Below are 461,373 nucleotides of genomic sequence, written 5' to 3'. Positions count from 1 at the left end.
CGATAGATGTCAGAGGGAGCAGAATCCATATCATCCATACACCATGTCCAAACAAGAAAAAGGATGATGCCTTCCGTGAGAAGGAGAAGATGATCGAATCCTATCATGTGCCGAAAGACGTCAAAGATGCGACATTCGAGACGGTCTTCCTGGATCCCGATTCGAACCGCCAGCAGATCATCATGAAAGCCATCGCGGCCAGCAAGAAGATCATCGATGGTACAGGAACGAAGGGCCTTTACATCCACGGCAGCTTCGGCATCGGCAAATCCTACCTGCTCGGCTGTATTGCCAATGAACTGAAGGAGCAGTCGGTATCTTCAATCATCGTCTATGTACCGGAAATCATCCGGGATCTGAAGGCGGGATTCAAGGACGGCACGACGGACAGCAAGTTCAATACGATCAAGAATGCCCAGGTGCTCATGCTCGATGATCTTGGTGCCGAAGACGTCACGCCGTGGGTGCGGGATGAAGTCATGACCGGCATACTGCACTACCGCATGGTCGAAGGCCTGCCGACATTCGTCAGCTCCAACTATTCGATGGCGGATCTCGAATACCGCTATGCCAGGACGAAGGAGAACGGCGTAGAGGAAACAAAGGCACGCCGGATGATGGAGCGCCTGAGGTCACTTTGTGACGAAGTCCAGCTTGAAGGCAGCAACTACCGCAACAACTGATGCTTGATTAATGAAGACGGCTTGAGTATAATCAATGTATAATTTCAATATTTCAAATTCCAAGGACAACGCTTCTATTGTGTTCATTCAAAGAGAGTGCATGAACTGCTGAAACATGTGCAATGGACCGTCTGAGCGACTCCCTTGATATATGCTGGCTAATCCCCAGCCGGGACGGACCGTTATTTCCGACTGAAGGTAGGACTCTGTCCTGCAAATCAGGGTGGTACCACGGTGAAGATCGTCCCTCTATCTAATAGAGGGGCGTTTTTTATTTTGAAAATACAATCGATACGATTGAAAGGGTGGAGAATATGAGTGAAGTGAAGATTACTTTTCCGGATGGAAATATCAAGAATTTCGATTCCGGAGTGACAGCAGAGGAGATTGCGCAGTCCATCAGTCCGGGACTCAGGAAGGCGGCGCTTGCCGCCAAGGTGGATGGAGACATGTACGACCTCAGAAGACCGATCGAAGCGGATGCAGAAATCGCCTTGATCACAAATAAGGACGAGGAGGGGCTCGAAGTACTGCGCCACTCCACTGCCCACCTTATGGCTCAGGCGCTGAAGCGTCTGTACGGCGACGTCAATTTCGGTGTCGGCCCGGTCATCGAGGAAGGGTTCTACTATGACTTCGATATGGATGAGAAGATTTCTTCCGATGATTTCGAGAAGATAGAGAAGGAAATGAAGCAGATCGTAGAAGAGAACGTGGAAGTGGAACGCAAAGTGCTCTCACGTGACGAAGCAAAGGCACTTTTCAGCAACGATCCATACAAGCTTGAGCTGATCGATGCGATTCCTGAAGACGAGTCGGTGACGGTCTATTCTCAGGGAGAATTCACCGACCTGTGCCGCGGCGTGCATGTGCCGTCCACTTCGAAGATCAAGACATTCAAACTGCTGTCGACAGCAGGTGCCTACTGGCGCGGTGACAGTGACAACAAGATGCTGCAGCGCATATACGGTACAGCCTTCTTCGACAAGAAGGAGCTGAAGTCGTACTTGAACCTCCTTGAGGAAAGAAAGGAACGCGACCACAGGAAGATCGGCAAGGATATGGAACTGTTCCAGAACAACCAGCTGATCGGTGCCGGCCTGCCGCTATGGCTACCGAATGGTGCGACGATCAGACGCGAAATCGAACGCTATATCGTCGACAAGGAGATTGCGCTCGGCTACGACCACGTCTATACACCTGTCATGGCGAACGTCGATCTGTACAAGACAAGCGGCCACTGGGAGCATTATCAAGATGACATGTTCCCGACAATGGACATGAATGGTGAGGAGCTTGTGCTCCGTCCGATGAACTGCCCGCACCATATGATGATCTACAAATCAAGCAAGCACTCCTACCGGGAGCTGCCGATCCGTATCGCCGAACTCGGCACGATGCACCGGTATGAGGCGAGTGGGGCGGTGAGCGGCCTGCAGCGTGTGCGCGGCATGACCCTGAATGATGCCCACGTCTTCGTCAGACCCGACCAGATCAAGGAGGAGTTCAAGCGTGTCGTCCAGCTGATCATCGATGTATACGCGGACTTCGGTTTCGAGAACTACTCCTTCCGTCTGAGCTACCGTGATCCAGCGGATACTGAAAAGTACTTCGATGATGACGAAATGTGGAACAAGGCGGAATCCATGCTGAAGGAAGCCGTCGATGAGATGGCGCTCGACTATACAGAAGCGGAAGGCGAAGCGGCATTCTATGGTCCGAAGCTGGATGTCCAGGTACAGACGGCACTCGGCAAGGAGGAGACGCTGTCGACAGTGCAGCTCGACTTCCTGCTGCCTGAAAGATTCGACCTGACGTATACAGGCAGTGACGGTGAACTGCACCGTCCGGTCGTCATCCACCGCGGTGTCGTCTCCACGATGGAGCGCTTTGTTGCATTCCTGACAGAGGAATACAAAGGTGCCTTCCCACTATGGCTCGCGCCGCAGCAGGTGGAGATCATACCGGTCAATCTCGATCTGCACTACGACTACGCAAGAGCACTCAAGGATGAGATGAAGAGCCACGGCATACGTGTGAACATCGACGACAGGAACGAGAAGATGGGGTACAAGATCCGTGAAGCACAGATGCGGAAAGTCCCTTACCAGGTCGTCATCGGCGATCGTGAGATCGAAGAATCCCAGGTCAATGTCAGAAAGTATGGCGAAAAGGATCAGAACACCTTCGACCGTGAGGAATTCATCTGGCAGCTCGTGGATGAGATCAGACTTAAGAAATAGTCTTGACATTCTGGCCGAAAGCGTGTAGTATATTAGGAGTTGATAAGAACGGACAAGAAGAAGCTCCCGCTTCTCACCCGCAAGCACCATAGTGGTAGCGACCGGGTTAGTACAGTAAGAATGACGTGAAATAGAGCCATGCTCTGTTTCACGCATCTTGATGCTGGTTGGCGGGCGCATATTGTGCCCGCCCTTTTTGTTCGTCTTCAAACTTTATGGAGGTGTCAAAGATAGCTAAGGACCAAACATTAATCAATGACAGAATCCGCGCCAAAGAAGTACGCCTGATCGGTCAGGACGGTTCCCAACTCGGCATCAAGCCTAAACGTGAAGCACAGGAAATGGCAGATCGTGTAGAACTGGATCTTGTACTTGTGGCTCCGAACGCGAAGCCGCCGGTTGCCCGCATCATGGACTATGGCAAGTACAAGTACGAGCAGCAGCGTAAAGAGAAAGAAGCGCGCAAGAAGCAGAAAGTGATCAACGTCAAGGAAATCAGACTTTCCCCGACAATCGAAGATCACGATTTCAACACCAAGTTGAAAAATGCAAAGAAATTCCTGGCGAAGGAAGACAAGGTGAAAGTTTCCATCCGATTCCGTGGCCGTGCAATCACGCACAAGGATATCGGCCGCAAAGTATTGGAACGTTTTGCCAGCGAGCTTTCTGAAGTCGCCACTGTTGAACAGAGACCGAAGATGGAAGGTCGCTCAATGTTCCTCGTGGTTGCACCAATCGTCGACAAAAACTAATAATCCGGAGGTTAGGATCCCATGCCAAAAATGAAAACTCACAAAGGTTATGCTAAACGCGTCAAGCGTACTGGAACAGGTAAATTCAAACGCAACAGTGCGTTCACTTCCCACCTGTTCGCAAACAAATCCACAAAACAGAAGCGTCACCTGAGAAAATCAAGACTGGTTTCCAAAGGCGACCACAAACGTATCCAAAAACTACTATCATATGTAAAATAATCGATTGATTAAGGAGGAGCAAAAATGGCACGTGTTAAGAATGGTTTGACGTCCCGTAAAAGACGTAAAAGAGTATTGAAGCAGGCAAAAGGATATTTTGGTGCAAAACGCACACTCTATAGAACAGCGAAACAGCAAGTCATCAAATCCGGTCAGTATGCATACCGCGACCGTCGTCAGACGAAACGCGAATTCCGCAAGCTCTGGATCGCGCGTATCAATGCAGGCGCTCGCCAGAACGGCATCAGCTACAGCCGTCTGATGAACGGACTGAAAACTGCTGGTATCGACATCAACAGAAAAATGCTTTCTGAAATCGCAATTTCAGACGAAAAAGCATTCGCTGAAATCGTTGCTCAGGCTAAAAATGCACTGAACAAATAATATCGCATGAAAAAACCACTTATTCCGATGGAATAAGTGGTTTTTATTTTTACTGGATGTGTGCGGATAGTTCATCAAGCAGTGCGTCCGAGTACTCGAAGTAGCATTCCTTCTGCTCCTTGTTTTCATCCGCTGCATCGTCCTCGGACACAATGTCGAGGCGGATCAGCTTCTCACCTTCATCGAAGAATGGCAGTGTCTGGTCGGCATATTCATCAGTCAGCCTGTTATATAATGCAACCGCTTTGTCGTCTTCTTCATAAGTATTGCTTTTTACAAGCACTTCCTGGCCGGATTCTTCCACTTTCGATATCTTTATGTTCATCAACGTAACGCCTCCTAGAGTATTTCTATATCCCCATCTACAATGATGATATCAACTTCTTTCCGATATGTGTATCAATATGGTCCATATTACGAAAACTGAAATAATTTATGATAGAATGGAAGTATCTTAATGGAAGCAAGGAGACTGATTATGGATAGACAGCTGGAAATGATGAAGAGCCTCACGGATGCACATGGCATTTCAGGCTTCGAATACGATGTGAAGAAAGTGATGAAGAGCTACCTTGAGCCGGTCAGCGATGAGCTGGTGCAGGATAACCTCGGTGGCATATTCGGCAGACGCAACGCGAAAAATGGATCACGTACGCTGCTCATCGGTGGCCACCTCGATGAGATCGGCTTCATGATTACAAGAATAGATGACAATGGATTCATCCGTTTTACACCGATCGGTGGATGGTGGAACCAGGTCATGCTGTCGCAGCGCATGAACGTCGTGACGGATTCAGGCATTCTGACGGGTGTCATCGGCTCAAAGCCGCCGCACGTACTGTCCCCTGAAGCACGCAAGAAGCCGGTAGACATGAAGGACATGTTCATCGATATTGGTGTGGCTTCAAAAGAAGAAGCAGAGAACGCAGGTGTCAAAGTCGGCGACATGATCACCCCGCATTGTGACTTCACCGAGATGGCCAACAAGGACTACCTGCTTGCCAAAGCCTGGGATAACAGATTCGGCTGTGCACTGGCGATTGAAGTGCTCGAGTCTGTCAAAGACGAGGATATTAATATCAATGTCGTCAGCGGTGCGACTGTACAGGAAGAGGTCGGCCTGCGCGGTGCCAAGGTTGCAGCGAACAAAGTAAAGCCGGATCTCGCAATCGCGGTCGATGTCGGCATCTCCTGGGATACACCGGGCATGAGCGAGAAGGATGGTACAGGCAAGATGGGCGACGGTCCACTTGTACTGCTGCTCGACGGTTCCAACATCGGTCACGTCGGTTTCAGAAGGCACGTCGAGAAGCTGGCGGCAGACAAGGATATTCCGGTACAGTGGTCTGCCATTACTGGCGGCGGTACGGATTCCGGTGCCTTCCATGTATCCAATGAAGGGGTCCCTTCAATCTCCATCGGGGTACCACTCAGATACATGCACTCGAACGTATCCATTCTGAACAGGGAAGACTACAACAATGCAGTCCGCCTTGTAACGGAGATCGTCAGATCACTCGATGACAGTAAGGTGGAAGAGATCATTTGGTAGAACCGAAATATATTACGTCGAAAGATAATCCGCGTATCAAGGAAATGAAGAAGCTGCAGTCGAAGAAGTACCGCAGGAAGTTGGACCAGTTTCTGATTGAAGGGGCACATCTTGTCGAGGAGGCGATGACGCATGGTCAGAAGATCCATGCACTCGTTTTCCTCGATGGCTATGATCATGCGAGGTATGATGACCAGGAGATTGAAACATTCATAGTGAACGACAATGTGATGAAGACGCTGTCGTCGCTTGAGACGCCTCCCGGCATCATGGCGGTGGTCTCCTATGCTGCACCCGAAACAGACGGTCGGCGGGTACTGCTGCTCGATGGCATCCAGGATCCGGGCAACCTCGGCACACTGCTCCGCACAGCGGATGCCTTCGGATTCGGCCGCGTCATCCTTTCCCTGGATACAGTCGATGCCTTCAGTGACAAGGTGCTCCGGAGTGCCCAGGGCAGCACGTTCCATATCGATATCACATCGATGGATGCAGCGGAAGCGGTACAGGATTTTGATGGTACTGTTCTTGCGACCGACCTTGAAGATGCCGTTCCCCTTGAAGAAGCACCGGCGGGAGATCCACTGATGGTCATTCTCGGCAATGAGGGCAGGGGCGTATCCGACACAGTGCTCGCCCAGGTGGATAGAAAGATAAAGATAGAAATGCCGGGGGCGAGTGAAAGTCTCAATGTGGCAATTGCAGGCGGCATCATCATGCATCATTTCAAAGCTTGATTTTTACGAACTTTGATTTATAATAATCCTATAGATGAATATCAAGCTTCAAGAGAAGCCGGACATAAATGGTCCAGGAATCCGTATACAGGGAGCGCAGCACATGGACTGGAATGCTGCGTACGGATGGGATCAGGGTTCACCTGGCAGATGGAGCAGTGGGATGATCCCTTATCTTTCTAGAAGTGTCTGTATTTGTTATGCAGAAAATCAGGTGGTACCGCGGAAACTCCGTCCTTGGATATATAAGGACGGAGTTTTTTTATTTAATTGGAGGAGTGAGACGATGGATACAGCAGGAATTATGGATGTTCGTAAGTCATTCGATGATGATATAGCGAACGTCGGCAGCCTGGATGCGCTGCAGCAGCTGAAAGTGGCCTATTTGGGCAAAAAGGGCAAGGTTACGGATCTGATGAAGGGCATGAAGGATCTTTCGAAAGAGGAAAGACCTGAATATGGTGCGAAAGTCAATGAAGTCCGTACGCATATTACGGAATCGATCGACAGCAGAAGCGCGGTTCTCGAAGAGGCGGCGCTTGAAGCCAGACTACGCGAGGATACGATCGATGTGACACTGCCGGGCAGAACTTTCGACCTCGGCAGCCCGCACCCATTGAGCCGCACGGTTGAGGATATCGAGGATTTCTTCCTCGGTCTTGGATATGAGATTGCGGAAGGCTATGAAGTCGAAACGGACTACTACAATTTCGAGGCGCTCAATCTGCCGAAATCCCACCCGGCACGTGACATGCAGGACACGTTCTATATTTCAGAGGAGACGCTGATGAGAACCCATACGTCTCCGGTGCAGGCACGTACGATGGAGCAGCGGGAAGGCGAGGCTCCTGTAAAAATAATCTGCCCGGGTAAAGTATACCGGCGGGACAGCGATGACGCGACACACAGCCACCAGTTCACACAGATCGAGGGGCTTGTCGTCGATCGGGATATCCATATGAGTGATCTGAAAGGCACACTCGAACTGTTCGCCAGGGAAATCTTTGGTGCAGAACGTGAAATCCGCCTGCGTCCAAGCTATTTCCCATTCACTGAGCCGAGTGTCGAAGTGGACATCTCCTGCTTCAAATGCAAAGGTGCAGGATGCAACGTATGCAAGGGCACCGGCTGGATAGAGATTCTCGGTGCCGGCATGGTGCATCCGAACGTGCTTGAGATGGCCGGCTTCGACCCTGAAGTCTACTCGGGATTCGCTTTCGGCATGGGGCCGGACAGGATCGCAATGCTGAAATACGGTATTGAGGACATCAGGCATTTCTACACGAATGACTTAAGATTCATCAATCAGTTCAAAGCAACAGAAGATGGTGGTGCGACTAATGAAAGTATCTAGAGAATGGCTCAATGAATGGATCCCGAACGAAGTACCGGTCAGTGAACTGGCCGAAAAGATTACGCGTGGCGGCATAGAAGTGGATGAAATCATCGACTACACCGCCGAAGTGAAAAACCTCGTTGTCGGATATGTAAAGACGGTGGAGCAGCATCCGGAAGCGGATCGCCTGAGAATCTGCCAGGTGGATACAGGTGAGGAAACACATCAGATCATCTGTGGGGCGCCGAATGTCAAAGCCGACTCTTATGTTGTCGTATGCAAAGTCGGCGGCAGGCTGCCGGGAGGCATAAAGATCAAGCGTGCCAAACTGCGCGGTGAAGTATCGGAGGGCATGATCTGCTCGCTTGAAGAGCTTGGTATCAAGGAGGACCAGGTCCCTGCCGAATACCAGAACGGCATCTTCATGTTCCAGGAGGAGAAGATGGCTGGGGAGGATGCACTGGCAGCACTGCTGCTTGATGACCAGGTGATGGAGTTCGACCTGACACCGAACCGCAAGGATGCCCTAAGCATGGCTGGCGCGGCATACGAGACACGTGCACTGTTCGGCGGGGAAGTCGCACTGCCGGCTCATGCAGTGGAGGATGGAACTGGGTCATCCGCGCTTGAAATCAGAAACGCGGATACCGAAGCGGTACCATTCTACGGTGCCCGTATCGTCACAGGCGTCGCAATCGCACCTTCACCGACGTGGATGCAGATGCGGCTGATCAAGGCGGGTATCCGTCCAATCAATAATGTCGTCGACATCTCCAACTATGTACTGCTCGAATTCGGCCAGCCGCTCCATATGTTCGACCGTGACCAGATCGGTTCGGATGAAATTGTGACACGCTACGCACATGAAAATGAAAAGATGACGACGCTTGATGGCAGGGAAAGAAAGCTTGAAAGTGGAGACATTGTCATTACCAATGGCAGCGAACCGATTGCACTTGCAGGTGTGATGGGTGGCGAATTCTCCGAAGTGACGGATCAGACGACCAGTGTCGTCATCGAATCCGCAGTCTTCAATCCGGTATCGATCCGCAGAACGAGCGGCCGATTGAACTTGAGAAGCGAAGCATCAGCAAGATTTGAAAAAGGCGTCTCCCACGAATTTGTACTGAAAGCGCTCGACCGTGCCGCACTGCTGCTCACGCAGTATGCCGGTGGCACAGTAGCATCATCCGTCCTATCATCCGGAGAGCTTGACGTCGAAGATACGACAATCAATATAACGAAGGCATTCATCAATTCGCATCTCGGCATGGAGCTTGAAACTGCAGAAATCCAGGAGACACTATCGAAGCTCGGTCTGAGTACGGCAGTCGATGGCGATGCATTGGAAGTCTCGGTGCCGTCACGTCGGGATGACCTTAAAATCAAGCAGGATATCACCGAGGAAGTGGCACGAATCTACGGTTATGATGCACTGCCTTCGTCCATGCCCGATACCAGCACCACATCAGGCAAACTGACGGATGAACAGAAGAAGACACGCACCATCCGCCATCAGCTCGAGTCGCTCGGCCTTTCCCAGGCCATCAACTATGCGCTGACAAGCCGCGAGAAAGCGGAGCAGTTCAATGAACTGGAAGGTACAGTCGAACTGCTGATGCCGATGAGTGAAGACCATGCGGTGCTCAGAAAAAGCATGATTCCGCATCTTGTCGATAATGTGGTCTACAATAGAAATCGCCAGCAGAAGGATGTCCAGTTCTATGAGATCGGCCGTATATTCCAGTCGAATGGGACTGGTGTCCTCCCTGAAGAACGGGAAATGCTTGCAGGTGTCATCACGGGTGAAATGAACCGCACCGACTGGCTCGGCACAAAAGTGCCGGCAGATTTCTTTGCAGCCAAAGGCATTGTTGAAAGTGTGTTCGCCAAGCTTGGTCTTGGGGACAGCATCCGATATGAGCAGTCATCAAGATTCGATACGATGCATCCTGGCAGAACAGCAGATGTGCTGCTTGATAATGAGCGCATCGGAACCATCGGGGAACTGCACCCGAAATATGCCCAGCAGAATGATCTCGATCGGACAGCGGTATTCGAGATTGATCTCGATCGCCTGCTGTCGGTGAAGCAGGGCAACATCTTCTATGACCAGCTTTCCAGATATCCATCCATCACACGGGATATTGCGCTTGTTGTGGATCGGACGGTTGCTGCCGACACACTCGTGCGTACTGTCGAAACAGCAGCTGGGAAGCATCTTGTGGACGTATTCGTCTTTGACGTCTATGAAGGGGATAACATGGAAGCGGGCAAGAAATCCGTGGCACTCAGACTCACTTATCTGAATAAGGAGCACACCTTGACGGATGAGGAGATCGAGAAGCAGCACACACCAGTACTGGAAGCACTAGTAGCAAACGGAGCACAGATCAGATAGAAAAAAGGCGATCACAATGTGATTGCCTGAGGTAGTAGAAATAGAAGTTGCGAAAATCGGAAATATCGTGGAATTGAATGGCATGAGATGTTTGAAAAAACAGTAGTCGACCACAAACTTTATAAAATCATCGACGGTTTATTTCTCTGATCGTCAATGGCGTTTCGAGGTCGGAGTTTAGGGTTTCGGACTATGCTGGACGCCGTTGAAAAAGCTATGAATGGAGACGAAGCCGCCCCTGGCAGACTGGATTTGTTCCAGTGTGTGTGGAGGGGCGGCTTTTTGTGCTGGTTTCATCAGGTTTGTTTGGGGGTGGGCGAGTAGGAATGAGGTTGGCGCTCTAACTCGCCATGGCAGCGCCCACGATGGTGAGTTGGCGCTCTAACTTGCCATGGCGCCGCCCACGATGGTGAATTGGGGCTCCAACTTGCCATGGCAGCACCCGCGATGGTGAGTTGGCGACATCACCACACCCCACCACACCCGATCCCACCCTAAAAAAAGACTGCAGACATGTCATTCTACAATGACTATGTCTACAGTCTGAGGCGATCAAATTGTGATCGCCTTTTCTTTTGGCTATTCGGCAAATACGATATCCCAGCTGTCCTTTCCGGATAGCATTTTCCGAGCAATCTCCTTGGCGCCTTCGAGACTATGGCTCGCCGCCCAGCCGCACTGCACTTCGTTGCAGGCAGGCACTTCCCGAGCTTCGAGCACATCGTTCAGCGTGCTTTCGACGACACTGCTGATATGGTCGTAGTCATCATCGTTCAGCACAGACAGATAGAATCCCGTCTGGCAGCCCATCGGGCTGAGGTCGACGACCTTATCGTGGTGGTTTCTGATATTTTCGGCCATCAGATGCTCGAGGGAGTGCAGACCCGGCATTTCCATATGCTCCTTGTTCGGCTGGCAGAAGCGGATGTCGTATTTATAGATGACATCCCCATGCTCGCCTTTACTCTTTCCGGCGAGGCGGATATAGGGCGCATCGACTTTCGTGTGGTCCAGGTTGAAGCTTTCAACATTCATCTTTGGCATTGCGTATTCTCCTTTTGCTTTGTGGTTAATGTAATACTAAAGGATAATTCCTACTATCTCAATAGTAATTCTATCTGTTGTTCTTTTTTTGATCAACCAGGTCCATGACTTTCTGTCTGGATTTGAAATGTTTTTTCGTCAGGTTATCAACGTAGTCCATGCCATGCCTGTCGGCAAGGCGTGCCGCAAACTGGTCCGTCTTTTTGCTGGCACCTCTCGGTACTTCGGTCTTCAGGTGCTGATTGAGATTGTCCATCTGCTCAAGGTACTTGCTCCGGGCCAGAATGCTGGCACAGGCGACAGCGATGGATTTCGACTCCGCCTTCGTTTCCTGGTGGATCAGATCCAGCCGAAAGGGTTCCGGTACATATTTCTGGTAGGCGTTCTCTGTTGTGAACTGGTCGATGACAATGGCTTCGACAGCTTTCTGGTCATCGGCCTCAAGCTTTTCATAGACATTTCTGATGCAGTGGTCATGCAGCACCGCCTTGAGCTTGACGATGTTCCAGCCTTCATCGATCTTCCTATTGTAGGAAGGATTGTCCAGTACGACGAGGGAGTAGGGCACAATATGGATGATGTCCCGAGCCAGACGATCGACGGTGCCGTTCGAGAGGTTCTTCGAATCCTTTACGCCGAGTTCACGCAGCAGGGCCACTTTGTCTTTCGGTACGTGGGCAGCGCATACTGTCATCGGGCCGAAATAGTCACCGACGCCAGCCTCGTCGCTGCCGATTGTATTCAACATATCATAATTCATAATTACTCGTTCCTTTGTGTTTTTTCGTATGCATATACTTGTGTAACCAGTAGTGGATAAGTATAATAAATTAATGATAACATATAAGAGCTGAAACTTTGGATAGGGAGGCAATGTCAGATGGCACAATATAAAAACCGCATTGCTGTCGTAATAAATGACCAGCAGTACACGCTGGTTGGAGAAGACAACCCTGAGCATATACGGTATGTTGCAGGACTTGTAGATAATAAGATCAGGGAAATAGGTATGAAGAATGCAGGGCTTGATACCACAAGGAAAGCAGTGCTTACAGCAGTGAACGTCATGGATGAATACGTAAAGCTGGCTGAGAAGCACGAAGCGCTGCTGGAAGAAATGGACCAGCAGGGAAACTGATATCATGACACTGCTGATATTGATCCTGCTCATCATAGGAATGGTCATCGGATACCGTCGGGGCATCATACTGCAGCTCCTTCATCTGATCGGTACGATTTCGGCCATCATCATCTCTGCCTTGAACTACGAAAGACTTGCCTCCCGTTTCGATATGATCATGCCTTACCCATCGACGGCGCAGACGGTTTCAAATCCGCTCCTGCCGGAAATAGACAACGCGGAACTCGGCTTCTACAAGATGGTGGCATTCTTCATGATCTTCGTCGTTGCCAAGATTGTCATCCAGCTGATTGTCAGTGCTTTCGACTATCTTCAGCAGGTCGATGCATTCGGACGTACAGGCGACATACTTGGAACAGCACTTGGTCTGATAGAGATGATCTATATACTGGTCGTCATTCTCTTCATGGCAACCGTACTGCCGCTCGAGAACGTGCAGACAACTCTCGAAAATTCAGGACTTGCACGCTTCCTGATGGACAATACTTTCATCATTTCCGATAAATTCATAGAATGGTTAAAAACGGGGTCATAGAGATATGGCTCTTTTTTTGGAGGTCAATATGACAAAAAAAGATATTATCAATCTGCTCGAGACAATCGCAACATATATGGAGCTTTCGCTTGAAAATCCATTCAAGGTATCTGCCTACCGCAAGGCCGCCGGCGCCATCGAACGCGACCCGAGATCGCTGTCTGAAATCGACGATTTCTCGGAAATCAAGGGAATCGGCAAGGGCGTCAATGATGTGATCAGCGAGTATGTGGAGAACGGCCGATCATCGGTGCTCGACGAACTGAAGGAATCTGTACCTGTATCGCTTATCCAGATGCTCAAGCTGCCGACACTCGGCCCGAAAAAGATTGCGAAGCTGCATAAGGAACTCGGTGTCGTCACGCTGGAGGGACTGAAGGCGGAATGTGAGGCGGGGAGGGTGAGCGAACTGAGCGGATTCGGCAAGAAGACCGAGGAAAATATCGCCAAGGCGATCGATGAGCTTCTCACCCGTCCAGAAAAGTACCCGATCGAGAAGATCCAAAGCTTCAGAAGCATCATCGAAGCGGCACTGGACGAGATCAGGAGCGTCGACAGATACAATATCGCCGGCAGCGCAAGGCGCTACAAGGAGATGAGCAAGGATCTCGACTTCATCGTCCAGACCGATAATGCAGCCGACGTGGCGGAAACCTTCATCAATCTGCCGTTTGTCCAGGATGTCGTGGCGAAGGGTGAGCGCAAGCTGTCCGTCGTCGTCGAACATGATTTGGATCAGATCGGTGTCGACATGCGCTTTGTCACACCTGAAGCGTATCACACGACACTGCATCACTTCACCGGTTCGAAGGAACATAACGTAAAGATGCGCCAGATTGCCAAATCAAGAGGTGAAAAGATCAGTGAGTATGGTGTGGAAAAAGGGGATGATCTTCTGACATTCGAGTCGGAAGCGGACTTCTTCTCCCACTTCGACCTGCCCTATATTGCACCTGCCATGCGGGAGACCGGGGAAGAGACGGATATCGATGTTTCCGATATCATCACACTGGATGACATAAGGGGCGATCTGCACATGCACACGGTATACAGTGATGGTGCGTATTCAGTGCGCGAAATGATCGAAGCCTGCGTTGCCAAAGGGTATGAATACATGGTCATTACAGACCACTCGAAAAGTCTGCGTGTAGCCAATGGTCTTGATGAGGACCGCCTCTGGCAGCAGATTGAAGAGATCAGGAAACTGAGACCGGAATATCCTGAAATAGACATATATTCAGGGACGGAAATGGATATTCTGAAGGATGGCACACTGGACTTTTCCGATGATATGCTGAAGGAACTGGACTACGTCATCGCTGCCATCCATTCGAGTTTCCAGCAGACGGAGGATGAGATCATGCACCGCCTCGAATCGGCATGCAACAACCCATATGTCCGCCACATCGCCCATCCGACAGGCAGATTGATTGGTGGTAGAGCGGGTTATGCGGTAGACTTCGAAAAGCTGATCCAGATGGCAAAAGACACGAATACAGTCATGGAAGTGAACGCCAATCCAAGGCGTCTCGACCTGTCTTCATCCGTCATCAGGAATTCAGGGCTGATGCTGACAGTCAATACGGACGCCCACCATACACGGCATCTTGAATTCATGGAGTATGGTACAGCAACATTGCAGAAGGGTCTGATCGAGAAGAATCAAGTGATCAATACATTCTCAAGGGAAGATTTCAGAGAGTGGGTCAATAAAGGGAAATAGAGGGTTGAAAATGAATCAGAGAACAATCAATACATTGGAGTTCGATAAGATACTCGCCCAGCTGTCAGCTTTTGCTGAAAGCGGAAAGACGAGAAAGATGATCGACCACGACATCGTGTCGACGGATCTGGATGAAATACTGCAGATGATCAACGAAGTGGATGATGCGTCCACCATGCTCAGATACAAGGCGGTCGAGCTCGGCGGAATCACCGATATCAAGCAGCATGTCAGACGTGCAGAAATCGGCAGCATGCTCGGAGTACAGGAACTGAATGAAATCAGATCCATGCTGAACCGCAAGCACATGCTCGGTGGTGTCTTCAATGACTTTGAGGACGATGAGGTCGCACTTGGCTACCTGCCGATCTACATCAACGGCCTGCCTGATATTCATTTTCTGTACAGAAGGATTACGGAGACGGTGGACGACAGCCAGGTGCTCGACCATGCATCGGAAGATCTGCTCAGAATCAGAAGAAGGATCCGTTCGGAAGAAGGGAAAATACGGGATCGGCTGAATGACATCATTCGCGGATCCAATCAGAAGAAGCTGTCCGACAGTATCATCACGATGCGCAACAACCGGTATGTCGTCCCTGTCAAAGTGGAGCATCAGGGTGAATTCAGCGGCATTGTCCATGATATATCATCGAGTGGACAGACCGTCTACATGGAACCGATGGCAGTCGTCCAGATGACCAACCAGATCCAGAGACTGCGCGATGAGGAGCAGACTGAAGTGGAGCGCATCCTCTACCAGCTTTCGGCTGAGGTGGCGGAAGTCGGCTCCGAGCTGTCGATGACGGATGATGCACTGCATCATATGGATATGGTCTTCTCGAAGGCGAAGTACGGTGCTAGAATCAGAGGCTCAAAACCAGAAGTGGCAAGGACGGGCGGCATCCACCTCCCGGCTGCTTTCCACCCGCTTATCCCAGAGGATGAAGTGGTGAAAAACGATATCATGATGGATGCGGAGACGAGAGCTGTCATCATCACCGGACCGAATACAGGCGGTAAGACGGTCACCATCAAGACGATCGGCCTCAGTGTACTGATGGCCCAGTCGGGCATTCCGGTTCCGGCACGTGACGGCAGCCGGCTCCGTCTTTTCGAGAAGGTCTACAGCGATATTGGGGACGAGCAGTCGATCGAACAGTCGCTGTCCACCTTCTCAAGCCATATGACAAACATTACAGGCATTCTCGACGAAGCGGATGAAAACAGCCTTGTGCTGCTTGATGAGCTCGGTGCCGGGACAGACCCGGAAGAGGGTGCTGCACTTGCCATCAGTATTCTTGAATACTTGCTTGCGAAGCGTTCAACAATCGTTGCGACGACGCACTACCCACAGTTGAAGTCATTCAGCTATACGAGAGAAGATACTTTGAATGCGAGTGTCGAATTCGATGTGGAGACCCTGTCTCCGACATACCGTCTGCTCATGGGCATACCCGGCAAGTCGAATGCGTTTGAGATCTCCAATAAGCTTGGACTGAATGGAGATGTCATCGAACGCGCACGCAACCTCTCCGGCAGAGATAATGAGGATGTCAATGAAATGATCACTGCACTCGAGCGGCATACAAGAAAAGCGCAGGACAATGAACAAGAAACACAAAGGCTTCTGAAGGATGCTGAGAAACTTCATTCGAGTCTCGATACTCAGGTGGCAGACTACGAAGCATACAAAGAAAAGCTCCGCAAGGAAGCGCGTGTAGATGCCAACCGCATCATCAAGGAAGCGGAAACGCGTGCCGATGAAGTCATCCGCACACTTGAGGATATGAAGAAACTCGGTGCCGACATCCAGGAACATGAGCTCATCAATCAGAAGAAGGCACTGACCGACAGCTACTACCAGGAAGACATCCGGAAGAAGGAGCGCGCCACCAAGAAAGAGAAGATCTCTGCGGGAGATGAAGTGGACGTCCTGTCATATGGACAGAAGGGTGAAGTGCTCGAAGTTAAGGATGATTCAGTCACCGTCCAGATGGGTATCATAAAAATGAAGGTCGGCATGGACGAAGTGAAGAAGCGCAAGAAGGAGCAGCCGAAACGTACCGTATCGAGAAGGATCAACAAGACATCCGTCAAAAGGGAGCTCGATCTCAGGGGAGAACGCTATGAAGAGGCGCTCCGCAAGCTCGACCAGTACCTCGACCAGGTGATGCTCTCGAACTACAACGAAGTGGAGATCATCCATGGCAAGGGGACGGGCGCGCTGCAGAAGGGTGTGCAGCAGTTCCTGAGGACACACCCTAAAGTGAAATCATTCAGAGGCGGCATGCCGAGCGAAGGCGGCTTCGGTGTCACTGTAGTCGAAATGAAGTAGGTGGTCTGATGGATAATTTTGATATGTACAAGCTTGCGAAAGTACTGATTGCGGTGGGTACCGCCATGTTTCTCGGCGGCATCATCTACCTGATGTTTTTTGCATAGGCAGTAAGATTGAGGATTTATACGCTTGCATGATATAATTGATGCATAATCAACACAATGGAGGTAATTTCAAATGGCAATAATAGAAGTGAATGATCAGAATTTCAAACAAGAAGTTGGAAGCGGACTTAAACTGGTGGACTTCTGGGCACCATGGTGCGGACCTTGTAAAATGATTGCTCCTGTACTTGAAGAAGTTGCACAGGATATGGACGGTAAAGCGGACATCGCCAAACTGAATGTTGATGATAACCAGGCAACTGCCAGCGAATACGAAGTAATGAGCATTCCAACACTCATCCTCTTCAAAGACGGCGAGCCTGTTGATAAAGTTGTCGGCTTCCAGCCGAAGGAACAGCTTGTTTCACTTATTGAAAAGCACGCATAATTAAAAGACAGCCGCCTTCGGGCGGCTTTTTTATAATATAAATGTAGAGGGATCGCTATGGAAGAACTTAAACTTAAACTGTCGGTACTGCCGACTGAACCCGGATGCTATCTGATGAAGGACCGGCATGGTATCGTCATCTATGTCGGCAAGGCCAAAAACCTGAGGAATCGGGTCAGATCCTATTTTACCGGTGCGCACGATGAGAAGACGATGCGGCTGGTCAAGGAAATTGTCGATTTCGACTTCATAGTGACCAATTCCGAAGTCGAGTCGCTGCTCCTCGAGCTGAATCTGATCAAGAAGCACTATCCGAGATACAACATCCTGCTCAAGGACGATAAGAGCTATCCTTTCATAAAGATCACAAAGGAAAGGCACCCGAAACTGATCGTCACAAGGACTGTCAAACCATCAACAGGTACATATTTCGGACCGTATCCGAATGCGTACAGTGCGCATGAGACGAAGAAGCTGCTCGACCGCATCTATCCGCTCCGCAAATGCAATACGATGCCGGATAAACTGTGTCTGTACTATCATATCGGCCAGTGTCTTGGCCCCTGTGTCTATGACGTCGAGGCCGAACAGTACAGGGAGATGATCGATGGCATCACCCGTTTCCTGAATGGCGAAACGAAGCAGATCGTCGATGAGCTCAAGGACAAGATGGCCGTGGCATCTGAAAACCTGGAGTTTGAAAAGGCCAAGGAATACAGGGATCTTCTCGGGCATATCGAGGCGACGATGAACAAGCAGAAGATGATGACGAAGGATGTCACCGCAAGGGACTGCTTCGGTTTCAGTGTGTCGAAAGGGTGGATGGCTGTATCCGTATTGCTGATCAGGAACGGCAACCTGATCGAAAAGAAGGCGGACATGTTTCCGATCAACGACGATGTGCAGGAGGAATTCTTCAGATATATCGCTCAGTTCTACGATCTGAAATCCAACCTGTTGCCAAAAGAAGTGCATATCGCCAATGGTCTCAATCAGGAAATCATCGACGAGTACCTGCCGGTCAATGTGCTCCAGCCGAAAAGGGGGCAGAAGCGGGAGATGGTCGATCTGGCAACTAAAAATGCCGAAATCGCCCTTGAGAACAAATTTGAAATGATCGAAAAGGATGAGGCGCGCACCGTCGGTGCCATCGAGCGCCTCGGTGAAGCACTCAACATCGAGACACCGGTCCGCATAGAGGCATTCGACAACTCGAACATCCAGGGGGTCGACCCGGTCAGCGTCATGGTATCTTTCGTCGACGGGAAGCCGAGCAAGAAGGACTACCGCAAGTACAAGATCCGGACGGTCACCCAGCCGGATGACTATGCTTCGATGGCGGAAGCGGTCAGACGCAGATATACACGTGTGCGGAAAGAGGGGCTGCCTCTGCCCGATATGATCATTGTGGATGGTGGAGTCGGCCATATGAATACGGTCAAGTCCGTCCTGCTGGACGAACTGTCACTGGATATACCCGTTGCAGGACTTGCGAAGAACGACAAGCACAAGACTGCTGAACTGCTGTACGGGGACCAGGCAGCGATCGTCCCTTTGAAGAAGAATTCCCAGGAATTCTATCTGCTCCAGCGGATACAGGATGAAGTCCACAGGTTTGCCATCAGCTTCCATAGGAACACCCGCCGCAAGACATCCGTCACATCGAGGTTGGATAATATCGAAGGAGTGGGGCCAAAGCGCAAACAGAAGCTGCTGACCCATTTCGGATCGATAAAAAGAATGAGCGAAAAGCAGGTTGAGGACTTTACGGAAATCGGCATCCCGGCTCCAATCGCGAAACGGATACTGGAAGCGCTTAACGCCTGATATCACGCGCTTGAATTTTCTCAATATTTTTTAGCATAACCTACCGGGTCGCCTTGATTTATGTATACCTTGGGAGTAAAATGGTTCTTGTGTAAACTTATTTCATTGGAGAGTTAGGGGGGAATTCGAGTGTCGAAAAAAGATTCAAGCTTTGCAATCAGACGTCTTCATTCTTTACTTGGAGTCATACCACTAGGGGTTTTTCTTATTCAGCACCTGCTGGTCAACCACACTGCAACCCGCAGTGAAGAGGCGTTCAACTTTGCCGCCGGAATCATGGGCAGCCTGCCTTTTGTACTATTTCTGGAGATATTTGTAATCTATATCCCGATTCTATTTCATGGTATATACGGCATCTATATTGCTTTCACTGCGAGATATAATGTGGGTACATACAGTACATTCAGAAACTGGATGTTTCTTTTGCAGAGAGTCAGCGGTGTAATTGCTTTCATATTCATCGCCATCCACGTCTACCAGACGCGGGTACAGGTGTTCTTTGGAACAGAAGTGGATTTTGACATGGTCCATCAGATTGTTTCAAACCCGGCATGGCTGGTATTCTACATCATCGGCATCATCGCGACGGTATACCACTTCGCGAATGGCCTATGGTCATTCATGGTGACATGGGGCTTTACTCAGTCCGACAGATCACAGCGCATAATGAGCTATGTATCCGGCGTCATCTTCGTCGTAGTGAGCTTCATCGGTATACAGGCAATTTTGGCATTTATCTAATAAGGAGTGGACAGAATGGCTAATGATAAAATCATCGTTGTCGGTGGCGGACTCGCCGGACTGATGGCAACGATAAAAGCAGCTGAGGCAGGTGCTGAGGTGGACCTGTTCTCGATTGTGCCGGTAAAACGGTCCCACTCCGTATGTGCGCAAGGTGGAATAAACGGAGCGGTCAACACTAAAGGTGAGGGCGATTCTCCAGCAATCCACTTTGATGACACGGTATACGGTGGGGACTTTCTGGCCAACCAGCCGCCGGTCAAGGCAATGACCGAAGCGGCACCACAGATCATCCACCTGCTCGACCGCATGGGTGTCATGTTCAACCGGACAGCTGAAGGTCTGCTCGACTTCAGACGATTCGGCGGCACACTGCACCATAGAACGGCATTCGCCGGTGCAACGACAGGACAGCAGCTTCTGTATGCATTGGATGAGCAGGTCAGAAGCTATGAAGTGGATGGTCTGGTAAGAAAGTTCGAAGGATGGGAATTCCTCGGTGCAGTACTCGATGACGAGGGCCGTGCACGCGGAATTACAGCGCAGGAGATTACAAGTGCCGACATCCAGACGTTCAAGTCGGATGCGGTCATCATGGCGACAGGCGGCCCTGGCATCATCTTCGGGAAATCCACCAATTCCATGATCAATACAGGATCTGCAGCATCTGTTGTATACCAGCAGGGCGCAATCTACGCAAATGGAGAGTTCATCCAGATCCACCCGACAGCGATACCGGGCGACGACAAGCTCAGACTGATGAGTGAATCGGCGCGTGGAGAAGGCGGACGTATCTGGACATATAAAGACGGCAAGCCATGGTACTTCCTCGAAGAGAAATATCCGGACTACGGAAACCTCGTACCGCGTGATATCGCCACACGCGAAATATTCGACGTGTGCGTCAACCAGAAGCTCGGTATCAATGGAGAGAACATGGTGTACCTCGACCTTTCCCATAAGGATCCGCATGAGCTTGACGTAAAACTCGGCGGCATCATCGAAATCTATGAGAAGTTCACTGGTGACGATCCACGCAAGGTGCCGATGAAGATTTTCCCGGCAGTCCACTATTCAATGGGCGGCCTGTATGTGGATTATGATCAGATGACGAATATTCCCGGGCTGTTTGCTGCAGGGGAGTGCGACTATTCCCAGCACGGCGGCAACAGGCTCGGAGCGAACTCCCTGCTGTCTGCAATCTACGGCGGCATGGTCGCTGGACCGAATGCAATCCAGTATGTCAAAGGTCTTGATTCCACTTATGAGGATCTGGACGATTCCGTCTACGACAGGCATGTAAAGGCCGAGCAGGAGAAGTTTGATGGTATAATGAACATGGACGGAGATGAGAACGCTTACGTCATCCACAAGGAGCTTGGCGAACTGATGACGGACAATGTTACAGTAGTCCGCCACAATGACAAGCTGCTCGAAACAGACAAGCGCATTGTCGAACTCATGGACCGCTACAAGCGGATAAACATCAATGATACTAAAAAGTGGAGCAACCAGGCTGCATTCTTTACACGCCAGCTATGGAATATGCTTGTGCTTGCACGTGTCATCACAATCGGTGCCTATAACAGGAACGAATCCCGTGGTGCACACTACAAACCTGATTTCCCTGAACGGAATGATGAAGAATGGCTCAAGACGACAAAAGCATATTTTGAAGGTCCACTCGAAGCACCGCGTTTCGAATACGAAGATGTCGATATAAGCCTTATCCCGCCTCGTAAAAGAGATTACTCGAAAAAGGCTGAAGGGAGTGCTAAGAAATAGATGAGTGAGAAAATGATAAAGTTCAACATAAAGCGTCAGGAACATACAGATGCAAAACCGTACTGGGAAGAATTCGAAGTCCCTTACCGTGAGAACATGAATGTCATCAGCGCACTGATGGAGATCCAGAGGAATCCAGTCAATACAAAAGGTGAGAGGACGACACCTGTAACCTGGGACATGAACTGTCTCGAGGAGGTCTGTGGTGCCTGTTCCATGGTCATCAACGGCAGTGCACGCCAGTCGTGTACTGCACTGATCGACCAGCTTGACCAGCCGGTGAAGCTCGAACCGATGTCCACTTTCCCGATTGTGAAAGACCTTCAGGTCGACCGTTCATTCATGTTCGACAGCCTGAAGCGTGTGAAGGCATGGGTGCCGATCGATGGTACGTATGACCTGGGTCCTGGACCGCGCATGCCTGAGAAGAAGCGCCAGACAGCATACGAACTGTCAAAATGCATGACGTGCGGTGTATGCCTTGAAGTGTGTCCGAACGTCAACGACAGTTCCAAGTTCATGGGTGCAGCACCAATCAGTCAGGTCAGACTGTTCAACCTGCATCCGACAGGCAGCATGAACAAGAATGAAAGACTGGATGCATTGATGGGCGAAGGTGGTGTCGCCGAATGCGGTATGGCTCAGAACTGTGTCAAAGCGTGCCCGAAAGGCATCCCTTTGACAACTTCCATTGCTGCAATGCAGAGGGAAACAAGTTTCCATATGTTCAAGTCCTTCTTCGGAAGCGACCACGAAGTGGAATAGACTGTAATGGGAAGAGCGCTGCTCTTCCTATTTTTTTGTTTTCAATTACGTTATAATAGAGGAAATAATCGAGAAGGACTGGGGTCAATGAGCGATAGAGAATCCATCATATCCATAGAAAAATCAATACGGTACATATCGGCACATGTAAAAAGTCATGGCCGGGAGATCCTTAAGAAATACGAACTGTCCCCTTTGCAGTTCGTGGCCCTGCAGTGGGTGGATGACAAGGTCGGCATTACAATCGGCGAGCTGTCGAACAGGCTCGATCTGGCGCACTCCACGACGACGGATATCGTCGATAAGCTGGAGAACGGCGGTTTTGTAGAAAGACAGAAGTACGAGAAGGACAAGCGTATCGTGCTTGTACTGATGAAGGACAAGGGGCTTCAGATCATCAAGGAAGTCATCGCAAAGCGTGTTTCATACATATCTGAAATAACGGACCATCTGTCCCCAAAAGAGCGTGACATGCTGCCCGGCATTCTGGAATCGATACTGCATGAAAGTGAAAAAAGAAGCGATGAATAGGCCGATCGGTGTCATGGATTCAGGCGTCGGTGGACTGACGGTTGCCAAGGAGATCATGCGGCAGTTGCCGGATGAATCGATCGTCTATTTCGGAGATCTCGACCGGTGTCCCTACGGCAGCCGCTCCATGGAGGAAGTCACACGCTTTACGCTGCAGGTTGCCGACCATCTTGTCAGCCGGGGCATCAAGATGCTGGTGGTCGCCTGCAATACGGCAACAGCAGCCGCACTGCATATTCTTGAGAAGAGATATGATATACCCGTCATCGGTGTCATCAATCCTGGCGCACGTAGTGCCATACAGAGCAGTTCGAACCAGGATGTCATCGTGCTGGCTACTGAAGGTACGGTCGCTTCCAATGCCTATCCGAAAGCGATCCATCAGATCAACCACCGGTTCAAAATACAGAGTACCGCATGTCCCAAGTTCGTTCCGCTTGTAGAAGAGCTGAGATACAAGGACAAGGTGGTGGTACGTGTTGTACTGCACCAGACGCTGAAGCATCTTGCAGATACGAAGGCCGATACAGTCATCCTCGGATGTACTCACTATCCGCTGCTGGCTGATGAGATCAGAGACTATTTCTATGGCAGGAAAAAAGTGATCGACTCCGGATATGAGACTGCACGTGAGGTCAGTGCGATGCTGACAATGCTCAGGCAGCATGCATCTCCCCAGTCGAAACCAGAGCATCTGATGATAGTGAATGGAAAAACCAACCGGTTCGAATATATACTGAAAGACTGGATGCCTTTCATCGAATACAGTCTGGAGCAAGTTGAGCTGAAGGAGGAACAGTATGGTGAAAATCGTAGTCGCCAGCGGCAATAAAGGAAAGATCAATGATTTCAAAGCAATCTTCCCGAATCATGATATTATCGGCATCAAGGAGATTCTGCCTGACTTTTCAGTCGAAGAGACGGAAGACACGTTCGCCGGCAATGCGAGGCTGAAAGCCGAAGCCGCTGCCGAAGCACTCGATATGCCGGTTGTGAGCGATGATTCCGGTCTATCCGTCGATGCACTGGATGGTGCGCCCGGCGTCTACTCTGCCCGATATGCAGGAACGGATGCGACAGATGAAGATAATAACAGAAAACTGCTCTCTGCACTTGAGGGAGTGAGTGACCGCCGGGCCCATTTTACAAGTGCTATCGCACTCGCCATCCCGGGTATGGAGACAAGGACATATATCGGTGAACTGCATGGCGAAGTACTCGAGTCACCCAAGGGCGAACATGGTTTTGGCTACGATCCTCTATTCAGAACAGAAGATGGCAGGCTGCTCGGCATGATTAGTACCGAAGAAAAAGGGGAAATAAGTCATAGAAGAAATGCACTCGATCGTCTGATGGAGGATAAGGAAGTCTTTAACGTACTCATACGATATAATGAGGGGTGACAGAAATGAAGATATTGATTGTGAGCGACAACCACGGCGAACATGGCATAGGCTATGAAGCATTCGGCAGGAATGCCGGGGATCTGAACATCCACCTCGGTGATAGTGAGCTCAGCTATGACGACACTGAAATGGCACACTTCGAACGTGTGACAGGCAACGTCGACAATGACAGCCGCTATCCGGTTGAAGGCTATAGTGAGGAAGCACAGGCTTTCTATACACATGGTCATTACTATGACATCAAGAACAACCGTGAAGTACTTGCCGACCGTGCCCGTGAGTACAATGCCAAGTATGCATTCTATGGCCATTCCCATGTGGCCAAGGCCGAGAAGGTCGGGGACATCTACTGCATCAACCCAGGCAGCATCTCCAACTCCAAAGGTGAACTGGTGGAGTCCTATGCAGTGCTCGACACTTCAAGCAATGTTGTCACTTTCCTCGGTCGGGATCATAAAGTACTGCGGGAAGTCGATTTGGATACACTGTAGACCAGGGTGCACCTGGTCTATTTTATTAGAAAAGTCAGCAGCATGACGGCTGTAAGGCACAGGATGGTCCACGCCATCATGCCGCGCCCATCCCGGGATCGCATGACAGCCGCAGTCGAGCCGATCAGCAGGATGGATGCAACGATGAATATGGCAGGCCGCATTTCGAATGTCGTGTACCGGATGCTCAGGTAGAGTATGGAGAGAATGGTGAAATAGGTCGCCAAGTAAACTTTGACAGGGCTTTTCATATGTATGCTGCTCCTTTCGTGCAGGCCATAATCCAGGAGGATCAATTATGAATATACTTTATTTCGATGACGATTGCATCATCTGCAACCGATTCGCAAAAATCATCACCCGGCTCGACCGTAAGGGCATACTGCGTTTCGCATCCATAAAATCACTCGACGGCATCATCCCTGCGCATATCGATTCTGTCGTCTACTACTCGGATGATATGTATCTGCATTCCGATGCCATCATCGAAGTTCTGGCAGATACCACAAGAGTCAGAGCCATTCGGGGGCTGAAGGTCATTCCGGTATGCTGGCGCAACGCACTGTACCGTTTCGTTGCCAGAAATCGATATCGCCTGAACGAAAAGATGTCGTGCACCATCGACAATGAAGTCAGAAAGAAAATCATCAGTTCCAACAGCCCATCATGAGTATTCGAGTTCAACAACAATCATATAGAAGGAAAGTGTTATGGTGATCATTAAAGTCGATGCAGAAATTGAACTGAAAGCAATACAGCAGAAAGATTATGAAATCGTCTATGATGCAGTGGATCAGAACCGCAGTCATCTCAGAAAATGGCTGCCATGGGTCGACTACATGAAAAGCGCTGAGGATTACATTGAAATCATCAAGGCTTGGCAGGAGATCATCGATAATGGGACAGGTCTGCAGCTCGGCATATTCCATAAAGGCGAATTCGTCGGCATGTGCGGTTACAATGAAATTGTTTCACTGAGCAGCCGGGGTCAGATCGGATACTGGCTCACCAAGAGTGCCCAGGGGAAGGGCATTGCTAGCCGTTCAATCAGCCATCTCGTGTCCTATGGTTTCGATACCCTGAAACTCAATCGCATTGAAATCATATGCGGCGTATACAACTATAGAAGCCGTGCACTGCCCGAGAAATTGGGGTTCGTGGAAGAAGGCATACTCGCCGATTACGAGTTCCTGTATGACCATTTCCACGACTGCATCATGTATCGTCAGCTCAAAAGGGAATATAAAGGATGAAGGTTTTAAAATCTTATACCTCCCAGGTGTAATAAAACATCATTAATTTTCAATAGACGTTTGACTTTTACCCTCAAAATTGATTATAATTGTATTTGTTCGATTGGTCCTGGTAGCTCAGCCGGATAGAGCAATAGCCTTCTAAGCTATCGGTCGGGGGTTCGAATCCCTCCCAGGACGTTTATAAAGAACCCCATATACGGGGTTCATTTTTTTATCATCATATCATGTCCCAGTAGCTCAGCAGGATAGAGCGACAGCCTCCTAAGCTGTAGGTCGGGGGTTCGACTCCCTCCTGGGACGTAAAAACTTAAGAAGTAGCTTTTTGAAACTCTGCAACCATAAGGTTGCGGGGTTTTTATTTTTCTTCAAAGATTGATGAAATGTTAATCATAGCGAGAGAATTAAATTTAGAATAGTTCCTTATATTTGGTAAAATTATCAGAAAACCATGTCAAATTTGCTTTAAATGGTGTAAAATGATGTAAATTGCATATATTGGAGGGGAAGCAGTGGGAACTATTGTAGGATTTTTAATATTTTTAGGTGTGGTTACAACCATCGCTCTATTCGTGCTTGGATTCATCCAGGAAAACAAAGGGGAGGCATATCATAGTACATGGAAAGCATCGCTTTATTCCTTCATAGCGACCTGTCTGCTTGTCATTCTCCTGGGGCTGGTGAGCAGTGGCGTTACTCTCGCAGGCGTGGCATTGGTGCTGTGGATCTTCGTATCCATCGTAATGTTTGTATTCCTTGCTTTAGGCTTGGAATCCAAGTTTAAAAAGCAAAATTCCCGCAGGCATTTCAGGAGAGCAGGCATTGCGTTTGCGACAGGTTTTGCATTGTTCTTCATGTTTGCTTTGGTTCCAAATGAGGTTGAAGAGCCTGCCAATCAGACTGCTTTGGCGGATGAGGAAAGTGAAGAGCTGACTGAAGAAGCGACAGAAGAGACAACAGAAGAAGAAAAGGATGCTGCAGAGAAAAAAGCAGCAGAAGAAAAAGCCGCTAAGGAAGCTGAAGAAAAAGAGGCATCCATCGAAGCAGCCAAGAAGAAAGAAGAGTCCATAGAGGCAGCCAAGAAGGAAAAAGAGAAAGAAGAGTCGATTGAAGCTGCCAAAGCCAAGGAAGAATCGATAGAAAAAGCGGAAGCTGCAAAAGAGAAGTCGATCGAAGAAGAGAAGGCAGCAGCGGCGAAGGCTGAAGAAGAAGCGAAGAAAGAAGCTGCGCCAAAAGAAGGACTTATCCCAGTCAGCCTATACAGGATTGTTGATGGGGATACAGTGAACGTACTTGATGATGAGGGTAATGAACTGAAACTCAGACTGCTTCTAATTGATACGCCTGAAACGGTACACCCGAACAAGCCAGTTCAACCCTATGGCCATGATGCTTCCGATCGGCTGACACAATTACTGAATGCTGCAGATCAGCTATACATCGAGTACGATGATGGAGCAAAGACAGACCATTATGACAGACAGCTTGTGTATCTGTATGCAGATGATGCAAGTGTCCATGAGGTACTTCTCGAAGAAGGTCTGGCACGCGTCGGATACATCTACGAGCAGCAAAGGTACCTGTCAGAATTCCGTGCAGCGGAACAGAAAGCAAAAGATCAGCAGATTGGTGTATGGTCCATACCGGGTTATGTAAACACTGATGGGGAAGGCTTCAATAGCGAAGAACCGGAACCGACAAGCGAACCGGCCACAAGTGAACCAGCGACATCAGAGCCGGCAACAAGCGAACCTGCTCAAACAACTGAATTTTTCCAGAATTGTACTGAGCTTAAGACGGTGTATCCAGATGGCGTCGCCCAGGGACATGCTGCATATCAAGGCAAGATGGATAGAGATAAAGATGGATATGCATGTGAATAGAATATAATAAACGTCCACCCTATTTATAAAGTAGGGTGGACATTTTATGAAAAATACTTTTGTTTGCTAATGTACTACTTTAATCCACACAAAACTATCCATAATGTACGAATTTCTACTATCAATTTCTTGCTTGACTTATGGGACCCTATAAACGATGTGTCTTAGAAGGTTCCATCTTTTATAATTCCAACCGATCCCCATACATAAAAAAATGACCACCAGAATTACTGGTGATCAGTTGATTTGATTATTGACACAGTTATAACACGGTAAAAAGTTCTTCATATAATAACATTGATCAAGCATAAAGAGCCATGGATCAACCTTCAGCTCACAATTCAGATTGCTCACCTGCTTATGGGTGCTTACATGCTTAATGAAATTATATTTTTATATATATATGTACAGACTTGAAAACATTGAATACCTTTGGAGTATCACGTTATTTCAGGTAGCATATTGAAATAATTCATGTACTGCAGGCGCTTTGATAATAAGAAAGGCACATGAAGCTTTCTTCGTATATACAAAGGAGTGTTTGGCCTTTTCAGATGGAGGGAATCTTCTAGTAAACTGTGGAAAGGGGACGTGGCTGATGAGTTATCAATTTGAGGAACTATTTGCGGACATCCAAAAAGATAATCGGAAGGTTCTTGATGACATTGAACCGTTCGAGCACCCACTGGTCGTGCTGCTTCGTAAGTGTCTTGAAGAACAGGAATACATGCTGGATAGGCTTATAGAGGAATTCGAGGAAGGGAAAACCGAGCTTAAGGATATCAAGACCAACTGTTCTGCCCTGTTCCATGCGAACCAGAAAGTGAACCCTTATTTTGCGGAGTGGAAACGTGCGACGGGATGGATCGGCTACAAAGATGACACGCCTTCAGAAGAGCTGATGAAATCATTGGAGGAAAGACTGGACGAAATGCAGGATGATCTGATCGAGATTGCGGCTAAGTTGGACGAAGAATATGGAGAGTCGACAACGAAATATTTCATACCGACATTCTACTTACCGGAAGAGAGGGTTAACTGATGACATTTAAAAATGAACGTATCGATCAGAATGTGTATAGCCAGGGTGAAGTGGACAAATGGGTATACAGTACCTGCGGGCTCTGCTCGGTCGGCTGTGGTCTCTATGTTGCTGTAAAGGATGACAAGGTTGTAGGTGTAAAAGGGAATGGTGATGACCCGATCAACCGGGGCAGACTGGGACCGAAGGGTGAAAACCAGTGGCATGCCAATAATGCCCCGGATCGTCTCAAGACGCCTATGATTCGAAATGCGTCCGGCGAACTTGAGCCTGCGAGCTGGGAGGATGCGATGCAGCTGGTCGTGGACAAGGCGAAGCAGTCACTTGAAGAGAAGGGCAGGAACAGTGTCAGCATCTATTCCACAGGGCAGGGGTTCTTTGAAGACTATTATACGATCGCCAAAGTGGGCAGGGCTGGACTGCAGACCCACCTGCTGGATGCGAATACGAGGCTATGTACTGCGACGGTCGAGTTTGCGCTGCTGCAGTCATTCGGGGCTGACGGTACACCGGCTTCCTTCGACGATATCGATGAAGCGGATACGTTAATGTTGTTCGGCCACAATGTCGCGGAGTCCGGGACGGTACTTTTTGAACGCATCATGGAACGTAAAGTAAGAACGGGAAAACCATACATCATTGCGGTGGATCCGCGAAAGACACTGACGGCAAGGGAAGCGGATTTGCACCTGCAGCTGAAACCAGGGTCAAACCTGCCACTGATGAACGGCCTGATCAATGAACTGATCGAGCAGGACAAGGTAGACAAGGACTTTGTCCAGGCACATACAGTCGGGTACGAGAAGATGAAGGAATCAGTCAAAGGCTGGACACTCGAGAAGACGTCCGAGAGCACCGGCATACCGGAAGACCAGCTCAAGGAATTCTATAGAGTGATGTGTGATACGCCTTCACTCGTTTCCACAACACTTCAGGGTGCTTTCCAGAGCGCAGAGGCGACAAAAGCCTGTGTTGCCATCAACAACTTCCATCTGATCCGGGGTCTGATCGGCAAGCCGGGCTGTGGTCCGCTCCATACAGCCGGGCAGCCAAGCTCATCCGCTAACCGTACTGCAGGTGGCGTCGGTACTTATCCGGCGCACCGGAATCCGACCAATCCTGTCCACATGAAGGAAATGGCACAACTGTGGAATGTGGATCAGGATTCACTCCCTGCCGGACCGGAAAAAGGGATTGAGGAAATCATCACCCATATTGAAAAGGAGGAAGTCGGCTTCTTCTGGAATATCGGGACGAACCCTCTCGTTTCGCTTCCGAATCGCAATCGTATCAAGAAAGCACTCGACAATGTATTTGTCGTCGTACAGGACCCATTCCTGACAGAAACGTCGGCAGTCGCTGATGTCATTCTTCCTGTCGCCATGTGGGGTGAAAAGGAAGGGACGATGGAAAATGCCGATCGCACTGTCACCATTTCCAGGAAGGCAGCAGAGCCACCAGAAGGTGTACGCTCTGATTTTGAAATACTGGTGGACTTTGCAAGGCGGATGGAATTCAAGGATAGGGACGGACAGCCGCTAGTCGACTATTCGACGCCTGAAGAATGCTTTGAAGAATTCAAAGGCATAACAAAGGGACGTCCATGTGATATGACGGGTATCACCTATGAACGTCTGGAAAAATTGAACGGCATGCGCTGGCCTGTACCGGATGAGAAATCTACAGGGACACCGAGACTCTATTCCGACTTCAAGTTCCATACAAAAGTGGATGATGTCCAAGTATTCGGCAAGGACCAGTTTACCGGTCGCGCACTGTCGAAAGAGGAATTCCAGGAAATCGGAGCGGAAGGCAGGGCGATACTTCACGAAACCTATCATCTGCCACCGTTCGAGCAGCCGAATGACCAGTATCCGATGTGGCTGACAACAGGCCGTTCCGTGTGGCACTGGCATACAAGAACCAAGACGGCACGCGCGCCGATGCTACATATGGCAGCGCCGAACAACTATGTCGAGATTCATACGGAAGACGCCAGGGAACTTGGAATCGTCCAGGGTGAAGTGATCCGCATCTCCTCTCCGCGCGGTGAAATAGAAGTGCCCGCCCGGATTGGCGAGACAGTTCAGAAAGGACTGCTGTTTGTACCTTTCCACTTCGGCAACCTGGAGAAGAAGGAATCTGCGAACAACCTGACCAACGACTTCGTCGACCCGATCTCGAAGCAGCCGACCTACAAGCAGTCAGCGTGCAAAATCGAGAAGATAAGGAATGCGCACGAGGTGAAAGCGGACGAATCCCTGGAAGAGATCGCCTCACACTATGGCATGACAGCAAAAGAACTAAGAGCAGCCAACAATCTGTCCGCACCTTATGAAATAGAGATGGGAACGACAATCGAAGTGCCGGCATCCGTAATCAACACACCAATCCAGCCGTATATACCGCAGCGATGAAACGGCTCCGTCAAAAATGTTATATAGTCAGATTATTGTTCTGGAACTCTGCAACTAATATAACTGCAGAGTTTCAGTTTTTTATATTGATAGGGAGTTAAGGAGCGATTAATATGAAGTATCATTTCTATGCTGTACTGGAAAAAGAATAGAATGCCTATAATGTAAAGTTTCCGGATTTGCCAGGTGCAATCACTTTCGGTGAGGGAATTGAAGATGCAATATTCATGGCACAGGATGCCCTGGAAGGTCATTTGCTTGTCATGGAAGATGATGGCGACGATATACCTCGTCCTTCCGAACATCATGATCTATCACCAAGCTTGAAACGAGATGAACAGCTGCAGCTGATTGAGGTGGATACCAATCTGATCAGATCGAGTCAGTAATTACCCTTTGCTGTCTCTTTTTCATTTTACAAACTCCGCTCCCTTCTATAAACTTGTAATGAATTTATAAAAAGGAGAATACGCATGAGTAAATTTGATGAACCTATTCTCGTAGTACCGAGGGATGTTCTTTTTAATAATGAGGCAGATGCCTTCCATGGTTTTGTCGGTATGAATGATAGAAGGTATGAAAGTATTCTTTCGACTTTTTCCGAGTTCGAAGTCAAACGCCGGGGTGACATGGAGGAGGATCCTTCGTATAAGCAGCTGGTCGGCTATGTCATCATTTCATCCGATAATGGCAAGACACTCGTATACAAACGTCTGGCGGGTGGCGGCGAGGCACGTCTGCATGGCATGCTGTCGATCGGTGTCGGTGGTCATATGAATGATGTGCCGGAAGCATCAAATATCGAAGAGAAGCTCTACATCAATGCGGCGAGGGAACTGTCCGAAGAGGTCGGCCTCTCCCAGGAGCAGCTCGAGGACATCGAAATCGTCGGTTTGATCAATGATGACGACAACGAAGTTGGAAAGGTCCATATCGGTGTGGTGTTCAAGGTGACGGTCGATGAGAATGATGTGGCGTCCCACGAAGAGGATACGCTCGAACTGATCTGGGAGAAAGATGGTCAGCTCTCTGAAAGGTCGCCTTATGAATCATGGAGTGAACTGATCATCAGGGATGCCTATGAAAGATAAGGTCGTCTCACACCGCAGGTTTCTGCAGAAGATGGAGCGGGATCTGGATCTTGACTACCGCAATGGCGATTATGCCAGTTTCATCAGTAAATTCAGGATGTACTCCGATCAGCAGGTACCGGAGATCTCCTTCATGGAAAAGTTCTACGAAGCGCTGTCCTATGAGGACAGGCACGATGAAGTGATGGAGTATGCACTGCTGCAGATGAATGAGGGTGCCGGTAATTACGACGTCCACATGCACCATCTTTTGAAGTCGCTGCTCAAGCAGGAGCGCTACTTTGAAGTGATCGAGTTCTCGGACCACCTCATGGAGGAGGATATTCCACAGCGTTTCCGGATTGATGTCGCTGCATTCAGGCATGAGGCGAAGCGTGCGATGGATGAAAAGATGGAGGGGCTGCATGCGCCGGAGGTTGAGAAGCCTGTTGTCTCTTCTGAAGCTTACAGGGCAATGCAATCCTTTGAGAAAATTGAACTTCTCAGAGGTCTCATTGAGAATGAGGATATCAGGCATAGGGATCTGGTACGTGGAGAAATGAACACTGAGATGGATTACACATGCCTCACTTTCATGCTGCTTTATCTGAGAACCATTGAGGACCGGCAACCGGTAGTTGCTGAAAAGATGGATGCGCAGCTTGAAGTGGTGCCGGCCGAACTGCCGACACTTGAAGAGAGTCCGCTGCTCAGCGGTGTAAGGCCGCTTGTTATGGACGAGGTGGAGAACCGGATGCCTGAATTCAGAGAAGCGGCAGAGGGCATGCTGATGTCGCACGCGGTCCACTGCTATCCGATCTTCCCGCCATTTGATGATGAAACGCTGTATCTTGGCTATATGAGCGAACTGTTCAGCATGCTCAATCTGGACCATGACTTTGAAGCGGATGCATCGGTAATCGAGTGGATCCGCAAGGTCGAAGGGTCGATGATGTAGCATTGTCGCGGAAATCAAATGTTGGATATAAAAAAGTGATATGTTATACTATATTGGTTAATTGAAATTACGTATTTACGGAGGAATTAGATTATGTCTCAAAAGTGGGAAAAACAAGAGGGTAACGAAGGAGTACTGACAGTAACAGTACCAGCCAAGGAAGTAGATGGCGCCCTGAACGAAGCATTCGCAAAAGTATCTAAAGAAGTCAGCATTCCTGGATTCAGAAAAGGTAAAGTACCGCGCCAGATGTTCGAAAAGCGTTTCGGTGTAGAATCACTTTATCAGGATGCACTTGATATCCTGCTTCCTAAAGCATACACAGAAGCAGTGACTGAAGCTGACATCAACCCGGTCGACCAGCCGGAAGTTGATATCGAGCAGATGGAAAAAGGCAAAGACCTCATCTTCACTGCGAAAGTGACTGTTGAGCCTGAAGTCAAACTCGGCGAATACAAAGGTCTTGAAGCAGAAGAACTGGACACTGAAGTAACTGAAGAAGACGTTCAGAAGGAAATCGACAGCCTGCTTGAATCACACGCCGACATGGTAGTGAAGGAAGAGGGCAGTGTTGAAGAGGGCGACCTTGTGAACCTCGACTTCGATGGCTATCTTGGTGATGAGCAGTTCGAAGGCGGACAGGCTGAAGGCTATGAGCTTGAAATCGGCTCCGGCAACTTCATCCCAGGTTTCGAAGAGCAGGTTGTCGGCATGAACATCGAAGAGGAAAAAGACATCAAGGTCACTTTCCCTGAAGAGTATCACGCCGAGGAGCTTGCGGGTAAAGAAGCGACTTTCAAAGTCAAAGTCAACAGCATCAAATCCAAAGAGGTTCCTGAACTTGACGAAGATCTCGTAAAAGAACTCGATCAGGACGTTGATTCCGTAGACGCACTGAAAGAAAAGCTTGAAAAAGACCTCAAGGAAGCAAAAGAGAACGAAGCGGATGTTACAATGAAGGAACAGCTCATCGAGCAGGCTTCCGACAATGCTGAAATCGATGTACCGGATGCAATGATCAAAACTGAAACAGACAGAATGCTTCAGGAATTTGAACAGCGTCTATCCCAGCAGGGCATCAACATGGAAATGTACCAGCAACTGTCCGGTCAGGATGAAAATGCACTGCGTGAGCAGATGAAGGACGACGCATCAAAACGAGTACGCACAAACCTCGTTCTCAAGCAGATCGCAATCGATGAGAATATCGAAGTGGCAGACGAAGATGTCGACAAGGAACTCGAAAAGATGAGTGGGCAGTTCGGCATCAGCGTGGAAGACATCAAATCCACACTCGGCGACCTCTCCATGCTCCAGGAAGACCTGAAAGTACAGAAGGCGATCGATGTACTTGTAGACAACAGAAAACGGAAGTAATCTGAACTCCAATATCGAGGGGCTCTGTGGTGATATGCTGCAGAGCTCCTCGTTTATAACGATTATAAACTGGAGATTTGATTTTGATGATGATATCTAGTATATTTTACAGGAATGAAAAAAGAGGTGTTGAATATGTTTAAATTTAATGAAGACGACACAAATCTAACTTGTTCCTTCTGTGGTAAGGATCAGGAACAGGTGAAGAAATTGATCGCTGGCAGCGGTGTCTATATCTGTAACGAATGTATCGAGCTCTGCCATGAAATCATCGAAGAAGAACTGAAATCCGAAAAGACACAGGTCTTTACGGAAATTCCGAAGCCACAGGAAATCCTGGATGCGCTGAATGACTATGTCATCGGGCAGGAAAATGCCAAGCGTGCGCTTAGTGTAGCAGTCTACAACCACTACAAGCGTATCAACCAGAACCAGGAAGATGGCGTGGAAATCTCCAAAAGCAACATTGCTCTGATCGGTCCGACAGGTAGTGGTAAAACACTTCTCGCGCAGACATTGGCAAGAACATTGAACGTGCCTTTCGCAATTGCGGATGCAACAAGCCTGACTGAAGCGGGCTACGTCGGTGACGATGTCGAAAACATCCTGCTTCGTCTGATCCAGGCAGCGGACTTCGACGTTGAACGTGCAGAGCAGGGTATCATATATGTCGATGAAATCGACAAGATTGCCAGAAAGAGCGAAAATACTTCCATCACAAGAGATGTCTCCGGTGAAGGTGTTCAGCAGGCACTCCTCAAGATCCTTGAAGGTACAACAGCAAGCGTACCGCCTCAAGGTGGCAGAAAGCATCCGAACCAGGAATCCATCCAGATCGATACGAAGAACATCCTCTTCGTTCTCGGTGGTGCATTCGATGGCATGGACGAAATCATCAAGAGACGTATCGGCGAGAAGGTCATCGGATTCGGTGGTGCATCCGGCAAGGCGAATGACAAGGATGAACTGATGTCGAAAGTCCGCCCGGATGATCTTCAGAGCTACGGACTCATCCCTGAGTTCATCGGCCGTGTGCCGATCATCAGCTATCTTGAAGAGCTTGATGTAACAGCGCTGAACTCCATTTTGACAGAGCCGAAGAACGCGCTCGTCAAACAGTACCAGAAAATGCTCGAAATCGATAACGTGGAACTGGAATTTGATCCGGATGCACTGAATGCCATCAGTGAACTTGCAATCGAAAGAAAGACCGGTGCGCGTGGCCTTCGCTCCATCATCGAGGAACGCATGGTGGACATCATGTTTAACGTGCCGTCGAACGATGAGATCCGTAAGGTGAAGATTACAAGAGCAACAATTGAAGAGGAAGCAGATCCATTGCTCTTCAATGAAAATGGTGAAGAGATCCACCTGAACCGTAAAAGTGCATAATATATGAAAGAGCTGTCTGATTTCTGGACAGCTCTTTTTACTGAAAGGAAGATAGCGATGAAAATCAATCCGAATAATATAGACATCATCATCTCGGCTGTCAGCAGTGAGCAGTATCCGAATACCGGACTTTCCGAAATCGCCTTGAGCGGCCGTTCCAATGTAGGGAAGTCCTCATTCATCAATGCTGTGGCAGGCCGTAGGAACATGGCCCGGACTTCATCGAAGCCCGGCAAGACACAGACGCTCAATTTCTACAATATGGACGACCAGTTCATATTCGTCGATGTACCGGGATACGGTTATGCCAAGCAGTCCAAGAAGTCACGCGAACAGTGGGGCAGAATGATCGAGAGCTATCTGGCCGAAAGGGAACCGCTCTCTGCTGTCATCCAGCTCATCGACCTGAGGCATAAGCCGACGGAAGACGACGTACTGATGTACAACTACCTGAAGCACTTTGAAATACCGGTGATCATCATATGTACAAAGATGGACAAGATATCGAAAAGCAAAGTCGAAAAGCACCTTAAGATCGTACGTGAAGCAATCGACTTCGACCCGGACGATATCATTATTCCCTTCTCATCCATGGATAAGAATAATATGCCGAAAGTGATGGATGCCATCTCAAAATTTGTGTAGTTTGTTCACAAAAAGTTCTTAATAATAATTAGTATAAATAAGAACACAACATGGATTATGAATGTATAATCTGTTAAAATAAGAGTATTGAAAGTGTCCAGAGACGAGGCATAATAGGATAGTGGGGGGCAATTCGGATGCATGTCATTGCATTAAGTCTGAATTACAGAAAGGCAAGTGTGGAAGAGAGAGAGAAAGTGGCGTTCCAGGATGAGGAGATCATTCCGGCGCTGCATAGATTGAGAGAACAGAAAAGCGTACTTGAAGCGGTACTTCTGTCCACATGCAACAGAACGGAAGTCTATGTAGTCAGTGATCAGGTGCATACAGGCAAATACTATTCGCAGATGTTCCTTGCGGACTGGTTCAGCCTGGATCTGGCATCCGTAAAAAGAATTACGGATATCAAAGTCGGTGACGAAGCGGTGGAGCATCTTTACCGTGTCGCATCCGGTCTGGAATCGATGGTTCTCGGAGAAACCCAGATCCTCGGTCAGATCAGAGACGCCTTCTTTACGGCGCAGACCGAGCATACGACAGGTACCATCTTCAATAAATTGTTCAAAGAAGCGATTACGGTAGCGAAGCGCGGACATAATGAGACGGATATTTCGAAGAATGCGATTTCCATCTCCTATGCTGCAGTGGAGCTTGCGAAGAAGATATTTTCACGTGTCGATAACCGCAAGGTGCTTGTCATCGGTGCTGGAGAAATGGCAGAGCAGTCGCTTTTGAACCTGACTTCCAACGGAATCAGGAATGTGACGGTTTTGAATCGTTCTGAAGAGAATGCAGCACGCCTTGCAGGCCAGTTCAATGGGAAAAGTGCGTCCATGGACCAGCTGGAAGCAGAAATTGCGGATACGGATATCGTCATATCCAGTACAGCGTCACGCAACTACCTCATTACAGAAGAAGTGATGGATGTGGCGATGGCAAAACGCAATGGCAAGCCGCTGATCATGATGGACATCGCACTGCCACGTGACATCGATCCGTCAATAGGCAGAATGGACAGCGTCTACATGTACAATGTCGATGATCTGCAGGGACTCGTCGATGCCAACCTGTCGACCAGACAGGAAGAGGCAGCCAAGATTGAAGGTATGATTGCAGAGAGCATGGACAAGTTTACAGAATGGGTCAATATGCTCGGTGTCGTACCGGTCATCCAGGCGCTGCGTTCGAAAGCACTGTCCATCCATGAAGAGACATTCCAGAGTGTTGAAAGAAAGATGCCGGAAATGACGGAGCGTGAGCGCACAATCGTCTCCAAGCATATGAAGAGCATCATCAACCAGATGCTGAAGGATCCGATCATCTATACTAAAGAAATTTCCGGAGACAGAAAAGCCGGTGAAAAACTCGACGAAATAATGCAGCTCTTCGGCATTGAAGAGGAAGTCGATGCAGTCAAGCAGCAGGAGAAAGCCAAACAGCAGGAGAAACTGTCGGCACGAAAGCAGGAGCTGGCAATCGAATAGGGTGGAAACCATATGGATATGATGTTCCGCAGTCATGAATTTATTCTACTATTATACTTTTTGAGCCTTTCTGTGCTAAGCTACGATCTGTTTTTCAGGAATCGGCTTGCCAGAAAGGTTTCCTTTTATCTTGTCATCATTGCAGCAGTGCTCCAGGTCGCCACTTTCATGTATATCGGTGTGGCGCTGGGCCGCATTCCAATACAGACGACTTTCGAGGGCATATATGTCTTCTCGACCCTCGTCATCATTACGGGGCTGATCCATTACCGGTGGAGCGATTCGGAGATTGCATTTGCACTCTATGTGTTCTGTGCATTTGTACTCTTCTCCGTCTATACATTTGCACCAGTCTCCTACGACAGGGTGACGGAAGTGTCGGCGATCATGAACGAGCTGCTGATCATCCATATTGTACTTGCGCTGATTGCCTATGTACTCTATTTCATCTCGGTGATGCATGCCGTGATATATATCATCCAGTATGATAACCTGAAAAAGAAGCGTTTCAACCGCGTGTTCTTTTCACTCTTCAGCATAGAGACGGCCAAAAAGACGATGATCCGTACACTGATACTTGGTGTGTTCTCCATGCTGATCAGCATTTTCCTCGGCATCCAGTGGGGCATGTATATATACGGCGTCGAAATATTCAAGGACTTCAAAGTGCTCGGCACACTGTTCGTCATTCTGCTGTATACAGCACTGTTCGTCCATCTGAAAATAAAACGCAGCATCTACCGTTTCGCCTGGTTCAACATCGTGATCTTCATCATCTGCATGCTGAACTACCTATTCATCACACAACTTTCCAGTTTTCATTTCTGGAGCTACTAAAGGAGAAGTAATATGAGAAAATTTACCGTAGGTTCAAGACGCAGCGATCTGGCGATGACCCAGTCCAAGCAGTTCATCAGCAGTCTGAAAGCACAATTCCCCGACGTTGAGATCGACATCAAGGAGATTGTCACAAAAGGGGACAGGATTGTCGATGTGCAGCTCTCCAAAGTCGGCGGCAAAGGGCTGTTTGTAAAAGAGATTGAACAGGCGCTTGCCAATAAGGAGATCGATATGGCCATCCATAGCCTGAAGGATGTCCCAAGTGCGCTGGATCCGGAATTCACCATCGCCTGCGTGCCTGAACGTGAAGACAAGCGGGATGCTTTCCTGTCGAATGGCAATGTGGCCTTCAAGGATCTGCCTGCCGGCAGTGTCATCGGTACGAGCAGCCTGAGGCGCAGTGCACAGCTTCTTGCGATGCGTGACGACGTGGAAGTGAAATGGGTGCGCGGCAACATTGACACCCGCATCAAGAAGATGGAATCCGGAGAATACGATGCAATTGTTCTTGCCGCAGCAGGACTGAAGCGCATGGGCTGGTCCGACGATATTGTTGCAGAATACTTTGATCCCGAGTCCTTCATCCCGGCAATTGCACAGGGCGCGCTCGGCATAGAATGCCGCTCTGACGACAAGGAACTGATCGACATGCTGAAAACGGTGCACTCGGATGATGATGCAACCTGCACGACAGCAGAGCGGACTTTCCTGAGACGCATGGACGGCAGCTGCCAGGTGCCGATCGGCGGATATGCCACTTATGAAGATGGGGAACTCTACCTTACCGGACTGATCATGCCTGAAGATGGCAGCGAGCAGTACATCGTAAAGAAATCCCATCAGGATCCGAAAGCACTCGGCAATCTGGTTGCAGATGAAATGGAGCGCATCGGCGCAAAGGACATCATCGATCGCATCAATGAAACACTATAGACCTATCGTCATCATGACCCAGAGCAGGGCATTCGAAAGGGATTCAAGTGTATTGTCACTTGTCCACACGCCGCTCATCACGACAGAGGCGCTCCCTTTTGATGAGACGGTGTTCCGGTGCCATTATGATTGGCTGGTTCTGACGAGCCGCAATGCAGTACAGCATTTCCTGCCTCATATGAAGAAAGCCCAATTCGATAGGGTGGCGACGATCGGCAGAAAGACGAGTGAGCGTCTTGAGCAGGAGGGGCTGAAAATTGATTTTGAGCCCGGGGACTACTCTCAGGAGGGGTTCCTTGCAGACTTTCCTGCCTGGCACGGTACGCGCATATTGTACCCGGCAAGTAGAGAGGCCCGCCCGCTGCTGCATGACCATCTTGTGGCGGCAGGGTGTGCTGTGGAGCGGCTCGATCTGTATCGGCCGGTGGCCAATGAGGCGTATCGTGAAGAAATCCAGGCACTGCTCGCACAATCTCCGTACGGCATTACATTTTCAAGTCCTTCCGGAGTCAAGGCATTCATGAAATGGTTCACTCCCCAAGATCTTGGGAATATTACCGTAGTTGCCATCGGACAGGTGACTGCAGATGCACTCGGATTGTATGGCGTAGCGTCCATACAGCCCGGGAAGGAAACATTGGAAGAAATGGTAGAACTGCTTGAAGATAGAATAGATGGAGGAGTTTAAGATGAATTTCGAGAGACATCGGCGTCTTAGAAGAACAGAATTCATGAGGGATATGGTCAGGGAGACGAAAGTCACAAAGGATGACCTCATCTATCCGATTTTTGTTGTGGAATCCGACGATATAAAAAAGGAAGTGCCATCCATGAAGGGCGTTTTTCAGATTTCCCTGAACCGTCTTCATGAGGAGCTGGAAGAAGTGAAGGCCAAAGGTATCAAATCGGTCATCTTTTTCGGCATACCGGATGAAAAAGACCCGGAAGGCTGCGGTGCCTACCACGACCACGGCGTCGTCCAGGAAGCGTGCAGAATCTCAAAGAAACTGTACCCGGAAATCCTGGTCATTCTCGATACATGCCTGTGCGAATATACGGACCACGGCCACTGCGGCCTCATCGATCCGGATACACAGGATGTCGACAATGACAGCTCGCTGCCACTGCTGGTCAGGACGGCAGTCTCCCAGGCGAAGGCAGGGGCGGACATCATCGCGCCGAGCAATATGATGGATGGCTTTGTTGCCGAAATCAGAAAAGGGCTCGACGATAATGGCTTCAGCCATATTCCGATCATGAGCTACGGCATCAAGTATGCATCGAAATTCTATGGTCCATTCCGGGACGCGGCGGATTCGACGCCATCATTCGGTGACCGCAGGACGTACCAGATGGATCCGGCGAACCGTCTCGAAGCACAGCGTGAGCTTGCAAGCGACCTTGAAGAGGGCTGTGATATGATGATCGTCAAACCGGCGCTGTCGTATCTCGATATCATCCGGGATGTCAGAAATGAAACGAATGTACCTGTCGTCGCCTACAATGTCAGCGGGGAATATGCGATGACACGCACGGCTGTCGACATGGGACTGCTGGATGAAGCTGTCATCATGGAGCAGATGGTTTCCATGAAACGTGCAGGTGCGAATATGATTATCACTTATTTTGCAAAAGATATATGCAGAATGCTTGATGAAGGGATGGAATGATCATGTACGAAAAATCAGAAGCACTCTATAAAAGAGCAAAAACACTCATGCCTGGGGGTGTCAACAGCCCAGTCAGAGCATTCAAATCCGTCGATATGACTCCGGTATTCATCGACCGTGCCAAAGGGTCGAGAACGTATGATGTCGATGGCAATTCATATATCGACTATGTTTTGAGCTTCGGCCCTCTGATCCTCGGCCATAGTGATGACAGGGTGGTCAATGCACTGACTGCAGTCGCACAGAAGGGGACAAGCTTCGGTGCCCCGACAGAGCTTGAAAATGAACTGGCGGAACTCGTCATCGAACGTGTGCCTTCTGTGGAAATGATCCGCATGGTCTCTTCCGGCACGGAAGCGACACTGGCCGCACTGCGTCTTGCGCGCGGATTCACCGGAAGGAACAAGATTCTGAAATTCGAAGGATGCTATCACGGCCACAGCGACTCCCTACTGATCAAAGCCGGCAGTGGTGTGGCGACACTTGGACTTCCGGATTCTCCAGGTGTACCTGAAGGTACAGCTGCAAATACCATCACAGTACCCTACAATGACGAAGAGAGCCTGACCGAGGCTTTCGACAAATTCGGTGACGATATTGCTGCAGTGATCATGGAGCCTGTTGCCGGCAATATGGGGGTCGTCCCGCCGCGTGAAGGCTATCTTCAATTCGTACGTGACATTACGGAGAAAAGCGGCACACTGCTCATCTTCGATGAAGTCATGACCGGATTCCGTGTCGGCTACAACTGTGCACAGGGCCATTACGGCATCACACCTGATCTTACCTGCCTCGGCAAGGTGATTGGTGGCGGCCTGCCTGTCGGTGCCTACGGCGGCAGACGTGACATCATGGAGTATATCGCACCTGTCGGCGACATCTACCAGGCGGGGACACTATCCGGTAATCCGCTGGCGATGACAGCCGGGCTTGAGACGCTCAGACAGTTGACACCTGAGAGCTATGACCACTTCAACAAGCTCGGTGATATGCTCGAAGTCGGCCTGAAGGACATCTTTGCAAAGAAAGGGCAGCCGATCACAGTGAACCGTGCCGGTTCGATGATCGGATTCTTCCTGACGGAAGGACCGGTCGTGGATTTCGACAGTGCAAATACAAGCGATCTTGAACTGTTCAAACACCTGTATCAGGAACTGCTCAAAGAAGGCGTCTATCTGCCACCTTCCCAGTTTGAAGGCATGTTCCTGTCGACGAGCCACACTGAAGCGGACATCCAGAAGACAGTCGATGCTTTTGAAAAAGCACTGGAGCGTGCTGTACAGCGGTAGCTTGCCAAATACGGTTTATTTTCACAGAATAAAGTGTATAATTGAAGATAACAGATAATTGGAGGTAGTTTGAATGGCGAATGACAAAGATAAGCGATTAACCCACAACGACAGCAACATCAAGGGCAAGAGAGAAGAAGATAAAGTCTACATCGAAGGTCAGAACAGAGAAATGATCGAGCAGAAGAAAATCAGCAAGAAGAATCCGCTTGTCTGGATCATTCCCATCATTCTCGTTCTGCTGATTGTACCGCTCATCATCCAGCAGGTAAGTGGCGGTCAGGGAGAAGAGGGCGGTTCCACGTCCACTTCATCCGGCGAGGAATCAGATGGTTCCGGAGGCGAGACTGAAGCATTGGACGAAGGACTGACCGAGGAGGATTCGACCGAAGAAGGTTCTACTGAAGAGGAAGGCAGTAGCGCCGATCAGGAAGAAGCGGATATCAACTCAGGCAGTGACGATGCCCAGCCGGACGGCGCAGATGGCGGAGAGGCAGAAGAAGGTGGCGCGTCCGAAGAATCCACTGAGGAATCGACTGAAAAAGGTGGAGGCTCAGAGGAATCCACTGAGGAAGAATCCACAGAAGAAGAAAGCTCCAACTAGTATGATGTACACTAACCCCGCTGCAGTCTACTCGGCGGGGTTGTTCTATGGCATTTTATTATTTAGGATTCCGAAATAATCATTATGAAAGGAGGACGTCCATGAGATATCTCAACCTGTTCCTGCTGTTTCTGTCGGCAATCATCCTGTCGGCTCTGCTTCAATGGGCAGGGATGGTCATGCCATGGCTGTTCGGCGCCATGATTGCGACGGTCGTCTTCTACAGGATGGTGACTACCCATTTTCATTATCCGAAGTGGTTCGGCAATCTGGGGCTGATCATTATTGGAGTTGAAATCGGCTCGACGTTCACGCTCGAAACGCTTGCAGATATGGCGGAAGACTATATTACGATCATCATGCTGTCCCTCCTGATCATCGGACTGAGCCTCCTTCTTGCCGGGTTTTTCATGAGAATGACCGGATGTACACTGGAAACCGCAGTACTTGCTTCGATTCCAGGCGCACTGTCCCAGATGATCGTCATGGCTGAGGAGGAGAAACGGGCGGATCTGCTGCTTGTGACACTGACCCAGATGTCGCGCATTGTACTTGTAGTCATATTCGTTCCTTTGATTGCGAGTTTCACTGCAGGCAGTAATCTGACGGGCACAAACGAAGTCGCCTCTTCGCTTACATCGGTCGCAACCGTTGACATGCTGTGGATGCTGCTCGGTATTCCCGCTGTCATCTACATCATGACGCTGATGAAGTTTCCGGTACCCTACATGATCGGACCAATGCTTGTCGTTCTCGCATGGAATGTGGTGACGGACTATACCTTTTCGGTCGATGTTTCATTCATGTATGCCGCCCAGCTGTTCTTCGGCATAAGGATCGGCCTTCAGATATCGACACTTGTCAACCAGCTCAACAAGCGGCTGATACTGTCGATGCTGATCCAGAACATGCTGCTCATCATCGGTACATTGGGACTGGTCATGGTATTTCTGCTCATTTCGGAACATGACTTTACGGATCTGTTCTTGAGTGCAGCGCCCGGTGGTATCGGTCAGATCATCATTGTGGCTGTTGAAATGGGTGCCAATATCGCCATGATTTCAAGCTACCACATTTTCCGCATCTTTTTCATCCTTCTCATTGTGGCACCACTGATCAATATGCTGCTCAGAAAAAACAGGAAGCGGCGCCAGCATGCACATGATGGGACTTGACACCATCGAGACGTTCGCATAATATTGAAATCAAGGCAAATAGATGAATGGCAGAAGAGTAGTGGTATACGGGTGACAGAGAGCATGTGGGGGCTGTGAACATGCCGAAGTATATCACGAACGTAGTCTGCAGAGATCGGTTCTGAACATTCGAGTAGGAGCTGACGTCTGATGAGCGTTAATCATCCCAAGTGCAGCATTCGTGCTGAATTTAGGTGGTACCGCGGAGCTTCCGTCCTATGTTTTATGGACTGGAAGCTTTTTATTTTGTCCAAAAAAGGAGAGATTTATATGGAAATGTCCAAAAAGTACGATCCGAGATCTGTAGAAGAAGGTAAATATGAGAAGTGGGTCGAGTCAGGCTATTTCAAATCCGATGCACAGTCTGACAAGCCGCCGTTCTCCATCGTCATCCCGCCACCGAATGTGACGGGCAAACTTCATCTCGGCCATGCATGGGATACAACATTGCAGGATATCATTACACGGATGAAGCGGATGCAGGGGTATGAAGTGCTCTATCTGCCGGGCATGGACCATGCCGGCATTGCGACCCAGGCCAAAGTTGAGGCGCGCATGCGTGAAGAAGGCCTCTCCCGCCACGATATCGGGCGTGAGAAGTTCCTCGAACAGGCATGGGACTGGAAAGAGGAGTATGCCGACTTCATCCGCAGCCAGTGGCAGAAGCTCGGCCTTGGCCTCGACTATGACAAGGAGCGCTTCACTCTGGATGAGGGCTTGTCGAAGGCCGTCAGAAAAGTGTTTGTCGACATGTACAATAAGGATCTGATCTATCGCGGCGAATATATCATCAACTGGGATCCGGAAACCCGGACGGCACTCAGTGATATCGAGGTCATCCATAAGGAGATTGAAGGCAACTTCTATCATGTCAGATACCCGCTGCCGGATGGCAACCATCTGGAAGTGGCAACAACACGCCCTGAAACAATGCTCGGGGATACGGCCATTGTCGTCCACCCCGATGACGACCGCTACAAGCAGTATATCGGCAAGACGGTCACACTGCCGATCATGGAGCGCGAGCTGCCGATCATCTCGGACCCTTATGTCGATATGGAATTCGGTACGGGTGTCATGAAGGTGACACCGGCACACGATCCGAACGACTTCGTCCTCGGCGAGCGTCATGACCTCGAGCGCATCAACGTAATGAATGAAGACGGCTCAATGAATGAGCTGGCCGGCAAATATGCAGGCATGGACCGTTTCGACTGCCGCAAGGCACTGGTCAAAGATCTGGAATCGGAAGGATACCTTATCAAAGTGGAACCGCACGTCCACTCCGTCGGCCATTCGGAGCGCAGTGGCGCCGTCGTCGAACCTTACCTGTCGACGCAGTGGTTCGTAAAAATGGATGAACTGGCGAAGAAGAGTCTGGACAACCAGGACTCCGATAACGCAGTCAATTTTGTCCCTGAACGCTTCGACTCCACTTTCCGCCGCTGGATGGGCGATATCCGCGACTGGGTCATCTCCCGCCAGCTCTGGTGGGGCCATCAGATTCCGGCCTGGTATCATAAGGACTCCGGCGAAATATATGTCGGCATGGAGCCGCCGACGGATGCCGACAACTGGGTTCAGGACGAAGATGTCCTCGATACGTGGTTCTCAAGTGCGCTATGGCCGTTCTCCACGATGGGGTGGCCGGAAGAGACGGAGGACTTGCAGAAGTTCTTCCCGACGAATGTCCTTGTTACAGGATATGACATCATCTTCTTCTGGGTGGCCAGGATGATCTTCTCCTCCCTCGAGCATACCGGCGAGAAGCCGTTTGACGATGTGCTGCTCCATGGTCTGGTCAGGGATGAACAGAACCGCAAGATGTCTAAATCCCTCGGCAATGGCGTCGACCCGATGGATGTCATCGAGAAGTACGGTGCAGATGCGCTGAGGTACTTCCTGGCAACAGGATCGACACCGGGACAGGATCTCAGATATTCCGACGAGAAGGTGGAATCGGTCTGGAACTTCATCAACAAGATCTGGAATGCATCCAGATTCAGCATGATGAATATCGGTGAGGACTTCGGCATGGACGATATCAGTCTCGAAGGGGAGAAGTCGCTCGCTGACGAGTGGATTCTGACCCGTCTGAATGAAACCATCGGCAACGTGACACAGCTGTCCGAGCACTATGAGTTCGGAGAAGTGGGGCGCCTGCTGTACAACTTCATCTGGGATGACTTCTGCGACTGGTACATCGAGATGGCCAAAGTGCCGATGACCGAAGGTACTGAAGCGGAGAAGGCGATGACGCGCTCTGTTCTGCTGCATACACTGGACAGCATCCTGAAGATGCTGCACCCGTTCATGCCGTTTGTGACTGAGGAGATATACCAGGCGATTGAAGCAGACCGTACGATTGTCACGAGCGAATGGGCGAAGGCGCATACGCACCTCAGCAATCCGACTTCAAAAGATGGCATGGCACTGCTTGTGGACATCATCAAGTCGGTACGACAGACGAGAAACGAAGTGAATGCACCACTGTCGAAACCGATCGACATATTCATTGAAGTGAAAGATGTTACGAGACGTGAAATCATAGAGACGAACCGCCACTATATCGAACGCTTCTGCAACCCGAGTGCACTAGAAATCGCTTCTGAAATTTCGACGGAAGAGGATGTCAAGGCGGATGTGGTCAATGGCGCAACCGTCATCCTGCCGCTTTCCGGCCTGATCGATATGCAGGAGGAGATTGCACGCCTTGAGAACGAACAGAAACGTCTCGATGGCGAACTGAAGCGTGTCGCAGGGAAACTTGGCAATGACCGGTTTGTCGCCAATGCACCAGCGGACGTAGTGGAAAAGGAAAGAGAGAAGCAGCTTGGCTATCAGGCCCAGTACAATGAGGTCACAGAACGGCTTGACAGCTTGAAAAGAAAGGGATAGGCCATGAACTACCAGGAAGGATTGGATTGGATCCACGAAAGAATCAAATTCGGCATCAAACCCGGTGTCAGACGGATGGAATGGATGCTCGAGCGGCTCGGCAATCCTGAGCGGAACATCAACGGCATCCATGTCGTCGGTACAAACGGCAAGGGCTCTACGGTGTCCTATATGAGAAATGCACTGAACCGGAATGACTATACTGTCGGCACATTCACCTCACCATACATCGAGACGTTCAATGAACGCATCTCGGTGGATGGCAGCCCGATATCGGATGGTGAACTCATCGAGCTTATCGAGATCGTCAAGCCGGCAAGCGAAGCAATGGAGCTTGAAACGGAGCTCGGAACCGCAACGGAATTTGAAATCATCACCATGATGATGTTTGTCCACTTCGGTGCGCTGAAGCCGGTCGACTATGTCATCGTGGAGGCGGGTCTTGGAGCAAAACACGACTCGACCAATGTCTTCATGCCCATCATGACGGTGCTGACAAGCATCGGACTCGATCATACGAGTATTCTTGGGGATACGCTGCTTGATATTACGAAGGATAAGAGCGGAGTCATCAAACCCGGCATTCCACTCGTCTTCAGCGTAAAGGATCAGGTATCGCGCGAATATATCCATAAGGTGCTTGAAGATAATGATGCGAAAGGCATAGAACTCGATCGGGATATCATCCTCATGCCGAATAACGGCGAATTCCAGTTCCAGTATGCGCACTATGATTTTCAGGATATAAAGCTCGGCATGGTGGGCAGACACCAGAAGGAGAATGCCTCCCTTGCCATTGCTGCGCTGCTCGAGCTTCATGAGCGAGGAAAAGCTGTGCTTGATTTCAATAAGATGATCCATGGCATCGAGGAGACATCCTGGCCCGGACGCATCGAGACTGTGAGCACCGATCCACTTGTCATCATCGATGGGGCACACAACAGGGAATCGATGAGAGCACTTGTGGAAACGATGGAAAGGCAGTACAGTGATAAAAAAATTACAGTGCTGTTCTCAGCCATCGAAGGTAAACCGCTGTCCGATATGGTGGATATGCTCGGAGAGATTGCAGCATCGTTCCATGTGACGGACTTCGATTTCCAAAAATCGCTGTCCAAGGAGCATATATTTGAAAAAGTGAACCATCCCGACAAGTCGATGGTGGCCGACTATATCTCATTCATCGAAGCATTTGAAGGGGATCTGCTGCTTGTGACGGGCAGTCTCTACTTCATCAGTGAAATCAAACAATACTACAACAATAAAGACACTGGATCCTGAAAGATCCAGTGTCTTTATTCATGCTAGAAGGGACCGTAATTGATCCACAGGCTGATCACCATGAAAGCACCGCCTGCAATCACCCACACAAGCATGATCGGCCAGACGAAGCGCAACCACTTCTCATAAGGGATGTTGGCAATGCTGAGCCCGGCCATCAGAATGGCTGATGTCGGGAAAAGGTAGTTCGCAAGTCCATCCCCCATCTGGAAGGCAAGCACCACGGACTGGCGGGAGACACCGACAATGTCTCCGATCGGTGCCAAGAGCGGTATGGTGGTTGCCGCCTGTCCGGATCCCGACGGAATGAAGAAGTTGATCATGAACTGGGTCAGGAACATGCCGACTGCGGCAACTGAGGCGGGCAGGCCTTCAAGAATCGTACTGATGGAGAAGATGATCGTATCGATGATGGTGCCATCCTCCAGTATGAGCAGGATGCATCGCGCAAGTCCGACGATCAGAGCACCGAATGTCACTTCCTTTGCACCTCTGATGAAATCTTCGGCGATGCCGTTCGGCGAATTGCCGCCGAGAAGTCCCGATATGATTCCCATGGCCAGGAATATGGCCGCCAGGTCGGTGCCGGTGGACCAGCCCTGCACAACACCGTATATGATCAGACCGAATCCCGAGAATGTAATCATAAGTACAAGAATATGCCTCATGGTCAGCTCTTTGAATTCATACGTTTCGTTCTGTGCAGTCCTTTCCAGTCCATAGACATAGCTGTTGTTCATGTCCTTCTGGACACGCCTGCCGTAACGATAGACGAAGAATGCCGCGATGAGCACGAACACCAGCTGCACGATGATCCTATAGAACATGCCGGAAAAAAGCGGCAGTTCAGCGATCTGCTGCGCCACGCCGACGGTGAAGATGTTCATGAATCCCCCCGAGAAGCCGGCAGCGGCACCAAGCGCCACCATGGCCATGCCGGTCATGGCGTCCATGCCGAGCGAGCGTGCAAGCATGATGCCCATCGGAATGAAGATCAGTGTCGATTCAGCCATTCCGAAAGTCGCACCGCCGAACGAAAAGATCAGCATCGTCAGCGGAATCAGAATGACTTCGCGATCTTTGAGCAGAGAGACGACCTTGTTGATGCCCGCCTCGATGGCGCCTGTTCCGTTGATCATGCCGAAGGCGCCGCCGATGATGAATATAAGGAAGATGATACCTGCGGCATCCGTCATGCCTTCAGGAACACTGCGGAAGATTTCGGTCCAGTGTACAGGTGTCTGTTCCGTATACTGGAATGAAGTTTCATCAACGACAAGCGTGCCGTTTTCATTCTCGTATCTTTCATATTCCCCAGCTGGAATGATATAGCTCATGACCATCGCCAGAATAATGATGGCATATATCAGCACGAATGCATGGGGTATTTTTATGTATTTCATTCTGAATCCCCTTTCAATAGATCTCTATTCAATTATACTTCACGATTCGATGATGGCAACCGCAATTACCCAAATAATTGGAAAAGTTCAAATAATACAGTCTTTTCATGTTTCGAAATATCTGTATAATGGAAATATCAATTCTTTAGGAGAGATAATATGAATAAAGGAGATACCAGGAAAGAACCTGCACCGGGGTTCAGGTTCCCGCATACGTATGCGATTCTTTTCGCGGTGGTCATCATCGCTGCGGCACTGAGCTATGTCATACCGGCCGGGGAATTCGAAAGAGTGGAAGTGGGGGACAGGACGGAAGTTGTACCGGGCAGCTATACGAATGTCGAGCAGAGCCCTGTATCCTTCTTCGAACTTTTCAAGGCCATTCCGACGGGCCTGATAGATGGTGCCAGTATTATTTTCTATATTTTTCTTGTAGGGGGCGCGTTCGGCATCATCAGAGCGACAGGTGCCATCGAGGCGGCCATCCAGAAGGTGATGGTTGCAGTGAAGGGCAGGGAGAAGCTGATGATTCCGGTAATCATGCTTGTATTTTCAATTCTCGGCTTTACGACAGGCATGTCCGAGGAAGCAATCATATTCGTTCCGGTCGGCATCGTACTGGCTACAGCACTCGGCTATGATGCGATAGTCGGGACGGCCATGGTGACGCTCGGTGCGGCTGCTGGATTCATCGGCGGCATGCTCAACCCATTTACCGTCGGCATTGCCCAGCAGATCGCTGAGCTGACGATCTTTTCAGGATGGGGATTCAGAACCATCGTCTATCTGGCGGTACTCGGAACAGGGATCCTCTATGTGATGCACTACGCCAAGAAGGTGCAGAAGAATCCGGAATCGAGTCTTGTATATGAAGAATCGAAAAAGGGCATGGTCAACTTTACGGACGATGTCATGGATTTCGAAGCACTCAGGAAGCGGCACATAATGATTCTTGCCACATTCGTTCTCGGCATCATCATCAATGTCTACGGCATCTTCCAGTATGGCTGGTTCCTGACGGAACTGTCCGCCAACTTCTTTTTGATCGGGCTGATTGCGGGACTGGTGGGCGGAATGAGGATCAATGACATTTTTGATGCATTCATTGATGGCATGAAGCTTGTCGTCTATGGCGCAATCATTGTCGGATTTGCACGTGCCATTGTCGTCGTACTCGAATCCGGTGTCATCATAGACTCGGTCATCCATGGCATGAGCAGCATTCTAGATTTCCTGCCACCATCCATTACAGCACTCGGCATGCTGGTCATACAGGTCATCATCAACTTCTTCATCCCTTCAGGTTCAGGCCAGGCCATGACGACAATGCCGATTATGACGCCGATTGCAGACCTGCAGAACATATCAAGACAGGTTGCGGTACTGGCATACCAGTATGGGGACGGCATCACCAACACGATCATACCGACATCCGCTTCGCTGATGGGAGTGCTCGCTGTATCCGGAATTCCATATATCAAATGGGTCAGGTTCGTCTGGAAAGTGACTGTGCTGTGGCTTGTCATTGCTGCAGCGGCTCTGGTCGTCGCCACCATCATCGGCATTTCATAAAAAAACGTTCCGGCCAAAATTTTGACGGAACGTGTCGGATTGTAGACAAAGTCGTTGTAGAATGACACGTCTGCAGTCTTTTTATTTGGGGGATGGGATTGGTGTGGCAATGGCGTCAACTAACCATCGCGGGCGTCACCATGGCAAGTTGGAGGGTTAATTCACCATCGCGGGCGTCACCATGGCAAGTTGGAGGGTTAATTCACCATCGCGGATGCCGCCATGGCAAGTGAGCGAGTAAACTTCATCCCCGCTCGTCCATCTCCCAATCAAATCCGATTAAAACAGCACAAAAAGCCGCCCCCTCCATACACACTGGAACTAATCCAGTCTGCAGAGGGGGCGGCTTTGTCTCCATCTGTAGCTGCTTGGACAACTTCCGGCATCAGTCTACACCCTAAAACGTTTCATCCATCAAAATTTTGGACTGAACGTTTTTTTATGCCCCAGTCTGATCTTTTTTCAAGGCGTCCCTGATCTCCCTCAGCAGAACAACCTGCTCGTCTTCTGCCACCTCGACTTCTTCTTCTTTCTTGACGAGTCTGTTTTGTGTCAGCACGTTGACTGCCTTGACGAATGCGAATACGGCGACACCGATGATGAGAAAGTCGATAATTGCCTGGATGAACACACCGTATGTAATGCCTCTGTATGCCCATTCCGACGTAAAGTCGGTATTGCCGAAAATGAGGGCGATGGACGGCATGATTATATTTTCAACGAGTGCAGTGACAATCTTGCTGAATGCAGCACCTATTACGACAGCGACAGCCAGGTCGATGACGTTGCCTCTCAATATGAAACTTTTGAATTCCTGCCACATGGTCGGGTTCCTCCTGTAGTCATATAGTGATTTTGAAGTGAGATATCATATTATCATAACATATGGACATAGGCACAATCATGAATGTAATATTCCTGTAAATTTATTAATTCATTCTGATTAAGCGGTTACAGTCGGGAATTCAATTTGCCAGACCATGTGTAATATGCTAACATGAGTAATTGTTTTGTAAGGTTCATTACAAATAGTAAATTGATAATCACATAAACTAAAAGGAGGAATATCATGAATGAGAACAGCAAAACAAAGCTGACTCCAGTTTTCTGGATTGCGCTTGTCATTGTTTCAGCACTTGTGCTGTACGGGGTTTTCTTCTCGGACAGCTTCGAAAGTGTGACAAGCAGCATGCAGGCATTCATTACGAACAACTTCAGCTGGTACTATGTATCGCTGACAACCATCTTCATCGCTTTCTGTCTGATTTTTGTATTTACACCGATGGGGCAGATTCGTCTCGGCAAGCCGACAGATAAACCGGAGTTCAAAACCCTGTCATGGTTTGCGATGCTTTTCAGTGCCGGCATGGGTATCGGTCTTGTATTCTGGGGAGCTGCCGAACCGATCAGCCACTATTTTACACCACCGACAGCAGCACCTGAAACAGACGAAGCAATGAAAGAGTCTCTCAGAAGATCATTCTTCCACTGGGGCTTCCATGCTTGGGCAGTGTACGCAGTTGTAGGACTGGCACTTGCCTTTGCACAGTTCAGACGTAACCAGCCGGGATTGATCTCAAGCACTCTGAGACCGATTCTTGGGAAGCACGTTGATGGTCCGATTGGTACAACAGTCGACGTCATTGCGGTATTCGCCACAATTGCTGGTGTTGCAACTTCCCTTGGACTTGGTGTCAGACAGATCAATGGCGGACTGAACTATCTGTTCAATATCCCTAATAATATTTATGTACAGATCATCATCATCACTATAATTACAGTGCTGTTCATGGCCAGTGCTTGGTCCGGCCTGTCAAAAGGAATCCAGTATTTGAGTAACGCCAATATGATACTGGCAGGACTGCTGATGATCTTCACACTCGTCCTTGGGCCGACTGTCCTGATTCTGAACATGTGGACGGATACTTTCGGTTCCATGGCGACCAACTTCATCGGCATGAGCTATGATGTGGCACCGTTGAATGAGGATAAGAGTGCCTGGCTCGGTTCCTGGACAATCTACTACTGGGGCTGGTGGATGGCGTGGAGCCCATTCGTCGGCATATTCATCGCCCGCGTATCGAAGGGTCGCACCATCCGTGAATTCGTTCTTGCTGTAATGCTTGGACCGGCTGCTGTCAGCTTCCTATGGTTCAGCATCTTCGGTGTGACTGCCATCGATTCCCAGATGACAAACGGCGGGTACGCAGATCTTGCGACCGAAGTCGTGCTGTTTGAAGTATTCAGCAATCTGCCTATGGGTCTGATTGTCTCGATTGTTGCAGTGCTTCTGATCGGTACATTCTTCATCACATCTGCAGACTCGGCAACATTTGTGCTCGGTATGCAGACGACAAATGGTTCACTGACACCACCAAACAAGGTCAAGATGATCTGGGGTGTTGCCCAGGTGCTGATCGCAGTCGTGCTGCTGATGGGCGGCGGATTGACCGCACTGCAGGCATCATCAATCATCTCGGCATTCCCGTTCTCGATCATTCTGATACTCATGATGGTTTCGACCTATAAGGACATAGCCAAAGAGCAGAGGTCATTGAATCTCCTTCACGAGCCTGACTATGAAGGCACAGAGTATGAGAAGCTGATGAAAGATCACGAAAAGGAACAGGCGCAGAAGAACCATTAAACGCACAGAATAATATATAGTTATCGAAATGACCTATAAAGATAAGTTATGCTTATCGCTATAGGTCATTTTTTTGTATCGTAATCATGTCCGAATCGTGTCGCGTTTCGTTTACATCCCTATTGTAAAGATATACAATTGATATGAACGGTCATATGACTGGAATATTGATAGGGGGCTATTAGAAATGAGTCAAAATGTTAGTGAAGCGGCCAGAAAGTCGTTCAGCGTCAATGGCAAGGACTACGACTACTACAGTCTGAAGACTTTGACTGAACGCGGCATGTCCGAAACGCACAAGCTGCCATACTCCGTCAGAGTGCTTCTTGAATCAGTACTTCGCCAGTATGATGGCAGTGTCATCAAGGACGAGCACATCGAATCCCTGGCAACGTGGGATCAGGGTGATAACGAAGGAAAAGAAGTACCATTCAAACCGTCACGTGTCATCCTTCAGGATTTCACCGGTGTACCGGCAGTTGTCGATCTCGCATCTCTGAGAAAAGCAATGGATGATGTCGGAGGCGACGTACAGAAGATCAACCCGGAAGTACCTGTGGATCTCGTCATCGACCACTCCGTACAGGTCGATGCCTATGGTACCGACGATGCACTCAGACAGAACATGGAGCTCGAGTTCGAAAGAAACCAGGAGCGCTACGAGTTTCTGCACTGGGCAACAAAAGCTTTCGACAACTATAAGGCCGTTCCACCGGCAACAGGCATTGTCCACCAGGTCAACCTCGAGTACCTGGCCAATGTGGTCCATGTGAAAGAAGATGGCGATGCACGCGTTACATTCCCCGATACACTTGTCGGAACAGACTCCCATACGACGATGATCAACGGTCTCGGTGTACTCGGATGGGGTGTCGGCGGTATCGAAGCTGAAGCCGGCATGCTCGGCCAGCCTTCCTATTTCCCGGTTCCTAAAGTTGTCGGCGTACGCATGACCAATGCGCTTCCTGAAGGCGCAACAGCAACCGATCTGGCGCTCCGTGTCACTGAGCTGCTCAGAAAACAGGGTGTTGTCGGCAAATTCGTCGAATTCTTCGGCCAGGGCGTAACAGAACTGCCACTTGCCGACCGTGCAACCATCGCGAACATGGCACCTGAATATGGTGCAACATGCGGTTTCTTCCCGGTTGACGATGAAACACTTGAATACATGAAACTGACGGGCCGCAGTGAAGAGCACTGTGATGTCGTCAAAGCATACCTCAAGGAAAATGATATGTACTTCGACCCGGCAAACGAACCTGTATACAGCGAAGTGGTCGATCTGGACCTTTCCACTGTCGAACCTTCCCTGGCTGGACCGAAGCGTCCGCAGGATCTGATTACACTGTCCGACATGAAGGCAGAGTACAGGAAATCCGTCACAGCGGAAAGCGGCAATCATGGCCATGGTCTTGATGAAGCCGAGTTCGATAAGACGGCGACAGTCAACTTCAAAGACGGCAAAGACGTTGAAATGAAGACCGGCGACCTTGTCATCGCAGCCATCACATCATGTACCAACACATCCAACCCATACGTCATGCTCGGTGCGGGTCTCGTCGCCAAGAAGGCTGTGGAAAAAGGTCTGGAAGTCCCTGCATATGTGAAGACTTCACTGGCTCCGGGTTCCAAAGTCGTTACCGGTTATCTGGATGATTCCGGACTGCAGGAATACCTCGACCAGCTCGGCTTCAACCTTGTCGGCTACGGCTGTACAACATGTATCGGAAACTCCGGTCCACTGCTCCCGGAAATTACGGATGCAATCACTGAAAATGATCTGCTCGTGAGCTCCGTACTTTCCGGAAACCGTAACTTCGAAGGCAGAATCCACCCGCTTGTCAAAGCGAACTACCTGGCATCTCCACCGCTTGTTGTGGCATATGCACTGGCAGGTACAGTGGATATCGACCTGAAGAATGAACCGCTCGGCAAGGACAAGGAGGGCAATGATGTCTTCATGAAGGATATCTGGCCTTCCACTCAGGAAGTCAAAGATGCTGTAATGGGCAACGTCAGCCCTGAGCTGTTCAGAAAAGAGTATGAGCAGGTATTCGATGCCAATGAAATCTGGAATAATATCGAAACGACAGATGCCCCACTTTATGATTTCGATCCGGATTCCACGTATATCCAGAATCCATCATTCTTCCAGAACCTTTCAGCGGAAGCGGGTACGGTCGAGTCACTCAATGGACTCCGTGTACTCGGCAAATTCGGAGACTCGGTCACAACCGACCACATCTCACCTGCAGGCGCAATCGGCAAGGATACACCAGCCGGCAAATGGCTGATTGAGCAAGGTGTATCACCGAGAAACTTCAACTCCTACGGTTCCCGTCGTGGCAACCATGAAGTCATGCTTCGTGGTACGTTCGCCAACATCCGCATCCGCAACAAGATAGCGGACGGCAAGGAAGGAGGATTCACAACGTACTGGCCGACCGGCGAAGTGATGAGCATCTATGATGCAGCGATGAAGTACCAGGAGGATGGAACAGGTCTTGTCGTCCTCGCCGGCGACGACTACGGCATGGGCTCAAGCCGTGACTGGGCTGCGAAAGGGACAAATCTCCTTGGCGTAAAAGCGGTCATTGCTGCAAGCTATGAGCGTATCCACCGCTCAAATCTCGTCATGATGGGCGTACTGCCACTGCAGTTTGTCGATGGTGAAGACGCAGACTCCCTCGGGTTCGATGGCAGTGAAACATTTGATATCAAAGTGGATGAAAATGTCATGCCTGGACATATCCTTGATGCTGTCGCAACGAACGAAGCAGGAGAAAAGACGGACTTCAAAGTCAAAGCACGCTTCGACTCCGAAGTCGAGGTCGACTACTACCGCAATGGTGGTATCCTGCAGCTTGTCCTCAGAAACAAACTCAAAGCATAGAAACTTAAAAAGGCGCATCTCCTGATCAGGAGATGCGCCTTTTGCTTATTTGCTGTTGAATATGATTTCATCTTCATCCGAATCAATGATCAGCTCTGTATCTTCAAAATACCAGAGGTCGGATTCCTTGATGAAAATCTGAAGTCCTTCAAATTCATATACTTTACTGTCAGAGGGGATGCGCTCTACCGTCAGTGCCGGGGAAAATCCTTGTTTCAGCTGTGTCTCTCCACCGTATCTTACATAGATATTGACGCCCTGTCCTGCGTTTGGTTCCAGTTCTTCCTTCATCCAATCAAGTGCACGATCTGTAACTTCTAGCATTTTCATCATCCCTTCTGCTACATGAATGTAATCTTGCTTTCTGTCCCGTCTATTATACGTCTAATGTTGGAGATATGTCTAACAACAATTACTACAGCGATGATAAAAGAAAAAGCGATGAGTAGAGGATCTCTGAAGATCAGCGAAAGTATGAAGAAGAGCACTGCACTGACCATGCTGGAAAGGGATACATATTTGCTGATTTTCAATGTGATCAGGAAAGCCGCCAGCAGCAGGATGAAAAGAATGGGGTTGTATGCAAGTACAGCACCCCCACTTGTTGCCACAGCCTTTCCCCCTTTGAACTTAAGAAAGATCGAATACACATGACCAAGGGCTGCGACAAGTCCAGGGATGAAAATATGCATATCCGGATCCAGTAGCATTGCAGCAAGCACCGGGATGGCACCTTTGAGCATATCGAGCAGAAGAACAACAATACCTGCTTTCTTTCCGAGAATCCTGAAAGTATTGGTTGTTCCGATGTTCCCGCTGCCATGCTGCCGAATATCAATTTTATAAAACCATTTGCCGATAAGCAGACTGAAAGGCACGGACCCTAGAAGATAGCTCAACACCAGGAGTATTATGATCATTTCCATTTTAAAACCCCTTTATTATCAGGTACTAACAGTTTACCATAAAATTTTGATGAGGCATAACAAAACATAGTTTACAATAATATTATTATGTAAACTAATTTCAGTATTTGAAACGATTATGGTTGCAATCATGGAGGTTTTGTATAAAAATAGAACATGAGATAAAAATAACGAACGTATGTTTGTAGGAGGATATCAGATTTGGCAGGACAGAATACTTATAATGATGATTCGATTCAAATACTGGAAGGTCTGGATGCCGTAAGGAAAAGACCGGGAATGTATATCGGCTCGACCGACCATAGGGGGCTTCACCATCTGGTGTATGAAATCACCGACAACTCGGTGGATGAGGTCATCAATGGCCATGGGGACGAGATCAGCATTACAATCAACCCGGATGAAAGCATCACTGTCCGGGATAATGGACGCGGCATGCCGACAGGCATGCATACTTCAGGGAAACCAACACCTGAAGTCATCTTCACTGTGCTTCATGCGGGCGGCAAGTTCGGCGCCGGCGGCTACAAGACATCGGGCGGGCTGCACGGTGTCGGTGCCTCGGTGGTGAATGCCCTGAGCGAATGGGTGAAAATCAGGATCTTCCGGGATGGGAAGATCCATGAAATGTCATTCAAGGACGGCGGCAAGCTGGACCGGCCTCTCGAAGTGACAGGCAAGACAAGGGAGACAGGGACGGAAGTGACTTTCAGACCGGATGGGGAAATCTTCAAGTCCGGCACAGTATTCAATTTTGAGACAATCATGGAGCGCATGCGCGAATCGGCCTTTCTTCAGAAGGGGCTGAAGATCTCCATCACCGACAGACGCCCGGAAGCGCCGCTTGAGGAAACTTTCAAGTACGATGATGGACTGAAGGCTTTCATCAATTTTCTGAATGAAGGCAAGGATGCCATCGGTGATGTCGTCATGTTTTCGGGTGAATACAATGATATTGTGGCTGAAGTGAGCTTCCAGTATAACGACCAGTACACGGAAACGCTGATTTCGTTCGTCAATAACGTACGGACGAAAGATGGCGGCACACATGAGATCGGCTTCAAGACCGGCTTTACGCGTGTCTTCAATGAGTATGCACGCAAGATCAATGAACTGAAGGACAAAGATAAGAATCTTGAAGGCAATGACATCCGCGAAGGGTTGACGGCGGTCATTTCAGTGAAGATTCCTGAGAACCTGCTCCAGTTCGAGGGGCAGACGAAGAGCAAACTCGGTACCAGTGAAGCCCGTAATGTCATGGAGTCGCTGATGAGTGAGCATCTGCCATACTTCCTCGAGGAGAATGGGCCACTCAGCACCCAGCTCGTCAAGAAGGCACTCAAGGCAAGGAATGTCAGGGAGACCGCAAGAAAAGCGCGTGAAGAGGCAAGGAACGGCAAGAAACGCCGCAAGGATACGCTGCTGTCCGGCAAACTGACACCTGCCCAGAGCCGCAACTCCAAAAAGAATGAACTGTATCTTGTCGAGGGTGACTCGGCAGGGGGCTCCGCCAAGCAGGGCCGGGACAGAAGATTCCAGGCCATCCTGCCGCTGCGCGGCAAGGTCATCAATACGGAGAAGGCAAGATTCGAAGATATATTCAAGAATGAAGAAATCAATACCATCATTCATACGATCGGTGCCGGTGTCGGTACCGAATTCAATGTGGAGGATTCGAACTACGACAAGATCGTCATCATGACCGATGCGGATACGGACGGCGCCCACATCCAGGTGCTTCTGCTGACGTTCTTCTTCAATTATATGCGTCCGCTCTTTGATGCAGGAAAGATCTATATTGCAATGCCGCCGCTCTTCCAGCTGAAGACGCGCGGCAAGAAGAAAGCCGACGTCAGATATGTGTGGACCGAAGACGAACTGGTCCAGGCACAGAAGGAAATGGGGAAAAATATCGACCTGCAGCGCTACAAGGGGTTAGGTGAAATGATGCCGGACCAGCTGTGGGAAACGACCATGGATCCCGAAACACGTACGCTCATCCAGGTACAGGTGGAAGATGAAGCACTGTCGCTGAAGCGTGTGACGACGCTGATGGGCGATAATGTCCAGATGCGCAGAAAGTGGATCGAATCCAATGTCAGTTTCACGCTCGAGGATGCAGACAGCATACTGGGCAAGGACGACGTCACGAAATTTGCAGAAAGTGGTGAAATGAATGACTGAACAAGTCCAGCGGATGCAGCTTGAAGATGTCATCGGCGACCGTTTCGGCCGCTACAGCAAGTATGTCATCCAGGATCGTGCCATCCCTGACGTCAGAGATGGTCTGAAACCGGTACAGCGGCGCATTCTGTACGCCATGTACAAGGAAGGCAACACGTATGAGAAAGGGTTCCGGAAAAGCGCCAAGACAGTCGGCAACGTCATCGGCAACTATCATCCGCACGGGGATTCCAGTGTTTATGAAGCGATGATCCGGCTGTCGCAGGAATGGAAGATGCGCGAAGGGCTGATCGATATCCACGGCAACAAGGGCAGTGTCGACGGCGACCCGCCTGCTGCCATGCGATATACAGAAGCAAGGCTGTCCGAAATATCGAATGAGATGCTCAGGGACATCAATAAGAATACGGTCCAGTTCATCAACAACTTCGATGATACGGAAATGGAGCCGACTGTACTTCCGTCCAAATTTCCGAATCTGCTGGTGAACGGTTCGACCGGAATATCCGCCGGTTATGCGACGGATATTCCGCCGCACAATCTTGGTGAGGTCATCGATGCCACACTGAAGATGATCGACAAGCCGAATACAAGCGTCGAGGAATTGATGGAAGTCGTCAAAGGTCCTGATTTTCCGACCGGTGGCACCATCCAGGGTGTGGACCAGATCAGGAAAGCCTATGAGACGGGACGCGGCAAGATCATCGTACGCAGCAAGGTGCGCACCGAGGATACAAGAGGCAGCAAGACGCTCATCATCATCGAGGAGCTGCCCTTTGAAGTGAACAAGGCCAACCTCGTCAAAAAGATGGATGAAATTCGTGCGGACCGCAATGTCGACGGCATACTCGAAGTCCGGGATGAGACGGACCGTGAAGGACTGCGCATCGTTGTTGAAGTGAAGAAGGAAGCGAATGTCGAAGGCATCATCAACTACTTCTACAAGAAGACCGATCTGCAGGTGTCATATTCCTTCAACATGGTGGCGATCAGCGACCGGGCGCCGAAGCAGCTCGGACTGAAAGAGATACTGACGAGCTACATCGCCCACCAGAAGTCGGTCATCCTCAACCGCTCACGGCATGAACTTTCGGAAGCCGAACGCCGGATGCATATCATCGAAGGTCTGATGAAGGCACTGTCCATCCTGGATGAGGTCATCCGGGTCATCAGGGAGTCGGACAACAAGCGCAATGCCAAGGAGAATCTGGTGGAGGCCTTCAGCTTCACAGAAGCCCAGGCCGAAGCCATCGTCATGCTCCAGCTGTACCGTCTGACGAATACGGACATCGTGGAACTTGAGACGGAGCACAATGAACTGGACTATACCATCAACCAGCTGCGTGACATCCTCTCTAATGAGAAGCAGCTGGCGAAGGTGATCAAAAAGGAACTCAGGGATATCAGGAAGAAGTATGCAACGCCACGTAAAAGCACCGTGGAGGACGAGATAGAGACCATCGAACTCGAAAAGGAAGTCCTCATCGCAAAAGAGGAAGTGGTCGTTTCGCTGACGCGTGAAGGCTATGTGAAGCGGACGAGCCAGAGAAGCTATAATGCGAGCACACCGGAGGAGATCGGAATGAAGGAAGACGATCAGGTGCTGCTTGTCCGTCAGGCCCATACGCTTGAGCATATGCTTGTGTTCACGAGCCACGGCAACTACATGATCATTCCGGTGCATGAACTGCCGGATATCCGCTGGAAGGATAACGGCCAGCATCTTTCGAACCGCTTCAGACTCGGAGCGAAGGAAGTGCCTGTTGCGGCCTTCGTCGTTGAAGGATACGGGGATGATGTCTCCGTTGTGACGACGACCAGACAGGGGCAGATCAAAAAGACCGGGCTGAAAGCCTATGAAGCAACCCGCATCAGACGTCCGATCTCGGGCATCAACCTCAAGAAGGACGATGTTGTCATCAGTGTCGAGCTTGCCGATGCGGCAGCGGATGTACTGCTGGTTACGGAAAAAGGGATTTCCCTCAGGTACCCGCTGTCCGATGTCAATGCGACGGGACTGAAGGCCCAGGGCGTGAGAGCAATACAGCTCAAGGCGGATGACAGCCTGGCATTTTCCGGTCTCATCACAAATGAGAAGTTTCTTGTGACCGTCACCCAGCGGGGGGCAGTGAAACGCACAGCCATCGATACGTTTGAAGCGGGCGGCCGGGCACAGGTCGGGAATACGCTGCTCAAGGAAATCAAATCGAAGCCGCACCGCATCATCGGCGCACGCCTCATCGAAAACAATATAGACATGACACTCTTCTCGGCTGGATCAAGCTTTGATATCGATGCCAGATCCATCCGTGTCAGCGGCAAATATGCCAATGGTTCCTTTGTTGTCGATGAGAATGAATTCGGTGAAGTGGAAAGTGTCGTTTTTGAAAATCCGGCACTCGGAAACCAGTAAAATCAATTTCTTTCTTCATAGCACTTTCGTCAATGATATAATGGAAATTATCTCAGGAGGTGCAATATGGATTTTGAAGGGATAATACCCGAATGGTTTAAAACTTTTGTCGAAGTCGGCAACTCGCTTCTATGGGGAGACTTCCTCATAGGACTGCTGATCGTCGCAGGTCTTTATTTTTCAATCAGTTCCAAGTTCGTCCAGTTCAGATGGTTCAAGGAAATGTTCCATGTGCTGACGGAAAAGGGAGAAGCACTGCCGGATGGCCGGAAGGGGATTTCCCCGTTCCAGGCATTTACTATCAGTGCAGCTTCCCGTGTCGGGACTGGAAATATCGCAGGGGTAGCCACTGCGATTGTACTCGGTGGCCCGGGTGCCATCTTCTGGATGTGGATTGTTGCATTCTTTGGTGCAGCCACTGCGTTTTTCGAATCCACACTCGCGCAGGTCTATAAGGTGAAGGATGCTGAAGGCGGGTTCCGCGGGGGGCCGGCCTACTACATGGAGAAGGGACTCAACCAGAAATGGCTGGGGTTGCTTTTCGCCGTTCTGATCACCATCACTTTTGGCTTTGTGTTCAATGGATTGCAGGCAAATACGATTGCGCATGCCTATGAACAGGCCTTCAATGTGGACCGGTGGATCATCGGCCTCATCGTTGCCGCCCTTGCCGGACTGGTCATCTTTGGTGGTGCGAAATGGATTGCGAACGTTACCGGATATATTGTGCCGGTGATGGCCATCATCTATCTGGGTGTGGTCTTCGTCATTCTGATCATCAATTACGACCAGATCATACCGATGCTTGGAAGAATCTTTACAAATGCTTTCGGCATTCGTGAAGTATTCGGTGGTGCTGTCGGTGCTGCGATACTCAACGGCTTCCAGCGGGGACTTTTCTCCAATGAAGCGGGTATGGGTTCTGCACCGAACGCAGCAGCATCCTCAGCAGTCAGCCACCCGGTCAAACAGGGTCTCATACAATCGCTTGGTGTCTTCTTCGATACGATGATCGTATGTACTGCGACAGCAATCCTTATCCTCATGTATACCGATTTGAGTTTTGGTGCAGATGCTGTGCAGGGAATCGAAGTCACACAGATGGCAATGACCGAGCAGATCGGTTCATTCGGTGCCACATTCATTGCGATTGTCATCCTGCTGTTTGCCTACAGTTCCATTCTTGGCAACTATTTCTATGGGCAGAGCAATCTATACTACATCAAGGAGAACCGTGTGCTACTGTTCGTATTCAAAATACTCGTGGTCGTCATGATCTTCGTCGGTTCCGTCATGGATCTCGATACGGCATGGGCGACAGCTGATCTGTTCATGGCGCTGATGGCCGTGACCAACCTGGTCGCCGTATTCGGTCTGAGCAACGTCGTCTGGCAAGTCGCAGCCGACTACAAGAAGCAGCTCAAACGTGGCGAAAATCCGGTATTCCAGACGAACAACATCAGAGCAGACCTCACTTCTGTCGATGAATGGGGCGAAAACAGATACGCCTACAGGGATAATGAAAGATGATTGCATAAATGAAAGGGCAGACCATGAGGTCTGCCCTTTTTCTAGTTGAATAGTGATCTGAAGAATGAGACGACGCGGTCGAAGAAGTTCGATACGGCTGTCCTGAATGATTCCCAGGCGCTCGATTCCTGGATTTCCTGTCCCAGCGATTCCGCCTGGTCGACTGCATTTTTGAATGAATCGCTCGAAGTGATCTGATCGATCAGATTCTGGGCGCTATCTTTCAGTGCCTGCGCTTCTTCGCTCTGGAAGAGTCCGGAATTCTGTATCTGTTCGATGAGAGCGACGATCCTGTCGATCTGCGCCTGTGTCAGAATGCCGTCCAGACCATTGGCCGCCATCTGTTCATCGACGATATTCCGTATCTCCGATTCCGCCAGGTTCCCGCCCTGATTGATGACCTCGATTTTGATGTCGGTGATCATCTTGTTGAGCTGTTCCTGGGAGAATCCTGCAACACTGCTGTTCTCTTCTGTAATCTCCGTGATGGTGCCGAGCTCCTCCTGGGCATTCTGTGTACGCTCGGTATCTATGGCTTCGCCCTGGGCCTCATAGGCCTTGTAGATGCCTGCAAGGGCACTCTCGCCGGTGACGTCCTGCGCAGCACCAATCACGACCTGTGCGTCCGTAATGCCTGAAGTGAGCAGTGCGTTCTTGTATGTCTCATCAGTGATCTGGGTGATCTGCCCCATGCTTTCATCCACGGTGATATCGAGTCCATATCCCTGGTCCTGCTGGATGATGCGTATGCTCGACTTCAGTACATCATCGCTGTAGTTCATGCCGATATATTCCTGCACGTCTTCGCTGTAGACATAGGCGACCTTATCACTTTCTGCAGCGCCCAGTATTTCACGTGTGGATTCCTGGAGCTGTGGATCATTTTCGAGCGCCGCACCATATACGGTGACCGCTTCATTCCACTCTGTAGCGGCTTCGGCCCGGCCCGGTGCAAGCAGCAGCAGTGCCATCGCGAGCGGTAGTAGTTTTCTGATCATATCAATCCCTCTTTTCTTATGGATATTCTACTATATGGAGCCTGTCCATAACAATTTTTTATATGCTTGTCCGGATGAAGACAATATAATTTCTTTATTATTCGGCGGAAAACAGTTAGAATGATTGGGTATATAGATGACAGGAGCATGATTATGGAAAATGAATACAGACGTTCCGGAAGACCGGAGCATAATAATATAAAAAAGAAGAAGCGTATGAGGAAGCGGACGCTCATTCCGCTCATACTGCTGGCGGTGCTCATCGCTCTGGTCCTCTACGTGTTCTTATCATACCAGTCGGGATTGAAGATTGCCGAGGAGAATGGTGTGGAGCAGGAGACGTTCGAATTCAACGGGGATGACAATAATGATGGCAAGAAGAATATTCTGCTGCTTGGTGCAGACCGTGAGGTGGATGGCACCCAGCGGACGGACGTCATCATGCTTGCCCAGTACGACTTCATGAACAAGGAGATGAAACTGGTATCTCTCATGCGCGATATTTATGTGGATATCCCCGGCTACCAGAGCTATAAGATCAATTCGGTCTATTCGCTTGGCGGGGTGGAGCTGCTCAGGCAGACCATTGAGCAGAACTTCGGCATTGAAGTGGAGGAGTATGCAGTGGTGGACTACCAGGCATTCGAATCGGTCGTTGATGTCATCAATAGAAATGGTATCACCATAGATGTCGAGAAGGACATGTCTGCAAAGATCGATACGGAGCTGAAGCAGGGAGAGCAGCAGCTTGGTGGTCAGGACCTTCTGGCCTATGCCCGCTTCCGTCATGACGCAGAAGGCGACTTCGGCCGTGTCAGACGCCAGCAGCAGGTGATCAATGCACTGAAGGATGAGGCTCTCAGTGTTGGCAACATTTTCAAACTGCCCAAAATTGCAGGAACGGCCATGGGACACGTCAATACCAGCATGAGCAATGGGGAGATGTACAGGATGATGGCGTCATTCCTCGTAAGAAGTGACAAGAACATCGAGACCCTCACGCTGCCGGTGGAGAATACCTACCAGTTCGTTGATATTCCGCACGCTGGAAATGTCATCGATCTTGACTTCGAGACCAACAGCCAGTATCTCCATGATTTCCTCGAAGGAAATGTAGAGGACGCAGAGGCGCTTGAACCGAGTGCAGAAGACCCGGCTGGCGAATAAAAAAAGGATGGCGTAATCGCCATCCTTTTTATTATGCATCCTGTCCTGGTTTCTGATCCATTTCATTCTGCGTTTCCGGCCATGTCCTTTTGCCGTCATTCAATTCGAATTCCATGTTCACATCCGTGACGTGCTTCTGTTCCATGATGATTTTTTCTATTTCGTTGCGGATGTCATTTACTTCCCTTGAAGTGAGGTCCGGATCGATTTCTGCGACCACTTCGACGTGGAGGTTGTCCCCTTCCTTCAGAACAAACAGTTTTCTGATATCCTCTATCGCGTCGTGGCGGAGCACAATCTGTGAAATGCGCTCCTCCATGTGCGGGTCGTGTTCACCGAGTACACCGGCTGCATTTTCCATGAATACCCTGTATACGATATAGAACATCATCAGACCGATGATGACGGATGCAATCCCTTCACTCGGTGCAAACCCTGTGAAACGGGCGATCAGTATGGCAATGATTGCGAGGAGGGCGCCGGCTGTTGCGACGGTGTCCTCCATGAATACGAGCTTTGTCGCCGGCTTGGCCCGGCTCAGGTGCACGAAGCTTGAAGTCAGCGGCTTCAGTCCTCCATATGGCTGTCCCGCCTGCTCGAGAACCTCCTTGCCTGCCTTGTACAGTACAAAACTTTCAAGAATTGCGGCAATTGCAAGGACACCGATATTGATCAGCAGCATCGTGGTATCCGTTTCGGTCGGAAGCGGCTCTACAATATGATGTATGCCTTCGCGTATGGTTTCATATGATAATATCGCAACGACAATGATGGCGAACAGACAGACAAGATTTACAAGTCGCCCGAAGCCGAATGGGAATCTTTCTGTCGGTGCTTTCTTCGACAGGCTTGAACCGATGTATACAAAAAGCTGGTTGATGGCATCCCCGAGGGAGTGCATCATTTCTGCAAACATTGCAACATTGGCAGTAAAGATGAATGCGACTCCTTTAAGGCCTGCAATGATGAAGTTGACAATGGATGCAATGAGCGATGATTTGCTGCCCTGCTTGAGCAGATTGAAAATATCTTTCAATATGGTTTCCTCCTTTTGAAATTGTATAATATACCATACCCCGTCTTTCCCTGATTATCTGCGATTAATCATCATTTATGTTTCGGGGTTGTATTTTTGTGATATGATGATTATACGGGATTACGAACATATGTTCCGTATGGAGGGATTCCATGTATAATTATCATATCTGTCCACACCGGCATGTCTTCTGTGTCGACCAGAAAAGCTTTTTTGCCAGTGTCTCCTGCATATTGAAGGGGCTCGATCCCATGACGACCAAGCTGGCAGTTGTCGCAGATACGAAAAACCTCGGCTCTGTAGTCCTTGCGGCGACGCCCGAACTTAAGAAGATCGGCATCAGAACGGGGTCCAGACTGTTTGAAATACCAAGTCGAAACGACATCTACATCATCAACCCGTCCATGAAGACATACCTCGACTATTCTGCGAGAATTACCGAGATTGCGCTGAAATATGTGGCGCCCGAGGATTTCCACCAGTATTCGGTGGATGAGTTCTTCATGGATGTGACCGAAAGTTATCATATCTATGAAGAGACGCCGTATGCACTTGCTGAAAGAATCCGGGCTGAAGTCTACCGGGAGACCCGGATCGACTGTGCCATCGGCATCGGTGAAAATATTCTGCTCAGCAAGCTGTCCCTCGACATCGAGGCGAAGAAGACGGTGGGTGGCATTGCGGAATGGCGGTATGAAGATGTCCCTGAGAAGCTGTGGAAAATCAAACCGCTGAGGAATTTCTGGGGCATAAACAGGAGAAGTGAGATCAAACTGAATGAACGGGGCATATTCTCGATCGGGGATCTGGCAAAGTATTCTCCGGTGCATCTGAAGCGGGACTTCGGCATCATCGGTGTCGACTGGCATCTTCATGCCAATGGCATCGACTTCAGCACCATCCGGGAGAAGCATGTGGTGCATTCCCCGTCGATTGTAAAGAGCCAGATACTGATGCGGGACTATCGATTCGACGAGACCTATGTCGTCCTGCTCGAGCATGTGGATGAAGTCACCCACCGGCTCAGAATATCAGGCAGAATGGCAAGGACTGTACAGTTTGCCGTAGGGACGGCGGAAGGGAAGATCTACCGCAAGCAGTTCACCATCCGTGAGGGTACGAACGACAGCAATGCCATCATGAAGCGGGTATGGGAATTGCTCAGTGGAATAGCGGATCCATATGCCATGTACCGGACGCTCAGCATTTCACTGACGAATTTCATCCCTGATCACGTCCGGCAGATTTCACTTTTTGAGGATGTGGAGGCTGCAGAACGCAGGGACCGGCTGATGAAGACTGTGGACCGCCTCAAAGTGAAGTATGGCCAGCTCTCTGTCATGCGTGCGCTCAGCTGTACGGAACCGTCGACACTCAAACTGCGGGAAGGGCTGATCGCCGGACATAAAAGATAGGACAGCCGAGGCTGTCCTATAGGGCAAGTGCATACATGAAGAGGAGTCCGTTCAGGATGCCGATGACGAGGGAGAGCATGGTACCGACAAGGACATACTCGCTCTCCTTATGACCTTCATCATCACTGGCGCTCGGGAACCTCAATATGGATTTCGCTGCAATGATCAGCCCCATTGCCGTATACTGTTCGAACAGCACGAATATGATGATCAGAAAGCGTTCGCTGTACCCGATGGTCAATCCGATGAAGTCGGTACGCGTATGCCGCATGCCTGAAAGAAAGCCGAGCAGTGCTCTCAGTATATAGCCGCTTGATGCGTAAAGCAGGATGGAGAGGATGATCAGCAGCATCTTCATGATGTCATCCGCCTTTCAAAAGAGTTTCTGAATGCTTCCCGGATCGGTCCATCATCCACGTGATAGTATTCGGACAGGAATGAGAGGATGGATGCGAGCTGTCGGCCGCGCGACTTGCTGTAGTGTGCCGAAATGGTGGATTCATATTTGCCGAGCTGTGCCGAAATATCCTTCTGCAGCATGCCGCCGAGTTTCAGACAGGCGACCTGGCGCTGGATGTCCGTCATATGGTTCAGTATATCCGTCGCATACATGAGGCCGATATCGACTTCCTGGCTCATCCCGGGAGAGGCGAAGTCCTGGATATATGACTTCTTCACCTGATCGAGAGCATTCCGTGTATCTTTGATTGCTTCATGGCTCCATTGCTCCGGATCGCCCTCTGGTATTTTCATGTCGGCAGAATGGAAGCTGCACTTGAGGGGGAAGTCGCCCGACTCCCACAGCAGCTTCGCATAGATGGCGATGAATTGGGTATAGTTTTCACGGGACGACAGGATGAAGAGCTCATCTCCCATGCGGTAGTCGACATGTGAAAAAGCGTCCCCGGCAAGCCATGTGCCGATCTCCTTTTCTAGCCATTTCAGATTTTCAAAAATATCTTCAGTTGCCTTGGAACTTCCGGATACATCCATAATCAGTATGGAAACGATGGCAGACCACCTCCTGAATGGTATAATACATAGGACTATGTCTATATTATATAACAATTCGTGTATATAGGCGAATTTTATAAAATTCGTTTATAAAAACGAATTTGCCGTATATCTTTTGAAAATCATGGAGATGGTTCGGTAAATCTGATAATATAATCAAAGTATGAAAATTAGTTGACAGGAGTGCCATTATGCAATTTACAGAGTTGACCATAGAGGAATTCGATCAGTTCACCAGAGACCACTTCAGTCATTTCACCCAGACGAAAGAGAACTACCTGCTGAAGGTGGCCCAAGGTGTCGAGACGTATCTCGTCGGTGTGAAGGATGACGGATCGGTCAGGGCGGCATGTCTCGTGACACTGACTCCGATGATGAAAGTGTTCAAGTATGCCTACGGCAATCGTGGGCCGGTGATGGATTATTCGGACAAGCAGGTGTTTGATGTATTTTTCCATGGCCTGCACCAGTTTCTGAAACCGAAGAAAGTCATGCATGTCAGAATCGATCCCTATGAAGTCATCAAGGAGAGAAATCATGATGGTGAAGTGATAAAGGACAGAGGCAACCGCTATATCTTCGACTACTTCAAAGATCAGGGCTTCCGGCACGATGGCTTTACTACAGGATTTGATCCGGTCATACAGATCCGCTGGCATTCGGTACTCGATCTGAAAGGCAAGGACCCGAAAACGATACTGGATGATATGGACAGCCTGAGGAAGCGGAATATAAAGAAAGCACAGAAGCACGGTCTTCACGTACGCTATCTGGAGCTTGATGAAATCGACATATTCAGGAAGTTCATGCGGGATACTTCGGAGAAGAAGGCGTTCGTCGACCGGGATGACGCCTATTACATCAGCAGGAAGCAGCACTTTGGCGATAATGTCATCATTCCGCTCGTATATGTCAATCTGGATGAATATACAGCGTCCATCGCGAAAGACCGTGATGCACTGCTCCAAAACATGGAGAAGGCAAACAAGGATCTGGAAAAGGACCCCGAGAACCAGAAGGCCGCCAAAAAAATCGCCAATCTCGGCGATCAGCTGAAGAATATTGAAGACAAGCTTGCCGAAGGAGAGGCACTGCGGGAGACGCATGGCGAGGAACTGCCGATTGCGAGCGCCTACTATTTCATCACACCGCACGAGGTCGTATACCTTGCCGGTGGCAGTGACAATGAATTCAGGCATTTTGCAGGCAGCTATCTGATCCAGTGGCATATGATCAACTATGCACTCGAACAGGGCATCGATCTGTACAACTTCTATGGCATCAGCGGAGATTTCACCGAAGAAGCGGAGGACTACGGTGTCATCCAGTTCAAACGTGGGTTCAATGCGAAAGTATTCGAATATGCCGGTGATTTCACCAGGCCGGTTAATGTTCCGGCATATAGAGCCTATCAGGCGCTGACGAAACTAAGGGATAGAATAGGGAGGTAGCAGACAGATGAAATTTGCTGAGCTGACCGAAAGAGAGTATAGGGACTATATCGAAAAGGGGGAGGAATCCGCCTTCTTCCAGATGATGGAAAATAAAAGAAACCGTGAGATGGATAAGGACAAGGTGCGCCTCCTTGGTGTCAAGGATGAGGATAATACGGTCATCGCCGCCTGTCTCTTCACACTGAAAAAGACCGTGATGGGCAAGTATTTCTACTATTCCAACCGTGGGCCGGTTCTTGATTACCACAATCATGAGCACGTCCGATTCTTTTTGCAGGGACTGACACAATACTTGAAAAAGAACAATGGCCTGTATGTCAAACTCGACCCGAACTGGATCTACAGAAAGTATGACAAGGACGTCAACGAGAAGGCGGACTACCCGGAGCAGCATGCACTGGTCACAATCATGGAAGAGGAAGGATACGTCCACCAGGGCTTTACACGCGGCTACTCCAGAACTTCGCAGGCCCGCTGGATGAGTGTACTGGATCTTTCGGGATATGATGAAAGCACCTTGTTGAAGTCCTTCGATTCCCAGAGGAAGCGGAATATCAAGAAAGCCCAGAAATATGGTGTCGAAATCCGGTTCCTTGAGCTCGATGAAATCAACATCTTCCTTGAACTGTATCTGGATACGAGCGAGCGGCAGGATTTCTTCACGCCGCCGGATCCAGAGAAATACTATTCCAACCTTAAAAAGGCCTATGGCGACAAGATACTCATTCCGCTTGCCTATATAGAACTGGACAAGTACATCAGCAACCTGTCGGATCAGATTGAAGATTCCGAGACGAAGAGAAACCAGATGATGGAGAAAGACAACAAGAACGAAAAGACACTCAACAAGATTGGTGAACTCGACAAGCAGATCAGCAAGATGAGTGAGGACCGGATGCAGGCGAGCGAACTGCGCAAAAACGAAGGCAATATACTGAACCTTGCTTCCGGCATCTATTTTGAAACACCTTATGAAATGGTCTACCATTCCGGTGCAAGCTCCACCCAGTTCTCCCAGTTTGTCGGCCCTTATATGATGCACTTTGAAATGATGAAGTACTGCATGGACAAAGGCATCAGCCGGTACAATTTCTACGGTGTAAGCGGAGATTTCTCGGAGAACGGCGAGGATTATGGTGTCTACCGCTTCAAGCGCGGCTTCAATGCCGAAATCGAGGAACTTGTCGGTGACTTCGTAAAAGTCATCAGCAAAATGCCGTACAATGTCTATAAGGTGAAACGGAAACTTGAACAGAGAAAAGCTGCAAGATCCAATTGACCAGTAGAGGAAAGGTTGTCCCAAATATGAGAACATCACCAATCCAGGCCGAGACTTTCAAAGCGTTCTTGGCCGATTACGACAGCTACTGCCATTATATGCACGACCCGCTGTACTATGACTATATATCAGGCATCCAGGAAACCCATCTGCTTGGACTGTATGAAGACGATGCACTGATCGGGGTCTCCATGCTCAGTGGCCGTTCTGTCCTGAAACGCTACAGAATATTCACTTCACATGCCGGTCCGCTCATCAGGCCGTTTACAAATGACAGACTGCAGTTCTTCCTTCGTGAAATAGATGCATATGCAAAAAAGCATGGGGGAATAAAGATGATCCATTCTCCGTACCACATCTATCAGATGCGCAATAGCGATGGGGAGGCGATCGACAGTGTCCTCAACAACCATGGAATCATGGAAGTCTACAGCAGGCTCGGCTATAGCCACAATGGGTTTACAAAGCAGCTTGTGACCAGTGAAATGCTCAGATACCAGGCAGTGCTCGATATCAGCCGGGATGAAGCAGAGCTTATGAAAAGCATGGATCAGAAAACCCGTTATAACACACGGGCGAGTGAGCAGATGGGTGTACGTGTCAGGTATCTGGAAGAGGATGAATATGACAAGTTCATCGAAATATACAAGGATACGGAAGAGCGCATCGGTTTTGATCCGGTGAGCAGCCAGAAGATCAAAAATCTGCTCAGGACACTGAAGGACCGGACATACCTGACTCTGAGCTATATCGATCTCGAGGAATACCTGGCGAAGCTCAGCGAGGAGCTTGAAGCGCTGGTTTCCGATCAGAAGGACATGCAGAGCAAGTTCGACAAGGGGGAAGGCACGAAGCGTATGAAGGGCCGGCTCAACGAACTTCACGACCTGGTCGGCAATAAGGAGAAGCGTCTGGAGAAAATCCGTGGTGTGCAGGCTGAATACGGCAGTGTAATCGAACTTTCTGCCGGCATGTACTACTACAACAATCATGAGATGGTCTACCTTTTCAGCGGAAGCTATCCGGAGCACTCCATGTTCATGGGGACCAACTTCACAACATGGCATATGATCAAAGAGGCGAAAAAACTCGGTCTCGGACGATTCAATTTCTTCGGTCTGACAGGGGACTTTACAGAAGCCTCAAAGGATTATGGTGTCTATAAATTCAAAAAGGGCTATGATCCCCTGATCGAGGAACTGCCAGGAACATTTGAAAAGGTATATAACAGGCCGGTACACAAGCTGGCCCAGAAACTGAATAAAGTCTAGAAATGAAAAAAGCTATAGCATATCGCTATAGCTTTTTTTCATTGTAGGTATTGTGCAGCAGTGTGCCGTACTTGTCATTCCATCTCTTAAATGAAATGAAGTAGAAGATGGCTGTGACAGCAGCAAGTATGCCGACTACCGGCCAGAACCATCCTGAAACGATGCCATCCGGATAGGCCAGTCCGACATTTGAAAACAGAATGAAGCAGAATACCATGGCGCCGATGAGCAGCACAGTCATGGGCAGCGCAAATTTCCAAGGTACCATGTCCACTTTGGGATTGTAGGTGAAGTCATGCGGCCTCGCCAGTGGTTTGACGATTCCCGCCATCACCATGATTGCTACAGCGAGCACAAACAGCATGCCCTGGATATGGATGAAGCTGATGTCGAAGGTGATGCCGAAGAATGTCGGCAGTCCCCATATCAGCATGTAATACAGGAAGACGTGGACGATGATGGCAATCTTCGGACCGATCGGTGGTACTCTTTTCGAGAATATACCGACAAGTATGATTGCAATGACTGGTATGTTGAAGAATCCGGTAAATTCCCTGATTATGTTCCATAGACCATCCGGTGCACGGAGCAGTAGTGGGGCGATGAAGAATGAAACCAGCGCCAGGAGTGTACCAAACCATTTGCTGATTGCAATCATTTCCCTATCCGATGCATTCTTTTTGAACTTCACTTTGTAGATGTCATAGGCAAACATGGTCGCTGCACTATTGAGCAGCGAGTTGAAACTTGAAAGTACCGCGCCCAGAAGCACTGCCAGGAAGAATCCACTCAATATAGGCGGCAGCAGCTGATTGATCAGTGCCGGATAGGCCAGATCTATATTCTGAAGATCCGGTCCGTAGAGATGAAAGGCGATGATACCAGGAACCATCATCATGAAGGGGACAAGTATTTTCAGGAATCCCGTGAACAGCGTGCCTTTCTGACCTTCAGCAAGGCTTTTGGCACCAAGTGTCCGCTGGATGACATACTGGTTGGTTCCCCAATAGAATAGATTGGCAAAAATCATACCAGTGAAGATGGTGCCGAATGGCACGGCGTCATCGCGTGAGCCGATCGAATTCAGCTTCTCAGGATTTTCGGTAGCAATCGTCTTCATGCCTTCTAGAATGTTGCCACTGCCGAGGGTGTAGAAACCGATGATCGGAACGATCAGCCCGATGATGAGCAGCCCGATCCCGTTCAGTGTATCCGATATGGCAACCGCTCTCAGTCCTCCGAAAATAGCATAGCAGGCACCGATGATGCCGACAATCCAGATGACGATCCACATGGACTGCTCCAGTGACAGACCCAGCAGTTCAGGTACATTGAACAGCTGCAGTACAGCGATGGCACCCGAGTAGAGTACAGAAGGGATGGTTACGAATGTATACCCCATCATGAACAGGAGGGTGACCATCATCCGGGTCCCTTCATCGAACCGGCTGTTTACGAACCCCGGCAGGGTGGTGAAGGCACCACCTATGTATCTCGGGAGCAGGATCAGCGCGAGAATGATGACGGATATGCCGGCAGTTACTTCCCAAGCCATATTGGACATGTTTGCGCTGTAGGCCTGGCCATTCAGTCCGACCAGCTGTTCTGCAGATAGATTCGTCAGAACGAGGGAACCGGCGATGAAGCCGCCTGTAAGACCACGTCCGGCGAGAAAGTAGCCATCGCTGTCGCCGATGGTGTTTCTCGTTTTACGATAGGAGTACCAGGCCACAAAAGCCATAAATAGGATGCAGGTAATAATAGTGAAAGTCATTTTATCAGCTCCAGAACAAATATGAGATTATCATCTATATAATATATGTACTAATTATCAGATATTAAACATAAATTGTAAAAGGTTATCATGAGAAAGAGCATGATTTTAACTGTCTATTTAACGAGGGTTTTATTTACATTAACAATAAAAGAACAAAAACATTAAAAATGTTAATAAATATTGTTTATTTACTTGTCTTTTATTCACTGTAAACTTATACTGTTAGTACACCGTTTAAAATACATTATAAGGGAAAGATGTAAAAATGAGTAAAATAGGCTATGCAAGAGTAAGCACCAAAGGTCAGAACCTCGAAAGTCAGATGGATATGCTTGAAGAAGCAGGATGCATTAAAATTTTCTCGGAAAAAGTAAGCGGCAGAAAGCCTGAACGCACAGAGCTTGAGAAATGTATGGACTACATGCGGGAAGGGGATACGATGGTGATCACCAAGCTGGATAGGCTGGGACGCACGACAAAACAGCTCATAGAGCTGTCGACAGCACTGGAAAAGCGCGGGATAGACCTTGAAATCATCAATATGAACGTCACGACGAAAGATCCGATGGGTAAAATGTTCTTTACGATGATGTCGGCATTCGCAGAACTTGAAGCAAGCTTGCTCAGTGAACGTACGAAAAAAGGACTTGAATCAGCGCGTGCACGTGGCAGAAATGGCGGCAGACCTGGAATAGCAGACGACAAGAAAGCAATGATACAGTCGTTGTACGATACACAGAAATACACAGGAAAACAGATTGCAGACATGGTTGGCGTATCCAGAGCAACAGTATATAAAGTTGTAAATGAATCAAAAGAAGAATGAAAACATGACGTAAACATACTATACAAAAACATATGAACAGAAAAGCCTGGTTGCGGAGCATGATCCAAGCCGGGTTTTTTAACGTCCAAATATATGGTAATTTTACAACGCCTTGTTTTCATCATTATAAAGTTTACATAATATATATTATAGGAAGTTATATGTATATAGAAATGGAGCACCCTTTTTTACCACTTGTCTATAAACTACTGTTTATTATTCTATTGGCCATAAGTTCCTGCAACCCTCAAGCTGCTTCTTCGCTCATCGCACCTTATGCTGCGATATCCAATATGTCCCATGATTTGAGCTGTCATGCGGCTGATTGCAATATTTCTGCTGTTCACCATCAACTTGTCTATATTTAATATACATATTCATATGTGTGATCCTGGTTCATATATATCCATTAAAAAACAGCTGCCCTCAGGCAGCTGCCGTCATGTGCTATCTTTTACTGTCATGTGCTGTGTCCGGATCATTGAGTTCCGACTTCGTCGCGTGTTCCGACGTGATCTCCTTCTTCCTTCTTCGTCCTCTGACATACAGCCATGTCAGTACGCTCACGATGAGCGACAGTATTCCAAGGAATACAGCATAGCCCATCAGTGGCTGCCAGTCTGCGCTTTCGATGAAGTTCGGTATGATGAATGCTGCCAGAGCCATGATTATGAAAACGATGATCGGTACAATGATATATTTCCTTAGAGCAAGGCCTGCAATTGCGCTTATGACAATGACGGCAAGTATGCTGAAAATGTAGAAACTCGGACTCTGTATCATCCTTTCACCTCCAAAATGGTTATATGTATCTTATTCTCGGTTTCGAGACCTTTGAAACTTCCTTCAATTTTCTTGCCGTAATGATTTTAATTTTTTGAATTTTCATGTATAATGGTGTCATTACTTCGGTTTCCGAAATTAAAGGAGTGTTAATGATAATGGAACAACTCAAGTCCAGAAATGAAGTTGAAGAAAAGTACACTTGGGATCTGACAGATCTTTTCGCTTCCGACGAAGCGTTTGAAACAGCTGTACAGGATGTGCGTCCTGAAATACAGGCGTTCAGCGATAAATTTTCAGGCAGCCTGTCAGATGCAAAGACTGCTGTGGAAGCACTTGAAAACTATAAGCGCCTTATGGAATCACTCGTCCCGATCGGTACATACGCCAATCTGAGAATGGCTTCCGACCAGGGAGATGCTTCTGCGCAGAAACTGAGCGGTCTTGCGAGCAACATCAGTACATATTTCGGCAGTGAAACGAGCTTTCTGACAAGTGAGCTGCTGCAGAAGGATGAATCCTTCCTTGAAGAAATCAAGAGTCAGGCGTCCGAGTTCGATAATTTTGTGGATGAGCTGCTGAAAAACAAGCCGTATCAGCTCGATGCCAATGTGGAAAAAGCGCTTGCCTCCTACTCCACTGTCTTCGAAGGACCATACAGCCTCTATCAGAGAACGAAACTGCTTGATATCGATTTTGGCACATTCAAGGTGGATGGACAGGAAATTCCCCTATCCTACCTCGCTTTCGAAGGCGAGCTCGAAAGTCATGAGAATACGGAAGTCAGACGCAGTGCATTCCGCGCCTTCAGCGATAAGCTTGCCCAATATCAGCATACGACAGCGGCAACATACGATCTCCAGCTCAAACAGGAGAAGACGACATCAGACCTCCGTGGATTTGATTCCGTATTCGGCTACCTCCTCCATCGCCAGGATGTGGACCGGACGCTCTACAATCGTCAGATTGATATGATCATGAGCGATCTTGCGCCGCATATGAGACGCTATGCCAAACTGCTGAAGCGTGTGCATGGCCTTGATGAAATGAAGTATGAAGATCTTAAGATTTCACTCGATCCATCATCGGAGCCCGAAATCAGCATCGAGGAATCCAGAAAGTACATCAATGACGCACTCGCCATCATGGGAGACGACTACGTCAACATGGTCAACCGTGCCTACGATGAGCGCTGGATCGACTTCGTCAAAAATAAAGGGAAATCCACTGGCGCATTCTGCTCGAGTCCATATGGATCCCATCCGTTCATTCTGATCTCATGGACGTCACTCATGACGGAAGTGTTCGTACTGGCACATGAGCTCGGACATGCCGGACACTTCTACAACGCCAACCGTTCCCAGAACGTATTCGACGCAAGGAGTTCCATGTACTTCGTCGAGGCACCAAGTACAATGAACGAGATGCTCATGGCAAACCACCTGCTCGAGAATTCGGACGATCCGAAGTTCAAGCGCTGGGTCATCAGCTCCATCATTTCCAGAACGTACTACCACAACTGTGTGACGCATCTGCTTGAGGCGGCATACCAGCGTGAAGTGTACAAGAAGGTGGATCAGAACGAGAGCGTCTCCGCCCCTGTACTGAACCAGCTGAAGCGTGAAGTGATCGAGCAGTTCTGGGGAGACGACGTGTCGATTACAGAAGGTGCCGAGCTGACATGGATGAGACAGCCGCACTACTACATGGGCCTCTACCCTTACACGTACTCAGCAGGACTCACCATCGCGACAGCGATGAGCAAAAGAGTGCTGAACGAAGGACAGACGGCAGTCGACGACTGGCTCAAAGTTCTGAATGCAGGCGGTACGGAAGATCCTGTTGAACTCGCGCGCATGGGTGGTGTCGACATCACGACGGAGCAGCCGCTGCGTGATACAATCGACTACATCGGTGAGCTGGTCGATCAACTAGAGAAACTGACAGAAGAAATAGAAGGATAGAAAAAACCAGTCATTGGCAGCGCCGATGACTGGTTTTTTGCATTACATGATAATTCTTTATAGTTTTTTGATGTCTGCAATCAGTGCATCGACATCTTCCATGGTAGTCGACCAGCTCGTACAGAGCCGGATGGCTTTCCGTGTTCCATCAATTTCTTCCCAGATATGGAATGCATACTTTGATTTCAGAGCGTCAATCTGTGCACTGGTCAGTATGGGAAAGATCTGATTCGTTGATGCGGGCGCGTACATTTCGATATGCTTCTTTTCGAAAGCTTCCGTCAGACGGTGGGCCATCTCTATGGCGTGCTTTGATATTTCAAAGTACAGTCCATCTTCAAAAAGTACTTCGAATTGAATCCCGAGCAGTCTGCCTTTGGCAAGCATACCGCCTTTCTGTTTCATGATATAGCGGAAATCCGGCTTGATATCATCATTGGTGATGACGATGGCTTCACCGAACAGTGCGCCGACTTTTGTGCCGCCGATATAGAATACATCACATAGGCCGGCCAGATCGCGGATGCTTGTATCATTATCCCGGGATGCAAGTGCATATCCCAGTCTGGCACCATCAACCATCAGATACAGATTGTTTTCAGTACACGCTGCCCTGAGCTGTTCGAGTTCCTGCCTCGAGTATAAAGTCCCGGATTCGGTCGGCTGTGAAATATAGACCATCTTCGGCTGCGGCATATGTTCATGCGTCGGGTCGTTCCAGTGGCCCTCTACAAAATGTCTGACCTGTTCGGCATTTATTTTGCCATGCTCGTTTGCAATTTCCAGAACCTTATGCCCCGTCGATTCGATGGCACCTGTTTCATGACCTGAAATATGGCCACTGTCAGGCGCAATGACCCCCTGATGAGGTCTGAGCATGGATGCAATGATGGTCATATTGGCCTGTGTGCCACCGACCATGAAGTGGACATCGACGTCACTGTCGCAAAGCTCGCGGATATACGCCTTGGCAGTGTCCGTGTGATGATCCGTACCATAGCCCGGCAGCTGTTCATTATTGGTTTCCGACAGACGCTTCAGAATCGATTTATGTGCGCCTTCTATGTAGTCACTGTCAAATCTGATCATCTAAACCCTCTTTTCCTGATTCTTTTCATATTCATTCCAAGGATACCCCAATTGATGATGCCTGCTCAATATAAATGACCCTCCAGCAATAATTGGAGGGTCATTAGCAATATCTATTGGTTTTTCGCTACTGTCTCCTTGCTCGTCTGTTCGACTTTGCCTTCTTTCATCAGGCGGCCGAGCGCACGTTTGAACGAAGCTTTCGACATATTGAATGCTTCTCTGATATCTTCAGGAGAGCTTTTATCGGTCAGCGGCATGCTGCCGCCATTTTTCGTAATGTAGTCCATCAGCTTTTCACTGTCGGCATCCATCTTTTTGTATGCCTGCTGGATGAAGGAACCATTGATTTCGCCTTTTTCATTGATGCCGATGACTCTGAATTTCTTCAGCTCACCAAGTCGCGGCTCTGCTTCGCGCTCACTCTCATGTACAAAAACCTTGTGTCCGTCACCGGTCAGCATGAATGTGCCTACTCTGAGCAGACGGTACGGACGGCCTTCGAGCCATTTATTCTTCATTTCTTTGAATTTCTCCTGATCGATCGGTGTGAAGCGTTCTGCCGCCTCATTTTCACTGATGAGCCTGCCGTAGAGCTGGTTATCATGCTCTGCCCTCAAAGTGAGATACAGCTCGTCGCCCTCTTTCGGCCAGACGTCTTTGACTTTCGGAAGATCGATCCAGGGTATGAGAATATCTCTCGGTGCGCCGACATTGACGTATGCGCCGTCCCTGTTCACTTCCGTGACAGTGGCATAGCCGTACTGGCCTACGGATGCTGTCGGTACGATGGGTGCTGCAAAGAGTTCCCCGGTTCTGTTCGGGTAGATGAATGCACTGACCTCATCGCCGATGTCAAATTCGTTTTCGGATGCAGAAGCGTTCATTCTGATATACTGTGCATCTTCTGTCTTCAGATGATATGTCGATCCTTCCTTCTTGATGACTTCCAAAAATTGTACTGTTCCTGATATGGGTTCCATATAATTTCTCCTTAGCTATTGTAGATGTGCGCAATGACGTCCGTCATATCCTGATTGATGGTGAGGTCTGCTGCACGATCGAATGGTGTTTCATCCTTATTGATGATGACGAAATGATTGCCGTTGAAATAGTTGATGAGGAATGCCGCCGGATTTACGACAAGTGATGTGCCCATAACGATAAGTGTGTCGGCACGTTCAAGCTTGTCCATGGCCGAGCGGATTACCGATTCGTCCAGCATTTCTTCATATAGTACGATGTCCGGTCTTACCACACCCCCGCAATCGCATTGCGTCATATCCTGTTCGATGATCGTCTGCTTGGCAAACTGCCTGTGGCAGACGGTGCAATGGAAGTGGTTGATCGTTCCGTGAAGCTCATCCACATTGCGGCTGCCTGCTTCTGTGTGCAGACCATCTATATTCTGGGTGATGACGCCGAGTGAGCGGCCATTCTTTTCTTCAGCTGCAATGAAGTCATGCACGATGTTCGGTGCTTTATCGAGATACATCAGCCGTTTCCGGTAGAACCGGACGAAGCTTTCGGGTTCATTTACAAGATGCGACCGGCTCAGCAGATATTCGGGCGAATGGCCCTGCCTGCTGATCTCGTCAAACAACCCTCCCATGCTTCTGAAGTCGGGAATCCCACTTGCGACAGACACTCCTGCACCAGTGAAAAATACACTGCGTCGGCTGCTCCTGATGATGTCCGAAAATCGGCTTGATTCATGTTCCATCGGTCACTGACCTCCTAGAATTATATTTCAATGGTACCATAAATGTGGTATCATCGCTTAAGAATATACTAAAGGAGAGTGCCTATGCTACAGGTTACAGATATCAGTCTGAGGTTTGGCGACCGCAAACTGTTTGAAGATGTAAATATAAAGTTCACACCCGGAAACTGCTATGGTCTGATCGGGGCGAATGGTGCCGGCAAATCGACGTTTCTTAAAATACTTTCAGGAGAACTGGAAGCACAGACAGGTCATGTGAGCATGGGGAAAGACGAGAGACTGGCCGTGCTGAAGCAGAACCAGTTCGGATATGAAGATCAGCGCGTACTCGATGTTGTCATGATGGGTCATGCGAAGCTATGGGATATCATGAATGAAAAGAATGAAATATATATGAAACCGGACTTCTCCGATGAGGACGGCATGCGTGCTGCCGAACTGGAAGGCGAATATGGTGAGATGGGTGGCTGGACTGCTGAAGCGGACGCTGAAAGCCTCCTCCATGGTCTCGGAATCGGTTCAGATCTGATTGACAGGAACATGTCCGAGCTTGAAAACAATCAGAAAGTGAAAGTCCTGCTGGCACAGAGCCTGTTCGGCAACCCGGACGTCCTGCTGCTCGATGAGCCGACCAACGGTCTCGATATCGAAGCGATACAGTGGCTCGAAGAGTTTCTCATGAACTTCGACAACACTGTCATCGTCGTCTCCCACGACCGGCACTTCCTGAACAACGTCTGTACGCATATCGCGGACCTCGACTTCGGCAAGATCCAGGTCTATGTCGGCAACTATGATTTCTGGTACCAGTCCAGCCAGCTCGCCTTGCAGATGGCACAGGAACAGAACAAGAAAAAGGAAGAGAAGATCAAGGAACTGAAGGATTTCGTGGCACGCTTCAGTGCGAATGCATCCAAATCCAAACAGGCGACAAGCCGTAAGAAGACCCTTGAGAAGATTGAACTTGATGATATCAAACCGTCTTCAAGAAAATATCCATTCGTCCACTTCACGCCTGAGCGCGAAATCGGCAACGATCTGCTTCAGGTCAAGAACCTTTCCCACACGGTCGACGGACAGAAGGTTCTGGATAATGTGAATTTCACACTGGATCCATATGACAAGACAGTACTGATCAGCTACTCGGAAATTGCCCGCACTACCCTGCTGCGCATTCTTGCTGGTGAGATCACACCGGATGAAGGAGAAGTCAAATGGGGCGTGACGACAAGCCACAGTTTCCTGCCAAAAGACAACTCGGAGTATTTCGAAGGTGTCAACCTCAATCTGGTCGACTGGCTGCGCCAGTATGCCCCACCTGAAGAACAGACCGAGACATTCCTGAGAGGGTTCCTCGGCCGCATGCTCTTCAGCGGTGAAGAAGCGAAGAAAAAGGCGAATGTGCTGTCCGGTGGAGAGAAAGTGCGTGCCATGCTGTCGAAAATGATGCTGTCGAAATCCAATGTACTCATTCTGGATGAGCCGACCAACCACCTGGATCTGGAAAGCATTACTTCCGTCAACGATGGATTGAAGAAATTCAAAGGATCCATCATCTTTGCATCCCATGACTTCGAATTCATCAATACCATTGCAAACAAGGTGCTCGAACTCGAGAAGACAGGTGCAATGGTCAAGGAATCGACGTATGAAGAGTACTTGAAAGATAAAGGACTCATCAAGTCGTAATTGTGTTGCAATTGTCTATTTTTAAAAAAGTGGTTTACATGCATCCGTTATGTATGTATAATGACATTTATAAAATTTAATAATCAGTTGGATGAGGCGCATCAATCATGAGTAGCCACTTATCAAAGCCTGCGAGCTTTAAGTGTGTAAAAGGGTGAGATGCCGAAATAGCTGGCCGTTGCAGCGGTCTGCTATTGGATCTTGAGGTTAAGAGCTACAGATCTGTCATTATTTTAAAAAATAATGGAGTGCATCGCTTGTGTATAAATATAACAAGTCCGGCATTCCGGGCTTGTTTTTTTTGTTTAAGTGAGTACTTCCCCTTTCAGGAGGTCGTATGGAAACAAGTGTATTGAAATTTGGTGGAACATCCGTCGGTGATTTCGACAAGATAAGAGATATTGCCGGGGAACTGCAGTTGCGGGTCTCCCGCGGTGAAAAACTGATTGTGGTTGTCAGTGCAATGGGTGGCACGACAGACGAACTGCTGCGAAATGCAAGCAGCCTCTCCCACGCTCCGAAAGAGGACCACGTCGCCCTGCTGCTGACGACTGGTGAACAGCAGACCATCTCCTATCTGTCGATTGTGCTTGAGGATCTCGGCGTCAGGACAAAGGCCATGACGGGTTACCAGGCCGGCATACGGACATTCGGCGGTCATATGAAAAGCAGAATTGCAGATATAGATCAGGATCGGCTGAAAGCGGTACTAAAGACACATGATATCATCGTCATTGCAGGGTTTCAGGGCATCAACGATGATCTGGAGGTCACAACACTCGGCCGGGGCGGCTCCGACACGACTGCAGTAGCCATTGCGGCACGCTGCAGTATGCCATGTGAAATCTATACGGATGTGGATGGCGTATATGCTACAGACCCGAGAGTCTACAGCGAGGCTCATAGAATATACGAGATCACATATGATGAAATGATGGAGATGAGTGCACTCGGTGCGGGAGTGCTTGAAACTAGATGCATAGAAATTGCGAAAAATCATGCCATCCCACTCTACCTGGGACGGACATTATCCGAAGAGAAAGGAACATGGATCATGCAGGATACACAAGTACTTGAAAAGAAAGCGGTCACCGGAGCTGCACTTGATGATGATATCATCCATGTCACACTCTATGAACCCCAGCGGGAGTCGACGTTGATATTCGATCTTTTCGAGAAATTCGAACAGCACGATGTCAACATCGATATGATTTCGCAGGTTGTCAACAGCGAAGGGTTCCAGCTGTCCTTTACAGTCAAGGGCACAGATTCACACCGGCTGGAGCAGATATTTGAAGCGGTCGGCCATATGCACCCGGAAATGGTGCTCGATGCAAGAACCGGCCGCTCGAAGGTGTCCATAATCGGTTCCGGCATGCGGGATATGACAGGCGTGGCATCGAAGGCATTCATGGCCCTGCAGACATCAGGCATTCCGTTCTACCAGACGACGACTTCGGAGATCAGTATCTCCTATGTCGTAGACAGTGAAAATGACAGGCAGGCAGTCGAAGTACTGGCAAGTGCATTCGGATTATAAAACTAGGAGGAAATTGATATGGTCAAAGTAGCAATAGTTGGAGCGACAGGTGTTGTCGGAAACAAGATGATCGAGATGTTCGAGCAGTATGAGATAGAGGCGGATGAGCTTGTACTCTTCTCTTCCCCACGTTCTGCAGGTAAGGAAATTGAAGTGCTTGGCCGGACACTTACAGTCAGGGAACTGAATGAGGAATCGGCGAAGGAGCCTTTCGACTACGTCGTCATGAGTGCCGGCGGCGGAACAAGCAAGGAGTTTGCACCGATTTTTGAAGAGAACGGCGCCATCGTCATAGACAACTCCAGCCAATGGCGGATGCATGAGGATATCGACCTGATCGTGCCGGAAATCAATACACCGAAACTTGAACGCGGCATCATCGCAAATCCCAACTGCTCGACCATACAGTCCGTCGTTGCCCTCCAGCCGCTGAAAGAAAAATACGGACTGAAAAGAGTGCACTACACGACCTACCAGGCGGTATCCGGTTCCGGTTCAGGCGGTCTGAGAGACCTTGAAGCGGGAGCAAAAGGAGAAGCACCGACGACCTATCCCCACCCGATCCATGATAATGTACTGCCCCACATCGATGTCTTCATGGCAGACGGCTATACGAAAGAAGAAATCAAGATGATGGATGAAACGAAGAAGATACTCGACCAGCCCGACCTGCGGGTGACAGCAACCTGTGTCAGAGTACCGGTATCGAACAGCCACAGTGTACACATCAACGTCACTCTGGATCAGGAAGCAACGGTTGAGGAAGTACGGGAAGCATTCAGGGATATCCCCTACATCAAACTGCTGGATGATCCGGCGAACAATGTCTATCCGACACCACTTGAAAGCACAGGGGAACAGGAAGTATCCGTCGGCCGCATACGCAGGGATGATTCGCTTGAGAATACATTCCATATATGGTGCACAGCAGACAACCTGCTGAAAGGTGCAGCACAGAATACGGTACAGATATTAAAAATGATGATGGAAACGGAGAGGGTTCAGAATGGATGACATTTTGATTTTTGAAGGTATCGGTGTAGCCATGACCACACCATTTACAGACGATGCAGTGGATTATGCAGCATTCAGGGCACACATTGAATATCTGATTGAAAACAACGCACAGGCGCTGATCATCAATGGTACTACAGGCGAATCCCCTACTCTGGATGGCGAAGAGATGCGCAGCCTGCTGAAAACAGCAGTGGAAACAGTCGCAGGCCGTGTACCTGTCATTGCAGGGACCGGCACCAATTCGACACGGACAACCATTGCACATTCGCAGTATGCTGCCGAGGTCGGCGCGGACGGTCTGATGCTGATCACCCCATACTATAATAAAAGCAGCCAGCGTGGCCTGTATGAGCATTTTGTACAGGCAGCAGAAAGTACAGATCTTCCGGTTATCCTGTATAACGTACCAGGACGTACAGGCATGACGATAGAACCTGGAACTGTCGAGAAGCTGAGCCGTCATGAAAACATCGTCGGATTGAAAGATGCTGTAGGCGATCTGGAATATACAAAGGAAGTACTTGAACTGACAAAAGGTCAGAATTTCACCCTATACAGCGGAAACGATGACAATATGCACGACTTCTGCCGATTGGGCGGCAAAGGATTGATTTCCGTAGTCGGCAACATCATCCCTGGTGAACTGCAGGGTGTCTATGACAGCATCAAAGCAGGAAATAGTGATGCTGCGGAACAGTTCAGCAGACTGATGCCGATGATCGAAGCGGTACAGGTGGATGTCAATCCGATCCCCGTAAAAGCGATGACGAGTGCACTCGGTTTCGGCAAATATGAACTGAGACTGCCCCTTGTGCCACTTGAAGCGGAAATGCATGATAAAGTGGTCGAGACACTGAGAAGATTCAGGGAGGGCTCGTTCGTATGAGAATACTGCTTATCGGCTACGGCACAATGAATAGAATTACAGCAAGACTGGCTGAAGAAGCGGGATATGAAATTGCCGGAGTCATCGCTGGGGACAATACAACTGCCCCCTATCCTGCATTCGATTCAATCGATGCAGCCGGGGCGGATGTCGCCATCGACTTTTCGCATCCGGATCTCATACTGCCTCTTCTGGAAGGTGGAGTGAAAACACCCCTTGTCATTGCAACGACAGGCAGAAAAGAAGAACTTGTCGCTGTTCTGAAAGAAAAGAGTGCATCGCTGCCTGTATTTTTCAGTGCCAATATGAGCTACGGTGTGCATGTCATGAACAGCCTGCTCAAAAAAGCGCTGACCATGCTGGAGGACTTCGACCTTGAGATGGTTGAACGCCATCACAACAGAAAAGTGGATGCGCCAAGTGGGACTCTGGTAAAATTACTGGATACTGCCCTCGATCATCGGGAAGGCAGCTATCCGGTGTACGACCGGTCCAGTATGCATGAGAAACGTAGAAAAGAAGAAATCGGTGTCAGCGCCATCAGAGGCGGCTCCATCGTCGGTACGCACGATTGCATTTTCGCCAAGGATGACGAGGTCATCGAAATCAGCCACCAGGCGCAATCTAAGGAGATCTTCGCCAATGGTGCACTGAAAGCAGCAGCAGTTCTGGTCAACCGGCCGGACGGATTCTACGACTATAATAATCTATTCGAGGAGAGATAAGTTCATGGAAAATTTTACAGCAGAAGAAATCATTCAATACATCAGCGACGCGCACAAGGTGACACCTGTCAAGGTGTACGTCAACGGCAACTTTGAAAATGTCCAGTTCCCTGAAACACTCAAAGTTTTCGGCAGTGAAACTTCAAAGACGATTTTTGCAGATCTTGCTGACTGGAAAGCATTCGAAGCAGAAAATGCCGAGATCATCACAAACATCGAGATCGAAATGGACAGGAGAAATTCCGCCATTCCATTGAAGGATCTGTCGGAAACCAACGCACGCATCGAGCCGGGCGCATTCATCCGTGAAAATGCGGTCATCGAAGACGGCGCCGTCGTCATGATGGGCGCAACAATCAACATCGGTGCAGTCGTCGGGGAAGGAACCATGATCGACATGAACGCATCTCTCGGTGGCCGTGCAGTGACAGGCAAGAACGTCCATGTCGGTGCGGGTTCAGTACTTGCCGGTGTCATAGAGCCACCGAGTGCATCCCCTGTCGTCATTGAAGATGACGTACTGATTGGTGCCAATGCTGTCATTCTGGAAGGGATAACTGTCGGCAAAGGTGCCATTGTTGCTGCAGGTGCCATTGTCACGGAAGATGTACCGGCAGGCGCTGTCGTCGCAGGCACACCAGCCAAAGTCATCAAACAGGCGCAGGACGTCGAAAACTCCAAGAAGGAGATTGTTGCTGCACTGAGGAGATTGAATGACTGATCTGGAATTCGCCACGCATCACAGACGGATACTTCATCAGCATCCTGAACTGAGCATGCAGGAATTCAGAACGACTGAACACATCATAGATTTTCTCAAACAGATGGATATTCCTTTTGAACGGCCTCTAAAAACAGGGGCCGTTGCCTTTCTAAAAGGCAATTCAGGAAGAACGGTCGCGTACAGGGCGGATATCGATGCCCTGCCGATCCATGAGGAGAATGATGTACCCTATCGCAGTACAGTCGACGGCGTCATGCATGCATGCGGGCATGATGGCCACACAACTGCGCTCATGCTTTTCGCAAAACGGTGCAAAGTGCTTGCTGATGAAGGAAAACTTGCGCACAACGTCATATTCCTGTTCCAGCCTTCCGAGGAAACAGCGGCTGGTGCCAGCCAGCTGATTGATGCCTGGCAGCCTGAAATGGATATTGAAGCTGTATTCGGTGTTCATATGATGCCGAATGAGGATGAAGGCAAAGTAGTGCTCCGCGATGATGAGATTACTGCAAGTGCCACAGAATTCCGTTTCCATATCAATGGCGCGTCCGCACATGTCGCAGCAAAGCATGAAGGTGTATCTTCAATAGAAACCCTGCTGCATATTGCAACACAGCTCACGCAGCTGCAGCATTTCCATTTGAATGGACTGAACCGCAACATCATCCATATCGGCAACCTGAATGCCGGTGAAGCTATCAATACAGTGGCGAGCCGCGGCTACCTTGAGGGGACGATACGGACATATGAAATGAGCGACTTGGATACCATCAAATCAAGAATGTCCACACTGGCCAGGACAGCCACCGAGCTGTTCGGATCGGAAGTCGAAGTCACCTTCAACGAAGGCTACCCGCCGGTCATGAATGTCCAGACACTGAGGCGTCCTGTCGAAACGGCACTCTCCTCATTGGAACTCGATGTAGTGGAGAATGACAAGCCCTACCTATTTGGTGAAGACTTCAGTTTCTACAGCCGGCTGGCCCCATCCTATTTCGTCTTCTTTGGAAGCCGGAATGAAGAAAAAGGGTTTACAAGCAGTCTCCATACACCAGCATTCGATCTTGACGAAAAAGTACTCATGGATGTAGCCGATTACTACGAAGCACTGATGAACGAAATATAAAAAGGAAGTGAATGGAATGGGCGGTACACTCATTATTGACAGAGCACAATTCATACAGACAGCAAAAGCATCCACCGGCGGCGAGGATGTCATCGCGGTTGTCAAAAACAATGCATACAATCATGGTCTGGAGTTTTCCGTCAGTGCATTTCTTGAGGCCGGCATCCATTCATTCGCGACCACATCGATGGATGAGGCACGCACCATCAGGGAAATGGCACCCGATGCAATGATTTTTCTGATGAACCCGACATATGATTTCGAGTCGGTCAGAAGCAACGATTTCCATATCACACTCCCCTCTCTCGAATACTACTATAAATACAGAGAAGAACTCACCGGTATCAGCGTTCATTTGGAATATGCCGGACTTTTCAACCGATCCGGCTTTGAAGATGCCTCTGAAATGGTGGAAGTGATCAATGACAACTGCGCCCTGCCGCCTTATAACAGAGCCGATATGGCCGGGGTATGGACACACTTCGGCTATGCCGATGAGCTGGATATGGAAGAGTACGAAGTGGAAAGAAAAATGTGGCTCGATCTCCTTTCGGAAGTCATGGCTACGGGTCGCCATTTCAAATATATCCATGCGCAGAACAGTGCCAGCTTCGCACGTGATGGCCTGCTCGGAGGACATACGCATCTCAGGCTCGGCATCGCACTATACGGTTCCCGCCCCTATGCCAGCCTGCCTGCTTCAGACTATGTACAGAGCATGACGCTGAAAGCGTCAATCGTCCAGCTGAGGAATCTTTCCGCCAGTCAAAAGTGCGGTTACGGCGGCAGCTACTGTCCGGAGCGCGACACAATGATTGCGGTGGTGGATATAGGATATGGGGACGGCATATTAAGAAAACGTGCTGCATTCGACTGCCTGATCAATGGCAGGCGCTATCCGATAAAGGCACTGATGATGAGCCATATGATTGTGGAAGTGGATGACGAAGTGACTATGGAAGATGAAGTCATCCTATATGGCAGTGATCTCAGAATCGACAAATTTACTGCTTTGGGTGTCGGGGCAAACTCCGAGCAGCTGGGTGCGTTGAACTATAATTCTCTAAAAAAGGTGATTTTAAATGACACTCGAATATATCAATAATGAACTTCATATGAATGGACATGCTCTGAATCAACTTGCAGAGCAGTACGGCACGCCACTGTTTGTGTATGACGAAGATGGGATCCGCAGCCAATGCCGCAAATATCACAGTGTATTCGAACAGGAATCACTCGACTACTCCATCTCCTATGCATCTAAAGCCTTCACCTCTGTACAGATGGTCAAACTGCTGCAGGAAGAAGATATGAAACTTGATGTCGTATCCCGAGGCGAGCTGTATACAGCAATCCAGGCAGGCTTTCCGGCTTCCCATATCCATTTCCACGGCAACAACAAGACAGCAGAGGAAATCAGTTACGCGCTTGATGTGGGCATCGGTCTTTTTGTCGTTGATGCCATGGACGAAGTGGCACTGCTCGACCAGCTGGCAGATCAGCCTGTGGATGTTCTGCTGCGCATCAATCCAGGAATTGACGTCAATACGCATTCATACATACAGACTGGCCAGGAGGACAGCAAATTCGGTCTGTCCATTCATAACGGTACGGCGCTTGAAGCAATTACAGCAATCAAGAACAGCCGAAATCTGAATTTCAAAGGTGTGCATTACCACCTTGGGTCACAGATTGATGAGGAAGGCCCGTTCCTGAAGGCGCTTGATGTGGTATTCGAATGGCTTTCCAAGTCCGGCATCGACATAGAGATTCTGAATATGGGCGGAGGCTACGGTGTCCGATATACGGAAGTGGACACACGCTATCCGATTGAAAAAGGCTTTGCCAACATCATCAGCAGGCTGAAGGCACTATCCGCCGAATACGACATCCCCCTCCCACACATCATGATAGAACCTGGTCGTTCCATCGTCGCAGAAGCAGGTATTACGCTGTATGAAGTCGGCGTTGTGAAGGATATCCCCGGCGTTTCACGCTATGTATCGGTCGATGGCGGCATGAGCGATCATATCCGCACCCCACTCTACGGCGCTGAATATGAAGTGGTGACTGTAAAAGAAAATAAAAATCAGTCCATGAATGCCAATGTTGTCGGCAAGCTGTGCGAATCCGGCGACATTGTACGAAAAAATGCCGCCCTGCCTGAAGATATCCGCCGAGGTGATCTCGTTGCTGTGAAAACAACAGGTGCCTACCATTATTCGATGGCATCAAACTACAACCAGATGATGAAACCGGCTGTCATCTTCACGAGCAGGGACAATGTCAGGGAAATCATCAGAAGGCAGAGCCTCGAACAGCTGATTCAGAATGATATTAAATAAAAAAGGAGCGCCATAAGGCGCTCCTTTTATAATTGCACTTAAAAAACCTGGGCCGAGACCCAGGTTTTTATGATACAAATCGATTTAACCCATAAATAGATTTATATTATAGTTTAACAACGTTTGCAGCTTGTGGGCCGCGGTCGCCTTCAACTACTTCGAATTCTACTGATTGACCTTCTTCAAGAGATTTGTAACCTTCTTGGTTGATCGCGGAGAAGTGTACGAATACGTCGTTTTCACCCTCGATTTCGATGAAGCCAAAACCTTTTTCTGCATTGAACCATTTTACTGTACCTTGTTTCATTAATTAAATCCTCCAAAGACGATAATTCAATATGCATAAACTACATGGATAAGAACTGTATGGTACATACAATTGCTTAAATAGAGAATACTTATTGATACGTCAATTATACTGCAAAATTACTGCATTTGCAAACGATTCTTTGTAAGTTTTGTAAATTTTTTATGAATATTCTAATAATATTATACAAATAATTCATCATTTTTAATCATCATCGGTGTATAGTATATCTGAAGATCTTCATCACAGTCATCACAATATTCAAGTTCGCAGCCATTGAAGTAGGCAGTAAGTCTGTATTTTCCATCTTTGGAAGAATGAAACTTCTCCCCCATCTGCTGCTTCACCTCGGCATACGCCTCGCGCATGTCTTTTTCCGAGTCGTAGCTGTACTGTCTGATGATATTATCTTGCCAACCCTCAAAAAGCCACCAGCCTTCATAATCCGCTTTGAGTATGACAATACTAAGCATTTTAAAAACTCCATTCGCTTTTGATAATATAAGTATTATATACGCGTATAATTCGCATTATCAAGTTAAAAATCCTATAATATGTATAAGAGGTGTTGCAGATGGAATCTAGAATGATTAGCGTTTCTGGTCATGTCCAGGGCGTCGGTTTCAGATATTCGACCAAAGCTTTGGCAGACAGACTGAACATTACCGGATACGCAGCAAACGTAAAGGACCATGTGGAAATACTGGCGACCGGGGAAACATCCGATCTCGATCAATTTGTACAGGAAATCATCCAAGGTGTCTCCCCTGCTTCAAGAGTTGACGACTATACCGTCGAAAATATCCCTCTTGAAGATGGCAATGGCAGATTTGTCACCAAATAGTACTGACTGAAGGTGTAATTCAAATATGAAGAATAATATATCACACTGGTTTGCATCATTAGTTTCCGTTCCGGTTGCCGTCGTGGCCGGCATGTTCTCAATGATTGCTTTCGATATTCATCTGGTGTTCGATACGATGATTGCAGCAGGTGGTTTTTTTGCGGCCTACTTCCCTACCCAGTCGATCACTCTCAATTCCCAGCTGCAGAAGATGGGAATCACCAAAAGTGAATATCGCTACGTCAAAGCCCAGCTGGCGGAAGCAAGAGAGAAAATAAAGCGGCTGAGGCAGAGTTACAAGAATGTAAGAACGTTGAAGGACGCGCGTCTGATATATGATATCAACCGCCTTGTCCGGACTGTGTATCAGACAGTTGAGAATGATCCTAAACTGTTTTTCAATATCCAGCAGTTTTTCCACTCGAATCTTGATTCTGCAGTAAATACGATTGAGCAGTATCTGTTCCTCTATAAGATGCCCGGCAAGACCAAGGAGGAGAAGGTCAAACTGCATGAAACGAGAATTTCACTGCTCGAATTGAAACGGACGATACAGAGCAACCTGTCATCCATGAACAAGAACAGCTATCAGGCACTGGAAGTTGAAAAGGACTTCATAAAGCTGAACAGGAAGCGCAGCACATCCACCATGAAACTCGACAACACGCTGGATGAACAGAAAGTGAAGCTCCGTAAAAAAGAGAAAGAACCCGTATACCAAAACAGAGGTGAAGATGATGAAAGAGGAAAATAAGTTGAAAGAACAGCTTCTGTCAGATCCATTTTCTTCCGTGGATGAAAAGAATGAACTGATTCCCGAGCCGGAAGTGGCCATGGCCGAGAGTCAGCAGCAGGATGCACTGACGACTTATCAGGAGCGGTTCAGCGAAGAGGATCTGAAAAGAATTACAGAAATCAAAGATAAGATAGAACCTCTGAATAACGATGCTCTGATACAATACGGGGCCAACGCCCAGCAGGCACTCTCGAAATTTTCCCATCAGATGCTGAATGAAGTACAGTCGAAGGATGTAGGTCCAATCGGGGATACATTGGAGAGCCTGATGAAGAAGTTGAAGGAAATCGATCCGGATGAACTTTCCAAGGAGAAGAAGAATATATTCAACCGTCTGTTCAGAAGGGTTAAAAAATCGGTGAATGAACTGATTTCGAAACACCAGAGTGTCGCTTCACAAGTGGATCGCATCAGCATCCAGCTCGAGCATGCCAAGGAAGTGCTTGTCAAGGATGTGCATCTGCTCGATAAGCTGTACGATCAGAACAAAGACTACTTCGATGCAATCAATATCTACATTGCTGCTGCTGAAATGAAAAAACAGGAGCTTGAAAATGAGACTTTGCCACAATTGAGAAGCAAGGCTGAACAATCCAGCAACCAGATGCATGTGCAGGAAGTCAACGATATGATGCAGTATATCAACCGTCTGGAAAAAAGAGTGCACGATCTTAAACTTTCCAGACAGATTACACTCCAGTCTGCACCACAGATCAGGATGATTCAGAATATCAACCAGACACTGGCCGAAAAGATCCAAAGCTCCATACTGACCAGCATACCGCTGTGGAAAAACCAGATGGCGATCGCCCTCACCCTGCTTCGTCAGGAATCGGCTTCCCAGGCACAGCAGGCTGTCACAAATACGACCAATGATCTGCTGACCAAAAACTCCGAGATGCTCAAGCAGAATTCCATCCGGACTGCCCAGGAGAATGAAAGAGGCATTGTTGATATCGAGACATTGAAGACAACCCAGGATAACCTGGTGACGACCATCGAGGAAACATTGAGAATACAGCAGGAAGGTTCACAGAAAAGGCAGGCTGCCGAGCGTGAACTTGTACACATGGAAGAAGAGCTCAAAACAAGGCTGCTCGAACTCAAGCAGGAGCATAGATACTAAAAAAGAAGCGCAGATGCGCTTCTTTTTTATGAGTATTTGACTCTTTCCTGTTTCATTCCGATCAGATAGCCGATGATATAGCCGATGATCATGACAGGAATCCATTCGAACGAGTTCGCAAACAGAGGCATGGATTCAATCCATCCAAGATCAAGCCATCCGTTTCTGTGAACGACTGCCAGAATACTCGTGATGATGATCAGGAAGATCGGAATCTGGAAACTCAATCTTGGCGATGGGATGAAGTAAGTCAAAAACAGCAGTGCAACGGACGCCATCGCAATCGGATAGATGATGGAAAGCACCGGCACACTCGTCTGAATGACCTGAGTCAGTCCCTGGTTGGCCAGTACAAGTGAAATCAGAGTGAATATGATGACAAAAGTTTCATATGATATTTTTGGAAGGATACTATTGAAGTACTCGCTGACAGCCACAACAAGACCAGTTGCTGTCGTCAGACAGGCCACTGCCACGATGACACCCAGCAGAATTGTTCCAAATTGTCCGAAGGAATCATCAGCGACAAATGTCAGCAGGAACGTCCCCAGGTTCTGGTCTTCCGGCTGGGCAACAGTCGGACTCACATGATTGCCGATCCATCCAAGTGAAATGTAGATGACACCCAGAAGAAATGCTGCAATGGAGGCGGATTTGATTGTCTCGATGAGCAGATCTTTTCTTTTCGTCACCCCAAGGTTGCGTATCGAGTTCAGAACGATGACTGAAAATGCAATGGCCGCAATTGCATCCATTGTCAGATAGCCTTCAGTAAAGCCGACGGAGAATGGAGATGCTGCATCGAAGCTTTCAGCCGCAGTACCTGAATCATTGCCCATGTACATCATGATGGCTTTGACGATCAGTGCAATGATGGTCACCAGCAGGACCGGCGTAAGAAAGCGACCGATGTTGTCGACCATTCTGCTCGGGTTATAGCTCAGTGCAAATACGATGCCGAAGAAGATGAGTGTGAAAATGAGCAGGCTCACCCATCCTGTACCGTTGATGAATGGCACCATCGACATCTCATATGCTGTCGTTGCTGTTCTTGGAATAGCGAAGAAGGGGCCGATTGCAAGATAGATGATCACCATGAAGATGATGGCAAAAGCCGGATGGACCACTTTCAGCGATTCCCGGTAGCCGCCTTTTGAAATTGAGCCGGCGATGACACCGATCAGCGGCAGCCCTACCCCGGTAATGACAAATCCGATGATTGCCACCCAGAAATGCTGCCCACTCTCGAAGCCGAGCCCTGGTGGGAAAATCAGGTTTCCTGCGCCAAAGAACATGGCAAACAGCATGAAACCGACAATGATGTTGTTTTTTAAGCTCATTATTTGACCTCCTGGTACGAAAAATTAATAAAATGACATTCCCTAGTGTACAACACAAATATGATCAAGTCCATAAGATTCTTAATTATCAGATATCACGAATCGACATTACATCAGCACTTTTGTCAGGACCCTCTTCAGCAGGTTCGGCAATGCAAAAGCAATTTCTTCTGCACTGTGGACGATGACCGTGTCTGTATCATATATATTTCTGATGGCTGTCAATGTATTTTCTTCATTATCCTGATCAATGAACATGTTGATGACCTGTATCCCTGATCTTCTGGCTTCCTGGACTGCTTCATGCGTATCGATGATGCCGCTCTGGTTATACTGCTCTGCACTTGGCAGTCCATCGGAGAACATGATGATGAACTTGTCTTTTTCGCTGCGCTGCACGAGGTTCTCCATTTCGTTTCTGATGATGAGCCCATCCCTATTATCACCAGAAGCTTCAAGGTCCATGAGTGAAACAGGGTAATAGTATCGGGATCTGTCAAAATCCATATGTTCATAAATATTATTGGGATAATGGTTCTTCATCACTTCAAAAGTATCTTCATGATATGAAATGATACGGTGTGGTATATGCAGTGATCGAAGTATATTGTTCAGGATGATGGCACCATTCCGGCACCCTGCAAGATGCTCCGTCATGGAGAATGACTGGTCGATGATGATGGTGAATACAGCATCGATCTCCTTCGATTCGGTATTCTTTTTGACGAACAGCTTGTGACTGTTCTCCATAAGCGGTCCGACTGGATTTTTCATCAGTTTTCCTGAAGTCCGGCGGGTCTGGTATGCATTCATCTTATAGTTGAGAATCTGTGTAATGTCGCCGATGACTTTCTGGGCGACGTAATTATAAGACTCATATATGTTCTGGTAGTCCTTGTACTGGGAAAGTTTTATCTTTGGACGCAGTACATTCAAGGTTGCATGCTGGTTGATGCGTCCCCTGTCCTCAAATTGATTATCTCCTGCATTTCTACCGAACCCTTCGTAGTAGTCGGATACATCATCATTATGATCATTCTGTCTGCCATGCGCACTTTTACGTGACGCATTGTCACCCGTTTCGCCAAGGACGTTCGCATCCTCTGCATCCCGATCCGTCTTCGTATCGACACTATGCGTCGCTTCTTCTTCGTTCTCTATGTGCTCTTCAAGCGACGCCGCATCTTTTCTGAATGGTGTCGTTTTATTGAATGCACTGATTTCGTTGAAAGGCATGTCATGGATCTGGAATGTGGTGTTGAGGGAAATTCGGGGTGAGAGCGTCGATATGATGTCACTGGTCATGCGGATGCTGTCTTTTGTACTGGTGCTGACCAGAGGGAAATCTGCATCAAATGCATGCATGGATTCACTGCGCTCTAGGATGGCAATATTGAATGATCTGATAAATGCCTCGGCATCAGAAGCAGCATTTCTGCTGTACTCCCTCACTCTTATGGCATCGCCCTTCTCGACAAAACTGCTGATCAGCGGCCGGGAATTGAAAGCGGCCCGACGGTTCCTGTAGTATTCGAGGGACAGGAAGATCTGCTGGGCCAGCACTCCCTTGCCCTTCATGCTGCCATATTGGCTGTAGTCATTGATGAAAGCCGAAGGATAACGGGTCAAAAGGTCGTACCTGAACCCTTCCCTCTCTGTAATATCGGTTCGATGCTTCCAGAAGAAGCTCAGGTTGAAAGTATTCTCTACGGGATCGTAGTAGCTGTACTTCCGTACGGAAACGGTCACTTCCCTTTTTTTCATGAGCAGACGCGCAAGGTCGGTCAATTCCATCATGATTTTGGAGTCGACGATTTCATCATTGAACTTTATGAATGAATAGCTCATGGTCATCCCATCCCAAATTGAAGTTCTGTCGCGTTCAGTATCGCCTTTTTCTCCTGTTCACTATCCAGCTTGTCGATGATTGCCCGATAGCAGGCACGGCTGATCGGCATCTTCGTGCTCAGATCTGCCAGATCGATCAGACTTCTGACACTTGAAGCTTCCTGGGAGATCTGGCCCTGTTCCGTCATCGTGACGAGATCGCTGTGGAACTGCGCAATTTCATCAATGATACTTTCATCTTTTTGTATGCTCTGTGTTTTCAGTATCTCTGCAAGTGCTTCTTTCGACACATATCCAAGTTCGATCACATTGAAGCGGTTGAGCAGTGCTTCATTCATCGGCATGGTTCCCACATAACCGACATTGATCGCTGCAATGACTCTGAAACCCTGTTCTGCCGTAATGACATCTCCGGTCAGCGGGTTGGTGATCGTTCTCCGGTAGTCGAGCGCCGCATTCAATATCGGCAGCACTTCAGGCCTGGCCATGTTGATCTCGTCAATGTATAGAATAGCACCTTCCTTCATTGCACGTATGACCGGACCATCTATGAAAGTGATTTCCTGCCGACCTTCCATATATTCGATCGTCTTGAAACCAAGCAGAGATTCGATATCCACATCCACAGAGCAGTTGATGCTGTGAATCGGCTGATCAAGCTCCCGGGACATATCTTCCGCAAGACGGGTCTTTCCTGCTCCCGTAGGTCCTTTGAGCAGAAGATTCTTGCCGAGGGAGAGGATGATCATCGCATCCCCTCTGATTGTTTCATCGTTGTGAAAAAATTGTATCGCCATATCTATTCAGCTTCTTCGAAGTATGTCTTATAGTAGCCGCCGACTTTACCCGAATTATCTTTGACAAAAATATATTCTTCAGTTTCATTGACGACCGTGTACTGCTTCCCGGCTGTCAGCATCTCCGATACTTTGTATTTCTTTGCATCTGTATGTTTTACCTTAACCGTTCTCAAGTTGTTATCGTTCCATGTTTCATGAAGCATGTTCATCTCTCCAGACATTTGATTTTATTATGATTCTAACATAAAAAAGACAGACGTCCCACGGACGTCTGTCATAAATATCACTGTTTTATCCTTCAAGCAGAAGATCTTCAGGATTTTCAACGAGATCTTTGATGGTTTTAAGGAATCCTACTGCCTCTTTGCCATCGATGACCCTGTGGTCATAGCTTAGGGCAATGTACATCATCGGACGGATCTCCATCGTTTCATCATCGACTGCCACGGGACGTTTCTGGATGGTATGCATGCCGAGGATGGCTGCCTGTGTACCATTGATGATCGGTGTGGACATCAGTGAGCCGAATACACCACCGTTTGTAATGGTGAATGAACCGCCAGTCATGTCATCAAGACCGAGCTTTTTATTCTGGGCCTTCTTGGCCATGTCGACAATATCATTTTCAATGTCTGCAAATGTCTTACGGTCACAATCCCTGACGACCGGTACAACGAGCCCTTCATCGGTCGACACTGCGACACCAATATCATAGAACTGCTTCAGAACAAGATCTTCCCCATCGATTTCAGCATTGACAGCAGGATACTTTCTGAGTGCCGCGACGGATGCTTTCGTAAAGAAGGACATGAACCCGAGACGTGTGCCATCATGACGTTCCTGGAACTGTTCCTTCTTGCGCTTTCTGAGTTCCATGAGGTTTGTCATATCGACTTCATTGAAAGTCGTCAGCATTGCGGTATTCTGTGAAACTTCAAGAAGACGCTTGGCAATGGTCTGTCTTCTGCGGGACATCTTTTCCCTGACTACAGGCTTATCCGGCTTGCCGGAATCCTGCTTCTGCGGCTGTTCCTGCTTCTTTGGTGCTGCGGATTTCTCAGGCTGCTTGCCATGATTCTCAACATCCTGGCTTCTTACAAGGCCTCTTGGGTCCGACGCATTGATATCATTGATGTCGATGCCTTTCTCGCGTGCCAAGCGTCTTGCGGAAGGTGTGGCGACAATACGCTCACCATTGGATGGTTCTTCCTTCGCTTCAGCTTTTTCGGGTTCTTTCTGTTCTGAACTGCTCTCGGATTCCTTGGAATCCTTCTCTTCTTTATCATCTTCCTCTTCCTTGCCGGAATCAGCATCGGACTTTTCGGACGCACCGCCTGATCCACCACTTTCTTCGACGATGGCGATGACCTGTCCAACTTCGACCGTGTCGCCTTCTTCAGCCTTGAGCTCGGTGATGACACCGGCCTCTTCGCTGATCACTTCGACGTTGACCTTATCGGTTTCGAGTTCAAGGATGTTTTCCCCTTTTTCGACCTGGTCACCTTTTTGTTTCAGCCAGCTTGCAATTGTTCCTTCTGTAATTGATTCAGCCAATTCCGGGACTTTAACTTCAGCCATTATTCTACCTCCTATGATTTTAGAGCAGTTTCAATAATATTCTGTTGGATCAGTTTATAGGATTCCCCATCGCCTTCTGCAGGGGATGCACGTCTGATTCTGCCTACATAGTTCACTTCCACTTTCTCAGGTACCATCTCAAGAAGGAACGGCAGGGCGTAATTGTACGTTCCCATGTTCTCAGGCTCCTCCTGGACAAATCTGACTTCATCCAGACTTTTGAGACCTTTCAGCACTTCCTGGATCTTATCCGAAGGGAATGGATAGATCTGCTCCAATCGGATGATCATCACTTCATCATCCGGGTTCTTCCTCTGCTCTGTCAGCAGATCCACAGCCATCTTGCCACTCGCTATCAATACCTTTTTGACTTTTGTCCGCTTGTACTCGGGCAGTATGATCTCCTTGAAGGTGCTGTCTGTAAAAGCACTTACAGGTTCACTGACAATCTGGTTGCGGAGCAGACTTTTCGGTGTCATGAGGACCAGTGGCCTCATTTTTTCAGTATCAAGATATTTCGCCTGCTTGCGGAGCAGATGGAAATAGTTCGACGCACTGGACAGATTGGCAACTGTCATATTATTTTCAGCAGCAAGCTGGAGGTAGCGTTCCAGGCGGGCTGAGGAGTGTTCGGCGCCCTGTCCTTCCTGTGCGTGAGGAAGGAACAGCGTCATGCCGGATGTTTCACCCCACTTGGCATTGCCTGCAGCCATGAAGTTGTCGAAGATGACCTGCGCCATGTTCGAGAAGTCGCCGTATTGTGCTTCCCATATTGCCATGACAGACTTTTGTTCCACATTATATCCATAGTCGAAGCCGACGACTGCGGCTTCCGACAGTGGTGAATTGTGGACATCGAACGTTGCATTTGAATCCCTGACTACATGGAGTGGTATGTGTTCCTCCCCGGTCTCCGGATCATGCAGCACCGCATGCCTCTGTGCGAATGTGCCCCTTTCGGAATCCTGTCCGGTCAGCCGGATCGGAGTGCCATCCTGGTTGATCGAAGCGAAAGCAAGCGCTTCCGCGTGTGCCCAGTCGATCAGCTCCTCATCGTCTTCAAACGGCTTTTTCCTTCTTTCGAGAACATTGGAAAGCTTTTTGAATACCGTGAAGGAATCAGGATATTGGAATAGATCTTCATTTATCTGTTCAAGGCGTTCGCGTGATATGCCATCTTCAGGGTTATCCTGCCCTTCCAGTATGACTTCCGGAGTTTCAAGCTGTCCATCCACATTCGTGTCACCCTTATCGATCTTGTCATGGGCGGCTCTCATTTCGTCCAGTACACTCTGGATGGTCTCCTTCTTCTCATCTTCTGAAATGACGTTCTCTTCAACGAGTTTGGCACCATAGATCTCATCGATCGTATCATGGGATTTCACTTCTTTGTACAGAAGTGGATTGGTCGTTGTCGGTTCGTCCATTTCATTATGGCCATACCTTCTGTAACCGAGCACATCAATGACGATGTCCTTGTTGAATTTCTGTCTGTATTTAAGCGCAATTTCTATTGTTCTGAGTACGTGCTCCGGACGATCCGCATTGACGTGGAGAATAGGCAGATCAAAGCCGAGCGCTGCATCGGAAGCATATACTGTCGATCGTGCATCCGTCTCTTCGGTAGTGAAGCCGATACGGTTGTTCGCAATGATATGGACGGAACCTCCAACACTATATCCATTCAGTTTGCCGAGGTTCAGAGTTTCATATACAATGCCCTGTCCCGGGAATGCGGCATCGCCATGTACAATGGCGGCAATCGCCTTATTGAAATCCTGGTCCGGATGTCCTGCGTGGTCGGTCGTCTCCTGCTGTGCGCGGGTCTTGCCGAGGACAATCGGACCGACGACTTCCAGGTGGCTTGGATTGTTTGCCAGACTGATGCGCTGTTTGAGTCCTTTGTCTTCCCGCGTCTTCGATCCACCCAGATGATACTTTACATCCTTCATCCAGCCTTGGGTGATCTCAAGTGAACCGTCCTCCGGAAGAAATTTCATAGGATCGGTATGCATGAATTCACTGATCATCATTTCATATGGCTTTTCGAGGACATGTGTCAGCACATTCAATCGGCCACGGTGTGCCATGCCGATCTGCAGGTTGGGAATGCCTTCATCCGCCATCAGTTCGAGCATATGGTCAAGCAGTGGCACTATGGCGTCGACCCCTTCGATGGAGAATCGTTTGGCCCCTACAAAGTTCTTGTGCAGATACTTTTCAAACCCTTCCACTTTCGCCAGTGTTTTGAACAGATGCTTCTTTTCTTCATCGGAAAGTGAAATCTCTTCCTGTGTTTCAATTGTCTCCTTCAGCCATTGGCGTTCTTCCGTGTCATTGATGTGCATGTACTCGTATGCGAGCGGTCCCGTATAGAGTGAATGGAGCTGGGTGACTGCTTCGAAAGCATTATCATAGTAGTCACCAAGGTGAACACTTACAAGTGAAGCAGGCAGTCTTTTCAGATCATCCTCAGTCAGATTGTAGTCTTCAAAGTCCAGGCTTGGTACATTCTTCACATCCGGTGTGTAGACGGGATAGATATCCGACTCCAGATGACCGAACAGTCTGATATTATCTATCAGACGCAATAGACTTTTTACTTTGCTGTGATCAATATCCGATTGAGCAGTACCTGCCTGTCCAGAACTGATATTTTCAAACAGGAAGCGCATTTCATCACTTACACTGTCTGGATTTTCTTGGTACATATCGTGAAGCTCGAGAATCATCCCCAGATTGGTACCGAAACGAACCGGGGCATTCTCAAGTTCTTTCTCTTGCATTTTGCCACCCTCTTTAGATTCTTTTTATCTTATACAGTTCCATTCTAGCACTATGGTATTTTGTTTTAAAGCCAATAATTGCTGTAATTATTACAATTGTCTATTTTTTTAGTGGGAATCTTATCGTCACTTTTGTAAACGCTCCCTCATCGCTTTCTATCCATACCCTGCCCTTATAGTTATCGATAAGTTTTTGTGCGATGGAGAGTCCGAGACCGTTGCCGCCGAGCTCCCTGCTCCTTGATTTATCGACTCTGTAGAACCGGTCGAAGATGGCTTCGATTTCGTTTTCAGGAATGCCGATGCCGTGGTCGGTGATTGAAATATCGAAATGGTCCTCGCGTTTTTTTGTTGTAACATTGATGCGTTTCTGTTCGTGGTCATATTTGATTGCATTATCCAGAAAAATGACCAGCATCTGCTCAAAGTGATATGGGTTGATGAGGAATCTGATATTCCTGTCATCGAGGTCGAGCGTGAAAGTGTAGTCCGGATGCAGCTGCTTGAATGCCTCCACCTTGCTCTCCACTTCCTTGCTGATATCGACTTCCTCCATGACTTCTTTTGTTCTGCCCTCATTCTTTGTCAGAAGAAGGAGTTCTTCTACAAGCTTATTGATCCGCTGGAGTTCGTCTATGGATATATTCAATGATTCATCCAGAACTTCAGGCTTATGCCGCCCCCATCTGTTGATCAGCTTCAGGTGCCCCTGGATGATCTGGAGCGGTGTTCTGAGTTCATGGGAGGCATCTTCAACAAACTGCTTCTGCTGGTTGTAGGATCGCTCCAACGAATCCATCATATGGTTGAACGACTCGACCATATAGTCGGTTTCTTCAGTATTGGTCTGTATCTGTAGACGTTCCGAGAATCCTTCATCTTCAATTCTCTTCAGCTGGTTGGCAATGTTCCGTATCGGCTTGACCATCTGTGTGGAAAAGAAGTAGCTGATGATCGAGGTGAAAAGAATGGAGACGAATCCGACAATGATGGCGATGAAGACCATCATCCGGATGACCGAATGGTAGTAGTCGAGTGGGTGGATGACTGAAAGATAGCCATTCCAGTACTCCGAATCCAGCCTGATGCTCCCTTTGAAGAAGCTGCCATCTTCTGTATCCATGGAAGTGATTTCTTTTCCGTATACAGGTTCGAATTCGTTATCATAAACGAGCGGAATGCCGGCAGTGGCACTGAAGACCTCCTCCCCACTCTGTGTATAGAGGACCATCTTCTGACCATCATAAAGACTCGAATAGATTTCATTTTCATTGATGGTGTTGATCGGGTTGCTCTCGTATATGCTCTCGAGCTCCTCAAGACTTCGATCTATCGAGCGGTACTCCTGATTTTCCAGGTAGAGACTGGTCAGATAGATGAGCAGGGAACTGAATATCAGATATGTGATGGAGATGATCAGTGTGGACAGACGCAGCCATCTGTATTTCAATGATTGTCTGTTCATGGCCGGATCACATACCCGACACCTCTGACGGTCTCTATCAGCTTATGCCTGTCGAATGGCTTGAGCTTATTGCGCAGATATCTGATGTAGACATCGACGACATTTGTCTCGACTTCGCTATCATACCCCCATACATGATCAAGTATGGTCTCCCTCTGAAGGACGACACCCGCATTTTTCATCAGCAGATGAAGCAGATCATATTCCGTCTTGGTCAGATCGATATTGACGTCATCTATTGCGACGTGATGCGCCTGGGCGTCCATGACGATGCCGTGCATGGAAAGCACTTCATGCTTCTGGTCCTTTGAAGTGGAGCGTCTCATGATGACGCGTATTCTTGCCAGCAGTTCTTCTATTTCAAATGGTTTGACAATATAGTCATCTGCACCATAGTCGAGTCCAATCACCTTGTCGTATGTCTCGCCTTTGGCGGTAATGATGATGATCGGTGTATCCTTCTCCTTGCGCAGCCGTCTGCATACTTCGAGCCCATTCAGCTCAGGCAGCATCAGATCGAGCAGTATGCAGTCATAGTCGAATGCATACGCTTTATCCAGGCCATCTCCGCCATCCGAGGATAAAGTGACCTGATACCCTTCATGAACGAGCTCCAGCTCGATGAAGCGGGCAAGGTTCATCTCATCTTCCACAACTAGAATATGTTTCATCATAATCTTCCTATCTTCTGTTTTTGTCATCATATCATGCCGGCGGCATTAAAAAAACGCATGATGAATATCATGCGTCAGCTCACTGTTTCCATGGGCAGATCCATCATATAGCTCTGCTGTTTGATCAGCAGGTTCTTTTTGACTTCCGGCCATTCGTCATCGATTATGGAATAGATGATGATGTTGCGGGCAACACCGCGAAGGTTCCTTTCCTTGCGGATGATGCCTTCTTTCGTAAAACCGATCCGTTCGATTGCACGGTTGCTTCTGATGTTTCTCTCATCCGCACGGATCTGGACACGCATCATATTCAGCACTTCGAAGCAGTACTCGAGCAGCAGAAACTTGCTGTCGGAATTGACGAAAGTACGCTGGGCACGCGTACCGAACCATGACGCGCCGATTTCGCAGCTCTGTCTTTCGTAGTCGATATGCTGGATCCTCGTACTGCCGAGCACTTCATCTGTCGTTTTCAATACGACGACAAATGGGATGTCCGTAAGCTGGTTTCTGAGTTCTATGGCGCTCTTTACCCACTCCTGCATGAGGTCTTCGTTTGTTGCCTGGAACAGCATATAGGACCAGATGGATTCGTGATTGATTTCGTGCAGCTCCCGGGCATGGCCCGGCTGCATGGGGATGAGCCTTATTCTTTCATTTTCCAGGGTTATGGACTCATACAGATTGACGACCATCTGATCTCACCTCACTAATATTGATTGACAAGATAATTATAAGTGCATACAAGAAAATTGGCAACGCCCAGAAGGGCGCTGCCATATGTTTATGGATATATTTCTTTGTCTTGAAAATGATCTGTTAAATAAGGGGGGCTTATTCATTATCATTGATAATCATTTTCAATTACATTCTAAACAGGCGTTGGAAGCTTGTCAAGCTTTTTGTGCATGATGAAGCTTGTTCCGATGACCACAGCGGTTCCGGCGACAATTCCGGCAATGACATCGGTCGGATAATGTACACCCAGATAGACTCTCGAAGAAGATATCATCAATATGAATGTGGCGCATACACCATAAAGTATCCCCTTGTTGTTCAGTTCACTGTTTTTGATAAGCGCCATCAATGATCCGAAGAAAATGGACGATCCCGTTGCATGGCCACTCGGGAAGCTGAACCCGGTAATATCGATTAGTCTGAGAAGAGAAGGTCGTTGCCTGTCGAAGGTATTTTTCAATACAGGTACGAGTACACTGCTCGTCAGCATCGATATGATCAGAAAAAGTGTTTCGAACTTGAGACGATACAGCATCAGTATCGTAATCATGATGAGTGACAGAATAATCATCGACAGCACTTCCCCGACCTGGGTGAAACCGAGCATGAGTGCCGTGGTGATGAAACTTTCCGATGCGTAGATGAATTCATACACTTCAGTATCGATCCAGCGTCCGAGGCGGGATTCATGGAAAAAGGCGATGACGCCGAAAATCAGTGTAAAAACGAGAAACAGGGATAATTTTTTCAGTCGACTCATTGATGTGCCTCCTTGCTGATCAGGAAATCGACGAGCTCCTGAGGTTTGAAGCCTCCTTCGAACTTGCACATGCAGTCCACGATGGCTTCCTTATTGGAATCGATCCGGGCAAGCGTCTCCTGGAAGATTTCCATATCAAGTGCTTCATCCTGTATGACTTCTGCATAGCCTTTCTCTTTGAAATACTCTGCATTCTCCACCTGGTCCCCTCTGCTCTGGGAGCGCGGCAGCGGTATGAGTATCATCGGCTTTTCGTTGAGGAGGAATTCGTAGATGGCGTTCGAGCCACTACGGCCGACGGCGATATCGGAAATAGTGATGAGGTGCGGGAGTTCCTTTTTCACAAACTCGAACTGTTTGTAGTTGTCCCTGTCGAGCCCCTCCTGGTAGTTGCCCCGGCCGCATAGATGGATGATTTGCCATTCTTGGGTCAGTTCATCCAGGTTGTTCCTGATGAACTGGTTGATGGAACGGGCACCGAGAGACCCACCCATTACAATCATGACAGGCTTGTCAGGTGTAAAACCGGTCAGTTCGTAGCCGATCTTGCTGTACCCGCGTTTCAGTTCATCACGTATGACCGGCCCGATATATTCAGCCTTGTCTGAAGGAATATATTCAAGTGTTCTTTTGAAGGTGACGAATATTTTTGTGGCAAATTTGCCTGCTATCCTGTTCGCCAGTCCTGGTGTAATATCGGATTCATGAATATAGACGGGGATGCCGAGCGATTTGGCAGCAAGTACAACAGGTACACTGACAAATCCGCCTTTTGAGAATACGAACTCGACATTCTCCTTTTTGAGCACCTTGCGGGCATCGCTGATGCCCTTCATGACCTTAAAGACATCTTTGAAGTTTTCCGAGGAAAGGTAGCGTCTCAGTTTCCCGCTCGAAATATTATAGTACTTTATGGAAGTCGCACCGATAATTTCTTTTTCGATCCCCTTCTTCGACCCCAGATAGACAGGTTCTATCCCTCTATTTATAAAACCCGGTATGAGCAGTTTATTGAGCATTACATGACCGACTGTGCCCCCACCCGTGAGGACAACTTTTCTTTTCTTTGGTTCCATACTTTCCTCCAAAACTCTTTTATGCTAATTACTTTAAACTATTTTTGCCATTGATACAATATAAAGCCGTATAAACATGATGTCCATACGGCCTGACTGCTATTCTTCTGTCGGTTCCTCTTCATTGCCTGCATCCTGCTCTGCGTGATTTTCACGTTCCTCGATCTCCAGATGCTGTGCACGTTCATCTGCGTATGCTTCTATTTCTTTTTCAGTATAGTCGCCATTGATATAGTCGATCAGATAGTTGAGCTGGGCATCATTGCTGTTGATGTAGTCCCTGAGGTCACTCATCAATGCAGTGGAAGTTTCACCAGTGACATCGCCACTCTGCTCAAGATCATGATCTGCCTGGAACGATTCTACTGCTTCGGTCAATGATGCATCGAATGTTTCGTTGAAATCATCAACTTCATAACCGAGCGTGTCCAGCGCCACTTTGATGGATGGTACTGTTTCGTTGCTGACATCTTCAGTATACACTTCTTCAGGGTTCAGCATTTCCACCCTGTAGTAGTCCGGGTTCACAAGCTGCACATCCGGCGTGATACCTTCGCCATGCACCCAGCTGCCATCCGGTGTCAGCCATTTCGTATTCGTATACTTCAGAAGGGAGTCATCACCAAGTTCGACTGTGCGCTGTACAACACCCTTACCGAAGGACTGTGTGCCTGCAATGGTGGCATCCGTCAGATCATCCAGCGCGCCTGCAAATACTTCAGAGGCGCTTGCAGAACCTTCATTGATCAGGATATGGACGTTGAAGTCGTCAGTGTTCGGATTCTTCTCATCACTTGTCTTTATTTCAGTGCGTTCTCCACCATTATCTTCCAGATAGAGTACCGTTTCATTCTGCCCGATGAACTGGTTGATCATGCTGACAGCTTCATCCAGAAGTCCGCCCGGATTGTACCTGAAATCGATGATGATATCCTCTACGCCATCTTCAGATGCCGTATTGAGCATGTTCTCGAACTCCTCAGTCGTTCCTTCCTGGAAGCGGTTGATGCTGATATGGCCGACACCTTCCACTTCTTCATAAGTCACACTGTCGAGGTGTATCGTATCTCTTGTAATCGTCACTTCCATCGGATCGCCTTCACCTCTGACAATGGTCAGGACAACGTCCGTACCTTTTTCTCCACGTATCAGCTGGACAGCTTCCTGGGTAGTCCATCCTTCAATGGATTCGCCATCCACTGCAATGATCTCATCTCCCGGTTCAAGCCCGGCTTCCTCAGCTGGAGAGCCGCGCATCGGGGATGTGATGATGACACGGTTGCCTTCCTGCATCACTTCGGCCCCAATGCCTTCGAAATCGCCGGTTACAGATTCCTGGAATTGTGCCAGCTCTTCGTTGTTCATGTATTCGCTGTATGGATCATCGAGCCCTTCGACCATGCCCTGTATTGAAGATTCGATCAGCGCCTCACGATCGACTTCTTCATAATAGTTGGCATTGATCGTGTCATACACGTTATAGAGTTTGGCAAACTCGCTCCGCGTATCCGTTCCGACATTGACAGCCTTCTCGGACCCGGCTTCGAGGCTGAGTGCTGTAATGACAGCTGTGGCAATGATTGATGTCAATATGATTACTATAAACCAGAAAAAATTGATATTGATACGTCGTCCCTCTCCAAACCTGGACTCATGACGCTCGTTTTCTTCGCTCAAAACATACACCTAATTTCTGCTTGGATAATTAAGTTTCAGTTTACCAGTTTAAGCTTGAAAATTAAAGAAAAAGAACAGTGCCCGGCACTGTTCCTGCTGTATACTATTCAGTTTCTTCTGCAAATGGGAGGCTTGCATCGAGCGCCACTTCAATCATTTCATTGAAAGTGGTCTGACGTTCTTCGCTTGAAGTGGCTTCTCCGGTAAGGACGTGGTCCGACACGGTAAGGATGGAGAGTGCTCTTGCATCAAACTTTTTGCTGATTGTAAAGAGTGCACTGGACTCCATTTCCAGAGCCAGGACACCGTACTCTGCAAGCTGCTCGATGTTGCCATTTTCATCGTAGAAGGAGTCCGCTGTGAATACGTTGCCGACTTTGACGTTCAATCCTTTTTTCTTCGCTTCATTATAGCTTGAAAGCAGCAGCTCGAAGTCTGAAGTTGGTGCGTATTCGATATTGTTGAATAGTTTTCTGTTCTGATATGAGTCGCTGGACGCGCTCTGTGCCAGAATGACGTCCCTGACTTCCACATCTTTCTGTATGGCACCGCATGTGCCGACGCGGATCAGGTTTTTGACACCATATTCAGCCATGAGTTCGTGAATGTAGATGGAGATGGATGGAACACCCATGCCGGTCCCCTGTACAGAGATGCGCTTGCCTTTGTAATAGCCTGTGAAACCAAGCATATTACGGACTTCATTGTAGCAGACAACGTCATCAAGAAAAGTTTCTGCAATATATTTGGCTCTTAGTGGATCTCCAGGCAGCAGAATCGTTTCTGCGATATCGCCCTTGTTTGCATTGATGTGGATACTCATGGATAATAATCTCCTTTAGTTGGTATGAATGTCGGGCTAGTGCGCCAGCCAGTTCTGATAGTCATCAAAAGCTGAATCATAATGGGAAAGCGGCATGTCTTCATAAGGGTTCTCCTCAAGGTATTCCGAAATTTCAAGGTAGTCGCCTGAATACTTGGGAAACATGGGATCCTCCATGATGAAGCCCGCCAACCGGCCGGTCGGCGAAGCTTCCCCTCTTCTTGTCTTGATATACTGGTAGAAAGAATAGTTCTTCATTATTTTACAGACGCAATTGCAACAACCGTATCTGCCCGATTCAGGCTGCTGACTTCCTCAATATTGAAAGATTCGAGCGTGTCACTGTTGGTTATGATGACAGGGGAAATTGTGCTGTTCGCTTCCGACTTGACCAGATCCATATCGAATGTGACAAGCTTGTCCCCCTGTTCAACTTTGTCTCCTTCAGAAACATGGCCTTCAAACCCTTTGCCTTCCATTGCAACAGTTTCGAGTCCGATGTGGATGAGCAGTTCAATATCATTGTCTGTCTTGATGCCGATTGCATGGTTCGTTGGGAAGACCTGCATGATGGTACCGGAGACAGGAGCGACCACTTCGCCATCCGTCGGCTCGACACCGAACCCTTCCCCCATCATCTTCTCAGCAAAAACAGGATCTGGAATGTCTTCCAGTTTAACATATTTTCCATTCAAAGGACTTGTGATTTTGAGCTCTTTATCTGCATCGTTCTTTTTGCCGAATAAATTTTTAAACATGTGTTCTCTCCCCTGTCCATATTAATTTTTATGATGCCTAGTTGAAGTACTTCAAGTATTCGCCGTACCCTTTTTCTTCAAGATCATCTTTCGGTACAAACTCGAGTGCTGCCGAGTTGATGCAGTAGCGCAGTCCGCCGAGTTCCTTCGGACCATCTTCAAACACGTGGCCAAGATGGCTGTCCGAAGTTTCGCTTCTGACCTCCGTACGGCGCATACCGAATGAATCATCGAAGTGCTCTGAAACATCTTCCGAAATCGACTTTGCAAAGCTTGGCCATCCGCAGTCGGATGCAAACTTGTCACGTGAAGTGAAAAGTGGCGTGCCTTTGATCTTATCAACATACAGTCCATCTTCGTAATGATTCCAGTATTCATTCTGGAACGGTGGTTCTGTACCGTTTTCCTTCATGACATTGTATTCGGCAGCTGTCAGTTCGGATTCACTTCTTTCGATTGCCATTATTCTTTCCCCCAATGCTCTTCTATGAATGATTTTCTGCCTGATCCCTTGAAGTAGGCATTATAGTGTGCACTGTTCGTCTTATAGAAGTCCTGGTGTTCTTCTTCCGCCCTGTAGAAGTTCTTGTACGGCAGTACCGGTGTACGGATCGGACCATTGAACACATTCTGTGCATCGAGCTTCTCGATGACTGCTTCCGCGGTACGCTTCTGCGCATCATCATGATAGAAGATCGCCGGGGCATACTGTGGTCCACGATCGCCGAATTGTCCGTTTGTATCTGTCGGATCGAATGTCTTGAAGAATATATCAAGCATGTATTCGTATGACATCACCGATTCATCAAAATCAATCTGTACCGCCTCGACATGTCCTGTTGTTCCTGTTGATACTTCCTGGTATGTCGGATTTTCAACATGACCATTGGAGTAGCCAGAAACGACCGAGTTCACTCCATCAAACTGGTCAAATGGTTTTACGAGACACCAAAAACATCCACCTGCTAATGTTGCTATTGCCAAAATACTCACCTCTTGATTTCTTTTATCTTGTTATAGAAAAATACCACTCATCATTCTCATAATCAATTGAATCGACTTTCACATCCCACTCGAGCTGCTCTGTCAGCACTGCGGAATCAACAATTAATGCCCTCTCAGCGTCACTGAACCTGATGCCTTCCGGCAGGTCAGCCTGTGTTCTGATCAGTGAATACAGCATGTCCTGCGTCAGTGGAAGATCTGAAATGTTGATGTTGCTGATTTCAAAGACCACTTCGTCTCCGGTGGATACGGGATCAAGCTCGATTGAAGTATCGATGGTGAAACCATATGCTTCCTGGACGGCATCGAGCATTATACCTGTTTCATCCACCGAAATCGACAGGCTGTCATCATTTATGGATTCGTTCAGTACGGATTCGACAGCGTCGTTGTTCATCGTTATTTCTATACCCGATTCCGAAGAAACATAATTATCATTTTCAGAAGAAGGTGCTTCGTAGCTTCCGTCCAGAATGGTGAACAGCCAGATGCCGATGCCTACATTCACAAGCAGCAGGATAATGAACAGCCATTTCCAGATATTCAAGAATATGCCCCTCCTTTATAGGTTTCTGCGTCTATAGTGCAGAAACTCGTGCGGGTACCTGTTCTTTTCGTCCACAGTCCCTTCCACCTTCGACAGCAGTTCCCACTCGGAACTGTCGTAGTCCGGGAAGAAGGTATCTCCGCCGAATGTTTCATGGATGCGTGTTACATGCATTTCATCAACGAGATGCATCGTCTGATTGTAGACACCACTCCCACCGAAGATGAATACTTTGCCATCCAGTGCTTCTATCTCATCGATGCTAGAGATGACATCGACGCCCTCATGCGAGAAGTCTTCATTCCGGGTCAGTACGACATTGCGGCGATTGGGCAATGGACGTCCGATTGATTCGAAAGTTTTCCTGCCCATGACGATGGTGTTGCCTTCTGTAAGCTTTTTGACATGTTTCAGATCATTCGGCAAGTGCCACGGCATGCTGTTTTTGAAACCGATGACGTTCTGTGCCGAGTGACATACGATCAGAGATATCATTTTTATCCTCCTATACCGCAATCGGGGCTTTTATATAAGAATGCGATTCATAGTCCACCACTTCAAGGTCTTCATATTCCAGCTCGAACATGGAACGATCACTGTTGATCTTTATCCGCGGTGGTGTGAAGCCGTCTCGTGCGAGCTGTGTCTCTACAGCGTCCAGATGATTGCTGTATATGTGCGCGTCACCCAGAGTATGGATGAATTCATGCGCTTCGAGGTTGCATTCCCGTGCGACAAGGTGCAGCAGCAGTGCATAGCTGGCAATATTGAAAGGTACACCGAGGAAGACATCGCCACTTCTCTGGTAGAGCTGGAGACTGAGCTTTCCGTCGTTGACGTAGAACTGGAAGAAGGCATGGCATGGGGGGAGTGCCATCGTATCGATTTCAGCCGGATTCCAGGCTGTGACGATGTGCCTTCTTGAATCCGGATTGCTTCTGATGCTTTCGACAACATCCTTCAGCTGATCTGTGAAGCTGCCATCCGGCCCTTCCCAGGCACGCCACTGCCTGCCGTACACGTTGCCGAGATCTCCATACTTGTCGGCAAAAGCATCATCCTCAAGGATTCGCTGCTTGAATGATTCCATCTCTTCCTTATATGTTTCCTTGAATGCATCATCCTGCTGTGCGCGGATGCCGAAGTTGGTCATATCCGGTCCGCTGTATTCCTCAGACTCCACCCAGTTCTTGAATGCCCACTCGTTCCAGATATTATTGTTGTACTGCAGCAGGAAACGAATGTTTGTATCTCCACGGATAAACCAGATCAGCTCTGTCGCCAGCATCCGGAACAGCACTTTCTTAGTGGTCAGAAGCGGAAAGCCATGCTGCATATCGAATCTCATCTGATGGCCGAATATGGAATACGTTCCGGTACCCGTGCGGTCCCCTTTGTATTTTCCATCATCCATGATTTTTTTCATCAGTTCGTGGTATTCCCTATCAAAAGGATTCATATTATCCTCCCCTTTTCTTTTTTGTATTATTTATATATAATAATACATGAATGTACGTATGTACGTATCGATTAAATCTAATTCTTTGAGGTGTAGCCAATGGAAGTACTTATGACAATCGGTCTGACGCTGCTCGCTTTATATATGACGTCCATGAGCATTTTCGAATAATACCGCAATCATCAATAAAAACAGGAAAGGCTTGGGCCTTTCCTGTTTTTTTTTATTATGCACAATGCGTATCAAAGGCTTCTTTTATGTCCATCATGATGTCATTGATGTCGCGGCCTTCAATATGTTCACGTGGAATGAAGTGGACAAGTGCATCGCCTTTGAACAATGCCATCGAAGGGCTGGAAGGCGCCTGGCCGACATATTCACGCATGCGCTCTGTGGCCTCCTTGTCCTGACCTGCGAACACGGTCGCTCTTCTGTCCGGACGGATCGGATTCTGCTCGGCGACGGTGACTGCAGCCGGTCTCGCCAGTCCCGCAGCACAGCCGCATACACTGTTGACCACGACAAATGCGGTTTCTTCTGCACCGAGGCCGGACATGAACTGATCCACGTCCCGAGCTGTTGTCAGATCTTCGAAAGACCTCTGTGTCAGTTCGTCACGCATCGGTTGTGCAATTTCTTTCATATATGCTTCGTATGGGTTCATTCTATCGCTTCCTTTCCTGAATCTGTTTCCAGACGCTGCCGAGTGCAGCCTCTCCCTGCTCGATTCTGGCGATGGCCATCTCCATCTGGAGCCGCACATCATACTGGGCATCGTCTTTATGGGCATTCAGATGCGGCAGACTGCTCTCGTCCCCCACTTCGTAGACGAACATGGCAGCACGCCAGCGTACAATCGGACTCTTGTCTCCAAGCAGTGGATAGATATCTTCCAGGCCCTCTTCATACCCTAGGTCACTATAGGCATCTCCTGCCGTCCGTCTTACAGGCACCGAGCGATCCTCCAGTGCGCGTTTCAGATATGCCAGAGTCTTCTTGTCCTCTATCATTGCCAGCAGGCTGACAGCTTCCCTTCTTACCTGCATCTTATCATCCGAGAGTGCAAGGGAAAGCAGTTCATAATCATCCTGGGTCGGTGTCTCCATGTGGTTCAGCATCCACAGCCGGTCTTTCCAGTCCTGCTTGGATTCAAAGTCTGCAACGCTCCATCTGTAGTAGCGTTTCGGTTCCGGCGTCGTCCTGTCCTTCGCTTCTTCGATGAGCCGCTCGAGACTCTTTGCATCATACAATGCATCGAGCTCCTCCATGACTTCCTGGAATACTTCATCCGGGGTCCCGTAGCGCGTGCCATGATCCTCCCATCTTCTGAGCAGGATGATATTGTCCTCTTTGAGGGTGGCTGCATCGACAGCCTCAATGAATCTTTCGGGCAGCTGTTTCCGGTGCTCTTCTCCGTCATTCAGTTTGATCTGATACGGAATGTTTTTGAATGTAAGCACCTGGGTGGAGACGGCGCCGAAATCATCCGCTAACTGAGGTTTTTTTTTACGTCCTGATCATCGGAAGAGAATGTGTTCTCTATTTCCGGTATCAGTGTGTCCCAGTCGGCTTTTGGTGACTTGTCGACCGAAATGAAGTTCAGCGCGTGGAACACACTGGTCACATCCTCAAGTTCGAGTACTCTGTTGATGAATGCAGGTGCATCATCGGATACTTCACGATATGTTGATGATTTCATTTCCTGCTTTTCTTCACTTACAGTGATTTTCATAGTATTCGGGCTTGGTGTCGGTTCAATTTTAACGATTTCCATGGTAATCCTCCTATTGCAGTTCATTTCCGTGTGATCGTATGGCTATGCCTACCGAACACTCGTGTATGCAAAAATTATGTGCAGCCGTTTTGCTGCCATCTGCGCGGTTAAGCTCCTTCAGAAGGCAACCCTGGCAGTATTTTTCTTCAAGGGCGTTGATCTTATCCAATACTTCGATATTCACTTTTCAACCTCCTTAAGCAATTATACCGAAATCTGGCGTATAAAAAAAGGCAGATCATCAAGATCTGCCTTTCTTATGTCTGTAGAGCAGTTCCTTTGCACGTTCATCAGCCCGACGGTTCTTCTCTCTCGGTGTCCAGCTGATGAGGAAAAGATCGAACTTGCCGAGATCGGCTGAAATGCTGTTGAAGTACTTTCTGAAAACAGGATGCTTCACATATTCCTTGTCAAAGCTGTCGGATATGATTTTGGAATCCGTATAGACAATAAGAGAAGTGATGGAATGCTCGATCGCTTTTTCAACAGCAAATTCGAGTGTCGCCCATTCTGCTTCATGGTTGTCCATCTCTCCAAAAAACTTCGTGAATTCGAGATTCATCCCCTCATCTTTGAAGACGACTGCACCGGCAGCGAGCTTCGGCTGCATTGAAGCAGCTGCGTCTATATACGCACGTGTCATGCGGCCGCCTCCTAGAGATCCAGTGTCCCGACGAACTTGCTGCTGATCTTGAGATCATGGTCATCAAGTATGGTCTGGATCTGTGTTTTTGAGATGTTCAGTACACTGCTGTGCTCGATATAATCGAAATCAACAGGTACATCAGTGATGATGCGGGCCAGCCTCTGTGAAATTTTCAGTGACTCCACATCACTTTCTATTTTGCTGCGGATGGCAGGTGTGAGCGTATCGAGACTCATAAGAATGTTTTCAACGCTCTCAAATTCGCGGATCAGCTTAAAAGCCGTCTTTTCTCCAATGCCTTTTACGCCCTTGTAGCCGTCGCTCGCATCCCCCATCAGCGCTTTGACATCGATGAACTGCGCGGGTGTGATGCCATGCTCCGCTTCAAAGCGGGCTCTCGTATACTGATCGTACACAGTATAGCCTTTCTTTGTCAGCCACAGCTCATTTCTGTCATCAAGCAGCTGCAGGAGATCCTTGTCTCCACTGACGATGATGATATCATCATACCGCTTCGACAGAGTACCGATGATGTCATCCGCTTCATATCCTTTCATGCCGATCTGGAACATGCCGAGCGCATCCAGCACTTCCTTGACATGATCGAACTGCGGAATCAGTTCATCAGGTGGTGCGACCCTGTCCTTCTTGTAATCCGCATACCAGTCGTTCCTGACAGTTTTCGACCCCATGTCCCATGTGATGATAAGTTGCTCCGGTTTCAGCGTCTCGACCAGCTTTAGTACATGTCGGACGACACCCTGGACACCATTGGTCGGTCTGTCGTAGACGTTGTACATGAACTGCTGCCGGAAGCTTGTTGCGTAGAAATGACGGAAAAGCAGTGCCATGCCATCCACTACAAGTATATTGTTATTCATTCAGTGACAGGATCCTTTCATTCAGCGGGGCATCCCCGGTTTCGATACTATTTTCATCATCCGTTATCCATTCCGAGAAGCTGCCGCCATAAAGGCGCACCGGCAGCCCCATTTCATGGAGTACGAGAAATGGTGGTGTTGCACTCATGCCCGAACCGCAATATACGATGATTTCCTTGAAACTGTCAAGAAGATGGCGCATGTGCTCATAGGATCCGAAGTTCATCCTGCCTGCTGTGAAGAAACTGCCATAGGGGATGTTCACAGCGCCCGGAATATGCCCCATCTTGCGGTCGATCGGTTCTTCGAGGCCGAGATACCGTTCCCTGCTGCGGACGTCAATCAGCAGGACATCCTCATCATGCACCGCTTCTTTTACATCCTCCATCAGCACGAGCAGTCCGGTTTCGACATCTGAGTAGTCGCCGGTACGTGCAATATTTTCGACAGGAAGTACAGGTGTACTGGCATTGAAGTATGAAGATAGCTCTGCGAGGCTCTCCATCGAGTCATTCCACAGCATGGCATCCAGACCATAAAGCCTGAACAGGTAGTATAGGCGTGTATGGAAGAACTGCTGCTCACCGTCGAATAGAAGCGGTATCTCCCCTGGGGCTTGTGCCAGTGATGAATAAAGTGTTTCCACAACACTCTGAACCGGTATCGGATGTCTTCCGTGATTCAGTCCATCACCATCAAATGTCCACGGGTGTTGTGGAATGTGCACGGCGCCCGCTACCGGGTATTCGGATATCTTATCCAGTGATGCTGTCATATCATCCATGACATTGCGGCAATCCACCGGAATGAGCGTATTGAAATTATGTTCGTCTACAGTCGTCCTATCCATAATGGTCATGCATTCACCACCTCAAGATTTTCTATTGTCGCAGCAAGCGCTGTATCCGCCCGGTAGACTTCCTCACTGATCTCAGGGAGCGGTTCGGACAGTGACTGCCGGATGGGCACAAGCTGCTTCTTCATTTTCTCATCCACATCGGCCAGATAGGTGTCGATCATATTTGTCATCTCACCCTGCATTGTTTCCTCATCGATGGAGTCGATAATGGCTTCTGCGAGTTCAAGCAGCAGGCTGCGGAATTCCCTTGCTTTATTTCTGGCACGTGCAAGCGGCCTTTCGTATCCGGTGAGACGGGACCCATCGATTGCAACAGTCGGCTGCGCATGCTCAGCATATACGCTGTCGATATGATGAGCAGTCTGTGTTTCCTTCAGATCATCATTCAGCTGGCTGATCATCTGTGCGATCTCCCGCTCCGCCTTATGGTAGACCGCATTGAAACTCGTTGCGGTTTCAAGGCCGAGGTGCTGGTCGATGACGTTCGTCAGATAGGCACGATTATCCGAAAGGAAATGGCCATTCTTCATATCCACCGGTGAAATCAAACTTTTCAGCTGATCATAGAGCTTCAGTGTCAGCTGCTTCTTCGTATGGGACAGTATGATGCCGAGCTCCTGATGGAGTGTGGGTGCAACGGAGATTACTGTGAAGCGGTCGATCATGTCGCTCACCCGGCTTCTGGCCGCTTCTATTTCCGCCTGCAGTGCATGACGGTCATGATACCGTTCACGGTTGCTGGCGATGGCACGCTTCAGCTGTTCTGCAGTTTCCTTCATGGACCGGTACTGGATGCTTGAGGCATTATGGCTGGCAAGCGCTGTAATTTCATCCTTGGCTGTTTCGAATCCCGCATCACCATCTTCAAGTGCCTGCCTGCTTGATACCGGGAATATCCGATGCTCGATTTCGAGCTGTTCGAGTGATGAATTGATATAGTCCATGACTTTTTTGAGATCGTCCTCCGACTGCATCAGATCGACAGCATTGACGATGAAGATGATCGGGAAATCCGGCCCTTTGATCGACTTGATGTACTGCAGGAACTGCTCATCGGAACGGCTGAATACATGATTGTAGTATGACACATAGATGATCATGTCACTGCCGGCAATAATACTGTGCGTCTCCTTCGTATGGCGATCATTGATCGAATTGATGCCCGGGGAGTCCGTGATCGTGAACCTGTCCGTAAATGGTGTATCCATCGACAAAAATGCCTTATGGATGAATATGGCCTCCTCATCCGTACTGATCATATCGATGAGTGCACCGGTCTCCATTTCAATATCCTGCCCGAGATGCACCTGATGCGTATCGAAGTGGGACAGGATGCCATCAATGAACGGAATATGGGCTTCCTTCACCTTACTGCGGCTGCGCCGGATCCAGGGAAGGAAGTCGGCGACTGTGCTGCCTTCATGGTTGGTGATCACCTGAAGGGACTGGACGAGATCCGCTTCTGTCTTATACCGTGCATGACTCCCGCCACTCCCGGTGATTTCAGTGATGGTTGCGGTCGTCGGGTTCGGGCTTGTCGTCAAGTGGGCACCCCCCATCAATGCATTGATGAAGGTCGTCTTGCCGGCACTGAATCCGCCGAACACACTTATGTTGACTGCGCCCTGGTCGATACGTTCAAGCTTATCCGTGATGATGCTGCGATAGTCGCTGTATCTCGGGTGATCTTTGAGTATATCGACGAGCTGCCGGTAGTAGGCGGTATCCATCTCTTCGATACGCCCATCGGCCATGCTATCCTTATAGTCATGTGTATCGGATGCTTCTTCTTCGAAGTCCCGGCTGATCGCCTCGGTCAGGTCAAGCTTATCCATTTCGTCATCGAGATGGATATAGAAGTGCCTGTAGTTCGCCGTCTCGATGGATTCGACCAGTTCGAGCGTCTTCTTCAGCGACTGGTATGATCGAAGCGTCTCTGCCAGTTCCGATGACGTGGCAGACTGTGGCTGCTCCCGTATTTCAAGATGCTGCATATGCTCCATTGCACTGCTGGTAATATCGGATCCGATGGCCCGCTTCAGCTTGTCCAGATAGTTCATGATATAGGCGGACGACAGTGTCGTAATCTCCTCCTCGATCAGCACATCTCTATTCCAGCGGTATCTGAATGGTGCACCTTCCAGTCCAAGCTTGTCGAAGAGGCCATTCACCGGTGCATTGATCTCGGTCTGTATGACAGGATCGATTTCACTGCCTATTTTATTTCTATGCTCTTCAATGAGTGCCTGCATCTTCTTCTTCTTGCCGAACAGACCACCAGGCTGTATTTCACCGGCACGCACCTTCAAGTATGCTTCTATTGCGGACTTCACCTGGTGCGGGTACAGGTAGCTGTTGGTGACGATGTCCTTCAATGAAGACTGGACGTGGGAACGGAGTGCTTCGGGGTCTCTGTGAAGGCAGGAAATCTCGCTATTGCCGAGTGCCTGCTCCAGATAGGTGATCTGTCCTTCCACAGCCTTCTTCGTGGGTGTTTCGGAGAGGTCCAGCCTGCTCTTCATATCTTCGGCAGCATCCTCCAGGTACTGGAGCTGCCTGTGTTCTATATTGTGGACAATGCGCTCATGATACTGCACTTCATAAACAGATCTGTTTTCTTCCATCCTTGAGATCTCCGCAGCAACCTGTACCACTTCATTGTAGGGGGATTCATATATGGATGTTGTAAAAATATGAGCAGGTTCAATATTCCAGTGGCCGAGCGTCTTTTTGATGCGCGACATGAAAGTGTCCATCGAAAGTTCTGCATCATCATGCTTATCGATCTGGTTGATGATCAGTGAAAATGGAATTTCAAGCTCTGATATCTCCTTGAGCAGTTTCATATTGTGTTCACTCTCGACGTGGTTGTATTCGACTGTGAAGAAGATATAGTCGCTGTTCAGCAGGAAGCGGTTGGCACTGTCCTCATGACTCTGTGTATTCGAGTCGACACCCGGCGTATCCTGGAAGACGGTACGTTCCTTGAACTGCTTGTGGGGGACGTTCATCGAGATGGATGTGATATCAAGGTCCCTCGTGTTCAAGCTTCTGAGTGCTTCATAGCTCTCGAGCGGAATATATCTGTACTGGTCGACGAAAGCCTGGATCTCACTTGCCTCCCCGATCTCCACCGCAACCGTATTGCTTGTCGTCGGCACCGGTGACGATGGCAGGATGTCCTGGTCGAGCAGATGATTGATCAGACTAGACTTGCCGGCCGAATAGTGGCCGATGAATGAAAAGACGAGCTGATCCTTGTATGTCTTCATGATGGCATGGTCGATCTGCGAAACAAGCACATCATTATCGGACTTCAGTATTTCCTTTTTCAGCTTATATAATGTGTCGAGTGTTCCTGTCGCTGCCAATTGGTCATTCCTCCCGTTTTCCCCAGTATTGGAAGTATGTCGTTTCAATATAGCCGTTGAAAAGCTTGCGGCGTTTCGTCGCCTTCCTGTTGACAATATGTTCGAACATCTTGTTCGATGTCATCAGGTAGACGCTCAGTGAAGGGTGTGCATCCATCAGTTCGCCGAGTTTGCGGTACATCTCCTCCACCGCTTTTGCTTCCCCGATGCGCTCGCCGTATGGCGGGTTGGTGACGATCTGCACATTTTCTTCATCGATCTCAAGGTCATGGACATCAAGCACCTTGAATTCGATGTTATCAAGCAGTCCGACTTCCTCGGCGTTGTCCTTTGCGATACGGATCATTTCCGGATCGTTGTCGGATGCGTATATTCTAACTTCCCGGTCATAGTGCGCCGCTTCTTCGAGTTCCATGCGCACCTTGACCCAGTCCGATTCCGGGATGATATCCCATTTCTCTGCATCGAACGTCCGATTGGAGCCGGGCGCAATATTCAATGCCATCATCGCTGCTTCGATCGCAATGGTGCCTGAGCCTGTAAAAGGATCGATAAGTGTACTTGAGCCATCATAATTTGCCAGGCCGAGCATCGTTGCAGCGAGTGTCTCCTTGATCGGCGCCTCACCCTGTGCGGTACGGTAGCCGCGCTTATGGAGTGCATCCCCGCTCGTGTCGATCGTCAGTACGGCACGGTCCTTCAGTATTGCAATATCCACCTTGTAGCGCGGACCTGTTTCAGGCAGTTTGGTCTTGATGCTGAACGCATCTTTAAGGTGTTCGACAATCGCCTTTTTGACGATGCGCTGCACGTCCGGCACACTGTAGAGCGTGGACTTGTGGGAGCGTCCCGTCACCGGAAACTCTGCAGATGGACCGAGTATGTCGGACCATGGCAGTGCTTTTGTCTTCTCGAACAGCTCGTCGAACGTCGACACGTCGAAGTCGCCGATGATGATGCGGATCCTGTCGGCCGTACGCATCATCAGATTCGTCCGTATGATGGCCATTTCGTCCCCTTCGAAATAGACCCGTCCATTCTCAAGCCGTGTTTCATAGCCGAGCGCCTCGATTTCATTGGCCACGACCCGCTCGATCCCCATCGGTGTATTTGCCAGCAGTTTGAATTGCATCAAAAAACCCTCTCTCTTTTATGGAAGTTTATATGTAGTTCAATATCATTATAAAATAAAAGCTCTCCATTCGTAATGGAGAGCGTATCTAGTCCGGTATCTCTATAAGCCATGTTCTGTACCGCTGTGCTGAGGCGTGTACTAGTTACACTCGCACATTGGTGATAATCATCTGTCTATACTACAATGTAGTATCCTTCCGCAGGTTGAATTCCCATTGGAAAGTGCTCCTACCAAATTTGGATTGCTCACTCGAGGGGTTTACCGCGTTCCACCTTCTGCATTTCTACAGAAGCTACGTCACTGTGGCACTTTTATAGCTACTGGATCCATATGCATAAGCACTTAGGACCGTTCACAGCCGTCAGCCGTCTTAAAACGTACTGCCTTGACTTATTTCTTCGTCAAGCACGAACACTACGATCATCTCAGAATCGTGTGAGCATGGACTTTCCTCTATGCACATGCGTGCATAGCGATTATCCGAGATACCGCTTCAAATCAATTCACCTTGGACTGGCCAAACACTTTCTTCTCCAGGTTGCTGAGTCGCTTCAGAATATCTATCTGGTGGTTCTGTGTCTGGTTGTCGGCTGACCTCGCCTTGGTGGCGACGCGGATTCTTAGTTCCTCTACTTCCTTCTTCAAGCGTGCATTCTCATCTTCAAGTCGTTTGAGGCTGTTGTTCATGTCCGCCATTTTTTGATAGTCGCTGATGACATCATCAAGGAAACTATCTACTTCTATCGGCTTGAACCCTCTTACGGACTTTTCAAATTCCTTCTCGAATATATCTTTTGCTGATAATTTCAACGTATATTCGCTCATTCTTTCACCTCTCATAAGCGGAATCTATGAAAGCATTGATTTCGTCAAATTGTATTCTTTCAATATTATACGGATTATCCACCTGGAATTCAAGCATTTGATCGTATATAAAACGGGTTTTTGACGGAACCTCCTCGTCATAGACGACAATCGCCTGGTCCGAGTGTTCGATGAGGAACCGGCTGATGATTCTGAACATTTTCGGGGACTCGTACTCCCGGTCATAGATGAACCGGTGGAAGTCGCTTTCTTCCAGAATATGGCGGAGCTTCGCCTGGTCGTCCTCCTTGTACCTGTCATCGAACTTGTGGAATGGTTTCAGTACACAGAACTTGAAGCCGTACTCTTCCCGCAGTGCAATCAGCGCTTCGGCTGCATACAGTTCAATGCCGGTATACCCCTGGATGATGAACCATTCGGTGCCGGTCTCGGCATAGGCTCGCACCTTCTCCTTCATGAAATCCCGCAAAACATCCGCTTCCGGCTGCGAATCCTTGAAGATGCCGAGCTCATGGGGCCGGTACCCGGTAATCAGTGTCTTCATCGGAATAGCCCTTCCCTTCCTGCATGGGCAAGCCACATGTTGACGAATTTGTACTTCTCCTTGTAGAGCTTCATGCCAAAACGCTTTTCGTGACAGGCCATCAGGAGCTCCATGAACTCCTCGACCACCTTCTCCCGTGTGACCGGATTGAACCTGAAGTCGGTGTGGATGCTGCCGATCTGATTAACGAGCCCTTTATTTTCCTCGAGGAACGGTTCGATCTCCGTCCTGAAGTCGAATTCATAGCCGTCCCTGGCCATGCTGTATCTGCGATCCACTTCGTCGAGCAGCCCGCGCAATGATTCAAAAGATGCATTTCTTGACAAAAATGCCACACTCCCTATAATTATCAATGGTTTAATTCCACCATTATATTGTATAATATTATATTATCATCATACAGAATAATGAAAGGCGATGCATATGAAATATCCGAAGGGCATCAAACCGAGGCCAAAGAAGCCTGCTTCGAAAAGCCGCTCATTCGATGGTAGAATCAAGTATGGTCAGAGAGGCATGACGCTTGAGAAGGATCTCGACCAGACAAACCAGTACTATCTGGAAACCGGTCGCGCGGTCATACATAAGAAGCCGACTCCGGTCCAGATTGTAAACGTCGACTATCCATCCAGAAACAAGGCCAAGATTGATGAAGCATATTTCAAAGTTCCCTCCACCAGCGACTATAATGGTGTGTACAGGGGAAGGTATATAGATTTTGAAGCAAAAGAGACCAGGAATGATCAGCGGTTCCCCTTCATCAATATCCACGCACACCAGGTCAATCATATGAAACAGTGCTATGATCAGGGGGGCATGGTCTTCATCATCATCCGGTTCTCATTGTACGATGAATCATACCTGATGCCGATAGAGCACTTTCTTCCCTTCTGGGATGCATTCCAGGACGGTGGCCGGAAATCCATCAGGTATCAGGACATAAAAGACGCAGGCCTGCTGTTGAAACAGGGTATGAACCCGAGGATCAGCTATCTTGACGCAGTCGACGAATTTTATTTCGAGAATGGAGAATAGTATATGGATCAGAACTTTAAGAGAAGCGGGAAGAAACCTCCCGCGAAGAACGGTACGCCTGCAAAAAAGAAAGGAGCCCGTCGTTCCAAAGCTTCACTGGTCAAGCGTATTGTGCTGTGGCTCGTGCTTGTCGGACTGGTCATGCTTGTGGCAGGCTCATTCCTGTTTGCCTATTACGCTTCAAGAGCTCCGGCATTCAGCGAGGAGAAATTGCAGGATCCGATACCGGCCAAAATATATGACAGGAACGATGAACTTGTCACCACCCTCTACCAGGGACAGGAAAGGCTGCTCCTCGATATAGAGGAGACGCCGGCCCATGTAACGGATGCTGTGCTGTCCGTCGAGGACAACCGTTTTTATGAACACGGGGCCATCGACTTTGTCAGACTCGGCGCAGCAGTGCTGAACAACGTGACCGACGGCTTCGGCAGCCAGGGTGCCAGTACGATTACCCAGCAGGTGGTCAAGCGTGTCTTCCTGACTGCAGAGAAATCACTGGAAAGAAAAGCACAGGAAGCATATCTCGCCTACCGGCTCGAGCAGGAATACTCAAAAGATGACATCCTTGAGATGTATCTGAATAAAATCTACTACTCGGATGGCATATACGGCATCCGGACGGCAGCAGACTACTACTTCGGCAAGGATCTCAGCGAGCTGAACCTGAAGGAGACGGCGTATCTCGCCGGACTGCCGCAGCTGCCGAACAGATATAATCTCTATGTCGATCAGGAACTCGGTACCGACCGTGCCAATACCGTGCTCAGTCTGATGCTGCACCACGGACGCATTACGGAAGCTGAATACAATGAGGCGATCAATACAGATCTTACAGCCAATCTGATTCCTCGTACCGAAGCAGAACGCGCATCAAGTGAACCGGAAAATCCGGAATATGCCTCCTACATCAATGTTGTGAAGCAGGAGCTCCAGACCAATGACAGATTCAGGAACATGGAGCTCGCAGAAGCACTTGCAAGCGGCATATCCATCTATACGAATATGGACAGCAACGTCCAGCGCCAACTGCAGACGATGGTCAACAATAAGGACTACTACTATAATCCGAAATTCCAGGATGATAACTTCAATATGGCATCCACCATACTGGATACCGAGACCGGTAATCTTGTCGCCATATCAGGTGGCCGGGACTACCGCGAAGTGGTCATGCACAACCAGGCACTGGTCGAGAAAAACGTCGGTTCAACGATGAAGCCTTTCCTCGCCTATGGCCCCGCCATCGAGCATATGCAGTGGCGGACGGATCATATGATAGAAGATGAAGAGGGCTACCAGCCGATTGGGCATGGAAATACCATCTACAATTATGATATGCAGGACCACGGAACTGTCACCATGCGTGACGCTCTGAGACAGAGTCTGAATATACCGGCTATCAAAACATTTGAAACGGTGCAGGAAGAAGCCGGGGAAGATGCGCCGGAGAATTTTGCTGAGAGCGCCGGTCTGGATTACAGTACTGAGGAGGAGGAAGATGTGGAATTGACTTTCAATGATGTACTTGGTGGCGGGGATAACTCCCGATTCACACCACTCCAGATGGCGGAAGCCTACGCAACACTCGGCAATGGCGGGACGTACAATACTGCACAGTCCATCCGTCATGTCGTGACGGACGAAGGCGAGACCGTCGAATTTGAAAATGAATCCGAAAAAGCAATGGAGGACTATACCGCCTACATGCTGACCGATATGCTTAAAGGGACATTCGAGCCTTATGGCAGTGCCGACTATATTCCGATGAATGGATTGAACATCGCTGCCAAGACAGGAACGACTTCCTACGGCAGCGAGCTCATGGAACAGTACAATCTGCCCGAAGGCTCTGCAAAAGACGCCTGGATTGTCGGCTATACGCCGGAGTATACGATGAGCCTCTGGACAGGATTCATGGAGAACAGAGAGAATGGCGAGTCGTCATTCGTCGGTGCTGATGAGCATATTACACCGCAATGGTTCTTCAGGGACGTCATGCAGTCGATCAGTACGTACAATGGCCAGGATTTCGATAGACCCGACAGCGTCGTACAGGTGGGTGGCAACGCACTGGCCGTCGAAGGCAGTGAGGAAGCCCGGTCCAATGATCCTGTCACTACCGGGGAATCCAGAAATACACAGCCTGAAGAGCAGGTTGAAGTGACGGAAGAACCGGAACAGGTCATCATTGAACCTGAAGAAACAGATGAGGAAACAACAGAACAGGCTACAGTCGAACCGACTGAAGAAGAGACGACGGAGCAGCCGACGGAGGAAGAGACAGAAGAAGCAACCGAGGAAGCAGCCGAGGAAGTGACCACACAGGAACCTGCCACGGAAGAAGCAACCGAGGAAGAGACGACCGAACAGGTCACAGAGGAAGCTACTGCTGAAGGTGGAATGGAAGAGACGGTTGAAGAATCGGAACCTGTCGAAGAGCCGACTGAAGAAGAGACAACTGAAGATGACGCAGCATAAATAGGAAAACAACCTATGAAATCCGAGATTTCATAGGTTGTTTTTTATGATCTATTTTTTCTGATCCGGTATGATGCAACCTTCTTGGTGAATTCCTCATGGATGCCCTTCAGCTGGATGATACTATGGTACTGGTAGGGTCTCGACTTTATATACGCCATGCGTTCATGATAGTTGAACGGCAGCACAAGGTCATGATCATCAGGCGGCATGTCCTGTAGCACACCGTCGATATGCATCAGGATGGCACGCTCATAATCATCGTAGAGTGTCCTATCCGGTTTTCTGGCGTTCTCCAGCAGCAGCTCATGCATTGCTTCAATCGTCATCATGCGTCTTTTCTCTTCATGCGCTTCTGCCCTTCCCGGCAGTCCTCGAGCAGTGGGCATGTTTCACATTTCGGACTTCTCGCCGTGCAGTGGTAGCGGCCGAAGAAGATGAGCTGGTGGTGGGTCTTGCTCCAGCGCTCTTCCGGCACTTTCAGCATCAGTGTCTTTTCGACTTCGAGCACGGAATCCTTATACCGCGTAATGCCAAGACGTTTCGTTACACGCTCGACGTGGGTATCGACAGCAATCCTCGGCACACCGAACGCCACTGCCAGGACGACATTGGCCGTTTTACGCCCGACTCCAGCCAGGCTGACCAGATCGTCATAGTTGCCGGGTATAGTGCCGTCAAACCGGTCGATGACATCCCCGCACAGCTTCTGGATGTTCTTTGCCTTGTTGCGGAAGAGTCCGATGGAGCGGATGTCATTTTCCAGTTCCGACTGTGAAACTGAGAGATAGTCTTCTGGTGTCCTGTACTTTTTGAACAGGTCTTTCGTCACCCGGTTTACAAGATTGTCGGTGCACTGTGCAGACAGCAGGACCGCAATGGTCAGCTCGAATGGATTGTCATGTACCAGTTCGCATTCCGCGTCCGGGAACATCGTATCGATCTTGTCGATCATTTCGATCGTCTTTTTTCTACTGATCATAGACATCTTCTCCTTCCAGCCATGAACGCACAGGCATCCGCTCCACTCTGGCCTCTGTCTTCTCCCTGCCTGTCTGGCCAAGTATCCGTTCCACATACTGGAGCGATTTGATCTGGTTCTGATATGCCAGGTCCACGGCGTTCCGGATGGCCTCGGGACTATATTTCGAGTCTTCGAGCCAGCTGTTGATCCGCTCGAATTCGTTCGGGCTGATGACACGGCCGTATAATCCTTCGACGTACTCGAACAGTGACCGTATCTCGGTCGGTTCAGGTTTCGCAGGTTCTCTTGTTTCGAAGATCTGGACGAGTCTCGAATAGAGCGGCTCAAGATTGAACCGTTCTATATATTTTCCGGACTCCCTGATCGTCTCCACTTCCATCAGGCCTTTTTGCATCAGCTCCTGGATTACTTTGGAAATATCACCTTCAGACATCGTCGTGCCTTTCGAAAGCGATGTGAATTCCGGCAGCTGAGACGAATGCTGATGGATATCAACGAGCCTGATGATGACAATCATGGCACGCTCATCGATATCGAGTGCGCCATAGTTGTCGAGCAGCACTTTGTTGACAGGTACATTCATATATCTTATATAATCATCAATCATAATACGACTCCTTATAAAAATATCGCCTGGCGGCGATATTCGACCTATGGGTAAAGACGGTTGAGCAGCCGTGGGAATGGAGCGGTCTCCCTCACGTGCTGGACGCCGCTCAGCCATGCAACGGTACGTTCAAGACCAAGACCGAATCCGGAATGCGGCACACTGCCGTATCTTCTGAGGTCGAGGTACCACTGGTAGGCATCAAGATCGAGACCGCTGTCGGTGATCTTCTGCTCAAGCGTGGCATAGTCATGGATTCTCTCACTGCCTCCGATGATTTCACCATAGCCTTCCGGTGCAATCATATCAGCACACAGTACGGTGCGTGGATCTTCAGGGTTCTCCTCCATATAGAAGGATTTGATTGCTTTCGGGTAGTTGGTAATGAAGACCGGTTTGTCGAAGTGGTTTGCGATTTCGGTTTCATGCGGTGCACCGAAATCCTCGCCCCACTCGATATCATCAAACCCTTTATCCTTCAGCAGTTCGACTGCATCGGTATAGGTGATGCGTGGGAATGGTGCCTTGATCTTCTCGAGGACGCTCGTATCGCGCTCCAGAATGCCAAGGTCAAGACTGCAGTGTGCGAGTACCTGCTGTACAAGGTATTCGACATACTGCTCCTGCACTTTTAGGCTGTCCTCATGGTTGTAGAATGCCATCTCCGGCTCTATCATCCAGAATTCGATCAGATGCCTTCTCGTCTTGGACTTTTCCGCCCTGAATGTCGGACCGAATGAAAATACTTTGCCGTGTGCCATTGCAGCTGCTTCAGCGTACAGCTGGCCACTCTGGGAGAGGTATGCATCCTCATCGAAGTATTTTGTATGGAACAGCTCTGTCGTCCCCTCAGGCGAACTGCTTGTCAGAATCGGTGGATCGATCTTCTTATAGCCGTTCTCGAAGAAGAAGTCGTGGGTGCTTTTGATGATCTGGTTGCGGATGTTCATGACGGCATGCTGTTTCTTTGAACGCAGCCATAGATGCCTGTTGTCCATCAGAAATTCAGGGCCGTGGGCTTTTGGTGTGATCGGATAGCCTTCCGAAGCATGGATGACTTCTATGCCGTCCACTTCCATTTCATAACCGAACTGTGAACGCTCGTCCGCTTTGATTGTGCCCGTGACGTACATGGATGTCTCCTGAGTGAGCCCTTTGGCTGTCTCGAACAGTGCTTCGTCGTTCGCTTTGACGACGACACCCTGCATGAAGCCTGTGCCGTCCCGGAGCTGCAGGAACTGGATCTTGCCGCTGCCCCGCTTCTGCAGCAGCCAGCATCCGATTGTCACCTGCTGCCCTTCGTATTTAGATGCCTGGTTGATTGATATCTTCATGTCGAACTATGCTCCTTTAGTGTGTTGTTCTACAAATTTTCTGATACGGTCAAGTGCTTCGGCCATATCTTCGATGCTCAGTGAATAGCTGAGCCTTATATTGTCGGGCGAACCGAATCCTGATCCCGGCACAACAGCGACATACTGTTCTTCAAGAAGCGCGGTGACGAACTGGTCGACATCCTGGAAACCGCATTTCTGTGCACATTCCTTGAAGTTCGGGAACAGGTAGAATGCGCCTTCCGGCTTGATGCAGTCGATGTATGGAATTTCCATCAGCTTCTCATACGCCCTGTCCCTTCTTTCGTTGAAGGTTCTGTTGTACTCCTCAAGATAGGACGGATCCATCTCATAGGCAGCGACAGCTGCCCACTGGGACGGTGTCGCAGGGTTGGATGTGGAATGGCTTGTCAGATCGGTCATCGCCTTCATGACGTCGCGGTCACCACATGCGTAGCCGATGCGCCATCCCGTCATGGCATGAGACTTGCTGACACCGTTTATGACGATCGTGTTCTGCTTCATCTTATCGCTGAATGCTGCAATCGAGATGTGCGGTCTGTCGTATACGAGTGTTTCATATATTTCATCGGCGACCACGACGATATCCGTCTTTTCCAGATATTCTGTCAGATTTTTCAGTTCTTCCTCCGTATAGACCATGCCGCTCGGATTGCTCGGTGAATTCAGCAGGAGCATGCGTGTCTTATCCGTTCTATGCGCCTCGATGATCTCAGGCGTCATCTTGAATGATGTTGATTCATCGGTATGCATGATGACAGGCTTGCCCTCGGCCAGTTTGACCTGTTCTGTATAGCTTACCCAGTATGGCGTCGGTATCAATACTTCGTCACCTGCATCGAGTGTTGCCTGGAACAGGTTGTACAGTACGTGCTTTGCCCCGCTGCCGACAAAAATTTCGGAAGCATCATAGTCGAGGCCGTTGTCGTCCTTCATTTTCCGGACGATGGCTTCCTTCAGTTCGTTGATGCCGGAAGCCGACGTATATTTTGTCTGTCCTTCATTCAGTGCCTTGTAGGTCTTTTCTATGATCTCCTCAGGTGTATTGAAATCGGGCTCTCCTGCGCTGAGGCTGATTACATCGACACCTTGAGCTTTCAATTCCCTTGATTTGGCTGTGATTGCCAATGTCTGACTTGGTGTTATATTCCTGATTCGTTGAGAGAGTTGCATATTTCGTCTCCTTTAGGGTTGATATAGTCATTATAAATCACGGAGCAGTGCTTTGAAAGACTCTCCGTCCCCCTCGATGATATTTTCAGGGGGGAAATACTTGAGGAATGCGTCACTGTACCTGCGGCTGAGAATGCGTCTGTCGAACAGCAGCAGCAGTCCCTTCTCCTCCGGACGGCGGTGGATCCTGCCGGCAATCTGCCTGAACTGGAATACTGCTTCCGGCAGGTCGGTCCGGTAGAAGCTTCTGAAATCCGCTTCCTTCGGCACAGGAAAGGGCAGCTTTGTCAGCATCAGGCATTTTGTGCCTGTACTCTGTATATTGATGCCTTCATTGAAGCTCGACGTACCGAGGAGTACGCATCTGTCCAGCTGGTTGAACTGGGCCAGCAGCTTTTCGCTTGTAGTCGCCCGCGACTGCCTCAGTATTACATAGTCCTCGAAAGTCTGTATATCCTCCGTATACTCGTAGACCTTGTCCAGCAGCTCGAAGTTCGAGAACAGGACCATCAGCTTCTGGTCCGTCTCGCTCAGATAGATGGCGATGTATTCGACAATCGTTGCGATGAAGTCGTCATCCTGTACATCATAGGCGGGAATATCCTCCGGCACAAATATCTTCGTCTGCCTGAAGAGCGCTTCGTTGCGTATGACAAGCGTCTTGAAATCCGCTTCCCCATACCAGTAGTCGAGATGATCGAAGCTTCCGTTCACTTCCAATGTGCCCGACAGCATGATGGTTGCAGCCAGATGGCTTGTTTTCTTGTGCAGTGAGGCCATATCCGCTTCATGAATGTGCACCTTGATCTTCTGCGGGTTCCTATCCGCATCGAGGGTATAGCTGCCTGTCCTTATTCCACGTTCAAGACTTCCGAGCATTCTTTGATAGTGGTGCATATGATTGTAGAGGACCTGGTAGTTCTGCGTACCGCGTATGGTGCCGAGGAATATGGAAGCATGATGGATGCTGACTTCGATATGGTGCCGCATATCTTCCATATTGCCGGCTGCCGCCGCACCGAATATCCTGTCGATGCTCTGATTGAGGTGTTTGAGTATATCCTCAAGCAGATATACCGACATTTCATTATGGTTGATATAGGTGGTCAGAAGCCGTTCCTGGCCTGCAGTGCCGATCTGTCCGATGAAGAACTTCATCGCCTGGTAGCTGAAGGTCGTCCGCATCCTTTCCTCGAGCGACCGTTTGAGCTGATGGGCCTCATCCACGATGACGCTTGCTACATCAGGCAGATGGTCAAGGCATTCCATCAGAAAATAATGGTTCGTCACTGTAAATGCCGACTGCTCTGCTTCAGACAGGGCACGTTCGAAGAACAGGTGGTTGCTTGATTCCCCAGCCTGGATGGATGCTGTTCTATAGTAGGCACGCTCCGGTCCTTTAAGATGGATTTCAGCCAGGTCGCCCGTGTCTGTTTCAAGGAGCCATACGAGCAGTTTCATTTTCAGCTGTACGATTTCGGTATTGTTTTCCTCAAGGGACAGGAGCAGTTCGAACGCATCAAGGTTCATATAGTTCTCTTTCCCTTTCAGACTGGCTGCACCGATTGACAGGCCTGAAGCCTGCTCGAGTACTTTGAGCTCATCTGCAAGAATCTGATTCTGCAGAATCTTCTTCGATGTACTGACAAGCACTTTCCGGCCGAAAAGGGAGTGGAAACTGACTGCGGCAATCAGGAAGGCAAGTGTCTTGCCGACGCCGGTATATGCCTCCACAACGAGATTGTCACCCTGTTCAAGTGCTTCGAATATCTCATTGGCAAGACGCAGCTGCTCCTCACGGTACTCATTGCCCGAATATGCCACATAGCCGTCATACAGTTCCCTGACCGTAACGGGCTCGAGGTGCCTATTCATATGCGGCGCCTGTTTCATGAAGAATGATCCATAGTGTTCAAGACCGAGAGGTGACCTTTCCCCGGATTGTGCAATAACGGAGAAGAGCACATCGGACAAGCTGTATTTCAGGGATTTCGACAGATGATACAGCTGCTTCTGGGTGTCAGTATTCAGCGCAGAGATCTTGCCGAGCAGATGGATGAGCAGCTCTGCAGTCGCCAGTGCATCTTCGTCTGCACGGTGTGCATTTGACAGACGCAAGCCGAGTGTCTGTGCAATCTCATTGAGCTGTAGACGTTCCAGTGTCGGCAGAAATATTTTCGCCAGCTCCACAGTATCGAGCAGATGGTTCGGGCTGTATCTGATGCCGCACTTCCTGAAGGCAGACTGGAGGAACCCGTAATCGAATTCGACATTGTGAGCTGTAAAGACGCAGCCGTCAAGAAGAGCCGCTATTTCGTGGGCGACATCTTTGAACCGGGGTGCATTTTCGAGCATGGATGTCTCAATGCTTGTCAGCTCTTTTATAAAGGGGGTCAATTCTGTTTCATCCGACAGGAAAGTCGTATATTTATCAACGACTTTGAAGTTCTGGACAATTACAATGCCCAATTGGATGATACTATCCTTATTTTTGTTATTTCCGGCGGTTTCCAGATCGACCACCGCAAATTTTTCATTCAGCATCTCATCACCAGTTCCTACTAGAGTTCAATATCCGCACTGACCACTCTTCTGATTTCACCTGTTTCATCCAGCACTTCCAAAAATCCATCGGAATCGATATCCAAAGCCTTGGCCATGTAGCTTTCCCCGGTTTCGGTGATTCTCAGATCTTTGTTGAAGACGATCGCCCGCGATTTCCATTCATCGCGGATGCTGCTGAATGGTTCATTGATGAAACGGTCATAGTACACTTCCATATTGTGGATCAGCTTTTTCATGAAATCATCCAGATCCACTTTTCTTCCGGGTTCCATCTCCGATTCAATGTCAGTTGCGGTACCGAGCGCACTGACACCTTCATCTTTGAATATGTTGATGCCGATACCACAGATTATAGCATTGATCACATTGCTTTCGCTGACGACTTCCGTCAGAAAACCAGATACTTTCCGATTGCTGATGTATATATCGTTCGGCCATTTGATGCCGCTCTTGACACCAAAGGCCTGATCCAGTGTCTTCGAGAGGGCCAGTGAAATAAAAAGGTTGAAGCGTATGATTTCTGTGATCGGTATATTCGGTCGCAGCACGATGGAGAGATAGAGTCCCCTGTTCTTTGGTGAGAACCACTCGCGGTTGAACCGTCCCCTGCCCTTCGTCTGCTCGAGTGCCACAACGATATAGGCACCATCCCGGCTCTCAAGCTTCTGGAATGCTTCGATCTGGGTGGATTCTGTCGTTTCAAAATATTCCATATGACTGAAAAGAGCGGAATCCTGAACCAGTACTTCCAGTGCTGTCGGGCTTATGTAACGGGGGTGTTCTCTTAGATGATAGCCTTTTCTCGTAACCGATTCGATGCTGTATCCTTCGGTTTTCAGAGCATTGATGTTCTTCCAGATGGCTGTTCTGGAAACATCCAGACGGTCGGCCATCTCCTGTCCGGAAATGAACTGGTCACTTTTCAGTAATTTTAATATCTCCTGCTTCAAATTCGACATGTGCCTTCACCCATTCAATTATTTTGTATCTGTCGTTTTCCAGCCTGCCGTAAAGTATCTCCTGTTCCACAGCTGTAAGAACGGTCCTGATCCATCGGCCACCGCGTGCATTGAACAGTGTCATGAGTGCATGTCCATCAAGATCGATCTCGGAAGCATCAGCGATGGGAAGTGCAGGTTTCATGTTGAGTGCCGACTGCAGATGTGCCCTCCTGTCTCCGGTTTCAAGCCAGCCATTCGCCTGGATCATACTTATGGCATTCGCCAGTATGCCTGTGTCAAATCCATAGGCGAGCTCCCTGATGGAGGCGGAATCGACCATATCCAGCAATCTGATGATATTGCCGATATACGATTTGACAGCATTGGACAGCTTCAATGCGGACAGTGACTGTGCGAGCTCAGGCGACAGATGGATCTGGAGCGCCAGCTCGTCTTCCAAAGATCGGACGTCTGTCCTGAGGAATGATGCATCATCCACCCTATCGAAAAATGGCAGATACTTATTCAGGCGTGTATCCACAACCAGCACTTTGCCTCTCTTTGGATCCATCCCCAAATAGAGCTTGGTGAGTTCCGTCACACTGCGCTCCACAGCGACATGGCGCAGATTCTCTGCATGCTCTGCCATGGCCCGTCTCGTCTCCTCTGAAACTTCGAACTGCAGTTGTGAGGAGAACCTGGCAGCTCTCAATATTCTGAGGGCGTCCTCGTTGAATCTTTCGGATGCCAGGCCGACAGTGGCGATCATGCGGTGACTGATGGCATCCATCCCGTCATAGGGATCGATGATGGTGAAATCATCGTTCATGGCCATGGCGTTCATGGTGAAGTCCCTGCGTTCGAGATCGCTGTATAGATCCCGGGTGAATATGACCTGATCCGGTCGACGGAAATCACTGTATTCCGATTCGGTCCGGAAGGTGGTCACTTCAAACGGAGTATCCTCCACCAGGACGATGATGGTACCATGCTCCTTGCCCACATCGATTGTATGCTCGAATATGCGCTCGATGTCTTCCGGCAGCGCATCGGTCGTGATGTCGACATCATTGATGGTCCGTCCCATATGATGGTCCCGTACACAGCCTCCGACGAAGTATCCCTTGTATCCATGGGACTCCAATGTCTTCAGTATGATATTGCCTGTTGTAAAAAGTTCATGCATGGTTCTGCTCCTCGATCAGCTGTCTGTACAGCGTTTCGTACTCACTCACAATGACATCGGAGTGGAAACGGGTTTTGACATCTTCAAGCATCCGGGTCTGGATGCTTCCATAGAGTGTGTCCTCCGCAAGTATACGGTTGATATGACTGGCAGCTGTTTCATGATCACCGACCTCTACAAGATAGCCGGTCTCTTCATGCCGGATGACTTCGCTTATGCCGCCGGCTGTCGAACCGACCGGCACAGCGCCGCAGTTCATCGCTTCAAGCAATGCCAGACCGAAGCTTTCCTTCTCGCTCATGAGCAGGAATATATCACTCATCTGATAGAATGATTTCACATCTGTCTGCTGCCCGGCAAATATGACGGCGTCTTCCAGCCCGAGAGTTTTGACCAGCCTGCGGATGCTGTTCATCTCCGGACCATCACCGACCAGTACAAGAATGCTGTCCACAGACTGGTGCACTTCATGGAAAGTGCGGATGATATCATCGATCCGTTTTATTTTTCTGAAGTTCGAAGTATGCATGAGCACCCTGGTGCTGTTGGATATTCCGAATCTTTCCTTCATGTGCTGTTTTGTTTCTTCTCTCTCAATCGTATTGAAATGCTTCTCATCAACAAAGTTGTAGACGGTCTGTATGTCCTTGTCCGGACCGATCAGTTCCAGCGTCTGTGCCTTCAGACTTTCCGAAACTGCCGTGACAGTATCGGAACCATTGATGCCGAAACGTATTGCAGTGACAAGCGACATGTCATGGCCGAGCACTGTGATGTCGGTGCCGTGGAGTGTGGTGACGATGCCCACATTCCGGCCTGCCATCTGCCGTGCCAGAATGCCGCATACAGCATGGGGGACAGCGTAGTGCATATGGATGATTTCCAAGTCGTATTCGACGATGACCTCGGAAATCTTGCTTGCCAGGGTGATGTCGTAGGGTGGATAGCGAAATACGCTGTAGTCGTTTATATCCGTCTGGTGTATATAGATGTTCGGATGGTTCGCATCCAGTCTGAAAGGGACATTTGAAGTGATGAAGTGCACCTCATGCCCTTTTTTTGCCATTTGTATACCAAGTTCAGTGGCGATGATGCCACTGCCGCCCACGCTCGGATAGCAGGTTATACCGATTTTCATCCAGTCTACCTCCTGTCTTTGTGGCTCAGATGGTAGAGGATGGCCTCCGCAGTGCCTTCATTCGTCGCGAGCGGTACATCATATACATCGGATAATCTCAGCAGCGCACTGACATCCGGCTCATGGGGCTGCGCAGTAAGCGGATCCCTGAAAAAGATGATGCAGTCTATTGCCCTGTTTGCGACCATTGCACCGATCTCCTGGTCGCCACCGAGCGGTCCGGATTTGCACCGGTGCAAATCGAGTCCAGTATGCTCGATGATTCTGCCGCCGGTCGTCCCGGTCGCATACAGCTCCTGGTTTCTGAAAAATACCAGGTGCTTGTCTATGAATCTCAGCAGATCATCCTTCTTTTCATCATGCGCGATTAATGCAATCTTCATATCATCATCCATTCTTTTGGTTGCTATTACTGATTATAGACAATCTTCGTCACTGTGTGAACCTGATTTGCACTAGTGGTTTACATCTTTGTGTATCAGAGGTGAAGGCAGATCATTGATATTGGCTATGATCTCCTTGAGGATTGCCGGTCTGATCTCCACCCTGTCGATTTTTGACAGCGGAATCCATTCGACATGTTCCTTCCTTCCGCCTCCTATATCATGCACACTATTGATGCTTTTCATGCCCTGGGGTTTCATCATGTAGTAGATGGCGACTTCATGGAACTCATACTCTGTACTATTGAACGTGTAATCGAAGAAGTTTTCAACAACAGTCAGCATCCTCTCTACTTCATATTCAAGGTGGGTTTCTTCCAGGACTTCCCTTCTGACGGCATCAATACTTGTTTCGCCATGCTTGACCGCCCCACTGATTGTATAGAAGTACTCCGCCATGCTGTTGGTCGCAAGCAGTATATGGCCATTCTCGATGATGATGCCGACTGCTCTGTAGCGAAAGATGCGCTGCTCCTCGGTATAGCTGCAATCCATGATATCTCTCCTTCCATGTTCATCATAATATTAACAGAATACAGGTAAAATAAAAAAAGGAACCCTTCATGGGTTCCTCGGATCCGATCTAGTTGCTTCTTGCAATCATGATGAATCTGACCAGTTCAGCCACAGCCACTGCAGTCGCTGCAACGTATGTCATTGCTGCTGCGTTAAGGACTTTCTTGGCATGACGGTATTCCTTCTGATTGACGATGTTCAATGATTCGATCTGATTCATCGCACGCTTGGATGCATCAAACTCGACCGGAAGCGTAACAATCTGGAACAGAACTGCAAATGCCATAAGAGCGATACCGCCCCAGAGGAGCATATCTCCCAGTCCACCTTGTGCATTGCTCTGCGCATAGGTGATGAATATGCCGGCAATAATCAGAATGTATGAGAAGTTGCTTCCAAGCTGGGCAAGCGGGAAGAGTGCAGAACGGAAGTTAAGAAATGCGTAGCCTGTCGCATGCTGGATGGCATGTCCGACTTCGTGGGCCGCAACTGCCGTACCTGCAACACTTGGCGTGTCGTAGTTGTGCGGGGACAGTACAACCTTCTTATTCTTCGGATCATAATAGTCACTCAGGAAGCCTTTGCCTCTTTCTACGGAAACATCGTAGATGCCGTTTTCCCTGAGTATTTCCTCTGCTACCTCACGGCCTGTAAGCCCACTCGTAGAACGCACTTTAGAGTATTTGTTGAATGTCGATTTCACGTTCATCTGTGCGAGCATTGGAACAACCATCAAAATCACAAAATACAGTATAATAATCACGTGGATTCCAACCTCCAAAAGTTTTTCATACTTTATTCTACTTCAAATTTTGCCGAACCGTCAATCAGAACGGCTCGGTACCAGCTGATGCAGCAGGACCAGTACAAGGACGCTCAGCCAGAAGGCGAAGTATCCGATATGGGCTTCGTACTGTGCCAGATTGCCGTAGACGGGATACTGTCCATATACATAGTCGATGATATCATTATGGAACAGCCAGATGGCAGTAATGTAGAGATGGATGGGCCTGATCTCGAGATGAGGCAGAAAAAGAATCGCCTGTACAGCCATTATGCCGTGGGATGCAATGAGCATCAGCCCGATCCATGAAATGAATCCTGTCTCCACGAAAGTCAGCAGATTCATGACTACCGCCCATACGCCATATTTGATCAGTGTTGTAAATGCCATGGCATCCATCAGCCCCCACTTCCTCCCCATCAGTATAAGAAGGATGACGATCGAGAGGAACAATGTGGCTGTCGGACTGTCCGGAACGAACGGGATGAAATACCAGTCCGTGTCGGCGAGCTGTCCTCTATACCACCAGTACCCATAAAGAGTACCGATGACGTTTGAAATCAGCAGCAGCATGAGAAACCATCTGTTGTACATCAGGTCGATTAGTTTATACATAAGTACATTCCCTTACTAAAAAAAGCCCTATTGCTAGGGCTTTTTGTTATTATTCGGATGTGTCGGAATCGTTGGTGGAATTTGTAGCGCCATCTCTTGATGTCAGTTCGAGGTTGGCAACAAACTCTGAAACCTGCTGGATCTGCTCGTCAGTCAGCTGGTCTTTGAATGCCGGCATTTCTCCAGTACCATTCTCTACGAATGCACGTACTGTTTCTGCATTCAGATCAGGTTCAATCAGGTTCGGCCCGGATCCACCTGTCAGCTCACCACCGTGGCAGCTTGTACAGTTTGATCTGATGATATCCTGGAAGACAGGATCTTCGGCATCAAGGTTCGAGAATACAATCTGACCCTGCTGGTTCTGGGTTTCCCAGTCGTGGTATGCGACCGACTCCCATGTTGTATAGAAGATGATGCCGAATGAAATGAGCATCATGGCAACAGCAACCGGACGCTTCGTCCACTTGCGCTCCTTGCTGTTATCCAGCCAAGGTGCCAGCATCAATGCACCAACAGCAATACCAGGTATGATGATTGCACCGATGACATTGAAAGGTCCGGATGCATATGTGTATTTGAGAATCTGATAGAGGAATAGGAAATACCAGTCAGGAAGTGGTATATATCCTGTATCAGTCGGATCTGCTACACGTTCGAGCGGTGCAGGGTGTGCGACGGTCAGACAGAGGAAACCGATGAGGAATACTGCACCAGTTACCCACTCTTTCAGAAGGAAATCCGGATAGAATTCCTCTGTGCGACCTGGAAATTCGGAATAGTCGCGATTGAGCTTTGGTTTGTCATATTTCTGTACTCGTGAATCGCCGACAAATGTCAGCCCTTTTCCACGTTTCATATCAATTTACCTCCCTTATCATTCCTATAGTGGTCCTGAGATGCCTTGTCTACGTATCATGATGAAGTGGACAGCCATCAGTACGAATAGAGCAGCAGGCAGGAAGAATACGTGGATGGCAAAGAAACGTGTCAATGTCTGAGCTCCGATGATCTCTTCATCACCGGCAAGCAATGTCTTGATCCATTCACCGACAAACGGTACACTCTCTGCAATATCCAATCCTACTTTTGTAGCGAACAATGCTTTCATATCCCAAGGCAGCAGGTAGCCTGTGAAGGCAAGACCAAGCATTACGAGGAAAAGAAGAACACCCACAACCCAGTTGAGTTCACGTGGCGCCTTGTATGAGCCTGTGAAGAATACCCTTAGAGTATGTAGGAACATCATAACAACTACCAGGCTGGCACCCCAGTGGTGCATACCCCGAACGATGAGTCCTGCTGCAACGTCATGCTGCAGATAATAGACGGAATTCCAGGCATTGACGATATCAGGTACGTAGTACATTGTCAGGAACATTCCTGAGAGTACCTGGATGACTGTAATGAAAAACGTTAACCCGCCGAAGCAATATACGAATGCTGAGAAGTGATAGGCAGGGTTAACATGCTCCGGCACTTCATGATCAGCGACATCTCTCCATATAGGAGTGATATCAATGCGATCGTCTATCCAATCATAGATTCTGTTAAGCAAAGTGTTCCCTCCTATACGATTTCGTTGGCGAATCTTTCACCTATAGTGATGTAACCATCGGATACACCGACTTCAAACTGGTCCAATGGTCCTCTTGGAGGTGTACCTGGTACATTCTGACCACTCTTCTCGTAAAGGCCATTATGGCACGGACAGAAGAATCGGTTCGGGTTGGCATCATCACCAGCCCATGTTACGGTACAGCCCAAGTGTTTGCATACAGGCGACAGAGCGATGATCTCTTCGCCATCTCTATATACCCAAGCAAAGTCTGTAACTTCACTTGTATACCATGCATCCTGCTGTTCAAAAGAAAAGTCCACTTTGACAGGTTCTTCGGTGATTTCTTCAGCTCTTACACTCGTAGTGATCATGGACCCTTCCGCTTCAGCCTGGAACAACGGATCGAGTGCAAATCTACCCATTGGCAGTATGATGCCAGCCGCCATGAATGATCCCACTCCCATCAGAGAGTAGTTCAGGAATTGGCGTCTTGTTACTTTTTGCGACATTCAAATTTCCCCCCTCAAACGCGCGTACTTTTACATTTATTAATATAACTAGGACAGTTCAATTTTAGCCTATTAGCTGAAACCGGTCAATAAGCTATCTCAAGTTTTGACAGACCGGTGAACCATAATCGTGTAATTATACTTAATTCCTATGATTCCATATGGTGATGACCTGTTTCATCACATTTTTCACTTCATCATTGATCAGGCTCATCTTCATCTCTGCATCCATATCCTCAAGCGGGATGCGGTTTACAACAATCGAATGGGCCGAATCAAAGGACTTGTCGAGATGTGTCAGAATGATGACTTTTTTGAAACCATATGCTTCGAGCTGTTCAATATAGGTTTCGAGAACTTCAGTCATGCCTTCGACGGTCATCATGGCCGGTGTGATGAAAAGACGCCCTTTGAACTGCTTTTCAAGCTGGATGGTCACCATCTGGATCATTTCCATATCGCTGGCATTATCTCGTGCACTGCCGTTCATGTCAGCACTTGCAAAAGGAATAAGTGCTGTATCCACAAATTCGATTTCATCTTTCAGAACCTTCAGGTCCTGGTGATTGTAAAGCATTCCATCACCTCTTCTACTTGTTTGTCCGATTAAGATAGTCCGTCAGCCGGATGAACCTGGCATGGTCTTTCGAATCCAGCGCTTCGTCGATCTGCGAGATGACGGATTCATGTCCGATCTTCTCGAGAGAACTGTCCATATCGGTTTCCAGAGACTTCAGCTTATCATATCTCCGATCTTCCTGATGAAGATTGAAAATGAGGAGCAGTGGCTGCTCCTGGTTCATGTTCAATTCATGGAAGATGACTTCACCGTCCACAGTGACGGTATTCCCTTTTTCAAACAGCAGTGTGGGGCTGCTGCTCCCATTGTCGGAAATACGCAGCTTGCGATCCACATTACCATCATCTATGAAAACAGTATTGCTGGAAATGACTGGATGGGATTTGATGAAATTCAAGATCCATACCGCCGTACGGTCGCCAAATTCATAATTGTACAGGACATAATCGATGAAATCTTTTCTATATTTCATCATGCTCTTCATCATAACGCTCCTTTTCATACTGCCAATCTATATTGTCAGGTTCCAGGATGATGAGTTTTTTCAGTATGTCCTTTCGATCAGGGTGACGGATCTCGTTGAGATACGCGTAGTAGTCGGTGTAGAACTCGATGGACTCGCCGATCAGTTTTGAAGCATCCTGATAGAGGCCGAGTGCTGCTTCGTCATTTTCATTCTCCTGTTCGATCTTGGCCAGAAGATAGAGGCTCTCCCCGGATAGCGCATGTGTATCAAGCTTTTCTGTAAACTGCGACACCTCTTCTGTCCTGTCCGACTTGAGCAGTGTTTCAAACAGCATGAGGTAGGCATCATCGTAATCCTGATCGATGGCGATCGCTCTGGCGAAATTATCAATCGCCTTATCCGTCGCCCCATTTCTGAAATGGAGCCTGCCAAGATGGAAGAAGAACAACGGCTCCGTATCATCCTGTCTGATATAGCTTTCGATCAGCTCTATTGCGGGCACGAGGTCATGCTCCGTTTCATGTACGTTCATAAGCAGGATATAGGCATTGACGTAGTACGGTTCATTCTCAATGACCTGATTGAGAAGATTCTTGGCCGCTTCATAGGACTGCATCTGGTACTCGAGCAGTGCTTTCCTGTAGTAGTCGTCATTGGTGAAGAACTTCTCATCGGCCATCTCGAAATATCTGCCGGCATTTTCAAGATCGAGCTGGTTCATGTGCAGTTCAGCCAAGCGCAGATTAAGTTCTATGCCGTTGACCTCTTCGTACCCCGCGGCAATAAGGGACTCGTAGTGGCGGATGGCATCGGGGAACTCCCCTTCCTGGTAGTAGATCTCTGCAAGCGCAAAGTCCAGGATGGGATCATCGCTCAGTGCTTTGGCGTCGAGCAGCGACCTGATTGCGACGTCGCTCATGTTGAGCTGCTGGAAGATCTCCGCCTTCAGCAGCAGTACAGCCGGTGTGTTCTCGGCTTCATTGACGTGGCTGAGCGCCTCGTCAAGGCGTCCGTCCGTAATCAGTATATCGACCAGATATGATAGGACTTCATCGTCATGGTCCGTCTGGCTGTTGAGGTGCACAAATATGTTTTCGGCTTCCTTATGAAGACCGGAAGCAACCAGTGTATCACCGAGGATGAAGAGGGCTTCAAGGTCCATTTCATCCACAAGCTGGCCGATATTCGAAACGACCTTATTCAATTTATTTTCAGGGTATTCCCCTTTTCTCAACTGATCAATAATTTCATAGATCTGATCCTGCATGGTTAGGCATCCTTCCTTAGTGCTTCAAGATCCTCCATAAATCCAGGGTAGGATATATCAATGGCTGATATATCATCTATTTCCAGTGGTGTATTGCTTATTATGGAGAAAACGATCAGCATCATGATGATTCGATGGTCATTATACCCTTTTACTGGTGTATTTTCCATCACATCGACCTGACCCGGGTGGACAGTGAAACCATCATCGTACTCAGTAAACCGGATGCCGAACCTGGACAGTTCATCGATGACCGCACGGATCCGGTCTGTTTCCTTGAACCGCAGTTCGTGAGCCCCTCTTACGGTACAGGCTTCATTGCTGTAGGCGGCGAGCAGCGCAAGAATCGGTATCTCATCAATCAGGCGCGGAATGATGTCGCCGGATATTTCGAATCCTTTCAGTTCAGGTGTATAGGCTGCATGGATTCTGCCGAGTGCCTCACCCTCCTGTGATGTCTGTTCGACTGTCACATCTGCGCCCATCATCTCCAGCACATCCAGGATGCCGGAGCGTGTTTCATTCAAGGAGACATTATCTATCGTGATGCTGGAGCCGGGTTTCAGAACAGCGAGTACGATCGGGAAGGCTGCTGAAGAAATGTCCCCCGGTACAGTGACATCAGAAGCGTTCAGTTCATTGCCGCCTGCGAGCGTGATTGTGCCGTTTTCAGATGCAATATCTGCCCCGAACTGCCTGAGCATGATTTCGGTATGGTTCCTTGATGGAGAAGGTTCGTGGATGACCGTATCGCCATCAGTGAAAAGTGAGGCAAGCAGTATGGCACTTTTCACCTGTGCACTGGCAATCGGCATCGTATAGGTGATCGGTGAAAGTGCTGCAGGCTTTATTGTGATGGGTGGATATTTTTCATCTTTCAGTGCGATGTCCGCACCCATTTCGGCAAGTGGCCGCTGTATGCGGTCCATCGGACGCTTCGCAATGGAGGCATCCCCCTCGATTTCGGCTCGTAGTCCGAGTCCGGCGATCAGTCCGGTGATCAGACGTGTTGTCGTGCCGGAATTTCCGGTATAGAGTGTTTCATCCGGCGCATGCAGGCTGCTGTGCCCTTTAGAGGTGACCACCCATTCCTCGGCGTTCTCCTCAATTTCTGCACCGAGCGCACGCATGCATTCCATGGTACGGCGTGTATCCTCACTGTGAAGTGGCAGATGGATGTGCGTTGTTCCTTTAGCGAGTGCACCGAACATGAGCGCACGGTGGGTGATCGATTTATCTCCCGGAACTTTCAAAGTCCCGCTGAAACTGCTGTCTAGTAGATGCTTCATAGGCTCTCCTTTAATTGGGAAATATATTTTTTCAGCTGACTGCTGTCAATTTCAGTGAAGTAGCACTGTCCAAAGTCATGCATCAGTACGAAGCCGGTGGCGTCTGTACTCTGATTTTTCTTATCCTTGCCCATAAGTGTCATCATTTCGGCCTCATCGATTGTCCCGAGCTGCTCGAGCGGGTAGCCGTGCAGTTCGAAATACTGCCTGAACAGGTCAAGGTCGAATATATTGCGGTCCGCCTCTTCATTCGATGCAAACATCATGAAATAAAGTCCAAGTACAACGGCCATTCCGTGCGGCATCTTATATTTGTACTCTATCGCATGCCCCAGTGTATGTCCGAGATTAAGATATTTCCGGATGCCGGACTCCTTCTCATCGCTGGTAACATAATGCATTTTTGTTTCTATGCCGCTGATGATGAATGGTTTCATCATGTCGAGGGAAACTCCATTGCTGGTGGCATCCATCAGTCTTTTCACAGTCTTTTCATCTTTTAGGAGTGCATGTTTGAACACTTCTCCGAAACCGCTGAGCAGTTCATGCTGCGGCAATGTCTCAAGGAATGTCAGGTCATAGATGACAGCCTTCGGACGATGGAACACACCAATCAGATTCTTGCCGTGCGTGCTGTTGATTGCAGTTTTACCACCGATCGAAGAATCATGGGCCAGGAGCGTTGTAGGCACCTGGATGTAATCCACGCCTCTCAATACTGTTGCAGCAGCAAAGCCGCCCGCATCCCCTGTAGCACCGCCGCCGATTACAACAACCAGATGATTACGCTGGATGCCCCGCTCAAGCAGGGTTTCTGTAATATGCTTGAAGGCATCGAAAGATTTCGATGCCTCCCCACCTTCCAGTATGATGGGATTCTGAACAAACGATAGCAGACCATCCTTGTACAGTGCATGCACATTCTGATCCACAAGGAAGTGTACAGAGTTGTAGCTGGCTGTATATCGGAAAATGCAATCCTTCAGTATACCGTAGTCGACATGGATGGTGTAGTTGTAATCAGCATAGCCGGTTCTGATTTCCATGCTAGTACTCGGCCAGTCTCTGCTTGTATTGGGCAACAGCTGATTCCAGTTCCACAAAATCATCATGAGGGAACTTGTCAAGAATGGCGGCAGCCATTTCAATAGCGACCATATGTTCACATACGACCGAAGCAGCAGGAACTGCACATGCATCGCTGCGCTCGATTGTAGCCTTGAATGGCTCCTTCGTATTGATGTCCACACTGAACAGCGGCTTGTACAACGTCGGTATCGGCTTCATGACAGCTTTGACGATGATCGGCATGCCTGTCGTCATGCCGCCCTCGAATCCACCAAGGTTGTTGGTACGGCGGTAGTAGCCGTATTCTTCACTGTAGAGTATCTCATCATGTACTTTTGAGCCTGGTGTCTCCCCGGCTCTGAAGCCGATGCCGAATTCGACACCTTTGAAGGCATTGATGCTGACGATGCTGCCGGCAATTTTGGCATCGAGCTTGCGGTCATAATGCACATGGCTGCCGAGGCCGGGAATCGGGTTCTCTACGATGACTTCAACGATGCCGCCGATCGAGTCCCCTTTTTTCTTGGTGGCATCAATCAGTTCCTCCGCCTGCTTTGTCTTCTCCTCCGATACCATCCGGACAGAAGACTGGTCGGGGCGATCCGCACGTTCTTCAATGCTGTATTCAGCGTCATCCTTTACTTCGCCGATCTGATTGACCCGGCTGAAAATGCGGATATCCAGTGCATGAAGGAGCTCCTTGCAAAGTGCACCGACAGCGACGCGTGAAGCCGTCTCCCGTGCAGAGGAGCGCTCCAGTACGTTGCGCAGGTCACGGACATTGTATTTCATTCCTCCGACAAGGTCGGCATGTCCTGGGCGCGGCTTTGTGATCACCCTTTTCAGGGACGCTTCCTCTTCTTCAGTCAGCGGTTCACTGCCCATGATCTTGCTCCAGTGCTTGAAATCATCATTTGTGATTTCGAGCATGATCGGACTGCCGAGCGTCTTGCCGTGTCTGACACCACTGCCGAACTGGAAAGTATCCTTTTCGATCTGCATGCGACGGCCGCGGCCATAGCCTCCCTGCCTCTTCAGAAGTTCAGCGGTCATTCTCTCCTTGTCTATCGGCAGGTTTGCGGGGAAACCTTCCACGATGGCCGAAAGTTTCGGTCCATGCGATTCGCCTGCTGTTAAAAATCTCATATCATATGTCCTCCTCATTATTTCATGATACTAAAAAAAGCTGAGTACTTTACCCAGCTTCTGCTATTTGAGTTCTAATAGATCCATGCACTATTGGAAAGTGAATAGTCGAGAATCTCATCTTCATTGAAGAACAGCGAGATTTCACGCTCGGCGCTTTCCTTCGAGTCGGATCCATGAATGATGTTCTTTCCGACCGTCAGTCCATAGTCTCCACGGATCGTTCCAGGAGCTGCCTGTTGCGGATTGGTTGCACCTACAGCAAGACGCGCTGTATCGATGACGTTATCCCCTTCCAGTACCATTGCGAAAACGGGGCCTGAAGTGATGAAATCCACAAGCTCACCAAAGAACGGCTTCTCCTCATGTTCCTGATAGTGTGTTTTAGCCAGTTCTTCAGATACCTGCATGAGCTTGGCACCGGCAATTCTGAAGCCTTTGTTCTCGAGACGTCCGACAATGGCACCTACGAGGTTTCTCTGTACACCATCCGGTTTGATCATTAGAAATGTTTTTTCCATTTTTGCATTCTCCTTAAGTTGAAATCCAATCCATATCATTTTAACATTATTAATTTTGATTTTTCAATTTAATTCAGACGGTTTGATAATTTTTCTGCAATTTCCATCAGATAGGTGCGAATCGGTTCATCTATATTCTCGATTGCCGTCCTCGCCTTGTCGATGTAAGTATTGCTAATTGCAATCGACCGTTCGATTGCATCGGATGCAAGAAGGTCCGCTATCATTTCGTCGAGTTTCTCTCTGCTGCCATCGAATGCATGCAGCTTGCTGCTGAAATCAGGGTCCTCATCCCTCAGCATGAGGACCGGCAGCGTATAATGCCCATTTTCCAGATCGGAGAACTTGGGTTTGCCGAGTGTCTTCTCGTTGCCGATGAAATCCAGACAGTCATCGATGATCTGGAAACTCATTCCGATATGATAGCCATACACGAGCAGTCCATCCAGAATGTGTTCTTCTACATTTGCTGCGTAGGCCCCCATCTTGATGCTCAACTCGATCAGCAGTGCTGTTTTTCTGTATATCTTAGTGTAGTAGTCATCAAGCGTCTGGGAGGAGTTGAACTGGTGGTCCAGCTGGAATATCTCTCCATCCACGATCTCCCTGATGGCCTGGGAGAATGCTTCATGGAGAGCCTTATGCTCTATCGTGCTGACGATGGAGAGCGAAGTGGATAGAAGATAGTTGCCGGTATTGATCGCCTGTAGATAGCCATGTTCATAGTAGACAGTCGATCTGCCTCTGCGCAGTCTGCTGTTATCAATGATGTCATCATGCACAAGTGTCGCCATATGAATCAGTTCCAGGCTTGCACTTGCTTTCAGTACATCCGGATATCTGCCGGTCTCACCCAGTCTGCCGACAAGCAGTGTGAAAGTTGGCCGGATTTTCTTCCCCCCTGATCTGAAGAGCTCATAGCTTTTGGCATTCACGAGAATGTCATTTGGATCAAGGTTCTCCTTGATGATATCACCGACTGCTTCAAAATCCGAAGCAAGATACTGCTTTACTGTTTTCAACTGGGATTCACCCGTTCAAGCGGTCTGTAACCGATGTGGGTGGCAGCGGTACCGAAAGTATGCGGGATGACTTTAAGATTTGTAAAACCACTCTCAGCCATCATGGATTTGAGTTCGTCTTTGGACAGGAACGAACTCGTCGATTCGTATAGCCATTCATACTCTTTCGAGCGGTCGGCGATAAGGCCGCCGAGCGTCGGCATGATGGTACCGAAATAGAAATCGAAGCCCTGGCTGACAAGTCCGTTTTCAGGAATCGACGTCTCAAGGACTACAAGCGTGCCTCCGGGCTTCAGAACACGGTGGAATTCATCAATCGCCCTTTTGTAATCAGGAAGATTCCTTAAACCGAACCCGATCGTTACATAGTCGAATGAACCATCATCAAATGGCAGCGACATCGCATTTCCCTGCAGCAGTTCTATGTTGGAATGGCTGCTTGTCTTCTTTTCCGCCACTTCCAGCATCTTCTCGCTGAAGTCGATGCCGATGACCCGGGCTCCTGGTGCTTCGTCCGAAAGCTGGATGGTCCAATCCCCGGTTCCGCAGCATACATCAAGTACAGACTGCCCGTCCTTGACGAACATTTCCTTCATCGTCCGCCTGCGCCACATATTGTGCTGATTCAGACTGATAACATCATTCATCAGGTCATAGTCTGATGAAATGGAATTAAATATGTTTTGAACTTTTGTCTCTTTGTCCATTCAACTCACCCTTGCTTTTGGTTTATGTATGGAAGTGAAGTGATATCCAGGTTGTTCATGCTTGCCTCTATGACCTCACCGAGACGACCATCAATATATCGGTTGGATATGAGGTAGAGCATCGGACCATAGAGCAGCCATTCCACCTCCTGTGGGTCAGGCGGCACCTTACCCGTCGCCAGTTCGGACTTTCTGGAATTAAGGGATTTGGACATCTCCATCATATCATGCAGCACTTCATACTCTTCATGCCTGGAGAGTATCATATAGAATTTGCTGAACAGGTAGTCGCCCGCAAGTACGTGGAGCTCCCTGTCTGCATCTTCAGGTACACGATCCAGGAAGTTGAGGGCGGTGTTGAACAGCAGCACTGCCTGGTTGACATGGGGGCTGCTTAGGATATGCGCCTCTTCCGAGAAAAAGTCGAAGAAGGGGTCATTATGTATATCGAGGATCCATGAGTTGGGACCGAGGTCGGATTCAAGTTCTTTCCTGAGCGCATTCATGACAAATATCACCTTATAAATTAATAGACCTAACCATTACGTTAGGCCTAAATAATTAAATTATTTTACTGCATCTTTAAGTGCTTTGCCTGCTTTGAATGCAGGGACTTTTGATGCTGAGATTTCAATTTCTTCTCCAGATTGTGGATTACGTCCTTTTCTTGCTGAACGCTCACGTACTTCGAAGTTACCGAAACCGATAAGCTGTACTTTCTCACCATTTTTCAGTGATTCTTGAATAGTGTCAAATACTGCATCAACAGCAGCACCTGCTTCTTTTTTAGTAAGGTCAGCCTGATCGCTGACAGCATTGATCAAATCTGTTTTGTTCATCAGATCCACCTCCTTATATGACTATAATGATAAACATGATTATCATTATGTTTTGACTTTAACACAGTGAATGTAGCACTGCAACGGATTTAGGCGCTTTATAGCCAAAAAACGCCGTTTTAATCGCTTTTGTGGCGGTTTGTCATGAAGATCGGCTCGTTTTCTTCATTCACTGTGATTTCAGGAGAATAGATAGGAACAATAGGTGTATATTCATACAGGACGTGTCTTACGTCCTCTCCAGTTTCGAATTCCAGACCATTCTCGCGAATGATTCTGCCGATGTCCTCCCTGTAGTCCACAATGAACTGCTGTCCTCCATTGTAGTATACATTGAGCGCCGAATCTGTATAGGGGCTTGTCACGGTGGGATTCTCTTCAAGCTTATAGAAATCAAGGTCAAGCGGATAGACATTGGGACCGATCGGTTCCCCGAGCTGTACGTTCTCTCCAAGTGCATTCAGACGGATGGTAAGGGATCTGATTTCATCAGTGATGCGAAGATCTGCGAGCTTGACTTTCGGATCCTCCTCAGCGTCTATGATGACATACTGGTAGCTGCCACCAGATTCATAGGCGTTTTCAGGACGCTCATCCAGATAATCGGGTACCAGTTTGGCGAAATCAATCTGGTATTCCAGGTACTCCCGCTGGTCCGTCTGCGTCTTGATCGGCAGAAGACCTCCAGAAGCTTCCCTATACTGGTCTACAGCGTTCTGGACCATTTCAATCTGAAGTTCGTCCGGAATAGCATTCTGAACCCTTTCGGATTCCGGGTACAGGCATCCTGCGAGAAGTATACTGCTGATCAAGGTGATGAATAGGAGTCTGAAACTACGCATGACTGCTGCCTCCAAGTACCGGTATCATCAGCAGAAAGGCGAATATCAGCAGTGCCCACGCAATCAGGGAGACCATGATACTTATGGGGCGTGAAGGAATCTTATACCGTGCAACATAAATGAGCACGGCTGCAAGGGCCATTGCGCCCAGTGAATAGAACGAAATCCACATTAAATTCATTCTTGATATATCAAACATCTTATCACTCTCTAGTCCATTCTTTATATTGTTGCTGCAGTGCCTCTTTCAGATCATCCGTTTCACCGGTCTTCTCACGCATCATCAATGCGTAGAAAGCCTCCTCCTCGCTGATATCCTCAAAAAGGTACTGATAGAGCACTTTGGTGATGGGCATCTCGACGTCATACTGTTTTGCAAGCTCATAGGCTGCACGCGTCGTATTGACGCCTTCAACCACCATGCCCATTTCCTGCTGGGCTTCCTCGACACTTCTGCCTTCTGCCAGCATGATGCCGCAGCGGTAGTTTCGTGAATGCATGCTTGTCGCTGTGACAATCAGATCACCCATGCCGGTCAGTCCGAGAAACGTCAATGGATTTGCACCCATGCGTGTGCCGAGCCGTGCAATTTCCTGCAGACCACGCGTAATGATGGCCGCCTTTGCATTGTCTCCGAAATTGAGACCGTGCAGTACACCGATGGCGAGCGCAATGATGTTCTTAAGCGCACCGCCAATCTCCACGCCCGTCATATCATCATTATGGTAGACACGAAAGTACCGGGTCATGAAGACATCCTGTATGATTTTTGCACCTTCAGGACCGATGGATGCTGCACTGACAGTGGTAGGCGCCCTTCTGGCAACCTCTTCGGCGTGGCTTGGACCGCTGAGTATACAGATATCCTCTACTGTTTCGTCATCCGTCTCTTCCGAAATGATTTCCGATACTCTCAGGTGGGTATCGAGTTCCAGTCCTTTGGCAACGTGGACAAGCAGCACCTTCTTGTGCATCGCCCGAAGGTGCCCATGGACTTCCCTGGCGACCTGCCGCATAGCTTTGACAGGAACGGCGAGTACGATGAGTTCTGCATGGGAGATGCTTTCCTCCATGATGGATAGTGCTTTCACGGATTCAGGAATTGAAACTTCCTTCAGATAGTTGACGTTTGTATGCTGTTCATTGATTTCATCTACAACGGCCCTATTCCTGCCATAAATACGCACATCATGACCATTATCAGCAAGCACCATGGCAAGACTGGTACCGAAACTGCCCGTGCCGATCACTGTAATTTTCATAAGGACTGCACCCTCCTAATTTCTTTTCCTACTGAGAATGTGTATTGGAGTACCGGTGAAGTCGAAGGCCTTCCTCAGCTGGTTCTGCAAATACCTCCGGTAGCTGAAATGCATCAGCTCCACATCGTTGACGAATAGTACAAACGTCGGAGGCGCGACACTGACCTGGGTACCGTAGTAGATGCTCAATCTGCGTCCATTGTCTGTAGGTGTCGGATTCATGCTGACACTGTCGACAAGCACTTCATTCAATGTACTGGACTGTACACGCTTCTTATGGGACTCGTTGACAAGGCTGATCAGCGGAAAAAGTGTTGTCATGCGCGTTTTTTTCAATGCTGATACGAAAGTGATCGGCGCGTAGTCGAGGAACTGGAATTCCTGTCTCACCTTGTCTTCGAACTTCTTCATCGTCTTATCGTCTTTCTCCACTGCATCCCATTTGTTGACGACGATGACGACAGCACGTCCGGCTTCATGAGCCAGACCGGCAATACGCTTATCCTGCTCGATGATGCCCTCTTCCCCGTTCAGCACGACCAGAACAACATCGGAGCGTTCAATTGCGCGTGTCGCCCGAAGAACGGAGTATTTCTCTGTCGCTTCGTATACTTTACCGCGTTTGCGCATCCCTGCTGTGTCCACAAGCGTATAGTGTTCATCATTATAGAAATACTCGGTATCGATTGCATCCCGGGTTGTTCCGGCGATATCGGATACGATTACCCGCTCTTCACCAAGGATTGCATTGACAAGGCTTGATTTGCCGACGTTCGGACGGCCGATCAGCGAAACTCTGACCGAGTCGTCCTCTTCCTCTTCCGTCTCAAGATTCTTGAAATGTTCGACTGCTTCATCGAGCACATCACCAAGTCCGAGCCCGTGGGAACCCGAAACAGGGAATGGATCTCCAAGTCCAAGCTGATAGAATTCATATATGTCATTACGCATTTCAAAGTTATCTATTTTATTTACTGCAAGCACAACGGGTTTTTTGGATTTCTGGAGAATACGTGCGACGAATAGATCGTCCTCGGTCACGCCTTCCCGGCCGTTGGTGATCATGATGATGACGTCAGCTTCCAGTATGGCTATTTCGGCCTGCATTTTAATCTGTTCCTGGAATGGTTCATCTTTGATTTCGATTCCACCAGTATCGATGACGTTGAACTCGTGGTTGAGCCAGTCGCCGGCAGCATAGAGACGGTCTCTCGTAACGCCTGGGGAATCTTCTACAATTGCTTTTCTTTCACCGATGATGCGGTTGAACAAAGTAGACTTTCCGACGTTCGGTCTCCCTACCACGGCTATTGTTGGTTTATACATGGACTACCTCCTATATTTAAAATCATTTTAACACAAAAATAAAATAAAGAGCGATACATATCGCTCTTTATCGGTTGATGACATATTGAATTTGAAGTCGTTCTAGATGTCCAGGTCTCTGAAGCGATCTCCGAATACATCTCCGAGAGTCGGACCATCATCCTCTGTATCATCGCGGTATACTTTAGCCTGTTCTTCTCTGGCTGGTCTGTCTGAAGTCTCTTTTATGGAAAGTGAAACTTTCTCGGAGTCTTCGTTCAGTGACAGGATCTTGACAGAGACTGTCTGACCTTCCTTCAGCACGTCGGATGGTGTTGCTACGTGTTCGTGGCTGATTTCAGAAACATGGACCAGACCTTCCACACCGGATGCCACTTCGACGAATGCACCGAAGTCCACCAGTCTTTTCACTGTACCTTCCAGAACATCCCCCTCGGAATGTGCATTGAGGAATGAATCGAAAGGACTTGCCTGAGCCTGTTTCAGGGAAAGGCTGATTCTTTCCTGTTCAGGATCCACATCAAGAATTTTGACCTGTACTTTATCACCGATACTGACTGCATCTTCAACTTTTTCAACTCGGCTGTAATCGAGCTCGGAAATGTGGGCCAGACCATCGACTTCGCCAAGATTGATGAATGCACCGAAAGTGGTGATCCGTACAACTTCGCCTTCCACAATGCTGCCTGCTTCAAGAGATTCGAGCTGCTTCTTGCGCTCTTCAGTCTTTTCCGCTTCAACAATCCGCTTGCGGTTCAGGATAACACGATTCTTTTCAGGTTCGATATCTTCAACCTTGACTTCGAGTTCCTGACCATCAAACTGGTCAAGATCTTCGATATAGGCATCCGAAAGCAGTGATGCAGGGATGAATCCTCTGACACCAACATCGACAACAAGTCCAGCTTTTACGACTTCCATTACTGTTCCTGTAATTGTTTCGTCATTTTCCTTGGCTGATTGCAGGCTGTCATAAGCGTTCGACTCATCAAGTTTTCTGATGGAGAAGATGACATTCTTGCGATCTTCTTCATTTTCAACTTTGATGACAATGCCTTCGATTGTGTCTTCTTCGGAAACAACCTCTTCAGGACGTTCGATTCTTTTGTTGGTGAGTTGGCTGATTGGTACGATACCTTCAAAATCGGAATCTTCGATGTGGGCTTTTACAAATTTGTCTTCTATCTTGTAAACCGTACCTCTTACAGTATCACCGATTTCAAATGTGCTAGAAGTATTTGTACCTGTTTCTTCCGAAGTGTTCACTTCTTCATTCAGTTCTTCATTGTTTTCTTCGTTCACAGTATTTTCAGTCGTCATATGCCTGCCTCCAATTACATTACTATAAAGTGTATACATCTAACTTCTTATAAATATATTGATTTGTCAAGTAATTAACCGGAAATAAGAAGATTGTTGATGCCATCTTTAATATTTTCCGTAATATCCTTGCGATTTTTCCCAGATTCAATCAGCGACTTTGTATCGATGGGCTTGCCGAACACGATGGTGATGCCCTTTTTCCTGTCATAGCTGCCTTTGATTGCTGCAGGTACAATCTGCGCCTCAGCTTTTACTGCCATGAAGCTTGCACCCTGCTGAAGATCCTTGAGTGTGCCGGACTTGTTTCTGCTGCCTTCCGGGAAGACGAGCAGCATGCTTCCGCCTTCAAGCACTTCGATGGATTTCTTCAATGCTGCACGATCGCCTTTTCCCCGTTCGACAGGTACGGCATTCAAGCGGCTGATAAGATTGCCGAGAACAGGAATCCTGAACAGTTCCGATTTTGCGAAGAATGACATCTCACGCTTCACACTGACAGCAATCAGTGGTGGGTCATAGAGTGAGGTGTGGTTGCTGCAGATGAGTACAGGACCGTCTGCCGGGATCCTATCCTCACCGATCACCCTGATTTTGAATCTGGCCTGATAGTACTTCTTTACAATTGCTTTTACTGTGCCGTATAGCATTTCTAGTCTCCCTTCAGCAGATCTGAAGCCATTTTTATGATTTTGTCTTCCACTTCCGTGATGCCCATATGACTCGTATCGAGAAGCACCGCATCATGAGCCTTCGAGAGCGGTGAAATCTCCCTGTTCATATCGAGATCATCCCGGCGGATGATCTGGGTGGTCAGCGTTTCAAGGTCGATTTCGACTCCGCGCGCCTCCTCTTCCTTGAGCCTGCGTCTGGCGCGTATTTCAGGAGATGCCTTCATGAAGATCTTGAGTTCGGCTTCAGGCAGCACTGTTGTCCCGATATCCCTGCCGTCCATGACGACACCCTTGTCCTCTGCAATCTTCTGCTGCATTGAGACAAGATAGCGCCTCACCTCGGGCACACTTGAAACTTCGCTTACATTACTTGTCACTTCGAGCGTACGGATGTCTTCAGAGACGTCCTCCCCGTTCAGATACAGTGTGGTGCCCCCTGTACCGAAACGGATGTCGAGATCATCCAAGTCATCCAGAACCTGCCTGCCATGACGGATGACGTGCAGTGTGACAGCCCGGTACATTGCACCGGTGTCGATGTATATGTAATCCATTCTTTCTGCAATCCGTCTGGATATTGTACTCTTGCCTGCTGCAGCAGGACCATCAATTGCGATATTGATTTTCTTTTTCATATAAACCCGCCTTGTTCATTGTTCCAGTTTATTCTATCATAGTTTTATAGATTCGTTTAGGAGGAAGTCATATGCACAAAAAAATACTGGCAATACATACCGGAGGGACCATCAGCATGTCCTCATCACAAGGACTGGTCAATCCAGCCGGAGAAAATCCGGTCAAGTTCGAGGAGACGGATCTCCTTGATATCGACCTTGAAGAATCCTATCCTGTAAGGAAACCTTCACCTCATATGACCCTGGACGATATGATTGCCATCCGGGATATCATTCTTTCGGGTGTGGATGACTATGACGGATTTGTCATCACACACGGCACGGATACGCTTGAGGAGACCGCCTATTTCCTTGATCTCACACTGAACATCGGCCAGCCGGTCGTCATTACCGGTGCCATGCGGTCTTTTAATGAAATCGGCTCCGATGGCATGTACAACTACATCTCCAGCCTGCGTGCAGCCATGGACGACCAGTCGTATTCAAGAGGTGTACTCGTCGTTTTCAATGATGAAATACATACGGCGAGGAACGTCACCAAAACACATACATCGAATATCGCCACTTTCCAGAGTCCGAACCATGGACCTATCGGCATATTGACAAAGGATGAGATCCACTTCCACCACCAGGTCAGTCTGCAGGACCAGTTCGATACTGCACACTCCGGCAGGAAAGTCGGACTGATCAAAGCACATGCCGATCTGGATGATACATTTTTCGATGCATTGGTGGCAGCAGACTATGATGGCCTGGTGATTGAAGGACTTGGCCAGGGTAATCTGCCACCCAGTGCGATTCAGGGGCTTGGGCGTGTGCTTGAGGCCGGCATCAGTACAGTGCTTGTCTCCCGTTCATTCAACGGCATCGTAGGCAGCTACTATGATTATGAAGGTGGCGGCTATGACCTGAAGCAGAGGGGTGTCATCTTCTCGAATGGCCTGAATGGACAGAAGGCGCGCATCAAGCTGCTGCTTGCCCTGTGCAATGATATAAAGGACGAAGAACTGGTTGAAGTATTCCAGCACTAGAATCAAACAGCGCCTGCTGTCAGAAATGACAGCAGGCGCTGTTTTATATACAGCTATTTCCTTTTTTGAATATCCTCTGCAATGGCACCACCATGGAATCTGCCATTTTCTATGAAGATGGTATTGGCATCATTGCCTGCAGCAATGACTCCGGCAATGTACAGTCCGTCCACATTGGTTTCCATCGTCTCCTTGCTGTGCAGCGGGGCAACACCATGGCTGTTTTCGTTCAGTTCGACACCGAATGACGTCAGCAGACGATAGTCGGGATGATACCCGATCATCGCAAACACATGATCGTTTTGAATTTCGAATGTTTCGCCCTCTTTTTCAAGTACCACACTGTCATCCTTGATGTCCACGACGTCCGTACTGAAATGCATTGCCACTCTTTCATTTTTAACCAGTGAATCGAATTGCGGCAGCACCCACGGCTTTACGCTTTTGGAATAGGCACCCTGGCGGTAGACGACAGTCACATTGCTGCCCGCCTTCTCCAGTTCAATGGCCGCATCCACGCTGGAGTTCTTTCCACCGATGATCAGTACATTTTGATTGAAGAATGGGTGGGCTTCCTTGAAATAGTGATGGACTTTGCTTTTATGTTCGCCCGGAACATTGAGCGCATTCGGCTGGCCATAATAGCCGGTCGCAATTACAAGCTGGCTGCAGCTGTACTTGCCCTTTGAAGTCTCGAGAATGAACTTGTCCTCTGCCCTGCGTCCGGACGTCACTTCTTCGTAGGTATTGATATTGAGGTTGAAATGCTTGACGACTTCCCGATAGTAGACGAGCGCCTGGTTTCTTTTCGGTTTGTGCTCTTCTGTAATGAATGGGAACTCTCCGATGGACAGCTTCTCGCTTGAGGAGAAGAAGGTCTGATGGGTCGGATAGTTGTATATTGCCTCGACAATATTACCCTTTTCAATAACCAGATAGTCCATATTCCTGTTCTGCAGTTCTATCGCTGTGGACAGGCCGCATGGTCCTGCCCCTATGATGATTGTCTCGATATGCTTCATGTCAAACACCTTTCTATTCTGGGATGACCAGTTCCTGTCCTACGGATAGCGAATTCGCATCGACACCATTGGCCTCCAGTATCTTACTGACGTTTTCTGCGCTGCCGCTGCCATAGTATCGCATTGCGATTCGATAGACGTTCTCGCCTTCCCGTATGACATGGGTGGTGCCACCTGATGTTTCAGGTGCTTCTTCAGTCGATTCTTCCGGCGTTTCTTCGGTGGCCACTTCTGCTTCTTCTGTTGATTCTTCAGGTGCTTCCACTACACTGGTACTTGAATCGGCCGCTTCTCCTGATTCCTTATCTTCTATGGCTGTAGATGCTGCAGCTTCCAGTTCGGACTGCTCTTCCTCACTGTATTCGAATTCAACCGATCCTGTAGCCAGATCATTGCCACCTGTCTCGTCTCTTGATTCGGCAAGCTCACGCTCCAGCTCCGCCTTCTGGTCCTGAAGGTCTTCATTCACTTCCTCTGAAGATTCTTCCACGGTTTCCTCCGATGCTTCTTCGTTTGACTCTTCAGCATTGTCCGCCACCATCGCACCTGGATCCTCCGTCGGCCAGAAATTACTGATGATGAGTACACCAAGAATGATGGTTACAGGCAGGATGAGGATACCTGCAATCAATGTCGGTGCAAATCCTTTTCTTCCGCCATCGTCATCCGTCTTTTCGGCTTGCTTGCGTGCTGGACGTACTTCCGACAGCTTTTCCTTCGAGACTTTGAGTTCATCTTTGACTCTTCTACTGTACGCGGAGAGTTTGCCTGCAAAAAGTGCCTTCCCTTTTTCAAGCTTCTCCTTATTGACATTCTCATCAATCTTCTGGCGCCATGCCTTGAGGCGTTCATTCTGCTGGCTCTTCGGTCTGCCTTTGTCCTTTTCTTTCGGTCTGTGGCGCTCAGCCCGGCTGAAGTTCCTGTCAGGTGTTTTCTGCTCTTCAGACTGCTGTCTGGTTTTTTTATCCTTCTCTTCTTTCGAAGCACGTTTATGTTCTATGTCTTTATAGAAGTCATCTTTCATGGACATTCTCCTCAAACTGTATATTTCATTTCAATTATAGTATGTTTCCCTCTTATTTTAAAGAGGCAGTGATTCCACTTTACGACTAAGGTCGTATTGTAGCCGCCGGAGCTGAATATAATTGAATTATAACTTGAATAGCCGTAGAATGAAGGGGAAGAAATGGTTGAGAGGTGAAAATAGTGAGCGGAAAGAAATATACCATTGTCGATATGGATACCTGCATCGCATGTGGTGCATGTGGTGCAGCGGCACCTGATATATATGATTATGATGATGACGGGATCGCCTACGTCATACTGGATGATAATCAGGGAACCATGGCGGTTCCGGATGAATTGCTCGAAGATATGGAAGATGCCTTCGATGGCTGTCCGACAGATTCGATCAAAGTCGAAGACCAGCCGTTTGACGGAGATGCACTGAAATACGAATGAATATGAAGCGTGCCATCAGGAACTCTGTATTCCCGATGGCACGCTTTGTTTATTTTACAAGTTTCGGTATCACCTTTACATAGACAATGTAGGCCGCAAGACATACGAGTGTACCTTTTATCAGATTGAACGGGATGATGCCTGCTGTCACTACAGCACGAATATTCGCAATCAGATCCGACTGGTCGACGATGATGCCGTACATCGGCAGCAGGACAAAATAGTTCAGTACCGCCATCATGGCTGTGAGTACAATGATGCCTGCTATGAACCCGGCAATCAGCGAACGTTTCGTACGGTACTTTGCGTAGATGAAATAGATCGGCAGAAGCAGGGAGAATGCTGCAAGCATGTTGGACAGCGGACCGATGGGTTCACTTGCCATCAGCAGTCCATACAGGACGATTTTCATGATGATGATGAGTGCGCCTGCCCCACCGCCGAAGACGATGAAGCCGATGAATGCGGGTATATCGGAGAAATCGACTGTCAGGAAGGGAGGCAGAAATGGAATTGGAAACTGGATAAGCATAAGGATGAACGACAATGCGGCCAGTATACTTATGATGATCAATCTTTCCAGTCTTTTTCTTTTCATACACATCATTCCTCTATATGTTTTTTTGGTAGTGTGATCCGGAAAGTGGTGCCTTTGCCGAATGTACTGTCGAGCTCTATCGAGCCATTATGCCGATGGATGATGCTTTTGACGATATAGAGTCCAAGGCCTGTGCCGTGCTGGCCGCGGGTTCTTGATTCATCCACCTTATAGAAACGCTCGAATATGCGTTTCTGGTGCTCTGTCCGGATACCTGTGCCGGTATCCGCCACATCGATGATGAAGTAGCGCTCCGTCCTGTCCACACTGATGGTGATGTGATCCCCTTCCGATGTATAGCGGATTGCGTTGTCCAGAAGATTCGTGAAAACCTGGCTCAGCTTGTCGTAATCGAAGTCGAAAACCATCTCTTCATCCTTGGCACTGATGGAGAACTGTATGCCGTTGTCGATCATTTCGTGTCTGAAACGGCTTGACAGCTTATCGAGCAGCTGGCCGAAGTCATTCTGTTCTATATGGAAGAAGTCCGATCGGCTGTCCATGCGTGCAATGGTGATCAGTTCATTGACCATTGTATTCATGCGGTCGGATTCATCTTTGATGATGCCGATCATCTCTTTGACTTCGGCGGGATCGGTGACGATATCATCGAGCAGTGCTTCGGAATAGCCGCTCAGCATGACCATCGGTGTTTTCAGTTCGTGGGACACGTTGGCGATGAATTCGGAGCGCATCTTCTCCGTTCCGACCTCTTCAGTAATATCCTTGACGAGAAGGATGACACCATAGACGACATCCCCTTCTTCAACCGGTGTGTAGGAGAACTGCAGATGCCGCTCCTCCATCTCCATCCTTTCGATGGCCGACTCGCGGTTTCTGGCAATCTCTCTGATGTTCTCGATGAAGCGCGTGCGCTCCGACTGGTGCTGGACAATCAGATCATGGAGTTCCCTCCCCTTCTGATTGCTGTATATCAGCTCCGCCTCGCTGTTATAGTACAGGACACCTTCATTCATATAGGTGAATATCTGTTCGCGTAAATTCCGTTCATGGGTGATTTCTGAAATATTATGCTTGATATCATTGTTCATCTTGTTGAATGCGAGCGTCAGCTCGCCGATCTCGTCCCTGCTTTTCACCTCGAGCGTATTATAATTTCCTTTCGCTGTGGAGAATGCGGCACTTCTGAGATTGATCAGCGGCCTTGTGATCCTATTGATCAGAAAGAATGCAAATGAAGTCGTAATCAGAAACAGCACGAATGCGCTGCCGATGATGATGATTGTGACAGCCCGCATCGACTGGTTGATATCTGCAAGGTCCCTGTACTTGATCAGGGCGACGTCAGTATCGAAGTAGCTGCTCAAGTTCGACACTTTGACCATATAGTCATGGTTGTATACATCTTCCAGAATGAATGTGGGACCCGTGCCTTGCCCGTCCAGTATCCGCTGATAGATGGCTTCATCGGTGGCAGACTGATGGGAGATCATCTGCCCCTCGGTATAGAGGATCAGATTGTCTTCGCGGAGCAGAACCGAATCCATATCTTCCATATCATGTTCTGCAAGCACGATCTCTTCCAGACGGGTGATTTCCTCATCGAGCAGTGTCTCTGTGGAATTGAGCACGTAATTGCGGAAGTACATGCTTAAAATGACCGATAATATAATTAAAACTGTCGTTACTATCAGAATGATAGTCAACCACAGTTTTGTGACGATGCTGTTGATTACGCGCATTATTCATTGACCTCGAACTTGTATCCGATGCCCCACACAGTATGGATCATTTCGCTTGCTTCCGGAGAAACTTTGTTGAGCTTCTCCCGCAGGCGCTTCACATGTGTATCCACAGTTCTCAGGTCTCCATAGAAATCATAGTGCCAGACTTCCCTGAGCAGTTCTTCACGATCGAATACCTTGTCGGGACTGCGCGCCAGAAACAGCAGCAGTTCGTATTCTTTTGGTGTCAGATTCACTTTGACATCTTCAGCGAGGACCCTGTGGGCATCGTTGTCGATGACAAGATGATCATAGACGATGATATCTTTCGTGGATGAATCTGCCTCGATGAATGCCGTCTCAGAGGAACGGCGGAGGATGGCTTTCACCCGCAGAACCACTTCCCTTGGAGAGAACGGTTTGACAATATAGTCATCCGCCCCCACTTCAAAGCCTTCCACCCGGTTGTTTTCCTCACCTTTTGCAGTCAGCATGATGATCGGGGTGGATTTCTGGGTTCTGAGACGCTTCGCCACTTCGATGCCATCCATCTTCGGCATCATCAGATCGAGCAGTATGCAGTGGAAATCCTGTTCCAGTGCCAGCTCCAGAGCATCTTCCCCGTTATCCGCTTCGGTGATTTCGTAGCCTTCCCGCACCAGATACATGTTGAGCAGTTTTCTGATGCGATCTTCATCATCCACTATGAGAATTTTCTCAGACATATAAACCCTCTTTTCATATTATGCGTAGGAGTGCAGGCCTGCAACGAGCAGGTTGATGGCGATCAGGTTGAAAAGGATGAGCAGGAAGCCGATGATGGCGAGCCATGCGGACTTTTCACCTTCATACCCTCTATTGAGGCGCAGGTGCAGGAATATCGTATAGAACATGAATGTGATGAATGCCCATGTTTCCTTCGGATCCCAGCCCCAGAATCTGCTCCAGGCAATCTGTGCCCAGATGGCAGCAAAGAATATGCCGCCGAGTGCGAATATCGGGAAGCCGATGATGACGGAACGATAGCCGATTTCATCCATCAGGTTGAGATCCGCTTTATTGGACCAAGGCTTCAGTACTGCAATGATGCGCCTTCTCAGTATGAGGCGGATGATGCCATAGACGATTGCACCGAGAATGACCGACCAGATGACGGTATTGAGCTTCTGGGAGTCGATGAGTGGCGGCAGGTTGATGCCGGTATGGAAGTGCTGTGCTTCCTCGTAGTTGTTGTCACCGGTATGCTCGACCGCAACTGCGCCTTCGAAGTTGATCAGACTCGGCAGATGGTATTCTGCCACCTGGTTCTGTCCCTGCTTGTCAGTATAAAGGAAATCATCCTGATAGCCTACAACATTCTCCATGATCATGGTTGTTCCAATGAAGACGATGACAGTGACGATACCTGCCATGATGGCTTCCAGGAAACGGGCCCGCCAAGATTTTTCAGTCGCTGGAACTGCCTTCAGCAGGTAGATCAGACCAGCAACTGCACTCATTGACAGTATACCATAAGCAAGCGTCACCGTAATGACATGGATGGCAAGCCAGCTGCTCTGCAGCGCAGGAATCAGCGGCTCCACTTCTCTTGAGAACATGCTGCCGTATGCCATGAGCAGCATGGAGATCGGCAGTGCAAACAATCCGAAAATGTTTGTTTTGAAATAGAAGTATGTGATCAGATAGCCGGCAACGATCATGATGGCGAACATGGTGATGAATTCATACATGTTCGATACTGGTGCGTGGCCCTGTGCTATCCATCTGAGAATGAAATAGGAAATCTGCATGATGAATCCGATGATGACCATTGTCACGCCTATTTTGGCAGGCTTGTTTGATTTTGATTTTATACTGGTCGCCAATGGAAGCATTGCGACAAGATACAGTATGAATGCGACGTACAGCAGCGTACTGCTGATTGATACGAGTTGAGATGCCATTTTATTACTCCTTGTCTATGTCTTTATCCTCATCATCCAGCTTATCCCCGACTTTGCCGAGTCCATTGGATTCAAGAACTTCGTTTATTTCCTTCTTCATACCGAAGTAGTTCTTATTGGTATGTGCTGCCAGCATGAAGCCGTCTTCAGATCTGATCCAGATTCTCCGGTGGTTGACGTAGGATCCGATAAAGAGTCCGATCAGGAAAATGACGAATCCTGTAGCGATGAAAGGAATTGTCAGATCCTTCTTCAGTGTCAGTACACTGGCCATATGCTCCTCGGCAGAAACGAAACGGATGCTGTAGTCGTTATCTTGTGTAATATCCGTACTGTTCATGATCTGGAGCAGGCTGAGTTCGCTTTCCCCGCCGTCGGCCACTTCAAATACGAAAGCGGGATTCCTTGGAACAGGGGTTGCTGATACCAATGTACCATTTTCGGCAATTTCCTGGAAATCCGGAGAGTATGCCCGCATGTTCACAGAAATATCATCATTGACTTCAAAGCTTTCCTCAGGGTTCTCCAGATTGACCGTGAAGTTCTCACCCACCGTATTGCCGTCGGCATCTTCAAGTCTGAAAGTCATGGATTTGAGTTGGGAATTATCATAGCTCGACTGGTATAGCTCGTAATCATCGAAGCGGTACGGATGGTTGACGCGTATGCTGTAGTCATCCACCTTTTCAAGCTCCGGTGACGCACCGACGATGTCCGCACTATTATTTTCATAGAAAGTGATATCCGTCTGGAAATTGCTGATGACCTGGTTGCTGCTGTCCAGTGCCTGGTCGAATACTTCATTGGCATTCTCATCGTAGGTATCGAGTGTAAATGCTTCGTTCTTCACGTAGTATTGTCCATCTGTCGTAGGCAGTTCTTCGGTCTCGCCCTCATTGATGTGGACGATTTCATCCACATACATGCCCGGGAAGAACCTCAGCATGCTGCCGAAGAGCAGTATGATCAGACCGGTATGGTTGATGTAGGGTCCGTAGCGGGACAGCCTGCCCTTCTCAAGAAGAAAGTTGCCGTCATCCTGTTTGACCTTGTATCTCTTTTTGCTGAATGCCCCGACAAGTGCATCGGTATCCGGCTGCCCATCTTCTGCAAGGTAGAGCCTCTGTCTTCTGAAGAAGCTGTCGTGCTTCTTGACACGCTGCTTATGAAGGGATTTGAAAAGCGGTACGCCCCGGTCTATGCTTGCTGCAATGATGGAGAGCGCAAGCAGGCCATTCAGTATGAGGAACCACCACGAAGAGTAGAGGTTATGGAAACCCAGGGAATAGTACAGATAGCCGAGGCTTCCGTAGTTCTCCTGGTAGTATTCTGCTGCGTCCACACCGATCGGGATGAAGTACTCCTGAGGGAAGATGGTTCCGATTGCTGCAGCCACTGCAATGGCCAGTATGATCGACACGCCGACTTTGACGGAAGTGAAAAATATCCAGATCTTGTCGAAGATGCTTTTTGATCTGACCTTTGATCTGACAGCACTGCCATCATACCGCATCAGGTCCTTTATTTTATCCTTGTCATAATCGCTGTTGATCATCTTGCCACAGGACTGGCACAGCTGGGTGCCCGGTGGATTGACATGACCACACGATTCACATTTTATTTCATTTGGTTGCATTGCTCATTCATCCTATTCTGTGGCTTCACTGATAAATAATGAAATATCCTCGGGAGTGAGCTGATATTCCTGCTTTTTGACGACGATGCCTTCCTTGCTGACAGCGATGGTGGTCGGCAGCGGTCCGATGTTGTAGGCTTCGGTTACGCTTCTCGACTGGTCCATTGCAATCGGGAATTCGAGGTCTGCATCAAGTCCGGAAATGAACTGCTCGATCTGCTGTGCATTTTCTGCAACGTTGACGGCGACAATTTCATAATCCTCGTGGCCTTCCAGGTATACTGCGTTCATATCGGGCATTTCTTCACGGCATGGCTTGCACCATGTGCCCCAGAAGTTCAGAATGACGCCCTTATCCTCAGTCAGTTCGGACAGCTGGACTTCTTCGCCGTCCAGAGTCGTCAGTCTGAAGTCCACCGCTTCATCCCCCACTTCGACAGCTTTGGTGCCTGAAGTCAGGTTGAACCACACTGTAATTCCTATGAGCAGCGCAATGGTGGTGATGATGCTCACTCTAAGAATATTACGAGTACGTCCCTTCATATTTTTCACCTACCTGTACATTTATTCATGTCTAACATTATAGCATCTAATAAAAATGCCCTGTATGACAGTATTATGACAATTGGATACGGCTATTCCGCCTTGGCATTCGCAATCAACTTCTTCACTTCATGCGGTTTCAGGAATCTGTACTCGCCTTCAGCCAGTCCATTGAGGTTCAGGAAGTCGTAGCTGATTCTCGTCAGTTTGACGACTCTGAGACCGAAGTATTCGAACATTCTTCTGACCTGGCGGTTGCGCCCTTCATGGATGGTCAATTCAAGAATCATCTGGCGATCATTCTTGTCGCGGATCACTTTCAGGCCGGCGGGAGCCGTCATGCCATCCTCGAGAGGAATGCCCTTGCGCATCTGCTTTTGTTCCTCACGCTTCAGTATGCCATCGATCTTGACACGGTATGTCTTGCTCATCTCGTATTTCGGGTGGGTCATGTACTGGGTGAATTCCCCATCATTCGTCATGAGTAGTATGCCTGAAGTATCATAGTCGAGACGGCCGACAGGATACAGGCGCACGTCCATCTGTTCGAACGCGTCCACTACCGTGCGACGGCTCCTATCATCTTCAGCAGCCGAAATCTCACCCGTAGGCTTGTAGTACAGGATATGCACCTTCTCCTCCTGGCTGAGCGGTATGCCATCCACTTCGACCCTGTCCGTCTCTTTGACTTTCGTACCCAGTTCCGTGACTGTCTTGCCATTGACCTTTACGCGGCCTTCGGTGATCATGACTTCCGCTTTTCTTCTTGATGCCACCCCACTATTTGCAATTGCTTTCTGTAGACGTATTTCTTCCATATTAATATTCCTCCTCCATGCTTTCAAAAAATAGATCCATTTCTTCCTGTTCCATCATTTCCTTCTGCGATGGCAGCTCGTCCAGACCGGCAAGTCCGAACAGCTGCAGAAAGTAGTCTGTCGTTGCAAAGTGTACAGCTCTTTCCTCATTCATATTCTTTTTGGTGATCAGCCCTTTGCCGAGCAGTGTGGACACCGGCCCATCAGAAGCCACGCCGCGCAATGCCTCGATATCCCCCCGGGATACAGGCTGGTTATAGGCGATGATCGACAGCACCTCGAGTGAGGCCTGGGAGAGCTTTTGGCTTGGCCTATCATCGAGGATCCTCTGGATGTACTTCTCCATGCCTTGTGTTGTTTTCAAAAAGTACTTCCCACCGTGCTTCTGGATGGTGAAGTTGGACTTTTCATATTTTTCCAAAGTACTTTCGAGCTGGGTTTTTGTAATCGGGACATGCATGATGAGCTGCTCTTCCGAGAGCCCTACATCTCCTGCTATATACAAAAGCCCTTCTATAATATCGATCTTATCCATTAATCATACAGCCTTTCAATCTCAAAATCATTTTCGGCATCTGTGCGTATTGCCAGCTGCCTGTCTTTGATGTACTCCAGAACTACGATGAAGACGGCAACGATCTTCTGTCTCGACTCCGTAAAAGTGAACAGTTCGTCGATCTTCAACACCTGCTTCTGTGCAAACCGGCTGCGCAGGAACGTTTCGGCTGCTTCCCGGGACACCGGCTCTCTCTTGATGGTTATATTTTTCGGGCGATCGACGGCGACCCGCGCACGCACCTTCTGATAGGCGGCGACAAGATCGGCAAGGGAAATGTCGAGTGGTGTATTGTCCGTATCCGCCTCCTCGAATTCATGCGGTGCTTTGATATACAGTTTTTCGTTTTCCATCTTCATCTCGGCCAGCTGTTCGGCATACTGCTTATAGTTCTGGTATTCGATCAGCTGCTCCATCAGCGACTCCCGCGGGTCTTCATATTCCTCCTCCATATGGGAAGGTTCCGGGAGCAGCATGCGGCTCTTGATTTTCAAAAGCTCACTTGCCATGACCAGATACTCGCTTGCCACATTGATTTCAAGCTCTTTCATTTCATCAATATATTCCATATACTGACGGGTAAGAGTCTTCATCGGGATATCATAAATATCAATCTCAAGTTCTTTTATCAGGTGCAGGAGCAGATCCAGTGGACCCTCGAACACATCAAGCTGTACTTTATAACCATTCATTCCAATTACCTCAATATCAGGAGACGATCGTATGCAACTGCTACATCTCATGGATTTCTATAACGAACTCATTATAAAGCAAGATTACTTCGAATGCCATGAAATCATGGAGGAAGCATGGAAATCAAAGCCCATGTTCACAAAAAAGGATGCTGAAGTCTTTCTCATCCTGCTCGCAACGGGAGAATACCATTACCGCCGGCAAAACATCACCGGCGCTGTGAAATCCTACGGACGTGCACTCAGACTATATCGTGAAAACGACTACGACCTGGCGTCACTCGGGGTGACGGATGACCTGATCGGCTTGATGCACAGGCGGCTGGCCCGGATGCCCGATGCTGCATTCACCCCCATGCCGTTCCCGCTGACCGACCGGATGTGGCGGGCATTGCATCAGGAGTATGCCGGTGGCATGACTTACGAGGCATTCAGAAAAGATTTGGAATACCGTTTTGTATCCGATGAGGCAATTGTCCACAAGCACCGTCTGAGAGACAGATCCGATGTCATCCGGGAGCGGGAGGCGGCCATCAAAAAAAGAAAACATCAGAGATGATGTTTTCTATAGAAAAATGATCCAGTATGCGAAGCCCCAGACGATGGCAAGAACAGCAATCAGAATGAAGGTGAAATATCTGTTCTTCATGTAATGTCCCTGAGCAGGCTTTCGCCATGTGTATCATATTCAATTTTGAAATTATCAGCAATGGTTGCCGCGATGTCGCTGAATGTATCCGAATCCCTGAGTGGTCCGTAATTTGAACTGCCGCCGCTTCTGATCAGAAGCGGTACAGATTCGCGCGTGTGGTCGGTACCTTCGAATGTCGGATCATTGCCGTGGTCTGCTGTAATGATCAGCAGATCATCTTCAGCGAGCTTCGATTCTATCTCGGGCAGACGGTCATCGAATGCTTTCAGTGCATCGCTGTAGCCTTCCGGGTTTCTTCTGTGGCCGTACAGCGCATCAAAATCGACCAGGTTCAGGAATGACAGTCCGGTAAATTCCCGGTCCATCACCTGAAGAAGCTTGTCTACTCCGTCGCTGTTATTTTTCGTCCGTACAGCATCCGTCACACCGGATCCTGTGAAGATATCATCAATCTTGCCGATGGCGATGACATCGTTGCCATTATCCTGAAGTGCATTCAGCACCGTCGTTCCGAATGGTTCAAGCGCATAGTCGTGCCTGTTTTCCGTCCGTTCGAAAGTCTCTTTCGACTCCCCGACATATGGTCTTGCGATGACACGACCGACGAGGAAGTCCGGATCCGTCGTCATTGCACGGACCTTTTCGCATATTGTATAGAGTTCATCCAGAGGGATGATGTCTTCGTGTGCTGCAATCTGGAGCACAGGGTCATTCGATGTATAGACGATCAGATCGCCCGTCTTCATCTGATGCTCACCATACTCCTTGATGATTTCCGTACCGCTTGCCGGCTTGTTGCCGACGATATTGCGGCCGGTCGCTTCACGGATCCTATCGAGCAGTGCTTCCGGGAAGCCGTCGGGATAGACCTTGAATGGCTTTTTGATGTTCAGTCCGGCAATTTCCCAGTGGCCGGTCATCGTATCCTTGCCCTGTGAAATTTCACTCATCTTGCTGTAGAAGGCTTCCGGCTGGTCAGGACATCCGACACCCGGCAGCGCGTCGATGCAGCCGAGTCCGAAGCGCTCAAGATTCGGCAGCGCTACAGGATGGTGCTCCAGTGTGTGCTTCAGTGTATGCGCACCAGTATCGCCGAAGTCGGCAGCGTCATGCTGTGCACCGATACCCACTGAATCGAGCACAATCAGATGTATTCTTTTGAACATATGAATCTCCTACTTTCTTGGATGGAATTTTTTATACATTTCTCTGATCTTGACAGCAGAAATCTGAGTATAGATCTGAGTCGTGCTGATATCCGAGTGGCCAAGCATCTCCTGGACCGCCCGGAGGTCGGCGCCATTCTCCACAAGGTGTGTGGCGAATGAGTGCCTGAATGTGTGCGGGGTGATGTTTTTGCCGATGCCGCTCTGCAGCTCGTATTTCTTGATTGTTTTCCACAGCCCCTGCCGTGTGAACCCCCTGCCCCGGTTTGTAAGGAAAAGGACATCCGTGCTGTCTTCCTTGAGCAGCGTCATCCGTGCTTCTGAAATATAGTCTCTGAGCAGTCTCCCAACATAGTCCGTGATGGGAACAATCCGCTCCTTATTCCCTTTGCCCATGATGCGGATGAAGCCCATTTCAGCATTCAGGTCCGTAATCCTGATGTCGATCAGTTCACTGACGCGCAGCCCTGAAGCATAGAGCAGTTCCATCATCGCCTTGTCCCTCACGCCGGCAGTCGAAGCATCCGGAGTGGACAGCAGCCGCTCCATCTCCTCCACCGTCAAGTATACAGGCAGCGTTTTGGCTTCTTTGATCGAATGGAGTCTGAGCGCAGGGTTATGATTCACGATGTTGTCATTGACCAGAAACTGATGAAAGTTCTTCAATGTGGACTGCATGCGTGAAATGGTCTTGGCACTTTTGCCCGACTCCCGCATATCCTTCAGGAAGTCAATCAGTATTTCCGTTTCGATAAGGGAGGCATCGGCAATTCCTTTTTCCAAAAGAAAAGCCGCATACTGCATGAGATCCTGACGGTAGGAACTGATGGATGACTGGCTCAGGCCTTTTTCAACACTCAGAAAAAGGAGATATTCCTCTGTATGATCTTCAATTTTCATGACCTAGTCCTTCTTGCTCTGGCAGTCGCCGCATATGCCATGAAAAGTAAGACGGTGATCCATTACCTTGAAGTTATATTCCTTTTCTACAATCTTCTCTACATCTTCCAGCAGGTCTTCTTCAATCTCCTCTACTGCTCCGCATTCCATGCATACAAGGTGATGGTGGAAATGTTTGGCGCCTTCTTTTCTGAGATCATAGCGGCTGACCCCATCGCCGAAGTTGATTTTATCGAGAATCTTCAGTTCACTCAGCAGCTCGAGTGTGCGGTAGACCGTAGCCAATCCGATTTCGGGATATTTGTCCTTCACTTTGAGAAAGACGTCTTCTGCACTCAGATGGTCACGTTCATTCTCGAGCAGGACCTTGACTGTCACCTCTCGCTGGGGTGTCAGCTTGTACTGGGCCTCCTGAAGTGCTTCTTTGATTCTCTGAATCCTGTTTTCCACGTGTTCACCTACTTTGTTTGATAATCACAAACATTATAACTAATTTGGCGCATGATTAAAAGGTATTTATAATCATTATAAATTATACTTTGCGATGACGTACTGTACACCAATCACTGTTTTGGCGTCCTGGAAGGCGCCATTATCAAGCTGTGCAGGAAGTTCCGACAGTCTGATCTTGACGATGTCCAGAAACTCGTCATCGTCGAGTGCCTGCTTGTCGATCGTCATATTATCCGCTTCATACAGATGGACGTACTCGTTCGAGAAGCCTGGCGAGACGTAGAAGCCATGAATCTTCCGCAATGATTCCGCGACGCCGCCGATCTCTTCCTTAAGCTCTTTTTCAGCTGTCTCATCGGGCGCCTCCCCCACTTCGATCTTGCCTGCCGGAATTTCAAGCAGGAAGTCATCCGTCGCCACCCTGTACTGGCGGACGAAATACATCTCATCACCTGCAACTGCAACGAGTGATACAGCACCCCTGTGGTATACGATTTCCCTGCTGGCGCTCCCGCCGTCAGGCAGTTGTACCGTACTATGGTCGACCTTGATCACCTTGCCGTCGAATACCCTCTCGGAAGAGATGATCTCCTCCTTGAGGTGTGAATAGTCATCATTCCCTGTATTCATATGCCCGCTCCTTTAACTGAACTTTTGTTCCTACTGTTAGTATATTAACATAGCAAAGCCCAATCATATAGTGATTATGAAGTGGTCCGACAAGCAAATTGATGCAAGAACGTGCCCGAGGTTGGTATAATTCTATATGACTAATCAATGGAGGCATGACATATATGAAAAATATTCAGTTGAAAGATGATATCAGCCTGTCCGAGTTTTCACTCGGATGCATGAATCTGCCACTTCATGACAGTGATGAAATGGAAAGGATCATCGGACGTGCACTCGAAGCGGGCATCACCCATTTCGACACAGCGGATCTGTACCAGTTCGGTGAAAATGAAAAAGCTGTCGGTGAGGCGCTCGGGAAATTCCGGGGCGACTACAGCTTTACCATCGGTACAAAAGCGGGAAATGAATTTGATGCAGCCCGCAAGGAGAAGATCGGCTGGAACCCTTCGGCATCCCATATAAAAGAATCCATCAAGCAGTCGCTCTCAAGGCTTGGTGTCGAAGCAATCGACCTCTACCAGCTGCATGGCGGGACCATCGAGGACAACAAGGACGAAACAATCGGGGCATTTGAAGATCTGAAGCAGGAAGGCCTCATCAGAAGCTACGGCATCTCCTCGATCCGTCCGAACGTCATCGACTACTATATGAAGCACAGCAGCATCGCGACACTGATGATGCAGTTCAATCCGATCGACAACAGACCCCTTGAAATACTGGATGGTCTGAACAGTGACGTGGGCATCCTGGCCCGTGGTCCTGTAATGAAGGGGCTCCTCAGCGACAATGCCGATAAGGTGCTGGAAAATAAATTTGCGGATGGCGTACTGGAATACTCGCATGACGAGCTGAAGCGGACGATCGGCGCCCTGCGCGAAGTCCATTCCGACCTGACCGCGCTGTCCTACGCGTTCCTGCGCCACCATGATGCAGCCATCGTCAATGGTGTCAGCAGCCTCTCCCAGCTCGAGTCGAACATCGACAGCTACAACCGCATGCCCGAGCTGTCACAGGAGGACCATGACCGTATCATGAGTGCAGTCAGACTGATGAAATACGAGGCGCATAGAGCATGAAATCATTTGCTGCATGGATAATTGCGCTGGTCGGCTCACTGATTGTACTGTTCATCTCACTCGGCTACTATGCATCAAGCCAGATACTGTTCTTCAAGCTGAGGGATGTGGAGGTCATCAAAAGGCGTGAGACCCGTGCCAAGCGGCTCAACATGGAAGTTTTCCAGAGCATGCCCCAGGATGATATCCTCATTCCTTCCAGGTTCGACTACAGCATCAATGCCATCTTCGTCCATCCGAATGAGACGGACAAATGGATGGTGCTGTGCCATGGCGTCACGGAAAACAAGATCAGCTCGATCAAATACTTGAACATGTTCACTGACATGGGGTACAACTGTGTCATCTACGATGCCAGACGCCACGGCAACACCGGGGGGGTCCACTCGACATACGGCTTCTATGAAAAGTATGATCTCGAGACTGTTGTGGACTACCTTTTCGACCACTATGGCCCGGATATCGAAGTCGGCATCCATGGTGAGTCCATGGGGGCTGCAACGATGCTGCTTTATGCCGGTGAACTATCCAACCGTGCGAAATTCTATATATCGGACGCTTCCTTCTCCACTTTCGGAGATGAGCTGACGAATATATTCAGCCAGTACACGAAGATCGGTTCTCCGCTCGTGCTGTTCTTTACAAATATATTCTTCCGTATCAGAAGCAGATTTTCACTATTCAAAGTTTCTCCGATCCGTGTAGTGGATCAGATCAGGCAGCCGGTGCTCTTCATCCATTCAAAGCCTGACAAGTTCATCCCCTACACACAGACCACCCAGCTGTACAAAAAGAAAAAGCCGCCAAAGGCGGCCTGGTATCCTGAACGTGGCGGACATGTTGAGAGCTATAACAGGAATCCCGAGAAGTACCGCAAGGTCGTAGCAAGTTTCATCGCGAATCACGTGGGATGGTAATTTCCAGGAAATCATGGGCAATCCTGATATTTTCCGCAAGCTGTCCTTCGACCTGCTGGACCATCTCCGCATCATAGCGGTTGCTGATATGACTGAACAGCAGCTGACAGTAGGATATCTGTGAAAGGTTCATAAGCACATCGTCTATTTCCGAATGGAAATAGAGGTGTGCTTTTTCCTGTTCACCGTGAAGGTATGTGGCCTCATGGACAATAAGGTCGGCGCCGTCCAGCAGGGCCAGGTACTCCTTGTCGCGGATCACCCGTGTATCTCCATGGACTGCAATCTTCCGGCCATCTGATGGAGCATTCAGAAAATCGGCAGTTTCATAGATGATGCCTTCATGCTCGAAAGTATCCGAACTTTTGATCTCCTTGTAGACAGGGCCGGGTCTGATGCCGATATCGCGCAGTTTTTCGCTTTTCAGTGCCCCTGGCTTATCCGGTTCCTCGAATACATACAGGAAACTGTCTATGGCATGATCAAGCAGCCGTACTGTTACTGTGAAGCCTTCCACATCAAATGCATCACCATGGCCGACTTCATTGAACTGGATCGGATAGTTGAGATGTGAACTGCTCGTACGGAATGTCGCTTCCACCCATTCCTCGAGTCCTTTCGGTCCATGGACAACGAGGGGGATGCCTTCTCCGCCCTGATGTGCACGGGAGGAGAGGAATCCGGGCAGGCCGAATATATGATCTCCATGAAGATGGGTAATGAAGATGTGCCTGATCTTTGATGGACGGATTGTCGTGTCGAGTATTCTATGCTGCAGTGCTTCCGAAGCATCAATCAGAAAATACTGGTTGATCTCCTCGACGACATCCAGCACGAAACTCTGTGTATTTCTTGTTCTGGAAGGTATGCCTGCACCAGAACCTAGGACTTTGAATTTCATTCTATCACCTGTTTTTAAATGTTGATTCAGTATATCATATCAATGAGTTGTATTTTTAGGAATACAGTGGAATAATGATAAAAGAAAAATTTTGACTAAAGGACTTGTTGGATATGACTACACACCCATTTAAAGTGTCAATCGCCCTGTTTGGTGCGACCGGTGACCTATCAAGAAGAAAACTCCTGCCTTCCATCTTTCACCTGTTCCAGGAAGGCTCTCTTAAAGATGATTTTGCACTGATTGCTGTCGGAAGACGCGATATCACCGATGATGATTTCAGGGAAATCGCCAGAAACGCCATCAGTGAAAATGGCAAGCTTGAAACTTTGGAAGGTCTGGATTTGTTTCTTACGCACGTCCATTACGTGAGACTGTCCATAACGGAAAGTGATACCTATTCATCACTGAAGAATAAGTTCGAGGATATTGAGCGTACGCTTGATACAGGCGGCAACAGACTTTTCTACCTGGCCATGCCACCACAGTACTTTACAGATATTACCGACAATCTGAGAATATCAGGCATCACCGAAACTAAAGGCTCCAAAAAGCTGATTATCGAGAAACCATTCGGCAAGGATTATGACAGTGCCTACAAGCTCAATGAAGAAATATCCAAATCATTCCAGGAACACGAGATCTATCGGATCGACCATTACCTTGGCAAGGAGATGGTCCAGAATATAGAAGTGATCCGTTTCAGCAACAGTCTGTTCGAGCCGCTTTGGAACAATCATTATATATCGAATGTCCAGATCACCTCCTCCGAATCACTCGGCGTGCTCGATCGTGCGGAATACTACGAAAGAAGCGGTGCAGTACGTGACATGTTCCAGAACCATATGCTGCAGGTCGTTTCCCTGCTCGGGATGGAGCCGCCCGTCAGCCTTAACAGCAACGACATCCGCGAAGAGAAGATCAAGGTGCTGAAAAGCCTGAGAAAAGTCGAAGCAGAGGATGTCAGAAAGTATTTTGTACGCGGACAGTATGATGAAGGCACAGCCGATGGTGAATATGTCAAAAGCTATAGGGAGGAAGAGAACGTCAGTGAGAGCTCGAACACACCGACCTTCATCGCAGCCAGGCTGTTCATCGATAATTTCAGATGGGCTGGCGTCCCTTTCTATGTCCGCACAGGAAAGCGCATGAAGAATAAAGAAACCAAAATTGTTGTCGAATTCAAGGAAGTGCCGATGAATCTGTACTACCAGAACGAGTCCGATGATCGTCTTGCCAAAAACCTGCTGGTCATCCGCATCCAGCCGAATGAAAGCATCACGCTGCACCTGAATGTGAAGGATTACGCCGGTGAGCAGGACACCAAGGAGATCAAACTCTCCTACTCGGTTGATCCGACAGATCTCGCCCGGACTGTCGATGCCTATGAAAACTTGATATTCGACTGTCTGGATGGTGATGCAACAAACTTCACCCACTATGAGGAACTGATGAATGCATGGTCGTTCGTCGACCCGGTAAACGCAGTGTGGGAAAATGATCCTGCATCGTTCCCGAACTACAGATCCGGCTCCAATGGTCCCGTCAAAAGCAGCCTGCTGCTGTCGAAAGACGGCTTCAAGTGGTGGGACGTATGATCAGAGAAGTGGGTATTTGATGGAAACTGTAAATTTTATTGAAAAATTCATCATCTATATTGAAGATCATATCCGTGACAATATCGACTACGATGGAGTACTCGATGATATGGGAGTTGAACCGAAATCATTCATTACGATTTTCACCTCCCTTGTAGGCATGACACCCTATGAGTATCAGGTGAAGCGGAGAATGACCGAAATAGCCTACGAACTGAAGGCCGGCCATAGAAGACTGATCGATATTGCCAAGTACTACGGCTATTACGATGTCGATGCCTTCAAGCGGGCCTATCAGAAAGCGTTCGGCATTTCGCCTTATGAAACCGAGCGGCAGATGGATGCACTGGATCTGACCGAGCGCATTTCGTTTGAAGTGGTCCCTGTCGACCGGCCCAAGTACCCCTCCAGATATGCACGTATTGAAAGCTTCAGAATTACAGGTGCTGTCCGGACCTTTTCGCTTCAGGACTATGACAGCAGAATGAAATATGAATTTCTTGCCTATCTTGAAAGAAATAATATTCTTGATGAACTGCTGAGATATAACAACGGCAGCACAAAGGGCATCATCATGCACGAACGGTATATAGATGGCGACATGGAACTGACGATTGGTGTGGCCTCATCTCTGGAATCCCCTTTTCAGGAGACGTACACGGAATCAAGCGAATTCGTCATCTTCGAATCACAAGGTATCCCGTCCGTAACAGCACAGGAAATATACCAGTATATATTTCGCAGATGGCACCTCAAAGAATCGAGGGACCTCAACTGCAACTTCTCCATCGAGGTGCTCAAAAGCCAGCGTGACTTCACTTCGGATGAATCAAGAGTCCAGGTATGGCAGGCACTTTATGCAGAAAACTGAAAAAACTGCTCATCAGAAATGATGAGCAGTTTTTTCTATTGCCAGTCAGTATGGAAGATGCCGGGCTGATCGATGCGTTCATATGTGTGCGCACCAAAGTAGTCTCTCTGAGCCTGGATCATATTGCTTGAAACCCTCTCCTGCTTCATGCTGTCGAAATAGGATAGTGCACTCAGGAATGCAGGCATCGGTATTTCATTTTCAATGGCAAGAATGCCGATCTTTCTCAGACTCGGGTGATTCGACTGCACAACGTTCCTGAAGTAGTCGTCGAGCAGCAGATTGCTCTGATCCGGTGCATTCTCGTATGCTCTGTTGATCTCTTCAAGGAACTGGGCTCGGATGATGCAGCCTTTCCTCCAGATCATGGAAATTTCTCCAAGTTTCAAATTCCAGTCATAGATTTCACTTGCTTCCCTGAGCAGTCTGAAACCTTGGGAATAGCACATCAGCTTGCTGATGTAGAGTGCATTTTTCAAGTCTTCAAGAATCGTTGCCTTGTCATCTGCTGAAATGGATTTCATCGGGCTGTTGTAGGCTTCGCTGACAAGTCTGCGCTCTTCAACGAGGCTTGAGAGACATCTTACGAAGACACTGTCCGTAATCAGGGATAGAGGGATGCCGAGTTTCAGACCTTCGATGCCTGTCCACTTGCCTGTCCCCTTCTGCCCGGCCTTATCAAGTATCAGATCAAGCACATAGTTGCCATCCTCATTTTTGAACTCGAGAATGCGCGCGGTGATTTCAATCAGATAGCTGTTCAGATCGCCTTTGTTCCATTCATCAAACACTTTGCTCATTTCATCGTTCGACATATCAAGACCGTGCTTCATGAAATAGTAGCTCTCTGCAATCAGCTCCATATCGGCGTATTCAATACCGTTATGGATCATTTTTACGTAGTGGCCGCTGCCATCACTGCCGATATAGGTGACGCATGGTTTGCCATCATCCGCTTTGGCGGCGATCTTCTCCAGGATATCGCTGACATTATCGTAGGCTTCCCGCTGACCGCCGGGCATGAGTGAAGGCCCATTCAAGGCACCCTCTTCACCGCCACTGACACCCATGCCGATGAAATTGACACCTTTCTCGGTCAGTGTCTTGTTGCGGCGGCGTGTATTCTCATACTGCTCGTTTCCACCGTCGATCAGTGTATCGCCTTCTTCAAGGTAGGGGGTGATCCGTTCGATTGTCATGTCCGTCACTTCACCAGCCTTGACGAGAAGAAGGATGTTTCTCGGTTTTTTGAGACTGTTGATGAAGGCTTCCAGCGAGGAGGCAATGTCGACATTCTCCTCCTTGAGTTCATTCATACGGTTTTCCCTGACGTCATCATAAAAATCGAATGTGATGACCTCAAAGCCATTGCGCGACATATTCTTGGCAATATTCGTGCCCATCACCCCGAGTCCGATAACTCCAATATCGTATATCATGCTTCAACCTCCTTGTCATTCTGCACTCTGATGATTTCAACAATGAGTTCTGTAATCTTTGCAAGTTCCTCAATCGGCATCTTCTCTTCTGTTGTATGGATATTTTCATAGCCGAGTCCAAGTATTGCCGTTTCAATGCCCGCGCCTGCGAAGATATTACCGTCACTGCCTCCGCCAAGGCTGATCAGGTCCGCATTCCGGCCGATGTTTTCAATCGCTCTGACGGCAGTACGGACGACTTCGGAATCATTGGATGCACTGAGGGCAGCATACATGACCTCGACATCGACATCTGCACGCCCACCCATCTCGCGGGCAACATTTTCAAATGTTTCCTTCATGTGATTGGACTGGGCTTCCATCTTGGCGTTATCCAGGCTTCTGGCTTCAGCGAGCAGATGGACGTGGTCTGTTACGACATTCGTTGCAGTGCCGCCTTCGAATCTTCCGATGTTGGCTGTCGTCTCTTCATCGATCCGTCCGAGCTTCATCTGGCTGATGGCACGTGCTGCGATATTGATGGCGCTGACACCTGTCTCCGGTGCCACACCCGCATGAGCCTTCTTGCCATGGATATTCACTTCAATCCTGCTCTGTGTCGGTGCTGCAGTGACCACTGTGCCGACCTTTCCGGTAGAATCGATGGCATAGCCGAATCTGCTTTTGAGCTGTCCGGCATCAAATGCCTTGGCTCCGACCAGTCCGGACTCCTCTCCTACAGTGATGACGATTTCCACATCACCGTGTGTGATGCCGGACTCCTTCAATGTATGGATAGCCTCTATCAGTGCAGCAATGCCGGCCTTGTCATCGGCGCCGAGAATGGTTGTTCCGTCGCTGACGATGTAGTCTCCTTCAACGGATGGCCTGACGCCCTTTCCAGGTGCTACGGTATCCATGTGGACGGTAAAATAGACAGGTGCCTTGGCAGCATCCCCTTCAAGTCTTACAAGTATATTCCCTGCGCCATAGCCGGTCTTTTCCTGTGTATCGTCCTCTTTTGCTTCAATGCCCATTTCTTTGAATGTTGCAAGGAGGTAGTCTGCCATGTCCCTTTCATAGCCGGTTTCGGAATCTATTTTAACCATTTCCATAAATTGATTGACAAGTCTGTCCTGATTCATTGGTCATTTCCTCCAGTTGTTGAGTTGATTGTCACTTTGACGTATATTATAATGTAAAGAGTAATAATTTAAGGATGATTTCATGAACAATAGAAAATTTCAAAAGGCAGTAATCTGGTTTATGATATTTCTGATTGTCATTTCAGGAGTATTGTTCGGCGTCAGCATGCTGACAACGATGTAATCAAATTAAAGAGGTCCCTCGGGACCTCTTTTTCTTTTCCTAGATTTCCTTGCCGTGCTCCTCGAACCATGCCTGCAGATTCGTAATGACACTCATTGTCTCGTGACCTTCAATTTCGTGCCTCTCGATCATATCGACAATTTTGCCATCTTTGAATAGAGCAAATGATGGTGATGATGGCAGGAAGTCCGTTGCTTTTTCACGTACGTGTTCAGTCGCTTCCTTGTCCTGGCCGGCAAAAACCGTCAGTAGCTGATCGGGCAGCTTGTCATAGTTCAGTGCATGCTTGGCAGCAGGACGGGCAATGCCGCCGGCACAACCACAGACCGAATTGATCATGACAAGGGAGGTTCCCTCTTTATTCAAATATTCATCCACAGCTTCAGGTGTCGTCAGTTCCGTGTAGCCGGCTTCCCTGATTTCACTTCTTGCCTGGCTGACAATATCATTCATGTACATATTGAAATCCATATTCATTATAAAAACTCCTTCTCGGCGGCAACTGTTCATCACATTGCCACTTGCTATTGTCCACCTAAGTTTATAGCGGGAAAAGATTTTTGTAAAGTCTAATAGATTGAAGTGTGCTCCAATGAATAGGCTTCAATTTTCTCTTTGACCGACTTCAGGAACTGTCCTGCAATGAGACCATCGAGTATGCGATGATCGATGGACAGGCATAGATTGACCATATGTCTGACGGCGATCATGTCATCGATGATGACCGGTTTTTTGACGATGGATTCCACCTGCAGTATGGCTGCCTGCGGCTGGTTGATGATCCCCATCGACTGCACGGAACCGAATGCCCCAGTGTTGTTGACAGTGAATGTGCCGCCTGCCATATGGGCACTGGTCAGCTTATGTCTGCGACCGAGGTCGGCGAGTTCACTGACTTGTCTGGCGATGCCTTTGATGGAAAGTTCATCGGCATTGCGGATTACCGGAACATACAGTTTATCGTCACCGGCCACCGCAATGGAGATGTTGATATCCTTATTGACGATGATCCTGTCCCCCTGCCAGGAGCTGTTCAGCATCGGGTATTCCTTCAATGTCTCAGCGACCGCTTTGACAAAGAAGCTGAAGAAGGTGAGGTTGTATCCTTCCTGTTTCTTGAAATCCGATTTGTGGCTGTTTCTGACGTTGACAAGGTTCGTCGCGTCCACTTCCATCATCAGCCAGGCATGTGGAATCTCCAGACTGGACTGCACCATGCGGTCGGCGATGGCTTTTCTGACGCCTTTGACAGGAATCTCTTCTCCAGCAACGACTGCTTCCTGAGTGTCCGGAGCTGGTGTCGATGTGGATTGTTCTGTCTTCGCTGGTTCTGCTGGCATCGAATGATTGGTCTGTTCTTCTTTCTGTGCCGATGGCCCGTTTTCAATCGTCTGCAGAATATCCTTCTTCGTTATTCTGCCTTCGAAACCGGATCCGGATACCGTCGACAGGTCGATGCCATTCTCTTCAGCAAGACGCATGACGACAGGTGAAATGCGGCCTGTACTTTTGCCGGCGTTCGATTTCTGTGGAGCTGGTTCTTTTTCAGCCGGCACCTCTTCCTGCTTTTCTGCTTCGTCTTCTGCTACAGGCTCATCTGTCTGGGCAGCTTCGCCCGTGTCTTCCGTTTCCATCATGCAGATTGGTGTGCCGACTTCAACAGTCTCCCCTTCGTCGACGAGCAGTTCCTTGATGGTGCCATTGAAGACTGAAGGTACTTCAGCCGTCACCTTATCGGTGATCACTTCGCATATGGGATCGTATTCCTCAACAACATCTCCTGGCTGGACCAGCCATTTTTCAATAGTACCTTCCGTTACACTCTCACCGAGCTTCGGCATCAGCACTTTTTCCATAACTCTTGTCCTCCTTAATGTTCAGCAAGCTCTTTCATTTTAGCTTCGATCTTGTCCGGATTGACCATGAAGAAGTCCTCCATAGGAGGTGCATACGGCATGGATGGTACATCCGGACCGGCGAGTCTCATGATCGGGGCATCGAGATCATACAGGCAGTTCTCCGCGACGATCGCAGCAACTTCACTGATGACGCTGCCTTCGAGGTTATCTTCCGTCACAAGCAGTACTTTGCCTGTTTTTGAAGCCGCTTTGATGATGCTCTCCTTATCCAGAGGATAGATGGTTCTGAGGTCGAGGACTTCCGCTTCGTAGCCGTCCTTCGCCAGACGTTCGGCTGCCTGAAGGGCATAGTTGACGCAGAGGCCATATGTAATGACCGTGATGTCATCGCCTTCCCGCTTGGTGTCGGCCTTGCCGATCGGAACGGTATATTCGCCTTCCGGCACTTCTTCCTTGAGCAGGCGGTAGGCCTTCTTGTGCTCGAAGAACAGTACAGGATCATTGTCACGAATTGCTGAAATGAGCAGTCCTTTGGCGTCGGCAGGTGTGGAAGGTACGACAACTTTCAATCCCGGTGTCGACGTAAAGAGGGTCTCGACCGACTGGGAATGGTAGAGTGCACCATGAATGCCGCCGCCGAATGGCGCACGGATGACGATCGGGCAGTTCCAGTCATTGTTGGAACGATATCTGATCTTCGCCGCTTCACTCAGTATCTGGTTGGTTGCGGGCAGAATGTAGTCCGCAAACTGGATTTCGGCCACTGGTCTTTTCCCCATCATTGCTGCACCGATGCTGGTGCCGACAATGTTCGATTCTGCCAGAGGGGTGTCCAGGCAGCGCATTTCTCCGTACTTTTCCTGGAGTCCGGCGGTCACTTTGAAGACGCCGCCCTTCTTGCCTACGTCCTCTCCGAGGACAAATACACTGTCATCCTGGCCCATCTCAAAGTCGAGTGCCTGATGGATTGCCTGCAGATAGGATATTTTAGCCATGCTGAACCTCCTCGTACACGTGCGTCAATGCTTCCCGTGCATCCGGATAGGGGGCTTTTTCCGCTGCCTTTGTCGCATCGGTGACGATCGCTTTGATTTCTTTTTCCAGTTCTTCGAACCATGCTTCCTCTGCTACGCCTTTATCCAGAATATAGGTTCTGAAATTGACCAGGCAGTCTGTCTCCTTCATGGATTCACGTTCTTCCTTCTCACGGTAGCTGTCATCATCGTCCGATGAATGGGCAGTCAGCCGGGTGGACATCGCTTCGATCAGTGTACCGCCCTCTCCGTTGATTGCACGTTCCCGCGCCTCTTTGACAGCCTTGTAGACTGCGATCGGATCATTGCCGTCGATATGCTCGCCGTGCATGCCGTATCCGAGTGCACGGTCGGACAGCTTGTCTGCACCATACTGGAGCTCGCGCGGTACGCTGATGGCATATTTGTTATTTTCGATGATGCAGATGAAAGGCAGGTCATGGACACCGACGAAATTCAGTCCCTCGTGGAAGTCTCCCTGGTTTGAAGAGCCTTCCCCGAGCGTTGTCAGCGCCACCCGTTTCTCACCGTCCATCTTGAATTTGAAACTCGCACCGACAGCATGCAGCAGCTGGGTTGTTACACTCGAGCCCTGTGTCATGATGTTGCATAATTTCTTACTGAAATGGGAAGGCATCTGCTTGCCGCCGCTTGAAATATCCCCTTTCTTGGCAAAAGCGGACAGCATCGTCTCCTCTGCTGTCATGCCGAAATGGGTGACAAGCGCTAGATCCCTGTAGTATGGACTGATGATGTCCACCTCACGGTCAAGTGCATATCCGGCACCCACCTGTGTCGCCTCCTGTCCCTGGCAGGAAATGACGAAAGGCAGTTTGCCTGCACGGTTGAGCAGCCACATTCTTTCATCAAGCTTTCTTGCAAGATACATCGTACGATACATATTCTTCAGGTCCTCTGACTCGAGGCCTGCTTCTTTATAGTCCAACAATGTCGTATCCTCCTTATACATGGATCCCTTTTCCTTCCGCATCAAGGCCGAGTTCCATCAGCACCTCTCCGATTGAAGGGTGTGCGTGGATGGCGCTGCCGAGTTCGAGTGCTGAAGCATCCAGGAATTTTGCCAGGGCTGCCTCATTGATCAGTTCGGTTGCGCCAGGGCCGATCAGCGAAACTCCGAGTATATCTTTTGTTTTCGGGTCTATAAGTATTTTACCAAACCCTTTGTCTCCATGGGAAATTACTGCCTTGCCGACAGCTGCGAAAGGCACCTTATGAGCAGAATGATCGATGCCCTGCTGCTTGAGTGCCTGTTCAGTCATGCCGATGGCAGCAACCTCAGGATAGGTATAGATGCATCTCGGTACACCATTGTAGTCCAGCGGATAGGGATTTTCATCTGCCATATGCTCGACTGCAGCAATAGCTTCCTTTGTCGCGACATGGGCGAGCTGAAGATTGCCGATGACATCGCCGACAGCATACATGTGTGCATCCTTTGTCTGATAATATTCATTGGTTTCTATATAGCCGTTATCGAGTCTGATCTTCGTATTTGCGAGCCCAAGATCATCGGTATTCGGTGCACGCCCGATTGCGACAAGCACTTTGTCGAATGATGCATCACCATCATCGAGCTTCAGCGTGATGGACGCTTCCTGTCGATCAATGCGTGATTCGTCAAGGGCACTGCCGATTTTGAAGATGACGCCGCGGGCTTCGAGAGATTTCTTCAGCTGCGTGGCGATATCCTTGTCTTCAAGCGGAATGATATGGTCACCCGCTTCGATGACAGTCACTTCAGACCCGAGATCGGTCAGCATGCTGGCAAACTCGAGGCCGATGACACCGCCCCCGATGATCGCCATTCTGGGTGGTATGTGGTCGAGTGACATCATGTCATCGCTTGACAGCACGACATCATGATCGAATGGCAGGAACGGAAGTGGACGCGGATGTGAACCTGTTGCTATCAGCACATGCTGGTTGACCAGTATTTCACTTTCCGCCTCTTCGTCTTCTGGATGCTCCACTGCCACTGTACCGGCCATCGGTGAGAAGATGGAAGGACCGAGTATCCGTCCGTGTCCTCGGAAAATATCCACCTTGTACTTTTTCATGAGGTGTCTGACTCCGCCATGCATCCGGTCCACCACTTCCTGCTTGCGGCCCTGTATTTTCGACATGTCGATTTCAGGTGCTACGGAACTGATGCCATACAGGTCTGCATTACGCATCGAGTAGGCCACTTCCGCCGATTTGAGCATGCTCTTGGTCGGGATGCAGCCCTTATGCAGGCAAGTGCCACCAAGGTTCTCCTTCTCCACGATTGCAGTTTTCAAACCGAGCTGGCTTGCCTTGATGGCTGCCACATAGCCGGCAGTACCACCACCAAGGATGACCAGATCATATTCGTATGCCATTATATCCACTCCTACACATAGGTTTTCATTTCTTCTTGTCCAGTCAGTACACGATAGGCGCCTTCTGCAAGTGCCTGCATTTCCGCTTCACCCGCATATACTGCAACGGGCGCAATGAAGGAGATGTAGGGGATGATAAGATCCATGAGATACTGGCTGTAGGCGAGCCCCCCTGTAAAGATGATCTGGTCGACGTCCCCTTTCAGTATTGCTGCACGTGAACCGATCTCCTTGGCAACCTGGGCTGCGAGCGCTCTGAATATTGCTTCGATTGCTCCATCCCCGGCCAGTGCCCGTTCTTCGAGTTCGATGGCATCCTGGGTGCCGGCGAGTGAAATGAAGCCGCCCTCTTTGGTGAGCACGTCATAGACACTGTCATAATCCATATCATTTTCAAGAATGTATCGTGCAAGACGATCGTTCGGCAGTGAACCCGTCCGTGTCGGACTCATCGGTCCTTCGCCGGACAGGCCATCGTTGACATCGATGACCTTGCCATGCCTATGGGCACCGACTGTGATGCCGCCCCCCATATGGCAGACGATGGCGTTGATATCGGAATAGCTCTTATTGATGGATTCAGCATATTTACGTGCGACCGCCTTCTGGTTGAGTGCATGGAAGACCGATCGTCTTTCTATACCTCTCAGACCTGTCGGACGGACTTCGTCGATCAGTTCATCCACCACGACCGGATCCGTAATGACCGCCTGGCAACCGTAACGCGCCCGGAACCGGTCTGCAATCACACCGCTCATGTTTGAAGCATGCTGGCCATGCCTGTTTTCCCTGAGATCTTCGACCATCTCCCGGCTGATGTCATAGGTGCCGCCCTGGATCGGCTTCAGCACGCCACCGCGTGCACTGACAATATCGATATCCTGAGGGTCCACATCGCACTGCTCAAGAAAACTCATGATCGCCTTGAACCTGAATTCGATCTGTTCATGGAATGGCTGCATGATGATTTCTGTCGGATGCCTCAATGTCTCAACGGCAATACTTTCATCATTTTCATAAAGCGCCACCTTGGTGGAAGTTCCACCAAGATTGACGACGAGAATGGTATATGTCATCGCTCGTCCTACCTCCTGCTGAGCGTTGTCATTTCATTCTGTGAGAAAGTGCTTCTGACGCGCATCATGCTGTCGATTCTCTCTTCAGCCAGTCGATCGGCAGCAACAGCAGGTGTGACACCGTCACGCTTCGCAATCGAGAAGATCTTATCCATCTGCTTGTAGATCTCCTCCACTTTGCTCTTCGCACGATCTGCGTTATATCCCTGCAGTTCATCTGCAACATTGATGACGCCGCCACAGTTGACGACATAATCCGGTGCATAGACGATCCCGTTCTCTTCAAGCATTGTCCCGTGCTTGTCACTGTCAAGCAGCTGGTTGTTTGCACTGCCGCAGACGGCTTTCACTTTGAGTGTCGGAATCGTCTCGTCATTCAGCACACCACCAAGTGCACAAGGGGCAAAAATATCCGCATCGACCGAATAGATCTCCTCGATGCCGACTGCTTCGGCACCAAAGTCGTTCACTGCACGGTCTATGGACGCCTGGTTGATGTCTGTAACGATCAGTTTGGCACCTTCTTCGTGAAGATGCCTGCACAGGCTGTAGGATACGTTCCCGACACCTTGTACGGCAATGGTCCTGCCTTTAAGCGAATCATCACCGAATGCTTCCTTCGCTGTACGCTTCATCGCCACGTAGACGCCGTAGGCAGTCATAGGGCTCGGATTGCCGCCTGAACCGTAGGACTCGCTGATGCCGCATACGTACGGCGTTTCCTGGTAGATGAGGTCCATGTCTTCGACCGTTGTGCCGACATCTTCCGCTGTTATGTACCTGCCACCAAGGCTATGGACATATCTGCCGAGTGCTCTGAAGAAAGCTTCCGACTTGTCTTTGGAAGCATCACCGATGATGACAGTCTTGCCGCCGCCAAGGTTGAGTCCGGCTGCAGCATTCTTATAGGTCATGCCTTTCGCCAGACGCAACACGTCTTCAATCGCCTCTTCCTCCGAATCATACTGCCACATTCTGCTGCCACCGAGTGCCGGTCCCAGTGTCGTATCATGGATGCAGATGATGGCTTTCAATCCGCTTGTTTCATCATGACAGAAAATCAATTGCTCGTATCCGTATTTCTCCATTTTTTCAAATATCATTTTCATCACTCCATCTTGTTATTTGGAAATCTTCATTGCCAGGTTTATGGAATTATATCTATCTTCGGCGCTGTCTGCTCTTGAGGTCAGTACGATCGGTACACTTGCCCCCATGATGATGGAAGCAACGCGCGCACCTGCCGAGTAGACCAGTGACTTGTAGAGTATATTCCCTGCTTCGATGCCAGGGGCGATGAGGATGTCCACATCCCCAGCCACAGTGGACTGGAGTCCTTTGTGGCGGGCCGCCGCCTCCGAGATGGCGAGGTCATACTGCAGTGGTCCTTCTATTGTACAACTATATTTAAAATTTTTAACATCCATACGTGCCAGTGCATCTGCATCAACGGTGGCAGGCATCTTTTCGGAAACCTTCTCCACTGCAGCGAGCAGCGCCACTTTCGGCTCGTCAGCCGAAAGCTGCCTGGCACATTCGAGTGTATTGTCTATGATTTTCTTTTTGTCTTCAATCGAAGGTGAAATGTTCATTCCGGCATCGCTGAGCATGATGGCCTTATGGTAATGCGGCACATCAAACAGTGCAACATGACTGAGCAGGCTGTTATGTATCAGTCCGTATTTTCTGTTCAGAACTTCCTTCAGCAGAACCGATGTTGAAATCAGCCCTTTCATCAGTACATTTGCCTGTCCCGAACTGATCAGCTCGAGGGAGACTGCAGCAGCCGAGTGGTCATCTTGTGCATGATGGATGGTGATCCGTCCATCAGAAAGATGATCGTCTCCATATGAAGCCAGCATGGTCTCGAGCGTTCCCCTGTCATCTACAAGATGACATCTTACGCCTTTTTCATCAATAATGCGAAGAATCGGTTCCAGCACTTCCGGATCAGCCGCCCGGCATACTGAAAGCGCTATCATTTTATTATTGTCCCCTTTGAAAATTTCATCAAATTTCATGTGTATACCTCCCCTATGCTTTTTATTATACATATTCGGAATTTAAATTACATGAATTTGGTCAAACTTGGAAAATTCTGAAGGTTTTCAAAAGACATATATTTTATTCCTCTTTTCACTTCGGTTATAATGAACATATCCAGATATTCAAGGTGATATGATGAAGAAGATTATTGCACTCGCCATACTGGTCATACCGGTTTTCCTGGCAGGGCTTGGCATAAAGTATATGAGGGACAGCGTTTTCGGCATCGTCAACGACCCATTCACCCTCACCGTCGTCCAGTTCATCGTCGGCCTGCTGCTGACAGCTGCAGGTGTATGGTTCATCGGCGGCTATATACTGCATCGCGAACAGCGCCAGAAAAAGATGCAGGCACAGTTTCTTGAGCAGGCGAATAAAACAGAAGATGAAAATAGAAAATAGAGATACGAACCTAGTTCGTATCTCTATTTTTGGCTTCAATCAGTGTTTTTGCATTTTCGAGCGCGGCTTCTGTAATATCGGAACCGCTGAGCATTCTGGCGATTTCATACACATGATCATCTGCGCCAAGATATGCTGCAACAGATGCAGTGCGCTGGTCTGCAGTCTTCTTTGATACATACAGGTGATGATCGGCAAGCGCAGCTGCCTGCGGCAGATGGGATATGGAGATGACCTGGCGTGATTTTGACAGCAGCTGCATTTTTTCAGCCATGCGTGTGGCGACAAGGCCGCTGACGCCTGTATCGATCTCATCGAGAATCAGCAGGCTCTGGGCATCGGATTCCGTAAAGATCGTCCGCAATGCCAGCATGACGCGGGCGATTTCACCACCTGAGGCAATACGGTTCATCGACTTCAGCGGTTCCCCTGCGTTGGTGGAGATGAGAAACTCGACGTCCGAGTAGCCGCGCGGAGCAAATGCACCTTCCCGCACACGGATCTCAAAATCGGCCCCTGGCATATCAAGGTCGTTGAGCTCCTTTTTGATCCTGTTCTCAAGAAAGTGCTTCTGCTCGAGCCTGAAGGTATGCAGGTCCTTTGCGTACTGCTCCATCCGCTTTTGAGCCTGTGCACGTCTGTTCTGCAGTGCTTCGAAAGACTGTGCAATGTTGCCGAGCTGTTCGATGTCCTCTGCCAGGGCATCTCTATATTCGATCAGCTCATCGAGCGTCTTGTTGTATTTTCGTTTCAGGGAGTTGATGTCCGACAGCCGGGACTGCTTCACATTCAGGCTTTCCTCATCATAGTCGAGTGCGGACAGGTCGCTCCCCACTCTGCTGCCGAGCTCATCGAGCAGATGGTACGCTTCAAGAACGGTATCCCCATACTGCTTGTAGTTCTCGTCGAAGTTCGACAGTGTGTCGATATGGCTATGGATGTCATAGAGCATGTTCTGCGGGGCATACTCGGAACTGAGCTGTGCCTGGATCGATGAGAGTGTATTGCTGATCTTTTCGAAGTTGTCGAGGTAGCTGATCTCCTCCTCGAGCCTCTCCTCCTCATCAGGAACGAGCGCCATGGCTTCGAGTTCCTCGAACTGGTGCTTGTACATCTGCAGCTGCTGAACCCGATTCTTATCCTTGTATTCAAGCTCCTTGATTTTTGCTTCCAGAGCTCTGAATTCTTCGAAGCTTTCCTGATATTTTCCGAATGACGCCCTGTCCGCTACGTCAATATAGCGGTCCAGGTACAGAATATGCTTGCCGTGCTCGAGGGCTTCCGACTGGGAGGACTGGGAGTGGATACTGACGACCTCATCCATGATGTCCTTCAGTGCACCGAGGGTGATCATGCGGGAGTTTATTTTGATGATGCTTTTGCGGTTCTGCATGACTTCCCTTCTCACAATGTAGAGCTCATCCTCTTCGATATCATTCTGAGCAAGCAGTTCCCGGATTGTATCCGATTGCGGGAAGTCGAAGACGCCTTCGATAAGTGCACCCTCGGTTTCATATCTGATATCTTCGATGGAAGCCCGTTTCCCGTAGAGGTATCTTATGGCCTCGATGATCATGGATTTACCGGCACCTGATTCACCGGAAATGACGGTCAGCCCACTGTCGAAATCCAGTTCGATATCCTTCAGTACAGCCAGATTCTTGATTTTCAGACGTATCAGCAAATTAAACACTCCAATTTAGATCAGATTGAATATCCGGTCCCTAATCTCATTCTGTGCATCTTCACTCCGGCATATCATCAGACACGTATCATCACCGCATATGGTGCCCACAACTTCCTCCCATTCCAGCTGGTCGATGATTGCGCCGATGGACTGGGCATTGCCGGGCAGTGTCTTCAATACCAGAAGGTTGTCCGTATAGTCCAGTTTAACAAAACTGTCCATCAGATACCTCCCAAGCTTCTCAAGTGGATGGAATTTCCGGTCTTTCGGCATGCTGTAGACGTATGAACCGCTTGGTGTAGGCACTTTGATGAGCTGCAGTTCCTTGATATCCCTTGATACCGTGGCCTGTGTCACATTGAAGTTGTATTCATTCAGCCTTTCGACCAGGTCCTCCTGTGTTTCCACCTTGCTGTTGGTGATGATTTCCCTGATTTTGATCTGTCGTATCGATTTATTCGACATGATGTTCCTCCTCGTCTCCGCATTTTGTATATTTATACATATGATATCATAGAATGAATGCCAGCAACACGAAAAAAAGGACATCAGCCATAGACGATCTGCTGAATGTCCTTTTCTTGTACTGCAGTAGCTGAAATATCGGAGGATGTGAGATGAAGCAGATACTCGATATTCCCTTTAGTACCCGTAATCGGAGACCTGTCGAGTCCCGTGCCATGCAGGCCGATGCTGCTGCATGCTTCAAGTACACGGCGGATGACGTTTTCATGCGTCGCTTTCGAAGTGATGATGCCACTTTCCTCCCGCTCTTCCAGATAGGACTCGAACTGGGGTTTGATCAGGGCAATCACTTCATACTCATGATCGAACAGTTCGGTAATATGCCTCAGTATCGGGACAATGGAGGTAAAAGAAACATCGATGGTAAGCACATCAGGCAGCATGGGAAAATCCGCCACTTTTGTATCCTTGAAATTCGTCTGCTCCATCACCGTCACGCGTGCATCTGTACGCAACCTGTAGTCGAGCTGGTTGGTACCGACATCCACTGCATAAACATGTATGGCACCTTTCTGAAGCGAACAGTCCGTAAATCCGCCTGTTGAACTGCCGATATCGGTGACAATACTGCTGTCAAGATCGATCCCGAATGCTTTTAAGGCATAGTCGAGCTTGACGCCGCCCCTTGAAACATAAGGCTTTATATTTTTGAAACGGATATCCGCCTTCGAGATATCTATCATCTCAGAAGGTTTGTATACCGGCTGGTTGCTGTTCAGTACTTTTCCGGCCATGATGATCCGCCTGACCGCTTCCAGCGTGCCGAGATTAAAGTTGTCGTGGAGATATTCATCAATTCTTGATTTCTTTTTCATTGTTCTGCTCCAGTAGTATTCGGGACTGCAGAATGATATTGTCGGTTGTGATGCCGATATCCTCAAGCAGCCTGTTGACGTCACCATGTTCGACATATTCATTGTCGATACCAATTCTTCTGAGAGGATTGGTGAAGCCATGGTCGGTCATGAAACTTGCAATCATACTGCCGAGCCCACCTGTGAGCATGGATTCCTCAACTGTAAGGATTGGATTCCCTTCAATCCCGAGAGACTGGAGCATTGCTTCGTCCATCGGCTTGATGAAACGCGCATTGATGACTCTGGCGCTGACACCATTCTCCTTGAGTGCGACAGCTGCATTGATCGCAAGATCGAGTGTCGGACCGAAAGAGATGATCGTCATATCTTCCCCTTCGACCAGTTCTTCCCACTGGCCATACTTGAGCGGCTTGGCGTTTCCACTCTGCTCCACTCCTTTGATGTTGCCGCGCGGATATCTGAGGGCGACCGGCCCTTCGTGGCTGAATGCAAGATCGATCATCTGCTCTGCTTCAAGCTCGTCTTTAGGCATCATCAAAGTCATGTTCGGCAGCGGGGAGATGAAGCTGATATCGAATACACCCTGGTGTGTTTCACCATCCGCTCCGACAAGTCCGCTCCTGTCGATGCCGAGGAAAACATTCAGGTTCTGGCGATCGACATCATGCAGCAGCTGGTCATAGCCCCTTTGCAGAAATGTCGAATAGATGGCCAGATACGGCCTCATGCCGCTTGCAGCAAGTCCACCTGCCATGGTGACCGCGTGCTGTTCGGCGATACCGACGTCAAAGAACCGTTCCGGCAGTGTATTCTGGAATTTTGTCAGCTTGCTGCCGACCGGCATGGCCGGTGTCAGAGCGACGATGCGTTCATCCTCGAGCGCACGATCGAGGACAGTATTCGACATGAATTCACTCCATGATGGCGTGGTCTTGCTGCCGAGCACTTCGCCGGTATCCATCTTGTACGGACCAAGACCATGCCATTTGCCGAGCTTGTCATCCTCTGCCGGATGGTAGCCCTTGCCCTTTTTCGTAATGACGTGGATGACGACCGGTCCCTTGTAGTCTTTTGAAATCTGTATGGCGTTCGACAATGCAGCAAAATCATGCCCATCGACGGGACCGATATACTTGATGCCGAGCTCTTCGAAAAAGACGCCGTCCACAACGAGGTATTTCATGCTGTCCTTTATTCTGTCCGCCATATCTCGCAGCCTCGACCCGACTTGCGGCAGACGGTTCAGAAAGTCTTCTATATCGTGCTTGACGCGATTATACTGCGTATTCGTCCGCATGCGGCCGAGCATGTGGTGCAAGGCGCCCACGTTTGGTGCTATGCTCATTTCATTATCGTTCAGGATGATGGTCATATCCGTCCTGTCGGAGCCGATATGATTCAGTGCTTCAAGCGCCATTCCGCCTGTCAGCGCGCCATCTCCGATGATCGGGATGACGTGGTGACCCTCGCCTTTGATATCCCGTGCCTTGGCAATCCCCATGGCTGCTGATAGACTGGTGGATGAATGTCCTGCCTCCCAGACATCATGTTCGGATTCACGCATCTTGGGAAATCCGCACAAGCCTTTATACTGTCTGAGTGTTTCAAACTCACTGATGCGTCCAGTGAGGATCTTATGAATGTATGCCTGATGTCCAACATCGAACAAAAGCCGATCTTCTGGTGAATCAAAATGCTTATGCAGGGCGATCGTCAGTTCCACTACGCCGAGGTTGGCACCGATGTGGCCGCCTGTTCTCGAGCATGACTGGATCAGAAACTCCCTTACATCCTGTGCCAGTTCCTTCAGTTCCTCATCATCTTTCTGCTTCAAAAATGACGGGTCTTCTATACTATATAGATTCATATAGCACCCACCTTCAAATTTTCTACTGCCAATTATACCACTTTTATCATTTAGGCTAAAATAAAAATGATAATCCACGTATTATGAATTATCATTGGTTTCTTACTGCAAACCTCTGCAGCACGCTATACAGTTGCTCTGTTTCGATATCTGCTGCCAGATCATCGAGTATCCGTTTTGCACTTTCGACGAGCTGCTCGAGTTCATCATGTGCACCACTCAAGCCATAGGTGCTCACATAGGTGGTCTTATTGTTCTTTTCATCACTGCCTGATGATTTTCCAGTTACAGCAATGTCACCCTCCACATCGAGTATGTCATCCCTGATCTGAAACAGGATGCCGAGCGCCTCGGCAAAGCGGATCAGCTGCGCTGTCACTTCATCTGTAGCATCTGCAATAATGCATGCACACTGGACCGGCAGTACAATCAGCTGTCCTGTCTTGTACTGGTGGATATTCTCAAGCTGGCTGAGACTGATATCCTGTCCTTCCGCCTCGATATCGAGCATCTGGCCGCCAATCATGCCGTTGAAGCCCGATTTCGCCGCAATATGCCCAATCAGCGCGACCCGCTTGTCAGCAGGCAGCGTGTCATCCTGGGCCACAATACTGAAACTCTCGGTCAATAGTGTATCCCCTGCCAGAATGGCTGCCGCCTCACCGTAGACTTTATGGTTCGTCGGTTTCCCCCGGCGATAATCATCATCATCCATTGCCGGCAGATCGTCATGGATCAAAGAATATGTATGGATCATCTCAATGGCTGCCGCCACCTGTACACCCTTCATCGGATCATGTCCAAGGGCGTCTAGCGTTGAAAATAGAAGATAGGGGCGGAATCTCTTTCCCCCCGCCTCTATCGAATAGCTGCTCGCTTTTCTGATTGTTGGTGAAACATGATTCTGTCCAAGGTGCGCAAGTATGGAAGATTCGGTCGCCTCGAGATAATGCTGCATATTATTGTTCATCATCTACTCCCTTACGGTTTAATGTTTCAACTTTCAGTTCTGCATCTTTCAGTATCTTTTCGCATTCTGCAGTCAACTCGACACCTTTCTGGTAGAGTTTGAGCGACGCTTCGAGAGAGACTTCATCCTCATCCAGCTGTTTGACGATCTGCTCGAGCTGTTTCATCTTCTCTTCGAATGTTTCATTTTCAGTTTCTGCCATCATGATTCACCTCTGTCACTTTTGATACGATGCTGCCATCGGCAAACGTCGACTGGACTTCATCGCCCAATTCGAGCTGATGCGCATCCTTGACGATTACACCCTGATGCGTAGTGAAGGAATAGCCGCGCAGCAGTACATTGGTCGGACTCAGCGAATTGAGACTCTCGATTACTCTTGCGAGACTTTTCCTCGAGTCGCCTGTTCTGACCCGCATGGCACGATCAAGCTGTCCTTTCCGCTCCATCAGTGTTCCGGCGCTCCTTTTTATTTCAGGTCCTGGAGTATTGTATCTGACGCTTTCCTTCAGGACGGATAGCCGGTAGTGGCTGTCTTTTATTGCATGGTGCATTCTATCATCCAGTATGTCCTTCAGATTGGCGAGCCTTTCTGCCTGCTGGTCATAGAGAAGATCCGGATTTCTAAGCTTGTAGTAGGAACCAAGTGCATCCAGCCGGCTTCTGCTCGAATCGAGCTTCTGTGCCACCCTGCGGGAAGCGTAGTTTTCGAACTGGCGCAATCTTTCAAATATATCCTGCTGGTCGGGCACTGCCATTTCGGCAGCCGCTGTGGGCGTCGCTGCGCGCACGTCAGCAATGAAGTCCACCAGTGTCGTATCGGTTTCATGACCGATGCCTGTAATGACCGGTGTCTTCATATCAAAAATCTTCAATGCGACATCCTTTTCATTGAAAGTCCACAGATCCTCTATCGAGCCGCCGCCGCGGGCAAGGATGATGATATCATTGCCCAGTCTATCGGCATACTCGAGGTTTTCAACCACGGCCTGCCGGCTCCTCGGCCCCTGCATCAGCGTATTGATGACTGTGACGGACACCAGCGGATAGCGTCTGCTCAATGTCGTAATCATATCCCGCACAGCAGCCCCGGTTTCAGAGCTGATGATGGTGATGGTCCTTGGGTAGCGGGGCAGCGTTTTCTTATGCTGCACATCAAAGTAGCCTTTTTCAGCAAGCTGCTTCTTGTCCTGTTCAAGCTTTTCGAAAAGCATGCCGATGCCATCCATCTCCATCTTTTCCACATAGACCTGATACTGTCCGCTGGATTCAAAAATGCTGACCCGGCCTTCGATCAGGACACTCTGCCCCTCTTCGGGATTGAACTTGAGACTGCCGGCATTCCTTGAGAACATGATGGCCCGTACGACCGACTGCTCGTCCTTGATGGCAAAGAAAATGTGCCCACTCGTATGACGCTTCACATTGGAAAGTTCACCTTTTAGAAAGACCCGTGTCAAATACGGGTCCTGGTCGAATTTATATTTAAGGTATCTGGTCAGTGCGCCGACGGAAAGATATCTACTGTTCTCCATCTTGCTGCTTATCCGTTTCCGTGATGAAGTTTTTCAGGACGCCGTTGACAAATCGGAAGCTGTCCTTCTCACCATAGAGCTTGGCAAGGAGGATCGCTTCATTGATGACCACCCGCTGTGGGGAATCGCCATGAAGCAGTTCAGAAATCGCTGTTCTCAGGATGTTGCGTTCCACTTTAGGAATCCTTTCAAGCGTATAGTTGGTGAGATGGTTTCTGATGTCCCCGTCCACCGACTCGCTGTTGCCGCCGTAGTAGTCTACAATCCGGCTGATGTAGTCATACTCCCTGTAGAGATCGTAAAACGCAGTCTCTTCCAATGCAACCAGACCATGATCCTGCTGAAAGATGATCTGGAATATTTTTTTTCGCTGCTCGTGTCTGTTCATTATTAACACCCATCTACTGTTCTATTATTTAATATTGACGATGTGCACATTGACTTCTTTGACATCATGATCCGTCATATTCCGGATGGCCTGGTTGACATTCTTCTGGATAAGTTCTGCGGTCTCATGGATATTACGGCGTGTGGAAAGAGAAACATAGATGGAAATCCTTACTTCGTTGTCTTTTGCATCCACTTTGACACCCCGGCCCCTGTACTTCTTGCCGATCTTCTCAAAGTTGCCGCTGGCAAAGTTGTTCTGCAGCGCATGCACACCTTCAGTTTCAGTCACCGCAATGCTCGCGATCACTTCAAGTACTTCCGGTGATAGCTCTATCTGTCCAAGATTTGCTTTGTCTTCCTGAATTATCATGTTCATCACCTCGTCAATTCATTATATCATGATTCGACAGGAAATTGGATGACGTTTCTGCCAGTCCCGGCATGAAATGAACCCCCCGATTCCGGAGATCTTTCCAAGGTCTGTGCATGACGGCCATCAATCACCATTCCGTTAGTTATCATATTATGGTGTGCAAATATCGTTGTCAACCATAGGGATGGCCCCCGGGGAAATCCTGGAGAGCCACATAGAAAGGGGACATCAGTGAAGATGTCCCCTTTCCATATTCATACCATCAGTTCATGATGTCGTTGTTCGCCAGGAAGTTGGTATTATAGTCGTTCGATCTGAATGCTTCATGCTGGAGCAGATTCGTATGGAACGGAATGGTCGTATCGACGCCGCCGATCTTGAATTCTCCAAGCGCACGGAGTGCAGTATGGATCGCTTCTTCCCTTGTGTCTGCATGGGTGATGAGCTTGGCGATCATCGAGTCGTAGTACGGTGGAATGACGTAGCCGGAGTAGCAGGCGGAATCCAGTCTGACACCATATCCACCAGGAGTGATGAATTCTTTGATCTTGCCGGCAGATGGCATGAAGTTCTTGTAGGGGTTCTCCGCATTGATGCGAAGTTCGACAGCATGCCCCTTGAATTCAATGTCCTCCTGCCTGAAAGGAATCGCTTCTCTTCTGGCCACTCTGATCTGCATCTTGACAAGGTCGATGCCTGTAATCATTTCCGTTACAGGGTGCTCGACCTGGATGCGGGTATTCATCTCCATGAAATAGAAGTGGTCTTCATTCAGGTCATAGATGAATTCGATTGTGCCGGCGCCGATGTAGTCGATGCTTTTGGCGGCAGTGACTGCCGTATCACCCATCTCCTTGCGTTTCTCCTCCGACAGGATGGGACTCGGTGCCTCTTCGACAAGCTTCTGCATGCGGCGCTGTATTGTACAATCACGCTCGCCCAGGTGGACGACATTGCCATGATAGTCTCCGAGAACCTGTATTTCGATGTGCCTGAAGTTCTCGATGTATTTCTCGATATAGAGGCTCTTGTTGCCGAAGGCACTTTCCGCCTCCTGCTCGGTCATCTTATAGTTCTGGACGAGGGATTCCTCATCACGGGCAACGCGGATGCCTTTTCCGCCGCCACCATAGCTTGCTTTGATGATGACCGGATAGCCGATCTCCTCAGAGATCTTCTTCGCGTCTTCAACGGATTCGACAACACCTTCGCTACCCGGCACAGTCGGTACGCCTGCTTTTTTCATCGTATCCTTCGCGACGTCCTTTACACCCATGAGTGCAATCGTCTCGTGCATCGGTCCAATGAATATGAGGTTCGATGCCTCACACATTTCGGCGAAGTCACTATTTTCTGCAAGGAACCCATATCCAGGATGAATGGCATCACAGCCGGTCTTCTTGGCGATTGTTATGATGCTGATCATGTCAAGATAGCTGTCTTTCGACAGTTTGGGGCCGACACAGTACGATTCTGTCGCAAGTCTGCGGTGCAGACTGTCAGCATCTGCTTCAGAATAGATGCTGACCGACTCTATATCTAGTTCAGTACAGGCTCTGATGATTCGAACGGCAATTTCCCCACGGTTGGCAACTAGTATTTTCTTAATCATCGGACTCTGAACAATGGCTGGTCGTATTCAACCATTTCTCCATCTTCGACAAGAATTTCTGTGATCTCACCGGAAGTTTCCGCCTGAATTTCGTTGAACAGTTTCATTGCTTCCAGAATGCATACGACACTTGAATTTTCCACCTTGTCGCCCACCTTGACATAAGGATCCACTTCCGGGGAAGAGGCTTTATAGAATGTGCCGACCATCGGTGCCTTGATGACCTTGCCTTCCTCCTGTGGTGCGGCTTCAGTACTCTGTACCGGCTGGGCGAACTCGGGTGCTGCCTGGACTGGTGCAGCTGTCTGCTGAGGCACATTCATGCTGTCGCGCTTCAGCACGATGTCCACTTCCCCGTCCTTATATGACAGTTCTGTCAAAGATGCCTTTTCCATTTTGCTAATCAGTTCATCAATATACTCCAGTTTCATGTCTACTGCTCCTTAACATTCAAAATTTCTCTCTTATATTCTACGCAAGTGGTCATACCAATTCAAGGAAAAAATAAAAGCAGATCGGAATCTGCTTTTTATTTCTATGCTCTGGATACGTAGCTGCCGTCGTCCGTACTGATCACCAGTACGTCATCCTGGTTGACGAAAAGCGGTACTTGAAGCACAAGGCCGGTTTCAAGTGTTGCCGACTTGGTCGCGCCACTCGCCGTATCTCCCTTGATGCCGGGCTCGGTCTCAACAACTCTCAGTTCCACTGATTTCGGCAGTTCAACACCGAGCGTCTCCCCTTCATACATGATCAGGGAGACGTTCATGTTCTCCTGAAGGTACTTCAGTTCGTCCTTCAGGGCTGAAGCATCGAGTTCCACCTGGTCGAATGTGTTGTTGTCCATGAATACATGTGTATCACCATCAGCATAGAGATACTGCATCTTTCTGTTGTCGATCTGTGCACGACCGACCTTCTCACCTGCGCGGAATGTCTTTTCCTGGATGGCGCCTGTCCTCAAGTTTCTGAGCTTGCTTCTGACAAATGCTGCGCCTTTGCCCGGCTTGACGTGCTGGAATTCAACAACTCTCCAGATTCCGCCATCCACTTCCACTGTAAGGCCTGTTTTAAAATCATTGACTGAAATCATACTATTCCTCCTATTGTTCCACTGATATATTCAGATGATGAAAAGTTCCTTGCTGCTGTTGGAAAGCTTCTCGAGTCCGCTTTCCGTAACAATGCAGTCATCCTCGATGCGGACGCCGCCGACACCATCGATATAGATGCCGGGTTCGACTGTGACACACATGTCCTTCTCGAGTACCATGTCGCTTGCTTTCGACAGTCCCGGCATCTCGTGGACTTCGAGTCCGAGTCCATGCCCGAGCGAGTGGCCGAAATTTTCACCATAGCCATGCTCTGTAATGATATCGCGGGCGATGGCATCCGCCTCCTTGCCGGTCATTCCGCTTCTGATCTGTTCCAATGCGGCCAATTGTGATGTTAACACAATCGCATGCACCTTTTCCATCTCTTCACTTACCGACCCGACCCCGAACGAGCGCGTAATGTCGGACGCATACCCATTATAGTAGGCGCCAAAGTCGAGTGTCACCATGTCACCGGACTCGATCTTCTTATCCGATGCGACACCGTGCGGCAGTGCACCACGGTACCCGCTGGCTACGATGATGTCGAAGCTTGAGCCTGCGGCACCAAGCTTGCGCATATGGTTTTCAAGTTCATTTCTGACTTCAAGTTCCGTCTGCCCGGGTCTGATATACCCGAGTATGTGGTCATATGCTTCGTCTGCAATGTCGCACGCTTTCCGGATGAGTGAAACTTCCTCTGACGTCTTGTACATGCGGATGGTTTCGATTTCATTGGTCAGCGGTACAAGGTCGAATTGCCTGTTCAGCTGTTCATAAGTATTATAGTTTATATGCTGTCCTTCAAAGCCCACAGTGCGGAGGCCTTTTTGTTCAAGGAATTCAGCTATGAAGTCGAGCAGTCCTCTATTCTGCAGGACGAACTCGAACTGGTCTGCCTGTTTTGCTGCCTGGGCCTTGTACCTGAAGTCGGATATCAGATATCTGCTGTCCTTCGTGATGACCACTGCACCGCTCGAACCTGTAAAGCCTGTCAGGTAGCGACGGTTGTAGTCACTCAGTACAAGCAGGGCATCGACGTTGTTCTTTTCAATCAAAGCGTTGACTTTATCAAATTTTATCATGTGCATCTACTCCACCTTTCAAATATATATTACATTAAATCCACTGCAATTTCAGTAATGCCTGCTTTGAATTTGGGATAATAGGAAAATAAGTACTGCGCAGCAGCTGATGTATTGCAAATGAATATCATCTTTTAATATAACATGATAAAATAACACAATGAGATACAGGAGAATGAGAATATGAAGCGTATGATATATATTCCGCTTGTTGCACTTGGTCTAAGTGCCTGCGGAGACCCATCAATTGAAGAAGAACTGGCAAGTGCGAATGACCGCAATGAGGAGCTTCAGAGCATCCTCCAGACCGAGGAAGTCGCACTCCAGAAGAACACCCAGCGTCTTGAGGCACTGGAGGAGGATATTTCCAAAATGCAGTCTGTCATCAGCAATCCTGACATAGATGCCTATGTCGATATTGTCACAGACTATTCCGACGCCATGAAGCAGGGCCTCTCGGATCTGGATACGCTGCTGTCCGATAATGCAGATGCACAGGACCTTTCGACCATGAATGAATCATTCGAGGAGATAGAGAAAAGCCTGGCAGAGGCGATTGAAGCGTACCGTGATGGTGCCACGAGTGTGGAACTCGACGAATATCTTGTCCGTCGGCACAGTGCGATACAGCTCGCCAACGAAGATATCCTTGCCGCTCTCGATTCGATCGGAAATGGCATTTCCGCGTCGGATCAGAATCTGCTTGACCAGGGGCTTGCACAGCTGAGAAATGCACATGAATACTATTGATAGAAGGAAGCGTCGAAAAAATGGATAAACCGAAGTTCGGTGGACAGGCAGTAATCGAGGGTGTCATGTTCCAGTCAAAAGACAAAATGGTGACAGCAATCCGCAGAAGCAATGACGATATCGAATATTTCGAGATGGACCGTCCGGAGAAGGCATGGGTACAGAAACTGAAGAAGATTCCGGTTCTCAGGGGCAATGTGGCCATCATCGAATCAAGTATATATGGCATGAAGCATATGGAGTTCGCTACAGACCGTTATGAAAGGGATCCGGCAGACGATGTGAAGATCGAGCAGGAAAAGCAGGATGCCAATACGGCAAGGATTGTCATGTCCACCATCATTGTCGGCATACTCTCCTTTCTGGTCGGTAAATTCCTGTTTACGCTGATTCCGGTATTTATTGCCGAAGTATTCTCAGGTGTGGTCACCTCCCATGTCGGGCAGGTATTTCTGGAATCCGTCTTCAAATTGATTCTGCTGCTCGTATACATCTATGCCATCTCCATGACCCCCATGATAAAAAGGCTGTTCCAGTACCATGGCGCCGAGCATAAGGTGATCAACACTTTTGAAAATGGAGATGAACTGACAGTCGGCAATGTCCAGAAGCATTCAAGACTGCACTACCGTTGCGGAAGCTCTTTCATTCTGTTTACCGTACTTGTCGGTTTTGTCGTATACATGTTCGTTCCGGTCGATCCATTCTACGTCAGGATACTCAACCGGATCGCATTGATTCCTGTGGTCATCGGCCTGTCGTTTGAGTTTCTGCAGTTCACCAACAAGGTGAGGAATGTACCGGTGCTCAAATGGCTCGGAATTCCGGGGCTTATGCTCCAGCTGCTGACTACAAAACAGCCGGATGGCCATCAGGTCGAGGTCGCCATCAAATCATTCAACAAATTATTAAGGAGCTTCTGATAATGAAAAAGTTTGTACTATACCTGGTGCTCGCCATCGCAGCACTCGGTCTGGTCACCAACATGGAATACTTTCTGAACATGATCGTCAACTCCCTCGTGTTTCTGGTAGTGATTGGTCTGATTCTATACGGCATCTACTATTTCTTCATTCTGACAGAGAGCCAGAGGAAGTATAAGAGGGCATTGCGAAAATCCAAAAGAAAATATAAAAATAGAAAGAAATAGAAAACAGGCCGCGTGAGCGGCCTGTTTTTTTCATCTTCTATAGTTCCATTCATCGGATGCATACTTTTTCCTGATTTCTTCAAGTCGCACTCTGTCGCTGTCCGTCAGTACATAGGGCTCGGTTGTAATATCTAGCCCTTTTTCAAAACCTTCCCTGAAAGCAGGATAGAGATCCTCCACTGTAAATTTTCTGTCGCTGATCTCATTGATTGCGACTGCTTTCTCCTTGAAGGCGGTCTTCATCTTTTCTTTGAATCTTTCGTTCGTATATGTAAACATGTCGAAAAGATGATCGATATCGACATCAAGAAGGATCGAACCATGCTGCATGATGACGCCACCCTGCCTGGTCTGCGCGCTGCCGGCGATCTTCCTGCCTTCAACGACCAGCTCATACCAGCTCGGCGTATCAAAGCACACGCTGCTTCTGATATTCGTCAATTCCTTCTTTTCCTCTTTTGTCCGCGGAATGCTGAAGTGCGCGTCGAGACCAAGGTTTCTGAAACCTTCAAGCAGTCCCTGTGATAGAATGCGGTAACTTTCAGTGACCGAGTCGGGCATGTCGGGATAGTTCTCAGGCAGTACGACACTGTATGTCAGCTCCCTATCATGCAGTACGCCCCTGCCGCCTGTCGCACGACGTACCAGTTCATAGCCGTATTCATCCACGCGGTCTATATCGATCTCCTTTTCCATCTTCTGAAAATAGCCGATCGACAAAGTCGGCGTCTCCCATTCATACAGTCTTATGGCAGCAGGTATCTCGCCCTGTCTGACCTTCTCCATCAGCAGTTCATCCAGCGCCATGTTATGGAAAGCATCATTCCTGCCGCTTTCCAGATAGAACCATCTGTTTTGTACCATATTGCTCACTCCTCTCTTTTTCTCTTTCAAATTATACCAAACATCTCTATAATAAACTTATGTGAAATTTTTAAGGAGAGATGCAGATTGGATACATGGTTGATCATTCTACTGGCTGCAGTCGTTGTCCTTCTTCTTCTGGTGCTCAACGGCTTCAGAAATATGAAAAGCGTCAAATCGTTGCCTGAGGAAGAGTTCAAAAAAGACTTGAGACGCGTACAGCTTGTAGATTTGAGAGAAAAGGAAAAGTATGAATATGGCCATATCATGGGAGCAAGAAACATTCCGATGATGAACTTTTCGATGAAGATGAATTCACTTCGAAAAGACCAGCCGATCTACCTCTATGACCAGACGGGACGTCTGTCAATCAGAGCCGGCAGAATGCTCAAAAAAGCAGGCTATAATGATATCTATATGCTGAAGAACGGTATCAGCAAATGGACGGGTAAAATAAAATCCAAAAACAAATAGCATGACAAAAGGAGATCCGGGTCTTGACCCGGATCTCCTTTTGTCTACTTCTCTTCCAGAATATCTTCACGCTGGAATCTCAGGATCGGCTTTCTCGCGGCCAGTGTCTCATCCAGACGTCCGATGACTGTCGTATGCGGTGCTTCCAGGACGATATCCGGATTCTCCTCCGCCTCTTTCGAGATGCTGATCAAAGTATCGACGAAGCCGTCCAGTGTTTCCTTGGATTCGGTTTCCGTCGGCTCGATCATCATGCATTCCTCGACATTCAGCGGGAAGTAGATGGTCGGCGGGTGGTAGCCGAAGTCGAGCAGACGTTTCGCCATATCCAGAGTCCGTACACCCATCTTCTTCTGTATCGATCCGCTGATGACGAATTCATGCTTGCAGTGCTGCTTGTACGGCAGTTCGAATGTGCCCTCGAGGCGTCTCATCATATAGTTTGCATTCAGCACGGCGATTTCGGAGACTTCCTTTAAACCATCCGGCCCCATCGTACGAATATACGTATAGGCACGGAGGAAGATGCCGAAGTTGCCGAAGAAAGGCTTCACCCGGCCGATGCTTTTCGGTACATCATGTTCCACTCTGTAAGTGCCATCATCAGCTTTGACGACAAGTGGTTTCGGCAGGAATCTGGCGAGATCGGATTTGACTCCGATTGGTCCGGATCCCGGGCCGCCTCCACCGTGTGGGCCGGTGAACGTCTTATGAAGGTTGAGGTGGACGGCATCAAAGCCCATGTCACCCGGTCTGACTTTTGCCATGATCGCATTCAGGTTCGCTCCATCGTAGTACAGTTTGCCCCCTGCCTCGTGGACGATGTCACGAATTTCGATGATATCCTCTTCAAAGAGACCAAGCGTATTCGGATTGGTCAGCATGATTGCCGCCGTATCATCCCCTACTACACTTTTCAGATGGTCGATATCGACAAGTCCTCTGTCGTTCGACTTTACCGTCACTGCTTCGAAACCGGCAACGACTGCACTTGCAGGGTTTGTGCCATGCGCGGAATCCGGAACGATGACTTTCGTACGGTTGTAGTCGCCGTTATCTTCGTGGAATGCTTTGATCATCATCAGTGCGGTCCACTCGCCTTGTGCACCTGCAGCAGGCTGTAGGGAGATTTCGTCCATGCCGGTAATCTCCTTCAGGTGTTCCTGCATATCATGGACAATTTCAAGCGACCCTTGGATTGTACGGTCGCTCTGCAACGGGTGGCTGAGAGCAAAACCGGACATTCTTGCGACTTTCTCATTGATCTTCGGATTGTACTTCATCGTGCATGAGCCCAGTGGATAGAACCCGGAGTCTACACCATGGTTCTTGTTGGACAGTTCCGTGTAATGGCGCATCAGATCGAGTTCGCTGATCTCCGGCAGTTCAGCTTTCGTCCTGCGGATGAACCTGCTGTCCAGAATATCTTCAAGATCGTGCTGTTCCACTTCAAGTTCCGGAAGCGAATAGGCAAAACGGTCTTCTGTGCTTCTTTCAAATATCAGAGGACTGGATCCCTTATGCATTGTAGTCACCCAACCTTTCGACAAATCCGTCAATTTCTTCTTTCGTACGCAGTTCTGTAACAGCAATCAGCATATGGTTTGCAAAGCCTGGATCCACTTTGCCGAGATTGTATCCACCGATATAGCCATGATCCAGCAGTTCGTCGTTTATTACATCGATATCCTTCGACAGTTCTACAGCAAATTCATTGAAGGACTGTCCATCGAGTACAGTGAAGCCTGCATGCTTCAGCTGATTCTTCATATAGAAAGTCTTCTGGATGTTCTGTTCCGCCATCTCTACAGCACCGTTCTTGCCGAGTGCGCTCATTGCGACTGAAGATGCAAGTGCATTGAGTGCCTGGTTTGAACAGATGTTGCTCGTCGCCTTGTCCCGTCTGATGTGCTGTTCACGAGCCTGGAGTGTCAGTACAAATCCGCGATTTCCTTCGTCATCCTGCGTTTGGCCGACCAGTCTGCCCGGCATTTTTCTCATGAGCTTCTTGGACGCTGCAAAGTAGCCGCAGTGCGGGCCACCGAACTGTGCAGGGATGCCGAATACTTGCGTGTCTCCTGTAACGATGTCTGCCCCGAATTCGCCTGGTGGTGTCAGCAGGCTGAGCGCGAGCGGATTACTGTTTACGACAAACAGCGCCTTATGCTTATGCGCAATCTTTTCGATCGCTTCAAGATCTTCAACTGAACCGAGGAAGTTCGGATACTGGACCATCACAGCTGCAGTTTCTTCATCGGAAGCTGCATCGAGCTTGTCGAGGTCGGTATAGGTGCCGTCAAGGTCCACTTCGACGACTTCGATGTTCTGTGCCATGCAGTAGGAACGAAGCACCTCGATTGCCTGGAAATGGACACCTTTTGACACAACAACCTTTTTTTTGCGTGTCTGACCGGATGCCATGGTCGCCGCTTCAGCGAAGGCAGTGGGACCGTCATACATCGAGGAGTTGGCAACATCCATTGCAGTGAGCTCCGAGATCAGCGTCTGGAACTCGAATATCGCCTGCAGCTCTCCTTGTGAAATTTCCGGCTGGTAAGGGGTGTAGGCGGTATAGAATTCCGAACGGGAGATGACATGGTCCACCACTGTCGGAATATAGTGATCGTAAACACCTGCGCCAAGGAAGGAGGCATGTGTTTCGGAAGTGATGTTCTTATTTGCAATATTTGCAAGTTCACGCAGCAGTGATGTTTCGCTCTTACGTTTTTTGAGATCGAGTTCTCCTTTGAACCGGACACTCTCTGGAATATCATCGAACAGTTCGGAAATACTCTCGACGCCGATGGTGTCGAGCATTTCCCTCTTATCTTTTTCAGTTAATGGCAAATAGCGGTGACTCAATTCATACACTCCCTTATACTGTTAATTTTTGTGGAACGGGGTTTTGACGAACTTTGCTTCTACATCCTTGTTTCTGATACGGACATTGAATGCCTTATCAAGTTCATGGAAGTCACTGTCGATGAGCGCAAGACCGATGGACCGTTTCGTCAGCGGTGACTGCGTACCGCTTGTAACGTGGCCGACCGTATTGCCTTCACTGTCAGTCACTTCGTAATTTGTGCGTGCAATACCACGGCCGAGAAGCTCGAATCCAGCCAGTTTTCTTGGCGCGCCATTCTCCTTCTGATCCCTGAGTACCGTCTTGCCGATGAAGTCCTCCTTGTCGACCTTGACAGCAAAGCCCATATTGCCTTCAACTGGTGTGATATCTTCTGTCAGATCCTGTCCGTGCAGCGGCAGCGCTGCTTCAAGTCTCAAAGTATCGCGTGCGCCCAGTCCGCACTGTACCACTCCGGAATCCGTGAAAAGCTTCCACAGTTTTTCCGTATCCTCAGCATCGCAGTAGATTTCAAAACCATCTTCTCCTGTATAGCCGCTCTGGGATAGGATGACATTGCATCCTGCAATGATCATATTCTGTTTGAACCGGAACATCTTCATTTCGCTGATATCCTCGTCTACATGACTCTGAACGATTTCACGTGCTTTAGGACCCTGGACGGCAATCTGTCCGTATTCTGCAGATATGTTGGTAATTGTCGCATCAAAACCTGAAATGCTCTTCAGCCACTCGAAGTCCTTATCGGTATTGCCGGCATTGACAACAAGCAGGTATTTGTTCTCCCCGAGCCTGTATATGACGAGGTCATCGATGACACCGCCCTGTTCATTGCACAGCATAGTATACTGGGCTCTTGTTTCAGTGAGCTTCGACACATTATTCGTCAGCGCGTAGTTCAGAAATGCCTCTGCCTCGCTGCCTTCGACGAGCAGCTCTCCCATATGGCTGACATCAAAGATTCCTGCAGCTTCCCTGACTGCAGTATGCTCTTCCTTTATACTGCTGAACTGTACTGGCAGCGCCCAGCCTGAGAAGTCGATGACCTTTGCTCCGGCTTCCTGGTAGTAGTCATACAGTGGTGTCTTTTTAAGTTCTGACATGATTTACCTCCTTATAATAAAAAAACAGGACAGCTGTAATAGCTGCCCTGTTGAGTTGCCTTCAGGAATGCGTCCCAATGCCGTTCTTTTGCCTGAGAGATTCACCCGGCGGGGGTTTGCTCCTTCGGCGACGATTACTCGTTCTCTCGAGCATTGTTCATTCGCAAAATTTTCAATTATCAATTCGAGTTCATTATACCCTGCGAATTTGAGAAATAGCAAGAAGTTTTGAAACAACCGCTTCAACGGATGCACTGCAGTCGATTTCATGGTCGGCTGCACTACGGTATATATGGAGCCTCTGTTCGTACAGGGCGTTTACCTGCTCGCGGCTCCTGACAAGCGGCCGGTTGCTGTCATCTTTGATCCTGGTATAGAGGGTATCGAAATCTGCATGGAGGTAGACGACCGGTACATCCATATTCTGCAGCAGCCTGCGTGAGGGTGCATATGTGACGACCCCGCCACCGGTAGCGACGATGCATTCAGAATCACCAACCTGATCCAATGCTTCGAATTCCCTTCTCCTGAACCCAGCTTCGCCCTCTGTTTCAAAAATCTCACGAATCTCCATGCCGGCCATCCTGACGACTTCCTTATCCAGGTCGATTACCGGCAGATTCATTTTATCACTCAGGGTATGGGCCACTGTGGATTTTCCGCTCCCCATGAAACCGATCAGAATCATTCCATCACTCCTAGTCCACCAGCCCCTGGATGCGGAGCTGATAAATTTCTATAAAATTCGATTGTATTTCCAGTATCATGAAGACCTTATTATAGTAATGGTAATATAAGGCCACCAGATATAGCAATATGAAGTATACAGAAAAGCTGAAAAATCCATCATTTTGCGAAAGCGGCAGTTTCATCGTTCCCCTCCCCTTCTCCTGATACCGAAATATGCACATGGGTGGCCGTCTCCTCAAGTTCAAATACATCGGCATCGAACATGACGGTCACGTAGCCGGTCTGCTCGATGCTTTTAATAATACGGGTGCCATGCTTCCGGTACTCGACATCTCCTTTGCCGGTGGTGAATACAATCGACTGCGTACGGTCATCATGCCGGACTTCCGTACTCTCCTCATATGTTTCTGCAATATCGATCATGAAGAAATCAATTTCAAAATCCACTGGCGGTGAATGGGCATCCTCAAACTGCATCAGAATGGAAGGCATGAGCGACATCACGAACGCTGCGATGGACAGGGAAATGAGTGCTTCAATATAGGTGAACCCTGCATCATTCAATATGGACACACAGCTTTGCATCATTCTTATCGCATATACGGTGTGCTTCGATGCGATAGTTGTGACTGCCAAGCATGAAGGATTCATAGTCTTCATATGCCAGCATGTCGATGTAGAGTCTGCGGGTAAATTCAAGTGTTCCGGCCGAATCCGACACCGTCTGGTTCAGCATGATCATGGCAGGGACCAGCACACTGAGTATGATGGAGAAGATCAGCATCGTCAGTACACTATCAAGCATCATGAAACCATCATCTTTCAATCCGGAACCTTCCTCTCTGTATTTGAAAAATAAAGCTTACAGATGACCCCATGCAGTCGAAGCTGATGGTACCGAACTTATCTGTATCACCATCAGGCTTGAATATGATCCGCTGCAGTCCACCCTGCTTCAATGCACATGTATCCAGCGGATACGTTCTGATGATCTTCCCTTCGTGGGTGCGCATCTGTATCTGCTGGCTGATCGGGTCCATACTGACAATCCGCTGTGTGGCAGTGCTCATGGCATCCGTCTGCGCACTCTGAAAGAAATATCCGATTGCATCGATCTCCTGATTGATGCGCCTATCATCATCGACCGGAATGCTGGCTGCGCTGATCAGCAGAAGAATGCTGATGATGCTCAGTGTCAGCATCATCTCCAGCATGGTGAAGCCATCATTCAGTGCGGATCGCCTGGCCATCAGTGATGACGATTGTGTCGCCATTCGCGCATGATATCTGATCAGAAGTGAGGTAGTCCGGAACGAGCACGTCGATTGTCGCAGGCGGTGACCCTTCATTCAGCGTATAGGCTTCGACCTGGCTCTGCACCATGCGTACCTGGGCTTCGCACCCGGTGTCCTGAACGTTGGCACTCTGTGCGGCGATATTCGGTATGATGAGGATGATCAGCACCGAAATGACAAGCAGAACGAGCAGCATTTCTATCAGCGTAAAACCATCATCATTATTCTTCAACTTCTTCTCGAATATTTTTTTCATTTGGAATCCTCCTGAGTTTTTAGATTTCAGACATCATTTGAAAAATAGGTAGAACTATTATCAAGTACAGGCAGACGATCAGTATGCCGAGTATCAGGAATATGACAGGCTGAATTCTTCTGGTCATATTCTCGAGCCGCATGATGAGACGTTCCAGCGTATACTCGCTGAACATGATCAGTTCTTTGCCGACGCTGCTGTTCTGTTCTCCATGACTGACGAAGACACTGAGCTTTTCATCAATCATATCCATTTGTGCCAATGCACCGGATAGCGAGTCGCCGTTCATCAGGGATGCTTCGATTTTCTGCGAAACGAGCCTGAGGTAGGGATTGATCTCCTGATGAATGAACAGATCGAGTATTTCTTTGACTTCAAGTCCATTATTCAGGAAGTAGCCGAATTCCCTCGAGAAGCGGTATGTCTGATAGCCCCTGAAAAAGAAACCGAAAATCGGGATGCGGGACAGCACGCTGCATTTTTGTTCAATGTGCTTCATGTTGAAGATGCAGAACATGCCAACTGCTGAGATGACAACAAGCATCAGAGATGCTCCAAGCACGTATGGCAGCCATTCAAGCATGGCAATGAGCACGCTTACGATGCCTTTGGATTCTGTCCCCATTACTGTATAAAGGCTTTTGAACTGGGGAATCACTGTAAAGTTCAAAGTGATCAGTATGGTGATGAAAATTGCTACAAGCAGAATTGGATACTGCAGTGATTTGATGAGTTTCGAAGTAGTCTGACGGACATTGTCCAGATACGACGCCGATTCTCTCAGATTTGTCAGCACTTCGCCGTGGATTTCTGCAAACGAGACCTGGATGACAATGGCATTCCTGAATCCCATCACCTTCAGTATGCTGCTGAGACTCGCACCTTCCTGGACCATGCTGAGGTATACCAGACGGTCTTTCTCTGTCAGAACATCATACTGTTCCAGCAGAAATACAAGCGACTGCTGCAGTGTGAACCCGACTTCCAGCAGGTCTGCAATCTTTACCAGGAAGTGTGCATCATATTTTCCGAGTCTATTTGAATTTCTCCACATGGATGGCATATTCATCCGCATCAATTCCTCCTGTCCGAAAAAGTTCCGACAGTTTGTCTTCAAGTGTCCCGTGTTCGGCATGACCGGTTTTCAGATAGGAGACAATCTGAGCGTTGTCCAGTGTTTCGTAGATGATGAAACTGCCGTTTCTCGTGTACAGAATCCGCTGGTTGATGATGAGTGAAATGCTCTGGATGATCTCCTCGTCATAAAGTCCGTAATCTTTCAGCCGGCTTACTGTGCTGACAGCGGATTTACTGTGGAATGTACTGAGCACCAGATGACCTGAAAGGCTTGCTTTCAGTAGTTGGGAAGCAATGTTTGCATCCCTGATCTCACCGAACATGATGATATCCGGGTCACACCTGAGAACCCCTTTAAGAAGGGGTTCGTAGTCGATATTCGCCTTTTCATTGATCTCCACCTGGACGAGACCATCCAGTTCATATTCCACCGGATCCTCAATGCTTATGATCTGCTGCCTCCCGGACGCTATCCTTTCCTGTATCAGCCGATACATGAGCGTCGATTTGCCCGAGCCGGTCGGCCCGGTAAAAAGGATCAATCCCTGTTTCCGTGCCATGAAAGGCAGAAGAAAATCGTAGTCCCGAGGCTGATGGAAAAGTGATGATGAAGGCCGGTCTTCCATGCCGTTGAGCATGCGGATCACAATGATTTCATTCATCAGGGAAATGGGTAGCGTGCTGATTCTGACATTGAATTTCTGATCTTCGATGCTGAGCATCGTTCGGCCACTCTGCGGCAGCTTATGTTCATTGATGTCAAGTTCGGCAATGAACTTCAGGAAATTGACGGTTTTCCTATAGTCATCCATACCGATCTCTTTAAGCGTGAGCATTTCCCCTCTGCTTCTTACTCTGACAAGTCCCTTTGTACTCTCAAGCGTCAGGTGTATATCTGTTGCATCATGACGCATGGCATCTTTGATGATTTCTTCTACTTGCTGTTTCATCATTCACCTCCTACACTATATATGGTGAAAAAAAGGTGTTTTGATCTTTTCTGAAATAAATTATCGTTTTTTATATTTCGGCGTTTATTTTCATGTATAATAGGAATTAATGGTAAGAGATGCCAAGACATTTATCTTTATAAGTATTTACTTTGATATGATTATTATTTATAATTGATAACGATACGGTAAGTAAGGACGAAAGGACTGTTCCTATGGATAAAGTTTTCAAAACACTTGGATTCTGGACTGCAATGTTTGCAATCCTTTTCTATGTCGGTGACATGATGATGATGGCGCTATTCTTCATCGCCCAAACGGGATTCTTCATTCTGTTGGGTTATATGAAACTTACTGAAAGAATGTATATGTATGTATTTGCTGCGTATCTGGTCCTTTTCTTTGTAGGATTTACATACTTCACAACATTTCTTCTCGAACCGAGTTTCGGCGGTCACCACTAGAAACTAAAGACCAGGCAGATACAATCTGCCTGGTCTTTTTATATTCATCCTCTGATGAACGGATTCGTCTGTTTTTCACTGCCTATCGTCGTTTCTGGTCCGTGACCCGAATAGACCGTCAAGTCATTTCTTTGCGTGTAGAGCTTTTTCCTGATGCTGCGGATCAGTGTTTCGTGGTCTCCCTGGTATAGATCCGTTCTGCCGATGCCGCCGTTGAACAGCACATCACCTGAAATGATGAAATCCTGAAATAGAAAGCTCATGCTGCCTGGGGAGTGGCCCGGGGTATGCAGTGCTTCGAAATGGAACTTCCCGATCTCGCGTTCGCCTGGCTTGATGATTTCAGGTGTTATCGATGATTCGATTGCTTCGATTCCCATATTGCTGTACTTGGCCGACCCATTTTTTGATGGATCACCGAGCCAGTCCTCCTCCTCGATGCCAATCCATGTATCGACTCCGAAATGACTGGCGACTTTATCCAGTGCACCGATATGATCAAAATGTGCATGTGTCAGCAATATGGCTTTCACCCTGCTGTCTTTTGGTACTGTATCAATGATCCTATCCGCTTCCCCTGAAGGATCAACGATCAGTACTTCGTCTTCCTGCTTCAGTATGTAGCAGTTGGTTTCCAATGGTCCCAGTGGGAGTACTTTTATTTCCATTATGTGCCCTCCTTAAAATTCCCTCGACAAAGCTACTTTTTAATTATACAATATATATGAGAATAAAGAGAACTATCGGGAGGTTGAGCAAGATGCCATTCATCGATACTGGTGAGTTATTTCAAATTGGCGGCATTTCCATCCATATCGGGGTCAATGCATTGTCCCTGCTCATGCTGATGATAACTATAGTCGGCATATGGGGCCTTGTGGCTGCTATTAAAAACAGAAATCTGCTTGCTGTACTTTTCAGTGTGGCAACAGTTGCTACATTTGGATTCTTCGCAATCGCAACAATCTTTACATACGGTTATCCGGAGCTAGGCCACTAGATCCTGCCGTCTGAAAGAAAAAGGCAAACCCGAGTAGGGTTTGCCTTTTTTTATTTCTTCATCGTTTCTCTTGCTATCTGCAGCTGATGTCTGACAGCCTCAGTTCCCGTACCACCGAGACTCTTTCTCCTGTCGACGACGACCTGCGGAGACAGTACTGTGTAGATGTCCTCTTCTATTGAATCATGATGTTCTTTATACTCCGTAAGGGAAAGATCCTTCAAGTACTTGCCTTCATTGATGCACTTCAATACAAGCTCACCCACCACCTCATGCGCCTTCCTGAATGGTACGCCCTTCTGTACCAGATAGTCGGCCAGTTCAGTGGCGTTCGAGAAATCATTCTGAACCGTCTTTTCAAGTACAGCTTCATTGATGGTCATTGTCTCAAGCATGCCCGTCATGATTCGGAGAGAGCCCTTGACTGTGGTCACCGCATCGAATATGCCTTCCTTATCTTCTTGAAGATCCTTGTTATAGGTGAGTGGCAGTCCTTTGACCAGCATCAGCATGCTTGTCAGCGCACCGGTTGTACGTGCACTCTTGCCACGGATCAGTTCCGCCATATCCGGGTTCTTCTTCTGCGGCATCATCGAACTGCCTGTCGTGAACTGGTCGGACAGCTGGACGAAATTCGCCTCCTCGCTCATCCAGAAGATGATTTCTTCAGAGAGCCTGGAAAGATGCACCATCACAAGGCTGATGTTGGAGAGTGTCTCTATGATGTAGTCACGGTCGCTCACAGCATCCATGCTGTTCTGATAGATGTCTGTGAAGCTGAGCAGCTCCTTGGTCATTTCACGGTCGATATCGAAAGTCGTGCCACTGATGGCTCCTGCCCCAAGCGGTGACATATCGATGCGCGGCAGTGTGTCATTGAAGCGGTCCTTGTCGCGCTTCAGCATCCAGAAGTACGCCATGATATGGTGTGAGAAAAGGACGGGCTGCGCACGCTGCAGATGTGTATAGCCCGGCATGATGCAATGGATGTTCTCCTCGGCCAGTTCAAGAATGGCTTCCTGCAGTGTTTCGATACTTTCGATGATTTCATATGCCTTTTCTTTTACATAGAGATGCATATCGGTCGCAATCTGATCATTTCTGCTGCGGGCGGTATGCAGTTTTCCGCCGACATCTCCGATCTTCTCGATGAGTGCGTGCTCGACGTTCATATGGATATCCTCATGCTGTACCGATAATTCGAGTCTGCCTTCGTGGTAGTCGTCGAGTACTGCACTCAAGCCGTCTATCATCTGCTGCTTTTCATCCTCTGTAATGATATCTTTTGCTGCAAGCATTGTCGCATGGGCAATACTGCCGGCAATATCCTTTTCAATCAGCACCTGGTCAAAATGGATGGATGCGTTGAACGCATCCACCCATTCTATTGCTTCTCCCTGAAATCTGCCCCCCCATGCTTTTTTAGTCATAGAGTTTCACACCGCTTTCAAGCATGGATTTGACTTTCGTCGGCAGACCGAAGATTTCGATGAAACCGACTGAAGCGTCCTGATTGAAGGCATCCTCGCTCGTGTATGTCGCGAGTTTTTCATCATAGAGGCTGTTGTCTGAACGTCTGCCTGTCACAGTAACATTGCCTTTGTAGAGCTGCAGGCGGACTTCGCCATTGACCGGCTGCTGCATATCCTTGAGCATCTTTCTCAAGGAATCAGATAGTGGTGAGAACCACAGGCCATTGTAGACCTGTTCTGTGAACTGCTGCTCGATGAATGGCTTGAAGTGCGCAATATCCTTTGTCAGTGTAATGGTTTCAAGGTCGTGCTTCGCTGTAAGGATGACTTTCGCTCCTGGTGTTTCGTATACTTCACGGGATTTGATGCCGACCAGTCTATTTTCAACATGGTCGATTCTGCCGATACCATGTGCACCTGCGATATCATTCAGCTTTATGATCAGGTCATCAAGGTCGTAGGAGACGCCATTGATTGCGGTAGGCAGTCCGGCCTCAAATGAAAGAACAAGTTCTTCCGGCTCATCCGGCGCATCCACTATGTTGGCTGTCAGATCATATGCACCTTCAGGTGGTGTATTCCATGGATCTTCCAGTACACCACATTCATTACTTCTGCCCCAGAGGTTCTGGTCGATTGAATAAGGGGAATCCAGATTGATCGGAATCGGAATGTTCTTCTCTTTTGCGTAGTCGATCTCCTCTTCCCTGCTCCACGTCCATTCACGTACCGGAGCGAGGACTTTCAAACTTGGATCGAGCCCCTGGATTGCAACTTCGAAACGCACCTGGTCGTTTCCTTTCCCAGTGCATCCATGCGCAACATAGTCTGCATTGGAATGCTGTGCAATCTCGACGAGCTTTTTGGAAATGAGTGGGCGGCTGAGTGCAGAAACGAGTGGGTACTTTCCTTCATACATGGAATTTCCATAAATTGCATAGGCAACAAAATCATCTGCAAACTCTTTTGTCGTATCGATGACGTGGGATTCGATCGCACCCATGTCGAGCGCCTTCTGATAGACGATATCCAGATCTTTTCCTTCACCAACGTCAAGGCACACTGCAACGACGTCATACCCTTTATCTATGAACCATTGGATTGTTACGCTTGTATCGAGACCACCTGAGTAGGCAAGTACCACTTTTTCTTTCTTTTCCATTCCATTCACCTCTGTAATGTTATAATTATAATGATTAGAATGATAGCACTATAAAGTGTCCATTACAAGTATATTTATTCATTTTTATGCATGTTTTTTTATTTTACAAAAATTAAAGGTTTAATTATAATTGTACATGGACTAAACATGAGGAGAGATGAGCATGAGATATGTATTCATTACAGGCACAAGCCGGGGGCTTGGAAACGCCTTGCTTGATATTTTCAAGGAAGACCGCATCATCAGTATTTCAAGATCCGAAGTCGAAACGGATGTTGAACTGTACAAGACATTCCATGTCGATTTTCTGGATGAGCAGGCTCTGGAAGATGCTGTTCCTGAAATATTCAGCTCCATACAGCCGGAAAAAGGAGATGAAATCTTCCTGATCAATAATGCCGGTGCAGTCAATCCGGTCAAGTCGATTGCCAATATGGATGCGAAAGGATTTCTCGACAACTATAAAATCAACGTACTTGCCCCTGCCCTCCTGATGAAGGGTTTTGTTGCTGCCTTTGGTGAACTGCAGGCTGCCAAACGCATTTTAACCGTATCGAGCGGTGCGGCACTCAACCCGATGGAAGGATGGGCAGCCTACTGCAGTTCGAAGGCCGCTGTCAACATGGTCAGTGACGTACTGCGCCAGGAGATGGACAGGCTGGACTATCCGATACTCTCTGCGACCTACCGTCCGGGTGTCATTGATACCGACATGCAGGGAGAGATACGCTCAGCTGATCCGGAAGACTTCCCGGATATCGACAAGTTCAAAGACTACAAATCTTCAGACCGGCTCTATCCGGCTGAGACTGTTGCCTATATCGCCAAACGCATTCTCATATCGGACAATTTCGGTTTCTCGGAAAGCTACAGTGTCAGCGATTTCCTATAGAAAAAGGCGTACCTCAAGGTACGCCTTTTTTCATGCCAAAAACTGTTTGACCAGCCGTGCAGCACCGTAGATGCCTGCATCGTTACCAAGTTCGGCCATGACAATTTCAGTATTCTCATAGGCTGGTGGGAATGTAATCGGACGGTAGTATGCCTCTATCCTGTCTGTCAGCATGCGACCTGCACGGCTGACACCGCCACCAAGAATAAAGTACTTTGGATTGGTCACCGCTGATAGGCTGCTGAGTGCCACTGCAATATAGTGGGCGACTTCATCGATGACCTTGAGTGCCAGCGCATCATCCTTCTCCCCAGCTTCGACAATCGATTTTGCCGACAGGGTGCCGGCTTCAATCCCATTTTTAAGCAGTGTATCCGTCATGCCGCTTTCGTAATAGTGCACCGCAAGATTCTTCATGCCGGTAGCGGAAGCAACTGTTTCAAGGCAGCCCTTCTTGCCGCAATTGCACTGGAACCGACGATTGTAATCCACATAGAGGTGTCCGATCTCACCCGCAGCGCCCCCATGTCCATGGATGAGCATGCTGTTTGAGACAACACCTCCGCCGACGCCTGTACCAAGTGTCACCATGACGACATCCTTATGGCCACTGCCTGCCCCTTTGAACTGCTCGCCGAGTGCTGCGACATTTGCGTCATTGTCGACAATGGTCCGGATGCCGCTGATCGATTCGAATTCGGAGACGATCGGCTTCTGCTCCATCCAGTTCAGATTGATCGCCCCATTCAATATGCCATTGTTGAAGTCTACAGGACCTGGAACACCAAGTCCGATCCCGATGACTCCTGCCAGGTTCAATTCATGGTCATCCCCTTTCGATTTGAATGACTGGTGGATATCTTCAAGTATACGGCTGCCCTCGTCCGTAGTATCTGTAGGTATTTCCCATTTGTCCAATAGTTCAAGGTCCGGTGTGAAGACACCCAGTTTACAGGTGGTCCCGCCGATATCTGCTGCAAGAATTCTTTTCATAACTATCCCTCTCTCTTCTGTCTCAGGATCAGAATGGACGTTTTGTATTCTTCGCTCGTAATGAGTCCAAACTGATACAGTTCCTTGATTTCCATTTCCATTAGCTTAAGCATGTTCTGTCTATCCTTATCATATACGTATATGCCAAAACGCAGCAGCAGCCTGTTGATATAGGTCAGATCCCTATTCATCTGCATCGTGCGCCTCGACGATCGCCTTCAGTTGTGGATCTTCTATTTCTTTTGCATCGACTCCGGAAAGGATCTGATCCATTTCCTCATACTTTCTTTCTTTTCTCAGCTGCATCAGCCTATGGCGCATCACCCATTCATCATCCGGGTTCATCGCAATACTTCTTTCATGGAACTGGCGGGCCTGCTTTGTATCTCCTGCATATTCTGCAACAAGTCCCAATGCATGATAGGTTTTGGCTGTATCATTATTCGTGCGGATTGATTCATTGAGTATACCAAGCGCTTCTTCGTACTCGCCTGCCTCGATGTGCTCCATGGCCATGACACTGAGCGGCTGTGCTGAATGGTGCCTCTGGGCCATGAACCAGGAAAGAACGATAAGCAGAATAAAAGCCGTCAGCGCAGCAGTGTGCCATCTGAGCTTGAATTTCCTTGGATGATACATCACACCGAGCAGAGCACCGAAAACCAGTCCGCCGATATGTGCATAGTGGTTTACATTCGAGATGAACTGTGTAAGTACGGAGACTACGATGAAGACGACGGCAATCTGGAAGAGCAGTTTGGCACTGATTCGCCCGTGGACGAGCAGATGGACAACCAGAATTGCCAAGAGACCGTATATGGCACCACTGGCGCCTAGTGATATTCCCTCAGTGATGAACATGATGGAAAACAGGCTCGAAGTGATACCGGTCGCAACATACGCAATCAGAAGCCGCCAGCTGCCGAAAATACTCTCTGTAAATTTCCCGAGAATATACAGGGCAAATATGTTGAACAGGAAGTGGTCGACAGTAGCATGCAGAAAACTGCTGCTCAGTAGACGGTAGAGATCGCCTTCGATGACATTATAGTGGTTCAATGCCAGCATCTGTGTATAGCGGTATGAATCGGCGAAATGGATTGCTGCCAGATTGAACAGAAAGACGATCAGGTTGATGCATATGAGCAGATATGTCATCGGACTGAACTGATGCATGAACTTCTCGAATGGATGACGGCTCGCAAGACGCTTCTGATAATATGCAGGAGCCTTTGGCTTTTTATGATTCAGATCGATTCTGTAGAACGGATTCCGAACCAGCTCCTCTGCCCCTCTGATGCCCTTGAGCACAATCTTCGCACCGTCGACCTTATGTTTGCTGGTATAAGGAGACTCTGTAAAATGATAGCTTTCAACGAGAGCAACCTTCATGTTTTGAGACAGTCTATAATACATGTTCGACAAGTACCGCATTTCATCATCTTGTACTTCCTCTGGCAGCCCGCGTGCATTCAGACACATCATTGCATTCCTTTTTGAATTGCGCATCCATATAGCATCCCGGCCCTGGTCATAATGATGGAACGCATAATCCGTGTAGCGCGACACTTCATAGGCAATGTGCCATAAGTTAAACATTTCTCTTCCTCTCTGCTTCGGCGTCGATTGTTCTTTCCGGAGTAATCAGAAGATCAACCGGAATATCATGGTTTTCTGGAATGACCTCGCCAAGCTGCTCTTCGAAAAGCAGGGAAACCTTCAGGCCGTCATAGTGGCTGAGAAACCGGTCATAATAGCCGCCGCCATAACCGATACGGTATCCATCCTGGGAATAGATCAGACCGGGAACCACAATCATTTCAGGATGGTTATTGACATCTTCCGTATATTCAGGAATACGCAGATTCTTCTCATCTTTCGTCACTTTATCGAAGGATGTGAATCTGCGGAACTCCATCTGTTTATTTTCATAATTGCATACTGGAGTATAGATCACCTTGCCCTGCAGTGTAAGATGGTCGATAATACCGTCCGTATCCATCTCATGCGGCATGGACAGTACAATACCGAGAGATTGTATTCCTTGTGATTCGATCAGATCCAGCAGTCTGCTTTTCAGTATTTCCTCGCGCTCCTGTTTATCCGCTGGTTTCATGGAAGACAAGGTCGCCATCATTTCCTTGCGCAATGCTTTCTTATTCATTGCAATGCCTCATTTCGTTTGTAATTGCTAATATGATACTACTATTATAATCATCCTGACGACAAAGAAAAAGCATAGATGATGAATATGGGTAATTCAGCAAATAAAAAATAGACCTTGGATGACCAAGATCTATTCTGAAATATTTCTGCTTTCGTGCTTGTCACCAGTCAGAACATAATAGACATGTTCTGCAATGTTCTTGATGTGATCACCGATGCGTTCCAGATACTTCGCGCACAGCTGGCTTTGACCGGTGATGAAAGCATCCGTCTCATCAAAAATATCCGACGTTGTAATCTGAACGAACAGACCGTCGATATCCTCATCCCGCATGATGATTTCTTTGCATAGTTCAAGATCCTTATTGTCATAAGCCGTCTTGACATCTTCAAGCATCAGCATTGCAAGATGCTCCATTGTGGACAGACGCAACAGCAGCTTTTCATTGGTGATGCGTACACGCTTTCTCACTTCGCCAAGATTGCTGATATTATCACTGATCCTCTCAAGATCGTCTGCCACTTTGATGCTTGAAATGATCAGACGAAGATCCGTTGCCACAGGCTGCTGGGTGGTGATCAGGTTGATTGCCTGGTTATTTATTTCTTCTTCCAGTCTGTTGATCCTCTTATCATCGCTGACAAGCAGTCTTGCATCTGCGGTATCATCACTTGAGAGTATGGCTGTACATCCCGTAAGACGTTCATAGCACTCCTCACCGAGTGTCAGTACGCTTTCATATAAGCGTGCCATTTCGTCTGAAAATTTCTCGCGGTAGACCATCTATCCGAATCTTCCGGACACGTAGTCTTCAGTACGCTGATCCTTCGGCTTGTCGAATATGACGTTTGTTTTATCGTATTCAACAACATACCCCTGATAGAAGAAAGCAGTTCTATCGGAGATGCGGGCAGCCTGCTGCATGTTGTGGGTTACAATGACGATGCTGTAGTCTTTTTTCAATTCATGCATAAGATCTTCGATTTTTGTTGTGGAAATCGGGTCAAGGGCACTTGTCGGCTCATCCATCAGGATGACATCAGGTTCAATCGCAAGCGCACGCGCAATACAGATTCTCTGCTGCTGTCCGCCTGAGAGTCCATAGGCATTGTCATTCAGTCGATCTTTGACTTCATCCCATATTGCAGCGCCCTTCAGACTTTTTTCGACGACCTGGTCAAGAACCTTCTTATTGCGGACACCGTGGACGCGCGCACCATATGCGACATTGTCATAGATGGATTTAGGGAATGGATTCGGCTTCTGGAATACCATGCCGACTTTTGTACGAAGATCTTCCACTGTATAGGATTTGTCGAAAATACTCTGGTCACGGTAGACGATATCGCCTTCCGTACGGACAATCGGTACAAGCTCGACCATTCTGTTCAGGGATTTGATGAATGTGGATTTACCACAGCCGGATGGACCGATGATTGCGGAGATCTCATTCTCGTTGAAATCCAGGTTGATGTTCTGGAGTGCATGATTGTTGCCATACCAGAGATTGAAGTCTTTTGCCTGGAAAACAGCCTGTGTCTGTTCAATGGTTCTATTTTCTTCTGTACGGTCCTGGACCGCTGTATCATAGACTGTATTCATATTTTTTTCCTCTTTTACTTTTGACGAAGTCATATTTAAGCCTCCAAATTAAAAACGTTTCGAATATTTGTTTCTTATATATATAGCCACTGAGTTCATCAGGAAGAGGATGAACAGCAGTACAATGATGCCGGCTGCGGTAACGGATTGGAATTCGGGATTAGGCAGTTTTACCCAAGAGTAGATCTGCATAGGCAGTGCTGAGAATGTGTCGAGCACGCCTGTTGGAGTAAACAGAAGGATTGTTGGTATCCCTATGATGATCAGCGGCGCTGTTTCTCCGATTGCACGTGAAAGTGCGAGAATGATACCTGTAATGATACCTGGAACTGCAGCAGGCAGAATGACACGGGTAATTGTCTGCCATTTTGTTGCTCCCATTCCAATGGATGCTTCGCGGATGGTAGAAGGTACAGAGCGAATGGATTCCTGTGACGCGACTACGATGACCGGCAGAATCATCAGTGACATGGTAAGTGCTGCTGCAAGTACAGAGCTGTCAAGTTCCATCAGACGTACAAAGAGTGTCAGACCAAGAAGTCCGAAGACGACTGAAGGGACACCTGCCAGATTGGAGATATTCACTTTGATGAAATTGACCAGTCTGTTTTTTGGTGCATACTCCTCAAGATAGAGCGCTGTGCCTACAGAGAGTATGATCGCTATAGGTGCAGTGACAGCCATCAGCCAGAGTGTCCCGATCAGGGCGCCATATATTCCTGCACTTTCCGGCCTGCTTGAGCTGTAGCTTGTAAAGAAGTCTGGTGTAAGATATCTCCAACCATCAAGAACAGTGTCTATGAGCAGTGTCGCAAGTACAACAAGACCGACAAGGGTAAACAGCAGGAAGATATACTTCAGAACTTTATTCAGCAGCAGACGCCCGCTTAATTTTTTTGATACTTCTTGTTTATTGATCAGTTCCATTTAATATTCCTCCCTGAATTTCCGTGAAAGCCACTGTGCAACAACGTTCATGATCAGCGTGAATACGAAAAGTGTCATACCTACAGCATAGAGGCTGAAATACGTATCCGTACCATAAGTTGCATCACCTGAAGCAACCTGGACGATGAATCCTGTCATAGTCTGTAGTGATTCCAGTATGTTTATACTGGCATTCGGCGTACTACCGGCGGCAATGGAAACTATCATAGTTTCACCGATTGCACGGGAAACGGCAAGTACAATTGAAGATAGGATGCCTGATATTGCTGCAGGAAGAATGACCTTGAATACCATCTCAAGACGTGTTGAACCAAGCCCGAGTGCGCCTTCGCGCATTGTATTCGGCACGGCACTCATCGCATCCTCACTTAGACTTGCTATCATCGGTATGATCATGACACCTACAACCAGACCTGGACTGAGAGCATTGAAGAGGTTGACTTCAGACCATATTCCTCTAAGCAGTGGCGTAACAAACGTCAGTGCAAAGAAACCGTAGACGACAGTCGGAATTCCGGCAAGGATTTCAAGAATCGGTTTGATGATGCGTCTGACGCGGTCGCTTGCATATTCACTGAGGTAGATTGCAGCACCCAGTCCGACCGGGACAGCGAAAATGACTGCTATGACAGTGATTTTCAAAGTACCCATGATTAAAGCAAAAATTCCCCATTGTGGATCAGAACTGAATGCTGACCACTCCGTGGAAGTTAGAAATTCTATAGGTGAAACCCTTGTGAAGAACACGATTGTTTCAGAAAGTAAAGTGACCAGGATGCCTATTGTCGTAAGGACGGAAACTAAAGTAATTAGTAATAGAATGATAGGAACCATCTTTTCGATGAATGCGCTACTTCTTCTGCCCTTCTTCTCACTGATCATTTTTTGAATATTATACTCGCTCATATTAGCCCTCGTTTCAAAATACTTTAAAATGGACGGGTCTCGACCCGTCCATATGTTTTCTTATTGGAATTCTGCAAGCTTATCCATTTGTTCTTGCATTTCTTCTTCTGTCAGTGCAACATATCCAGCCTCTTCAGCTGCAGTTGATGCATTGTTCAATGTGAATTCCATGAATGTCAGGAATGCTTCATTGTTCTGAAGTGCTTCATTTTTAGCGTATACGAACAGTGGACGTGCAAGTGGATACTCATAGCTCATAACAGTTTCATCACTTACTTCCACCGGCTCTTCAGTTTCAGGACCTTGGATCGGAACACCTTTCAGGTTGTCCTGGTTGACCATATAGAAGTTGTAGCCGAAGAACCCGATGGAGTTGGCATCACTGGCAACTGATTGGGAGATGACGTTTGTATCCTGGTTAAGCTGAGCTTGGATATCAGCATCTTCCATTACAACTTCTTTGAAGAAGTCGTGGGTACCGTGTGACTGGTCGGGAGCGTAAGCAGTAATCTCCTCATCCGGGAAGTCAGCACGAACGTCGCTCCAAGATGTTGCTTCGCCACTGTAGATCATTCGTAGTTCTTCGAATGTAAGATAGTCTACAAAGTCATTTTCAGTGTTGACTGCAACAGTCAGACCGTCGTTTGCAACTTTGAACTCTGTATATTCGATGCCAGCATCTTCAAGTGCAGTGATTTCTTCTTCCTGGATTTCACGGGAAGCGTTCTGGAAGTCTGTTTCACCAGCGATGAACTTCTCAAAACCACCACCAGTACCAGATACACCGACAGCAACTTCTACGTCAGGGTATTCAGCATTGAAATCTTCATTTATCAGTTCAAGGATTGGCGCAACTGTTGATGAACCATCACCAGTAACAGTTCCAGAGAGGGAACCTTCTGTTGTCTCTTCGCTGCTCGCTTCAGAGCTTTCTGTAGTTTCCTCTGTGCTTTCTTCTGTTGATGCTTCTTCTGTACTTTCATCTGATGATCCGCCAGAACCGCCGCCGCAAGCAGCAAGAATGAACATCAGACTCATGAGCAGTGCAGCCATGAACATACTCTTTTTCATTACCCGAATTCCTCCAATAATTAAGTGTTGTATTTGTTACATGCTCCACTTTATCGAATGAATGTAAATTTGGAATGAATGGTTTGTAAAGATTAAGTAAATGTGGTTTAAAAACAAACTAATCGAAAAAAATCCCGGAGTTGAAGATATACTTCAACTCCGGGTCTGTATTCAATAGCTGCCATATGACAGTCTTGCATAGAAAGCATCCGTATCGTACTGGTATGGTTCGACAGGCGCCTGCTCACGATAGATTTCATAGTATTTGTTTACAACATCCCTGCCGAGATACTGTGCGGGGAAGAATGGAACGGTATAAGGCATATGCGGGAAGATGATTGAAAATGCCATTTCCGGATTGTCGTATGGAGCATAGCCGGTATAGGTCTGGTTCAGTACATTGTCCCCATTATATACTGCTTCTGCAGTACCTGTTTTACCGGCCGCTTTCGGCTCAAGTTCATGGTAGGCATCCCAGCCCGTACCGTATCGGTCTGTAGAAGTGTCGTGGGTATTGAAGACGTCGTAGAATCCTGCATGGATCTGGGACAGTTCGGCGGGTGAGAATCTGACTGTATTGAGCACCTGTCCATTGAAGGACTGGAGCACAGCACCCGCTTCATTCGCATCCCCTTCACGTACTTCCTTGGCCATATGAAGCCCCACCCTATTACCGCCATTTGCAATTGTAGATACATATTGCGACAGCTGCAGTGCTGAATACGTATCATACTGTCCGATCGACAAGTTCAGATAGCTTCCCGGACTGTTGGAGAGGTCAGGACTGAGACCCACTGCTTCATTCGGCAGATCGATCCCCGTCGACACACCGAGGCCGAACTGGTTGAGACCGTTCCTGAGTGTGTTCGCTGCATCTCCTATGCCGGTCGGTAATGACATGCCACTCTGGTATTCCAGACCTGCAAGCCGTAGAGCAATTTTCATCATATAGACGTTTGATGATACCATCAGTGCTTCCTGATCATCAATCGCCACCTGCCCGGTTCTATTGAAGAAGGAACTGATCGTCTGGGTTCCGCCTGCGAAGTCCAGTGGTTCATCAATCAGCGTCTCTCCTGGTTCGATGACCTCATTCTGATAGCCTGTGGCGACCGTGGCTCCTTTCACTGAAGATCCCACGGCATAGGTCGATGTCAGCGCACCGTAGTGATAATCGATGATATTGCCTTCATCATCCAGCTGCTTCCCGACCATGGCAAGTATATCCCCGTTATTTGGATCCTGTACGACAAGTACAACCGTATCCAGATATTCAGGGATGATGGTATAGTCGATTTCCCCGGTTCTGCTGTTTCTCTCCTGTATCTCCTCTGCCATATCCCGCAAAGAAGTGAGATGGTGCTCGGCCAGTGCCTCCAGTTCGAGCTGAAGATCGATATCGATAGTCAAATAAAGATTGTCACCCGGCTCTCCTCGAATCGCAACCTCACGATTGATGATTTCTCCTGATTTGTCTGTTGTGAATTTGACCTGCTCCTTTTTGCCGCGCAGTATATTTTCGTACTGGTATTCGAGATAGGTCTTGCCTACCCTGTCATTACGGGAGTAGCCACGTGCCATATAATAGTCCAGCAGTTCTCTCGGCAGCCCCTCCTCGGAGGATGATACTTCCCCGAGAACGGTACGGAGTGTATCACCATAAGGGTAGTCCCGTTCCCAGTCCATGCCAGTCGATATCCCTTCCAGCGAATCAAGCGACTCATTGATTTCTGCGAACTCCTCTTCCGTCACCCCATCACTTTTTACAACGACTGGATTCAGTTCACGTGCATTGACCATTTCGACATAGATGGCGATTGTGTTCAGATCTTCTTCAGTAAGGATGCCTGAAATCTGTTCTTCAGTAATACGCTGGTAGAGCTCCTGGTTGAACTGTTCCTGTGAGATGTTGCCATTATCAAGCAGTGTCTGCTCATTTGACATCAGTGCCTCGACTTCGTCAGGGTACATGCTGATCAGGTAGTCCTGCTTGTCCCTTAAAGACAGGTTTTCTGTCTCCATATCAAGATATGTACTGAGTTCAGCTGCGACATCCATAATTTCACCGGATGCCATATTTCTATGACGTGTAAAATAGATCGCCTTCTTTGAGGCATTTCCGACCAGCAGGTTGCCATTTCTATCATATATTTCGCCTCTGGGTACACTCTGGTTGATTTCCACGTACTGCTCATTGGCAATTTCCTCCTGATACTCATCACCTTTTACAATCTGGAGGTAGCCGAGGCGGAATATGAGAAGTAGACAGAGCAGAAATACAATCAGCATGATGATGTTGATCCTTGATTTCATGACTTGCCTATTTATCGCCTCAAGGCTTTTTGTTTTTGCACGTTTCAATTCCACTCATTCCTTCTTCCACTTAAAATATGTATCGCTATTCTACCACATAATCATGAGGGAAATTGAAAACAAACAAAAAAAGAGCGGGAATCCCCGCTCTGATAATAAAAATTATTTTGCATTGCTGTAGAGTTCGTTTACCTTGTCCCAGTTGACGACATTCCAGAATGCCTTCAGATATTCAGGACGCTTGTTCTGATATTTCAGGTAGTATGCGTGCTCCCATACGTCTACGCCAAGAATTGGTGTCTTGCCATCTGAAACAGGATTGTCCTGGTTAGGTGTGGAGACAATTTCAAGCTCTCCGTTGTTTACAACGAGCCAAGCCCAGCCTGAACCGAAACGTGCTGCGCCTGCAGCCTCAAATTCTTCTTTGAACTTGTCGAAAGAACCGAATTTGGATTCGATTGCATCTTTGATTTCACCGGAAACTTCTTTGGATTCCGGAGTAAGCAGCTGCCAGAACATGGAGTGGTTCAGGTGACCACCACCATTGTTTCTCACTGCAGTCTTCTTGTCTTCAGGAACAGAGTCAAGGTTGCTGATGATTTCTTCAATGGACTTGTTTTCAAGGTCCGTACCTTTTACTGCATCATTCAGTTTTGTTACATAAGTGTTGTGGTGCTTTGTGTGGTGAATTTCCATAGTTTCTTTGTCAATGTTAGGTTCCAATGCATCGTATGCATAAGGTAGTTCTGGTAGTTCAAAAGCCATAGTTAATTCCCCTCCATAGTTAATTGTTTACATACCAAATATATCAATTCGATGTTAAAATAACAAATGTATTGCCTGTTTCCATCGTACTTTTCAGACCATGGTATGAATTTGAAAGCCACAGGAAACATCCAAGTATCAGAAAGAAGCGTGACGTAATGAAATTTTTTACTTTCTATAAAAGATTTTTGACTCTCAACAAGTACCCCCTTTTCCGAACTGCCAATTTCAAGCATATGCTCATTAATATACTGCTCATCTCGTTGATGATCGCCCTGCCGAATATCATTTCATTATTCCAGAGTGTCAGCGCCACAACGAGTCTCACCAGCATCGAGTCCGAGATACCCGAGTTTTCCATTGTGGATGGCGAATATGTCGGGGAATCAAAGACCATCCAGATCCACGGCAGCAGTATCCTATTCAGCGGAAGTAGATCTACCGGGGATATGACCGGTGCGGACCGGGAGGTTCTCATCGGATTTCTGAAAGACGGCATATACATACGGGATGTACAGGGAGGTGGCTTCGACTATTCATATATCAGCCAGGTCGAAAACAATGAGGATCTTGAAACATTCATCGAGCAGCAGACTTCAAGCCTCTATTTCTATGTCGCTGTCTATGTCGTCTTCTATACAGCAGTCATCATGTTCTTTGCCGTCATACTTCTGTCCATCGGAGTTTATGCCATGCATCTCATCTCCTCCGTACTCAGGAAAAAGTCACGGTTCATGAACTGGTTCAAATTTTCCACCTTTGCCACTGTCCTGGCACTGATACCGATAATCGGCATTCAGCTGGCTGCAGGATTGACTCCATGGTGGATCTACCTGGCCACACTACCCTTCTACTTCCATTATTATAGGAAGCTTCCTGCAATGAAATAGATGCCTTTGGAAGGCGCAACGTTTACATTTTTATTTCATATCTAGTATAATAGCTATTGATTTAGAGAATCATATAATATGAGGAGTTTGGTTATGTCTCAAATTACACACCGTACTAATACAAGACCGGTCAAAGTCGGCGATGTCACCATTGGCGGTGCCGATCAAATCATCATCCAGAGCATGACGACGACGAAAACTCACGATGTCGAAGCAACAGTCGCGGAAATTCTTCGTCTAGAAGAAGCAGGATGTCAGATTGTACGTGTCGCATGTCCTAAAGAAGAAGATGCACTGGCTATCCCGGAAATAAAAAAACAGATTAACATTCCACTTGTTGTAGATATTCACTTTGATTATAAACTCGCACTGCTTGCTGTTGAAGGCGGTGCGGACAAGATCCGTATCAACCCGGGTAACATCGGTAAGCGTGAGAAAGTCGAAGCAGTCGTTGAAGCCTGCAAGGCCAAAGGCATTCCGATCCGTATCGGCGTCAATGCCGGAAGTCTTGAACGCCACATCATCAAGAAATATGGCTATCCGACAGCCGACGGCATGGTCGAGAGTGCTCTGCACCACATCAAGATACTCGAAGACCTCGACTTCCATGACATCATCGTGTCTATGAAGGCATCGGACGTCAACCTGGCAATCGAAGCGTACGAGAAAGCGGCGAAAGCATTCGACTATCCGCTCCACCTCGGTATTACGGAAAGTGGTACACTGTTTGCCGGTACCGTAAAAAGTGCTGCCGGACTCGGTGCCATCATCTCCAAAGGCATCGGCAACACGATGCGCATCTCACTTTCTGCCGATCCGGTCGAAGAGATCAAAGTAGCGAAGGAACTGCTGAAAAGCTATGGCCTCGCAAGCAACGCAGCGACACTCATCGCCTGCCCGACCTGCGGCCGTATCGAAATCGACCTGATTTCCATTGCGAACGAAGTCGAGGAGTACATCTCCACCATCAAGGCACCGCTCAAAGTGGCGGTACTCGGCTGTGCGGTCAACGGACCAGGTGAAGCACGCGAAGCAGACATCGGCATCGCCGGTGCGCGTGGCGAGGGACTCCTCTTCATGCATGGCAAAACGGTAAGAAAAGTGCCGGAGGAGATTATGGTCGAGGAACTGAAGAAGGAAATCGATATCCTTGCAGAAGAACACTACGAAAAAGAACGCAAGACAAAAGAAGAAGCAGAAGCTGCTAAATAGATAGAGAAATGAGAAGTCCTCCAAACTTTGGTTTGGAGGACTTCTTTTATATCATGTCATATTTGGTAATGTTACGCCTGTTGATGAAGTATGTCGCAACAAACATGATGATGCCGATAGCGAGCGTATAGATTGGGACGTGATATAGAAATATATCGAAACCGGGTAATGTGCGATCCATTTCATTGACGTTTATTAAAGGTAGGAAATGAAAGAAATAAGTGATGATTACTGGCACTCCATAGAGGAAGTATCCTGTAAAGACGTAGCGCATCCAGTATTTCACAAAGCCGAAGTAGTACAGATTCATCACAATCAGGCTGACACCTATAATCATTATAAATCCATAGATATAGTACATCTCTTTAGTTGTGGTGAGGTAGCTCCCTGCAATCAGTGAAGTCAGAATCAGCATCATGATGTAATAGACATACTCCCCTTTCAGCATTTCCTTCTTGTTATTCGGCAGTGTATAGAAAAAATGATGGTTGTTATTTTTTCTCATAAAATCATGGATGCTCAAATACGACGAGGTTGTAAATATGATTGAAACAAAGTTCAATATGCTTGTAAACTGCAGAATGATCGGCTGGACATCCGATGGCAGCAGAGCTGTAATGACATTTATGATGATAGTCGCAATACCGACATACCAGATCCATCTGGAATGGAAAAGATTCAGCACAAGCTGCTTATACATGATCAAAACCCCTTTTCTCCTTTTTGATGTAGTACATGATTTCATCTATTGTAATAGGCTCCACTACAACTTTATTTCCATACAATTCCCGGAACGCTTCGTATTCTTTCGACATTCCTTCAAAGCCAAGTGAATTCCTTGTCGTACCGATGAGCAGCGATTCGGTCTCATCGTCAAGCATGTCCATGCTGCCCTTCACTTTCCTGTAAGTCTCAAACAGCGCTTCCTTCTCCATTTCGAACAGTTTCTTTCCGTCATCGATCATGATGATGTAATCGGCAATCCTATCAAGGTCGGATGTGATATGCGTACTGAAAAGAATTGTCATCTCCTCATCAATCATCAGTTCCTGCAGTATTTCAAGCAGTTCCATGCGGAATGTCGGATCGAGATTGGACGTCGGCTCATCCAGAATCAGGAGCTCTGCATTATGGCTCAGTGCAATGGCAATGGAAAGTTTGACTTTCTCGCCAGTGGACAGATATTTTATTTTCCTGTCTGTTTTGACATTAAATGTCTGCAAGTACGTTTGGAATGTTTCATTGTTCCATTCGTCATAGAAAGTGTGGAGCAGTCTGCTCAATCTGCCTGGTGTCACATTCTGTGGCAGCCGGTCTTCGGCAAATACCAGGCCAATCTGATTCAGCAGCTCTGTTCTTTCTTCTTCCTGATCCTGATCAAGCACATTGATATCTCCACTATCCTGCTTTTTCAATGACAATATATGATTGATTACTGTGGACTTGCCCGCACCGTTCTCACCGATCAGTCCTGTAATGTAGCCCTTCCTAATATTCATATCAACGTCTTCCAGCTTGAAACCGCCCATACTTTTATTCAGTCCTGTGACAGTGATTGCATTCATTTGTCCTCATCCTCCATGACTTTGATCATTTCTGCAAGTTCTTCTACGGAAAGGTCGATCTGTCTGGCTGTCTTCAGCAGGTCCTGGATCTTCTTCTCAATTTCTACAAGTACCTGCTCTCTTCTGTTTTCAGCATTCTGTTCACTGACGAATGTGCCCTTGCCGACGACAGAATATACGTAGCCGGATGCTTCGAGATCCTGATAGGCCCGTTTGGTGGTAATGATGCTGATACTCAGTTCCTTGGCGAGTGAGCGCATCGACAGCAGGGGGTCTCCTGGTCTCAGCTCACCATTCATGATCAGCCGGATGATCTCCCCTTTCAGCTGTTCATAGATGGGGATATCGCTTTGATTTGATATTCGGATGTTCATCGCATCACCTCCGTTTATATTGTATATACTTAATATATACAATATGTACAGTGGTGTCAACATAAAAAAGACCAGAACTTTTAAGTCCTGGTCTTCTTGCATTCGCCGCATAGGCCATACAGTTCCACTTTATGGTTTCTGATTTCAACATCATCCAGCTCATTCTCCCATTGCTGCACCGGACAGTAGTGGATGACTCGTGTCACGCCGCATTCGTCACAGATGAAATGATGATGGTGGTGTGTTGTGCATGAAATTTTATAGTGCATCTCGCCTGATAGTGTTGTCTGCTCCAGCACATTGATATCTTTCAGGGTGTACAGGTTGCGGTAGATTGTATCATAGCTGATGTCCGGATACTCGTCCTTCAGCAGCTCCTGGACATCTTTGGCACTCAGATATCTGTTTTCGTCGAGGAACAGCTCGATCATGCGCATTCTTTTCTGCGTGATCTTGAGACTGTTCTCCTTCAGTTTATCTTTATACTGATTCAGTTGGTTGGCCACGTCGCTTCACTCCTATCCGGTCAAGAATAATGGTTACGGCAAGCAGTGCGAGGGAAACAAGTACGATTGTGCCACCTGGAGAGACATCCAGGTGGAAACTCATGAACAGGCCGGCAATCACAGCCAGTTCACCGAATACGACACTCATGACCATCAGCTGCTTGAAGCTTGAAGTCACACGCATTGCTGCTGCCACAGGCAATGTCATCAGGGCACTGACAAGCAGTATGCCGACAATCCGCATTGACGCACTGATGACGAGTGCGACAACGATGATGAACAGGAAGTGGATCCACTTGCTGATGTTCATGACATCTGCATACTCTTCGTCAAATGAAACAAGAAACATTTCCTTATATAGCAGATAGATGAAGATGAGGACAACGATGCCGATCACTGCAATCAGGATGAGATCGAAGAACTGTACTGCACTGATGCTGCCGAAGAGGTACCCGAACAGATCCTGGTTGAAGCCGTCAGCCAGGGACAGGAACAGCACACTGAGTGCCACGCCGAAGCTCATGATGATCGGTATGGCAAGTTCCTGGTAGTGCTTATATACACTGCGCAGACGTTCAATGCCGAGTGCACCGAATACCGAAAATACAATGCCTGTAATCAGCGGATTGATCGTCATGCCGACGAGTGACGAAAGATAGACGCCAAACGTAATGCCGCCGAGTGTCACGTGGCTCAGGGCATCAGCAATCAAAGATAGTCTTCTGATGACGATGAACGTGCCGATCAATGGTGCAATAAGCCCTGCAATCAGACCACTGATGAAAGAGTAGCGGATGAAATCATAGTCAATAAGCGCCTGTATCACTGGTAGTACTCCTTTCATGGTCATGACTGACAAGTTGCAGCGGGAAACCGTAGATTTTGGAAAGTTCGGCCTCACCAAGGTTTTTGAACTCATTATTGGTACCATGGAAATGAAGGTGCTCATTCAGACATGCCACTTCATCCGCATGATCGACGACAACTCCGATATCATGGGTGACGAGCAGAATCGTCACCGACTGGGATTTAAGCTTGAATAGTACATCATAGAATTCCTTTACGTGCTTGGCATCGATGCCGACAGTCGGCTCATCCAGTACAAGAATCGACGGGTTATTGATCAGGGCTCTTGCAATGAAGACACGCTGCGTCTGTCCACCGGACAAGAGGGATATGTTCTTGTTCTCGAGATGGCTGATATTCAACAGCTCGAGGACTTCCTTCAGCTTCTGGCGGTCGTTTCTGTTGAAACGCTTGAACAGCCCTTTTTCTTTTGTCAGACCGCTGAGCACGACTTCCCCCACTGTCGCAGGAAATCCTTTGCTGAAACTGTTGGACTTCTGTGATACGTAGCCGACCTCCTGCCAGGACTGATAGGCGCGTATGCTCTTGCCATTGATGTTGATTTCGCCCGTCTGCAGCCGAAGTACACCGAGTATCAGCTTCAGCAGTGTCGTCTTGCCTGAACCGTTCGGTCCGACAAGTGCAACAAAGTCGCCTTCATGGACTTTCAGGTTGATATTTCTAAGAGCAGGTGTGGTTTCGAGTTTATCTTTATAAGTGTAGGAGATATTTTTCAGTTCAAATATCGGATGTTCCATCACGTTGTCTCCTTTATTTTTAATCATTACAGTATTATAAAGGAATCGTTACGTTTTGTAAATAGGAATGATTACGAAGTAAAACCAGGATACCCACCCGAGTATCCTGGTCCTCCATTAATGCTGTTCCTGCTCGATCATCATCGGATTGATCTCTTCTTTAAGGGAAGGGTTGAACTGGCCGCTTCTGATCATTTCAATCTCATGCTTGTATGGTGCCATTCTGCTTTTCTTGTTCGGTCCGACAAACGGTGTTTCAAGAATCTTGGGTACAGCTTCGAACTCTGGATGGTTGATGATATAGGAGAGTGCATCAAAACCGATATGGCCGAAACCGATATTTTCGTGACGGTCCTTATGTGCGCCGACTTCATTTTTCGAGTCGTTGATGTGCAGTACTTTGATCCGGTCTTTGCCGACGATGCGGTCGAATGATTCGAGTACGCCATCAAAATCATTGACGATATCATATCCCGCGTCGTGGACGTGGCACGTATCGAAACATACACTCAGGCGCTCGTTGTTTGTCACCCCATTGATGATTTCGGCAAGCTCTTCGAAAGTGCGCCCGACTTCCGAACCTTTGCCTGCCATCGTCTCAAGGGCAATCTGGACATCATGGTCGTTCGTCAGTACTTCATTCAGTCCTTCGATGATGGACTGGATGCCACGCTCGGCGCCTGTGCCGACATGGCTGCCCGGGTGCAGCACAATCTGCTTGGCACCGAGGTGTTCGGTACGTACAATCTCTTCCTGCAGAAATTCGACGCCGTGGTCGAATACACCTTCACGTTCAGAGTTCGCAATGTTGATGATGTATGGTGCATGGACGACAATATTAGAAATGCCATTGTCGGCCATATGCCGCTTCCCGGCTTCGATGTTCAGATCTTCCACTTTTTTTCTTCTTGTATTCTGGGGCGCACCCGTGTAGATCATGAATGTGTTCGCCCCGTAGCTCTTTGCGGATATGCTTGCCGCCTCGAGCATTTTCTTTCCACTCATGGAAACATGTGATCCTATCAGCATCTCATTCACCTTTCTATGTTGCTATCTTTTTTTCTTTCTGCTCTTCGCATGTTTCATCCGTTCCTGCTTTTTCAGTGTATCAAGTTCGTATTTCATCTTCCGTCGGTAGCCCGGCTTGACCTTCTTCGGTTTTTTCACTCTGTGTGAAAGCTGGCTCTCGAGATTGCCTTCCTGGCGCTTCCTTCTGGCACGCTGGGTTCTGGATTTTATTTCAACAAGTTCGCCTTTGCGGATATCTTCATGAACAAACTTGTAGCCTTTGCTCTCCAGTGCATTGACCAGATACTCCTCATCCGGGGTATAGAGCGTAATTGCATTGCCGGTGTACTCGCCTCTGCCGACACGACCGACGCGGTGTGTAAAGAATTCAATATCCTTGGGAATATCAAAATTGATGACATGCGATGCACCATCAATATCGAGGCCTCTCGCTGCGAGATCACTCGCGACGACCCAGACGTATTCAAGCTCACGGATCTTCTTGATCTCCTTCGTCCGTTCCCTCGGTTTCAGACCTCCATGGAAGAGGCCGACATTGACGCCATTGCTGTTGAGATATTCGAACAGTTCGTCTGCACGATCTTTCGAATTGGCGAATATCAGGCCGATGTACGGCGTGATATTCCTTGTCAGAGCGAGTACTTTCCCAGCTTTGTCGTCCCCTTTTACAGGCACAAGGCTGTAATGGATCGACGCCTTGTTCTTCGGCTGGTCGATGATGATGATTTCGGTCTCACCAATGTACTTTCTGAGAAAGATCCTCAAAGCTTCCGGAATGGTGGCCGAGAAGACGAGGAACTGGCAGGATTCACTGACAGTCGACGCGATGCTGTCGATCTGTTCGAGGAAGCCGAGATCGATCATCAGGTCTGCTTCGTCTATGACCAGACTCTCGACCGCATGGAGATTCAATCCCCCTTTATCCCTCAGGTCCTTGATGCGCGTCGGTGTCCCGATTACGATGTGCGGGGACTTCGATGCCTTCTGTACATCCCGCTCGATGTCCGTCCCTCCGATGAAGGCGGCTGCACTGATTTCCGGGAAGGATTCCAGCAGTTCATTCGTCATCTGATAGAGCTGTTTGGCCAGTTCTCTTGTCGGTGCAAGTATGACTGCCTGTGTATGGGATTTCTCCGTATCGATTTCATGGACGATCGGCAGCAGGAATGAGTGGGACTTGCCACTCCCTGTCTCTGATTGTGCCACGACGTTTTCTTTTTTGAATACTTTTGGTATCACACGCTCCTGTACCAGGGTGGGGTGTGTAAAATTTATGCGTTCGATTGCATTCAGCATCTGATCGCTGAATTGGAACCTTTTAAAAGCACTACTCATGGTTTCACCTGATTTCTTTAATAAACTCAGCTTATATTATAACTGAAAAGAAGGTGTTAAGCCACACATCATTCATACTGCGTGATGATTTAAAAATTGTGGGATTTTGGTTATAATGGAATCAAGGGAGGAATAGACTTCATGGATATTATTAAAATTAGCCCGCGCGGGTACTGTTATGGTGTTGTGGATGCAATGGTGATTGCCAGGAATGCGTCCATGGACAAGACGCTGCCCCGACCAATATATATACTCGGCATGATCGTGCACAACAAGCATGTTACAGATGCATTCGAAGAGGATGGCATCCGCACACTGGACGGTGCCAACAGGCTTGAGATTCTGGAAGGCATCGATGAAGGCACTGTTATCTTTACTGCTCATGGCGTCTCTCCGCAGGTCAAGGCGAGAGCCAAGGAGAAAGGACTGACGTGCATCGATGCGACGTGTCCGGACGTTGAAGTGACCCACCAGCTCATCCGGGAGAAGACGGCCAATGGATATGACGTCATCTATGTCGGCAAGAAAGGTCACCCGGAACCAGAAGGCGCCATCGGCGTTGCTCCGGATAATGTCCACCTCGTTGAAACCATCGACGATGTAAAGTCACTGCCGGACGATCTGATCGATAAGAAGCTGATTGTAACCAACCAGACGACGATGAGCCAATGGGATGTCAGCCATCTGATGGATCAGCTGAAAATACAGTTTCCTCATATCGAAGTGCATAAGGAGATCTGTCTGGCGACACAAGTACGCCAGGAAGCAGTGGCGGAACAGGCCAAGGAAGCAGATCTGCTGATTGTCGTCGGAGATCCGAAAAGCAACAACTCCAACAGGCTCGCGCAAGTGTCGAAGGAGATTGCACATACGAACGCCCATCGCATCAGTTCATTAAGTGAACTTAAGAATGAATGGCTCGAGGGAATCGGCAGTGTTGCCATTACAGCTGGTGCCTCCACGCCGACACCAATCGTCAAGGAAGTCATCGACTATATCAAGGACTATGATGAAAAGACACCGAATGAACCTGTATCGACGGTGCCGAAAGATAAAATACTGCCGAAAATCAAGAAAGCAAAACCTGTAAAGATCATGGAATAGAAAATGGCCTTCGGAGCCAAAGCTCCGAGGGCCATTCTTCTGCTATTCGAATGGGCTGGTATTGATTTCAGTGGCGTGGACGCTGATGTCCGTCCGCTTCTCTATCAGCTTTTTCATTCCTTCTGCCATAAGGGCCTCGATATAGTGGCCCGCATCAATAATTGATCTTCCAGCCAGTTTGGCATCATATGCTTCATGATATTTAACATCTCCGGTGATCAGTACATCGATCCCTTCCGAAAATGCTTCGCTGATATAGCTCATTCCGGATCCCCCGATGATGCCGACTTTCTTGATGCCGTCGTTGCCGGCGTCAACGACATTGACGACCGGATGGCCTGTTCTATCCCTGATCAGAGCAACCAGATCCGTAAGCGTACCACTATAGTCGAATTTGACACCCAGTCCCTTGTCACTCGGCTTTTTCAATGTCAGTACATCATAGGCGGGCTCTTCATACGGATGGGAAGCAACAAGCGCTTCAATCACCTGTTTCTCATGGGCTGCTTCGAAGATGGCTTCCACAATGTACTCATCAACGTGTTCCAGTTCGCCTTGCGTGCCGATGTGAGGATCGGCGGCATACCCTGGCCTGAACTGGCCCTTTACGGGATACTGGAAAAAGCATTCCGAGTAGTCGCCCTGATGGCCGACACCAGCGTGCACCAGGTCCTGCTTCAGCTGTTCGGCATTCTCCTTTGGTATATTGACACGGAGCTTCTTATAGAAGTACTCATGCTTGATCAGTACTTCCGTCTCAGCCACGCCGAGCACAGCAGCAATCATATGGCTGACACCTTCAGGCTGGTGGTCAAGATTGGTGTGCATGGCGATCAGAGAGATGTCGTTTCTGATCAGATGCCGGATGACGGCCCCGACGCCCGACTCGACAACCTGGTTGACGTTGGGAAAAATCAGCGGATGATGGGCGATGATGACGTTCGCCCCGACTTCGATGGCTTCATCCACTGTTTCGTGCGCGCAGTCGAGCGTTGTCAATATGCCTGTCACTTCATCTTCACCGTTTCCGACAAGCAGTCCTGTGTTGTCCCATTTTTCGCTATCCTTAAATGGTGCAATTTCATCGAGTATGGTCATCAGTTCTCCAACTTTCACTGTTCAAGCACTCCTTTCAGCGTATGAATCGTTGCTGCAACCTCATCAAGCCTCGTCGTATTGGAAGAATTATTTTTAAGGCTTTCGTAGATGTTCTGCTGATGTTCAAGTTCCCTTTGCAGCTTTTCAATAAACGCTGCTTCACGCTTGTCGAGTAGGATCGGACCAAAAGTAAGTGCCGTCTCGCTGTAATCCGCCCTTCCTTCTTCTGCCACGATGATCTCATAGAAGTGGTGGCCATCCTGAATGACCGTCTCCTCGATGATTTCATATCCAAGGGCAACAAGCACCTTTCTGACCGGATATGTATGGGTGTTTGCCTGAAGTACAAGTCTCGGGAATCCACCAAGATGATCAAAGCCACTCTGAAGAATATCTGCAATGAGCGGTCCGCCCATTCCACAGATGGTAACTGTGTCGACAGCGTCCTCAGGCTTTGCAACTTCAAGACCGGAGCCGAATCTGGCTTCGATTCTGTCCGTCATGTTCTCCCTCTCGATGTTCCTGACTGTAGATTCATATGGCCCCTTTACCACTTCCCCGCAGATTGCATACTGGACGATGCCTCTCGATACCGCTTCAATGGGAAGATAGGCGTGATCCGAACCGATATCCAGCATTTTTCTGCCTGTTATAAACTCTGAAACTCTCTGTAATCTTTCATCCAGCATTAGGTTGCCTCCATCTGATAAAAATAAAAACTTCCACACAAGGCGTGTGGAAGTCTGCATTTGATTATTGGCTTGATAAGAATTCATGAAGTGCAGTCAACTGTTCGTCAGCGATCTGATCCTGACTGAATGATGGCATAGCACCACGACCTTCTCTTACTACAGTACTGAACTCCTCAACAGAAAGACTTGTTCCTGCAAGTGCAGGTCCCATTCCGCCTGAGAAGTCCTGACCGTGACAAGAAGCACAGTTATCACGTGCAAATCCTTCAGCATCAAAGTCTCCAGCAGCAGCACCGCCACCTTCGCCTCCTGCGCTTTCTCCGCCTTCACCACTACCTTCTTCGCTGGCAACGTCTTCGCCTCCGCCTTCTTCGTCAGTAGTTGCTCCTTGAGAAGAGAGCAAGAACACAAGGCCGATGCCAAGGAAGATGATAAGTATAAAAGGCACGATCGGATTACGATTCATAAAAAAACCTCCCTAATCTCTATCCATATACATATTCACATCTATAATTGTATATTAAATATGAGCAAAGTCAAAAGATTTTTTCGAAAATATTACACCATATAAACTTAAAATCAATCCATGAAATCTTTCAATCTCTTGCTTCTGCTCGGATGTCTCAGTTTTCTCAGGGCTTTTGCTTCAATCTGTCTGATCCGTTCGCGTGTCACGCCAAATACTTTACCCACTTCTTCGAGTGTGCGGGTTCTGCCATCATCCAGACCGAATCTCAGCCTCAATACATTCTCTTCACGGTCTGTAAGTGTATCGAGTACATCTTCAAGCTGTTCCTTAAGCAGTTCGTATGCTGCATGGTCGGATGGGCTCTGTGCTTCCTGGTCTTCGATGAAATCACCCAGGTGGCTGTCATCCTCTTCGCCAATCGGCGTTTCAAGGGAGACTGGCTCCTGTGCAATCTTGAGGATTTCCCTGACTTTGTCTGCAGGAAGATCCATTTCTTCACCAATCTCTTCCGGTGTCGGTTCACGGCCAAGATCCTGAAGGAGCTGGCGCTGGACACGAATCAGCTTGTTGATTGTCTCGACCATATGCACCGGTATACGGATGGTACGCGCCTGGTCGGCAATCGCACGCGTGATGGCCTGTCTAATCCACCATGTTGCATAGGTGGAGAATTTGAAGCCTTTGGAGAAGTCGAACTTCTCAACGGCCTTGATCAGACCCATATTTCCTTCCTGGATCAGGTCGAGGAACAGCATGCCGCGACCGACGTAGCGCTTTGCGATGCTGACGACAAGGCGGAGGTTGGCTTCGGCCAGCCGGCTTTTTGCCACTTCGTCACCCTGCTCGATGCGCTTCGCCAGTTCGATTTCCTCCTGGGCACTGAGCAGATCCACACGTCCGATTTCCTTGAGGTACATTCTGACCGGGTCATTGATCTTTACACCCGGTGGTGCACTCATATCATGCAGGTTAAGCTTTTCATCTGCATCTGTTGCATCCTTTTCATTGATCAGCTGGATGTCATTTTCATTGATTTCATCGAAAAACTCGTCCATTGCATCTGCATCCAGTTCGAAGCTGGACAATTTATCTGCAATCTCTTCGTGGGATAGATGACCTTGTGTCTTCCCTTTCTCTACGAGATGATTTTTGACTTGTTCCACTGAAGTGAACAGTTCGACATCTTTCGTTTCGGTTGTCTGTATATTTTTGTCTGCCATTTAAAGCCCTCCTATTCAGACTTCACACTCACCTTTTATAGCGACTGTTGATTTCGTTCAACTGCTGTACCAATCTTGCCTGGAGTTCATCATCATTGCTGTTCTCTGCGTCCTGCAGCTTGAGAAGCAGGAGCTGCTTCTCTTTCTCACTATTCCTAATACCACTTAAGTCTTCTATATAATCATTGACTTCCTCTGTCGTGATATCGTCATGGATGATCAGAGCGTCGACTTCCATCGCACTGCTGAAATGCTCTCCTTCAATATATTGGCTGAATGATGATATATCAAATTCATCATACTTGTCAAAATATCTGCACAACCCTTTAAATATAACATAATAAACAGGTGTGGTTAATACTTCTTCATCTATATTATTCTCGAAATTCACCAAAAGACTCTTATCCTTCATCAGTGCACGCAGCAGATAGCGCTCCTTGCGCTCCCGGAGCGGCGGCTGTTTCTGCCGTGGCTGCGCCACCGTTCTTGGAGCATGATCATAGGAAGGCGTCGGGACATTCTGCTCGATCGACTGGCGATCCACCTTGTAGAGCTGGCTGATATGCTGGATCAGACGGTCTTTGATCACCTGATCTCCGACGTATTTAAGGTGTTCGGTCAAAGTGCGGATATTGTTCGAAAATGCCATGTCATTGTTCATGCTCTCTTCAAGCAGGTACTCCGCCTTGAAGTGGATGTAATGACGTTTTTCATTTTTGACAAGGTTTTCAAAAGCCACTTTTCCATTCTTTTCGATATATTCGTCCGGGTCCATCCCTTTCGGCATGGAGATGACGAAGACATTGAGGCCGGCTTCAAGCAGATCGGCACCAAGCGACAGCTGTGCATTCTGGCCGGCATCATCGCCATCGAACATCAGGGTGACATTCGATGCCAGGCGGTTCAGCGACTGGATATGCTGCTCACTGAGCGCAGTACCCATCAGGCCGATGACGTTGCCGACACTGGTCATCTTCACTTTGACGATGTCGAGGTGCCCTTCCATCAGAATGACTTCATCCTGTTTTCTGATATCCTTGCGGGCATCGCTCAAATTATAGAGCAGACGCCTTTTCTGAAAAATGGAAGTCTCCGGTGTATTAAGGTACTTCGGCTCCCGGCCATCCACACTTCTTGCGGTGTAGCCGACGATATAGCCCTGGTGGTTACGGATCGGTATCATTATTCTGCCGTTGAAGCGATCATAGTAGGAGAAATTCTCTTCATTCCTGGAAATGATGCCGGCCTGGAAGGCAAGCTCCAGACTGAACCCCTTATCGGAAAGCGCATTTTTAGTGAAGTCCCGCATGTCGGGTGCGATACCGATCTTCTCCTTGCGGATGATCTCAGGGGTGAATCCCCTATCTTCCAGATATTTGAGTGCTTCCTCGCCCTCTTTGGTGTGCATGAGTATATGATGGTAGAGATCCGTCATATATTCATGTATCTTGATGAGCTGTATTTCGCTGTCACTGGCACTCTCTTCGGCAGCCGCAATTTCCACACCAAGCGGCTTGCCGAGCTTGCGCACTGCTTCGGCAAAAGATACATTTTCAACTTCCATATAGAACTGGAGCACGTTGCCGCCCTTCTTGCAGCCGAAGCAATGGCATATCTGCTTGTCCGGGCTGACTGTAAAGGACGGTGTCTTTTCGTTATGGAACGGGCAGAGACCGACATAGTTTCGCCCGCGCTTTTCCAGTTTGATATAACTGGAAACCAGTTCGGTGATGTCGGTCCCCTGTTTAACTGCTTCTACTGTTTCATCTGGTATTCTCAATCACATCATCCCTTAATATTCAAACGTCCTTCTACATGGTTCAGGATCTGGTTGGCTGTCTCCTCAATTGCCTTTTCGGATACATCAATGACAGGACAGCCGATCTTGCCGATTACCTCATTGAAGTATTCGAGTTCCTCCTGGATCCGTTTATCATTGGCATAACTTGCCGTATCCTTCAGGCCGAGCTGGGCCAGCCTCTCTTTTCTGATCTTGTTCAGTGATACCGGGTTTATCTTCAAACCGACACACTTCTTCGGATCCACCTGGAAAAGCTCCTTCGGCGGGGTCACTTCAGGCATGAGCGGAACGTTCATGACTTTGTACTTCTTATGCGCAAGGTACTGTGACAGTGGTGTCTTCGATGTTCTGGATACACCGATCAGTACGATATCCGCCTTGTCCAGCCCACTGGCATCCTTGCCATCATCATACTTGACTGCAAATTCAATCGCTTCGATCTTCTTGAAATAGTCTTCATCCAACCGGTGCACACGCCCCGGTTCGTAGTACGGCGCTTCTTCCGACTGTCCTTCAAGAATGTTCATGAGCGGTCCCATGATATCCACTGAAGGGACGTTTTCGGTTACCAGCTCCTGCTTGATGTATTTTCTGAGTTCTGGCGTAATGATGGTAAACACGACAATGGCCTTCTTGCTTTTGGCGAGGTCGATGACATCGTCCACGTTGTCCTCACTCTCTATATATGGATATCGGATCAGCACATCATCGGACTCTTCGATATTGAACTGTGACAGGCATGCCTTGGCCACTAGTTCGCCGGTTTCACCTACCGAGTCCGAAGCGATGATCACTTTTATATTCGACATTAAAACACTTCCTTATTCCATGAGATTGACAAATACTCTTGTAATGGTGGTTTTGGTCACCCTGCCGATCACCTGATCGACACCATCCTGTGTTTCGACGACCGGCAGTGAGTCGATCTGCTTCTCTATCAGCTGGTTGGCTGCGTAGATCAGCAGGTCGTTCGGGTAGCAGATTGTGATATTCGGTTTGCGTGTCATGATGACGCTGACAGGCGTTTTTTCTATATCATTCGCCCCCATCGTACCCCGGAGAAGATCTTTGCGCGAAATAACCCCCGCCAGTCCTCTTTTTTCGTCGATGGCATAAAGTGTGCCGACATCTTCCAGAAACATCTTGACGATGGCTTCATAGATGGAAGTATCCTCTTTGATCAGAATCGGCAGACTCTGCACTTCACTCACCAGAATATTCCGGATCTTGGAAGTCATCACTTCCTCCGTTTCCTTTCCGGTATAGAAATAGCCGACGCGCGGCCGTGCATCCAGGTAACCGGACATAGTCAGTATTGCGAGGTCCGGCCTCAGTGTGGCGCGTGTCAGAGACAGCTGCTCGGCAATGTTGCTGCCGGTAATCGGTCCATGCTGCTTTACGATTTTGAGTATTTTTTCTTGTCTCTCATTCAGTTCCATGCCCTCACTCCCAACATACCCAATTATAATACATTCAGACGAATAAAGAAATATAGACAAAAGTTTGCACAATAGTTGTACAGTGGCTATAATGTTAGATGAAGCGAGTTAAGGATGGTGCGAGCTTAACATTGAACTGGCATATGACTTTACAGATAAATATAAAAGCGGAGTGTATACACTAATTGGGGTGGAACCGCGGGCTATGCTCGTCCCCGGATAACAGTACTGTTATCCGGGGACGTTTGTTATTTATCGACCATACTTGACCCAATTTCAAATGTAAGGAGTCGAACAGAATGGAAATGGAAACAATTGTGAATCTGGCGAAGACGAGAGGATTTGTCTTTCCAGGCAGTGAAATCTATGGTGGACTTGCAAATACGTGGGACTACGGCCCACTTGGTGTTGAACTGAAGAACAACGTCAGGCAGGCATGGTGGAAGAAGTTCATCCAGGAATCCCCATACAACGTCGGACTGGATGCTGCAATACTGATGAATCCGAAGACGTGGGAAGCTTCCGGTCACCTCGGGAACTTCAACGACCCGATGATCGACTGCAAGGAGTGCAAATCAAGGCACCGTGCAGACAAGCTGATCGAAGATGTCATCCAGAAGGAAGACGATTCCTTCGTTGCCGACGGCCTCAGCTTTGATGAAATGAAGCGCATCATTGAGGAGCGCAACATCACATGCCCGATCTGTGGGGCACACAACTACACTGACATCAGACAGTTCAATCTGATGTTCAAGACGTTCCAGGGCGTAACCGAATCTTCCACGAACGAAATCTTCCTGAGACCGGAAACGGCACAGGGCATATTCGTCAACTACAAGAATGCACAGCGCACAATGCGCAAGAAGCTGCCGTTCGGTATCGGCCAGGTCGGAAAATCGTTCCGTAATGAGATTACACCGGGCAACTTCACTTTCAGGACGCGCGAATTTGATCAGATGGAGCTCGAGTTCTTCTGCAAACCGGGCACAGAGATCGAGTGGCAGAACTACTGGAAGGACTTCGCCGTAAAATGGCTGCAGGATCTGAACATGTCGGATGACAATACGAGACTGCGCGACCATGATGAAGATGAACTCAGCCACTACTCCAATGCAACGACGGATATCGAATATAGATTCCCGTTCGGCTGGGGCGAACTCTGGGGCATCGCAAGCCGCACCGACTTCGACCTGCGCCAGCATATGGAGCACTCCAATGAAGACTTCACGTACCATGACCAGGAAACGGGCGAGAAGTATATTCCATACTGTATCGAACCTTCCCTCGGACTCGACCGTGTGGCCCTCGCCTTCCTATGCGATGCATACGATGAAGAGGAGATGGACAATGGTGAAACACGTACCGTACTGAGATTCCACCCACAGCTTGCACCGTTCAAGGCTGCTGTACTGCCGCTGTCCAAGAAACTGAGCGGAGATGCAATCAAGGTGTTTGAACAGATCGCCGGCGAATTCAATGTCGAATTCGATGAATCACAGTCCATCGGCAAACGCTACAGACGCCAGGATGAAATCGGCACACCATACTGCATCACTTTCGACTTCGATTCCCTCGAAGACAACAAAGTGACAGTAAGAGACCGTGACACGATGGAGCAGACGCGTGTAGCGATTGACGAACTGAATGACTTCCTGAAACAGAAAATCAAATACTAGCAGTAAAAAAGAATGCGAGGAGAGAATCTCGCATTCTTTTTTATTTTGCCTTTTATAGTATTATTGGCCGGCATCCTCCATCGATTTGATCAGCCGCCTCGATTTGAAGTATACGCCGGTGTATTCATCATAGATCATTTCAATGAATGACAGGAGCAGCCTACCATTCTCCTTTGAAATATTGACGGATTCCACATTATCGATCGGCACATGCTTCATGTAGCCGGCCAGATAGAGGACACGGTTGCTGACGGGGACAGCCCGCCTGACAGTTTCCTCATCTGCACATCGTGAGCAGATGACGCTGTGGTGACTGAATGAGTAGTGTGTAAACAGCGACCTGTCGCGTGTCTTGCAGACTGCACATTCGTCGACGTTGATCTGCCCGCCATAGTACGGCAGCATCTTGATGGCAGTGAACGCCGTGACGCCTGCCGGCTCGCTCTCTGCTTCCAGAAGCCCGAACGACCGGATCAGCAGGCGGTAGAAGCTGTCCTGCTTCATATCCTCTTCCAGCGCCCGTGTAATGAGCTCCATGATATAGGAACCGTATGTGTACACCGTAAAGTCCCCATTCACTTTTTTGAACGGCTGGATGACATCCACTTCATTGAGTGTCCCGATGCCTTTGAAACGGTTGTAGGTGAAAAGTGCTTCCTTTATCCCCTGCCTGAGGACTATGAATGGACTTTTCGGCTTATTGAAGCCTCTCGACATCAGCGGCACCTGGCTGCCGTCCTCTGTCAATACGGTAATGATCCGGCTGGACTCGCTGTAGCTGGCCTGCCGGATCATTACACCTTTCTGCTGATAGATCATCCCGTTCTCTAGTACTCCTCGTCACGATAGCCGAGTGAACGGATGAATTGTGATTTATTGCGCCAGTCCTTCTGGACTTTGACCCATAGTTCCAGGTAGACCTTGCTGCCGAGCAGGTTTTCAATATCCATGCGGGCGAGCTGGCCGATTTCCTTGAGCATCTTGCCCTGCTTGCCGATGACCATGCCTTTTTGCGAGTCACGTTCCACATAGATGGTTGCCTGGACATGGATCAGTCCCTGATCATTCTCTTTCATCCGCTCGACTTCAACACCGATGGCATGCGGAATCTCCTGACTTGTCAGGTGCAGTGCCTTCTCTCGGATCAGTTCGCTGACGATGAAGTGCTCCGGGTGATCGGTGATCCTGTCTTCAGGGTAGTACATCGGCCCTTCCGGCAAGTAGGATTCCAGAACTTCGAGCAGCCTGTCGATGTTGTTGCCCTGCAGTGCAGAAATCGGCACGATATCGGAGAAAGGCAGCTTATCCTTGTATACTTCGATCTGTTCGATCAATTTGTCCGGGTGGACCAGATCTATCTTGTTGAGGACGAGGATGATCGGTGTGCGTGTATTCCTAAGCATTTCGATGATATACTCGTCGCCGCGGCCGATCTCTTCCGAAACGTTGACGAGAAACAGGATGGCTTCCGTTTCGCGCAAAGTATTCCTTGCCACTTTCATCATATGTTCACCGAGCTGGTGCTTCGGCTTGTGGATCCCTGGCGTATCGATGAAAATCATCTGACTCGTTTCAGTCGTATGCACACCCTGGATCTTGTTTCTTGTCGTCTGGGGCTTATCCGACATGATGGCCACCTTCTGCCCCAGTACTTTATTCATGAATGTTGATTTGCCTACGTTCGGGCGTCCGATGATGCTGACGAAACCCGATTTGAATTCATTTTCTGTCATTATTCCATATCCTTTCCTGAAAAGCCGAGCGGCAGCAGGTCATCCACAGTACGTCTGATCACCTTGCCGGCATGGCTGACAAGGTATACCGGCATGTCACCTTCACATAGTTCCTTCATGACCTGTCTGCATGTCCCGCAAGGACTGGAAGGCTCTTCCGAGTCCGTGATGACCACTATGGCCTTGAATTTCTTTATATCATTCGAATAGGCACTCACCAGCGCACTGCGTTCTGCGCAGATTGTTGCCGGGTAGGCCGCATTTTCTATATTGGCACCGTATATATACTGATCGTCTTCTATGACCAGCAGTGCACCTACATTGAATTTCGAGTATGGAGTGTACGCCCTGCTCTGGGCCACCTTTACCTCGTCAAACCATTCTTCTTTAAAAATTCCATCGTTCACGTAAACATCTCCTCATTAAAGCAAATAGGGTATAAAAATAAACAATGCGACAATGACCGCATAGAGTGATGACAGCAGCACTGCCGCCGCCCCTGCATCCTTGGCCGCTTTCGCCAGCGGATGATACTCGCCGGTCGTCAGATCGACCGATGCCTCAATGGACGTATTCAAAGCTTCAGCAATCAGCACGAAAAATATGGCACTGACGATGAAAAGCCACTCGATGCGTTCGATCATCAGTATGGCACCGGCAGCTATTGTCGCACCGGCAAGCAGGAAGTGGATGATGAAATGGTTGTCTTTACCGACCAGCCAGCGTAGGCCCATGACAGCATATTTGAAACGATTGAGCAGTTTCATCTAATCTTCCCGGGTGACACCGAAAGCTTTGAGTATCTCGTCCTGAAGACCATTCATTTCCTTTTCCTCTTCCGCTTCCATATGATCGTATCCGAGCAGGTGGAGAAAACCGTGAAGGCTCAGAAACATCAGTTCACGCTTGTAGCTGTGGCCATAGTCCTTGGCCTGCTCCTCGGCACGTTCCGTACAGATGATGATATCACCGAGTGTCCGCAATGCATCTTCGTGAATCAGGTTATCCTCCTCATCCTCCATGGCGAAACTGATGACATCAGTGACCGCATCCTTGTTTCGATAGTCGCGGTTGATGCTTCGGATCTCCTCCTGATCGACGAATGAGATGCTGACCTCAGCATCATCGTGCTGTTCAAGATGGTCATAGGCAAACTGGATCAGGGATTCTATTTCATGCTTCTCTTGTTCATCAGCAAAGCCGTCATCGTCCAGAAAATCGACATTGATCAAGATGCTCACTCCTTTTCATATGCTTTTATGATTTTGGATACAAGCGGGTGACGGACAACATCCGATTCATCCATCTTGTTAATGGAGATGCCATTGACATTATTCAGAAGGCGTACCGACTCGACGAGCCCACTTTTCGTTGAACCCGGCAGGTCAATCTGTGTTTCATCACCTGTAACAACCATCTTCGAACCGAAGCCGAGACGTGTCAGGAACATCTTCATCTGCATTTCCGTCGTGTTCTGCGCTTCATCGAGAATGACGAAAGCTTCATTCAATGTCCGGCCACGCATGTACGCGAGCGGCGCTACTTCAATGACGCCACGCTCGATCAGCCGATCCGTCTGCTCTGCTCCGAGGACGGTATGCAGTCCGTCATACAGAGGTCTCAAGTAGGGATCCACCTTCTCCTTCAGGTCACCAGGCAGAAAGCCGAGGTTTTCACCCGCTTCAACAGCAGGCCGTGTCAGCACGATACGTTTGACACTATTTTCACGGAGCATCTGGCATGCCAGTACAACAGCCAGGAACGTCTTGCCGGTACCCGCCGGACCGATGCCGAACGTCAGATCCGTCCGCTTGATATTTTCAATATAGAGACGCTGTCCGGTCGTCTTGGCTCGGATTCCCTTGCCTTTTATATCCCGGGCGATTTCTTCATTATAAAGATCTGCAAGGTACTCGATTGTACCCTTTCTTGCCATCATTGCAGCAGACTGGACATCCCTCAGATTGATGGACATCCCTCGCTGGATGATCTTCAGCAGATTGATCAGCACATCTTCCGTCAATTCGACATTTTCATCACTCTCACCATCCACGGTGAGCTCATTGCCGAGTGTATGGATGGTGACATCAAATTCCTCTTCCAGAAATGTTATATGCTGATCGTTTGCACCGATAAGTGCCTGAGCCTCTTCCAGGCTATCGATATTTATAATATTAGGCATGCATAATCCCCTTTTATCAAAGTCTCTTTCCCATTAAATTTACCACTAAGATACTGCTACTGCAATGAATTAGTGCGCTTTCATGATACACTTGGCAGAGTAAAGCACATCTACCAAAAGTGTAAATTTATCATACATTTGATATAATAGCGGAAAAGAGTCTGGAGGGATCTGAAATGAAGAATCAGCACATTGTTCCCCATCTATGGTTTGATGCCGAAGGAGAAGAGGCAGTGGATTTCTACACGTCCATCTTTCCGCAATCAAAGGTGAACGTTAAAACGTACATGGAAGACACACCGTCAGGAGACACACCTTCACTATCATTCGAGCTGATGGACTACAAGTTCATGGCCATCAGTGCAGGCCCCTACTTTACGCTGAATCCGGCCATTTCGTTCATGCTGCTGTTCAATCCTGCATCAGATGAGGCGGCTGAAGGGAATCTGGAATCACTGTGGAATAAGCTTATGGAAGGCGGCACGGCTCTGATGCCGCTCGACGCCTATCCTTTCAGCAGCAAGTATGGCTGGGTCCAGGACAAGTACGGAGTGACGTGGCAGCTGATACTGTCTGATGGATCCGGACCGGAACGTTCGAACATCGTTCCTGCAATGATGTTCGTCGGAGAGAATCATGGCAGGGCAAAAGAGGCCATCGAATACTATGTCTCCATTTTTCCGGATTCGGAAGTTGGCGAAATTGCGCAATATCCGGGTGATATGCCGCCTCATACAGAAGGGACAGTAATGTATGGAGACTTCAGGTTGGGGCAGCAATGGTTCTCTGCCATGGACAGTGCAGAAGATCATGACTTCAACTTCAATGAAGCCGTGTCCCTCATGGTCCAATGCAAGGACCAGCAGGAGATCGACTATTATTGGGAAAAGCTGTCGGCAGTACCTGAAGCCGAGCAATGCGGCTGGCTAAAAGATAAATTCGGTGTGTCCTGGCAGATCTATCCGACTGCCATGGAAGAAATGATGGCTGAGGGAACCCGTGAACAGATCAACAGGGTGACGGAAGCTTTTCTGAAAATGAAGAAGTTCGATATCGCAACTCTGGAGAAGGCATACAGAGGCGAAAACAGCTAGGTAGCTCAAAGACCGGCGGATATCGGTTATCCGTCGGTCCTTTCAATTCCAATCATAATTTTTTATAGAATGAAACGGTACGCTCGACTTCCGTGAATCCAAGATGCTGATGCATTTCAATACTGTTGTGATTATCAAGCAGACAATCACTGGCAAAGTCTGAACACCCTTTGTCTGTGGCCCACTGTTCGCATGCATCTACCAGAGTACGTGCGTAGCCTTTACGCCTATGCTCGTTCTCAACGAAGATGCCTTCGAGATATCCTGCCGGCGATGATTCTGCACCTGGTACATAGTCCACCCGCAGGCTGCAATGTGCAAAGCCGACTGCGCCTTCTTCAGCTCTGGCAATGAATACAGCGTCATTGCTGCTTGAAATGTAGACGTCGAAGTCGCGTTCCAGTTCCTCCCTGGTGCTATCCGGCCAGAGTTTGAGAGCAAGGTCTGCAAAATCCTGGATATTCGAGCGATCTACGCGGGCAATCATCGGCTTTCCATGGCGTCATCATAAGCCTGCAGTGCTTTACCGCCATATACACTGCCTGGTCCGCCACCCATGACGATGGCAACGCCTGCAATTTCAGCGATCTCTTCACGTGATGCACCAAGCTTGATCAGTTTATTTACATGATTGCCGATGCAGCCTTCGCACTTGTCTGCAATCGCGTAGGCCAATGCCGCAAATTCCTTGGTCTTCTTGTCCAGTGCACCTGGTGCGTAAGCTGCATCCTGGAGGTCCTTGAAGCTTTTCATCGTATCCGGAATGCTCTTTTGCAGTCTTTTCGTGTTGCCTTGTGCTGTTGTATTGATTTCATTGAAGTGTGCCATCATCTTTCACCTTGTCCTTTCGAAATATCGTTTTCAGGATCATTTCTTTGCCGCTTCATCCGACTGCAGATACTTGAAGTCCCACCGTTCAGGCAGCAGCGCTTCAAGCTGGGCAGTCCCGCCCGGCAGGCCGATTTCACAAAAATAGTTGTTATCCCCGACCTGGTTCATCAGTTCACGGCATCTGCCGCATGGTGCCATGATGGTGCCGTCCTCATAGACTGCGATGATCCTCTCTATATCCTGTTCACCGGCAGTCACCATGGCTGCAATGGCGGAATGCTCTGCACAGAACCCAATGGAGGATGGCAGGTCCATTGCCACGCCTGTATAGACGTTGCCCGCTGCTGTCTCAAGCGCAGCAGCCACATGCCCCACCTTGCCATTGCGGCTCGTCCGCCTCGTATTCAGTTTCTGTTTCGCAATTTCATAGAGTGTTTCCATTTCCATGATGGTTTCCCCTTTATCGTAGCGTAGTCCTTATATTATATCAAAAATTAGACGAATCCTTGCCATTCATGCTTTTACAGCTGTACTGCTTCCATACATAAAAAAGGAACTGCCCTGGCAGTCCCTTTAGTATATTGAATCTATTCCATCAAGCCTTTGTGTTCTGTTTCCTGATCTCCTGATAGTTCGATGGTGAACAGATGGATGACTGCAATTGCGATGAACGCCGCCAGAATCAGAAGTGACATGGCTACAATTGAAATATCGAAGAAGGCTGGAATCAGCATCAGTAATGGAATCAACAGCATCATCATCAGGCTGCGTTCCCTGTATCTTTCTGATAGATACTGCATCTGGCCGCATGAGGGGCATGCCATGCCAGGAGCAATTGCAGTATATCGCTTGAGTGCTGAACTGACGCTCCAGTTTTCATGACAACTGCTGCAACGTGTCAAAGTACCTCTCCTTTGCTTTAGGTGGCAACATGAACATGTCCGTACTCCACCTTGTGGAGGCATTATGCCACAGGATGATTGAAAATACAATACCACCTGACAATCCTTACATAGGTACATGACACTTAACAGGTGTTCTTTGCAAACCTTCTATAGAAGAAGTAGCTGAGTCCGAATGCGACCACGGTTGAAATGACGATCGGCAGTATCGAAGAGCTTGCATAGACAATAACCTGGCTGGATTGCTGACCGGCTGTTTCCCATGGATTCCCAGCTCTCACCGGCATGAAGAGCGTCGATACCATATTTGTGACGACCATCATAATGAAGAAAACGACTCCGAAACTGATTACTGCGATAGTGTATTTTATCCTTTTATCAGATCTCCCTTATTTATCCAGATTCAATGCTTTGAGCTGTTCGGCGAGTGCATTATTGATCGGTTCATCCGCTTCCTGTTCTTTCATATATTTCTTGACGGTCCGCTTGTCGACTTTGCCGCGGCCTTCCTTCTTCCTTCTGGCTTCAAAAGCAGAGAGTTTCTCCCTGTGGCCGCATGTGCAGGTGAAGATCTGGCCTTCACCTTCTCCACTCAGTGTCATTTTCTTTTTGCATTTTGGACAGCGGGCGTTGGTGATTCTCGCAACATTCTTACGGTGGCCACACTCCCTGTCCTGGCATACGAGCATCTTGCCCTTCTTGCCATTCACTTCAAGCAGCGGCTTGCCGCAGTCGGGGCAGGATTTGCCGGAAATGTTGTCGTGCTTGAACTTCTTATCGCTGGCTTTGATCTCGAGAATGATTTCTTTCGTGTGGGACTTCATTTCCTGGATGAAGACTTCCTTCTTCAGTCGACCTTTTGCGATGGCTTCAAGCTTCTGTTCCCAGACGGCAGTCGTGGCAGGTGACCTGAGTGCATCTGGCACAAGGTCGAGCAGCTGCCTGCCTTTTGAAGTGATCTTGATTGCCTGACCGTTCTTTTCGATCATGAAGGCATTGAACAGCTTGTCGATGATGTCTGCGCGCGTGGCAACAGTTCCGAGCCCGCCTGTGGAATCGAGGATATCTTTCAATTTCCTATCCTGCACTTCCATATATCTGGCCGGGTTCTCCATTGCGGAGAGCAGCGTCGCCTCGGTGAATCTTGCCGGCGCCTTCGTCTGGCCGCTTGTTCCGCTGATGCGCTGGACCGAAAGTGTGTCACCTTTTCCGAGCTTCGGCAGCTGCTGATCTTTGACATCTTCCTCGACCTCGTCTTCATACTGGTTCGAGTAGGCTGCTTTCCAGCCTTCCTTCTGAACAGTTCTCCCCCTGGCTGTAAATGTCTCCCCGGCCGCTTTAGCTTTTATTGTCACCTGTTCGAATTCATGCGGCGGCAGCAGGACGGCGAGAAATCTTTTGATGATGATGTCATACAGTCTGCGCTCCTTCTCGTTGAAGTCGCTCATATGGACATGATTTTCAGTCGGGATGATGGCATGGTGATCACTGACCTTGCTGTCGTCGACGAATGACTTGTTTGCCTGGATCTTCCCTCTCAGTATACGGGTCGCTGTAGCACGGTAGTCACCAATGCCGCATGCCTTCAGTCTTTCAGGCAGCGTCGGAACAATATCCTGTGAGAGATATCTGGAGTCGGTTCTCGGATAGGTGACCACCTTATGCCGTTCATATAGTCCCTGCAGCACACTCAGCGTCTCTTTCGCAGAGAAGCCGAACTGTTTGTTGGCATCCCGCTGAAGTTCAGTCAGGTCATACAGACCCGGTGCAAACGTCTTTTTCGCTTTGCTTTCGACAGAGTCGACCACCATTGTGCTGCCGTCGGTTTTATTGGCAATGGCATCGATCCTGTCCTTGTCAAAGCTTCTGCTGTTTCCTTTGTCATCCTGCCAGGTCAGTTTGAGACCGTCCGTAATGACTTCAACACCATAGTACGTCTTCGGCTTGAAATCCCTGATCTCCGCTTCCCTGCTTTCAATCATGCCGAGTGTCGGTGTCTGGACACGTCCACAGTTGAGCTGGGCATTGAATTTTGTCGTCAGTGCACGGGAAGCATTCAGGCCGATATACCAGTCGGCCTCAGAACGTGCGACTGCCGCTTCATAAAGATTTTCGTAATTTTTGCCGGGCTTTAGATTCTGGAACCCTTCCTTTATCGCCTTGTCGGTGACGGACGAAATCCACAGACGTTCGATCGGCTTGTTCACTTTCGCCTTCTTGATAATCCAGCGCGCCACAAGCTCACCTTCACGGCCCGCATCTGTTGCGATGATGATGCGATCGACATCTTTTCTGAGCAGCTGCGACTTCACTGCATTGAACTGTCCGCCTGCCTTCTTGATGACTGTCAGTCTGAGTGGATCCGGCAGCATCGGCAGATCTTCAAGCTTCCATGTCTTATATCTACTATCATAGCTTTCCGGGTCGGCCAGAGTGACGAGGTGACCCAGTGCCCATGTCACGATGTGGCGGTCCCCTTCCATGAAGCCGTTGCCTTTTTTATGGCAATTCAATACTTTCGCAATATCTCTTGCCACAGAAGGTTTCTCGGCAAGTACTAGACTTTTGGCCAAATTCATTCATCCTTTCAAAATCAAAACACTATTATAGGCCATTATACAGAAAAAGCCAGGGAATAATCATCCCCTGGCCCATAATTCCTATTTGATCAGCTGCTTCATACTGTCGTCCTTCTCCATGACGTCCCTTGCGAACGGACATTGCGGTACAATTCTTTTATCTTCCTGTCGTGCAAATTCAACCATTGTTTCGACCAGATCGGTACCAACGCCCTGACCGCCCAGTTCGTCGTTCACCTGCGTCTCCTGTATGACATAGTCCTGGTCCTCGTCTGTAGTGAAAACAATCTTCGCTTCCGGGTTCAGTTCATCCTCCCCGACAAAGAACATGTTTTCACCTTTTTTAATATCCATACGTTATCCTCCATTCAAAATGATCGATATAGTCTTAAATAGACATTCTGACTGATTTCAAACATCCGCTACACCACCCATCCGGCTTTCTTATGCTAAAATAATAGCAACATGAACTTGGAGGTAAGAAATGAATACATCACTGCTCATCGCCTACATAATCGTCTTTCTGCTGTCCGCCATACCACTGTTCGAAGCATTCGTTGTTGTGCCTGTCGGTATCATCGGTGGTATGAACTTCATCATGACACTCATCATTGGCATCCTTGGGAACCTGGTGACACTATTTCTGCTCATTATACTGGTCGACCGCATAAAACAATGGTATCTGGAGCGCCAGAAAAGAAAAGGCAATGAGAACAGCAGGAAGTCGCAACGCGCTGAACAGATCTGGAAAAAGTACGGACTCCCCGGACTCGCCTTCATCGGTCCCTTCTTTGTCGGCAGCCACTTCACCGCACTGATGGCCCTCATTCTCGGCGGCAGTCAGAAAGCAACATTCTTCTGGGTGACACTCAGCGTCATCGCCTGGACAGTCGGCCTTTCCATTCTTGTACTGTTCGGTGTCGACTTCATGAATCTTGAAGACCGGCAGTTCCTATCACGATTTATAGAAGAATAGTAAAAATGAAATCCTTTGAAGCCATTGGCTCCAAAGGATTTTTATTTGGAAAATTTTGATTCTTACATGCTTATGACAGCCTGTCTAAACGGCTCTATTCTATGGAGCATGAATTCTAAGGTAAAATAGACGCCCGCGAAGATCAAAGCGAACTGGTTGAAAGTGATATTCGTGACTATTTCGTTTGTAAGCAAGCCAATCATAATCATACTAATTAGAGTTCCATTCAGAAATGTACTGATTTTCTGGTTTTTGGCAGACTGCATATCAATATCCGAATTGATGATGATACCTAGTATCACAACGGAAAAAGGTACAAAGAAAGAAACATCGTCTGTCATATTCAATATGACCACAAACCAGACAACCGGATACAGTATCATCAGAATCGGCAGACCATATCTGATCCATTTCATGAAATCCTCCTAAAAATATGTAAAGTAACTACTGGCATATTCAAAATTATGCCAGTAGTTACAGTGTATCACTTCAGAAAATTACTTCAAATATCCATGAGGATCGATGACGAATTTCTTTGCTGCCCCTTTGTCGAAATCCCTGTAGCCATCCGGTGCTTCGTCCAGGCTGATGACGGTTGCATTGACGGCTTTGGCGATATTGGCACGGCCGGAAAGGATGGATTTCATCAGATCACGGTTGTATTTCATTGCCGGTGTCTGACCAGTGACGAATGTATGCGCCTTGGCCCAGCCGAGTCCGAGACGGACCTTCAGCGTCCCCAACTGCGCTTCTTTTTCTGCTGCGCCCGGATCTTCTGTAACGTAGAGTCCAGGTATGCCGAGCTTGCCGCCTGCCGTCGTGATATCCATGATGCTGTTGAGTACAGCGGCCGGCTGCTCTCCGGCATCGGCACCGTGTCCGGACGCTTCAAAGCCGACGGCATCAACTGCACAATCGACTTCGTCAATTCCGAGTATCTGCTCGATCTGATCTCCCAGACGGTCATGCTTGGACACATTCACTGTCTCGCAGCCGAAACTTTCCGCCTGCTTCAGGCGCTCATCCTGGAGATCACCGACAATGACCCTCGATGCACCGAGGAGCTGTGCCGAGTGGGCAGCGGCAAGGCCTACTGGCCCGGCGCCTGCGATGTATACAGTGGAACCGGTCTTTACACCTGCTGAATAGGCGCCATGGTAGCCTGTTGGGAAAATGTCCGACAGCATTGTCAGATCAAGCACCTTCTCCATTGCCATGTCGCGATCCGGGAAGACGAGCAGTTGGAAATCCGCATATGGCACCATGACATATTCAGACTGGCCACCGACCCAGCCGCCCATGTCAACATAGCCATACGCTGCACCGGCACGTTCCGGATTGGTATTGAGACAGATATGCGTCTTCTGTTCCCGGCACATGACACAGCGGCCGCATGCGATGTTGAACGGCACAGATGCAATATCCCCTTTTTTGACAAACTCCACATCCCTGCCGACTTCGATGACTTCCCCGAGAATTTCATGCCCGAGCACCAGACCTTCAGGTGCCGTTGTACGCCCTCTGACCATATGCTGGTCACTGCCACATATATTCGTTGTAATTACTTTCAAGATGACACCATGCTCACATTTGCGTCCAACGTTTGATTCCGGTACACCGGGTCCCGCTTTCAGAACCAGATCCGGATATTCAATATCCTTTACTTCGACGCTGCCTGCCCCAGTATAGACTACACCACGATTTCCCTGCATTTTACCCCTCCTGTTTTATGTTCAATTTCTCCCACTGCTGCTGCCCGGACATATGCTGGACAGCCGTCATTTCTCTGCTGCTCCTTTCCTGGTGTTATATCAAAGCCTTAAAGGCTCAGATTCCCCTTATATGAATGAGCTGGATTGAAGCATTTGCTTTAATTGTAAGCGCATTCTTAATTATCATGATATATGTAACTGAATTTTCAGTCAATAATTTAGAAAAATTGCTACATAAAATTTATGACATCATAAGTATTTTACAGGAATGAGTATGAAACCATCATCAACAGTTCCAAATGACTGGCCATATGATGTGTTCCTATGAATGGTATACATGCCATATGCACAAAGGAAAGCGTCGACCTTATCTTCAATATGTTTATGACGCTTGCGTGTATACGGTAAATCCCCTTTGTCAAGCTTCAACATGAGGCCGCTGATTTCTCCTGTTTTTTCAATAAGACGGAACCGATCCATCAATCTGTCCATATCTGAACATGATTGCGCAAAAGATAGTCTTCTCTTCTTCTTGTATCTGATTGGAAACATATCCGGAAACAGACCACAGCATATGCCGGTAGGAAATGTTTCTACGATATTCGAATCCGTCCAGCTGAATCCGACTTCTATTTCGGGCATTGCCTTTTTGATCGCTTCTATCAAGGTTTCTCCCCGGATCTCACCGAAAGTCCTTGTAAGATAACCTCTGCTCGAGTTGAAAGCAAAAAGTCTATGACCATTTATTCTTGAACGCATCAGTTCACTTTCAGCCCTGCGTCCGCCTGATTCATTGTTGACGATTAGCGGTGCGTCGATTGCTATTGTCAGTGCTTCATCGCCCTGCGCTTTTATGATTTCCACAATATCTTCATTGCTGAAGATGGCAGATTCCAATTGTTCCACTTCGCCATGCTCATCAATTATGCAGATGCCTGTTTCATTCTTATATGTCCAGGCGAGATCGATTCCAAAAAACTTCATAGTTTATCCCCTCGGCTTTTATATGTTTGTAATCTTTACAAATTTGCGAAAATACTATAGCATACTTATATATTATATTGTTTACATATGCATTTATTAGATTAATGATTATTTTCTAATAATTAAACTCCATCATATCACCAACTATTTTCCAATCAGAAAGATGTGTCCATTATGAGAAGATTAATTTATTTCGTTCTAGCACTAGTCATGATGCTGGGCGCCTGCGGTCGTCCCAATGAGGACGAGGCATCCGGAAAAACGGTCATACGCATGGCCTATCTTGTTTCCCCAAGCCACTCCTCCCATATCGTTGCAGAGAAATTTGTAGAGCAGGTTGAACGCGAGTCCGATGGCAGACTGGAAGTCGAACTCTATCCAAGTGGTTCGCTATTCCCTTCCGACCGTGAGGCTGTCGAAGCTGTACAGCTCGGCAACGTTGAAATGACCATACCCGCGCTGGCGGTTGTTTCCTCTTTCAATCAGAATTTCATGGTGCTCGATCTGCCCTTCCTTTTTGATAACCACGAAGAAGCCTACAAGGTACTGGATGGTGAATTCGGCCAGAACCTGCTTGATGACCTGAAAGAAGATAACCTGAAGGGTCTTGTCTTCGCCGAGAACGGCTTCCGTCATATTACGAATAACAAAGGTCCGATATATGAACCGTCGGATCTTGAAGGTCTGAAGTTCAGAACGCTGGAAAGTCCGGTACAGACCGATATCTTCAAAGCGTTCGGTGCCAATGCCTCGCCATTTGCCTTCGGGGAGATGTACACTGCGCTGCAGCAGGGCACCTACGATGCCATGGAAGGACCAATTTCACTCTACTACACGAGTAACCTCTATGAAGTACAGGACTATATGAGCCTGGTCGGCCAATACTATATGCCGACTGCCCTCCTGATGAACGATGATTTCTATCAGGGGCTGCCTGAAGACCTGCAAACAGTCATCATGGACGCTTCCGTCATGTTCCGTGAAGAACAGAGGGAGCTGGCGCGCCAGCAGGATGAGGAGTATCTGCAGGTGCTGAAGGATGAAGGGGTCGAGGTGAACGAAATAACAGAAGCTCAGCGACAGAAATTCATCGAGGCAACTGAACCTGTATTTGAAAAATACGATAGGATACTTGGTAACGATCTTATAGAGGAACTGTTTGAAGCCACAGAAGAATAGATTTCAATAATTGAATCTATAGAAGGAGCTTAATAATGATTAAAAAATTGAATCGAATTGAAGAATGGTTCCTTATCACCACCCTTGTCCTGATGGTTGCACTCATTTTCGGCCAGGTCATTGGAAGATATATATTCCAGAGTGCACCAAGCTGGACAGAGGAAGCAGCCAGGCACATACATATTTTCCAGGTGTGGATTGGTGCGGGCTATGCAGTAAAGCTCCGAGAACACATTAAAGTGACTGCCTTCATCGACCTGTTCAAAGGGACAGTACGCAAAATTCTGGATATGGTCGCACTTGTCATATGGTTCCTGCTTGTCCTGCTTGTTGCCATGTTTGGCACCCAGCTTGTACTGACGACATTACAGTATGGTCAGGTCGCCCCTGCCACCCAGATTCCATTCTGGATATCCTATCTTGCTGTGCCACTCGGTGCGCTGAGCATGATGATAAGACTGGTTCAGCAGATGGTGGAAATCTACGGGAAAGACTATGATCGCAAGGGGGATACCGTGCTATGACAGTGCTGATATTATTTGGTGTTTTCATCATCTGCTTTCTGATCGGGGTGCCGATTGCCATCTCCCTGGGTGTCTCCGCCCTTGCAGCCATCTGGTTCGGCACGGATCTGCCGATCAGCCTGATTGCACAGAAGGCCTTTACATCTCTTGATTCCTTCCCGCTTCTCGCCATTCCATTCTTCATACTGGCAGGCGTACTGATGGGTAAAGGCGGCATTTCGAAAAGACTGCTGGATCTCGCTTCCACGCTTGTCGGCTTTATGACCGGCGGGCTGTCACTCGTTACAATTGTTGCGTGCATGTTCTTTGCAGCCATTGCAGGCTCAGGACCTGCGACAGTCGCAGCAATCGGTGGGTTTATGATCCCTGCCATGATTGCAAAGAACTACGATCAGGGATTTGCCTCAGCAGTTCCTGCAACAGCCGGTTCCATCGGTGTCATCATCCCGCCGAGCATACCACTCGTCCTGTATGGTGCAGTCGGAAATGTTTCCGTCGGTGCCCTGTTCATGGCAGGTATTCTGCCAGGACTGCTTGTCGGTGTTGCCATCATGCTGACCGCCTACTTCATTTCAAAATCCAAAGGATATAAACCATCAGAGGAGAACCAGTCATTCAGCTTTAAGGACGTGCTGAAGGCCCTGTATGAAGCCAAATGGGCCCTATTAATTCCAGTCATCATACTTGGTGGTATATATGGCGGGATTTTCACGCCGACAGAAGCAGCCGTTACAGCGGTAGTCTATGCATTGATCGTCGGTATATTCATTCATAAGGAGCTCGATTTCAAAGCCATTTATGACGGTTTCATGGAAACAATCATCATCAATGCCACGACAATGATCATCATCAGCTTCTCCGTATCATTCGCATTCTTCATGACACTCGAGCAGATACCAAACAGTATCGCTACATACTTGACAAACCTGTCATCCAATCCGGTTGCCATACTGCTCATCGTCATTCTGTTCCTGCTCGTTGTCGGCATGTTCATCGATACGATTTCAGCACTCGTTGTACTTACGCCGATTCTGCTGCCCGTCGTTACCGCAGTCGGTGTCGATCCGATCCACTTCGGCATCATCCTCGTCGTGGCTCTCGCAATCGGATTCGTCACTCCGCCACTCGGCGTCAACCTGTTTGTCGCATCAAGTGTCGGCAAGGTTCAGATAGAAAAGACGACGGTCGCTGTAATTCCATTCATCATTGTAATGATACTGTGTCTATTGATCATTGCATTCATACCACAGATCTCCATGTGGCTCGCAGGCCTTACTCAATAGCAGCAAGCTGAAATGAATCTAAAAAGAGGCTAAAATAACTCCCTTCACTACATTAGTCGGTGAAGGGAGTTCGCTTTTTTCAATCTGTCTGAAACTCTATTCAGGATTATAGAAACCCAAATATTCATTTAAAGAAAAATTACTTCCTATTCTATGGTATGCATCATTCTTTATATCCAGTTTAGAAATAGTGCCAGTATACAAACTTGCATTCTCTTCATGCTGGTTAAAGTCCTCAAACTCCATTGCTAAAGCCTCTTCATTATTCTCATCCTTCAAATCTACACTTAATACACTACCGTCGAGAGTATAAACTCCTTTAAATATTTCCCCTACTAATTTCACTTCCACTTTATCTGATGATTTGAAATCAAACTCTAGATTGGAAGATGGATTCAGATTCTCTGATATGTCTTCACTGCTGATTGTAGGGTCCCATGTAAAAACGTTAAGCACCTCCCCCTCCAGGTCATTGTCGGGACTGGAACAAGCACCGAGTATTACTGCAAGGAACACCAATAAAGATACGGACTTCTTTTTCATATGTATATCCTCCTTTAATTCAAGGATATAGGAAAAGAACCATTAAGAGTAGAAAAAAACTTAATTGTCAAAATTTTTGCATATATGAATAATTATAATTTAAAATCCTTATATATCACACTAATGAACGGAACTCGAATCCACCATGCACTCTAGACTGACAATTTACACTTTCGTCTCACTATTCCATAATGAACATACCCCCTGATACTCTCAGAGCCGCATACTATCTTAAAACTTATTGAAAGGAGGCTGGCCAATTTGAATAGAACGTTGAAACTGATCATATTCTTTATATTAGGACTTCTGGTGGGAATGATGCTTTATTCACTGGTGATGTAACTTGGGAAGCATGTGATGTTCCAGTAAGGAGCATCACTTTTTGTGTCCAGAATAAATAATCAGGACACATCCGATGCCTCCCCTTTATATCATATAATCGTTTCATTCTCTCATAATATTCCAACAACTCATTTGAAATAATTGAATGAAATGGTAGGATTGTGTAAAGAGCACCTGCTGGGAATGCTCGAGGATATATAAGAAGGAACAATGGAGGGTATCTAATGCTAAGTAATGAAGGATTCAACTTATGGGCGAATGACTATGATGAAACAGTTCAGATCAGTGAAGACAATGATACATATCCATTTGCCGGCTATAAGAAAATATTGAATATAATATATGGCGAGATCATGAAGAAAGAGCGGGCTGAAGTTTTGGATATAGGTATCGGCACTGGTGTGCTGGCAAGTCGATTATATGATCATGGCCACCGGATAGATGGGATTGATTTTTCCGAGGAGATGCTCTCCATCGCCCAGCCTAAAATGAAAAACGCCAATCTGATCGAGTGGAATATTGCTGAAGGGCTGCCAGCTGAAATCAGCGGAAGACAGTATGATTTTATAGTCAGTACCTACACACTGCACCACTTCACTGATGAAGAGAAATTATCTTTTATTGAAACACTCCTGCCCTTATTGAAAAAGGACGGAAAAATACTGGTCGGTGATATCTCCTTTGAACACAAGCAGGATCATGACATGTGCCGCTTGGACAATGCCGACTCATGGGATGATGCCGAGTTCTACTTTATTAACGACGACCTGGAACCAGAGCTTTTGTCCATCAGCAACTATGGCTATCACCAGGTCTCCCATTGCGGTGGTCTCTATATTATCGAAAATCTGTAGGAAGGGGTCTGGATATGGCTGTAAAAATTTTGAGAAGAACCGGCTGGATGGGTTCACTGCTTTCTTTAAACATAAAGATTGATGATGAAAAGATAACTGCGTTAAGGTTCGATGAAAAGAAGGAAATTGATATACCAAACGATGATATGGAAATACGGGTTGCGCAGTTTGGCAGCTCCAGTAATAGGATCACTGTTGATGATGGGGACACTGTCATGATCAGGACTCCGATTGTGAGCCACGTACTGATGTACTCGTTTTTTCTGTTCCTGATTTTAAGTTTCATATTTTCGATTACCTTGTTCAGCAATCCATGGATTTTCATTACTGTCGCTGTGATTCTATTGATGCTCGAATTCATTACGGATCAGTATAGGCTGGAAGTGATAGATAAGGCGGAGTGGAAGCAGAATTCTGCTTCCTGACTACTTCCTTCTCCCAATCTGAATGCCTTTCAGGAATCCCGGTATGAATAGCAGAGATAAGCCCAGAATGATGAAAGCCAACGGTACCAGCTGCTGGCGCATATCCAATCCATCATCCATATTCAATACGACAAGTACTGCTCCGACAGCTAAAAATACCCAGCCGACCGCAAAGTTTATTTTTTCGAATATGCTGAGGTTCTTCAGATGCGACTCCCCTTTTTCCTCAAGTAATTAATACTAGATTCCCTTATGACATAATTTTGAAACGCTCGATATGTAAAGCACACTTGACGTAAAGTATGCTTTACTTTATTCTGTAGACAAAGAGGTGGGTGCATTTGAAAAACAATGTTTCAGAGTTCAGGAAAAGATACGGGTATTCACAGGATCGTCTCGCTGAAAACCTGGGTGTTTCGAGACAGACAGTGATCTCCATTGAGAAAGGCAGATACAACCCCTCCCTTCCTCTGGCGATGATACTGGCAGAGCTGTTAGACACCAATGTCGAAACACTTTTCTCATTGGAGGATAGTGATTACAAGTAAACATATTATACGGAGGGATACGGATGAAATCTTCAAAAACGGCTTTTATGCTTCTTGGTGTCTTCTTTCTTATTGTGACATGTCTGCTTGGCTGGATTGCGTTTACTACTGGTTCGAAACCGACGCTCATGTTCTACACATTTATTTCGATGTCAATAATGAGTTTCTGCATGGCCCACCTCTACCCGCAGTTCATTCAGAAGGATGAGCGGATGCGGCTGATCAGGCAAAAAGCGATCCTGGCTTCGTTCTTTGCGATGCTCCTCTACTTGATGGTCTTCACGACCATTACACAATTTGGTCTTGTCAGCCTGCCTTCAGTGGATCTATTTCAGATATTCACTGCCTCGATGATCTCCACTGCTTTCATTTCAATGGTCGTCTACTCGAAGGTCTACTGAACAAAAAAAGGATGACAGCTGATCAGCTGTCATCCTTTTAGTTCTATACGATTATGCCACGTCGCGTTTGATGAATATTGTCCATGCCGTAATAATGAATACCACCATATACACAGCGATGACGGCTACGGAGAATCCGATTGTCATCTCTTCACGGATCGGCCCATATGATGAAAAGTAGACGGAAAGGTCCGTGTTGGCGAAAAGAATGTATTTGGCCCACTCGTACCGTGCCATGGCCTGAGCGACAGTCGTTCCAATGAACATGAGGAACATGGAAAGGCCGATTGCCAGTGCACTGCTTCTGAAAATGCTTGAGATCATGAAGCCGAAGGTTGCCAGTACGACGATGTTGAGCACTCTGAAGCCGTACTGCATGAATATTTCTGGCAGCAGTGCGTTACTTGCCATGCCGTCAGGACGATTGACGATGATCTCCGGATTGACGACTGGCGCCCCATAGACGATTGCACCTACGATGGCGCTTGTTGCTAATAGGAAAACGACTGTGAACAGCGTGAATAATAGCAGTGCAATGTATTTCGACAGCAGTATCGTTCCTCTTGAGATTGGACGGATCAGCAGCTGTTTGATGGTTCCCCACCGGAATTCATTCGCAACAATACCACCTGCGATGATGATGACGAACAGGCTGACAAGTGATGTCGTGAAAAGATTGTCCAGAACAAAGTTGCCCGCGTGATATCCGTACGGTCTGATATCATTTTCCAACATGTAGGTATTCTGCTGGATGATTCCCATATTCGTTGATTCGACGAAAGGATCATCTTCTCCGGCTGTTTCAATTTCTTCAGTAAGTGTCTGGTTCTCCTCCTGCAGCTCCGTCCTCCAGTCATCTGTATAGGTCGTTTCAGAATCTACAGAATCAGTGACTGTATTCATGATGAAGCTGAAGAGGACGAGTGCAACGAGAAAGACATACATGGCCCAGGTTGATTTCATGACATAGATTTTGCCGAGTTCGTTTCTGACAAGGCTGAATATATTACCCAATGACATTCTCTCCAATCATCTCAAGGAATTGATCTTCCAATGTTGACTGTATAACGGTGACACCATAGACCTGGATATCCTTCTGGACCAGCGTCGTCACGAGGCCGGGCACATCGTTCCTGTTGATCTGGATCTTGAGCTGATCATCAGATTCCAGCACTTTTATATGCTGCGCTGTGTTCAGGATTTCAATCGCCTCATCCCTTGGATGTACATCCAGGCTGACGATACTCTGTTCACTGTCCGTCTTTTCATGCAGATCCCTTACCGCAATGAGTTCACCGTTTTTTATGACACCGATGCGATCGCACATCAGCTCGATCTCACTGAGAAGGTGGCTCGAGACGATGACAGATACATTATCCTCCACAGCAAGCTTGCGGATATAGCGCCGGATTTCACGGATGCCGGCCGGATCCAGTCCATTTGTCGGTTCATCCAGGATGAGGACGGACGGGCTATGCAGCAGAGCCTGCGCAATGCCAAGACGCTGCCTCATACCAAGTGAGTACTTCCCGACTTTGGTCTGGATGGCATTTTCAAGCCCGACCAGTCTGATCACTTCGTCGATACGGGCATCAGTGATGCCACGCGTCATGCGTGCGAAATGCTTCAAGTTCTGCTTGCCTGTCATGAAAGGATACATTTCAGGATTTTCCACTATCGCCCCGACTTCACTGATTGCTTTCTTGTAGTTCTTCTTGATACTGTTTCCCTTGATGACAACGTCCCCCGACGTAATGCCGATCAGACCGACCATCATCCGGATGGTCGTCGTCTTGCCTGCACCATTCGGGCCGATGAAGCCATACACTTCACCCGGACGGATATCAAAGTTCAGATCTTTGATGATTTTCTTGCGGCCGATTGTCTTATGTAAACCTCTGATTGCCATTGCTGAATCAGACACCAGCATCCACTCCCTATATAGATTATGATAACTGTACTTCCTATAGTGATACAGTTATTACAGTAACATAAACATTCGACTTTTACATTCCATAACCTGGAATATTACAATTTTGTTATAATGGTTAGAAATAAATTACTAGTTGAAGAAGGAGACGGAAATGTCGATTACAATCAAAAGAAGCACGAATTCGATTGGAATGGGGATGGCTTTGAAAGTAAAGGCAGATGGGCGTGAGATTGAAAGGATATACCATGAAGAGGAGAAGGAGATCAACCTGGCTCGTCCAGTAGCAGAAATCAGCGTGTCCAGATGGTTGTCGAGAAGCAACACAATTACGGTGGCGGATCAATCATATGTCATTATTCATTCCACATTATGGCGCTCAATATCCATTATCGTCTACATAGTCCTGCTGGCCATCACGATGCTTGCTCTGGAGGATATACTCTACAAGACTCTCGGCTTTCTGGCTGCTTCCCTGATTGCTTTGATACTGGAATACACCTTTGAGCAGTTCCGTCTGGAAGAAGTTGAATTCGAGGAAGAAAGACGGTTCTAGAAGTTTAATATGTATACAAAAAGAAACGATGAGGTCATCGTTTCTTTTTCTTTCTTATAAAAAGGACAATCAGGATGATCACCACTACAATGAGAATGCCGTACATGACTCTCGAATAGACGTCCATGTACCCGACAATCGTCTCCCAGGAGCCACCGACTTTAGCACCGAGATAGACCAGAACGATATTCCATATGACTGTACCGAGTGTTGTCAGTGCAAGAAACAGATAGATGTTCATGTGTGCCATTCCCGCCGGAATCGAAATCAGACTGCGCATTACCGGAACGAAGCGGCATATGAATACAGCCACTGCTTCATACTTTTTAAACCATTCATTTGACTTATGCATGTCTTCCTTATCCACACGGAGGATGTGCCCCCACTTGTCAGCAATCTTCTCCATCCGCTTCATACCATATACCATGCCGAAATAGTACAGCGCGACAGCACCAACAACCGAGCCGACGGTCGATGCAATGACCACACCCGTAACGTTCAAGTTGGACTGGGTTGTCATGAAACCGCCGAAAGTCAGCACCACTTCTGAAGGTATGGGCGGAAAAATATTCTCTAAAGCCATCAGAAAGGCAATACCAATATAGCCGAAGTTGTTCATGATATATGTCAGCCAGTTTTCCATTTCATTCTCCTTCATAATTCCAGCTTGCCGGATAAAATATTATATCTCTCTTTAATCTTTATACCCGAAATACTATTTTTTATGTAGTTTACATGAGCCGGTCATATTGAATGCAGGGTGTCCTTACATCATGAGGGTTTAACAATACCGATAATAAGGTAAGGATAATTAAACAGTCGGATAAAGGAGTGTTGAATCATGACAGAAGAAAAGAAAGACCAGCAGGAGAAGATGCGTGAAGAAGCAGAGCAGAAAGCACAGGAAGGCAAGAGCCAGGCTGAACAGATGAAGGAAAAAGCCCAAGCCAAACAAAGTGATTATAGGGATGAAAAATCAAAAGACCGGGCTAAGCAGGTCGAAACGCAAGGAAAAGTACCTGATGAAGAAGATCAGGTCTATCAGGAAAAAGGCGACAACCAGTTCAACCAGTACAGATAGAATTTCAGAATATAGACGTTCCATCTAACGTCAATGAGGCCCGCGAGGGCCTCATTTTTTATGCTATCAACTATCATCTATGTAATTTGAAGCACTTGCATATATTTTCAATATTCTTTCATATTTGTTAAAGTTATACTAAATAATATACTGGAGGATGACAATATATGTGGGAACACTTATGGAGACCCTGGCTGCTATTTGCTGTGACGTGGCTTGTTGTATGTGACTTTCTTTATCACCTGTCTTTCATGACCTGGTATATACAGCTTGGTCCGATCATACTGACCTTCATTCTGGCCATAGCAACTGTCCTATTAGATGAGAAGTCAAAAAACACTAAAATAGGTGTTCGCAATAAGAATGAGGATGCAGAAAGTGACGAGAAGCCAGATTTGAAATTCACTTTGTTCATTTCAATATACCTTATCGCATTGGTAGTCAGTATGACAACCATCTACGGCCCTCCGGAAAATAATACCTTCAATTATACTAGAATAGACTTTTGGATTTTTCTATCAATGGTAACTTTTTCCAATCTCATTAAATACTGGACAGATAATAAAGAAGAAAAAAAAGGCGGCATGAAAACCTGATCAGATTATTATCTGCACTAGTTCTTTCAGTGAATCTATCACATAGTCCGCTTTTTCGAGCTCTTCATCTTTCGCAAAATAGAAGTTGCAACCGATAACCTGCAAGTTATTTTCTCTTCCTGCCTTGATGTCTGAAAGCCTATCCCCCACCATATACTTCGCATCTACATTTTCACTTTCGATAATATATTCTACCAGGTCAGACTTGTCCAGACTCTGCACGCCATTGATACTATGTACGGATGTAATAAATCTTGCTAGATTATGATGGTTAAAGATTGCATCCAAGTACGACTGGTCTCCGTTGCTGGCGACAAAAATCCTATAGCCTTTTGATTTGATGGATGCCAGAGTCTCAGTTGCACCATCATATAATTTACTACTTCCAGTATTGATACACGAGATAAGTTGACCTTGAAATATATCGTTTGCCAATCTTATAGTATCCTCTTTTGGACTGATCAATAGGTTCCGCCACACTTCTTCAAGCGTTACACCCATGATTTCCTTATACTTTTCTACAGGGTTTTCCACATAAAGGATACTTCTTGTGTCAAGTTCCTTTAGAGTTTTAGTGAGTGAACTCTCAAGTATCAATTCTGTTCTGAGCAATGTACCATCCATATCAAAAACTACAGCTTTATTCATGTTGAGTTCTCCATTCATGGTGTCAGTGTGATTTTGTTTAAAAAGTATTCCTTATAGAAAGAAGTATATCAAGTCCTAAAGAAATAAGAACTATTGAACTTTATAGAATTAAATATAACCATCATCGAAAACAAAATATGCCAAAAAGAAGTAGACTACGAAGGAGAACGGCAAAGTAAAGATGAAGGCGAGTCTTACAATAAAGGAAGGTATGCCCAGATTCTCCGCAATTCCGCCTGCTACTCCGTAGATTGCCCGGTCTGTCGAAGAGGTTTTCACTTTTCTCATAAATTTGACCCTCCTTGCTATAAGAAAACTAATAAATTCTAAATCATCTTAAGTGAATTTTTACCCTATCCTTTGAATATCTAACGCATATCTAATAATAAGCTGTACTATGTACCATTTTTTTATTTATTGTTGATCACACTATCGTTTCAAAGAGCAACCAGATTACAGCAGAAAAAACAAAAGATGCAATTAGAACGTTCCTCAGAATGATGACAAGAGGGTTCCCCTCTCTATAAATAAATATATTGAAAACAAGATTAACAAAAAGGCTGATTAAATATGTAATTACAAAGATTATGATGAAGTTCATATATTTCCCCCTCCTAAGATCGATATCTTATATATTTAATCTACTGTCGCTTCATCTTTGATATAAAATCTCTACTGCAAACTTCCAGTATCAATATGACCAGCCCAATGATAAATATCAACGTAATCATATATATAGGCAGAAACGATACTTCTTCCAGTGCAGTACCAAAGATACCTGCGTTTCTATCCCATGATGTTTTTGCCACTGTCCCACTATATACGGCAGCTGCGATCAGATTCGAACTGTATAGTAATGAACTGATCAGCATTAACGACAAGCCGATTATTATATTTCTCATTCCATCAAACTCCTTACATCATTCAGTTTAGCTTGTAGTGCATTACGTACTCATTATTCTCTTCGTCGAATGAGTGATGAGTGAATCCCATGGATCTGAGCAGCTCACCCATCACTTCATTCCCTTTTACATAGTCTGCGATGAAGGTATCATATTTATTTTCACTTTTCGCCATCTCCATAGCTTTCATAATTGCTGCTCGGCCATAGCCGTAGTTCTGATACTTCCTATCGATCATCATGCGCCAGATCATGAACTCGCGTGCCTCTTCGTCCAGATCGATGAGAATGAATCCGACTACTTTTCCTGCATCCTGTATAGCGTACGGAAATACATCATTATTCTTCCTGTACAGATAGCATTCTGCGATTGATCTGACATTTGGTGCGACAAATCTGCTCTGTGCTTCCTTGACCTCGAGATCGATAACGTCATAGAAATTGTTTTCGTCTATCTCTGCAAAATTGACCATCACATACTCCTTTATTCTTCCATATTTATACTAATCTTACATTAAAGAATGTTAAAATCAAACTTACAAAGAGGAGGCTGAATATGAATACACCCATCAGCTTGATTTCATTCCTGCTACTCGTAATTACAGTCATACTGGTATTCGCACTCATTCTTGACCTCATCGCTTTTTTCTTAAAAAGCAAGCAATTCCCTAAAAGTCTCATGCTTTCCACCATTGTATCCATTATTATATTCTCAGCAGTACTTCTGTATTATCTGAATTCATCTTCTGGATGATACTGTTCGACTGCTTCTATAATCATCGGAGCCGATAGAAAATAAAACAGGAGTTTTTCGTCTATTAGAGTAATTGAACATTGCCCATAGATTCACATATAGATTAAGTTAGTTTTTATAGCTAAATGGAATTGCTATTGAAAAAATATTCTACTACAAAAATCAGTAAAGCAGAGGGATGAACATGTTATTAAAGAATGCAACTTTTCTAAACAGTCATATGAGGTTTGATAAAGGAGATATCTACATAGATGGGGATAGGATCAACTTTCAAGTAAGCGATATTGAAATTGAAGAGATCGTGGACTGCACCGATTACTTAATATTGCCAGGTTTGTTTAACTCTCATTTTCACAGTTATTCCCCTATCGCAAAGGGATTGATGAAGGAAATGGAACTACAAGACTGGGGAAACTCCTCAAACCAAGGAAAACTACAACAATTACTGTTTGATTATGTAGATAACAAACTCACTGAAAATGAGTTTTCTTGTATTGCCCAAAAAAGCTATGTAGATATGGTTAAAAATGGTGTTACATTTGTAAGTGATTCAGATCCACAATCCCCTGGATGTTTAAAAAAAGTAATGGAAGAACTAGGGATAAAAGGAATCATTGATGCTTATGAAGAAATTGGAGACTATCAAGGAACCCCCGGTAAAATTGACTTTGGGTCTCACCTATTGGAAGAAGAGGACATTACAGAAGAAGAACTACAGAAAGTAAAAGAATTAAAGAGTAATTATAACCCTATCATGATGACACATTGCCTCGAAAGTCAGTGGAGATCGGACATCGTTCAATCTAAGTATGGACAATCCAGTGTGTCGTTATATAGAAAACATGGACTATTGGATAAACACACTGTTCTATTTCATGGAGTATATATGAACCCAACAGATATGGATATACTTGCAAAAAGTAATAGTTCGGTTATCCACTGTCCATCTTCCAATCTGGACACAGGCGCAGGTATTGCAGATGTCTCAACAATGATTGATAAAGGACTCAATGTTGGTTTGGGTACGGATTATTCCCATACAAACATGTGGGAACTAATGCGATTAACATACTACTTGATGAAAGTGAATAACCCTTTAGAGAAGCACACTGTAGAGGATGTCTTTAAAATGGCAACTAGAAACGGAGCTGAAGCCTATAGTTTGAAGGCGATAACAGGAGAAATAAAACAAGATTATAAAGCAGATTTAATTTTCCTTCGAAAAGAAGTAGAAATGGAACCCATGATAGACAGTGACGGCTTTACTAATTCCCTCTACAACTTGCTATTCTATAGTAGAGATGATTCAGTCCAGCATGTAATGATTGATGGAGAATGGGTTATGAAAGAGAGAAAAATCATGTTGGTAGATGAAGAAGCGCTTGATGCTGAATATAATAGAATTTCCGATGGCTTTCGGAAATATCTGGATAGCCAAGATCAAATCAACTAAGGCAATCTCAAAACAAACGGTCACTAATAGCAAAATAAGATGCAAAATAGATCCGGGTAAACTGAAGTAACCCGGATCTATTATATTACATACCAGCTAGCCTACCTCCTTTTTACTATAAGACCACCTATACCCGAAAGTCCAATATATGCGAAGAAGAAAATCCAAAGGTAAAGGATGGGGAGTGCCTCATAATCCAGCAGTGTAAACACAGCCAAGGCAATGAACAAAATGGCCAGAAATATATGTGAAGTATATAAGAAATATCGCGCGATATTTCGAGCCACTCGTTCATCCGCTTCCGGCACGTTGTCTTTCTTGCTTTTCATCCTGATAATCTGGATGACGGTCAGAATAGTGCTTGCGAATAGTCCGCCCGCAAGTACGTCATATGGAAATTCTCCTTGAAAAAAATATGCAAGTAAGGAACCGAGTATGGTACCAATAAGGCCCCCTATTATTATGGAAAACGGCGCCCAGCTACTTCTGCCCTTCGTCATTCTTCATCCTCCTCCAATATAAAAATGTCTTCAATCGGCACTTCGAAGTACTTCACCAGTTTCAATGCCAGTTCAAGGCTTGGGTTATATTTGTTTTTTTCAATCGCATTTACGGTCTGTCGTGTGACCTGAAGATCTTCAGCCATTCTCGTCTGTGTTATCCCTTTACTCTGTCGGATTGTTCTAATATTGTTGACCACGCCCATATACCAGCCTCCTCACAAGTAGTAAAGATATCTTTACATAAACAGTAACAGACTCCTTCGCATGTGTAAAGATATCTTTACTACTAACTTCAGGTGTGTGGAACCTCAAAGTTTAATCATAAAAAAGTAGGGAATTTATTTACATCTATTACTGGGAGGGATTGTCATGTCGGTTTCACATATCATCATACTGCTGTTTATCGGATACATCATCTTCACCATTGATAAGAAGCAGGAAAACTTCCCTGTTCCGGTCATACTTGTCGGTATAGGTATCGGACTTTCTTTCATACCCTACTTTTCCGACGTACAGGTGACGGAACGCACCATCTACCATGTCTTTCTTCCTGCGCTCCTGTTTACATCGGCCTATCAATTTTCAGCGGGTGAGTTCAAGAAGAATGCTGGAATCATCATATTCCTGGCAACCATCGGCATCATGCTTACTGTCGGATTGCTCGGGTCCGTCATATTTCTTGTCAGCGGTCCTTTCGTCTCCATTACTTTTCTCGGCGCGCTGGTCATCGCATCGATTCTGACACCGACCGATCCTGTGTCGGTTGTTTCAATCATCCAGAAAGCAGCCGGAGATGACACCATAGCAGATGTGGTTGAAGGGGAATCGCTACTTAACGATGGAACAAGCATCGTCATTTTCAGTACATTGGCCGGCATGCTTGCCCAGAGCCAGTCAGCTGGCGTCTTCTCATTCTTCGGCCAGTTTCTGCTCGTTTCACTGGGCGGCGTGGCGCTTGGTGTCATATTTGGATGGCTGATCAGTAAAGCTGTCTATATTACTCATCATCAGCAGTACCACGTCATGCTGAGCATCATTTTGGCATACGGCGTATTCAACATTGCGGAAGCCATTCATGTGTCCGGTGTACTTGCAACTGTATCTGCCGGCATCATGCTGTCATTCGAGTTTGCCAGCTCTGAAAAAGAAGAGAAATTCAAGGAGAACCTGGACGGGTTCTGGACCATTGTAGAACCTTCCGTACTTACCCTGCTCTTCCTATTGATTGGTATAGAAGCGAAAGAATTTCTGGCATTTGGTGCATGGGGATTTGCGCTCATCATCTTTCTACTGTCAATCATCGTCCGGTTTGCCATCGTCATGGGCGCCACTCAGGCATTCTCGAAATGGCGGGATAAGATCAGCTGGCGTGAATCGACTGTAATTACATGGGGTGGACTGAAAGGCTCGATGTCCGTCTACCTCATCCTGAGCCTCTACTCGATGAACTCTGGGCAGCATGACACGATTGTTTCTCTATCATTCGCAGCTGTATTGGTTTCACTTGTCGTCCAGAGCATGGGGGTTTCACCACTGGCGAAAAAACTGATCAAATAGAACAGCAGTCTCCCTCCATATCTCACTTATATAGTGAAGATCATGGAGGGAGTTTTATTTAGAGCCGGATGGATCAGTATGGTACTATTGCATTAAAAAGACAAGGAGTTTTACTTTGGCAGACACTTATCGTGTTGCTTACGGTGTCCATGATTCACAATATGGAATACTGCGCATACCAGACGCTCAAGGCCCGCATCCGGTGGTTGTATCGATTCACGGTGGATTCTGGAGACAGAAGTATGATCTTGACGAGAACACCCCGCTTTCAGAGGATCTGAGAGACCGTGGCTATGCAACATGGAATATAGAATACAGGCGCACAGGAGAAGACAGCAGCGGGTGGATGGGAACATGCCAGGATGTCGTGGATGCGATCAATCATCTGGCACAGATTAAGGCAGATTATGATATCAATCTTTCACAGGTTATTCTTCTTGGTCATTCCGCCGGTGGGCATCTGGCACTATGGGCCGCTTCACGCCTCAGTGAGAATGTAGATGATCACAGTGGATCCACGCTGCTTATACCTATCCAGGGCGTCATCAGCCTGGCAGGTGTAGCGGATCTCAGGAAAATGTGGCATATTCATCAGGAAAGAGAAGTCGACAGCCCCGTCTCCGCCTTCATCGGCGGTCCGCCTGAAGAAATGTTGGAGAGCTATCATGCAGCTTCAACCATCGAACTGCTGCCGATTGGTGCCAGACAGATTCTCATTCATGGCGAACTGGATGAAAATGTACCTGTGGATGTAAGCGTTGGCTATCATGAAAAAGCTGTAGAGCAAGGGGATGATACCGAGTTGATCATTCTGCCGGAAGCGGAACATTTTAAAATTGTAGACCCGTCATCACAGGAGTGGGAAACAGTAGTAGGTGCAGTGGAATCATTAGTATAGCCAGTAAAAATAATACACTCTGTAGACTTCCAATTAATCAGCGAAGAAACAATAAAGCGCATTCCGACTTTGGTCGAAATGCGCTTCTTCTATTGCTCTTTCACATGGATGACATTGAAACGTTCGCATACGAGCAGCATGTCTTCTGAGAATTCCCGCCCGATACTTTGAAGTTCATTTGTGAAGAAGTCTACATGTGCGTTCCACCAGTACTGGTATGTCCTATCCCCTTCACCTTCTGAAATCGCAAATTCTTCACTGACTTCATTCATGGGTGTGATGGTGACCTCCGTAGTTTTGATGATGGAAGTCGGCTTATCATCGCCATCAAGAATTATGCTGTAGTCTTCTGTTGTAGGCAGTGGTTCATTTTCCACATCATAGAAGATGCGCCCTGAACATGTTGCAGTCTTCACTCCATCTGATACCAGCTGGGCGAGGTAGTCCGGATCTGCGCCAAACTGCCATGCAGTAACCGACTCCGGTTTCTCCTGCCCTTCCCAGTATTCCTCCCAATAGGCTTGTGCTTCCTTATTCATATTCATGATCCTCCATATTTCCTGTTGTTATTATACTGGTCAAATCACTAACTTCATTATACTTTGTTCACCTTCAGGGCCACCGATTGTCTTGCCGGTATCCTGAAATCCTGTCTTTTCATACAGTCTCCTTGCATGCACGTTCTTGTGATTTACTGATAGTACAATCCCGTTGCAGTCAGGATACTCATTCCGTATGAACTCCCCCAGCCTGTTCAAAGCCTGCTTTGCAAACCCTTTCCCTTGCGACTGATAATCAATCAGTAGCGAAGTCAGCAGCATTGCACTGTCATTGCTGGTGTAGGACGCTACTTTTTCAGATGAATCCAGAATGAAGAATCCGACTGGTTCGCCCCTGTTAAGTATGACGATGCGATACTGACCGCAATCGACATTTTCATACTCCAATGGCATTGATGTGAATCTTTCCTGATCTTCTGGAAGCTGGAATTTCTTTAACGTATTCATGTGATCTGCATTGTAATGCTGCAGAACGACACTCTCTTTACTATCCAATGTTCATCTCTCCTCTTGCCATCCTAACTGAATCTCTGCAGAACAGTTCCGTGACCATTCTTCACTATTACTTTGGCATATGCACCGTTTATAAAAGTGATCTGGGGTGGCATATGGCCACAATCAATGTCATATGCAATCGGGACATCGAGCTCTTCTGAAAGTGCTTTATAGACATCTTCAGCCATATAGTTTTCGACCGGCATATTTGCAGGGCTTCTGCCGAACATGATGGCAGATACATTCTTGAACCAGCCGGCCAATTTCATCTGCACCAGAGACCGTCTCAGATCTGTAGTGGACATCTCACAGTTTTCAAGATACCAGATCACCGGTTCGTCCGGTATGTATTTTTCTCTGAATTTCTGGACGTTTCCATAAGGTGTGCCGATAAGGTGACGGATTGTGTCGATGCAGCCGCCCAGCAACCGGCCTTCCGCCCTGACGCTCTGACCGGAAACTGTCTGCCAGTGTGTCTCTTCCGAAAGATTGAAGATATGTGGCGTCGGATTTTCAAAGTCCCATTCTTTCTGATAGCACTTCGACGAATGCTGCGTGACTGCTTCGCCTTTCTCTGTAGAGAGAACGATCTCCCACATGGCAGTTGTCGCATCGCTCTCTTCACCTCTCAGATCAATCAGATTCGTGCCATGTGCGGTGGCTATACCAGTATTCAATGTGATGGCCAGCAGCAGCGTACTGGTGTCAGAGTACCCCATCATCCATTTGGCTGGCATGTTGTTGAAATTCATATGCTCAAGCATCTCAATGAGCAGTTCCCCACCCCACGGCGGAATGATCATGTCAACAGTTTCATCAGCAAGCATTTCTTTGAGCTCTACAGCACGTTTCTCAGCAGATGCAGATCTGGCTTTATCATCCGTCCATGCAGTCTCACCAATCTTGAAGCTGTAGCCTTTCTGCTCCATTCTGCCGATTGCGGACTTCAGAATGTCATGCAGATCTTCAGGCACACCTGATGAGGGCGCCGTGATGCCGATGGTCGCATTCTTTTTCATAACAGGAAACTGAATCAACATCATCACTCCTCTTCACATGTATTAATAATAACATAGACTCAAATTAACTCTGAATGCAATATAAATTGAACTATATAATATATATTACGACAGAAAATGAACGTTCACTCTTTTTATCCATTTCAGCCAATGCAAAGAATCAGACGCTCTTTCATGATCTATCAAATCACTTCTTCTTTGCCTCTTTCCTATTATTCAGCACATCACCCATCCAGCCCTTATTGCGAAGAAACTGATAGATTGCACCGGTGTTAACAATAATGAGCAGCCAGGCAAACAAGTATCCATACTTGTAGTCCAGTTCCGGCATATGAATAAAGTTCATCCCCCAGAGCGCCCCCCAGGCCATGATTGGTGTAAACAGGACCGTGACTATGGTCAATGTCTTCATGATTTCGTTGCCCCGCACATCAGCCTTGACGCTCTCGAGCTCTGCCATGCTGCCGATTTCTTTGCCATATTCGGTCACCAGAGTGAATGCACGACGGATCCGGTGCCGCATCTTATTATATATCGGCCCCTCTTTAATTGATTCACCAAACGCTTCCGGTACCCCAATCTCTATTTCCTTAAGAGGAAGAATCAGGCTTTTCAATATAAGGAGCTCGTGCCGGCATTTCATGATCTGAGAAAGCACCTTTTCATTATTCTTCCGTTCCAGCTGCCATAGCAGATCATTAATCCTGCCTTCAAACAAGTCAATCTTCTTCAGATAGCTGTTGAGAATGATATTGATGAACACCATGAACCCCTCGATCGGCGTGTGGGTAAGATCAAGTTTTGTCATGATATTACTTGTGTCGATCTTTTCAAACACATCGAAATCCAAATGATCGGTCAGAAGAAACTCCCGGGTCAGACAGAAATGGAAAACACGTTCCGACTCTGGATCCTCAAGGTCGTGGTCATATACAAGAGACCCCCATACAACCTCTCTCCCCTCATAGGTCGTATCCATCTGAAGGTTGTTCGTCTCCCCTTCACTCGCCTGATCCAGCCACCTATCGTCCACATGATAGCCCGAAATCTTCTTCTCGAGGGCCGCCTTATCGCTGAAATCCATCTCAATCCATTGCCACTTTCCATCATTGAAAGCATGCCCGTTCATATTATAACCCCCAGCTCGGTAGAATCATGATGATATTTTGTTGTTGCTATGTATAGTACTATCCTATCTACCCGCTTCCATTTTCTGATAAACTTTGAGGGTTTTCAGAGCATTTCCAAACTTAACATAAATTAAAAAGAGTGGGGCTGGGACATAAATATCTTTATCACAAATAATCCGTACGCTAGCTTTCCTGGGGCATCGCGTAAGCCTGTAGTCTTACGCTGATGCTATTCCCCAAGGAGTCAAACGTACGGATTATATTTATATTTCATGACATGCATCATCTGTTCCAAACTTTTGTCCCAGCCCCACTCTGATTCGATAAAACAAAATGCCCTACTCTTTCACATTCAGCAGACGCAATGCATTCAGAATGACGATGATTGCGGCGCCTGTGTCACTCAGTACCGCCATCCAGAGTGTCAGCCATCCTGGGAATATAAAGACGAGTGCAATGGCTTTGACGATCAGTGAGAACCATATGTTCTGCTTGATGATTGACAGCGCCTTCCTGCTCAGCTTCATAGTATGTGGCAGTTTTTCGAGATTATCCGCCATCAGGACGATGTCTGCAGTCTCCATGGCAGTATCCGTTCCTGCACCACCCATGGCAATACCGATGTCGGATAGCGCCAGTGCAGGGGCATCATTGATGCCATCCCCTACCATCGCAACTTTATGGCCTTCTGCCTGCAGCTGTCTGATTGCATTCACTTTGTCTTCAGGCATCAGCTCTGCAAAATAACGATTCACATTCGCTTCAGCCGCAATCCGCTTCGCCGTGCCTCTGTTATCACCAGTCAGCATGACCAACTGATCCACACCTGCGTGCCTCAGATCCTTCAAAGCCTGTGCTGTTGTCTTGCGGATGGTATCGGAGACGGCAATGACGCCAATCACTCCTTTTTTTGTACCGATGATGACAACTGTCTTGCCTTGAGACTGGATGTCTTCAAGCGCTTCTTCATGACCACTCAGTGAAATACCCGCTTCAGCGAACAATTTTTGATTGCCGGCATAGTAGACCTGACCTTCGATTGTCGCCTGGACACCTTTGCCGACAATATTACTGAAACGTTCGCCTGGCTTCACCTGGATATTCTGTTCTTTGGCGTAGTCCACAATGGTTCTGCCGATTGGATGAGTGGAATAGTCTTCGAGCGTATAGGCAATGGAAAGCAGTTCTTCCTCAGTAGTCCCATAAGCCTTCACTTCTGTAACCTGCGGTCTACCTTCTGTCAGTGTGCCTGTCTTATCAAAGGCAATGACTTTGATCTGTGCGGCCTTCTCAAGAAATGTGCCGCCTTTGATCAGTACGCCGTTCTTCGCCGCATTGCCGATGGCCGATACAATGGCGACCGGTGTCGAAATGACAAGTGCACAAGGGCAGGCAACAACGAGCAGTGCCAATCCTTTATAGACCCACTCTCCCCAGCTGCCTGCACCAAATAATGGCGGCAGGACAATCACAGCAAGTGCTGCAGCAAATACAATCGGAGTGTAGATGCTTGCAAACTTGTCAATGAAAGCCTGGGTCGGTGCCCGCTGCTCCTGGGCTTCCTCAACCATATGGATGATCTTCGAGATGGTCGTATCCTGAACCAGCTTCGTCACTCTGACTTCGATGGATCCATGTTCATTGATTGTACCGGCGTAGACAGTGTCACCTTCGACCTTGTCGACCGGCATGGATTCCCCTGTGATCGGTGCCTGGTTGATGCTTGTCTCACCTTTCACGACTTCACCATCAAGTGGCACTCTGTCCCCTGGTTTGATGATCGTAATCTCACCGACAGTGATGTCACTGACCGGTTTCTGCACCAGTTCAGACCCGGCTTTTACCCATGCTTCAGAAGGTGTGAGATCCATAAGGTTTCGGATCGACTTTCTTGTCCGTTCGATCGACTGGTTCTGTAGAGCGATGCCAAGGGCAAACAGCCATACGACAGTAGCACCCTCGAACCATTCACCAATCAGAGCTGCACCAATCACCGCAGCCGACATGAGCACGTTCATATCCAATGAGCCGCTTCGTATGGCATAATAGGCACTTTTGACCGGCTTGTATCCGCTGATGACAATGGCAATAGCATAGAGTATCGTACTCATCATCTGCGGCAATCCTGCATAGGAGCCGATAAAACCGACCGCAATCAGTGCACCTGTAATGATGATGTTCTGATATTCACTTTTCGGCTTTTTGCCAGTATTGGTTCCAACTCCGTCAGCAACAGAGGCATGATAGCCGATTTTGGATACTTCCGAAATGATGTCCTCCACACTGTTGTCATGCTCCACTTTCATCTTTCCTGTAGAGAAACTGACATCCGCATGCTTGACCTTGGACAGCTTGCTGAGATGATTTTCAATACTCTGGGCACAGCTGCCGCAATCCATGCCTTCCACAATATAAGTTCTCAAATTGCGCTTCTGTTCCGGCATCTCAATCTCAAAACCAAGCTTCCTGACAGTCTGCTCTGCACCATCAAACGCACTCTGATCCATGCCGACCACCTGCAGCTTGGCTGTACCGTAGCTGACCTTCGCTTCGATGATACTGCCTAGAGCATTTACACCTTTCTCAATGGTCATTGCACAGGACGGGCAGTCCATGCCCTGGATGCGGTATACTTTCTTTTCACCCTGAACCGCTGTCACTTCACTGGCAGAACTGCTGCTGCAACAGCCTTCAGGCTCGTCCTCAGATTTTTCAGAACTACAGCAGGCGCTCGCTTCTTCAACTTCGGTACTGCAGCACGTACTGCCTTCGCTTGCTGTCTGCGCTTTTGAAGCGCTGCAACAGCCTTCAGGATCGTCTTCTGGATCACCGGGACCATCATCACCACAGCATGTATTTGTTTCACTCGTCTGGCTTGCCATCTCACGAACTTCCGTAGTGCAGCAGGTGCTGCTGTGGCTCGCTACTTTTTCCTTTGATTGACTGCAGCATGTTTGGGACATTATACATCACAACCTTCTATATGATTTTCACAGGACGCTACATTCTCTCCAACATCTTCAAGCACTGTATCGAACATGGAAAGCAGGTCACGCATGTTCTGATTGCGCAGTGCGTAATATATGTACTTTCCCTGCTGTCTCCCGATGATGATGCCGCAATCCTTCAGGCATGCAAGGTGCTGGGAGATGCTCGACTGGCTCGCGCCGATATCAGTTACAATCTGAGACACTGTCTTCTCATCCTCCTTGATGGACTCAAGTATCTGAAGACGCGTCTTATTCGAAAACCCATGGATCAGCTTCACTTTTGTATCCAGATCTGCCGTCAGCATATGATATCCTCCTTATATTAGGGATTATTAATATGTTATACACATATTAGCAAAACCTAATGTGAGTGTCAAAACAATATCAATCAGTCAATCCTCTCCTTCAGCTGCTCTCCTGCCGGTAGGCATCCTTTCTTTGGCCTCCCATTATAAAAATGTTGATAGCAAGTCCCAGAATCAGGAACAGGAACGAGCCGATGATGTAGACAATTCTAATGTCGTACACTTCAGACAGTACGCCTGCAGCAGTAGTGAATAGAATGATCAGCATTGCTTCCAGAATACCGAAGACACTTGAGAATCTGCCCATGATTCCAGTCGGTACACTGTTTTGGTAGAAAGTGTAGAACCCTGTATTTGCAAATGATAATGCAAATGTCAGTGTGAAAAAGCCGATGGACGCCCATATGAAGTTTCCTGAGTAGCCGAAGATCAGATACCCCACTGGTGTGAAAAAAGCGCCCATGCCAATCATCAGGTTGATTTTCAGCCGGTCGGCAAATAGAGCGTTTATCAAGGAGCCGATGATGATGCCGAGTCCTGCGATACTGACGAGAAAACCATACCCACTTTCAGACAATAGAAGTACACCGGTTGCAAACGCAGCTTCCAAAGAATCGAGTGCAGTCATGAAAACGATGATGCCAGTGAAAAGGCAGTATATCCATGCTATATGGAGGTTTGATCTGCTGAAACTTAAAACGGTTTTCCAGTCTGTGACTATCATTCTAAAGGTCACTTTTTCAGCAGAAACTGCTTGCTCGACTTTTATACTCGGAAGCATCAAAATAACAAAAGCTGATATCAATAAGGCCAGTCCATTCGCAAGGATGGCCATGGCCGGAGATCCGATAAATAGCAGGATACCTGCAATCGAAGGTCCTAGTATGAAACCGCTCGAGTTGATAAAGTTCCTCATTGCATTGAACCTCTGCCTGTCCTCCTTCGGTATCAGTTCAGTCATGTATACCATGGCAGCCGGTTCAAATATGGCACTTCCTATATTGATGATGAAAACCAGCATATAGATTATAATGATTGAATCCGTGAAAGGAAGCATGAATATGATTACAGCTCTGAGCAGATCGAGGTAGATCATCAAGTTTCTTCTATTTAACCTGTCTATAAAACTACCCGACCAGAAATTTGTAAATACTGTGGCAATAGGTATCATGATGTAGAGCAATGATACTGCAAGTACTGATTCTGTCATATCGAGGACAATCAGATTCAGTGCAATCAGATAGATCCAGGCGCCAAGATTGGATACACCGATTCCAATAAGCAGCAATAGCGGATATCTCCACTTGATACTTTCCGACATTCAACACCCTCCTGAATTCAATTTGGAACCAAAAAAGCCCACCCTCAAGCATCCAAGCTTGAGGACGGAACTTCCAGAATTCAGAAGGACGCGGTGCCACCTCATTTTGTCCATATGTCACCATATGAACCTCTCAAGTACGTCTGAAAAAACAGAGTATACTCCATCTCTATATCGGGAGAACCCGGTACACCATCAGTCATTCAAACAACATCCGGTATACAGCTCCAGGACTTGTTTCCAAACGCCTCTGCATCCTCCCTCTCAGCTCACGGAGTTTTCTGTTATGCATCAGCACATGTACTTTTCCCTTCGTCACTTTCAGTATTAGAATCATATTACTATAGTTCACCAGAATGAGGAAGACTATTTTTATCTATTGGGTAACTATAAAAAAACGAACATTGAACCGATAATGAACAATGGAATGAGATTGATGCCAATTGCAACAAAGCTGAGCAACCTACGATCTGCTCCATTCTCATCAAAAGCCAGTGAAATAATGGACAGTACCAGTAGCAGGAAAGTCGTTCCCCATGCTATGAAAAACATATTTCCTGTGTTATCTATCGTACCTGCAGTAAAGTAGTAGATCACGTTTAAAATAGAAATGGCAATCAGCGCCTTTTTCATTCAATCTCTCCTAACATATGTATTCGCGTTCACGCTTCTACTCTCCATAGAGATATGTGTGGAATGCTCCCAGAAAAAGCAGCTCATGTCTACGGCAGCTTTCGTCCAGAATTTCGAAGCTGGCGTCTATTGGAGGTATAAATGATATACGCCATCTTGCTATTTGTTTTCTGGACTTTTCTTCAGTGATCACTGCCCACCTTCCAAACTCTGCTTTCAAATCGAAATAAGTACCGTCGAATAGGAAACGAGTCTGATCGGGAACTTTGAACAAGTCTTTCTGTTTCATCTCAAACCGAAAAGAGTCACTTTCGTGGTAATATTCAGCATGGTACGTTCTCCACTTGAAAGGACTGCCTCTTTTAGACTGAAATATTATTTTTTCATCAGAATCCAATACTTCATACCTATTGATAAAGTTGACACTTCCAATAAAATCAAAAATTCTTTTCAGAAAATTATTGTACGTTTTTCTGATATAGCCTTTAGACTCGCCGTCTTCATCTATAATCTCTGATCATTCTGTTGAAAACTTGTTATAGACTCTGTATGTATACATTGATGACACCTCTGCCGACATTCTACTATCTCGCTCTGAATTACGCTAAAGTCTACTGGATTGATATTACTACTTTTATCATAATGAATATATTACAACCGTCTAATTAATTTTGAAAATTATTACTTATTAGACTATAATATACATATGCATTGTATCAGGATATTTACTTTAAATCATCAAAACATGGCTAAGGGACTGATTAATTTCATCACAAAATAGCACTGTAACCACTCTTCTCGTCAGCAAATCGAAATAAGAAACCTGTTCATAAGAAAAGCAACATAAAATGATTGTCACGACAATCAGCAAATAATTACATAAGAAAGAAAGTGATCTACATGCATCTTGTCAAAAAAGGGTTAACAAGGGGCACAATGCTCCTGCTGTTTATGATGGTACTTTTATTGTTGAGCTATACTAACGGTGCTTCTGATGAAGCAATCGCCTATGTATTCTATGGCATCATCGCCTTCTTCCTTGGAGTTACCAGTGTCATCTATCTGGTCGGGGAATGGAGCTTCGGCAAACAGATCATCGTCCATTACATATCCATGCTGCTCATCGTCTTTCCGACGCTTCTGTTGAGCGGCTTCTACCATACCGAATCATTCTCAGATATTCTGCAAGTGTTCATACTTTTTAATAAAGCCGGCATTATTCTTTTCTTCGTGACATTTTTTGCATCAAAACTGATCAGAACTGACAGAACAAAGAGAGAAGTATAGAGACAGGACACTTGAGTGATTATATTTATTAAAACCTCTAATTAATCTGCCGTCTTTTCCCTATGCCTTGATATCCCTTTCCGTGAAAGTATATGATTTAAGGGAGCAATTACTATTAAAGGCGGTGTTTCTAAATGAAGATAGCATTTATTTCCGATATTCATGGAAATGCGACGGCACTGGAGGCTGTGCTTGCGGATATTGAGAAGAAGCAGGCGGACAAGATTGTTGTTCTGGGTGATATTGCCTACCGGGGGCCTGAACCGAAAAGATCAATTGAGCTGGTGAGGGGTCTGAATACGGATGTCATCAAGGGAAATGCGGATGAATGGATTCATCGAGGTATAGAGGCAGGCGAAGTACCGAATCAGGTGCTCGATACTATGAGAGAGGAGCGGGAATGGTCTGTTGATCAGTTGTCGGATGAGGATCTGGACTATCTAAAAGGCCTGCCGTCGGAAGTGACTGTTGAACTGACGGATGAAATCAATGTCCATTGCTTCCATGCCACTCCTGAGAGTCTATTTGAAGTTGTCAAACCGGCAGAGTCGGACGAAGCATTGGAAGAGAAGCTTATGATTAATAAAAAAGCGGACATATTTCTGTATGGCCACATCCATCTGCCCTATGTGCGTCATATCAATGGAAAATGTGTGGCAAACCTGGGCAGCGTCGGATTGCCTTTTGACGGTTTGAATCAAGCCTCCTATCTGATTGCAGAAGGAGATGGCAATCAATTTAATGTAGGCATCCAGCGTATCAGATATGATGTCGAAAAAGTAAAGCAGCAGCTGGCGGAAAAGGATTATCCCAACCTGGAATTTCTGACGGGTGTCATTGACCGGGGGGCACTGCCGCAGTAGCAATGGGATGGATAAATTGACTTAAAAGAAAGATCTCCATGCATGGGCGTATTACTTTCCATGCATGGAGATCTTTTATTTGAGCCAGATACTATCTGATTCACTTCAGAAACCCTCTGACTGCCTGGCCCACGTCCTCTGCTTCTGCAATAGCGGATATGAATGAGACGCCATCTGCACCATTTCGGAGACATGATCTGAAGTTTTCAGTGTTGATACCGCCGATAGCGACCATGGGCAGTTCTTTAATCCGGCTTCTCATTTCTGCGAGTCCTTCGACACCGATGGTGCTGCCTGCGTCATCTTTGGAGTGTGTCGGGAATACCGGGCCTGTGCCAATGTAGTCGACTGCCGACAGCTCACTCCGGTCAAGCTCATAACGGTCTCTGACAGACAGTCCGATAATCTTGTCATCAAAATAGGGAGACAACGAAGTGACTGTCTGGTCGTCCTGACCAAGGTGGATGCCGTCTGCTCCCACTCTTTCTGCAAGTTGTGCATCATCGTTCACGATAAAAGGCACATCGTATTTTCGACAGAGAGATCTGATGGTTTCTGCAAAATTGACCAGTGCTTTTCCTTCCAGCGCATCCTGTCCCTTTTCTCTCAACTGGAACATGGTCACGCCACTCTCCAAGGCTTCCTCGATTACTTTCAGGGTGTCTCCCTCTACATTACTGCTGCCGCAGATGAAATATAATCTTAAATCTTCACGCTTCAGCTCCATCATAATCCTTTGACGGTCCTGTCCTGGAGCAGTCTATCCTCGCTCAAATAGAGTTCATCGATCAGATGACTGATGAAAGTACCAGGTGCCGGACGGCTCATCTGTGCAGCAGCACATTCGGCACATAAGTTATAGTAGCTGACTGCATCCACAACAGCTTCTGCGGTAAATTCTTTTTCGAGTCCAATGAAACCTGCTGTCAATGCGCCAAGTAGACACCCTGATCCTGTAATCTTCCCTTGCAGACTGTGCCCATTGAACATTGTAACAATGCCATTCTCTGTAGCAAGCGCATCCACTTTGCCGGTAACCAGAGCCGGAATTTTAAACCTGCTGTATACGGCATCGGCAATTTCTGCTGTGTCCGTCTGTTCAGTCGAATCGACACCTTTGAGGCTGCTTTCTGCGCCGGACAATGCCAGCATTTCTCCACCGTTGCCCTTGATCAGTGATACTTGATGACGGCTGAGCAGATCTTCTGTGATATCGACACGGAAATCTGAAGCGCCATATCCAACCGGATCAAACACAATCGGTTTGCCTTTTTCATTGGCGGCTTCCATCATTCTATCCATCAGCTCCACCTTGGCACGGTCTGCAGTACCGATGTTGATCAATAGCGCAGAGGCAGCATGCATCAGATCGTGTGCTTCCGCCTTTTCTCCGCTCATGATCGGGGATGCACCGGCAGCGAGCATGCCGTTGGCAGTAAAGTTTTTGACGACGTCATTCGTTATGCAGACAACCAGTGGACTTTGTATTTTCAGTTTCTCTATACGTTTCATATTCTAGTCTCCTCTATAGCTGAAATGGTTCACCGGGCCGTTGCCCTTTCCAATTCCAGGATTATTTCTGATTGCTGAACTGATATACTTCTTCGCCAGCCTGAAACTTTCTTCAAGTGTTTTGCCCTTTGCAAGTTCTGCAGTGATGGCTGCTGAGAAAGTGCAGCCTGTTCCATGTGTATTTGACGTTTCAATACGTGGTTCGGAAAGTTCGATGGTGGTGTCTCTTGTGAACAGATAGTCCACGGCATCTCCTTCAAGGTGCCCCCCCTTTATGATGACACTTTGAACACCGATTTCCTTCACAAAAATATCTGCAGCTTTTCTGATATCCGTGGCATTTTCAATTTTGATGCCTGCTATCTTTTCCGCTTCGTGGATGTTCGGTGTCACACTGGTGGCAGCGGGCAGCAGGCTCTCTCTTAGAAAATCGATTGATGTCTCCTCTATCAGTGCATCTCCGCTCGTGGCGATCATGACTGGATCGATGATGTACGGTATATCATACTGGTCTGCTGTTCGAGCAATAATTTCCATCATATCGACTGTTGCGATCATACCGCTTTTCATTGCGTGAGGCGTTTCATCACTGAAGACGCTGTACAGCTGCTTTTCCAGAAAATCGACTGGCACATTGAAAACATCCTGGACACCCATGGTGTTCTGGGCAGTCAGCGATGTTACAGCAGCCATACCATATACACCACGTGAATGAAATGTCTTGCTGTCGGCCAGTATCCCTGCACCGCCTGTCGGATCATTACCGGCAACCGTCAGAGCAATTGGAAATCTAGACATTGATACCCACTCCATCCCATCGTTCTTTGGTGGCAGCCATATTGAAGAAACGTCTTTCATGCTCTGTGCTTTCGACATAGTTTTTCTTGAGCACGTCCACTTCTTTTTCAGCCATATGCATTACGGCATCATCGATGATGCTGAACATGACATCTACCGTATCGTTCATATCATTCGCATAGAACTCGAACCACTTCCTATATGGATGGTCCGCTGCAAAAGTATTCCGTTCCATTGCCATCTGTCCGAGTCTGCGGTAGACATAGGGGCATGGTGCCATTGCACTGATTGCATACGCAATGTCCTCTCTTGTGCAGGCGTTGAAGTACATATGCTTGATATAGTGGTCTGCTGATGGATACCATTCTCCATTTTCTATGATATCTTCATACGGTCTGTTCACTGCACGTGCCAGAACAGCGTGCGCCTCGCTTTCTCCATCCAGCAGGAAAGTCATCTGGCCCATCATGAACCTGACCGTCTCCTTTGAATCCGTCTTCGACATCAGCATTGCGTAGAGCTTCGCAAATTCCTCCAGATACAACGCATCTGCACGCAAGTAGTGCATGACGGCATCATCATCAATATCTCCATGGACCAGCCCCTGTATGAATGCATCCGTATAGATGGCTTCGATCATTGGTTCGGTTTCTTTCTTCAATATCTCGCTCAGCATAGCATTTCTCCTTTTTACATAGTAAAAACCCATTTCCAGCATAGGAAATGGGTTCAGTAAGAAGACAAGGAATATCCGACCAAACCACTTCTCTACGCTGGCATTATCCAGATCAGATCAAAGGGATCAGCCACATGGCTGTCTCAGCAGAATTGCACCCCTAGTGGTACTGCTATTCAATTATCTTGAATGTTAATGAAGACGAATGGAAAAGTCAACTGTTAACCACGCGAATATATGCATATTGACTGTACATTTTGAACGTATATACCTGATATGTTACAGTGGGAGTGTAGGCGTCTTTAAACAGCCATGTAAAAAATCTATAAGGAGGATATTATGTCTGCCAATAAGAGTGTCATGTACATTCTCATCGGCATCGCTGTAATTGCAGCAATTACAGGCGGAATCAGCCTGATGAATGACAGTACCCCAAGCACTGGGCAAATTCTAGCACTGGTAGGTTTTGGTGCGATACTTGTTGTTGCTGCACTTGGATTCATCGTCAGACTCTTTACTAGAGGAAAATAGTCTGATGCCAGCAACCATTAGTAATCCCCCCATGATACTTCATGGGGGGATTCATTTTATTGTTTATTTTATTGTCTAATTGGTTTTTTCAGCAGTCCGAGAATCAACGCTGAAACGGCTGTACCGATAAGGAGTGAGACAAGAAACATGAGTTTTCCTTCTCCGATCGTCAGGGCGACAAACAGTCCACCGTGTGGTGCATTGATGGATGTTGCGAATGCCATGGCGAGTGCGCCTGCTGTTGCAGAACCGACGACCATGGATGGAATGACTCTCAGTGGATCGGCTGCTGCGAACGGGATGGCACCTTCTGTGATGAATGATGCCCCCATGATGACGTTTGTCGGACCGGAAGATCTCTCAACTTCCGTGAATCTGTTTCTGAATACCATTGTGGCAACTGCGATGGCAAGTGGTGGTACCATACCTCCGATCATTGCTGCTGTGATCGGTTCAGGGTTATTGGCGGAAAGTGCTGCAATACCGAATGCATAGGCTGCCTTGTTGATCGGACCGCCCATGTCGATGGCCATCATGCCGCCGACAATGGCGCCGAGCAGTACAATGTTCGTTCCACTCATGCTGCTGAGTGTCGTATTCATCCATTCGTTCAGTGCTGTTGCTGGCGGATCGACAATATAGTACATGATGACGCCGGTCAGGAATACACCGACCAATGGATAGAGCAGGACAGGTTTCAAGCCTTCAAGTGCCTGTGGCAGGTTTTCCATCACTCTCTTTATACCGACCATCAGATAACCGGCAAGGAAACCGGCAATCAGACCGCCGAGGAATCCTGAGCCCATTGTCGAAGCCATGAGTCCACCGATCATACCTGGTGCGAGACCTGGACGGTCGGCGATGCTCATCGCGATGAAGCCGGCCAGTATTGGAATCATCAGCTGGAATGCGTTGTTGCCGATGAAGTTGATCATTTCGGCAATCGGGCTGTACTCAACGCTCTCAGGATCTGCTGAATTGATACCGAACATGAAGCTGATGGCGATCAGTATACCACCGGCAACAACGAACGGCAGCATGTTGGATACACCATTCATCAGGTGCTTGTAGATGGAGGACTTGCCTTTTGTAGACTGTTCGCCCTCTTCAAGCTCCTGCTTGGATTTGGTTGCCCTGTATGGAGAACGGCTTGTATCGATCGCCTGGTTGAGCAGTTCTTCCGGACGTTTGATACCGTCTGCAACCGGAGATTCTACAACGTTCTTGCCATCGAAGCGTGCCATCTGAACATTCGTATCCGCAGCAACAACAACACCGGCTGCGCGTGCAATATCTTCATTCGTCAGTGCATTTTTAACACCGGCAGAGCCGTTTGTTTCAACTTTGATGTCGTAGCCCAGTTCAGCCGCCTTCTTCTTCAGCGCATCGGCAGCCATATAAGTATGGGCGATGCCGGTCGGGCAGGCGGTGACTCCAACGATGTACGGGCGGTCCGAGGGGGCGGAGACTTCTTCTTCAGTCGCCTCGGATTCATCGAAGGCGTCGATCGTTTCTATGATTTCTTCTTTCGAAGATGCATTCATCAGCTGTTTTCTGGCGTCATCATTCATCAGGATCGTCGAAAGCTTGGCCAGTGCATCAAGATGCGTGGTCGCCTGCCCCTCAGGTGCTGCAATCATGAAGAACAGGTATGCTGGCTGTGCGTCCATTGAGTCATAGTCGATGCCTTCCTGGCTTCTGCCGAACATGATGGCCGGTTCGAGTACTTCCGTCGTCTGGGCGTGCGGAATGGCAATACCGTCTCCAACACCTGTCGTGCTCTGTGATTCCCTTCTATGGATAGCAGCTTCAAAACCATCTTTCTCTGAAATCTTACCTGCGCCAAAAAGCCCGTCGACAAGCTCTGTAATCACTGCATCCTTACTGGATGCACGGACATTCATATTGATTGTGTCTTTTGTCAAAAGCTCTGTTATTCTCATCATTTCACCTCTTCTATCGATTGAACTTCTATTTTATCGAGCAGTACTTCGATGTCTTCCCTGGTTGCTAGATCATCGCTGAATGCTGTAGCACTGCCGCATGCGATGGCGTACTTGAGCTGCTCTCTGATACTGCTGCCTTTTCTGCTGATGAACCCTGCAACTGTCGAATCCCCTGCGCCCACGGAATTCTTAAGCGTCCCTTTCGGTGACGGAACGAAATACTCGTAATCACGGCTGATGAACAATGCGCCATCCTTGCCAAGCGTCAGAAGGATGTTCTTTGCGCCCCTGTCAAGCAGGCTGCGTGCAGCCTCAACCATCTCGCTTGTCGTGGACAATGATCTGCCGGTGATGCCTTCCAGTTCAAACTGGTTCGGTTTGATCAGATATGGACCATACTGCAGTGTCGAAGTCAGTTTTGCGCCTTCTGCATCGATGGTAAATTCGATGTTTCTGTCATGCAGCAGTTTTGCCAGTGTCTCGTAGAGGTGATCATATCCTGAAGGCACACTGCCGGCGAAAACCACATGATCTTCCGGTGACAGATCGATCAGCTGGGCTTCCAGCCTGCTGATGTTTGCATCGGTGATCGCTGGACCTGCAGCATTGATTTCAGTCTCTTCACCCGTCTTCAGTTTAACGTTGATGCGTGTATCTCCATCGACTTCGATGAAGTCACTCTGTATACCTTGCGTATTAAGCGTATCCTTGATGAATTCACCCATGAATCCGCCCGCAAAACCGAGTGCGGTCGATGGTACATCAAGCGCGCTCAAAATTCTGGATACGTTGATCCCCTTGCCTCCTGCATACTTCGCAGTATCCGAAGTACGGTTCAGACTGCCCAGTTCAAGTGCTTCAATTTTCATTACATAGTCGACCGAGGGGTTGAATGTTACAGTGTAGATCATTTCTTTTCACCTCCATATATTTCAGTACGTGATTTTATTTTTTCAATGAAACTGTGTTTGACATCATCTGTAATGATGAATGCATCTTCGATGTCAGCGAACTGTATGAATGCAGATCGATTGAATTTCGTGCTGTCGACCAAAGCATAGGCATTTCTCGACTGCCGGATGGCCCGGCTTTTGATATATGCCTCCTCCTCTTCCGGAGTGGACAGACCGTGGGCGGTGTCAATGGCATTGACACCGATGAAGCATTTATCAAATGACAGCCTGCTGATCACATCGATCACTTCAGGTCCGACAACGGCTTTGGTGGATGGTTTGACTCTGCCGCCAAGGACATGCGTCCGATGGCCGTTTCTGACGAGCTGTTCAATCAGTGTAATGCTGTTCGTGACAATGGTCAGATCTTCCTGCGAAATGAAAGGCAGCATTTCATAAGTCGTTGTTCCTGCATCTATAAAGATGATGTCGCCGTCTTCGATGAGACTGGCAGCAGTTTGAGCGATTTTGATCTTTTTAGATAGATTCTTGACCGCTTTATCCCTGTAGTCCTCTTCATGCTCGATATGGCTGATCGCTGCACCACCATGCACCCGTTCAATCAGCCCTTTCTCCTCAAGGTGGGTCAGGTCTCTGCGTATTGTCGGGGCACTGCTTGAAGTAATATCAACAAGTTCGTTGACTGACGCCATTCCATTTTCATTAAGATGGTCCATTATTTTTTCATATCTCTGGTTGGTCAGCATTCCATCACCTTCTTCCTGTTAAATATAATACATAAATTAATCATAGTCAATCACTAACAATCAAAAACAATCAAAATTAAACAAAAAAGAACGCCAGCATATGCTGACGCTACTTTCTTGATTTTGGTTTTCCGATGATTTCTGAAAAGATGACACCATTGACGATATCTTTACGGCCGAAAGACAATGATTCTCTACGAACTTTAGGCTTCGGCTGCTCATGAACAGGTTGCCTTCTTTGTGATCCGCGTCCCCCGGTCTCGATTTCGGACTGGCGTGTACGGTCGTAACGGGAATTGGATCTTACCTCCTGTACCCTCTGTTCCGCCTGATCTGCTCTCTGTCTGACTTCCTGGGCTTTCTCTTCGTAAGTATTCATCGCCCGTCTGCCGACATTGGTATCTTTGGCCTTTTCTTCCAGAGTGCGGCCGAATGACCGTTCCGTCATCGGTCGCTGGCTGGACTGGCGCGCGGGCCTTTCATTCGCAGGTCTTGAGCTGCGCGTTTCTCCTGTCGTCTGCCGTGTCTGTTGCTCTTCTCCGGAAAGGCGGCGTTCCACTTCTCCGAAAAGATCATCGAAAAGTCCTTTCGGACGATCGGGGATATCTGACTGTCTTCTTCTTGGTGCAGATGGACCAGTCGGCCGGTCCATCTTGCTTGGATCAATATTCCGCTCTCCGTCCTTGTCTTTATTCTTCTGGCCAGCAATCGCAGTATAGATGATACCGCCGATGAAGATGAGCAGAGGAATTATTTCCATAGTATCACAGCCTATTCATTGTCTTCACGTGTCGGATCCGTCATCTTATTGATGGAATCTCTCATGTTTGTATCCGCTTCGACATTTTTAAGGTTGTAGTAGTCGCTTACACCGATATTGCCATTTTCCAATGCTTTGGCAAAGGCAAGTGGCACTTTGGATTCTGCTTCCACAACTTTCGCTCTCATTTCTTCGACACGTGCCTTCATTTCCTGTTCCTGGGCAACGGCCATTGCACGACGTTCTTCTGCTTTCGCCTGGGCGATGTTCTTATCTGCCACAGCCTGTTCAGTCTGAAGGTCGGCACCGATGTTCTTGCCGATATCCACATCTGCGATATCGATTGATAGGATTTCGAATGCTGTACCGGAATCGAGTCCTTTGGATAGAACCGTCTGGGAAATCATATCCGGATTTTCAAGTACTTTCGTGTGCTTTTCGGAAGAACCGATTGTGGATACGATACCTTCACCGACACGGGCAACGATCGTATCTTCCCCTGCACCACCGACAAGACGTTCGATGTTGGCGCGTACCGTAATACGGGATTTCGCCTTCACTTCGATACCATCCATTGCGACACCGTTGATGAAAGGTGTTTCGATGACTTTAGGGTTTACACTCATCTGTACCGCTTCAAGAACGTCACGTCCGGCCAGGTCGATGGCCGCACATCTTTCGAATGTGAGGTTGATGTCTGCACGCTGTGCAGCGATCAGGGCATCAACAACGCGATCGACGTTACCGCCAGCAAGGAAGTGCGACTCAAGTTGGTTTGTTGTCACTTTAATACCGGCCTTGTGTGCTTTGATCATCGGTTCGATAACGCGTTTAGGCTTGACCCGTCTCAGTCTCATCCCGACGAGGGAGAAGATGCCTACATTGACACCGGCGGAGATGGCGGAAATCCATAATCCGATCGGTACAAAGGAGAGTAGGAAAGCAATGACAATGATTGCGATGACAACAAGAAATATTATCATCAGACCTGATCCCGTGATAAACATTAGATTCATGTAAAACGCTCCTTTAGATTAATCTTCTTTAGGGCGGACAACCACGCGTGTTCCTTCAACATGAATTACCTTCACTTCAACATTTCCGGCGATATAGGAGCCTTCAGCCACTGCATCGATGCGCTGGTCGCCATATCTTATCGTGCCTGATGGTCGCAACGGTGTCATTGTCATGGCAGTTTCTCCAAGCAGGTAGGAACGGTCATCAAATGATGTGTATCCTGATTCCGCATCAGTCGAATCGTTAAGTATCAGACGGCTCAGTATTGGTATTTTTCTTTTTTTGTATTTCACAAATATCACCCACTCGATTAGTGCCAGTAAAATGATGCCAAGCAGAAACAGACTGTAGACTGCCATGCTATCACTTACCAGAAGAATGCTGAAAAGCAGAAGTATACTGCCGATAATACCTAAAATTGCCCCAATGACAAAGAATTCCATAATAATAAGCGCAATGCCGAACACAAACAGCACAAGCGCGATACCATTGTAGTCGCCGATAAGCAGATGACCGGAATAGAAGATGATGATCGAGGCAATGGACAGTACACCGACAACATTGATGTTTTCGGAAAACACCTGGTAGATCAGTCCCAGGAAAAAGATTGATAGTAAAATAAAGGCAACCAATGGCATGGTGACGACATCTCTGAATGTTATAAGAATGCTACCAGTCAAAAATGTTTCTGTTACCGCCATATGTATCCCCTCCATTGATTTCATTATACATCAAAAATTAATATTATTAAAATAATTGAAAAAAAAGACAGCACAATGTGCTGTCATATATCTGAATTATCAGAGGGAGTTCAACCTACTTGAATTTACGTTTGCGGGCAGCTTCAGATTTCTTCTTACGCTTTACGCTAGGCTTTTCGTAGAATTCTCTCTTACGAGCTTCCTGAATCGTACCGCTTTTAGAAACTGTGCGTTTGAAACGACGCAGCGCGTCTTCAATAGGTTCGTTCTTTTTAACTACTGTTTTAGACATCGTCTTCCCTCCCTCCGGATAACAAAAACCTTACATTTACATAGCTAATACTATGTACTCACACATTATAATATATTGTAAAAAGCCGGTCAACTGCTAATTCAATAAGAACTTTCGCTGGATCCACCGCTGACGATGGCTTTTCCGCTGGATGCGCCGATTCTTGTTGCACCACTTTCTATCATTACTTTGGCATCTTCGAATGAACGCACACCGCCGCTCGCCTTGACGCCCATGTCTTCCCCGACAGTCATGCGCATGAGTGCTACATCCTCGGCCTTGGCACCTTCACCATTGAAGCCGGTGGATGTCTTGACGAAATCCGCACCACATTTCTTGCTCAGTTCACAGGCTTTGACGATCTCATCGGAATCAAGAAGTGCTGTTTCGATGATGACTTTTACCAGAACTTCCTGGCCTGCAGCATCACATACAGCTTTGATGTCATTGAAGACAAGATCTTCATTGCCGGATCTGAGTGCGCCGATATTGATGACCATATCCACTTCATCGGCACCATTCTGGATCGCATTCATCGTTTCAAACGCTTTGACTTCACTTGTTGTCGCGCCGAGCGGGAAACCGATGACCGTGCATACTCTGACATCGCTGTCCTTAAGTAGCTCCTTGCACGTCGTCACCCATGCAGGGTTGACACAGACGCTGCAGAAATTGTATTCCATCGCTTCCTGGCACAGTTCAAAAATCTGATCCTGTGTCACTTCTGGCTTGAGCAGTGTATGATCAATATATTTCGAAAGTTCCATCGTATCACTCCATAATAGTTTATAGTCTGTTGCCTGGTGCTTCGTTAATGATATTGCTTATTGTATACTAGTGCATCGTGCGCTCAAGATATGCGTATGCTTTGACCATCGGCTTCTCCAGCACTTTGACGATCTCACCTTTGCTGACCGGGTAGCCCGGTTCAGTCACTTTGACTTTTACCAGTTCACCCGTAAGTGATACGTCTCCTTCAACTTCGACTTTCATGTAGTTGTCGGCATGTCCGATTAATTTGCCGTCTTTCTCTTCTTCAGGAATGATTTCAAGCACATCATCCTTGAACTGGTCCGCATAGGACTGTGCCAGGCTGTTCGACAGCTCGATCAGCTGGTGGACACGGTCACTTTTCGTCTGTTCATCAATCTGATCGGTCATTCTGGCTGCCGGTGTGCCGGTTCTGATGGAATACGGGAATACGTGGAGCTCTGAGAAATGGTGCTTCTTGATGAAGTCGTATGTTTCTTTGAACTCCTCCTCTGTCTCACCCGGGAATCCGACGATGACATCACTTGTGATTGCCACATTCGGCATGATCTCCTTCAGCTTGATGATGCGGGATTCGAAGAATTCCATCGTGTACTTTCTGCGCATGCGCTTCAGTACAGTGTCACTGCCCGACTGGATCGGAATATGCAGGTGACGGACGATCTTATTCGAATCGTTGATGACATCAATTACTTCATCAGTCAGCTGGCTCGCTTCGATGCTCGAGATGCGCAGACGGTTGAGACCATCCACTTCTTCAAGGTCACGCAGTAGCTGGGCAAGATTGTAGTCCTTCAGATCTTCACCGTATCCACCTGTGTGGATGCCGGTCAGTACGATTTCCTTGTATCCCTGGTCGACCAGCTGCTGGGCCTGTTCAACCACTTTCTCAGGGTCACGGGAACGCATGAGTCCACGTGCCCACGGGATGATGCAGAAAGTGCAGAAATTGTTGCAGCCTTCCTGTATTTTCAGCGTTGCACGCGTACGGTCCGTAAAATAAGGGACATCCATTTCTTCGTATGTACGCTTCTTCATGATATTTTTAACACCATTGATCGGCTGGCGCTCTTCATGGTACTGGTTGACATAGCCGATCAGCTTGTCACGGTCTTCAGTACCGATCACAATATCGACACCCGGAATGGCCATGATGTCCTTTGGTGCTGTCTGGGCGTAGCACCCTGTAACAGCGACGACTGCATCCGGGTTATTTCTGATGGCACGCCTTATGACCTGCCTGCTCTTCTTATCGCCTGTATTGGTAACAGTGCATGTATTGATGACAAACACATCTGCATTCTGGCTGAAATCGACACGATCATACCCTTCGTTCTTGAAGAGCTGCCACATCGCTTCTGTTTCATAATGATTTACTTTACAGCCCAATGTCTGAAATGCAATTGTTCTTTCGCTCATATAAATCAGATCTTTCTTCATAAATTTATGGTCCATACGCTCCATATAATAGCATAGCCTGCCCCTTTCTTCAATTGGAGGCAGGCGTTTCAAAACTATTACTGATGGCTGAGAGTGCATATAATGGGGCTGTTTCGGCACGAAGTATCCTGGGTCCGAGACGGATCGAGTGATGCTTTGACAACTGCTTGGTCTCCGCTTCACTGAATCCGCCTTCCGGACCGAATATGAATGCAATGCGACTGCCATGAGCAATATCCGAAATGGCGCTCTGGATATTTGTCGCAGGGTTGAGCGCGTTGCCTTCAAAGGCGAACAGCAGGCGATCGTATTCTTCGAAATCAAGCCTGTCCACTGCAGGCACGAAATCGATATTGGGAATGACCTGTCTTCTGCTCTGCTCACTGGCTTCCTTGACAATCTTGCCAAACCGCTCAAGCCGCTTCTTCCGCTTCTTGTCATCCAATCTGACGATACTGCGGTCCGCCTCATAGATCAGAAATTCATGGGCACCGAGCTCCGTCGCCTTCTGGATCATCCAGTCGAATTTTTCACCTTTTAAAAGTGGACAGTACAAGGTAACCTTCACCGGCAGTTCAGGCGACTCGTCGACAGCGCTGATCACACGGCAGTCGATATCGTGAGATACTTCTGCAATTTCGCATAGGTACGTACACTGCTTCTGATCGACAGCATGAAAAGTGTCCTCAGGACGAAAGCGCATCACATTCTTCATATGGTGTGCATCATCCGAGGTGATGCTGAAGTGCTGATCCACTTCCAATGCTTCGTCTATAAAATATCTCTGCATCGGTCTACGCTTTCCTGGCATGGATGCTGACCCAGCCATTATCTTCAAGTATTTCCTCAATGGAGAATCCAGTACGTGTCATGTGATCCACGATCGAATCACGCTTTTCCGTGATGATGCCGGAGGCGATGAAGCTGCCGCCTCGATTCAGATGCGTGTAGGCATCCTCGATCATCTCATCGATGATATGCGCCAGTATGTTGGCAATGATGATATCGTACTGCCCGGATTCCGACTTCAGCAGGTCTCCGGTTTCGAGAACAACATCATCCACACATGCATTCAGTTCGAAGTTTTCGCGGGCAACCTTGATGGACAGCTCGTCTATATCCGTCGCTTTCAGATCCCTCGCACCCATCAGATGGGCGCCGATGGTCAGAATGCCCGAGCCGGTACCGACATCGATGATCTTATGATGCGGCTCCACCGTACTCTCCACCATCCTGAGGCACATGCTCGTTGTCGGATGGTCGCCGGTGCCGAATGCCATGCCGGGATCGAGTTTTATCAGCTTGTCTTCTGCCTCAAACTTATAATCTTCAAGCTCCCACGAAGGGACGATGACAAATCTGTCCGATACACGGAAGCTGTGGAAATACTTCTTCCATTCGTTTTCCCAGTCCTCTTCATCGATCTCTTTTCTATTGATAAACAGGTTATCCTCATCATCAATTTCATTGCTGCTGATGAAACCTTCTATTTCCTGAAGCTTGCTGTCAATGTCTGCCGTCTCGTCAAAGTAGACGATGATGCGGATGTCACTTTCCGGATAGTCTTTCGGATCCAGACGATACTTGTCATCAAAATTGTCGATCTTCTGCTTCAGAATATCCAGCGAATGCTCGATCGACACGCCCTTTGATATTGTATTGAGAAAACCGGAGAGCAGCTCTTCATTGCTCTCCTTAGTGTGGATGGATACTTCATGCCATTTCATAATCAGTCACCCTTAAAAAATCTTTTCGTCTTATCGAAGAAATTTTCATTCTGTTCAGTGATGTCTTCCCCACCATGCTCTGCAAGCTGACGGAAGAGTTCCGTTTCACGCTCTGTAAGCTTCGTTGGTGTAACCACTTTCACGGTAACGAACTGGTCGCCATATCCATAACCGTGGACATTTTTGACGCCCTTCTCCTTAAGACGGAACCTTTTGCCCGATTGGGTACCTGCCGGAATGGTCAGTACGACTTCAGAGCTCATTGTCGGCACTTTCACTTCGTCACCAAGGGCTGCCTGTGCAAATGAAATCGGCAGTTCGTAGTGGATGTCATCCGCATCTCTTGTGAATCTCGTATCCGGTCTGACACGGAAGACGATATAGAGGTCGCCCGCCGGACCGCCATTGATGCCCGGCTCACCTTTGCCCTGTAATCTGATCTGCTGGCCGTTATCGACACCTTCAGGTACAGTCACTTCGATCTGCACATCTTTCGTCACAGTGCCGGCACCTTTACATTTATCACATGGGCTTTCTATCTCTTCACCTGTACCGCTGCATGTCGGACATGTACGCTCTGTCTGGATCCTGCCGAATGGTGTGTTCTGTTCAACTGCAACACGGCCGACACCTGAACACATCTTACATGTGGATTTGGACGTGCCCGGTTTTGCACCGCTGCCGTCACAGACGTCACACTGCACTTCCTTCTTGATGGTGATCGTCTTTGTGACACCGAATACCGCTTCATCAAAGTTGATGGTCATCGTGTACTGGAGATCATCGCCTTTTCTTGGCGCATTTGGATCCATTCTTCCGCCACCGCCGAAGAATGAGCTGAAGATGTCTTCAAATCCACCGAAACCGCCGCCACCGCTGAAACCGCCGCCACCGAACTGCTGGTTCATGCCTTCATGGCCGAACCGGTCGTACTGGGCGCGCTTGTTTTCATCACTCAGTGTTTCATAGGCTTCCGATACTTCCTTGAATAGCGCATCGGATCCTTCGTCCTTATTTATATCCGGATGGTACTTCTTTGACAGCTTCCGGTATGCTTTCTTGATTTCGTCCTTTGACGCATCCTTGCTGACGCCAAGCACCTCGTAGTAATCTCTTTTTGCCATTCTATCGCCTCCAACCTGTATACTATATCATTTAAAAAAGTCAAAGCCAATGCGGTTGGCTTTGACTTTTATCAATTAAAAGTTGATATCATTATTATTTCTTATCTTCGTCGTCCACTTCTTTGAAGTCAGCGTCAACCACATCATCGTCTGATGTCTGGGCATTTTCTGAACCTTCCTCGGCCTGCTGCTCCTGGGCCATCTGCTCATAAAGCTTCATGGACATGCCCTGGACAATCTGTTCAAGTGCTTCTTTTTTGGACTTGATGTCTTCGATGTCGGAACCTTCAAGCGCCTGTTTCAGTTCTTCCTTGGCACTTTCCGCTTTTTCCTTCTCTTCAGCATCGACCTTGTCGCCAAGATCTTCAATAGTCTTGTCGGTTGTGAATACAAGCTGATCCGCTTCGTTTCTCAGATCGACTTCCTCACGGCGCTGCTTGTCTGCCTCAGCGTTCTTTTCAGCTTCCTCGACCATTCTGTCGATATCCTCATCTGAAAGGTTGGAGCTGGATTCGATTGTGATCTTCTGCTCCTTGCCAGTACCCTGATCTTTGGCAGTAACGTTGACGATACCGTTCTTGTCGATATCGAATGTCACTTCGATCTGAGGTACACCTCTTGGTGCTGGTGGAATATCCGTCAGCTGGAATCTGCCGAGCGTCTTGTTGTCTGCCGCCATTGGACGCTCACCTTGCAGTACGTGGATATCCACTGCCGGCTGGTTGTCTGAAGCTGTTGAGAATACTTGGGACTTGCTTGTCGGAATCGTCGTGTTTCTCTCGATAAGAACTGTAGACACGCCGCCCATCGTTTCGATACCGAGGGATAGTGGTGTCACGTCGAGAAGTACAACGTCCTGGACATCACCGGAAAGTACGCCGCCCTGGATGGCTGCACCCATTGCAACAACTTCGTCCGGGTTGACGCTCTTGTTCGGTTCTTTGCCGGCTTCTTTCTTGATTGCTTCCTGTACAGCCGGAATACGCGTGGAACCACCCACAAGGATGACCTGGTCGATTTCATTTCTGTCGATGCCGGCATCTTTGATTGCCTGGCGTGTTGGTCCCATTGTGCGTTCTACGAGGCTTCTTGAAAGCTCATCGAATTTTGCACGTGTCAAGTTTGTTTCAAGGTGCAGTGGACCCGCTTCTCCTGCAGAGATGAATGGCAGTGAGATCTGAGTGGAAGATACACCGGAGAGGTCCTTCTTCGCTTTTTCAGCTGCATCTTTCAGACGCTGCATCGCCATCTTGTCCTTAGACAGGTCGATGCCGTTCTCTTTTTTGAATGTGTCGACGAGGTGATCAATGATGACGCTGTCGAAGTCATCGCCGCCAAGGCGGTTGTCACCGGCAGTGGAAAGCACTTCGAATACACCGTCGCCGAGTTCAAGGATGGATACGTCGAACGTACCGCCACCAAGGTCGAATACGAGTACTTTTTCGTCCTTCTCCTGCTTGTCGAGACCGTATGCCAATGCTGCTGCAGTCGGCTCGTTGATGATGCGCTCAACTTCAAGACCGGCGATTCTGCCTGCGTCTTTTGTCGCCTGACGCTCGGAGTCATTGAAGTATGCTGGTACTGTAACGACCGCTTTGGATACTTTTTCGCCAAGGTAGCTTTCAGCAGTCTCTTTCAGGTTCTGAAGGATCATTGCGGAAATTTCCTGTGGTGTGTATTCCTTGCCGTCCACTGTTTCCTTGTGGTCCGTACCCATATGTCTTTTGATGGACATGATCGTATTCGGGTTGGTGATCGCCTGGCGCTTCGCGACCTCACCGACCTGTTTTTCGCCGTCTTTGAATGAAACGACTGAAGGTGTTGTGCGGTTGCCTTCTGCATTTTGGATGACTTTCGGCTCTCCGCCTTCCAATACTGATACAACAGAGTTTGTTGTTCCCAAGTCTATACCAATAACTTTACTCATGATAAAATTCCTCCATTTAGTAAATATTCATTCAGTCTGTGAAGCTACTCGCTTACTTTGACCATGCTCGGACGGATGACCCTGTCCTTCAGCATATAACCCTTCTGGAATTCCTCGATGACAATGCCATCTTCTTCATCAGAAGCTTCCGTCATCACTGCCTGATGGAAGTTCGGGTCAAATGTATGCCCGGTGCTTTCTATTTCCTTCACATCGTGTTTCATCAGTGTATTGACAAGGTCATTGTACACCATTTCCACACCTTTAAGCAGTGAATTGAAGGAATCGGACTCTCCTTCGATCCTGAGTGCGCGTTCGAGGTTATCGATGATCGGAAGCAGGTCCTCAACAATCTTCTGGTGCTTGTACTTGTTGTTGAGCTCCATTTCCTGACGGTTGCGGCGCTTGAAGTTGTCAAACTCCGCATAGAGTTTCAAGTATTTGTTCTCTTCCGCCTCAACCTGCTGTTTCAGTGCCGCAATCTCCTCGTCTTTAGGATCGGACGGCTGTTCATCGGCAGCTTCCGCTGCTTCGATATCCGCTTCATTCTCCTCGATGTCCGCTTCCGCAGCTTCTACCGCAGCTTCATCCTTTTCGATGTCCGCTTCTCTCGGTTCGACTGTCTGGTCATTTTTCTGCTGTTCCAATTCTTCATTCGTTTTATTTTCCGTCACTGTGTTCACTCCTTTTCATTTCCTGGTTCCGTATGGCGTACATGAGCCGTATGACTTCCTTGTACCCCATCATTTCAGGACCGATTATCATAAGGTTTCCATTCATGCCATTGAAACTGAAATTCGTCGCAATGACAGAAATCGAATCATAATCCCTGTTCAGCTCGTCACTGAAGTATACGTCGACCCCATCTATTGTATTGAGATCGATGATATCATTCAACTGATCCGATTCCATATCATCATACAGCAGCTGAAGTGTTGCGATATCAGAGCTGATCTGGTGGATCAGATGGTTGAATCCTGAATGTCCGACCACCTTATGCGGCTCACTGATGCCGCCTGTGACCGACTGCCATATACTCGCTTTCAATACAGTGAGCGTCGGCGCAACCTGCATCTGATGGATGATCGACGGCAGGTGGCTTAGCGGCTGACCGTATGACAGGACATTCATTTCATTGCCGAGCTTTTCAAGTTCCGGAACAGTGACAAAGTCATCGCTATCAACCGGTATTTTTCTGATTGTTCCCGACTCAAGGACGATGATAAGAAGTAGTGTGTTTGTGGTGATGGGTGTCAGAAAAAGACCTTTGATGATTTCATCTTCTTCAGTCAATGAAACCTGTGTCAGATATTGCGTCGTACTGCTGATCACGTCGGCCAGTGAGCGTGTCATGCCGCCTCGGTCCATCTCCTCCACTTCGGGATGGAAATCGAAGTCGAGCTGGCTTTTGGAACCGCCAAGCTCCTTGCTCAGCATTCCGGTATAGAACCGGAGTGCCTTGCGGGACGGTATTCTGCCTGCCGATGTATGCGGCTTGGTCAAGTATCCGTCTGTTTCTAGCTTGGCCATTTCGTTTCTCACTGTTGCTGAAGAGATGTCCAGTCTGTACTTTTCAATAAGATGCTTGGAACTGATGGGCATCATGACCTTCAAAAAATCGTCAACTATTGAAAATAGTATGATTTCCTGTCTCTGGGTTAAAATTGACATCACCTCATTAGCACTCTTTATCCTCAAGTGCCAATATTAATTTATCAAATTGGTCAAAGTATGTCAATCCATATGGTCAATTAATATCGAAAACTATTCTTCAAGCAGAAACTCCATGAAAACAGTATTGCCGACCATGCGCCCTGCGTCCGTCAGCGCAACATATCCCTCGCTGCTCGTGATATGTCCCCTGTCCGTCTCCTGCCTTATGACAGTATCATAGACGTCATCCATGGAACGGCCGAATTTCGATTCGAACCGGTTGGCATCCACACCACGGTTCATGCGCAGGCCGAGGAACATCTCCTCCTCCATCTGCGCCTTTATGTCAAGCGGCAGTGTCTCTTTGACGACCGAGCCCGTTTCGTCCATGGACTGGATATAGTGGTTGACCGGCTTGATGTTGTAGTATCTCGTGCTGTCGATATACCCATGGCTGCCGGCACCAGCGCCGTAGTACGGCTCGTTCTTCCAGTAGGTCTTGTTGTGCTCCGATTCATAGGCCGGCTGCGAGAAGTTCGAAATCTCGTACTGCGGATAGCCGAGAGCCCGGAGACCATTGATGACATGCTGGTACTTCTGTCCTTCGATGTCATCGTCATCGACCTTCATCCGGCCTTTTCTGATCTGGTTGTAGAACACGGTATGCGGTTCAATGATCAGTGAATACCAGGAGATATGCTTCGGTGACAACGTCTGTATATGACTAAGACTGTCGTCCAGATCCTGCATCGTCTCGCCTGGCAGATTGTACATCAGGTCGAGCGAGTAGTTGTCGAGGCCGATCTTCTCCATATGATTGATGGCATTGAATATGTCATCATAGCCATGGGAGCGGCCGAGTACTTTGAGCAGGTCCTCATTGAAAGTCTGGACACCGAGGCTGATGCGGTTGACACCATGGTTCTTCAGTACATCAAGCTTGCCCGGTGTCAGTTCATCGGGATTCGCCTCGAACGTGAACTCTTCCGTTACGTGGAAGCGCTCGTTGACTGCTGCAAGCAGGCGGGCGAGCTGCGCTTCACTGAGCGCGGTCGGTGTGCCTCCACCGACGAAGATGGTTCTGAAATTCTGCGCTTTGATTGCGCGCAGCTCTCTGATCAGTGCATCCAGATAGGCATCGACCGGCTGGTTGTGAATCAGCACCTTGTTGAAGTCGCAGTACGTGCATATGCGGTTGCAAAAGGGGATATGAATATATAGGCTTTCTGCCATGACGACACTCCATTCAAAACGAAAAGCCACTATGCAGTGGCTTTTATTCTTCGTCCATTTTAAGTACAGCGAGAAATGCTTCCTGAGGAATCTCCACACTTCCAACTGCCTTCATTTTTTTCTTACCTTCTTTCTGCTTCTCGAGCAGTTTGCGCTTACGGCTGATATCCCCGCCATAGCACTTGGAAAGTACGTTCTTGCCCATCGACTTGATGTTCGTCCGGGCAATGACCTTCTGGCCGATTGCCGCCTGGACAGGCACTTCAAACTGCTGGCGCGGAATCAGGGTCTTCAGCTTCTCGACGATGATCTTGCCGCGGTCGTAGGCGAAATCACGGTGGACAATGATGCTCAGTGCATCGACCTGCTCGCCATTCAGGAGCACATCCATCTTGACAAGTCTGCTCTCCTTGTAGCCGATCATTTCATAGTCGAATGAAGCGTAGCCCTTCGTCTGGGATTTCAGCTGATCGAAGAAGTCGAAGACGACTTCAGACAGCGGAATTTCATAGATGATGTTGACACGGATATCATCGAGATAGTCCATCGTGATGAAGTTGCCGCGTTTCTTCTGGCACAGTTCCATGACAGAGCCGACATATTCATTCGGCACCATGACCGTCGATTTCACGTATGGTTCCTCGATGTGGTCGATCTTCTGCGGATCCGGCATTTCCGCCGGGTTGTCGACGACGACTTTGGAACCGTCCGTCATGAACACTTCATATATGACGGATGGTGCCGTCGCAATCAGCTCGATGCCGAACTCACGCTCGATACGCTCCTGGACGATCTCCATGTGAAGCAGTCCGAGGAAGCCGGTACGATAGCCGAAACCGAGTGCCTGGGAAGTCTCCGGCTCGTAGACGAGCGCGGAATCGTTGAGTTCAAGCTTTTCGAGTGCTTCGCGCAGATCATTGTACTTGCCGGAATCAATCGGATAGATGCCGCAGTAGACCATCGGGTTCATCTTCTTATAGCCCTGGAGCGGTGCTTCAGCCGGATTGTCGGCAAGCGTGATGGTATCACCGACACGGGAGTCGCTGACATTCTTGACCGAAGCCATCAGATAGCCGACGTCGCCGACCGTCAGTTCCTGTACCGGAAGCGGCTTCGGCGTATTGATGCCGACTTCAGCCACTTCAAACGTCTTGCCGGTCGCCATCATTTTGATCTTATCGCCCGGTTTGACTGTCCCTTCCACAATACGGATGGATGAGATGACCCCGCGGTACGGGTCGAAGATGGAGTCGAAGATCAGCGCCTTGAGCGGTGCTGACGGGTCTCCTGCCGGTGCAGGAACCGTCCTGACGACACTCTCAAGTATTTCTTCAATACCGATGTTCGCCTTGGCTGATGCCATGATGGCATCTTCCTTATCCAGTCCGATGACATCCTCCACTTCCTGTGCGATCCGTTCCGGATCCGCTGCAGGCAGATCGATCTTATTGATGACCGGAATCAGTTCCAGGTCATTGTCTAGTGCCAGATAGACGTTCGCCAGTGTCTGGGCTTCGATGCCCTGGGCTGCATCCACGACGAGAATCGCGCCTTCGCAGGCAGCGAGAGAACGGGAGACTTCGTATGTAAAATCGACGTGTCCCGGTGTATCTATAAGATGGAAAATATAGTCTTCGCCATCCTGAGCAGTATATTTAAGCTGCACTGCATTCAGTTTTATTGTAATGCCACGTTCACGCTCCAGATCCATCGAGTCGAGAAGCTGTGACTTCATCTCTCTTGATGTGACAGATTTGGTATTTTCAAGAATACGGTCTGCAAGCGTACTCTTGCCGTGATCAATATGGGCGATGATTGAAAAGTTTCTTATTTTTTCCTGACGTTTCAAACGCTCTTGATCATTCATATATCTTCCAACTTTCTCTTAATGACAATGGTTGTATTATAACAACAAACGCAATTTCGTTCAATTCATTTTCTATTTATATTGCATATCCACGGCTTATTTGATAAAATACATCTTGTTGCAATTAAAGTTGTACAACTATAAGATGGAGGTGAAATTAATGCCTAACATTAAATCAGCTATCAAAAGAGTGAAAACTACTGAAAAAGCGCATAGCCAAAATATTGCTCAAAAAAACGAAATGCGTACTGCTGTCAAGCGTGCGATGACTGCTAAAACAAACAATGCAGAAAACGTTGAGACACTTATTTCCAACGCTGTTAAACATGTAGATAAAGCTTCTAAAAAGAACCTGATCCACACTAACAAAGCGGCTCGTGTGAAATCTCAACTGATGTCCAAGTAAAACCTTCTTCCGGAAGGTTTTTTTATTTTCCTAAATGACGCATCCCCTCTCGAATGAGGTGAACTAAAAAAGTTCACTTCATTCGAGAGGGGATTTTTAAATTTCCAGAATAAACAGCTCGAACAGTGTCTCCCTGTCGAGATAGCTGGATTTGAATTTGTAGTCGATATCCCGGCATTTGACCATCTTGCGCTCAAGCTCCGCCTGCTGGTACTTGCGCACTTCCCGGACGGCGAGCTTGACGCGGTATGGATGGACTTTGAGCGCCTTGGCGATGGAGTCGCCCTGATAGCCTTCCTGCTGCATCAGTTTGACCTGGTAGAGCAGTCTCAGCTGGCTGATGATAAGGTGCAGCAGCTGCATCGGCTCCTCATTCTGCAGGATGAGGTCACGAAGGAGCTTGACCGCTTCCGCTTTCCTGCCCGACAGTATCAGGTCGGTCAGCTTGAATATGTTCTGTTCGAGGCTGACACTGACAATAGCCTCGATATCCGATTCCGTCACCGATTCCTCGACATAGAGCAGCACCTTCTGCAGCTCGTTTGATACGTGCTCGTACTTGATGCCGACAAGCTGGATGAACAGATCCATGGCCGATGCATCCATCTGCACGCCTGCCCCATCCACTTCATTTCTGATGAAGCCGCGGATTTCCTGCTCGGTCATTTCACTGATCTGTGTGATTTCACCTTTGCTCTTGATCAGCTTGGTGATCTTCTTGCGGTTATCAAGCTGTTCGCTGAACACCTTGAATATGACCAGCGTGTCGTCATTCTTATTATTGAAGTACTCGACGAGCAGATCGATATTGTGCTCGACTTCAGAGCGTACTTTGGCGCCGGTAAAGGAAATGGCATCGTCCACGATGACGGCTTTCCGGTCGGACAGGAAAGGCAGGGTCTGCGCTTCTTCGATGATGCCCTCGACCGGTGTCTCCTTGTAATTGAGCGTAACGATACTGAACGCGTCCGGCTCGTCGACAAAGTTCTGTGCGAGTGATTTCGCCTTTTCTGTAATTCTCATGGTATTGCTGCCATATATAAGCTGTAGTTTTTCCATCTATAAAGTCGCTCCTGTACTGATTATAAATCCATTATAGCTTTTTTTGTGAATTTATCCTATACTGTAAGGGATATGTTTAGGAGGTTATCTCATGAATAAATTCGAAAAGCACGTACAATCCAAGAACAACGACATCGTCGATTCCGGACTTGGGTTTCTGGTTGGTTTCCTCGGCCTGACAGCCATTTATGTTATTGCCCAGATCTTCCAGATTGTTGCAGGTTAAGAGCTGATCATTCAGCTCTTTTTTTTATGCAATGATCTATCGTTTCATCAAGTTTTGTTTCGATGCACATCCTGTCATTCCTGATGGTAAAGCGTACCATGCCATGCTTCGTGGTGTCCAGCAGCCTGAGGTCCCGGACCCGCCCGAGAACCTCCGCATGCGGATGGCCGTAGCGATTGTCCAGTCCTGCCGAGATGAGACCGTATGTAAAGGTCGAGTGGGCGAGAAAGTGGTCGCCAGTTGATGTATCCGAGCCATGGTGGGCGAGCTTCAGCACATCCGCTTCGATTGTTCCCTGCGTAGACATCATCTGCGTTTCCATCTCAACATCAGTGTCTCCGGTAAACAGGAAGCTGAAGCTGCCGGTATGGACTTTCAGTACGAGTGAGTTCTGATTCGTATCCACCTCCTGCAGCGTCGCATCTGGAAATAGTCTTTCAATCACAATGCCGCCGGCTCTGATCTCCTGTGATTCCAGCGCGTTGATAATCTTCCCCTCGAAATCCCGCGGCACTCCGGCGTACCAGGCTTCAAACCCCGGGTCATTCGTATTAAGGTAGACATGATCCACCGGCAGTTCGGTCATGATATGGTGGCTCTCCCCGACGTGATCCAGATCGAAATGAGAAAGGATCAGCATGTCGATCCGGTCGACTCCGGACTCCTTAAGATACGGCAGCACCGTCCTTTCAGAAAGCTTGCGTCCGGCATCCCGGAAATAGAACTGTCCCCCGGTGTCCAGCAGGATGACTGTGCCACTCCTGTGATCCTCGATGACAAAGGCATCCCCCTGCCCGACATCCACCATCGTTACCGTATAGTCCTGATAGGACAGCCGATCGATCATATATATGGACAAACCGAAGCATATAGTCAGCACCACAAGTCTTCTGAACTGCTTCAGACAGAGCGTGCGGATCATCCAGTACGTCAGTGTGACAAGCATGATCAGCCAGAAAAAGTTCAGATTGGCAACCGAAATGCGGTGACGCATGCCCTCTGCAATCACGGTGATCAGCTGGCGCAGCATGCCGAAGGTGAATGCATAGAACACGTCCATGAAGTCAGGCAGATGTGTAAACGCCATTACATTGAAAAGAATCACCATCGGAAATATCAGAAAGGTGAATAGTGGAATGAATATGAGATTCATCATGATGCCGCTGATGCTCAGTTCGTTGAACTGATGCAGCAGGATGACGAGGGTGGAGAATTCGGCAATCAGTGTAATGCCGAACAGCTGTGTGAAAAATCCATACTGGCTCCAGTAGTTCCGGCTCAGAATAATCAGGAATGTGGTGATATAGGACAGCTGGAATCCGGCATGGTAGACGATCCATGGATTTAGCAGTATCTGGATGATGGCAGACAGCGAAATGACAGCCAGATACGGCTTATGCCTTGTGAATGAGGTTGCCAGCAGTACGACGGTCATGAACACAGCACGGAAGACACTCGGACTGAAGAAGTTGAGGAAAAGGAACAGGATCAGACTGGCCATCATGACCAGTCTGATTGTCGTAATATCAAGACGCAGCCGGTTGAGCAGGAAGAACAGGATGCCACTGATGAATGCGATATGGGTGCCTGAAATGACATAGAGATGATAGATGCCGAGCTTCTGCAGTGAATCAAAGAATTCCGATGTAATATATGCCTTGTTGCCGACCGACAGCGTCAGTATATCAAACTTGTAGTCGTGGACAGTTGCACCAAGAACACGTTCCATATAGCCGTCCCTGATTTCGGCCAGCCGCATCCCTGCCGTTTTCTCGACAGGTTGGCATGCTGCAGCATCAATGGTGTCTTCATTTATGCGGCCAGCGAGATCATTGATATTCATTGTCATCCTGTCGTCCACCTTGATGAAGTTCCTGTTCTCAGCCGGCATATGCACTTCAAACGGCCCTGAACACGCATATCCGACCGGCAGCTTCACCGATTCCTCGAGATAGAGGTCATACCGTCTGTCATTGTATGTGGCAGTATGTGCAATGCTGTCCTGGTAGTACTTGTAGCCGGTGACGGTAAAGCCTGGAATGCTGTCAACTGGTGGAGGTGTTTTTTCAGGCAACATAAAAACAGCCATCGAGATGATGGCTGCCACTAGACAATGGAGGATGAGAAACAAGCCTCCCAGTTTTCTATAGCTGATTACACTGGTAGTGATGATGAAAAATAACCCGATGACCGGCTGGCCGGCCAGAATATATCCATTAAGAATCGCCAGCAGGATAAGAAAAGGAATCATGTCTGCTGATGCAGTGCATCGATCACATTATCCCTGTTGAAGGGGATACGCTCGTAATGAACGCCTGTCTTCCCCAGCAGTTCCAGTGCATACGGATGATTCTTATAATCTTCTGCATAGTATATGTAACGGATGCCCGCCTGGATCAGCGATTTTGTACAGTGCACACATGGAAAATGGGTGACGTAGATGCTTGCCCCTTCCGTCGATACCCCGAACTTGGAACATTGCAGCAGCGCATTTATTTCTGCATGGATGGTTCTGATGCAGTGCTTTCCTTCAATCAGGCAACCCACATCGATGCAATGGGCTTCGCCTGACACCGATCCATTGTACCCTCCGGCAATCACCCGGTTATCCTTTACAATTGTTGCGCCCACTTTGAGCCGCTCGCATGTAGAGCGCAGGCTCAGCAGATGGCTCTGGGCCAGGAAATACTGATGCCAGTCTATTCTCATATTCGCCCTCCTCTTTACTATTCATCTATTGTAATATAAGGTTCCAGACTTTCATATGTTTTATCTCCGATTCCGGAGATATTCTTGATATCTTCAAGCTTCATGAAAAGCCCGTTCTCTTCCCTGTAATCGATGAAGAGCTGAGCCTTCTTCTCACCAATGCCGTTCAGCGTCGTCAGCTCTTCGATGGTCGCCGTATTGATGTTCACCTTCCCTTCCTCCTGGGTGCTGTCGCCAGTAGGACCAGGTGCTTCAGTGGCAACAACCAACTCACCCAATTCTGGTACATAGATGACCATCTCGTCGACCAGTTTCATCGACTGGTTGACTGTGAGCAGATCGGCTTCCGGTTCAAGCTGCGCCATTTCAAGGACATTCTTGACCCTGGCATCAGGCGGCAGTTCGTATACGCCCGGGTTTTTAACCGCCCCTTTCACTTCGACAAAAATGTTCTCGACCAATATGGCCTCCTCCACCAAATTTTCTTCCGCAGAAGGTTCCTCGGCCACCGGTTCTGGCTCATAGGCCATCACCTCCACATCCTGATTACCCGAAAGCTGAAAGAAGATCAGTACCAGAGCAATGATAATACCCCCGCCACCGACAATCAGATAACGATATTTCTGCCAGACTGCACTAAAATCCACCATATCGATTCCTCCTGAAAAATCTCTTTATATATATATGGTGAAAAATAGCCGTTTTGATTTTTTTCGATGTCAAATAAATAAAAAAACTCGAGAAATAAAAATGACCTGACTCTCAAGTTCATACCAATTGATTTTATACAGACCTATATACTTAGAAGTCGTAAAATGAAAAAGCTACATATAAATAATATGCAACAACTACATAGGACAAATCGGATAACCATAAGAACCATGACTTTTCTGTATTAAAACAAAGTCGAAGAAACTGAAAAGATAATCTACAAAATTCGCTATTTTAATCACCTTCCACTTATATTACTAATTTTGTAAAGTCTAACATCCATACTCTATTACAGTCATCAGACATTCCGCAATTATCATTTTTATATATAAAAAAGCACTTGCAAATCTGAACAAAAGTTCAGCTCTGCAAGTGCCTATTATAGAGTCAGATCACTTCTACTTCTTCAATACATAGAATACTCTGTCGCATACTTCAGTCACTGCATTTTCCATATCGAAGTCACTGAAAGCGGCATCGATGGTGAAACCGGACCGGCTGATCAGCTGGAGCATCTCCATATGGGTGTATGTTCGCTGGCTATGCGTCTCCACCACCTTGCGGTAGAGTTCTGGATCATCCGCATCCTTGATGAAAAACGTCATATCATGGACGACGGACAGTGGTGCTTCACCCTGCAGAGCGTGCCATATATAGGTGATGTGATCCGTTTCATCGCTGTATGTGACGTCATTGAAGTCCTCATTCATTTTAAAGGAGCTATGAATATCAAAAATGAAGATACCGCCTGATGCCAAATGCTCGTATACTTGTTTCAGCACCTGGATCACCTCGTCCGGACTGCTGCAGTAGTTCAGTACATCGACAGTTGCGGTGACCATATCGAAAGTGCGTCCTAGATCGAAGTCACGCATGTCTCCCTGCACATATTCAATATTCGGTGCATCATGCCGGCGTGCAACGTCAAGCATCATGTCCGACTGGTCCATGCCGGTGATGGTTTGGAAACCGAGCTGGCGCGTCAGACGTCCGGTACCGCAGCCGATATCGAGCACTGTCTGCTTGTTTTTTCCATAATGGTGGATGATATCAAGCCAGAGCGCATATGGCATATCATATGTCAGCTCATCATAATAGTGGCTGAAAAGCTGATAGGTCGGACTAGACTTCAACGCGCTCACCGTACTTGAACAGCCGCTCAAGGTTATAGTAGTCGCGTTCAGGCTTATGGAAGACATGAACAACGACGTTGTTGACGTCGATCAGTACCCATTTTCCTTCCCTGTAGCCTTCGATCAGATAATCCATTTCACGTTCTTTGCAGAAGTCCATGACCTCGTCTGCAATCGCCTGGACCTGCCTGTCCGAGTTGCCGTGGCAGATCAGGTAGCAGTCTGTGACACTGCTTGTCTCTTTGACATCAAATTTCATAATTTCCTCTGCGCGCTTATTGTCACACGCTTCGATCAGAAGATCGACCAGTTGTTCTGTATTCATACAGTCACTCCTTAACCATATTGTAGTAGTTCAAGCACTCAAGTGTTCTGCGATATACCGGACGGTCCTTTGTCACAAGATGAAGTATATTCGCTTTCGTTATTTCGTAGACAGCCTTGTCCAGATTCTGCTGCTGGAACACGATATCCCTTATTCCCTCGACGCCCGGTTGTGTCCGCTCGGGCTCGATGTAGTCTGCAACATAGATGATCTTTTCATTGAGCGACATCTGGCTTCTGCCGCTTGTATGGTTCATGATGGCGTGGAAGATCTCTTCGTCGGCAACACCATGCTCCTCCCGCATCTTGACAGCAGCCACCGGACCGTGAAGCACCTCGCTTTTGAATTCGAGCAGTTCAGGATCAAGCTTATAGTTTGTCACGTACTGGTACATCTCACCAAGCTCATCATATTTGGAAAAATCATGAAGAATGCCGGCCAGAAAGCACTTGTTCTTATCTCCACCGTAGATGTTCGCCATTTCCACTGCGGTTTCCGCAACCCGCTTCGAATGCTTGTAGCGTTTCTCAGGCAGTTTGTCCTTGGCTAGATTGATGGCTGATTTATGCTTCATACAGGTGATTCTCCTTTATATACTGATATACCTCAGGATCAAGCTGATGCCGGACCTGTATTCCCTCTCTGATGCGTTCCCGGATTATGGTTGATGAAATTTCGAGCACCGGCTGGCTGATGATCATGAAACGATCATCGCTGACCGGAGCATCGGAAAAGCGGTCCATGACAACAAAATTCAGCATCTCGAGCAGTTCCTGATAGCGATGCCATTTCTCAAAACTTCTATACTGATCCGTTCCGATCAGGAAAAAGAGGGCATCATCCGGGTACTGCGTCTTCAGATGGACAGCCGTATCATAAGTGTAGCTTACACCTTCCTGCTCCATTTCCCATGTATCGATCTCGATGAAATCATAATGGCGCACTGCATGTTCGAGCATCTTCAACCGGTGATGATCACTTGTCGGCACTTCTGTCTTCAGTGGTGACTGTCTGGCCGGAATACAGATCACCTTATCCAGGTCGAGTGCAATATATGCTTCCACCACTGCATGGATGTGACCTGGGTGCACCGGATCGAATGTCCCGCCAAAAAGACCTATCTTCATGACAGGTCGATCTTTTTGTTTTCTTTGGATTCTCTATACAGGATGATCGTATTGCCGATGACAGTGACGATATGGCCTTTCGTGCCTTCGCTGATCTGCTGGGCAATCGTATCCTTGTCCTCGAGGCAGTTCTGCAGTATGGAAATCTTGATCAGTTCCCTTTTCTCCAGTACATCATCGATCTGTTCAATGAAGTTGTTATTGACACCATTCTTTCCCACCTGAAAGATAGGACTCAGATGGTGTGCTTCTGATTTGAGCTGCTTCACCTGCCGTGAAGTTAATTTGTTCATGATTTACCTCCGATATGTGCTTTATATTTTCTATTGACTGCTGCAATGTCACCCTGTTCACCGGTCCATATAGTGTAGGCATCCATAGCCTGATGGATGAGCATCGGCATGCCATTCATATAGTGGCCTTCTGCAAAGTATTCGAGAAACTTCGTTCTTTCCGGCTGATAGATGAGATCCACACCGAGTGTATCTTCAGTGATGATCGAGTGCGGTATTTCCATTTCTTCAAACAGATCCTCATGCTTCATGCCGACCGGTGTCGTATTGATGATTGCGTCATGCGGATCGAGATCCGGTATATCCGAAATCAGTACCGCTTTGAAATCAACAGTTCTGAACTGCTGGAAGCTCTCCATGCGGCGGGCGGCAATTGTCACCGTGTCACCATTATTGGCATGTGCCCTGTGGACAGCTTTTGCAGCACCACCTGCACCAATGATCAGTATGCGCCTGTGCTGCCTGCCGAATGTCTGGTTGAATGCATCCAGGTACCCGGTAATATCCGTGTTATGGCCGGTCAGTACATCTCCATCAACGGAGACGGTGTTGACCGCACCGATCTTCATGGCATCCGCATCCACGTGATCCAGATATTCCATGATCTTTTCCTTGTGCGGAATCGTCACATTGAAGCCGGCGAGACCCTGTGATCTGATGGTATCCCTGATGTGCATGAGCTGGTCAGGGGGCACTGCAATCGCCGAATACTGGTCCGCCGTCCCTTTGGCTTCGAAGTTGGCATTATGAATCAGCGGGGAAAGTGTATGCGAAATCGGGTACCCTATTACTGCATATCTACCCATTATTGACCACCTTTAAAGATTGTCGGACGCAGTGTGACATCGATGCCTTTCGGCACTCTGACCGCAACAGTGGCGCCTGCACCTGCGCGGATGAACGCCAGACCGCTTATGGAAATGTCGCTGTCCTCTTCCATATCGAACTCGAACACCTCATAATCTTCGCTCAAATACGGCTTTGATATTTCAGGCGGCGCGAGCAGCGTGTTGAAGTGCTTCTTGTAGAAATCGTCCGCATTGGCCGTCTTGGTGCGATGGATGTTGAGTGCATGATTGGCATAGACGACAAAGCTGTTTCTGTCACCGCTGACAAAATCCATTCTGGCAAGGTTCGCAATGAACAGTGTCTGTGACGCATCCAGCTGGAAGGTCTTGGACTTGATCTCCTTGGCTGGAGAGATGAACTTCAAGTTTTCGGATTGCACATAATGTGCCATCTGGGAATCCATTACAACGCCCGGCGTATCGTAGATGAACGCATTCTCATCGAGCGGTATGTCGATCAGATCGAGTGTCGTACCAGGGAATCTGCTGGTCGTGATGACCTCCTTGTCACCGGAAGTATTTTCTATCAGCCTGTTGATCAGCGTCGATTTGCCGACATTTGTCGTGCCTACGACATATATATCCTGTCCATTGGCGTGGCTTGACAGCTTATTGACAAGCGTATCCATCCCTTCATTCTTCATGGCACTGACGACAACGGTGTCGATCGCCCGGATTCCCGCTTCACTGAGCATCTGCTTCGCCCTGTGGACGAGACGGCTGCGATTGACGGACTTCGGCAGCAGATCGATCTTGTTGATTACTGCAATGACGTCCTTGTCACCGACAATTCTGTTGAACGCTGGTATCAGGCTGCCATGAAAATCAAAGACATCGATGACTTTGACGATCAGTCCGTCGGTTTCGTACAGTGCATTGAGCATGGTCAGAAATTCTCCGGAGTCGATGTCTATGTCCATCACTTCGTTATAGTGCTTCAGTCGATAGCACCGCTTGCATATCGGATTCTCCTTGTCCATGCCGCTTGCCGGGATGAATCCCGGCTTGTTCTTATCTTCAGATTGCAGTTCTGCACCGCAACCGATACATTTTATTGCTTCCAAATATTAGTCCCCCCACTGGATTAGACCCTTCTGGTCAAAGTACTTCATAAGAACCCGTTCGATTCTTCTATTGACGACTGTCGCCCAGCCATCCTTCTTCTTAACCGGCAAGACAAGTATGCTCTCTAGACCGACACGGTTTGCACCGAATACATCTGTCATCAGCTGGTCACCGATCATGACCGTCTCCCTCTTGTCTTCATCCATCATTTTCACAGCTTTCCTATAGGCGCTGCCGAGCGGTTTCCTTGCTCTGAAAATATATTCGATATCATGGGGATCACAGAACCTGCCGACCCTGTTCCTGCTCCCATTGGATACAATTGTCACTTTTATATCATTTTCATTCATTGATTTGAACCATTCCAGCACACTTTCGTTCGCCTCGGGTTCATCATAGCCTACGAGTGTGTTGTCAAGATCCGTAATTACAGCTTTGATGCCGCGGCTCTTCAGATACTGTGGCGTAATGCTATGGAATTCCCTGAAATAGTCACTTGGTAGAAAGTATTTTTCCAGCAGCTTCAATATATGCACTCCTAATGAGTTTTTTTATATTTTACCACAAAAAGAAAAGCCCCTTAAAGATTAAGGCGCTTTTGGGTTATTCATTGATTTCATTATCCTCTACATCAGTATCTCGATAGATGAGGTAACCGATAACGATTGTAATGACGACTGCAAAGCTCATAAGATAGATCATGGCGTTTCCCCTCCAGATTACAAATCCTTCACTAATGATTTTACAACTTCAGACGAATGAACACAAGCTTTGGACAGAAATTCTTCATATGTCATATCTGCTGTGTCATCCGCCTTGTCGGAAATCGAACGGATGATGACGAAAGGCGTCGAATACTGGTAGCAGGTCTGTGCAATCGCAGCAGATTCCATATCCACAGCCAGTGCTGACCTGAAATTGCGGGTGATCCGGCTCTTTTGTTCACTACTGCTGATAAATGAATCGCCGCTGACGATAAGGCCGCCATATCCTTTAATATCGGCATTTCCGGCGATGGCCTCAATGGACAGTTTAGCGAGGCCCTTATCCGCAATATAGAACTTCGGCATGCCGGGAACCTGTCCCAGCTCATAGCCGAATTCCACCGCATCCACATCATGATGGAGGACAGACGTACTGACTACCATATCGGTTGCATCAAGCTTATCAGACAGCGCACCGGCAACCCCTGTATTGATCAGAATGCGTATATAGTACCTCTCGAGCAGAAGCGCTGTAATCATGCTGGCGTTGACCTTGCCGATACCGCTTTGGACCAGGACGACATCCTGGCCCTCAAGTTTTCCCTGATACACTTTTGCATGTGCAATCGAGTCGGTCGATTCGACATCCATCCACTCCAAAAGGATATCGATTTCAGGTTTCATGGCACCGATGATACCGATGACACCCCTAGTCAATAGAAACGATTTCCACTTTCATGTCATTGCCATTCGGGAGCGGAACATTGACAGAATCATTGAGTCTTGCACCGAGAAGTGATTTTGCGATTGGAGATTCATTTGAGATCTTGCCTTCGAATGGATCCGCTTCAGCACTACCGACAATCTGGTAGGTTTCCTGGTCGCCATCCGGCAGCTCCTTGAAAGTGACCGTCTTGCCGATCTGGACGCTGTTGTTGTCATTGCTGTCTTCGATGATCTTGGCATGGCGCAGCATATCCTCGATCTTTGTAATTTCCTGCTCGACGAAGCCCTGTTCGTCCTTGGCGGCATCATATTCGGAGTTCTCGGAGAGGTCTCCGAAACTTCTTGCCACTTTTATCTTCTCCACAACTTCTGGACGCTTGACGGTTCTCAGCTGTTCAAGCTCTTCCTGAAGCTGTTCATAGCCACTCTGTGTCATTGGGAATTCTTTTTGCATATCCATCGTACTCCTTCGTCTTTTTATATAATATATTTGAAATTGCTATTCGCTCAGCAGCGTGCGGATCTTGGTTGTAATGAGGTCGATTGCCACATTGTTCTCCCCGCCTTCAGGAATGATGATATCACTGAAGCGTTTGGTCGGTTCAATGAACTGGAGATGCATGGGCCGGACGACGTTCAAGTACTGGCTGATGACCGAATCCATGGTACGCCCGCGCTTTTCGATATCCCGCTGCAGGCGTCTCAGGATGCGGATATCGGAATCGGTATCCACATACAATTTGACATCCATCAGATTTCTGAGTTTTTCATTCTCCAGAGCGAAGATGCCTTCCAGAATAATGACATCCTTCGGCTCCACCTCTATCGTTTCATCGCTTCTGGTGTGTATTTCGTAGTTGTATGTAGGAATTTCGACTGCCTGACGGTTGATCAGCTGCCTGATATGCGCAATCAGCAGGTCATTGTCGAATGCGAAAGGATGGTCATAGTTCGTGCGCAGCCTTTCTTCAAACGTCTTATCACTCTGGTCCTTGTAGTAGTAGTCCTGTTCGATCAGAACAACGCTGTGGCCATCCAGCGCCTCCATGATCTTGCGTGTCACCGAAGTCTTGCCGGAACCGGACCCCCCAGCTATACCTATGACTGTTGGTCTCTTCATCTGAGCTCTTCCTTTTCATCTTTGATAATCACAAGCAGACCATCCCCGACCGGCAGAAATGCAGAAGCGGTCCCGGAACCGGCAACGGCTCTATTGAAACCATCGACCTTCTCCTTCATTCTGCGGGTTCCACGTGCAGTAATGCCGTCTTGTACGACAAGTCCACGGATCAGGATGTTATCCACTATAATGAGACCTCCTGTTTTCACAAGAGGCAGGTACCGTTCATAGAAACGCTGGTTGTTTCCTTTGGATGCATCTATGAAAAGCAGATCGAAAGGCGCTTCGCCGAGCGCTTCGAACGGAACTTCCTTGGCATCGCCAAGTACGCTCAACACCCGGTGGGAGACCCCATGATCTGTAAAAAATGCATTTGCCGTCCGATGGGCATCTTCATCCTTTTCAATCGTCACTACCGACACACTGTCATCCACAGACAGCATATGCATGGCACTATAGCCGATTGCAGTTCCAATTTCAAGTACGTTTTTGACTCGGGCCAGCTTCATGTAGTGCTTCATCACGTTCAGTGCATCTTCATCCATGATCGGCACATCGTGCCGCTTGGCATACGCAAGCATTTCCGGGAATGCCTCTGGACGTGCATTCAGATTTCTAATGTATTCATAAATGTCCATATTACCCACCATATACAAAAAAGTACAACTGATAACAAGCGTTATCAGTTGCCTTATTTATCACAGTTTATAGTAGCACAAATCATTTTGAAAGAAAAGGTGCTTTTATACATTACTGGTTATTGATGTACTGTTCCCTATTCTCAACATGCTCTTCGAACGTTCTGGCGAAATGGTTGTTCCCTTCACTATCTGCCAGGAAGTAGTAGAAGTCCGTGTTTGAAGGGTTCATCGTACTTTGAACAGACTGCATGCCTGGTGACGCGATCGGTCCTGGAGGCAGGCCGGTGTTGGTGTAGGTGTTATACGGATCCTCCACTTCAAGGTCCTCGAAAAGTATCCGTTCCTGGTGCTCGCCGATGGCATACGCAATCGTCGGATCGGTCTGCAGCGGCATGCTCGGACTCTCAGACATCCTGTTCAGGAATACACTTGCAATCTTCGAACGGTCGGCCAGTGAAGTCGCCTCTTTTTCAATCAGTGAGGACAGCGTCAGGAATTCATGGAATGACAGCTCTTCGGTCTCCCCTTCGAATGTAATCGAATAGCCGTTACTCGACTGGTATACACTGAATGTATTGTTTCTTGTTGCATCGAGCATCCGTCTTACGAGATTCTCGATGTCCGGTTCCTCTTCAGTAATGTCGTATGTGGCTGGATACAGATAGCCTTCAAGTGCATACTTCACATCCTCGGCAAGTATCTCTTCAGAGAGCATATCCGGGTACTCCTCTATCATTGTATTGATGAATGCCTCATCCTCCATCAGTTCCAGGAACCGGTCCTCCTGTCCGCTGATCTGCTCCTGATCCGCCATCTGGGCAGCAATCTGCTCGATGGTGAATCCTTCAGGAATCGTCAGACGGCCGAGAACCTCTTCATAGATCCGCCCTGTTTCAAGCGTTTTTGCAATCTGCTCGAAGTTCATCGACGGGGACAGTTCATATGAACCCGCATGATAGTCTGATATGCTGTTCAGCTTGAGGTACAATTCGAACATCGTACCGTTTCTGATGATCTCTTCATTTTCCAACTGATCACCGATCATGCCTGAAGACGATCCCTGCTCGATGGTCACTTCCTTCACTTCAGTAGAGTTCGGGTCGAGCGGCTCGGAACCCGATTTGATGTACATGTAGATGAAGAAAGCACCCAATATGAAAAGCACAGCCAGCAAAGCGATAATGAATAGTGAAAGGTAGGATGAAACATTCTTTGAAAATCTGATATCGTCGTATTTACTCATATATTACTCCTATCTCAAAAATAGCTTCCAATATAGATTGGAAGCCATTCCTCATTCATTAAGAAGCTCTACTCTTCAGGTTCATCCATCTGAGTATTGACCACTTCTTCGATCATGTCCCATTCTTCGTCAGTTTCAACAGGCATGAATTTGCCGCCTTCACCGTCATCATCCGGCATATTGATCATCGGAATGAGCTCTATTTCTTCATCATCATTTGAAAAGTTGCCTTCTTCAGCAAGAATTACATACTCTTTGTCGAACCCGGGATGGTGAAACTCGAGCATCTTGCGGTAGAGGACTTCATTTCCCTCTTCATCATACAGTGTCAGAAGTTCTTCTTCATTGTTGAAATCCATTTCTTCGTGACTCATAATTCAGTCTCCTTTAACTGGATTATCGAGATAGCCCTGCAATATGAACACTGCGGCCATTTTATCGATTACAGCTTTCCTTTTTTTTCGGGAGAGGTCCGCTTCGAGGAGCGATCGCTCTGCGCCGATTGTGCTAAGACGCTCATCCCATAATATTATTCTAACATCTGGGAGTTTCTTTTCAAGCAATTTACTATAATGGATGGATCTGTCGCCACTCTCACCGACGGTATTGTTCATATTCTTCGGAAGACCGACCACAATTCTGCTGACGTTATTGTCCCTGACAATCTGGGAAATTTCTTCAATACCATATGATTCTTCATCATAATTGATCTTTAGTGTGGTCAGCCCCTGCGCTGTCCACCCGAGTGCATCGCTCAACGCGACACCAACGGTCTTTGTCCCTACATCGAGTCCAAGTATCCTATTCATGGATTTCCTTCTCGATGTACGTTCTGACGAGCACTTCCATGATTTCGTCCCGCTCGATGTGGCGGATCTTGTTTCTCGCCTCATTGTGACGCGGAATATAGGCTGGATCACCGCTCTGAAGATACCCTACGATCTGATTGATCGGGTTGTATCCGCGTTCCTCGAGCGTCCTGTAGACAGTCGTCATGATCTCCTTCACATTATGTGCCTTGGTATCCTCGACACTGAACTTCCTTGTTTCGTCAAATTGATTCAAATTCAGCACTCCCATCATTGCTTGCCTTTCCATACATTATAGCATTCATAGCCCTCTACTGAGAACTCTTAACATAGTCTTCAACAAACTGTAACGCATTTGTTATATTTTCCGGGCTTGTGCCGCCGCCCTGCGCCATATCAGGTCTGCCGCCGCCTTTGCCTTCCACTGTCGAAGCCATGCCTTTCATTATCTCTCCAGCTTTGAAGCGATCTGTCAATTCTTTAGGCACCGTGACGACGAGTGATACCTTGTTGTCGTTGACCGTACCAAGCGCGATGATTGCATCCTGTGCACGGGACTTCAGGTTGTCCATCATTTCACGCAGTTCCTTGGCACCGCCGGCCGGCACTTCTTTTGAAAGTACTTTGATGCCGCTGATATCCTTCACTTCATTCGTCATATCCGCAAGCGTATCCGCCTGACCGGACGCCTTGAGCTTTCTGATCTGCTGCTCAAGTTCCTTCTTCTCCTCGACAAGCGCATCGACGCGTCTGTCCACCTGGTTCTCCTTGACTTTAAGGCGTCCTGCGATGGACTGGAGTACAGCTTCCTTCTCTTTATACAGATTGACGGCATAACGGCTTGTGACTGCCTCGATCCGACGGACGCCGGCACCGATGCCGGTTTCGGAGACAATTTTGAACAGGCCGATCTCTCCGGTACTGCCGACATGGATACCCCCGCACAGCTCGACGGAATACTGGTCGATATCGACAACGCGGACGATGTCTCCATACTTTTCTCCGAACAGTGCCATTGCACCCTTCTCTTTGGCATCGGCAATCGGCATTTCTGCAATTTCGACTCGCATATTGCTGTAGATCTTCTCATTGACGATGGTCTCCACCCGGTCGATTTCTTCGTCAGTCAGTCCTTCAAGGTGCGAAAAGTCGAAACGCAGTCTTTCCTTCTCCACAAGTGACCCGGCCTGATTGACGTGATCACCGAGCACATCCTTCAACGCCTGGTGGAGCAGGTGGGTAGCCGTATGATTCTTGGTGATGAAATTGCGGCTTTCTTCCAATACTTCAAGGCTGTACACATCACCGGTGGTCACTGTGCCTGATTCGACAGTCGCCACATGGACATTCTGGCCGTTCGGTGCCTTGTAGACCGACTCCACAGCGAGTGATGCATTGCTGCTTCTGATCTGCCCCTTGTCTGCAACCTGTCCACCACTTGTTGCATAGAAAGGTGTCTGGTCGAATATAAGTTCAACACGCGCACCCCCTTCCGCCTGTGCAACCGAGGTGTCGTCCTTGATGATGTGGAGCAGTTTCGCCTCCTCATGCATGGACTGGTAGCCTGTAAATGTGCTCTGGTCAGTAATCCCGGCCAGTGTCTCCGACTGGATCTGCATCGAGTCGCCGGACTTGCGGGCATTTCTGGCACGCTCGCGCTGCGCTTGCATTTCTTGTCTGAATCCAGCTTCATCAACCCGGAGTCCGTCGTTTTCGGCATATTCCTTCGTCAGTTCGTATGGAAATCCATACGTATCGTACAATCTGAAGGCGTCTGCACCGCTGATGGTGCCATCACCGCTCTCAGCCTTCTGCTTGACCTGGTCATAGATCTGGATGCCTTCATCAAGCGTTGCCAGGAAGCGCTCTTCTTCCTTCCTGATGACTTCCTTGATGAATGCCTTGCGCTCGCTGACATTCGGATAGAAGCCGTGCATGACATCCGCCACTGGGTCAGCAAGTTCATACATGAATGCACGGGCGATATCGAGCTCCTTGCTGAAACGCACTGCTCGGCGGATGAGTCTTCTGAGTACGTAGCCGCGTCCTTCATTGGATGGCAGTGCACCGTCCGCAACAGCAAAGCTGACCGTACGGATATGGTCGCTGATGACCTTGAAAGCGACGTCTTTATTTCCATCTTCGCCATACTTGCAGCCGCTGATCTCTTCGATGCGTGCAAGAATCGGTGTGAACAGATCCGTGTCGAAGTTGGTCGGCACTTCCTGTGTGATGCTTGCCATGCGCTCAAGACCCATGCCGGTATCGATGTTCTTGTTCGGCAGCGGTGTATAGGTATTATCCTTGTTGTGGTTGAATTCACTGAACACCAGGTTCCAGATTTCCAAGTAGCGCTCATTCTCTCCCCCTGGATACATCTCCTCGGCCGGCGTGTCGAATTCGAATTCCGGTCCGCGATCGTAGAAAATTTCGCTGTTCGGACCCGAAGGACCTTCGCCGATGTCCCAGAAGTTGCCTTCGATGCGGATGATGCGCTCCGGTGACAGCCCGATTTCATTTCTCCACAGTGCGTAGGCATCCTCATCCTCCGGGTGCACCGTAACGTAGAGTAGATCCGCGTCAAAGCCGATCCAGTCATCATTTGTCAGGAAGTCCCACGCATACTTGATGGCATCCTTCTTGAAGTAGTCGCCTATGGAAAAGTTTCCGAGCATTTCGAAGAACGTATGGTGGCGCGCTGTAAAGCCGACATTTTCAATGTCGTTCGTACGGATGGCCTTCTGTGCATTCACGATCTTCGGATTTTCAGGAATGACCCTGCCGTCGAAGTATTTCTTCAGTGTCGCCACACCCGAGTTGATCCACAGCAGTGAATCATCGTCGATCGGTACGAGCGGTGCACTCGGCTCGACCATATGTCCGTGCTGGTTGAAGTATTTGATGAATAGATCCCTGATTTCGTTGCCTGTCAGTCGTTTCATTACTGTCACTCCTCATTTTATGAAAAATAAAAAGACCTCCCCAAAATAATGGGACGGTCTTTACCGCGGTACCACCCAAGTTATGACAGCGTCATCACTCAAAGAGTATTTACATGGAGTGGAAAATAGCACACGGGTGGATGCATCATTGTTTTCACCAACCACAATGTCTCTGGATATGCATGGTGCCCGTTCAAGATTCCCTCTTGATCAAACTTGCTTTGATTATAGAAATATTCAAGGAATATGTCAAATGAAATCGTAGGGCGTGACGCCGCCCATGTTGATCATCGCCGGTATGGTGAACATCGTCTCCTCACTCAGCACCTCCGGTATTTCACCGGGTTCTGCCGGTTTCTCCTCCGGTGTTCTGCCGAACAGAAGCCGGATCATTTCATACAGCGACGTCCGGCGCTCTATGCCCTCTTTCTCGAGTGATTCATAGAATGCATCGGGGTCCCCGCACAAGATCAGCGATTCCTTGGCACGCGTGATGCCTGTATAGACGATATTCTTCATCAGCATATGGCGATAGCTTCTCACCACCGGCATGATGACGATCGGATACTCGCTGCCCTGCGCCTTGTGGATGCTCGTGCAGTAGGCATGGGCGAGTTCTGTCAGTTCCTTTCTTTCATAGGCGATGTGGATGCCGTCGTAGTCGACCAGAATCGAATCCTTCTCGGCTTCATCCTGGTCTTTGAAAAGGATTGAATCGATGACACCCGAGTCGCCGTTGAAAATATTGTCCTCGGCACGATTGACGAGCTGGATGACCTTGTCGCCTTCCCTGAAGATGACATCACCGAAGGCGATTTCATTTTTGCCCTCATCCTCCGGGTTCAATATAGACTGGAGAATCTGATTCAGCTTCAAAATCCCCGCATTGCCCTTGTATATAGGTGCCAGTACCTGGATATCACGCATATCATAGCCTTTCGACACTGCCTTGTTGACGACATTGTCGACAAGCTCCGGAATCTGGTTCACTTTTGCCGGGATGAACAGCCGGTCCTTGAACTTCTGGGTGATATCCATCTTCCTCTGCTCCTTGATCTCGTGGGCCAGGCGGATGATGGAGGAGCCTTCACCCTGACGGTATATCGTATCCAGCTCCGTCACCGGAATGATCTCCGACTCGATCAGATCCTTGAACACGGTACCCGGACCGACCGACGGCAACTGATCCCGGTCCCCGACGAATACCAGACTGGTATAGGGCTTGACATTGCGCATCAGCTGGTAGAAGAGCCACGTATCGACCATCGACATCTCATCAATGATGATCAGATCGGCATCGATTTCAGCATCGATCATTTCATCCTTCTCGGTATCCATGCCCCAGCCGATCATCCTGTGGATGGTGGACGCCGGAATACCGGCGGTTTCGCTGAGACGTTTGGATGCACGACCTGTCGGGGCTACGAGCCGGATCGGATACTCGTCCTTGTCGTATTCATCATGATCCTTCAGATCATGCAGCTCGTGGTATGCACGGATGATGCCTTTGACGATCGTCGTCTTGCCTGTGCCGGGGCCGCCCGTAATGATGGAGATCTTCTCCGTCAGCGCGGCGATCATGGCGGACTTCTGCTTGGCATTGTAGTGGATGTCGAACTTTTCCCCGACTTCGCCGATGACTTCTCCGGCCTTCTCCTCACTGACGGCGACATCGGTACGATTGTTGATCATGCGGTATATCTGCTCGGAAGACTTGTATTCCGAATAGAACAGCGAAGGAATATAAATGCGGTCCTCATACTGCACCAGCTTGTCGTTATCCGACAAGGCATCGATTGTAGCGCCGATATCCTTCTGTGTGAAATATTCCTGACCATCATGGTTGAGCAGATCACCGGTCAGCTCCACAAGCGTGGCGTAATCCATATACGTATGCCCTTCCGACATGACAACGCCTTCCATGATGTACATGATGCCCGCCTGCAGCCGGGTTTCATCATTTCTTGCGATACCGGCGGAATAGGCGATGCGGTCGGCGGTCTGGAAACCGACACCTTCAATGTCCATGACCAGCCTGTAGGGGTCCTTCTCGATGACGTGCAGCGCCTGATCCTGATAGGTCTTCATGATCTTAGCACTCATGCGTGCACCGAAGCCGTACTCTGTCAGCTTGATGACAAGCCGCTCCGTCTGGCTGTTCTCAAGGATCCGGTTATGGATCATCTCCTGCTTTTTGGCGGACAGCCCTTCGATGCCTCTCAGCACAGTGCGGTCATCCGCAATCTTACCGAGTGCCTCAACACCCAGCGTCTCCACTATCTTCTTCGCGGTCTTCTCCCCGATGCCCGGGAACGTCTCGCCGGACAGGTACTGTATGACACCGCGTACCGTCGTCGGCTGCTCTTTCTTGAAAGTTTCCGCACTGAACTGCTCACCAAACCGTGCATGACTTGTTATCTTGCCGGTAAAACGGTATGTTTCGCCTTCAGCGATGGCATGAAAATATCCCGTAACGATCACTTCGTCGCTGAAGTGGGTATTCGTTTCACCGATCAGTACTTTAAGTACAGTAAAGCGCGTCTGTTCACTCAGGAAAATGACGCGCTCCACCTCTCCGACGATATAGGTTTCATCATATATTGTTGATTGTGCCAACTGGAATCACCGTCCCTGGTGCGCTTATTCTTCCGTTTCGAACTTGCTGATGGCGTGATGTGCCAGATGATGGTCGGCTTGAATCTCCACGGCCTTGCGGAAATGCTTGAGGGCCTGTTCCTTATCATCATGCTTCATCACTGTCAGAAGTCCCATATTGTATTCGGCATCCGCGTTTTCACTCTTGTCGATGACTTCACCGAGCAGCTTTTCAGCCGGGTCATACAGCCTTATCTGGCAGCATAGAAGCCCATACTGGAAGGTAATCTCCATGTCTTCCGGTTTCGCCTTGTGTGCCGCTTCAAAGAACTGCAGTGCCCGTTCAGCTTCTCCGAGGTGCACATGCGACATCGCAAGCATGAAGTTGAGGTCGGCGTCTCCCGGGTTGCGGCTGTATGCCAGTAGATAGAGCCTGACTGCTTCCTGGAACCGCTCATTATCATAATAGACGTTGGCGAGTGCATAGTACGCACTCGTACTGCCCGGGTTGAGCGTAATCGCCTTCTGCAGGAAGCGTTCCGCCTCCTCATCCCGGCCGGCCTGATGCAGCAGGTTGCCTGCATTGATGTGGTGGGCCTCCTGCTCCGGGTGTTCCTCGATCTCCCGGAATATTTCCTTCAGCGCTTCTTCAATTCTGCCTTCCTTGATCAGCTGTTCGTATCCGATCGCCATTATCCGAGATACTCCAGCTCTTTTGCTTCTTTGAAGACACGGTCGATCGTCGCACCGCCAAGACATACTTCTTCATCGTAGAAGACAACAGCCTGACCCGGTGTTATTGCCCGGGCAGCATCCTTGAATTCAACATGCAGTCTACCGTCGCCCAGTTTCGTTACAGTGACCGGCTCATCGTCCTGGCGGTATCTGAACTTTGCCGTGCACTCGAAGTGGTCCGGCACTTCAGTGATGAAGTTGATGTCGGATGCTTCAAGGCTTGATGAGTAGAGTGCTTCGTTATGGTAGCCGGATACGACATATAGCTCATTCGTTTCGAGGTTCTTGCCGGCAACAAAATAAGGACCGCCGTCTCCGCCGATGCCGAGCCCCTGGCGCTGGCCGATCGTGTAGTACATCAGACCGTCATGCTGTCCCTTATCCTCTCCAGTATCCATGTTGATCATGCGTCCCGGGTTCGCAGGCAGATAGCCGCTCAGGAATTCCTTGAAATCACGCTCGCCGATAAAGCAGATGCCGGTGGAATCCTTCTTGTCCTTCGTCGCAAGATCGTACTCATGCGCAAGCTTCCTGACTTCCGTCTTATCCATGTGTCCGAGCGGGAACATGACGCGCGACAGCTGCTCCTGTGACAGCTGGTTCAAAAAGTACGTCTGATCCTTATTGCGGTCGACGCCTCTGAGCATGCTTGTGCCATTTTCATCATGGATGACGCGCGCATAGTGGCCCGTTGCCACGTAGTCGGCTCCGAGTTTCATGGCGTGATCCAGAAATGCCTTGAATTTGATCTCCTTGTTGCACATGACGTCCGGGTTCGGTGTGCGGCCCTTCTTGTATTCATCGAGGAAGTACTGGAACACGCGGTCGTAGTACTCCTTCTCGAAGTTTACAGAGTAGTAAGGGATGCCGATCTCTTCGGCGACCAGCCTGACATCCTCATAGTCATTCGTTGCGGTACAGACACCGAACTCATCGGTATCATCCCAGTTCTTCATAAAAATTCCAATGGTGTTGTAGCCCTGGTCCTTGAGCAGCTTGGCTGTGACCGAGCTGTCCACCCCACCGCTCATGCCGACGACAACAGTGATATTTGATTTATCCATCAGATCATTCCTTTCCAATTACTTCATCAGTCTTTCATATATATCTTTCAGTGCTTCCACAATGTGTTCGATATCCTCATCCGTCATCAGATATGAAAAGCTGAAACGGATGGATTTTGTACTTCTTTCCGCCTTGCCATACATCGATTCCAGAACATGCGAGGGTTCGAGCGTCCCTGCATGGCAGGCGGAGCCTGCAGACAGGTAGATGTCCGCCATGTCGAGCGCTGTCAGCAGAAACTCCGCCTGCGACCAAGGAAAATAAAGATTGATGATATGGCTCGCCGACTGGTTGACGTCGCCGTTCACTTCAAATGGCACTTCCGCCACAGTCAGCGTGTTCAAAAAGCGTTCCTTCAGCTGCATTTCCTTGAGGCTTCTTCTCGTGGATTCGTCCGATGCACGCTTCATGGCTTCAGCCATCGCCTGGATCCACAGCCCATTCTCAGTCCCCCCTCTTGCGTCACGTTCCTGTGAGCCGCCGGTGATCATCGGGTCAAGCCTGACATCCTTCGACTTGTACAGCAGTCCGATCCCCTTCGGACCGTAGATCTTATGCGCACTGAGCGACAAAAGGTCTGCACCAAGGTCCTTGACATCGACAGCCATGTGGCCGAATGCCTGTACTGCATCGATATGGAGCAACGCATCATATCCCGCCAGGATTTCCCTGATTTCATAGATCGGCTGCATGACACCCGTTTCGTTGTTGACCAGCATAATCGACACGAGCGCCGTATCCTCCCTGAGTGCGCTTCTCAGCGCTGTGGTATCGACGACACCATTTTCGCCCGCTGGCAGATACGTCACATCGGCATCCGCCGTCAGTGATTTGAATGTATTGAGCACAGAGGCGTGTTCGATTTCGGTCGTAATGATGTGTGGCCGATGATGACGTTTAACAACACCCCGTATCGCCATGTTGTTCGCCTCGGTGGCACCGCTTGTAAAAATGATTTCAGCGGGGGATGCGTTGAGCAGTGACGCGACGTCCCGTCGTGACTTTTCAAGATTGGCCTTGGCGAGCTTGCCCGCCTTATGGATGCTCGAAGGGTTGCCGAACGCATCCGCCCCATCGATCACCATTTTTAGAATCTCCTTATCCACCGGCGTTGTTGCCGCATAATCTGCATATATTGCCACTTTTATCACCCTGCCTCCGAAATAGCTTTATTAATACAATATAGCATTTTAACATGCCGCATGAAATTTTTATACTTTCCGAACCGTTTATTAGACAAAATAATTCGTATGGCCGATAATTGTTGCATGATAGGAGGAATTATCAATGCCAAAGAAACTGACACCATCCATTCTGAACCTTGTGCCTGTACGGGAAGGAAAAGGGGCAAGGGAAGCATTTGAAGATATGGTCTCACTTGCACAGCACGTGGATCAGTCCGACTATGCAAGATACTGGGTGGCAGAGCACCACAACACCACTTCGATCGCCTCCTCTGCGACACGCCAGCTGATCCAGCACATACTCCACCATACCGAAAATATACGTGTCGGCAGTGGCGGCGTCATGCCATTTTCGGCGACAGGCTCGACATCGGGCTCGGCCGTGCGCCGGGAACTGATATGCTGACAGCAGGTGCCATAAGGCGCAACAACCATGACGGCGTATATACTTTCGGTTCTGAAGTCGAGGAGATCAGACAATATCTGTCCGATGAACCGACAAAGGTTACCGCATACCCTGGCAGCGGGACAAACATTCCATTATATATACTCGGCTCGTCGACTGATTCGGCCCACCTTGCCGCCCGTCTCGGCCTACCGTATGCATTCGCGGCACACTTTGCGCCGGGTCAGATGGATGAAGCCTTCAAGATATATGAACGGGAATTCGAGCCGTCCGATCAGCTCGATGCCCCGTATAGGATTGCATGTCTGAATGTCATCTGTGCAGACACGGATGAGGCAGCAAAATATCTGTCCACGACCATGTCCCAGTTCGTACTGAACGTCGTACGCGGCGGCAGGAATAAACTTCAGCCGCCGGTCGATGACATGTCCGGCCTGTGGAGTCCACAGGAAAAGCAGATTGTCGAGAGCCGATTCCCTGTAGCACTGATGGGATCGGAAGATACGGTGCTTGAAAAGCTCAGACTGTTCCAGAACCAGTACGGCGTGGATGAAATCATGGCGGTCAGCTATATATATGATACGGATGCGCAGAAGCGCTCCTATGATATCTTTGAAGCGGTCGTCAGGAAGTATAACGGCGAGTAGCACTGAAGCCCCCGGTCGAGATCATTCTCTCGACCGGGGGCTTCTTCTATTCCCTGCTGTAGATATCCACTTTTTCATGAACGCATCCTGGCGCCTTGCCGAGTGCGTTCAGAATCTTGCCTGCATCCGCCACGTCACACAGCGTCAGAAGACTCGGGCCTGCACCACTGATGACGGTGGCGTAGGCACCTTGGTCCAGAGCGATTTGTCGCACTTCATCGTATTCCCGAATAAGCGGTCTGCGGTATGGCTCATGAAAGAGGTCACGCATCATCAGTTCGCCCATGGATGGATAGTCCTTGTTTACAATCGACAGCAGCATGACGTTGTTGATGGCGTTCTGATCCACGGCGTCCGCTTTTCTGTAGGTGCCGGGCAGTGCGGCTCTTGCTTCGTTCGTATCGATTTCATACGGCGGCACACTGATGATGGCGGATAGACCGGAAAAGTCCAGTGTATGGTAATAGAGTTTTCCTGAACCATAGTAGCCGACGAACAGTCCGCCGGTAATGGCCGGCCCGACATTATCGGGATGCCCCTCCAGTTCACTGCCGCACAGCACCTTGTCGAAGTCACTCAATGCAAGATCGCAGAAACGGTCGGCCAGTTCAATGCCTGCAATGATGGCCGAAGCTGAACTGCCGAGACCGTGCGTCAGCGGAATTTCACTGCCCATCATGATTTTCAGTTCAGGCATCTTTTTGCCGTACTTCTCTGCAGTCCAGATGGCTGTCCTGATCACCAGGTTCTTCTCATCCCGTGGCAGGACTTCGAGGAATTCATTTTCGAAAACGACTTCCCATCGGCTGCTCTCTGCAGCTTCAATATGAAGGAACTTGCCGAGGGCCAGTCCCATCGAATCAAAGCCTGGACCCAGATTTGCGCTGGTTGCAGGTACTTTAAACTGATGGACTGGCATCATGTGAGATGGCTTCAATGTATTCGATGATCTGTTTTTCATCATTTGGCAACACCTTCGGTTTCTGGGTAATCTGGTTGATCGCAGTTTCAGGGTCCTTCAGTCCATTGCCTGTCAGTACAGTGACGACCGTGGATCCTTTTTCAATCCTGCCTGACTTCAAGGAACGGAGCATGCCGGCGACACTTGCGTTGGAACCGGGTTCTGCGAAAATGCCTTCCGTACCAGCAAGCAGTTCATAGGCTTCAAGGATTTCATCATCCGTCACCGCTTCGATGACACCTTTGGACTCATCACGGGCAGCAACTGCCAGTGCCCAGCTTGCCGGATTGCCGATCCTGATGGCTGTCGCAATCGTTTCCGGCTGTGGAATGATCTCGTCCCTGACGATGGCTGCGGACCCTTCAGCCTGAAAGCCGAAGATTTTGGGCAGACCGCATGAATGCAGTTCATCATATTCCTTGAACCCTTTCCAGTATGCGGAAATATTTCCTGCATTACCGACCGGAATCGTCAAGTAGTCCGGCGCCTTGCCGAGCGCATCGACCACTTCGAAGGCGGCGGTCTTCTGGCCTTCAAGCCTGTATGGATTGACTGAATTGACAAGCGTGATGTCCTCCCGCTTCTCGGCAATGCCACGTACAATTTTAAGTGCTTCATCAAAGTTGCCTTCGATGGAGACGATCTTCGCCCCATACATCATCGCCTGGGCAAGTTTGCCGAGCGCAATCTTGCCTTCCGGAATGACGACGATTGTATTGAGCCCGGCACGGGAGGCATAGGCGGCAGCGGATGCTGAAGTGTTGCCGGTAGAGGCGCAGATGACCGTGTGGGCACCTGCCTCCTTCGCTTTGGCGACTGCCATGACCATGCCCCGGTCCTTGAAGGAGCCGGTGGGATTGACGCCTTCGACTTTGGCATACAGTTCCGCTTCGAACTTCTCGCTCAGTGTATCCAGACGGATCAGCGGCGTATCGCCTTCATGCAGTGTCAGCCTCGGTGTATTTTCATTTACGGGAAGCAGTTCAGTATATTCATTAATTAAACCTTGCCAGTTTACCATGCTATCAATTCCCTTCCACCTGATATAGTGCGCGGATGCCATGCTGTGTATCACTTTCCAGCTTTTTCAGCTGCTCCTGCCCGATTGGACCTGTGATCACTGTCGTGTCATCTGCTGCGTCGACCAGCCTGTACTCGATATTCATGCCTGCGAGATGATTACTGATGGCAGCCTCATCCGAGCTGAAACGGATGTAATAGCTGTACGCCGTATCCGATGCTTTAACATGGGCAGCCGCCTCCGGTCTTGTACCTGTACGTGCGGCACCGCGGCTTCTGGCACAGTTGATCAGGTCGGAGACGACGGCTGATGCTGTTTCCGGTCCGCCTGCACCCGGGCCGTAGAACATCGTCTCGCCGACTGCATTGCCCATCACGTATACTGCATTCTTTTCATATTCGACTGAAGCCAACTGATGCTCATCCGGCAGCAGCACCGGTGCCACTTCCATCGATACGTTTTCACCATCGAATTCGCTCTTGCCGACCAGCTTCATTTTCAAACCTGCATCTCCTGCATTGCTGATATCCTTCAATTCAACATTTCTTATGCCTGTTACCGGCACTTCGTCAATGTCCACCTTGCGACCATAGGCGAGACGCGACAGCAGGACGATCTTGCGCTGTGCGTCAAATCCATCGACATCGTTGGTTGGATCCGCTTCTGCATATCCCTTCTCCTTGGCTTCATCAAGCGCACGCGCATAATCCCATCCATCCTTCGTCATCTTGGACAGGATATAGTTCGTCGTACCATTCAGAATACCCATGACCTTATGTATCTGGTTGGCATTCAGACCATGCTCAATTGCATTTACAATCGGTATGCCACCGGCAATGCTTGCTTCATACAGCAGATTGGCATCATTCTCCTCGGCCACAAGAGCCAGTTCATCGATGTATTTGGCCAGCATGTCCTTGTTGGCGCTGATGACATGAATGCCTTTTTCAAGAAACTGTATGAGCACATCCCGGGTCGTTTCCATGCCGCCCATCACTTCTATGACTGCATCTATGCCGTCAGAATCAAGCAGTGAATTGATGTCATCCGTCACGATGGCCCCGCCAAGATCAGCATCCCGCTTCTTGTCGACATTGCTGACAAACACATGACTGACTGTAATCTCTTCGCCGATGAGACCTGTAATCTTCTCCCGATTCATCGAGAGTACTTCCATGATGCCGCAACCTACAGTTCCCATCCCAAGTATTGCCAAATTCATAACGTGCACACCCTCCTGTAGAGATTTAATAGTATAAGCCTTTATATTAGAGAGAAAACTTCAAAAATTCAAGAAATAAATTAAAAAAAGGTACACAAGTTTCCACCTATGATGTATTATTGTTCTTAAATTTCAGAAATGAAGGTGTGAGAAGATGAAAGTAGTCAAGTTTGGCGGCAGCTCCCTATGCAGCTCAGAACAGATCAGAAAAGTAGCCGACATCATCAGAAGTGATGCAGAACGACGAATTGCTGTCGTCTCTGCACCTGGCAAAAGATCCAGTGGTGATACCAAGGTGACGGATATGCTGATAGCCCTGCATGCCAACCACACGGCCGGACTGGATACAGAGGATGCACTCAGCCGCATCATCGACCGTTTCGCATCCATCGTCAACGACCTGGAAATCGACCAGTCATTGCTCACGCAGTTCGAACGGACACTGGTACACTACCTTGAAACAATCACCAGCAAGGACCGGCTGCTCGATGCCTTGAAATCGTGCGGCGAGGACTTCAATGCCCAGCTGGTCAGCGCCTACCTCAACCAGATTGGTGTGCGTGCTGAATACATGTCCCCGAAGGAAGCCGGCATACTCGTGACCGACGAGCCATCAAACGCCCAGCTGATCGAATCCTCGTACGATACGCTGAACCGGTTGAAGGATACCGACCATGTTCTGGTCATCCCTGGATTCTACGGCTGTTCCGAAAATGATGATATCGTCACTTTTCCGAGGGGCGGCTCGGATATTACAGGTGCAATCGTTGCGCGCGGTGTTGAAGCCGAGCTCTATGAAAACTTCACCGATGTCAGCTTCATCTATTCGGCACATCCGGGGCTCATCGATCGTCCGCACGCCATCCGTGAAATCACCTACCGTGAGATGCGGGAGCTTTCATATGCAGGGTTCGGCGTCTTTCATGATGAAGCACTTGAGCCGGTCTTCAAAAAGCATATCCCTGTCATGATCAGAAATACGAATGACCCTGATGTCGAAGGGACGAAGATTGTCTCGGACAGGGCGTTCATACCTGAAATGCCTGTAATCGGCATCAGCTGTGATGAAGGATTCACTTCAATTACAATGAACAAGTATCTGATGAACCGTGAAATCGGATTTACGAGGCGACTGCTGCAGATATTGGAAGACCACCGCCTGTCCTATGAACATATCCCATCCGGCATCGATAACCTTTCCGTCATTCTGCGCACAAGGCAGTTCGAAGGCAATTCGAAACTTGAGGAAGTGATGGCCGACATCAATGACAAGCTCGAGCCCGATTCCATGTATGTCGAAGATGATCTGGCACTCCTCGTCATCGTAGGTGAAGGCATGAAAGAGCACGTCGGCATCGCCACCAAGACGACAACCGCTTTGAGTGACAATGGCGTCAATATCAGTATGATCAACCAGGGTGCGTCTGAGATCAGCATGATGTTCGCAATCGCCATCAAAGATGCGCATAAGGCACTGCGTGCCATCTACAGCAACTACTTCAAGGAAGTCAAAGTATAGTAATTAGGTGATTCGATCTGCCTCACAGGGTATACTGGTATATATGGATACTGTATAAAGAAATGGGAGGGGCAGCATGCTATTTGAAAAACGATTGCAGCACATGAAGCGGTACAGGGAAATCGCTCTGGCATCCTCGAAGAGCGGCTTCGGCTACATTGTCGAGGAACTGGGGCTGGACGAAGTACTCTCCCTGCCGAAAAGACTGCTTCTGAGACGGGACGCAGAACACATCGAAAAGACCAGAGGGGAACGCATCCGGCTGTTTCTTGAAGAGATGGGACCAACATTCGTCAAGATCGGCCAGGTGGCAAGTACACGTCCCGATCTTGTGCCTGAAGACATCATCAATGAGCTGTCGAAGCTTCAGAACCATGTTCCGCCCTTTTCATATGAAAAAGTCGAAGAGACCATAGAGCAGGCCCTTGGCGCAAGAATCGGAGATATATTCGAAACTTTCGAAGAGGTTCCGATCGGCTCTGCTTCCATCGGACAGGTGCACCGGGCAACACTCATCACCGGTGAGGCGGTTGCCGTCAAAGTCCAGCGCCCCAATATAGAGAAGATTGTCCGCAATGACCTCGAAATCCTGCATCAGCTTGCGCTGCTTGCCGAGTCCCGCATGCAGTGGGCACGGCAGTACCAGCTGATCGATATGATCGAAGAATTTTCAAGAGCCATAGCAGAGGAACTTGACTATACCATTGAGGGCAGAAATGTCGAAAAGATCGGCAGGCAGTTCGAGGGGGACGACACAGTCCATATTCCGAAAGTGTACTGGGATGTGACGACAAAGAACGTCCTCGTAATGGAATTCATAGAAGGCATTCTGATCAGCGATCTCGCCGCACTGGACGCCAAGGGGTATTCGAGGGAGCGGCTAGCTGAAAGACTGACCCATGCCATCTTCCATCAGATACTGATCGAAGGGTTCTTCCATGGCGACCCCCATCCCGGCAACATCACCATTCTGGAAGGGGAAACCATCGGTTTCCTCGATTTCGGCATGGTCGGCAAGATGACGAAGGAAATGAAAGCGAACTTCGGTTCCCTGCTGATTGCCATGATGCGCAAGGATGCGGACGGGGTCGTCCGCGCAATCACCCGTATGGGCGTCGTCCCGGATGAAGTCGATATGAAGACATTGAAGAAAGATGCGGAACTGCTGAGGGATAAATACTATGATATCCCCCTCAGCCGTATGAACCTCGGAGAAGCCGTCCAGGATATTTTCGGTATTGCCAATAAGCACCGCATCAAGCTGCCGACGGACTTCACCATGCTCGGCAAGACCATCCTGACCCTGGAAAGCATTGTCAGGCAGCTGGACCCGGACTTCAGCATCGTCGATGTTGCAGAACCATTCGGACAGCAGCTGCTGAAGGAACGGTTCAACCCGAGGAATATCGCAGACCAGGCATGGCATCAATGGCTCGATCTGAGTGATGATGTCAAGGATACTTCCAGCAATCTCCACGAATTCTCAAAAAGTCTCAAGGACAGGAAAGTACCTGTGGAAATCCAGCTGCGGCGCAGTGAGCAGTTCATGAAACGGATAGACCGGATCGGCAACCGGCTGTCATTCAGTATCGTCCTGCTGTCGTTCAGCATCATCATGGCCGGGCTGATCATGAGTTCCGCGCTGTCGGAACGGTCGACCATACTGTTCAATTTTCCTGCCATCGAAATCGGCGCGGTTGTCGCGCTCATCATGTTCGTCGGAATGCTGTATTCCATTTTCCGATCGGGCAGATTCTGAAAAAAGCCTTTGGAAGTCATCCGACCTCCAAAGGCTTTTTAAATGTAGAACATATAGTCGTCCACTTCATCCTCGTCATGGTCGAGCATATCGGAAAGTGTCGTATGGTCCAGCACATCGCGAAGCGCATCCCGGATGCGTCCCCACAGATAGCGTTCCGTATCCGTGTCCTTTTCATCCCCTTCGACCGCCACGATGTTCTCTTCGAGCGTTCTGAAGATCTGTCCGACCGTAATCGCATCCGGCGCATGATTGAGTTCATATCCACCGTATGCACCCCGTGTACTTTTGACGAGCTCGGCCTTTTTCAGACTTGCGACAATCTGCTCCAGATAGAGATCGCTGATCCCTCTTTCCTCCGCAACTGATTTGACGCTTCTTTTCTTCTCTCCATAGTTTCTGGCCAGGGCCAGCATGAAATAGAGTCCGTATCTACCCCGTGTAGTAATTTTCATAAAGCACCTCTTAGTTTAAGTTCATTTCTATTTATATTATAGTATTAATAAATATACCATAAGACTGAAACAGGTGAAAATATGACTACTCAACCATTAAGCTACAGGATGCGCCCGACATCCATAGATGAAATACTTGGGCAGGCACATCTTGTCGGCGACGGCAGCATCATCAGACGGATGGTCAAGGCGAAAAGGCTGTCTTCGATGATTCTGTACGGCCCTCCAGGCATCGGCAAGACGAGCATCGCGAGTGCCATTGCCGGATCTACCAATTTCAAGTTCAGAGTGCTGAACGCTGTCACCAATACGAAGAAGGATATGCAGATCGTCGCTGAGGAAGGAAAGATGAGCGGCAGCGTCATTCTGCTGCTTGATGAAATCCATCGTCTGGACAAGGCGAAGCAGGATTTTCTGCTCCCCCACCTTGAGAATGGCAACATCATACTGATCGGGGCCACCACCTCGAATCCGTATCACGCCATCAACCCAGCCATCAGAAGCAGATGCCAGATATTCGAGCTGGAGCTGCTCGATCCTGACGACGTCGAGGAAGCATTGGTGCGTGCCATCGGTGATGCCGAGCGTGGACTCGGAAAAATGAAGATCGAGATAACGGAAGAGGCGTTGAAATACTTGGCTCATACGAGCCAGGGAGACGTCAGAAGCGCCCTGAATGCACTCGAACTTGCTGCACTCAGCACTGAAGAAGATGAAGTGGGTACCATCCACATCGGGATGGAAGATGCCAAGGCATGCATGCAGAAGTCGGATCTCCTGTATGACAAGGATGGCGATCAGCACTACGATGTGATGAGCGCCTTCCAGAAATCCATCCGGGGCAGTGATGTCGATGCCGCCCTCCACTACCTGGCCAGGCTTGTCGAAGCTGGGGACCTCGTCACCATTGCAAGGCGCCTCCTCGTCATCAGCTATGAGGACATCGGACTGGCCAATCCGCAGCTTGCTTCGAGGACACTCGATGCCATCGTGTCTGCTGAGCGGCTGGGCTTCCCGGAAGCACGCATCCCGCTGTCGCAGGCCGTCATCGAGCTCTCGCTCTCGCCGAAGTCGAACAGTGCCATCAAAAGCATCGATGGCGCCCTCTCCGACATCAGGAAGAAGAAGACAGGCAGCATACCGAAGCACCTTCGGGATGGCCACTATAAGAGCGCTGAGAAGCTCGGCAATGCCATCGGCTACAAATATCCCCACAACTACCCGAACCACGTGGTCAGCCAGCAGTACTTGCCGGATCCGCTCAGAAATGCCGCCTACTACGAGAAATCGGATGTCTCCAAATATGAGAAGCAGCTCGGTGATATATACGATAAGCTTAAAAAACTATAAAAAAATAAGCACCGAATTATAATAATTCGGTACTTATTTCGAAATATCCGAGCGTAAGCCGTGTGTATTTGTTGATTATTTTGGCCTGCTATTTGCAGGTGGGTGCCCTGTTCCCTACTCCAAACGTCCTGTCTCAAGCAGGCATGTTTTTCGTAGGAAAACTAACGGGCTCCCGTTAAAAAAAGTGTTAGGTCAAAATATAATTCAACACATCACGCACTTCTCAGATATTCCTGTTACAAGTATAATAGCATACCCATTTGAAAAAAGAAACAAAAAACACTTTATTATTTTCAGTACAGAAAATGCCATGGAAGGCCTCACTTCCATGGCATTTTTCTCTATTTTTCGATATTCACGTCGATATGAAGCTCCTCAAGCTGCTGTCTGGATACTTCCGACGGTGCATTCATCATCAGGTCGCCGGCACTTGCCGTCTTCGGGAAGGCAATGACATCACGGATGTTGTCCGTGCCTGCAAGCAGCATGACGAAACGGTCGAGACCGTAGGCAATACCGCCGTGCGGCGGCGCACCATACTTGAAAGCTTCGATCAGGAAGCCGAACTGCGCATCCCTTTCCTCATCTGTGAAGCCAAGCGCCCTGAACATCTTCTCCTGGAGTGACGCGTCGTGGATACGGATGGATCCACCGCCGAGTTCATAACCATTCAGCACAATATCATATGCATTGGCGAGGACCTGCTCCGGTGCCTGATCGAGCTTGTCGATATCTTCCGTTTTTGGTGAAGTGAACGGATGGTGAGCTGCAAAATAGCGGCCGGCGTCCTCGTCGTATTCAAACAGCGGCCAGTCCGTCACCCACAGGAAGTTGAACTGGTCTTGTGGAATCAGATCGAGATCCCTGGCTAGCTTGTTTCTGAGATTACCGAGTGACGCATGGACAACCTTTTCGGAATCTGCAACAAACAGGACGAGGTCGCCATTTTCAAGAGACAGTTTCTCGAAAAGATCAGCCTGGTTCTGCTCATTGAAGAACTTGGCGATCGGACCGTTCAGTGCATCCTCTTTCACTTTCAGCCATGCCAGACCTTTGGCACCATAAGTTTTGACGTAGCCTTCGAGCTTATCGATGTCCTTGCGGGAGAACCGACTCTCTTCGCCTTTTACAACGATCGCCTTGACCATGCCACCATTCTCCACAGCCGATCGGAATACCTTGAAATCTATGGTTTCAGCAAATGCACTGAGATCGTTCAGTTTCAGTTCGAACCGTGTATCGGGCTTGTCGACACCGTACTCGGCCATGGCCTCATGATACGTCATGCGCGGGAAAGGCGTCGTCACCTCAATGCCTTTGACATCCCGCATCACCTGGCTGATCATCCGTTCGTTCAGTGCAAGCATCTGCTCTTCATCGGTAAATGACATCTCGATGTCGATCTGAGTGAATTCAGGCTGCCTGTCGGCCCTCAAGTCCTCATCACGGAAGCATTTGACGATCTGATAGTACTTTTCCATGCCAGACAGCATCAGCAGCTGCTTATAGATCTGCGGCGACTGCGGCAGCGCATAGAATTCGCCTTCATGCACCCGGGAAGGCACAAGGTAGTCGCGCGCCCCTTCCGGTGTCGATTTTGAGAGTACAGGTGTTTCGATATCAATGAAATCCTCATTATCAAGAAAGTTTCTGACACTGCGGTTGAGCTGGTGACGCAGTTTCAGTATATTCTGCAGCTTCGGTTTTCTGAGATCGAGGTAGCGGTACTTGAGGCCGACATCCTCACTGACTGTTTCATCCATGACCTGGAAAGGCGGTGTCTTGGCCTTCGACAGCACTTCCACTGAATCAGCCATGATTTCTATTTTTCCGGTCGGTATGTTGTCATTATACTGGGATGGGTCGCGTTCCAGAACTTTGCCCGTTACCGAAACGACAAACTCGGAGCGGATGCGCTCGGCTGTCTCAAGTGCTGACCCGGATACCTCCGGATTGAAAACCACCTGGATGATGCCCGCGCGGTCTCTCAGATCAATGAAGATCAGTCCACCAAGGTCACGCCTCTTCTGTACCCACCCTTTCAGATGGACAGTCTCTCCTGTCAGTGCTTCTGTGATTTCTCGTGTATATTTCCTCATGATCACTTCTCCTCAATTATCGTCCTGATTTCTGCTATGTTCTCTAGACTGATTTTTTCCGATTCGCCTGTTGCCATGTTCTTCAGTTCCGCTTCACCGGATGCTAGTTCTGTTTCGCCGATGACGATCGTGTGGGCAGCGCCCTTCCTGTCTGCATCCTTCATCTGGGCCTTAAGCTTCCTGTGCTTGTAGTCCATATCGCAGCTGACGCCCTCTGTACGCAGTTTGTGTACGAGACGGCCGGCTGCCGTACTCGCAGATTGGTCGAGCGTACAGATGTACAGGTCGATGCCTTCAGGTTCCGGCAGCTCGATGCCTTCCGCTTCAAGTGCCAGAAGCAGCCTTTCGATGCTGAGTGCGAATCCGATGCCGGTTTCAGATGGTCCATCGAGCAGTTCAAGCAGACCATTATAGCGGCCGCCGCCGCACAGGGTCGTGATGGCACCGAAGCCTTCAGCATCACTCATCAGCTCGAACGCGGTATGTGTATAGTAATCGAGTCCTCTGACGAGGTTGTAGTCGACTTCATATGGAATACCCAATGCATCGAGATTTTGTTTCACCTCTTCGAAATACGCCTTCGACTCATCATTCAGATAATCGTAGATGACCGGTGCATTCTGAACGAGTGGGTGGTCCCTGTCCTTCTTGCAGTCGAGAATTCTCATCGGATTCGTATCAATACGCACCTGGCAGTCCGAGCAGAATTCGTGGATGGACGGTCTGAAGTGGTCGACGAGCGCCTGGTTATAGGCCGCCCGGCTGTGCTGATCTCCGATCGAGTTGATGTGAAGCTTCAGATTCCTGAGTCCGAACGACTGATAGATATGCATCAGCATGCTCAGCACTTCCACATCGATCAGCGGATCCTCGACACCGATTGCTTCGATGCCGAACTGGACGAACTGGCGGTATCTGCCCTTCTGACGTCTTTCATAGCGGAACATCGGTGCCTGGTAGTATACTTTGACCGGCTGATTGACATCATGCTGCATCTTGTTTTCAATATAGCTTCTGACGACAGGTGCCGTCCCTTCCGGCTTCAATGTCATGCTCCGGTCGCCCTTGTCCTTGAACGTATACATCTCCTTGTTGACGATATCCGTCGAACCGCCGACACCTCTTACGAAAAGTTCAGTCGATTCGAATACGGGCGTCCGGATCTCCTTGTAGTTGTAGTTCTGCGCAATACTGTGCAGTCTATTTTCAATGTACTGCCATTTGTATGTGTCCTTCGGCAGTATGTCCTGTGTACCTCTTGGAATCTGTATCATCTGCTCCACTCCGTTTCTGAAATATAAAAAAGCCCCTTATATCCATATGGATATAAGGGGCGAGTAAATCGCGTTGCCACCCTGATTCAGCCTGATTAAGGCCCTCTCGCATCGTAACGGCTGCCGCCGCCTGCAAAACAGGATTCTACCGAAGTGTCGGTTCCGGATACGGATTTACAACCTGCTTGCAGCCGGGGCAGGTCTCTCTTTGGTCCATCCTATCCACCTCAACGGATCACTGAATTCATTCTTTCGATTATTTAATATGATATGGTCTATCGGCAATCAAGTCAAGCACTCAGTTCAAATAATCATCAATTCCTTCAAGGATGCCCGCTGCCATCATATTCTGATATCTTGTCTCGGTCAGCGACATATCATCCACTTCATTGCTCAGATAGCCGAGCTCCACCAGTACTGCCGGATAGTCGAGCTGCCACGTCACCTGGTAGTTCATCGTCTCCACACCGCGATTATAGAAATAGGAATACTGGTCGAGTGCAGCATTGATGGACTCGGCAAACGCCTTCTGCCCGGGGTGGGTATAGTATGTCGTAAATCCTGAAATTGATGGGTCGTCCATTGCATCACTATGCAGACTGATGAACAGGTCACCTTCGACCTTCCTTTCGTCCAGTGATGCAAATGTATCACGGTCACGTGTCAGGATTACTTCGGCACCGCTTGACGCAAGTCGTGCTTCGAGCGTCTTAGCGATGCCGAAGACGATCTGATCTTCCGTCACACCGGATATGCTTGTTGCGCCCGGATCTTTCCCGCCGTGTCCCGGATCGATGACGATCGTCTGCCCGCTGAAGTCATAGTCCGGCGCATCAAGATTCACCTGTATGGGCTCATGCGTTTCATTCAGGAAACGGTCAAAGAGCAGAACAGATGCCAAAATGATGCCTCCGGCAAGCAGCATGAAGCAGAGCGGCGCCATATACAGATGCTTTTTGTACTTGAAGAAATTCCTGATGTGCTGCACTATACCGATTGAGCGTCTGTCCGACTGTCCCATTACTGGATCTTGCCATCCATGGACTCATAAAGTATCGTAATTGGTCCATCATTATTGATCTGGACCTGCATCATTTCACCGAAGAAACCTTCTTTGACAGTCAGTCCGAAAGACTGGAGATGAGAATTGAAAAGCTGGTACAGCCTATTGGCATGATCCTTGCCGGCAGCCTGTGTGAAGCTCGGCCGGTTTCCCTTTCTGACATCTGCATAGAGGGTGAACTGGGATATGCTGAGTATTTCACCCTCGACATCCTTGATGGACAGGTTGATCTTGCCATCTTCATCCTCGAAGTTCCGGCTTGCTGCAATCTTCTCTGCGAGCTTCAGTGCATCTTCTTCTGTCGAAGCTTCCGACACACCGACCAGCAGGCAGTAGCCCGGACCGATTTCATTGAAGAATTCGTTGCTCATGACAGTGGCACTGGATACTCTTTGCAATACAATTTTCATTTCTACACCTCATTTAAAAACGCGTTCTACGCTGTATATGTCAGGAAGCTGTTTGATCTTGTCGACCACTCTGTAGAGATCCGATACGTTCTGCAGCATGACCGACAGACTGATTTTTGCATGCTTGTCGATGTCCGCCTGTCCATTGACGCGGGTGATCGGGAACTTGGTGCTTGCGACGACGTTCAGCACTTCATTGACGAGACCCTGCCGGTCGTATCCGGTGATCTCGAGATCTGCCTGGTACTTGCGATCCTTGTTCTTGTTCTTCACCCATTCCACGTCGATCAGGCGTTCCGTTTCATTCCTGATGTTCGGGCAGGTTGTGACATGGACCTTCACCCCATGCCCTTTTGTGATGAAACCGATGATATCATCACCTGGCAGCGGGTTGCAGCATTTGGACAGGTTGATCAGCATATTGTCCATGCCCTGGACGTAGACACCGGATTCTGTAGAGACTTCCTTGTAGTGATGCGTCCGGTCGATTTCTTCTACGACATTGCTCTTTTCTTCTGCAACCTTGAACTTTTCCATCAGACGGTTCGTCACCTGCTGGGCTGTGACACCGCCGAACCCCACCATGGCGTACAGATCATCCTCGTGGCTGATGTTGTAGCGTTCAAGGACCGGTTCCATGTACTGGGGCTTCAGGACGTCATCCGGCCTGTAGTCCCGGTTCTTGATTTCATGCTCCACTGCGAACCGGCCTTTTTCTATATTGCTTGCACGGTCCTGCTTTTTGAAGAAGGCACGGATCTTGTGTTTGGCACCTGAGGATTTGACCAGTTTCAACCAGTCGAGGCTCGGTCCGTACGACTGCTTGCTCGTACGGATCTCCACAATTTCACCGGTTGAAAGCTCATAGTCGATCGATACGATCTTGCCGTTCACTTTCGCACCGATCATCTTGTTGCCGACCTCGGTGTGCACCTGGTAGGCGAAGTCGATCGGCACGGCACCCTTCGGCAGTTCGACAACATCGCCATTCGGGGTGAATACATAGACCTTGTCGCTCAGAAGATCACTTTTCAGCGATTCCATGAACTCTTCTGCATCGGACGCGGAATTCTCCTGGTCGATCAGGTCCTGGAACCAGTGGATGCGCTTGTCGAGGAAAGGCTCCTTCCTGACCTCTTTGCCTTCCTTGTATGCCCAGTGGGCAGCGACACCATGTTCTGCTATTTCATGCATCTCGAATGTACGGATCTGTATTTCGAGCGGATCTCCATTCGGTCCGACGACGGTGGTGTGCAGCGACTGGTACATATTCGGCTTCGGCATGGCGATATAGTCCTTGAAGCGTCCCGGCATCGGTTTCCATATGGTATGGATGACACCGAGGACTGCGTAGCAGTCCCTGATGTTCGTCACCAGCACACGGACAGCGAGCAGATCGAAGATCTGATCGAACTGCTTATGCTGCTTCGTCATCTTCTTATAGATGCTGTATATGTGCTTCGGCCGCCCGGACAGCTGCCCGACGATGCCGGTGTGGTCCATTTCCGACTGGATGCGTTCGATGGCCTGGTTGATGACCACCTCGCGCTCGCTGCGTTTCTTCTTCATGGAACTTACAATCTTGAAATACTGCTGCGGCTCGATATACCGGAGCGCAGTATCCTCAAGCTCCCATTTGATGCTTGAAATACCGAGACGGTGTGCCAGTGGCGCATAGATTTCAAGCGTTTCCTGAGAAGTCCGTATCTGCTTGTCTTCAGGCATCGCCTTCAGCGTACGCATATTATGCAGACGGTCGGCGAGCTTGACCAGGATGACACGGATATCCTTGGCAATGGCAATGAAAAGCTTGCGGTGGTTCTCCGCCTGCTCTTCCTGCTTCGAACGGTACTTGACCTTCTCAAGCTTGGTCACTCCGTCCACAATTACCGCAACTTCCTCGTTGAACATGGTTCTCAAGTCATCGAATGTATACTCCGTATCCTCGACGACATCATGAAGGAATCCGGCAATGATGGTCGGACAGTCGAGCTTCAGTTCCGCCAGAATGCCGGCAACCTGGACCGGGTGCAGTATATACGGCTGGCCGCTTTTGCGGTACTGGCCTTCGTGCGCTGCGTGTGCCAGAGCATATGCCTTCTGAACCATCTCCATTTCCGATTCGCCCATATATGACGCACACATGCGAATGACATCGTCTTTGCTGTATGGATACTCCTTGTTCATGATCTCACCGCTTTCCCTCTACACTGATTAGAATCATCATACTATAAAACCTCTTTCAAATAAATAAATGACTAAAAAAAGCCTGTTTGCACAGACTTTTCAGCAGATTAATCTTCGTACGTAATCAATGAAAGTGTATCATATCCATCAAGACGTTTCATGCCATCGAGATATTCAAGCTCTATCAGGAAGGCGATGCCGGCTACGATGCCGCCGAGTGATTCGATGAGCTTGATCGTCGCTTCGATCGTACCGCCTGTCGCGAGCAGATCGTCCGTAATCAGTACACGCTGGCCGGGGGCGATCGCATCCTTGTGCATGGTCAGTGTGTTTGATCCGTACTCGAGGTCATATTCATATTTGATGACTTCCCTCGGCAGTTTCCCTTCTTTTCTTACCGGTGCAAAACCGATGCCCATGCTGTATGCAACCGGACAGCCGATGATGAATCCGCGTGCTTCAGGACCGACCACGATGTCAATCTCCTTCTCCCGCGCATATTCCACTATCTGATCTGTTGCATACTTGTATGCCGGTCCGTTGTCCATTATTGTCGTAATGTCCTTGAAGCTGACACCTTTTTTCGGCCAGTCCGGCACTTCTGATACATATTGTTTTAAATCCATTTAGATTCCACCAATCAATTCGAAATTAATGTTCTGAGGTAGTCTTTCAGCTCAGTTGAAGAAGACATTTTCAGGAGTCTCTCAGCTTCCAGCTGGTTCCTGAGGTTCTGATAGTATGCTGATTCTTCCAATCTCCAGGCGCTATCACCCTGATCCTTGTATATTATACCATCTTCCACTCGGATAATCTCTAGATCTGTCATAATATCTATCGACATTTTAAGGAACTTCATCTTGATGCCGAGCCTGCCGGCAAGTGCCGGCGCATGCTTCGCCAAGTCTATCGACCCGTCATCAGCGGATTCAATCAGCCGATGGAGTTCAGTAATGGTCTCTGTTTTCGGTATGCCTGTAAAGAACAGCTCCTCCTTCTGGTTGAAGATGGAGATGATCTTCGATGCATGTATGCCGCCCAGGGAATACGCCAGATTGTCGACGCTCTCCGGCAGATCGCGAAGCACGACCGTCTTCGATGTAAAGGGCAGCACTTCACCGAAATGGTAGTAGTTTTCCCCTTTTTTCTCCCTGCCTTCGGCAATGACGAAAATATCATCCGACGAAATGATGTCGAAACGCTGGTCGGTCCGGCTTCTCATATCGATGAGCTGGACGCTGTCGACACTCACGTCCTGTAGCATCATCTGGAGTGTACGGCTCTGGTTGAACACGTTGACATTGACCGTGCCGACCAGACTGATTGCATCGCCCTGCGATACTTCATTGACCAGATGGCCATAACCGAATCCGATGACGTCCATGCCGACCTGGGCCACCGATAGCTTGATATGGGATTTATCCTTGCCCACCTGTCTGATGGTACTGATATTTTCATTGCTGATCAGAAATACCGGTGACTGGAACGACTGGCCAAAAGGCTTCAGCCGGTCGAACCGTTCGAACGCCTTCATGGTCATATTTCCCTGCTTGATCTGATAGTCGATATACTTGACCGGCCTGAGATCGAGCTGCAGCTGATCGAAATAGCCTGTCAGCTCCTGTGTGAAGGATTCGATATCCGCCTGAAGTACTTCCACACCGAGTGCCTGTGCATGTCCGCCGAACCGGTGATGGTGATTCGAATGCTCGGACAGGACACCATGCAGATCCACGCCTTCGATCGACCGTGCTGATCCGCGGTAGATGCCATCATCAAGCGTCAGCACAATTGCCGGCTTGCCATACTGCTCGACAATCTTCGAGGCGACGATGCCGAGCACACCAGGGTGCCAGCCGTCCTGATAAACAATATTGATCTGCCTGTCGGGCTCGACCTGCGTCTTTGCCTCATCGAATATCGTCTCGACCAGCTGCTTGCGTTCAAGATTCATATTCTCGACCACCATGGCCTGCTCATAGGCGACACCTGAATCCGACTCGAGCAGGAGTTCGACTGCAATCTCCGCCTCGCCCAGCCGTCCAGTCGCATTCAGTCGTGGCGCCAGTGTGAAGGCGATCGTCTCCTCATCCATCTGGCCATCATGACCGGCGCTTCTGAGCAGTGTATGCACGCCGGTTGGCGGTGAATCATTCAAAACCTTCAAACCTTCGATGACAAGCTTTTTATTTTCATCGATCATGGGAACGAGATCGGCCACTGTACCGATGGCCACCCAGCCGATATCCTCCTTTGCTTCAAGCCCAAGTGCCTGGACCAGCTTGTAGGTGATGCCGACGCCCGCAAGCGAACGGAATGGATATGTGCCGTCGGGATGATCCGGATGGATGATGGTCGCGTCAGGCACATTATCACCGAATGCATGGTGGTCCACCACGATCGTTTCAATGCCTTCGGATTTCAGGAAGGCGATCTCCTTACCGCCCGAGACACCATTATCAACTGTAATCACAAGGTCATACTGGCCGACTACAAGCTCCTCGAATACAGCACGGTTCGGGCCATAGCCGTCCTCGATGCGGCTTGGGATGAAGTAGTCCACATTTTCGGTCCGTCTTCTGAGCGCATTCAGAAGCAGTACTGTGCTTGTAATGCCATCCGCGTCGAAATCCCCGTAGATCAGTATGCGTTCATCTGCGTCAAAAGCAGTCTCGATGCGTGCCACTGCATCTGCCATGCCGTAGACGAGGGAAGGATCATACGTCTTCGGGCGATAGATCCTCTCGAGATCAGATTCCGTCGTATACCCCCGGTTTTCGAGTATAGTCTGCTCCAGCGGATTGAGCTTGAACTTGTCAATAAGATCGTCCGGCATATCCGAACTTCTACGGCGTACTTTCCACTCATACTTTGACTGGTACATAGATTACATCCTTTGCAAAACGCCCGGGGGTGCCCGGGCGTTCTAGAATTATACAAGTATTTTTTCGTCATCTTTCTTCTTCTCTTCGTATACGGTCAAGCTGCCTTCTGCTTTTCTGAACTGACGCTTCTTCAATATGCCCCACAGCTGCAGTGCGATGAAGAGCGATGAGTAGATGCCGCTGATCAGGCCGACCAGCAGTGCAATCGAGAAGTTCAGTATGGCTGTGCTGCCCATGAATACGAGCAGAACAACCACGATGATGACAGTCAGCACCGTATTGACCGAGCGGGTCAGAGTCTGTTTGAGCGAGCGGTTGATGATCTCATCAATCTGCGATTCTTTCCGGATCACCCGCGCCTTCTTCAAGTTTTCACGCACCCTGTCGAATGTCACGATCGTATCGTTGATCGAATACCCGACGATTGTCAGCACGGCGGCGATGAAAGTAATATCCACTTCCAGCCTGAAAATGGAGAAGACCGCAACCATGATGAATGCATCGTGGATCAGTGCCAGCACACTCGGCAGCGCCATGCGCCACTCGAATCTGATGGAGGCATAGAGAACGATGCCGAGCGATGCGATGGCGAGTGCCATGGCCGCATTCTGCGCAAGTTCACGTCCGATCACAGGACTTACTGTGCTGATTGCAGGCTGGCTGCCATACAGTTCTTCAAAGGTGTCCTGCATCTCTGTCACTTCATCCTGGGACAGATCTTCAGCATAGCGGGCGACAACCATATTCTCCCCTGAAGTTGTAATGCTGTCGGGCGGGATATCCATGGCTGAGAGTTCCGCTTCGACCTGTTCGACCGTCGCTTCACCATTCGTCTCGATATCCGCTCTTGTCCCGGACGTAAAGTCGATGCCGAGGTTCAGTCTGAAGATGGACAGGACGATAAGGCCTGCGAGAATGAGCACACCGCTCAGTATAAAGAACTTTCGCGCATGACCGATGAAATCAAACTTGTCCCAAGGCGTCGACAGATGTTCGATGTCTTTGCCTTCATTGATATTGAATCTATCCGACTCCTTGACTCCGAACCAGCCGAGCCGGCCGTTGAAGAAATTTGATCGGATCAGGAGCGACAGTACGACCCGTGTCAGGAATACAGCTGTAATGAAGCTCATCAGTATCGACAGGATCAGCATGGTCGCAAAGCCTTTGACACTGCTTGTTCCGAATATGAACAGTACCACACCGGCGATCATCGTCGTGATGTTGGCATCTATGATCGTCCATAGGGAAGCGGCCGATGCCCGCTTGTAGGCCTGCTTCAGGTTTCTTCCGATCCTGAGTTCATCCTTGATGCGCTCATACATGATGATGTTGGCATCCACCGCCATGCCGACACCGAGAATCAGTGCCGCAATACCGGGCAGGGTGAGTACGCCGCTGATCAGGTTGAACCCGAGAAGCGTCAGGTAGATGTAGGCGGTCAGCGTCACTGCCGCAACAACACCCGGAAGTCTGTAGAACGCAATCATGAATATGAATACGAGTGCTACACCGATCAGACCGGCAGTCACAGTCTCATCCAGTGCCTGGGCACCGAACTGGGCACCGACGGAATTGGAATAGATCTCGGTCAGCTTGACCGGCAGCGCACCCGAATTGAGGAGTGCAGCAATATTCTGGGCACGCTCAAGTCCTTCCTCACCATTGAATCCGCCGGAGATCATGACGTCTGATGAATTGATCGGTGCGGATACGCTCGGTGCAGAAATGAATTTCGGATCCGCCTTCTGAACTTCCTCTGCAAAGCTGTCTTCGCCTTCTTCGAAGTCCATCCAGATGACCATCAGATTTTCACCGGCCGGTCTCTGGGAAATCTCTTCAGTGACCTCACGGAACTTGTCAGGATCCTTCAGCTGCAGCGATACCATGGGCTGGTTCATTTCGTCAAAGTTCTGACTCGCCCCACCCTGGACCAGATCTGCACCGGACAGAAGAACATTATCATCAACGTCCCGGATGGTCAGTTCAGCCTGGGTGCTGAGCAGCTCCCTAGCTTCAGCCTGATCTTCCACTCCGGCAAGCTGGACCCGGATCCTGTTGCCTTCCTCAATCTGGATATTCGGTTCTGAGACACCAAGTACATTGACGCGCGAATCCAGTGTCTGTGCCGTACTCTGTACCGCCGAGTCATCAATTTCATCTCCATCATCAAGTGGTTCGACCTGATACAGTACTTCAAATCCACCCTGCAGGTCCAGACCAAGATTGACGTCCTTGACAAGATCTTTCGCTGTCAGTCCAACGACCGTCAATATACCGATGACCAGCAGAATGGTGATGATGATTCTATTCTTCTTTACTTTCAACAAAACACACCTCGATTATTTTGGAAATCCTCAACGTTTCAATTATAACTGTTGAAACCATAAATTAAAATTAAAAAAAGCCGACTCATGGAGTCAGCTCATTGCACTACTGTTTTACAATTTCTTTGAGCGCGACACGCTCAAATTTAAGTACTGCACTGCCGGCTGCATCTGTACGGATGTACATGTGTTTCTGGTCGAAGGACTCGACAGTTCCGTGAAGTCCGCCGATCGTGATGATTTCGTCACCCTTCTGCATGTTCGCCTGCATGTTCTGTACATCTTTCTGCTTCTTCTGTGCCGGACGGATCATCAGGAAGTACATTACCAGAATGAGTACCAGAAACGGCAGGATGGCCATAAAGAATTCCATCTATGAATCTTCTCCTCTTTTAGAAATTTTTTGGATTTTCGACATTCAATCCGTATGATTCGAAAAATGCTTCTTTAAAATCCAGCAGTTCATCATTTAAAATCGCAGTTCGAATATCTTCCATCAATTTTAACAGAAAATATAGATTATGATAAGTGGTAAGCCTCAATCCAAGAATTTCATCAGTTTTGAAGAGATGACGCAGATAGGCTTTCGTGTAGTTGCGGCACGTATAGCAGTCACACGCCGGGTCGAGCGGCGTAAAATCGCGCTCGAACTTCTTGTTCTTGACGACAACCCGGCCCTGCGAAGTCATCGTTGTGCCGTTTCTTGCGATACGGGTCGGCAGCACGCAGTCGAACATGTCGACCCCACGTATGACACCTTCAATCAGCGCATCCGGCGAACCCACACCCATCAGATAGCGGGGCTTGTCTTCAGGCAGGTACGGAATGGTCTCTTCCAGCACACGGTACATGATCGGTTTCGGTTCACCGACGGACAGTCCGCCGATGGAATAGCCCGGGAAGTCCATCGACACGAGTTCTTTCGCACTCTGTGCTCTGAGATCCTTGTATTCCCCGCCCTGGACGATGCCGAACAGTGCCTGGTGCTTGTCGTTGCCGCTCTTCACATGATGGTTCAAGCAACGTTCCGCCCATCGTGTTGTTCTATCAATCGAATCCTGTACATATTGCTTCTCTGCCGGGAACGGCGGGCATTCATCGAATGCCATCATGATGTCGGAGCCAAGGTCATGCTGGATGTCCATCGCCTTCTCCGGACTCAGAAAAAGCTTCGAGCCGTCGAGATGGCTTCTGAAATGGACGCCTTCCTCTTCAATTTTGCGTCTGTCACTCAGGCTGAATACCTGGAAGCCGCCGGAGTCCGTCAGAATCGGCCTGTCCCAGTTCATGAACTTGTGGAGTCCCCCTGCTTCCCTGATGATATCACTGCCCGGTCTCAGCCATAGATGGTATGTGTTGCTCAAGATGATCTGGCTGCCGATATCGGCAAGCTCCTCGGGCGTCATCGTCTTGACGGTCGCCAGTGTGCCGACCGGCATGAAGATCGGTGTATCGATTGTGCCATGCGGCGTGTGCAGTTTGCCGATGCGGGCACCGGTCTGCTTGCATGTCTTTATATGTTCATATCTGATTGCCATCTACTCTTCATCCTCATATATAATCATTGCATCTCCAAAACTGAAGAAACGGTATTCCTCATCAATCGCATGACGGTAGGCGTTCATGATCGTCTCCCTATCACTGAACGCACTGACCAGCATCATCAGCGAGGACTTCGGCAGGTGGAAATTGGTGATCAGCGCGTCGACCGCTTTGTACTTGAAGCCCGGATAGATGAATATATCCGTAAACCCGCTCGCTTCGACAAACTGTCCATGATCCCGCATGATCGTCTCAAGCGTCCGTGTGCTCGTCGTTCCGACACTGACCACTTTACCGCCATTCTCCTTGACTGCATTCAGCGTGGAAGCAGTCTCATCAGTCATGATGTAGAACTCGGAGTGCATCTTATGCTCTTCGATGTCGTCTACGCTGACCGGGCGGAAAGTGCCGAGCCCAACATGCAGGGTGATGTAGCTGATATGTACACCCTTGTGCCTGATTTCATCAAGCAGTGCTTCTGTAAAATGAAGACCCGCTGTCGGTGCGGCAGCTGATCCTGCATGCTTCGCATACACCGTCTGATAGCGGTCCTTGTCATCAAGCGTCTCCTTGATATAAGGGGGCAGCGGCATTTCACCCAGTTCATCCAGTACATTTTCAAGCAGCCCATCATGATGGAGGGAGACGTGCCTGATGCCCTCGGCAAACGTATCTGTGCATACTGCTGTCAGGAGACCGTCGCCGAAGTCGATTTCCGTTCCCGGCTTGACGCGCTTCGCCGGACGGATCAGCACTTCATATCCGCCTTCGATCGGCTTCAGGAGCAGCATTTCTATTTTCGCACCTGTATCCTTCTTTACACCGAAAAGTCTGGCAGGCAGTACTTTCGTATCATTCAGCACAAGCGCATCCCCTGGGTTGAGATACGCTGTAATATTTTCAAATTTCGTATCCGACACGCTGCCCGTGCGTTTATCCAGAGCGAGCAGCCTGCTTTCCGCCCGTTTCAGAAGAGGTGTCTGTGCGATCAGTGATTCGGGCAGATCGAAATCAAATTCCTCGAGTTTCAAACCTATTCCTCATTTCTAAATATATCGATGTGGGGGTCGCCATTGAAGTAGTCGTAGCTCTTCGCTGTCGCTTTTCTGCCTCTCGGTGTCCGCTCCAGAAATCCCTGCTGGATCAGAAACGGTTCATAGACATCAAGCAGTGTGATGACTTCCTCGCCGATCGACACGGCGACCGTTTCGAGACCGACCGGCCCCCCATTATATGTGTTGATGATCGTGTTCATAATTTTATGGTCAATCGGATCGAGTCCGCTCGGATCGACTTCAAGCACCTTCAGCGCATGGTTCGTCGTCTCGAGTGTAATGGACGATTCCTTCTTTACGATGGAGAAGTCCCTGACACGTCTGAGCAGACGGTTGGCGATACGGGGCGTCCCGCGTGAACGGCGGGCAAGCTCCATTGCGCTGTCCGGATCGACTGTCACTTCAAGAATGTCTGCCGTACGGTTGACGATTGTGATGAGACTGTCAAGGTCATAGTACTCGAGTCTCAACTGGACGCCGAAACGGTCCCTGAGCGGGGCAGACAAGCTCCCGAAGCGTGTCGTTGCGCCAACCAGAGTGAACGGCGGCAGGTCGATACGGATGCTTCTCGCCTCCTCCCCCTTGCCGATGACGACATCGAGGAAGAAATCCTCCATTGCCGAATACAGTATTTCTTCAACTGCACGCGGCAGACGGTGGATTTCATCGATGAACAGCACATCCCCCGCTTCAAGGCTCGACAGGATGGCTGCCAGATCGCCTGCACGCTCGATGGCAGGGCCGGATGTTGTCCGGATATTCACGCCAAGCTCGTTGGCAATGATATTGGAGAGCGTCGTCTTGCCGAGACCCGGCGGCCCATGAAGGATGACATGGTCAAGCGCCTCTTCCCTGATCCGTGCGGCTTCTATGAAGATGGTCAGATTGTCCTTCAATGTCTGCTGGCCGATATACTGGTTCAGAAGCTCCGGACGCAGTGACATTTCCACATTTTCTTCAAACGGCTGTTTTCCTTCATCCAAAATGCGATCATCCATAATAGCACCTCATTACTGAACTAGATATTTCAATCCGCGTTTTACAGCAGCATCCACCGACTCGAACGACTCGTTGCCAAGCTGCTTCTCGATGCGCTTCAGTTCACGGCTGCTGTAGCCGAGCGCTTCCAGTGCAAGCATCGCTTCACTGATGAAGTGGCTGTTGTTGTCACGCGCTGGCTTATGCGCTGTAATATCCACGGCACCGAGCTTGCCTTTCAAATCGAGAATGATCTGACTAGCCGTCTTCTTGCCGACACCCGGAAACTTCTGCATGAACTTCTCATCTTCCGCTTCAATGGCGCCGATGATTTCTTCAGGGGACGCGGCAGCAAGAATCGCCAGGGCACTCTTCGGTCCGATGCCGGTCACCTGGAGCAGGGATTTGAACAGTGTCTTCTCGTCCCTATTTCTGAAGCCATACAGCGTATGGCTGTCCTCCCTCACAATGAGTTCGGTATATATTTGTATCTGCTGTTCCTTTTCCTGTTCAAAACGGAACGGATTCGGCATCATGAGCAGATAGCCGATTCCATTCGATTCCACGGTAATATACTGTGGTTCCACTTCTTTCAATACACCGATAATATACTGATACATCAAATCACCATCATTCTACGAATTCGAACTCTCCGCCAAGTATCCTTACAGTGTCGCCCGTCTGAATGCCACGCTCACGCAAAGCGTCATCGATACCCATGGAACGCATCTGTCTGGCGAACCTTCTGATGGCAGCTTCCCTGTTGAAGTCCGTCATCTTGAACATACGCTCAATGGCGTCGCCTGTAACAACAAAGGCACCGTCATCATCCCTTGAGATCTTGAAGGCATCCGGATCTTTTTCGTAGCGGTAGAGCACACGGTGATCCGTCTCTTCGACCACTTCTTCCGTTTCCGGCGTCTCCTCAAGCAGATCTGCTACACGGTAGAGTACCGTATCAAGGTTCTGGCGGGTGGCTGCTGAGATTTCATGAATTTCCTTGTCTTCTCCGATTGCCGACCTGAACTGTTCGAAGATTTCATCATCCTCTACCAGATCGACCTTGTTCAGCACAATGATCTCCGGACGCTTCAGCAGACTTTCATTATATAGGCCCATCTCTTCACGGATGATCCTGTAGTCATCGATCGGATCGCGCCCTTCGAGGCCGCTGATGTCGATGACATGAACGATGACCCTGGTGCGTTCCACATGTCGCAGGAACTGATGGCCGAGACCGGTCCCTTCAGACGCACCTTCAATCAGTCCCGGCAGATCCGCCATGACGAACGAGCGCCCGTCTCCGGTCTGGACCACGCCAAGATTCGGCTTGATCGTCGTAAACGGATAATCTCCCGTCTTCGCCTTCGCCTTCGAAACGGCACTCAGTATCGTTGATTTGCCCACACTCGGGAAGCCGACTAGACCAACATCCGCAAGCAGCTTCAGCTCCATCGTCACTTCGAATTCCTCGCCCGGTTCACCGTTTTCGGCAAAATCCGGTGCCGGATTGCGGGAGGATGCAAACCTGGAGTTGCCGCGTCCCCCACGGCCTCCTTTGGCGATGACCATCTGGGCACCATGGTGCACGAGGTCGGCCAGTGTTTCACCGGTATCTTTCCTTTTGACAATCGTACCCGGTGGCACTTTAAGTACGAGCGGCTCGCTGTTTCTGCCGTGTGCATTCGAACTCATGCCGTTCTGGCCGTGCTTGGCCTTGAAATGGCGCTGGTAGCGGAAATCCATCAGTGTTCTCAGTCCCTCATCGACTTCGAAAATGATATCCGCACCGTTGCCGCCATCGCCGCCTGCCGGACCACCCAGTGGTACATATTTCTCTCTTCTGTATGCAACAATGCCGTTACCGCCATTGCCGGCTTTCAAGTATATATCTACCTGATCTATAAACATCGTCTCACCTCTATCCTTCAATATTATAGCATAACCGATCTATCCCATTTAATGAAAAAGGACATCAGCTTTGCTGATGTCCACTCAATTCTTTATTTTGCTTCCTTGTATACGGAAACGCGCTTCTTGTCGCGACCGATGCGTTCGTATTTTACAACGCCGTCGATTTTGGCGAAAAGTGTGTCATCTCCTCCGCGTCCAACGTTCTCACCCGGGTGGATCTTAGTACCACGCTGGCGGAAAAGAATGGATCCGCCTGTAACGTGCTGACCATCCTGCCTCTTGGCGCCAAGACGTTTGGATTCGGAATCACGGCCGTTTTTAGTTGAGCCTACACCTTTTTTGGATGCGAAAAATTGAAGATTCAGTTTAAGCATTGCTTTCACCTCACTTGAAATTTAATGTGATATGTTCACCATATTCTTCTTCTATCGTCTTTAATGAAATGATCATGCCTTCAAGAAGTATCTGCATCTTGTCATTATCCGGATCGTCCGCTTTGAATCGGAGTGAGCCGGATTCCTCATCCATTTCAATCGCCGGATTGGCTCCGGTCATATTGAGAATGGCATTTACAGAACCGAAAACGACTGCTGAAGCGCCAGCACAGACAATGTCCTTGCCATATTCATCAAACATGGCGTGACCTTCCATCCCGAAGGATGTCACCTGTCCCTTATCGTCTATATTGAATTCCACATGGATCATTACGCGTCGATCTTTTCAACTGTCAGCTTTGTATAAGGCTGACGATGACCTTGTTTACGCTTGTAGTTCTTTCTGCGTTTGAATTTCACTACGTCGATCTTCTTGCCGCGGCCGTGTTTTTCAACTTTAGCGGATACAGTAGCACCTTCAACTGTAGGTACACCAATTTTAACAGACTCTCCACCTACGAAGAGCACTTTGTCGAAAGTGAAGGCATCTCCAGCTTCTGCGTTGAGTTTTTCAACGTAGATTGTCTGACCCTCTTCAACTCTGATCTGTTTACCACCTGTTTCGATAATTGCAAACATACTTACACCTCCTAATATAAAATAAGACACGCCATCTACAGGTGGATATGCATCACTTGAACCTGTAATTGAGCGGTTGATGTCTACATTATCACCAACTATTGCATTATATCAGCACCTCAGGCCGGTGTCAATGCTTTGGCAGTACCTCTTTTCTGACCCTTGACGTTTTCAGGGCGATGACATACACCACGGTAAAGAGCAGCGCATTCAGCAGCAGGCTCGGTGCCGCGCGCAGCGCCATATAGTCGAATACCGGCTTGTCCACCAGGTCGAGGATGATATGGAGCAGGTAGATGTATATGTCATACAGCATCGTCAGCAGCAGCACGACGAAAGCCATGGCGACAAAATCCTTATGGAACACCCGGAAGGCAGTGTGCATGAACAGGACGAAGGCCACCATGCCGAAAGCATGGATGCCATACACCGATCCTATGTAGAAGTCGAGCATTGCACCGAAGACGACTGCGAGCAGGATGCTCATTCTGGAACCTGTATAGATCGACAGCAGCAGAATGAACATCAGAAGTACGCGCGGAACGAAATAGACTTCGACATCACTGACGATGATCGGGCTGAAGCCGGCAAATGCAAAGTCCACATACATCAGCAGGAACGAGGTGAGAAATATCATGATGGCTCTCATGCTAGTCCTCCATCGATTCCGGGCTTCTCTCGATGACGAAGACCACATCGACATTATCTGCATTACTTTTCAATTGCACATAAGCGTTCTGGCTGAGACCATATTCATCATTCTCCACTTCGACCACCGTGCCGATCAGGAGACCTTCCGGATAGTTGCCGACAAGACCGCTTGTAAAGACTTCATCTCCCGGGGAGAGCCCGCTGCGGTTCTTTATATTCTCGACGACAAGCAGATTTCTTTCCTTGTCGTACTTCTGGACATTGCCGTAGATCGGAGTGCCGTCATGCATCACTTCGACCGAAAGATTATTCTGCGACACCGAAGTCGTCAGCATCTCGACATAGCTCGTCCCCCCGTTGACACGTGTCACTGTACCGATCAGCCCTTCTGGTGTCATGACCGCCATGCCTGTAGTGAGGCCATCCGTTTCACCCTTGTCGATTGTGAAACTGTTCAGCCACTGGTCATGCGATCTTGAAATCACCCGTGCATTGATGCTCTCGTAGGACTGCCTGGAACTGATATCGAGCGCTTCCCGAAGTTCTTCGTTCTCAGCCTCGAGCCGTTCGATGTCCGCCTGCATCTGGGGCAGCATTTCAAGCTGCGCCCGCAGTTTTTCATTTTCCTCAACCGCATTGAAGCTGCGGGTGATCGTGCCGAAAAGGCTTCCGACAAAATCGAATGGTGCATTGATGATCATCTGCGAACCAGCTGCTGCATCGGCAGTGAACTGTTCAGCACGGGTCGTGGAACTCCGATCCGTCATGGAAAAGCCGATGAGCAGAATTAAAATGATGATGCCAAACAGAATGATCAGCATGCGATTCCGGTTGAAAAGCCTGTTCACAATCCAACGCCTCCAATTAGTCCTTAATATCTGATTAAAAGAATACCACACTCGGGCGAGTGTGATAAGCATATGTAAAATAAAAAATAGAGAGGCGGCAGCCTCTCTATAACAGATAAGATAATAATATATATGATATCTAGAACATGTTGCACTGTTCTATCGGAGGCCACCTTCATGAGACATTCATTACTTTGTGACCTGTTATGTTATCTATAATGTTACATGCATTTGATATTAATATCAAGTACTTTCGAAAAATTTTTTCCATTACTGCCATAAATGTTTGATCTGCTGGAATCTTGACACCGTCTCTCGAAGCACGGCATCCTCCACAGCAAGGGAGATTCTGATGTAGTCCTTGCCTCTCGAACCGAAAGGAAAGCCGGGAGTAACGAGAATCGACAGCTCCTGGATGAGATAATCCCTGAACGATTCCCCATCGTATCCTGAAGGTACCTTGATCCAGCCGAATATGCCGCCTTTGATCGGATTGATCGGAACTCCCATGTCAGTAAAAGCATCCGTCACCATGGCACTCCGACGCCTGAACTTCTCCTTCTGGCCTGACAGAATCTCCCCTTCATTCCGAAGCCCCGCGGCTGATGCATCCTGTGTCACGCCCCACATGCCCGTCTGCGTGTGATCCTGATACGTATTGATGGCTTCGATCATCTCCCTGTTGCCGACCGCAAAGCCGGTGCGGAAACCGGACATGTTGAAGCCTTTCGACAGCGAGTAGATTTCGATGGCGCAATCAAGATTCGTGTCACTCTCGAGGATGCTCGGATGCGGATTGTCGAATGAAAATGTGGCGTAGGCGAAGTCATGGACGATCCTGGTACGTGTCTCTTTGAACCTCTCCACTGTCCGGTCGAAGAATGCCTTATCGGCAACCGCCCCGAGCGGATTGGATGGGTAGTTCAGGTAGATCAGCCGCGCATTCTGAAGTTCGTGGTCCGGCAGGCTGTCATAATCCGGAAGGTAGCCGTTCTCAGGGAGCAGCGGCAGGTCGTATGTTTCACCGCGTGCAAGCATGACACCGGGACCGTAGTCCGGATAGCCCGGGTTCGGGAGGAAAACACCCTCCCCCGGTTCAATAAAAATCATCGGAAACTGGACCAGTGCACTTTTCGTTCCATAGAGGAGCGCAATGTTATCATCTTCGAGGTCCACATCATAATGCTTTTTATAGAAGGTTTTGATTTCATGCTTGAAGGACGGCTTTCCCCTGAAGCTGACGTATCGCTGATTTTCTTCCTTATATACCGACTCTGTGACTGCTTCAAGTATCGGTTCCGGAGTGCGGCCGTCCGGAATGCCGACTGCCAGATTGATGAGCGGCAGCGGTCCCGGTTCAAGTTCACTCGACATTGCGGTTTTGAAATAGCTTTCCGGTATACTGTTCAATAGTCTGTTTGCCATTACTGTCCCTCCGGTTTATCGAATCCCTGGAACCTGCTGTCTATCGTATCTTGAAAATGATCGGACTTCACTGCCTGGATCAGGTCCTCTGCAAGCTTGCTGTCCTCATCGGTTGCATTGATGACAACCTGGTTTCTGAAGTTTTCATTCATATTCTCAAGCTGCAGTGCATCTGCCAGGTCCATGCCGCTTGCCAGAGCAAAGTTCCCGGGTACAAGCGACAGTCCGATCTGATCCACGCTTCTTGGCAGCTGGCCGGAATCCTGATAGACGAATTCCAGGTTCTTGTTATTCTGTATGATATCAGATTCCTCGACTGCGAGCATATTGGCATCCTCGGCAATTTCGATCAGTCCGGCATCAACGAGCGTATGGAAGCCTCTGGACGAGTTGACCGGATCGAGCGGCAGTGCGACTTCGCTGCCATTTTCGATCTCCTCCAATGATTCGTATTCACTGGAATAAAGCCCCATCGGCGCCGTCGGGACCTGGATGAGATTGGTGAAGTCCGTACCGTTTTCTTCATTGAAATCGGACATGAAGGACTTGTTCTGGTATAGATTGGCATCGAGATCCCCATTATGCAGCGCATTATTCGGCTGTATGTAGTCGGTGTACTCGACGATTTCAACCGTATAGCCCTGGTCCTCAAGTGCCGGCTTCAGGGCAAAATTCACCATGTCACTGTAAGGTCCAGTGGAAGCACCGATTGTGATGACTTCCCCTTCTCCTTCATACAGCAATGCACTGGAGCCGATGATGACTGCCAGAGTCGAAGCTAGAAATATCAATATTCCTCGCATATCAGTTCCCCTCCTGTCTTCTGGTCAAAAAATCTCCGATCAGCTGTACAAGCTGTACGATGATGATCAGGACGACGACAGTGGCAACCATTGTCACTGTGTCATAGCGGTAGTATCCATAGCGGATGGCCAGATCGCCGATGCCGCCACCCCCGACGACACCTGCAGTCGCACTGAAAGCGATGATGGAGATGATTGTCAGCGTGATGCCCTGGGTGAGACCACGGCGCGCTTCAGGTATGAGTACATCCGTAATGATTAGCGGCAGGGAAGCCCCGCCTGCGATGCTCGCTTCGATGACCCCTTTGCTGACGCCATTGAAACTCGTCTCAGCTAGTCTGGCAAAGAGCGGTATTGCTGCGATGGACAGTGCCACGCTGGCAAATACAGGACCGTGCGAGCTGTTTGTCAGCCATGTTGCCACCGGCATGATGGCCACGATGAGTATGATGAAAGGAAACGAACGGATGACGTTGGTGATGGCGCCTAGAACCTGGTTCAACGGCTTTATTCTGAACAGCAGCGGGTTTGCTGTAACATACAGCAGTATGCCGAGCGGCAGTCCGACAAGTACCGCAAAGAATATGGAGACCGATACCATTAGCGTGGTTTCAAGCAGTGCACGGTAGAGCAGCGGTGCAATTTCAGACAGTCTCTGCATGGATTTCAGCCCTTTCTATGCCATTGGATTCGTCGATGAATATTTTGAGCCTTGTGATTTCTTCAATGTCACCTTTGACATGCAGCATCAGGAAGCCGAGCGGCATATCATGGATGTATTCGATCCGGCCGTTCAGTATGCTGATGTCACAGTCGAAATGACGATAGAGCTGATTGACATAGTTCGCCTCTGCATTCTCATTCAGAAACTTGATGGTGATGACCTCGGATCGCTCATTGATTTCAATGTGTGCCGGAATAATGAAATCGTAGATGTCCTGGACGAACCCTTTCGTCACTGCGTGCTTTGGATGGCTGAAAATGCTGTAGACATCATCACTCTCCACAATCTCTCCCGCCGTCATGACCCCGACCCTGTCAGCAATCTCCTTGATGACTTCCATTTCATGTGTAATCAGAACGATGGTGATGCCAAGCTCCTTGTTGATCCTCTTGAGCAGCTTCAATATCGTCTTCGTCGTATCCGGATCCAGTGCACTGGTCGCTTCATCGCACAGAAGCACTTCAGGATGATTAGCAAGCGCCCGAGCGATTCCAACCCGCTGCTTCTGCCCGCCACTCAGATTGCCAGGGTAGCTGTCCGCCTTGTCACTCAAGCCCACAAGCGCAAGCAGCTCTTCTATACGCCCTTTGACCTTCTTCTTGTCGTACTTGCTTGCCTTAAGAACAAACTCGATGTTTTGATAGACAGTCTTCGACTCGATCAGGTTGAACTGTTGGAAGATCATGCCGATCTTCTGCCTTTTATTTCTTAGATCCTGCCCTGAGAGCGAATTGAGTTCCGTCCCATTGACACTGACCCTGCCGGAACTCGGATGCTCCAGAAGGTTGATCAGCCTGAGCAGCGTACTCTTCCCTGCACCACTGAAACCGATGATGCCGAATATCTCCCCGTCACTTATCGATAAGGACAGCTTTTTCAGAGCCTCTACTTTCCTGCCATTCACTTCGTACGTCTTTGATACATCTTCAAGTACAATTGCCATCCGATCACATCCTCTATGTAAAATAAAAAAACCATCTGCCGAAATGGCAAATGGTTTCTACGATTATCTGCCAAGCCTCCGCTTGTAGGATTTAGCACAGTACCCGGGTGAGCCTGCTGCTGAAGCTTCAAAGGGCCTATTCCCTCCACTTCTCTGGATAACAGTATTCAGTTGAATGATGATAACTCTACATGACACCAGGAGAAATGTCAACATTCAGATAGTTTGGATTTACGAAACTTGGTAATTACCTGTTCCTATCCTATCGGTATATAATAGATATGATTAGGAAACCTTCATCGAAACGGTACATCTTCAGAATAATCGACGCAGCAGCCAGCTTCACTTTTGATGCATGAAGGAGCGTGTTTAGGATGAACAAGGAAATATCCGAAAAGACATTGCCCGTCCCCAAACTTCTCCATGAACTTTTTGGCAGAAGGACAACAAAGGCGGAGTTGGCCATTGTGCTGGCGAGCTGCATTCTTCTTTCCTCAATACTGCTTTTTCACACATTTGATGAATGGTCAGAGCTCGCAGTGTGGAAGATGATACTACTGGTCATACTGACACTCGATATCACCGGGGGTGTGGTGGCCAATGTTACAAAAGGTACGAATGAATACTATCAGGGAAGTCCTGAAGCCAGGTTGGTATTTCTGACCATCCACGTCCAGCCGCTGATACTGGGCTGGATCTTCGGCAACTTGCTTTTATGTGCAATCATCTGGATTTTCACCATATCTGTCGCATGGATTATTACCAGAATTGAAAAAAGAGATCTACAGCGTACTGCCGGTATGGCATCTGCCCTACTGGGACTCGGCATACTGACGCTGCTCTCTGACACACATTTTATTCTGAATGGACTGCTCGCCTTATATATATTGAAGCTCGTTTTAAGCTTTGCGGTTGATCATGATAAAGCCAAGTAATATGAGCATTATCTAAAGGCGCTTGAATTAGAACGGAAATAGATAGCAAAAATATAGATAAAGGGATACAGAACCTATTATAAAAATGAGGTGAATTTATGCGAAAGCTGGAGTTGGTTTCTTACAGAAAAAGCTGGGAAGATGACTTTAACAGAGAAGCTAAGAAGATACAGGCAGTTTTTGCTGAAGAGCTATTGGACATACACCACATTGGAAGTACTGCAATCCCGGAAATGGTCGCCAAACCTATAATCGATATCCTGGTAGAAGTTCAAAATGTTCAACACGTAGATTCATATAATACTATGATGGCTGAGCTTGGGTATACTGTAAAAGGAGAGAACGGAATAGTTGGCAGAAGATTTTTTGTTAAGCATATAAATAACAGCAGAACACACCACGTACATATTTACCAATCAGGCAAAAGCGAAGTTAGTAGACATTTGGCTTTTAGAGATTATCTGGTTGAAAATCCACAAGAAGCAGCAAAGTACAAACGCCTTAAAAAGGAGCTCAGCGTGCACCAGGTTTTTAATGTTGAAGAGTACCAGAAAATGAAGTCTTCACTAGTAAACGAGCTGACAGAAAGTGCGATCAACTGGGCGAGTCAAAATAAGAAGGTTTCTGTCATAGGATTTATCATACGTGAAAAAGATGATGGAATTCATGAGTTGCTAACACTGTCTTTTGATTCTGACAAAGTCTCCACCTTACGTATTCCTGGAGGCGGCGTAGAAGAAAAAGAAGACGTGATAATGGCTCTTAACCGTGAAATACATGAAGAAACAGGTTTGTTGAATACGAAACTCGTACGGAAATTAGGGTGTGTAACCTACTACAAACCTTTCATCAAAAAGATGGTTGAACGTCATGATTTTCTGTTGTATGCCCCTTCGAATACTGAGGACTTCTGGGCGCATAAAGTTACTGGAGAAGACAAAGATGACGGTATGCATTTTAAATATAACTGGATACAGTCTGTTGACTTCGGAAAAGTGGATGGTGAACTTAGAACTTTCCTAGAGCCGGTTTCTATTCCTGAACTATTTAAGTCATGAATAATTTTCTATCTACCAATTGTTATAAAAACAAGAAACCATCTGCCTTGATCAGCAGATGGTTTCTTTAACATATCTATGCATTCATCGCTTTCGGCTGGCCGAGCTGCATGGTGTACATCTTGGCGTACTCCTTGCCTGAGGCAAGAAGTTCTTCATGATTGCCCTTTTCAACAATGCGGCCGCTATCAAGCAGCAGAATCTGACCTGCGTGCTGGATGGTCGACAGACGGTGGGCAATAATGAAGGTTGTGCGATTTGCACTGACAACCTTCATGGCATGCTGGATCATTTGCTCGGTTTCGGAGTCGATGTTGCTTGTGGCTTCATCAAGTACGAGCACTTTCGGGTTGAATACCATAGCGCGTGCAAATGAAATGAGCTGGCGTTCTCCAAGTGACAGTGTCGAACCGCGTTCGGTCAGTTCGGTGTGCATATCGTCGTTCATGCGTGACAGCATTTCCGCACCGCCGACACTGAGGAGTGCCTGCCTTGCTTCTTCTTCAGAAATCTCTTCGTTGTTCATCCGCAGATTGAACAATAGTGACCCACTGTAGATGAAGGGATCCTGAAGTACAATTGACATGTGCTGTCTCAAGGACTGTTTGCTGAATTCGCGTGTATCCTTGCCATCGAATAGAATTTTTCCTTTGACCGGGTCATAGAAACGCATCAGCAGGTTGATGATCGAGCTCTTGCCGGAACCGGTATGACCGACAAGCGCCACGGTTTCTCCCGGCGACACATCTATACTGATGTCTTTGAGCACTGTATGTTTGTCATCGTAGGAGAAGCTGACCTCCTTGAAGGCAATATGACCGGTGAAGCTGCCCAGGTTTTCTTCCTGCTCCGCTTCGATTTCTGCATCCAGCAGCTCAAATACTTTCACTGCAGCGACACGTGCCTGCTCATAGATGTCCAGTTCACCGATGATATTGAACAGTGGGTTGAAAAACCGTGTCACATAGTCCACGAGTATATACATCGTTCCCACCGACAATGCCGTTGATGCATCCAGGAAACTTGATGCGAATATATAGACCATCACTGCAAACAGCAGCGATCTCAATGTCCCCATCAGATTCTGGCCTGTGGCACTTTCAAGCTTGATCAGGCTGCCTGTACTCTTAAGATAGTCATTATTCAAAGCTTCAAACTCCCGTGTAATCTGTTCTTCCCTGTTGAAAACCTGGATGATCGGCATGCCGCTGATTGATTCGTTGATCATCGCATTGATGTCACTGTTGCGTTCCCTTCTCATATGGTTGTAGTCATTCGAATACTTCCGATATAGAATCATCCAGACGATGATGATTGGTACGAACAGCAGCATGACCAGACCGGTCCAGATGTTGATGAAAAGCGTAACGACTGTGATCGCCCCGATGGTCAGAGTGCTGACAAGAAACATCGGAAGAACAATTGAGAACATATGCAGAATGGATTCCGTGTCGTTTGTAATCCTTGCCACCACCTTGCCCGCTGGGAGATCGTCGAAATAGCGGATCGGCAACTTTTGTACATGCTGAAATACATCATTTCTGATTTTCTGAACCACCAGTGCTCCCGAATTCTGAAGGACAACCTCCTGGAAGTAGCTAAATATGGCGTACAGAAGATTGGTCCCTAGAAATACCGCCAGCAGCTGATAGATCGGCAGCATCTCGATCTGCCCTTCACCTCCCTGGATATGACGATCCAGAATGATCATGGCGATCACCGGTCCGAGCAGTTCAAAGCCGACCATCAGTATCATCAGAATGATACCGAGGGCGAACCATCCCTTGAAATATAGCGCATAATTGATCAGTCTCTTAAGTTCTTTCATATTGTTTCACCTCCAGTCCGGTAGTAGTCATTCTGCTGGCTGTACCAGCCACCGGTTGCTGACAGCGTTTCGTGCGTTCCCATTTCTACAACCTGCCCATCGTCCAGTACCGCAATCAGATCTGCGTGCTGTACGGCAGATAGTCTATGCGTAACGATGATGGTCGTCTTGCTGGTACGATTTCGTCTGATGCCATCGATGATCCGCTTCTCGGTCTTCGCATCAACCGCACTGAGTGCATCGTCCAGTATCAGAATATCGGGGTCACGGATCAGGCTTCTCGCAATGGAGATGCGCTGCTTCTGTCCGCCACTCAGGGCGATGCCCTTTTCACCGACCATCGTATCAAGGCCTTGTGGCATACGTTTCAGATCTGTATCAAGTGCACTGAGTGCAATGGCTGCCTCAAGCTCAGCTTCAGTCGCTTCCGGATTGCCGAAAAGGATATTTTCCCTGACAGTTCTTGAGAACAGTATGTTCTCCTGGGAGACATAGCCGATCTTCTCTCGCAGTGCCTTCTTATCGAGCTCGGCAATGCTCTTACCATCGATGACCAGTCCCCCCTCCCCTTCCGGATAGAATTTCAGAAGCTGTTTGACGAGCGTCGACTTCCCGCTGCCGGTCCTGCCGACAATGCCGAGTGTCTCACCGCTCTTGAGTTCGAACGTAATATCCTGCAAGTTCGTTCGTGTGCTGAGCGGATACTGGAATGACAGCTTGTCAAAGTCCATACCCGCATTCGTCATCATCATGTTACCCTGGTGCTTCACGTCGTCTTCCGTATCAAGCACTTCATCGATGCGGGTCAGTGATGCATTTCCACGCTGCATCACATTGAACAGCATGCCGACCGCGAACATCGGCCAGACCAGCATGTTCAGGTACACGTTGAAAGCGACGATATCGCCGACCGAAATGATGCCGCGATTGGCAAGCACTGCCCCATAGCCGAAAGCGACCATGAAGCTGAATGTCGTTACAATGACGGTCAGCGGTCTGAACAGCGCATCCAGACGTTCGACTTTCATGAACTTCTGCAGATAGTCGTCCGTCATACCCTTAAAGCGGTTGTTCTCCGCTTTTTCCTGAACATAGCTTCGGGTCAGCCTGACCCCTTCGACAATTTCCAGCACGGAGTCATTCATCACACTGAACGCCTCCTGGCTTTCCTTATGGGCCTCATTGATCTTCTTGCCGAGACGCTGCTCGACAATGGCCAGAATCGGCAGAGGCAGGAGCGCAAAAAGCGTCAGCTGCCATGAAATTGTGAAGCCCATGACCAGAATGATTGTCAGCATGAATGATGTCGCATCGACCAGTGTCAAGAGTCCTATGCCGGTCGCCATATTGACACTGCGCAGATCATTCGTCGCCTTCGCCATCAGATCGCCCGTCTTATTGCGTTCATAGAAGCTCGGAGACAGAAGCAGAAATTTGCGCATCAGTTTCATCCTGATGATGCCCTCGATCTTCTTCGCTCCGTCAAACAACAGATAGGACCATATATAGGTCGCTGTGTACGTCAATACAGTCACGGCAAGAAAGATGATGACAAGCTGCCACATGAGCCGCTCCGTCATCTCACCGTTGCCGATGAAGTCGATTGTCCGCCCGATCAGCTGTGCCGGAATCACTTCCAGTACATTCGCTATCAGGAGCACACCGATGATTGTTGTATACTTCCATTTGTTTTCTTTAAAATACCATCTCAGTTTCCATAGAAACTCAAACATGATAACACCACCCTGTTCTTACCAGGGCACTCAATCCACAATTACAGTCGAGAGCATCCTCTGGTAGTCTTTGTTGAAATATTCGTTGTTGTCATTGCATCAAGCTGTCTTTTGCATTTTGAATTCGGCATATCATCACCCCTAGAGTTCGGAATATTCTTATAAATTACAACAAAAAAAGTGCGCACTATTAATGTGCACACTGATATCAGGCATAAAAATAGGGAGGCTTGCGCCTCCCCTAACAGATAAGAAATAATATATATGATATCTAGATTAGAACCGGAGTGGGTTAGAATCTATCGAAGGAGGCAATAATATGAAGTTGTTTTTCGAAGAAGTAAGTTGCAGTAATCATAAAATTGACCTCCTTGTTATGTAATTTATAAGATATATAAATCATAACGTACATTATTTCGGTTTTCAACACATTTTACAAAACTAACAGGGTTGTAATAGAGTTGTAATATTTTGGTGTAATTTTCCTTACCAATCCGAGGTGTAGTAAAGGTCATACTTATCATAGTTGATGAATTTCGCATGATAGAAGTCGCAAGCGGCCTGATTGATGTAGTTATGATATATTCGATCGTATTCATATGAACCGAAAAAAGGTCCAGGAAAAACAGGCATCAAAAGATTTGCTTTTTCCGGAGAATGTCGCACCTCGTTCAATGTCAGATAGAGTTCATTTATTGTTTTATTTGTAAGTTTAATCTTCCCACAATTTTCGATTTCGTATCTTCTCACAAAATACCCTTGCAATGCATTGAACTTTCTATAGTAGCTGTATTCTATCACTTCCTTTGTTTCCTTTTCCTGCAGGTATAAATACATATCAAGACCCATAAGATTCCTCCCTATTTAATAAAGTTCATTTCTTTTAGACTGATGAATTTACCGGCTCCTATAATGATATGATCCAGAAAATCCACACCGATCATATCACCGCAGTCATGAAGCCGCTTGGTCACCTCAATGTCTTCCCGGGATGGTGATGGATCCCCGCTTGGATGGTTATGAACACAGATTATGGCTGCAGCACTCCTTTTAACTGCTTCCTTATAGACTTCCCTTGGATGTACTATGGATGAATTCAGCGATCCTTTAAACATGGTTTCCTGGTGGATGACCATATTTTTGGTAGATAAGTATAGAACAACGAAATGTTCCTGCTGATAATATCTCATTTTCTCCATCAGGAAATCACTTACATCTTCAGGGCTTTTGATGTAGACATCTTCTTCCAGAGAATGTGTATGCATTCTGATCGCTACTTCAATTACAGCGAGAATTGTAATTGCCTTGGCTTCTCCAATACCTTTTATGCTGATCAGTTCCTGATAGGTAAGATCTCTCAATTCACGTATCGACTTCATATCTTTTATAATCCTGTTGGCAACAGTAACACTTGATTCCTCCCTGTTTCCAGTATTGATGATGATGCCAAGCAGTTCCTGGTTGGTCAGCTTATCAGCGCCATAGTTCATCAGCCTTTCCCTGGGTCTATCGGCATTATGCATTTCTTTGATCAGCATTGTCATAGAAAACCTCCAAAGTATATTTGGTTCATTTCTTCATACAGCAGGAACGAAAGAATGAGTGCATTCGTTATGAATGGCACCAATGGTATTTTGCTCGGTATCTTGTTCTTGTATAAATGAAGGATGATAATAAACAGACCACCAATTATATAAGTCATCAAAATTGTATATATAAAGAAGTTGACTGGTGTTATGAGTGTGATTACAGTAAACAGTTTGATATCTCCATATCCGATAGATTCAGAGAAAAGATAGTAGAACAGATGCAAGATAAGGATGATCACAATATCTTCCCAGATGTTGAGGTAGGACAGTTCAGTCAAATATAGACCAGTAAACAGGAACAGAAGATTCATATGATCAGGTATTTTATATGTTTTTATATCATTTAAAGAAATAGGGATGAGAAGCGTAATTACCAGGTAGTACAACGTGAAGTCTTTTAGAGAGAGATCATAGAATACAGGAAGAATATAAAAGAAAACCAAGAGAAGTTCGCACAAAAAGGTACCCCGGTCAATTTTGGAATGGCAATGCAAACATTTTCCTTTTAAAGCCAGAAAACTGACAAGTGGTATAAGCTCTGGCCAATTCAGTGTATGACGACATGAATCGCACCGACTCCTTCTATAAAGAAAGTCACTATTTTCAGCACATGCCAAAGCATAGATGAATGAAGCAAGTATACCTCCAAAAATCATTATCCAGATCATTTCATCCCTCCTTTGATAGCACTATATTAACCGCACTTTCCCGTTCTGTAAAAAGGCAAAAACAAGGTAATTTGATGAACCTCAAATAAAAACAGCAGTACTGTATGAAAAAATAGACAGTACCCGGTTTTCTGTACTCTTGGAAGGAGATTTCATACATAAATAATGTGTAAACGTACTGGCCAGAGCAATTCAAGTTCTGAAAAAAAACGACAGCTGAAATTTAGCTGTCGTCTTCAAAGTATTTATTCAGATATTACTCCGGCCATTCCCTCATCAGCTTATACCCCGAATTCTTCAAAAAGTCTTCTACCATTTCGTTCGATAACCCTTGCATATTGATGCCATTCTGCAGTACAGTGATATGCATCCTGGAAGTGTACTCGAGTGTTTCGAGTGCCATCTTTTCTTCTTTTGGACATAGAAAAAGCTCCCTTCAAAGTTTCACTTTTTAAGTGTCTACTTTGAAGGGAGCATACCAGATTACAAGGAATATACCTTTTGAAATGATTCAGCTTTCAGTTTGCAGCACCATTGGAACTATTAAGATTACAGATCAGCAATACGTTGACGATCATCTGCTGTAAGCTCAAAATCGAAGATGTCCAGGCTTTGGGCCTGATGCTCTTTATTGTGGGATTTAGGAATGACAATGACGTCCCGTTCAATCTGATAGCGCAGGACAACTTGGGCGTATGTCTTGCCATAACGATCGCCTATTTCCTGCAGCACTTGCTTCGCATCCTCATCTATACCAGCGAGCGGCGACCAGGCGACAGTAGCGATATCATTTGATTTATTATAATCAATCAATGCATCATTCCATTTTCCAACGTGCGATTCAATCTGGTTGACATCCGGTTTGACTGTTCCATTTTGAAGTATTGGATCAAGATGCTTTTCTTCAAAGTTTGAAACACCTATGGATTTAAATACACCACGATTATAATACTCTTCTAAAACACGCCAGACTTCTACAATTTCATCACTGTTATCCCACGGAAAATGGATCAGGAACAGATCTATATAGTCAGTCTGCAGTTTCTCCAGACTTTTTTCAATTTCAGCGGTTATCCAATCATGGCCGGCAAATCCTTTATTTGTGTTCAACTTGGTAGTGATGAAGTAATCCTCACGTTTAAGGTCTGATTGGTTGAGTCCTTTACCGACGACTTCTTCGTTGGCGTAGACTTGGGCAGAGTCGAAATGACGGTACCCATTTTCAATTGCCCAGTCGATTTCCTGGGTGTCTCCTCTCAACTCGCCTTTGAAGGCGTTGTCTTCTTTGCCATACGTATTCGTACCACTACCGACTACCGGAATTTCCAATTCATTGTTCAATTTGACCAATTTCATCATAAATCCTCCAGTTTAATTTTTCTCTAGTGTCGACTTTGAACGGAAGTATATCAAGACAAAGTTGAAATGACTCTTGTTTGAACGTCTGCCTCAATATGTTTTTTTACCCGTTTCTTGTTCAACTGAATCAAACGGCATCTGGACAAGCATTTCATAGGACACTGGTAGATTGAACAATGTCCATTTTCAGCACCTGTCATAACGCCTGACATCATATCCCATATTTCACCTTCCAGGACATCTTTTTTAGCAGTGTAGATGTGATTCGAGAATGCATTGAAATTGGACGAAATTAAAAAGTTGAGTGTGAAATAATAGAACTTTCATCTGAGCTTGGTGGATACCATGCTTTCTTCATATCCCCCTATTCCTGATGAAATCAACCTTACAAGATAACCTTGAGCATTAAAAAAGAACTTCGGATGAAGTTCTTTTTCTTTGAAAATTTATAGGTAGCTGATTGCGGGCTATATCTTAGACTGGATATCCTGTGCGCTCCATACTCCAATAGCTCCTGGTTATTTTGCAGTCACACCTACATACGTAAACTTCCCACGGCATCTTCGGCAGATATACCGCTTCTCATACCCTTTCGTGTTCTTACTGAACTGGTATCTGCATTTCCGGCATTCATACAGATGGCTCTGCCCTTTATACATATGGGTCCGTGTCTTTGATATTCCCAACCGGTCCAATGTCCTGATGAACGTGGCATCCGAATCCCTATACGGCTGTCCAGTGGCAAATAGAGCATAATGGACGCATTCATGGTATAGGACATCAAGGATGGTTTCGTGTGGATTATTCTTTATGAATTCGTCGGACATGACGATTTCCATGCCCTGAGGATTCTTCTTGCCTCTGACATACTTGATGCGGAATGCACCCAGATTTGATTTCATCCGCTTTGAAACGCGGATGGGTATGCCGAGTGGCATATCAAATGCTCTTTTAAGAAAGTCATCAGCATATTTTTCGAGCTGTCTCTGCTCCACTTAATTCACCTCTTGTAGTTCTTTAACGATTATTCATTCTAATATCTCTCATTTTTCATCTATCTATTCAAAGTATGAAACTTGCAGGATCTGATATGATCATCCACCATGCCGATTGCCTGCAGGAAGGAATATGTGGTTACTGGTCCTACGAATTTGAAACTCCTCTTTTTAAGGTCTTTACTGATCTGGACGGATAAAGGAGACTGCGGAGGTATTTGCGCATCTGTTTCCCAGCTATTAATGACCGGTTCATATTCGACAAAGCGCCATAGGAAGTCGGAAAAACTATTGAACTCCTTTTGAATCTTCAATACCGCCTGAGCATTGGTGGGCACAGATTGAAGTTTCGCAAAGTGCTTGATGACATTACCGTTTTCTCTTATTGATTCCAGATCCTCATCACTGAGTCCAGCGCAATACTCGATATCAAAGTTGTTGAACGCTGCCTGATACGCTTCTCTTTTCGCCAGGACAATACTCCATGACAGACCGGCCTGTGCGCCTTCCAATATCAGCATTTCGAAAATATACCGGTCATCATAATTCGGTCTGCACCACTCTTCATCATGGTAGGTCTGCATGAGTGCATTGCCTTGTGGCCATGAACATTGCTCCATTGATGGACGCCTCCTTTGATCTTGTTGAACCTACTTTACCATTTTTAATAGGACAACTGTGTGTCATATCAATAATAGTAGTTGAAACTCTTTTGTAGAAATAGCAATAAAAAACCAGGATATATGATGATATCCTGGTTTCAATATTTCTATAGCAGCTCTTTCGCAAGCAGTCTGTACACATTGAGGCGTGTTTCCTGAGCATGCGGTATGCTGACGATCATGGCTTCATCGAAGCCGTATTTCTCCTGTTCCGCTCTGAGCGTGTCGGCAACTTCTTTTGCGGTCCCGACGATGTGCATCGGTCTTCTCTGCTGGATCTTGATCTTGTCCATTTCTGTCAGCGGATAATCTTTTGCTTCATCCGGTGTCAGCGACTGGCCGATCTTGCCTTGTGACAGCCAGAGGCCGGAGATGTCCTGCGGCAGTGCCTGGTATTCCGCTTCTTCCTTCGTCTCCGCGACTGTCACCATATAGCACACGTTGATTTCAGGCTTCTCCATCAGTGTTGATGGTACGAAGTTGTCCCTGTAAGCATCAAGGATGCCTTTGCTGAGCTGACCATTGAAGAACTGTGCGAATGAATATCCAGCACCCATCTTGGCTGTTTCAATGGCACTGTTGCCGCTCGATCCAAGCATCCATGCTTCAGGCAACGTGACGCCTTGTGGCACTGCCGGCGTTGTACCGTAAAGACGGCCTGCCGGTTTCTCATCACTGATCAGCTGCATGGCAATCTGGAATTTCTCGTACATATCATCCATGCCGGGTCTCATGCCTTCGGACAGTGCGTAGATGGCATTGCCATCTCCCCCTGGAGCGCGGCCGACGCCGAAATCGATTCTGCCCGGTGAGAATGCACTCAGTGTCTTGAACACTTCAGCCATCTTGAGCGGTGAGTAGTGCATCATCATCACGCCGCCTGTTCCGATTCGCAGATTTTCAGTTTTCGCTGCCAGTCTGGCTGCCGTGATTTCCGGTGCCGAGCTGACGACGGAATTGATGCCGTGGTGCTCCGCCATCCACATGCGATGGTAGCCGAGTTCATCCGCCAGTATTGCAAGTTCCTCTGCGTTATTCAGCGCATCGACGCCATTGTTGCCTTTCGTTACAGGTGCCTGATCCAGTACACTTAGTCTCATTTGAAACATCCTTTATCTTTATTTATTGAATAGATTGTTGATCTGCTGTTCTCTTTTCAGTTTTTCCGGTGTGACATCATTGCCTTCTGGATCTATTACTGTCAGGCCTGCAAAAGTGTCGAGCACCTGGCCACGGAATTGGCGCATATAGTCTTCACGCAGCTGCATCTGTTCAGCTCCCTCTTCTGCGGTCAGCCCCTGCCATTTCTGTTTGTTTGCCAGTTCATTGATTCGATCCAATCCTACTATCATTCCATTTCACTTCTTTCATTTATTCGGTTCATTGATTCGTAAAATGCAAAACTTCAGTGCTAGATGACCATTTTCTCATCCAGCCATTTTTCAAGTGTCCTCATCTGCTGCTTATAACGGTCCGACTGTATCTGCTCGGTCAAAGACGCAATGGTCTCCCGCTTCAGCACAGACTGCCACGCCGTCTCCGCCTCTTCCATCAGGTTGCCGAGGAAGCAGCAGCGGTCGTTCCCTTCCAGTTCAAGCATGTCACCCAGGATACCGCTCGGTGTATAGATGGACTGCTGTCCCTCGATGGCGACATATATATCGTAGACCCGAATGGACTCGGGCTTTTGTTTCAGTTTGAAACCGCCTTTGGTGCCAGGGACGGAAGTGACCAGATCTGCGCTGGCCATCTTTCTCAGGAGCTTCTGAAAATACGTCGGTGAAGCGCCAATCTGCCTGCTGATCTCATCGCTGTGCAAAACCGCACCCTCTGGGAGCAGATTCAGAAGCAGTGCAGCATAGACCGACTGTTCAACGCCTGTTTTCATTTTCATGTCCATCATCACATCCCTTCACTATAAACCGGATATTTGTTGTCCGATTTAAAACAATTATAGCAGAATAATCATATGCAATCAATTGGTGTGACTTATAGCAAATGAAAATGAAGTACCCCGGAAGTTGGTGTTAAATACCATCCTCCGGGGGTTGTTCAGTATGTTTACCAAAACCTAAAGCCGCACTCTTTGAATCCATCATCTACAGGCTGGTAACCGAAACACTCTCTGGTCTTTTGTATATCGAGTCCTTTGAAATTATTATCGGAAATTGCATTGAGTATTTCAAATGGATTTTCCATAGGCGTCGTAATGCACTGTTCCATCAGATGATTCATATCTTTCGGGCTCAGATAGATGCCCATATCACTTGAACTTAAATTTCCGTCTGTCAGATTCACCGCATCATACGCACCGATTCTAAGTGCAATGATGGGCAAGTTTTCCTGATAGGCGAAGTATGCGGCAAATGCTTCTCCGGAAACTTTGCTCACTCCATACAGGTTTTTCGGTCGCACCGGCATATCGGGACGTGGCTGTACATCTGCAGGATATCCTTTCACCGTGTGTACACTGCTCGCAAAAATCACCCGCTCTACACCCGCTTCCTGAGCGGCTCTGAACACATTGTAGGTACCTTCGATGTTGATGCGCATCACCGATTCAAAATCTGCCTCCGGTGATGGATCTCCTGCAAGATGGATAACGACATCCATTCCCCTGAATGCCTCACGGCAATCTTGAAGGTTTGTAATATCAAGAGAAATACGTTTCATTTCATCATCACCGGGGTCCTCCGAAGACTCATTTTGTATATCGGCTAGAGTCAGATGGTACTTCCCCTTAAGATGTTCAGCCACATTTGATCCAATTCTGCCTGAAGCACCAGTTATCAGTATGTTTTTCATAAGCAATCCCCCTCTAGATCCACACATCGTTTTCAGCTGTCAGATCATCCTCTGCATCACCCGTATTGACAACACCTTTTGGCTCTACAAGCATGATATGACATTCCTTTTCTGCAAATGGTTTATGCTCTACACCTTTTGGCACGACAAACATCTCACCTTTCGACAGCGTGACTGCACCATCACGGAACTCAATAGTCAGCGCACCTTCCAGAACAACGAACACTTCATCCGTGTTCTGGTGCTCATGCCACATAAAATTTCCTTCAACTTTAACCAGCTTGAATTGGTAATCATTCATCTCACTAATCACTTTAGGTGACCAGCGATCGGTAAACTTGGACAGCTTCTCTGAAAAATTAATTGGATGATACCCCATCATCATGCCTCCTTGAAATAATCAATCAACTATCCCCATTATAGGGTATATATACTTAAATTGTTCTAACAAAGGAGACAGAAACATGCTACTCGAGAACTTCCAATTGAAAACGATAGATACCGGTGAAGTGAAAATCAGATTACGCTATGGCGGCGAAGGTCCTCCGCTGCTTCTCTTGCACGGTCACCCTCAGACACATGTAATGTGGCATCGTATCGCACCGCTTCTGGCCAATGACTTTACAGTGGTCATGCCGGACTTGAGAGGATATGGTGACAGTTCGAAGCCTGAAACCACCAGTGACCACTCCCCCTACTCCAAGCGGGTCATGGCCAGGGATCAGATTGCTGTGATGAAGGAATTGGGATTCGACGAGTTTGCGGTGGCCGGACACGACAGAGGTGCGAGATGCGCCTATCGGCTGGCGTTGGATTTCCCTGAAGCTGTCACAAGGCTTGCGGTACTTGATATCATTCCAACCGGTGAGGCATTCAGGCGGACCAATAAAGATTTCGCAACAGAATTCTGGGGATGGTTCTTCATGGCTCAACCCTATGACCTGCCTGAGAGAATGATTGGGGAGAATCCGGATAATTTCTATTTTCGCGGTGATCGATCCATATTCCATCCTGAAGCACTTGCTGAATACATGCGTTGCATCTATCAGCCCGGCACCATCCATGCCATGTGTGAAGACTACCGTGCCGGTGCTTCCATCGATTATGAGCTGGATGAAGCGGATCGGGGTAATAGAAAGATAGACTGCCCTGTCCTCGCCTTATGGAGCGCGCAAGGCGAGCTACCAAAATGGTATGATGTGCTATCCATCTGGCACGATTGGGCGGATGATGTCAAAGGGGGCGGCATAGACTGCGGACATTTTCTGGCAGAAGAAGCGCCTGAGGAAACATATGAGGAATTGTATCGATTTTTCAAGAGTGGAAACGAAAAGACACGCACAATGTAATCAGGTCTAGTAGGATCTCTTTCTATCAACCCTGAACAAAAGCTGAATTTGAACCAAGAACAATATAGACTGTCAGGAGCAGTAGAAGAACAACCCCAGTATAGATGATGAGCTGCTTTCTGGAGTATGCCTTCCTCTCGACGAACAATACAGCAGCAAACCCGATCAAAAATGCAGCCAGATAGCTCATCTTGAAAATGATGACGGCAAGAATGATTCCGATAATAATATATACGATACGCCTTGCTCTCTGTTTTTCCTCTTCGGTTCTGGTTTTCCTGAGCATCAGGGGAACCAGTGGAAAAATCACCACTCCGAGCAGGCCGGTCCATGCGACAATAGCGATGGCGCAACTTCCTTTCATATGGACTGAGAGGACGAAATTCAAGGATGATACCTCACCCACTCTGTCGTTTCATGATTATAGATTATTAATATACCATCACATACGATAATATTAGAGTATCAAATGTATATAAATATTTGAAAGGAGCATTTCAAATGATTCATTCTGTCAATCATGTCTGCTACTCTGTTTCAAACTTGGATGATTCGGTCGAATTCTACAGGGATGTGCTGAAAGGGAAACTACTAGTTAAAGGTCGAACAACAGCGTATTTCGATATCGGCGGCTTATGGATTGCGTTGAACGAAGAGATGGATATACCAAGGAACGAAATACATCATTCCTATACGCATATGGCTTTCACTATCCGCGAAGCAGATTTTGAAGAATGGTATCAATGGCTCAAATCAAAAGACGTCAACGTACTTAAGGGAAGAGAGCGGGATAAAAAAGATGGAAAATCAATCTATTTCACTGATCCTGATGGCCATAAACTGGAGCTCCACACAGGAACACTCCAAGAACGACTGGCTTATTACAGGGAGTCAAAACAACATATGGATTTTTTAATTTAAATTGTAGCAAGGAGAAAGAGATTAATGATCTTTAATAGATACAATATCATGATTACACTACTGATGATTGCTGTTCTGACATTGTTCCTGTCCAATTACATTGGTACTCTCACCTGAACAGTCACATCCCCCTGCCACATTTCTTGCTCTACATACGAGTTAAGACCTCGCCCACTCCAGTAAATTCAAATAGCATCATATACACGGTCATGGAATTAATAAGAAAAAAATGAAACAAATACATTTACTTCTATCTTTTTCATGTAAAATGTATATAATTTAAGAGATCAAATTATCATTAAGGAGCACAAGACTTGAAAATAAAATTAGCGAAACGCATTATCGTTGCAGCTCCAGTGATTACTCTATTGATGTCTTTACTGCCTATGTATACAATACCTGTCGCATCTGCAAGCGAAAGCAACGTTTCCAGATCCCTGAACTGGCTGCAGAAGCAAACGGATCCGCCCTATTACCCTGCACAGTTGTCTCTTTCGCAAAATTACAGCGACGACTATACAGGGCATGTTGAAGGTAATGTGGACTTGTCTTCTTTGTCAGATTATACGCTGGAGACCGTCCCACACATCCAGAGCAATGGAAGCTATGCCAGTGGCTATACGGGTGAAGTGAGCGGAACCTGGAGAAATATCGATTCACCGGAAAACTATTCGGTCGTTATCTATGATAAGACCGATATGAACTATGAGATCGCAAGAGTTGGACTGAACAGTGATGGCACCTGGAATGCAGGTCAGTTGAGAATCCACGGCACGCCGACGATTGTGCTTGTCGATTCTGAAAATAAAGTCCGTGCATATGCAGATCCGGATTCTGCGGAGCAGGTCGTGAGTGAGTATGAAGTATGGATCTACTCTGTGACGGACATGCCATACCTTCAGGCAAAAGTGCCGATCAAGCAGAATGGAGACTTCTCAACCAGAAATCCGGTAGAGGTATGGGGACTTGATGAAGGGATTGCCAATGGTGTCAGTGCAGGCGGAAAAATTGCGAGAGTAGTTCGGGTTGCTGATGAAAAAGTATATGGAACAACAGAAGTGCCAAAGTATCAGTTGATTCGTTCGTATCATGTGCCTATTGATGACCCGGCGAGCATCTCAGGTGTCGACAGCAGAAGCTGGATCTACGACGATGCTCTGGCGGTCATGGCCTTTTCCATGGCTGGAGACTATGGCAGAGCCTCTGCGATCCTCTCTTCACTGACGCAGTTGCAGAATGCGGATGGCTCTTTTGCCTTTTCCTATGACATCTATACAGGGCCGCTGGATGTAACGAAGAGAAGCGGTTCAATCGCGTGGGTGGGAGATTCTGTTGTCAAATATGAAGAGACATTCGGAGATGCCACATATAGAGGACTGGCACTCCGTATTGCCGACTACTTGCTGACGCAGCAGGATCCAAGTACAGGAAGCATCAGGGGAGGACCGGACGTTAGGTGGTACTCCACCGAGCACAACATCGATGCCTACTTCTTCTTCCGGAACCTTGGAGAACTTACTGGGAACGAAAATTATACCCACACAGCAAAAGAAATTCAGAATGCGCTTTTGACTCACCATTGGAACCATGGGGAACAGCGGTTCAATCAGGGAATCGGTGATCCGGCGGCTGCACTCGACACCAATTCATGGGGCGCCATCTTCCTTGAAGCCATAGGAAGATATGATCTATCCGAAACGGCAACCGCCTATATTGACCAGTTTGAAGTGAACAATGCTTCCATGTCGTTAAGCAGTGACCCGCAATCATACAACATGTCCTATCAGACCTCTTCTGTCCTCTCTGGCTATAAACCGTATGGGGACGGGTATTCAGGTGCGCCGAACGTTATCTGGACGGAAGGGACCTGGGGGGTCATCAATCTGTTCATGAGACAAGGAAAAGACGTCAGTCATCTTGTCGAATCGATGTTTGCCATGCAGAATGCCGACCCGGAAGGCGGATTGGTCTATACCAATCAAGGCTACGCTCCACTTCCCTATAAATTGCACGTCTGGCCTTCGGCCGCTGGCACAGCGTGGCAGTATATTACAATGATGAATCCGAAAGGCATATGGGATGATGATAGAAATCATGAAACAGCAGAATCTTCTGCTGACTCTTCCGTCCATAATCCAGCAGACCTGGACTAGTATGGATTCAAGCACTTAAAAACGCCCTTCGGCCTGAGCACTTCTTTCAAGTGTTCAAGTTGAAGGGCGTTAATTTTCATCTGAAACTGTAATTTAGAGATTATCTGAATGCCAGTATCGACTGGTAGTACGCCGCCACCGGGTGATAGTCCGTTTTAGGCGGTTTTGTCTTCACATTGCTATAAGGTTTGTTCTGTCTGTTCAACAGCTTGTACCAGCCGCCGTGTTCGTGATCCATCAGGTATTCTGATGAATACTGGCACAGCTGATCGTAGACATCCCAGTAGAATGTTCTGTCTGTCTTTGCGGCCAGAAGTGAAGCGGCGGATATGGCTTCTGCCATCACCCAGTAGTTCTTGTCATCATCGATGACTTCCCTTTCCGGAGACAGTGCAAAAAGAATGCCGCCATGCTCGCTATCGTGGCCCAATTTCCAGCCCTTATGGAAAAGATCCTCGGAAGTTTCAAGCATCCATGGTTCCGAACGATGGCGATCGAGCCACATCAGAAGCTTGCTCCACTCGAGCTGGTGGCCGGGAACAAAACCATATGGCCGGAATTCATCTTTTGTATTGTTCTTATTGAACTCGAAGTCCGGCTGCCAATCCGGTGTGTAGTTCTCCCAGACCATGCCGCCTGAACGTTCTACAAGTTTTTTAGTAACCGACTCGGCCAGAGTATAGGCACGGTCGAGATATTTCTGTTCGCCGGTCGCTTCGTATGCCGTCAGCATGGCTTCACACAAGTGCATATTCGGATTCTGTCCGCGGTAGGAAGACAATGAGTGCCACCCGGCATCCCACTCATCCTTGTAGAGTGCGTGGTCCGGATCCCAGAAGTGTCTCTCCAGCACTTCGTAGACGTTATCCAGAATACTTTTAGCCTCCTCGATGCCCGCTTCATACGCGATAGCTGAAGCAAGCAGTGTAAAGGCATGCCCGTAGGCCATCTTCCGATCATCATTCACAGCAGTACCATCGAGTTCGAAGAAGTAGCCATTGTTATCATGATCCGTGTGATGTGCCTTCAGGAAGCGGATGCCGTGGCGCGCCGATTCAAGGCACCAGTCAGGACCACCGAGTATCGCCCCTATGCTGAAGATATAGATATAGCGGTTCGTCGCGACCAGATGCTTTGTCGTCGTATCATTTATTGTTCCGTCATTGAGGAAGCCGTTGATATACCCGCCCTTGTCATGATCGATGCAGGCGGGATAATAGAAATCAAGAATTTTGAATATCTGCTCTTTCAATTCGGCTTGGTCCCTGAAGTTTATAGCTTGGTTGTCTGCATGTTCCATAAGAATCTCCCTCCCGGAAAATAATAAAACCTGCAGAAAAGTGGTGTTTCACTCTTCTGCAGGCATGAATAACATTAAATTGTCCTGATATTGGTTATGAGGATGTGTACATGCCACCATTGATGTGGATGAACTGTCCAGTCATATAGGCGGAGCCTTCAGACGCAAGCAAAACATAAGGTTCAACATGGTCTGCAGGCTGACCAGGACGTCCAAGCGGTGAGGACACACCAAATGACTCCTGCATTTCCTTTGGCATCGTCGCTGGAATCAATGGCGTCCAGATCGGACCTGGTGCCACACCGTTTACACGGATGCCCTTGCTTGCGAGTTCCTGTGCCACAGAACGTACAAATGCAACAATGGCACCTTTAGTGGATGTATAGTCCACCAGTGATGGATTGCCGACATACGCATTGATGGAAGACGTATAGATCAGCGTATCGCCTGCCTGCATGTGTGGAATGGCCGCTTTTGTGAAGTGGACCATCGCAAAGAAGTTGACGTCGAATGTACGCTTCAGCTGCTCTGCACTGATGTCGACCACACTCTCCTTCACTTCCTGACGTGCAGCATTGTTGACCATGATGTTCAGTTTGCCGTGCTTCTGAACCACTTCCTCCACAACCTTGAAGCAGAATGACTCATCGGCGATATCACCGGCATGCAGAGTACAATTGACACCTTCCTGTTCAATGCGCGCCTTGGTCTTTTCAGCATCTTCATGTTCATCAAGATAGACGATCGCTACATGAGCGCCCTCTTTTGCGTAACCGATTGCCACCGCTCTGCCGATACCGCTATCACCACCGGTAATCAGTGCAACCTTATCCTTCAGCTTGCCGGAACCCACATGGCTCTCCAGTTCATATACCGGTTCAGGCGTCATTTCACTTTCCACTCCAGGCTGCCTATCCTGTGTCTGGGGTTCTACGCCATCGGACATGTATGTCTGTTTATCAAGCTCACTCATATGAATGCCTCCTAGTAGTTTTTATAGTCAGTCTTCTAGATACCACTCCGGGGAGATACTTAAACAGATATTTATATCTCAAAGTCTTTTACTTTATAATGATAGAGATGAAAGGAGATATGAAACATGCAGATCAGAGAAATTAATGAGATATATCATCACCAGGAGGAATTGTCTCATCTATTCCAGGAAGTGGTCGCTTCCGGCGCTTCCATGAACTATTTCCACCCGATGCACCACGAAACAGCAATGCGCTACTGGGCAGGTGTGCTGTCAGATCATCATCGGCTTTTTGTCGCAATACTGGATGGCAAGATTGCAGGTACTGTCCAGCTTCACCTGAGCGACAAGGAAAACGGACAGCATCGTGCAGAAGTCGCCAAACTGATGACCCATCCGGACTTCCAAAGGAAAGGTGTCGGAAAAGCACTGCTGCAGCATGCAGAAAAGATGGCCACAGAGGAAAACAGATGGCTGCTGATGCTGGACACTGAAAAAGGCAGTGCAGCAAATGCCCTCTACTTGTCTGAAGGTTATCAACTCATTGGCGAGGTTCCCGCCTATTCGCAAGATCCGTTCGGAAAGTACAAGGATGGGAATGTCTACTACAAGCTTTTGAAATGACTATTTTGAGCAGAAAATCATATGATAAGATGAAAGATTCTATTTCTACAGGAGGTTGGTTCAGATGAGCAGTTCCCGGAATAGGATGAAACTGATCATTCCAAAGGGGTGTGACAATGCTCCGAGAAAGCAGATAGTTATTGATTTTACATCCGCTCTATTGGAGCCAAATCATGAAATTGCTGAAGCTTACGCTCATGATTCTGTTGTATGGTATCAATTAAAAGTTGAACGAATAATAGAAGGTAGACGTTCATTGATTACTGCACTGCATGATGAAAATACAGTCACCATTGACTGTCTTGAGATCTATCAGGTCATCACTCACGGAAAATCCGCTTCAATCAATGGTCTGATTTCATATGCAGACGGTGCAAGAATCAATTTTTGTGATGTCTACGTGTTCAGCAATGGTGCAAAGTCCGGCAAAGTAAAGGAGATCAGGTCATATAGACTATAGATGTAAATGCAACTGCCGTTGCAAATTTCTGTTGAGTGAATATGGAAGGAGAAAATGAAATGAAGATCGAATCAAAGAGATTGAAGTTTCGCAGATACAAAAATGATGACTTTGACTTTCTGCTTTCATTATTAACCGATGCAGAAATGGTCAGGTACATTGGTGAGGGTCGGACAAGAAACAGAGAGGATGCCAAGAAATTTCTGGAGAGAATCCATTATATCTATGAACATGAACAGGGCTTGGGACTGATGATTCTGGAAGACAAGGAAACTGGTAGTCGGATTGGTCATGCGGGTCTGGTTCCCCAAACAGTCGGTGGCAGGAAGGAAGTCGAAATTGGATACTGGGTTTCCCGCGCCCATTGGGGAAAGGGGTATGCAACTGAAGCAGCAATAGCCCTGAGAGACCATGGATTTGATGTTCTTGACGAAAAAAGACTCATTGCGCTCATTCAGCCTGGAAACATTGCTTCTATAAAAGTAGCGGAAAAAGTCGGAATGGCTTTAGAGAAAAAGATAAGTTTTCATGGTCAAGACGTCCATCTGTATTCAATATCAGATCAGTACTTTTATTTTTAATACAGTGCACTGACTGGATATCTTTTCTAAAGAAAGTGAATGAGCCTCCCCCTCCTGCTCAAATATATGATTATTTCTTTATCCCCACTTCACAATGGGTAATACTAACTATGCCATTTGAGTTGCATAACAATCGCTTGTGAAGGAGTTTTATGATGACTGAAAATAAATTTGTAATGATTACCGGGTCCACTTCCGGCATCGGCTTTGAACTGGCAAAACTGTTTGCTAAGGATAAATACGATGTGGCGATGTCCGGCTCGAGTGAAAAAATCTACGAGTCTGCAAAGGAAATCGAAAAAATGGGTGTTGAAGCCTATCCGCTTCAGGCGGATGCTTCCACCTATGAGGGTGTAGAGGATTTCTGGAAGTTTGTCGAGGCCAAAAATCGTAAGCTCGATGCTGCTGTACTGAACGTCGGTGTCAGTCTGGGTGGTGCTTTTATGGATAACGATCTTGATGAAGAGCTTAAACTCATCGATATAAACATCTCCGGGACTGTCCATACGGCCAAACGGGTCGTCAATCATATGGTACCGAATGGTGCCGGAAACATTCTGATTGTCTCTTCACTCTCTGCTACACTGCCTACGCCATATGAAACGGTATATGGTCCTTCGAAAGCGTTCGGGTTCATGTTTGCCGAGGCGCTAAGAGAGGAACTTAAAGATACAGGCGTCAACGTGACCGCCATGCTGCCTGGGGCAACGAATACAGACTTTCACCACAATGCAGGCATGGATTCCACCTACTTCGGTGACGACAGCATCAAGAACGACAAGAAAGAAGTGGCCAGACAGGGATATGAAGCGCTTATGAACGGTCTGGACCATGTCATCTGTGGAGATGAAGAAACGAAGCAGCAGGCAGAGGAAAATAGGAAAACATCTGAGCCCGTCAAGGCAGCAAACCACGCCAAGAAAGCCAAACCTCAGGAATAAGGAGAGAAAAACCATGAATACAGTTGAATTTCACAATGGCAATACAATGCCCCAAGTCGGACTTGGAGTCTTCAGAGTAGAAGATGGAGAAGGATGCAGGGATGCCGTCGCACATGCCATCACAAACGGCTATCGCAGCATCGACACAGCAATGATATACGGCAACGAAGAAAGCGTTGGTGAAGGCATCAAGGAAGGGATGAAGCATGCAGATATCGAGCGTTCCGATCTGTTCATCACTTCCAAGCTGTGGATTGATGATTTCGGTCGTGACAATGTGGAGGAAGCGTACAACACCTCACTTGAGAAACTCGATCTCGACTATCTGGACCTTTACCTCATACACTGGCCCGGAACCGATGAAGAACTGATGATTGAAACATGGCATGAGATGGAGCACCTTTTCAATAATGACAAGGTCAAGAATATCGGTGTCAGCAACTTCAATATATCCCACCTTGAGAGACTGTTGCAGAAAACGGATGTTAAACCGGTCATCAATCAGGTCGAGTACCACCCCCACCTGGTTCAGAACGACCTGAAACTTTATCTGGAGTCCCGCAAGATCATCATGGAATCCTGGTCACCACTGATGAATGCAAAGATTCTTGACGATGAAACCATCAATGAGATTGCGAAAGAAGTCGGCAAGACACCCGCTCAGGTCGTCATCCGCTGGAATATCGAAAATGGTCTCGTCACCATTCCGAAATCCGTGACTCCTGAAAGAATCGAAGAGAATATCGATGTGTTCGACTTCAGCCTGACTGATGCACAAGTCAAGCGCATCAACGCTTTGAACAAGGACCAGCGCATCGGTTCAGACCCTGCCACTTTTAACGGAAGAAAATAGAATTATGCCTGCAAAGCGGATGTCCAGTCCGCCTTGCAGGCATTTTTCATATACAAAAAGCAGACGCTCAACGCCTGCTTATTATGTAGCCTTCGCCTATTCAGTTCCGTGCTTCCTTCACAGCCTGGACGGTATAGAATGTCACTTTCTGATCGATGATGTGATCCGGCTTCGCCTGTCCACGTTTCGCCTTATGTCCGGCAATATGGGCATCGCTCTTCTCCCACTGCTTCCACTTTTCCTCCGATTCCCAGCGGACCAGTGCAATCACCGTCTCCTCACCTTTTCTCGGCTTGCTGGTCATCGCAATGATATCAATAAACCCTTCCTGCTCCTCGATGATGCCCGGCTTGTTGAACTGCTCGACCATCTGATCGGCAAATCCTTCTTTGACTGTCATTTTTCTATGCATGATGAACATGATCATCGCTCCACTCCTGATTGATACCTCCATTCTAATTGATAATGTTTATCAATGCCAATCAGACCCCTTGATATGGTTTAGGTATAGTAAACTCTGCAAACAATATAGTAATAGGATAGAATAGTACATATACATAGCACCGTGAACTTATACTAGTATGAAAGGAGATGCATTCGTGGGAATCATTGAACAGAAAAGCCTGATGGGAATAATTATCGTTCAGCTTCTGCTGATCGGATTTCTGAACTTTATTACACTCAGAAAGATCAGCATTTTGAACAGCAAGTATACTGGCCTGAAGGAAGAGTACAATCAGCTATTTGAAGACAGAAATAATCTATAATAAATATCAACATAGCAATACCGCACACATGACTGTTCATGTGTGCGGTATTTTTGTCATAAGCTATAAAATAAAAAAGATGGTTCTGAGAACGATATAGAAGACAAGGAAACCTAGCAATGCTCGAGAGTACTCTTTCTTACCTTCTTTATGAAATTTCACTATACCGAAGATGAGGAATGCGGGCAGGACTATGTAACCGACCAGAACATGATTGAATATGAAATCGAGCACTTTTGAATCCCCTTTTCAATTATGTGTGAATTCTCTTTCACTCTCCTACTGGAACAGTACCACAATATTCTTAACGATGATACATGCAACGAACAGAATGATGATGCTCGATATTTTATTCAGCATGACGAGATATCTACCGCTCGTATCGATTCTGCCGACTGCTTTGCCTGCGATGGCCAGACCGATGAACCATATCCATGATATGCATATGGTCGTCAGTGTGAAGGCGACTTTGTCAACTCCGCTGTAGGCAGTGGCACTTGTTCCGATGACACCGACAATATCCATGATGGCGTGCGGATTCAGGATGGAAACGGAGAATGCAAAGCTGATCTGCTTGAATGGGCCCATGGTGGCATGTGCATCCATATTTCCCGGCTTCTCATGCCAGAGCGACCAGGCCATGTAGAGAAGAAACGCCAGCCCGATTATGAAAAGGACAAGCTGCAGCGTTGGAAATGACAGCAGAATGACGGATACGCCGAGTACCGCCAGTGTAATCAGAGTGGTATCGCAAAGGCCTGCGGTGATGACGACAGGCAGTGTCTTTCTGAAACTCTGGTGATTTGCACCCTGATTGAATATGAAAACGTTCTGTGCACCGAGAGGCAGGATCAGTCCCAGTGCCAGTATGAATCCGTGTATGATTGCTTCAAACATCTATATGCCTCCTGCAGGTCAAGCTTTAATGGATGAAACTATATTTGCTGACCATTTTTCTTCACTCTGATACCAATATTGAAAATGATCAGGGCAACCGTACTGCATAGGAAGATGACCAGTCCCATCGGCCAGGCAACCTGTTCACCTGCCAGTCCTACCAGCGGCGAAACAAGTGCACCACCGATGAAAGGCAGCAGTCCAAGCAGAGCCGACGCGCTGCCCGCAGATTTTTTCTGATTCTGCATCCCCATGGAAAATGCCGTGGTAGATACGAGACCCACGCTGGAAACGACGAGGAACAGCACAAGAATCATGACCATCAGTGGCAAGTCGAATACGATGACTGCGACCAGCCCAATGCTTCCGAAAAAGGAGACAAGTACACCAATAAGAAGAATTCTTGATTGCGGCATGGAGCCGGCCAGTCTTCCTGCCAGTTGGGCAGCGACGATGATACCCACTCCATTCAAAGCGAAGATGAGTGAGAACTGCTGAGGAGAAACGTCATATATATTCTGCAGCACGAATGGTGAACCGGCTATGTAGGCGAACATACTCGACATGATCAGTGCCTGAATGAATGCGATGGCCATGAAGGTCCGGTCCTTGAACAGCACATCGAAAGTCTTTACAACTGCAAAGACGTCCCCTTCAGACCGGTTTTCCGGATGCAGTGTCTCATCGAACAGCAATGCGACAGCAACAAGCAGCAGCAGTCCAATGGCTCCGATGATCAGGAAAACGACAGGCCAGGAACCGAAATTCAAAACGAATCCGCCGGAGATTGGTGCCAGTATGGGTGCCGCGCCGTTGACCAGTGCCAACAGCGCAAACGCTTTGGTCAGATCCTTGCCTGCATACATATCACGTGCCGCCGCCCTCGCGATGACGATGCCTGCAGCGCCCGTAAAGCCTTGAATGAACCTCAAGGAGATGAATACCCAGATATTATCGGTAAACGCACAGAATACCGACACCAGAGCATAGGCAGCCAATGTGTACAGCAATGGTCTTTTTCTGCCCTTTATATCACTGAGCGGACCGAATATGAGCTGGCCAACCGCCAGTCCGATAAGACAGGCCGTCAGGCTCAGCTGTGCCAAGGAGGCAGTCGTATCAAGGTCAGTCGTTACAATCGGCAATGCAGGAAGATACATGTCCATCGATAGCGGTCCGATCGCTGTAAGCGTACCAAGCAGGACGATGACCCAGAACTTGCGGGACTTTTCTTCGTGGTTCACATTCATGATTTCATCTCTTCTTCCGTTCAATAATAAAAACCAGTATATCACTGGTTTATGGGACTGACTATGATTGAACATCCGAAAATTGAATGTACTTGGAACGAGAAATGATATCTCACGCTTTAAACGCTATGTCATCATATGCATCACTCCAATGATAAGGCTGGAGCGCATTCAAGGCGTAGTATAAATTAAGGTTACGGTCCGATATATGTAATGGCATCGATAATCCGCTTGCAGTCTTCAAGCAGTTCTCTTTCGGCTTCATCTGTCAACCTCGCGCTCCTGGCCGCCGGATCAATCGTTTTAATTTTTTCACAAAGTACATAACCAGTCGTTTTGTTGTTCTTCGTTCTCCCGTTGACAGCAACATGAGTTGGATAATTTTTGTTCGTGTTCGTAATCGGCAGAACCCAGATCAGGTCTGTGTGTCTATGTACATTTTCTTCTGAGACCACAATTGCAGGCCGATAGCCTTGCTGCTCGTGTCCTTTCGCAGGTGACATATTGATTTTTATAATATCTCCGGCCTTGAAATACTTTGTCATATTCATCCCTCCAAAAATAAAGTCTGTACTCTTTTAATACAAGTTGAGTACAGACGCATCATTTTAAAAGATAGATTACCATTCTTCTTTTCCGATTGGTTCCGCTTCATCCCAAAGAGGTTCTGTTTCAGTTTTTTCACCGTCGTATCCGACAAATAGCTTCTGAAACGGTGTCAGTTTGTTCTTTGGAACCAGCGAAATGCGATTGGGCTCGACTTCCACTTCAAGCACCGTATCTTTTTCATCGAACCCTGCTTCTTTCAGAACTTCACGCGTGAGTCTGACGCCTTGGCTATTGCCCCAAGGGCGGATTCTAGCTTCGCGATGACCAATCTTTGCCTTATGCATACTGATCAACTCCCCGAGCATATTTATGATACTACAAGTATATCCCATGTATATACGTTTATCAATAGATGGCACTTGCCTGTTTATATCCTGGATCGACCGGACGTAGATTGACCGGTAGCTGAGAATTAGTCGTATTGCCCTAGTAATCCTTCACTTCTTTTCTTTCGGGCATGCCACTCTGTGCGCCGAGCTTCTGTATGGAGAGTGAGGCTGCTTTGTTTGCGAATGCTATCGCTTCATCCACCGTCCTGCCCTCAGCGAGGGCCACGGCGAGTGCACCATTGAATGTATCACCGGCACCTGTCGTGTCCGCCACTTCCACTTTGTGTGCTGGTACGGTGACCGGTTTGCCATTTTGATAGAAGATGGCGCCTTTTGCGCCATTTGTAATGATGAGCTTATCATGAAATTTCGGGAGACTACTGCCATCAAAGCCAAACAGTGCTTCTGCCTCGTGATCATTCGGAGTGATATAGGCCGCTTTCTCCCAATACTTGTCCCCAAGCTTCATGGCTGGTGCGGGATTGATAATGACCGGTACACTGTGACTGCTGCACAGTTCCAGTATGTATTCGATAGTGGATTGGGGAATCTCGAACTGGATGAGCACATAATCACTCGCTTGAATCTGTTTTGTGAACCTGTCGATATATTCAGTGTCCACTCTATTGTTCGCACCTGCAATGATGATGATCCGGTTGTCGTTATCACAAACGATGATATTGGCGAGGCCGGATGATATACCTGCTTCCACTATTACAGATTGCGTATCCACACCCTGCGACTCAAGGTTTTCCTGAAGTGTATATCCAAATGGATCATTCCCCACTTTGCCGATCATATGTACTTCTGCCCCGAGTCTGGCGGCAGCGACTGCCTGGTTGGCCCCTTTGCCACCAGGCAATGTTTTGAAGCTTTCTCCTCTGATGGTCTCCCCCTGTGCAGGCATTTCATCCGCAACAGTGACAAGATCCATATTGATACTGCCGATAACAGTGATCTTTGGATTTCCCATCCTACGCCACCTCACCATATGATTCGAGTACTGCTTCGAAAAGATCCCAGAATGCTTCCTGATCCACCTGATACGCAAAGTGTGTATTCGGGATTCTACCTGTTACACCAAGCAGGTCCACCGCTGTTGCACCGTAAGTGAACTCGCCTTTTGTCTCCACCGCCAGATGCACATGCTTGAAGTCGAAGAGTTCCGGCTTCAGCAGATACATGGTCGTACATGCGTCATGGATCGGGCCCCCTTCAAAGCCGAAGTGGTCTTCGTACATATCCCCAAAGAAGACGAGCAGTTCGGAAACGAACTTTCCAACCCGATTGTCCACTTTGGACAGCCGCTGCTGGATGTCTTTCGTCGCAATGACCTGGTGAGTCACATCCAGCCCGAACATGGTGACATGGATGCCGCTTTCGAATACGAACTTTGCCGCTTCAGCGTCGACATAAATGTTGAATTCGGCGGCCGGTGTCCAGTTGCCGAACGTGCCGCCGCCCATCAGTACAATCTCTTCTATCTTATGCTTTATTTCCGGCGCTTTATGCAGGGCCAGCGCAATGTTTGTCAGCGGTCCTGTCGGTACAAGCGTCACTTTTCCTTCCGACTGTAAGATCTGCTCCACGATGAAATCTACCGCATGTCCATCGTCCACCCTGCTCTTCGGGTTCGGCAGCACTGGACCGTCCATCCCCGAATCCCCATGGATTTCCGTTGCTATTTCACTTTTCCTGACAAGCGGCCTCTCGGCTCCCTGCACTACGGGTACATCGAGTCCAAGCAGGTCTTTGACCTTCAGGGCATTGGTTGTATTCTTCTGTACTTCCACGTTTCCCGCCACCGTCGTGATGCCGAGAATCTCAAGATTGCTCATTTTTGAAGCGGCAATGATGATCGAAATGGCATCATCATGCCCCGGGTCACAGTCCAGAATCACTTTTCTTGCTGTCATAATACACATCTCCTGTTATCAGTATGGATTGACGTGAACATTCACATCTTTGACTTCCTCGTGGTTGCTGAGCAGTGTCTGCTTGACTATACGCGCAATATGATGCCCTTCTTCAACAGTGATATCCGCATCTACACTGATTTTGATATCAATGATGACATAGGAACCGTGTGAACGTGCAATGAGACGATCGATCTGCCTCACCTTGTCGATATTGGTGACTGTCTCCCGCATCACGCGCGTCTCCTCATCATTCAGCACAACCTCCAGGCTGACGCTGACTGCTTCTTTGGCGAGCTGATAGCCCATATACATGATGATCAATGCAATGACGGCACTCGCAACCGGGTCCAGATAGCCGAGATATGGAATGCCGAAAGTGGCGCCGATGAGGGACAGCCCGATACCGACCAGAGCGACAACAGATGAAATGGCGTCCGAGCGGTGATGCCAGGCATCCGCAATCAGCGCAGGGCTTTTTATTTTAGTACCCAACCTGAATTTATACTGGAACAAAGCTTCCTTCACTACAATGGAGAAAATGATGATATAAAGTGCAATCATCGATGTATTGTTTTCCACATTTCCTTCAAGCACTGACAGTATGGCATTATAGATGATTTCAAAGCCAACAATGACAAGCAGAATCGCCACGATGAGTGTCGCCACATTCTCAGACTTCCCGTGACCGTATGGATGCTCCGTGTCCGGCGGTTTCTGCGCAGCACGGATGCCGACCAGTACCGCAACCGAACTCACGACGTCCGACGCAGAGTGCACCGCATCCGCAATCAGCGCCCGGCTGTTGCCGAGAATCCCACCGACTGTCTTCAATATTGCCAGCAGCAGATTGACACCGATGCCGATCATCGTCGCAATCTGTGCCTTCTTATATCTATTGCTATTGCTCATGTTTCAGCCCTCTTTTATATGAGTTTTCAATTCATTCTAACAGTGTTCCCGAAATTATTGAACAGAAAGCGTCTGTGGAAGTAAAAGGTGACCTTCAAATATCACATTGAACAAAGAAGAAGAGGAAGTCTGATCGACTTCCCCTTTCCTATTTCCTATTCAGTCAACTTGAAAAATGCGATCAGCCCGATGGATGAAGTAACGAACAGTATTGCTCCCATTGGAACTGCAGATGCTTCATTGATACCTGCGAGAGGGGAAAATACAGCACCCAGCAATAGCGGCAGCATGCCGAGAACCGCACTCGCACTGCCAGCCTGCCGGCCTTGCTGGGCCATGCCGAGTGTGAACGTACTTGTGAGTGTCATGCCCATCGTCGTCATATAGATGAAGATCAGTATGACAATCGCTGCCAGTGGCCCTTCAATAATGGTCATGATGAGCAGCAGGAAGGTTGCACAGACTGCAGTGATGACGGCAGTTTTGAGCAGCTGCTTCTCATGGATGATGCCACCCAGCCGGCCGATGATGAAACTGCCGATGATGATGGCCAGCCCATTTATGCCAAACAGTATGCTGAAAGTCTGAGGAGAGACGCCGTAGATTTCCTGATAGACAAATGGCGTGCCGGAAACATAGGCGAAGCTGCCGCCGTGAACGAATCCGACGATGACTGCATAGCCGATGAATGTACGGTCGGTAAACAGGCTACCCATTGTACGGATGGATGCTTTAGTTGAACGTGGAATGCGCTTCTCAGGTGGCAATGTCTCCTTGAGCCCCACGCCCACAATGATGACAATGATCACTCCAAGAATGGCCAGGAACAGAAATATGGTATGCCAGCTGGCAAAAGGCAGCAGCAGTATCGCTCCCCCTGCAATCGGCGCAGCCATCGGTGCAATCGCGTTGATGACCATGAGAAGTGAAAAGAATTTCGACAGCTCCCTGCCGCTGAATACATCACGCACCACAGCACGGGACAGCACCACTCCGGCTGAAGCTGTGAAACCTTGTAGAAATCTCGCTGCAATCAGTACATATATATTCGGTGACAGTGCACAAAATAATGATGACACCACAAATAATGATGTGTATACGATCAGCGGCTTCTTCCTGCCGTCCGAATCACTGATGGGCCCTATGATAACCTGGCCAAAAGCAAGCCCGAGCAGGCATGCCGTCAGGCTGACCTGTACTAGTGATGGACTCGTGCCGAGATCCTGTGCAATATCCGGAAAACTCGGGAGATACATATCAATATTGAGCGGCCCCATGATGGCAAGCAGTCCTAGAAGTAAAGCAAGTCCCAGCCGTTTTTTCCCGGTGGGATTATGTAGGATTGAATCCTGATTGATCTGATTGATATGACCACCTCCGAACTCATTCTATGCCAAGTGGGCTCGAGACACAATAAGGAAGATTTATTGCTTGAAATAAATGCGATAGTTTTCCGGCTCTGCCTCCCTATCTCGGACAACTGTAATTCCATTGAATTATTATCATCTCTAAATATCATAAGGTCATCAGGGTATACAATGTAGAAGGAAGGAGTGTTTGAATGACACATAAAGTCTGGTTTCGATCAGCTGTCGCTATTATTTTCTTATTATTAATCATCCGTTTGTTTATTGATGTTCAAGAGATATTCTCTCCAATCGTTGTGATTGCACAGACCATCTTTCTCCCGCTGCTGATTGGCGGGGTACTTTTCTATCTGACAAGGCCTGTACTGTATTTTCTGGAGAGAAAAGGATTTCCCAAATGGACGGCCATACTGCTTATTTTTGTAATGCTGGGCGCAATCATCTGGCTGGCCTACATCCTTATTGCACCCATTGTTTCCAGTCAGATCAATTCTTTAGTGAATAATGCGCCACAAATCATCAGAAATGCTGAAGAGTATGGACGATCTCTCCTGAGTCAGCGTGAACACTTGCCGAATTCCATACAGCAGCAGGCGAATAATCTGACCGGACAATTCTCCGACCGCGCTTCCAGCGTTGGCTCATGGATTGCAACGTTCCTGTCGGGACTGTTCTCTGGAATACTTACCCTTATTCTCGTCCCTTTCTTCCTGGTCTACATTCTGATCGACCACCACAAGTTCGCGCCGTTCGTCACCCATTTCTTCACTGGAGAAAGACGCACATGGCTGCGTAAAACTCTGCATGATGTGGATGAAACGCTGAAGTCCTATATCGTCGGACAACTGTTTGTCAGTCTATGTGTCGGTATCATGCTGCTGATCGGCTACCTGATCATCGGACTTGACTATGCAATCCTGCTGGCCCTTGTCGGTGTGGCAACCAATGTAATACCATTTCTTGGCCCCTATCTTGCGGTCGTCCCTGCAATTATAGTCGCCCTGGTGCAAGATCCGGTCATGGCTCTGTACGTGGCTCTGATCATGCTCATCGCACAGCAGATTGAAGGGAACCTGATTACACCCAACATCATGGGCAACGCATTGAACGTCCACCCTCTGACAGTCATCACAATAATACTCGCTGCCGGTAATATTGCAGGAATCTGGGGCATCATACTCGCAGTTCCATTCTATGCAGTATTGAAAACCATCGTGACCAACATCTACTCGAAACGGAAGGAAATCACACAGCGGGCAAGAGAAGATCTCTACTGATGGAAACAGATATATTAATGGCACAGTTCAGACTAACTGTGCCATTTTTATTTCGGTATCATCGGCGATATGTCAGAGGCTTCACTGATATCCAAATAAAAGTACCAGACCCTGCATTCAGGATCTGGTACTATTCCGTGCTATTTCGGTTCATTTTCAACGAGTGTCTCCACGTCGGAGACAATTTCATCGAGAGCGAACTCGGTATCACCGGTATCGACGCCGGAATAGTCCTTGATGATCTTGCCGTTCTGATCGATCAGATAGAAGCTGATGCCATGGGTCACCTGGTTGCTGCCTTCTGGTGGCGGTGCCACGATGGTCTTGAAGTTGCTTTCTGCAAAGTTTCTGATGAAATCATAGTCATATCCGGTCACCATCTGCCATTCTGTTGATTCCGGTACATCGTAGTATGAAAGATAATCCGTCAGCACTTCCGGTGAATCGGTTTTCGGATCGACTGAAAAGCTGATGACGCCGTAATCCTCAATTCCTTTTTCTTCAAGCGTGTTGACCACCTGTGTCATATTTGCCGTCATCGGCGGACATACGGTGGCGCAATTGGTGAATATGAAATCCAGCAGCCATACTTTGCCTTCCATGTCTGCCTTCGTAAATGTTTCTCCATTCTGATTGGTCACTTCAAAATCATCGATTGTATTCCCGTAACGGGACATGACTTCGACTCCGGAGGAGTTACATGCTGATAATGCCAATGCTAGAACAAAAACTATGGAAATTAACTTCCTCATTCAAAACCCTCCGATTAATCTTTGAATTTAACTATATCAAATAAATTATGGAGGACAATAAGAAAAAAGGCATATTTTGTGAAAAGAGTATGGCGTATTTATTTCTATCGTGTGATCGAAGGTTTTAATTCTGCTCTTTCATGAACAAAGTCAGTACCAGTCCCACGCCGGCCATCACTGCCGAAAAGACGAAGGACATGTTTACACCTGTAATCTCTTCTGATACAGATGGCGCACCTGAAGACAGGTTCAGTGCCACTCCGGTCATGATGGTGACCATGACGGCGGTGAAGATAGAACCACCGATCTGCCGCATCGTGTTGTTCATGGCGGTCCCGTCCGGAATGAGATCGTCATGCAGTGCATTCATCGCAAAAGTGGTCAGCGGCATCAGTGTCAATCCCGTTCCGAGCAGTCTGAAGGTGTAGACGACGGCCAGATAGGTGAAGGTCGTCTCCTGGTTCAGGAAGGACATCAGAATGGAAGTGACAAGGATGAGTGCCATGCCGAGGAATGTCAGAATCCGTATGCCGAACTTGTCGAACAGCACACCGGCGATCGGCATGGTTACACCCATGATCAGTGCCCCGGGCAGCAGCGCGAGTCCGGACTCGAATGGTGTGTAGTCGAGCATGTCCTGCATGAGTACAGGCAGAATGTTGTTGGCACTGACCATGGACGTGAAGACGATGACGCCGACCAGCGAGCTGATGAGGAAGTACCGGTTTTTGAATACACTCATCTCGAGAATCGGCTGGTCGAGCCCGAGCTGGCGTCTTGTAAAGATGAACACCAGGATCATGCCGGCAATGATGGACAGGAGGACAAGCGGGTCACCCCACCCTCTCGTGCCGGCCACGGAGAAGCCATAGAGCAGACCACCGAAACCGAGCGTGGATAGCACGATTGAAGAGATATCCACTTTCGGGTCTGTCTGATGCGTGACGTTGCGCATTGAAAAGTAGGCCAGAATGAAGTTCGCGAGTACGAGCGGCAGCACGATCAGAAACAGTGTGCGCCATGGCCAGAAGCCGACGATGTATCCGGCGAGCGGCGGACCGATTGCCGGTGCCACACCGATGACCAGACCATAGTACCCCATTGCCCGTCCCCGCTGCTCCAGTGGAAACTGGGTCAGCAGGATGACCTGCGTCAGCGGCATCATGATGCCGGCTGCAATCCCCTGCAGGATTCTGCCACCGAGCAGCACGGGATAGATGGGTGCCACAGCGGCAAGTACTGTACCCATAATGAAAATCGCCATACCCAGCAAGTACAGACGCCTGGATGTGAATTTATGGATTAGGAATGCCGATACCGGAATCATGATGCCATTGACGAGAAAGAATCCTGTCGTCAGCCACTGTGCTGTGCTGAATAGAATGCCGAAAGCTTCCATGATCGGCGGCACGACAGTGACAAGCAGCATCTGGTTGAGCAGGACAAGAAACGATCCCATCATCAATGTGGCGATCAGTACCGACTTCTGGCTCGGCCTATAGGCCATTCTAATTTGCATCGTCTCACTACTTCCCCATGGTTCCCCATTGTTTTATTTGAAACGCGCTGTACTGCGTTCGTTGACTGCACTGACTTCGAGGATGTTCTCCATCCGTTCCTTCAGTTCCTCGACATGCGAGATGATGCCGACCATCTTGCCGCTCGTCTGCAGCTCGATCAGCGTATTCACAGCCATATCGAGTGTCTCGGGATCGAGCGTCCCGAACCCTTCATCAATCAGCATCGTGTCGAGGCTGATGCCGCCGGATTCCTGCTGCAGCGCTTCATTCATCGCAAGCGCCAGCGTCAGTGCCGCCTGGAACGATTCCCCGCCGGACAGTGAAGTGATGTGGCGGGAGCGGTTGTTGTAGAAGTCGAACACTTCGATATCAAGGCCTGTCTTGCGGTTGCTTCTGTTCGTGCTGCGTCTCAGTTCATAGCGGTGGTTCGTCATTTCAAGCAGTCTGGTGTTGGCTATCTCGAGTATGCGGTCGAGATAGTATGTGAGCACATAGCGCTCGAGCGACACTTTCTGCTCGTTCCTGCCGGATACGGCGTCGACCAGTTCGATCAGCGACTGGATCTCACCCAGTGCCGCTTCATAATCAGCAATCAGCTTGCGGATGGCATCCTCTGTCCTGCTGTTATGCTCTAGCTGGGCTTCGAGCCGCGCTTTCTGATTCGTCAGCGTCTCACTGTGTGCGGTCAGCTGTTCAATTTCTTTCTGCTCTCCTGTGGTATCCTGCAGCGACTCTGTTTCCAGTGTTTCCTCCAATGCATGCTGTCTTGTCTCAAGCAGTGCCTTCTGGCTGTGATGCTCCTTGACCGTCTGCTCCATGGAATGAATGTCCGAACGTTCAAGCAGTGTGAGCATCTGTTCCCGGTCACTCTTCATCCTGTCTGCAAATGCATCGATCTCAGGTGACAGTGTCCTGAGCTGTCCAGTGACTTCATCCAGCTGTTTCTGAAGATAGGACTGCTTTTCCTCGAGCCGTGATTTCTGCTCCCGATATTCAAGATGCCCCTGTTCATTCTCTTTGACCTGGGCCTTATAGTCTTCCAGTGACCGCTGGCATTTATGATGCATTTCGGCGAATGTCCTGTAGTCATCATAGCTTGTCTGCGACTTGAATTCCGATAGAAGCGACTCGGCATGGCTGAGCGCGTGATCAATATTATTCTCTTCAAGCCTGTTGTCATTCAGTTTCCTGTTCAGTTCACTCTGCTGTCTTTCGAGTTGCTGCCGCGCTTCAAACCGCTGCTTCTCTGCCTCGATACGCCGCTTCAGATTCAGCTGCTGCCGTCTGAACGTCTCAAGCAGAGCGTTCAGTGCATCCATGTTTTGGCGTACTTTATCATCGAGCAGTGCATCGACGACATCGAGACGTCTGACTTTGCTGCCTCTATCAGCACTTAGTGCCTCGAGGTCCGCTTCAAACGCCTTGAACGCCGCCTCATCCGCTTCAGACAAATACGTATGTGCTTTCGGCAAAGTCTGTACTGTCTGCTGGCATACCGGGCATGGTGTACCAACTTCAAGATGTCCGATCAGATGCTCAATATGGGCACCATCCTCAGCAGAATAAAGACTTTTCAGTGCATCCCGCTTTGCCTGGCGTTCAGACTCGATGCGTGCATGCTGCCGGTCGATTTCCTCGATGTCAGCCGTCAGAGCGGCGTGTTCGGCGTCATACTGACCCAGTTCATGCTCTGTACTGATGGCCTGTTCGAGTGCGGATATTTCGTTGTCGATCACGTAGCGTTCCTGATTCATCCTTTCGGACTGTTCACGATTCCATCGATCCGAACCGAGATTTTCTCCAATGGTTTCAAGTTCTATGGAAATTCCATCATTCTCTTCATTGATTTCCGACTTGCGGGCTTTTAATGACACAATCGTCTCATTGATATTTTCCATCTCTTCATTATGCATGAACCGCTCTGTCCTATTCAGCCACGTCTCTGCCCGCCTGTAGAAGTCATCCTTCTCCTGCAGTGCTTCCCGCTTCTTATCGAGTTCTTCGAGTGCTGACTCAATGCCTGATGACTGTGTTTTCAGTTCTGCCAGTTCACTCTCAGTCCGTGATCTATGCATTTCTGCGTTCGACTCGGTGCGCAGTTTATATTCCATCTCCTTGACGGCACGATAGCTTTCTATTTCCGCTTCGAGCGACTGGATGCGGGAGGCGTCACTTTCAAGTGATGCCAGACTGGTTCTGACCTTCTCCACTTCTTCAATCCGAGTGTTGTTCTCTTCCTTCTGCTTGAGCAGACCTTTCAGCGTATCGAGCCGTTCCTTATTTGTGCCGAGTGCCTGGTCGACCTCCGTCTTCCTTTTTCCGATGATCGCCTGGATCTTGTCGATGGTCTCCATCCTTTTAGTGAAAGTCGGGAATTTGACCTCGAGCAGTTCAGCCACTTCCGGATGCTCCTCGCCAGTAATGGTATTGAAGCGTTCGGCAATCTTCGTCTCCACCATCTCACTGCCCTTGAGCTTCTCCTTCTTCAGTTCGTTCAGTTTGTGCTCGAACTTGACGAAGCGCTCGGTCCGGAACAGTGTCCTCAGTATCTCCTGCTTCTGTTCGCTTGAAGAGGTCAAAAGCCTTTTGAATTCGCCCTGCGGCAGAATCAGAATCTGTCTGAACTGGTCGGCATTCAGCTGGAGTATTTCAAGAATCATCGACTTCACACCATTGATGCTGCCTTCAAGCACTTCCCCATCTGCATCATAGAGCACCGCCTTCGGCGGCACAGGTGTCTTTCTGCCCGCCTTCTGATAGGACAGCGTCCGCTCGATGGTGTACCTTCTGCCCCTGATTTCAAAGGACAGGCGGATGCTGCTGATGTCATCGTCCGTCGCAAACTGGCTTCTGACCGATCCTTCGGCCCGGTCGCTCGTCGACAGTGTGCCATAAAGTGCATAGGTGATGGCATCGAATATCATCGTCTTGCCCGACCCCGTGCGACCGCTGATCAGAAACATGCTGTCGGATACATCATCAAAATCTATGGTCTGGTTCTCGAAAGGACCGAAGTACTGCATCCTAATCTGTATCGGCTTCATCTGCATCACCTTTGAAATAAGTATTGAATATTTCCCGCTGGTATTCCGTCAGCGGTTCCCCGTTCACGTTCTCGATGAACGATTCGAAGATCTCCCGGTCACTCGATTGGTGCGCATCGACTGCTGTCACTGCATGCTCGCGCTTTTCGACGAGCGGGCGCAGCTCCATGACATTCGGGTAGATCATCTTGAGCTTTGCCATCGGGTCATTGATATGGCTCATTCCGGACAGTTCGAATTTGAAGTAGGCCGACTTGTCTAGGAATGCCACCTTTTCATTGATGACATCTTCGAATGTACCATGGTAGTGGACGAGATCCCGCTGCTGCTGCAGCGGAATAAACCTGCATTTCGTCCCTGCGTCCGTGTCCACCATGCGGAAGCCTTTCGGCTGCTTCGCTTCGGAAAATGAATACTTCAGAAGCGACCCGCTGTAGAATATGCGCTCGTGTGTGATCGCAAACGGATGGTGCAGATGGCCAAGCATGACAAGGTCGAATGCTTCGAAAAGGTCCGCCCCGACCTCTTCCGACAGTCCGATGGACAGCGGACGCTCGGAGTCGGATGCCTTGCCGTCCGAGATGAACATATGGCCGACCAGTACATTATAGGCATCCTTGTCCATGACTTCGGCAATCTCTTTGGTAATCCGTCTGTACACATCATGATGGGACCGGATTGTGTCATCATCAAAGAACACCTTTGCCTCGAGCACATCCATATGGGGCACCATATAGAAATGATGATCATCGATCACTACAGGTGCCGTTATGTCTTCAAGTGATGTCCGCATATGATAGTTGCTTTTTTCAAACCAGTAGCTGCCGTAGTCGAGCCGTGAGCGGCTGTCATGATTGCCGCTGATGGCGAGCACCGGTATGCCTTTTTCTATATTGATCTTATAGAGATACTCGTTGACGAGCTTCAGCGCCGACTGGGAAGGGTTGCTCCGGTCGAATACATCCCCTGCCACGACGACCAGGTCGATAGATGCCTCATCCATATGTTCGAGCATCTGGTCCAGCATATGCCGCTGATCCTCCAGAAGATCGACGCCGTTGAGTCGTTTTCCGATATGCCAGTCACCAGTATGTATAATTTTCATTTAAACCACCTCATTGAATCGATTATACAAGAAAAACCACCCCCAAGTAAATTTGGGGATGGCTTTTTTCAGTTCAGCTGCCTGATGGATATGATGAGGTCATCCAGTTTCTGCTCCATGCGATGGAGCAGGAAGAACGTGATCACAGCCGGAAATCCAACATCGCTGACCAGTGGTACCCATTCCATGCTAGATGATCTCTGTGACGTTCTGTTCGACAATCTTCGCCGAATGTACGGATACCGGTTTACCCTGCATCGGCGCGAGAACACCCAGTGCGATGAGACGATCCGCTTCAGCCATAAGTGCCGCTTCCGTCAGGTCTTCCTTCGGGTTGCTGATGGTCAGTGTAAAACGGCGGCTCAGGTCCGTGTTGAATACAATTACAAGTTTCTTCGTCATTTCTCTTCCTCCTGTTCATTATTAGTTGATGACGTAGGTCTGTTCCTTCTCGACAATCGGATACACATCATTCGTCAGTGTCTGGTAGATGCTTGCCAGTGTATTGATGGCTTCATCTGTTGATGTCGTATCCAGGTTTCTGACGGATCTGAAACGGAGTTTTTCCTTACCACTCTCATCCGCTTCAAAGAAATAGAACTTTGCATTTGTGCTCTTAAGCATGGCTCTCACCTCCTTCACCCTATATATCGTCACAAATGATTCGATGGACAATCGAATCTTTATTTTCTATAATGACTGGGAGGTGAGGGAATGAACGATATAATCATGTGGCTCATTGCACTGTGGACTTTCGTCATGCTTGGACTGCTGATCATCGGCGGCTATTTCATGTTCCGGAAGTTTCTGAAGCGCATGCCGAAAGAGGACGGATACAGTGAGCTCGACTGGCAGGACCTCTATATCGAGCGGGCGCTGCCCCTATGGAACGAAGAAGCCAGAAAGCTGCTGAATGAACTGGTGACGCCGGTGCCTGAGATATTCAGGGATGTTGCCAAGGAACGGATTGCCGGCCGCATTTCGAAGATCGCCCTCGATGAAGGGGCAGATGATATTACACTCGACCACATCATGAAGGGCTACATCATCGCGACACCGAAAAGGGATCACAAGTTCATGAAGAAGAAGCTCGACGAACTTCAGATCGACTATGCACCATATGAAGATCTCTTCCAGTATGCGGATGATGAAAAGCAGAAGTTCTCCATATTTGAACAGACAGAAAAAATAAGCAGCAGATCAAAGTGACTTGATCTGCTGCTTATTGAATGTCTGGAGATGGATGAACATCGATATCCGCCAGACGACGATCATGACGAATGCCAGAAGGAAGAACATGCCGCCGATCTCACCAGGTGAGATGCTCAGGGACAGTATGGCCTTCAGAATGATTCTGAGTATCAGGAGACCGATCAGGATGATCGGAAACATCCTCGACTGCCTGACGTAGAGTCTGCCATCCTTCTCTTCATAGCGGGTCGTGACCACGAGGACGATCGAAAAGATCAGTCCCATGACAATCGCTTCCCCGATTTCAAATGGCGTCAGCCTGAAGTACGGAAATACATACATCAGTGCGCCGGTCGACATCATGACTGGCGGAATGATGATCTTCGGCAGTGTCAGCGGCCGCTTGGCCGCCTTCTGCCTGACGAAAACTGCAATGAGGCCCATGACCACCGCCATGATGGAGGCGGCTGTGAACAGTATGCTCTCGATACTCATGATCAGAACCCCTGGAAATCGCCGAAGAGCGGCTGCAGCCAGATGATGATCTGTGTCAGACCATCAAAATAGAGCAGGATACCCATCAGTATCATGACGATTCCGCCTGCTTTCATGATGCGATTCGAATACTTCAGCATCCACCGTGTCCGTGACACGAAGAAGCTCAATGTAAAGAATGGTACTGCGAATCCGAGGCAGTATACCACCATCAGCATCAGTGCATTGTTCGGCTCGGTTGCACTCATGGCGAATATGGCGCCGATGATCGGCCCGTTGCACGGTGTCCATCCTGCACCGAAGGCCATGCCGATCAGAATCGATCCGATGAAGCCGGACGGTCTGTTCTTGAACTGGACTTTACGGTCCTTCATCAGAAAATCAAAGTTCAGTACGCCTGTGACGATCAGACCGAATATGACGATCAGAATGGCACCGAGCTGGCGGATCAGATTGGAATGGTCGATCAGCAGGCCGCCGAAGAATGCCGTACCGAATCCGAGTGCGATATAGATGAGGCTGAAACCGATCAGAAAGAATAATGTATGAAGAATTGCACGGAAATTGAATTTCTGGCTTTCAACTTCATTGTAGCTCATTCCCGTGATATAGGAGATGAACGCTGGGAAAACAGGGAGCACACACGGTGACACGAAACTGAGGACACCGGCTCCGAATGCGAGGAGAAAAGTTACTTCGCTACCCATAGAAATACCTCCATTCAGATGTCATTTTAACAGACATGATGGAGGTAGACTTGAACTTTATTCCATTATTTTAGAACTTTCTATGACATTTACTGCTGTCCGTTCTGAAGCTGGTACATTTTATGATAGATGCCGCCGTAGCGGATCAATGAATCATGCGTGCCCTGCTCGACAATCTCGCCCTTATTCAGCACGAGGATCTGGTCGGCATCCTGGATGGTCGACAGGCGGTGGGCGATGGCAAGCGTCGTCCGGCCTTTTCGCATCCGCTCAAGAGAACGCTGGATCTGCTCCTCCGTCTCGGAGTCGATGTTGGCGGTCGCCTCATCCAGAATCAGCACTTTCGGATCGATGGCCATGGTGCGTGCGAATGCAAGCAGCTGCCGCTCTCCACTGGAGAAGGCACTGCCCTTCTCGATCACCCTGTGTTCATATTCACCGGGCAGTTTCGAGATGAACTTGTCTGCATAGACGAATTCCGCCGCCGCCTTGACCTGCTCGAACGTCATTTCCGGGTGGTAGAGCCGGATATTCGACTCGATGGTGCCATAGAAGATGAACGGATCCTGCAGCACGAGGCCGACCTTCTCCTTCAGTTCCTGCTTCGGAATCCGCTTGATGGAATGGCCATCCACCAGAATGTCCCCTTTTGAAAACTCATAGAACCGCATGAACAGGTTGATGATGGAACTCTTGCCGGACCCCGTATGGCCGACAAGTGCGACGGTTTCTCCGGGTCTTGCTGTGAAGGAGATGTCCTTTAGGACATCCGTCCTGCCATCATAGCTGAACGTGACATTTCTGAATTCGATATGGCCATCCGTCACCCGGCAGGCGGCATCTTCTGACTGTGCCGGTTCGAGACGGTCGTCATCCATCAGTGCGAATACACGGCTCGCCGAGACGAGCGCCTGCTGGAAGATGTTCAGGTTCTGGCTGACCTGGCTGAGCGGCTCGAAGAACCGTTCCATGTACTGGATGAAGGCGAAGATGACACCTGCTGTCACCGTCGATTCGAAGCTCAGCAGCCCGAAGTAGCCGAGAATGAGTGCAATGGCCAGCACCGAGATCATGCTGATGGCCGGTCTGAGCAGTAGCCCATCGAGCCTGACATTCTTCATATTGTATTTATAGTGCATTTCGTTGATCTCATTGAACTCCTGGCTCAGGCGGTCCTCCTGGTTGAACACCTGGATGATCTTCATCCCTTCGATCGATTCCGCAAGCTTGGCATTCAAATCACTGAGCAGCTGGCGGGCATGGGAGAAGAAATTCGCCGAATACTTGCGGTAGACAGCGAGGACCACGACGATGATCGGCATGAATACAAGAGCAAGCAACGCCAGCCTGACGTCGAGGACGAACATCATGATGAAGCTTGAGATGACCATGAAGATGGCCATCAGAACCGTCGCCAGCACACCGATGAACATTTCCACTATCGCTTCCGTATCATTGGTGATCCGTGAAACGACGCTGCCGCCTGGCACCTTGTCGAAATAGCGCATGCCGAGCCTGCCGATCTTGTCGAAGGCATCGATCCTAAGCTGCTGGATGACCTTGAAGGCCAGGTACTGGAACAGGTATATCTGCATATAGGTCGTGATGGCGCCGATCAGCTGGACTGCAATGAAGGCGATGACGAGCCACATGATCTCCGATTCAGGAAATACACCCGGTGTCAGATATTCGTCAATGAAGATTTTGACCAGATACGGTGTTGCGACACCAGCTATGGTCGAGATGATCAGCATGATGAACCCGACTGCCAGTATGCCCTTGAAAGGCAGTGTATACTTCATCAGCCTCAGCAGCACGGTCTTCTGATCATTGAAAGAGAGGTTGAACTGGTTGTTTTCCATTTATCTTTCCTCCTTCAGAACGAGATCATCAAGGGTGCTCTCGAGTGCATCACGCAGTGCCTGGGCGTTATATGTGTCATGATACCAGCCGCCTTTTGCCATCAGCGCGTGATGATCGCCGTGCTCGATGATGGTGCCATTGTCCATGACGATGATCAGATCGGCATGGCTGACAGCACTCATACGGTGTGCTGTAATGATATTCGTCTTGCCGGCACGGCTATCCTGCAGATTGGCAAGAATCTGCTCCTCTGTTTCTGCATCGACGGCAGACAGGGAATCATCCAGGATGAGCACTTCAGGATCCATGATCAGGGCGCGCGCAATGGAGATGCGCTGCTTCTGGCCACCGGAAACGGACACGCCGCGTTCACCGACGACAGTATCATAGCCATCCGTAAACCCTTTAATATCCTCATGGACATGGCTCAATTTCGCCGCATGGTATATCTCCGCTTCATCCATCCCCGGGTTGCTGAAGGCGATGTTGTTACGGATTGATGTCGAGAACAGGAAGTGGTCCTGTGGCACGTATCCGAACTGCCTTCTGAGATTGCTGATTTCATAGTCGCGCAGAGGATGTTTGCCGTATTTGATGTCCTCCGGATTGACCGTGTCGAATTCCCGCAGCAGGAGACGGATCAGCGCACTTTTACCCGAACCCGTCCTGCCGACGATGCCGACAGTCGTGCCCTTCTTGATGGCGAAGCGGACATCGCGAAGACCATCCGATTCATCATCCGGGAAGTTGAACGCACCAAGATCGAATATAATGTCCCCTTCAGGCTGTCCTTCTATTTTATAGTCCACACCGACCTGGTTTTCTGTATCCATGATTTCCTGGATCCGGTCATAGGACGCACTGCCCCGCTGCACCAGATTGAAGAACCAGCCAAGTGCGAGCAGCGGCCAGACCATCATGCCGAGGTACGTAGTGAAAGTGACCAGTTCACCGATCGAAATCGTGTCGGACAGTACCATCTGCGCACCGTAGAAGATGGCGATGAAGTAGCTCGCACCGATGACGGTCATGATGGTCGGGTCGAACAGGGCATCCACTTTGGACACCTTAAGGTTCTTCTCGACCACATCATCACTCATTCTGCGGAAATCCGCCTGGTCGCTTCGCTCATAGCCGAACGTCTTCGTCACCTTGATGCCGGAAATGCTCTCCTGTGTCTTGTCGTTGAGCATGCTGAAGGCTGCCTGGGCCTTCTTGAAGCCCCGGTTCAGAAGCTTTCCATAGTAGCTTGTCAGTATGACCATGAACGGCAGCGGAATCATCGCCAGCAGCGTCAGTTTCGGGCTGATGGTGACCGCCATTGTAACCAGTACCGCGCCCCCTGTGATGAGGGAATCCGCAATCGTCAGAATACCCGCACCCGCAGTCGCCTGGACCGCCTGGATATCATTGGTCGCATGCGCCATCAGGTCACCCGTCCGCCGCTTCTGGTAGAATGCCGGACTCATCTGGGAATACTTCCGATAGAGCCTTGAACGCAGTATTCTGCCCAGTCGGTAGCTGGCACCAAAGATCATGATGCGCCAGAAATATCTGAATATGTATGTCAGAACAGCCACAGCCACCAGCAGCAGAATATACTGCATGAGCAGATTGCCCGTCAGTGTTTCCTGCGTAATGCGGTCGATGACCCAGCCGATGACCTGGGGCGGTATCAGCTCCATGAGGGCGACAAGCACCAGCATGATGACACCAACTGAGTAGCTGCGCCATTCCCGCTTGAAAAACCATCCCATTTTCTTAAAAACCTTCATTGCGATCCTCCTTGTTGTCATATTCTTTTAAATTCTACCATATGTTTCGGAATATGAAATAATGAACAACAGAAGATTTTAAAATTTCATACGATTGACCGAACCCGTCCCAGTAATGTTTATTACATTGCCTGATGGGAAAAGTGCAATACATTACTGAACAGGAGGCTTTTTCATGTCCGATTCAAATTTGAATAATCTCGAACTGGGCAGTCACTACACGGCACAGGAACTCGAGGGCTTCATCAGTACGACAGATGCCACAATCCTCTCTTCAAATGAAGACGAACTGTTTACCGATTCCGAACGCGAATACAAAGTGACACACCAGTTCAAAGGATGCTTCGAACAAGCTGCAGAAGATGGCGGGAAACGGTACAAGGCCCAGCGCACCTACGTTGTTGAAAAAGTATAGCAGCAGAATAGAGCCCTGGGATGAGCAAAATCATCCCAGGGCTCTATTTTTTATTGATGTCTAGTTGAATGATACATTCTCAAGTCTGATATTGCCGACCGGGTCGAGATCAACGCCACTTACCTGGCTGGAATTGACGCCGATCGCAAAGTTCGTGTGGAACAGATAGGCTGCCGGTGCTTCTTCAATCAGAATCTCCTGGGCCTGGCTGTATGCTTCGAATCGTGCATCTTCATCCGGTTCTGTGCGTCCTTCATCCAGAAGGGTGTCGACTTCTTCATTTGTGTAGAATGAACGGTTGCCGGTTGCCCCATGGCTGTTGGAATGGAACAGTGCGTATAGACCGTAGTCCGCATCTGCTGTAACAGTCGTCCATCCAAGAATGAACATTTCATGATCTCCCTGTGCTGTGCGATCGAGGTAGGCACCCCACTCGAACTGCTCGACCTGTACATCAATGTTCAGTTCGGATAGTTTTTCCTGAATGTATACGGCTGTGTCGACAATCTGGGGATCTTCATCCACCCAGATGGTCGTCTCAAAACCATCTGCCACATCTGTTTCGGCCAATAGCTCCTTAGCGCGCTCCATATCATATTCGACACCTTCAAGGTTCTCATCATGACCCCATACATCCGGTGCCAGTGGCCCATCGGCCTTGATGCCCATATCATCATAAACGCCGGAGATGATTTCATCCCGGTCGATGGCATAGGAGATGGCCTGTCTGACCCTGACATCATCAAATGGTTCCTTTTCGGTATTGAAGCCGAGGTAGGACATTCTTACTGATTCCTGTTCAACAAGCTCAGTATCTTCGCCCTCTTCCACTCTTACAGCACTTGTGGAATCGACGTCACCGGCAACCTGGATGCCGCCGGTTTCCAGTTCAGCCATGCGTGCACCATTCTCCGGAATGACACGGAACGTCACTGTTTCAAAGTTGCGTTCCCCGCCCTGGAAGTCTTCAAACTTCTGCAGTACAGTATTGTCTCCCGGTGCACGGGACTCGAACATCAGATGGTTTGTCCCATCCGCTTCCGAACCGATGACATTTCCGGTATGTTCGGAAATGCGCTCTGCGATATCTTCATAATCGGATCCGCCTTCTTCACGCAGTGCATAGTACTCCTCCACCGTCATATCGACACCACCCTCGTCCAGTGCCGACTGGTAGTCCTGATCGATGAGTTCCTTGCTCATGATTCCTGCTGTATTGTGCGCCAGGTGACTTGGCAGTGGTGCAAATGGATATTCCGTATGCAGATTGACTTCATAATCGCCGACCACTTCCACGTCGGAGATCATTTCGAACAGAAACGCCACTTCCGACGCCACTGCAGTATCCCTGACACGATCAAGTGTCGCTTTCACATCTTCTGCAGTAAATTCGGAACCGTTATGGAAAGTCGTCCCTTCGCGCAAAGTGAAGTTCCATACATCATCCTCGGTTGCTTCCCATTCCTCGGCAAGACCTGGTGCAAGTGCCATATCCACTTCCTGATGCACAAGCGTCTCATATATGTTTCTTCTGACCTGGGCTGATGCAGAGTCGTTACTGCCATGTGGATCAAGCGTAACAGCATCATCCATCATTGCAACCGTCAGATCGCCACCAGAGCCTGTCCCTTCACCTTCTGCATTTTCGGAAGTTTCTTCTCCGCTGGAGTTCTCTTCCACCGCCTCATCAACATTCGAATCGTCTGTACAGGCAGCAAGTGCCAAAGTGAATACAAATACAAAAAATAACATGAAAAATCTTCTGTTCATTCAAGTGCCCCCTTTTTTCATCTGGTATAAGTATATATGAACGATTATTCCTATACAATAAATATTCTAAAAAATAGAAATTTTTAGTCTAGTTGATTTGATTTTTGATGCGGTGGGCTTGATTGAATTGATTGTCGGTATTGTGTTTTGCTTTCTCGCCGGCGCAACAAGACAAGCATCCATAAAAATATGTTTATACAAAAAATAAACCCTCCTGCATTTGCAGAAGGGTTATATTTTATCTTTTTGAAGCTTTCATGCGATCTTTAGCCGATTTCGTGTCCGTCGTTGATTTGTTCATCATGGACATCATCTGGTTTATCTTCTTCTGGGAAGGCTTCTGTCCCATTTGCATCATCATCATTCTGAGCATTTCTTCATTGATCGGCGGGTTCTTTTCAAGATAGTCCATCATGTACTTTCTTGCCAAAAAGAATCCAAGCGCAATGCCACCGATGAGCGCAACTGTAACAATTACTATCCAAATCCAAGTATCCAAACTGCTCACCTCTTTCTTCGTAGACCATAATAAAGTTTACAATAAAAGCAGGTGATTTTCAACAGATTATTTATCGAGGACTGTACCCAGTACACGCTCGACAGTAAATCCGTACTTCTCGATTACAACATCGCCCGGCGCACTGGCACCGTAGGTGTCGATCGCGTGAATTTTACCGTTCATGCCGACGAAGCGATGCCAGCCGAAGCTTGCAGCCATTTCGATGGCTGTTCTGTTTTCAATGTGGGTATTGAGAACACTTTCGATATATGCCGCATCCTGTCTGAGGAACTGCTGCATATTCGGAATGGAGGCAACCTTGACATTTACATTCTGAGCTTCAAGCTGTTCGGCTGCTTTGACTGCCAATGGCACTTCACTGCCGGAAGCGAAAAGTATGGCATCATCACCTTTGTCAAATGCGAGATAACCGCCTTTTCTGACTCCATCTTCCACAGTTTCATAAGGGACATCGAGTGCCTCGACATTCTGACGTGTCAGTACAAGTGCAGTCGGTGCATCTACCGCCTCCATGGCCACTTTCCATGCTGCACGTGTTTCATTGCCGTCTGCAGGACGGATTGTATTCAGGTTCGGAATCGCTCTGAGACCGGCAAGCTGCTCGACAGGCTCATGTGTCGGACCATCTTCACCAACCGCAATGGAGTCATGTGTCAGCACATAAGTGACTGGAAGCTTCATCAATGCACTGAGTCGGATGGCCGGCTTCATGTAGTCGCTGAATACGAAGAATGTGCCGCCGTAAGGATAGATGCCGCCATGTGCTGACATACCGTTAAGTGCTGCAGCCATGCCAAATTCCCTGACACCGAACCAGACGTTGCGTCCGCCGTAGTTGCTGCGGTCGAAGTCCTCTTCGTCCTTGACGTTCGTCTTGTTGCTGCTGGCAAGGTCGGCAGCCCCACCGAAGAGTGTCGGCACGCTGTTTGAAAGTGCCTGGATCATTTCACTTGAAGTGGCACGTGTCGCTTTGGAGTCGCCCGCTTCATAGAAAGGCATGTCCTTGTCATAGTCATCAGCCAGACGCTGGTTGATGGCATCATCAAGCGCCTTGTAGAGATCGCTGTGCTCTTCTTTGTAGGCTTCCATCATCTTGTTCCATGCTTCTTCCTTCTCATTGCTTCTCTGCTTCATCGTCTCGCTGAAACGATCGTAGACGGAAGCATCCACCTGGAATGTCTCTTCAGGGTCGAAACCGTAGTATTCAAATGCTGCCTTGCGCTCATCTGCACCAAGCGGCGCGCCGTGGGAAGCACTTTTGCCCTGCTTGTTCGGTGCACCATAGCCGATGATTGTCTTCACTTCGATCATCGTCGGCTTGTCTGATGACTTTGCTTCTGTGATCGCCTTGTCGATCTCATCCGTATCGTTGCCATCTTCGACTCTGATGTAGTGCCAGTTGTAGCCTTCAAAACGTTTTCTGATGTCCTCGGAGAAACTCTTGTCAAGATCGCCATCGAGGGAGATGTCATTGGAATCATAGAGTACAATCAGCTTATCCAGATTGAGGTGGCCTGCCAGGGAAGCTGCTTCGTGGGAAACGCCTTCCATCAGGTCGCCATCACTTGTCACAACATATGTGTAGTGGTCCACAACATCATAGTTGTCACGATTGAAACGTGCAGCCAGATGCTTTTCCGCCATGGCCATGCCGACACTCATTGCAAAGCCCTGTCCGAGTGGCCCAGTTGTGATCTCCACTCCTTCAGTATGCTTGAACTCGGGATGTCCCGGTGTCTTCGATTCATACTGTCTGAAGTTCTTGATCTCTTCCATCTCAAGCGCACCACTCAGGTGGAGCAGACTATAGATGAGCATGGAACCGTGTCCGGCACTCAGCACGAAACGGTCACGATCAAACCATGCCATGGAGTTCGGGTTGAAATTCAAATGACGGGTCCACAGTGTGTAGGCCATTGGTGCGGCACCCATAGGGAGTCCCGGGTGTCCGGAGTTTGCTTTCTCGATCGCATCGATTGAAAGTGTTCTGATTGTATTGATTGCAAGCTGATCCGTTTTATCAAATGTCATTTCAAATGCTCCTTTAGTCTCTGGTATTTTTCTCTTCTTGAATACGTTTGAGCTTTTCAGGTGTTACATCGTTGCCTTCAGGGTCGACCACTTTCGTGTTTTCGACCTGTTTCCTGAAAGATGACCGGAAGTTTTTCAAGTATTCTTCCCTCAGGCCTTTCAATTCTTCCAGTTCGTCCTTTTCGATGCTGCCTGCTTTCTTTTTGGCAGCCAGCGCATTGATACGCTGCAGTTTTTCTTTTTCAAGCATGCTGAAACCTCCTGTCCACTCCCTTATAATTTAACACAAAAAAAAGTATGAGACCATTCTCATACTTGGCAGTCATTCTATCAGTCCGATCATCTCCATCATATGATCGATATGTGTGCGTTCCGCGTATTGTTCCTCCGGAACATCCGTTTCCTCTTTGGCCATCATTGGTGTTTCTTCCGTAATCACTTCAAACTCGTCTATATAAACAATATTGGAATGTGTGTTCTCTATCTTATGGGAGTCGAACATGAAAATAAGACCGGCAACCAGCGCAAATGCAAATATCGCACCTAATAGCTTGAATTCCTTGAATGTCATAAAATCCCCTCCGGAACATATGTTTGTACTATCATGGTATCAGAACATCTGTTCCGGGTCAATAGAATTACGAACAAACGTTTGTAACATACTGATTATTATGATAGAATCATATATATAATGAGTCGGAGGTATATATATGAAGGCGCTAACAGATAGACAAAAGCAGATATATCAATTTATAAAGTCTACCGTTCACGAAAAAGGGTATCCGCCAAGTGTAAGGGAAATTGGAAATGCAGTCGGACTGCAGTCCAGTTCTACGGTTCACGGACATCTTGCGAAACTGCAGGAGAAGGGTTATATAAAGCGTGATCCGACCAAACCGAGAGCAATTGAAATTATCACTGAGGAAAATGACCAGTACAGTCCGGTCATCCACGTTCCGGTACTCGGTAAGGTTACAGCAGGTCTGCCGATCACTGCCGTTGAGAATATCGATGAGTACTTCCCGCTGCCCGAACATTTTACCGCGAATCACAATAGTGAAATCTTCCTGCTCAATGTTGTCGGGGACAGCATGATCGAAGCCGGCATCCATGATGGCGACCGTGTCATCGTGCGCAAGCAGAACATCGCCCACAATGGTGACATCATTGTTGCGATGACGGAAGAGGATGAAGCGACAGTCAAACGTTTCTACAAAGAAAGCGGGTACTACAGGCTCCAGCCTGAAAATGCATCAATGGAACCGATCATAGTGGATAGCGTCACTGTACTCGGCAAGGTTGTCGGACTGTTCCGCTCCTTCTAAAAAAATTGAACATACTAAAAGGGCGCCAGAGGCGCCCTTTTTATTATATCTTTCCTAGTTCCATCCTGTAATCTGTTTCATTGCTGATGATTATTTATCTACCAAGTATTATTTTTACCTGTTCCAGAATATCTGTAGAATCTTTTGTTTTATTTTCCTGCGCTTTAGTGTTCAACTGCATCCCCTCGTTCTATCGGTCTATCAGGATGGGTAGTAGGAAAGGTACTGATCATTCCCGGAAAACCCGTGATGTCTACTTATAGATTCCCCTTGCCAGAACTTTGAAACGCATATTATGGAGTACTATTACTCCAAGGCGCAGTAATCATCTGTATATATAGTTTTCAGTATAATATGGGATGTCATCTGCACTATAGGCTGTGCCTGTACCAAGATGGGTGAATTCGGGCTTCAGCGTATTGACGCGGTGGTCCATCGAGTTCATCAGACTGTGATGCGAAAAGATGGTCGATGTATGCCCCATGGCTATATTCTCTCCCGCCATGCGATATGATACGTCCGCTTCTTCTATGCGGTCTTTCAGTGTCTCCCCATCCGGCGAGTCATGATTGAAATAATCACGCTCCGCCATGTCCTCACTATGGCCGAGTGCTGCATCGGATGCCTGCTCGTCCACTTCAAGCGGATCGAAGCCATACTCGTATCTTGTGGCATTGACAAGCAGGTGGTTCATCCTTGAGTTGTCTTCTGCTGCCGGGTGGTTGTACAGTGAATCGGCTGCCCGGACCTCGTCCTTCAAAAGCATCAGCACACCGTTGACCTTCTCCCCATCATGCAGATCGTAGAAGAAGTAGACATACCTGTCCTTCAGGTCATACACCTCATACTCCTCGTTGGTTACCCTGAGCCGTTTCCAGCCCTTCTTGATCGATTCCACCGGTTCTCCGTAGATACTTCCGACACTTTCACGATCCATGCCTTCGATGTTGATCGTATCGATCGAGACATCGTCGCTGTTCGTGTAGGCACCACTCACCTGTCCTTCATTGACCAGCACCATCCTGAACATGCCGTAGTCATTCTCAACTACGAAATCCCCTGCATACTCGCTTCCGAGCACCTCCTGGTCCTCCACTGCATATTGGGTTTCCAGATTGATTTCGACCTCCTGGGTCTGTTCACTGTTCACTTCATGGATTTCGCTCATATCATAGGTCGGATAGACGTGTTCCTCAAGCCAGCCATTCAGATAGCTGCGGTTGAGCCCCTCCTCGAAGTCATAGGACTGCACCACAGGTGCAAGGAACGTAGAGACGGCATATATGAAGATGATAAAGAAAAGTTTTCCGAACATGCATCCACCTCCTTCTTGAAAAGTTCAAAAAAAGTAATTAAACAGATGTCTAATTACTTCCCTGATGTGTATATTCGGTTTGTCTTTTTTCAAAGTACTGAGGATCGACGATATTGTTGTGTGCATCGACAAGCACCACATTCGGTTCATGTACTGCGAGCTCCGCCTCATCCAGCTGCACGTAGCTGATGATGATGATGACATCACCGACCTGCACTCTTCTCGCAGCAGCACCATTCAGACAGATTTCCCCGGAGCCTCTTTCGCCTTCGATGATATATGTTTCAAGACGTTCACCATTATTATTATTGACGATCTGCACCTTTTCATTCGGCAGCATGTTCGCCGCTTCAAGAAGTACAGGATCAATCGTGATGCTGCCAACGTAGTTGAGGTTGGCCTCCGTCACGACAGCACGGTGTATTTTACCGTTCATCATTGTTCTGATCATTTTTCATCACCATCACATTATCTATTAATCGTGTTTTCTCAAACTTAACAGCAATGAATATTATAGCATTACCTTCTATGGTTTGAACAGGATTAAGATCGGGATGGGTAAAGATCTGCAGGTCATCGATTGTACCGGATGTATGATCCATGATGTGCGCTTCGATGCGTTCCTTGATTGATGCTGCATCCGTGACACCGTCAAGAATCAGATCACGCCCCATCATGAGCGCCTCATTGATCGCCGGTGCCTCCTCCCGCTCCACATCGGACAGGTTGACATTCCTGCTGCTTTTGGCCAGACCATCCGATTCGCGTTCCGTCGGTACTCCGATGATTTCTATATCATGGTTGAAATCCTCGGCCATCCTTTTGATGATCATCAGCTGCTGACGGTCCTTCTCCCCGAATACGGCATGGTCCGGACGGATGATATTGAACAGCTTGTTCACAACTGTCACCACCCCTTCGAAGTGTCCCGGTCTTCTGACACCGTCAAGAATGGATGCCATCGTTTCAAGTGTCAGCAGAAGCTCAGGCTTCTTCGGATACATCTCGGTCTCTGCCGGATGGAAGACGACATCCACCCCATGCGCCCGGCAGATTTCAAGATCGCGCTCGAGATCTCTCGGATAGCTGTCGAGATCCTCATCCGGACCGAACTGCAGTGGATTGACGAATATGCTCACCACGACGATATCGCCCTTCTGCCTTGCCGCCTCGACGAGCGCCATATGCCCTTCATGCAGATAGCCCATCGTCGGCACGAGTGCGATCGACCGGCCTTTCTTCTCTTTCAGTATGCTGCGGACTTCTTCTATTGTACTCGCTGTTTTCATCATTCTTCAAATACCTTCCTCTTGTATGTTGTCGACTCGTCCGGGAATTCCCCCGCCTTGACCGCTGCCACATATGACTTCAGGCCCTGCACGCCGGCTGTATTGAAATCTGCATAAGGTCTGACGAATTTCGGCAGACGTTCGGTGCCGTACTGCAGCACATCGTGATAGACCAGCACCTGGCCGTCCACATTGACGCCGGCGCCGATGCCGATTGTCGGTATCCCGAGGACAGCGGTCACTTTTTCAGCAAGGTCCGAAGGAATGGCTTCAAGCACAAGCATGGAAGCCCCCGCCGACTCCACCGCCTTGGCATCCTGGATGAGCTGCATCGCAGCCGCTTCATCCGATGCCTGCATCCTGAATCCGGTGACACCGACCGACTGGGGGGTCAGACCGAGATGGGCCACCACAGGCACACCGGCAGCCACTGCACGCCGGATGATATCGATGCATCCGGCACCTTCAAGCTTGATGGCATTGGCATCTGTCGCCTGATACAGATCAAGTGCATTCTGGACACTGTCGTCCACATTTCCATGGTACGTACCGAATGGCATGTCCACCACGACGTAAGTATCCGGCGCCCCCCGTCTGACCGCCCTGGCATGGTGGATCATATCATCCATCGTCACCTGGACCGTACTGGCGTAGCCGAGCACCGTCATGCCGAGCGAGTCTCCGACCAGTATCGTATCCATGCCTGCCGCTTCACTCTGCTTTGCGCTCGGATAGTCATACGCCGTGACCATGGTGATCTTCTCACCTTCCTTTTTCATCTGTTTCCAATCACTTGTCGCTTTCATGCTGCTGCCCCTTTCCATTCGGAAGTTATATATTATAATTAGTCTACCATATTATTTATCAACGCTACATCCACCCAAAGGAGACATATATATGAAAATTGCAGTCATCGGCATCGGTGCTGTCGGCAGCGTCATTGCGCGTGAACTTAAAAAGCTCAATCATGATACCACACTTTTCGGAAGAACGGCCAAAGAAGGTTTCACCATACTTGAAAATGGGGAAAAGCACCATTATCCATACCGGATCGAGAATGTCCATGCATATGAAGGAAAAACCTTCGACCTCATCTTTATCGCCACCAAAGCTACGGCACTCCAGACACTGTCTCGTACTACACCAGCAATGAGCCATGGGAATACGGAAATCGTCCTTTGCCAAAACGGCATGGGGTTCGATGATTTCTTCGACTCTGCCGTACCGGCAGTCGTCTACATCAGCGGTCAGAAGCATGAGGATATGGTCGAACATTTCCAGGATGCAAGGCTGCTCGTCGAAGACAGATCCTACATCCATCTGGATACTTTGATAAAAGATCTATCTCAAAATGATGAAATGGAACTTGAAATACAAAAATCAAAGAATTTTATCCGTACCCGGTACGAGAAGCTGCTGATCAACCTTGGTATCAATTCACTCACTGCCCTATCCGGCAATACCGCAAAAATTTTCGACCTTGAATCCGTCGTCGGCGTGACCCGCGCGCTGCTCGAAGAAGGCGTAGCCATCATCAACCAGGAGCAGACGATCATCGATCCTGCGTTTGTTAATACGGCACTATCCGTATATAAAAGTTATAACCGTGAAATGGGAACAAGCATGTACTACGACGTCACTTCAGGTGCGAGGGCCGAGTATGCCTTCATACAGAAATACCTCCATCAGCAGAAAGGAGATCTCAAAACCCCGGTCCTCGATATGGTCGTCACCCTGCTTGAGGCCTACCAGTATGAGAGGTAGCATCACAGAGTCCAACCTGTCTCGTCCAACTATCCAGCCAGAACAAAAGCAACGCCCTGCCATTGATGGCAAGGTGCTGCTTTTCAAATTTCATCACGATCTATGCATCCATGGCACAACGGAAGCCCGTATTCCCTGTGGAGCTGTCTGGTGTGTTTGAAGTTCTCGCTGCAATCCTGTACCGGTTGCAATAGGAGTCATGACAGAGATATGACCCGCCACGCATGGATCTTGGTTGCTCCGTCAGCTGAAATGCGGGAACATTTACTGATTCATGGAATGCGTTGCTGCACCATTCCCACACGTTCCCGGACATGTTGTATAGCCCATGGCCGTTCGCCTGATAGGCATCCACTGGGGCAGTGCCTGCATAGCCATCCGACTCCAGATTCGTTTCAGGGAAGCGGCCCTGCCAAATATTGCAGCGATGTTCACCTTCCGGTGTCAATTCATTTCCCCATGGGTACCTGTTCTGCTCGAGTCCGCCTCTTGCAGCATATTCCCATTCGGATTCGGTCAGAAGCCGCCTGCCGGACCATTCACAGTAGGCCATGGCATCATTCCATGAAACATGGACGACAGGATGGTCCGTGCGACTCTCGATGGTTGAGTCCGGACCTTCCGGATGCCTCCAGTCTGCACCTTCGACAACCCGCCACCAGGGAGAACCCATCGGTACTTGTGTGACATTCTGTGACACTACCTCCGATAGGAAGAGATGGAATACGAATGACCATCTGAACTTTTCTGCATCCGTTCGATAGCCTGTAGCGCTGACGAATTCTTCGAATTGCCGGTTGCTGACGGCATATCTGTCTATAAGGAAGGATGATACCGTCTGCTTTCTGACCGGTCCTTCACCATCTTCAATGTTCACATCTTCATCGTCGCTTCCCATCAGGAATTCACCCCCGGGAATCAGAACCATATCCTCCATATGGATTATGATTCCGTCATTTTCCAGCCTGACTGGCGTCTCCACACTGCTTTTTGCCTCGATGGAAGCTCTTGAAGCAGCGCAGCAGCTTTTTTGTGTATCCATGGTATTCACCATTCCTTCTGCATCATCTATCGGATCTGGCTGACCTCGTAGTCGTTTGGATCCTTTGAACTCGGATTGTATGTTTCCTTCCTATTGACTTTCCATTCCGGCCTGACATCGAAATGACCAGTCAGAATCGGGTCATCCGTCTTTTTCTGGTACGTATCCAGCCTGCGTCTCATATCCTCCAGAACTTCAAAGTAGTCCGGATCATCTGCAAGGTTATTTCTTTCCCCTTTATCATAAAGCAGATCATACAGGCCTTCCTTCGGTTTTTTAACACTTTCCAGATCATTCTGCTGGTAGAAGGTCTTGCTTGTCGAATTATCAATGTTTGTCCGGTTGACCTTCAAGTAGTCTTCATCGAAGAATCTGATGTATTTATACCTTTTCGTCCGTATGCTCCTCGCCGGTTCGTAGGAAGTATGGTAGTTGATCTCTGCAAATACTTCTTCCCGCGTCTCCAGATCCTTCGACTGGAACATGTCCGCAAAAGAGACACCCTGGAGATAGGATGGTCTATCTACGCCGATCAGTTCACAGAGGGTCGGGAATATGTCAATCTGGGAAACCATTCCTTCCACGGATTCACCGTTCATCCTGCTTCCTGGCACACGCATGATGAGGGAGACACCGATGCCCGAATCGAACAGCGTACATTTGCCGAATGGAAAGGCAAGACCATGATCGGTTGTAAAGATGATGATGGAGCCCTCATACATTCCTTCTGCTTTCAGAGTGTCGATGACAACTTCAAAAGAACGATCAAACCATGATGCGGAGCGCAGATAACCTACATAATCCTCTCTGACCGCCTCATCTTCGGGAAGCGGTGCTGGTGGCATTACATATTTCGAATCGAACTGTTGGCCCTGGAATCCCTCTTCCGGGAATTTGCGGTGTGTTGCGAAAAGCCCGTAGGACAGGAAGAATGGTTTGTCACCCTCCATATTCTTCAGCCATTCGCTTACTTTATGGGCATTTTCATAATCCCATTCGACCAGTTCCTGTTCTGTCATATCCGTATTATCGGCGGAGATGTTCTGATCGTAGCCGATGATCTGTGCGGCTTCTTCGTGATCGGTATATTTTCCCACTTCATGCTGGATACCGCAGAGCACTGTATAATAATCCTCTGCTTTCAGGAAATTTACGAGGTGCTGGCCATAGTCATGCAGACTGAATCCTCTTTGGGATAGTCCATACATTCCGTTGCTGTGGGGGTACATCCCTGTCAGAAGCCCGGCCCGGCTCGGAGAGCACGTCGGACCGACACAGTAGGCCTGTCTGAAGAGTGTCGACTCTTCAGCAAATGCCTGCAGTGATGGTGTCGGTACATTATAGCCATATGGGCTCAGTACTTTTCCGCTATCGTGTGTATGGATATAGATGATATTCTTCTTCAATTTCAATCTCCTTTCGACAATCCCATATTGCATTTTATTTTATCTGCTGATTTGAATTTTCCAGATATTCGTCAATGTCGCTTCTGACCATGTTGACTTTTGGTCCATAGATCACCTGGATGGACTTGCCACGGACGATTGTATTCATTGCGCCCGTGCTTTTCAGTGTATCCGAGTTGATTTCACCGGGCTTTTTGACACTGACCCTCAGTCTTGTTGCACAGTTATCAATATCTGTGATGTTATCCAGTCCGCCGAGTCCTGCAAGAATCGTCTCCGCCTTGCCGGAGTCATAGGCTGCTGTATGGCTCTGCTCCTTCTGGTCCACATCCTCCTCATCACGTCCTGGTGTCTTCGCATCCAATTTCAATATCAGTGTTCTGAAGACGAAGTAGTAGAGAAGTATTATAGGAATGGCCAGCACAAGTACCCAGATGAAATTGGTCTTGTCGTTCCCCTGGAAGACACCAAAGAGCAGGAATTCAGTAACACCGGCCGAGAATGTTGAACCGATGGTAATGTTGAACAGGCTTGCTACAACAAAACTTGTCGCAAAGAGCAGTGCTTCTGCAACGAACAGTATCGGTGACGCAAACAGCAGTGCAAAGGAAATTGGTTCTGTAACGCCTGTAATGAATGCTGTCAGTCCGATGGAGATCAGGAAGCCCGAGGTCGCCTTCCTTCTCGGACCTTTTGGTATCGTTGTATACATTGCAAGAACGATACCGATCATGCCAAACATGAAGTGCAGGTAGCGGCCGCTGTTGAAGAGCGCCAGATTACCATAGAATTTCGCTGTTTCAGGATCTGACAGCTGTGCCAGGAATATTGTCTGGAAGCCTTCCACCATCTGGCCATTGACTTCCATCGTTCCACCGGCGGCTGTCGTCCAGAACGGCAGATAGAACACATGGTGCAGGCCGAACAGGTAGAGTATCCGCAGCAGGAGACCGTAGAGGAATGCACCCAGTGTGCCAAGCCCTGTTGCGAATTCACCAAAACCTGCGATGCCGTTTCCTATGAACGGCCATACGATGAACATGACTGCACCTACAACAAGAAAGACGAAAGTATTCATTATCGGTACAAATCTTGACCCGCCGAAGAAAGCAAGAAACTCAGGTAGTTTGATGTTATAGAAACGGTTATGCACCATTCCGGTTACGATACCCGTCAGTATACCGCCGAATACACCCATCTGCAAAGTGAGCACCCCGAACTGCGATCCTTGACCGAGTGTCCTCGGATCCACTCCTTCAGGTGCAAGCTGTCCTGTCACTTCAAGCAGGGAATTGACGGTGATGATCAGTACGAAGTAGCCGACGACGGCAGCCAGTGCAGCCGGACCCTTCTCTCTTCTGGCCAGTCCGATCGTAATACCCACAGCAAATATAAGCGGTAAAGCATCAAATACTCCGGAGCCTGCTGCATTCATTATGGTCAGGATGGCCTGGAGTGTCGTGTTGCCGAGAACTGGATATGTTTCAATTACTGCAGCGCCGGACAGTGCTGCGGATATTCCGAGCAGCAGACCTGCCACCGGAAGTATCGCAACCGGCAGAAGTATTGCCTTGCCGAGCTGTTGTGCAAAACCCATGAACTTGTCTTTCATAATTGATCCCCTTTCATCCTCAAGCACCTTTTCATCGTTGACTGATGAAAAAATAATGTTAGCGTTTTCATATTTTTCATCATATCAGAACAAAATAATTTGTCAATACAAATTATAATTCGTATTATCAATTAAAAAGATGCTGATCCACATGGACCAGCATCCTTCTTCGTTTTCATTTTTGTCTGATGGACTGGTACTGGTACTTCTCGGTATTGATCACCAGTTCGGTATAGTCCAGAATATTGCCGTCCGCCAGATAGGTTGTATTGAAGACCTTGAGCAGTGGCGAGGCCGGGTCGCAATCAAAGTGTCCAATCATCTCTTCTGTCGGCATGATGGGGACGACAACGTGATGGGAATGGGCGATTGTCAGTTTCTTCTCTTCCTCGATATATCTGTATTTCGATCGGGAAAGGCGCTCGTAGGTCAGATCCGGGTAGTCCACTACACTCATGTAGCTGGTTTCGATCATCATCGGCTCGCCATCCGCCCTTCTCAGCCTGACTATATGGTAGACCGGACTACCAATCTCCAGTTGAAGTTTCCGGCTGATTTCTTCACTTGCAGGAACCACTCTGAAATCCAGCACTTCGGAGGATGCCTGCTTGCCCATCGCCTTCATCTCTTCTGTAAAGCTTTTGACCGTGGTCGCACGGCTGACAACCTTCTGCTCGGAGACGTATGTGCCGCTCCCCTGGCTGCGTGACAAGTAGCCTCTTGCAACAAGGTTGTTGGTGGCCTGGCGGACCGTGACCCTGCTGACCTCATACCTGCTTGAAAGTTCCTGTTCAGTTTCTATCGGCGCACCTTTTGGATAACGGCCGCTTTTTATGTTCTGCAGAATATCATTCTCGATCATCTTGTACTTCGGGATTTTCTTCTGTCCTTTTGGCAAAACCTTCTCCTCCTGTGATCTGGAATAAAATGATGGATGATGCGGGAGATGTATTTATATCAGAATAACACAATAGGCAGGAAATGGGCATGCCTGCATAGGCGGCATGACAGTGAATGTCTCGAGATATGGACCTGGGGCCGACGCCGCACCCCTCATTGTCATGGTATAATCGATAAGGAGTTCATACATACCGCAACTTTACAAGCATTGGAGGTACACCATTTGAAACGTTTCTTTTCCTACTACGCACCCTATAAGCTCCTATTTTTCACAGACTTCTTCTGCGCAGTTGTCGTCGGGCTGCTTGAGCTCGGCTTTCCACTCATCGTCAATCTGTTCATCGACAGGCTGCTGCCTTCCGGCAACTGGCAATGGATCATCATTGCAGCAGCTGGTCTGATTGTGGTCTATATGTTCAACACCTTCCTGCAGTTTATTGTCACCTACTGGGGACATATGCTTGGAACGAACATAGAGCGGGATATACGCAATGACCTATACGGACATATCCAGCGGCTGTCCTACCGCTTCTTCGACAACACCAAGACCGGCAAGCTGCTGACACGGCTGACCAATGATCTGATGAACGTCGGCGAGATGGCGCACCATGGTCCTGAAGATCTTTTCATCGCCATCATGACACTGCTCGGTGCTTTCGGCATCATGTTCGCCATCCATCCTGAACTGGCGATCATCTCGTTCATCATCGTCCCACTCATCCTGGTGATTGCCATCTACTTCAATAAGAAGATGACGGTGGCCTTCCGGGAACTGTTCGGCCGTGTCTCGGACTTCAACCATATGATCGAGGACAAGATCGGCGGCATACGACTGGTCCAGGCATTCGCCAATGAAAAGCGCGAATACGACAGCTTCAGAGTAATCAACGAGTCATTCAGAAAAACAAAGCTGAAAGCATACAAGATCATGGCGTTCAATACATCGACCACCTATATGCTGATGCGTCTCGTAACCGTCTTCATCCTGATTGCCGGTGCATACTATACGATGAATGGAGAATTGACATTCGGTGAATTCGCCGCATTCATCCTCATTTCAAACATACTTTTCAAGCCACTCGAGAAAATCAATGCAGTGATCGAGCTCTATCCGAATGGTATTGCCGGCTTCAATCATTTTACCGAGATCATGCGTGAAGTGCCGGATGTGCAGGATCGTGAAAATGCAGTGCCGCTTGAAGACGCCCGTGGTCATATCGTCTATGATGATGTCACCTTCGCCTATGAGGATAAGACTGTATTGAACAGCATTTCACTGTCCATCAACCCAGGTGAAACCGTTGCGTTCGTCGGACCGAGCGGCGCAGGCAAGACTACGCTCTGTTCCCTATTGCCGAGATTCTACGATGTTACAGAAGGGTCCATCCAGGTCGATGGTATGGATATCCGCGACTACACACTCGCTTCACTGAGGGAAAACATCGGAACAGTGCAGCAGGATGTCTTCCTGTTTTCAGGTACGCTCAGGGACAACGTGGCATACGGCAAACCTGAAGCCGATGATCAGGAGATATATGCAGCACTCGAAAAAGCGCAGTTGAAGGAACTTGTCGACAGCTACCGTGACGGCCTCGATACAATTGTCGGGGAACGCGGTGTGAAACTATCAGGCGGTCAGAAGCAGCGGATCGCCATTGCACGCATGTTCCTGAAGAACCCGCCGATCCTCATACTCGATGAAGCGACAAGCGCCCTCGACACGGCAACGGAAGTGCAGATCCAGACTGCCCTGAACCGACTGGCCGAAGGCCGGACGACACTCGTCATCGCCCATCGTCTTGCCACCATCAAGAATGCAGACCGCATCATGGTCGTGACAAAGGAAGGCATTTCTGAAAATGGCACCCATGAAGAGCTGGTATCCAAAGAAGGCGGCATCTATAGATCACTTCATGATGCGCAGTTCACGTACCAGACGACTTGAAACCCGAACTAAATCCTAAAAACATTGTACTTTTAAACTAAAATGTGAACTTGAGGCAAAAATAGTGTTGAAAAGTTCGTTTATTATGTTATGATTATGTACATCTTAAATACAAAGCACTCATATAATCGCAGGGATATGGCCTGCAAGTCTCTACCGGGATACCGTAAATGTTCCGACTATGGGTGAGTAACTTGCGTGGATACACTCGAAGTATACTCATCTCATTGATGTGTGCTTTGAGTTTTTTTATTTTAAAAATACTTTTTGGGGTGTTGTTCATGGAGTTGCTCAAGGAAAAAATACTGAACGAAGGTGTCGCACTATCGGACACTGTACTGAAAGTGGATCACTTTCTGAATCACCAGATCGATCCGGAACTCATGGTTGAAATCGGCCAGGCGTTCAAGGAAAGATTCGAAGGGAAAAATATTACGAGAATACTGACGCTTGAATCTTCAGGCATCGCACCTTCTGTCATGGCAGGGCTTGCGCTCGGTGTACCGGTCGTATTCGCCAGAAAAAGGAAATCTCTGACGCTCGATGAAAATCTTCTCACTGCAGAAGTCTATTCATATACAAAACAGGAAACCAATACGATTGCTGTAGCGGACAAGTTCATCTCAAGCGATGATTCCATTCTGATCATCGATGACTTCCTCGCCAATGGCGAAGCAGCAAATGCGCTTGCTGATATCGTTCATCTTGCTGGTGCACGCGTCGCAGGTATCGGCATCGTCATCGAGAAATCATTCCAGGACGGTGCAAAGAAGCTCAAGGATAGAGGCTATCATGTCGAGTCGCTCGCACGCATCGCTTCCCTGTCCAATGGGGAAATCAACTTTCTGTCAGAGGTGAACGCATAATGCAGATGTCAAAAACGAAACAGCTGTCACTCGGCTTCCAGCACGTACTCGCCATGTATGCAGGCGCAGTCGTCGTTCCACTTATTGTCGGCGCCGCCATCGGACTGACGTCCGCCCAATTGACATATCTGATTGCCATCGATATTTTCATGTGCGGCATCGCAACGATCCTTCAAGTATGGAAGAACCAGTTCTCAGGCATCGGGTTGCCCGTCGTCCTCGGCTGTACGTTCACCGCTGTCGGACCGATGATCGCCATCGGCACCACTTACGGCATCACGTCCATCTATGGCGCCATCCTGGTCACCGGACTGTTCGTACTGCTGATTGGAAAATACTTCAGCAAGATGATCCGCTTCTTCCCGCCGGTCGTAACGGGTACTGTTGTCACCATCATCGGAATTACACTCGTTCCCGTCGCGATGCATGACATCTCAGGCGGCCAGGGCAGCGCGGACTACGGTTCCGGCCTCAACCTGGCACTCGGGTTCAGCACACTCGCTGTCATCCTGATTCTATTCAGATTCGGCAAAGGTTTCCTGAAGTCCATCGCCATTCTGAGCGGTATCGTCATCGTCACCATCGTGAGTTCATTCTTCGGCATGGTCGACATGACTGAAGTACGCGACGCATCATGGTTCCACCTGCCACACTTCTTCTTCTTCGGCATGCCGGAATTCCACCTGGTGCCGATTGTCACGATGATGCTCGTTGCGGTCGTCGGACTCGTTGAAGCGACAGGCGTCTATTTTGCACTCGGAGACATCTGCGAAGAAGAAATCGAAGAGAAGGACCTGAAGCGCGGCTACCGTGCCGAAGGCATGGCCATCATTCTCGGCGGCCTGTTCAACTCCTTCCCGTACACGACCTACTCCCAGAACGTCGGACTCGTCCAGCTGTCCGGTGTGAGAAATAAACGCATCATCTACATCGCCGGCGTCATGCTGATCCTGCTCGGTCTCGTACCGAAAATCGGTGCGATTACGATGGTCATCCCGACACCAGTTCTCGGAGGTGCAATGCTCGCAATGTTCGGCATGGTCATCTCATACGGTATCAAGATGCTTTCAAGAGTCGACTTTGAAAACCAGAACAATCTGATGATCATGGCCATCTCAATCGGCATGGGACTTGGCGTCACAGCAGTTCCTGAGCTGTTCGCCATCGTCCCATCAACATTCGGTGTCATCGCTGAAAGCGGCATCGTCCTCGGCAGTCTGACTGCCATTGTTCTTAACCTCGTGTTCAACTTGAGAAGTGAAAACGTCGAGCAGACTTCGCTTGAGAGTGAACAGATGACACAATAGAATCTGCTTATGAATGAAGGCCCGTCAGCAATCAAGCTGACGGGCCCTTTTTCGATCAACCTTCCATGTAGACTGTAATACCCGGTCCAAATGGTATGCCGAGAATGAAGAATATGATGAGCAGTACAAGCCATATGCCGAAGAACGCCAGGCTGTATGGCAGCATCAGTGAAATCAGAGTACCGAGTCCTGCCTTCCTGTCGTAATCCTTCATTACAGCAAGCACAAGCATGATGTAGGGATTGAGCGGTGTAATGATGTTTGTGGATGAATCAGCAATCCGGAAGGCTGCCTGGATGAAGGCGGGATGATAGTCGAGCAGCATGAACATCGGAATAAAAACCGGAGCCATGAGTGCCCATTGGGCGGAACCACTGAAGATAATCAGGTTCAGAAGTGCTGCCAGGAATGAAAAGCCGATGATCAGCGGCAGACCTGTCATACTGATGCTCGTGAAGAATTCAGCACTGTTCACTGCCAGCCATGTACCAAGATTGCTCCAGCTGAAGTAGGCGATGAACTGGGCAGCGGCGAAAATCAGGACAATATAGCCTGACATGTCTTTCATGGATTCCGCCATGAACTTTGGAATATCATCAAGTTTTTCAATGGTTCCGGCAGTTTTGCCATACGCAACACCGACTGTCACGAAGAACAGCAGAACAATCGGTACAATATTACCGAGAAAGGTGGATGGCACGAGCCCGCCCGATTCATTTCTTAGCGTAGAACCGGGATAGAATACAAGCAGAGCCAGTATCGCAATAAAGAGGATGCCTGCTATGACTGCATTTCGTAGCCCTTTGTTCTCCCTGTCTGTCACTTCATTCAGCTGCCGGTCCTCTTTTGTTTCATCCTTATATGTACCGAGACGGGGCTCTATGATCTTGTCTGTAATCAACCCGCCAGCTATGGCGATGAACAGTACGGACGTCAGCATGAAATAGTAGTTGTCGACGGGTGTGACAGCGACGGTATCATTGATCATGGCAGCCGCTTCCGATGTGATTCCAGCAAGTGTCGCATCCGTCCCTGTAATGATCAGATTCGCGGTGAAACCGGCACCTGTGCCGGCGAAACCTGCGGACAATCCGGCCAGCGGGTGCCTGCCTATCGTATAGAAGACCATGGCAGCCAGTGGTGGAATGATGACAAATGCAGCGTCGGATGCCAGGTTGCCCGAGATGCCGACCAGGATGATGGCATAGGTGACGACGGACTTCGGCGCCTTAAGAATGGATTTCTTGATGGCAGTCGACAGCAGTCCCGTCTTTTCAGCCACACCGATACCGAGCATGATGCCGAGCACAAGTCCGAGCGGTGCAAACCCGGTGAAGTTGTCGAGCATGGAAGACAGCATGTAGGCCAGTCCTTCAAAGGAGATCAGGTTTCTGATTTCAAGCATTTCCCCTGTGCCCGGGTGTTCGACTGTCGCACCCACGAAACTGAATATCATGGAAATCACCATGACAATTGCAGCCAGTATGACAAAAATGAAGAAAGGATCCGGCAACTTGTTTCCGATGCGTTCAATAGCACCGAGAACCCCTTTCTGTTTCTCAGTCGTCTGATTCATGAAGGACCCCTCCCGCAATGTGATTGATGTTATTGATGTAGACCGATACTGCCGTCCTGATCGCTGCCTCATCAAAATCGAATGCCGGATGATGGTGACCTGCAGCCAGTGGGCTCGCGAAAATCATGAATGTCGCAAGCCCGCCACGCTTTTGGACATGGTCGATCATATAGGTGACATCCTCACTTGCGTCAAGTGGAAGGACATCCCTGATCATGACGACATCCGGGTTTGCATGGTTGGCTTCACGCACCAGGGTCTGCCACTTCGAATCGCATGCGGCACCGATGGCCGTCCCCATGAACTTCGTTTCATAGTCCGTGCCGTGCATGAGTGCCGACGCCTGAAGTATGCGTTCTACCTCACTCAGCATATATTCATTCAGAGCGTTCGTTTCACCTCTCGTCTCCATCTTGATCTCCGCATGATCTGCCACGACATTCCAGCCGCTTCCTGCATTCATCGTACCGACATTGACACGCGTCGCACCTTCCCGATGTCTCGGGATTGCATGGAGATGCAGAGACGCTGATGCCGCAGCCAAAAGTGCATTCCTGCCGGCATTCGGTTCCACGCCGGAGTGGGCTGATTTTCCGTTGAATGACACATCCAGTTTTGTACTGGCAAGAAAACGTTCTGTTGTCGCGCTGACTGTACCCGCCGTCGCCTCATGGATGCCGAGATGACCGCTCATGAAATAGTCCACGTCATCTAGCCACCCTTTCTCCACAACACTTCTCGCCCCTCTGCCACCCTCTTCAGCCGGCTGGAAAATAAGTGTGAAGCGTCCGGTCAGCTGGGAGGCATTCTGGTGTATGTATTTGGCAACCGCAAGACCGATGGCGATATGCCCGTCATGGCCGCACGCATGCATTTCATTTTCATGCACCGAACGGAACCCCTCAGCAGACGGCTTGTGCGATGCTCCCTCCGACTCCAGTATGGGCAAAGCATCTATATCCGATCGCATGGCAATATGCGGTCCCGGCCGTCCTGTGTCAAGTACTGCCACGAGGCCCGTGTTCCCACCTTCAAGCAGATCGAGGAAATCGTCAGGCACACCGTAGGAAACTGCCCGTTTACGTGAGGCTTCGATTATTTCTTCATCAGGCACACCGTAGCGATGATTGGGACTCAGAACCTCTGTGCCCAGATGGAGCTTGAAATCGGTATCCTTCAATATAGTGTATATCTCATAAGTTGTGATGAACTCTGTAAACCCTGTTTCCGGCGTCTGATGAAACTTTCTGCGCAATGCTACTGCGTCATCCTGCAGCACTTCAATACTCTTCAATCCAGTCACCATCCTGATAAATAGTAGTATTTACATAACTCACATCGACGAAAAAATAAAGACCCCTTCCAGCAAGGAAGAGGTCAAAATAACCTTCCCTCATCTTTCAGGCATGCACCTGTTGGAAATGGCACCTTTCAGCAGATATGCTGAGGTTGCCGCAGGATCCAAGGACCAATTTCCTCCCCCGACTCTTGATAAGGTATCTATTCAGTTCGTCAATACAATTCATACTATCAATATATGAATTTACTGTCAATGCATGTATCGACAGTAGGACCTGACGTATCATCCCATACTACTTGCAATCAGCAGCACTGCCACAACAGCAATTTCAAGACCCAGCATCCATTTCAAGAAGATATCCGCATCGGAGTACTTCATGCTTCTGCCGCTGCTGTTGAAAAGTTTCGATCGGCTCGTAAACAGCAGAATCGCTGTCAGAAAAATGATCGGCAGCATCAGTTCCAGATACATCATTGTCCTGTCTCCCTTTGTGTTTTAAATTAGATGGAGTCTATAATGCTATCATTTCCTTTTCTGCCATCTCGACGAGCGCGGTGGTCAGTGCATAGACGACGTGCTCGAAGACGAGTCCGCCCTGGATGAATACGGTGTACGGACTTCTGATCGGGCCGTCGGCGCTGAGCTCGAGCGAGGCACCCTGTATGAATGTGCCTGCAGCCATGATGACCGGGTTCTCATATCCCGGAATATCGCTTGGTACGGGCAGGAACTGGGAGTTGACGGGAGAGGCTTTCTGGATCATCTGGGTGAAGGTGATCATCTCTTGCTGCGTATTGAAGGATACACTCTGGATCAGATCGGTGCGTCGGGCGTCAGGGCTTGGATCTGTTCTGAGTCCTGCCCTGGACAGCAGATGACTTGTCAGTACAGCACCGTTCAGGCTCTCGATGACGGCATGCGGTGCCATGAAGAAGCCCTGGTACATATCCTGCAGTGCATTCAGGCTGGCCCCCATCTCCTTGCCAATGCCGGGAACGGTCAGACGGTAGCTGATGCGGGTGATGAGTTCGCTGTTGCCTGCAATATATCCACCCATGCGTGCAAGACCCCCGCCCGGATTTTTGATCAGGCTGCCGGCAATGACATCGGCGCCTGCCTCGATCGGTTCCCTCGTCTCTACGAATTCGCCATAGCAGTTGTCGACGAAGATGATAATATCGGGATGCTTCTCCTTTATTTTATGGATCATCGCTTCCATTTCGTCGATTGAGAGTGACTTGCGCATGCTGTAGCCGCGGGATCGCTGTATCGCAATCATTTTCGTCTGTGGTGTGATGGCTGCCATGATGGCTGGTTCATCAAATTGGTCATTTACAAGATCAATTGACTTGTAGCCGACGCCCTTTTCCTTCAGGCTGCCGATGTCCCTCGGAGAGTTGCCGATGACCTTCTCGAGTGTATCGTACGGCTCTCCGCTGATATAGATGAGTTCATCCCCCTTTTCAAGCAGGGCAAGCAGAACGAGGCTGATCGCATGGGTGCCGGAGATGATCTGGCTTCTGACGATCGCATCCTCGCTTCTGAATACAGCACGATAGATCTCCTCAAGCTTGTCGCGGCCGGTATCATCATAGCCGTAGCCTGTCGTCCCGGTGAAGTCACTCTCGGCCACACCATTCTCATGAAAAGCCTCCATGACCTTATTGAAGTTTTTCTGTGCAATTTTTTTATTCTTTTTCATGATCGGTTCAATCTCATCGATGGATGCCTCCACCAATGCTTCTATCTCTGTAGTCTCCAAACTGCTACTCCTCGTTTCTCTCTGAAATTCTTTGGCTCCATGCGCCTGGCGGTTCATAGCCGGTCATCCGGTATGTCTGTGCATCGTCATCCAGAGTCTGTTCTTCTACAATCGTATACCGCTTCAGATCATAGATCTTCTGAGGCTGTGACAGCGGCAGTTCTGCATCATATTTCTCCATATGTGTCTTCATGAAGTCCTCAAGTATCTGGAGCAGCTCCATGGGCGGCATGCCGGTATTCACATACGCATGGGGTTCGCCCGGCGTGTAGTGGACGGTATCATCGATATCCGTCTTGTTGAAGAATACGATGGATGGAATAGGCTCCATGTCGAGCTGCTTCATCAGATTTCTGACCGTATCATAATGCGTCTGCAGGTTATCCGAACTGTTGTCGATGACATGGATCAGGAAGTCACTGTCTGCCGCCTCTTCCAGTGTCGATTTGAAGCTCTCGACAAGGGTCGTCGGCAAGTTCTGGATGAAGCCGACGGTGTCGGACAGGATGCATTCGAATCCGGAAGGCAGTGTAATCTGACGGGTTTTCGGGTCCAGAGTGGCAAACAGTGCGTTCTGTTCATACGTATCACTTTTCGCCATGGCATTGAATAATGAGGACTTGCCTGCATTGGTATAGCCGATGAGCGACACTTTGACCACCTGGTTCCGGTTGCGCTTCTCACGGTACCGCTCGCGGTGGGATTCGACAACCTGGAGCTGCTTCCTGATCTCCTTGATCCGCTGGTTGATGTGCCTGCGGTCGGTTTCAAGCTTCGTTTCACCAGGTCCCCTCGTCCCGATACCGGCACCGAGACGGGAAAGGTTGATACCCTGGCCTTTCAACCGTGGCACAAGATACTGCAGCTGGGCCAGTTCCACCTGCAGCTGGCCGGCCTTCGACATGGCCCTCATGCTGAAAATATCCAGAATGACCTGGGTACGGTCGATGACCTTCGTATCCATAATCGCTTCTATCGACCGGTTCTGACTGGCAGTGATCTCGTCATTGACAATCGTGTAGTCGATCTCTTCGTCCTCTCCATATGATTCCCGCGTCTCCGACAGGAAACCAGTGCCTGCATACGATCTAGGATCCACTGATGACCGGTTCTGTATATGGACACCGATGATCTCGATATCCACAGACTCTGCCAGGCTCCGAAGCTCCTCCACCTCGGACTGGACGTCTTTTCTTTTCGGTGTATTCACTGAAATGATGATACCTTTATACGTTTTTGACATTTGCGTACCTCCTCAGCTGCTTTAGCCTTCCATACCCGTTTTGCTGATCGGTTATGGGATTCGTGTTTAATAGAGCCAGATTTTGTCTAAATGAAAGATATATTTGTGTTTGTCGTTTTAGAAAGGGGCCTCGAATCATGAAGACGCATATATATGATCTGAAAGTTCATGATGATACCGGCATACCAATGGATATGAGGGATTTTGAAGGCAAAGCCATTCTGATAATCAATACTGCAAGTGAGTGTACATTCTGCAACCAGCTGTCCGAACTTGAGTTCCTCTATCAGAAGTACAAGGATGAAGGGCTTCGGGTACTTGTTTTTCCTTCCGACGACTTCATGAACTCTGAACCGCTCGATGCTTCTGAAGCCCGGTTCCACTATAATAGGGAATATGGCGTTACATTCGATGTGATGGAAAAGGTGAATGTCAAAGGAGATAGCATTCATCCTCTATTCAAGCATCTGACTGAAAGCAAGAATGGTCTTTTGACCAATACTGTAAAGTGGAACTTCACCAAATTCCTGATTTCAAGAGAAGGCAGAATCGTGAAACGCTTTCCACCGCAAAAATCCCCACTTACATTTGAAGATGACATCCTAAGAGTACTCAGAGGCTAAAAAAGCATCCCACCAGATGGGATGCTTTGTGCTATTTGGTAAACGTGCTGATGGCATGCTTGTAGATCAGATGATCCTTGCCGCCTGACTGCAGCTGGATGACAAATCTATCAAAGTCTATGACAGTCCCCCGCATCTGAAACCCATTTACCAGAAACACGGTCACTTCGACTTCCGACTCCTTGAATTCACTGAGAAACTTCTCCTGCAGATCACCATTAGTCATTTTTCTTTCTCTCCTTCGTGTGTAGGAATTGATATATATCCTCAAATATAGTATCCGTATTCACTGAATCAAGATCGTACCAATTCACGGGAAGCTGATTCCTGAAGAAAGTCAGTTGTCGTTTGGCATATTGCCTGGTATGCTGTTTGATGGTTTCTTTCACCTCTTCGAGGGAAGCACTGCCCTCGAAGTATGGCAGGAATTCCTTGTAGCCGATGGCTGCACTTGCCGTTCTGGACAGGGAACTGTCGCTCATCAGTGCGCGCACTTCATCTTCAAGCCCCATCTCGAACATCTTGTCGACACGACTGTTGATGTTCTCATGCATTATTTTTCTATCACGTGTCAATCCTACTATAAATGTATCATATTTCATCTCGTCTGTGTAGCCGGGGCCTTCCCTGCTGCTGATCCGGTTGCTCAGTTCATGCTTGACCAGTGCACGGATGACCCGCTTGCGGTTGTTCTGATGGATCTCCTGTGCAAGCTTCGGATCAATCGCCCTGAGACGGCTGTGAAGAATGGTCGAACCGAGCTTTTCGAGCCGCGCTGTCAGAGCACGCTTTTCCGCATCATCCTCATCGTTGAATTCATAGCCATAGATGAGCGCACGGATGTAGTGTCCGGTGCCTCCCACGATGAAGGGCACATCCCCGGCTTCATGGAATTCATCTATGACCTCATCGACATGCTTCTGGAAATCGTGCACCGAGAAGGATGTATCCGGCGGCATGACATCGATCATATAATGCTGGACCCCATCCATCTCTTCCTCTGTAATCTTTCCTGTACCAATATCCATCCCCTGGTACACCTGCATCGAATCTCCGCTGATGATCTCAAGGTTGAACCGCTTCGCAATTTCGACGCCGAGTGACGACTTTCCGATTGCGGTCGGTCCCACCAGAATAAGCAGCTTCTTCTTTTCAGACATGTCTCATCACCCACTCCACCAGTCTGTTGTATACCTGTTCGCGATTTTTTTCAAAAAGCACTTCATGACGGCTCGTATCATAGAGCTGCACCGTAACGCTATCCAAGTAGTGCCGGTAGAGGCGTGCCAGGTTGCGTATATCTTTACCGCGGCTGGAGAACGGATCATCCTTGCCGCCGACCAGCAGGATCGGCACGTCGCGGTCGAGCCGCTTCAGATTTTTTTGCTTTGTGCTGAGCCGGATATGCCGCACAATTTCCGAAAGTGCCCGGTTGCTCATCTTGAATCCGCAATAGTCATCCCTGTTGTATTGCGCCACCTTGGCATCATCCTCCGACAGCCAGCGATTCTTCTGTGTACCCGGAAACGACGCATCATAGCCGGCGAACGCAAGGCGGTTGATTGTTTCGGACTTCATCCTCGGTGCTGCATTGGCAAGTCCGCTGAGCATCTTTGAGGAGAGCTGGTCAAAGAAGGCGTCCCTGCTGCCGGTGCCGACGATGATACCGCCATCGTAGACGCCCCGCTCAAGCAGTCGCCTGGCAACGATCGAGCCCATCGAATGGCCGAGGATGAACTTCGGCAGATCATGCGGAATGACGGATGAGACAGCCAGCGCATCCTCGATCAGCAGATTGAAGTCGTTAAAATGGCCGGGATCCTGCTCATCTTCGCCATGACCTCGGTGATCGTGCATGATGGCCATGCAGTCATTCATCGCAAGCCATGTCATCATTTCGCTGTAGCGGCCCATATGTTCCGCCATACCGTGCATGAGCTGGATGGCACAGACAGGGGATTCCGGAGAAAAGATTTTTATTTTTATGCGGCGTCCGTAGTTATCTATCGTCTCTTCGCTGATCTTCATCTTTTTCCTCCCTACTTCATAACGCGGTTGAACATGCGCTCGATTTCGTAAGTACTCATGTGGATGATGACCGGTCGGCCATGCGGGCACGTATAGGGCGATCTGCAGGATCCGAGTGATTCAAGGAGCGCTTCGATCTGCGGCCGATCCAGATAATGATTCGCCTTGATGGACTGCTTGCAGCTCATCATGATGGCCATCTCCTCCTTGTACTGGCTGACGGAGAAATCGGACTTTGATGAAACGAAATGGATCAGTTCCTCGATATCCGCTTCCGGGTTCCTGTCATCGATCCAATTCGGATAGGCTGTCACTGCATACTGCCTGATGCCTGTCTTCTCGATATCAAAGCCGAGTGACTGGAGGCGTTTTTGCCTATCATCTATTTCTATTATATCACTCATCGGAAATTCGAAAGTATACGGGATCAGAAGCGGTACCCTGTCCGTCTTCCCTCTGGTGATGTTCTCCGAATAGTATTCGTATTTGATCCGCTCCTGTGCGGCATGCTGGTCCATCATATACATGCCGGTGTCATTCTGTAGAATGATATAGGTGCCGTGGAGCTGGCCCACGATTTCAAGATACGGCAGCTTTTCTTTTTCCACCGCCTCCTCTGCAGCTTCTATAGGTGTGTCAGGAGCTGTCTGACTTTCCGCCGGCGGTGCTTCGCGTGCAGGTTTCTGTACATGCCGCTCTGCCGGTGGTCCTATTGCTTCTTGTGTTTCGTTCAGTACCGTCTTTTTCGGTACTATTCTATAGTCGGTCGAAGTCTTGCTGAAGTTTCGGGTCACGGGGTGATGCCGGCCGGTCTCCGTTCTTTTGTCAGGCTGTCGTTCCACATTGGAAAAATCAAGTGTGTCCTGCGTCGTCTGCTGTCTCGCTACGGGAGCTTTTCTTGTGACGTCAGGGATGAGCATCTCGTCCTTCATGCGTGAACGGACTGCCGATTCAAGCAGCTGGTTCAGCTCGCGTTCCTTCGAAAAGCGGACTTCTGTCTTGGCCGGATGGACGTTGACATCGACCAGCTTCGGATCCATTGTGATGTCGATGATCGCAATGGGGTATTTGTCTTTCGGCTGCAGCGTATGGTAGCCGTTGATGACCGCCTGCGACAGCCGGAAACTCCGGATGAACCGGCGGTTGACGGAGATGTTGAGATAGTTGCGGCTGCTGCGGGTTATCTCCGGACGGATCAGGAAGCCCCGGATGTGAAAGTCCGCATCCCGGGTTTCGAATGCCACCGCATGCCGTGCGATGTTCAGTCCATAGATGTCGCTGATGACTTCCTTGAGGTTGCCATTGCCTTTCGTCATGACCTTCTCGCTGTGATCCAGCACAAGACGGAAGCTGATATTCGGATAGGCCAGTGCCATGCGCTGGATGACATCGATGATCTTGCCGCTTTCCGTACGCATCGAACGCATATACTTGAGCCGTGCCGGTGTGTTGTAGAAGAGATCTGTTATGGTGATATCGGTCCCTTTCCGTTCCTTGCCGGGAATCTGCTCGGCCAGTCTGCCGCCCTCGAACCGGATGAATACGGGATTGCCGTCCACGTGCTTCGTTTCGACCGTCACTTTCGCCACGGCCCCGATGCTGGCTAGTGCCTCGCCGCGGAAGCCGAGTGAGCGGATCTGGAACAGATCATAGTCCATATCAATCTTGCTTGTTGCATGCCGCTGGAACAGCAGTGGTCCATCGGTATGGTGGATGCCGTCGCCATCATCAACGATGCGGATCTGCTTCATTCCCGATTCCTCTATAAATACTTCGATCTGCCTGGCGTTGGCGTCGATCGAGTTCTCAAGCAGCTCCTTGACTACGGAACTCGGCCGTTCGACCACTTCTCCGGCGGCTATCTTATTCTGTATTGCACTGTCCAGTACTTTTATTGAACCCATATCATCACTCGCCTTCAAGCTCGTTTTTAAGTTCCTGCAGCTTCATCATTGCATCGAGCGGTGTCATCGCATTGATATCAACAGCCTTGAGCTGGTCGATGACCGGATGGGTTTCATACGTCTCCGTATCATCGAGCGGCAGGGACAGCTGCCGGCTGCCGATGACATGTCCGTCCTGCTCGAATCCTTTGAGCAGTTCGTGAGCCCGCTTCGTCACTTCATCCGGCAGTTCGGCAAGGCGTGCCACATGGATGCCGTAGCTCCGCTCCACCGGACCAGGCTTCACCTTGTGGAGGAATATCAGCTTGCCGTCATACTCGGTCGCCTTGACATGGACATTCTTCAGATGGTCCAGTTCATTTCCAAGCCGTGTCATCTCATGATAATGCGTCGAGAAGAGTGTCTTCGCACCGATATGATGGTGGATGTACTCGAGCATCGACTGGGCAAGCGACAGGCCGTCGTAGGTGGATGTCCCCCGCCCGATCTCATCAAAGATCAGCAGGCTGTTTTCGGTCGCGTTCTGCAGTGCTTCATTGGCCTCCATCATTTCAATCATGAAAGTCGACTTGCCGCTTGCCAGGTCATCGCTCGCCCCGATGCGGGTGAAAATCTGGTCGAAGATGGGCAGTGTGGCTTTTTCTGCCGGCACATACATGCCCATCTGTGCCATGATGCTGATGATCGCCGTCTGCCGCATGTAAGTACTCTTACCGGACATGTTCGGTCCTGTAATCAGGTAGATGAATGTCTCCTGGTCCATGTCGAGGGAGTTTGGTACATACGTGTTCTCGCCGATCACCTTCTCGACCACCGGGTGGCGGCCCTCCTTTATGGACAGCGTGCTGTCGCTGAATTCGGGACGCACCAGGCGGTATTCATTCGCCACAGTTGCAAATGAGATGAGGCAGTCGAGGGTGCTGATGATGTCGGCGGTCGTCTGGAGCCGTGGAATGAACTGCTCCATCTGCTGGCGCAGCTCGACAAAGAGATTGTACTCCAGAATGATGCTTTCATCCTGCGCACCAAGCAGCTTCGATTCCATCTCCTTCAGTTCAGGGGTGATGAAGCGCTCCGCATTGGTCAGCGTCTGCTTGCGCTGGTATTCGAAATGGTCGGCATCGAAGTTTACGGCATTGCCTTTCGAGATTTCGATATAGTAGCCGAACACCTTGTTGAATCCGACTTTCATATTGCGGATGCCTGTGCGTTCCCGTTCCCGCTCGATATAGTCATCGAGCCATATCCTGCCATTGTTTGACAGGTAGCGGTATTCATCAAGCTTCTCGTTGTACCCTTCCTTGAAGATGCCGCCTTCCCGCACTGTCTTCGGCGGCGTATCATCGAGGCTTGAATCGAGCAGTTGATGGACATCATGGAGCGTATCGAAATCGCTGAACAGGGTAGTATCCATCAGACCGATCCGGCTGAGCATATTTTCGATTGCCGGCAGTCCTGCCAGCGAATCCCGCATCTGGACGAGGTCCTTTGCATCAATGTTGCCGAAGCTGAGCCGGCCGACGAGCCGCTCAATGTCGTAGACATTATTGAGCAGCCCCCGGATATCTTCCCTCTCCAGAAAGTTCTCGAGTAATACAGCCACCACGTTCTGACGCACATGAATGGCATCCTGGCTGAGCAGCGGCCGCTCGATCCATTTTCTCAGCTTGCGCTTGCCCATCGGTGTCTCCGTCCTGTTCATGTACCAGAAGAGAGAGCCTTTTGTCTTCTTGGTCTGCAGGCTCTCCAGCAGCTCGAGATTCGACAGGGCGGCATAGTTGAGCTGCATCGTCTCCTTGATGCGGTGCTTCGCCACTGTTCTGAAATGCTTCAGATCGCGCATGTTATGGGCGCGGATATAGCTGATCAGCAGATTAAGTGCCTGCTTTTCCCCTGCAGTGATTGCCGGGTCGTAGTCGAGCGGGTGATGCACATCGTTTGTGAACGGCGTATTGACCGGCGGATCGGCATACAGTTCCGACAGGACCCCCTGGATATTCTCCTCGATGACAATCTCCCTCGGACCGATCCGGTCGATCTCGCTTTTCAGCACCGTCATATCGTCCGTGCAGAATGCGGAGATCTCCCCTGTCGATATGTCCGAATAGGCAGCATTGAAAACGCCGCCCTGTTCGTCCAGTGCAAGAATGTAGTTGCTGCGGCCGTCATCCATACCGAAATCGTCAATCAGAGTACCCGGTGTGATGACACGCACCACGCCACGTTTCACCATGCCCTTCGTCTGCTTCGGATCCTCGAGCTGTTCACAGATCGCTACCTTATAACCCTGGTCGATCAGACGCTCGATATAGCTCTTCGCAGAATGGTAGGGCACGCCGCACATCGGAATCGGATCCTTCTTCTTGTCCCGTGATGTCAAGGTGATCTCGAGCAGCTTGCTCGCCGTGACGGCATCTTCATAGAACAGCTCGTAGAAGTCCCCCATCCGGTAGAGGAGCAGAACATCCGGATGTTCCGCCTTTATATTCAGATACTGCTGCATCATTGGTGTTACTGTAGTCATCTAAACACTTCCATTACTAAAATATAATTGCATTATATCATGCAGCTCATCATATGTTGAATTCCTTTAGAACTCCTTTTTTGTCAAGCTGGCCAAGAAGAAGCCATGAGATCAGCGATCCGATCATTGTACTTGCCAGAAATGCAGGAGCCAGCACAAAGAAAAAATCGAGGTCCAGGCCAAGCACTGCGATCAGAGGCAGCGTGGCGAGCGAACCAAGAATACCAGTGCCGAGCATCTCCCCGGCAGCAGTCGGCCCAAGCTTCTTGAACTTCCGGTATAACAGAAACGCAACCAGTGCCCCGATCATGCTGCCAGGGTACGCAAAAGGCGATCCGGTTCCCATCATGATCCGTATTGTCGATGAAAGAAACGCCTGCACTACGGCAAAGGGGCCGGTGAGTACTACGCTGACTACATTGATGAGGTGCTGCACTGGCGCAGCTCTGACTGGGCCGAGTGGTATGACGATAAAAGTGCTCAGTACAACGTTCAGTGCCACAAGTACACTTGTCATGGTCAATTTTCTGGTTAATTTCCTGTCCATTGATACATCTTCCTTCCGAAAAAAGGGCTGTACATCCTTTAGAGATGCACAGCCCTTTTATATTTTTGTCTAATCCTGTTTACGATTCGGCATGTTTCTCATTGCCGCTCCGGTTTCACCTTCAAGAATATCTCCACCTGTAGAAGTGATGACCTCGTTGGTCACCGTCTGACTGATGGCATGGGAGACCATCTGCAACAGCTCGTTGACCTGTCCCTGGGATTCCTTGAACTGGTTGACGATCGGCATCTCATCTAGTTCCGCCTCAACCTTCTTTATTTTCTCCTCGGTCATCTGGTAGGCACGTTCCTTGCCATAGTTCTGGAAGTTGACAGCCTGCTTCTGCAGACTCTTCAGGCTCGCCATCTTTTCGCGGACATCCTTGTTCTCATGGATTTTCGCTTCAGCTTTCTTGAAGAAGTCGACCTGCTCAGTTTCTGCAATCATGCTGCCAAGTGCCTTGGCTTCTTTTACAATTTCATCTTTCGTATACATAGCGCTTCCACCTTTTCCTATTTTGACACCGGTGGCCCGGCAATATTCTCTCATCATCCGCATGAATCATCGGTGAATCAAATCTTATATCAGTATATACGTTTTCACCGCATAATTCAAAACTATTTGGCTGTCATTTCATCTTGCATCGGTAGTGGCAAAAGGGCTGTACCACTGACCCAGCTGATATGAAAAAATGACTGTCAGGATGACGAGCATGATGAAAAGGAGATCGATGATGGAAAATGAAGTCCGGTGGTAGTATGTCCTCGGTCCATCATCGAATCCCTTCGATTCCATCGCGATGCCGAGCCGGTATGCCCGGCGGATGCTCTGGCTCAGAAGCGTGATGATGGTCGTGGAAAATCCCTTATAGCCGCTGATGTATTTCCTGTGGATCAAAGGCCGCCTCACTTTGCGCGCACGCCTGAGTGTCATATACTCATTGGCGATGATCGGCACCATGCGGATCGCGGCCATGAACGCGTAGGCGAACTTCGGCCTGAGACCCCCCTGCTGCATCATACTGTAGAAGACGTCCGTCAATTTCGTTGTGAACACGACCAGTGCCCCAAAGAACGACAGTACGACACCACGCATCATGATATGAACACCGCGCACAGTGCTCTCCTCAGTGATGTGGACGATACCGAAGCGGAGGAGCGTGGACGTTCCTTCCCCGTAGAAGATCATGTACAGGCTTGAGATCAGACCGAAAAACAGGATGGTCGCAGTGAGCAGGACGAGGTAGCGGATTTTGACGCCGCTCAATACGATCAGCAGAACCAGCATGAGCAGCGACAGATGGAACAGGTGGTTCGGATCATGGATGAGTACGACGGCGAGAAACAGGCCGACCGCCACCAGAATCTTGGTGATCGGGTTGACCCGGTCTGCAGGTGTACTGTAATGTCTGATTGCTTCAATCATCAGACCCGCCTCCTTCCATCAGCGTCCCGTCCTCTATCCGCAGTCTTCTTGAAGGATAGCGTATTTTGATTTCTTCATCGTGTGTGATCATGATGATGGTCGTGCCCGACTTGACCATATCATGCAGCATTTGAAGCAGCCGGAATGCGTGCCGCTGATCGAGGCCGAAAGTCGGTTCATCCAGAATGATGATTTCGGGAATGCCGCCGGCTGCCGTCGCCACACTCAGACGGCGCTTCTGCCCTGTCGAAATTTCGAGCGGATGCAGATGGCGGACTTTACCGAGACCAAGTCTTTCTATCAGTGCGTCCGCTTTCTGCTTTGCTCCCTCCCTGCCAAAGTGTAGCTCGAGATTGATGAACACTTCGTCAAAAACAGTGTTTGTAATGAACTGCAGTTCGGGATTCTGAAATACCGGATAGAGCGCTCCGTTATAATGCTTCTGCTTCTTCACTTTTTTATTTTTGAACTGTATATCCCCGTCTGACGGAATCAGCTTCATCAATGCCAGGAGCAGGCTTGTCTTTCCTGTGCCATTATCCCCTTCAAGAGTGATCCACTCCCCTTTCCATATATCAAGTGCATCGATGGTCAGAAGCTGCCTTTTCCCTCTTCTGACCACCAGGTCGCGGGCTTCTAGCAGTACATCCGACTGTGCTTTTATTTCAGGAAGACGTGGAGCATTGTGCCAGGATTCAGGATGCCATACGCCGAACGCATCAAGTGCATCCCGGTGGTTTTCGAGCATTTCATCCGGCGGCCCTATCCTGTCGATCCGGCCCTGGTCATCCATGAGTATGACACGGTCGACCTTATCCCATATATTCTCCACGCGGTGCTCGATGATTACTACCGTGCGGCCGTCCCACATCTGTTGGATGGTTTCCCACAAATGTTCGGCAGACCCCTCATCGAGCATACTCGTCGGTTCATCCAGGAACAGCGTGTCCGCCTGCTGCAGCAGTGCACTTGCGATGGCAAGCTTCTGCTTCATGCCGCCCGACAGTGTGTGGATGGCTGCAGCGGGATCGATATCAAGACCGACCGTACCGAGTATCTGCACGATTCTCTGGTCCATATCCTCTCTTTCGACCTGCCTGTTCTCCATGATGAATGCAAGCTCCTCTGCCACCGTGGGCATCGTAAACTGGGAATCCGGATCCTGGAAGACATAGGCACCGGAATTCGGAAGCTCCAGCTGATCGGCCTTCATCAGTACATCGATGACGTTCGGAATGAGTCCCCCGAGAACGTTGAGCAGAGTACTCTTGCCTGAGCCACTCGGTCCGACAATCAGCACCTTTTCCTTATCCTCTATTGTGAGTTCAAGGTCTGTAAACAGGCGCGCTTGTGCCTCCGGGAACTTCAATCTGAGGTTTTTGACTGCGATGGCCATTCCTACAGTCCTTCATCGGCTGTGGCCTTCTGTCCGACCAGTTTCAGTACGCCGGTTCCTTTCAGCCCCTGGTACAGCAGATGGGCAAGTCCGCCGGCAATGAGTGCACCACTCAGCACTCTGAAGCCGAACATGAGCAGCAGATTCCACGTTGCAAGCTGTCCAAGATAACCGTAATACCAGTCGAGCGGCAATGTTGAAAGGGCCGCTGCCACACCAGCCGCAACTGCCACCATCAGCGAAGTGCTCTTATACTTCACGACTGCAAAGACAATTTCACACGCCAGTCCCTGGATCAATCCATAGACGATCAGCATGACGTCGAACTGCAGCATGACGATCGTCTCCCCTGACGCGGCTGCGAATTCAGCAATCAGTGCCACACCCGGCTTTCTGATGATCAGGTAGGCGACGACTGCTGCGATGAACCACATGCCGTAAAGCAGCTGGTTCAGATGCAGACCAAGGGGTTCGAGTGCCGTATAGACACCACCCCATATCGAGTAGATGAATGCAAACACGAGTGCGATGACGACCGTGACCAGTACATCGGTCAATGTCAATCCGTTTTTTCTTACCATGGTAAAACCCTCCAGACATTATTTTCCAAATAAAAAACACACCACTAGCGGAGTGGTGTGCATATTTATAGGAAAATATGCCACTTCCCTACGCTAGTATGATCTAGATCAGGTAATGAGGGTGATTCTCAGTCCAAACGGACACCCCTAGTGGTCGTTTCTTATTCGGTTGTATCCATGGTAATACACTTCTGATGATTTGTGAAGCTATTTATTATCTGACACCATCTGGTAGTAGCGCCCCTCCTGTCGGAGAAGTTCCTGCTCAGAGCCGCTTTCGACCAGTTCACCGAGATCCATGACGAAGATCCGATCCACCGCCTTGATGGTATTGAGCCGATGGGCGATGATGATGCTTGTGCGGTCCTTCATGAGCCGTTCCAGTGCCTCCTGGATTTTCAGCTCCGTCACAGTGTCGATGCTGCTCGTCGCTTCATCCAGCAGCAGAATGGCGGGATCCGTGATCAGTGCGCGGGCAATCGAAATCAGCTGCTTCTGTCCTTGTGAAATGAAACCTTCATCCGCTTCAAGGATGGTGTCATAGCCGTTTTCAAGCTCGACGATGAAGTCATGGGCATTGGCGAGCCTGGCGGCCTCAACAACATCGTCATCCGTCGCATCGAGCTTCCCATAGCGGATGTTCTCCCGGATGGTCGACTCGAAGAGATATGGGTCCTGCAGGACGAATGCCGTCTGGGAGCGTACAGTGGCACGGGCATAGTCGAGAATATCCTCTCCATCGATCCGCACCTGGCCGGAATCCGTTTCATAGAACCGGGCCAGCAGCTGCATGACAGTCGTCTTTCCTGCGCCTGTGGCACCTATCAGTGCCACGGATTCACCGGCTGCTATCTTAAAGCTGAGATTTCTGATCGTCGGTGTCTTCTGCTCTGGATCATAGGAGAAGGAGACATCGTCAAACTCGATTTCGCCTTTGATGGTCTTATCTTCAATTTTTCCATGGTCGTTCTCGGTTTCGGAATCCATGATGCCGAATACACGCTCAGCACCGGCAATGGCCGACAGCACCTGATTGAACTGGTTGGACAGGTCGGCAAGCGGACGGGTGAACTGCCTCGCATACTCGGCGAATACCACAATGGTTCCGATGGTGACGAGGCCAGTGCCCGAGAGCGCCAGCAGCCCGCCGGCACCCGCAACAATCGTAAAGCTGATATTATTAAGCATATTCATCACTTTAGGAATGAACCCGGCATACAGGAATGCCCAGAATGTAATGTCCCGAAGACTGCCGGCCTTTTCGTTGAAGTTCTTGATCGCCGTCTCCTCCTGGGAGAACACTTTGACGATCTCCTGGCCGGAGACCATCTCCTCGATGTAGCCGTTCAGTTCACCTGTGGCACGCTGCCGCTTCTTATAGAGCGGACCGGTGCGCCGTGTGATGAAGCCGACAGCGAATATCAGTACAGGAATGATCAGCACCGTGAGCAGGGTCAGCAATGGACTCAGATAGATCATGACGCTGATGGTCCCAATGAGTGTGACGACACTTGTCGTGAACTGGATGAATGATGTATTGAGCGTCTGTGAAATGGTCTCGATATCATTTGTCATCCGGCTCATCAGTTCGCCGTGCTGGCGCTTGTCATAGAAGCGTACCGGCAGTTTCTGCATATGCGAAAACAGTCTCGAGCGCAGCTTGTACACCGTGCGCTGCGACAGCCCGACCATCATGAAGGCGGCAAGGTACTGTGTCGATGACAGCAGTACATAGACGACGAGCAGAAGCAGGAGTATTCTGGCGAGCCCATCCATCTGCTGCTGGACGAAATAGTTGTCGACGATGTAGCCGACGAGGAACGGCCCGGTGATGCTGAGCAGGCTGGTCAGTGTGACGAGGAAAATGATCGCATACAAAAGCACACGCTCTTCATTGATGAAGCGCCACATTCTCTTCAGCGTGCCCCATATATCGTTGGCCCGCTGGTCTTCCTTCTTTTTTCTGCGTCCGATTTCCTCTTTTTGAAGGACCGGTTCATTGCCGAATGGTCTTCTGATAAAATCAATCATCCAGCTGACCCCCTTCCGTCTGCGATTGAACTATGGAGCGGTATAGTGATGACTCTTGCATCAGTGTGTCATGGGGACCGAGTGCACTGATCTCCCCGCCATCCAGTATGAGGATACGGTCCGCCATTTTGGCGGTGACCACTTTCTGGGTGACGATGATCTGTGTTGTATTCTCTTCTTTGATCGCGTCCCACAATGCGGACTCGGTGCGGATATCAAGCGCCGAAGTGCTGTCGTCGAGAATCAGTATGCCCGGCCTGCGGACAAGCGCACGTGCAATCGACAGACGCTGCTTCTGACCACCGGACAGTGTCACACCCCTCTGGCCGACGCGTGTCTCGTAGCGATGATCGAAAGTATTGATCGAATTGTGGATCTGCGCCTTCTGGGTGGAAGTGAACACTTCCGACTCGCCAGCATCAAGATCACCCCACAGCAGGTTCTCGAAGATACTGCCCGAGAACAGTACCGCGGACTGCGGCACGTAGCCGATGGTCTCCCTGAGATCATCCTCGTTCCAGTCTTTGGCATTGATGCCGTTGATATAGACATCGCCCTCCTTCACATCATACATCTTCGGAATCAGGCTGAGCAGCGTACTCTTGCCGGAACCTGTGCCTCCCATGATGACGAGTGTTTCATTTTCTTTGACTTCGAAGTTGATATCACGGAGGACATAACGCGTCGAACCGGGATATTTGAAGGACACATTTTCGAACTTCACCGTGCCGGCCTGGTCCACCTTCCTGATCTCTTCATTGTTGTTTGATGTGATCGGTGCAACGAGCACCTCCTCCATCCGTTCACTGGATGCTTTCGCACGGCTGAATGCAATGATGATGAAGGCGAACATGGAGAAGCCGCCCTGCATGCGAAGGGCATAATTGATGACCGCAACCACTTCACCTACTTCGACATTGTTGTTCTGCAGCAGGTCGGACGCCATCCACAACACGACAAGCAGACTGCCGTTGATGATCAGAAGCAGCACAGGCATGATCGATTCCATCAGTCTCAATGCATAGATCGTATCATCCTTCAGGCGCCCTGCCACCTTGCTGAATTTGCTGATTTCAAAGTTTTCCCGGTCATTGGCCTTGATCAGCCTGACCGCTTCGAGATTCTGCTGGATGAAGCGGTTGATCCTATCCAGACGTTTCTGGACACGCAGGAAGATCTGTCCACCCTTGCGTGCAGTGATAATCAGGAAAATAAGTAGAACCGGCGTCAGAAATGACAGGTAGAAGCCGAGCGTCGGATTGACGACGAACGACATGATGAGTGATCCGATGACAAGCAGCGGTGCTCTTAAAATGATGCGCAATGACATATAGAGCAGCATTTCCGTCTGCAGCACATCCTGCGTCATCCTTGTGATGAGGCTTGATGTCGGGAATTTGGACAGCGTCGCAAGCGTAAAGTACTGCACTTTCCGAAACAGTGCTGTCCGTATATCATAGCTGAAGCTTGTGGCGACCTGGCTTGAGAAGTAGGAGTTGATGATGCCGCTGATGAAGGCGGCCATGCTGATGCCGAACATGATCAGCAGGTAGAACCATACAGCATCTATGTCTTCTGCCACGATGCCGTCATCGATGACTTTTGAAATCAGATAAGGCTGAAGCAGCTCTACAGCCAGTTCAATGAACATGAAGAAGAGAGCCACTATGATGAACCATTTATACTTGAGCGCGTATTTGTAGACTGTCAGCAATTGTTCCACCCATTTCTTTCGGTTACCGAAGTATTATGTCAATTATGACATAATTCAAACTATTTTAATAGATAAAATAAAAAAACCTGAAGCTCGAAGCTTCAGGCATATGACCTAGCGGAATTCCGCCATCAGTTCATCGAATGTTTCGTTTTCCAGCGTCATCTTCTTCTTGATGAGCGGCTGGTCTAGGTATCCATCGATGTTCTCCTGGTAGGATTTTGCTTCCTGGTCGTGGTAGATGATGCCCTTCAGAAGACCGTCGTACTCCATGACATTCTGCATCGCGTTCTTTGCATCCGTATGGTCGAAGTCCTCGATATCCTCGACAGCAATCAGGTTCTCCTTGAACCAGTCATAAGTGTTGACCTTGTTGTATGTCACACATGGACTGAACACGTTGATGAAGCTGAAACCCTTGTGGTCCATCGCCTGCTGGATGATTGCCGTCAGCTGTTTGATGTCGGAACTGACACTCTGGGCAACGAAGGTTGCACCGCTTGCCAATGCCGTTCTGATCGGCTGTATCGGGTTCTCCTTGGAGCCGTCCGGAGTTGTTTTTGTAACGAACCCTTTGCCGGAGGACGGAGAAGTCTGTCCTTTGGTCAGGCCGTACACCTGGTTGTCCATGACGATATAGGTGATATCGATGTTTCTTTTCAGTGCGTGGACTGTATGCCCCATGCCGATGGCGAAGCCATCACCATCACCACCGGAGGCGATGACTGTAAGATCATCATTCGCCATCTTGACACCTTGTGCCACCGGGAGGCTGCGCCCATGTGTGGAGTGGAAACCGTATGACTTGATATAGCCGCTCAAGCGTCCGCTGCAGCCGATCCCCGTGATGACAGCAAGTTCATCCGGTTCAAGTCCGTTGGCCGCGCACGCTTTCTGTATGGCCGCCTGGACACTGAAGTCACCGCAGCCTGGGCACCAGTTCGGTTTGATATTATTTCTAAAGTCTTTGAATGTCGCCATTACATAACTTCCTTTATTTTAAGAATCGAATTGATATGCGTTTCAATTTCTTCGGGTCTGAAAGGCGTACCATCATATTTGACGTAGGAACGGATTCTGTCATGCCCAGGATAATTCATCTTCAGGACGCTCTGAAGCTGTGCACTGTAGTTCTGCTCTATGACGAGTATCTCCTTGGCGCCATCGAGGTAGGGTCTCAACGCATCGATCGGGAACGGATGGATCTGCTTGAGGTTGACTGTCGTCACGTCCGCATCGATCCGCTCGGCTGCTTCTCTGGCGACACCGTTGACACTCAGGAAACTGAGTACCAGGAGATCGCTGTCCACGCTACCCTGGACTTTGAACGGCTCCTCCATCGTGAAGTCCTTCAGCTTGCGCATCCGCTTGTCCATCTGCACCTGGCGGTTCTCAGGACCCTCATTCGGTGTGCCGGTCGGGCTGTGCTCGACGCCCGTCACATGGTGGATGCCGCCTTTGATGCCCGGAATCGGACGATGCGAAATGCCATCCGCCTCGTCACCATAGCGTTCGAAGTACTCATCCGCCTGATCTTCAATATCTTCAGTGATCGTCTTGCCACGGTTGATTTCCACCCGGGAAACGTCGAACGGCGCAGATGACTGCTTGCCGAGTGACATCTGCAGATCGGATAGCAGGATGACCGGCACCTGATAGTACTCGGCCAGGTTGAATGCCTCTATTGTCGTATAGAATGCATCTTCAACATCGGAAGGTGCAAGTACGATTTTAGGAATATCTCCATGTGTACCGTAGATCATCTGCATGAGGTCCGACTGCTCCTGCTTTGTCGGCAGACCTGTCGATGGGCCGCCGCGCATCGTATCGACGATGACGAGTGGTGTTTCCGTCATGCCTGAAAGACCAATCGACTCCATCATGAGTGACAGACCCGGTCCGGCAGATGAGGTGAAGCTTCTTGCACCTGCATAGTTGGATCCGATCGCCATGGTCACTGCTGCGATCTCGTCCTCCGTCTGGATGACGGTACCGCCCACTTTCGGCAGGTTGGTGATCATGTATTCCATAATTTCACTTGCCGGCGTGATCGGATATGCCGCCATGAATCTGACGCCTGCATTCAGCGCACCGAAACTGATGGCATCGTTGCCGATCAGAAACAGGCGTGCTTCACTGTCCGATGGGAGCATTTCGAAGTCGCCCTTGATATGCCCCATCTCATCATCCATCAGCTGGTAGCCCTGGATCAGCGCTTCATGGTTGGCATCGACGATCTCCTGCCCTTTTCTGATGAACATCGTGTAGATCATATCTTTGAAAGGCTGCAGTTCAAGGTTCATCAGCCTTGCGCTGGCACCGATTGCAACCATGTTCTTCATCAGCTGGCTGCCGAGTGCTTTGGCAGTTTCAGTAAATGGAATGGATACAAGCTGTACATCCAGGCCTTCATCTTTTTTCGGACTGAATTTGCTGTCGGCAAGAATAATGCCGTTCTGAACAAGCTCATGGCTGTTCAGATCTATGGTCTGCTGGTCGAACGCAACAAGAATATTGATGTTGTCGCTGACCGCCCGTACTTCTTTTGTGGAAATTCTGACGTTATTATTCGTATGGCCACCTTTGATACGGCTTGAAAAGTGCCTGTAGCTGTATAGGTGGTAGCCCATTCTATTCAGTGTGGTTGAAAATATTTCTCCAGTCGATTCAATGCCCTCACCCTGCTGGCCACCGACTTTCCATGACAATTGTCCATTCATACACATTGCCTCCTTGTCCTTATGCTAATATACCAAAATCAGAGCCATTTTTCGATCATCCGGACGTGTCCAAAATGAAAATCAGCCTATCGGATGACCGCTATTCCTCGATGCGGATTTTGGCTATTTTACTGGTACCAGTATCGATGATGACGCCGGAAAGAATGCCTGCACCTTCCTCAGGTACGTTATGGCGGACCGGCAGCTGATGGATGAACCGTTCGATGACTTCCTCCTTGCGGATGCCGAGTATGCCATTTTTGAATCCTGTCATGCCGACGTCGGTAATATATTTAGTGCCTCCGGGCAGCACCTGTTCATCATTCGTCTGGACGTGCGTGTGCGTGCCGACGACCGCATCCACCCTGCCATCCAGATAATGGCCCATGGCAAGACTTTCACTCGTCGTCTCGCTATGGAAGTCGACGAAAATCTCATCCGCTTCGACGCTTTCAAGTATCGCGTCCGCCTTTCTGAACGGGCAATCGATGGCATCCATGAAGCTCCGTCCCTGCAGATTCATGATGAGCAGCTTCACACCATTGACATTGATGATGCCATGTCCTTTACCGGGTGCTCCTTTTGGAAAGTTGGCCGGACGGACCATGCGGATATCCTGCTCCATGAATTCATAGACATCCCGCTTGGCAAATGCATGATTTCCAAGTGTGATGAAGTCCGCTCCACTCGTCAGAATCTCCTTATAGATCTTTTCGGTGATGCCCTTGCCGTGGGCGGCATTCTCACCATTCACAATGGCCACCTGTGCACCGTGCTCCCGCTTCAGTCCGAGAAGATGCTCCGACAGCATTCTTCTGCCTACTTTTCCTACGATATCTCCAATAAATAGAATGCGCATTCGATTTCATCCTTTAAATTCATTTTGATGTTTATTATACATGTTTTAGGGAAGTTATATTTTATAAAATACTTAGGAGTGAATAATTTGACATTATCCATCGATCCGAAAGAATTTGCAAAACTGGCCCTCATGGCGAATCCTTCAAACAGCGAAAGCGTTGAGGATAAGGCGAAAGACAGCCTCGAGCTCTACTTGAGCGCCTACAAGCTTGCTGAGAAGTACGCAAGATTTTCCAACACCACCCAGGAAACAAGCGAAGCTTTCAACAGCATCAGGGATATCGACATCAACATGTAATATCAGCCAAAATAAGAAAACCAGCAGGATATCCTGCTGGTTTTCTATTTGGCATATTCTACTGCCCGCATTTCTCGGACGACTGTCACTTTGATATGTCCAGGATACTGCAGCTCTTCTTCGACCTGCTTCTTGATATCCCTTGCGAGACGGTGCGCTTTCAGATCATCCAATTCATCCGGCTTGACCATGACGCGTATTTCGCGTCCTGCCTGGATGGCGAATGTCTTCTCTACGCCACTGTATCCTTCAGCGATGGCTTCGAGTCTTTCAAGACGCTTCACATAATTCTCAAGCGTCTCTCTTCTTGCACCCGGTCTTGCTGCGCTCAGCGCATCGGCTGCAGCAACAAGAATCGAAATGATGCTTGTCGGCTCGACATCGCCATGGTGGGAATGGATGGCGTTGATGACCGTACCATGCTCCTTGTAGCGTTTGGCAAGTTCCACTCCGATCTCGACGTGGCTGCCATCCACTTCGTGGTCGATGGCCTTGCCGATGTCGTGAAGGAGTCCTGCTCTTCTTGCCAGCTGCACATCTTCACCAAGCTCACTGGCAAGCATGCCGGCAAGATACCCGACTTCGACAGAGTGCTTGAGCACGTTCTGGCCGTAGCTGAGTCGGTATTTCATCTTACCGAGGTGCTTGATGAGTTCAGGGTGCAGATTGTGGATATCAAGTTCAAAGGCAGCTGCCTCCCCTGCGTCGCGAATATTCGTCTCCATATTGCGCTTGGCCTTATCCACCATTTCTTCAATACGTCCTGGATGGATTCTGCCGTCCTGCACAAGGTCTTCAAGTGCATTTTTGGCAATTGCCCGACGAATGGGATCAAAACCGGAAAGGATGACCGCTTCAGGTGTATCATCGATGATGAGGTCGATCCCCGTCAATGTTTCCAATGTACGGATATTACGGCCTTCACGGCCGATGATGCGTCCCTTCATTTCGTCGTTCGGTAATGTAACGACTGAAACTGTCGATTCACTTGTATATTCTGCTGCATAACGCTGGGCAGTCACGGCGAGCAATTCCTTCGCTTTCTTATCCACTTCGAGCTTCATCTGGTTCTCTTTCTCTTTGACCATTACAGCCATATCATGTGACAGTTCCCGCTCCACTTCTGCGAAGATTTCATTACGCGCCTCTTCGCGCGTAAGTCCGGAGATGCGAGTGAGTTCTTCTTCTTGCCGACTGATAATTTCTTTAATCTTATGATCCTCGGCATCAACCATTTGCTGTTTTTCTTCAATTTTGGCTTCTTTGTGCTCCAGCGCCTCATCCTTCTTGTCCAGAACTTCACTCTTCCTGTCAAGAACTTGTTCACGGTTCAGCAATCTGGATTCCTGTGCCTTGAGTTCATCTCTCTTCTCACCGGATTCGCGTTCGAACGTCTCCCTGAGAGTCTGATTTTCCTCTTTTGCCTCGAGCAGCTTTTCTTTCTTGAGGCTGTCCGCCTGCTTCTGCGCTTCATTGATGATGTGCTCAGCAGAAGTCCGTGCCTCTTGCTGCCGTTTAGTCATAGTGTTTCTGACGATAAAATATCCGATTACAACACCTAGAAAAATGCCAAGCAAGATTAAGAAAATGTCTATCATGTCCACAATAAACACCTCCCCAACAGGCTCTAGCTATTGTTGTATATAATATCATGCATAACCAATATTATATATATACAATTCTAAAGATAAACACAGGAAAACGCAAGCACCAGAACGTCTTATTTGCATTCTGGTGCCATCTGGTCATACACTTATTCGTTTATAGTTCATCCTCGTCAAACAGCTTGTCTGAAGCTGTTTCCTCTTCAGGCACATCCACGTTCTTCTCCTTGCCGAATCCGAGTGCGTTACGCAGCTTCCCTTCTATCTCCTCAAGAAGTGCCGGGTTGTTGGTAAGCGTCTCCTTGGCATTCTCCTTGCCCTGGCCGAGGCGCTCGCCTTCATAGGAGTACCATGCACCGCTCTTTTCAACGATATCGTTCTCAACACCGAGGTCGATCATCTCACCCGTCTTCGAGATGCCTTTACCGTACATGATATCGACTTCTGCCACACGGAATGGCGGGGCAACCTTGTTCTTGACCACTTTGATCTTCGTGCGGTTACCGACGATGTCCGTACCGAGCTTGAGCTGTTCAGCACGTCTGACTTCGAGACGGACGGAGCTGTAGAACTTCAGGGCACGGCCACCGGATGTTGTTTCCGGGTTACCGAACATGACGCCGACCTTCTCACGGATCTGGTTGATGAAGATCGCTGTCGTATTACTCTTGGAAATTGCACCGGAAAGCTTTCTCAGCGCCTGGGACATGAGTCGTGCCTGGAGGCCGACGTGGGCATCTCCCATTTCACCTTCAATTTCCGCTTTCGGTGTCAATGCTGCGACGGAATCGACGACAACAATATCAACAGCGCCACTTCTGACGAATGCTTCTGTAATTTCCAATGCCTGTTCCCCTGTATCGGGCTGGGACAGGTAGAGGTTCTCTATATCCACACCGAGATTCTGCGCATAGTCGGGGTCAAGCGCGTGCTCTGCATCGATGAACGCTGCAATTCCGCCATTCTTCTGTGCTTCTGCTATTGCGTGAAGCGCTACGGTCGTCTTACCGGAAGACTCTGGACCATAAATTTCGATGATTCTGCCTTTAGGATACCCGCCGACACCGAGTGCCTTATCCAGCGTGATGGATCCGGTGGAAACTGTAGAAACTTTGCGTCCAGCATCATCTCCAAGTTTCATTACGGCGCCTTTGCCAAATGACTTTTCCATGTTCTTTATCACTGTATCTATCGCTTTTTGTCTCTCGTCCATAATTACCCTCCATTAATTCACTTCGTAATATATTATACCATACCGGACGATAAAAAGCGAATATATGTTCGCTTTTTATCCCCATTTCGCAAATTGCCCAAACGGTTATCAATCAACTGCAGATCAGGCTCGCAGTTATGGCACAACTGTCCGAAACACGCGCAGAAATCATTTCGAGCCATCACCCTGGAACACTGCCCGGCCTTTATGGAAATATTCGATGCCGGACAGTATCGTGAAGAATACAGCAATGTACATCGTTACGATTCCAGGAGAAAATGGCAGATACTGTGTAAACATATCACCGAACAGAAGGAGTACCAGTGCAATCATCTGGAACACGGTCTTTATTTTACCGAGCTGCCCTGCAGCACTCACATACCCTTGTTCGATCTGGAGTAATCTCAAACCGGTGACTGCGAACTCCCGGGCAATGATGACGACCGCAATCCATGAGGAGATGACCTGCAGCTCGACCAGAACGATCAGGCCGGTCGTCACCAGCAGCTTGTCGGCCAGAGGATCGAGAAACTTGCCCATGTTGGTGATGAGGTTCCACTTCCGGGCCAGGTATCCGTCCAGAAAGTCTGTCAGGGCAGCCACGATGAAGATGATGGCACCGATCATCTGGCTGACGATAATTTCATTTCCGCCGAGCACACTCAAGGAACCCCAGCCGAAATCCACAAGTGCAAATATTAGAAAGACCGGGATCAGAAGTACTCTGAACACAGTCAGCTGATTGGGTATATTCATGTCATTCCTCCTTTACCAGATTGAATTCATAATAGACGGTGACAGCGCTTCCGGCTTCAGGGTTTTCAAGAGGTTCGCCGTCAATGCGGACATTGAAGCCGGTCGAATCACCGAGTGTCAGATAGACGATCGAGGCCTCCGGAGAGATTTCAAACTCCCCTTCAGTCAGATTTTCATAGGCATACGTATTGCCTGCATCATCTGTCAGCGTCACCCAGGATGTGTCCTCGCCTGCAAGTGAAATGACCAGCGGTTCCACGACATGAAGATCATAATAGAACGTACTGCCTTCGGAACCACTATAGGAATAGTCGGTCGCAGGCGCTTCTGTCGGTTCCTCGGTCGGCGCCTCCACTGTCTGCTCTGCCGGTTCCGAAGATGCCGTTTCGCTTTCATCCGGCTGTACGATGAGGTCCTCCTCCACACTATAGATCGGCTCCTTCTCGAACAGGTCCGTCTGTGCACCGACCTGGAGCAGTACCATCCAGCCGACGAAAAGGACACCGACCAGGACGAGGAAACTGATCAGCACCTTTTTGAAATACTGATAGTCCTCATTCTGCGACTGATGCCGCTTTCTTTCATTTAAGTTGTCATCAGGAAGTCCATCCGCATACCTTTCCATGATGGCGTTGGAATCGAGCCCGACCGCTCTTGTATACTGCTGCAGCAGGAAAGGTGCATGAGCCGGTTCCGGCAATGCGTCGAGGTCATCGCTTTCAATCAGTCTGATGATTTCTTTCCTGATGCCGGACTTCTCCTGCATCTCCTTCAGGGTGATTCCTGACTGTTCTCTTTTATTTTTCAAATAAGCACCGAGTTTCATGGGTCCTCCCTACATTCCACCAAAGAAGTTCGTATCTTCA

Annotated in this window: 480 protein-coding genes, 2 tRNA genes, 2 other RNA genes, 2 pseudogenes, 7 riboswitches and 2 other annotated features (2 of these 495 cut by a window edge); of the genes and pseudogenes, 137 read left to right on the top strand and 349 right to left on the bottom strand. The window is 48.4% G+C overall.

Annotated features, from left to right (window positions below):
* The 5 genes from dnaI to rplT all read left to right on the top strand — a co-directional run.
* On the top strand, window positions 1-683 hold the 3' portion of the coding sequence (dnaI, locus tag FO441_RS05160; protein ID WP_145286725.1) for a primosomal protein DnaI. The gene continues 247 nt to the left of window position 1, outside the view; 683 of the gene's 930 nt are visible here — the last part of the coding sequence; its start codon lies beyond the left edge, outside the window; its stop codon occupies window positions 681-683.
* 314 nt (window positions 684-997) lie between these two features.
* On the top strand, window positions 998-2,926 hold the full coding sequence (thrS, locus tag FO441_RS05155) for a threonine--tRNA ligase (protein WP_145286723.1): 1,929 nt from the start codon (window positions 998-1,000) through the stop codon (window positions 2,924-2,926).
* Window positions 2,927-3,147: 221 nt separating this feature from the next.
* On the top strand, window positions 3,148-3,678 hold the full coding sequence (infC, locus tag FO441_RS05150; protein WP_186365466.1) for a translation initiation factor IF-3: 531 nt from the start codon (window positions 3,148-3,150) through the stop codon (window positions 3,676-3,678).
* A 21-nt stretch (window positions 3,679-3,699) separates the two neighbouring features.
* Window positions 3,700-3,900, top strand: a complete 201-nt coding sequence (gene rpmI, locus FO441_RS05145; protein ID WP_145286717.1) for a 50S ribosomal protein L35 — start codon at window positions 3,700-3,702, stop codon at window positions 3,898-3,900.
* Window positions 3,901-3,924: 24 nt separating this feature from the next.
* Window positions 3,925-4,284, top strand: coding sequence for a 50S ribosomal protein L20 (gene rplT, locus FO441_RS05140; RefSeq protein WP_145286714.1), 360 nt, complete (start codon window positions 3,925-3,927; stop codon window positions 4,282-4,284).
* A 49-nt stretch (window positions 4,285-4,333) separates the two neighbouring features.
* On the opposite strand, the gene FO441_RS05135 is transcribed toward rplT, so the two are convergent.
* Window positions 4,334-4,609, bottom strand: coding sequence for a hypothetical protein (locus FO441_RS05135; protein WP_246095009.1), 276 nt, complete (start codon window positions 4,607-4,609; stop codon window positions 4,334-4,336).
* Window positions 4,610-4,762: 153 nt separating this feature from the next.
* Here FO441_RS05135 and FO441_RS05130 point away from each other — a divergent pair, with 153 nt between their 5' ends.
* The 4 genes from FO441_RS05130 (at window position 4,763) to pheT (ending at window position 10,310) form a co-directional block, all read left to right on the top strand.
* On the top strand, window positions 4,763-5,836 hold the full coding sequence (locus tag FO441_RS05130) for a M42 family metallopeptidase (RefSeq protein WP_145286709.1): 1,074 nt from the start codon (window positions 4,763-4,765) through the stop codon (window positions 5,834-5,836).
* Window positions 5,830-6,573, top strand: a complete 744-nt coding sequence (locus tag FO441_RS05125) for a TrmH family RNA methyltransferase (RefSeq protein WP_145286706.1) — start codon at window positions 5,830-5,832, stop codon at window positions 6,571-6,573. Before FO441_RS05130 ends, FO441_RS05125 begins: the two co-directional genes overlap by 7 nt.
* A 304-nt stretch (window positions 6,574-6,877) precedes the next feature.
* Window positions 6,878-7,927 (top strand): phenylalanine--tRNA ligase subunit alpha, encoded by a 1,050-nt coding sequence (pheS, locus tag FO441_RS05120; protein ID WP_237605045.1) that lies wholly within the window; start codon window positions 6,878-6,880, stop codon window positions 7,925-7,927.
* Window positions 7,914-10,310 carry a phenylalanine--tRNA ligase subunit beta gene (gene pheT, locus FO441_RS05115; protein WP_145286700.1) on the top strand — a complete coding sequence of 799 codons (2,397 nt, stop codon included), beginning with the start codon at window positions 7,914-7,916 and terminating at the stop codon, window positions 10,308-10,310. Before pheS ends, pheT begins: the two co-directional genes overlap by 14 nt.
* Window positions 10,311-10,889: 579 nt before the next feature.
* On the opposite strand, the gene FO441_RS05110 is transcribed toward pheT, so the two are convergent.
* On the bottom strand, window positions 10,890-11,354 hold the full coding sequence (locus tag FO441_RS05110) for an S-ribosylhomocysteine lyase (protein ID WP_145286698.1): 465 nt from the start codon (window positions 11,352-11,354) through the stop codon (window positions 10,890-10,892).
* A gap of 70 nt (window positions 11,355-11,424) precedes the next feature.
* Window positions 11,425-12,315: a ribonuclease HIII gene (gene rnhC / locus FO441_RS05105; protein WP_145286695.1), complete on the bottom strand. Its 891-nt coding sequence runs from the start codon at window positions 12,313-12,315 to the stop codon at window positions 11,425-11,427.
* Here rnhC and zapA point away from each other — a divergent pair.
* From zapA to FO441_RS05040, 13 genes are all read left to right on the top strand, one after another.
* Window positions 12,235-12,492 (top strand): cell division protein ZapA, encoded by a 258-nt coding sequence (gene zapA, locus FO441_RS05100; RefSeq protein WP_145286692.1) that lies wholly within the window; start codon window positions 12,235-12,237, stop codon window positions 12,490-12,492. The genes rnhC and zapA overlap by 81 nt on opposite strands.
* A gap of 4 nt (window positions 12,493-12,496) precedes the next feature.
* Window positions 12,497-13,030 carry a CvpA family protein gene (locus FO441_RS05095; RefSeq protein ID WP_145286689.1) on the top strand — a complete coding sequence of 178 codons (534 nt, stop codon included), beginning with the start codon at window positions 12,497-12,499 and terminating at the stop codon, window positions 13,028-13,030.
* Between the two features lie 28 nt (window positions 13,031-13,058).
* Window positions 13,059-14,753: a DNA polymerase/3'-5' exonuclease PolX gene (gene polX / locus FO441_RS05090; protein ID WP_145286686.1), complete on the top strand. Its 1,695-nt coding sequence runs from the start codon at window positions 13,059-13,061 to the stop codon at window positions 14,751-14,753.
* Window positions 14,754-14,763: 10 nt separating this feature from the next.
* Window positions 14,764-17,091 carry an endonuclease MutS2 gene (locus FO441_RS05085; RefSeq protein WP_145286684.1) on the top strand — a complete coding sequence of 776 codons (2,328 nt, stop codon included), beginning with the start codon at window positions 14,764-14,766 and terminating at the stop codon, window positions 17,089-17,091.
* Between the two features lie 180 nt (window positions 17,092-17,271).
* Window positions 17,272-17,586 (top strand): thioredoxin, encoded by a 315-nt coding sequence (gene trxA, locus FO441_RS05080; protein ID WP_145286681.1) that lies wholly within the window; start codon window positions 17,272-17,274, stop codon window positions 17,584-17,586.
* A 57-nt stretch (window positions 17,587-17,643) separates the two neighbouring features.
* Window positions 17,644-19,413: an excinuclease ABC subunit UvrC gene (gene uvrC / locus FO441_RS05075; protein ID WP_145286679.1), complete on the top strand. Its 1,770-nt coding sequence runs from the start codon at window positions 17,644-17,646 to the stop codon at window positions 19,411-19,413.
* Window positions 19,414-19,542: 129 nt separating this feature from the next.
* A complete protein-coding gene (locus tag FO441_RS05070) occupies window positions 19,543-20,154 on the top strand; it encodes a succinate dehydrogenase cytochrome b558 subunit (RefSeq protein WP_145286676.1) in 612 nt (203 codons plus the stop codon).
* Window positions 20,155-20,169: 15 nt separating this feature from the next.
* Window positions 20,170-21,939, top strand: a complete 1,770-nt coding sequence (gene sdhA / locus FO441_RS05065; RefSeq protein WP_145286673.1) for a succinate dehydrogenase flavoprotein subunit — start codon at window positions 20,170-20,172, stop codon at window positions 21,937-21,939.
* Window positions 21,940-22,704, top strand: coding sequence for a succinate dehydrogenase iron-sulfur subunit (gene sdhB, locus FO441_RS05060; RefSeq protein WP_145286670.1), 765 nt, complete (start codon window positions 21,940-21,942; stop codon window positions 22,702-22,704). It abuts the gene before it with no gap.
* Between the two features lie 87 nt (window positions 22,705-22,791).
* Entirely contained in the window at window positions 22,792-23,235 is a 444-nt protein-coding gene (locus FO441_RS05055) for a MarR family winged helix-turn-helix transcriptional regulator (protein ID WP_145286667.1), read from the top strand.
* Window positions 23,228-24,067 (top strand): glutamate racemase, encoded by an 840-nt coding sequence (racE, locus tag FO441_RS05050; RefSeq protein WP_145287377.1) that lies wholly within the window; start codon window positions 23,228-23,230, stop codon window positions 24,065-24,067. Before FO441_RS05055 ends, racE begins: the two co-directional genes overlap by 8 nt.
* The gene (gene rdgB / locus FO441_RS05045; protein ID WP_145286664.1) at window positions 24,036-24,638 is read left to right on the top strand and encodes an RdgB/HAM1 family non-canonical purine NTP pyrophosphatase; all 603 of its coding nucleotides are present in this window, start codon (window positions 24,036-24,038) and stop codon (window positions 24,636-24,638) included. The genes racE and rdgB overlap by 32 nt, the downstream gene beginning before the upstream one ends.
* A gap of 5 nt (window positions 24,639-24,643) precedes the next feature.
* The gene (locus tag FO441_RS05040) at window positions 24,644-25,132 is read left to right on the top strand and encodes a YfcE family phosphodiesterase (protein ID WP_145286662.1); all 489 of its coding nucleotides are present in this window, start codon (window positions 24,644-24,646) and stop codon (window positions 25,130-25,132) included.
* Between the two features lie 17 nt (window positions 25,133-25,149).
* Here the strand turns inward: FO441_RS05040 and FO441_RS05035 are convergent, their stop codons facing one another.
* A complete protein-coding gene (locus FO441_RS05035) occupies window positions 25,150-25,383 on the bottom strand; it encodes a hypothetical protein (protein WP_145286659.1) in 234 nt (77 codons plus the stop codon).
* A 47-nt stretch (window positions 25,384-25,430) separates the two neighbouring features.
* On the opposite strand from FO441_RS05035, the gene FO441_RS05030 reads away from it, so the two are divergent.
* From FO441_RS05030 to FO441_RS04920, 23 genes and pseudogenes are all read left to right on the top strand, one after another.
* On the top strand, window positions 25,431-25,802 hold the full coding sequence (locus FO441_RS05030; RefSeq protein ID WP_145286656.1) for a thiol-disulfide oxidoreductase DCC family protein: 372 nt from the start codon (window positions 25,431-25,433) through the stop codon (window positions 25,800-25,802).
* Between the two features lie 40 nt (window positions 25,803-25,842).
* On the top strand, window positions 25,843-26,385 hold the full coding sequence (locus FO441_RS05025; protein WP_145286654.1) for a GNAT family N-acetyltransferase: 543 nt from the start codon (window positions 25,843-25,845) through the stop codon (window positions 26,383-26,385).
* A gap of 106 nt (window positions 26,386-26,491) precedes the next feature.
* Window positions 26,492-26,565, top strand: a tRNA-Arg gene (locus FO441_RS05020).
* A 49-nt stretch (window positions 26,566-26,614) separates the two neighbouring features.
* Window positions 26,615-26,688 (top strand) — tRNA-Arg (locus FO441_RS05015).
* Between the two features lie 209 nt (window positions 26,689-26,897).
* Window positions 26,898-28,268: a thermonuclease family protein gene (locus FO441_RS05010; RefSeq protein ID WP_145286651.1), complete on the top strand. Its 1,371-nt coding sequence runs from the start codon at window positions 26,898-26,900 to the stop codon at window positions 28,266-28,268.
* 598 nt (window positions 28,269-28,866) lie between these two features.
* Window positions 28,867-29,310 (top strand): hypothetical protein, encoded by a 444-nt coding sequence (locus tag FO441_RS05005; protein ID WP_145286649.1) that lies wholly within the window; start codon window positions 28,867-28,869, stop codon window positions 29,308-29,310.
* Entirely contained in the window at window positions 29,310-31,727 is a 2,418-nt protein-coding gene (locus FO441_RS05000; protein WP_145286646.1) for a molybdopterin-dependent oxidoreductase, read from the top strand. The genes FO441_RS05005 and FO441_RS05000 overlap by 1 nt, the downstream gene beginning before the upstream one ends.
* A gap of 167 nt (window positions 31,728-31,894) precedes the next feature.
* Window positions 31,895-32,116: pseudogene (locus FO441_RS04995) on the top strand (type II toxin-antitoxin system HicB family antitoxin); the annotation flags it as partial.
* 84 nt (window positions 32,117-32,200) lie between these two features.
* Window positions 32,201-32,818, top strand: a complete 618-nt coding sequence (locus tag FO441_RS04990; RefSeq protein ID WP_145286643.1) for an NUDIX domain-containing protein — start codon at window positions 32,201-32,203, stop codon at window positions 32,816-32,818.
* The gene (locus FO441_RS04985; RefSeq protein WP_186365464.1) at window positions 32,808-33,755 is read left to right on the top strand and encodes a hypothetical protein; all 948 of its coding nucleotides are present in this window, start codon (window positions 32,808-32,810) and stop codon (window positions 33,753-33,755) included. Before FO441_RS04990 ends, FO441_RS04985 begins: the two co-directional genes overlap by 11 nt.
* Before the next feature lie 93 nt (window positions 33,756-33,848).
* Window positions 33,849-35,132 carry a trigger factor gene (gene tig / locus FO441_RS04980; RefSeq protein ID WP_145286637.1) on the top strand — a complete coding sequence of 428 codons (1,284 nt, stop codon included), beginning with the start codon at window positions 33,849-33,851 and terminating at the stop codon, window positions 35,130-35,132.
* A gap of 135 nt (window positions 35,133-35,267) precedes the next feature.
* Complete coding sequence (gene clpX / locus FO441_RS04975; RefSeq protein WP_145286634.1) at window positions 35,268-36,524, top strand: ATP-dependent Clp protease ATP-binding subunit ClpX; 1,257 nt, start codon at window positions 35,268-35,270, stop codon at window positions 36,522-36,524.
* A gap of 57 nt (window positions 36,525-36,581) precedes the next feature.
* On the top strand, window positions 36,582-37,169 hold the full coding sequence (gene yihA / locus FO441_RS04970) for a ribosome biogenesis GTP-binding protein YihA/YsxC (protein WP_145286631.1): 588 nt from the start codon (window positions 36,582-36,584) through the stop codon (window positions 37,167-37,169).
* Between the two features lie 137 nt (window positions 37,170-37,306).
* On the top strand, window positions 37,307-38,653 hold the full coding sequence (hemA, locus tag FO441_RS04965) for a glutamyl-tRNA reductase (RefSeq protein WP_145286628.1): 1,347 nt from the start codon (window positions 37,307-37,309) through the stop codon (window positions 38,651-38,653).
* 12 nt (window positions 38,654-38,665) lie between these two features.
* Window positions 38,666-39,490 (top strand): cytochrome c biogenesis protein CcsA, encoded by an 825-nt coding sequence (gene ccsA, locus FO441_RS04960; RefSeq protein WP_145286625.1) that lies wholly within the window; start codon window positions 38,666-38,668, stop codon window positions 39,488-39,490.
* Window positions 39,491-39,502: 12 nt separating this feature from the next.
* Window positions 39,503-40,426 (top strand): hydroxymethylbilane synthase, encoded by a 924-nt coding sequence (hemC, locus tag FO441_RS04955; RefSeq protein WP_145286622.1) that lies wholly within the window; start codon window positions 39,503-39,505, stop codon window positions 40,424-40,426.
* Window positions 40,413-41,114 carry a uroporphyrinogen-III synthase gene (locus tag FO441_RS04950; protein WP_145286619.1) on the top strand — a complete coding sequence of 234 codons (702 nt, stop codon included), beginning with the start codon at window positions 40,413-40,415 and terminating at the stop codon, window positions 41,112-41,114. The genes hemC and FO441_RS04950 overlap by 14 nt, the downstream gene beginning before the upstream one ends.
* A gap of 1 nt (window position 41,115) precedes the next feature.
* A complete protein-coding gene (gene hemB / locus FO441_RS04945; RefSeq protein ID WP_145286616.1) occupies window positions 41,116-42,096 on the top strand; it encodes a porphobilinogen synthase in 981 nt (326 codons plus the stop codon).
* Window positions 42,096-43,385 carry a glutamate-1-semialdehyde 2,1-aminomutase gene (gene hemL / locus FO441_RS04940; RefSeq protein WP_145287374.1) on the top strand — a complete coding sequence of 430 codons (1,290 nt, stop codon included), beginning with the start codon at window positions 42,096-42,098 and terminating at the stop codon, window positions 43,383-43,385. Before hemB ends, hemL begins: the two co-directional genes overlap by 1 nt.
* 73 nt (window positions 43,386-43,458) lie before the next feature.
* On the top strand, window positions 43,459-43,989 hold the full coding sequence (locus FO441_RS04935; RefSeq protein WP_145286613.1) for a cytochrome c: 531 nt from the start codon (window positions 43,459-43,461) through the stop codon (window positions 43,987-43,989).
* 101 nt (window positions 43,990-44,090) lie between these two features.
* Entirely contained in the window at window positions 44,091-45,164 is a 1,074-nt protein-coding gene (locus tag FO441_RS04930; protein WP_145286609.1) for an AbrB family transcriptional regulator, read from the top strand.
* A 34-nt stretch (window positions 45,165-45,198) separates the two neighbouring features.
* Window positions 45,199-45,407, top strand: a binding site (T-box leader).
* Window positions 45,408-45,455: 48 nt separating this feature from the next.
* Window positions 45,456-48,083, top strand: coding sequence for a valine--tRNA ligase (locus FO441_RS04925; protein ID WP_145286607.1), 2,628 nt, complete (start codon window positions 45,456-45,458; stop codon window positions 48,081-48,083).
* Between the two features lie 3 nt (window positions 48,084-48,086).
* Entirely contained in the window at window positions 48,087-49,364 is a 1,278-nt protein-coding gene (locus FO441_RS04920) for a bifunctional folylpolyglutamate synthase/dihydrofolate synthase (protein WP_145286604.1), read from the top strand.
* A gap of 23 nt (window positions 49,365-49,387) precedes the next feature.
* Here the strand turns inward: FO441_RS04920 and FO441_RS04915 are convergent, their stop codons facing one another.
* The gene (locus tag FO441_RS04915) at window positions 49,388-50,767 is read right to left on the bottom strand and encodes a YfcC family protein (RefSeq protein WP_145286601.1); all 1,380 of its coding nucleotides are present in this window, start codon (window positions 50,765-50,767) and stop codon (window positions 49,388-49,390) included.
* A 159-nt stretch (window positions 50,768-50,926) separates the two neighbouring features.
* On the opposite strand from FO441_RS04915, the gene FO441_RS04910 reads away from it, so the two are divergent.
* Window positions 50,927-52,339, top strand: coding sequence for a YfcC family protein (locus tag FO441_RS04910; protein ID WP_145286599.1), 1,413 nt, complete (start codon window positions 50,927-50,929; stop codon window positions 52,337-52,339).
* Window positions 52,340-52,778: 439 nt separating this feature from the next.
* On the opposite strand, the gene mscL is transcribed toward FO441_RS04910, so the two are convergent.
* Entirely contained in the window at window positions 52,779-53,162 is a 384-nt protein-coding gene (gene mscL / locus FO441_RS04905; RefSeq protein ID WP_145286596.1) for a large conductance mechanosensitive channel protein MscL, read from the bottom strand.
* Between the two features lie 246 nt (window positions 53,163-53,408).
* Between mscL and FO441_RS04900 the strand changes: the two genes are divergently transcribed.
* Window positions 53,409-54,986 (top strand): glycine betaine uptake BCCT transporter, encoded by a 1,578-nt coding sequence (locus FO441_RS04900; protein WP_145286593.1) that lies wholly within the window; start codon window positions 53,409-53,411, stop codon window positions 54,984-54,986.
* Between the two features lie 187 nt (window positions 54,987-55,173).
* Window positions 55,174-57,879 (top strand): aconitate hydratase AcnA, encoded by a 2,706-nt coding sequence (acnA, locus tag FO441_RS04895; protein WP_145286590.1) that lies wholly within the window; start codon window positions 55,174-55,176, stop codon window positions 57,877-57,879.
* A gap of 45 nt (window positions 57,880-57,924) precedes the next feature.
* Here acnA and FO441_RS04890 read toward each other — a convergent pair whose 3' ends face one another.
* Together FO441_RS04890 and plsY are read right to left on the bottom strand one after the other, a co-directional pair.
* Window positions 57,925-58,203, bottom strand: coding sequence for a HesB/YadR/YfhF family protein (locus FO441_RS04890; protein WP_342782177.1), 279 nt, complete (start codon window positions 58,201-58,203; stop codon window positions 57,925-57,927).
* Window positions 58,204-58,220: 17 nt separating this feature from the next.
* A complete protein-coding gene (gene plsY, locus FO441_RS04885) occupies window positions 58,221-58,805 on the bottom strand; it encodes a glycerol-3-phosphate 1-O-acyltransferase PlsY (protein ID WP_145286585.1) in 585 nt (194 codons plus the stop codon).
* A gap of 201 nt (window positions 58,806-59,006) precedes the next feature.
* Here plsY and parE point away from each other — a divergent pair, with 201 nt between their 5' ends.
* The 3 genes from parE to FO441_RS04870 all read left to right on the top strand — a co-directional run bounded on the left by parE (window position 59,007) and on the right by FO441_RS04870 (window position 64,932).
* Window positions 59,007-60,989, top strand: a complete 1,983-nt coding sequence (parE, locus tag FO441_RS04880; RefSeq protein ID WP_145286582.1) for a DNA topoisomerase IV subunit B — start codon at window positions 59,007-59,009, stop codon at window positions 60,987-60,989.
* Complete coding sequence (gene parC, locus FO441_RS04875; protein ID WP_145286581.1) at window positions 60,982-63,402, top strand: DNA topoisomerase IV subunit A; 2,421 nt, start codon at window positions 60,982-60,984, stop codon at window positions 63,400-63,402. Before parE ends, parC begins: the two co-directional genes overlap by 8 nt.
* A 66-nt stretch (window positions 63,403-63,468) precedes the next feature.
* Window positions 63,469-64,932, top strand: a complete 1,464-nt coding sequence (locus FO441_RS04870) for an alanine/glycine:cation symporter family protein (protein ID WP_145286578.1) — start codon at window positions 63,469-63,471, stop codon at window positions 64,930-64,932.
* 41 nt (window positions 64,933-64,973) lie between these two features.
* Here the strand turns inward: FO441_RS04870 and FO441_RS04865 are convergent, their stop codons facing one another.
* Window positions 64,974-65,930, bottom strand: a complete 957-nt coding sequence (locus FO441_RS04865) for a DUF1002 domain-containing protein (RefSeq protein WP_145286576.1) — start codon at window positions 65,928-65,930, stop codon at window positions 64,974-64,976.
* A 153-nt stretch (window positions 65,931-66,083) separates the two neighbouring features.
* Here FO441_RS04865 and FO441_RS04860 point away from each other — a divergent pair, with 153 nt between their 5' ends.
* Window positions 66,084-67,097: an LCP family protein gene (locus FO441_RS04860; protein ID WP_145286573.1), complete on the top strand. Its 1,014-nt coding sequence runs from the start codon at window positions 66,084-66,086 to the stop codon at window positions 67,095-67,097.
* A 31-nt stretch (window positions 67,098-67,128) separates the two neighbouring features.
* Here FO441_RS04860 and FO441_RS04855 read toward each other — a convergent pair whose 3' ends face one another.
* Window positions 67,129-68,133: a cation diffusion facilitator family transporter gene (locus tag FO441_RS04855; RefSeq protein ID WP_145286571.1), complete on the bottom strand. Its 1,005-nt coding sequence runs from the start codon at window positions 68,131-68,133 to the stop codon at window positions 67,129-67,131.
* Window positions 68,134-68,285: 152 nt separating this feature from the next.
* Here FO441_RS04855 and FO441_RS04850 point away from each other — a divergent pair, with 152 nt between their 5' ends.
* A complete protein-coding gene (locus FO441_RS04850; protein ID WP_145286568.1) occupies window positions 68,286-69,548 on the top strand; it encodes a Y-family DNA polymerase in 1,263 nt (420 codons plus the stop codon).
* A gap of 16 nt (window positions 69,549-69,564) precedes the next feature.
* On the opposite strand, the gene FO441_RS04845 is transcribed toward FO441_RS04850, so the two are convergent.
* On the bottom strand, window positions 69,565-69,906 hold the full coding sequence (locus FO441_RS04845; protein ID WP_145286565.1) for a hypothetical protein: 342 nt from the start codon (window positions 69,904-69,906) through the stop codon (window positions 69,565-69,567).
* A complete protein-coding gene (locus FO441_RS04840) occupies window positions 69,903-70,541 on the bottom strand; it encodes a sigma-70 family RNA polymerase sigma factor (protein WP_237604815.1) in 639 nt (212 codons plus the stop codon). The genes FO441_RS04845 and FO441_RS04840 overlap by 4 nt, the downstream gene beginning before the upstream one ends.
* Window positions 70,542-70,753: 212 nt before the next feature.
* Between FO441_RS04840 and FO441_RS04835 the strand changes: the two genes are divergently transcribed.
* From FO441_RS04835 to FO441_RS04825, 3 genes are read left to right on the top strand one after another with little or no spacing between them, the layout of a single operon-like run.
* Window positions 70,754-72,013: an aminoacyltransferase gene (locus FO441_RS04835; RefSeq protein WP_145286562.1), complete on the top strand. Its 1,260-nt coding sequence runs from the start codon at window positions 70,754-70,756 to the stop codon at window positions 72,011-72,013.
* Between the two features lie 7 nt (window positions 72,014-72,020).
* On the top strand, window positions 72,021-73,295 hold the full coding sequence (locus FO441_RS04830; protein ID WP_145286559.1) for an aminoacyltransferase: 1,275 nt from the start codon (window positions 72,021-72,023) through the stop codon (window positions 73,293-73,295).
* Window positions 73,296-73,321: 26 nt separating this feature from the next.
* On the top strand, window positions 73,322-74,566 hold the full coding sequence (locus tag FO441_RS04825) for a peptidoglycan bridge formation glycyltransferase FemA/FemB family protein (RefSeq protein ID WP_145286556.1): 1,245 nt from the start codon (window positions 73,322-73,324) through the stop codon (window positions 74,564-74,566).
* Window positions 74,567-74,591: 25 nt separating this feature from the next.
* Here FO441_RS04825 and FO441_RS04820 read toward each other — a convergent pair whose 3' ends face one another.
* Window positions 74,592-76,340 carry a solute:sodium symporter family transporter gene (locus FO441_RS04820; RefSeq protein WP_145286553.1) on the bottom strand — a complete coding sequence of 583 codons (1,749 nt, stop codon included), beginning with the start codon at window positions 76,338-76,340 and terminating at the stop codon, window positions 74,592-74,594.
* 268 nt (window positions 76,341-76,608) lie between these two features.
* Here FO441_RS04820 and FO441_RS04815 point away from each other — a divergent pair, with 268 nt between their 5' ends.
* Window positions 76,609-77,169: a recombinase family protein gene (locus FO441_RS04815; protein WP_145286550.1), complete on the top strand. Its 561-nt coding sequence runs from the start codon at window positions 76,609-76,611 to the stop codon at window positions 77,167-77,169.
* A gap of 447 nt (window positions 77,170-77,616) precedes the next feature.
* Here FO441_RS04815 and FO441_RS04810 read toward each other — a convergent pair whose 3' ends face one another.
* On the bottom strand, window positions 77,617-77,952 hold the full coding sequence (locus tag FO441_RS04810; protein ID WP_186365463.1) for a hypothetical protein: 336 nt from the start codon (window positions 77,950-77,952) through the stop codon (window positions 77,617-77,619).
* Between the two features lie 158 nt (window positions 77,953-78,110).
* On the opposite strand from FO441_RS04810, the gene pepF reads away from it, so the two are divergent.
* Complete coding sequence (gene pepF, locus FO441_RS04805; RefSeq protein ID WP_145286547.1) at window positions 78,111-79,916, top strand: oligoendopeptidase F; 1,806 nt, start codon at window positions 78,111-78,113, stop codon at window positions 79,914-79,916.
* 57 nt (window positions 79,917-79,973) lie between these two features.
* Here the strand turns inward: pepF and FO441_RS04800 are convergent, their stop codons facing one another.
* The 3 genes from FO441_RS04800 to FO441_RS04790 form a co-directional block, all read right to left on the bottom strand.
* Entirely contained in the window at window positions 79,974-81,005 is a 1,032-nt protein-coding gene (locus tag FO441_RS04800; protein ID WP_145286545.1) for a threonine aldolase family protein, read from the bottom strand.
* 113 nt (window positions 81,006-81,118) lie between these two features.
* Window positions 81,119-81,988 (bottom strand): CvfB family protein, encoded by an 870-nt coding sequence (locus FO441_RS04795; RefSeq protein WP_145286542.1) that lies wholly within the window; start codon window positions 81,986-81,988, stop codon window positions 81,119-81,121.
* A gap of 11 nt (window positions 81,989-81,999) precedes the next feature.
* Window positions 82,000-82,728 carry an NAD-dependent protein deacylase gene (locus FO441_RS04790; protein WP_145286539.1) on the bottom strand — a complete coding sequence of 243 codons (729 nt, stop codon included), beginning with the start codon at window positions 82,726-82,728 and terminating at the stop codon, window positions 82,000-82,002.
* Window positions 82,729-82,812: 84 nt separating this feature from the next.
* On the opposite strand from FO441_RS04790, the gene FO441_RS04785 reads away from it, so the two are divergent.
* The 9 genes from FO441_RS04785 (at window position 82,813) to lysA (ending at window position 92,780) form a co-directional block, all read left to right on the top strand.
* The gene (locus tag FO441_RS04785; RefSeq protein WP_145286536.1) at window positions 82,813-84,417 is read left to right on the top strand and encodes an ABC-F family ATP-binding cassette domain-containing protein; all 1,605 of its coding nucleotides are present in this window, start codon (window positions 82,813-82,815) and stop codon (window positions 84,415-84,417) included.
* An 83-nt stretch (window positions 84,418-84,500) separates the two neighbouring features.
* Window positions 84,501-84,679: riboswitch (Lysine riboswitch) on the top strand.
* 75 nt (window positions 84,680-84,754) lie between these two features.
* Window positions 84,755-85,957, top strand: a complete 1,203-nt coding sequence (locus FO441_RS04780) for an aspartate kinase (protein ID WP_145286533.1) — start codon at window positions 84,755-84,757, stop codon at window positions 85,955-85,957.
* An 18-nt stretch (window positions 85,958-85,975) separates the two neighbouring features.
* Complete coding sequence (locus FO441_RS04775) at window positions 85,976-86,971, top strand: aspartate-semialdehyde dehydrogenase (RefSeq protein WP_145286530.1); 996 nt, start codon at window positions 85,976-85,978, stop codon at window positions 86,969-86,971.
* Complete coding sequence (gene dapA, locus FO441_RS04770; RefSeq protein WP_145286527.1) at window positions 86,964-87,860, top strand: 4-hydroxy-tetrahydrodipicolinate synthase; 897 nt, start codon at window positions 86,964-86,966, stop codon at window positions 87,858-87,860. The genes FO441_RS04775 and dapA overlap by 8 nt, the downstream gene beginning before the upstream one ends.
* Entirely contained in the window at window positions 87,857-88,585 is a 729-nt protein-coding gene (gene dapB / locus FO441_RS04765) for a 4-hydroxy-tetrahydrodipicolinate reductase (RefSeq protein ID WP_145286524.1), read from the top strand. The genes dapA and dapB overlap by 4 nt, the downstream gene beginning before the upstream one ends.
* A 4-nt stretch (window positions 88,586-88,589) precedes the next feature.
* Window positions 88,590-89,306: a 2,3,4,5-tetrahydropyridine-2,6-dicarboxylate N-acetyltransferase gene (gene dapD / locus FO441_RS04760; RefSeq protein WP_145286521.1), complete on the top strand. Its 717-nt coding sequence runs from the start codon at window positions 88,590-88,592 to the stop codon at window positions 89,304-89,306.
* Window positions 89,299-90,435 (top strand): M20 metallopeptidase family protein, encoded by a 1,137-nt coding sequence (locus FO441_RS04755; RefSeq protein WP_145286518.1) that lies wholly within the window; start codon window positions 89,299-89,301, stop codon window positions 90,433-90,435. Before dapD ends, FO441_RS04755 begins: the two co-directional genes overlap by 8 nt.
* A gap of 16 nt (window positions 90,436-90,451) precedes the next feature.
* Window positions 90,452-91,540, top strand: a complete 1,089-nt coding sequence (locus FO441_RS04750) for an alanine racemase (protein ID WP_145286515.1) — start codon at window positions 90,452-90,454, stop codon at window positions 91,538-91,540.
* Window positions 91,518-92,780 carry a diaminopimelate decarboxylase gene (lysA, locus tag FO441_RS04745; RefSeq protein ID WP_145286512.1) on the top strand — a complete coding sequence of 421 codons (1,263 nt, stop codon included), beginning with the start codon at window positions 91,518-91,520 and terminating at the stop codon, window positions 92,778-92,780. Before FO441_RS04750 ends, lysA begins: the two co-directional genes overlap by 23 nt.
* A 106-nt stretch (window positions 92,781-92,886) precedes the next feature.
* Here the strand turns inward: lysA and cspA are convergent, their stop codons facing one another.
* Window positions 92,887-93,087 carry a cold shock protein CspA gene (cspA, locus tag FO441_RS04740; RefSeq protein WP_017548994.1) on the bottom strand — a complete coding sequence of 67 codons (201 nt, stop codon included), beginning with the start codon at window positions 93,085-93,087 and terminating at the stop codon, window positions 92,887-92,889.
* 182 nt (window positions 93,088-93,269) lie between these two features.
* A complete protein-coding gene (locus FO441_RS04735; protein ID WP_145286510.1) occupies window positions 93,270-93,560 on the bottom strand; it encodes a DUF1033 family protein in 291 nt (96 codons plus the stop codon).
* 101 nt (window positions 93,561-93,661) lie between these two features.
* Here FO441_RS04735 and FO441_RS04730 point away from each other — a divergent pair, with 101 nt between their 5' ends.
* From FO441_RS04730 to FO441_RS04720, 3 genes are read left to right on the top strand one after another with little or no spacing between them, the layout of a single operon-like run.
* Complete coding sequence (locus FO441_RS04730) at window positions 93,662-93,931, top strand: acylphosphatase (RefSeq protein ID WP_145286507.1); 270 nt, start codon at window positions 93,662-93,664, stop codon at window positions 93,929-93,931.
* Window positions 93,932-93,956: 25 nt separating this feature from the next.
* The gene (locus FO441_RS04725) at window positions 93,957-94,685 is read left to right on the top strand and encodes a 5-bromo-4-chloroindolyl phosphate hydrolysis family protein (protein ID WP_145286504.1); all 729 of its coding nucleotides are present in this window, start codon (window positions 93,957-93,959) and stop codon (window positions 94,683-94,685) included.
* Window positions 94,669-95,853, top strand: coding sequence for a toxic anion resistance protein (locus FO441_RS04720; RefSeq protein WP_145286501.1), 1,185 nt, complete (start codon window positions 94,669-94,671; stop codon window positions 95,851-95,853). The genes FO441_RS04725 and FO441_RS04720 overlap by 17 nt, the downstream gene beginning before the upstream one ends.
* Window positions 95,854-95,879: 26 nt before the next feature.
* On the opposite strand, the gene brnQ is transcribed toward FO441_RS04720, so the two are convergent.
* The 33 genes from brnQ to FO441_RS04560 all read right to left on the bottom strand — a co-directional run bounded on the left by brnQ (window position 95,880) and on the right by FO441_RS04560 (window position 125,548).
* A complete protein-coding gene (gene brnQ / locus FO441_RS04715; RefSeq protein ID WP_145286498.1) occupies window positions 95,880-97,193 on the bottom strand; it encodes a branched-chain amino acid transport system II carrier protein in 1,314 nt (437 codons plus the stop codon).
* Between the two features lie 108 nt (window positions 97,194-97,301).
* Complete coding sequence (locus tag FO441_RS04710; protein WP_145286494.1) at window positions 97,302-99,041, bottom strand: vWA domain-containing protein; 1,740 nt, start codon at window positions 99,039-99,041, stop codon at window positions 97,302-97,304.
* A gap of 2 nt (window positions 99,042-99,043) precedes the next feature.
* On the bottom strand, window positions 99,044-99,838 hold the full coding sequence (locus tag FO441_RS04705) for an ATP-binding protein (protein ID WP_145286491.1): 795 nt from the start codon (window positions 99,836-99,838) through the stop codon (window positions 99,044-99,046).
* Between the two features lie 2 nt (window positions 99,839-99,840).
* Complete coding sequence (locus FO441_RS04700) at window positions 99,841-100,044, bottom strand: DUF6501 family protein (RefSeq protein ID WP_145286489.1); 204 nt, start codon at window positions 100,042-100,044, stop codon at window positions 99,841-99,843.
* Window positions 100,045-100,132: 88 nt separating this feature from the next.
* A complete protein-coding gene (odhB, locus tag FO441_RS04695; protein WP_145286486.1) occupies window positions 100,133-101,419 on the bottom strand; it encodes a 2-oxoglutarate dehydrogenase complex dihydrolipoyllysine-residue succinyltransferase in 1,287 nt (428 codons plus the stop codon).
* Window positions 101,420-101,430: 11 nt separating this feature from the next.
* Window positions 101,431-104,205, bottom strand: a complete 2,775-nt coding sequence (locus FO441_RS04690; protein WP_145286483.1) for a 2-oxoglutarate dehydrogenase E1 component — start codon at window positions 104,203-104,205, stop codon at window positions 101,431-101,433.
* 100 nt (window positions 104,206-104,305) lie between these two features.
* Window positions 104,306-105,670 carry a HAMP domain-containing sensor histidine kinase gene (locus FO441_RS04685; protein WP_145286480.1) on the bottom strand — a complete coding sequence of 455 codons (1,365 nt, stop codon included), beginning with the start codon at window positions 105,668-105,670 and terminating at the stop codon, window positions 104,306-104,308.
* Window positions 105,667-106,341: a response regulator transcription factor gene (locus FO441_RS04680; RefSeq protein ID WP_145286477.1), complete on the bottom strand. Its 675-nt coding sequence runs from the start codon at window positions 106,339-106,341 to the stop codon at window positions 105,667-105,669. The genes FO441_RS04685 and FO441_RS04680 overlap by 4 nt, the downstream gene beginning before the upstream one ends.
* Window positions 106,342-106,418: 77 nt before the next feature.
* Window positions 106,419-107,039, bottom strand: coding sequence for a GNAT family N-acetyltransferase (locus tag FO441_RS04675; protein ID WP_145286474.1), 621 nt, complete (start codon window positions 107,037-107,039; stop codon window positions 106,419-106,421).
* 176 nt (window positions 107,040-107,215) lie between these two features.
* The gene (locus tag FO441_RS04670) at window positions 107,216-107,842 is read right to left on the bottom strand and encodes a phosphatase PAP2 family protein (RefSeq protein WP_145286471.1); all 627 of its coding nucleotides are present in this window, start codon (window positions 107,840-107,842) and stop codon (window positions 107,216-107,218) included.
* Window positions 107,839-108,918 carry an undecaprenyldiphospho-muramoylpentapeptide beta-N-acetylglucosaminyltransferase gene (locus FO441_RS04665; RefSeq protein WP_145286468.1) on the bottom strand — a complete coding sequence of 360 codons (1,080 nt, stop codon included), beginning with the start codon at window positions 108,916-108,918 and terminating at the stop codon, window positions 107,839-107,841. The genes FO441_RS04670 and FO441_RS04665 overlap by 4 nt, the downstream gene beginning before the upstream one ends.
* A gap of 99 nt (window positions 108,919-109,017) precedes the next feature.
* On the bottom strand, window positions 109,018-110,595 hold the full coding sequence (locus FO441_RS04660; RefSeq protein WP_145286465.1) for a S41 family peptidase: 1,578 nt from the start codon (window positions 110,593-110,595) through the stop codon (window positions 109,018-109,020).
* A 103-nt stretch (window positions 110,596-110,698) separates the two neighbouring features.
* Window positions 110,699-111,418, bottom strand: a complete 720-nt coding sequence (gene deoD, locus FO441_RS04655) for a purine-nucleoside phosphorylase (RefSeq protein WP_145286462.1) — start codon at window positions 111,416-111,418, stop codon at window positions 110,699-110,701.
* Between the two features lie 36 nt (window positions 111,419-111,454).
* Window positions 111,455-111,676: a YozE family protein gene (locus FO441_RS04650; RefSeq protein ID WP_145286459.1), complete on the bottom strand. Its 222-nt coding sequence runs from the start codon at window positions 111,674-111,676 to the stop codon at window positions 111,455-111,457.
* On the bottom strand, window positions 111,676-112,176 hold the full coding sequence (locus tag FO441_RS04645) for a PTS sugar transporter subunit IIA (protein ID WP_145286456.1): 501 nt from the start codon (window positions 112,174-112,176) through the stop codon (window positions 111,676-111,678). The genes FO441_RS04650 and FO441_RS04645 overlap by 1 nt, the downstream gene beginning before the upstream one ends.
* Before the next feature lie 37 nt (window positions 112,177-112,213).
* A complete protein-coding gene (msrB, locus tag FO441_RS04640) occupies window positions 112,214-112,639 on the bottom strand; it encodes a peptide-methionine (R)-S-oxide reductase MsrB (protein ID WP_145286453.1) in 426 nt (141 codons plus the stop codon).
* Window positions 112,639-113,160 carry a peptide-methionine (S)-S-oxide reductase MsrA gene (gene msrA, locus FO441_RS04635; protein WP_145286450.1) on the bottom strand — a complete coding sequence of 174 codons (522 nt, stop codon included), beginning with the start codon at window positions 113,158-113,160 and terminating at the stop codon, window positions 112,639-112,641. Before msrA ends, msrB begins: the two co-directional genes overlap by 1 nt.
* Window positions 113,161-113,182: 22 nt before the next feature.
* Window positions 113,183-113,728 carry a DUF2140 family protein gene (locus tag FO441_RS04630; RefSeq protein ID WP_145286447.1) on the bottom strand — a complete coding sequence of 182 codons (546 nt, stop codon included), beginning with the start codon at window positions 113,726-113,728 and terminating at the stop codon, window positions 113,183-113,185.
* Between the two features lie 15 nt (window positions 113,729-113,743).
* Window positions 113,744-114,223, bottom strand: coding sequence for a dihydrofolate reductase (locus FO441_RS04625; RefSeq protein ID WP_145286445.1), 480 nt, complete (start codon window positions 114,221-114,223; stop codon window positions 113,744-113,746).
* A 10-nt stretch (window positions 114,224-114,233) separates the two neighbouring features.
* Entirely contained in the window at window positions 114,234-115,187 is a 954-nt protein-coding gene (locus FO441_RS04620) for a thymidylate synthase (protein WP_145286442.1), read from the bottom strand.
* Between the two features lie 226 nt (window positions 115,188-115,413).
* Window positions 115,414-115,851 carry a BrxA/BrxB family bacilliredoxin gene (locus FO441_RS04615; RefSeq protein ID WP_145286438.1) on the bottom strand — a complete coding sequence of 146 codons (438 nt, stop codon included), beginning with the start codon at window positions 115,849-115,851 and terminating at the stop codon, window positions 115,414-115,416.
* Window position 115,852: 1 nt separating this feature from the next.
* The gene (locus tag FO441_RS04610; RefSeq protein WP_246095005.1) at window positions 115,853-116,647 is read right to left on the bottom strand and encodes a virulence factor; all 795 of its coding nucleotides are present in this window, start codon (window positions 116,645-116,647) and stop codon (window positions 115,853-115,855) included.
* 29 nt (window positions 116,648-116,676) lie between these two features.
* Window positions 116,677-116,961, bottom strand: coding sequence for a NifU N-terminal domain-containing protein (locus tag FO441_RS12680; RefSeq protein WP_237604791.1), 285 nt, complete (start codon window positions 116,959-116,961; stop codon window positions 116,677-116,679).
* Window positions 116,962-116,971: 10 nt separating this feature from the next.
* Window positions 116,972-117,145, bottom strand: a complete 174-nt coding sequence (locus FO441_RS04605) for a zinc-finger domain-containing protein (RefSeq protein WP_145286435.1) — start codon at window positions 117,143-117,145, stop codon at window positions 116,972-116,974.
* A gap of 57 nt (window positions 117,146-117,202) precedes the next feature.
* On the bottom strand, window positions 117,203-117,604 hold the full coding sequence (locus FO441_RS04600) for a ribonuclease HI family protein (RefSeq protein ID WP_145286432.1): 402 nt from the start codon (window positions 117,602-117,604) through the stop codon (window positions 117,203-117,205).
* Between the two features lie 11 nt (window positions 117,605-117,615).
* Complete coding sequence (locus FO441_RS04595) at window positions 117,616-118,488, bottom strand: 5'-3' exonuclease (protein ID WP_145286429.1); 873 nt, start codon at window positions 118,486-118,488, stop codon at window positions 117,616-117,618.
* On the bottom strand, window positions 118,481-119,347 hold the full coding sequence (locus tag FO441_RS04590; protein WP_246095003.1) for a sulfurtransferase: 867 nt from the start codon (window positions 119,345-119,347) through the stop codon (window positions 118,481-118,483). Before FO441_RS04590 ends, FO441_RS04595 begins: the two co-directional genes overlap by 8 nt.
* A complete protein-coding gene (locus FO441_RS04585) occupies window positions 119,344-122,718 on the bottom strand; it encodes a dynamin family protein (protein ID WP_145286425.1) in 3,375 nt (1,124 codons plus the stop codon). The genes FO441_RS04590 and FO441_RS04585 overlap by 4 nt, the downstream gene beginning before the upstream one ends.
* 4 nt (window positions 122,719-122,722) lie before the next feature.
* Window positions 122,723-123,850, bottom strand: coding sequence for a THUMP domain-containing class I SAM-dependent RNA methyltransferase (locus FO441_RS04580; protein ID WP_145286422.1), 1,128 nt, complete (start codon window positions 123,848-123,850; stop codon window positions 122,723-122,725).
* Window positions 123,851-123,950: 100 nt separating this feature from the next.
* An RNA gene (rnpB, locus tag FO441_RS04575) (RNase P RNA component class B) lies at window positions 123,951-124,341 on the bottom strand.
* 10 nt (window positions 124,342-124,351) lie between these two features.
* The gene (gene gpsB, locus FO441_RS04570; protein ID WP_145286419.1) at window positions 124,352-124,678 is read right to left on the bottom strand and encodes a cell division regulator GpsB; all 327 of its coding nucleotides are present in this window, start codon (window positions 124,676-124,678) and stop codon (window positions 124,352-124,354) included.
* 4 nt (window positions 124,679-124,682) lie between these two features.
* Window positions 124,683-125,222: an SLOG family protein gene (locus tag FO441_RS04565; RefSeq protein WP_145286416.1), complete on the bottom strand. Its 540-nt coding sequence runs from the start codon at window positions 125,220-125,222 to the stop codon at window positions 124,683-124,685.
* On the bottom strand, window positions 125,219-125,548 hold the full coding sequence (locus FO441_RS04560; protein WP_145286413.1) for a DUF1798 family protein: 330 nt from the start codon (window positions 125,546-125,548) through the stop codon (window positions 125,219-125,221). The genes FO441_RS04565 and FO441_RS04560 overlap by 4 nt, the downstream gene beginning before the upstream one ends.
* Before the next feature lie 97 nt (window positions 125,549-125,645).
* Between FO441_RS04560 and recU the strand changes: the two genes are divergently transcribed.
* Entirely contained in the window at window positions 125,646-126,257 is a 612-nt protein-coding gene (gene recU / locus FO441_RS04555) for a Holliday junction resolvase RecU (RefSeq protein WP_145286410.1), read from the top strand.
* Window positions 126,258-126,260: 3 nt separating this feature from the next.
* Window positions 126,261-128,738 carry a transglycosylase domain-containing protein gene (locus FO441_RS04550; RefSeq protein WP_145286407.1) on the top strand — a complete coding sequence of 826 codons (2,478 nt, stop codon included), beginning with the start codon at window positions 126,261-126,263 and terminating at the stop codon, window positions 128,736-128,738.
* 44 nt (window positions 128,739-128,782) lie between these two features.
* Here the strand turns inward: FO441_RS04550 and FO441_RS04545 are convergent, their stop codons facing one another.
* The 34 genes from FO441_RS04545 to cmk all read right to left on the bottom strand — a co-directional run bounded on the left by FO441_RS04545 (window position 128,783) and on the right by cmk (window position 158,080).
* Entirely contained in the window at window positions 128,783-129,070 is a 288-nt protein-coding gene (locus FO441_RS04545; protein ID WP_145286404.1) for a YpoC family protein, read from the bottom strand.
* Window positions 129,067-129,720, bottom strand: coding sequence for an endonuclease III (nth, locus tag FO441_RS04540; protein ID WP_145286400.1), 654 nt, complete (start codon window positions 129,718-129,720; stop codon window positions 129,067-129,069). The genes FO441_RS04545 and nth overlap by 4 nt, the downstream gene beginning before the upstream one ends.
* Complete coding sequence (locus tag FO441_RS04535) at window positions 129,710-130,330, bottom strand: DnaD domain-containing protein (protein ID WP_145286397.1); 621 nt, start codon at window positions 130,328-130,330, stop codon at window positions 129,710-129,712. Before FO441_RS04535 ends, nth begins: the two co-directional genes overlap by 11 nt.
* Before the next feature lie 44 nt (window positions 130,331-130,374).
* On the bottom strand, window positions 130,375-131,664 hold the full coding sequence (gene asnS / locus FO441_RS04530) for an asparagine--tRNA ligase (RefSeq protein WP_145286394.1): 1,290 nt from the start codon (window positions 131,662-131,664) through the stop codon (window positions 130,375-130,377).
* A 6-nt stretch (window positions 131,665-131,670) separates the two neighbouring features.
* Entirely contained in the window at window positions 131,671-132,858 is a 1,188-nt protein-coding gene (locus FO441_RS04525; RefSeq protein WP_145286391.1) for a pyridoxal phosphate-dependent aminotransferase, read from the bottom strand.
* A gap of 30 nt (window positions 132,859-132,888) precedes the next feature.
* Window positions 132,889-135,402 carry an exonuclease domain-containing protein gene (locus tag FO441_RS04520; RefSeq protein WP_145286388.1) on the bottom strand — a complete coding sequence of 838 codons (2,514 nt, stop codon included), beginning with the start codon at window positions 135,400-135,402 and terminating at the stop codon, window positions 132,889-132,891.
* A 17-nt stretch (window positions 135,403-135,419) separates the two neighbouring features.
* A complete protein-coding gene (locus FO441_RS04515; RefSeq protein ID WP_145286386.1) occupies window positions 135,420-136,382 on the bottom strand; it encodes a biotin--[acetyl-CoA-carboxylase] ligase in 963 nt (320 codons plus the stop codon).
* Window positions 136,339-137,550 carry a CCA tRNA nucleotidyltransferase gene (locus FO441_RS04510; RefSeq protein WP_145286383.1) on the bottom strand — a complete coding sequence of 404 codons (1,212 nt, stop codon included), beginning with the start codon at window positions 137,548-137,550 and terminating at the stop codon, window positions 136,339-136,341. The genes FO441_RS04515 and FO441_RS04510 overlap by 44 nt, the downstream gene beginning before the upstream one ends.
* The gene (gene bshA, locus FO441_RS04505) at window positions 137,543-138,688 is read right to left on the bottom strand and encodes an N-acetyl-alpha-D-glucosaminyl L-malate synthase BshA (protein WP_145286381.1); all 1,146 of its coding nucleotides are present in this window, start codon (window positions 138,686-138,688) and stop codon (window positions 137,543-137,545) included. The genes FO441_RS04510 and bshA overlap by 8 nt, the downstream gene beginning before the upstream one ends.
* 5 nt (window positions 138,689-138,693) lie before the next feature.
* Entirely contained in the window at window positions 138,694-139,071 is a 378-nt protein-coding gene (locus FO441_RS04500; RefSeq protein ID WP_145286378.1) for a methylglyoxal synthase, read from the bottom strand.
* Between the two features lie 72 nt (window positions 139,072-139,143).
* Window positions 139,144-139,626 (bottom strand): NUDIX hydrolase, encoded by a 483-nt coding sequence (locus FO441_RS04495; protein ID WP_145286375.1) that lies wholly within the window; start codon window positions 139,624-139,626, stop codon window positions 139,144-139,146.
* Window positions 139,627-139,714: 88 nt separating this feature from the next.
* Window positions 139,715-140,410 carry a zinc metallopeptidase gene (locus tag FO441_RS04490; RefSeq protein ID WP_145286372.1) on the bottom strand — a complete coding sequence of 232 codons (696 nt, stop codon included), beginning with the start codon at window positions 140,408-140,410 and terminating at the stop codon, window positions 139,715-139,717.
* A 60-nt stretch (window positions 140,411-140,470) separates the two neighbouring features.
* A complete protein-coding gene (locus FO441_RS04485; protein ID WP_145286369.1) occupies window positions 140,471-141,046 on the bottom strand; it encodes a DUF1405 domain-containing protein in 576 nt (191 codons plus the stop codon).
* Window positions 141,047-141,095: 49 nt separating this feature from the next.
* Window positions 141,096-141,905: a cytochrome c gene (locus FO441_RS04480; protein ID WP_145286367.1), complete on the bottom strand. Its 810-nt coding sequence runs from the start codon at window positions 141,903-141,905 to the stop codon at window positions 141,096-141,098.
* Window positions 141,906-141,929: 24 nt separating this feature from the next.
* Window positions 141,930-142,604, bottom strand: coding sequence for a menaquinol-cytochrome c reductase cytochrome b subunit (gene qcrB / locus FO441_RS04475; RefSeq protein WP_145286363.1), 675 nt, complete (start codon window positions 142,602-142,604; stop codon window positions 141,930-141,932).
* A gap of 11 nt (window positions 142,605-142,615) precedes the next feature.
* Window positions 142,616-143,116 (bottom strand): Rieske (2Fe-2S) protein, encoded by a 501-nt coding sequence (locus tag FO441_RS04470; protein WP_145286361.1) that lies wholly within the window; start codon window positions 143,114-143,116, stop codon window positions 142,616-142,618.
* Between the two features lie 142 nt (window positions 143,117-143,258).
* Entirely contained in the window at window positions 143,259-143,693 is a 435-nt protein-coding gene (locus FO441_RS04465) for a DUF2487 family protein (protein WP_145286358.1), read from the bottom strand.
* Window positions 143,694-143,706: 13 nt separating this feature from the next.
* Complete coding sequence (locus FO441_RS04460) at window positions 143,707-144,180, bottom strand: YpiB family protein (protein ID WP_237604777.1); 474 nt, start codon at window positions 144,178-144,180, stop codon at window positions 143,707-143,709.
* On the bottom strand, window positions 144,158-145,429 hold the full coding sequence (locus tag FO441_RS04455) for a tetratricopeptide repeat protein (RefSeq protein WP_145286357.1): 1,272 nt from the start codon (window positions 145,427-145,429) through the stop codon (window positions 144,158-144,160). The genes FO441_RS04460 and FO441_RS04455 overlap by 23 nt, the downstream gene beginning before the upstream one ends.
* 2 nt (window positions 145,430-145,431) lie before the next feature.
* Entirely contained in the window at window positions 145,432-146,718 is a 1,287-nt protein-coding gene (gene aroA, locus FO441_RS04450; protein WP_145286354.1) for a 3-phosphoshikimate 1-carboxyvinyltransferase, read from the bottom strand.
* A complete protein-coding gene (gene aroB, locus FO441_RS04445) occupies window positions 146,715-147,764 on the bottom strand; it encodes a 3-dehydroquinate synthase (protein WP_145286352.1) in 1,050 nt (349 codons plus the stop codon). The genes aroA and aroB overlap by 4 nt, the downstream gene beginning before the upstream one ends.
* A gap of 1 nt (window position 147,765) precedes the next feature.
* Window positions 147,766-148,932 carry a chorismate synthase gene (gene aroC, locus FO441_RS04440; RefSeq protein ID WP_145286349.1) on the bottom strand — a complete coding sequence of 389 codons (1,167 nt, stop codon included), beginning with the start codon at window positions 148,930-148,932 and terminating at the stop codon, window positions 147,766-147,768.
* A gap of 74 nt (window positions 148,933-149,006) precedes the next feature.
* Window positions 149,007-149,453, bottom strand: a complete 447-nt coding sequence (gene ndk, locus FO441_RS04435) for a nucleoside-diphosphate kinase (RefSeq protein WP_145286347.1) — start codon at window positions 149,451-149,453, stop codon at window positions 149,007-149,009.
* A gap of 68 nt (window positions 149,454-149,521) precedes the next feature.
* The gene (locus FO441_RS04430) at window positions 149,522-150,475 is read right to left on the bottom strand and encodes a polyprenyl synthetase family protein (protein ID WP_145286344.1); all 954 of its coding nucleotides are present in this window, start codon (window positions 150,473-150,475) and stop codon (window positions 149,522-149,524) included.
* Window positions 150,472-151,182, bottom strand: a complete 711-nt coding sequence (locus FO441_RS04425; protein WP_145286341.1) for a demethylmenaquinone methyltransferase — start codon at window positions 151,180-151,182, stop codon at window positions 150,472-150,474. The genes FO441_RS04430 and FO441_RS04425 overlap by 4 nt, the downstream gene beginning before the upstream one ends.
* 5 nt (window positions 151,183-151,187) lie before the next feature.
* On the bottom strand, window positions 151,188-151,688 hold the full coding sequence (locus FO441_RS04420; protein WP_145286338.1) for a hypothetical protein: 501 nt from the start codon (window positions 151,686-151,688) through the stop codon (window positions 151,188-151,190).
* Between the two features lie 60 nt (window positions 151,689-151,748).
* Complete coding sequence (locus FO441_RS04415) at window positions 151,749-152,021, bottom strand: HU family DNA-binding protein (protein ID WP_145286336.1); 273 nt, start codon at window positions 152,019-152,021, stop codon at window positions 151,749-151,751.
* 119 nt (window positions 152,022-152,140) lie between these two features.
* Entirely contained in the window at window positions 152,141-152,863 is a 723-nt protein-coding gene (locus FO441_RS04410) for a hypothetical protein (protein ID WP_145286333.1), read from the bottom strand.
* Entirely contained in the window at window positions 152,856-153,062 is a 207-nt protein-coding gene (locus tag FO441_RS04405; RefSeq protein ID WP_145286330.1) for a DUF2768 domain-containing protein, read from the bottom strand. Before FO441_RS04405 ends, FO441_RS04410 begins: the two co-directional genes overlap by 8 nt.
* Before the next feature lie 4 nt (window positions 153,063-153,066).
* Complete coding sequence (locus tag FO441_RS04400) at window positions 153,067-154,125, bottom strand: NAD(P)H-dependent glycerol-3-phosphate dehydrogenase (RefSeq protein ID WP_145286327.1); 1,059 nt, start codon at window positions 154,123-154,125, stop codon at window positions 153,067-153,069.
* A 15-nt stretch (window positions 154,126-154,140) separates the two neighbouring features.
* On the bottom strand, window positions 154,141-155,451 hold the full coding sequence (gene der, locus FO441_RS04395; protein ID WP_145286324.1) for a ribosome biogenesis GTPase Der: 1,311 nt from the start codon (window positions 155,449-155,451) through the stop codon (window positions 154,141-154,143).
* 102 nt (window positions 155,452-155,553) lie between these two features.
* Window positions 155,554-156,771, bottom strand: a complete 1,218-nt coding sequence (gene rpsA, locus FO441_RS04390) for a 30S ribosomal protein S1 (protein ID WP_145286321.1) — start codon at window positions 156,769-156,771, stop codon at window positions 155,554-155,556.
* A gap of 74 nt (window positions 156,772-156,845) precedes the next feature.
* Entirely contained in the window at window positions 156,846-157,421 is a 576-nt protein-coding gene (locus tag FO441_RS04385) for a lysophospholipid acyltransferase family protein (protein ID WP_145286318.1), read from the bottom strand.
* Window positions 157,422-157,423: 2 nt separating this feature from the next.
* The gene (gene cmk, locus FO441_RS04380; RefSeq protein WP_145286292.1) at window positions 157,424-158,080 is read right to left on the bottom strand and encodes a (d)CMP kinase; all 657 of its coding nucleotides are present in this window, start codon (window positions 158,078-158,080) and stop codon (window positions 157,424-157,426) included.
* Window positions 158,081-158,151: 71 nt separating this feature from the next.
* Between cmk and FO441_RS04375 the strand changes: the two genes are divergently transcribed.
* The gene (locus FO441_RS04375) at window positions 158,152-159,111 is read left to right on the top strand and encodes an asparaginase (RefSeq protein ID WP_145286289.1); all 960 of its coding nucleotides are present in this window, start codon (window positions 158,152-158,154) and stop codon (window positions 159,109-159,111) included.
* A gap of 53 nt (window positions 159,112-159,164) precedes the next feature.
* On the opposite strand, the gene FO441_RS04370 is transcribed toward FO441_RS04375, so the two are convergent.
* Together FO441_RS04370 and FO441_RS04365 are read right to left on the bottom strand one after the other, a co-directional pair.
* Complete coding sequence (locus tag FO441_RS04370; RefSeq protein ID WP_145286286.1) at window positions 159,165-160,133, bottom strand: YpdA family putative bacillithiol disulfide reductase; 969 nt, start codon at window positions 160,131-160,133, stop codon at window positions 159,165-159,167.
* 13 nt (window positions 160,134-160,146) lie between these two features.
* Complete coding sequence (locus FO441_RS04365) at window positions 160,147-161,157, bottom strand: LysM peptidoglycan-binding domain-containing protein (RefSeq protein ID WP_186365462.1); 1,011 nt, start codon at window positions 161,155-161,157, stop codon at window positions 160,147-160,149.
* Between the two features lie 212 nt (window positions 161,158-161,369).
* On the opposite strand from FO441_RS04365, the gene FO441_RS04360 reads away from it, so the two are divergent.
* Window positions 161,370-161,594, top strand: a complete 225-nt coding sequence (locus FO441_RS04360; RefSeq protein WP_145287363.1) for a 4Fe-4S domain-containing protein — start codon at window positions 161,370-161,372, stop codon at window positions 161,592-161,594.
* Between the two features lie 49 nt (window positions 161,595-161,643).
* Here the strand turns inward: FO441_RS04360 and FO441_RS04355 are convergent, their stop codons facing one another.
* The 9 genes from FO441_RS04355 to FO441_RS04315 all read right to left on the bottom strand — a co-directional run bounded on the left by FO441_RS04355 (window position 161,644) and on the right by FO441_RS04315 (window position 170,065).
* Window positions 161,644-162,192, bottom strand: a complete 549-nt coding sequence (locus FO441_RS04355; RefSeq protein ID WP_145286281.1) for an ECF transporter S component — start codon at window positions 162,190-162,192, stop codon at window positions 161,644-161,646.
* A 5-nt stretch (window positions 162,193-162,197) separates the two neighbouring features.
* On the bottom strand, window positions 162,198-163,895 hold the full coding sequence (locus tag FO441_RS04350) for a sensor histidine kinase (RefSeq protein ID WP_145286278.1): 1,698 nt from the start codon (window positions 163,893-163,895) through the stop codon (window positions 162,198-162,200).
* Window positions 163,895-164,602 carry a response regulator transcription factor gene (locus tag FO441_RS04345; RefSeq protein ID WP_145286275.1) on the bottom strand — a complete coding sequence of 236 codons (708 nt, stop codon included), beginning with the start codon at window positions 164,600-164,602 and terminating at the stop codon, window positions 163,895-163,897. Before FO441_RS04345 ends, FO441_RS04350 begins: the two co-directional genes overlap by 1 nt.
* 18 nt (window positions 164,603-164,620) lie before the next feature.
* A complete protein-coding gene (ccsB, locus tag FO441_RS04340; RefSeq protein ID WP_145286273.1) occupies window positions 164,621-165,820 on the bottom strand; it encodes a c-type cytochrome biogenesis protein CcsB in 1,200 nt (399 codons plus the stop codon).
* A gap of 4 nt (window positions 165,821-165,824) precedes the next feature.
* On the bottom strand, window positions 165,825-167,456 hold the full coding sequence (locus FO441_RS04335; protein WP_145286269.1) for a cytochrome c biogenesis ResB family protein: 1,632 nt from the start codon (window positions 167,454-167,456) through the stop codon (window positions 165,825-165,827).
* 12 nt (window positions 167,457-167,468) lie between these two features.
* The gene (locus FO441_RS04330) at window positions 167,469-167,999 is read right to left on the bottom strand and encodes a redoxin domain-containing protein (protein ID WP_145286266.1); all 531 of its coding nucleotides are present in this window, start codon (window positions 167,997-167,999) and stop codon (window positions 167,469-167,471) included.
* A 92-nt stretch (window positions 168,000-168,091) separates the two neighbouring features.
* A complete protein-coding gene (locus FO441_RS04325; RefSeq protein ID WP_281287281.1) occupies window positions 168,092-168,823 on the bottom strand; it encodes a pseudouridine synthase in 732 nt (243 codons plus the stop codon).
* Window positions 168,819-169,352: an SMC-Scp complex subunit ScpB gene (scpB, locus tag FO441_RS04320; protein ID WP_145286260.1), complete on the bottom strand. Its 534-nt coding sequence runs from the start codon at window positions 169,350-169,352 to the stop codon at window positions 168,819-168,821. The genes FO441_RS04325 and scpB overlap by 5 nt, the downstream gene beginning before the upstream one ends.
* Window positions 169,352-170,065 carry a segregation and condensation protein A gene (locus FO441_RS04315; RefSeq protein ID WP_145286258.1) on the bottom strand — a complete coding sequence of 238 codons (714 nt, stop codon included), beginning with the start codon at window positions 170,063-170,065 and terminating at the stop codon, window positions 169,352-169,354. The genes scpB and FO441_RS04315 overlap by 1 nt, the downstream gene beginning before the upstream one ends.
* Window positions 170,066-170,096: 31 nt before the next feature.
* Here FO441_RS04315 and FO441_RS04310 point away from each other — a divergent pair, with 31 nt between their 5' ends.
* On the top strand, window positions 170,097-170,624 hold the full coding sequence (locus FO441_RS04310) for a DUF309 domain-containing protein (protein WP_145286255.1): 528 nt from the start codon (window positions 170,097-170,099) through the stop codon (window positions 170,622-170,624).
* A gap of 86 nt (window positions 170,625-170,710) precedes the next feature.
* Here the strand turns inward: FO441_RS04310 and deoB are convergent, their stop codons facing one another.
* From deoB to FO441_RS04290, 4 genes are all read right to left on the bottom strand, one after another.
* Window positions 170,711-171,883, bottom strand: a complete 1,173-nt coding sequence (gene deoB, locus FO441_RS04305; protein ID WP_145286253.1) for a phosphopentomutase — start codon at window positions 171,881-171,883, stop codon at window positions 170,711-170,713.
* Window positions 171,884-171,892: 9 nt separating this feature from the next.
* Window positions 171,893-172,777: a site-specific tyrosine recombinase XerD gene (xerD, locus tag FO441_RS04300; RefSeq protein ID WP_186365488.1), complete on the bottom strand. Its 885-nt coding sequence runs from the start codon at window positions 172,775-172,777 to the stop codon at window positions 171,893-171,895.
* A gap of 9 nt (window positions 172,778-172,786) precedes the next feature.
* Window positions 172,787-173,233 (bottom strand): ferric iron uptake transcriptional regulator, encoded by a 447-nt coding sequence (gene fur, locus FO441_RS04295; protein ID WP_145286247.1) that lies wholly within the window; start codon window positions 173,231-173,233, stop codon window positions 172,787-172,789.
* Window positions 173,234-173,308: 75 nt separating this feature from the next.
* Window positions 173,309-173,866 carry an NUDIX hydrolase gene (locus FO441_RS04290; RefSeq protein ID WP_145286245.1) on the bottom strand — a complete coding sequence of 186 codons (558 nt, stop codon included), beginning with the start codon at window positions 173,864-173,866 and terminating at the stop codon, window positions 173,309-173,311.
* A gap of 164 nt (window positions 173,867-174,030) precedes the next feature.
* Between FO441_RS04290 and FO441_RS04285 the strand changes: the two genes are divergently transcribed.
* Both FO441_RS04285 and FO441_RS04280 read left to right on the top strand, forming a co-directional pair.
* Window positions 174,031-174,945: an aldo/keto reductase gene (locus tag FO441_RS04285; protein WP_145286242.1), complete on the top strand. Its 915-nt coding sequence runs from the start codon at window positions 174,031-174,033 to the stop codon at window positions 174,943-174,945.
* Window positions 174,942-175,862 carry an alpha/beta hydrolase gene (locus tag FO441_RS04280; RefSeq protein WP_145286239.1) on the top strand — a complete coding sequence of 307 codons (921 nt, stop codon included), beginning with the start codon at window positions 174,942-174,944 and terminating at the stop codon, window positions 175,860-175,862. The genes FO441_RS04285 and FO441_RS04280 overlap by 4 nt, the downstream gene beginning before the upstream one ends.
* On the opposite strand, the gene FO441_RS04275 is transcribed toward FO441_RS04280, so the two are convergent.
* Window positions 175,837-176,763, bottom strand: coding sequence for an MBL fold metallo-hydrolase (locus tag FO441_RS04275; protein WP_145286237.1), 927 nt, complete (start codon window positions 176,761-176,763; stop codon window positions 175,837-175,839). The two genes, FO441_RS04280 and FO441_RS04275, sit on opposite strands and share 26 nt — an antisense overlap.
* Window positions 176,764-176,876: 113 nt before the next feature.
* Here FO441_RS04275 and zwf point away from each other — a divergent pair, with 113 nt between their 5' ends.
* Entirely contained in the window at window positions 176,877-178,361 is a 1,485-nt protein-coding gene (zwf, locus tag FO441_RS04270; RefSeq protein WP_145287360.1) for a glucose-6-phosphate dehydrogenase, read from the top strand.
* Between the two features lie 19 nt (window positions 178,362-178,380).
* A complete protein-coding gene (locus FO441_RS04265) occupies window positions 178,381-179,232 on the top strand; it encodes a helix-turn-helix domain-containing protein (RefSeq protein ID WP_145286234.1) in 852 nt (283 codons plus the stop codon).
* A 35-nt stretch (window positions 179,233-179,267) separates the two neighbouring features.
* On the opposite strand, the gene gndA is transcribed toward FO441_RS04265, so the two are convergent.
* Entirely contained in the window at window positions 179,268-180,671 is a 1,404-nt protein-coding gene (gndA, locus tag FO441_RS04260) for an NADP-dependent phosphogluconate dehydrogenase (protein ID WP_145286231.1), read from the bottom strand.
* Window positions 180,668-181,795: a M20/M25/M40 family metallo-hydrolase gene (locus FO441_RS04255; RefSeq protein WP_145286229.1), complete on the bottom strand. Its 1,128-nt coding sequence runs from the start codon at window positions 181,793-181,795 to the stop codon at window positions 180,668-180,670. Before FO441_RS04255 ends, gndA begins: the two co-directional genes overlap by 4 nt.
* A gap of 82 nt (window positions 181,796-181,877) precedes the next feature.
* On the opposite strand from FO441_RS04255, the gene prli42 reads away from it, so the two are divergent.
* On the top strand, window positions 181,878-181,979 hold the full coding sequence (prli42, locus tag FO441_RS12570; RefSeq protein ID WP_186365461.1) for a stressosome-associated protein Prli42: 102 nt from the start codon (window positions 181,878-181,880) through the stop codon (window positions 181,977-181,979).
* A 39-nt stretch (window positions 181,980-182,018) separates the two neighbouring features.
* Here the strand turns inward: prli42 and FO441_RS04250 are convergent, their stop codons facing one another.
* From FO441_RS04250 to FO441_RS04215, 8 genes are all read right to left on the bottom strand, one after another.
* Window positions 182,019-182,456: a BrxA/BrxB family bacilliredoxin gene (locus FO441_RS04250; protein WP_145286226.1), complete on the bottom strand. Its 438-nt coding sequence runs from the start codon at window positions 182,454-182,456 to the stop codon at window positions 182,019-182,021.
* Window positions 182,457-182,548: 92 nt separating this feature from the next.
* Window positions 182,549-183,835: a dihydrolipoamide acetyltransferase family protein gene (locus FO441_RS04245; protein ID WP_145286223.1), complete on the bottom strand. Its 1,287-nt coding sequence runs from the start codon at window positions 183,833-183,835 to the stop codon at window positions 182,549-182,551.
* A 14-nt stretch (window positions 183,836-183,849) separates the two neighbouring features.
* The gene (locus tag FO441_RS04240) at window positions 183,850-184,833 is read right to left on the bottom strand and encodes an alpha-ketoacid dehydrogenase subunit beta (RefSeq protein ID WP_145286221.1); all 984 of its coding nucleotides are present in this window, start codon (window positions 184,831-184,833) and stop codon (window positions 183,850-183,852) included.
* Window positions 184,826-185,821 (bottom strand): thiamine pyrophosphate-dependent dehydrogenase E1 component subunit alpha, encoded by a 996-nt coding sequence (locus FO441_RS04235; RefSeq protein WP_145286218.1) that lies wholly within the window; start codon window positions 185,819-185,821, stop codon window positions 184,826-184,828. Before FO441_RS04235 ends, FO441_RS04240 begins: the two co-directional genes overlap by 8 nt.
* Window positions 185,822-185,834: 13 nt before the next feature.
* Window positions 185,835-187,253, bottom strand: coding sequence for a dihydrolipoyl dehydrogenase (lpdA, locus tag FO441_RS04230; RefSeq protein WP_145286215.1), 1,419 nt, complete (start codon window positions 187,251-187,253; stop codon window positions 185,835-185,837).
* Window positions 187,254-187,264: 11 nt separating this feature from the next.
* Window positions 187,265-188,329 carry a butyrate kinase gene (buk, locus tag FO441_RS04225; RefSeq protein WP_145286212.1) on the bottom strand — a complete coding sequence of 355 codons (1,065 nt, stop codon included), beginning with the start codon at window positions 188,327-188,329 and terminating at the stop codon, window positions 187,265-187,267.
* An 8-nt stretch (window positions 188,330-188,337) separates the two neighbouring features.
* A complete protein-coding gene (locus FO441_RS04220; protein WP_145286209.1) occupies window positions 188,338-189,432 on the bottom strand; it encodes a Leu/Phe/Val dehydrogenase in 1,095 nt (364 codons plus the stop codon).
* Window positions 189,433-189,450: 18 nt separating this feature from the next.
* Window positions 189,451-190,350, bottom strand: coding sequence for a phosphate acyltransferase (locus FO441_RS04215; protein WP_145286206.1), 900 nt, complete (start codon window positions 190,348-190,350; stop codon window positions 189,451-189,453).
* A gap of 160 nt (window positions 190,351-190,510) precedes the next feature.
* Between FO441_RS04215 and FO441_RS04210 the strand changes: the two genes are divergently transcribed.
* Window positions 190,511-190,777 (top strand): DUF2627 domain-containing protein, encoded by a 267-nt coding sequence (locus tag FO441_RS04210; protein ID WP_145287357.1) that lies wholly within the window; start codon window positions 190,511-190,513, stop codon window positions 190,775-190,777.
* 10 nt (window positions 190,778-190,787) lie between these two features.
* On the opposite strand, the gene recN is transcribed toward FO441_RS04210, so the two are convergent.
* The 13 genes from recN to FO441_RS04145 all read right to left on the bottom strand — a co-directional run bounded on the left by recN (window position 190,788) and on the right by FO441_RS04145 (window position 202,733).
* A complete protein-coding gene (gene recN / locus FO441_RS04205; protein ID WP_145286204.1) occupies window positions 190,788-192,461 on the bottom strand; it encodes a DNA repair protein RecN in 1,674 nt (557 codons plus the stop codon).
* Window positions 192,462-192,476: 15 nt separating this feature from the next.
* On the bottom strand, window positions 192,477-192,929 hold the full coding sequence (gene ahrC, locus FO441_RS04200) for a transcriptional regulator AhrC/ArgR (protein ID WP_145286201.1): 453 nt from the start codon (window positions 192,927-192,929) through the stop codon (window positions 192,477-192,479).
* Window positions 192,930-193,012: 83 nt separating this feature from the next.
* Window positions 193,013-193,804, bottom strand: a complete 792-nt coding sequence (locus FO441_RS04195) for a TlyA family RNA methyltransferase (RefSeq protein ID WP_145286199.1) — start codon at window positions 193,802-193,804, stop codon at window positions 193,013-193,015.
* A complete protein-coding gene (dxs, locus tag FO441_RS04190) occupies window positions 193,782-195,674 on the bottom strand; it encodes a 1-deoxy-D-xylulose-5-phosphate synthase (protein WP_145286196.1) in 1,893 nt (630 codons plus the stop codon). Before dxs ends, FO441_RS04195 begins: the two co-directional genes overlap by 23 nt.
* A 91-nt stretch (window positions 195,675-195,765) precedes the next feature.
* Window positions 195,766-196,644, bottom strand: a complete 879-nt coding sequence (locus tag FO441_RS04185; protein WP_145286193.1) for a polyprenyl synthetase family protein — start codon at window positions 196,642-196,644, stop codon at window positions 195,766-195,768.
* Entirely contained in the window at window positions 196,634-196,846 is a 213-nt protein-coding gene (locus tag FO441_RS04180; RefSeq protein ID WP_145286190.1) for an exodeoxyribonuclease VII small subunit, read from the bottom strand. Before FO441_RS04180 ends, FO441_RS04185 begins: the two co-directional genes overlap by 11 nt.
* A complete protein-coding gene (gene xseA / locus FO441_RS04175; RefSeq protein WP_145286187.1) occupies window positions 196,833-198,179 on the bottom strand; it encodes an exodeoxyribonuclease VII large subunit in 1,347 nt (448 codons plus the stop codon). Before xseA ends, FO441_RS04180 begins: the two co-directional genes overlap by 14 nt.
* Complete coding sequence (gene nusB / locus FO441_RS04170) at window positions 198,166-198,567, bottom strand: transcription antitermination factor NusB (protein WP_145286185.1); 402 nt, start codon at window positions 198,565-198,567, stop codon at window positions 198,166-198,168. Before nusB ends, xseA begins: the two co-directional genes overlap by 14 nt.
* A gap of 24 nt (window positions 198,568-198,591) precedes the next feature.
* On the bottom strand, window positions 198,592-198,939 hold the full coding sequence (locus FO441_RS04165; protein WP_145286182.1) for an Asp23/Gls24 family envelope stress response protein: 348 nt from the start codon (window positions 198,937-198,939) through the stop codon (window positions 198,592-198,594).
* A gap of 265 nt (window positions 198,940-199,204) precedes the next feature.
* Window positions 199,205-200,551, bottom strand: a complete 1,347-nt coding sequence (gene accC, locus FO441_RS04160) for an acetyl-CoA carboxylase biotin carboxylase subunit (protein ID WP_145287354.1) — start codon at window positions 200,549-200,551, stop codon at window positions 199,205-199,207.
* Window positions 200,551-200,985: an acetyl-CoA carboxylase biotin carboxyl carrier protein gene (gene accB / locus FO441_RS04155; RefSeq protein ID WP_145286180.1), complete on the bottom strand. Its 435-nt coding sequence runs from the start codon at window positions 200,983-200,985 to the stop codon at window positions 200,551-200,553. The genes accC and accB overlap by 1 nt, the downstream gene beginning before the upstream one ends.
* Window positions 200,986-201,089: 104 nt before the next feature.
* The gene (gene efp, locus FO441_RS04150) at window positions 201,090-201,647 is read right to left on the bottom strand and encodes an elongation factor P (RefSeq protein WP_145286177.1); all 558 of its coding nucleotides are present in this window, start codon (window positions 201,645-201,647) and stop codon (window positions 201,090-201,092) included.
* Window positions 201,648-201,677: 30 nt separating this feature from the next.
* Window positions 201,678-202,733, bottom strand: coding sequence for a M24 family metallopeptidase (locus tag FO441_RS04145; RefSeq protein ID WP_145286174.1), 1,056 nt, complete (start codon window positions 202,731-202,733; stop codon window positions 201,678-201,680).
* Window positions 202,734-202,916: 183 nt separating this feature from the next.
* Between FO441_RS04145 and FO441_RS04140 the strand changes: the two genes are divergently transcribed.
* From FO441_RS04140 to FO441_RS04130, 3 genes are read left to right on the top strand one after another with little or no spacing between them, the layout of a single operon-like run.
* Window positions 202,917-203,483 carry a hypothetical protein gene (locus tag FO441_RS04140; protein WP_145286172.1) on the top strand — a complete coding sequence of 189 codons (567 nt, stop codon included), beginning with the start codon at window positions 202,917-202,919 and terminating at the stop codon, window positions 203,481-203,483.
* A 20-nt stretch (window positions 203,484-203,503) separates the two neighbouring features.
* Window positions 203,504-204,406, top strand: coding sequence for a DUF1385 domain-containing protein (locus FO441_RS04135; RefSeq protein WP_145286169.1), 903 nt, complete (start codon window positions 203,504-203,506; stop codon window positions 204,404-204,406).
* 2 nt (window positions 204,407-204,408) lie between these two features.
* Window positions 204,409-204,633 (top strand): SA1362 family protein, encoded by a 225-nt coding sequence (locus FO441_RS04130; protein ID WP_145286166.1) that lies wholly within the window; start codon window positions 204,409-204,411, stop codon window positions 204,631-204,633.
* A gap of 30 nt (window positions 204,634-204,663) precedes the next feature.
* Here FO441_RS04130 and FO441_RS04125 read toward each other — a convergent pair whose 3' ends face one another.
* Window positions 204,664-205,497 (bottom strand): lipoate--protein ligase family protein, encoded by an 834-nt coding sequence (locus tag FO441_RS04125; RefSeq protein ID WP_145286164.1) that lies wholly within the window; start codon window positions 205,495-205,497, stop codon window positions 204,664-204,666.
* Window positions 205,498-205,584: 87 nt separating this feature from the next.
* Between FO441_RS04125 and FO441_RS04120 the strand changes: the two genes are divergently transcribed.
* The gene (locus FO441_RS04120) at window positions 205,585-205,971 is read left to right on the top strand and encodes a rhodanese-like domain-containing protein (RefSeq protein WP_145286161.1); all 387 of its coding nucleotides are present in this window, start codon (window positions 205,585-205,587) and stop codon (window positions 205,969-205,971) included.
* 44 nt (window positions 205,972-206,015) lie between these two features.
* Here the strand turns inward: FO441_RS04120 and gcvPB are convergent, their stop codons facing one another.
* From gcvPB to FO441_RS04070, 10 genes are all read right to left on the bottom strand, one after another.
* Window positions 206,016-207,497, bottom strand: coding sequence for an aminomethyl-transferring glycine dehydrogenase subunit GcvPB (gene gcvPB / locus FO441_RS04115; RefSeq protein ID WP_145287351.1), 1,482 nt, complete (start codon window positions 207,495-207,497; stop codon window positions 206,016-206,018).
* Window positions 207,490-208,833: an aminomethyl-transferring glycine dehydrogenase subunit GcvPA gene (gene gcvPA / locus FO441_RS04110; protein WP_145286157.1), complete on the bottom strand. Its 1,344-nt coding sequence runs from the start codon at window positions 208,831-208,833 to the stop codon at window positions 207,490-207,492. Before gcvPA ends, gcvPB begins: the two co-directional genes overlap by 8 nt.
* 21 nt (window positions 208,834-208,854) lie before the next feature.
* Entirely contained in the window at window positions 208,855-209,940 is a 1,086-nt protein-coding gene (gcvT, locus tag FO441_RS04105; RefSeq protein ID WP_145286154.1) for a glycine cleavage system aminomethyltransferase GcvT, read from the bottom strand.
* A 67-nt stretch (window positions 209,941-210,007) separates the two neighbouring features.
* Window positions 210,008-210,098, bottom strand: a riboswitch (glycine riboswitch).
* 32 nt (window positions 210,099-210,130) lie between these two features.
* Window positions 210,131-210,625: a shikimate kinase gene (locus tag FO441_RS04100; protein WP_145286150.1), complete on the bottom strand. Its 495-nt coding sequence runs from the start codon at window positions 210,623-210,625 to the stop codon at window positions 210,131-210,133.
* Window positions 210,626-210,783: 158 nt separating this feature from the next.
* The gene (locus FO441_RS04095) at window positions 210,784-211,200 is read right to left on the bottom strand and encodes a hypothetical protein (protein ID WP_145286147.1); all 417 of its coding nucleotides are present in this window, start codon (window positions 211,198-211,200) and stop codon (window positions 210,784-210,786) included.
* Window positions 211,184-211,453 (bottom strand): hypothetical protein, encoded by a 270-nt coding sequence (locus tag FO441_RS04090; RefSeq protein WP_145286145.1) that lies wholly within the window; start codon window positions 211,451-211,453, stop codon window positions 211,184-211,186. The genes FO441_RS04095 and FO441_RS04090 overlap by 17 nt, the downstream gene beginning before the upstream one ends.
* Window positions 211,443-211,901: a prepilin-type N-terminal cleavage/methylation domain-containing protein gene (locus FO441_RS04085; RefSeq protein WP_145286142.1), complete on the bottom strand. Its 459-nt coding sequence runs from the start codon at window positions 211,899-211,901 to the stop codon at window positions 211,443-211,445. The genes FO441_RS04090 and FO441_RS04085 overlap by 11 nt, the downstream gene beginning before the upstream one ends.
* Window positions 211,852-212,178: a competence type IV pilus major pilin ComGC gene (gene comGC / locus FO441_RS04080; RefSeq protein WP_145286139.1), complete on the bottom strand. Its 327-nt coding sequence runs from the start codon at window positions 212,176-212,178 to the stop codon at window positions 211,852-211,854. The genes FO441_RS04085 and comGC overlap by 50 nt, the downstream gene beginning before the upstream one ends.
* A 19-nt stretch (window positions 212,179-212,197) precedes the next feature.
* Window positions 212,198-213,253 (bottom strand): competence type IV pilus assembly protein ComGB, encoded by a 1,056-nt coding sequence (gene comGB, locus FO441_RS04075; protein ID WP_246095001.1) that lies wholly within the window; start codon window positions 213,251-213,253, stop codon window positions 212,198-212,200.
* Window positions 213,213-214,205, bottom strand: a complete 993-nt coding sequence (locus FO441_RS04070; RefSeq protein WP_145286136.1) for an ATPase, T2SS/T4P/T4SS family — start codon at window positions 214,203-214,205, stop codon at window positions 213,213-213,215. The genes comGB and FO441_RS04070 overlap by 41 nt, the downstream gene beginning before the upstream one ends.
* Before the next feature lie 215 nt (window positions 214,206-214,420).
* Between FO441_RS04070 and FO441_RS04065 the strand changes: the two genes are divergently transcribed.
* A complete protein-coding gene (locus FO441_RS04065) occupies window positions 214,421-214,669 on the top strand; it encodes a DUF2626 family protein (protein WP_145286135.1) in 249 nt (82 codons plus the stop codon).
* A 44-nt stretch (window positions 214,670-214,713) separates the two neighbouring features.
* On the opposite strand, the gene FO441_RS04060 is transcribed toward FO441_RS04065, so the two are convergent.
* The gene (locus FO441_RS04060) at window positions 214,714-215,337 is read right to left on the bottom strand and encodes an MBL fold metallo-hydrolase (RefSeq protein ID WP_145286132.1); all 624 of its coding nucleotides are present in this window, start codon (window positions 215,335-215,337) and stop codon (window positions 214,714-214,716) included.
* A gap of 92 nt (window positions 215,338-215,429) precedes the next feature.
* Between FO441_RS04060 and FO441_RS04055 the strand changes: the two genes are divergently transcribed.
* On the top strand, window positions 215,430-215,669 hold the full coding sequence (locus FO441_RS04055; RefSeq protein ID WP_145286129.1) for a DUF2759 domain-containing protein: 240 nt from the start codon (window positions 215,430-215,432) through the stop codon (window positions 215,667-215,669).
* A 50-nt stretch (window positions 215,670-215,719) separates the two neighbouring features.
* Here FO441_RS04055 and argH read toward each other — a convergent pair whose 3' ends face one another.
* Both argH and FO441_RS04045 read right to left on the bottom strand, forming a co-directional pair.
* Entirely contained in the window at window positions 215,720-217,099 is a 1,380-nt protein-coding gene (argH, locus tag FO441_RS04050) for an argininosuccinate lyase (RefSeq protein ID WP_145286127.1), read from the bottom strand.
* Entirely contained in the window at window positions 217,092-218,303 is a 1,212-nt protein-coding gene (locus FO441_RS04045) for an argininosuccinate synthase (protein WP_145286124.1), read from the bottom strand. The genes argH and FO441_RS04045 overlap by 8 nt, the downstream gene beginning before the upstream one ends.
* A gap of 163 nt (window positions 218,304-218,466) precedes the next feature.
* Between FO441_RS04045 and FO441_RS04040 the strand changes: the two genes are divergently transcribed.
* Window positions 218,467-219,195 carry an SDR family NAD(P)-dependent oxidoreductase gene (locus tag FO441_RS04040; protein ID WP_145286122.1) on the top strand — a complete coding sequence of 243 codons (729 nt, stop codon included), beginning with the start codon at window positions 218,467-218,469 and terminating at the stop codon, window positions 219,193-219,195.
* Window positions 219,196-219,225: 30 nt separating this feature from the next.
* Here the strand turns inward: FO441_RS04040 and FO441_RS04035 are convergent, their stop codons facing one another.
* The 11 genes from FO441_RS04035 to FO441_RS03985 all read right to left on the bottom strand — a co-directional run bounded on the left by FO441_RS04035 (window position 219,226) and on the right by FO441_RS03985 (window position 229,960).
* Window positions 219,226-220,188: an ROK family glucokinase gene (locus FO441_RS04035; protein ID WP_145286119.1), complete on the bottom strand. Its 963-nt coding sequence runs from the start codon at window positions 220,186-220,188 to the stop codon at window positions 219,226-219,228.
* A 2-nt stretch (window positions 220,189-220,190) separates the two neighbouring features.
* Window positions 220,191-220,385, bottom strand: coding sequence for a YqgQ family protein (locus tag FO441_RS04030; protein WP_237604740.1), 195 nt, complete (start codon window positions 220,383-220,385; stop codon window positions 220,191-220,193).
* Window positions 220,372-221,787 carry a rhomboid family intramembrane serine protease gene (locus tag FO441_RS04025; protein ID WP_145286116.1) on the bottom strand — a complete coding sequence of 472 codons (1,416 nt, stop codon included), beginning with the start codon at window positions 221,785-221,787 and terminating at the stop codon, window positions 220,372-220,374. Before FO441_RS04025 ends, FO441_RS04030 begins: the two co-directional genes overlap by 14 nt.
* The gene (locus FO441_RS04020) at window positions 221,780-222,352 is read right to left on the bottom strand and encodes a 5-formyltetrahydrofolate cyclo-ligase (protein ID WP_145286114.1); all 573 of its coding nucleotides are present in this window, start codon (window positions 222,350-222,352) and stop codon (window positions 221,780-221,782) included. Before FO441_RS04020 ends, FO441_RS04025 begins: the two co-directional genes overlap by 8 nt.
* Window positions 222,353-222,484: 132 nt before the next feature.
* The gene (gene phoU / locus FO441_RS04015) at window positions 222,485-223,138 is read right to left on the bottom strand and encodes a phosphate signaling complex protein PhoU (protein ID WP_145286110.1); all 654 of its coding nucleotides are present in this window, start codon (window positions 223,136-223,138) and stop codon (window positions 222,485-222,487) included.
* Window positions 223,139-223,957, bottom strand: coding sequence for a phosphate ABC transporter ATP-binding protein PstB (pstB, locus tag FO441_RS04010; RefSeq protein WP_145286107.1), 819 nt, complete (start codon window positions 223,955-223,957; stop codon window positions 223,139-223,141).
* Window positions 223,958-224,005: 48 nt separating this feature from the next.
* Window positions 224,006-224,884 (bottom strand): phosphate ABC transporter permease PstA, encoded by an 879-nt coding sequence (gene pstA, locus FO441_RS04005; protein ID WP_145286104.1) that lies wholly within the window; start codon window positions 224,882-224,884, stop codon window positions 224,006-224,008.
* The gene (pstC, locus tag FO441_RS04000) at window positions 224,885-225,787 is read right to left on the bottom strand and encodes a phosphate ABC transporter permease subunit PstC (protein ID WP_370637542.1); all 903 of its coding nucleotides are present in this window, start codon (window positions 225,785-225,787) and stop codon (window positions 224,885-224,887) included. It abuts the gene before it with no gap.
* A gap of 84 nt (window positions 225,788-225,871) precedes the next feature.
* A complete protein-coding gene (locus FO441_RS03995) occupies window positions 225,872-226,882 on the bottom strand; it encodes a PstS family phosphate ABC transporter substrate-binding protein (protein WP_145286099.1) in 1,011 nt (336 codons plus the stop codon).
* Window positions 226,883-227,053: 171 nt separating this feature from the next.
* On the bottom strand, window positions 227,054-229,249 hold the full coding sequence (locus tag FO441_RS03990; protein ID WP_425473442.1) for a peptidoglycan D,D-transpeptidase FtsI family protein: 2,196 nt from the start codon (window positions 229,247-229,249) through the stop codon (window positions 227,054-227,056).
* Window positions 229,250-229,357: 108 nt separating this feature from the next.
* The gene (locus FO441_RS03985; RefSeq protein WP_145286096.1) at window positions 229,358-229,960 is read right to left on the bottom strand and encodes a superoxide dismutase; all 603 of its coding nucleotides are present in this window, start codon (window positions 229,958-229,960) and stop codon (window positions 229,358-229,360) included.
* A gap of 158 nt (window positions 229,961-230,118) precedes the next feature.
* On the opposite strand from FO441_RS03985, the gene FO441_RS03980 reads away from it, so the two are divergent.
* Window positions 230,119-230,850 carry a DUF1189 family protein gene (locus FO441_RS03980; protein WP_145286093.1) on the top strand — a complete coding sequence of 244 codons (732 nt, stop codon included), beginning with the start codon at window positions 230,119-230,121 and terminating at the stop codon, window positions 230,848-230,850.
* Between the two features lie 93 nt (window positions 230,851-230,943).
* On the top strand, window positions 230,944-232,062 hold the full coding sequence (ispG, locus tag FO441_RS03975) for a flavodoxin-dependent (E)-4-hydroxy-3-methylbut-2-enyl-diphosphate synthase (protein ID WP_145286090.1): 1,119 nt from the start codon (window positions 230,944-230,946) through the stop codon (window positions 232,060-232,062).
* Between the two features lie 46 nt (window positions 232,063-232,108).
* On the opposite strand, the gene FO441_RS03970 is transcribed toward ispG, so the two are convergent.
* From FO441_RS03970 to FO441_RS03935, 8 genes are all read right to left on the bottom strand, one after another.
* On the bottom strand, window positions 232,109-232,762 hold the full coding sequence (locus FO441_RS03970; RefSeq protein WP_145286087.1) for a hypothetical protein: 654 nt from the start codon (window positions 232,760-232,762) through the stop codon (window positions 232,109-232,111).
* The gene (locus FO441_RS03965) at window positions 232,755-233,627 is read right to left on the bottom strand and encodes an ABC transporter ATP-binding protein (RefSeq protein ID WP_145286084.1); all 873 of its coding nucleotides are present in this window, start codon (window positions 233,625-233,627) and stop codon (window positions 232,755-232,757) included. The genes FO441_RS03970 and FO441_RS03965 overlap by 8 nt, the downstream gene beginning before the upstream one ends.
* The gene (locus FO441_RS03960; RefSeq protein WP_145286080.1) at window positions 233,624-234,001 is read right to left on the bottom strand and encodes a GntR family transcriptional regulator; all 378 of its coding nucleotides are present in this window, start codon (window positions 233,999-234,001) and stop codon (window positions 233,624-233,626) included. Before FO441_RS03960 ends, FO441_RS03965 begins: the two co-directional genes overlap by 4 nt.
* Window positions 234,002-234,081: 80 nt before the next feature.
* The gene (locus tag FO441_RS03955) at window positions 234,082-234,507 is read right to left on the bottom strand and encodes a Fur family transcriptional regulator (RefSeq protein ID WP_145286077.1); all 426 of its coding nucleotides are present in this window, start codon (window positions 234,505-234,507) and stop codon (window positions 234,082-234,084) included.
* Window positions 234,482-235,333, bottom strand: coding sequence for a metal ABC transporter permease (locus tag FO441_RS03950; RefSeq protein ID WP_145286076.1), 852 nt, complete (start codon window positions 235,331-235,333; stop codon window positions 234,482-234,484). Before FO441_RS03950 ends, FO441_RS03955 begins: the two co-directional genes overlap by 26 nt.
* Window positions 235,314-236,111 carry a metal ABC transporter ATP-binding protein gene (locus tag FO441_RS03945; protein WP_145286073.1) on the bottom strand — a complete coding sequence of 266 codons (798 nt, stop codon included), beginning with the start codon at window positions 236,109-236,111 and terminating at the stop codon, window positions 235,314-235,316. Before FO441_RS03945 ends, FO441_RS03950 begins: the two co-directional genes overlap by 20 nt.
* A gap of 117 nt (window positions 236,112-236,228) precedes the next feature.
* The gene (locus FO441_RS03940; RefSeq protein ID WP_145286070.1) at window positions 236,229-237,140 is read right to left on the bottom strand and encodes a deoxyribonuclease IV; all 912 of its coding nucleotides are present in this window, start codon (window positions 237,138-237,140) and stop codon (window positions 236,229-236,231) included.
* Window positions 237,141-237,161: 21 nt separating this feature from the next.
* Entirely contained in the window at window positions 237,162-238,475 is a 1,314-nt protein-coding gene (locus FO441_RS03935) for a DEAD/DEAH box helicase (RefSeq protein ID WP_145286068.1), read from the bottom strand.
* Window positions 238,476-238,616: 141 nt separating this feature from the next.
* Between FO441_RS03935 and FO441_RS03930 the strand changes: the two genes are divergently transcribed.
* Entirely contained in the window at window positions 238,617-239,579 is a 963-nt protein-coding gene (locus FO441_RS03930; protein WP_145286065.1) for a 4-hydroxy-3-methylbut-2-enyl diphosphate reductase, read from the top strand.
* A 42-nt stretch (window positions 239,580-239,621) separates the two neighbouring features.
* On the opposite strand, the gene FO441_RS03925 is transcribed toward FO441_RS03930, so the two are convergent.
* The 7 genes from FO441_RS03925 to ccpN form a co-directional block, all read right to left on the bottom strand.
* Window positions 239,622-240,695, bottom strand: coding sequence for a Nif3-like dinuclear metal center hexameric protein (locus FO441_RS03925; protein ID WP_145286062.1), 1,074 nt, complete (start codon window positions 240,693-240,695; stop codon window positions 239,622-239,624).
* Window positions 240,692-241,366 carry a tRNA (adenine(22)-N(1))-methyltransferase gene (locus FO441_RS03920; RefSeq protein ID WP_145286059.1) on the bottom strand — a complete coding sequence of 225 codons (675 nt, stop codon included), beginning with the start codon at window positions 241,364-241,366 and terminating at the stop codon, window positions 240,692-240,694. The genes FO441_RS03925 and FO441_RS03920 overlap by 4 nt, the downstream gene beginning before the upstream one ends.
* A gap of 64 nt (window positions 241,367-241,430) precedes the next feature.
* Entirely contained in the window at window positions 241,431-241,835 is a 405-nt protein-coding gene (locus FO441_RS03915; protein ID WP_145286057.1) for a c-type cytochrome, read from the bottom strand.
* A gap of 113 nt (window positions 241,836-241,948) precedes the next feature.
* Window positions 241,949-243,058 (bottom strand): RNA polymerase sigma factor RpoD, encoded by a 1,110-nt coding sequence (rpoD, locus tag FO441_RS03910; RefSeq protein ID WP_145286055.1) that lies wholly within the window; start codon window positions 243,056-243,058, stop codon window positions 241,949-241,951.
* 28 nt (window positions 243,059-243,086) lie between these two features.
* Window positions 243,087-244,838 (bottom strand): DNA primase, encoded by a 1,752-nt coding sequence (gene dnaG, locus FO441_RS03905; protein WP_145286052.1) that lies wholly within the window; start codon window positions 244,836-244,838, stop codon window positions 243,087-243,089.
* Window positions 244,839-244,843: 5 nt separating this feature from the next.
* Window positions 244,844-245,668 carry a pyruvate, water dikinase regulatory protein gene (locus FO441_RS03900; protein ID WP_145286050.1) on the bottom strand — a complete coding sequence of 275 codons (825 nt, stop codon included), beginning with the start codon at window positions 245,666-245,668 and terminating at the stop codon, window positions 244,844-244,846.
* Window positions 245,669-245,680: 12 nt separating this feature from the next.
* Window positions 245,681-246,298, bottom strand: a complete 618-nt coding sequence (gene ccpN, locus FO441_RS03895; protein ID WP_145286047.1) for a transcriptional regulator CcpN — start codon at window positions 246,296-246,298, stop codon at window positions 245,681-245,683.
* Window positions 246,299-246,597: 299 nt separating this feature from the next.
* Between ccpN and FO441_RS03890 the strand changes: the two genes are divergently transcribed.
* Window positions 246,598-247,974, top strand: a complete 1,377-nt coding sequence (locus FO441_RS03890; protein ID WP_145286044.1) for a glycine--tRNA ligase — start codon at window positions 246,598-246,600, stop codon at window positions 247,972-247,974.
* A 60-nt stretch (window positions 247,975-248,034) separates the two neighbouring features.
* On the opposite strand, the gene recO is transcribed toward FO441_RS03890, so the two are convergent.
* The 6 genes from recO to FO441_RS03860 are packed head-to-tail and all read right to left on the bottom strand — an operon-like array spanning window position 248,035 to window position 251,889.
* Window positions 248,035-248,793, bottom strand: a complete 759-nt coding sequence (gene recO, locus FO441_RS03885; protein ID WP_145286042.1) for a DNA repair protein RecO — start codon at window positions 248,791-248,793, stop codon at window positions 248,035-248,037.
* An 8-nt stretch (window positions 248,794-248,801) separates the two neighbouring features.
* Window positions 248,802-249,707: a GTPase Era gene (gene era / locus FO441_RS03880; RefSeq protein WP_145286039.1), complete on the bottom strand. Its 906-nt coding sequence runs from the start codon at window positions 249,705-249,707 to the stop codon at window positions 248,802-248,804.
* Window positions 249,707-250,114 carry a cytidine deaminase gene (gene cdd / locus FO441_RS03875; RefSeq protein WP_145286036.1) on the bottom strand — a complete coding sequence of 136 codons (408 nt, stop codon included), beginning with the start codon at window positions 250,112-250,114 and terminating at the stop codon, window positions 249,707-249,709. Before cdd ends, era begins: the two co-directional genes overlap by 1 nt.
* A gap of 15 nt (window positions 250,115-250,129) precedes the next feature.
* A complete protein-coding gene (locus tag FO441_RS03870; protein ID WP_186365458.1) occupies window positions 250,130-250,474 on the bottom strand; it encodes a diacylglycerol kinase in 345 nt (114 codons plus the stop codon).
* Window positions 250,475-250,939 (bottom strand): rRNA maturation RNase YbeY, encoded by a 465-nt coding sequence (ybeY, locus tag FO441_RS03865; RefSeq protein WP_145286034.1) that lies wholly within the window; start codon window positions 250,937-250,939, stop codon window positions 250,475-250,477.
* 5 nt (window positions 250,940-250,944) lie between these two features.
* Entirely contained in the window at window positions 250,945-251,889 is a 945-nt protein-coding gene (locus FO441_RS03860) for a PhoH family protein (protein ID WP_145286031.1), read from the bottom strand.
* A gap of 176 nt (window positions 251,890-252,065) precedes the next feature.
* Here FO441_RS03860 and FO441_RS03855 point away from each other — a divergent pair, with 176 nt between their 5' ends.
* Window positions 252,066-252,983, top strand: a complete 918-nt coding sequence (locus FO441_RS03855; protein WP_145286028.1) for a VOC family protein — start codon at window positions 252,066-252,068, stop codon at window positions 252,981-252,983.
* 52 nt (window positions 252,984-253,035) lie between these two features.
* Here FO441_RS03855 and aac(6') read toward each other — a convergent pair whose 3' ends face one another.
* The 7 genes from aac(6') to FO441_RS03820 all read right to left on the bottom strand — a co-directional run bounded on the left by aac(6') (window position 253,036) and on the right by FO441_RS03820 (window position 257,649).
* A complete protein-coding gene (gene aac(6') / locus FO441_RS03850; RefSeq protein WP_145286025.1) occupies window positions 253,036-253,470 on the bottom strand; it encodes an aminoglycoside 6'-N-acetyltransferase in 435 nt (144 codons plus the stop codon).
* Window positions 253,467-253,811: a carboxymuconolactone decarboxylase family protein gene (locus FO441_RS03845; protein ID WP_145286022.1), complete on the bottom strand. Its 345-nt coding sequence runs from the start codon at window positions 253,809-253,811 to the stop codon at window positions 253,467-253,469. Before FO441_RS03845 ends, aac(6') begins: the two co-directional genes overlap by 4 nt.
* Window positions 253,812-253,850: 39 nt before the next feature.
* Window positions 253,851-254,261: a cytidine deaminase family protein gene (locus FO441_RS03840; protein WP_145286019.1), complete on the bottom strand. Its 411-nt coding sequence runs from the start codon at window positions 254,259-254,261 to the stop codon at window positions 253,851-253,853.
* 140 nt (window positions 254,262-254,401) lie between these two features.
* Complete coding sequence (locus FO441_RS03835; RefSeq protein WP_145286017.1) at window positions 254,402-254,716, bottom strand: TIGR04104 family putative zinc finger protein; 315 nt, start codon at window positions 254,714-254,716, stop codon at window positions 254,402-254,404.
* A gap of 125 nt (window positions 254,717-254,841) precedes the next feature.
* The gene (locus FO441_RS03830) at window positions 254,842-255,039 is read right to left on the bottom strand and encodes a hypothetical protein (protein ID WP_145286014.1); all 198 of its coding nucleotides are present in this window, start codon (window positions 255,037-255,039) and stop codon (window positions 254,842-254,844) included.
* 66 nt (window positions 255,040-255,105) lie between these two features.
* A complete protein-coding gene (locus FO441_RS03825) occupies window positions 255,106-257,289 on the bottom strand; it encodes a DNA topoisomerase III (protein ID WP_145286011.1) in 2,184 nt (727 codons plus the stop codon).
* 87 nt (window positions 257,290-257,376) lie between these two features.
* Entirely contained in the window at window positions 257,377-257,649 is a 273-nt protein-coding gene (locus tag FO441_RS03820) for a GNAT family N-acetyltransferase (RefSeq protein WP_145286008.1), read from the bottom strand.
* A 130-nt stretch (window positions 257,650-257,779) separates the two neighbouring features.
* Here FO441_RS03820 and FO441_RS03815 point away from each other — a divergent pair, with 130 nt between their 5' ends.
* Window positions 257,780-258,271, top strand: a complete 492-nt coding sequence (locus tag FO441_RS03815; protein WP_145286006.1) for a small multi-drug export protein — start codon at window positions 257,780-257,782, stop codon at window positions 258,269-258,271.
* A gap of 62 nt (window positions 258,272-258,333) precedes the next feature.
* Here the strand turns inward: FO441_RS03815 and FO441_RS03810 are convergent, their stop codons facing one another.
* The 3 genes from FO441_RS03810 to FO441_RS03800 form a co-directional block, all read right to left on the bottom strand.
* Window positions 258,334-258,687: a hypothetical protein gene (locus FO441_RS03810; RefSeq protein WP_145286003.1), complete on the bottom strand. Its 354-nt coding sequence runs from the start codon at window positions 258,685-258,687 to the stop codon at window positions 258,334-258,336.
* Between the two features lie 81 nt (window positions 258,688-258,768).
* Window positions 258,769-259,983, bottom strand: a complete 1,215-nt coding sequence (gene fdhA, locus FO441_RS03805; RefSeq protein ID WP_145286000.1) for a formaldehyde dehydrogenase, glutathione-independent — start codon at window positions 259,981-259,983, stop codon at window positions 258,769-258,771.
* Between the two features lie 249 nt (window positions 259,984-260,232).
* Window positions 260,233-260,967 (bottom strand): DUF429 domain-containing protein, encoded by a 735-nt coding sequence (locus tag FO441_RS03800; RefSeq protein WP_145285998.1) that lies wholly within the window; start codon window positions 260,965-260,967, stop codon window positions 260,233-260,235.
* Window positions 260,968-261,141: 174 nt separating this feature from the next.
* Here FO441_RS03800 and FO441_RS03795 point away from each other — a divergent pair, with 174 nt between their 5' ends.
* Genes FO441_RS03795 through FO441_RS03785 form a run of 3 tightly spaced genes read left to right on the top strand, consistent with a single transcriptional unit; the run spans window position 261,142 to window position 263,953 of the window.
* Window positions 261,142-262,146, top strand: a complete 1,005-nt coding sequence (locus FO441_RS03795) for a TRAP transporter substrate-binding protein (RefSeq protein ID WP_145285995.1) — start codon at window positions 261,142-261,144, stop codon at window positions 262,144-262,146.
* 35 nt (window positions 262,147-262,181) lie between these two features.
* Window positions 262,182-262,670 carry a TRAP transporter small permease gene (locus FO441_RS03790; protein ID WP_145285993.1) on the top strand — a complete coding sequence of 163 codons (489 nt, stop codon included), beginning with the start codon at window positions 262,182-262,184 and terminating at the stop codon, window positions 262,668-262,670.
* Window positions 262,667-263,953 (top strand): TRAP transporter large permease, encoded by a 1,287-nt coding sequence (locus FO441_RS03785; RefSeq protein WP_145285990.1) that lies wholly within the window; start codon window positions 262,667-262,669, stop codon window positions 263,951-263,953. The genes FO441_RS03790 and FO441_RS03785 overlap by 4 nt, the downstream gene beginning before the upstream one ends.
* A 96-nt stretch (window positions 263,954-264,049) precedes the next feature.
* Here FO441_RS03785 and FO441_RS03780 read toward each other — a convergent pair whose 3' ends face one another.
* Complete coding sequence (locus FO441_RS03780) at window positions 264,050-264,496, bottom strand: hypothetical protein (protein ID WP_145285987.1); 447 nt, start codon at window positions 264,494-264,496, stop codon at window positions 264,050-264,052.
* A gap of 566 nt (window positions 264,497-265,062) precedes the next feature.
* On the opposite strand from FO441_RS03780, the gene FO441_RS03775 reads away from it, so the two are divergent.
* The 4 genes from FO441_RS03775 to FO441_RS03760 all read left to right on the top strand — a co-directional run bounded on the left by FO441_RS03775 (window position 265,063) and on the right by FO441_RS03760 (window position 267,066).
* Complete coding sequence (locus tag FO441_RS03775; protein ID WP_145285985.1) at window positions 265,063-265,692, top strand: class I SAM-dependent methyltransferase; 630 nt, start codon at window positions 265,063-265,065, stop codon at window positions 265,690-265,692.
* A 14-nt stretch (window positions 265,693-265,706) separates the two neighbouring features.
* The gene (locus FO441_RS03770) at window positions 265,707-266,117 is read left to right on the top strand and encodes a hypothetical protein (RefSeq protein WP_145285982.1); all 411 of its coding nucleotides are present in this window, start codon (window positions 265,707-265,709) and stop codon (window positions 266,115-266,117) included.
* Between the two features lie 341 nt (window positions 266,118-266,458).
* Window positions 266,459-266,665, top strand: coding sequence for a helix-turn-helix transcriptional regulator (locus FO441_RS03765; protein WP_145285979.1), 207 nt, complete (start codon window positions 266,459-266,461; stop codon window positions 266,663-266,665).
* Window positions 266,666-266,688: 23 nt separating this feature from the next.
* Entirely contained in the window at window positions 266,689-267,066 is a 378-nt protein-coding gene (locus tag FO441_RS03760; RefSeq protein WP_145285976.1) for a permease, read from the top strand.
* Between the two features lie 51 nt (window positions 267,067-267,117).
* Here FO441_RS03760 and FO441_RS03755 read toward each other — a convergent pair whose 3' ends face one another.
* Window positions 267,118-268,080 (bottom strand): ABC transporter permease, encoded by a 963-nt coding sequence (locus FO441_RS03755; protein ID WP_145285973.1) that lies wholly within the window; start codon window positions 268,078-268,080, stop codon window positions 267,118-267,120.
* Window positions 268,073-268,996, bottom strand: a complete 924-nt coding sequence (locus FO441_RS03750) for an ABC transporter ATP-binding protein (RefSeq protein WP_425473441.1) — start codon at window positions 268,994-268,996, stop codon at window positions 268,073-268,075. Before FO441_RS03750 ends, FO441_RS03755 begins: the two co-directional genes overlap by 8 nt.
* A 154-nt stretch (window positions 268,997-269,150) precedes the next feature.
* On the opposite strand from FO441_RS03750, the gene FO441_RS03745 reads away from it, so the two are divergent.
* Window positions 269,151-269,552, top strand: coding sequence for a hypothetical protein (locus FO441_RS03745; protein ID WP_145285968.1), 402 nt, complete (start codon window positions 269,151-269,153; stop codon window positions 269,550-269,552).
* Window positions 269,553-269,586: 34 nt separating this feature from the next.
* On the opposite strand, the gene FO441_RS03740 is transcribed toward FO441_RS03745, so the two are convergent.
* Window positions 269,587-270,195, bottom strand: coding sequence for a DedA family protein (locus FO441_RS03740; RefSeq protein WP_145285965.1), 609 nt, complete (start codon window positions 270,193-270,195; stop codon window positions 269,587-269,589).
* Window positions 270,196-270,393: 198 nt separating this feature from the next.
* Between FO441_RS03740 and FO441_RS03735 the strand changes: the two genes are divergently transcribed.
* Window positions 270,394-270,633, top strand: coding sequence for a hypothetical protein (locus FO441_RS03735; RefSeq protein WP_145285962.1), 240 nt, complete (start codon window positions 270,394-270,396; stop codon window positions 270,631-270,633).
* A gap of 167 nt (window positions 270,634-270,800) precedes the next feature.
* A complete protein-coding gene (locus tag FO441_RS03730; protein WP_145285959.1) occupies window positions 270,801-271,229 on the top strand; it encodes a hypothetical protein in 429 nt (142 codons plus the stop codon).
* Here FO441_RS03730 and FO441_RS03725 read toward each other — a convergent pair whose 3' ends face one another.
* The 4 genes from FO441_RS03725 to FO441_RS03710 all read right to left on the bottom strand — a co-directional run bounded on the left by FO441_RS03725 (window position 271,230) and on the right by FO441_RS03710 (window position 273,251).
* Window positions 271,230-271,877 carry an HAD hydrolase-like protein gene (locus tag FO441_RS03725; protein WP_186365457.1) on the bottom strand — a complete coding sequence of 216 codons (648 nt, stop codon included), beginning with the start codon at window positions 271,875-271,877 and terminating at the stop codon, window positions 271,230-271,232.
* 108 nt (window positions 271,878-271,985) lie between these two features.
* Window positions 271,986-272,165, bottom strand: coding sequence for a PspC domain-containing protein (locus FO441_RS03720; protein WP_145285953.1), 180 nt, complete (start codon window positions 272,163-272,165; stop codon window positions 271,986-271,988).
* Window positions 272,166-272,518: 353 nt separating this feature from the next.
* Entirely contained in the window at window positions 272,519-272,779 is a 261-nt protein-coding gene (locus FO441_RS03715) for a phosphatase (protein ID WP_145285950.1), read from the bottom strand.
* Window positions 272,780-272,801: 22 nt separating this feature from the next.
* The gene (locus tag FO441_RS03710; RefSeq protein ID WP_145285947.1) at window positions 272,802-273,251 is read right to left on the bottom strand and encodes a GNAT family N-acetyltransferase; all 450 of its coding nucleotides are present in this window, start codon (window positions 273,249-273,251) and stop codon (window positions 272,802-272,804) included.
* A 465-nt stretch (window positions 273,252-273,716) separates the two neighbouring features.
* On the opposite strand from FO441_RS03710, the gene FO441_RS03705 reads away from it, so the two are divergent.
* Window positions 273,717-274,985: an amidohydrolase family protein gene (locus tag FO441_RS03705; RefSeq protein WP_145285945.1), complete on the top strand. Its 1,269-nt coding sequence runs from the start codon at window positions 273,717-273,719 to the stop codon at window positions 274,983-274,985.
* Window positions 274,986-275,086: 101 nt separating this feature from the next.
* On the opposite strand, the gene FO441_RS03700 is transcribed toward FO441_RS03705, so the two are convergent.
* Together FO441_RS03700 and FO441_RS03695 are read right to left on the bottom strand one after the other, a co-directional pair.
* A complete protein-coding gene (locus FO441_RS03700) occupies window positions 275,087-275,485 on the bottom strand; it encodes a hypothetical protein (RefSeq protein ID WP_145285942.1) in 399 nt (132 codons plus the stop codon).
* Window positions 275,482-275,691, bottom strand: a complete 210-nt coding sequence (locus tag FO441_RS03695) for a helix-turn-helix transcriptional regulator (RefSeq protein ID WP_145285940.1) — start codon at window positions 275,689-275,691, stop codon at window positions 275,482-275,484. The genes FO441_RS03700 and FO441_RS03695 overlap by 4 nt, the downstream gene beginning before the upstream one ends.
* 166 nt (window positions 275,692-275,857) lie before the next feature.
* Here FO441_RS03695 and FO441_RS03690 point away from each other — a divergent pair, with 166 nt between their 5' ends.
* A complete protein-coding gene (locus FO441_RS03690) occupies window positions 275,858-277,045 on the top strand; it encodes a cation:proton antiporter (protein ID WP_145285937.1) in 1,188 nt (395 codons plus the stop codon).
* A 115-nt stretch (window positions 277,046-277,160) separates the two neighbouring features.
* The gene (locus FO441_RS03685; protein WP_145285934.1) at window positions 277,161-277,943 is read left to right on the top strand and encodes an alpha/beta hydrolase family protein; all 783 of its coding nucleotides are present in this window, start codon (window positions 277,161-277,163) and stop codon (window positions 277,941-277,943) included.
* An 89-nt stretch (window positions 277,944-278,032) separates the two neighbouring features.
* On the opposite strand, the gene FO441_RS03680 is transcribed toward FO441_RS03685, so the two are convergent.
* From FO441_RS03680 to FO441_RS12745, 9 genes are all read right to left on the bottom strand, one after another.
* A complete protein-coding gene (locus tag FO441_RS03680; RefSeq protein WP_145285931.1) occupies window positions 278,033-278,482 on the bottom strand; it encodes an ASCH domain-containing protein in 450 nt (149 codons plus the stop codon).
* A gap of 39 nt (window positions 278,483-278,521) precedes the next feature.
* Window positions 278,522-278,998 (bottom strand): GNAT family N-acetyltransferase, encoded by a 477-nt coding sequence (locus FO441_RS03675; protein ID WP_145285929.1) that lies wholly within the window; start codon window positions 278,996-278,998, stop codon window positions 278,522-278,524.
* A 23-nt stretch (window positions 278,999-279,021) separates the two neighbouring features.
* The gene (locus FO441_RS03670) at window positions 279,022-280,035 is read right to left on the bottom strand and encodes a S66 family peptidase (RefSeq protein ID WP_145287337.1); all 1,014 of its coding nucleotides are present in this window, start codon (window positions 280,033-280,035) and stop codon (window positions 279,022-279,024) included.
* 169 nt (window positions 280,036-280,204) lie between these two features.
* On the bottom strand, window positions 280,205-281,146 hold the full coding sequence (locus FO441_RS03665; RefSeq protein ID WP_145285926.1) for a magnesium transporter CorA family protein: 942 nt from the start codon (window positions 281,144-281,146) through the stop codon (window positions 280,205-280,207).
* 339 nt (window positions 281,147-281,485) lie between these two features.
* A complete protein-coding gene (locus FO441_RS03660) occupies window positions 281,486-284,029 on the bottom strand; it encodes a heavy metal translocating P-type ATPase (protein WP_145287334.1) in 2,544 nt (847 codons plus the stop codon).
* Window positions 284,030-284,109: 80 nt separating this feature from the next.
* Window positions 284,110-284,442 (bottom strand): ArsR/SmtB family transcription factor, encoded by a 333-nt coding sequence (locus FO441_RS03655; protein WP_145285923.1) that lies wholly within the window; start codon window positions 284,440-284,442, stop codon window positions 284,110-284,112.
* A gap of 100 nt (window positions 284,443-284,542) precedes the next feature.
* Window positions 284,543-285,763 carry an MFS transporter gene (locus FO441_RS03650; RefSeq protein ID WP_145285921.1) on the bottom strand — a complete coding sequence of 407 codons (1,221 nt, stop codon included), beginning with the start codon at window positions 285,761-285,763 and terminating at the stop codon, window positions 284,543-284,545.
* Between the two features lie 387 nt (window positions 285,764-286,150).
* Window positions 286,151-286,396, bottom strand: a complete 246-nt coding sequence (locus FO441_RS03645; protein WP_145285917.1) for a hypothetical protein — start codon at window positions 286,394-286,396, stop codon at window positions 286,151-286,153.
* Between the two features lie 37 nt (window positions 286,397-286,433).
* Window positions 286,434-286,904 (bottom strand): tubby C-terminal domain-like protein, encoded by a 471-nt coding sequence (locus FO441_RS12745; RefSeq protein WP_425473445.1) that lies wholly within the window; start codon window positions 286,902-286,904, stop codon window positions 286,434-286,436.
* Window positions 286,905-287,296: 392 nt separating this feature from the next.
* Between FO441_RS12745 and FO441_RS03640 the strand changes: the two genes are divergently transcribed.
* Window positions 287,297-287,683 carry a DUF3021 family protein gene (locus tag FO441_RS03640; protein WP_145285914.1) on the top strand — a complete coding sequence of 129 codons (387 nt, stop codon included), beginning with the start codon at window positions 287,297-287,299 and terminating at the stop codon, window positions 287,681-287,683.
* Window positions 287,684-287,817: 134 nt separating this feature from the next.
* Window positions 287,818-288,546 carry a metallophosphoesterase family protein gene (locus FO441_RS03635; protein ID WP_145285911.1) on the top strand — a complete coding sequence of 243 codons (729 nt, stop codon included), beginning with the start codon at window positions 287,818-287,820 and terminating at the stop codon, window positions 288,544-288,546.
* A gap of 100 nt (window positions 288,547-288,646) precedes the next feature.
* Here the strand turns inward: FO441_RS03635 and thiE are convergent, their stop codons facing one another.
* Genes thiE through tenA form a run of 4 tightly spaced genes read right to left on the bottom strand, consistent with a single transcriptional unit; the run spans window position 288,647 to window position 291,532 of the window.
* Complete coding sequence (gene thiE, locus FO441_RS03630; protein ID WP_246094995.1) at window positions 288,647-289,276, bottom strand: thiamine phosphate synthase; 630 nt, start codon at window positions 289,274-289,276, stop codon at window positions 288,647-288,649.
* The gene (thiM, locus tag FO441_RS03625) at window positions 289,273-290,058 is read right to left on the bottom strand and encodes a hydroxyethylthiazole kinase (RefSeq protein ID WP_145285908.1); all 786 of its coding nucleotides are present in this window, start codon (window positions 290,056-290,058) and stop codon (window positions 289,273-289,275) included. Before thiM ends, thiE begins: the two co-directional genes overlap by 4 nt.
* A 3-nt stretch (window positions 290,059-290,061) precedes the next feature.
* Window positions 290,062-290,856 (bottom strand): bifunctional hydroxymethylpyrimidine kinase/phosphomethylpyrimidine kinase, encoded by a 795-nt coding sequence (thiD, locus tag FO441_RS03620; RefSeq protein WP_145285905.1) that lies wholly within the window; start codon window positions 290,854-290,856, stop codon window positions 290,062-290,064.
* Window positions 290,849-291,532 (bottom strand): thiaminase II, encoded by a 684-nt coding sequence (tenA, locus tag FO441_RS03615; protein WP_145285902.1) that lies wholly within the window; start codon window positions 291,530-291,532, stop codon window positions 290,849-290,851. The genes thiD and tenA overlap by 8 nt, the downstream gene beginning before the upstream one ends.
* Before the next feature lie 72 nt (window positions 291,533-291,604).
* Window positions 291,605-291,704: riboswitch (TPP riboswitch) on the bottom strand.
* Between the two features lie 167 nt (window positions 291,705-291,871).
* Here tenA and FO441_RS03610 point away from each other — a divergent pair.
* Complete coding sequence (locus FO441_RS03610; RefSeq protein WP_145285899.1) at window positions 291,872-292,063, top strand: hypothetical protein; 192 nt, start codon at window positions 291,872-291,874, stop codon at window positions 292,061-292,063.
* Between the two features lie 68 nt (window positions 292,064-292,131).
* Here FO441_RS03610 and FO441_RS03605 read toward each other — a convergent pair whose 3' ends face one another.
* The 17 genes from FO441_RS03605 to lepA form a co-directional block, all read right to left on the bottom strand.
* Window positions 292,132-294,006: a PTS fructose transporter subunit IIABC gene (locus tag FO441_RS03605; protein ID WP_145285896.1), complete on the bottom strand. Its 1,875-nt coding sequence runs from the start codon at window positions 294,004-294,006 to the stop codon at window positions 292,132-292,134.
* The gene (gene pfkB, locus FO441_RS03600) at window positions 294,006-294,920 is read right to left on the bottom strand and encodes a 1-phosphofructokinase (RefSeq protein WP_145285894.1); all 915 of its coding nucleotides are present in this window, start codon (window positions 294,918-294,920) and stop codon (window positions 294,006-294,008) included. The genes FO441_RS03605 and pfkB overlap by 1 nt, the downstream gene beginning before the upstream one ends.
* Window positions 294,917-295,669: a DeoR/GlpR family DNA-binding transcription regulator gene (locus FO441_RS03595; protein WP_145285891.1), complete on the bottom strand. Its 753-nt coding sequence runs from the start codon at window positions 295,667-295,669 to the stop codon at window positions 294,917-294,919. The genes pfkB and FO441_RS03595 overlap by 4 nt, the downstream gene beginning before the upstream one ends.
* 109 nt (window positions 295,670-295,778) lie before the next feature.
* Window positions 295,779-296,429 (bottom strand): hypothetical protein, encoded by a 651-nt coding sequence (locus tag FO441_RS03590; RefSeq protein WP_145285888.1) that lies wholly within the window; start codon window positions 296,427-296,429, stop codon window positions 295,779-295,781.
* A gap of 11 nt (window positions 296,430-296,440) precedes the next feature.
* Entirely contained in the window at window positions 296,441-297,430 is a 990-nt protein-coding gene (gene floA, locus FO441_RS03585) for a flotillin-like protein FloA (protein ID WP_145287329.1), read from the bottom strand.
* A gap of 33 nt (window positions 297,431-297,463) precedes the next feature.
* Complete coding sequence (locus tag FO441_RS03580; RefSeq protein WP_145285885.1) at window positions 297,464-298,147, bottom strand: NfeD family protein; 684 nt, start codon at window positions 298,145-298,147, stop codon at window positions 297,464-297,466.
* A gap of 115 nt (window positions 298,148-298,262) precedes the next feature.
* Window positions 298,263-298,439 carry a 30S ribosomal protein S21 gene (gene rpsU / locus FO441_RS03575; RefSeq protein WP_017548804.1) on the bottom strand — a complete coding sequence of 59 codons (177 nt, stop codon included), beginning with the start codon at window positions 298,437-298,439 and terminating at the stop codon, window positions 298,263-298,265.
* Window positions 298,440-298,540: 101 nt separating this feature from the next.
* The gene (deoC, locus tag FO441_RS03570; RefSeq protein ID WP_145285883.1) at window positions 298,541-299,206 is read right to left on the bottom strand and encodes a deoxyribose-phosphate aldolase; all 666 of its coding nucleotides are present in this window, start codon (window positions 299,204-299,206) and stop codon (window positions 298,541-298,543) included.
* Between the two features lie 67 nt (window positions 299,207-299,273).
* Complete coding sequence (mtaB, locus tag FO441_RS03565; RefSeq protein WP_145287326.1) at window positions 299,274-300,629, bottom strand: tRNA (N(6)-L-threonylcarbamoyladenosine(37)-C(2))-methylthiotransferase MtaB; 1,356 nt, start codon at window positions 300,627-300,629, stop codon at window positions 299,274-299,276.
* Window positions 300,630-300,699: 70 nt separating this feature from the next.
* Complete coding sequence (locus FO441_RS03560; RefSeq protein WP_145287323.1) at window positions 300,700-301,440, bottom strand: RsmE family RNA methyltransferase; 741 nt, start codon at window positions 301,438-301,440, stop codon at window positions 300,700-300,702.
* Between the two features lie 4 nt (window positions 301,441-301,444).
* On the bottom strand, window positions 301,445-302,377 hold the full coding sequence (gene prmA / locus FO441_RS03555; RefSeq protein WP_145285879.1) for a 50S ribosomal protein L11 methyltransferase: 933 nt from the start codon (window positions 302,375-302,377) through the stop codon (window positions 301,445-301,447).
* A gap of 2 nt (window positions 302,378-302,379) precedes the next feature.
* Window positions 302,380-303,501 (bottom strand): molecular chaperone DnaJ, encoded by a 1,122-nt coding sequence (gene dnaJ, locus FO441_RS03550; protein WP_145285876.1) that lies wholly within the window; start codon window positions 303,499-303,501, stop codon window positions 302,380-302,382.
* Between the two features lie 94 nt (window positions 303,502-303,595).
* Window positions 303,596-305,428 (bottom strand): molecular chaperone DnaK, encoded by a 1,833-nt coding sequence (gene dnaK / locus FO441_RS03545; protein ID WP_145285873.1) that lies wholly within the window; start codon window positions 305,426-305,428, stop codon window positions 303,596-303,598.
* Between the two features lie 44 nt (window positions 305,429-305,472).
* Window positions 305,473-306,102, bottom strand: a complete 630-nt coding sequence (grpE, locus tag FO441_RS03540) for a nucleotide exchange factor GrpE (RefSeq protein ID WP_145285870.1) — start codon at window positions 306,100-306,102, stop codon at window positions 305,473-305,475.
* Window positions 306,089-307,030 (bottom strand): heat-inducible transcription repressor HrcA, encoded by a 942-nt coding sequence (locus tag FO441_RS03535; protein ID WP_246094993.1) that lies wholly within the window; start codon window positions 307,028-307,030, stop codon window positions 306,089-306,091. Before FO441_RS03535 ends, grpE begins: the two co-directional genes overlap by 14 nt.
* Window positions 307,031-307,192: 162 nt before the next feature.
* Window positions 307,193-308,314, bottom strand: a complete 1,122-nt coding sequence (gene hemW, locus FO441_RS03530) for a radical SAM family heme chaperone HemW (RefSeq protein ID WP_145285864.1) — start codon at window positions 308,312-308,314, stop codon at window positions 307,193-307,195.
* A gap of 43 nt (window positions 308,315-308,357) precedes the next feature.
* Window positions 308,358-310,181 carry a translation elongation factor 4 gene (gene lepA, locus FO441_RS03525; protein WP_145285861.1) on the bottom strand — a complete coding sequence of 608 codons (1,824 nt, stop codon included), beginning with the start codon at window positions 310,179-310,181 and terminating at the stop codon, window positions 308,358-308,360.
* Between the two features lie 160 nt (window positions 310,182-310,341).
* On the opposite strand from lepA, the gene rpsT reads away from it, so the two are divergent.
* Window positions 310,342-310,587, top strand: coding sequence for a 30S ribosomal protein S20 (gene rpsT / locus FO441_RS03520; protein ID WP_145285857.1), 246 nt, complete (start codon window positions 310,342-310,344; stop codon window positions 310,585-310,587).
* A 96-nt stretch (window positions 310,588-310,683) separates the two neighbouring features.
* Here the strand turns inward: rpsT and holA are convergent, their stop codons facing one another.
* Window positions 310,684-311,646, bottom strand: coding sequence for a DNA polymerase III subunit delta (gene holA / locus FO441_RS03515; protein ID WP_145285854.1), 963 nt, complete (start codon window positions 311,644-311,646; stop codon window positions 310,684-310,686).
* Between the two features lie 94 nt (window positions 311,647-311,740).
* On the opposite strand from holA, the gene FO441_RS03510 reads away from it, so the two are divergent.
* Window positions 311,741-311,875 carry a YqzM family protein gene (locus FO441_RS03510; RefSeq protein WP_145285851.1) on the top strand — a complete coding sequence of 45 codons (135 nt, stop codon included), beginning with the start codon at window positions 311,741-311,743 and terminating at the stop codon, window positions 311,873-311,875.
* A 7-nt stretch (window positions 311,876-311,882) separates the two neighbouring features.
* On the opposite strand, the gene FO441_RS03505 is transcribed toward FO441_RS03510, so the two are convergent.
* The 24 genes from FO441_RS03505 to FO441_RS03390 all read right to left on the bottom strand — a co-directional run bounded on the left by FO441_RS03505 (window position 311,883) and on the right by FO441_RS03390 (window position 333,808).
* Window positions 311,883-314,126, bottom strand: a complete 2,244-nt coding sequence (locus FO441_RS03505; protein WP_145285848.1) for a DNA internalization-related competence protein ComEC/Rec2 — start codon at window positions 314,124-314,126, stop codon at window positions 311,883-311,885.
* On the bottom strand, window positions 314,123-314,584 hold the full coding sequence (locus FO441_RS03500) for a ComE operon protein 2 (protein WP_145285845.1): 462 nt from the start codon (window positions 314,582-314,584) through the stop codon (window positions 314,123-314,125). The genes FO441_RS03505 and FO441_RS03500 overlap by 4 nt, the downstream gene beginning before the upstream one ends.
* A gap of 17 nt (window positions 314,585-314,601) precedes the next feature.
* The gene (locus tag FO441_RS03495; RefSeq protein WP_145285842.1) at window positions 314,602-315,234 is read right to left on the bottom strand and encodes a helix-hairpin-helix domain-containing protein; all 633 of its coding nucleotides are present in this window, start codon (window positions 315,232-315,234) and stop codon (window positions 314,602-314,604) included.
* Window positions 315,235-315,693: 459 nt separating this feature from the next.
* Entirely contained in the window at window positions 315,694-316,428 is a 735-nt protein-coding gene (locus FO441_RS03490; RefSeq protein ID WP_145285840.1) for a class I SAM-dependent DNA methyltransferase, read from the bottom strand.
* Window positions 316,418-316,753 (bottom strand): ribosome silencing factor, encoded by a 336-nt coding sequence (rsfS, locus tag FO441_RS03485; protein WP_145285837.1) that lies wholly within the window; start codon window positions 316,751-316,753, stop codon window positions 316,418-316,420. The genes FO441_RS03490 and rsfS overlap by 11 nt, the downstream gene beginning before the upstream one ends.
* Window positions 316,754-316,757: 4 nt before the next feature.
* Complete coding sequence (gene yqeK / locus FO441_RS03480) at window positions 316,758-317,327, bottom strand: bis(5'-nucleosyl)-tetraphosphatase (symmetrical) YqeK (RefSeq protein WP_145285834.1); 570 nt, start codon at window positions 317,325-317,327, stop codon at window positions 316,758-316,760.
* Window positions 317,317-317,880 carry a nicotinate (nicotinamide) nucleotide adenylyltransferase gene (nadD, locus tag FO441_RS03475; RefSeq protein WP_145285832.1) on the bottom strand — a complete coding sequence of 188 codons (564 nt, stop codon included), beginning with the start codon at window positions 317,878-317,880 and terminating at the stop codon, window positions 317,317-317,319. The genes yqeK and nadD overlap by 11 nt, the downstream gene beginning before the upstream one ends.
* Window positions 317,877-318,173, bottom strand: a complete 297-nt coding sequence (gene yhbY / locus FO441_RS03470) for a ribosome assembly RNA-binding protein YhbY (protein ID WP_145285829.1) — start codon at window positions 318,171-318,173, stop codon at window positions 317,877-317,879. Before yhbY ends, nadD begins: the two co-directional genes overlap by 4 nt.
* Complete coding sequence (gene aroE, locus FO441_RS03465; protein ID WP_145285826.1) at window positions 318,170-318,979, bottom strand: shikimate dehydrogenase; 810 nt, start codon at window positions 318,977-318,979, stop codon at window positions 318,170-318,172. Before aroE ends, yhbY begins: the two co-directional genes overlap by 4 nt.
* Window positions 318,979-320,085, bottom strand: a complete 1,107-nt coding sequence (gene yqeH, locus FO441_RS03460; protein ID WP_145285824.1) for a ribosome biogenesis GTPase YqeH — start codon at window positions 320,083-320,085, stop codon at window positions 318,979-318,981. The genes aroE and yqeH overlap by 1 nt, the downstream gene beginning before the upstream one ends.
* A 3-nt stretch (window positions 320,086-320,088) precedes the next feature.
* Complete coding sequence (locus tag FO441_RS03455) at window positions 320,089-320,613, bottom strand: YqeG family HAD IIIA-type phosphatase (protein WP_145285821.1); 525 nt, start codon at window positions 320,611-320,613, stop codon at window positions 320,089-320,091.
* 192 nt (window positions 320,614-320,805) lie between these two features.
* Complete coding sequence (locus FO441_RS03450) at window positions 320,806-321,507, bottom strand: 5'-methylthioadenosine/adenosylhomocysteine nucleosidase (RefSeq protein ID WP_145285818.1); 702 nt, start codon at window positions 321,505-321,507, stop codon at window positions 320,806-320,808.
* A complete protein-coding gene (gene greA, locus FO441_RS03445; protein ID WP_145285816.1) occupies window positions 321,500-321,976 on the bottom strand; it encodes a transcription elongation factor GreA in 477 nt (158 codons plus the stop codon). The genes FO441_RS03450 and greA overlap by 8 nt, the downstream gene beginning before the upstream one ends.
* Window positions 321,977-322,015: 39 nt before the next feature.
* A complete protein-coding gene (udk, locus tag FO441_RS03440) occupies window positions 322,016-322,636 on the bottom strand; it encodes a uridine kinase (protein WP_145285813.1) in 621 nt (206 codons plus the stop codon).
* Window positions 322,633-323,274, bottom strand: a complete 642-nt coding sequence (locus FO441_RS03435; protein ID WP_145285811.1) for an O-methyltransferase — start codon at window positions 323,272-323,274, stop codon at window positions 322,633-322,635. Before FO441_RS03435 ends, udk begins: the two co-directional genes overlap by 4 nt.
* A 112-nt stretch (window positions 323,275-323,386) precedes the next feature.
* Window positions 323,387-324,520: an endolytic transglycosylase MltG gene (gene mltG / locus FO441_RS03430; RefSeq protein WP_145285807.1), complete on the bottom strand. Its 1,134-nt coding sequence runs from the start codon at window positions 324,518-324,520 to the stop codon at window positions 323,387-323,389.
* A 68-nt stretch (window positions 324,521-324,588) separates the two neighbouring features.
* Window positions 324,589-324,894, bottom strand: a complete 306-nt coding sequence (locus FO441_RS03425; RefSeq protein WP_145285804.1) for a DUF1292 domain-containing protein — start codon at window positions 324,892-324,894, stop codon at window positions 324,589-324,591.
* A 3-nt stretch (window positions 324,895-324,897) separates the two neighbouring features.
* On the bottom strand, window positions 324,898-325,329 hold the full coding sequence (gene ruvX, locus FO441_RS03420; RefSeq protein ID WP_145285801.1) for a Holliday junction resolvase RuvX: 432 nt from the start codon (window positions 325,327-325,329) through the stop codon (window positions 324,898-324,900).
* Window positions 325,322-325,585: an IreB family regulatory phosphoprotein gene (locus FO441_RS03415; protein WP_145285797.1), complete on the bottom strand. Its 264-nt coding sequence runs from the start codon at window positions 325,583-325,585 to the stop codon at window positions 325,322-325,324. Before FO441_RS03415 ends, ruvX begins: the two co-directional genes overlap by 8 nt.
* Before the next feature lie 55 nt (window positions 325,586-325,640).
* Window positions 325,641-328,271, bottom strand: coding sequence for an alanine--tRNA ligase (gene alaS / locus FO441_RS03410; RefSeq protein ID WP_145285794.1), 2,631 nt, complete (start codon window positions 328,269-328,271; stop codon window positions 325,641-325,643).
* A 249-nt stretch (window positions 328,272-328,520) separates the two neighbouring features.
* Entirely contained in the window at window positions 328,521-330,887 is a 2,367-nt protein-coding gene (gene recD2, locus FO441_RS03405; RefSeq protein ID WP_145285792.1) for an SF1B family DNA helicase RecD2, read from the bottom strand.
* Between the two features lie 24 nt (window positions 330,888-330,911).
* The gene (locus FO441_RS03400) at window positions 330,912-331,559 is read right to left on the bottom strand and encodes a tetratricopeptide repeat protein (protein ID WP_145285789.1); all 648 of its coding nucleotides are present in this window, start codon (window positions 331,557-331,559) and stop codon (window positions 330,912-330,914) included.
* Window positions 331,559-332,665: a tRNA 2-thiouridine(34) synthase MnmA gene (gene mnmA, locus FO441_RS03395; protein ID WP_145285786.1), complete on the bottom strand. Its 1,107-nt coding sequence runs from the start codon at window positions 332,663-332,665 to the stop codon at window positions 331,559-331,561. Before mnmA ends, FO441_RS03400 begins: the two co-directional genes overlap by 1 nt.
* Window positions 332,666-332,683: 18 nt before the next feature.
* Complete coding sequence (locus tag FO441_RS03390; protein WP_145285783.1) at window positions 332,684-333,808, bottom strand: cysteine desulfurase family protein; 1,125 nt, start codon at window positions 333,806-333,808, stop codon at window positions 332,684-332,686.
* A gap of 145 nt (window positions 333,809-333,953) precedes the next feature.
* Between FO441_RS03390 and FO441_RS03385 the strand changes: the two are divergent.
* A pseudogene (locus tag FO441_RS03385) lies at window positions 333,954-334,903 on the top strand (LLM class flavin-dependent oxidoreductase).
* Between the two features lie 46 nt (window positions 334,904-334,949).
* Here the strand turns inward: FO441_RS03385 and thrB are convergent.
* Genes thrB through FO441_RS03370 form a run of 3 tightly spaced genes read right to left on the bottom strand, consistent with a single transcriptional unit; the run spans window position 334,950 to window position 338,107 of the window.
* A complete protein-coding gene (gene thrB, locus FO441_RS03380; RefSeq protein ID WP_246094991.1) occupies window positions 334,950-335,864 on the bottom strand; it encodes a homoserine kinase in 915 nt (304 codons plus the stop codon).
* Entirely contained in the window at window positions 335,803-336,885 is a 1,083-nt protein-coding gene (thrC, locus tag FO441_RS03375; protein ID WP_145285777.1) for a threonine synthase, read from the bottom strand. The genes thrB and thrC overlap by 62 nt, the downstream gene beginning before the upstream one ends.
* Window positions 336,886-336,889: 4 nt before the next feature.
* Window positions 336,890-338,107, bottom strand: coding sequence for a homoserine dehydrogenase (locus tag FO441_RS03370; protein WP_145285774.1), 1,218 nt, complete (start codon window positions 338,105-338,107; stop codon window positions 336,890-336,892).
* A gap of 154 nt (window positions 338,108-338,261) precedes the next feature.
* On the opposite strand from FO441_RS03370, the gene FO441_RS03365 reads away from it, so the two are divergent.
* Window positions 338,262-339,626, top strand: coding sequence for an aspartate kinase (locus tag FO441_RS03365; protein WP_145285772.1), 1,365 nt, complete (start codon window positions 338,262-338,264; stop codon window positions 339,624-339,626).
* Between the two features lie 76 nt (window positions 339,627-339,702).
* A complete protein-coding gene (locus tag FO441_RS03360; RefSeq protein WP_145285769.1) occupies window positions 339,703-341,385 on the top strand; it encodes an ABC1 kinase family protein in 1,683 nt (560 codons plus the stop codon).
* A gap of 38 nt (window positions 341,386-341,423) precedes the next feature.
* Here the strand turns inward: FO441_RS03360 and FO441_RS03355 are convergent, their stop codons facing one another.
* The gene (locus FO441_RS03355; RefSeq protein WP_145285766.1) at window positions 341,424-341,840 is read right to left on the bottom strand and encodes an RrF2 family transcriptional regulator; all 417 of its coding nucleotides are present in this window, start codon (window positions 341,838-341,840) and stop codon (window positions 341,424-341,426) included.
* A gap of 81 nt (window positions 341,841-341,921) precedes the next feature.
* Here FO441_RS03355 and FO441_RS03350 point away from each other — a divergent pair, with 81 nt between their 5' ends.
* A complete protein-coding gene (locus FO441_RS03350; RefSeq protein WP_145285763.1) occupies window positions 341,922-343,190 on the top strand; it encodes a replication-associated recombination protein A in 1,269 nt (422 codons plus the stop codon).
* Window positions 343,191-343,230: 40 nt separating this feature from the next.
* Here the strand turns inward: FO441_RS03350 and ssrS are convergent.
* The 24 genes from ssrS to FO441_RS03230 form a co-directional block, all read right to left on the bottom strand.
* A non-coding RNA gene (gene ssrS, locus FO441_RS03345) (6S RNA) lies at window positions 343,231-343,423 on the bottom strand.
* A 108-nt stretch (window positions 343,424-343,531) separates the two neighbouring features.
* A complete protein-coding gene (gene aspS / locus FO441_RS03340; RefSeq protein WP_145285761.1) occupies window positions 343,532-345,289 on the bottom strand; it encodes an aspartate--tRNA ligase in 1,758 nt (585 codons plus the stop codon).
* Between the two features lie 2 nt (window positions 345,290-345,291).
* A complete protein-coding gene (gene hisS / locus FO441_RS03335; RefSeq protein WP_145285758.1) occupies window positions 345,292-346,563 on the bottom strand; it encodes a histidine--tRNA ligase in 1,272 nt (423 codons plus the stop codon).
* A 298-nt stretch (window positions 346,564-346,861) separates the two neighbouring features.
* Complete coding sequence (locus FO441_RS03330; protein ID WP_145285755.1) at window positions 346,862-347,584, bottom strand: N-acetylmuramoyl-L-alanine amidase family protein; 723 nt, start codon at window positions 347,582-347,584, stop codon at window positions 346,862-346,864.
* Window positions 347,584-348,036, bottom strand: a complete 453-nt coding sequence (dtd, locus tag FO441_RS03325) for a D-aminoacyl-tRNA deacylase (protein WP_145285752.1) — start codon at window positions 348,034-348,036, stop codon at window positions 347,584-347,586. The genes FO441_RS03330 and dtd overlap by 1 nt, the downstream gene beginning before the upstream one ends.
* A 9-nt stretch (window positions 348,037-348,045) precedes the next feature.
* Entirely contained in the window at window positions 348,046-350,223 is a 2,178-nt protein-coding gene (locus FO441_RS03320; protein WP_145285749.1) for a RelA/SpoT family protein, read from the bottom strand.
* Window positions 350,224-350,330: 107 nt separating this feature from the next.
* Window positions 350,331-350,849, bottom strand: a complete 519-nt coding sequence (locus FO441_RS03315; RefSeq protein WP_145285746.1) for an adenine phosphoribosyltransferase — start codon at window positions 350,847-350,849, stop codon at window positions 350,331-350,333.
* A 14-nt stretch (window positions 350,850-350,863) separates the two neighbouring features.
* Window positions 350,864-353,107, bottom strand: a complete 2,244-nt coding sequence (gene recJ / locus FO441_RS03310) for a single-stranded-DNA-specific exonuclease RecJ (protein WP_145285743.1) — start codon at window positions 353,105-353,107, stop codon at window positions 350,864-350,866.
* A gap of 48 nt (window positions 353,108-353,155) precedes the next feature.
* Window positions 353,156-355,435, bottom strand: a complete 2,280-nt coding sequence (secDF, locus tag FO441_RS03305; RefSeq protein ID WP_145285741.1) for a protein translocase subunit SecDF — start codon at window positions 355,433-355,435, stop codon at window positions 353,156-353,158.
* 106 nt (window positions 355,436-355,541) lie between these two features.
* Window positions 355,542-355,808 carry a preprotein translocase subunit YajC gene (yajC, locus tag FO441_RS03300; RefSeq protein WP_145285738.1) on the bottom strand — a complete coding sequence of 89 codons (267 nt, stop codon included), beginning with the start codon at window positions 355,806-355,808 and terminating at the stop codon, window positions 355,542-355,544.
* Between the two features lie 19 nt (window positions 355,809-355,827).
* A complete protein-coding gene (gene tgt / locus FO441_RS03295; RefSeq protein WP_145285736.1) occupies window positions 355,828-356,973 on the bottom strand; it encodes a tRNA guanosine(34) transglycosylase Tgt in 1,146 nt (381 codons plus the stop codon).
* Window positions 356,974-358,008: a tRNA preQ1(34) S-adenosylmethionine ribosyltransferase-isomerase QueA gene (gene queA, locus FO441_RS03290; protein WP_145285733.1), complete on the bottom strand. Its 1,035-nt coding sequence runs from the start codon at window positions 358,006-358,008 to the stop codon at window positions 356,974-356,976.
* A 2-nt stretch (window positions 358,009-358,010) separates the two neighbouring features.
* A complete protein-coding gene (gene ruvB / locus FO441_RS03285) occupies window positions 358,011-359,030 on the bottom strand; it encodes a Holliday junction branch migration DNA helicase RuvB (protein WP_145285730.1) in 1,020 nt (339 codons plus the stop codon).
* 12 nt (window positions 359,031-359,042) lie between these two features.
* A complete protein-coding gene (gene ruvA / locus FO441_RS03280; protein WP_145285727.1) occupies window positions 359,043-359,630 on the bottom strand; it encodes a Holliday junction branch migration protein RuvA in 588 nt (195 codons plus the stop codon).
* A 10-nt stretch (window positions 359,631-359,640) separates the two neighbouring features.
* On the bottom strand, window positions 359,641-360,921 hold the full coding sequence (obgE, locus tag FO441_RS03275) for a GTPase ObgE (protein ID WP_145285723.1): 1,281 nt from the start codon (window positions 360,919-360,921) through the stop codon (window positions 359,641-359,643).
* 92 nt (window positions 360,922-361,013) lie between these two features.
* Window positions 361,014-361,298, bottom strand: a complete 285-nt coding sequence (gene rpmA, locus FO441_RS03270; RefSeq protein WP_145285720.1) for a 50S ribosomal protein L27 — start codon at window positions 361,296-361,298, stop codon at window positions 361,014-361,016.
* Between the two features lie 10 nt (window positions 361,299-361,308).
* Window positions 361,309-361,629, bottom strand: coding sequence for a ribosomal-processing cysteine protease Prp (locus FO441_RS03265; protein ID WP_145285717.1), 321 nt, complete (start codon window positions 361,627-361,629; stop codon window positions 361,309-361,311).
* Complete coding sequence (rplU, locus tag FO441_RS03260; RefSeq protein ID WP_145285715.1) at window positions 361,629-361,937, bottom strand: 50S ribosomal protein L21; 309 nt, start codon at window positions 361,935-361,937, stop codon at window positions 361,629-361,631. Before rplU ends, FO441_RS03265 begins: the two co-directional genes overlap by 1 nt.
* A gap of 14 nt (window positions 361,938-361,951) precedes the next feature.
* Window positions 361,952-362,025 (bottom strand) — a sequence feature (ribosomal protein L21 leader region).
* 42 nt (window positions 362,026-362,067) lie between these two features.
* Complete coding sequence (mreD, locus tag FO441_RS03255) at window positions 362,068-362,586, bottom strand: rod shape-determining protein MreD (protein WP_145285713.1); 519 nt, start codon at window positions 362,584-362,586, stop codon at window positions 362,068-362,070.
* Window position 362,587: 1 nt separating this feature from the next.
* The gene (gene mreC / locus FO441_RS03250) at window positions 362,588-363,436 is read right to left on the bottom strand and encodes a rod shape-determining protein MreC (protein ID WP_145285710.1); all 849 of its coding nucleotides are present in this window, start codon (window positions 363,434-363,436) and stop codon (window positions 362,588-362,590) included.
* A gap of 270 nt (window positions 363,437-363,706) precedes the next feature.
* Window positions 363,707-364,861: an aminotransferase class I/II-fold pyridoxal phosphate-dependent enzyme gene (locus FO441_RS03245; RefSeq protein WP_145285707.1), complete on the bottom strand. Its 1,155-nt coding sequence runs from the start codon at window positions 364,859-364,861 to the stop codon at window positions 363,707-363,709.
* Window positions 364,861-365,664: a MetQ/NlpA family ABC transporter substrate-binding protein gene (locus tag FO441_RS03240; protein ID WP_145285705.1), complete on the bottom strand. Its 804-nt coding sequence runs from the start codon at window positions 365,662-365,664 to the stop codon at window positions 364,861-364,863. The genes FO441_RS03245 and FO441_RS03240 overlap by 1 nt, the downstream gene beginning before the upstream one ends.
* A 1-nt stretch (window position 365,665) precedes the next feature.
* The gene (locus FO441_RS03235; protein WP_145285702.1) at window positions 365,666-366,325 is read right to left on the bottom strand and encodes a methionine ABC transporter permease; all 660 of its coding nucleotides are present in this window, start codon (window positions 366,323-366,325) and stop codon (window positions 365,666-365,668) included.
* Window positions 366,309-367,331, bottom strand: coding sequence for a methionine ABC transporter ATP-binding protein (locus FO441_RS03230; RefSeq protein WP_145285699.1), 1,023 nt, complete (start codon window positions 367,329-367,331; stop codon window positions 366,309-366,311). The genes FO441_RS03235 and FO441_RS03230 overlap by 17 nt, the downstream gene beginning before the upstream one ends.
* Window positions 367,332-367,391: 60 nt before the next feature.
* A riboswitch (SAM riboswitch) is annotated at window positions 367,392-367,495 on the bottom strand.
* Between the two features lie 210 nt (window positions 367,496-367,705).
* Between FO441_RS03230 and FO441_RS03225 the strand changes: the two genes are divergently transcribed.
* Both FO441_RS03225 and FO441_RS03220 read left to right on the top strand, forming a co-directional pair.
* Window positions 367,706-368,266, top strand: coding sequence for a hypothetical protein (locus tag FO441_RS03225; protein WP_145285696.1), 561 nt, complete (start codon window positions 367,706-367,708; stop codon window positions 368,264-368,266).
* Between the two features lie 98 nt (window positions 368,267-368,364).
* Window positions 368,365-369,324 (top strand): GrpB family protein, encoded by a 960-nt coding sequence (locus tag FO441_RS03220; protein WP_145285693.1) that lies wholly within the window; start codon window positions 368,365-368,367, stop codon window positions 369,322-369,324.
* Between the two features lie 76 nt (window positions 369,325-369,400).
* Here FO441_RS03220 and FO441_RS03215 read toward each other — a convergent pair whose 3' ends face one another.
* From FO441_RS03215 to FO441_RS03155, 14 genes are all read right to left on the bottom strand, one after another.
* Window positions 369,401-371,152 carry an ABC transporter ATP-binding protein gene (locus tag FO441_RS03215; RefSeq protein ID WP_145285690.1) on the bottom strand — a complete coding sequence of 584 codons (1,752 nt, stop codon included), beginning with the start codon at window positions 371,150-371,152 and terminating at the stop codon, window positions 369,401-369,403.
* Window positions 371,149-372,885 (bottom strand): ABC transporter ATP-binding protein, encoded by a 1,737-nt coding sequence (locus tag FO441_RS03210; protein WP_145285687.1) that lies wholly within the window; start codon window positions 372,883-372,885, stop codon window positions 371,149-371,151. The genes FO441_RS03215 and FO441_RS03210 overlap by 4 nt, the downstream gene beginning before the upstream one ends.
* 486 nt (window positions 372,886-373,371) lie before the next feature.
* A complete protein-coding gene (locus FO441_RS03205; RefSeq protein WP_145285684.1) occupies window positions 373,372-373,734 on the bottom strand; it encodes a hypothetical protein in 363 nt (120 codons plus the stop codon).
* Window positions 373,735-373,745: 11 nt separating this feature from the next.
* Window positions 373,746-374,429: a RadC family protein gene (gene radC, locus FO441_RS03200; protein WP_145285681.1), complete on the bottom strand. Its 684-nt coding sequence runs from the start codon at window positions 374,427-374,429 to the stop codon at window positions 373,746-373,748.
* Window positions 374,426-375,130 (bottom strand): prepilin peptidase, encoded by a 705-nt coding sequence (locus tag FO441_RS03195; RefSeq protein WP_246095038.1) that lies wholly within the window; start codon window positions 375,128-375,130, stop codon window positions 374,426-374,428. Before FO441_RS03195 ends, radC begins: the two co-directional genes overlap by 4 nt.
* 268 nt (window positions 375,131-375,398) lie before the next feature.
* Complete coding sequence (locus FO441_RS12565; protein ID WP_186365455.1) at window positions 375,399-375,545, bottom strand: hypothetical protein; 147 nt, start codon at window positions 375,543-375,545, stop codon at window positions 375,399-375,401.
* Window positions 375,546-375,691: 146 nt separating this feature from the next.
* Window positions 375,692-376,501 carry an aldo/keto reductase family protein gene (locus tag FO441_RS03190; RefSeq protein ID WP_222927802.1) on the bottom strand — a complete coding sequence of 270 codons (810 nt, stop codon included), beginning with the start codon at window positions 376,499-376,501 and terminating at the stop codon, window positions 375,692-375,694.
* Window positions 376,502-377,019: 518 nt separating this feature from the next.
* A complete protein-coding gene (locus FO441_RS03185) occupies window positions 377,020-377,496 on the bottom strand; it encodes a SprT-like domain-containing protein (RefSeq protein WP_145285673.1) in 477 nt (158 codons plus the stop codon).
* Between the two features lie 59 nt (window positions 377,497-377,555).
* The gene (locus FO441_RS03180; RefSeq protein WP_145285670.1) at window positions 377,556-378,116 is read right to left on the bottom strand and encodes a DNA-3-methyladenine glycosylase I; all 561 of its coding nucleotides are present in this window, start codon (window positions 378,114-378,116) and stop codon (window positions 377,556-377,558) included.
* Window positions 378,117-378,265: 149 nt separating this feature from the next.
* Window positions 378,266-379,258: an LLM class flavin-dependent oxidoreductase gene (locus tag FO441_RS03175; protein WP_145285668.1), complete on the bottom strand. Its 993-nt coding sequence runs from the start codon at window positions 379,256-379,258 to the stop codon at window positions 378,266-378,268.
* 18 nt (window positions 379,259-379,276) lie between these two features.
* Window positions 379,277-379,510, bottom strand: coding sequence for a DUF896 domain-containing protein (locus FO441_RS03170; protein WP_145285665.1), 234 nt, complete (start codon window positions 379,508-379,510; stop codon window positions 379,277-379,279).
* A 59-nt stretch (window positions 379,511-379,569) separates the two neighbouring features.
* The gene (locus FO441_RS03165; RefSeq protein WP_145285662.1) at window positions 379,570-380,052 is read right to left on the bottom strand and encodes an RrF2 family transcriptional regulator; all 483 of its coding nucleotides are present in this window, start codon (window positions 380,050-380,052) and stop codon (window positions 379,570-379,572) included.
* Window positions 380,053-380,219: 167 nt separating this feature from the next.
* Complete coding sequence (locus FO441_RS03160) at window positions 380,220-380,963, bottom strand: NAD-dependent epimerase/dehydratase family protein (protein ID WP_186365454.1); 744 nt, start codon at window positions 380,961-380,963, stop codon at window positions 380,220-380,222.
* 13 nt (window positions 380,964-380,976) lie between these two features.
* Complete coding sequence (locus tag FO441_RS03155) at window positions 380,977-381,342, bottom strand: cupin domain-containing protein (RefSeq protein ID WP_145285657.1); 366 nt, start codon at window positions 381,340-381,342, stop codon at window positions 380,977-380,979.
* An 85-nt stretch (window positions 381,343-381,427) separates the two neighbouring features.
* Here FO441_RS03155 and FO441_RS03150 point away from each other — a divergent pair, with 85 nt between their 5' ends.
* Window positions 381,428-382,312, top strand: coding sequence for an alpha/beta fold hydrolase (locus FO441_RS03150; RefSeq protein ID WP_145285654.1), 885 nt, complete (start codon window positions 381,428-381,430; stop codon window positions 382,310-382,312).
* Window positions 382,313-382,337: 25 nt separating this feature from the next.
* Here FO441_RS03150 and FO441_RS03145 read toward each other — a convergent pair whose 3' ends face one another.
* Window positions 382,338-382,700: a hypothetical protein gene (locus FO441_RS03145; RefSeq protein WP_186365453.1), complete on the bottom strand. Its 363-nt coding sequence runs from the start codon at window positions 382,698-382,700 to the stop codon at window positions 382,338-382,340.
* A gap of 113 nt (window positions 382,701-382,813) precedes the next feature.
* On the opposite strand from FO441_RS03145, the gene fosB reads away from it, so the two are divergent.
* Together fosB and FO441_RS03135 are read left to right on the top strand one after the other, a co-directional pair.
* Window positions 382,814-383,233 carry a FosB/FosD family fosfomycin resistance bacillithiol transferase gene (gene fosB, locus FO441_RS03140; RefSeq protein ID WP_145285650.1) on the top strand — a complete coding sequence of 140 codons (420 nt, stop codon included), beginning with the start codon at window positions 382,814-382,816 and terminating at the stop codon, window positions 383,231-383,233.
* Window positions 383,234-383,547: 314 nt separating this feature from the next.
* Window positions 383,548-385,386, top strand: a complete 1,839-nt coding sequence (locus FO441_RS03135; protein WP_145285647.1) for a hypothetical protein — start codon at window positions 383,548-383,550, stop codon at window positions 385,384-385,386.
* 100 nt (window positions 385,387-385,486) lie between these two features.
* Here the strand turns inward: FO441_RS03135 and FO441_RS03130 are convergent, their stop codons facing one another.
* Window positions 385,487-386,686, bottom strand: coding sequence for an AGE family epimerase/isomerase (locus FO441_RS03130; RefSeq protein ID WP_145285645.1), 1,200 nt, complete (start codon window positions 386,684-386,686; stop codon window positions 385,487-385,489).
* Between the two features lie 94 nt (window positions 386,687-386,780).
* Complete coding sequence (locus FO441_RS03125; protein ID WP_145285642.1) at window positions 386,781-387,659, bottom strand: SDR family oxidoreductase; 879 nt, start codon at window positions 387,657-387,659, stop codon at window positions 386,781-386,783.
* A 126-nt stretch (window positions 387,660-387,785) separates the two neighbouring features.
* On the opposite strand from FO441_RS03125, the gene FO441_RS03120 reads away from it, so the two are divergent.
* From FO441_RS03120 to FO441_RS03100, 5 genes are all read left to right on the top strand, one after another.
* Window positions 387,786-388,283, top strand: a complete 498-nt coding sequence (locus FO441_RS03120; protein WP_145285639.1) for a GNAT family N-acetyltransferase — start codon at window positions 387,786-387,788, stop codon at window positions 388,281-388,283.
* Window positions 388,284-388,347: 64 nt separating this feature from the next.
* Entirely contained in the window at window positions 388,348-388,743 is a 396-nt protein-coding gene (locus FO441_RS03115; protein ID WP_145285636.1) for a nuclear transport factor 2-like protein, read from the top strand.
* Between the two features lie 59 nt (window positions 388,744-388,802).
* Window positions 388,803-389,324, top strand: a complete 522-nt coding sequence (locus FO441_RS03110; protein ID WP_145285633.1) for a GNAT family N-acetyltransferase — start codon at window positions 388,803-388,805, stop codon at window positions 389,322-389,324.
* A gap of 155 nt (window positions 389,325-389,479) precedes the next feature.
* Window positions 389,480-390,265, top strand: a complete 786-nt coding sequence (locus tag FO441_RS03105) for an SDR family NAD(P)-dependent oxidoreductase (RefSeq protein ID WP_186365452.1) — start codon at window positions 389,480-389,482, stop codon at window positions 390,263-390,265.
* Between the two features lie 13 nt (window positions 390,266-390,278).
* Complete coding sequence (locus FO441_RS03100) at window positions 390,279-391,118, top strand: aldo/keto reductase (protein WP_145285630.1); 840 nt, start codon at window positions 390,279-390,281, stop codon at window positions 391,116-391,118.
* Window positions 391,119-391,218: 100 nt separating this feature from the next.
* Here the strand turns inward: FO441_RS03100 and FO441_RS03095 are convergent, their stop codons facing one another.
* The gene (locus FO441_RS03095; RefSeq protein ID WP_145287317.1) at window positions 391,219-391,539 is read right to left on the bottom strand and encodes an antibiotic biosynthesis monooxygenase; all 321 of its coding nucleotides are present in this window, start codon (window positions 391,537-391,539) and stop codon (window positions 391,219-391,221) included.
* A gap of 178 nt (window positions 391,540-391,717) precedes the next feature.
* Here FO441_RS03095 and FO441_RS12560 point away from each other — a divergent pair, with 178 nt between their 5' ends.
* Window positions 391,718-391,885: a hypothetical protein gene (locus FO441_RS12560; protein ID WP_186365451.1), complete on the top strand. Its 168-nt coding sequence runs from the start codon at window positions 391,718-391,720 to the stop codon at window positions 391,883-391,885.
* A gap of 279 nt (window positions 391,886-392,164) precedes the next feature.
* Here FO441_RS12560 and FO441_RS03090 read toward each other — a convergent pair whose 3' ends face one another.
* The 8 genes from FO441_RS03090 to FO441_RS03055 form a co-directional block, all read right to left on the bottom strand.
* Window positions 392,165-392,782, bottom strand: a complete 618-nt coding sequence (locus tag FO441_RS03090; RefSeq protein ID WP_145285627.1) for a LysE/ArgO family amino acid transporter — start codon at window positions 392,780-392,782, stop codon at window positions 392,165-392,167.
* A gap of 38 nt (window positions 392,783-392,820) precedes the next feature.
* A complete protein-coding gene (locus tag FO441_RS03085) occupies window positions 392,821-394,035 on the bottom strand; it encodes a multidrug effflux MFS transporter (protein ID WP_425473444.1) in 1,215 nt (404 codons plus the stop codon).
* Window positions 394,036-394,226: 191 nt separating this feature from the next.
* Complete coding sequence (locus FO441_RS03080) at window positions 394,227-394,577, bottom strand: type II toxin-antitoxin system PemK/MazF family toxin (protein ID WP_186365450.1); 351 nt, start codon at window positions 394,575-394,577, stop codon at window positions 394,227-394,229.
* A gap of 75 nt (window positions 394,578-394,652) precedes the next feature.
* A complete protein-coding gene (locus FO441_RS03075) occupies window positions 394,653-394,925 on the bottom strand; it encodes an AbrB/MazE/SpoVT family DNA-binding domain-containing protein (protein WP_145285621.1) in 273 nt (90 codons plus the stop codon).
* Between the two features lie 142 nt (window positions 394,926-395,067).
* A complete protein-coding gene (rbsK, locus tag FO441_RS03070; RefSeq protein ID WP_145285619.1) occupies window positions 395,068-395,943 on the bottom strand; it encodes a ribokinase in 876 nt (291 codons plus the stop codon).
* Window position 395,944: 1 nt separating this feature from the next.
* Entirely contained in the window at window positions 395,945-396,886 is a 942-nt protein-coding gene (locus FO441_RS03065) for a nucleoside hydrolase (protein WP_145285616.1), read from the bottom strand.
* 18 nt (window positions 396,887-396,904) lie between these two features.
* Complete coding sequence (locus FO441_RS03060; RefSeq protein ID WP_145285613.1) at window positions 396,905-397,798, bottom strand: cation diffusion facilitator family transporter; 894 nt, start codon at window positions 397,796-397,798, stop codon at window positions 396,905-396,907.
* A gap of 155 nt (window positions 397,799-397,953) precedes the next feature.
* Window positions 397,954-399,141: a Bcr/CflA family efflux MFS transporter gene (locus FO441_RS03055; RefSeq protein WP_145285610.1), complete on the bottom strand. Its 1,188-nt coding sequence runs from the start codon at window positions 399,139-399,141 to the stop codon at window positions 397,954-397,956.
* A gap of 218 nt (window positions 399,142-399,359) precedes the next feature.
* Between FO441_RS03055 and FO441_RS03050 the strand changes: the two genes are divergently transcribed.
* Window positions 399,360-400,442 carry an AI-2E family transporter gene (locus FO441_RS03050; RefSeq protein ID WP_145285607.1) on the top strand — a complete coding sequence of 361 codons (1,083 nt, stop codon included), beginning with the start codon at window positions 399,360-399,362 and terminating at the stop codon, window positions 400,440-400,442.
* Between the two features lie 140 nt (window positions 400,443-400,582).
* On the opposite strand, the gene FO441_RS03045 is transcribed toward FO441_RS03050, so the two are convergent.
* The 7 genes from FO441_RS03045 to FO441_RS03015 form a co-directional block, all read right to left on the bottom strand.
* Window positions 400,583-401,119: an SCO family protein gene (locus FO441_RS03045; protein ID WP_237604592.1), complete on the bottom strand. Its 537-nt coding sequence runs from the start codon at window positions 401,117-401,119 to the stop codon at window positions 400,583-400,585.
* Between the two features lie 199 nt (window positions 401,120-401,318).
* Complete coding sequence (locus FO441_RS03040; RefSeq protein ID WP_145285602.1) at window positions 401,319-402,713, bottom strand: DHA2 family efflux MFS transporter permease subunit; 1,395 nt, start codon at window positions 402,711-402,713, stop codon at window positions 401,319-401,321.
* A gap of 33 nt (window positions 402,714-402,746) precedes the next feature.
* Entirely contained in the window at window positions 402,747-405,758 is a 3,012-nt protein-coding gene (locus FO441_RS03035; protein WP_145285600.1) for an AAA family ATPase, read from the bottom strand.
* Window positions 405,739-406,863 carry an exonuclease SbcCD subunit D gene (locus FO441_RS03030; protein ID WP_145285597.1) on the bottom strand — a complete coding sequence of 375 codons (1,125 nt, stop codon included), beginning with the start codon at window positions 406,861-406,863 and terminating at the stop codon, window positions 405,739-405,741. The genes FO441_RS03035 and FO441_RS03030 overlap by 20 nt, the downstream gene beginning before the upstream one ends.
* A 68-nt stretch (window positions 406,864-406,931) precedes the next feature.
* Window positions 406,932-407,051, bottom strand: coding sequence for a YvrJ family protein (locus FO441_RS03025; protein WP_145285594.1), 120 nt, complete (start codon window positions 407,049-407,051; stop codon window positions 406,932-406,934).
* A 1-nt stretch (window position 407,052) separates the two neighbouring features.
* Window positions 407,053-407,265 carry a DUF2922 domain-containing protein gene (locus FO441_RS03020; RefSeq protein ID WP_145285591.1) on the bottom strand — a complete coding sequence of 71 codons (213 nt, stop codon included), beginning with the start codon at window positions 407,263-407,265 and terminating at the stop codon, window positions 407,053-407,055.
* A gap of 21 nt (window positions 407,266-407,286) precedes the next feature.
* A complete protein-coding gene (locus FO441_RS03015; RefSeq protein WP_145285588.1) occupies window positions 407,287-407,487 on the bottom strand; it encodes a DUF1659 domain-containing protein in 201 nt (66 codons plus the stop codon).
* 90 nt (window positions 407,488-407,577) lie between these two features.
* Between FO441_RS03015 and FO441_RS03010 the strand changes: the two genes are divergently transcribed.
* The gene (locus FO441_RS03010; protein ID WP_145285585.1) at window positions 407,578-408,072 is read left to right on the top strand and encodes a DUF2621 family protein; all 495 of its coding nucleotides are present in this window, start codon (window positions 407,578-407,580) and stop codon (window positions 408,070-408,072) included.
* On the opposite strand, the gene FO441_RS03005 is transcribed toward FO441_RS03010, so the two are convergent.
* The 4 genes from FO441_RS03005 to FO441_RS02990 form a co-directional block, all read right to left on the bottom strand.
* Window positions 408,064-408,549 carry a CcdC family protein gene (locus tag FO441_RS03005; RefSeq protein ID WP_186365449.1) on the bottom strand — a complete coding sequence of 162 codons (486 nt, stop codon included), beginning with the start codon at window positions 408,547-408,549 and terminating at the stop codon, window positions 408,064-408,066. The two genes, FO441_RS03010 and FO441_RS03005, sit on opposite strands and share 9 nt — an antisense overlap.
* A 2-nt stretch (window positions 408,550-408,551) precedes the next feature.
* Window positions 408,552-409,256, bottom strand: coding sequence for a cytochrome c biogenesis CcdA family protein (locus FO441_RS03000; protein ID WP_145285582.1), 705 nt, complete (start codon window positions 409,254-409,256; stop codon window positions 408,552-408,554).
* Between the two features lie 89 nt (window positions 409,257-409,345).
* Window positions 409,346-411,118: an ABC transporter ATP-binding protein gene (locus tag FO441_RS02995; RefSeq protein WP_145285579.1), complete on the bottom strand. Its 1,773-nt coding sequence runs from the start codon at window positions 411,116-411,118 to the stop codon at window positions 409,346-409,348.
* Window positions 411,119-412,894: an ABC transporter transmembrane domain-containing protein gene (locus tag FO441_RS02990; protein WP_145285577.1), complete on the bottom strand. Its 1,776-nt coding sequence runs from the start codon at window positions 412,892-412,894 to the stop codon at window positions 411,119-411,121.
* 175 nt (window positions 412,895-413,069) lie between these two features.
* Between FO441_RS02990 and FO441_RS02985 the strand changes: the two genes are divergently transcribed.
* On the top strand, window positions 413,070-413,309 hold the full coding sequence (locus FO441_RS02985) for a hypothetical protein (RefSeq protein WP_145285574.1): 240 nt from the start codon (window positions 413,070-413,072) through the stop codon (window positions 413,307-413,309).
* A gap of 60 nt (window positions 413,310-413,369) precedes the next feature.
* On the opposite strand, the gene FO441_RS02980 is transcribed toward FO441_RS02985, so the two are convergent.
* The 5 genes from FO441_RS02980 to FO441_RS02960 form a co-directional block, all read right to left on the bottom strand.
* Window positions 413,370-415,079, bottom strand: a complete 1,710-nt coding sequence (locus FO441_RS02980; RefSeq protein ID WP_145285571.1) for a glutathione ABC transporter substrate-binding protein — start codon at window positions 415,077-415,079, stop codon at window positions 413,370-413,372.
* 238 nt (window positions 415,080-415,317) lie between these two features.
* Window positions 415,318-415,578 (bottom strand): YneF family protein, encoded by a 261-nt coding sequence (locus FO441_RS02975; protein WP_145285569.1) that lies wholly within the window; start codon window positions 415,576-415,578, stop codon window positions 415,318-415,320.
* A gap of 66 nt (window positions 415,579-415,644) precedes the next feature.
* Window positions 415,645-417,630 carry a transketolase gene (gene tkt / locus FO441_RS02970; RefSeq protein ID WP_145285566.1) on the bottom strand — a complete coding sequence of 662 codons (1,986 nt, stop codon included), beginning with the start codon at window positions 417,628-417,630 and terminating at the stop codon, window positions 415,645-415,647.
* A 13-nt stretch (window positions 417,631-417,643) separates the two neighbouring features.
* Window positions 417,644-417,880: a DUF896 domain-containing protein gene (locus tag FO441_RS02965; protein ID WP_145285563.1), complete on the bottom strand. Its 237-nt coding sequence runs from the start codon at window positions 417,878-417,880 to the stop codon at window positions 417,644-417,646.
* A 72-nt stretch (window positions 417,881-417,952) separates the two neighbouring features.
* Window positions 417,953-418,201, bottom strand: coding sequence for a hypothetical protein (locus FO441_RS02960; RefSeq protein WP_145285561.1), 249 nt, complete (start codon window positions 418,199-418,201; stop codon window positions 417,953-417,955).
* 139 nt (window positions 418,202-418,340) lie between these two features.
* On the opposite strand from FO441_RS02960, the gene lexA reads away from it, so the two are divergent.
* Window positions 418,341-418,955, top strand: coding sequence for a transcriptional repressor LexA (lexA, locus tag FO441_RS02955; RefSeq protein ID WP_145285558.1), 615 nt, complete (start codon window positions 418,341-418,343; stop codon window positions 418,953-418,955).
* A gap of 325 nt (window positions 418,956-419,280) precedes the next feature.
* Here the strand turns inward: lexA and FO441_RS02950 are convergent, their stop codons facing one another.
* Genes FO441_RS02950 through panB form a run of 4 tightly spaced genes read right to left on the bottom strand, consistent with a single transcriptional unit; the run spans window position 419,281 to window position 422,365 of the window.
* Window positions 419,281-420,270, bottom strand: coding sequence for a CAP domain-containing protein (locus FO441_RS02950; protein WP_145285555.1), 990 nt, complete (start codon window positions 420,268-420,270; stop codon window positions 419,281-419,283).
* A 49-nt stretch (window positions 420,271-420,319) separates the two neighbouring features.
* Window positions 420,320-420,721: an aspartate 1-decarboxylase gene (gene panD, locus FO441_RS02945; RefSeq protein ID WP_145285554.1), complete on the bottom strand. Its 402-nt coding sequence runs from the start codon at window positions 420,719-420,721 to the stop codon at window positions 420,320-420,322.
* Window positions 420,696-421,562: a pantoate--beta-alanine ligase gene (panC, locus tag FO441_RS02940; protein ID WP_145285550.1), complete on the bottom strand. Its 867-nt coding sequence runs from the start codon at window positions 421,560-421,562 to the stop codon at window positions 420,696-420,698. The genes panD and panC overlap by 26 nt, the downstream gene beginning before the upstream one ends.
* Window positions 421,559-422,365, bottom strand: a complete 807-nt coding sequence (gene panB / locus FO441_RS02935) for a 3-methyl-2-oxobutanoate hydroxymethyltransferase (RefSeq protein WP_145285548.1) — start codon at window positions 422,363-422,365, stop codon at window positions 421,559-421,561. The genes panC and panB overlap by 4 nt, the downstream gene beginning before the upstream one ends.
* A 91-nt stretch (window positions 422,366-422,456) precedes the next feature.
* On the opposite strand from panB, the gene FO441_RS02930 reads away from it, so the two are divergent.
* Entirely contained in the window at window positions 422,457-423,323 is an 867-nt protein-coding gene (locus tag FO441_RS02930; RefSeq protein WP_145285545.1) for a 2-dehydropantoate 2-reductase N-terminal domain-containing protein, read from the top strand.
* Window positions 423,324-423,423: 100 nt separating this feature from the next.
* On the opposite strand, the gene FO441_RS02925 is transcribed toward FO441_RS02930, so the two are convergent.
* The 4 genes from FO441_RS02925 to FO441_RS02910 all read right to left on the bottom strand — a co-directional run bounded on the left by FO441_RS02925 (window position 423,424) and on the right by FO441_RS02910 (window position 428,281).
* A complete protein-coding gene (locus FO441_RS02925) occupies window positions 423,424-424,365 on the bottom strand; it encodes a formylglycine-generating enzyme family protein (RefSeq protein WP_145285542.1) in 942 nt (313 codons plus the stop codon).
* Window positions 424,366-424,391: 26 nt separating this feature from the next.
* Complete coding sequence (locus FO441_RS02920; RefSeq protein ID WP_222927800.1) at window positions 424,392-425,771, bottom strand: sulfatase family protein; 1,380 nt, start codon at window positions 425,769-425,771, stop codon at window positions 424,392-424,394.
* A 34-nt stretch (window positions 425,772-425,805) separates the two neighbouring features.
* Complete coding sequence (locus tag FO441_RS02915) at window positions 425,806-427,383, bottom strand: PTS transporter subunit EIIC (protein WP_145285537.1); 1,578 nt, start codon at window positions 427,381-427,383, stop codon at window positions 425,806-425,808.
* Between the two features lie 175 nt (window positions 427,384-427,558).
* Entirely contained in the window at window positions 427,559-428,281 is a 723-nt protein-coding gene (locus FO441_RS02910) for a GntR family transcriptional regulator (RefSeq protein ID WP_145285534.1), read from the bottom strand.
* A 225-nt stretch (window positions 428,282-428,506) separates the two neighbouring features.
* Here FO441_RS02910 and FO441_RS02905 point away from each other — a divergent pair, with 225 nt between their 5' ends.
* The 3 genes from FO441_RS02905 (at window position 428,507) to FO441_RS02895 (ending at window position 432,401) form a co-directional block, all read left to right on the top strand.
* The gene (locus FO441_RS02905; protein WP_246094989.1) at window positions 428,507-430,228 is read left to right on the top strand and encodes an ABC transporter ATP-binding protein; all 1,722 of its coding nucleotides are present in this window, start codon (window positions 428,507-428,509) and stop codon (window positions 430,226-430,228) included.
* A 100-nt stretch (window positions 430,229-430,328) separates the two neighbouring features.
* Window positions 430,329-430,430: riboswitch (purine riboswitch) on the top strand.
* A gap of 79 nt (window positions 430,431-430,509) precedes the next feature.
* Window positions 430,510-431,094 (top strand): xanthine phosphoribosyltransferase, encoded by a 585-nt coding sequence (locus FO441_RS02900; RefSeq protein ID WP_145285528.1) that lies wholly within the window; start codon window positions 430,510-430,512, stop codon window positions 431,092-431,094.
* Window positions 431,094-432,401 (top strand): nucleobase:cation symporter-2 family protein, encoded by a 1,308-nt coding sequence (locus tag FO441_RS02895; RefSeq protein WP_145285525.1) that lies wholly within the window; start codon window positions 431,094-431,096, stop codon window positions 432,399-432,401. Before FO441_RS02900 ends, FO441_RS02895 begins: the two co-directional genes overlap by 1 nt.
* 55 nt (window positions 432,402-432,456) lie before the next feature.
* Here the strand turns inward: FO441_RS02895 and FO441_RS02890 are convergent, their stop codons facing one another.
* The 5 genes from FO441_RS02890 to hflX form a co-directional block, all read right to left on the bottom strand.
* The gene (locus tag FO441_RS02890; RefSeq protein WP_145285523.1) at window positions 432,457-433,977 is read right to left on the bottom strand and encodes an AbgT family transporter; all 1,521 of its coding nucleotides are present in this window, start codon (window positions 433,975-433,977) and stop codon (window positions 432,457-432,459) included.
* On the bottom strand, window positions 433,961-435,271 hold the full coding sequence (locus FO441_RS02885; RefSeq protein WP_246094987.1) for an amidohydrolase: 1,311 nt from the start codon (window positions 435,269-435,271) through the stop codon (window positions 433,961-433,963). Before FO441_RS02885 ends, FO441_RS02890 begins: the two co-directional genes overlap by 17 nt.
* Before the next feature lie 96 nt (window positions 435,272-435,367).
* Window positions 435,368-435,475: riboswitch (SAM riboswitch) on the bottom strand.
* An 84-nt stretch (window positions 435,476-435,559) separates the two neighbouring features.
* A complete protein-coding gene (locus FO441_RS02880; protein WP_145285517.1) occupies window positions 435,560-435,751 on the bottom strand; it encodes a hypothetical protein in 192 nt (63 codons plus the stop codon).
* Between the two features lie 37 nt (window positions 435,752-435,788).
* Entirely contained in the window at window positions 435,789-437,039 is a 1,251-nt protein-coding gene (locus tag FO441_RS02875) for a methionine gamma-lyase family protein (RefSeq protein WP_281287270.1), read from the bottom strand.
* A gap of 4 nt (window positions 437,040-437,043) precedes the next feature.
* On the bottom strand, window positions 437,044-438,282 hold the full coding sequence (hflX, locus tag FO441_RS02870) for a GTPase HflX (RefSeq protein WP_145285512.1): 1,239 nt from the start codon (window positions 438,280-438,282) through the stop codon (window positions 437,044-437,046).
* 137 nt (window positions 438,283-438,419) lie between these two features.
* Here hflX and FO441_RS02865 point away from each other — a divergent pair, with 137 nt between their 5' ends.
* Window positions 438,420-438,905: a glutathione peroxidase gene (locus tag FO441_RS02865; RefSeq protein ID WP_145285509.1), complete on the top strand. Its 486-nt coding sequence runs from the start codon at window positions 438,420-438,422 to the stop codon at window positions 438,903-438,905.
* Window positions 438,906-438,936: 31 nt separating this feature from the next.
* Here FO441_RS02865 and hfq read toward each other — a convergent pair whose 3' ends face one another.
* The 15 genes from hfq to FO441_RS02790 form a co-directional block, all read right to left on the bottom strand.
* Window positions 438,937-439,131 carry an RNA chaperone Hfq gene (hfq, locus tag FO441_RS02860; protein ID WP_145285506.1) on the bottom strand — a complete coding sequence of 65 codons (195 nt, stop codon included), beginning with the start codon at window positions 439,129-439,131 and terminating at the stop codon, window positions 438,937-438,939.
* Window positions 439,124-440,065 (bottom strand): tRNA (adenosine(37)-N6)-dimethylallyltransferase MiaA, encoded by a 942-nt coding sequence (miaA, locus tag FO441_RS02855; protein WP_145285504.1) that lies wholly within the window; start codon window positions 440,063-440,065, stop codon window positions 439,124-439,126. Before miaA ends, hfq begins: the two co-directional genes overlap by 8 nt.
* Window positions 440,058-440,933, bottom strand: a complete 876-nt coding sequence (locus FO441_RS02850) for an alpha/beta fold hydrolase (RefSeq protein WP_145285501.1) — start codon at window positions 440,931-440,933, stop codon at window positions 440,058-440,060. Before FO441_RS02850 ends, miaA begins: the two co-directional genes overlap by 8 nt.
* A gap of 11 nt (window positions 440,934-440,944) precedes the next feature.
* Window positions 440,945-442,837, bottom strand: coding sequence for a DNA mismatch repair endonuclease MutL (mutL, locus tag FO441_RS02845; RefSeq protein ID WP_145285498.1), 1,893 nt, complete (start codon window positions 442,835-442,837; stop codon window positions 440,945-440,947).
* A 4-nt stretch (window positions 442,838-442,841) separates the two neighbouring features.
* Entirely contained in the window at window positions 442,842-445,361 is a 2,520-nt protein-coding gene (gene mutS / locus FO441_RS02840; protein ID WP_145285496.1) for a DNA mismatch repair protein MutS, read from the bottom strand.
* A 49-nt stretch (window positions 445,362-445,410) separates the two neighbouring features.
* Window positions 445,411-445,908, bottom strand: a complete 498-nt coding sequence (gene thiW, locus FO441_RS02835; protein WP_145285493.1) for an energy coupling factor transporter S component ThiW — start codon at window positions 445,906-445,908, stop codon at window positions 445,411-445,413.
* 69 nt (window positions 445,909-445,977) lie between these two features.
* Complete coding sequence (locus FO441_RS02830) at window positions 445,978-446,403, bottom strand: YlbF/YmcA family competence regulator (RefSeq protein WP_145285490.1); 426 nt, start codon at window positions 446,401-446,403, stop codon at window positions 445,978-445,980.
* Between the two features lie 138 nt (window positions 446,404-446,541).
* Window positions 446,542-447,333, bottom strand: coding sequence for an energy-coupling factor transporter transmembrane component T family protein (locus FO441_RS02825; protein ID WP_145285487.1), 792 nt, complete (start codon window positions 447,331-447,333; stop codon window positions 446,542-446,544).
* Window positions 447,326-448,729, bottom strand: a complete 1,404-nt coding sequence (locus FO441_RS02820) for an ABC transporter ATP-binding protein (protein ID WP_145285484.1) — start codon at window positions 448,727-448,729, stop codon at window positions 447,326-447,328. Before FO441_RS02820 ends, FO441_RS02825 begins: the two co-directional genes overlap by 8 nt.
* A gap of 2 nt (window positions 448,730-448,731) precedes the next feature.
* A complete protein-coding gene (locus FO441_RS02815) occupies window positions 448,732-449,310 on the bottom strand; it encodes an ECF transporter S component (RefSeq protein ID WP_145285481.1) in 579 nt (192 codons plus the stop codon).
* 68 nt (window positions 449,311-449,378) lie between these two features.
* Window positions 449,379-449,469: riboswitch (TPP riboswitch) on the bottom strand.
* A gap of 48 nt (window positions 449,470-449,517) precedes the next feature.
* The gene (locus tag FO441_RS02810) at window positions 449,518-451,341 is read right to left on the bottom strand and encodes an ABC transporter ATP-binding protein (RefSeq protein ID WP_145285478.1); all 1,824 of its coding nucleotides are present in this window, start codon (window positions 451,339-451,341) and stop codon (window positions 449,518-449,520) included.
* Window positions 451,334-453,055, bottom strand: coding sequence for an ABC transporter ATP-binding protein (locus FO441_RS02805; RefSeq protein ID WP_145287308.1), 1,722 nt, complete (start codon window positions 453,053-453,055; stop codon window positions 451,334-451,336). Before FO441_RS02805 ends, FO441_RS02810 begins: the two co-directional genes overlap by 8 nt.
* A gap of 114 nt (window positions 453,056-453,169) precedes the next feature.
* Window positions 453,170-454,036 carry a 2-oxoacid:ferredoxin oxidoreductase subunit beta gene (locus FO441_RS02800; RefSeq protein WP_145285475.1) on the bottom strand — a complete coding sequence of 289 codons (867 nt, stop codon included), beginning with the start codon at window positions 454,034-454,036 and terminating at the stop codon, window positions 453,170-453,172.
* The gene (locus FO441_RS02795; protein ID WP_145285473.1) at window positions 454,036-455,775 is read right to left on the bottom strand and encodes a 2-oxoacid:acceptor oxidoreductase subunit alpha; all 1,740 of its coding nucleotides are present in this window, start codon (window positions 455,773-455,775) and stop codon (window positions 454,036-454,038) included. The genes FO441_RS02800 and FO441_RS02795 overlap by 1 nt, the downstream gene beginning before the upstream one ends.
* Before the next feature lie 100 nt (window positions 455,776-455,875).
* Window positions 455,876-456,634: a TIGR00282 family metallophosphoesterase gene (locus FO441_RS02790; protein WP_145285470.1), complete on the bottom strand. Its 759-nt coding sequence runs from the start codon at window positions 456,632-456,634 to the stop codon at window positions 455,876-455,878.
* 87 nt (window positions 456,635-456,721) lie between these two features.
* On the opposite strand from FO441_RS02790, the gene FO441_RS02785 reads away from it, so the two are divergent.
* Window positions 456,722-456,934 carry a hypothetical protein gene (locus FO441_RS02785; RefSeq protein WP_145285467.1) on the top strand — a complete coding sequence of 71 codons (213 nt, stop codon included), beginning with the start codon at window positions 456,722-456,724 and terminating at the stop codon, window positions 456,932-456,934.
* A 44-nt stretch (window positions 456,935-456,978) separates the two neighbouring features.
* Here the strand turns inward: FO441_RS02785 and rny are convergent, their stop codons facing one another.
* From rny to FO441_RS02760, 5 genes are all read right to left on the bottom strand, one after another.
* The gene (gene rny, locus FO441_RS02780; protein WP_255695281.1) at window positions 456,979-458,532 is read right to left on the bottom strand and encodes a ribonuclease Y; all 1,554 of its coding nucleotides are present in this window, start codon (window positions 458,530-458,532) and stop codon (window positions 456,979-456,981) included.
* Between the two features lie 163 nt (window positions 458,533-458,695).
* Window positions 458,696-459,751, bottom strand: coding sequence for a recombinase RecA (gene recA / locus FO441_RS02775; protein ID WP_145285462.1), 1,056 nt, complete (start codon window positions 459,749-459,751; stop codon window positions 458,696-458,698).
* Between the two features lie 168 nt (window positions 459,752-459,919).
* Entirely contained in the window at window positions 459,920-460,507 is a 588-nt protein-coding gene (pgsA, locus tag FO441_RS02770; RefSeq protein WP_145285459.1) for a CDP-diacylglycerol--glycerol-3-phosphate 3-phosphatidyltransferase, read from the bottom strand.
* Window position 460,508: 1 nt separating this feature from the next.
* Window positions 460,509-461,333 (bottom strand): helix-turn-helix domain-containing protein, encoded by an 825-nt coding sequence (locus FO441_RS02765; RefSeq protein WP_145285456.1) that lies wholly within the window; start codon window positions 461,331-461,333, stop codon window positions 460,509-460,511.
* Window positions 461,334-461,342: 9 nt separating this feature from the next.
* Window positions 461,343-461,373, bottom strand: the final stretch of a protein-coding gene (locus tag FO441_RS02760; RefSeq protein WP_425473443.1) for a DUF3388 domain-containing protein. 773 nt of this gene lie beyond the right edge of the window; the window shows 31 of its 804 coding nt (coding positions 774-804); its start codon lies off the right edge, out of view; the stop codon is at window positions 461,343-461,345.

The organism is Salinicoccus cyprini, assembly GCF_007713705.1.
Classification (GTDB): Bacteria; Bacillota; Bacilli; order Staphylococcales; family Salinicoccaceae; genus Salinicoccus; species Salinicoccus cyprini.
This window is presented reverse-complemented; position numbering and strand designations above follow the sequence as displayed.

What these genes read in the sequence shown, in the direction of transcription:
- thrS (WP_145286723.1), top strand. Translation starts at nt 998, where the DNA reads ATGAGTGAAGTGAAGATTACTTTTCCGGATGGAAATATCAAGAATTTC.
- rpmI (WP_145286717.1), top strand. Translation starts at nt 3,700, where the DNA reads ATGCCAAAAATGAAAACTCACAAAGGTTATGCTAAACGCGTCAAGCGT.
- rplT (WP_145286714.1), top strand. Translation starts at nt 3,925, where the DNA reads ATGGCACGTGTTAAGAATGGTTTGACGTCCCGTAAAAGACGTAAAAGA.
- FO441_RS05135 (WP_246095009.1), bottom strand. Translation starts at nt 4,609, where the DNA reads ATGAACATAAAGATATCGAAAGTGGAAGAATCCGGCCAGGAAGTGCTT.
- FO441_RS05130 (WP_145286709.1), top strand. Translation starts at nt 4,763, where the DNA reads ATGGATAGACAGCTGGAAATGATGAAGAGCCTCACGGATGCACATGGC.
- pheS (WP_237605045.1), top strand. Translation starts at nt 6,878, where the DNA reads ATGGATGTTCGTAAGTCATTCGATGATGATATAGCGAACGTCGGCAGC.
- pheT (WP_145286700.1), top strand. Translation starts at nt 7,914, where the DNA reads ATGAAAGTATCTAGAGAATGGCTCAATGAATGGATCCCGAACGAAGTA.
- FO441_RS05110 (WP_145286698.1), bottom strand. Translation starts at nt 11,354, where the DNA reads ATGCCAAAGATGAATGTTGAAAGCTTCAACCTGGACCACACGAAAGTC.
- zapA (WP_145286692.1), top strand. Translation starts at nt 12,235, where the DNA reads ATGGCACAATATAAAAACCGCATTGCTGTCGTAATAAATGACCAGCAG.
- rnhC (WP_145286695.1), bottom strand. Translation starts at nt 12,315, where the DNA reads ATGCTCAGGGTTGTCTTCTCCAACCAGCGTGTACTGCTGGTCATTTAT.
- FO441_RS05095 (WP_145286689.1), top strand. Translation starts at nt 12,497, where the DNA reads ATGACACTGCTGATATTGATCCTGCTCATCATAGGAATGGTCATCGGA.
- polX (WP_145286686.1), top strand. Translation starts at nt 13,059, where the DNA reads ATGACAAAAAAAGATATTATCAATCTGCTCGAGACAATCGCAACATAT.
- FO441_RS05085 (WP_145286684.1), top strand. Translation starts at nt 14,764, where the DNA reads ATGAATCAGAGAACAATCAATACATTGGAGTTCGATAAGATACTCGCC.
- trxA (WP_145286681.1), top strand. Translation starts at nt 17,272, where the DNA reads ATGGCAATAATAGAAGTGAATGATCAGAATTTCAAACAAGAAGTTGGA.
- uvrC (WP_145286679.1), top strand. Translation starts at nt 17,644, where the DNA reads ATGGAAGAACTTAAACTTAAACTGTCGGTACTGCCGACTGAACCCGGA.
- sdhA (WP_145286673.1), top strand. Translation starts at nt 20,170, where the DNA reads ATGGCTAATGATAAAATCATCGTTGTCGGTGGCGGACTCGCCGGACTG.
- sdhB (WP_145286670.1), top strand. Translation starts at nt 21,940, where the DNA reads ATGAGTGAGAAAATGATAAAGTTCAACATAAAGCGTCAGGAACATACA.
- FO441_RS05055 (WP_145286667.1), top strand. Translation starts at nt 22,792, where the DNA reads ATGAGCGATAGAGAATCCATCATATCCATAGAAAAATCAATACGGTAC.
- racE (WP_145287377.1), top strand. Translation starts at nt 23,228, where the DNA reads ATGAATAGGCCGATCGGTGTCATGGATTCAGGCGTCGGTGGACTGACG.
- rdgB (WP_145286664.1), top strand. Translation starts at nt 24,036, where the DNA reads ATGGTGAAAATCGTAGTCGCCAGCGGCAATAAAGGAAAGATCAATGAT.
- FO441_RS05040 (WP_145286662.1), top strand. Translation starts at nt 24,644, where the DNA reads ATGAAGATATTGATTGTGAGCGACAACCACGGCGAACATGGCATAGGC.
- FO441_RS05035 (WP_145286659.1), bottom strand. Translation starts at nt 25,383, where the DNA reads ATGAAAAGCCCTGTCAAAGTTTACTTGGCGACCTATTTCACCATTCTC.
- FO441_RS05030 (WP_145286656.1), top strand. Translation starts at nt 25,431, where the DNA reads ATGAATATACTTTATTTCGATGACGATTGCATCATCTGCAACCGATTC.
- FO441_RS05025 (WP_145286654.1), top strand. Translation starts at nt 25,843, where the DNA reads ATGGTGATCATTAAAGTCGATGCAGAAATTGAACTGAAAGCAATACAG.
- FO441_RS05005 (WP_145286649.1), top strand. Translation starts at nt 28,867, where the DNA reads ATGAGTTATCAATTTGAGGAACTATTTGCGGACATCCAAAAAGATAAT.
- FO441_RS05000 (WP_145286646.1), top strand. Translation starts at nt 29,310, where the DNA reads ATGACATTTAAAAATGAACGTATCGATCAGAATGTGTATAGCCAGGGT.
- FO441_RS04990 (WP_145286643.1), top strand. Translation starts at nt 32,201, where the DNA reads ATGAGTAAATTTGATGAACCTATTCTCGTAGTACCGAGGGATGTTCTT.
- FO441_RS04985 (WP_186365464.1), top strand. Translation starts at nt 32,808, where the DNA reads ATGAAAGATAAGGTCGTCTCACACCGCAGGTTTCTGCAGAAGATGGAG.
- tig (WP_145286637.1), top strand. Translation starts at nt 33,849, where the DNA reads ATGTCTCAAAAGTGGGAAAAACAAGAGGGTAACGAAGGAGTACTGACA.
- clpX (WP_145286634.1), top strand. Translation starts at nt 35,268, where the DNA reads ATGTTTAAATTTAATGAAGACGACACAAATCTAACTTGTTCCTTCTGT.
- yihA (WP_145286631.1), top strand. Translation starts at nt 36,582, where the DNA reads ATGAAAATCAATCCGAATAATATAGACATCATCATCTCGGCTGTCAGC.
- hemA (WP_145286628.1), top strand. Translation starts at nt 37,307, where the DNA reads ATGCATGTCATTGCATTAAGTCTGAATTACAGAAAGGCAAGTGTGGAA.
- ccsA (WP_145286625.1), top strand. Translation starts at nt 38,666, where the DNA reads ATGGATATGATGTTCCGCAGTCATGAATTTATTCTACTATTATACTTT.
- hemC (WP_145286622.1), top strand. Translation starts at nt 39,503, where the DNA reads ATGAGAAAATTTACCGTAGGTTCAAGACGCAGCGATCTGGCGATGACC.
- FO441_RS04950 (WP_145286619.1), top strand. Translation starts at nt 40,413, where the DNA reads ATGAAACACTATAGACCTATCGTCATCATGACCCAGAGCAGGGCATTC.
- hemB (WP_145286616.1), top strand. Translation starts at nt 41,116, where the DNA reads ATGAATTTCGAGAGACATCGGCGTCTTAGAAGAACAGAATTCATGAGG.
- FO441_RS04935 (WP_145286613.1), top strand. Translation starts at nt 43,459, where the DNA reads ATGGCGAATGACAAAGATAAGCGATTAACCCACAACGACAGCAACATC.
- FO441_RS04930 (WP_145286609.1), top strand. Translation starts at nt 44,091, where the DNA reads ATGAGATATCTCAACCTGTTCCTGCTGTTTCTGTCGGCAATCATCCTG.
- FO441_RS04925 (WP_145286607.1), top strand. Translation starts at nt 45,456, where the DNA reads ATGGAAATGTCCAAAAAGTACGATCCGAGATCTGTAGAAGAAGGTAAA.
- FO441_RS04920 (WP_145286604.1), top strand. Translation starts at nt 48,087, where the DNA reads ATGAACTACCAGGAAGGATTGGATTGGATCCACGAAAGAATCAAATTC.
- FO441_RS04915 (WP_145286601.1), bottom strand. Translation starts at nt 50,767, where the DNA reads ATGAAATACATAAAAATACCCCATGCATTCGTGCTGATATATGCCATC.
- FO441_RS04910 (WP_145286599.1), top strand. Translation starts at nt 50,927, where the DNA reads ATGAATAAAGGAGATACCAGGAAAGAACCTGCACCGGGGTTCAGGTTC.
- mscL (WP_145286596.1), bottom strand. Translation starts at nt 53,162, where the DNA reads ATGTGGCAGGAATTCAAAAGTTTCATATTGAGAGGCAACGTCATCGAC.
- FO441_RS04900 (WP_145286593.1), top strand. Translation starts at nt 53,409, where the DNA reads ATGAATGAGAACAGCAAAACAAAGCTGACTCCAGTTTTCTGGATTGCG.
- acnA (WP_145286590.1), top strand. Translation starts at nt 55,174, where the DNA reads ATGAGTCAAAATGTTAGTGAAGCGGCCAGAAAGTCGTTCAGCGTCAAT.
- FO441_RS04890 (WP_342782177.1), bottom strand. Translation starts at nt 58,203, where the DNA reads ATGCTAGAAGTTACAGATCGTGCACTTGATTGGATGAAGGAAGAACTG.
- plsY (WP_145286585.1), bottom strand. Translation starts at nt 58,805, where the DNA reads ATGGAAATGATCATAATACTCCTGGTGTTGAGCTATCTTCTAGGGTCC.
- parC (WP_145286581.1), top strand. Translation starts at nt 60,982, where the DNA reads ATGACTGAACAAGTCCAGCGGATGCAGCTTGAAGATGTCATCGGCGAC.
- FO441_RS04870 (WP_145286578.1), top strand. Translation starts at nt 63,469, where the DNA reads ATGGATTTTGAAGGGATAATACCCGAATGGTTTAAAACTTTTGTCGAA.
- FO441_RS04865 (WP_145286576.1), bottom strand. Translation starts at nt 65,930, where the DNA reads ATGATCAGAAAACTACTACCGCTCGCGATGGCACTGCTGCTGCTTGCA.
- FO441_RS04860 (WP_145286573.1), top strand. Translation starts at nt 66,084, where the DNA reads ATGGAAAATGAATACAGACGTTCCGGAAGACCGGAGCATAATAATATA.
- FO441_RS04850 (WP_145286568.1), top strand. Translation starts at nt 68,286, where the DNA reads ATGTATAATTATCATATCTGTCCACACCGGCATGTCTTCTGTGTCGAC.
- FO441_RS04845 (WP_145286565.1), bottom strand. Translation starts at nt 69,906, where the DNA reads ATGAAGATGCTGCTGATCATCCTCTCCATCCTGCTTTACGCATCAAGC.
- FO441_RS04840 (WP_237604815.1), bottom strand. Translation starts at nt 70,541, where the DNA reads ATGGATGTATCCGGAAGTTCCAAGGCAACTGAAGATATTTTTGAAAAT.
- FO441_RS04835 (WP_145286562.1), top strand. Translation starts at nt 70,754, where the DNA reads ATGCAATTTACAGAGTTGACCATAGAGGAATTCGATCAGTTCACCAGA.
- FO441_RS04830 (WP_145286559.1), top strand. Translation starts at nt 72,021, where the DNA reads ATGAAATTTGCTGAGCTGACCGAAAGAGAGTATAGGGACTATATCGAA.
- FO441_RS04825 (WP_145286556.1), top strand. Translation starts at nt 73,322, where the DNA reads ATGAGAACATCACCAATCCAGGCCGAGACTTTCAAAGCGTTCTTGGCC.
- FO441_RS04820 (WP_145286553.1), bottom strand. Translation starts at nt 76,340, where the DNA reads ATGACTTTCACTATTATTACCTGCATCCTATTTATGGCTTTTGTGGCC.
- FO441_RS04815 (WP_145286550.1), top strand. Translation starts at nt 76,609, where the DNA reads ATGAGTAAAATAGGCTATGCAAGAGTAAGCACCAAAGGTCAGAACCTC.
- FO441_RS04810 (WP_186365463.1), bottom strand. Translation starts at nt 77,952, where the DNA reads ATGATACAGAGTCCGAGTTTCTACATTTTCAGCATACTTGCCGTCATT.
- pepF (WP_145286547.1), top strand. Translation starts at nt 78,111, where the DNA reads ATGGAACAACTCAAGTCCAGAAATGAAGTTGAAGAAAAGTACACTTGG.
- FO441_RS04800 (WP_145286545.1), bottom strand. Translation starts at nt 81,005, where the DNA reads ATGATCAGATTTGACAGTGACTACATAGAAGGCGCACATAAATCGATT.
- FO441_RS04795 (WP_145286542.1), bottom strand. Translation starts at nt 81,988, where the DNA reads ATGGAACCCATATCAGGAACAGTACAATTTTTGGAAGTCATCAAGAAG.
- FO441_RS04790 (WP_145286539.1), bottom strand. Translation starts at nt 82,728, where the DNA reads ATGGAACATGAATCAAGCCGATTTTCGGACATCATCAGGAGCAGCCGA.
- FO441_RS04785 (WP_145286536.1), top strand. Translation starts at nt 82,813, where the DNA reads ATGCTACAGGTTACAGATATCAGTCTGAGGTTTGGCGACCGCAAACTG.
- FO441_RS04780 (WP_145286533.1), top strand. Translation starts at nt 84,755, where the DNA reads ATGGAAACAAGTGTATTGAAATTTGGTGGAACATCCGTCGGTGATTTC.
- FO441_RS04775 (WP_145286530.1), top strand. Translation starts at nt 85,976, where the DNA reads ATGGTCAAAGTAGCAATAGTTGGAGCGACAGGTGTTGTCGGAAACAAG.
- dapA (WP_145286527.1), top strand. Translation starts at nt 86,964, where the DNA reads ATGGATGACATTTTGATTTTTGAAGGTATCGGTGTAGCCATGACCACA.
- dapB (WP_145286524.1), top strand. Translation starts at nt 87,857, where the DNA reads ATGAGAATACTGCTTATCGGCTACGGCACAATGAATAGAATTACAGCA.
- dapD (WP_145286521.1), top strand. Translation starts at nt 88,590, where the DNA reads ATGGAAAATTTTACAGCAGAAGAAATCATTCAATACATCAGCGACGCG.
- FO441_RS04755 (WP_145286518.1), top strand. Translation starts at nt 89,299, where the DNA reads ATGACTGATCTGGAATTCGCCACGCATCACAGACGGATACTTCATCAG.
- FO441_RS04750 (WP_145286515.1), top strand. Translation starts at nt 90,452, where the DNA reads ATGGGCGGTACACTCATTATTGACAGAGCACAATTCATACAGACAGCA.
- lysA (WP_145286512.1), top strand. Translation starts at nt 91,518, where the DNA reads ATGACACTCGAATATATCAATAATGAACTTCATATGAATGGACATGCT.
- cspA (WP_017548994.1), bottom strand. Translation starts at nt 93,087, where the DNA reads ATGAAACAAGGTACAGTAAAATGGTTCAATGCAGAAAAAGGTTTTGGC.
- FO441_RS04735 (WP_145286510.1), bottom strand. Translation starts at nt 93,560, where the DNA reads ATGCTTAGTATTGTCATACTCAAAGCGGATTATGAAGGCTGGTGGCTT.
- FO441_RS04730 (WP_145286507.1), top strand. Translation starts at nt 93,662, where the DNA reads ATGGAATCTAGAATGATTAGCGTTTCTGGTCATGTCCAGGGCGTCGGT.
- FO441_RS04725 (WP_145286504.1), top strand. Translation starts at nt 93,957, where the DNA reads ATGAAGAATAATATATCACACTGGTTTGCATCATTAGTTTCCGTTCCG.
- FO441_RS04720 (WP_145286501.1), top strand. Translation starts at nt 94,669, where the DNA reads ATGAAAGAGGAAAATAAGTTGAAAGAACAGCTTCTGTCAGATCCATTT.
- brnQ (WP_145286498.1), bottom strand. Translation starts at nt 97,193, where the DNA reads ATGAGCTTAAAAAACAACATCATTGTCGGTTTCATGCTGTTTGCCATG.
- FO441_RS04710 (WP_145286494.1), bottom strand. Translation starts at nt 99,041, where the DNA reads ATGAGCTATTCATTCATAAAGTTCAATGATGAAATCGTCGACTCCAAA.
- FO441_RS04705 (WP_145286491.1), bottom strand. Translation starts at nt 99,838, where the DNA reads ATGGCGATACAATTTTTTCACAACGATGAAACAATCAGAGGGGATGCG.
- FO441_RS04700 (WP_145286489.1), bottom strand. Translation starts at nt 100,044, where the DNA reads ATGCTTCATGAAACATGGAACGATAACAACTTGAGAACGGTTAAGGTA.
- odhB (WP_145286486.1), bottom strand. Translation starts at nt 101,419, where the DNA reads ATGGCTGAAGTTAAAGTCCCGGAATTGGCTGAATCAATTACAGAAGGA.
- FO441_RS04690 (WP_145286483.1), bottom strand. Translation starts at nt 104,205, where the DNA reads ATGCAAGAGAAAGAACTTGAGAATGCCCCGGTTCGTTTCGGTACCAAT.
- FO441_RS04685 (WP_145286480.1), bottom strand. Translation starts at nt 105,670, where the DNA reads ATGAACAGACAATCATTGAAATACAGATGGCTGCGTCTGTCCACACTG.
- FO441_RS04680 (WP_145286477.1), bottom strand. Translation starts at nt 106,341, where the DNA reads ATGAAACATATTCTAGTTGTGGAAGATGAGATGAACCTTGCCCGCTTC.
- FO441_RS04675 (WP_145286474.1), bottom strand. Translation starts at nt 107,039, where the DNA reads ATGGTCGTCAATCTGTATGAGTCCATAACCCTGGAAAATGAAAGAATA.
- FO441_RS04670 (WP_145286471.1), bottom strand. Translation starts at nt 107,842, where the DNA reads ATGAGTCGACTGAAAAAATTATCCCTGTTTCTCGTTTTTACACTGATT.
- FO441_RS04665 (WP_145286468.1), bottom strand. Translation starts at nt 108,918, where the DNA reads ATGGAACCAAAGAAAAGAAAAGTTGTCCTCACGGGTGGGGGCACAGTC.
- deoD (WP_145286462.1), bottom strand. Translation starts at nt 111,418, where the DNA reads ATGAGTATCCACATCAATGCAAACAAGGGCGATATCGCAGAAACGATT.
- FO441_RS04650 (WP_145286459.1), bottom strand. Translation starts at nt 111,676, where the DNA reads ATGAAGAACTATTCTTTCTACCAGTATATCAAGACAAGAAGAGGGGAA.
- FO441_RS04645 (WP_145286456.1), bottom strand. Translation starts at nt 112,176, where the DNA reads ATGTTTAAAAATTTATTCGGCAAAAAGAACGATGCAGATAAAGAGCTC.
- msrB (WP_145286453.1), bottom strand. Translation starts at nt 112,639, where the DNA reads ATGGCAATCGAAAGAAGTGAATCCGAACTGACAGCTGCCGAATACAAT.
- FO441_RS04625 (WP_145286445.1), bottom strand. Translation starts at nt 114,223, where the DNA reads ATGATATCTCTGATCGTATGTCACTCGGCACAGAACGTCATCGGTTTC.
- FO441_RS04620 (WP_145286442.1), bottom strand. Translation starts at nt 115,187, where the DNA reads ATGAATCCTTTTGATAGGGAATACCACGAACTGATGAAAAAAATCATG.
- FO441_RS04615 (WP_145286438.1), bottom strand. Translation starts at nt 115,851, where the DNA reads ATGAACCCATACGAAGCATATATGAAAGAAATTGCACAACCGATGCGT.
- FO441_RS12680 (WP_237604791.1), bottom strand. Translation starts at nt 116,961, where the DNA reads ATGGAAATCGTTAAAATTGAACCGACACCAAGCCCGAATACTATGAAA.
- FO441_RS04600 (WP_145286432.1), bottom strand. Translation starts at nt 117,604, where the DNA reads ATGACACGTGCGTATATAGACGCAGCTGCTTCAATGCAGCCGAAGCTC.
- FO441_RS04595 (WP_145286429.1), bottom strand. Translation starts at nt 118,488, where the DNA reads ATGAATAACAATATACTTGTAGTGGATGGCATGGCACTGCTTTTCCGT.
- FO441_RS04590 (WP_246095003.1), bottom strand. Translation starts at nt 119,347, where the DNA reads ATGACCATTATGGATAGGACGACTGTAGACGAACATAATTTCAATACG.
- FO441_RS04580 (WP_145286422.1), bottom strand. Translation starts at nt 123,850, where the DNA reads ATGCAATTCAAACTGCTGGCAAATACACCGATGGGGATCGAGCGGGTC.
- gpsB (WP_145286419.1), bottom strand. Translation starts at nt 124,678, where the DNA reads ATGAGCGAATATACGTTGAAATTATCAGCAAAAGATATATTCGAGAAG.
- FO441_RS04565 (WP_145286416.1), bottom strand. Translation starts at nt 125,222, where the DNA reads ATGAAGACACTGATTACCGGGTACCGGCCCCATGAGCTCGGCATCTTC.
- recU (WP_145286410.1), top strand. Translation starts at nt 125,646, where the DNA reads ATGAAATATCCGAAGGGCATCAAACCGAGGCCAAAGAAGCCTGCTTCG.
- FO441_RS04550 (WP_145286407.1), top strand. Translation starts at nt 126,261, where the DNA reads ATGGATCAGAACTTTAAGAGAAGCGGGAAGAAACCTCCCGCGAAGAAC.
- FO441_RS04545 (WP_145286404.1), bottom strand. Translation starts at nt 129,070, where the DNA reads ATGATGACGATTGAAGCAATGCATGAGCTGCTGCTGGAGAACGCCAGA.
- nth (WP_145286400.1), bottom strand. Translation starts at nt 129,720, where the DNA reads ATGATCAGTAGAAAAAAGACGATCGAAATGATCGACAAGATCGATACG.
- FO441_RS04535 (WP_145286397.1), bottom strand. Translation starts at nt 130,330, where the DNA reads ATGATTGATGATTATATAAGATATATGAATGTACCTGTCAACAAAGTG.
- asnS (WP_145286394.1), bottom strand. Translation starts at nt 131,664, where the DNA reads ATGAAGATATCAATCAACCAGGCATCTAAATACGAAGGGCAGCAGGTG.
- FO441_RS04525 (WP_145286391.1), bottom strand. Translation starts at nt 132,858, where the DNA reads ATGCAACTCTCTCAACGAATCAGGAATATAACACCAAGTCAGACATTG.
- FO441_RS04520 (WP_145286388.1), bottom strand. Translation starts at nt 135,402, where the DNA reads ATGCTGAATGAAAAATTTGCGGTGGTCGATCTGGAAACCGCCGGAAAT.
- FO441_RS04515 (WP_145286386.1), bottom strand. Translation starts at nt 136,382, where the DNA reads ATGTCGAATTTGAAGCAGGAGATATTAAAATTACTGAAAAGTGACCAG.
- FO441_RS04510 (WP_145286383.1), bottom strand. Translation starts at nt 137,550, where the DNA reads ATGCATGAACTTTTTACAACAGGCAATATCATACTGAAGACATTGGAG.
- bshA (WP_145286381.1), bottom strand. Translation starts at nt 138,688, where the DNA reads ATGAAAATCGGTATAACCTGCTATCCGAGCGTGGGCGGCAGTGGCATC.
- FO441_RS04500 (WP_145286378.1), bottom strand. Translation starts at nt 139,071, where the DNA reads ATGAAGATTGCATTAATCGCGCATGATGAAAAGAAGGATGATCTGCTG.
- FO441_RS04495 (WP_145286375.1), bottom strand. Translation starts at nt 139,626, where the DNA reads ATGGATTGCAGCTATACCGAGGAGCAGCGCATCTTTCGCTACAGAGCA.
- FO441_RS04485 (WP_145286369.1), bottom strand. Translation starts at nt 141,046, where the DNA reads ATGTATAAACTAATCGACCTGATGTACAACAGATGGTTTCTCATGCTG.
- FO441_RS04480 (WP_145286367.1), bottom strand. Translation starts at nt 141,905, where the DNA reads ATGAAACGTGGAAAAGGGCTGACATTTGTCGGCGATTCACGAGTACAG.
- FO441_RS04470 (WP_145286361.1), bottom strand. Translation starts at nt 143,116, where the DNA reads ATGTCGCAAAAAGTAACAAGACGCCAATTCCTGAACTACTCTCTGATG.
- FO441_RS04465 (WP_145286358.1), bottom strand. Translation starts at nt 143,693, where the DNA reads ATGCTTTACAATCACCAGGACCTGAAGGTTCTGAAAGATGAAATCGAA.
- FO441_RS04460 (WP_237604777.1), bottom strand. Translation starts at nt 144,180, where the DNA reads ATGAAGAGCATGATGAAATATAGAAAAGATTTCATCGATTATGTCCTG.
- FO441_RS04455 (WP_145286357.1), bottom strand. Translation starts at nt 145,429, where the DNA reads ATGCAGGATCAGATCTATGAAATTATTGATCAGTTGAGAAAAGGGGAA.
- aroA (WP_145286354.1), bottom strand. Translation starts at nt 146,718, where the DNA reads ATGAAGCATCTACTAGACAGCAGTTTCAGCGGGACTTTGAAAGTTCCG.
- aroB (WP_145286352.1), bottom strand. Translation starts at nt 147,764, where the DNA reads ATGGAAATCAGAACCGGCTATGCTGATTACAACTACACCATCCATGTC.
- aroC (WP_145286349.1), bottom strand. Translation starts at nt 148,932, where the DNA reads ATGAGATTTTTAACAGCAGGCGAATCGCATGGACCGAAACTTTCGGCC.
- ndk (WP_145286347.1), bottom strand. Translation starts at nt 149,453, where the DNA reads ATGGAAAAAACATTTCTAATGATCAAACCGGATGGTGTACAGAGAAAC.
- FO441_RS04425 (WP_145286341.1), bottom strand. Translation starts at nt 151,182, where the DNA reads ATGGACAAAGAGACAAAAGTTCAAAACATATTTAATTCCATTTCATCA.
- FO441_RS04420 (WP_145286338.1), bottom strand. Translation starts at nt 151,688, where the DNA reads ATGAATGCGCTCAGGAAAGAACTTGAATCCGACCTCGGTCCCAACTCA.
- FO441_RS04415 (WP_145286336.1), bottom strand. Translation starts at nt 152,021, where the DNA reads ATGAACAAAACAGATTTGATCAATGCTGTCAGCGATCAGGCTGACCTT.
- FO441_RS04410 (WP_145286333.1), bottom strand. Translation starts at nt 152,863, where the DNA reads ATGCGTAGTTTCAGACTCCTATTCATCACCTTGATCAGCAGTATACTT.
- FO441_RS04405 (WP_145286330.1), bottom strand. Translation starts at nt 153,062, where the DNA reads ATGTTTGATATATCAAGAATGAATTTAATGTGGATTTCGTTCTATTCA.
- FO441_RS04400 (WP_145286327.1), bottom strand. Translation starts at nt 154,125, where the DNA reads ATGAAAATTACAGTGATCGGCACGGGCAGTTTCGGTACCAGTCTTGCC.
- der (WP_145286324.1), bottom strand. Translation starts at nt 155,451, where the DNA reads ATGTATAAACCAACAATAGCCGTGGTAGGGAGACCGAACGTCGGAAAG.
- rpsA (WP_145286321.1), bottom strand. Translation starts at nt 156,771, where the DNA reads ATGACGACTGAAAATACTGTGAACGAAGAAAACAATGAAGAACTGAAT.
- FO441_RS04385 (WP_145286318.1), bottom strand. Translation starts at nt 157,421, where the DNA reads ATGCTATACGGCACAGTAAAAGCAATTGTAAAGAAGTACTATCAGGCC.
- cmk (WP_145286292.1), bottom strand. Translation starts at nt 158,080, where the DNA reads ATGAAAAAGAAAATCAATATCGCAATTGATGGTCCTGCTGCAGCAGGC.
- FO441_RS04375 (WP_145286289.1), top strand. Translation starts at nt 158,152, where the DNA reads ATGCACAAAAAAATACTGGCAATACATACCGGAGGGACCATCAGCATG.
- FO441_RS04370 (WP_145286286.1), bottom strand. Translation starts at nt 160,133, where the DNA reads ATGAAGCATATCGAGACAATCATCATAGGGGCAGGACCATGCGGCCTG.
- FO441_RS04365 (WP_186365462.1), bottom strand. Translation starts at nt 161,157, where the DNA reads ATGAAAGATGACTTCTATAAAGACATAGAACATAAACGTGCTTCGAAA.
- FO441_RS04360 (WP_145287363.1), top strand. Translation starts at nt 161,370, where the DNA reads ATGGATACCTGCATCGCATGTGGTGCATGTGGTGCAGCGGCACCTGAT.
- FO441_RS04355 (WP_145286281.1), bottom strand. Translation starts at nt 162,192, where the DNA reads ATGAAAAGAAAAAGACTGGAAAGATTGATCATCATAAGTATACTGGCC.
- FO441_RS04350 (WP_145286278.1), bottom strand. Translation starts at nt 163,895, where the DNA reads ATGCGCGTAATCAACAGCATCGTCACAAAACTGTGGTTGACTATCATT.
- FO441_RS04345 (WP_145286275.1), bottom strand. Translation starts at nt 164,602, where the DNA reads ATGTCTGAGAAAATTCTCATAGTGGATGATGAAGATCGCATCAGAAAA.
- ccsB (WP_145286273.1), bottom strand. Translation starts at nt 165,820, where the DNA reads ATGGCATCTCAACTCGTATCAATCAGCAGTACGCTGCTGTACGTCGCA.
- FO441_RS04335 (WP_145286269.1), bottom strand. Translation starts at nt 167,456, where the DNA reads ATGCAACCAAATGAAATAAAATGTGAATCGTGTGGTCATGTCAATCCA.
- FO441_RS04330 (WP_145286266.1), bottom strand. Translation starts at nt 167,999, where the DNA reads ATGAAGGGACGTACTCGTAATATTCTTAGAGTGAGCATCATCACCACC.
- scpB (WP_145286260.1), bottom strand. Translation starts at nt 169,352, where the DNA reads ATGGATAAGATCGATATTATAGAAGGGCTTTTGTATATAGCAGGAGAT.
- FO441_RS04315 (WP_145286258.1), bottom strand. Translation starts at nt 170,065, where the DNA reads ATGAATGGTTATAAAGTACAGCTTGATGTGTTCGAGGGTCCACTGGAT.
- FO441_RS04310 (WP_145286255.1), top strand. Translation starts at nt 170,097, where the DNA reads ATGCAACTGCTACATCTCATGGATTTCTATAACGAACTCATTATAAAG.
- deoB (WP_145286253.1), bottom strand. Translation starts at nt 171,883, where the DNA reads ATGTTCAAAAGAATACATCTGATTGTGCTCGATTCAGTGGGTATCGGT.
- FO441_RS04290 (WP_145286245.1), bottom strand. Translation starts at nt 173,866, where the DNA reads ATGAATACAGGGAATGATGACTATTCACACCTCAAGGAGGAGATCATC.
- FO441_RS04285 (WP_145286242.1), top strand. Translation starts at nt 174,031, where the DNA reads ATGAAAAATATTCAGTTGAAAGATGATATCAGCCTGTCCGAGTTTTCA.
- FO441_RS04280 (WP_145286239.1), top strand. Translation starts at nt 174,942, where the DNA reads ATGAAATCATTTGCTGCATGGATAATTGCGCTGGTCGGCTCACTGATT.
- FO441_RS04275 (WP_145286237.1), bottom strand. Translation starts at nt 176,763, where the DNA reads ATGAAATTCAAAGTCCTAGGTTCTGGTGCAGGCATACCTTCCAGAACA.
- zwf (WP_145287360.1), top strand. Translation starts at nt 176,877, where the DNA reads ATGACTACACACCCATTTAAAGTGTCAATCGCCCTGTTTGGTGCGACC.
- FO441_RS04265 (WP_145286234.1), top strand. Translation starts at nt 178,381, where the DNA reads ATGGAAACTGTAAATTTTATTGAAAAATTCATCATCTATATTGAAGAT.
- gndA (WP_145286231.1), bottom strand. Translation starts at nt 180,671, where the DNA reads ATGATATACGATATTGGAGTTATCGGACTCGGGGTGATGGGCACGAAT.
- FO441_RS04255 (WP_145286229.1), bottom strand. Translation starts at nt 181,795, where the DNA reads ATGAATCAGGACAGACTTGTCAATCAATTTATGGAAATGGTTAAAATA.
- prli42 (WP_186365461.1), top strand. Translation starts at nt 181,878, where the DNA reads ATGAACAATAGAAAATTTCAAAAGGCAGTAATCTGGTTTATGATATTT.
- FO441_RS04250 (WP_145286226.1), bottom strand. Translation starts at nt 182,456, where the DNA reads ATGAATATGGATTTCAATATGTACATGAATGATATTGTCAGCCAGGCA.
- FO441_RS04245 (WP_145286223.1), bottom strand. Translation starts at nt 183,835, where the DNA reads ATGGAAAAAGTGCTGATGCCGAAGCTCGGTGAGAGTGTAACGGAAGGT.
- FO441_RS04240 (WP_145286221.1), bottom strand. Translation starts at nt 184,833, where the DNA reads ATGGCTAAAATATCCTATCTGCAGGCAATCCATCAGGCACTCGACTTT.
- lpdA (WP_145286215.1), bottom strand. Translation starts at nt 187,253, where the DNA reads ATGGCATACGAATATGATCTGGTCATCCTTGGTGGTGGTACTGCCGGC.
- buk (WP_145286212.1), bottom strand. Translation starts at nt 188,329, where the DNA reads ATGACATATACCATTCTCGTCGTCAATCTTGGTGGAACTTCCACCAAG.
- FO441_RS04220 (WP_145286209.1), bottom strand. Translation starts at nt 189,432, where the DNA reads ATGATATTTGAAAAAATGGAGAAATACGGATACGAGCAATTGATTTTC.
- FO441_RS04215 (WP_145286206.1), bottom strand. Translation starts at nt 190,350, where the DNA reads ATGAAATTTGATGAAATTTTCAAAGGGGACAATAATAAAATGATAGCG.
- FO441_RS04210 (WP_145287357.1), top strand. Translation starts at nt 190,511, where the DNA reads ATGAAGAAGATTATTGCACTCGCCATACTGGTCATACCGGTTTTCCTG.
- ahrC (WP_145286201.1), bottom strand. Translation starts at nt 192,929, where the DNA reads ATGTCGAATAAATCGATACGACAGATCAAAATCAGGGAAATCATCACC.
- FO441_RS04195 (WP_145286199.1), bottom strand. Translation starts at nt 193,804, where the DNA reads ATGAAAAAGAAATCAAGAATTGATGAATATCTCCACGACAACTTTAAT.
- dxs (WP_145286196.1), bottom strand. Translation starts at nt 195,674, where the DNA reads ATGAATCTATATAGTATAGAAGACCCGTCATTTTTGAAGCAGAAAGAT.
- FO441_RS04185 (WP_145286193.1), bottom strand. Translation starts at nt 196,644, where the DNA reads ATGAACAATAATATGCAGCATTATCTCGAGGCGACCGAATCTTCCATA.
- FO441_RS04180 (WP_145286190.1), bottom strand. Translation starts at nt 196,846, where the DNA reads ATGGCAGAAACTGAAAATGAAACATTCGAAGAGAAGATGAAACAGCTC.
- xseA (WP_145286187.1), bottom strand. Translation starts at nt 198,179, where the DNA reads ATGGAGAACAGTAGATATCTTTCCGTCGGCGCACTGACCAGATACCTT.
- nusB (WP_145286185.1), bottom strand. Translation starts at nt 198,567, where the DNA reads ATGAACAGACACGAGCAGCGAAAAAAAATATTCCAGATCATCTTTCAG.
- FO441_RS04165 (WP_145286182.1), bottom strand. Translation starts at nt 198,939, where the DNA reads ATGATAATTCAGGAAGACAAAGCAAATCTTGGACAGATAGAGCTATCA.
- accB (WP_145286180.1), bottom strand. Translation starts at nt 200,985, where the DNA reads ATGAAACTGGAGTATATTGATGAACTGATTAGCAAAATGGAAAAGGCA.
- efp (WP_145286177.1), bottom strand. Translation starts at nt 201,647, where the DNA reads ATGATTTCAGTCAATGATTTTAAAACAGGCCTTACAGTGGAAGTGGAT.
- FO441_RS04145 (WP_145286174.1), bottom strand. Translation starts at nt 202,733, where the DNA reads ATGATAAAATTTGATAAAGTCAACGCTTTGATTGAAAAGAACAACGTC.
- FO441_RS04140 (WP_145286172.1), top strand. Translation starts at nt 202,917, where the DNA reads ATGAAGCGTATGATATATATTCCGCTTGTTGCACTTGGTCTAAGTGCC.
- FO441_RS04135 (WP_145286169.1), top strand. Translation starts at nt 203,504, where the DNA reads ATGGATAAACCGAAGTTCGGTGGACAGGCAGTAATCGAGGGTGTCATG.
- FO441_RS04130 (WP_145286166.1), top strand. Translation starts at nt 204,409, where the DNA reads ATGAAAAAGTTTGTACTATACCTGGTGCTCGCCATCGCAGCACTCGGT.
- FO441_RS04125 (WP_145286164.1), bottom strand. Translation starts at nt 205,497, where the DNA reads ATGGTACAAAACAGATGGTTCTATCTGGAAAGCGGCAGGAATGATGCT.
- gcvPB (WP_145287351.1), bottom strand. Translation starts at nt 207,497, where the DNA reads ATGCATAAGGGATCCAGTCCTCTGATATTTGAAAGAAGCACAGAAGAC.
- FO441_RS04100 (WP_145286150.1), bottom strand. Translation starts at nt 210,625, where the DNA reads ATGATTCTGATCGGTTTCATGGGGAGCGGAAAATCCACAGTGGCCCAT.
- FO441_RS04085 (WP_145286142.1), bottom strand. Translation starts at nt 211,901, where the DNA reads ATGGCGACACAATCGTCATCACTGATGGCCAGGCGATCCGCACTGAAT.
- comGC (WP_145286139.1), bottom strand. Translation starts at nt 212,178, where the DNA reads ATGAAAAAAATATTCGAGAAGAAGTTGAAGAATAATGATGATGGTTTT.
- comGB (WP_246095001.1), bottom strand. Translation starts at nt 213,253, where the DNA reads ATGCGGATGAATATGCCATCCATGTGGAGAAATTCAAATAGACTCGGA.
- FO441_RS04070 (WP_145286136.1), bottom strand. Translation starts at nt 214,205, where the DNA reads ATGAAACAGCAAGTAGAAGAAATCATCAAAGATGCCATGCGTCATGAT.
- FO441_RS04065 (WP_145286135.1), top strand. Translation starts at nt 214,421, where the DNA reads ATGGATAAAGTTTTCAAAACACTTGGATTCTGGACTGCAATGTTTGCA.
- FO441_RS04060 (WP_145286132.1), bottom strand. Translation starts at nt 215,337, where the DNA reads ATGGAAATAAAAGTACTCCCACTGGGACCATTGGAAACCAACTGCTAC.
- FO441_RS04055 (WP_145286129.1), top strand. Translation starts at nt 215,430, where the DNA reads ATGCCATTCATCGATACTGGTGAGTTATTTCAAATTGGCGGCATTTCC.
- argH (WP_145286127.1), bottom strand. Translation starts at nt 217,099, where the DNA reads ATGACTAAAAAAGCATGGGGGGGCAGATTTCAGGGAGAAGCAATAGAA.
- FO441_RS04045 (WP_145286124.1), bottom strand. Translation starts at nt 218,303, where the DNA reads ATGGAAAAGAAAGAAAAAGTGGTACTTGCCTACTCAGGTGGTCTCGAT.
- FO441_RS04040 (WP_145286122.1), top strand. Translation starts at nt 218,467, where the DNA reads ATGAGATATGTATTCATTACAGGCACAAGCCGGGGGCTTGGAAACGCC.
- FO441_RS04035 (WP_145286119.1), bottom strand. Translation starts at nt 220,188, where the DNA reads ATGAAAAGAATTCTTGCAGCAGATATCGGCGGGACCACCTGTAAACTG.
- FO441_RS04030 (WP_237604740.1), bottom strand. Translation starts at nt 220,385, where the DNA reads ATGCAGATGAATAGGGATCTGACCTATATCAACAGGCTGCTGCTGCGT.
- FO441_RS04025 (WP_145286116.1), bottom strand. Translation starts at nt 221,787, where the DNA reads ATGTTTAACTTATGGCACATTGCCTATGAAGTGTCGCGCTACACGGAT.
- FO441_RS04020 (WP_145286114.1), bottom strand. Translation starts at nt 222,352, where the DNA reads ATGAATAAGAAAGCATTGCGCAAGGAAATGATGGCGACCTTGTCTTCC.
- phoU (WP_145286110.1), bottom strand. Translation starts at nt 223,138, where the DNA reads ATGGTCTACCGCGAGAAATTTTCAGACGAAATGGCACGCTTATATGAA.
- pstB (WP_145286107.1), bottom strand. Translation starts at nt 223,957, where the DNA reads ATGAATACAGTCTATGATACAGCGGTCCAGGACCGTACAGAAGAAAAT.
- pstA (WP_145286104.1), bottom strand. Translation starts at nt 224,884, where the DNA reads ATGGAACTGATCAATAAACAAGAAGTATCAAAAAAATTAAGCGGGCGT.
- pstC (WP_370637542.1), bottom strand. Translation starts at nt 225,787, where the DNA reads ATGATCAGTGAGAAGAAGGGCAGAAGAAGTAGCGCATTCATCGAAAAG.
- FO441_RS03995 (WP_145286099.1), bottom strand. Translation starts at nt 226,882, where the DNA reads ATGAAAAAGAGTATGTTCATGGCTGCACTGCTCATGAGTCTGATGTTC.
- FO441_RS03985 (WP_145286096.1), bottom strand. Translation starts at nt 229,960, where the DNA reads ATGGCTTTTGAACTACCAGAACTACCTTATGCATACGATGCATTGGAA.
- FO441_RS03980 (WP_145286093.1), top strand. Translation starts at nt 230,119, where the DNA reads ATGAAATTTTTTACTTTCTATAAAAGATTTTTGACTCTCAACAAGTAC.
- ispG (WP_145286090.1), top strand. Translation starts at nt 230,944, where the DNA reads ATGTCTCAAATTACACACCGTACTAATACAAGACCGGTCAAAGTCGGC.
- FO441_RS03970 (WP_145286087.1), bottom strand. Translation starts at nt 232,762, where the DNA reads ATGTATAAGCAGCTTGTGCTGAATCTTTTCCATTCCAGATGGATCTGG.
- FO441_RS03965 (WP_145286084.1), bottom strand. Translation starts at nt 233,627, where the DNA reads ATGAATGCAATCACTGTCACAGGACTGAATAAAAGTATGGGCGGTTTC.
- FO441_RS03960 (WP_145286080.1), bottom strand. Translation starts at nt 234,001, where the DNA reads ATGAACATCCGAATATCAAATCAAAGCGATATCCCCATCTATGAACAG.
- FO441_RS03945 (WP_145286073.1), bottom strand. Translation starts at nt 236,111, where the DNA reads ATGGAACATCCGATATTTGAACTGAAAAATATCTCCTACACTTATAAA.
- FO441_RS03940 (WP_145286070.1), bottom strand. Translation starts at nt 237,140, where the DNA reads ATGCTGATAGGATCACATGTTTCCATGAGTGGAAAGAAAATGCTCGAG.
- FO441_RS03935 (WP_145286068.1), bottom strand. Translation starts at nt 238,475, where the DNA reads ATGAGTAGTGCTTTTAAAAGGTTCCAATTCAGCGATCAGATGCTGAAT.
- FO441_RS03930 (WP_145286065.1), top strand. Translation starts at nt 238,617, where the DNA reads ATGGATATTATTAAAATTAGCCCGCGCGGGTACTGTTATGGTGTTGTG.
- FO441_RS03920 (WP_145286059.1), bottom strand. Translation starts at nt 241,366, where the DNA reads ATGCTGGATGAAAGATTACAGAGAGTTTCAGAGTTTATAACAGGCAGA.
- FO441_RS03915 (WP_145286057.1), bottom strand. Translation starts at nt 241,835, where the DNA reads ATGAATCGTAATCCGATCGTGCCTTTTATACTTATCATCTTCCTTGGC.
- rpoD (WP_145286055.1), bottom strand. Translation starts at nt 243,058, where the DNA reads ATGGCAGACAAAAATATACAGACAACCGAAACGAAAGATGTCGAACTG.
- FO441_RS03900 (WP_145286050.1), bottom strand. Translation starts at nt 245,668, where the DNA reads ATGTCGAATATAAAAGTGATCATCGCTTCGGACTCGGTAGGTGAAACC.
- ccpN (WP_145286047.1), bottom strand. Translation starts at nt 246,298, where the DNA reads ATGGAACTGAATGAGAGACAAGAAAAAATACTCAAAATCGTAAAGCAG.
- FO441_RS03890 (WP_145286044.1), top strand. Translation starts at nt 246,598, where the DNA reads ATGGAAATGGAAACAATTGTGAATCTGGCGAAGACGAGAGGATTTGTC.
- recO (WP_145286042.1), bottom strand. Translation starts at nt 248,793, where the DNA reads ATGATCTATCAGCAGAAAGGTGTAATGATCCGGCAGGCCAGCTACAGC.
- era (WP_145286039.1), bottom strand. Translation starts at nt 249,707, where the DNA reads ATGACAGAAAATGAATTCAAATCGGGTTTCGTCAGCATCATCGGACGC.
- FO441_RS03870 (WP_186365458.1), bottom strand. Translation starts at nt 250,474, where the DNA reads ATGAAACTGCTCAATCGTTTCAAATATGCTGTCATGGGCCTACGCTGG.
- FO441_RS03860 (WP_145286031.1), bottom strand. Translation starts at nt 251,889, where the DNA reads ATGCCTAATATTATAAATATCGATAGCCTGGAAGAGGCTCAGGCACTT.
- FO441_RS03855 (WP_145286028.1), top strand. Translation starts at nt 252,066, where the DNA reads ATGAAGAATCAGCACATTGTTCCCCATCTATGGTTTGATGCCGAAGGA.
- FO441_RS03845 (WP_145286022.1), bottom strand. Translation starts at nt 253,811, where the DNA reads ATGGCACACTTCAATGAAATCAATACAACAGCACAAGGCAACACGAAA.
- FO441_RS03840 (WP_145286019.1), bottom strand. Translation starts at nt 254,261, where the DNA reads ATGGAAATGGAAACACTCTATGAAATTGCGAAACAGAAACTGAATACG.
- FO441_RS03830 (WP_145286014.1), bottom strand. Translation starts at nt 255,039, where the DNA reads ATGATGGTCGTCACAAATATGGTATCGACGCTCTTCATGCCGGTGAGA.
- FO441_RS03820 (WP_145286008.1), bottom strand. Translation starts at nt 257,649, where the DNA reads ATGGATATTAAAAAAGGTGAAAACATGTTCTTTGTCGGGGAGGATGAA.
- FO441_RS03815 (WP_145286006.1), top strand. Translation starts at nt 257,780, where the DNA reads ATGAATACATCACTGCTCATCGCCTACATAATCGTCTTTCTGCTGTCC.
- FO441_RS03810 (WP_145286003.1), bottom strand. Translation starts at nt 258,687, where the DNA reads ATGAAATGGATCAGATATGGTCTGCCGATTCTGATGATACTGTATCCG.
- fdhA (WP_145286000.1), bottom strand. Translation starts at nt 259,983, where the DNA reads ATGCAGGGAAATCGTGGTGTAGTCTATACTGGGGCAGGCAGCGTCGAA.
- FO441_RS03800 (WP_145285998.1), bottom strand. Translation starts at nt 260,967, where the DNA reads ATGAAGTTTTTTGGAATCGATCTCGCCTGGACATATAAGAATGAAACA.
- FO441_RS03795 (WP_145285995.1), top strand. Translation starts at nt 261,142, where the DNA reads ATGAGAAGATTAATTTATTTCGTTCTAGCACTAGTCATGATGCTGGGC.
- FO441_RS03790 (WP_145285993.1), top strand. Translation starts at nt 262,182, where the DNA reads ATGATTAAAAAATTGAATCGAATTGAAGAATGGTTCCTTATCACCACC.
- FO441_RS03785 (WP_145285990.1), top strand. Translation starts at nt 262,667, where the DNA reads ATGACAGTGCTGATATTATTTGGTGTTTTCATCATCTGCTTTCTGATC.
- FO441_RS03780 (WP_145285987.1), bottom strand. Translation starts at nt 264,496, where the DNA reads ATGAAAAAGAAGTCCGTATCTTTATTGGTGTTCCTTGCAGTAATACTC.
- FO441_RS03775 (WP_145285985.1), top strand. Translation starts at nt 265,063, where the DNA reads ATGCTAAGTAATGAAGGATTCAACTTATGGGCGAATGACTATGATGAA.
- FO441_RS03770 (WP_145285982.1), top strand. Translation starts at nt 265,707, where the DNA reads ATGGCTGTAAAAATTTTGAGAAGAACCGGCTGGATGGGTTCACTGCTT.
- FO441_RS03760 (WP_145285976.1), top strand. Translation starts at nt 266,689, where the DNA reads ATGAAATCTTCAAAAACGGCTTTTATGCTTCTTGGTGTCTTCTTTCTT.
- FO441_RS03750 (WP_425473441.1), bottom strand. Translation starts at nt 268,996, where the DNA reads ATGCTGGTGTCTGATTCAGCAATGGCAATCAGAGGTTTACATAAGACA.
- FO441_RS03745 (WP_145285968.1), top strand. Translation starts at nt 269,151, where the DNA reads ATGTCGATTACAATCAAAAGAAGCACGAATTCGATTGGAATGGGGATG.
- FO441_RS03740 (WP_145285965.1), bottom strand. Translation starts at nt 270,195, where the DNA reads ATGGAAAACTGGCTGACATATATCATGAACAACTTCGGCTATATTGGT.
- FO441_RS03735 (WP_145285962.1), top strand. Translation starts at nt 270,394, where the DNA reads ATGACAGAAGAAAAGAAAGACCAGCAGGAGAAGATGCGTGAAGAAGCA.
- FO441_RS03730 (WP_145285959.1), top strand. Translation starts at nt 270,801, where the DNA reads ATGTGGGAACACTTATGGAGACCCTGGCTGCTATTTGCTGTGACGTGG.
- FO441_RS03725 (WP_186365457.1), bottom strand. Translation starts at nt 271,877, where the DNA reads ATGAATAAAGCTGTAGTTTTTGATATGGATGGTACATTGCTCAGAACA.
- FO441_RS03720 (WP_145285953.1), bottom strand. Translation starts at nt 272,165, where the DNA reads ATGAGAAAAGTGAAAACCTCTTCGACAGACCGGGCAATCTACGGAGTA.
- FO441_RS03715 (WP_145285950.1), bottom strand. Translation starts at nt 272,779, where the DNA reads ATGAGAAATATAATAATCGGCTTGTCGTTAATGCTGATCAGTTCATTA.
- FO441_RS03710 (WP_145285947.1), bottom strand. Translation starts at nt 273,251, where the DNA reads ATGGTCAATTTTGCAGAGATAGACGAAAACAATTTCTATGACGTTATC.
- FO441_RS03705 (WP_145285945.1), top strand. Translation starts at nt 273,717, where the DNA reads ATGTTATTAAAGAATGCAACTTTTCTAAACAGTCATATGAGGTTTGAT.
- FO441_RS03700 (WP_145285942.1), bottom strand. Translation starts at nt 275,485, where the DNA reads ATGACGAAGGGCAGAAGTAGCTGGGCGCCGTTTTCCATAATAATAGGG.
- FO441_RS03695 (WP_145285940.1), bottom strand. Translation starts at nt 275,691, where the DNA reads ATGGGCGTGGTCAACAATATTAGAACAATCCGACAGAGTAAAGGGATA.
- FO441_RS03690 (WP_145285937.1), top strand. Translation starts at nt 275,858, where the DNA reads ATGTCGGTTTCACATATCATCATACTGCTGTTTATCGGATACATCATC.
- FO441_RS03680 (WP_145285931.1), bottom strand. Translation starts at nt 278,482, where the DNA reads ATGAATAAGGAAGCACAAGCCTATTGGGAGGAATACTGGGAAGGGCAG.
- FO441_RS03665 (WP_145285926.1), bottom strand. Translation starts at nt 281,146, where the DNA reads ATGAACGGGCATGCTTTCAATGATGGAAAGTGGCAATGGATTGAGATG.
- FO441_RS03660 (WP_145287334.1), bottom strand. Translation starts at nt 284,029, where the DNA reads ATGGCAAGCCAGACGAGTGAAACAAATACATGCTGTGGTGATGATGGT.
- FO441_RS03655 (WP_145285923.1), bottom strand. Translation starts at nt 284,442, where the DNA reads ATGCTGACGGCAGATCTGGATACAAAAGTGAAGCTGATCCATGGGTTT.
- FO441_RS03650 (WP_145285921.1), bottom strand. Translation starts at nt 285,763, where the DNA reads ATGTCGGAAAGTATCAAGTGGAGATATCCGCTATTGCTGCTTATTGGA.
- FO441_RS03645 (WP_145285917.1), bottom strand. Translation starts at nt 286,396, where the DNA reads ATGAAAAAGGCGCTGATTGCCATTTCTATTTTAAACGTGATCTACTAC.
- FO441_RS03640 (WP_145285914.1), top strand. Translation starts at nt 287,297, where the DNA reads ATGCATCTTGTCAAAAAAGGGTTAACAAGGGGCACAATGCTCCTGCTG.
- FO441_RS03635 (WP_145285911.1), top strand. Translation starts at nt 287,818, where the DNA reads ATGAAGATAGCATTTATTTCCGATATTCATGGAAATGCGACGGCACTG.
- thiE (WP_246094995.1), bottom strand. Translation starts at nt 289,276, where the DNA reads ATGATGGAGCTGAAGCGTGAAGATTTAAGATTATATTTCATCTGCGGC.
- thiM (WP_145285908.1), bottom strand. Translation starts at nt 290,058, where the DNA reads ATGAAACGTATAGAGAAACTGAAAATACAAAGTCCACTGGTTGTCTGC.
- thiD (WP_145285905.1), bottom strand. Translation starts at nt 290,856, where the DNA reads ATGTCTAGATTTCCAATTGCTCTGACGGTTGCCGGTAATGATCCGACA.
- tenA (WP_145285902.1), bottom strand. Translation starts at nt 291,532, where the DNA reads ATGCTGAGCGAGATATTGAAGAAAGAAACCGAACCAATGATCGAAGCC.
- FO441_RS03610 (WP_145285899.1), top strand. Translation starts at nt 291,872, where the DNA reads ATGTCTGCCAATAAGAGTGTCATGTACATTCTCATCGGCATCGCTGTA.
- FO441_RS03605 (WP_145285896.1), bottom strand. Translation starts at nt 294,006, where the DNA reads ATGAGAATAACAGAGCTTTTGACAAAAGACACAATCAATATGAATGTC.
- pfkB (WP_145285894.1), bottom strand. Translation starts at nt 294,920, where the DNA reads ATGATCTACACTGTAACATTCAACCCCTCGGTCGACTATGTAATGAAA.
- FO441_RS03595 (WP_145285891.1), bottom strand. Translation starts at nt 295,669, where the DNA reads ATGCTGACCAACCAGAGATATGAAAAAATAATGGACCATCTTAATGAA.
- FO441_RS03590 (WP_145285888.1), bottom strand. Translation starts at nt 296,429, where the DNA reads ATGGAAATAATTCCTCTGCTCATCTTCATCGGCGGTATCATCTATACT.
- FO441_RS03580 (WP_145285885.1), bottom strand. Translation starts at nt 298,147, where the DNA reads ATGGCGGTAACAGAAACATTTTTGACTGGTAGCATTCTTATAACATTC.
- rpsU (WP_017548804.1), bottom strand. Translation starts at nt 298,439, where the DNA reads ATGTCTAAAACAGTAGTTAAAAAGAACGAACCTATTGAAGACGCGCTG.
- deoC (WP_145285883.1), bottom strand. Translation starts at nt 299,206, where the DNA reads ATGGAACTTTCGAAATATATTGATCATACACTGCTCAAGCCAGAAGTG.
- mtaB (WP_145287326.1), bottom strand. Translation starts at nt 300,629, where the DNA reads ATGAGCGAAAGAACAATTGCATTTCAGACATTGGGCTGTAAAGTAAAT.
- FO441_RS03560 (WP_145287323.1), bottom strand. Translation starts at nt 301,440, where the DNA reads ATGCAGAGATATTTTATAGACGAAGCATTGGAAGTGGATCAGCACTTC.
- prmA (WP_145285879.1), bottom strand. Translation starts at nt 302,377, where the DNA reads ATGAAATGGCATGAAGTATCCATCCACACTAAGGAGAGCAATGAAGAG.
- dnaJ (WP_145285876.1), bottom strand. Translation starts at nt 303,501, where the DNA reads ATGGCAAAAAGAGATTACTACGAGGTGCTTGGCGTCAGCAAGGATGCG.
- dnaK (WP_145285873.1), bottom strand. Translation starts at nt 305,428, where the DNA reads ATGAGTAAAGTTATTGGTATAGACTTGGGAACAACAAACTCTGTTGTA.
- FO441_RS03535 (WP_246094993.1), bottom strand. Translation starts at nt 307,030, where the DNA reads ATGCCCATCAGTTCCAAGCATCTTATTGAAAAGTACAGACTGGACATC.
- hemW (WP_145285864.1), bottom strand. Translation starts at nt 308,314, where the DNA reads ATGGCAGAAAGCCTATATATTCATATCCCCTTTTGCAACCGCATATGC.
- lepA (WP_145285861.1), bottom strand. Translation starts at nt 310,181, where the DNA reads ATGAATGATCAAGAGCGTTTGAAACGTCAGGAAAAAATAAGAAACTTT.
- rpsT (WP_145285857.1), top strand. Translation starts at nt 310,342, where the DNA reads ATGCCTAACATTAAATCAGCTATCAAAAGAGTGAAAACTACTGAAAAA.
- holA (WP_145285854.1), bottom strand. Translation starts at nt 311,646, where the DNA reads ATGGAAAAACTACAGCTTATATATGGCAGCAATACCATGAGAATTACA.
- FO441_RS03510 (WP_145285851.1), top strand. Translation starts at nt 311,741, where the DNA reads ATGAATAAATTCGAAAAGCACGTACAATCCAAGAACAACGACATCGTC.
- FO441_RS03505 (WP_145285848.1), bottom strand. Translation starts at nt 314,126, where the DNA reads ATGATTCCTTTTCTTATCCTGCTGGCGATTCTTAATGGATATATTCTG.
- FO441_RS03500 (WP_145285845.1), bottom strand. Translation starts at nt 314,584, where the DNA reads ATGAGAATAGACTGGCATCAGTATTTCCTGGCCCAGAGCCATCTGCTG.
- FO441_RS03495 (WP_145285842.1), bottom strand. Translation starts at nt 315,234, where the DNA reads ATGGTGGATTTTAGTGCAGTCTGGCAGAAATATCGTTATCTGATTGTC.
- rsfS (WP_145285837.1), bottom strand. Translation starts at nt 316,753, where the DNA reads ATGAATACAGAACAACTGGTCGATCTTCTGATCGAAGCGTGTGACAAT.
- yqeK (WP_145285834.1), bottom strand. Translation starts at nt 317,327, where the DNA reads ATGAAGCATAAATCAGCCATCAATCTAGCCAAGGACAAACTGCCTGAG.
- nadD (WP_145285832.1), bottom strand. Translation starts at nt 317,880, where the DNA reads ATGAAGATAGGTCTTTTTGGCGGGACATTCGATCCGGTGCACCCAGGT.
- yhbY (WP_145285829.1), bottom strand. Translation starts at nt 318,173, where the DNA reads ATGAACAAATTAACTTCACGGCAGGTGAAGCAGCTCAAATCAGAAGCA.
- aroE (WP_145285826.1), bottom strand. Translation starts at nt 318,979, where the DNA reads ATGGGTAGATATGCAGTAATAGGGTACCCGATTTCGCATACACTTTCC.
- greA (WP_145285816.1), bottom strand. Translation starts at nt 321,976, where the DNA reads ATGGATATGCAAAAAGAATTCCCAATGACACAGAGTGGCTATGAACAG.
- udk (WP_145285813.1), bottom strand. Translation starts at nt 322,636, where the DNA reads ATGAAGAGACCAACAGTCATAGGTATAGCTGGGGGGTCCGGTTCCGGC.
- FO441_RS03435 (WP_145285811.1), bottom strand. Translation starts at nt 323,274, where the DNA reads ATGGACATTTATGAATACATTAGAAATCTGAATGCACGTCCAGAGGCA.
- mltG (WP_145285807.1), bottom strand. Translation starts at nt 324,520, where the DNA reads ATGAGTAAATACGACGATATCAGATTTTCAAAGAATGTTTCATCCTAC.
- FO441_RS03425 (WP_145285804.1), bottom strand. Translation starts at nt 324,894, where the DNA reads ATGAGTCACGAAGAAATGGATTTCAACAATGAAGAAGAACTTCTGACA.
- ruvX (WP_145285801.1), bottom strand. Translation starts at nt 325,329, where the DNA reads ATGAATAGGATACTTGGACTCGATGTAGGGACAAAGACCGTTGGTGTC.
- alaS (WP_145285794.1), bottom strand. Translation starts at nt 328,271, where the DNA reads ATGAAACGACTGACAGGCAACGAAATCAGGGATCTATTCATCAAATAC.
- FO441_RS03400 (WP_145285789.1), bottom strand. Translation starts at nt 331,559, where the DNA reads ATGGCGATCGGATACGAACAGCTGATCAAGGAAGGCAGAATTGAAGAA.
- mnmA (WP_145285786.1), bottom strand. Translation starts at nt 332,665, where the DNA reads ATGGATAAATCAAATATCACTGTTGTCGTCGGCATGAGCGGTGGGGTG.
- thrB (WP_246094991.1), bottom strand. Translation starts at nt 335,864, where the DNA reads ATGAAAAACAGATCATCGAATACATTGAAGCCATCTCACATGATGCCA.
- thrC (WP_145285777.1), bottom strand. Translation starts at nt 336,885, where the DNA reads ATGGTAAACTGGCAAGGTTTAATTAATGAATATACTGAACTGCTTCCC.
- FO441_RS03370 (WP_145285774.1), bottom strand. Translation starts at nt 338,107, where the DNA reads ATGAATTTGGCAATACTTGGGATGGGAACTGTAGGTTGCGGCATCATG.
- FO441_RS03365 (WP_145285772.1), top strand. Translation starts at nt 338,262, where the DNA reads ATGAAAGTAGTCAAGTTTGGCGGCAGCTCCCTATGCAGCTCAGAACAG.
- FO441_RS03360 (WP_145285769.1), top strand. Translation starts at nt 339,703, where the DNA reads ATGCTATTTGAAAAACGATTGCAGCACATGAAGCGGTACAGGGAAATC.
- FO441_RS03355 (WP_145285766.1), bottom strand. Translation starts at nt 341,840, where the DNA reads ATGAAAATTACTACACGGGGTAGATACGGACTCTATTTCATGCTGGCC.
- FO441_RS03350 (WP_145285763.1), top strand. Translation starts at nt 341,922, where the DNA reads ATGACTACTCAACCATTAAGCTACAGGATGCGCCCGACATCCATAGAT.
- aspS (WP_145285761.1), bottom strand. Translation starts at nt 345,289, where the DNA reads ATGAGGAAATATACACGAGAAATCACAGAAGCACTGACAGGAGAGACT.
- hisS (WP_145285758.1), bottom strand. Translation starts at nt 346,563, where the DNA reads ATGATACAGATTCCAAGAGGTACACAGGACATACTGCCGAAGGACACA.
- FO441_RS03330 (WP_145285755.1), bottom strand. Translation starts at nt 347,584, where the DNA reads ATGGGACAGTCGGACAGACGCTCAATCGGTATAGTGCAGCACATCAGG.
- dtd (WP_145285752.1), bottom strand. Translation starts at nt 348,036, where the DNA reads ATGAAAATTGTATTGCAAAGAGTATCCAGTGCCACTGTCATGAGCAAC.
- FO441_RS03320 (WP_145285749.1), bottom strand. Translation starts at nt 350,223, where the DNA reads ATGAACAAGGAGTATCCATACAGCAAAGACGATGTCATTCGCATGTGT.
- FO441_RS03315 (WP_145285746.1), bottom strand. Translation starts at nt 350,849, where the DNA reads ATGGATTTAAAACAATATGTATCAGAAGTGCCGGACTGGCCGAAAAAA.
- recJ (WP_145285743.1), bottom strand. Translation starts at nt 353,107, where the DNA reads ATGTACCAGTCAAAGTATGAGTGGAAAGTACGCCGTAGAAGTTCGGAT.
- yajC (WP_145285738.1), bottom strand. Translation starts at nt 355,808, where the DNA reads ATGGAATTCTTTATGGCCATCCTGCCGTTTCTGGTACTCATTCTGGTA.
- tgt (WP_145285736.1), bottom strand. Translation starts at nt 356,973, where the DNA reads ATGGCAATCAGATATGAACATATAAAGACATGCAAGCAGACCGGTGCC.
- ruvB (WP_145285730.1), bottom strand. Translation starts at nt 359,030, where the DNA reads ATGGATGATCGCATTTTGGATGAAGGAAAACAGCCGTTTGAAGAAAAT.
- ruvA (WP_145285727.1), bottom strand. Translation starts at nt 359,630, where the DNA reads ATGTATCAGTATATTATCGGTGTATTGAAAGAAGTGGAACCACAGTAT.
- obgE (WP_145285723.1), bottom strand. Translation starts at nt 360,921, where the DNA reads ATGTTTATAGATCAGGTAGATATATACTTGAAAGCCGGCAATGGCGGT.
- rpmA (WP_145285720.1), bottom strand. Translation starts at nt 361,298, where the DNA reads ATGCTTAAACTGAATCTTCAATTTTTCGCATCCAAAAAAGGTGTAGGC.
- FO441_RS03265 (WP_145285717.1), bottom strand. Translation starts at nt 361,629, where the DNA reads ATGATCCATGTGGAATTCAATATAGACGATAAGGGACAGGTGACATCC.
- rplU (WP_145285715.1), bottom strand. Translation starts at nt 361,937, where the DNA reads ATGTTTGCAATTATCGAAACAGGTGGTAAACAGATCAGAGTTGAAGAG.
- mreD (WP_145285713.1), bottom strand. Translation starts at nt 362,586, where the DNA reads ATGAGAGCCATCATGATATTTCTCACCTCGTTCCTGCTGATGTATGTG.
- FO441_RS03245 (WP_145285707.1), bottom strand. Translation starts at nt 364,861, where the DNA reads ATGGCAAACAGACTATTGAACAGTATACCGGAAAGCTATTTCAAAACC.
- FO441_RS03240 (WP_145285705.1), bottom strand. Translation starts at nt 365,664, where the DNA reads ATGCGAGGAATATTGATATTTCTAGCTTCGACTCTGGCAGTCATCATC.
- FO441_RS03235 (WP_145285702.1), bottom strand. Translation starts at nt 366,325, where the DNA reads ATGCAGAGACTGTCTGAAATTGCACCGCTGCTCTACCGTGCACTGCTT.
- FO441_RS03230 (WP_145285699.1), bottom strand. Translation starts at nt 367,331, where the DNA reads ATGGCAATTGTACTTGAAGATGTATCAAAGACGTACGAAGTGAATGGC.
- FO441_RS03225 (WP_145285696.1), top strand. Translation starts at nt 367,706, where the DNA reads ATGAACAAGGAAATATCCGAAAAGACATTGCCCGTCCCCAAACTTCTC.
- FO441_RS03220 (WP_145285693.1), top strand. Translation starts at nt 368,365, where the DNA reads ATGCGAAAGCTGGAGTTGGTTTCTTACAGAAAAAGCTGGGAAGATGAC.
- FO441_RS03215 (WP_145285690.1), bottom strand. Translation starts at nt 371,152, where the DNA reads ATGAAAGAACTTAAGAGACTGATCAATTATGCGCTATATTTCAAGGGA.
- FO441_RS03210 (WP_145285687.1), bottom strand. Translation starts at nt 372,885, where the DNA reads ATGTTTGAGTTTCTATGGAAACTGAGATGGTATTTTAAAGAAAACAAA.
- FO441_RS03205 (WP_145285684.1), bottom strand. Translation starts at nt 373,734, where the DNA reads ATGGGTCTTGATATGTATTTATACCTGCAGGAAAAGGAAACAAAGGAA.
- radC (WP_145285681.1), bottom strand. Translation starts at nt 374,429, where the DNA reads ATGACAATGCTGATCAAAGAAATGCATAATGCCGATAGACCCAGGGAA.
- FO441_RS03195 (WP_246095038.1), bottom strand. Translation starts at nt 375,130, where the DNA reads ATGATTTTTGGAGGTATACTTGCTTCATTCATCTATGCTTTGGCATGT.
- FO441_RS12565 (WP_186365455.1), bottom strand. Translation starts at nt 375,545, where the DNA reads ATGGCACTCGAAACACTCGAGTACACTTCCAGGATGCATATCACTGTA.
- FO441_RS03190 (WP_222927802.1), bottom strand. Translation starts at nt 376,501, where the DNA reads ATGATGAAATTGGTCAAATTGAACAATGAATTGGAAATTCCGGTAGTC.
- FO441_RS03180 (WP_145285670.1), bottom strand. Translation starts at nt 378,116, where the DNA reads ATGGAGCAATGTTCATGGCCACAAGGCAATGCACTCATGCAGACCTAC.
- FO441_RS03175 (WP_145285668.1), bottom strand. Translation starts at nt 379,258, where the DNA reads ATGAGACTAAGTGTACTGGATCAGGCACCTGTAACGAAAGGCAACAAT.
- FO441_RS03170 (WP_145285665.1), bottom strand. Translation starts at nt 379,510, where the DNA reads ATGATAGTAGGATTGGATCGAATCAATGAACTGGCAAACAAACAGAAA.
- FO441_RS03165 (WP_145285662.1), bottom strand. Translation starts at nt 380,052, where the DNA reads ATGAAAATGAAAACAGGCGTTGAACAGTCGGTCTATGCTGCACTGCTT.
- FO441_RS03160 (WP_186365454.1), bottom strand. Translation starts at nt 380,963, where the DNA reads ATGAAAAACATACTGATAACTGGTGCTTCAGGCAGAATTGGATCAAAT.
- FO441_RS03155 (WP_145285657.1), bottom strand. Translation starts at nt 381,342, where the DNA reads ATGGGGTATCATCCAATTAATTTTTCAGAGAAGCTGTCCAAGTTTACC.
- FO441_RS03150 (WP_145285654.1), top strand. Translation starts at nt 381,428, where the DNA reads ATGCTACTCGAGAACTTCCAATTGAAAACGATAGATACCGGTGAAGTG.
- fosB (WP_145285650.1), top strand. Translation starts at nt 382,814, where the DNA reads ATGATTCATTCTGTCAATCATGTCTGCTACTCTGTTTCAAACTTGGAT.
- FO441_RS03130 (WP_145285645.1), bottom strand. Translation starts at nt 386,686, where the DNA reads ATGGAACATGCAGACAACCAAGCTATAAACTTCAGGGACCAAGCCGAA.
- FO441_RS03125 (WP_145285642.1), bottom strand. Translation starts at nt 387,659, where the DNA reads ATGAGTGAGCTTGATAAACAGACATACATGTCCGATGGCGTAGAACCC.
- FO441_RS03120 (WP_145285639.1), top strand. Translation starts at nt 387,786, where the DNA reads ATGCAGATCAGAGAAATTAATGAGATATATCATCACCAGGAGGAATTG.
- FO441_RS03115 (WP_145285636.1), top strand. Translation starts at nt 388,348, where the DNA reads ATGAGCAGTTCCCGGAATAGGATGAAACTGATCATTCCAAAGGGGTGT.
- FO441_RS03110 (WP_145285633.1), top strand. Translation starts at nt 388,803, where the DNA reads ATGAAGATCGAATCAAAGAGATTGAAGTTTCGCAGATACAAAAATGAT.
- FO441_RS03105 (WP_186365452.1), top strand. Translation starts at nt 389,480, where the DNA reads ATGACTGAAAATAAATTTGTAATGATTACCGGGTCCACTTCCGGCATC.
- FO441_RS03100 (WP_145285630.1), top strand. Translation starts at nt 390,279, where the DNA reads ATGAATACAGTTGAATTTCACAATGGCAATACAATGCCCCAAGTCGGA.
- FO441_RS03095 (WP_145287317.1), bottom strand. Translation starts at nt 391,539, where the DNA reads ATGTTCATCATGCATAGAAAAATGACAGTCAAAGAAGGATTTGCCGAT.
- FO441_RS03090 (WP_145285627.1), bottom strand. Translation starts at nt 392,782, where the DNA reads ATGTTTGAAGCAATCATACACGGATTCATACTGGCACTGGGACTGATC.
- FO441_RS03080 (WP_186365450.1), bottom strand. Translation starts at nt 394,577, where the DNA reads ATGACAAAGTATTTCAAGGCCGGAGATATTATAAAAATCAATATGTCA.
- FO441_RS03075 (WP_145285621.1), bottom strand. Translation starts at nt 394,925, where the DNA reads ATGCATAAGGCAAAGATTGGTCATCGCGAAGCTAGAATCCGCCCTTGG.
- rbsK (WP_145285619.1), bottom strand. Translation starts at nt 395,943, where the DNA reads ATGGGAAATCCAAAGATCACTGTTATCGGCAGTATCAATATGGATCTT.
- FO441_RS03065 (WP_145285616.1), bottom strand. Translation starts at nt 396,886, where the DNA reads ATGACAGCAAGAAAAGTGATTCTGGACTGTGACCCGGGGCATGATGAT.
- FO441_RS03060 (WP_145285613.1), bottom strand. Translation starts at nt 397,798, where the DNA reads ATGAGCAATAGCAATAGATATAAGAAGGCACAGATTGCGACGATGATC.
- FO441_RS03050 (WP_145285607.1), top strand. Translation starts at nt 399,360, where the DNA reads ATGACACATAAAGTCTGGTTTCGATCAGCTGTCGCTATTATTTTCTTA.
- FO441_RS03045 (WP_237604592.1), bottom strand. Translation starts at nt 401,119, where the DNA reads ATGTCCCGTTACGGGAATACAATCGATGATTTTGAAGTGACCAATCAG.
- FO441_RS03040 (WP_145285602.1), bottom strand. Translation starts at nt 402,713, where the DNA reads ATGCAAATTAGAATGGCCTATAGGCCGAGCCAGAAGTCGGTACTGATC.
- FO441_RS03035 (WP_145285600.1), bottom strand. Translation starts at nt 405,758, where the DNA reads ATGAAGCCGATACAGATTAGGATGCAGTACTTCGGTCCTTTCGAGAAC.
- FO441_RS03030 (WP_145285597.1), bottom strand. Translation starts at nt 406,863, where the DNA reads ATGAAAATTATACATACTGGTGACTGGCATATCGGAAAACGACTCAAC.
- FO441_RS03025 (WP_145285594.1), bottom strand. Translation starts at nt 407,051, where the DNA reads ATGGAATGGGTACCACTGGTCAGCGATGTTGGATTTCCGGCTGTGATC.
- FO441_RS03020 (WP_145285591.1), bottom strand. Translation starts at nt 407,265, where the DNA reads ATGACGAAGAAACTTGTAATTGTATTCAACACGGACCTGAGCCGCCGT.
- FO441_RS03015 (WP_145285588.1), bottom strand. Translation starts at nt 407,487, where the DNA reads ATGCTTAAGAGCACAAATGCAAAGTTCTATTTCTTTGAAGCGGATGAG.
- FO441_RS03010 (WP_145285585.1), top strand. Translation starts at nt 407,578, where the DNA reads ATGAACGATATAATCATGTGGCTCATTGCACTGTGGACTTTCGTCATG.
- FO441_RS03005 (WP_186365449.1), bottom strand. Translation starts at nt 408,549, where the DNA reads ATGAGTATCGAGAGCATACTGTTCACAGCCGCCTCCATCATGGCGGTG.
- FO441_RS03000 (WP_145285582.1), bottom strand. Translation starts at nt 409,256, where the DNA reads ATGGGTAGCGAAGTAACTTTTCTCCTCGCATTCGGAGCCGGTGTCCTC.
- FO441_RS02995 (WP_145285579.1), bottom strand. Translation starts at nt 411,118, where the DNA reads ATGGAAAACAACCAGTTCAACCTCTCTTTCAATGATCAGAAGACCGTG.
- FO441_RS02990 (WP_145285577.1), bottom strand. Translation starts at nt 412,894, where the DNA reads ATGAAGGTTTTTAAGAAAATGGGATGGTTTTTCAAGCGGGAATGGCGC.
- FO441_RS02985 (WP_145285574.1), top strand. Translation starts at nt 413,070, where the DNA reads ATGTCCGATTCAAATTTGAATAATCTCGAACTGGGCAGTCACTACACG.
- FO441_RS02980 (WP_145285571.1), bottom strand. Translation starts at nt 415,079, where the DNA reads ATGAACAGAAGATTTTTCATGTTATTTTTTGTATTTGTATTCACTTTG.
- tkt (WP_145285566.1), bottom strand. Translation starts at nt 417,630, where the DNA reads ATGACATTTGATAAAACGGATCAGCTTGCAATCAATACAATCAGAACA.
- FO441_RS02965 (WP_145285563.1), bottom strand. Translation starts at nt 417,880, where the DNA reads ATGCTTGAAAAAGAAAAACTGCAGCGTATCAATGCGCTGGCTGCCAAA.
- FO441_RS02960 (WP_145285561.1), bottom strand. Translation starts at nt 418,201, where the DNA reads ATGACATTCAAGGAATTCAAGCTATTAGGTGCGATATTTGCATTTGCG.
- lexA (WP_145285558.1), top strand. Translation starts at nt 418,341, where the DNA reads ATGAAGGCGCTAACAGATAGACAAAAGCAGATATATCAATTTATAAAG.
- FO441_RS02950 (WP_145285555.1), bottom strand. Translation starts at nt 420,270, where the DNA reads ATGTTCGGAAAACTTTTCTTTATCATCTTCATATATGCCGTCTCTACG.
- panD (WP_145285554.1), bottom strand. Translation starts at nt 420,721, where the DNA reads ATGATCAGAACAATGATGAACGGTAAAATACACCGTGCTGTCGTGACG.
- panC (WP_145285550.1), bottom strand. Translation starts at nt 421,562, where the DNA reads ATGATGAAAACAGCGAGTACAATAGAAGAAGTCCGCAGCATACTGAAA.
- panB (WP_145285548.1), bottom strand. Translation starts at nt 422,365, where the DNA reads ATGAAAGCGACAAGTGATTGGAAACAGATGAAAAAGGAAGGTGAGAAG.
- FO441_RS02930 (WP_145285545.1), top strand. Translation starts at nt 422,457, where the DNA reads ATGAAAATTGCAGTCATCGGCATCGGTGCTGTCGGCAGCGTCATTGCG.
- FO441_RS02925 (WP_145285542.1), bottom strand. Translation starts at nt 424,365, where the DNA reads ATGGATACACAAAAAAGCTGCTGCGCTGCTTCAAGAGCTTCCATCGAG.
- FO441_RS02915 (WP_145285537.1), bottom strand. Translation starts at nt 427,383, where the DNA reads ATGAAAGACAAGTTCATGGGTTTTGCACAACAGCTCGGCAAGGCAATA.
- FO441_RS02900 (WP_145285528.1), top strand. Translation starts at nt 430,510, where the DNA reads ATGGAGTTGCTCAAGGAAAAAATACTGAACGAAGGTGTCGCACTATCG.
- FO441_RS02895 (WP_145285525.1), top strand. Translation starts at nt 431,094, where the DNA reads ATGCAGATGTCAAAAACGAAACAGCTGTCACTCGGCTTCCAGCACGTA.
- FO441_RS02890 (WP_145285523.1), bottom strand. Translation starts at nt 433,977, where the DNA reads ATGAATCAGACGACTGAGAAACAGAAAGGGGTTCTCGGTGCTATTGAA.
- FO441_RS02880 (WP_145285517.1), bottom strand. Translation starts at nt 435,751, where the DNA reads ATGATGTATCTGGAACTGATGCTGCCGATCATTTTTCTGACAGCGATT.
- hflX (WP_145285512.1), bottom strand. Translation starts at nt 438,282, where the DNA reads ATGTCAAAAACGTATAAAGGTATCATCATTTCAGTGAATACACCGAAA.
- FO441_RS02865 (WP_145285509.1), top strand. Translation starts at nt 438,420, where the DNA reads ATGAAGACGCATATATATGATCTGAAAGTTCATGATGATACCGGCATA.
- hfq (WP_145285506.1), bottom strand. Translation starts at nt 439,131, where the DNA reads ATGACTAATGGTGATCTGCAGGAGAAGTTTCTCAGTGAATTCAAGGAG.
- miaA (WP_145285504.1), bottom strand. Translation starts at nt 440,065, where the DNA reads ATGTCTGAAAAGAAGAAGCTGCTTATTCTGGTGGGACCGACCGCAATC.
- FO441_RS02850 (WP_145285501.1), bottom strand. Translation starts at nt 440,933, where the DNA reads ATGAAGATCAGCGAAGAGACGATAGATAACTACGGACGCCGCATAAAA.
- mutL (WP_145285498.1), bottom strand. Translation starts at nt 442,837, where the DNA reads ATGGGTTCAATAAAAGTACTGGACAGTGCAATACAGAATAAGATAGCC.
- mutS (WP_145285496.1), bottom strand. Translation starts at nt 445,361, where the DNA reads ATGACTACAGTAACACCAATGATGCAGCAGTATCTGAATATAAAGGCG.
- thiW (WP_145285493.1), bottom strand. Translation starts at nt 445,908, where the DNA reads ATGGACAGGAAATTAACCAGAAAATTGACCATGACAAGTGTACTTGTG.
- FO441_RS02830 (WP_145285490.1), bottom strand. Translation starts at nt 446,403, where the DNA reads ATGTATACGAAAGATGAAATTGTAAAAGAAGCCAAGGCACTTGGCAGC.
- FO441_RS02825 (WP_145285487.1), bottom strand. Translation starts at nt 447,333, where the DNA reads ATGATTGAAGCAATCAGACATTACAGTACACCTGCAGACCGGGTCAAC.
- FO441_RS02820 (WP_145285484.1), bottom strand. Translation starts at nt 448,729, where the DNA reads ATGGCCATCGCAGTCAAAAACCTCAGATTGAAGTTCCCGGAGGCACAA.
- FO441_RS02815 (WP_145285481.1), bottom strand. Translation starts at nt 449,310, where the DNA reads ATGGTAAGAAAAAACGGATTGACATTGACCGATGTACTGGTCACGGTC.
- FO441_RS02810 (WP_145285478.1), bottom strand. Translation starts at nt 451,341, where the DNA reads ATGATTGATTTTATCAGAAGACCATTCGGCAATGAACCGGTCCTTCAA.
- FO441_RS02800 (WP_145285475.1), bottom strand. Translation starts at nt 454,036, where the DNA reads ATGGCGACATTCAAAGACTTTAGAAATAATATCAAACCGAACTGGTGC.
- FO441_RS02795 (WP_145285473.1), bottom strand. Translation starts at nt 455,775, where the DNA reads ATGAATGGACAATTGTCATGGAAAGTCGGTGGCCAGCAGGGTGAGGGC.
- FO441_RS02790 (WP_145285470.1), bottom strand. Translation starts at nt 456,634, where the DNA reads ATGCGCATTCTATTTATTGGAGATATCGTAGGAAAAGTAGGCAGAAGA.
- rny (WP_255695281.1), bottom strand. Translation starts at nt 458,532, where the DNA reads ATGATAGACATTTTCTTAATCTTGCTTGGCATTTTTCTAGGTGTTGTA.
- recA (WP_145285462.1), bottom strand. Translation starts at nt 459,751, where the DNA reads ATGGACGAGAGACAAAAAGCGATAGATACAGTGATAAAGAACATGGAA.
- pgsA (WP_145285459.1), bottom strand. Translation starts at nt 460,507, where the DNA reads ATGAATATACCCAATCAGCTGACTGTGTTCAGAGTACTTCTGATCCCG.
- FO441_RS02765 (WP_145285456.1), bottom strand. Translation starts at nt 461,333, where the DNA reads ATGAAACTCGGTGCTTATTTGAAAAATAAAAGAGAACAGTCAGGAATC.